The organism is Pseudomonas sp. GW822-FHT01E03 (assembly GCF_058802985.1).
Window position 1 is genome coordinate 168609 of sequence record NZ_JBXAOQ010000002.1, and the last position, 456367, is coordinate 624975.

At 60.4% G+C, this 456367-nt stretch carries 411 protein-coding genes, 1 other RNA gene, 6 pseudogenes and 1 riboswitch (1 of these 419 running past the window's edge); of the genes and pseudogenes, 213 read left to right on the top strand and 205 right to left on the bottom strand.

Annotated elements, in window-relative coordinates:
• Positions 1 to 91 precede the first annotated feature (91 nt).
• The 3 genes from AC1RP7_RS03995 to uvrD form a co-directional block, all read right to left on the bottom strand.
• Positions 92 to 970, bottom strand: coding sequence for a Tim44 domain-containing protein (locus tag AC1RP7_RS03995; RefSeq protein WP_057712698.1), 879 nt, complete (start codon positions 968 to 970; stop codon positions 92 to 94).
• Positions 971 to 1149: 179 nt separating this feature from the next.
• A complete protein-coding gene (locus tag AC1RP7_RS04000) occupies positions 1150 to 1590 on the bottom strand; it encodes an EamA family transporter (protein WP_057712699.1) in 441 nt (146 codons plus the stop codon).
• A 138-nt stretch (positions 1591 to 1728) separates the two neighbouring features.
• Entirely contained in the window at positions 1729 to 3912 is a 2184-nt protein-coding gene (uvrD, locus tag AC1RP7_RS04005; RefSeq protein WP_057712700.1) for a DNA helicase II, read from the bottom strand.
• Positions 3913 to 4168: 256 nt separating this feature from the next.
• On the opposite strand from uvrD, the gene AC1RP7_RS04010 reads away from it, so the two are divergent.
• The 3 genes from AC1RP7_RS04010 to AC1RP7_RS04020 all read left to right on the top strand — a co-directional run bounded on the left by AC1RP7_RS04010 (position 4169) and on the right by AC1RP7_RS04020 (position 8535).
• On the top strand, positions 4169 to 7039 hold the full coding sequence (locus tag AC1RP7_RS04010; protein WP_493181430.1) for an EAL domain-containing protein: 2871 nt from the start codon (positions 4169 to 4171) through the stop codon (positions 7037 to 7039).
• Positions 7040 to 7239: 200 nt separating this feature from the next.
• On the top strand, positions 7240 to 8106 hold the full coding sequence (hexR, locus tag AC1RP7_RS04015) for a transcriptional regulator HexR (protein ID WP_007954250.1): 867 nt from the start codon (positions 7240 to 7242) through the stop codon (positions 8104 to 8106).
• Positions 8107 to 8325: 219 nt separating this feature from the next.
• A complete protein-coding gene (locus AC1RP7_RS04020; protein ID WP_085723603.1) occupies positions 8326 to 8535 on the top strand; it encodes a PA3496 family putative envelope integrity protein in 210 nt (69 codons plus the stop codon).
• On the opposite strand, the gene AC1RP7_RS04025 is transcribed toward AC1RP7_RS04020, so the two are convergent.
• Entirely contained in the window at positions 8477 to 9439 is a 963-nt protein-coding gene (locus AC1RP7_RS04025) for a LysR family transcriptional regulator (RefSeq protein ID WP_103395986.1), read from the bottom strand. The genes AC1RP7_RS04020 and AC1RP7_RS04025 overlap by 59 nt on opposite strands.
• Positions 9440 to 9629: 190 nt before the next feature.
• Here AC1RP7_RS04025 and AC1RP7_RS04030 point away from each other — a divergent pair, with 190 nt between their 5' ends.
• Positions 9630 to 11045 carry an acetyl-CoA carboxylase biotin carboxylase subunit gene (locus AC1RP7_RS04030; RefSeq protein WP_007971702.1) on the top strand — a complete coding sequence of 472 codons (1416 nt, stop codon included), beginning with the start codon at positions 9630 to 9632 and terminating at the stop codon, positions 11043 to 11045.
• An 11-nt stretch (positions 11046 to 11056) separates the two neighbouring features.
• A complete protein-coding gene (gene oadA, locus AC1RP7_RS04035; RefSeq protein WP_057712702.1) occupies positions 11057 to 12865 on the top strand; it encodes a sodium-extruding oxaloacetate decarboxylase subunit alpha in 1809 nt (602 codons plus the stop codon).
• A gap of 254 nt (positions 12866 to 13119) precedes the next feature.
• On the opposite strand, the gene AC1RP7_RS04040 is transcribed toward oadA, so the two are convergent.
• Genes AC1RP7_RS04040 through AC1RP7_RS04050 form a run of 3 tightly spaced genes read right to left on the bottom strand, consistent with a single transcriptional unit; the run spans position 13120 to position 14888 of the window.
• Positions 13120 to 13791, bottom strand: coding sequence for a GNAT family N-acetyltransferase (locus tag AC1RP7_RS04040; protein ID WP_340312782.1), 672 nt, complete (start codon positions 13789 to 13791; stop codon positions 13120 to 13122).
• A 16-nt stretch (positions 13792 to 13807) separates the two neighbouring features.
• On the bottom strand, positions 13808 to 14254 hold the full coding sequence (locus AC1RP7_RS04045; RefSeq protein WP_154860866.1) for a GNAT family N-acetyltransferase: 447 nt from the start codon (positions 14252 to 14254) through the stop codon (positions 13808 to 13810).
• A 10-nt stretch (positions 14255 to 14264) separates the two neighbouring features.
• The gene (locus AC1RP7_RS04050) at positions 14265 to 14888 is read right to left on the bottom strand and encodes an FMN-binding negative transcriptional regulator (RefSeq protein WP_057712705.1); all 624 of its coding nucleotides are present in this window, start codon (positions 14886 to 14888) and stop codon (positions 14265 to 14267) included.
• 92 nt (positions 14889 to 14980) lie between these two features.
• Here AC1RP7_RS04050 and pdxR point away from each other — a divergent pair, with 92 nt between their 5' ends.
• On the top strand, positions 14981 to 16534 hold the full coding sequence (pdxR, locus tag AC1RP7_RS04055; protein ID WP_493181429.1) for a MocR-like pyridoxine biosynthesis transcription factor PdxR: 1554 nt from the start codon (positions 14981 to 14983) through the stop codon (positions 16532 to 16534).
• 35 nt (positions 16535 to 16569) lie between these two features.
• On the opposite strand, the gene AC1RP7_RS04060 is transcribed toward pdxR, so the two are convergent.
• From AC1RP7_RS04060 to AC1RP7_RS04095, 8 genes are all read right to left on the bottom strand, one after another.
• Complete coding sequence (locus AC1RP7_RS04060; protein ID WP_493181428.1) at positions 16570 to 17253, bottom strand: hypothetical protein; 684 nt, start codon at positions 17251 to 17253, stop codon at positions 16570 to 16572.
• A 27-nt stretch (positions 17254 to 17280) separates the two neighbouring features.
• On the bottom strand, positions 17281 to 21864 hold the full coding sequence (locus AC1RP7_RS04065; protein ID WP_493181427.1) for a hypothetical protein: 4584 nt from the start codon (positions 21862 to 21864) through the stop codon (positions 17281 to 17283).
• A gap of 155 nt (positions 21865 to 22019) precedes the next feature.
• Positions 22020 to 23120, bottom strand: a complete 1101-nt coding sequence (locus AC1RP7_RS04070) for a polyamine ABC transporter substrate-binding protein (protein WP_349735836.1) — start codon at positions 23118 to 23120, stop codon at positions 22020 to 22022.
• 15 nt (positions 23121 to 23135) lie between these two features.
• A complete protein-coding gene (locus tag AC1RP7_RS04075; RefSeq protein WP_493181426.1) occupies positions 23136 to 24164 on the bottom strand; it encodes a histone deacetylase family protein in 1029 nt (342 codons plus the stop codon).
• A gap of 268 nt (positions 24165 to 24432) precedes the next feature.
• Positions 24433 to 25425 (bottom strand): AraC family transcriptional regulator, encoded by a 993-nt coding sequence (locus AC1RP7_RS04080; protein WP_090452197.1) that lies wholly within the window; start codon positions 25423 to 25425, stop codon positions 24433 to 24435.
• Between the two features lie 174 nt (positions 25426 to 25599).
• Positions 25600 to 26604, bottom strand: coding sequence for an asparaginase (locus AC1RP7_RS04085; protein WP_057712712.1), 1005 nt, complete (start codon positions 26602 to 26604; stop codon positions 25600 to 25602).
• A gap of 167 nt (positions 26605 to 26771) precedes the next feature.
• The gene (locus tag AC1RP7_RS04090; protein ID WP_090452195.1) at positions 26772 to 28223 is read right to left on the bottom strand and encodes an alanine/glycine:cation symporter family protein; all 1452 of its coding nucleotides are present in this window, start codon (positions 28221 to 28223) and stop codon (positions 26772 to 26774) included.
• Positions 28224 to 28755: 532 nt separating this feature from the next.
• Positions 28756 to 30180, bottom strand: a complete 1425-nt coding sequence (locus tag AC1RP7_RS04095; RefSeq protein WP_034152112.1) for an aspartate ammonia-lyase — start codon at positions 30178 to 30180, stop codon at positions 28756 to 28758.
• Between the two features lie 180 nt (positions 30181 to 30360).
• Between AC1RP7_RS04095 and AC1RP7_RS04100 the strand changes: the two genes are divergently transcribed.
• A complete protein-coding gene (locus AC1RP7_RS04100) occupies positions 30361 to 31272 on the top strand; it encodes a LysR substrate-binding domain-containing protein (RefSeq protein ID WP_090452193.1) in 912 nt (303 codons plus the stop codon).
• 63 nt (positions 31273 to 31335) lie between these two features.
• Here the strand turns inward: AC1RP7_RS04100 and AC1RP7_RS04105 are convergent, their stop codons facing one another.
• Positions 31336 to 31899: a hypothetical protein gene (locus AC1RP7_RS04105; RefSeq protein WP_493181425.1), complete on the bottom strand. Its 564-nt coding sequence runs from the start codon at positions 31897 to 31899 to the stop codon at positions 31336 to 31338.
• 411 nt (positions 31900 to 32310) lie between these two features.
• Positions 32311 to 32907: a zinc metalloprotease gene (locus AC1RP7_RS04110; RefSeq protein ID WP_218494609.1), complete on the bottom strand. Its 597-nt coding sequence runs from the start codon at positions 32905 to 32907 to the stop codon at positions 32311 to 32313.
• A 412-nt stretch (positions 32908 to 33319) separates the two neighbouring features.
• On the opposite strand from AC1RP7_RS04110, the gene purE reads away from it, so the two are divergent.
• From purE to AC1RP7_RS04130, 4 genes are all read left to right on the top strand, one after another.
• The gene (gene purE, locus AC1RP7_RS04115; RefSeq protein WP_046038893.1) at positions 33320 to 33811 is read left to right on the top strand and encodes a 5-(carboxyamino)imidazole ribonucleotide mutase; all 492 of its coding nucleotides are present in this window, start codon (positions 33320 to 33322) and stop codon (positions 33809 to 33811) included.
• A gap of 11 nt (positions 33812 to 33822) precedes the next feature.
• Complete coding sequence (locus AC1RP7_RS04120; protein WP_090452187.1) at positions 33823 to 34905, top strand: 5-(carboxyamino)imidazole ribonucleotide synthase; 1083 nt, start codon at positions 33823 to 33825, stop codon at positions 34903 to 34905.
• Between the two features lie 106 nt (positions 34906 to 35011).
• Positions 35012 to 35257, top strand: a complete 246-nt coding sequence (locus AC1RP7_RS04125; protein ID WP_007928514.1) for a GlsB/YeaQ/YmgE family stress response membrane protein — start codon at positions 35012 to 35014, stop codon at positions 35255 to 35257.
• A gap of 87 nt (positions 35258 to 35344) precedes the next feature.
• The gene (locus AC1RP7_RS04130) at positions 35345 to 35881 is read left to right on the top strand and encodes a DUF3299 domain-containing protein (RefSeq protein WP_090452186.1); all 537 of its coding nucleotides are present in this window, start codon (positions 35345 to 35347) and stop codon (positions 35879 to 35881) included.
• Between the two features lie 138 nt (positions 35882 to 36019).
• Here the strand turns inward: AC1RP7_RS04130 and AC1RP7_RS04135 are convergent, their stop codons facing one another.
• Together AC1RP7_RS04135 and AC1RP7_RS04140 are read right to left on the bottom strand one after the other, a co-directional pair.
• Entirely contained in the window at positions 36020 to 36919 is a 900-nt protein-coding gene (locus tag AC1RP7_RS04135; RefSeq protein ID WP_057712719.1) for a D-hexose-6-phosphate mutarotase, read from the bottom strand.
• 69 nt (positions 36920 to 36988) lie between these two features.
• Positions 36989 to 37393: an acyl-CoA thioesterase gene (locus tag AC1RP7_RS04140; protein WP_007942704.1), complete on the bottom strand. Its 405-nt coding sequence runs from the start codon at positions 37391 to 37393 to the stop codon at positions 36989 to 36991.
• Between the two features lie 362 nt (positions 37394 to 37755).
• Here AC1RP7_RS04140 and AC1RP7_RS04145 point away from each other — a divergent pair, with 362 nt between their 5' ends.
• The 8 genes from AC1RP7_RS04145 (at position 37756) to AC1RP7_RS04180 (ending at position 48486) form a co-directional block, all read left to right on the top strand.
• Positions 37756 to 39054, top strand: a complete 1299-nt coding sequence (locus tag AC1RP7_RS04145) for an MFS transporter (RefSeq protein ID WP_057712720.1) — start codon at positions 37756 to 37758, stop codon at positions 39052 to 39054.
• Between the two features lie 202 nt (positions 39055 to 39256).
• Positions 39257 to 40258, top strand: coding sequence for a phosphate ABC transporter substrate-binding protein PstS (locus AC1RP7_RS04150; RefSeq protein ID WP_057712721.1), 1002 nt, complete (start codon positions 39257 to 39259; stop codon positions 40256 to 40258).
• 422 nt (positions 40259 to 40680) lie between these two features.
• Positions 40681 to 42714, top strand: coding sequence for an ABC transporter permease subunit (locus AC1RP7_RS04155; RefSeq protein WP_198530250.1), 2034 nt, complete (start codon positions 40681 to 40683; stop codon positions 42712 to 42714).
• A 15-nt stretch (positions 42715 to 42729) separates the two neighbouring features.
• Positions 42730 to 44400, top strand: a complete 1671-nt coding sequence (gene pstA, locus AC1RP7_RS04160) for a phosphate ABC transporter permease PstA (RefSeq protein WP_057712723.1) — start codon at positions 42730 to 42732, stop codon at positions 44398 to 44400.
• A gap of 179 nt (positions 44401 to 44579) precedes the next feature.
• Positions 44580 to 45413, top strand: coding sequence for a phosphate ABC transporter ATP-binding protein PstB (gene pstB / locus AC1RP7_RS04165; protein ID WP_007971742.1), 834 nt, complete (start codon positions 44580 to 44582; stop codon positions 45411 to 45413).
• 121 nt (positions 45414 to 45534) lie between these two features.
• Entirely contained in the window at positions 45535 to 46296 is a 762-nt protein-coding gene (gene phoU, locus AC1RP7_RS04170) for a phosphate signaling complex protein PhoU (protein WP_057712724.1), read from the top strand.
• A gap of 168 nt (positions 46297 to 46464) precedes the next feature.
• Positions 46465 to 47367 (top strand): response regulator, encoded by a 903-nt coding sequence (locus tag AC1RP7_RS04175; RefSeq protein WP_493181424.1) that lies wholly within the window; start codon positions 46465 to 46467, stop codon positions 47365 to 47367.
• A 222-nt stretch (positions 47368 to 47589) separates the two neighbouring features.
• Positions 47590 to 48486 carry a peptidoglycan DD-metalloendopeptidase family protein gene (locus tag AC1RP7_RS04180; RefSeq protein ID WP_090452177.1) on the top strand — a complete coding sequence of 299 codons (897 nt, stop codon included), beginning with the start codon at positions 47590 to 47592 and terminating at the stop codon, positions 48484 to 48486.
• Between the two features lie 67 nt (positions 48487 to 48553).
• Here AC1RP7_RS04180 and AC1RP7_RS04185 read toward each other — a convergent pair whose 3' ends face one another.
• The 3 genes from AC1RP7_RS04185 to phoB form a co-directional block, all read right to left on the bottom strand.
• The gene (locus AC1RP7_RS04185; protein WP_007975205.1) at positions 48554 to 49894 is read right to left on the bottom strand and encodes a hemolysin family protein; all 1341 of its coding nucleotides are present in this window, start codon (positions 49892 to 49894) and stop codon (positions 48554 to 48556) included.
• Positions 49895 to 50018: 124 nt separating this feature from the next.
• Positions 50019 to 51305 carry a phosphate regulon sensor histidine kinase PhoR gene (gene phoR, locus AC1RP7_RS04190; protein ID WP_219733298.1) on the bottom strand — a complete coding sequence of 429 codons (1287 nt, stop codon included), beginning with the start codon at positions 51303 to 51305 and terminating at the stop codon, positions 50019 to 50021.
• An 80-nt stretch (positions 51306 to 51385) separates the two neighbouring features.
• Positions 51386 to 52075 (bottom strand): phosphate regulon transcriptional regulator PhoB, encoded by a 690-nt coding sequence (phoB, locus tag AC1RP7_RS04195; RefSeq protein ID WP_003229608.1) that lies wholly within the window; start codon positions 52073 to 52075, stop codon positions 51386 to 51388.
• 153 nt (positions 52076 to 52228) lie between these two features.
• Between phoB and AC1RP7_RS04200 the strand changes: the two genes are divergently transcribed.
• Positions 52229 to 52615 (top strand): COG4315 family predicted lipoprotein, encoded by a 387-nt coding sequence (locus tag AC1RP7_RS04200; RefSeq protein ID WP_090452175.1) that lies wholly within the window; start codon positions 52229 to 52231, stop codon positions 52613 to 52615.
• Between the two features lie 121 nt (positions 52616 to 52736).
• On the opposite strand, the gene ubiA is transcribed toward AC1RP7_RS04200, so the two are convergent.
• Positions 52737 to 53627, bottom strand: coding sequence for a 4-hydroxybenzoate octaprenyltransferase (ubiA, locus tag AC1RP7_RS04205; RefSeq protein ID WP_057712729.1), 891 nt, complete (start codon positions 53625 to 53627; stop codon positions 52737 to 52739).
• Positions 53627 to 54190 carry a chorismate--pyruvate lyase family protein gene (locus tag AC1RP7_RS04210; RefSeq protein ID WP_493181423.1) on the bottom strand — a complete coding sequence of 188 codons (564 nt, stop codon included), beginning with the start codon at positions 54188 to 54190 and terminating at the stop codon, positions 53627 to 53629. Before AC1RP7_RS04210 ends, ubiA begins: the two co-directional genes overlap by 1 nt.
• 199 nt (positions 54191 to 54389) lie before the next feature.
• Here AC1RP7_RS04210 and AC1RP7_RS04215 point away from each other — a divergent pair, with 199 nt between their 5' ends.
• From AC1RP7_RS04215 to AC1RP7_RS04230, 4 genes are all read left to right on the top strand, one after another.
• Complete coding sequence (locus AC1RP7_RS04215; RefSeq protein ID WP_007995385.1) at positions 54390 to 54560, top strand: rubredoxin; 171 nt, start codon at positions 54390 to 54392, stop codon at positions 54558 to 54560.
• Positions 54561 to 54578: 18 nt separating this feature from the next.
• Positions 54579 to 55727 carry an NAD(P)/FAD-dependent oxidoreductase gene (locus tag AC1RP7_RS04220; protein ID WP_493181422.1) on the top strand — a complete coding sequence of 383 codons (1149 nt, stop codon included), beginning with the start codon at positions 54579 to 54581 and terminating at the stop codon, positions 55725 to 55727.
• Positions 55728 to 55921: 194 nt separating this feature from the next.
• Positions 55922 to 56197, top strand: coding sequence for an HU family DNA-binding protein (locus AC1RP7_RS04225; protein ID WP_003195589.1), 276 nt, complete (start codon positions 55922 to 55924; stop codon positions 56195 to 56197).
• 1150 nt (positions 56198 to 57347) lie between these two features.
• On the top strand, positions 57348 to 57719 hold the full coding sequence (locus AC1RP7_RS04230; RefSeq protein WP_057395891.1) for a hypothetical protein: 372 nt from the start codon (positions 57348 to 57350) through the stop codon (positions 57717 to 57719).
• A 140-nt stretch (positions 57720 to 57859) separates the two neighbouring features.
• On the opposite strand, the gene AC1RP7_RS04235 is transcribed toward AC1RP7_RS04230, so the two are convergent.
• The 6 genes from AC1RP7_RS04235 to exbB all read right to left on the bottom strand — a co-directional run bounded on the left by AC1RP7_RS04235 (position 57860) and on the right by exbB (position 64792).
• On the bottom strand, positions 57860 to 59263 hold the full coding sequence (locus AC1RP7_RS04235; protein ID WP_218494612.1) for an aminoacyl-tRNA deacylase and HDOD domain-containing protein: 1404 nt from the start codon (positions 59261 to 59263) through the stop codon (positions 57860 to 57862).
• Positions 59264 to 59341: 78 nt separating this feature from the next.
• Complete coding sequence (recG, locus tag AC1RP7_RS04240; protein ID WP_493181421.1) at positions 59342 to 61417, bottom strand: ATP-dependent DNA helicase RecG; 2076 nt, start codon at positions 61415 to 61417, stop codon at positions 59342 to 59344.
• Positions 61418 to 61426: 9 nt separating this feature from the next.
• Positions 61427 to 62356 (bottom strand): hydrogen peroxide-inducible genes activator, encoded by a 930-nt coding sequence (locus AC1RP7_RS04245; protein WP_008047093.1) that lies wholly within the window; start codon positions 62354 to 62356, stop codon positions 61427 to 61429.
• A 283-nt stretch (positions 62357 to 62639) separates the two neighbouring features.
• Positions 62640 to 63389: an energy transducer TonB family protein gene (locus AC1RP7_RS04250; protein WP_015097375.1), complete on the bottom strand. Its 750-nt coding sequence runs from the start codon at positions 63387 to 63389 to the stop codon at positions 62640 to 62642.
• On the bottom strand, positions 63386 to 63814 hold the full coding sequence (gene exbD / locus AC1RP7_RS04255; protein WP_057712735.1) for a TonB system transport protein ExbD: 429 nt from the start codon (positions 63812 to 63814) through the stop codon (positions 63386 to 63388). Before exbD ends, AC1RP7_RS04250 begins: the two co-directional genes overlap by 4 nt.
• A 6-nt stretch (positions 63815 to 63820) precedes the next feature.
• Positions 63821 to 64792 (bottom strand): tonB-system energizer ExbB, encoded by a 972-nt coding sequence (gene exbB / locus AC1RP7_RS04260; RefSeq protein WP_493181420.1) that lies wholly within the window; start codon positions 64790 to 64792, stop codon positions 63821 to 63823.
• Positions 64793 to 64980: 188 nt separating this feature from the next.
• On the opposite strand from exbB, the gene AC1RP7_RS04265 reads away from it, so the two are divergent.
• Positions 64981 to 65838 (top strand): SDR family oxidoreductase, encoded by an 858-nt coding sequence (locus AC1RP7_RS04265; protein ID WP_493181419.1) that lies wholly within the window; start codon positions 64981 to 64983, stop codon positions 65836 to 65838.
• Positions 65839 to 65976: 138 nt separating this feature from the next.
• Here AC1RP7_RS04265 and AC1RP7_RS04270 read toward each other — a convergent pair whose 3' ends face one another.
• From AC1RP7_RS04270 to AC1RP7_RS04295, 6 genes are all read right to left on the bottom strand, one after another.
• Complete coding sequence (locus AC1RP7_RS04270; protein WP_057712738.1) at positions 65977 to 66717, bottom strand: hypothetical protein; 741 nt, start codon at positions 66715 to 66717, stop codon at positions 65977 to 65979.
• Positions 66718 to 66784: 67 nt separating this feature from the next.
• The gene (locus AC1RP7_RS04275) at positions 66785 to 67165 is read right to left on the bottom strand and encodes a RidA family protein (protein ID WP_003229509.1); all 381 of its coding nucleotides are present in this window, start codon (positions 67163 to 67165) and stop codon (positions 66785 to 66787) included.
• Positions 67166 to 67189: 24 nt separating this feature from the next.
• The gene (gene spoT / locus AC1RP7_RS04280) at positions 67190 to 69295 is read right to left on the bottom strand and encodes a bifunctional GTP diphosphokinase/guanosine-3',5'-bis pyrophosphate 3'-pyrophosphohydrolase (RefSeq protein ID WP_008047084.1); all 2106 of its coding nucleotides are present in this window, start codon (positions 69293 to 69295) and stop codon (positions 67190 to 67192) included.
• A 57-nt stretch (positions 69296 to 69352) separates the two neighbouring features.
• Complete coding sequence (gene rpoZ / locus AC1RP7_RS04285) at positions 69353 to 69616, bottom strand: DNA-directed RNA polymerase subunit omega (RefSeq protein WP_007921129.1); 264 nt, start codon at positions 69614 to 69616, stop codon at positions 69353 to 69355.
• 167 nt (positions 69617 to 69783) lie between these two features.
• Positions 69784 to 70404, bottom strand: coding sequence for a guanylate kinase (gene gmk, locus AC1RP7_RS04290; RefSeq protein WP_046038947.1), 621 nt, complete (start codon positions 70402 to 70404; stop codon positions 69784 to 69786).
• Between the two features lie 12 nt (positions 70405 to 70416).
• Positions 70417 to 71280, bottom strand: coding sequence for a YicC/YloC family endoribonuclease (locus AC1RP7_RS04295; RefSeq protein ID WP_057712739.1), 864 nt, complete (start codon positions 71278 to 71280; stop codon positions 70417 to 70419).
• A 268-nt stretch (positions 71281 to 71548) separates the two neighbouring features.
• On the opposite strand from AC1RP7_RS04295, the gene rph reads away from it, so the two are divergent.
• Positions 71549 to 72271, top strand: coding sequence for a ribonuclease PH (rph, locus tag AC1RP7_RS04300; protein ID WP_057395880.1), 723 nt, complete (start codon positions 71549 to 71551; stop codon positions 72269 to 72271).
• Positions 72272 to 72299: 28 nt separating this feature from the next.
• Positions 72300 to 72668: a DUF4870 domain-containing protein gene (locus AC1RP7_RS04305; RefSeq protein ID WP_057712740.1), complete on the top strand. Its 369-nt coding sequence runs from the start codon at positions 72300 to 72302 to the stop codon at positions 72666 to 72668.
• Positions 72669 to 72841: 173 nt separating this feature from the next.
• On the opposite strand, the gene crc is transcribed toward AC1RP7_RS04305, so the two are convergent.
• Positions 72842 to 73621: a catabolite repression control protein Crc gene (crc, locus tag AC1RP7_RS04310; RefSeq protein ID WP_003229491.1), complete on the bottom strand. Its 780-nt coding sequence runs from the start codon at positions 73619 to 73621 to the stop codon at positions 72842 to 72844.
• Between the two features lie 81 nt (positions 73622 to 73702).
• On the opposite strand from crc, the gene pyrE reads away from it, so the two are divergent.
• Positions 73703 to 74347, top strand: coding sequence for an orotate phosphoribosyltransferase (pyrE, locus tag AC1RP7_RS04315; protein WP_034147724.1), 645 nt, complete (start codon positions 73703 to 73705; stop codon positions 74345 to 74347).
• A gap of 133 nt (positions 74348 to 74480) precedes the next feature.
• On the opposite strand, the gene AC1RP7_RS04320 is transcribed toward pyrE, so the two are convergent.
• From AC1RP7_RS04320 to coaBC, 7 genes and pseudogenes are all read right to left on the bottom strand, one after another.
• The gene (locus tag AC1RP7_RS04320) at positions 74481 to 74864 is read right to left on the bottom strand and encodes a hypothetical protein (protein WP_150812730.1); all 384 of its coding nucleotides are present in this window, start codon (positions 74862 to 74864) and stop codon (positions 74481 to 74483) included.
• Positions 74851 to 75423 (bottom strand): hypothetical protein, encoded by a 573-nt coding sequence (locus AC1RP7_RS04325; RefSeq protein WP_057712743.1) that lies wholly within the window; start codon positions 75421 to 75423, stop codon positions 74851 to 74853. Before AC1RP7_RS04325 ends, AC1RP7_RS04320 begins: the two co-directional genes overlap by 14 nt.
• Positions 75424 to 75441: 18 nt before the next feature.
• Positions 75442 to 75702 carry a hypothetical protein gene (locus AC1RP7_RS04330; RefSeq protein ID WP_493181418.1) on the bottom strand — a complete coding sequence of 87 codons (261 nt, stop codon included), beginning with the start codon at positions 75700 to 75702 and terminating at the stop codon, positions 75442 to 75444.
• Between the two features lie 190 nt (positions 75703 to 75892).
• The gene (argB, locus tag AC1RP7_RS04335; RefSeq protein ID WP_053163877.1) at positions 75893 to 76798 is read right to left on the bottom strand and encodes an acetylglutamate kinase; all 906 of its coding nucleotides are present in this window, start codon (positions 76796 to 76798) and stop codon (positions 75893 to 75895) included.
• Positions 76799 to 76815: 17 nt separating this feature from the next.
• Positions 76816 to 78192 (bottom strand): annotated as a pseudogene (locus AC1RP7_RS04340) (phosphomannomutase/phosphoglucomutase); the annotation flags it as partial.
• Between the two features lie 266 nt (positions 78193 to 78458).
• Entirely contained in the window at positions 78459 to 78914 is a 456-nt protein-coding gene (gene dut / locus AC1RP7_RS04345) for a dUTP diphosphatase (protein ID WP_007975171.1), read from the bottom strand.
• Between the two features lie 5 nt (positions 78915 to 78919).
• Positions 78920 to 80128, bottom strand: coding sequence for a bifunctional phosphopantothenoylcysteine decarboxylase/phosphopantothenate--cysteine ligase CoaBC (coaBC, locus tag AC1RP7_RS04350; protein WP_090452162.1), 1209 nt, complete (start codon positions 80126 to 80128; stop codon positions 78920 to 78922).
• Positions 80129 to 80263: 135 nt separating this feature from the next.
• Between coaBC and radC the strand changes: the two genes are divergently transcribed.
• Complete coding sequence (gene radC, locus AC1RP7_RS04355) at positions 80264 to 80938, top strand: RadC family protein (protein ID WP_057712747.1); 675 nt, start codon at positions 80264 to 80266, stop codon at positions 80936 to 80938.
• A gap of 135 nt (positions 80939 to 81073) precedes the next feature.
• Here the strand turns inward: radC and AC1RP7_RS04360 are convergent, their stop codons facing one another.
• The gene (locus tag AC1RP7_RS04360) at positions 81074 to 82660 is read right to left on the bottom strand and encodes an ABC transporter substrate-binding protein (protein WP_429521720.1); all 1587 of its coding nucleotides are present in this window, start codon (positions 82658 to 82660) and stop codon (positions 81074 to 81076) included.
• 446 nt (positions 82661 to 83106) lie between these two features.
• Here AC1RP7_RS04360 and rpmB point away from each other — a divergent pair, with 446 nt between their 5' ends.
• On the top strand, positions 83107 to 83340 hold the full coding sequence (rpmB, locus tag AC1RP7_RS04365) for a 50S ribosomal protein L28 (RefSeq protein WP_007975166.1): 234 nt from the start codon (positions 83107 to 83109) through the stop codon (positions 83338 to 83340).
• 11 nt (positions 83341 to 83351) lie between these two features.
• Positions 83352 to 83507 (top strand): 50S ribosomal protein L33, encoded by a 156-nt coding sequence (rpmG, locus tag AC1RP7_RS04370; RefSeq protein WP_003177274.1) that lies wholly within the window; start codon positions 83352 to 83354, stop codon positions 83505 to 83507.
• A gap of 142 nt (positions 83508 to 83649) precedes the next feature.
• Here the strand turns inward: rpmG and AC1RP7_RS04375 are convergent, their stop codons facing one another.
• Together AC1RP7_RS04375 and AC1RP7_RS04380 are read right to left on the bottom strand one after the other, a co-directional pair.
• On the bottom strand, positions 83650 to 83862 hold the full coding sequence (locus AC1RP7_RS04375) for a hypothetical protein (protein WP_057712749.1): 213 nt from the start codon (positions 83860 to 83862) through the stop codon (positions 83650 to 83652).
• Between the two features lie 189 nt (positions 83863 to 84051).
• Positions 84052 to 84414 carry a cupin domain-containing protein gene (locus AC1RP7_RS04380; RefSeq protein ID WP_057712750.1) on the bottom strand — a complete coding sequence of 121 codons (363 nt, stop codon included), beginning with the start codon at positions 84412 to 84414 and terminating at the stop codon, positions 84052 to 84054.
• 257 nt (positions 84415 to 84671) lie between these two features.
• On the opposite strand from AC1RP7_RS04380, the gene AC1RP7_RS04385 reads away from it, so the two are divergent.
• The gene (locus AC1RP7_RS04385; RefSeq protein ID WP_493181417.1) at positions 84672 to 86165 is read left to right on the top strand and encodes an aldehyde dehydrogenase; all 1494 of its coding nucleotides are present in this window, start codon (positions 84672 to 84674) and stop codon (positions 86163 to 86165) included.
• Positions 86166 to 86351: 186 nt separating this feature from the next.
• On the top strand, positions 86352 to 87494 hold the full coding sequence (locus AC1RP7_RS04390; RefSeq protein WP_057712752.1) for an MFS transporter: 1143 nt from the start codon (positions 86352 to 86354) through the stop codon (positions 87492 to 87494).
• Positions 87495 to 87635: 141 nt separating this feature from the next.
• Here AC1RP7_RS04390 and AC1RP7_RS04395 read toward each other — a convergent pair whose 3' ends face one another.
• A complete protein-coding gene (locus tag AC1RP7_RS04395) occupies positions 87636 to 89069 on the bottom strand; it encodes an aminotransferase-like domain-containing protein (RefSeq protein ID WP_493181416.1) in 1434 nt (477 codons plus the stop codon).
• 179 nt (positions 89070 to 89248) lie between these two features.
• On the opposite strand from AC1RP7_RS04395, the gene AC1RP7_RS04400 reads away from it, so the two are divergent.
• Positions 89249 to 89494, top strand: coding sequence for a DUF1127 domain-containing protein (locus AC1RP7_RS04400; protein ID WP_218494621.1), 246 nt, complete (start codon positions 89249 to 89251; stop codon positions 89492 to 89494).
• A 143-nt stretch (positions 89495 to 89637) separates the two neighbouring features.
• Here the strand turns inward: AC1RP7_RS04400 and AC1RP7_RS04405 are convergent, their stop codons facing one another.
• Entirely contained in the window at positions 89638 to 90945 is a 1308-nt protein-coding gene (locus AC1RP7_RS04405) for an NAD(P)/FAD-dependent oxidoreductase (protein ID WP_493181415.1), read from the bottom strand.
• 147 nt (positions 90946 to 91092) lie between these two features.
• Here AC1RP7_RS04405 and AC1RP7_RS04410 point away from each other — a divergent pair, with 147 nt between their 5' ends.
• Positions 91093 to 91446, top strand: a complete 354-nt coding sequence (locus AC1RP7_RS04410) for a YkgJ family cysteine cluster protein (protein WP_007975156.1) — start codon at positions 91093 to 91095, stop codon at positions 91444 to 91446.
• A gap of 152 nt (positions 91447 to 91598) precedes the next feature.
• Here the strand turns inward: AC1RP7_RS04410 and AC1RP7_RS04415 are convergent, their stop codons facing one another.
• Positions 91599 to 92087: an Lrp/AsnC ligand binding domain-containing protein gene (locus AC1RP7_RS04415; protein WP_007975155.1), complete on the bottom strand. Its 489-nt coding sequence runs from the start codon at positions 92085 to 92087 to the stop codon at positions 91599 to 91601.
• A 157-nt stretch (positions 92088 to 92244) separates the two neighbouring features.
• On the opposite strand from AC1RP7_RS04415, the gene dadA reads away from it, so the two are divergent.
• The 6 genes from dadA (at position 92245) to AC1RP7_RS04445 (ending at position 98522) form a co-directional block, all read left to right on the top strand.
• Complete coding sequence (gene dadA / locus AC1RP7_RS04420; protein ID WP_218494623.1) at positions 92245 to 93549, top strand: D-amino acid dehydrogenase; 1305 nt, start codon at positions 92245 to 92247, stop codon at positions 93547 to 93549.
• On the top strand, positions 93521 to 93874 hold the full coding sequence (locus AC1RP7_RS04425) for a RidA family protein (protein WP_218494624.1): 354 nt from the start codon (positions 93521 to 93523) through the stop codon (positions 93872 to 93874). Before dadA ends, AC1RP7_RS04425 begins: the two co-directional genes overlap by 29 nt.
• 99 nt (positions 93875 to 93973) lie before the next feature.
• Positions 93974 to 95047, top strand: coding sequence for an alanine racemase (gene alr, locus AC1RP7_RS04430; RefSeq protein WP_218494625.1), 1074 nt, complete (start codon positions 93974 to 93976; stop codon positions 95045 to 95047).
• A 127-nt stretch (positions 95048 to 95174) separates the two neighbouring features.
• Positions 95175 to 95723: a cupin domain-containing protein gene (locus tag AC1RP7_RS04435; protein WP_008023455.1), complete on the top strand. Its 549-nt coding sequence runs from the start codon at positions 95175 to 95177 to the stop codon at positions 95721 to 95723.
• Between the two features lie 182 nt (positions 95724 to 95905).
• A complete protein-coding gene (locus AC1RP7_RS04440; RefSeq protein WP_150815265.1) occupies positions 95906 to 96328 on the top strand; it encodes a c-type cytochrome in 423 nt (140 codons plus the stop codon).
• 271 nt (positions 96329 to 96599) lie between these two features.
• Positions 96600 to 98522, top strand: a complete 1923-nt coding sequence (locus AC1RP7_RS04445; RefSeq protein WP_493181414.1) for an acetyl-CoA hydrolase/transferase C-terminal domain-containing protein — start codon at positions 96600 to 96602, stop codon at positions 98520 to 98522.
• 131 nt (positions 98523 to 98653) lie between these two features.
• On the opposite strand, the gene AC1RP7_RS04450 is transcribed toward AC1RP7_RS04445, so the two are convergent.
• Together AC1RP7_RS04450 and rep are read right to left on the bottom strand one after the other, a co-directional pair.
• Positions 98654 to 99226: a xanthine phosphoribosyltransferase gene (locus tag AC1RP7_RS04450; RefSeq protein WP_057712760.1), complete on the bottom strand. Its 573-nt coding sequence runs from the start codon at positions 99224 to 99226 to the stop codon at positions 98654 to 98656.
• A 57-nt stretch (positions 99227 to 99283) separates the two neighbouring features.
• Positions 99284 to 101293 (bottom strand): DNA helicase Rep, encoded by a 2010-nt coding sequence (gene rep / locus AC1RP7_RS04455; RefSeq protein ID WP_349735818.1) that lies wholly within the window; start codon positions 101291 to 101293, stop codon positions 99284 to 99286.
• A 264-nt stretch (positions 101294 to 101557) separates the two neighbouring features.
• Between rep and AC1RP7_RS04460 the strand changes: the two genes are divergently transcribed.
• Positions 101558 to 103231 (top strand): putative bifunctional diguanylate cyclase/phosphodiesterase, encoded by a 1674-nt coding sequence (locus AC1RP7_RS04460; RefSeq protein ID WP_493181413.1) that lies wholly within the window; start codon positions 101558 to 101560, stop codon positions 103229 to 103231.
• Positions 103232 to 103353: 122 nt separating this feature from the next.
• Here AC1RP7_RS04460 and AC1RP7_RS04465 read toward each other — a convergent pair whose 3' ends face one another.
• A complete protein-coding gene (locus tag AC1RP7_RS04465; RefSeq protein WP_493181412.1) occupies positions 103354 to 104751 on the bottom strand; it encodes a NorM family multidrug efflux MATE transporter in 1398 nt (465 codons plus the stop codon).
• 158 nt (positions 104752 to 104909) lie between these two features.
• Here AC1RP7_RS04465 and AC1RP7_RS04470 point away from each other — a divergent pair, with 158 nt between their 5' ends.
• Positions 104910 to 105830: a LysR substrate-binding domain-containing protein gene (locus AC1RP7_RS04470; RefSeq protein ID WP_057712762.1), complete on the top strand. Its 921-nt coding sequence runs from the start codon at positions 104910 to 104912 to the stop codon at positions 105828 to 105830.
• A gap of 32 nt (positions 105831 to 105862) precedes the next feature.
• Here the strand turns inward: AC1RP7_RS04470 and AC1RP7_RS04475 are convergent, their stop codons facing one another.
• From AC1RP7_RS04475 to AC1RP7_RS04525, 11 genes are read right to left on the bottom strand one after another with little or no spacing between them, the layout of a single operon-like run.
• Positions 105863 to 107326: a vWA domain-containing protein gene (locus AC1RP7_RS04475; RefSeq protein ID WP_340312811.1), complete on the bottom strand. Its 1464-nt coding sequence runs from the start codon at positions 107324 to 107326 to the stop codon at positions 105863 to 105865.
• A 56-nt stretch (positions 107327 to 107382) separates the two neighbouring features.
• On the bottom strand, positions 107383 to 107889 hold the full coding sequence (locus AC1RP7_RS04480; protein WP_340312812.1) for a hypothetical protein: 507 nt from the start codon (positions 107887 to 107889) through the stop codon (positions 107383 to 107385).
• Between the two features lie 4 nt (positions 107890 to 107893).
• Complete coding sequence (locus AC1RP7_RS04485) at positions 107894 to 108631, bottom strand: OmpA family protein (protein ID WP_493181411.1); 738 nt, start codon at positions 108629 to 108631, stop codon at positions 107894 to 107896.
• A 34-nt stretch (positions 108632 to 108665) separates the two neighbouring features.
• Positions 108666 to 110210 carry an SUMF1/EgtB/PvdO family nonheme iron enzyme gene (locus AC1RP7_RS04490; protein ID WP_493181410.1) on the bottom strand — a complete coding sequence of 515 codons (1545 nt, stop codon included), beginning with the start codon at positions 110208 to 110210 and terminating at the stop codon, positions 108666 to 108668.
• Positions 110200 to 111423 (bottom strand): ABC transporter permease, encoded by a 1224-nt coding sequence (locus tag AC1RP7_RS04495; RefSeq protein ID WP_090452132.1) that lies wholly within the window; start codon positions 111421 to 111423, stop codon positions 110200 to 110202. The genes AC1RP7_RS04490 and AC1RP7_RS04495 overlap by 11 nt, the downstream gene beginning before the upstream one ends.
• Positions 111407 to 112108, bottom strand: a complete 702-nt coding sequence (locus AC1RP7_RS04500) for an ABC transporter ATP-binding protein (protein WP_090452130.1) — start codon at positions 112106 to 112108, stop codon at positions 111407 to 111409. The genes AC1RP7_RS04495 and AC1RP7_RS04500 overlap by 17 nt, the downstream gene beginning before the upstream one ends.
• A 10-nt stretch (positions 112109 to 112118) precedes the next feature.
• Positions 112119 to 114098, bottom strand: coding sequence for a vWA domain-containing protein (locus AC1RP7_RS04505; protein ID WP_154909801.1), 1980 nt, complete (start codon positions 114096 to 114098; stop codon positions 112119 to 112121).
• An 11-nt stretch (positions 114099 to 114109) separates the two neighbouring features.
• Positions 114110 to 115141, bottom strand: coding sequence for a hypothetical protein (locus AC1RP7_RS04510; protein ID WP_057712769.1), 1032 nt, complete (start codon positions 115139 to 115141; stop codon positions 114110 to 114112).
• Positions 115142 to 115144: 3 nt separating this feature from the next.
• Entirely contained in the window at positions 115145 to 117856 is a 2712-nt protein-coding gene (locus AC1RP7_RS04515; RefSeq protein WP_492623950.1) for a putative virulence factor, read from the bottom strand.
• Complete coding sequence (locus AC1RP7_RS04520) at positions 117853 to 120918, bottom strand: virulence factor SrfB (RefSeq protein ID WP_493181409.1); 3066 nt, start codon at positions 120916 to 120918, stop codon at positions 117853 to 117855. Before AC1RP7_RS04520 ends, AC1RP7_RS04515 begins: the two co-directional genes overlap by 4 nt.
• A 17-nt stretch (positions 120919 to 120935) precedes the next feature.
• Positions 120936 to 122324: an SrfA family protein gene (locus tag AC1RP7_RS04525; RefSeq protein WP_493181408.1), complete on the bottom strand. Its 1389-nt coding sequence runs from the start codon at positions 122322 to 122324 to the stop codon at positions 120936 to 120938.
• Between the two features lie 267 nt (positions 122325 to 122591).
• On the opposite strand from AC1RP7_RS04525, the gene AC1RP7_RS04530 reads away from it, so the two are divergent.
• Positions 122592 to 123806 (top strand): aldose 1-epimerase family protein, encoded by a 1215-nt coding sequence (locus AC1RP7_RS04530; protein ID WP_340312816.1) that lies wholly within the window; start codon positions 122592 to 122594, stop codon positions 123804 to 123806.
• Positions 123807 to 123812: 6 nt separating this feature from the next.
• On the opposite strand, the gene AC1RP7_RS04535 is transcribed toward AC1RP7_RS04530, so the two are convergent.
• From AC1RP7_RS04535 to AC1RP7_RS04550, 4 genes are all read right to left on the bottom strand, one after another.
• The gene (locus AC1RP7_RS04535) at positions 123813 to 125306 is read right to left on the bottom strand and encodes a YifB family Mg chelatase-like AAA ATPase (protein WP_057712774.1); all 1494 of its coding nucleotides are present in this window, start codon (positions 125304 to 125306) and stop codon (positions 123813 to 123815) included.
• Between the two features lie 222 nt (positions 125307 to 125528).
• Positions 125529 to 126329, bottom strand: a complete 801-nt coding sequence (locus tag AC1RP7_RS04540) for a hypothetical protein (protein WP_493181407.1) — start codon at positions 126327 to 126329, stop codon at positions 125529 to 125531.
• 102 nt (positions 126330 to 126431) lie between these two features.
• A complete protein-coding gene (locus AC1RP7_RS04545; protein WP_079246695.1) occupies positions 126432 to 126878 on the bottom strand; it encodes a hypothetical protein in 447 nt (148 codons plus the stop codon).
• 461 nt (positions 126879 to 127339) lie between these two features.
• Positions 127340 to 127600, bottom strand: coding sequence for an accessory factor UbiK family protein (locus tag AC1RP7_RS04550; protein WP_046038993.1), 261 nt, complete (start codon positions 127598 to 127600; stop codon positions 127340 to 127342).
• 421 nt (positions 127601 to 128021) lie between these two features.
• On the opposite strand from AC1RP7_RS04550, the gene glnK reads away from it, so the two are divergent.
• The 4 genes from glnK to sutA all read left to right on the top strand — a co-directional run bounded on the left by glnK (position 128022) and on the right by sutA (position 130797).
• Positions 128022 to 128360: a P-II family nitrogen regulator gene (gene glnK / locus AC1RP7_RS04555; protein WP_002555808.1), complete on the top strand. Its 339-nt coding sequence runs from the start codon at positions 128022 to 128024 to the stop codon at positions 128358 to 128360.
• 35 nt (positions 128361 to 128395) lie between these two features.
• Positions 128396 to 129733, top strand: a complete 1338-nt coding sequence (locus AC1RP7_RS04560; RefSeq protein ID WP_057712776.1) for an ammonium transporter — start codon at positions 128396 to 128398, stop codon at positions 129731 to 129733.
• A gap of 213 nt (positions 129734 to 129946) precedes the next feature.
• A complete protein-coding gene (locus tag AC1RP7_RS04565; protein WP_057712777.1) occupies positions 129947 to 130372 on the top strand; it encodes a secondary thiamine-phosphate synthase enzyme YjbQ in 426 nt (141 codons plus the stop codon).
• A 101-nt stretch (positions 130373 to 130473) separates the two neighbouring features.
• A complete protein-coding gene (gene sutA / locus AC1RP7_RS04570; RefSeq protein WP_008050867.1) occupies positions 130474 to 130797 on the top strand; it encodes a dormancy-specific transcriptional regulator SutA in 324 nt (107 codons plus the stop codon).
• A 185-nt stretch (positions 130798 to 130982) separates the two neighbouring features.
• On the opposite strand, the gene AC1RP7_RS04575 is transcribed toward sutA, so the two are convergent.
• From AC1RP7_RS04575 to lptM, 6 genes are read right to left on the bottom strand one after another with little or no spacing between them, the layout of a single operon-like run.
• The gene (locus AC1RP7_RS04575; protein WP_218494637.1) at positions 130983 to 131690 is read right to left on the bottom strand and encodes an HAD family hydrolase; all 708 of its coding nucleotides are present in this window, start codon (positions 131688 to 131690) and stop codon (positions 130983 to 130985) included.
• Positions 131687 to 132586, bottom strand: coding sequence for a tyrosine recombinase XerC (gene xerC, locus AC1RP7_RS04580; protein WP_090452116.1), 900 nt, complete (start codon positions 132584 to 132586; stop codon positions 131687 to 131689). Before xerC ends, AC1RP7_RS04575 begins: the two co-directional genes overlap by 4 nt.
• 2 nt (positions 132587 to 132588) lie before the next feature.
• Positions 132589 to 133314, bottom strand: coding sequence for a DUF484 family protein (locus tag AC1RP7_RS04585; RefSeq protein ID WP_218494639.1), 726 nt, complete (start codon positions 133312 to 133314; stop codon positions 132589 to 132591).
• 13 nt (positions 133315 to 133327) lie between these two features.
• A complete protein-coding gene (gene dapF / locus AC1RP7_RS04590) occupies positions 133328 to 134158 on the bottom strand; it encodes a diaminopimelate epimerase (RefSeq protein ID WP_347909722.1) in 831 nt (276 codons plus the stop codon).
• Between the two features lie 4 nt (positions 134159 to 134162).
• On the bottom strand, positions 134163 to 135410 hold the full coding sequence (gene lysA / locus AC1RP7_RS04595) for a diaminopimelate decarboxylase (protein WP_493181406.1): 1248 nt from the start codon (positions 135408 to 135410) through the stop codon (positions 134163 to 134165).
• A 12-nt stretch (positions 135411 to 135422) separates the two neighbouring features.
• Positions 135423 to 135599, bottom strand: a complete 177-nt coding sequence (gene lptM, locus AC1RP7_RS04600) for an LPS translocon maturation chaperone LptM (RefSeq protein WP_007980804.1) — start codon at positions 135597 to 135599, stop codon at positions 135423 to 135425.
• A gap of 209 nt (positions 135600 to 135808) precedes the next feature.
• On the opposite strand from lptM, the gene cyaY reads away from it, so the two are divergent.
• From cyaY to rnk, 3 genes are all read left to right on the top strand, one after another.
• On the top strand, positions 135809 to 136141 hold the full coding sequence (cyaY, locus tag AC1RP7_RS04605) for an iron donor protein CyaY (RefSeq protein ID WP_057712782.1): 333 nt from the start codon (positions 135809 to 135811) through the stop codon (positions 136139 to 136141).
• 4 nt (positions 136142 to 136145) lie between these two features.
• Positions 136146 to 136364 carry a DUF1289 domain-containing protein gene (locus AC1RP7_RS04610; RefSeq protein ID WP_079246817.1) on the top strand — a complete coding sequence of 73 codons (219 nt, stop codon included), beginning with the start codon at positions 136146 to 136148 and terminating at the stop codon, positions 136362 to 136364.
• A gap of 267 nt (positions 136365 to 136631) precedes the next feature.
• The gene (gene rnk / locus AC1RP7_RS04615; protein ID WP_057712783.1) at positions 136632 to 137042 is read left to right on the top strand and encodes a nucleoside diphosphate kinase regulator; all 411 of its coding nucleotides are present in this window, start codon (positions 136632 to 136634) and stop codon (positions 137040 to 137042) included.
• Positions 137043 to 137049: 7 nt separating this feature from the next.
• Here rnk and AC1RP7_RS04620 read toward each other — a convergent pair whose 3' ends face one another.
• From AC1RP7_RS04620 to AC1RP7_RS04630, 3 genes are all read right to left on the bottom strand, one after another.
• Entirely contained in the window at positions 137050 to 139893 is a 2844-nt protein-coding gene (locus AC1RP7_RS04620) for a class I adenylate cyclase (RefSeq protein WP_493181405.1), read from the bottom strand.
• Positions 139894 to 140085: 192 nt separating this feature from the next.
• Positions 140086 to 140331: a TIGR02647 family protein gene (locus tag AC1RP7_RS04625; protein WP_057712785.1), complete on the bottom strand. Its 246-nt coding sequence runs from the start codon at positions 140329 to 140331 to the stop codon at positions 140086 to 140088.
• 209 nt (positions 140332 to 140540) lie between these two features.
• Positions 140541 to 140825 (bottom strand): hypothetical protein, encoded by a 285-nt coding sequence (locus AC1RP7_RS04630; protein ID WP_057712786.1) that lies wholly within the window; start codon positions 140823 to 140825, stop codon positions 140541 to 140543.
• Positions 140826 to 140949: 124 nt separating this feature from the next.
• On the opposite strand from AC1RP7_RS04630, the gene AC1RP7_RS04635 reads away from it, so the two are divergent.
• Positions 140950 to 141609: a glutathione S-transferase family protein gene (locus AC1RP7_RS04635; protein ID WP_340312820.1), complete on the top strand. Its 660-nt coding sequence runs from the start codon at positions 140950 to 140952 to the stop codon at positions 141607 to 141609.
• 120 nt (positions 141610 to 141729) lie between these two features.
• Here AC1RP7_RS04635 and argH read toward each other — a convergent pair whose 3' ends face one another.
• Positions 141730 to 143124, bottom strand: a complete 1395-nt coding sequence (gene argH, locus AC1RP7_RS04640; protein ID WP_008001478.1) for an argininosuccinate lyase — start codon at positions 143122 to 143124, stop codon at positions 141730 to 141732.
• 349 nt (positions 143125 to 143473) lie between these two features.
• On the opposite strand from argH, the pseudogene AC1RP7_RS04645 reads away from it, so the two are divergent.
• The 8 genes and pseudogenes from AC1RP7_RS04645 to AC1RP7_RS04680 form a co-directional block, all read left to right on the top strand.
• Positions 143474 to 143590: pseudogene (locus AC1RP7_RS04645) on the top strand (sensor histidine kinase); the annotation flags it as partial.
• Entirely contained in the window at positions 143587 to 144333 is a 747-nt protein-coding gene (locus tag AC1RP7_RS04650) for a LytR/AlgR family response regulator transcription factor (protein ID WP_057712788.1), read from the top strand. The pseudogene AC1RP7_RS04645 and the gene AC1RP7_RS04650, both read left to right, overlap by 4 nt.
• A 138-nt stretch (positions 144334 to 144471) precedes the next feature.
• Positions 144472 to 145413, top strand: a complete 942-nt coding sequence (hemC, locus tag AC1RP7_RS04655) for a hydroxymethylbilane synthase (RefSeq protein WP_057712789.1) — start codon at positions 144472 to 144474, stop codon at positions 145411 to 145413.
• Entirely contained in the window at positions 145410 to 146177 is a 768-nt protein-coding gene (locus AC1RP7_RS04660; protein WP_218494643.1) for a uroporphyrinogen-III synthase, read from the top strand. Before hemC ends, AC1RP7_RS04660 begins: the two co-directional genes overlap by 4 nt.
• A 16-nt stretch (positions 146178 to 146193) precedes the next feature.
• Positions 146194 to 147357 carry a uroporphyrinogen-III C-methyltransferase gene (locus AC1RP7_RS04665; protein WP_493181404.1) on the top strand — a complete coding sequence of 388 codons (1164 nt, stop codon included), beginning with the start codon at positions 146194 to 146196 and terminating at the stop codon, positions 147355 to 147357.
• Positions 147354 to 148592 carry a heme biosynthesis protein HemY gene (locus AC1RP7_RS04670; RefSeq protein ID WP_493181403.1) on the top strand — a complete coding sequence of 413 codons (1239 nt, stop codon included), beginning with the start codon at positions 147354 to 147356 and terminating at the stop codon, positions 148590 to 148592. Before AC1RP7_RS04665 ends, AC1RP7_RS04670 begins: the two co-directional genes overlap by 4 nt.
• A gap of 263 nt (positions 148593 to 148855) precedes the next feature.
• Positions 148856 to 149407, top strand: a complete 552-nt coding sequence (locus AC1RP7_RS04675) for a disulfide bond formation protein B (RefSeq protein ID WP_057712793.1) — start codon at positions 148856 to 148858, stop codon at positions 149405 to 149407.
• Between the two features lie 177 nt (positions 149408 to 149584).
• On the top strand, positions 149585 to 150043 hold the full coding sequence (locus AC1RP7_RS04680; protein ID WP_057712794.1) for an Rsd/AlgQ family anti-sigma factor: 459 nt from the start codon (positions 149585 to 149587) through the stop codon (positions 150041 to 150043).
• 60 nt (positions 150044 to 150103) lie between these two features.
• On the opposite strand, the gene AC1RP7_RS04685 is transcribed toward AC1RP7_RS04680, so the two are convergent.
• Complete coding sequence (locus tag AC1RP7_RS04685; RefSeq protein ID WP_057712795.1) at positions 150104 to 150769, bottom strand: FKBP-type peptidyl-prolyl cis-trans isomerase; 666 nt, start codon at positions 150767 to 150769, stop codon at positions 150104 to 150106.
• Positions 150770 to 150961: 192 nt separating this feature from the next.
• Here AC1RP7_RS04685 and AC1RP7_RS04690 point away from each other — a divergent pair, with 192 nt between their 5' ends.
• Positions 150962 to 152107: an AlgP family protein gene (locus AC1RP7_RS04690; protein WP_493181402.1), complete on the top strand. Its 1146-nt coding sequence runs from the start codon at positions 150962 to 150964 to the stop codon at positions 152105 to 152107.
• Here AC1RP7_RS04690 and AC1RP7_RS04695 read toward each other — a convergent pair.
• Positions 152104 to 152568 (bottom strand): TIGR02444 family protein, encoded by a 465-nt coding sequence (locus AC1RP7_RS04695; RefSeq protein WP_477754322.1) that lies wholly within the window; start codon positions 152566 to 152568, stop codon positions 152104 to 152106. The two genes, AC1RP7_RS04690 and AC1RP7_RS04695, sit on opposite strands and share 4 nt — an antisense overlap.
• Positions 152569 to 152618: 50 nt before the next feature.
• On the opposite strand from AC1RP7_RS04695, the gene AC1RP7_RS04700 reads away from it, so the two are divergent.
• The 5 genes from AC1RP7_RS04700 (at position 152619) to AC1RP7_RS04720 (ending at position 158529) form a co-directional block, all read left to right on the top strand.
• Positions 152619 to 154529, top strand: coding sequence for an ATP-binding cassette domain-containing protein (locus AC1RP7_RS04700; RefSeq protein WP_090452095.1), 1911 nt, complete (start codon positions 152619 to 152621; stop codon positions 154527 to 154529).
• A complete protein-coding gene (locus tag AC1RP7_RS04705) occupies positions 154529 to 155110 on the top strand; it encodes a mechanosensitive ion channel family protein (protein WP_150813724.1) in 582 nt (193 codons plus the stop codon). Before AC1RP7_RS04700 ends, AC1RP7_RS04705 begins: the two co-directional genes overlap by 1 nt.
• A gap of 225 nt (positions 155111 to 155335) precedes the next feature.
• A complete protein-coding gene (rhtB, locus tag AC1RP7_RS04710; protein WP_057712801.1) occupies positions 155336 to 155968 on the top strand; it encodes a homoserine/homoserine lactone efflux protein in 633 nt (210 codons plus the stop codon).
• Positions 155969 to 156128: 160 nt separating this feature from the next.
• The gene (locus AC1RP7_RS04715; protein WP_493181401.1) at positions 156129 to 158027 is read left to right on the top strand and encodes an FTR1 family protein; all 1899 of its coding nucleotides are present in this window, start codon (positions 156129 to 156131) and stop codon (positions 158025 to 158027) included.
• Positions 158028 to 158073: 46 nt separating this feature from the next.
• Positions 158074 to 158529: a YaiI/YqxD family protein gene (locus AC1RP7_RS04720; protein ID WP_057712803.1), complete on the top strand. Its 456-nt coding sequence runs from the start codon at positions 158074 to 158076 to the stop codon at positions 158527 to 158529.
• 119 nt (positions 158530 to 158648) lie between these two features.
• On the opposite strand, the gene elbB is transcribed toward AC1RP7_RS04720, so the two are convergent.
• On the bottom strand, positions 158649 to 159317 hold the full coding sequence (elbB, locus tag AC1RP7_RS04725; RefSeq protein ID WP_057712804.1) for an isoprenoid biosynthesis glyoxalase ElbB: 669 nt from the start codon (positions 159315 to 159317) through the stop codon (positions 158649 to 158651).
• Between the two features lie 115 nt (positions 159318 to 159432).
• Here elbB and AC1RP7_RS04730 point away from each other — a divergent pair, with 115 nt between their 5' ends.
• Positions 159433 to 160668 carry a sterol desaturase family protein gene (locus AC1RP7_RS04730; RefSeq protein ID WP_493181400.1) on the top strand — a complete coding sequence of 412 codons (1236 nt, stop codon included), beginning with the start codon at positions 159433 to 159435 and terminating at the stop codon, positions 160666 to 160668.
• Here AC1RP7_RS04730 and AC1RP7_RS04735 read toward each other — a convergent pair.
• Positions 160649 to 161281, bottom strand: a complete 633-nt coding sequence (locus AC1RP7_RS04735) for a DedA family protein (protein WP_057712806.1) — start codon at positions 161279 to 161281, stop codon at positions 160649 to 160651. The two genes, AC1RP7_RS04730 and AC1RP7_RS04735, sit on opposite strands and share 20 nt — an antisense overlap.
• A gap of 206 nt (positions 161282 to 161487) precedes the next feature.
• Between AC1RP7_RS04735 and hemB the strand changes: the two genes are divergently transcribed.
• Both hemB and ppk1 read left to right on the top strand, forming a co-directional pair.
• The gene (gene hemB, locus AC1RP7_RS04740) at positions 161488 to 162501 is read left to right on the top strand and encodes a porphobilinogen synthase (protein ID WP_046039035.1); all 1014 of its coding nucleotides are present in this window, start codon (positions 161488 to 161490) and stop codon (positions 162499 to 162501) included.
• A gap of 18 nt (positions 162502 to 162519) precedes the next feature.
• The gene (ppk1, locus tag AC1RP7_RS04745; RefSeq protein WP_150813728.1) at positions 162520 to 164748 is read left to right on the top strand and encodes a polyphosphate kinase 1; all 2229 of its coding nucleotides are present in this window, start codon (positions 162520 to 162522) and stop codon (positions 164746 to 164748) included.
• Between the two features lie 166 nt (positions 164749 to 164914).
• Here the strand turns inward: ppk1 and ppx are convergent, their stop codons facing one another.
• The 5 genes from ppx to AC1RP7_RS04770 form a co-directional block, all read right to left on the bottom strand.
• On the bottom strand, positions 164915 to 166417 hold the full coding sequence (ppx, locus tag AC1RP7_RS04750; RefSeq protein ID WP_340312829.1) for an exopolyphosphatase: 1503 nt from the start codon (positions 166415 to 166417) through the stop codon (positions 164915 to 164917).
• 234 nt (positions 166418 to 166651) lie between these two features.
• Positions 166652 to 167389, bottom strand: a complete 738-nt coding sequence (locus AC1RP7_RS04755; protein ID WP_057712810.1) for an amino acid ABC transporter ATP-binding protein — start codon at positions 167387 to 167389, stop codon at positions 166652 to 166654.
• The gene (locus AC1RP7_RS04760) at positions 167376 to 168026 is read right to left on the bottom strand and encodes an amino acid ABC transporter permease (RefSeq protein ID WP_057712811.1); all 651 of its coding nucleotides are present in this window, start codon (positions 168024 to 168026) and stop codon (positions 167376 to 167378) included. The genes AC1RP7_RS04755 and AC1RP7_RS04760 overlap by 14 nt, the downstream gene beginning before the upstream one ends.
• Positions 168023 to 168691 (bottom strand): amino acid ABC transporter permease, encoded by a 669-nt coding sequence (locus AC1RP7_RS04765; protein ID WP_057712812.1) that lies wholly within the window; start codon positions 168689 to 168691, stop codon positions 168023 to 168025. Before AC1RP7_RS04765 ends, AC1RP7_RS04760 begins: the two co-directional genes overlap by 4 nt.
• A 22-nt stretch (positions 168692 to 168713) precedes the next feature.
• Positions 168714 to 169499: a transporter substrate-binding domain-containing protein gene (locus AC1RP7_RS04770; RefSeq protein WP_057712813.1), complete on the bottom strand. Its 786-nt coding sequence runs from the start codon at positions 169497 to 169499 to the stop codon at positions 168714 to 168716.
• A gap of 255 nt (positions 169500 to 169754) precedes the next feature.
• On the opposite strand from AC1RP7_RS04770, the gene AC1RP7_RS04775 reads away from it, so the two are divergent.
• The 7 genes from AC1RP7_RS04775 (at position 169755) to AC1RP7_RS04805 (ending at position 178079) form a co-directional block, all read left to right on the top strand.
• Positions 169755 to 170462, top strand: coding sequence for a FadR/GntR family transcriptional regulator (locus AC1RP7_RS04775; RefSeq protein ID WP_154909838.1), 708 nt, complete (start codon positions 169755 to 169757; stop codon positions 170460 to 170462).
• A 120-nt stretch (positions 170463 to 170582) separates the two neighbouring features.
• A complete protein-coding gene (trxA, locus tag AC1RP7_RS04780) occupies positions 170583 to 170912 on the top strand; it encodes a thioredoxin TrxA (protein WP_003206727.1) in 330 nt (109 codons plus the stop codon).
• Between the two features lie 247 nt (positions 170913 to 171159).
• Entirely contained in the window at positions 171160 to 172419 is a 1260-nt protein-coding gene (gene rho / locus AC1RP7_RS04785; RefSeq protein WP_057712815.1) for a transcription termination factor Rho, read from the top strand.
• Positions 172420 to 172601: 182 nt separating this feature from the next.
• Positions 172602 to 174599 (top strand): acyltransferase family protein, encoded by a 1998-nt coding sequence (locus AC1RP7_RS04790; RefSeq protein ID WP_493181399.1) that lies wholly within the window; start codon positions 172602 to 172604, stop codon positions 174597 to 174599.
• Positions 174600 to 174668: 69 nt separating this feature from the next.
• On the top strand, positions 174669 to 176135 hold the full coding sequence (gene ubiD / locus AC1RP7_RS04795; protein WP_008048693.1) for a 4-hydroxy-3-polyprenylbenzoate decarboxylase: 1467 nt from the start codon (positions 174669 to 174671) through the stop codon (positions 176133 to 176135).
• Positions 176135 to 177103 carry a CDP-6-deoxy-delta-3,4-glucoseen reductase gene (locus tag AC1RP7_RS04800; protein WP_493181398.1) on the top strand — a complete coding sequence of 323 codons (969 nt, stop codon included), beginning with the start codon at positions 176135 to 176137 and terminating at the stop codon, positions 177101 to 177103. Before ubiD ends, AC1RP7_RS04800 begins: the two co-directional genes overlap by 1 nt.
• A 307-nt stretch (positions 177104 to 177410) precedes the next feature.
• On the top strand, positions 177411 to 178079 hold the full coding sequence (locus AC1RP7_RS04805) for a gamma-glutamylcyclotransferase (RefSeq protein WP_090452075.1): 669 nt from the start codon (positions 177411 to 177413) through the stop codon (positions 178077 to 178079).
• Here AC1RP7_RS04805 and glpT read toward each other — a convergent pair.
• Both glpT and AC1RP7_RS04815 read right to left on the bottom strand, forming a co-directional pair.
• Positions 178055 to 179404 (bottom strand): glycerol-3-phosphate transporter, encoded by a 1350-nt coding sequence (gene glpT, locus AC1RP7_RS04810; RefSeq protein WP_008048696.1) that lies wholly within the window; start codon positions 179402 to 179404, stop codon positions 178055 to 178057. The two genes, AC1RP7_RS04805 and glpT, sit on opposite strands and share 25 nt — an antisense overlap.
• Before the next feature lie 410 nt (positions 179405 to 179814).
• The gene (locus tag AC1RP7_RS04815) at positions 179815 to 180792 is read right to left on the bottom strand and encodes an NADPH:quinone oxidoreductase family protein (protein WP_218494655.1); all 978 of its coding nucleotides are present in this window, start codon (positions 180790 to 180792) and stop codon (positions 179815 to 179817) included.
• A gap of 150 nt (positions 180793 to 180942) precedes the next feature.
• On the opposite strand from AC1RP7_RS04815, the gene AC1RP7_RS04820 reads away from it, so the two are divergent.
• Positions 180943 to 181350, top strand: coding sequence for a flagellar basal body-associated protein FliL (locus AC1RP7_RS04820; protein WP_032829534.1), 408 nt, complete (start codon positions 180943 to 180945; stop codon positions 181348 to 181350).
• Positions 181351 to 181492: 142 nt separating this feature from the next.
• Here AC1RP7_RS04820 and AC1RP7_RS04825 read toward each other — a convergent pair whose 3' ends face one another.
• Complete coding sequence (locus tag AC1RP7_RS04825; RefSeq protein ID WP_102669334.1) at positions 181493 to 181945, bottom strand: EVE domain-containing protein; 453 nt, start codon at positions 181943 to 181945, stop codon at positions 181493 to 181495.
• Between the two features lie 195 nt (positions 181946 to 182140).
• Between AC1RP7_RS04825 and AC1RP7_RS04830 the strand changes: the two genes are divergently transcribed.
• On the top strand, positions 182141 to 182296 hold the full coding sequence (locus AC1RP7_RS04830; protein ID WP_007982896.1) for a hypothetical protein: 156 nt from the start codon (positions 182141 to 182143) through the stop codon (positions 182294 to 182296).
• Between the two features lie 35 nt (positions 182297 to 182331).
• On the opposite strand, the gene AC1RP7_RS04835 is transcribed toward AC1RP7_RS04830, so the two are convergent.
• From AC1RP7_RS04835 to AC1RP7_RS04855, 5 genes and pseudogenes are all read right to left on the bottom strand, one after another.
• A complete protein-coding gene (locus AC1RP7_RS04835; protein WP_008048703.1) occupies positions 182332 to 182937 on the bottom strand; it encodes a 5-formyltetrahydrofolate cyclo-ligase in 606 nt (201 codons plus the stop codon).
• A gap of 86 nt (positions 182938 to 183023) precedes the next feature.
• Positions 183024 to 183202, bottom strand: a non-coding RNA gene (gene ssrS, locus AC1RP7_RS04840) — 6S RNA.
• A 30-nt stretch (positions 183203 to 183232) separates the two neighbouring features.
• Positions 183233 to 183550, bottom strand: a complete 318-nt coding sequence (locus AC1RP7_RS04845; protein ID WP_057712821.1) for a cell division protein ZapA — start codon at positions 183548 to 183550, stop codon at positions 183233 to 183235.
• Positions 183547 to 183756 carry a TIGR02449 family protein gene (locus AC1RP7_RS04850; protein ID WP_007982902.1) on the bottom strand — a complete coding sequence of 70 codons (210 nt, stop codon included), beginning with the start codon at positions 183754 to 183756 and terminating at the stop codon, positions 183547 to 183549. Before AC1RP7_RS04850 ends, AC1RP7_RS04845 begins: the two co-directional genes overlap by 4 nt.
• A gap of 25 nt (positions 183757 to 183781) precedes the next feature.
• Positions 183782 to 183916, bottom strand: a pseudogene (locus AC1RP7_RS04855) (outer membrane lipoprotein carrier protein LolA); the annotation flags it as partial.
• Between the two features lie 34 nt (positions 183917 to 183950).
• On the opposite strand from AC1RP7_RS04855, the gene AC1RP7_RS04860 reads away from it, so the two are divergent.
• The 10 genes and pseudogenes from AC1RP7_RS04860 (at position 183951) to gcvP (ending at position 196274) form a co-directional block, all read left to right on the top strand.
• Positions 183951 to 184508 carry a YecA/YgfB family protein gene (locus AC1RP7_RS04860; RefSeq protein ID WP_057712822.1) on the top strand — a complete coding sequence of 186 codons (558 nt, stop codon included), beginning with the start codon at positions 183951 to 183953 and terminating at the stop codon, positions 184506 to 184508.
• Positions 184509 to 184535: 27 nt separating this feature from the next.
• On the top strand, positions 184536 to 185870 hold the full coding sequence (gene pepP / locus AC1RP7_RS04865; protein ID WP_493181397.1) for a Xaa-Pro aminopeptidase: 1335 nt from the start codon (positions 184536 to 184538) through the stop codon (positions 185868 to 185870).
• A complete protein-coding gene (ubiH, locus tag AC1RP7_RS04870) occupies positions 185867 to 187054 on the top strand; it encodes a 2-octaprenyl-6-methoxyphenyl hydroxylase (protein WP_150813740.1) in 1188 nt (395 codons plus the stop codon). Before pepP ends, ubiH begins: the two co-directional genes overlap by 4 nt.
• 37 nt (positions 187055 to 187091) lie before the next feature.
• Positions 187092 to 187199, top strand: a pseudogene (locus tag AC1RP7_RS04875) (tetrameric acyl-CoA thioesterase); the annotation flags it as partial.
• Positions 187200 to 187208: 9 nt separating this feature from the next.
• Entirely contained in the window at positions 187209 to 188426 is a 1218-nt protein-coding gene (locus tag AC1RP7_RS04880) for a 2-octaprenyl-3-methyl-6-methoxy-1,4-benzoquinol hydroxylase (RefSeq protein WP_174245559.1), read from the top strand.
• A 248-nt stretch (positions 188427 to 188674) separates the two neighbouring features.
• Positions 188675 to 189679 (top strand): extracellular solute-binding protein, encoded by a 1005-nt coding sequence (locus AC1RP7_RS04885; RefSeq protein ID WP_493181396.1) that lies wholly within the window; start codon positions 188675 to 188677, stop codon positions 189677 to 189679.
• A gap of 205 nt (positions 189680 to 189884) precedes the next feature.
• Complete coding sequence (locus tag AC1RP7_RS04890; RefSeq protein WP_057712827.1) at positions 189885 to 191501, top strand: ABC transporter permease; 1617 nt, start codon at positions 189885 to 189887, stop codon at positions 191499 to 191501.
• Between the two features lie 156 nt (positions 191502 to 191657).
• Positions 191658 to 192740, top strand: a complete 1083-nt coding sequence (gcvT, locus tag AC1RP7_RS04895) for a glycine cleavage system aminomethyltransferase GcvT (RefSeq protein WP_493181395.1) — start codon at positions 191658 to 191660, stop codon at positions 192738 to 192740.
• A gap of 48 nt (positions 192741 to 192788) precedes the next feature.
• Complete coding sequence (gcvH, locus tag AC1RP7_RS04900) at positions 192789 to 193172, top strand: glycine cleavage system protein GcvH (protein ID WP_057712829.1); 384 nt, start codon at positions 192789 to 192791, stop codon at positions 193170 to 193172.
• A gap of 228 nt (positions 193173 to 193400) precedes the next feature.
• Complete coding sequence (gcvP, locus tag AC1RP7_RS04905; protein WP_493181394.1) at positions 193401 to 196274, top strand: aminomethyl-transferring glycine dehydrogenase; 2874 nt, start codon at positions 193401 to 193403, stop codon at positions 196272 to 196274.
• Positions 196275 to 196468: 194 nt separating this feature from the next.
• Here gcvP and AC1RP7_RS04910 read toward each other — a convergent pair whose 3' ends face one another.
• The 5 genes from AC1RP7_RS04910 to AC1RP7_RS04930 form a co-directional block, all read right to left on the bottom strand.
• The gene (locus AC1RP7_RS04910; protein WP_057712831.1) at positions 196469 to 196786 is read right to left on the bottom strand and encodes a DUF2388 domain-containing protein; all 318 of its coding nucleotides are present in this window, start codon (positions 196784 to 196786) and stop codon (positions 196469 to 196471) included.
• A 68-nt stretch (positions 196787 to 196854) separates the two neighbouring features.
• A complete protein-coding gene (locus tag AC1RP7_RS04915) occupies positions 196855 to 197304 on the bottom strand; it encodes an NfeD family protein (RefSeq protein ID WP_340312836.1) in 450 nt (149 codons plus the stop codon).
• 8 nt (positions 197305 to 197312) lie between these two features.
• Complete coding sequence (locus AC1RP7_RS04920; protein ID WP_057712833.1) at positions 197313 to 198233, bottom strand: SPFH domain-containing protein; 921 nt, start codon at positions 198231 to 198233, stop codon at positions 197313 to 197315.
• An 84-nt stretch (positions 198234 to 198317) separates the two neighbouring features.
• Complete coding sequence (tfpB, locus tag AC1RP7_RS04925; protein WP_493181393.1) at positions 198318 to 200102, bottom strand: type IV pilus assembly ATPase TfpB; 1785 nt, start codon at positions 200100 to 200102, stop codon at positions 198318 to 198320.
• Positions 200103 to 200192: 90 nt separating this feature from the next.
• Positions 200193 to 200531 carry an ACT-like domain-containing protein gene (locus AC1RP7_RS04930; RefSeq protein ID WP_057712835.1) on the bottom strand — a complete coding sequence of 113 codons (339 nt, stop codon included), beginning with the start codon at positions 200529 to 200531 and terminating at the stop codon, positions 200193 to 200195.
• A 126-nt stretch (positions 200532 to 200657) separates the two neighbouring features.
• On the opposite strand from AC1RP7_RS04930, the gene AC1RP7_RS04935 reads away from it, so the two are divergent.
• Positions 200658 to 201122, top strand: coding sequence for an Lrp/AsnC family transcriptional regulator (locus AC1RP7_RS04935; protein WP_007978926.1), 465 nt, complete (start codon positions 200658 to 200660; stop codon positions 201120 to 201122).
• 97 nt (positions 201123 to 201219) lie between these two features.
• Here the strand turns inward: AC1RP7_RS04935 and AC1RP7_RS04940 are convergent, their stop codons facing one another.
• A complete protein-coding gene (locus AC1RP7_RS04940; protein WP_493181392.1) occupies positions 201220 to 202587 on the bottom strand; it encodes a CYTH domain-containing protein in 1368 nt (455 codons plus the stop codon).
• A gap of 157 nt (positions 202588 to 202744) precedes the next feature.
• Here AC1RP7_RS04940 and argE point away from each other — a divergent pair, with 157 nt between their 5' ends.
• Both argE and argA read left to right on the top strand, forming a co-directional pair.
• Positions 202745 to 203893, top strand: coding sequence for an acetylornithine deacetylase (gene argE / locus AC1RP7_RS04945; RefSeq protein ID WP_057712837.1), 1149 nt, complete (start codon positions 202745 to 202747; stop codon positions 203891 to 203893).
• A 245-nt stretch (positions 203894 to 204138) separates the two neighbouring features.
• The gene (gene argA, locus AC1RP7_RS04950) at positions 204139 to 205437 is read left to right on the top strand and encodes an amino-acid N-acetyltransferase (protein WP_057712838.1); all 1299 of its coding nucleotides are present in this window, start codon (positions 204139 to 204141) and stop codon (positions 205435 to 205437) included.
• A gap of 147 nt (positions 205438 to 205584) precedes the next feature.
• Here argA and tauA read toward each other — a convergent pair whose 3' ends face one another.
• Complete coding sequence (tauA, locus tag AC1RP7_RS04955; RefSeq protein WP_493181391.1) at positions 205585 to 206574, bottom strand: taurine ABC transporter substrate-binding protein; 990 nt, start codon at positions 206572 to 206574, stop codon at positions 205585 to 205587.
• 363 nt (positions 206575 to 206937) lie between these two features.
• On the opposite strand from tauA, the gene AC1RP7_RS04960 reads away from it, so the two are divergent.
• From AC1RP7_RS04960 to AC1RP7_RS05000, 9 genes are all read left to right on the top strand, one after another.
• Positions 206938 to 208269, top strand: a complete 1332-nt coding sequence (locus tag AC1RP7_RS04960; protein ID WP_150813751.1) for an OprD family porin — start codon at positions 206938 to 206940, stop codon at positions 208267 to 208269.
• Between the two features lie 411 nt (positions 208270 to 208680).
• Positions 208681 to 210021 carry an OprD family porin gene (locus tag AC1RP7_RS04965; RefSeq protein WP_154860928.1) on the top strand — a complete coding sequence of 447 codons (1341 nt, stop codon included), beginning with the start codon at positions 208681 to 208683 and terminating at the stop codon, positions 210019 to 210021.
• Between the two features lie 292 nt (positions 210022 to 210313).
• Complete coding sequence (locus AC1RP7_RS04970; protein WP_493181390.1) at positions 210314 to 210952, top strand: peroxiredoxin; 639 nt, start codon at positions 210314 to 210316, stop codon at positions 210950 to 210952.
• Between the two features lie 332 nt (positions 210953 to 211284).
• The gene (gene ssuE / locus AC1RP7_RS04975) at positions 211285 to 211878 is read left to right on the top strand and encodes an NADPH-dependent FMN reductase (protein WP_007993145.1); all 594 of its coding nucleotides are present in this window, start codon (positions 211285 to 211287) and stop codon (positions 211876 to 211878) included.
• A gap of 89 nt (positions 211879 to 211967) precedes the next feature.
• Positions 211968 to 212933, top strand: a complete 966-nt coding sequence (locus AC1RP7_RS04980; protein WP_057712844.1) for a sulfonate ABC transporter substrate-binding protein — start codon at positions 211968 to 211970, stop codon at positions 212931 to 212933.
• Between the two features lie 25 nt (positions 212934 to 212958).
• On the top strand, positions 212959 to 214107 hold the full coding sequence (gene ssuD / locus AC1RP7_RS04985) for an FMNH2-dependent alkanesulfonate monooxygenase (RefSeq protein WP_090452041.1): 1149 nt from the start codon (positions 212959 to 212961) through the stop codon (positions 214105 to 214107).
• A gap of 9 nt (positions 214108 to 214116) precedes the next feature.
• Positions 214117 to 214899, top strand: a complete 783-nt coding sequence (gene ssuC, locus AC1RP7_RS04990; protein ID WP_057712846.1) for an aliphatic sulfonate ABC transporter permease SsuC — start codon at positions 214117 to 214119, stop codon at positions 214897 to 214899.
• On the top strand, positions 214896 to 215702 hold the full coding sequence (ssuB, locus tag AC1RP7_RS04995) for an aliphatic sulfonates ABC transporter ATP-binding protein (protein WP_493181389.1): 807 nt from the start codon (positions 214896 to 214898) through the stop codon (positions 215700 to 215702). The genes ssuC and ssuB overlap by 4 nt, the downstream gene beginning before the upstream one ends.
• A gap of 33 nt (positions 215703 to 215735) precedes the next feature.
• Complete coding sequence (locus AC1RP7_RS05000) at positions 215736 to 215951, top strand: TOBE domain-containing protein (protein WP_007967989.1); 216 nt, start codon at positions 215736 to 215738, stop codon at positions 215949 to 215951.
• A 192-nt stretch (positions 215952 to 216143) separates the two neighbouring features.
• On the opposite strand, the gene AC1RP7_RS05005 is transcribed toward AC1RP7_RS05000, so the two are convergent.
• Both AC1RP7_RS05005 and AC1RP7_RS05010 read right to left on the bottom strand, forming a co-directional pair.
• A complete protein-coding gene (locus AC1RP7_RS05005) occupies positions 216144 to 216776 on the bottom strand; it encodes a TetR/AcrR family transcriptional regulator (RefSeq protein WP_057712848.1) in 633 nt (210 codons plus the stop codon).
• Between the two features lie 155 nt (positions 216777 to 216931).
• Entirely contained in the window at positions 216932 to 218308 is a 1377-nt protein-coding gene (locus AC1RP7_RS05010; protein ID WP_053163627.1) for a glutamine synthetase family protein, read from the bottom strand.
• A gap of 667 nt (positions 218309 to 218975) precedes the next feature.
• On the opposite strand from AC1RP7_RS05010, the gene AC1RP7_RS05015 reads away from it, so the two are divergent.
• The 7 genes from AC1RP7_RS05015 (at position 218976) to AC1RP7_RS05045 (ending at position 227364) form a co-directional block, all read left to right on the top strand.
• Complete coding sequence (locus AC1RP7_RS05015; RefSeq protein ID WP_493181387.1) at positions 218976 to 220334, top strand: glutamine synthetase family protein; 1359 nt, start codon at positions 218976 to 218978, stop codon at positions 220332 to 220334.
• Between the two features lie 59 nt (positions 220335 to 220393).
• Positions 220394 to 221758 (top strand): aspartate aminotransferase family protein, encoded by a 1365-nt coding sequence (locus AC1RP7_RS05020; RefSeq protein ID WP_154860929.1) that lies wholly within the window; start codon positions 220394 to 220396, stop codon positions 221756 to 221758.
• Between the two features lie 188 nt (positions 221759 to 221946).
• A complete protein-coding gene (locus tag AC1RP7_RS05025; RefSeq protein ID WP_057712851.1) occupies positions 221947 to 223059 on the top strand; it encodes a polyamine ABC transporter substrate-binding protein in 1113 nt (370 codons plus the stop codon).
• Between the two features lie 188 nt (positions 223060 to 223247).
• Complete coding sequence (locus AC1RP7_RS05030) at positions 223248 to 224345, top strand: polyamine ABC transporter substrate-binding protein (RefSeq protein ID WP_090452029.1); 1098 nt, start codon at positions 223248 to 223250, stop codon at positions 224343 to 224345.
• Positions 224346 to 224417: 72 nt separating this feature from the next.
• Entirely contained in the window at positions 224418 to 225560 is a 1143-nt protein-coding gene (locus AC1RP7_RS05035) for an ABC transporter ATP-binding protein (protein ID WP_090452027.1), read from the top strand.
• Between the two features lie 35 nt (positions 225561 to 225595).
• Positions 225596 to 226477, top strand: a complete 882-nt coding sequence (locus tag AC1RP7_RS05040; RefSeq protein WP_191622238.1) for an ABC transporter permease subunit — start codon at positions 225596 to 225598, stop codon at positions 226475 to 226477.
• Positions 226474 to 227364: an ABC transporter permease subunit gene (locus AC1RP7_RS05045; protein WP_057712854.1), complete on the top strand. Its 891-nt coding sequence runs from the start codon at positions 226474 to 226476 to the stop codon at positions 227362 to 227364. The genes AC1RP7_RS05040 and AC1RP7_RS05045 overlap by 4 nt, the downstream gene beginning before the upstream one ends.
• A gap of 148 nt (positions 227365 to 227512) precedes the next feature.
• On the opposite strand, the gene AC1RP7_RS05050 is transcribed toward AC1RP7_RS05045, so the two are convergent.
• Positions 227513 to 228154, bottom strand: coding sequence for an HD domain-containing protein (locus AC1RP7_RS05050; RefSeq protein ID WP_057712855.1), 642 nt, complete (start codon positions 228152 to 228154; stop codon positions 227513 to 227515).
• Between the two features lie 305 nt (positions 228155 to 228459).
• Between AC1RP7_RS05050 and AC1RP7_RS05055 the strand changes: the two genes are divergently transcribed.
• Complete coding sequence (locus AC1RP7_RS05055; RefSeq protein ID WP_090452021.1) at positions 228460 to 229425, top strand: GlxA family transcriptional regulator; 966 nt, start codon at positions 228460 to 228462, stop codon at positions 229423 to 229425.
• A gap of 144 nt (positions 229426 to 229569) precedes the next feature.
• Here AC1RP7_RS05055 and AC1RP7_RS05060 read toward each other — a convergent pair whose 3' ends face one another.
• Positions 229570 to 231969 carry a penicillin acylase family protein gene (locus AC1RP7_RS05060; RefSeq protein WP_493181386.1) on the bottom strand — a complete coding sequence of 800 codons (2400 nt, stop codon included), beginning with the start codon at positions 231967 to 231969 and terminating at the stop codon, positions 229570 to 229572.
• 102 nt (positions 231970 to 232071) lie between these two features.
• Positions 232072 to 232653 carry a DUF6436 domain-containing protein gene (locus tag AC1RP7_RS05065; protein WP_493181385.1) on the bottom strand — a complete coding sequence of 194 codons (582 nt, stop codon included), beginning with the start codon at positions 232651 to 232653 and terminating at the stop codon, positions 232072 to 232074.
• A gap of 96 nt (positions 232654 to 232749) precedes the next feature.
• Between AC1RP7_RS05065 and bipL the strand changes: the two genes are divergently transcribed.
• Complete coding sequence (bipL, locus tag AC1RP7_RS05070) at positions 232750 to 233697, top strand: phospholipase BipL (RefSeq protein ID WP_218494669.1); 948 nt, start codon at positions 232750 to 232752, stop codon at positions 233695 to 233697.
• Between the two features lie 111 nt (positions 233698 to 233808).
• Here bipL and AC1RP7_RS05075 read toward each other — a convergent pair whose 3' ends face one another.
• A complete protein-coding gene (locus tag AC1RP7_RS05075; protein ID WP_057712860.1) occupies positions 233809 to 234561 on the bottom strand; it encodes a DUF2059 domain-containing protein in 753 nt (250 codons plus the stop codon).
• A 108-nt stretch (positions 234562 to 234669) separates the two neighbouring features.
• Between AC1RP7_RS05075 and AC1RP7_RS05080 the strand changes: the two genes are divergently transcribed.
• Together AC1RP7_RS05080 and AC1RP7_RS05085 are read left to right on the top strand one after the other, a co-directional pair.
• Positions 234670 to 235302, top strand: a complete 633-nt coding sequence (locus AC1RP7_RS05080) for a 2OG-Fe(II) oxygenase (protein WP_493181384.1) — start codon at positions 234670 to 234672, stop codon at positions 235300 to 235302.
• A 2-nt stretch (positions 235303 to 235304) separates the two neighbouring features.
• Entirely contained in the window at positions 235305 to 235790 is a 486-nt protein-coding gene (locus AC1RP7_RS05085) for a 2-thiouracil desulfurase family protein (RefSeq protein ID WP_090452011.1), read from the top strand.
• A gap of 139 nt (positions 235791 to 235929) precedes the next feature.
• Here the strand turns inward: AC1RP7_RS05085 and AC1RP7_RS05090 are convergent, their stop codons facing one another.
• On the bottom strand, positions 235930 to 236514 hold the full coding sequence (locus AC1RP7_RS05090) for a transporter substrate-binding domain-containing protein (RefSeq protein WP_090452009.1): 585 nt from the start codon (positions 236512 to 236514) through the stop codon (positions 235930 to 235932).
• A 135-nt stretch (positions 236515 to 236649) separates the two neighbouring features.
• Between AC1RP7_RS05090 and AC1RP7_RS05095 the strand changes: the two genes are divergently transcribed.
• A complete protein-coding gene (locus AC1RP7_RS05095; protein WP_057712864.1) occupies positions 236650 to 237072 on the top strand; it encodes a DUF4399 domain-containing protein in 423 nt (140 codons plus the stop codon).
• A gap of 62 nt (positions 237073 to 237134) precedes the next feature.
• Here AC1RP7_RS05095 and serA read toward each other — a convergent pair whose 3' ends face one another.
• The gene (gene serA / locus AC1RP7_RS05100; RefSeq protein ID WP_007976393.1) at positions 237135 to 238364 is read right to left on the bottom strand and encodes a phosphoglycerate dehydrogenase; all 1230 of its coding nucleotides are present in this window, start codon (positions 238362 to 238364) and stop codon (positions 237135 to 237137) included.
• 206 nt (positions 238365 to 238570) lie between these two features.
• Between serA and AC1RP7_RS05105 the strand changes: the two genes are divergently transcribed.
• From AC1RP7_RS05105 to AC1RP7_RS05120, 4 genes are all read left to right on the top strand, one after another.
• Positions 238571 to 239965 carry an FAD-binding oxidoreductase gene (locus tag AC1RP7_RS05105; RefSeq protein ID WP_032829505.1) on the top strand — a complete coding sequence of 465 codons (1395 nt, stop codon included), beginning with the start codon at positions 238571 to 238573 and terminating at the stop codon, positions 239963 to 239965.
• Positions 239966 to 240003: 38 nt separating this feature from the next.
• Positions 240004 to 240669, top strand: a complete 666-nt coding sequence (locus AC1RP7_RS05110) for a fumarylacetoacetate hydrolase family protein (protein WP_056726437.1) — start codon at positions 240004 to 240006, stop codon at positions 240667 to 240669.
• 256 nt (positions 240670 to 240925) lie between these two features.
• A complete protein-coding gene (locus AC1RP7_RS05115; protein WP_407516147.1) occupies positions 240926 to 241852 on the top strand; it encodes an SdiA-regulated domain-containing protein in 927 nt (308 codons plus the stop codon).
• Positions 241853 to 241960: 108 nt separating this feature from the next.
• Positions 241961 to 242878, top strand: a complete 918-nt coding sequence (locus AC1RP7_RS05120) for an SdiA-regulated domain-containing protein (RefSeq protein ID WP_057712866.1) — start codon at positions 241961 to 241963, stop codon at positions 242876 to 242878.
• 147 nt (positions 242879 to 243025) lie between these two features.
• Here AC1RP7_RS05120 and rpiA read toward each other — a convergent pair whose 3' ends face one another.
• Positions 243026 to 243700 carry a ribose-5-phosphate isomerase RpiA gene (rpiA, locus tag AC1RP7_RS05125; protein ID WP_046039153.1) on the bottom strand — a complete coding sequence of 225 codons (675 nt, stop codon included), beginning with the start codon at positions 243698 to 243700 and terminating at the stop codon, positions 243026 to 243028.
• A 267-nt stretch (positions 243701 to 243967) separates the two neighbouring features.
• Here rpiA and ilvA point away from each other — a divergent pair, with 267 nt between their 5' ends.
• Entirely contained in the window at positions 243968 to 245482 is a 1515-nt protein-coding gene (gene ilvA, locus AC1RP7_RS05130) for a threonine ammonia-lyase, biosynthetic (protein WP_057712867.1), read from the top strand.
• A 40-nt stretch (positions 245483 to 245522) separates the two neighbouring features.
• Positions 245523 to 245948: a DUF2269 domain-containing protein gene (locus tag AC1RP7_RS05135; protein ID WP_057712868.1), complete on the top strand. Its 426-nt coding sequence runs from the start codon at positions 245523 to 245525 to the stop codon at positions 245946 to 245948.
• 119 nt (positions 245949 to 246067) lie between these two features.
• Here the strand turns inward: AC1RP7_RS05135 and AC1RP7_RS05140 are convergent, their stop codons facing one another.
• Positions 246068 to 246724 (bottom strand): histidinol-phosphatase, encoded by a 657-nt coding sequence (locus AC1RP7_RS05140; RefSeq protein WP_493181383.1) that lies wholly within the window; start codon positions 246722 to 246724, stop codon positions 246068 to 246070.
• Between the two features lie 143 nt (positions 246725 to 246867).
• On the opposite strand from AC1RP7_RS05140, the gene AC1RP7_RS05145 reads away from it, so the two are divergent.
• Entirely contained in the window at positions 246868 to 247347 is a 480-nt protein-coding gene (locus AC1RP7_RS05145) for an RNA pyrophosphohydrolase (RefSeq protein ID WP_053163553.1), read from the top strand.
• Between the two features lie 22 nt (positions 247348 to 247369).
• A complete protein-coding gene (gene ptsP / locus AC1RP7_RS05150; protein WP_057712870.1) occupies positions 247370 to 249649 on the top strand; it encodes a phosphoenolpyruvate--protein phosphotransferase in 2280 nt (759 codons plus the stop codon).
• 114 nt (positions 249650 to 249763) lie between these two features.
• On the opposite strand, the gene AC1RP7_RS05155 is transcribed toward ptsP, so the two are convergent.
• A complete protein-coding gene (locus AC1RP7_RS05155; protein WP_218494675.1) occupies positions 249764 to 250510 on the bottom strand; it encodes an NRDE family protein in 747 nt (248 codons plus the stop codon).
• 133 nt (positions 250511 to 250643) lie between these two features.
• On the opposite strand from AC1RP7_RS05155, the gene AC1RP7_RS05160 reads away from it, so the two are divergent.
• From AC1RP7_RS05160 to AC1RP7_RS05170, 3 genes are all read left to right on the top strand, one after another.
• A complete protein-coding gene (locus AC1RP7_RS05160; RefSeq protein ID WP_493181382.1) occupies positions 250644 to 251426 on the top strand; it encodes a sulfite exporter TauE/SafE family protein in 783 nt (260 codons plus the stop codon).
• 97 nt (positions 251427 to 251523) lie between these two features.
• A complete protein-coding gene (gene lgt, locus AC1RP7_RS05165) occupies positions 251524 to 252330 on the top strand; it encodes a prolipoprotein diacylglyceryl transferase (RefSeq protein ID WP_493181381.1) in 807 nt (268 codons plus the stop codon).
• Between the two features lie 49 nt (positions 252331 to 252379).
• Positions 252380 to 253351, top strand: coding sequence for a thymidylate synthase (locus AC1RP7_RS05170; protein ID WP_407516150.1), 972 nt, complete (start codon positions 252380 to 252382; stop codon positions 253349 to 253351).
• Between the two features lie 135 nt (positions 253352 to 253486).
• On the opposite strand, the gene cadR is transcribed toward AC1RP7_RS05170, so the two are convergent.
• Entirely contained in the window at positions 253487 to 253936 is a 450-nt protein-coding gene (cadR, locus tag AC1RP7_RS05175) for a Cd(II)/Pb(II)-responsive transcriptional regulator (protein WP_057712875.1), read from the bottom strand.
• Between the two features lie 93 nt (positions 253937 to 254029).
• Here cadR and AC1RP7_RS05180 point away from each other — a divergent pair, with 93 nt between their 5' ends.
• From AC1RP7_RS05180 to AC1RP7_RS05215, 8 genes are all read left to right on the top strand, one after another.
• Positions 254030 to 256291 (top strand): heavy metal translocating P-type ATPase, encoded by a 2262-nt coding sequence (locus tag AC1RP7_RS05180; RefSeq protein WP_493181380.1) that lies wholly within the window; start codon positions 254030 to 254032, stop codon positions 256289 to 256291.
• 16 nt (positions 256292 to 256307) lie between these two features.
• Positions 256308 to 257171, top strand: coding sequence for a LysR family transcriptional regulator (locus AC1RP7_RS05185; protein ID WP_090451991.1), 864 nt, complete (start codon positions 256308 to 256310; stop codon positions 257169 to 257171).
• Positions 257172 to 257422: 251 nt separating this feature from the next.
• Positions 257423 to 258499 carry a putative 2-aminoethylphosphonate ABC transporter ATP-binding protein gene (locus AC1RP7_RS05190; RefSeq protein WP_493181379.1) on the top strand — a complete coding sequence of 359 codons (1077 nt, stop codon included), beginning with the start codon at positions 257423 to 257425 and terminating at the stop codon, positions 258497 to 258499.
• Positions 258499 to 260223, top strand: coding sequence for a putative 2-aminoethylphosphonate ABC transporter permease subunit (locus AC1RP7_RS05195; RefSeq protein WP_493181378.1), 1725 nt, complete (start codon positions 258499 to 258501; stop codon positions 260221 to 260223). The genes AC1RP7_RS05190 and AC1RP7_RS05195 overlap by 1 nt, the downstream gene beginning before the upstream one ends.
• A 38-nt stretch (positions 260224 to 260261) precedes the next feature.
• Positions 260262 to 261287, top strand: a complete 1026-nt coding sequence (locus tag AC1RP7_RS05200; protein WP_057712880.1) for a putative 2-aminoethylphosphonate ABC transporter substrate-binding protein — start codon at positions 260262 to 260264, stop codon at positions 261285 to 261287.
• 117 nt (positions 261288 to 261404) lie between these two features.
• Entirely contained in the window at positions 261405 to 262538 is a 1134-nt protein-coding gene (locus AC1RP7_RS05205; RefSeq protein WP_493181377.1) for a TIGR03364 family FAD-dependent oxidoreductase, read from the top strand.
• Positions 262538 to 263101, top strand: a complete 564-nt coding sequence (locus AC1RP7_RS05210; RefSeq protein ID WP_493181376.1) for a phosphonate degradation HD-domain oxygenase — start codon at positions 262538 to 262540, stop codon at positions 263099 to 263101. Before AC1RP7_RS05205 ends, AC1RP7_RS05210 begins: the two co-directional genes overlap by 1 nt.
• 108 nt (positions 263102 to 263209) lie before the next feature.
• The gene (locus AC1RP7_RS05215; RefSeq protein ID WP_057712883.1) at positions 263210 to 263740 is read left to right on the top strand and encodes a hypothetical protein; all 531 of its coding nucleotides are present in this window, start codon (positions 263210 to 263212) and stop codon (positions 263738 to 263740) included.
• Positions 263741 to 263749: 9 nt separating this feature from the next.
• Here the strand turns inward: AC1RP7_RS05215 and AC1RP7_RS05220 are convergent, their stop codons facing one another.
• Together AC1RP7_RS05220 and AC1RP7_RS05225 are read right to left on the bottom strand one after the other, a co-directional pair.
• Positions 263750 to 265114 carry a GTPase/DUF3482 domain-containing protein gene (locus AC1RP7_RS05220; RefSeq protein ID WP_493181375.1) on the bottom strand — a complete coding sequence of 455 codons (1365 nt, stop codon included), beginning with the start codon at positions 265112 to 265114 and terminating at the stop codon, positions 263750 to 263752.
• Positions 265107 to 266477: a DUF2868 domain-containing protein gene (locus AC1RP7_RS05225; RefSeq protein ID WP_493181374.1), complete on the bottom strand. Its 1371-nt coding sequence runs from the start codon at positions 266475 to 266477 to the stop codon at positions 265107 to 265109. The genes AC1RP7_RS05220 and AC1RP7_RS05225 overlap by 8 nt, the downstream gene beginning before the upstream one ends.
• An 85-nt stretch (positions 266478 to 266562) precedes the next feature.
• On the opposite strand from AC1RP7_RS05225, the gene AC1RP7_RS05230 reads away from it, so the two are divergent.
• Complete coding sequence (locus AC1RP7_RS05230) at positions 266563 to 267075, top strand: dihydrofolate reductase (protein WP_493181373.1); 513 nt, start codon at positions 266563 to 266565, stop codon at positions 267073 to 267075.
• A gap of 130 nt (positions 267076 to 267205) precedes the next feature.
• Here AC1RP7_RS05230 and AC1RP7_RS05235 read toward each other — a convergent pair whose 3' ends face one another.
• Positions 267206 to 268597 carry an L-cystine transporter gene (locus tag AC1RP7_RS05235; RefSeq protein ID WP_154863375.1) on the bottom strand — a complete coding sequence of 464 codons (1392 nt, stop codon included), beginning with the start codon at positions 268595 to 268597 and terminating at the stop codon, positions 267206 to 267208.
• A 242-nt stretch (positions 268598 to 268839) separates the two neighbouring features.
• Between AC1RP7_RS05235 and AC1RP7_RS05240 the strand changes: the two genes are divergently transcribed.
• Complete coding sequence (locus tag AC1RP7_RS05240; protein WP_407516158.1) at positions 268840 to 269895, top strand: HAD family hydrolase; 1056 nt, start codon at positions 268840 to 268842, stop codon at positions 269893 to 269895.
• A 539-nt stretch (positions 269896 to 270434) separates the two neighbouring features.
• Positions 270435 to 270722: a DUF6124 family protein gene (locus AC1RP7_RS05245; protein WP_057712889.1), complete on the top strand. Its 288-nt coding sequence runs from the start codon at positions 270435 to 270437 to the stop codon at positions 270720 to 270722.
• A 180-nt stretch (positions 270723 to 270902) separates the two neighbouring features.
• Here AC1RP7_RS05245 and ilvD read toward each other — a convergent pair whose 3' ends face one another.
• From ilvD to AC1RP7_RS05265, 4 genes are all read right to left on the bottom strand, one after another.
• Positions 270903 to 272744, bottom strand: a complete 1842-nt coding sequence (gene ilvD, locus AC1RP7_RS05250) for a dihydroxy-acid dehydratase (protein ID WP_057712890.1) — start codon at positions 272742 to 272744, stop codon at positions 270903 to 270905.
• A gap of 348 nt (positions 272745 to 273092) precedes the next feature.
• Positions 273093 to 273551 carry an REP-associated tyrosine transposase gene (locus AC1RP7_RS05255; RefSeq protein ID WP_493181372.1) on the bottom strand — a complete coding sequence of 153 codons (459 nt, stop codon included), beginning with the start codon at positions 273549 to 273551 and terminating at the stop codon, positions 273093 to 273095.
• Between the two features lie 204 nt (positions 273552 to 273755).
• On the bottom strand, positions 273756 to 274952 hold the full coding sequence (locus tag AC1RP7_RS05260) for an MFS transporter (RefSeq protein ID WP_493181371.1): 1197 nt from the start codon (positions 274950 to 274952) through the stop codon (positions 273756 to 273758).
• A 252-nt stretch (positions 274953 to 275204) separates the two neighbouring features.
• Positions 275205 to 276401, bottom strand: a complete 1197-nt coding sequence (locus AC1RP7_RS05265; protein ID WP_057398123.1) for a class I SAM-dependent rRNA methyltransferase — start codon at positions 276399 to 276401, stop codon at positions 275205 to 275207.
• 153 nt (positions 276402 to 276554) lie between these two features.
• Here AC1RP7_RS05265 and AC1RP7_RS05270 point away from each other — a divergent pair, with 153 nt between their 5' ends.
• Together AC1RP7_RS05270 and mutM are read left to right on the top strand one after the other, a co-directional pair.
• Positions 276555 to 277424, top strand: coding sequence for an HDOD domain-containing protein (locus AC1RP7_RS05270; RefSeq protein WP_090451968.1), 870 nt, complete (start codon positions 276555 to 276557; stop codon positions 277422 to 277424).
• A 42-nt stretch (positions 277425 to 277466) separates the two neighbouring features.
• A complete protein-coding gene (gene mutM / locus AC1RP7_RS05275) occupies positions 277467 to 278279 on the top strand; it encodes a bifunctional DNA-formamidopyrimidine glycosylase/DNA-(apurinic or apyrimidinic site) lyase (RefSeq protein WP_057712896.1) in 813 nt (270 codons plus the stop codon).
• 135 nt (positions 278280 to 278414) lie between these two features.
• Here the strand turns inward: mutM and AC1RP7_RS05280 are convergent, their stop codons facing one another.
• The 5 genes from AC1RP7_RS05280 to AC1RP7_RS05300 all read right to left on the bottom strand — a co-directional run bounded on the left by AC1RP7_RS05280 (position 278415) and on the right by AC1RP7_RS05300 (position 283173).
• On the bottom strand, positions 278415 to 278666 hold the full coding sequence (locus AC1RP7_RS05280; RefSeq protein ID WP_003195146.1) for a YfhL family 4Fe-4S dicluster ferredoxin: 252 nt from the start codon (positions 278664 to 278666) through the stop codon (positions 278415 to 278417).
• 171 nt (positions 278667 to 278837) lie between these two features.
• Complete coding sequence (gene coaD, locus AC1RP7_RS05285; protein ID WP_046039203.1) at positions 278838 to 279317, bottom strand: pantetheine-phosphate adenylyltransferase; 480 nt, start codon at positions 279315 to 279317, stop codon at positions 278838 to 278840.
• Between the two features lie 115 nt (positions 279318 to 279432).
• Positions 279433 to 281028, bottom strand: a complete 1596-nt coding sequence (locus AC1RP7_RS05290) for a GMC family oxidoreductase (protein ID WP_493181370.1) — start codon at positions 281026 to 281028, stop codon at positions 279433 to 279435.
• Between the two features lie 140 nt (positions 281029 to 281168).
• Complete coding sequence (locus AC1RP7_RS05295; protein WP_150814813.1) at positions 281169 to 281714, bottom strand: twin-arginine translocation pathway signal protein; 546 nt, start codon at positions 281712 to 281714, stop codon at positions 281169 to 281171.
• A 28-nt stretch (positions 281715 to 281742) separates the two neighbouring features.
• Positions 281743 to 283173: a coniferyl aldehyde dehydrogenase gene (locus AC1RP7_RS05300; protein ID WP_057712899.1), complete on the bottom strand. Its 1431-nt coding sequence runs from the start codon at positions 283171 to 283173 to the stop codon at positions 281743 to 281745.
• 145 nt (positions 283174 to 283318) lie between these two features.
• Here AC1RP7_RS05300 and AC1RP7_RS05305 point away from each other — a divergent pair, with 145 nt between their 5' ends.
• Entirely contained in the window at positions 283319 to 283990 is a 672-nt protein-coding gene (locus AC1RP7_RS05305; protein WP_057712900.1) for a TetR/AcrR family transcriptional regulator, read from the top strand.
• A gap of 32 nt (positions 283991 to 284022) precedes the next feature.
• A complete protein-coding gene (locus AC1RP7_RS05310; RefSeq protein WP_493181369.1) occupies positions 284023 to 284877 on the top strand; it encodes a sulfurtransferase in 855 nt (284 codons plus the stop codon).
• Positions 284878 to 285008: 131 nt separating this feature from the next.
• On the opposite strand, the gene AC1RP7_RS05315 is transcribed toward AC1RP7_RS05310, so the two are convergent.
• The 9 genes and pseudogenes from AC1RP7_RS05315 to AC1RP7_RS05355 all read right to left on the bottom strand — a co-directional run bounded on the left by AC1RP7_RS05315 (position 285009) and on the right by AC1RP7_RS05355 (position 295027).
• Entirely contained in the window at positions 285009 to 285848 is an 840-nt protein-coding gene (locus tag AC1RP7_RS05315; protein WP_493181368.1) for an AraC family ligand binding domain-containing protein, read from the bottom strand.
• A gap of 3 nt (positions 285849 to 285851) precedes the next feature.
• Positions 285852 to 286847, bottom strand: coding sequence for a hydrolase (locus AC1RP7_RS05320; protein ID WP_493183952.1), 996 nt, complete (start codon positions 286845 to 286847; stop codon positions 285852 to 285854).
• 97 nt (positions 286848 to 286944) lie between these two features.
• Positions 286945 to 288390 carry a M16 family metallopeptidase gene (locus AC1RP7_RS05325; protein ID WP_493181366.1) on the bottom strand — a complete coding sequence of 482 codons (1446 nt, stop codon included), beginning with the start codon at positions 288388 to 288390 and terminating at the stop codon, positions 286945 to 286947.
• Positions 288383 to 289729: a M16 family metallopeptidase gene (locus tag AC1RP7_RS05330; protein ID WP_493181365.1), complete on the bottom strand. Its 1347-nt coding sequence runs from the start codon at positions 289727 to 289729 to the stop codon at positions 288383 to 288385. The genes AC1RP7_RS05325 and AC1RP7_RS05330 overlap by 8 nt, the downstream gene beginning before the upstream one ends.
• 91 nt (positions 289730 to 289820) lie before the next feature.
• Positions 289821 to 290144 (bottom strand): annotated as a pseudogene (locus AC1RP7_RS05335) (M16 family metallopeptidase); the annotation flags it as partial.
• Positions 290145 to 290198: 54 nt separating this feature from the next.
• Complete coding sequence (locus AC1RP7_RS05340) at positions 290199 to 291437, bottom strand: M16 family metallopeptidase (RefSeq protein WP_493181364.1); 1239 nt, start codon at positions 291435 to 291437, stop codon at positions 290199 to 290201.
• A 140-nt stretch (positions 291438 to 291577) separates the two neighbouring features.
• A complete protein-coding gene (gene rsmD, locus AC1RP7_RS05345) occupies positions 291578 to 292189 on the bottom strand; it encodes a 16S rRNA (guanine(966)-N(2))-methyltransferase RsmD (protein ID WP_493181363.1) in 612 nt (203 codons plus the stop codon).
• Positions 292189 to 293679, bottom strand: coding sequence for a M16 family metallopeptidase (locus AC1RP7_RS05350; protein WP_493181362.1), 1491 nt, complete (start codon positions 293677 to 293679; stop codon positions 292189 to 292191). Before AC1RP7_RS05350 ends, rsmD begins: the two co-directional genes overlap by 1 nt.
• Entirely contained in the window at positions 293672 to 295027 is a 1356-nt protein-coding gene (locus tag AC1RP7_RS05355) for a M16 family metallopeptidase (protein WP_057712905.1), read from the bottom strand. The genes AC1RP7_RS05350 and AC1RP7_RS05355 overlap by 8 nt, the downstream gene beginning before the upstream one ends.
• Positions 295028 to 295369: 342 nt before the next feature.
• Here AC1RP7_RS05355 and ftsY point away from each other — a divergent pair, with 342 nt between their 5' ends.
• From ftsY to rpoH, 4 genes are all read left to right on the top strand, one after another.
• The gene (gene ftsY, locus AC1RP7_RS05360; protein ID WP_493181361.1) at positions 295370 to 296875 is read left to right on the top strand and encodes a signal recognition particle-docking protein FtsY; all 1506 of its coding nucleotides are present in this window, start codon (positions 295370 to 295372) and stop codon (positions 296873 to 296875) included.
• Positions 296872 to 297543 carry a cell division ATP-binding protein FtsE gene (gene ftsE / locus AC1RP7_RS05365; RefSeq protein ID WP_007975383.1) on the top strand — a complete coding sequence of 224 codons (672 nt, stop codon included), beginning with the start codon at positions 296872 to 296874 and terminating at the stop codon, positions 297541 to 297543. The genes ftsY and ftsE overlap by 4 nt, the downstream gene beginning before the upstream one ends.
• Positions 297540 to 298562 carry a permease-like cell division protein FtsX gene (gene ftsX / locus AC1RP7_RS05370; RefSeq protein ID WP_057712907.1) on the top strand — a complete coding sequence of 341 codons (1023 nt, stop codon included), beginning with the start codon at positions 297540 to 297542 and terminating at the stop codon, positions 298560 to 298562. The genes ftsE and ftsX overlap by 4 nt, the downstream gene beginning before the upstream one ends.
• Before the next feature lie 120 nt (positions 298563 to 298682).
• Complete coding sequence (gene rpoH, locus AC1RP7_RS05375) at positions 298683 to 299537, top strand: RNA polymerase sigma factor RpoH (RefSeq protein WP_007975386.1); 855 nt, start codon at positions 298683 to 298685, stop codon at positions 299535 to 299537.
• Between the two features lie 202 nt (positions 299538 to 299739).
• Here rpoH and mtgA read toward each other — a convergent pair whose 3' ends face one another.
• Positions 299740 to 300462: a monofunctional biosynthetic peptidoglycan transglycosylase gene (gene mtgA, locus AC1RP7_RS05380; protein WP_057712908.1), complete on the bottom strand. Its 723-nt coding sequence runs from the start codon at positions 300460 to 300462 to the stop codon at positions 299740 to 299742.
• Between the two features lie 74 nt (positions 300463 to 300536).
• Between mtgA and AC1RP7_RS05385 the strand changes: the two genes are divergently transcribed.
• The 4 genes from AC1RP7_RS05385 to trmB all read left to right on the top strand — a co-directional run bounded on the left by AC1RP7_RS05385 (position 300537) and on the right by trmB (position 302779).
• Positions 300537 to 300917 carry a DUF423 domain-containing protein gene (locus AC1RP7_RS05385; protein ID WP_057712909.1) on the top strand — a complete coding sequence of 127 codons (381 nt, stop codon included), beginning with the start codon at positions 300537 to 300539 and terminating at the stop codon, positions 300915 to 300917.
• 71 nt (positions 300918 to 300988) lie between these two features.
• Complete coding sequence (gene thiS / locus AC1RP7_RS05390; protein ID WP_007953386.1) at positions 300989 to 301189, top strand: sulfur carrier protein ThiS; 201 nt, start codon at positions 300989 to 300991, stop codon at positions 301187 to 301189.
• Between the two features lie 60 nt (positions 301190 to 301249).
• The gene (locus AC1RP7_RS05395; protein WP_007975390.1) at positions 301250 to 302044 is read left to right on the top strand and encodes a thiazole synthase; all 795 of its coding nucleotides are present in this window, start codon (positions 301250 to 301252) and stop codon (positions 302042 to 302044) included.
• A gap of 9 nt (positions 302045 to 302053) precedes the next feature.
• Complete coding sequence (gene trmB / locus AC1RP7_RS05400) at positions 302054 to 302779, top strand: tRNA (guanosine(46)-N7)-methyltransferase TrmB (RefSeq protein WP_057712910.1); 726 nt, start codon at positions 302054 to 302056, stop codon at positions 302777 to 302779.
• Between the two features lie 117 nt (positions 302780 to 302896).
• Here the strand turns inward: trmB and AC1RP7_RS05405 are convergent, their stop codons facing one another.
• From AC1RP7_RS05405 to AC1RP7_RS05450, 10 genes are all read right to left on the bottom strand, one after another.
• Complete coding sequence (locus AC1RP7_RS05405) at positions 302897 to 303220, bottom strand: DUF3392 domain-containing protein (RefSeq protein ID WP_007987827.1); 324 nt, start codon at positions 303218 to 303220, stop codon at positions 302897 to 302899.
• Between the two features lie 9 nt (positions 303221 to 303229).
• A complete protein-coding gene (gene hemW, locus AC1RP7_RS05410; RefSeq protein WP_223500811.1) occupies positions 303230 to 304435 on the bottom strand; it encodes a radical SAM family heme chaperone HemW in 1206 nt (401 codons plus the stop codon).
• A complete protein-coding gene (gene rdgB, locus AC1RP7_RS05415; RefSeq protein ID WP_007987823.1) occupies positions 304432 to 305028 on the bottom strand; it encodes an RdgB/HAM1 family non-canonical purine NTP pyrophosphatase in 597 nt (198 codons plus the stop codon). Before rdgB ends, hemW begins: the two co-directional genes overlap by 4 nt.
• A complete protein-coding gene (locus AC1RP7_RS05420) occupies positions 305025 to 305459 on the bottom strand; it encodes a DUF4426 domain-containing protein (protein ID WP_057712913.1) in 435 nt (144 codons plus the stop codon). The genes rdgB and AC1RP7_RS05420 overlap by 4 nt, the downstream gene beginning before the upstream one ends.
• A 26-nt stretch (positions 305460 to 305485) precedes the next feature.
• Positions 305486 to 306106, bottom strand: coding sequence for a methionine biosynthesis protein MetW (gene metW, locus AC1RP7_RS05425; protein ID WP_056726485.1), 621 nt, complete (start codon positions 306104 to 306106; stop codon positions 305486 to 305488).
• 7 nt (positions 306107 to 306113) lie between these two features.
• Positions 306114 to 307253, bottom strand: a complete 1140-nt coding sequence (metX, locus tag AC1RP7_RS05430) for a homoserine O-succinyltransferase MetX (RefSeq protein WP_008046479.1) — start codon at positions 307251 to 307253, stop codon at positions 306114 to 306116.
• A gap of 181 nt (positions 307254 to 307434) precedes the next feature.
• Positions 307435 to 307731: a DUF167 domain-containing protein gene (locus AC1RP7_RS05435; RefSeq protein ID WP_008046477.1), complete on the bottom strand. Its 297-nt coding sequence runs from the start codon at positions 307729 to 307731 to the stop codon at positions 307435 to 307437.
• A 4-nt stretch (positions 307732 to 307735) separates the two neighbouring features.
• The gene (locus tag AC1RP7_RS05440; RefSeq protein ID WP_489339391.1) at positions 307736 to 308326 is read right to left on the bottom strand and encodes a YggT family protein; all 591 of its coding nucleotides are present in this window, start codon (positions 308324 to 308326) and stop codon (positions 307736 to 307738) included.
• A 10-nt stretch (positions 308327 to 308336) separates the two neighbouring features.
• Positions 308337 to 309155, bottom strand: a complete 819-nt coding sequence (gene proC / locus AC1RP7_RS05445; protein ID WP_493181360.1) for a pyrroline-5-carboxylate reductase — start codon at positions 309153 to 309155, stop codon at positions 308337 to 308339.
• 35 nt (positions 309156 to 309190) lie between these two features.
• Positions 309191 to 309877, bottom strand: coding sequence for a YggS family pyridoxal phosphate-dependent enzyme (locus AC1RP7_RS05450; RefSeq protein WP_493181359.1), 687 nt, complete (start codon positions 309875 to 309877; stop codon positions 309191 to 309193).
• Between the two features lie 56 nt (positions 309878 to 309933).
• Here AC1RP7_RS05450 and AC1RP7_RS05455 point away from each other — a divergent pair, with 56 nt between their 5' ends.
• Positions 309934 to 310968, top strand: a complete 1035-nt coding sequence (locus tag AC1RP7_RS05455; RefSeq protein ID WP_223500821.1) for a type IV pilus twitching motility protein PilT — start codon at positions 309934 to 309936, stop codon at positions 310966 to 310968.
• A gap of 131 nt (positions 310969 to 311099) precedes the next feature.
• Here the strand turns inward: AC1RP7_RS05455 and AC1RP7_RS05460 are convergent, their stop codons facing one another.
• A complete protein-coding gene (locus AC1RP7_RS05460) occupies positions 311100 to 311720 on the bottom strand; it encodes a C40 family peptidase (RefSeq protein WP_057712918.1) in 621 nt (206 codons plus the stop codon).
• A gap of 251 nt (positions 311721 to 311971) precedes the next feature.
• On the opposite strand from AC1RP7_RS05460, the gene AC1RP7_RS05465 reads away from it, so the two are divergent.
• Entirely contained in the window at positions 311972 to 312400 is a 429-nt protein-coding gene (locus AC1RP7_RS05465) for an NINE protein (RefSeq protein ID WP_090451942.1), read from the top strand.
• 114 nt (positions 312401 to 312514) lie between these two features.
• On the opposite strand, the gene AC1RP7_RS05470 is transcribed toward AC1RP7_RS05465, so the two are convergent.
• From AC1RP7_RS05470 to gshB, 7 genes are all read right to left on the bottom strand, one after another.
• On the bottom strand, positions 312515 to 313786 hold the full coding sequence (locus tag AC1RP7_RS05470) for a dihydroorotase (protein WP_150814824.1): 1272 nt from the start codon (positions 313784 to 313786) through the stop codon (positions 312515 to 312517).
• Positions 313783 to 314802, bottom strand: a complete 1020-nt coding sequence (locus AC1RP7_RS05475; RefSeq protein WP_046039254.1) for an aspartate carbamoyltransferase catalytic subunit — start codon at positions 314800 to 314802, stop codon at positions 313783 to 313785. Before AC1RP7_RS05475 ends, AC1RP7_RS05470 begins: the two co-directional genes overlap by 4 nt.
• A gap of 27 nt (positions 314803 to 314829) precedes the next feature.
• Positions 314830 to 315333, bottom strand: a complete 504-nt coding sequence (gene pyrR, locus AC1RP7_RS05480) for a bifunctional pyr operon transcriptional regulator/uracil phosphoribosyltransferase PyrR (protein WP_057712921.1) — start codon at positions 315331 to 315333, stop codon at positions 314830 to 314832.
• A 79-nt stretch (positions 315334 to 315412) separates the two neighbouring features.
• Entirely contained in the window at positions 315413 to 315850 is a 438-nt protein-coding gene (ruvX, locus tag AC1RP7_RS05485) for a Holliday junction resolvase RuvX (protein ID WP_056726497.1), read from the bottom strand.
• On the bottom strand, positions 315850 to 316422 hold the full coding sequence (locus AC1RP7_RS05490) for a YqgE/AlgH family protein (RefSeq protein WP_057712922.1): 573 nt from the start codon (positions 316420 to 316422) through the stop codon (positions 315850 to 315852). Before AC1RP7_RS05490 ends, ruvX begins: the two co-directional genes overlap by 1 nt.
• Positions 316423 to 316603: 181 nt before the next feature.
• Entirely contained in the window at positions 316604 to 317503 is a 900-nt protein-coding gene (locus AC1RP7_RS05495) for an energy transducer TonB (RefSeq protein WP_057712923.1), read from the bottom strand.
• 64 nt (positions 317504 to 317567) lie between these two features.
• On the bottom strand, positions 317568 to 318521 hold the full coding sequence (gene gshB / locus AC1RP7_RS05500) for a glutathione synthase (protein ID WP_150814825.1): 954 nt from the start codon (positions 318519 to 318521) through the stop codon (positions 317568 to 317570).
• A gap of 348 nt (positions 318522 to 318869) precedes the next feature.
• Here gshB and pilG point away from each other — a divergent pair, with 348 nt between their 5' ends.
• The 15 genes from pilG (at position 318870) to madM (ending at position 336451) form a co-directional block, all read left to right on the top strand.
• Positions 318870 to 319274, top strand: coding sequence for a twitching motility response regulator PilG (pilG, locus tag AC1RP7_RS05505; RefSeq protein WP_090451937.1), 405 nt, complete (start codon positions 318870 to 318872; stop codon positions 319272 to 319274).
• A gap of 57 nt (positions 319275 to 319331) precedes the next feature.
• Positions 319332 to 319697, top strand: coding sequence for a twitching motility response regulator PilH (pilH, locus tag AC1RP7_RS05510; protein ID WP_007897961.1), 366 nt, complete (start codon positions 319332 to 319334; stop codon positions 319695 to 319697).
• A 10-nt stretch (positions 319698 to 319707) separates the two neighbouring features.
• A complete protein-coding gene (locus AC1RP7_RS05515; RefSeq protein WP_057712926.1) occupies positions 319708 to 320247 on the top strand; it encodes a chemotaxis protein CheW in 540 nt (179 codons plus the stop codon).
• A gap of 156 nt (positions 320248 to 320403) precedes the next feature.
• Positions 320404 to 322464, top strand: a complete 2061-nt coding sequence (locus tag AC1RP7_RS05520; RefSeq protein WP_492623905.1) for a methyl-accepting chemotaxis protein — start codon at positions 320404 to 320406, stop codon at positions 322462 to 322464.
• A gap of 37 nt (positions 322465 to 322501) precedes the next feature.
• A complete protein-coding gene (locus AC1RP7_RS05525) occupies positions 322502 to 328522 on the top strand; it encodes an Hpt domain-containing protein (RefSeq protein WP_493181358.1) in 6021 nt (2006 codons plus the stop codon).
• A complete protein-coding gene (locus AC1RP7_RS05530; protein WP_090451931.1) occupies positions 328515 to 328976 on the top strand; it encodes a chemotaxis protein CheW in 462 nt (153 codons plus the stop codon). Before AC1RP7_RS05525 ends, AC1RP7_RS05530 begins: the two co-directional genes overlap by 8 nt.
• A gap of 210 nt (positions 328977 to 329186) precedes the next feature.
• Positions 329187 to 330857 (top strand): malonate decarboxylase subunit alpha, encoded by a 1671-nt coding sequence (gene mdcA / locus AC1RP7_RS05535; RefSeq protein ID WP_008001151.1) that lies wholly within the window; start codon positions 329187 to 329189, stop codon positions 330855 to 330857.
• Entirely contained in the window at positions 330857 to 331738 is an 882-nt protein-coding gene (locus AC1RP7_RS05540) for a triphosphoribosyl-dephospho-CoA synthase (RefSeq protein WP_218494702.1), read from the top strand. The genes mdcA and AC1RP7_RS05540 overlap by 1 nt, the downstream gene beginning before the upstream one ends.
• A complete protein-coding gene (locus AC1RP7_RS05545) occupies positions 331738 to 332037 on the top strand; it encodes a malonate decarboxylase subunit delta (protein WP_057712932.1) in 300 nt (99 codons plus the stop codon). Before AC1RP7_RS05540 ends, AC1RP7_RS05545 begins: the two co-directional genes overlap by 1 nt.
• On the top strand, positions 332030 to 332881 hold the full coding sequence (locus AC1RP7_RS05550; RefSeq protein ID WP_218494703.1) for a biotin-independent malonate decarboxylase subunit beta: 852 nt from the start codon (positions 332030 to 332032) through the stop codon (positions 332879 to 332881). Before AC1RP7_RS05545 ends, AC1RP7_RS05550 begins: the two co-directional genes overlap by 8 nt.
• The gene (mdcE, locus tag AC1RP7_RS05555) at positions 332878 to 333681 is read left to right on the top strand and encodes a biotin-independent malonate decarboxylase subunit gamma (protein WP_218494704.1); all 804 of its coding nucleotides are present in this window, start codon (positions 332878 to 332880) and stop codon (positions 333679 to 333681) included. The genes AC1RP7_RS05550 and mdcE overlap by 4 nt, the downstream gene beginning before the upstream one ends.
• Entirely contained in the window at positions 333675 to 334295 is a 621-nt protein-coding gene (locus AC1RP7_RS05560) for a malonate decarboxylase holo-ACP synthase (protein WP_493181357.1), read from the top strand. The genes mdcE and AC1RP7_RS05560 overlap by 7 nt, the downstream gene beginning before the upstream one ends.
• On the top strand, positions 334292 to 335203 hold the full coding sequence (gene mdcH / locus AC1RP7_RS05565) for a malonate decarboxylase subunit epsilon (protein ID WP_493181356.1): 912 nt from the start codon (positions 334292 to 334294) through the stop codon (positions 335201 to 335203). The genes AC1RP7_RS05560 and mdcH overlap by 4 nt, the downstream gene beginning before the upstream one ends.
• A gap of 65 nt (positions 335204 to 335268) precedes the next feature.
• The gene (gene madL / locus AC1RP7_RS05570) at positions 335269 to 335685 is read left to right on the top strand and encodes a malonate transporter subunit MadL (RefSeq protein WP_090451919.1); all 417 of its coding nucleotides are present in this window, start codon (positions 335269 to 335271) and stop codon (positions 335683 to 335685) included.
• A gap of 1 nt (position 335686) precedes the next feature.
• The gene (madM, locus tag AC1RP7_RS05575; RefSeq protein ID WP_057712938.1) at positions 335687 to 336451 is read left to right on the top strand and encodes a malonate transporter subunit MadM; all 765 of its coding nucleotides are present in this window, start codon (positions 335687 to 335689) and stop codon (positions 336449 to 336451) included.
• A 111-nt stretch (positions 336452 to 336562) separates the two neighbouring features.
• Here the strand turns inward: madM and AC1RP7_RS05580 are convergent, their stop codons facing one another.
• On the bottom strand, positions 336563 to 337477 hold the full coding sequence (locus AC1RP7_RS05580; protein WP_057712939.1) for a LysR family transcriptional regulator: 915 nt from the start codon (positions 337475 to 337477) through the stop codon (positions 336563 to 336565).
• A gap of 131 nt (positions 337478 to 337608) precedes the next feature.
• On the opposite strand from AC1RP7_RS05580, the gene trhA reads away from it, so the two are divergent.
• Positions 337609 to 338226 carry a PAQR family membrane homeostasis protein TrhA gene (trhA, locus tag AC1RP7_RS05585; RefSeq protein WP_493181355.1) on the top strand — a complete coding sequence of 206 codons (618 nt, stop codon included), beginning with the start codon at positions 337609 to 337611 and terminating at the stop codon, positions 338224 to 338226.
• On the opposite strand, the gene AC1RP7_RS05590 is transcribed toward trhA, so the two are convergent.
• Positions 338223 to 339140, bottom strand: coding sequence for a LysR family transcriptional regulator (locus tag AC1RP7_RS05590; RefSeq protein WP_429521783.1), 918 nt, complete (start codon positions 339138 to 339140; stop codon positions 338223 to 338225). The genes trhA and AC1RP7_RS05590 overlap by 4 nt on opposite strands.
• Positions 339141 to 339249: 109 nt before the next feature.
• Between AC1RP7_RS05590 and AC1RP7_RS05595 the strand changes: the two genes are divergently transcribed.
• From AC1RP7_RS05595 to AC1RP7_RS05605, 3 genes are read left to right on the top strand one after another with little or no spacing between them, the layout of a single operon-like run.
• Positions 339250 to 340491, top strand: coding sequence for a D-amino acid dehydrogenase (locus AC1RP7_RS05595; protein ID WP_493181354.1), 1242 nt, complete (start codon positions 339250 to 339252; stop codon positions 340489 to 340491).
• Between the two features lie 27 nt (positions 340492 to 340518).
• On the top strand, positions 340519 to 340869 hold the full coding sequence (locus AC1RP7_RS05600; protein ID WP_057712943.1) for a RidA family protein: 351 nt from the start codon (positions 340519 to 340521) through the stop codon (positions 340867 to 340869).
• A gap of 29 nt (positions 340870 to 340898) precedes the next feature.
• Positions 340899 to 341801, top strand: a complete 903-nt coding sequence (locus AC1RP7_RS05605; protein ID WP_218494709.1) for a transporter substrate-binding domain-containing protein — start codon at positions 340899 to 340901, stop codon at positions 341799 to 341801.
• Position 341802: 1 nt separating this feature from the next.
• Here the strand turns inward: AC1RP7_RS05605 and AC1RP7_RS05610 are convergent, their stop codons facing one another.
• Entirely contained in the window at positions 341803 to 342522 is a 720-nt protein-coding gene (locus AC1RP7_RS05610) for a 16S rRNA (uracil(1498)-N(3))-methyltransferase (protein ID WP_090451906.1), read from the bottom strand.
• Positions 342523 to 342671: 149 nt separating this feature from the next.
• A complete protein-coding gene (locus tag AC1RP7_RS05615; RefSeq protein WP_090451904.1) occupies positions 342672 to 344078 on the bottom strand; it encodes an adenosylmethionine--8-amino-7-oxononanoate transaminase in 1407 nt (468 codons plus the stop codon).
• Positions 344079 to 344301: 223 nt separating this feature from the next.
• On the opposite strand from AC1RP7_RS05615, the gene AC1RP7_RS05620 reads away from it, so the two are divergent.
• From AC1RP7_RS05620 to AC1RP7_RS05630, 3 genes are all read left to right on the top strand, one after another.
• Complete coding sequence (locus tag AC1RP7_RS05620; protein ID WP_493181353.1) at positions 344302 to 346050, top strand: flavin monoamine oxidase family protein; 1749 nt, start codon at positions 344302 to 344304, stop codon at positions 346048 to 346050.
• 1127 nt (positions 346051 to 347177) lie between these two features.
• Positions 347178 to 347729 carry a cytochrome b gene (locus tag AC1RP7_RS05625; RefSeq protein WP_057712948.1) on the top strand — a complete coding sequence of 184 codons (552 nt, stop codon included), beginning with the start codon at positions 347178 to 347180 and terminating at the stop codon, positions 347727 to 347729.
• A 32-nt stretch (positions 347730 to 347761) separates the two neighbouring features.
• Entirely contained in the window at positions 347762 to 348349 is a 588-nt protein-coding gene (locus AC1RP7_RS05630) for a YceI family protein (protein ID WP_493181352.1), read from the top strand.
• A gap of 178 nt (positions 348350 to 348527) precedes the next feature.
• Here AC1RP7_RS05630 and rhlE2 read toward each other — a convergent pair whose 3' ends face one another.
• The 4 genes from rhlE2 to ahcY all read right to left on the bottom strand — a co-directional run bounded on the left by rhlE2 (position 348528) and on the right by ahcY (position 354040).
• Positions 348528 to 350396 carry an RNA helicase RhlE2 gene (gene rhlE2 / locus AC1RP7_RS05635; protein WP_090451898.1) on the bottom strand — a complete coding sequence of 623 codons (1869 nt, stop codon included), beginning with the start codon at positions 350394 to 350396 and terminating at the stop codon, positions 348528 to 348530.
• 222 nt (positions 350397 to 350618) lie between these two features.
• Positions 350619 to 351434 carry a substrate-binding periplasmic protein gene (locus tag AC1RP7_RS05640; RefSeq protein WP_218494713.1) on the bottom strand — a complete coding sequence of 272 codons (816 nt, stop codon included), beginning with the start codon at positions 351432 to 351434 and terminating at the stop codon, positions 350619 to 350621.
• Between the two features lie 192 nt (positions 351435 to 351626).
• Positions 351627 to 352472 (bottom strand): methylenetetrahydrofolate reductase [NAD(P)H], encoded by an 846-nt coding sequence (metF, locus tag AC1RP7_RS05645; RefSeq protein ID WP_150815197.1) that lies wholly within the window; start codon positions 352470 to 352472, stop codon positions 351627 to 351629.
• 158 nt (positions 352473 to 352630) lie between these two features.
• Positions 352631 to 354040 (bottom strand): adenosylhomocysteinase, encoded by a 1410-nt coding sequence (gene ahcY / locus AC1RP7_RS05650; protein ID WP_090451894.1) that lies wholly within the window; start codon positions 354038 to 354040, stop codon positions 352631 to 352633.
• A 23-nt stretch (positions 354041 to 354063) separates the two neighbouring features.
• Positions 354064 to 354166, bottom strand: a riboswitch (S-adenosyl-L-homocysteine riboswitch).
• Positions 354167 to 354363: 197 nt separating this feature from the next.
• Between ahcY and AC1RP7_RS05655 the strand changes: the two genes are divergently transcribed.
• Together AC1RP7_RS05655 and AC1RP7_RS05660 are read left to right on the top strand one after the other, a co-directional pair.
• Positions 354364 to 354765, top strand: a complete 402-nt coding sequence (locus AC1RP7_RS05655; RefSeq protein WP_008019918.1) for an acyl-CoA thioesterase — start codon at positions 354364 to 354366, stop codon at positions 354763 to 354765.
• A 154-nt stretch (positions 354766 to 354919) separates the two neighbouring features.
• Positions 354920 to 355816, top strand: coding sequence for a formate/nitrite transporter family protein (locus AC1RP7_RS05660; RefSeq protein WP_057712954.1), 897 nt, complete (start codon positions 354920 to 354922; stop codon positions 355814 to 355816).
• Between the two features lie 3 nt (positions 355817 to 355819).
• Here AC1RP7_RS05660 and AC1RP7_RS05665 read toward each other — a convergent pair whose 3' ends face one another.
• Positions 355820 to 356989, bottom strand: coding sequence for an MFS transporter (locus AC1RP7_RS05665; protein WP_493181351.1), 1170 nt, complete (start codon positions 356987 to 356989; stop codon positions 355820 to 355822).
• 317 nt (positions 356990 to 357306) lie between these two features.
• On the opposite strand from AC1RP7_RS05665, the gene AC1RP7_RS05670 reads away from it, so the two are divergent.
• A complete protein-coding gene (locus AC1RP7_RS05670; protein WP_340312883.1) occupies positions 357307 to 358140 on the top strand; it encodes an EamA family transporter in 834 nt (277 codons plus the stop codon).
• A 31-nt stretch (positions 358141 to 358171) separates the two neighbouring features.
• On the top strand, positions 358172 to 358555 hold the full coding sequence (locus AC1RP7_RS05675; RefSeq protein ID WP_057712957.1) for an MAPEG family protein: 384 nt from the start codon (positions 358172 to 358174) through the stop codon (positions 358553 to 358555).
• Positions 358556 to 358671: 116 nt separating this feature from the next.
• On the opposite strand, the gene mltA is transcribed toward AC1RP7_RS05675, so the two are convergent.
• The gene (gene mltA / locus AC1RP7_RS05680; RefSeq protein ID WP_493181350.1) at positions 358672 to 359856 is read right to left on the bottom strand and encodes a murein transglycosylase A; all 1185 of its coding nucleotides are present in this window, start codon (positions 359854 to 359856) and stop codon (positions 358672 to 358674) included.
• Positions 359857 to 359984: 128 nt separating this feature from the next.
• Between mltA and AC1RP7_RS05685 the strand changes: the two genes are divergently transcribed.
• Positions 359985 to 360434 carry a c-type cytochrome gene (locus AC1RP7_RS05685; RefSeq protein ID WP_057712959.1) on the top strand — a complete coding sequence of 150 codons (450 nt, stop codon included), beginning with the start codon at positions 359985 to 359987 and terminating at the stop codon, positions 360432 to 360434.
• Between the two features lie 167 nt (positions 360435 to 360601).
• On the opposite strand, the gene AC1RP7_RS05690 is transcribed toward AC1RP7_RS05685, so the two are convergent.
• The 4 genes from AC1RP7_RS05690 to AC1RP7_RS05705 form a co-directional block, all read right to left on the bottom strand.
• Positions 360602 to 360997: a DUF1090 domain-containing protein gene (locus AC1RP7_RS05690; protein ID WP_493181349.1), complete on the bottom strand. Its 396-nt coding sequence runs from the start codon at positions 360995 to 360997 to the stop codon at positions 360602 to 360604.
• Between the two features lie 95 nt (positions 360998 to 361092).
• The gene (gene ligB / locus AC1RP7_RS05695; protein ID WP_493181348.1) at positions 361093 to 362772 is read right to left on the bottom strand and encodes an NAD-dependent DNA ligase LigB; all 1680 of its coding nucleotides are present in this window, start codon (positions 362770 to 362772) and stop codon (positions 361093 to 361095) included.
• Between the two features lie 281 nt (positions 362773 to 363053).
• Positions 363054 to 364244, bottom strand: a complete 1191-nt coding sequence (gene metK / locus AC1RP7_RS05700; RefSeq protein WP_008050251.1) for a methionine adenosyltransferase — start codon at positions 364242 to 364244, stop codon at positions 363054 to 363056.
• A gap of 18 nt (positions 364245 to 364262) precedes the next feature.
• Positions 364263 to 365258, bottom strand: coding sequence for an ArsR/SmtB family transcription factor (locus tag AC1RP7_RS05705; RefSeq protein WP_057712962.1), 996 nt, complete (start codon positions 365256 to 365258; stop codon positions 364263 to 364265).
• Positions 365259 to 365519: 261 nt separating this feature from the next.
• On the opposite strand from AC1RP7_RS05705, the gene tkt reads away from it, so the two are divergent.
• From tkt to fba, 6 genes are all read left to right on the top strand, one after another.
• On the top strand, positions 365520 to 367517 hold the full coding sequence (tkt, locus tag AC1RP7_RS05710) for a transketolase (protein WP_057712963.1): 1998 nt from the start codon (positions 365520 to 365522) through the stop codon (positions 367515 to 367517).
• 187 nt (positions 367518 to 367704) lie between these two features.
• A complete protein-coding gene (gene epd, locus AC1RP7_RS05715) occupies positions 367705 to 368757 on the top strand; it encodes an erythrose-4-phosphate dehydrogenase (protein WP_057716543.1) in 1053 nt (350 codons plus the stop codon).
• Positions 368758 to 368769: 12 nt separating this feature from the next.
• Positions 368770 to 369933 (top strand): phosphoglycerate kinase, encoded by a 1164-nt coding sequence (locus AC1RP7_RS05720; RefSeq protein ID WP_057712964.1) that lies wholly within the window; start codon positions 368770 to 368772, stop codon positions 369931 to 369933.
• A 35-nt stretch (positions 369934 to 369968) separates the two neighbouring features.
• Positions 369969 to 370190 carry a hypothetical protein gene (locus AC1RP7_RS05725; protein ID WP_150813772.1) on the top strand — a complete coding sequence of 74 codons (222 nt, stop codon included), beginning with the start codon at positions 369969 to 369971 and terminating at the stop codon, positions 370188 to 370190.
• 56 nt (positions 370191 to 370246) lie between these two features.
• Positions 370247 to 370579 carry an MliC family protein gene (locus AC1RP7_RS05730; RefSeq protein ID WP_090451874.1) on the top strand — a complete coding sequence of 111 codons (333 nt, stop codon included), beginning with the start codon at positions 370247 to 370249 and terminating at the stop codon, positions 370577 to 370579.
• A gap of 262 nt (positions 370580 to 370841) precedes the next feature.
• Positions 370842 to 371906 (top strand): class II fructose-bisphosphate aldolase, encoded by a 1065-nt coding sequence (gene fba, locus AC1RP7_RS05735; protein WP_007981624.1) that lies wholly within the window; start codon positions 370842 to 370844, stop codon positions 371904 to 371906.
• 193 nt (positions 371907 to 372099) lie between these two features.
• Here the strand turns inward: fba and AC1RP7_RS05740 are convergent, their stop codons facing one another.
• Complete coding sequence (locus AC1RP7_RS05740; RefSeq protein ID WP_340312885.1) at positions 372100 to 372768, bottom strand: polysaccharide lyase family 7 protein; 669 nt, start codon at positions 372766 to 372768, stop codon at positions 372100 to 372102.
• 323 nt (positions 372769 to 373091) lie between these two features.
• Here AC1RP7_RS05740 and AC1RP7_RS05745 point away from each other — a divergent pair, with 323 nt between their 5' ends.
• From AC1RP7_RS05745 to AC1RP7_RS05755, 3 genes are read left to right on the top strand one after another with little or no spacing between them, the layout of a single operon-like run.
• A complete protein-coding gene (locus AC1RP7_RS05745; protein WP_057712968.1) occupies positions 373092 to 375215 on the top strand; it encodes a putative bifunctional diguanylate cyclase/phosphodiesterase in 2124 nt (707 codons plus the stop codon).
• Between the two features lie 45 nt (positions 375216 to 375260).
• Positions 375261 to 375749 carry a YgjP-like metallopeptidase domain-containing protein gene (locus AC1RP7_RS05750; RefSeq protein ID WP_057712969.1) on the top strand — a complete coding sequence of 163 codons (489 nt, stop codon included), beginning with the start codon at positions 375261 to 375263 and terminating at the stop codon, positions 375747 to 375749.
• A 37-nt stretch (positions 375750 to 375786) separates the two neighbouring features.
• Positions 375787 to 376083 (top strand): winged helix-turn-helix domain-containing protein, encoded by a 297-nt coding sequence (locus AC1RP7_RS05755; protein ID WP_007894945.1) that lies wholly within the window; start codon positions 375787 to 375789, stop codon positions 376081 to 376083.
• Positions 376084 to 376191: 108 nt separating this feature from the next.
• Here the strand turns inward: AC1RP7_RS05755 and AC1RP7_RS05760 are convergent, their stop codons facing one another.
• Positions 376192 to 376644 carry a GNAT family N-acetyltransferase gene (locus tag AC1RP7_RS05760; RefSeq protein WP_057712970.1) on the bottom strand — a complete coding sequence of 151 codons (453 nt, stop codon included), beginning with the start codon at positions 376642 to 376644 and terminating at the stop codon, positions 376192 to 376194.
• A gap of 258 nt (positions 376645 to 376902) precedes the next feature.
• Between AC1RP7_RS05760 and AC1RP7_RS05765 the strand changes: the two genes are divergently transcribed.
• Entirely contained in the window at positions 376903 to 377640 is a 738-nt protein-coding gene (locus AC1RP7_RS05765) for a substrate-binding periplasmic protein (RefSeq protein ID WP_493181347.1), read from the top strand.
• Between the two features lie 156 nt (positions 377641 to 377796).
• Here AC1RP7_RS05765 and yccS read toward each other — a convergent pair whose 3' ends face one another.
• The 9 genes from yccS to betI form a co-directional block, all read right to left on the bottom strand.
• Complete coding sequence (gene yccS / locus AC1RP7_RS05770) at positions 377797 to 379980, bottom strand: YccS family putative transporter (protein ID WP_349736382.1); 2184 nt, start codon at positions 379978 to 379980, stop codon at positions 377797 to 377799.
• 228 nt (positions 379981 to 380208) lie between these two features.
• Positions 380209 to 381387, bottom strand: coding sequence for a BaiN/RdsA family NAD(P)/FAD-dependent oxidoreductase (locus tag AC1RP7_RS05775; RefSeq protein WP_057712973.1), 1179 nt, complete (start codon positions 381385 to 381387; stop codon positions 380209 to 380211).
• A gap of 149 nt (positions 381388 to 381536) precedes the next feature.
• A complete protein-coding gene (gene dbpA, locus AC1RP7_RS05780) occupies positions 381537 to 382874 on the bottom strand; it encodes an ATP-dependent RNA helicase DbpA (protein WP_235863953.1) in 1338 nt (445 codons plus the stop codon).
• Positions 382875 to 382979: 105 nt separating this feature from the next.
• Positions 382980 to 384407 (bottom strand): multidrug transporter subunit MdtD, encoded by a 1428-nt coding sequence (gene mdtD / locus AC1RP7_RS05785; protein ID WP_057712975.1) that lies wholly within the window; start codon positions 384405 to 384407, stop codon positions 382980 to 382982.
• A gap of 169 nt (positions 384408 to 384576) precedes the next feature.
• On the bottom strand, positions 384577 to 385914 hold the full coding sequence (locus tag AC1RP7_RS05790; protein WP_493181346.1) for a TldD/PmbA family protein: 1338 nt from the start codon (positions 385912 to 385914) through the stop codon (positions 384577 to 384579).
• Positions 385914 to 387356 carry a TldD/PmbA family protein gene (locus AC1RP7_RS05795; protein WP_057712977.1) on the bottom strand — a complete coding sequence of 481 codons (1443 nt, stop codon included), beginning with the start codon at positions 387354 to 387356 and terminating at the stop codon, positions 385914 to 385916. The genes AC1RP7_RS05790 and AC1RP7_RS05795 overlap by 1 nt, the downstream gene beginning before the upstream one ends.
• Positions 387357 to 387640: 284 nt before the next feature.
• Positions 387641 to 389341: a choline dehydrogenase gene (gene betA / locus AC1RP7_RS05800; RefSeq protein ID WP_090451859.1), complete on the bottom strand. Its 1701-nt coding sequence runs from the start codon at positions 389339 to 389341 to the stop codon at positions 387641 to 387643.
• A gap of 204 nt (positions 389342 to 389545) precedes the next feature.
• Entirely contained in the window at positions 389546 to 391018 is a 1473-nt protein-coding gene (betB, locus tag AC1RP7_RS05805) for a betaine-aldehyde dehydrogenase (protein WP_057712979.1), read from the bottom strand.
• A 62-nt stretch (positions 391019 to 391080) separates the two neighbouring features.
• A complete protein-coding gene (gene betI, locus AC1RP7_RS05810; protein ID WP_007985937.1) occupies positions 391081 to 391674 on the bottom strand; it encodes a transcriptional regulator BetI in 594 nt (197 codons plus the stop codon).
• Positions 391675 to 392055: 381 nt separating this feature from the next.
• Here betI and AC1RP7_RS05815 point away from each other — a divergent pair, with 381 nt between their 5' ends.
• A complete protein-coding gene (locus AC1RP7_RS05815) occupies positions 392056 to 393996 on the top strand; it encodes a BCCT family transporter (RefSeq protein WP_493181457.1) in 1941 nt (646 codons plus the stop codon).
• Positions 393997 to 394255: 259 nt separating this feature from the next.
• On the opposite strand, the gene choV is transcribed toward AC1RP7_RS05815, so the two are convergent.
• From choV to AC1RP7_RS05830, 3 genes are all read right to left on the bottom strand, one after another.
• The gene (choV, locus tag AC1RP7_RS05820; RefSeq protein WP_047534342.1) at positions 394256 to 395434 is read right to left on the bottom strand and encodes a choline ABC transporter ATP-binding protein; all 1179 of its coding nucleotides are present in this window, start codon (positions 395432 to 395434) and stop codon (positions 394256 to 394258) included.
• Complete coding sequence (gene choW / locus AC1RP7_RS05825) at positions 395431 to 396276, bottom strand: choline ABC transporter permease subunit (RefSeq protein ID WP_057716544.1); 846 nt, start codon at positions 396274 to 396276, stop codon at positions 395431 to 395433. The genes choV and choW overlap by 4 nt, the downstream gene beginning before the upstream one ends.
• A gap of 66 nt (positions 396277 to 396342) precedes the next feature.
• Positions 396343 to 397290 carry a choline ABC transporter substrate-binding protein gene (locus AC1RP7_RS05830; RefSeq protein ID WP_057712981.1) on the bottom strand — a complete coding sequence of 316 codons (948 nt, stop codon included), beginning with the start codon at positions 397288 to 397290 and terminating at the stop codon, positions 396343 to 396345.
• Between the two features lie 436 nt (positions 397291 to 397726).
• On the opposite strand from AC1RP7_RS05830, the gene AC1RP7_RS05835 reads away from it, so the two are divergent.
• Together AC1RP7_RS05835 and gbdR are read left to right on the top strand one after the other, a co-directional pair.
• Positions 397727 to 399103: an L-serine ammonia-lyase gene (locus AC1RP7_RS05835; protein WP_102672293.1), complete on the top strand. Its 1377-nt coding sequence runs from the start codon at positions 397727 to 397729 to the stop codon at positions 399101 to 399103.
• 539 nt (positions 399104 to 399642) lie between these two features.
• A complete protein-coding gene (gbdR, locus tag AC1RP7_RS05840; RefSeq protein WP_007975492.1) occupies positions 399643 to 400746 on the top strand; it encodes a choline metabolism transcriptional regulator GbdR in 1104 nt (367 codons plus the stop codon).
• A 96-nt stretch (positions 400747 to 400842) separates the two neighbouring features.
• Here the strand turns inward: gbdR and AC1RP7_RS05845 are convergent, their stop codons facing one another.
• The 6 genes from AC1RP7_RS05845 to AC1RP7_RS05870 all read right to left on the bottom strand — a co-directional run bounded on the left by AC1RP7_RS05845 (position 400843) and on the right by AC1RP7_RS05870 (position 406333).
• Positions 400843 to 401109 carry a hypothetical protein gene (locus AC1RP7_RS05845; protein WP_007995656.1) on the bottom strand — a complete coding sequence of 89 codons (267 nt, stop codon included), beginning with the start codon at positions 401107 to 401109 and terminating at the stop codon, positions 400843 to 400845.
• Between the two features lie 394 nt (positions 401110 to 401503).
• Positions 401504 to 402667, bottom strand: a complete 1164-nt coding sequence (locus AC1RP7_RS05850; RefSeq protein WP_090451851.1) for a gamma-butyrobetaine dioxygenase — start codon at positions 402665 to 402667, stop codon at positions 401504 to 401506.
• Positions 402668 to 402680: 13 nt separating this feature from the next.
• A complete protein-coding gene (locus AC1RP7_RS05855) occupies positions 402681 to 403157 on the bottom strand; it encodes a thioesterase family protein (RefSeq protein WP_090451849.1) in 477 nt (158 codons plus the stop codon).
• Positions 403158 to 403310: 153 nt separating this feature from the next.
• Positions 403311 to 404276, bottom strand: a complete 966-nt coding sequence (locus AC1RP7_RS05860) for an L-carnitine dehydrogenase (protein WP_090451847.1) — start codon at positions 404274 to 404276, stop codon at positions 403311 to 403313.
• 130 nt (positions 404277 to 404406) lie between these two features.
• Positions 404407 to 405294: a 3-dehydrocarnitine:acetyl-CoA trimethylamine transferase CdhC gene (gene cdhC / locus AC1RP7_RS05865; RefSeq protein WP_492586756.1), complete on the bottom strand. Its 888-nt coding sequence runs from the start codon at positions 405292 to 405294 to the stop codon at positions 404407 to 404409.
• 94 nt (positions 405295 to 405388) lie between these two features.
• Positions 405389 to 406333: a choline ABC transporter substrate-binding protein gene (locus AC1RP7_RS05870; RefSeq protein ID WP_090451845.1), complete on the bottom strand. Its 945-nt coding sequence runs from the start codon at positions 406331 to 406333 to the stop codon at positions 405389 to 405391.
• Between the two features lie 223 nt (positions 406334 to 406556).
• Here AC1RP7_RS05870 and AC1RP7_RS05875 point away from each other — a divergent pair, with 223 nt between their 5' ends.
• Positions 406557 to 407501 carry a GlxA family transcriptional regulator gene (locus tag AC1RP7_RS05875; protein WP_057712988.1) on the top strand — a complete coding sequence of 315 codons (945 nt, stop codon included), beginning with the start codon at positions 406557 to 406559 and terminating at the stop codon, positions 407499 to 407501.
• Positions 407502 to 407630: 129 nt separating this feature from the next.
• Here the strand turns inward: AC1RP7_RS05875 and AC1RP7_RS05880 are convergent, their stop codons facing one another.
• A complete protein-coding gene (locus AC1RP7_RS05880; protein ID WP_493181345.1) occupies positions 407631 to 408047 on the bottom strand; it encodes a DUF3010 family protein in 417 nt (138 codons plus the stop codon).
• 61 nt (positions 408048 to 408108) lie between these two features.
• Positions 408109 to 408510, bottom strand: coding sequence for a lysozyme inhibitor LprI family protein (locus tag AC1RP7_RS05885; protein ID WP_218494728.1), 402 nt, complete (start codon positions 408508 to 408510; stop codon positions 408109 to 408111).
• Positions 408511 to 408746: 236 nt separating this feature from the next.
• On the opposite strand from AC1RP7_RS05885, the gene AC1RP7_RS05890 reads away from it, so the two are divergent.
• The 8 genes from AC1RP7_RS05890 (at position 408747) to AC1RP7_RS05925 (ending at position 418683) form a co-directional block, all read left to right on the top strand.
• A complete protein-coding gene (locus tag AC1RP7_RS05890; RefSeq protein ID WP_032829497.1) occupies positions 408747 to 409724 on the top strand; it encodes a dipeptidase in 978 nt (325 codons plus the stop codon).
• 78 nt (positions 409725 to 409802) lie between these two features.
• The gene (locus AC1RP7_RS05895) at positions 409803 to 410333 is read left to right on the top strand and encodes a DUF5943 domain-containing protein (protein WP_008048169.1); all 531 of its coding nucleotides are present in this window, start codon (positions 409803 to 409805) and stop codon (positions 410331 to 410333) included.
• A gap of 15 nt (positions 410334 to 410348) precedes the next feature.
• Positions 410349 to 412409: a dimethylglycine demethylation protein DgcA gene (gene dgcA / locus AC1RP7_RS05900; protein WP_057712990.1), complete on the top strand. Its 2061-nt coding sequence runs from the start codon at positions 410349 to 410351 to the stop codon at positions 412407 to 412409.
• 174 nt (positions 412410 to 412583) lie between these two features.
• Positions 412584 to 414533, top strand: a complete 1950-nt coding sequence (gene dgcB / locus AC1RP7_RS05905) for a dimethylglycine demethylation protein DgcB (protein ID WP_057712991.1) — start codon at positions 412584 to 412586, stop codon at positions 414531 to 414533.
• The gene (etfA, locus tag AC1RP7_RS05910; protein ID WP_493181344.1) at positions 414533 to 415753 is read left to right on the top strand and encodes an electron transfer flavoprotein subunit alpha; all 1221 of its coding nucleotides are present in this window, start codon (positions 414533 to 414535) and stop codon (positions 415751 to 415753) included. Before dgcB ends, etfA begins: the two co-directional genes overlap by 1 nt.
• Before the next feature lie 15 nt (positions 415754 to 415768).
• Positions 415769 to 416539: an electron transfer flavoprotein subunit beta gene (gene etfB, locus AC1RP7_RS05915; RefSeq protein WP_090451839.1), complete on the top strand. Its 771-nt coding sequence runs from the start codon at positions 415769 to 415771 to the stop codon at positions 416537 to 416539.
• A gap of 193 nt (positions 416540 to 416732) precedes the next feature.
• Positions 416733 to 417299: a GNAT family N-acetyltransferase gene (locus tag AC1RP7_RS05920; RefSeq protein WP_057712994.1), complete on the top strand. Its 567-nt coding sequence runs from the start codon at positions 416733 to 416735 to the stop codon at positions 417297 to 417299.
• A 178-nt stretch (positions 417300 to 417477) separates the two neighbouring features.
• On the top strand, positions 417478 to 418683 hold the full coding sequence (locus AC1RP7_RS05925; RefSeq protein WP_256353204.1) for a retropepsin-like aspartic protease: 1206 nt from the start codon (positions 417478 to 417480) through the stop codon (positions 418681 to 418683).
• Between the two features lie 806 nt (positions 418684 to 419489).
• On the opposite strand, the gene gbca is transcribed toward AC1RP7_RS05925, so the two are convergent.
• Positions 419490 to 420785 carry a glycine betaine monooxygenase oxygenase subunit gene (gene gbca / locus AC1RP7_RS05930; protein WP_057712996.1) on the bottom strand — a complete coding sequence of 432 codons (1296 nt, stop codon included), beginning with the start codon at positions 420783 to 420785 and terminating at the stop codon, positions 419490 to 419492.
• A 282-nt stretch (positions 420786 to 421067) separates the two neighbouring features.
• Here gbca and gbcB point away from each other — a divergent pair, with 282 nt between their 5' ends.
• A complete protein-coding gene (gbcB, locus tag AC1RP7_RS05935) occupies positions 421068 to 422168 on the top strand; it encodes a glycine betaine monooxygenase reductase subunit (RefSeq protein ID WP_090451831.1) in 1101 nt (366 codons plus the stop codon).
• Between the two features lie 129 nt (positions 422169 to 422297).
• On the opposite strand, the gene AC1RP7_RS05940 is transcribed toward gbcB, so the two are convergent.
• Positions 422298 to 423122, bottom strand: coding sequence for an SDR family oxidoreductase (locus AC1RP7_RS05940; RefSeq protein WP_057712997.1), 825 nt, complete (start codon positions 423120 to 423122; stop codon positions 422298 to 422300).
• 193 nt (positions 423123 to 423315) lie between these two features.
• Positions 423316 to 424356 (bottom strand): threonine aldolase family protein, encoded by a 1041-nt coding sequence (locus AC1RP7_RS05945; protein ID WP_090451829.1) that lies wholly within the window; start codon positions 424354 to 424356, stop codon positions 423316 to 423318.
• Positions 424357 to 424513: 157 nt separating this feature from the next.
• On the opposite strand from AC1RP7_RS05945, the gene AC1RP7_RS05950 reads away from it, so the two are divergent.
• The 8 genes from AC1RP7_RS05950 to fdhA all read left to right on the top strand — a co-directional run bounded on the left by AC1RP7_RS05950 (position 424514) and on the right by fdhA (position 434649).
• Positions 424514 to 425230, top strand: a complete 717-nt coding sequence (locus AC1RP7_RS05950) for a TraX family protein (RefSeq protein ID WP_493181343.1) — start codon at positions 424514 to 424516, stop codon at positions 425228 to 425230.
• Positions 425231 to 425544: 314 nt separating this feature from the next.
• Entirely contained in the window at positions 425545 to 426798 is a 1254-nt protein-coding gene (glyA, locus tag AC1RP7_RS05955; RefSeq protein WP_057712999.1) for a serine hydroxymethyltransferase, read from the top strand.
• A 23-nt stretch (positions 426799 to 426821) separates the two neighbouring features.
• Complete coding sequence (locus tag AC1RP7_RS05960; protein ID WP_007907561.1) at positions 426822 to 428072, top strand: sarcosine oxidase subunit beta; 1251 nt, start codon at positions 426822 to 426824, stop codon at positions 428070 to 428072.
• Positions 428073 to 428086: 14 nt separating this feature from the next.
• Entirely contained in the window at positions 428087 to 428416 is a 330-nt protein-coding gene (locus AC1RP7_RS05965; protein ID WP_057713000.1) for a sarcosine oxidase subunit delta, read from the top strand.
• A complete protein-coding gene (locus AC1RP7_RS05970) occupies positions 428413 to 431430 on the top strand; it encodes a sarcosine oxidase subunit alpha (RefSeq protein ID WP_090451827.1) in 3018 nt (1005 codons plus the stop codon). The genes AC1RP7_RS05965 and AC1RP7_RS05970 overlap by 4 nt, the downstream gene beginning before the upstream one ends.
• A gap of 156 nt (positions 431431 to 431586) precedes the next feature.
• Positions 431587 to 432219: a sarcosine oxidase subunit gamma gene (locus AC1RP7_RS05975; protein ID WP_043302458.1), complete on the top strand. Its 633-nt coding sequence runs from the start codon at positions 431587 to 431589 to the stop codon at positions 432217 to 432219.
• A gap of 169 nt (positions 432220 to 432388) precedes the next feature.
• A complete protein-coding gene (gene purU, locus AC1RP7_RS05980; RefSeq protein ID WP_007981374.1) occupies positions 432389 to 433246 on the top strand; it encodes a formyltetrahydrofolate deformylase in 858 nt (285 codons plus the stop codon).
• A 203-nt stretch (positions 433247 to 433449) separates the two neighbouring features.
• Positions 433450 to 434649 carry a formaldehyde dehydrogenase, glutathione-independent gene (gene fdhA / locus AC1RP7_RS05985; protein WP_090451825.1) on the top strand — a complete coding sequence of 400 codons (1200 nt, stop codon included), beginning with the start codon at positions 433450 to 433452 and terminating at the stop codon, positions 434647 to 434649.
• A 116-nt stretch (positions 434650 to 434765) separates the two neighbouring features.
• Here fdhA and AC1RP7_RS05990 read toward each other — a convergent pair whose 3' ends face one another.
• On the bottom strand, positions 434766 to 435845 hold the full coding sequence (locus tag AC1RP7_RS05990; protein ID WP_340313361.1) for an RHS repeat-associated core domain-containing protein: 1080 nt from the start codon (positions 435843 to 435845) through the stop codon (positions 434766 to 434768).
• Between the two features lie 225 nt (positions 435846 to 436070).
• On the opposite strand from AC1RP7_RS05990, the gene AC1RP7_RS05995 reads away from it, so the two are divergent.
• Positions 436071 to 436625: a DUF2780 domain-containing protein gene (locus AC1RP7_RS05995; RefSeq protein ID WP_493181342.1), complete on the top strand. Its 555-nt coding sequence runs from the start codon at positions 436071 to 436073 to the stop codon at positions 436623 to 436625.
• A gap of 1 nt (position 436626) precedes the next feature.
• Here AC1RP7_RS05995 and yihG read toward each other — a convergent pair whose 3' ends face one another.
• Positions 436627 to 437514, bottom strand: a complete 888-nt coding sequence (gene yihG / locus AC1RP7_RS06000; protein ID WP_429522185.1) for a 1-acylglycerol-3-phosphate O-acyltransferase, YihG family — start codon at positions 437512 to 437514, stop codon at positions 436627 to 436629.
• Between the two features lie 164 nt (positions 437515 to 437678).
• On the opposite strand from yihG, the gene rloA2 reads away from it, so the two are divergent.
• Entirely contained in the window at positions 437679 to 438182 is a 504-nt protein-coding gene (rloA2, locus tag AC1RP7_RS06005) for a retropepsin-like aspartic peptidase RloA2 (protein WP_493181341.1), read from the top strand.
• 542 nt (positions 438183 to 438724) lie between these two features.
• Here rloA2 and AC1RP7_RS06010 read toward each other — a convergent pair.
• Positions 438725 to 439081, bottom strand: a pseudogene (locus AC1RP7_RS06010) (RHS repeat-associated core domain-containing protein); the annotation flags it as partial.
• Between the two features lie 197 nt (positions 439082 to 439278).
• Here AC1RP7_RS06010 and creB point away from each other — a divergent pair.
• The 3 genes from creB to creD all read left to right on the top strand — a co-directional run bounded on the left by creB (position 439279) and on the right by creD (position 442864).
• Complete coding sequence (gene creB, locus AC1RP7_RS06015) at positions 439279 to 439959, top strand: two-component system response regulator CreB (protein ID WP_493181340.1); 681 nt, start codon at positions 439279 to 439281, stop codon at positions 439957 to 439959.
• Positions 439959 to 441377, top strand: a complete 1419-nt coding sequence (creC, locus tag AC1RP7_RS06020; RefSeq protein ID WP_493181339.1) for a two-component system sensor histidine kinase CreC — start codon at positions 439959 to 439961, stop codon at positions 441375 to 441377. The genes creB and creC overlap by 1 nt, the downstream gene beginning before the upstream one ends.
• Positions 441378 to 441493: 116 nt before the next feature.
• A complete protein-coding gene (creD, locus tag AC1RP7_RS06025) occupies positions 441494 to 442864 on the top strand; it encodes a cell envelope integrity protein CreD (protein ID WP_407516218.1) in 1371 nt (456 codons plus the stop codon).
• Between the two features lie 181 nt (positions 442865 to 443045).
• Here creD and AC1RP7_RS06030 read toward each other — a convergent pair whose 3' ends face one another.
• The 8 genes from AC1RP7_RS06030 to AC1RP7_RS06065 form a co-directional block, all read right to left on the bottom strand.
• A complete protein-coding gene (locus AC1RP7_RS06030; protein WP_057716548.1) occupies positions 443046 to 443675 on the bottom strand; it encodes a glutathione S-transferase family protein in 630 nt (209 codons plus the stop codon).
• A 191-nt stretch (positions 443676 to 443866) separates the two neighbouring features.
• Positions 443867 to 444046, bottom strand: a complete 180-nt coding sequence (locus AC1RP7_RS06035) for a hypothetical protein (RefSeq protein ID WP_085716476.1) — start codon at positions 444044 to 444046, stop codon at positions 443867 to 443869.
• Positions 444043 to 445173, bottom strand: coding sequence for a PepSY-associated TM helix domain-containing protein (locus AC1RP7_RS06040; RefSeq protein ID WP_407516219.1), 1131 nt, complete (start codon positions 445171 to 445173; stop codon positions 444043 to 444045). The genes AC1RP7_RS06035 and AC1RP7_RS06040 overlap by 4 nt, the downstream gene beginning before the upstream one ends.
• 72 nt (positions 445174 to 445245) lie before the next feature.
• A complete protein-coding gene (locus AC1RP7_RS06045; RefSeq protein WP_493181338.1) occupies positions 445246 to 447681 on the bottom strand; it encodes a TonB-dependent siderophore receptor in 2436 nt (811 codons plus the stop codon).
• Positions 447682 to 447953: 272 nt separating this feature from the next.
• Positions 447954 to 448928 carry a FecR domain-containing protein gene (locus AC1RP7_RS06050; protein WP_057713014.1) on the bottom strand — a complete coding sequence of 325 codons (975 nt, stop codon included), beginning with the start codon at positions 448926 to 448928 and terminating at the stop codon, positions 447954 to 447956.
• The gene (locus AC1RP7_RS06055; protein ID WP_090451802.1) at positions 448925 to 449443 is read right to left on the bottom strand and encodes an RNA polymerase sigma factor; all 519 of its coding nucleotides are present in this window, start codon (positions 449441 to 449443) and stop codon (positions 448925 to 448927) included. The genes AC1RP7_RS06050 and AC1RP7_RS06055 overlap by 4 nt, the downstream gene beginning before the upstream one ends.
• Positions 449444 to 449669: 226 nt before the next feature.
• Positions 449670 to 450377 (bottom strand): 3'-5' exonuclease, encoded by a 708-nt coding sequence (locus AC1RP7_RS06060; RefSeq protein ID WP_218494739.1) that lies wholly within the window; start codon positions 450375 to 450377, stop codon positions 449670 to 449672.
• A complete protein-coding gene (locus AC1RP7_RS06065) occupies positions 450374 to 452314 on the bottom strand; it encodes a putative nucleotidyltransferase substrate binding domain-containing protein (protein WP_057713017.1) in 1941 nt (646 codons plus the stop codon). The genes AC1RP7_RS06060 and AC1RP7_RS06065 overlap by 4 nt, the downstream gene beginning before the upstream one ends.
• 253 nt (positions 452315 to 452567) lie before the next feature.
• Here AC1RP7_RS06065 and AC1RP7_RS06070 point away from each other — a divergent pair, with 253 nt between their 5' ends.
• Positions 452568 to 453014, top strand: coding sequence for a response regulator (locus tag AC1RP7_RS06070; protein WP_090451799.1), 447 nt, complete (start codon positions 452568 to 452570; stop codon positions 453012 to 453014).
• A gap of 110 nt (positions 453015 to 453124) precedes the next feature.
• On the opposite strand, the gene AC1RP7_RS06075 is transcribed toward AC1RP7_RS06070, so the two are convergent.
• Complete coding sequence (locus AC1RP7_RS06075) at positions 453125 to 455302, bottom strand: malate synthase G (protein WP_492586789.1); 2178 nt, start codon at positions 455300 to 455302, stop codon at positions 453125 to 453127.
• Positions 455303 to 455885: 583 nt separating this feature from the next.
• Between AC1RP7_RS06075 and AC1RP7_RS06080 the strand changes: the two genes are divergently transcribed.
• Positions 455886 to 456367: the 5' portion of a glycine cleavage system transcriptional repressor gene (locus AC1RP7_RS06080; RefSeq protein WP_008017358.1), read on the top strand. 37 nt of this gene lie beyond the right edge of the window; the window shows 482 of its 519 coding nt (coding positions 1-482); it begins with the start codon at positions 455886 to 455888; the stop codon falls past the right edge of the window.

Sequence of the window (456367 nt, forward strand, 5' to 3'; positions counted from 1 at the left end):
ATACAGTAGCTTGCTATAGATGCAACCGCGAAATAGAAAACCCCGGCCTGGGCCGGGGTTTTGTTTACAACAAGTGAAACGCGGAGGGTGATCAGCCGTTCTGGCGGATACCGGCCACCAGCCAAGGCTGGTTTTCGCCCTGTGCACGTTCCATGTTCCAGCTTTCGCTGAAGACTTCGCCCTGGTCGAAACGCGAGGTTTTCGACAGGCCAGTGAAGGTCAGGGTGGCGATGGTCTTGTCGGCGCGATCGTCCACACCGTCCAGCTGTACATTGAGGTTATCGATGTAGGTGGACTGGAAGCCGTCGCCCAGGTCAGCACGCTCACGCTTGAGGAACTCCAGCATTTGCGGGGTCACGAACTCGGCGATCTTGTCCATTTCGTTGGCGTCCCAGTGCTGTTGCAGGGACTGGAAGTGATTGCGTGCCGCTTCGACGAAGTTTCCTTCGTTGAACCAGGCTGGCGCGTTGATCACCGGGCGAGCGGCAACAGGCGCTGCCGAACCACCGAAGATCGAACCGCCGGCAGGCTTTTGTTCGAACGCCTCACGTTGCATCGGCGCGTGGCCGGCCGGAGCGTACTGCTCCTGCTGCTTGCGACGACGGGCGGCGATAAAGCGGAAGACCAGGAACGCAATGACGGCCATGATCAGGATGTCGAAGATCTGCATGCCCTGGAAGCCGTCACCCATGAACATGGATGCGAGCAGGCCACCGGCCGCGATACCGGCCAGTGGGCCGAGCCAGCGCGAAGCGCCACCGGCCTTGGCAGCAGCGCCAGCGGCACCGGCAGCACCAGCGGTCGCCGCAGCGCCGCCCATGCCTGGAGAAGAAGGAGCCATCTGGCTGGTCTGGTGAGTCGGCGCAGCGCCTGCGCTTTTGCCACCACCGAAGCGCTTGGCGGCATTGACGTCGAGACTCATCGTCAGGCCGATGCACAACGCCATGGCGATGCTAAGAAAACGTTTCATAAAGGGAATTCCCATTTGTGGAAGGCACGCGCGCCATGTTGCACAGGTGAAGTGTTGCTGGCTAGCGGCAGAGTGTTTCGGGCTTTTGCCTGACAGGTCGTGTTCAGCTCCAGTCAGTGCAATAAGGCCTTTTGACTTTGATCTGTCAGATGAGCGGACAGGGCTTGTAGGACGCTTGCCTAGCGTCGCAGGGCAAGCATGACCACTCCGGCCGTGATCAGGCCTATTCCGCCCCATTGGCGCAAGTCGAGTTTTTCACCCAGCAGGACAACGCCAAGGACAGCCACCAGCACCACGCTGAGTTTGTCCACTGGAGCAACCAGTGACGCCGGACCGACCTTGAGTGCGCGGAAATAGCAGATCCACGATGCACCGGTGGCAAGGCCCGACAACATCAGGAACAGGTAGCTCTTCGCAGAGATCGATCCCAAGGACTGATATTGGCCCGTGGCGTACAAAATCAAGGCCAGGCTGACCAATACCACCATCGTACGCAGCAGGGTGGCGAAGTCGGAGTTGACGTTTTCGATGCCGACTTTCGCGAAAATGGCGGTCATTGCCGCGAATGCCGCGGATAACAGGGCCCAGAATGTCCAGGAGGAAAAAAAGCCTGAGCCCATGTGTTTGCGTCTCCCGGATCAGTCAAGGCCAGCGCAGAACCCTGTGGGAGTGAGCTTGCTCGCGATGACGGACTGACAACCAGAAATAATGTCGACTGATCTACCGCTATCGCGAGCAAGCTCGCTCCCACAGAAAGGCTAGATTGCTTCCAGTTTGGCATACCCCAGCATCAGCCACTTGCTGCCTTCGCTGAAGTTCACCTGCACCCGGGCCTGAGCCCCGGCGCCTTCGAAGTTGAGGATCACGCCGTCACCGAAGATCGAGTGGCGCACAGTCTGGCCCAAGCTGAAGCCGGTCTGCGGAATTTCGCTGCCGCTGAACAGGTTGCTGCCACTCATCGACTGGTTGCCACCGAACGGACGGCTGACGCTGTTGGACAGCCGCACCTCCTGAATCAGGCCTTTCGGAACTTCGCGTACGAAGCGCGACACCTTGTTGTAGGTCTCGCTGCCATAAAGGCGCCGGGTTTCGGCGAAGGTCATCACCAGATTCTGCATGGCCCGGGTGATGCCTACGTAGGCCAGACGACGCTCTTCCTCCAGGCGGCCGGGTTCTTCCAGGCTCATCTTGTGCGGGAACAGGCCTTCTTCCATGCCCACCAGGAACACGTAAGGGAACTCCAGGCCTTTGGCGCTGTGCAGGGTCATCAGTTGAATGCTGTCTTCGTGCTCGTCGGCCTGCGTGTCGCCGGCCTCCAGCGATGCGTGACCAAGGAACGCCGCCAATGGCGTCAGGTCTTCGTCTTCTTCGCTGTTTTCGAAGTTGCGCGCGGCGCTGACCAGTTCCTCAAGGTTTTCTACCCGGGCCTGGCCTTTCTCGCCTTTTTCCGCTTCGTGATAGGCGATCAGCCCCGACTGCTCGATGACGGTCTGGGTCATCAGGTGCAGCGGCATTTCCATGCACTTGGCGGCGAGGTTCTCGATCAGCTCGATAAACGCGCCCAGAGCGCCGGCCGCACGACCGGTCAGGCCTTTGTTGGCCACCAGTTGGCGCATCGCTTCCCACATCGACACATCGCTGTGGCGCGCATGGTCGCGGATCGCTTCGACGGTTTTCTCACCGATGCCACGGGCCGGCACGTTGATGACCCGTTCCAGTGCAGCATCGTTACCGCGGCCTTCGAGCAAGCGCATGTAGGCCATGGCGTTCTTGATTTCGGCGCGTTCGAAGAAGCGCTGACCGCCATAGATGCGGTAGGGAATGCGCTCGCGCAGCAAGGCTTCTTCCAGAACCCGCGACTGGGCGTTGGAGCGGTACAGAATCGCGATATCGCTTCGAGACAAGCCGGTTTTCAGCGCGCTTTCGATGGTTTCGACAACGTAGCGTGCTTCATCGTGTTCGTTGAAGGCGGCGTACAGGTTGATCGCTTCGCCGTCGCCGCCGTCAGTCCACAGCTCTTTGCCCAGGCGCCCGGTGTTGTTGGCGATCAAGGCGTTGGCAGCCTTAAGGATGCCGGCGGTGGAGCGATAATTCTGCTCCAGGCGAATGGTTTCGGCGTCCGGGAAGTCTTCGGAATACTGGTAGATGTTCTCGATTTTGGCGCCGCGCCAGCCGTAGATCGACTGGTCGTCGTCGCCCACCACCATCAGGCTGTCGCCACCCTTGGCCAGCAGGCGCAACCAGGCGTATTGCACGGCGTTGGTGTCCTGGAACTCGTCTACCAGAATGTGCCGGAAGCGCTTTTGATAGTGAGCGAGCAGGCCTGGGTGATCGCGCCACAGATCGAGTGCGCGCAGCAGCAATTCGGAGAAGTCGATGACACCGGCACGCAGGCAGGCGGCCTCGTAGGCCTCATAGATACCGCGCATGGTTGCCAGGAACAGGTCGCCGCTGGCTTGAATGTGTTGCGGGCGCAGGCCTTCGTCTTTCTGGCCGTTGATGAACCATTGGGCCTGACGGGCCGGCCAACGCTGTTCGTCCAGGCCGAGCTCGCGGATCACCCGCTTGACCAACCGCTGCTGGTCATCGCTGTCGAGAATCTGGAAGGTCTGGCTTAAGCCCGCTTCCTGCCAGTGTGCCCGCAGAAGGCGGTGCGCCAGGCCGTGGAAGGTGCCAACCCACATGCCGGCCGGGTTGATGCCCATCAGCTGCTCGATGCGCTGGCGCATCTCGGCAGCGGCCTTGTTGGTGAAGGTCACCGACAGGATGGAGTGGGGCGAGGCGTTTTCGACCTGGATCAACCAGGCGATACGGTGCACCAGCACTCGGGTTTTACCGGAACCAGCACCGGCCAGGACCAACTGACGACCCACGGGGGCCGCTACGGCCTGGCGTTGGGCATCGTTGAGGGAGTTCAGCAGAAGGGAGAGATCATCGCGCATCGGGGCATTCTAGGGGGCCGCGACACACCGGGCAAACCCCGCTTCGCTTTAACCGATGAAAGTTATGCGAAGGACGACCGGTCAGTCATCGGCTGCAGGCATTGGCGGGGCGTGCCTTCAGCATTTTCAGTGGCATCGGCGTCCGAAAAATTTGGCGATTTATTGATCAGCAGCAGTTTGGTCCGGGCAATTGCTTGTGTATGCTCCGAGCAGTTTCGGGCACATGCTCATCATTATAAGAACAAGAACATCGCCTATGACCCTCAGCTTCGACCTGTCGGGCCCCACTGTGGAACCCCGGGTGATCCGTAAACAGTACGCCATGGAAATGGCGGTCGAACGCACGCGCCTGTTGTATCAAGGCTCGCTGCTGCCCACGTTGTTCATGCTGATCAATGGCCTGGTCTGTGCCGGTTTGCTCTGGAGCCCGCAGCGCTATTTCCTGGTCAGTGTCTGGCTGGTGTGGTTGTTGTCATTGGTGGCATTGCGGGTGATTCAGGTCGCAGCCTTTGATTCGGCCATTCCCAACCGTCAGGCCCATCCCATCTGGCGGCGGATGTTTTTGCTGGGCTCCGGCCTCACCGGTCTGACCCTGGCCGGTGCCGGCATCGCCCTGGTTCCGGCCGATAACTTCATTCAGCAAGCCTGGGTCTTCGGCCTCATCGGTGCCGCAGCGCTCTCGGCCAGCGTGGCTTATGCGGTCAGCTTGCCGGCCTTCCTGTCATTCACCTTGCCCTGCCTGTTGCCGGCCATCGCCTATATGTTTTGGGGGGCTGACGAACAGCAGCAAGGTTGGGGCTGGTTCGGGCTGATCCTGCTCGGTGCGTTGAGCGTGGTTGCCTGGCAAGTCAATCGATTGATCGATCGGGGCTTGATGCGACGCTTTCAGAACCAGGCGCTGATCGAGCATCTGCAGCAGGCGCAAAGCTGCAGTGATCAGCTCAATCAGAAGCTGGCCAAGGAGATAGAACAGCGCCGACGTGCCGAGGACGAATTGCGAGAGATCCAGGTCGACCTGGAAAACCGAGTCGCTCAGCGCAGCCTGGAACTGGACGCCGCCAACCAGGCACTGAGCAAGAGTGAGGCGCGCCTGGCGCTGGCATTGAAGGCCAGCGAGTTGGGGTTGTGGGACTGGAATCTGCAAACCGACGAAGTCCATCACACACAAATTCAGGAATTGTTCGGCCTGGAGCCGGAACAGGTCACGGCGATATTGCGTCACCTCAAGCCGCGCCTTCACCCCGAGGATCTTCCTGCGCTGAAAAGGGCGCTGGTCGAGCATTTGAAGGGCCGCACCGAGGACTATCAAATCGAGTATCGCGTGCGGCATGGCGACGGCCACTGGGTCTGGATCGAGGACCGCGGGCGGGCAGTCGAGCGTGCCGACAACGGCCGGGTGATTCGCATGGTCGGCACTCGCCGCGATATCAGCGCCAGCAAAAGTCTGGAAGAGCAGCGGCAATTGGCGGCGACCGTGTTCGAGGCGGCCAGCGAAGGGATCGTGATTTTCGATCCTAACTACGTCCTGATCGCGATCAATCAAGCCTTCAGTCGGGTGACCGGTTATGACATCGACGACATGATCGGACGCAATGTCGTTGAGTTGCCATGCAGTCGCGATGCGCGTAGGCATTACGCCGCGATACATCAGGCGCTGGAGCAGCAAGGCAGCTGGCAGGGCGAATTGGTGGAAACCCGCAAGAACGGCGAGATGTATCCGCAATGGCTGCAACTGAATGCCGTGCGCGATGCCCGGGGAAATGTGAGCCATATTGTGGGCTTCTTCGCTGATCTCTCGGCTCGTCGAGAGTCCGAACAGCGTATGCGCTATCTGACCCATTACGACGAACTTACCGGTCTGGCCAACCGCGCGATGTTTCGCGAACGACTCAACGAGGCTCATCAACGAGTGCGGCAGGGCGGTTATCGCAGCCTGGCGTTGCTGCACATCAATCTCGATCGGTTCAAGCAACTCAACGACAGCCTGGGGCATGAAGTCGCCGATCAGTTATTGCAGAAAATGGCCCGGCGACTGGTGAATGCATTGCCTGAAGCAGACACCATTGCGCGCCTTTCCGGTGATGAGTTTGCCGTGCTGTTCAATTCCTACGGCAACCTTTCGAGCCTGGCGAGGGTGGCGACTCGTCTGGCGAACAAGTTGCGTTTGCCGGTGACCATTGACGGGCATGAACTGGTGCTCAGCGCGTCGATGGGCATCAGCTTGTTGCCGGACAGCGCGCGGGAAATATCGGCACTGGTCAGTCAGTCGAACATGGCAATGCAGCACGCCAAACACCTGGGTGGCGATAATTTCCAGTTTTACACCGACAGCTTGCAAGCCAGCACGTTGGAGCGTTTACAGCTGGAAAACCACTTGCGCAAAGCCATCGAAGACAAACAACTGAAGGTGTTTTACCAACCGAAACTGTGCCTGGCCACTGGCAGGTTGAATGCCGCCGAAGCCTTGGTGCGTTGGGATCATCCGACCATGGGCCGCGTGCCGCCGGGGGATTTCATTGGCCTGGCTGAAGAAACCGGATTGATCGGCCCGATCGGTGAGTTCGTGCTGCGTCAGGCCTGCTGGCAAGCCTGTGAGTGGCAACGGCAGGGACTCGAAGCAATTCGGGTGTCGGTCAATCTGTCGGTGCATCAATTGCGCCAAGGCAAGCTGGTCAGTCTGGTGCGGCAGGTGCTGGAAGAGACCGGGCTGGCGCCGCAACTGCTGGAGCTGGAACTCACCGAAAGCCAGTTGCTGGACAGCGTCGAACACATCATCGCAACCTTCCAGCAGTTGCGTGATCTCGGGGTGAAACTGGCCATTGACGATTTTGGCACTGGTTACTCATCCCTGAGCTATCTCAAGCGGATCCCGGTGGATTACGTGAAGATTGATCAGGCCTTTATCCGTGGCTTGGGTGAGGGCAGCGAAGACGCGGCGATTACCCGGGCAATCATTGCCATGGCCCACGGCCTGAAGCTTAAGGTCGTGGCGGAAGGAGTGGAGCGCGGAGAACAGCTTGAGTTCCTGAAAGCCGAGCGCTGCGATGAGGTACAGGGCTATTTGATCAGCCGTCCGGTTGAGGCTGAGACGTTGGCAGGTTTGCTGCGCGCGCAAGCCGCAAGCTGACGAGGATACGTAAGTAGCTTTTGTCCTTTAAAACGTGCACCCGGCACACCTGGACAGGCGCCATGAGTGCTACATGAAGCGCGGGCACCTGAAATCGAGGGATTCGGTAACGCATTGAGCAGGCAAAAAGCCGATTCATGTAGTATAACTACAAGCGTGCTACATCCCCGGCACCTGCCAATAACAAAGAGTCCAGCCCTTTGAATCTGCTGCAACACATCGCCCAGTCTCGCCACCTGTTACGCAAGTCGGAGCTCAAGGTCGCCGACCATGTGCTGCTTGATCCTGCGGCCGTGATGCACAGCTCCATGGCCGACCTGGCCCACAGCGTGGGCATCAGTGAGCCGACCATCGTGCGCTTTTGCCGTGCCATCGGTTGTTCCGGCTTTCAGGACCTGAAGCTGAAGCTGGCCCAGAGCCTGGCGGCAGGTGCGAGTTTCGGCCAGTTTGCGATCCATGAGGATGATTCGGTCGCTGACTACAGCCTGAAAATCTTCGACACCACCCTGCATACGCTGATGGAGGTTCGCGAGAAACTCGATCCGCTGGAATTGCAGCGGGCGGTGACGCTGATGTCCCAGGCCCAGCGTGTCGAGTTCTATGGCTTTGGTGCCTCGGGTGCGGTCGCGGCGGACGCCCAGCACAAGTTCTTCCGCTTGCTGCTCACCGCTGCGGCGTATTCCGACCCGCACATGCAGGCGATGTCGGCCGTGACGCTCAAGCCAACCGACGTGGCGATCTGCATTTCCCAGTCCGGGCGTTCCAAGGACCTGCTGATCACTGCCAACCTGGTGCGTGAAAGCGGTGCCTCGTTGATCACCCTGTGCCCGAGCCAGACGCCGTTGGCCGAACTGTCTACGGTCAATCTGGCGATCGATGTGCATGAAGACACTGAAATCTATACGCCGCTGACTTCGCGTATTGCCCACCTGGTGGTGATCGACGTGCTGGCGATGGGCGTGGCCATGGCGCGTGGCCCGAGCCTGGTCAACCACCTCAAGAGCGTCAAGCGCAGCCTGCGCAGCTTGCGGTTGTCGCCCAAGTCGGTGAAAGCGCTGGACGATTGAGCCAGGCCTGAGATTGCATGAAGGTCGTTCCGACCTTATCGCGAGCAAGCTCGCTCCCACATTTGATCATGCACGCCGCAGAACCTGTGGGAGCGAGGTCGCTCGCGATGGCGGCCTCGAATGCACCGCAATTTTCATCAGTTTGTAACCCCCAAGCCGCCAAACCGTCATCCCCCGCGCCTATCTTGAAACTCCCGTACTCGCCTTGGGAGACTCGAAATGGCCATGCCCTACGAAGAACGCAACAGCGCTGTCAAAACCCGTCGTCAGCAAGAAGATCAGCGCCGCATGGAATTCCGTCGCGCCATCGAAGATCGCTGCGAACGCCGTCAGCTTCTGGCCGAGATTGGCGATTTTCCAGAGCTGGAACTTAACTTCTGGCAGACGTCTCCCGTAGCTTCCCGTCGAAACGCTCAACCAGCGCGCTGATCTGAATCCGTTCGCTACGGATAAACGCCAGGAAGGCATGAGCCACCGGTGACAGGCGCTTTGCCTTGGCCTGCACCAGGCACCAGCTACGGAATAGCGGCAGTTCTTCGACCGGCAATTCGATCAGCCCACCGGTTGCCAGCTCAAGGTTCAGGGCGTGGCGCGTCAACAGCGCAACGCCCAGGCCTGCCAGTACACATTCTCGCTGGGCTTCGGCAGACGAGACTTCCTGAGTCTGGTTGAAGTGCACGCGTTTCTCTTTGAAGTATTCTTCGCACGCCAGTCGCGTCCCGGAGCCTGGCTCACGCAGCAGCAGTGTGTAGGGTTCGAGATCCTGCAAGCGCAGCGGCCCCATATGACACAGCGGGTGATCCGGTGGCGCCACGGCGACGATCGGGTTGTTCAGGAACGGCAGGAATTCCAGGCCCATGTCCTGAGGCACCATGGACATGATCACCAGGTCATCGCGGTTGTCCGACAAACGCCGAATGACCTGGCCGCGATTGACCACCGTCAGTTGCAGGTTCACCTCCGGGTGCTGGCGTTTGAAGGCGGCAAACAAGTGCGGCACGAAGTATTTGGCGCTGGATTCAATCGCCAGCTTCAGTTGCCCCTGCAACGAACCCTGCATGTCCGACAGTTGCATGTCGAGGTTTTCCAGGCGTCCGAAAATATCCCGGCTGGCCCGCTGTAACGCTTCAGCCGCTTCGGTCATGTAGAGTTTTTTGCCGACGTAATCGAACAAAGGCTGGCCAATCAGCTCCTCAAGTTGACGAATCTGCAGGCTGACGGCAGGTTGTGTGAGCGACATTTCCTCGGCCGCGCGACTGTACGACCGCAAATCACAGACCTCGTTGAAGATCTGCAATTGTCGTAAAGTCATACGCATCAATGACTTACGCATTTTTTGATCACTCTCGTCGCTGGCTGGTGAATCAACTATAAGTCTTTACTTATGCGCGACCCAATAATTATTCATTTTTGTTAATCCCTTGTGGGCGCTAGTGTGGACCTGCGACCAAATTGAAACATTTGGTCACGCGTCGACCTGGTCTAGCAGGTCGTGGGTACCACCGGCTCAAGGGAATTTCCAAGTGATAACAAAGATCCTGATCGCCAACCGTGGTGAGATTGCCGTACGAATCGTGCGTGCCTGCGCCGAAATGGGCATTCGCTCGGTCGCGATCTATTCCGACGCCGACCGCCATGCCTTGCATGTGAAGCGTGCGGACGAGGCCCACAGCATTGGTGCCGAGCCACTGGCCGGTTACCTGAACCCGCGCAAGCTGGTGAACCTGGCTGTGGAAACCGGTTGCGATGCACTGCACCCAGGCTATGGCTTCCTTTCGGAAAACGCCGAGCTGGCGGAGATCTGCGCCGAGCGCGGGATCAAGTTCATTGGCCCGTCGGCTGAAGTGATTCGCCGCATGGGCGACAAGACCGAAGCCCGTCGCAGCATGATCAAGGCCGGTGTACCGGTGACCCCGGGCACTGAAGGCAACGTGTCGGGCATCGAAGAAGCCCTGACCGAAGGCGATCGTATCGGTTACCCGGTGATGCTCAAGGCCACTTCCGGTGGTGGCGGTCGCGGCATTCGTCGTTGCAACAGCCGTGAAGAGCTCGAACAGGCTTTCCCGCGGGTCATTTCCGAAGCCACCAAGGCATTTGGTTCGGCGGAAGTGTTCCTGGAAAAATGTATCGTCAATCCGAAGCACATTGAAGCGCAAATTCTTGGCGACAGCTTCGGCAACGTGGTGCACCTGTTCGAACGTGACTGCTCGATCCAGCGCCGCAACCAGAAGCTGATCGAAATCGCCCCAAGCCCACAGCTGACCCCGGAACAGCGCGCCTATATCGGCGACCTGTCGGTGCGCGCAGCCAAGGCCGTGGGATACGAGAACGCCGGCACCGTGGAGTTCCTGCTCGCCGAGGGCGAGGTGTACTTCATGGAGATGAATACCCGGGTGCAGGTGGAACACACCATCACCGAAGAAATCACCGGCATCGACATTGTCCGCGAGCAGATTCGCATCGCCTCCGGCCTGCCGCTTTCGGTGAAACAGGAAGACATCCAGCACCGCGGCTTCGCCCTGCAATTCCGGATCAACGCCGAAGACCCGAAGAACAACTTCCTGCCGAGCTTCGGCAAGATCACCCGTTACTACGCTCCCGGCGGCCCCGGCGTGCGAACCGACACGGCGATCTATACCGGCTACACCATTCCACCGTTCTACGACTCCATGTGCCTGAAACTGGTGGTGTGGGCGCTGACCTGGGAAGAGGCGATGGACCGTGGCTTGCGCGCCCTGGATGACATGCGTCTGCAAGGGGTCAAGACCACCGCCGCGTACTACCAGGAAATCCTGCGTAACCCGGAATTCCGTAGCGGCCAGTTCAACACCAGCTTCGTTGAAAGCCACCCTGAACTGACCAACTACTCGATCAAGCGCAAACCCGAAGAGCTGGCCCTGGCCATCGCCGCCGCCATCGCCGCCCACGCAGGCCTGTGAGGAATAGAACAATGAGCAAACAAATCCACGTTACCGACACTATCCTGCGCGACGCCCACCAATCGCTGCTCGCCACCCGCATGCGCACCGAAGACATGCTGCCGATCTGCGACAAGCTCGACAAAGTCGGCTACTGGTCGCTGGAGTGCTGGGGCGGCGCGACGTTCGACGCCTGCGTACGTTTCCTGAAAGAAGATCCGTGGGAGCGTCTGCGCCAGCTGCGCGCCGCGCTGCCTAACACCCGCCTGCAAATGTTGTTGCGCGGCCAGAACCTGCTGGGCTACCGCCACTACAGCGACGACGTGGTCAAAGCCTTCGTGGCCAAGGCAGCGGTCAACGGTATCGACGTGTTCCGCATCTTCGACGCCATGAACGACGTGCGTAACCTGCGCGTGGCCATCGAAGCGGTGAAAGCCGCCGGCAAACACGCCCAGGGCACCATCGCCTACACCACCAGCCCGGTGCACACCATCGAGGCGTTCGTGAACCAGGCCAAGCAAATGGAAGCCATGGGTTGCGACTCGGTGGCGATCAAGGACATGGCCGGCCTGCTGACCCCGTACGCCACCGGCGAACTGGTCAAGGCTCTGAAAGCCGAGCAATCGTTGCCAGTGTTCATTCACTCCCACGACACTGCTGGCCTGGCCGCGATGTGCCAAATGAAGGCCATCGAAAACGGCGCCGATCACATCGACACCGCGATCTCCAGTTTCGCCTGGGGCACCAGCCACCCGGGTACGGAGTCGATGGTCGCCGCCCTTAAAGGCAGCGAGTTCGACACCGGCCTGAACCTGGAACTGCTGCAAGAGATCGGTCTGTACTTCTACGCGGTGCGCAAGAAGTACCACCAGTTCGAAAGCGAGTTCACCGCCGTCGACACCCGTGTGCAAGTCAACCAGGTACCGGGCGGGATGATTTCCAACCTGGCCAACCAGTTGAAAGAGCAGGGCGCGCTCAACCGCATGAGCGAAGTGCTGGCCGAAATCCCGCGCGTTCGTGAAGACCTCGGCTTCCCGCCGCTGGTGACCCCGACTTCGCAGATCGTCGGTACCCAGGCGTTCTTCAACGTGTTGGCCGGCGAGCGCTACAAGACCATCACCAACGAAGTGAAGCTGTACCTGCAAGGCGGCTACGGCAAGGCGCCGGGCACCGTGAACGAACAACTGCGTCGCCAGGCCATCGGCAGCGAAGAAGTGATCGACGTTCGCCCGGCCGACCTGCTCAAGCCGGAAATGGCCAAGCTGCGTGCCGACATCGGCGCACTGGCCAAGTCTGAAGAAGACGTGCTGACCTACGCCATGTTCCCGGACATCGGTCGCAAGTTCCTCGAGGAACGCGCTGCCGGCACCCTCACGCCAGAGGTTCTGCTGCCGATTCCTGAAGCGGGTGGCGTGGCCTCTGCCGGTGGCGAAGGCGTGCCGACCGAGTTCGTCATCGACGTGCACGGTGAAACCTACCGCGTCGACATCACCGGTGTTGGCGTCAAGGCCGAAGGCAAGCGTCACTTCTACCTGTCCATCGACGGCATGCCGGAAGAAGTGGTGTTCGAGCCGCTCAACGAATTTGTCGGCGGCGGCAGCAGCAAGCGCAAGCAAGCCACTGCACCGGGTCACGTCAGCACCACCATGCCGGGCAACATCGTCGACGTGCTGGTCAAGGAGGGCGACACCGTCAAGGCAGGCCAGGCCGTGTTGATCACCGAAGCGATGAAGATGGAAACAGAAGTCCAGGCAGCCATCGCCGGTAAAGTCACCGCCATTCACGTGGCCAAGGGCGACCGGGTGAACCCGGGCGAGATCCTGATCGAGATCGAAGGCTGAGTTAACAGCCTCGATACAACGCTTTATACCTCGGGGGGGCATGTGCTCCCCTTTTTTTATGCCTGCAAATCCGTGCCTGAAACCCTGTGGGAGCGAGCTTGCTCGCGATAGCGGAGCATCAGTCTCAACAATTGCTGAATGTGATGCCGCCATCGCGAGCAAGCTCGCTCCCACAGGTGCTGTGTCCCATCAGTGAAGCGGGTGTTAATTGATCAAGAGCTCGCTCGCGATGGCGTAATTCCAGGCGCTGACGATTACCCGCGACACTCCACCAACGACTTCACCTGCCCCGAACCGGTCTGGTTCTCATCGCTCAGCCACTTTTCAAACCCCGCACCAATTGCCGGCCACTCCGAATCCAGGATCGAATACCACGCCGTATCCCGGTTCTGTCCCTTGACCACCATGTGCTGGCGAAACACACCCTCAAAACTGAAGCCCAAACGCTCGGCAGCATATTTGGAGCGAGCGTTGGCGTTGTTGCATTTCCATTCCAGGCGACGGTAACCCAGGGCAAAGGATTCCTTGGCCAGAAGGTAAACCGCCTCTGTGCTTTTCGGCGAGCGCTGCATCGGGGCGCCGAAGGTGACGTGGCCGATTTCGATGCGGCCCTGGGCCGGGACGATGGACATCAGGCTGAGAATGCCCTGGACCTCGCCGCTGACGCGGTCGATCACGCTGAAGAAATACGGATCGCTGCTGGTCGCGTGGTTGTTCAGCCAGTCGTTGAAGACGCTGCGCTCCGGGAAGGGGCCGTAAGGCAGGTAGTCCCACAACTTCGGGTCAGCGCCCGGGCCTTGCAGGGCCTTGAACAGGTCGTCGCCGTGGCGCGCCGGGTCGAGTCTTTCCAGGCGGATGTAACGCCCTTCGATCAGTTGAGTCGTGGGGGGCGGAACGCCTTTCCAGTCGGCGAGTGAAATCGACATGCTGTTCTCCTTGAACCTAGATGGCTTTGCGAAACTGGATGAAACCGGGGCGTTCGGCGATGCGCTCGTAGAGCTGGATCGCGGTGGCATTGGTTTCGTGGGTCAGCCAGTGGACCTTGTTGCAACCGTCGGCCTTGGCTGTGGTGTAGACGAACTCGATCAACTGGCGGCCGACGCCGGTACCACGGGTTTGCGGGACCACCAACAAGTCTTGCAGGTAGCAGGAGTTTTCGATGGCCCAGTTCGAACGATGGTAGATGAAGTGCACCATCCCCACCGCTTTGTCATCGGCCCAGGCGAGGGCGGCGTGGGTCGGTTCGCTCGGGTCGAGCATGCGCTGCCAGGTGCTTTGAGTGACGGTATCCGCAAGTTCGGTGTTGTAGAAGCGCAGGTAGGCTTGCCACAGCGGCAACCATGCCGCGTGATCACCGGCGGTGACTTGGCGAATGTCGATCTGACTCATGGTGATTTCCTTAGCGCATCAATTGGGCGAGGGTTTGGTCGTTGACGTCGGGGCTGGCGGCCAGGCCTTTGCGCACGCCGGCGATGTCGGCGGGGCTGCGGTTCTGGCTGAGCTTGCGCTTGCCTTCCAGGCGGTCGATGGGAATGGCGAAACCGACGATGGCCTTGAGCATGCCGTCGATGTAATCGGCGGGGGCATCGGCCACTGACCACGGCTGGGCGCGGCCGGCCTCATGACGATCGGTGAGGGTGCTGACGATGTCGAGCAGCCGCCCGCCATCGCTGAAGGTTTCGGCTCGGCCATAGGCGTGTACGGCGACGTAGTTCCAGGTTGGCACGACTTTGCCGTGTTCGGCCTTGCTCGGGTAGAAGCCAGGGCTGACGTAGGCGTCGGCACCGGCAAAAATCAGCAGGGCTTCGGCGCCGTCGCGCAGGTCTTTCCACTGTGGATTGGCTTTGGCCAGATGCCCGTACAACGTGCCGTTCGAGCCTTGTTCGCAATGCAGTAGCACCGGTACATGGCTGGCTTGCAGGCCGCTTTCACCGTGGGTCACCAATATGGCGAGACGGGTGGCGAGGATCAGTTCATGCAGTTGGGACAACTCGTCGATGGCAAAAGCACGTGGCGTGTACATGGAGATATTTCCCTTGGCGAATGTCTGCATCCTAGGCAGGCTATTGGTCTGTTGTAAGAGCCATTAATGACCAATTTCATAGGTCCATTGCCATGACGGATGCGCCGCTTTCCTTGTCGTTCAACCCGGCCGGTATCGAACTCGACCGTCGCCAGGGGCTGAGCCGCCAGCTCTATCAGGCTTTGCGCCTTCGCGTCCTCGATGGACGGTTGGCCAGTGGTACGCGCTTGCCGGCCAGTCGTGACCTGGCCGCGGCGCTGGCGATTTCCCGTAACAGCGTGGTGCGCGCCTATGATCAGCTGTATGCCGAAGGGTTTATCGAAGGGCGGGTAGGCGATGGGACTTATGTCGCGCAACTGCCCCAGGCAACCGTGCCGGCAAAAAAACTATCCACAAAAGTATCCACAGGGTTTTCAACAGGGTTACCCACAACCTTATCCACAAATTGGCTCGATTTACCTGTGGATTCATCCAGCAAAGTTATCCACAGTGGTGCATTGACTCGCGTTGAAAAGAACCATTTACCCATGCCGCCCAGTGGTCCGCCCAAGGCTTTTCGGGTTGGTGTTCCGGCGTTCGATCTGTTTCCGTTCGAGGTCTGGGCCAAGCTGCATGCGGCTTTCTGGCGTAAACCGGATTTCCAGCAGCTGTGCTACGGCGACCCTGCAGGTGATGCGCGCTTGCGGGGGATGATCGCGGCGTATCTACGCAGCTCGCGGGGCATGCAGTGCACGGCTGAACAAATTGTGATCACCAGTGGCGCGCAGCAGGGAATCAGCCTTTGTGCACAGCTGCTGGTGGAGCCGGGCGATGGGGTGGCGATCGAAAATCCGGGCTACCGCGCGGCGGGTCATGCCTTCGCCGTGGCCGGGGCGCGCTTGCACGGGGTAGCGGTGGATAGCGAGGGTATCGACTGCGGTGAGCTGGCGGGGCTCAGTGATTGCCGCCTGACCTATGTCACGCCGTCACATCAATACCCGACTGGCGTGGTGATGAGCCTCGCTCGCCGTCTGGAGTTGCTGGCTTGGGCCGAGCGCACTCAAGGCTGGATTGTCGAGGATGATTACGATGGCGAGTACCGCTACAGCGGTGCGCCATTGGCGCCTTTGGCGGCACTCGATCGTCACGGGCGAGTGTTGTATGTTGGCACGTTCGGCAAGGTCGCGTTTCCGGCGTTGCGCCTGGGTTATCTGGTGTTGCCAATGGGGCTGGTGGACGCGTTTTCCCAGCGTCGTGCCGTGGATGTGCGCCACTCCGAGGTCAGCACGCAGGCAGTCATGGCCGAGTTCATGGCGGCCGGACACTTCCAGCGGCATATCCGCCGCATGCGCCGTGCGGCACTGAGTCGGCGCAATACGCTGCTCAGTGGTTGGCCGCTGGATATCCCCGGCGTTGGCCCGTTGCCCACAGTCGCTGCCGGGCTGCACATGACCGTGTCAGTCGAAAGCGTGGCGCGCGAACAGGAACTGATCGAATTGGCGCGCAGTGTCGATGTCGAGATCAACGGTTTGAGCAGCTATTGGCTGCCGGAATCCGCCACGCCCTTCGATCAACGCGCCGGGTTGGTACTGGGCTTTGCGGCGGTGCCCGAAAAGTCGGTCGAGGCGGCGCTGGAGCGATTGCGAGAGGCGTGGCGCGCTCGATGAAGCGGGCGGACCAGCAGTCCGCCCGCAGTCGTTCATCAGGGTTGAGTTTCGAGTTTGAGGAACAGATTCGGGTCGCTGATACGCCGCAGCACGTAGTCGATTGGCGCCAGAGTCGTGAGTACCTGGCGGCGTTCGGTCGTGAACTGCTGCAGATGCGCTTCGGCGATTTTCAGGTGCGCCGCCGTGAACTGCTCCATCGGCGCATCAAGCGAATCGTAGTGAAAGTGCGCAAGCCGCAGAGGCTGATCCTTGTTGGTGGTGTCTAGCACCTGGTACTCCTGGAAATAATCCCTGCGCTTTTTGGTCTTGATTCGTCCCTGTTCGTTGCGGACGATACGGACCTGGTCGTTGTCCAGCAGCCACTGCAAGTACGCCTGTCGGGGCTGTCGATCCTTGAGCAGGCTGGCGCGAATACCGATGCCTTGAGCGCGTAGCTGGACGGCGGCACCATTGAGCTCCGAGCTCGGACCAGCGCCTGGGTCAGCGACTCGAACTGTGTGGGCATGGCTACGAGCGTGCCGTCGCGGACCCGCCATTGAGGCGTGCCGATCATGGTTTGGTCGGGGGCCGATCTCGCGCTCGGGTTGCAGCACCTTCAGCGCTTGGCGCAGTAACAGCGCGGCGACGCTATCGACAGTGGGACCCCTGTTGGTCTGGTAACTCACTTGGCTCTTTTTTAGCAAGCCGGGGGTTTGGGTATTCTCTGGGTGGTCTGTCATCGTCATTTTCCTTTTTGACGTGGCGGCTTACGAAAAGAACAGTGAGCGCGCCAGTTGCGGGCTGATCGCGCTGCGATAGATGGCGATCACCTGGCTGCTGGAAGCGGAATTAAGGTCGCTCCCTCCGGCCATCATCCGTTGATCACGCAGTTTCAAATGGGCGGCGGTAAACGCCTCGACAGGCGTATCAGAAGCGGCGTAGTGAAAATGGGCGTACCACAACGGTTGCCCGGTGCCTCGCTCGCGAATTTCGTACTCCTGCAGGTAATCCTTGCGCGGGCCTTTGAGTCGGCGTCGTTCACCACTGCGCACGACATCGATTTCATTTTTGCTTGATAGCCATTCGATGCGGGCGGCCGTGGGCGGCTGTTGCTTGATCATCTGGACGCGAATCCGGTAGCCCTCGGCGTACAGTCGAACACGTGCCGTGTTCAAGGCCGCGCCCAGTGTTGTCGCAGTGACGGTCGTATTCGAAGCGGTCAGGGTTTGCTCGAGTGTCTTCGCGCTTTTGTCGATCTGTTCGGCTTTATGCTGGAACAACTCTTCGATTTCCACCGGGATGCGGCCGGCTTTTTTTGCGCTCGCTTCGGTTTTCTGGATGAAGCTTTCCACGCCATCGAGCAGCTCCTGACCCTGAGTGATTTGTGTGGCGAGGTCCGGTATTTGTACCGCAGGGCGGCGACGTCTGGGTTGCACGCGCTCAATCCAGACGCCGGGTGATTTTTCGTGAAAGGTGGCGATCACTTTGCCGGTCAAGGGCGATTTCACATCCAGCAGGACCGGCTCTCCCGATGCAGAGGGACGCACTTCGCCCACAACCGTACCCTTGAAGCGTGTCTTGACCACCCGTTTACGCGATGCCGATGCGGGCTTTGATGGGCCGGGTCGGGGTTCTACCGGCCGTTGTTCGCGCAGCAGTTGCGCCAGATTGGCTTCGGTGTCCTGCTGGAATTCACTGATCCGTGTACGTACGTGTTTGAACGGTTGCTCCAGAACCGCGTCCTTGTGGGTGAGGCTGAAGTCTTCAAAGGCCTGGTCGATAGCGGCAAACTGTTCGAGCATGCCGTTGAGGCCTTCGATACGTTCGCCTGCCGCCCAGGCACTGTTTTGCAGCATCAGTTCTTGCGAGGTCTGTATGACCAGGTTGGTGGTATCGAGCAAGCGCTCGAATGCGCCCCGGGCGTCGATCAGCGCGGCACTGTTTCCTTCTTTCAAGCAGACGTCGCGAGCCAGCGAAACCTGGAGCGCCTTGAGATCGTTAACACTGAAAGCGGGCAGTTTTGCCCGGTAGGTACTGGCCACTTCAGCAGCATTTCTACCGAGTCGACTCAAGTCATGGAGCCGCGATTGGGCAAACTCTATTTTGCCGATCACACCCTCGGTCAGGTCGACCATTTTCCGGTAGGTTGCGGAATTACCGGTCCCGCCTGTCGTTTCCTCGGCATCGAGCAGCGCCAGGGTTTCCCTCAAGGTCTGCGTAAACGTTGCATTGTGCTGATCGAGCCACGTCTGGTTGAAGAACAATTGAGTGCCGAGCATCTCGACCATGGCGGTTCGGTAGTTGGGCACCGTTTCGAGCAGGTTCAGCGACTTCAACTGCTCGATAGGGGCGGCGTATTCCTGGGTGCGGTGCTCGAGCTTCTCGAGGAACTGCGTTTGCGCGGCCGACAGTGCTTCGTCACCGACTGATTTTTTCATGGCGTTGTGGGCGTCCGTCAGCTCTGTACGTGCCCGCTCGCGTTCATTGTCAAACTCGGCCAGTTGCTTCTTGAGTTCGGCGATGCGTGCACGGTTTTGTTGCTTCAGTGCCTTGCGTCGGCTCGACAGACCGCCGCCGCGCAGGCGCAGGCGCGTGTCGACGAACCAGTCACCGCGTTGGTTGCTGATCAGTGCCGGACCGCTGCGCACGGGCTGCTGTCGAGAGTCGATGATCGACACTTCGCCCGTGTCCTCGACGGCCACCTCGAACCAGCGCTCGCCCACCGGCGCATAAAAGCTCTTTTCTTTTCGGTAGAGGTGGCGATAGACGCCGTTGCCACTATCGGGCGGTGTGAGCTGTTCGGGTGGAGTGACCTTGAACTGATCCAGGGTTTTTGTCAGGTCCAAGGCCGCATCGGTTGCCACTGTCTGGCGATGTTGCACAGGAGGGGGCTCGCTGACGATGTCGGGTAATTGCACGACGGTCACAGGTTGTCGGGCCGGTTTTTCCTGTTGCTCGATCGCTTTTGCAATGGGCTTTTCCTGGACCCTGCGCGCAGGCGGATTACGCGTACTGGCGTGATGGGCAAGCACCATGGCCAGGGTCAGCAACAGGTCGGTCATGGCGGATTTCTGCTGCTGATGGTCGCCACTGTCGGCAGCATCGAGGGTTTGCTGCAAGTCATCCAGCACTTGCCAGATCCAGGCGGCCGTCCCGACGGTTCGACCAAGAAAGGGCAGCGCCGCGTTGAGCAGCATCCAGGCTGTACGCTTGAAAGTCGCCCAGCGATTTTGCGCGTTGGAAAGCGATTGCCGTTGCGCCAGTTCGACCAGCGCATTGACGTTGGCCTTGTACAGGACGGCCAGGTAATTGCCGCTGAGAACCCGCGAGCCGAGGGAAATCGGGCCGCTCATTTGCAGGGAGGTCAGCGGGTCGCCCAGCAGTTGAGAAATGCTCCAGACCGAAGGTCGGTCACCGGTGAACACATAGTTGGCATAGTTGGCGCGGGCACCGTCCGGCAGCCAGGCGAGTACGGACTGGCGCAACGTCGGCGAGTGTTTGATGGTGTAGACCAGGTTGGCCGGCGTTGGATACTGGCTCAGCGGTTGTTCAAGCATTGGCCGGTAAAGCAGGCAAGGCCCCTTGTCCATCTGGCGGGGCCCGATCACGAATATGTTGGTCACTTCATCGGTGGCGCCACCGATGCGCCAGCCGGGCGCGAATGCCAGTGGGCGAATCACGATCTCCTGGCCATCCACCCAGCGATTGGCGTCGAGCACTTGCACCACGGCGGCGACATAGCGGTAACCGGTCTCGTCGATGCCGTGCTGCTTGCGAATCTTCAGCTGTAAGGCCAGCAGCGGTAACTCGACGCGCAAATGGCTGGTGAACAGGTTCTGACGCCGCAGGCTGTCCACGGGTTCGGCGAGCAGCTTGCTTTTGATCAGCGCCGGGTAGTGCTGGCCGATGTCGACGCGTGTAATCAGCTCCTCCAGATAGCTCACCGTCATCCACTGCGGCAGCGCGGCGGCGCTGGAACTGCGTACGAATTTGTTGCCTTGCGGCAGGGCAATCAGGTTTTGCAGCGCCAGGTCGACCAGGCTCAGGGTGGTGCGCTCAGGGTCCACCGTTGGCACAAAGCTGCCCCAGACCACCACGCTGTCGACCACGATTTCGATGTCCGCCAGGTTCAGATGTGCGGCATCGGCATGTTGCGCGAGCATGGCTTCGCGCAGTCGATCCAGCGCAAATTCGCGGATCGGTTTGAGCCCGTCCAGAAAGGACTTCCCGGCGTTCTGATTGCGCACCGTCACCAGATCCATCAGATGACGGCTGTAAGCGGTGAGATCGGTGGATGACGCATCGGCCATCCAGTCTGGCAGCGATTGCTCGACCTGATTGAATCGCGAGGATGACTGTTTGTCCGTCGGGTCGAGCTCGTTGGTCGTACGGCTGACGTGGGGCGCCAGGTCCGGGTTTGCCGCCGCGGGTTCGTTGGCCAGCGCACCGATTGCATCGGCCTGCAGGGCTATCAGGTTGCACGCCAGGCGGTCGAAATAATTGCCCGGCAGTTCGATCAGGCGCCAATGCAGGACATTTCCCGGTACTTGCCCATCGGTGTCCGCCAGCAACGACGCGCCCAGTTCCTGCAAGGAGTCAAACGCCTGGAAGCCACGGGTGATGGTGTGAGTGAGAACCAGAGTACGGCTACCCAGCGTCCCGATCAGTACCGCCGTGTCGACGATGTTAATGTGCGTCGAAGCCGCGCCGCTTTGGCCGTCCAGGTCAATCAGGCAGGCGCGTGACTGATAAGGGTCATGCGCACGACGTGCGTTTTTGTCCGGGTAGGCGAAAAGCTTGCCGGCCATGGCGTGCTGGTCGCTGTCCCAGTCCGGGTTGGCTTCGATGTTCCATAGGTCGCGCAAGGATTTGGACAGTGCCTGCCAGCGTGGAGCCGATGCGCGGGTGAACTGGTTCCAGTAATCGACTTGTTGCTCTTGAAACGCGACAAACAGCAGTGGCGCCAACTCATTGAGCAGGCGCCCGATGGCATCAATGCTGACGGGCAGTTGCGCCGGTGTCTGCTCCTGGGGTTGCAGCGTGAGGTAGTGCTCGCCGTCGAGGTAGACCACGGGTGTTCGCGCTACGCCATGGCGCACCAGTGCGTCTGTCAGCGACTCGAAGTGCCTTGGCCCGGGCTCGATACTGCCATTGTGCAAGATCCAGGTCGGCGTCACCACCATGGCCAGGCGGGGATCGATTGGCAAATTCGGGTACAGCGCTTTCAGGGCTGGTTGCAGCGCATGTGTGGCGACTTCCCTGATCGAGGGGCCGGTTACCAATTGGGTGAGAAGGGCATCTTGATCAGAGGGGAGGCTGGTTTCAGACGAAGGGCTGGAGGTACTTGTCATGGTCACATCCTTTGTGAGGGCAGCAGGCACCGTGGAAGGTTCGGTGCGCTATCCATTGCAAAGTAGCGACGGGTACCGCGGCGTTGGCGGTAAATAAATATCGCGGGCAAAAAAAGACCTGCGTAAATGCAGGTCCTGGTGACAGCAGGCGAGTCTCAAGTCCCGGACTTGATTTTGGTCCAGGCCCGGGTCCGCGCGCGCTCGGCATCGCGCGGCAGCGGTTGCAGGGTGTAGAGCGTACCCATCGCCGCATCGGTCGGGTACAGGTTCGGGTTGTTGCGGATTGCCGGGTCGACCAGTTCCGTGGCGTCCTTGTTCGGGTTCGGGTAACCGACAAAGTCACTGACCGGTGCAATCACCTGCGGCTGTAGCAGGTAGTTGATGAAGGTGTAGGCGTCTTCGGGGTTTTTCGCCCCCTTCGGAATCGCCAGCATGTCGAACCAGATCGGCGCGCCTTCCTTCGGCAAACGCATGTCGACGACCACCCCATTCTTGGCTTCCTTGGCGCGATTGGCGGCTTGCGAGAAGCTGCCGGAATAGCCGACTGCGACACAGATGTCACCGTTGGCAATGTCAGCCATGTACTTGGACGAGTGGAAGTAGGTGATGTACGGACGGATCTTCATCAGCAGTGCTTCAGCCTTGTCATAGTCCGCAGGCTTCTTGCTGTTGGGGTCCAGGCCGAGGTGTTGCAGGGCCAGCGGCAGGATCTCCGAGGGCGAGTCGAGCAGGGCGACACCGCACTGCTTGAGCTTGCTGATGTTCTCTTCCTTGAAGATCAGGTCCCAGCTGTCTACCGGCGCGTCGGCGCCCAGGGCTGCCTTGACCTTGTCCGGGTTGAAGCCGATCAGGATGGTCCCGTACATGTACGGCACGGCAAATTTGTTGCTCGGGTCGTTGGCTTCGATCAGCTTCATCAGCTTGGGATCGAGGTGGTTCCAGTTCGGCAGCTTGCTGCGGTCTAGGGGCTGGAATACGCCGGCTTCGATTTGCTTGGCGAGGAACACGTTGGACGGCACCACCACGTCGTAGCCGGAGTTGCCGGTCAGCAGCTTGGCTTCCAGTGCTTCGTTGGTGTCGAAGATGTCGTAGACCAGTTTGGTCTGGGTGTTCTGAGCCTTGAAGTCTTCCAGGGCCTTGGGGGTGATGTAGTCGAACCAGTTGTAGACGCGCAGGGTTCGCTCTTCAGCGTGGGCGGCGCCACTGAGCACCGTGGCGCACAGCGCTGGAAAAATAAAACGCTTAAGACTTTTCATTCTTCTACTTCCTCATCAAGCGCTTTCAAAACCTTCGAGAACGTTCACGGCATTGATGCCGATTTCTTCCACGGCATAGCCGCCTTCCATGACGAACAGTGTGGGTTTGCCGAGCGCCGCGATGCGCTTGCCCATGGCTAGGTAATCCGGGCTGTCGAGTTTGAATTGCGAGATCGGATCATCCTTGAAGGTATCGACGCCAAGGGACACCACGACGATGTCGGCGCCGTAGCTATCGATCTCTTTGCAGGCTTGCTCCAGCGCTGCGCTCCAGGTATCCCAGCCTGAGCCGGCGGCCAAGGGGTAGTTGAAGTTGAAGCCTTCACCGGCGCCTTCGCCCAGTTCGTCTTCATAGCCTAGGAAGAACGGGAACTCGGCTTCCGGGTGACCGTGGATCGAGGTGAACAGCACATCGCTTCGCTCGTAGAAAATCGACTGGGTGCCGTTGCCGTGGTGGTAATCGACGTCGAGGATCGCGACTTTTTTGTGGCCCTGATCGAGGAACGCCTGGGCAGCGATGGCGGCGTTGTTGAGGTAGCAATAACCACCCATCAAATCGCTGGCGGCGTGGTGTCCCGGTGGACGGCACAGGGCGAAAGCAGAACGGGCGCCGCGCTGGATTTCAGCTTGGGCGGTGAGCGCGACTTGTGCTGCGCTGTACGCCGCTTGCCAGGTGCCGGCGGTGATCGGAGCGCCGCCGTCGAAGCTGTAATAGCCGAGTTGGCCGTGCAGGCTAGTCGGTTTGATCGCACGCAAGGTGCGTGCAGGCCAGGTGTAGGGCAGCAGGTCACCGTCGGTGTTGAACTCGGTCCAGCGTGCCCAGGCACCTTTGAAGAAGTTGAGGTAGTCGCGGCTGTGAATGCGCGCGATGGGCTCAAGACCGAAATCCTTTGGCGCTTCGACTGGGCCAAGGTTCTGGTTCTGCACGCGTTGCAGCACATGATCGGCGCGCGATGGCATCTCGAAGCACGGCTTGAGCTGGCCGTCGATGAGTTCGCAGCGGCCATGGTGCAGGTGGTGATCGTCAGAGTAGATCGTCAGCATTTGTTGTTCTCCGCAGGGCTGATTCGGTTGCCCCCAGTGTTGCGGCGCACGGCGAATCGGAGAACGGCAGGAAAGGCCAAAAGGGGATCGATATGGCCAAAACATTTGACCGAAATTCGCCCCTTGATAATGCGGAGCTCTCGCGGCCGCCATCGCGAGCAAGCTCGCTCCCACAGGTGAGCCTCAGCGTCCGCGATTTTTTGCAAGACGCATACCCCTTGTGGGAGCGAACTTGCTCGCGATGGCGGCAGATCGGTCACTACAGCCCTCAGGGCCGGAACTGACTCGGCGCCACACCACTCCAGCGCACAAAGGCATGGCGAAAACTCGCGGTCTCGCTGAAGCCCAACGCTTCGGCAATCTGATAGATCGGCAATTGATCCTCGCAAAGCATTTGCTTGGCCTGCTCGAAGCGCAGTTCGTCGAGCAGCTCCTGGTAGCTGCAACCCATGTCCTTGAGATGCCGGCGCAAGGTCCGCGCCGAACAGTTCATTTGCTCGGCCAGCCCCTCCAGCCCGGGCGCGGCATTCAGTTGCGCGCTGAGCAATTGGCGGATCCGTCCCAACCAGGCCTGTCGCCCGGTGAACTCGATGTTCTGTTTGCGACAACGTTCGGCCATGGCCTGATGGGTGATCACATCGGCCAGCGGCAACGGCTGGTCGAGCCAGCGCTTGTCAAAGGCGAAGGCATTGTTGCGCGCGCCGAAGTGCACAGGGCAATCGAAGTGTTCGGCGTAGCTTGTCTCGTAGTCGGGCGCGGCATGTTCGAAGCGTGCGCCGAGCAAGGGCAAAGGATGGCCGAGCAGGTCGTCGCAGGTGACTTTCAGCGACACCAGGCAGAACTCGGCGTTGAACACCGCCATGGTCGGGCTCTCGCGGTAATCGGCGGCGGCGAACCAGATGCGTTCTCCATCGTCTTCAAGGCTCAGTTCGAAAAGTGTTCCCAGCAGCGCCGGATAACGCATCGCCAGACGCAAAGCGTCACCGAAGGTGGCACTGGTGAGCAAGGCGTAACCGAGCATGCCGTAGCAGGAGACGTGCATCCGCCGGCCCAGTTCCAGGCCGATGTCACGCTTGAGCGCGACAGCGTTGGCGCAGACCTGCATTTCCTGATTGGTGGTGATGCGCGTGTCGGCACGGTTCAGATCCGCCGCACTGATGCCGCTTCCGGCCAGCAGTGCTTCGCTGGACAAGCCTTGTGCCTTGAAGGCATCGAGTACCAGGGAGACGGCATTGAGGGTGGTGAGGTGGGAGTGGAGCATAAGGACTTCCAGCCTTGGGATAGCTGGAACACAGCAAGTTATATGCCGAGCGCTGGAAACTGTAGGAGCGAGCCCGCTCGCGAAAAGCCTGAGAGCGCCGCGGGGTGCCAGGCTCCTGGCGTTATCGTTAACGACCATCGCGAGCGAGCTCGCTCCTACACGTGGTGTGGTGTGTCAGCTCAATTCGCCGCAGAGGTCGAGTTCAACGAGACGGCGAACCTCGGCCGCTTCGAGTCCGGCTCCCAGCAAGCCATGCAACTTGCCAAACGCCGCCTCACGGGTCATGCCGCCACCGGACAGCACGCCAACGCCACGCAGGCGGCTGCCTGCCTCATACACGTCGAGCTTCACGCCACCTTCATGGCATTGGGTAACGGCAACCACCACCACGCCGTTGTCCCGTGCACGGCCGAGGCTGGCGAGGAACTCTGGATTGTCGCTCGGCCCGGTGCCACTGCCGTAGCACTCCAGCACCAGACCTTGAATGCCGCTGTCGAGCAAACCATCCAGCACCTCGGCGCTAATGCCGGGAAACAGCGGCAATACCGCGACCTTCGCCAATTGCTTCGGCTGGTTGTAGTTCAGTTGTGCCGGAATCGAGGCCGCTTTCACACCGCCGCCCTGACGCACCAGTCGCTTGAAGGGATGACGGCCAAAACTGCGCACCTTGGCGCAACGGGTCGGGTCCAGCAGTTCGCCATGGAAGTACAGATGCACGCCCGGCGCCAGGCCTTGGCCCATCGCAACCAGCGCGCCGCCGAGGTTTTCCCAGGCGTCGCTGTCAGTTACACCTGCCGGCAGCATCGAGCCGGTGAAACACACGCGGGCATGCAGGCCGAGCAACTGGAAACTCATCGCGGCCGCGCTGTAGGCCAGGGTGTCGGTGCCATGCAGGATCAGCACGCTGTCGCAGCCCTGAACATCCACCGCATCGACCACCGCTTCACGCAACTGCTGCCAGTACGTCGGGGTCATGTTGGCACTGTCGATCAGCGGCGACATTTCACGGAAACGCCATTGCGGTACCACCAGCTCAGGCTGGCTGTGCAGATAGTCACGCATCCGCGCTTCGAAGCCGGACGCCGGGGCCAGGCCGTTGGCGCTGGCCTGCATACCGATGGTGCCGCCGGTGTAAAGCACCATGACGTGCTGAGCGGCGGGGTAGGTCGACGAATTCATGAAGATTCTCCGAAAGGAAGAGTTCCTGTGGGAGCGAGCTTGCTCGCGATAGCGGTATGTCAGACATCGCTCTATTGACTGACAGTGCGCCATCGCGAGCAAGCTCGCTCCCACAGTTTTTCGAACTTTAACTGACGGGCGCACGCGATGCGCCCGTCATTCACCTGTCAGCGTTGCGCTGCGGGTACGCCTTGCGGCTCAACTTCAGTCTTGCCGACAGCGGCAGGCGGGTTGGCCGGCCACGCCTGGCGATCCAGATCCAGGTCCGGGAACTTGGCGGAGTCGAACACCGGAGTCTTGATCCCGGCGGCGCGTTGGTCATCGTAGTCACGCAGGATGCGCATGCCGACCTTGAACAGCAGGAAGAGCGCGATCAGGTTGACGAACGCGAGCATGGTCATGGTGATGTCGGCGAAAGCGAACACGGTGCCGAGGTTTTCGATGGCGCCCCAGAAAATCAGCACCAGTACCAGCGCGCGATAGCCCATCAGCGCTTTGCGGTTTTCACCGATCAAAAAGCGCAGGTTGTTCTCACCCAGGTAGTAGTTGTAGAGGATCGAGGTGAACACGAACAACGCCAGGGCCACGGAGATGAACATCCGGCCCCAGTCACCGACCACGGCGGCCAGCGAGTTCTGGGTCAGGGCAATGCCGTCGCCTTCGAAGCCTGGGGTGTAGAAACCGGAGAGCAGAATCAGCAACGCGGTGCAGGTGCAGATCACGAAGGTATCGAGGAATACGCTGAACGCCTGGACCACGCCTTGCGCCACCGGGTGTTCGACCGCTGCAACCGCCGCCACGTTAGGTGCACTGCCCAGACCTGCTTCGTTGGCGAACACGCCACGCTTCACGCCCATGATAATGGCGCTGCCGATCAGGCCACCGAAAGCCTGGTCCAGACCGAAGGCGCTCTTGACGATGGTCATCAGCATGTCCGGCACCTGGTCGAACTGCAGCACGATCACGTAGATGGTCACGCCGATGTACGCCAGGGTTTTCACCGGCACCAACAGGTCGGCGACCTTGGCGATGCGCTTGATCCCGCCGATGAACACCAGGCCCAGCAGTACGGCCAGGCCGATGCCGGTGTAAGTGGTGTCGAGGCCGAACGCGTTGTTCAACGAGTGCGTTACAGCGTGGGCTTGCAGGCCGTTGAAGGCGAAGCCGAACGTCACCAGCAACAGGAACGCCATCAGCATGCCCAACCAGCGTTTTTGCAAACCGTGTTGGATGTAATAGGACGGGCCTCCACGGAACTGGCCCTCGGAATCGCAGCGCTTGTAGAGCTGGCCGAGGGAGCATTCGAAGAAGCTGCTGGACATGCCGACCAGCGCGGTCACCCACATCCAGAACACCGCGCCTGGGCCACCGAGGGTCACGGCAATGCCGACACCGGCGATGTTGCCCGCACCGACGCGGCCGGCGAGGCTGAGCATCAGGGCCTGGAACGAGCTCAGTTGCCCGGCGCTGCTTTTGAGGCTGTCGCGGAACACCGCGAACATGTGGAAGAAGTGACGCAATTGAACGAAACGCGAGCGGATCGTGAAGTAGCTACCGAGCCCGACAATGAGCACGATCAGTACTTTCCCTGAGAGGAAGTCGTTAATGACTTCGAGCATGGATTATTCCTCGCTGTTTTTTGTGTAGGCAACAATGCTGGCCGGACAGACACATCGAGTTACACCCCTTGGCGCACGGCACAATGGGCGGTACGAAGTTCGTCCCGGTTTCATATCGCGGGTTTGTTATTAGTTCGGGTTTCGCATGGGTTGTGGCCTCGCTACCGACGACCGCTCATGCGAAGAGGGGCGGCACTATACCGATGACAGTGCCGTCCGTCTGCACGGTTGTGGTGCATGCGGTGAAACGAAGCCTTTGAAACACCTGACATTTTTGCTGTCAGGCTATGTGGGAACTGCTCTTGGTGGGAGCGGGCTTGCTCGCGAAAGCGGTGTATCAGACACGTCATTGTTGAATGTGCCACCGCCTTCGCGAGCAAGCCCGCTCCCACATTGGTCAGTCCCCAGACATACGGTTTTCACTGGCAAATGGTTAAAAAAAAGGGCCTGGAGATTGATCTCCAAGCCCTCAAAAGGTGAGAGGTGTCTAGTCCCTCGACCTGGTGAGCGGTGCTACAAGTAACCCGTCGGGTTATGCCTTCAGAGGCACCAGACGCGGCGCAATCATGTTTTCCGGGCGCAGGATGTCGGCGAGCATGGCTTCGTCGAGCAGACCTTCTTCGCGCACCAGTTCCAGCACGCCACGGCCGCTTTCAAGGGCGAGGCCGGCGATGCGGGTGGCATTTTTGTAGCCGATGTACGGGTTCAGCGCGGTGACCAGGCCGATCGAGTGCTCGACCAGTTCACGGCAGCGTGCTTCGTTGGCAGTGATGCCGACGATGCAGTGCTCGCGCAGCATGTCCATGGCACGTTGCAGCAGGCGGATCGAGTCGAAGATCTTGAAGGCGATCAGCGGCTCCATCACGTTCAGTTGCAGTTGGCCGCCTTCGGCTGCCATGGTCAGTGCCAAGTCGTTACCGATGACCTGGAACGCTACCTGGTTCACAGCTTCCGGGATGACCGGGTTGACCTTGCCGGGCATGATCGAGCTGCCTGGCTGACGCGCCGGCAGGTTGATTTCGTTGATGCCGGTGCGTGGGCCGCTGGACAGCAGGCGCAGGTCGTTACAGATCTTCGACAGCTTGACCGCGGTGCGCTTGAGCATGCCGGAGAACAGCACGAAGGCGCCCATGTCGGAAGTCGCTTCGATCAGGTCGGCCGCTGGCACCAGCGGTTGACCGCTGATCAGTGCCAGGCGCTGTACCGCCAGTGCTTGATAACGTGGGTCGGCGTTGATGCCGGTACCGATCGCGGTGCCGCCCAGGTTCACTTCAGTCAGCAGTTCCGGGGCCAGCGTCTTCAGACGGGCCAGGTCTTCGCCCATGGTGGTGGCGAAGGCACGGAATTCCTGGCCGAGGGTCATTGGCACGGCGTCTTGCAGTTGAGTACGGCCCATTTTCAGGACGTGATCGAATTCTTTGCCCTTGGCCGCAAACGCCTGAATCAGGCTGTCGAGGCTGGCCAGCAGGGTGTCGTGACCGAGCAGCAGACCCAGGCGGATCGCCGTTGGGTAAGCGTCGTTGGTCGACTGCGCCATGTTGACGTCGTCGTTCGGATGCAGGTACTGGTACTCGCCTTTCTGGTGACCCATTGCTTCCAGAGCAACGTTGGCGATCACTTCGTTGGCGTTCATGTTGGTGGAGGTACCGGCGCCACCTTGAATCATGTCGACCACGAACTCTTCGTGGAAATCACCGCGGATCAATCGGGCACAGGCTTCGCTGATGGCGGCGTGCTTGGCTTCGCTCAGGTGACCCAACTCACGGTTGGCGTCAGCAGCGGCCTGTTTAACCATGGCCAGACCGACAACCAGTTTCGGGTAGTGCGAAATCGGAACGCCCGAAAGGCGGAAGTTATTCACCGCTCGCAGGGTCTGGATACCGTAATACGCTTGAGCCGGTACTTCGAGGGCGCCAAGCAGGTCATTTTCTGTGCGGAATGATGCAGCGGAGGACATGATAGAAATCATCTCAATATGGACCCGGTCTGTGCCGGAACGCTGTGAATGCTAGGCTTGTGTAGAATTTTGGGCCAATGCTGTTAAGCACTAGCCTATGCACATTCGGCATAATGCCCGTGTGACGCCGGCTTGACGGCGAACGTGTGACCTAAATTGGTGCGTGTCCGGGAGGACGTGATGAATCTGGAAAGCAAATGGCTGGAGGACTTCAGTGCCCTGGCCGCCACCCGCAGTTTCTCCCAGGCCGCCGAGCGGCGTTTTGTGACGCAGCCGGCGTTCAGTCGGCGAATCCGCAGCCTTGAAGCCGCGTTGGGGCTGACCCTGGTCAACCGTTCGCGCACGCCGGTGGAGCTGACGGCGGCAGGGCAATTGTTTCTGGTCACCGCGCGCACCGTGGTCGAACAGCTGGGCGAAGTATTGCGCCATCTGCATCACCTGGAGGGCGGGCAGGGCGAAGTGATGCAGGTCGCTGCCGCGCACTCCCTGGCGCTCGGTTTCTTTCCGCGCTGGATCGCGCAGTTGCGCAACGAAGGTTTGAACATCGCCACGCGGCTGGTGGCGACCAACGTCGGTGACGCCGTGCATGCCTTGCGCGAAGGCGGCTGCGATCTGATGCTGGCGTTCTATGATCCGGACGCGGCCATGCAAATGGACCCCGAAATCTTCCCCTCGCTACACCTTGGCCACACCGAGATGCTGCCGGTCTGCGCGGCAGACGCCGAGGGCAAGCCGCTGTTCGATCTGGAAGGCGAGGGCAGCGTGCCGCTGTTGGCCTACAGCGCCGGTGCGTTCCTCGGTCGTTCGGTGAACATGTTGCTGCGCCAACGGGCGCTGCGCTTCACCACCATCTACGAAACTGCGATGGCCGACAGCCTGAAAAGCATGGCTCTTGAAGGCCTGGGCATTGCCTGGGTGCCACAACTGAGCGTGCGTGCCGAACTGGCGCGCGGTGAACTGGTGGTCTGCGGAGGGCCGCAATGGCATGTGCCGCTGGAAATTCGTCTCTACCGCTGCGCCCTTGTGCGCAAGGCCAATGTGCGGTTGTTGTGGCGCAAACTGGAAGGCGGAGCGGCGGGTTCTGCTTCCTGAGGGCGAAGCGTGATCAAGGCCAATCGAGTTGGCCTTGATCTGTCGAAAACGGCGTCAATCAGATCAAGGGTACTGATTGAGGTAATTGCGAATGTTCTCTTGGTTTTTCTTGCTGAAGACAAACGCCGACTTTCCTGTGGTTTTGTACATTGTCGATTTGTAGGTTCCGTAGTAGGTGGAAACGTTTTCATCGCTATCTTCATGAACGGCATCGAGCATATGCCCAAGCTCATGGGATGCAGTTAATTTCGATGTGATCGAGGCAATTCCTAGCGCACCTTGTCTTCGAGCAACACCCAGCGTACTTTTATTGATGTCATCGCGCGTTAATAGCAAATACTTGTTGATAGTGGCATCGTTAGTGTCGCTCTCTTGATTTTCCAGATGGGTAAGGAGAGTGTCTTGAAATTGACTTATCAAGAGCTCCATATTTTCGGATTTATAGTTGAAGCTACTTAATGTTGGGGCGTCTGAAGGTTGTATTAAAATAACGTCCATTGTACGGCCTGAGATTCGGGAGACCGTATCTGCCAGCCAGTCGAAATAATCTTGGTGGAGCAAGTCTTCGTTAATGCCTTTCAGATCTTCGTGCAGGAAGACGTTAAGCTTGATCGGTCGTTTTGACATAATGGGTTCCATTGGGTTTATCAAGACATAAGTGGCTGAATTGAAGTTGGTGAGGTAGTCGATTAATAAGGTGTTAGTTCAGTGTGAATTAAATAATACAGAATAATTTTGTTCTCAGTTCGACGATGCTGAAGGCATCATCACTTGTGGCGAATCATGATTTACGTATGTGTGGTTGTTTTTCAAGGTTTATATTCAGGATGGTATTGAGCAGTTGTCTTTCAAAGGACTTTGGATCGGTGCAGAGTTGTTGTCGGAATTTATAGCTTTTGGCTAGAAGCTGATTATTTCCATCCATCATTCGTACTCAAGACATGCATAATACGTAGCTTGCAGGTTTTTTGACGCGCCTGCGGGCGACGAAGTGCGCAAAACTTTCAGGGGTTTTCTTGATGGATAATCCAGGAGTTATCAGTTTACGCTCGCCAAATAATTTTTTATGTTCTGTCGGTTGGCAGGACTGAATATATAACAGTTTGATGTAATACCTCCGGGCTTTGGTGTCATATAAGTTTCACACCACCAGCCGTTGAATTGAGTTTCATAGTCCTCATGCCTTGCACCCAGTAAGTGTCCAATTTCATGGGCGACATTTATGTAGTTGATCAGTGATGCAATTGCGCTATTTCCGGAAAAAAACGGTGGGTAAACACGAGCGATGCCCGCTATCCTGCTGTTCAAGCTTTCGTTGGTGACTAAAAGCACTTTGGTCAGTCGGTCCGTTTTGAACCCTTCTGCACGCCTTTCCTCTAAATAGCCGAAGCACATGTTTTCCCAGCGCGACGAGGTCATTTGCTCGTTTTCGTTCTTATAATCAAAGTTGCTGTAGGGCGCGAGTCGGCCAAAAACTACGTGGACTTTTCGCTCGATAAAACTTTGCAGTTCGGTTGTGAATGGCTGGAAATGGTCAGCATAAAGGTTTTTTCGTGTTGATTCCGGTACGTCATCATGAATGATCACGAAAATAGTAATTGCTTTTTTCTCAGTGGGAGCGCTAATTGGGTTCATCCGTGAATCCTTTAGTTGTCTTGGGGTTGTTGCAGGTTTGGTTTGTTTTGAGGTTTCTATAAGTTTAATCTAATGGCGGTGTTTTGTTTTTGCGAGTTGGGGATTGTTGCGTTCTATTGCATGGAATTAATATTTATAGAATTTTAGGCACTGGAAGTTTTGGATCTTATTGCGAGTAATCAAGTCGTCATCTGAAATAGCTGTCTCGGCTGACTTTTGAGTCAGTTAATAACTCCGGCAAGGTGAATGACAGATGGTCGCGACAGGGGCTGTTTATCTGTCGTATTGCGGTATACTGCGCGGCCTTCGGCCGGTTACGACCGGCCATAATTCGTACAATCAAGCCACGCATTTTGCGTGGCTTGTTGTTTTTTGATGCGCCTGCGGGCGCCCAGAGAGAAGAGGCACGACGATGAGTGCACTGGTTGGCGTGATCATGGGCTCCAAGTCCGATTGGTCCACCCTTAGCCACACCGCCGATATGCTGGAAAAGCTCGGCATCCCCTACGAGGTGAAAGTGGTTTCTGCCCACCGCACCCCGGACCTGCTGTTCCAGTACGCTGAAGAAGCCGAGGCGCGTGGCATCGAGGTGATCATCGCCGGTGCCGGTGGCGCGGCCCATTTGCCTGGCATGTGTGCGGCCAAGACCCACCTGCCGGTGCTGGGCGTACCAGTACAATCGGCAATGCTGTCGGGCGTTGATTCGCTGCTATCCATTGTGCAGATGCCGGCGGGCATTCCGGTCGCCACCCTGGCCATCGGCAAGGCGGGCGCGATCAACGCGGCGCTGCTGTCGGCGAGTATCCTTGGCGCCAAGCACCCGCAGTTCCACGCGGTGCTGAAAACCTTCCGTGCTGAGCAGACAGACAGCGTCCTGGACAATCCAGACCCACGCATCGCCTGAGGTTGTTGACGATGAAGATCGGTGTAATCGGTGGCGGCCAGTTGGGTCGCATGTTGGCGCTGGCGGGCACTCCGCTGGGCATGAACTTCGCTTTCCTGGACCCGGCTCCGGATGCTTGTGCAGCCGCGTTGGGCGAACACCTGCGAGCCGATTACGGCGATCAGGATCACCTGCGCCAGCTGGCCGATGAAGTCGATCTGGTGACCTTCGAGTTCGAAAGCGTTCCGGCCGAGACCGTGGCTTTCCTGTCGCAATTCGTCCCGGTCTATCCGAGCGCCGAAGCGCTGCGCATCGCCCGCGATCGTTGGTTCGAGAAGAGCATGTTCAAGGACCTGGGGATTCCTACCCCGGCGTTCGCCGACATTCAGTCCCAGGCTGACCTGGACGCCGCCGTGGCTTCCATCGGCCTGCCGGCAGTGCTGAAGACCCGTACTTTGGGTTACGACGGCAAGGGGCAGAAAGTCCTGCGCACGCCAGAAGATGTGGTTGGCACCTTTGCCGAGCTGGGCAGCGTGGCCTGTCTGCTGGAAGGCTTCGTGCCGTTCACCGGTGAAGTCTCGCTGATCGCCGTGCGTGCCCGCGACGGTGAAACCCGCTTCTATCCGCTGGTACACAACACCCACGACAGCGGCATCCTCAAGCTGTCCGTGGCCAGCACCGATCACCCGCTGCAAGCCTTGGCCGAAGACTACTCCAGCCGTGTGCTCAAGCAACTGGATTACGTGGGCGTGATGGCGTTCGAGTTCTTTGAAGTCGACGGCGGCCTCAAGGCCAACGAAATCGCCCCGCGAGTGCACAACTCCGGGCACTGGACCACCGAAGGCGCCGAGTGCAGCCAATTCGAAAACCACCTGCGGGCCGTTGCCGGGCTGCCGTTGGGTTCGACGGCCAAGGTCGGCGAAAGCGCGATGCTCAACTTCATCGGCAAAGTGCCTGAGACCGAGAAGGTCCTGACCATCGCCGATTGCCATCTGCATCACTATGGCAAGGCGTTCAAGGTCGGTCGCAAGGTCGGTCACGCCAACCTTCGTTGTGCAGACCGCGAGACGCTGACGGCCCAGATTCTCAAGGTTGAAGCACTGATAGCCGAATAGTATTTATGTGCAACGGTGGAACCTTCAGGTTGCACCGTTCTCTCATGGCAGGTCACGAAAGTCTGACTAGGCTTTCCAATAGCGACTTCATTGAGAGGGGAATGCCATGGGAATTATCGGAACCATCTTTATCGGCTTGATCGTCGGTCTGCTGGCACGGTTCCTGAAACCGGGCGATGACAGCATGGGCTGGATCATGACGATCCTGCTCGGCATCGGCGGTTCGCTGGCGGCCACTTACGGCGGTCAAGCCCTGGGCATCTATCAGGCCGGCCAAGGCGCAGGCTTCATCGGTGCGCTGGTGGGCGCCGTTGTGTTGCTGGTGATCTACGGCCTGGTCAAAAAGAACTGATCCAGACGACAAAGTCCTCTCGGCCGTACAAGCCGGGAGGGCTAGAATGCTCGGCGTTTCCTGATCCTTCCTATACCGAGCACCTTCATGCGCCGTCTTCTGCTGACTCTACTTTTATTGGGAACGGGCCTTGCCCATGCCGGTGAACTGCCGGAAACCGACTGGCTCGAATTGATGCCCAAGTCGGACCAGAAGGCCCTCGAGGCCATGCCTGAAATCGACCACAACTCCCCTGAAGCCAATGGCACTTTCACCGACAAGGGTGGGATGAAGCAGGCCAAAGGCTTGCCGGCGGTGATGTACTCGACCAAGACCGTTGCGTCGATGAACGACAAGAACATCCGCATTGGCGGTTACCCCGTGCCGCTGGAGTCCGATGCCAAGGGCCGCAGTACGTTGTTCTTCCTGGTGCCGTACCCGGGCGCGTGCATCCACGTGCCGCCGCCGCCGCCCAACCAACTGGTGCTGGTGCGCTATCCAAAGGGCCTGAAACTGAACGATATCTACACGCCGCTGTGGGTCACCGGCACGCTGAAGGTCGAGAAGGTCAGCAATGACTTGGCGGATGCGGCGTATGCGCTGGATGCGGCGACGGTACGGGTGGTGAAAGAGTCGGATTTGTAACGCGCCGTCAGATGGCATGGCACAAAAAACTGTGGGAGCGAGATTGCTCGCGATGAGGCCATAACATTCAACATTCATGTTGCCTGTTACGCCGCCATCGCGAGCAAGCTCGCTCCCACATTGGTTTTGTGGTGTTGCTTAGAGCGGCTTGCTACCGACGCTCACACCCAGGGTATGGCTGGCCCCTGGTTTCAGGTTCACCACATCGTCCATCACGTTCGCCGTCTCGATGCACAGCATGCGCTGCCAACCGTCGTCGGCCATGTCGCTGAACGCGGCGGCGCGGTCGATCCATGGGTTCCAGATCACTGCGGTGCGCGAGCCCGTGCTGGTCAGTTCGATGCGTCGCTCCCAGGCCGGATCGACGATGCTCAGCAGTGGCGGGGCATCGAGATAGATGCGGTCGGTTTCGCCGGTAAAACGCAGATCACCGCTCTGGGTTACGGTTTTCCAGTTATCCAGGGTTTCGATGTATTTGAGACCGCCCACACCTTCGACATGCACCTCGCGCACATCGCTGACGGCAAAATAGCTGTGCAGCGCCTGGCTGATACTGACGGTTTCAGCGCCCCGGTTATGGCTGGTCAGGTGGATGTGCAACTGCTCGTCGAGGCGAATGCTCAGCGTCAAGTCCACCTGGTGCGGCCAGCCAGGAAAGCCGCCGTCGGGGTAGGGCAGGAGGAATTCGACTTTCAGGCTTTCGCCTTCGGCTTCGATGCCGCCCAGCTCCCAATCCATCGCTCGCACGAAGCCGTGAGCTGACGGCGCTTCATTGCTGACGCGCATCGCCTGCACGCTTTGCGGGTTACGGTCGAAGACGCCGAACCACGGCCAGCACACCGGCACGCCGGCACGGATGCTCTTGCCGGTCTTGAACACGGCCTCGTCATTGAGCCAGATCAGTGGCGGCTGGCCGGCCAGTTGATAACTGAGGATGTGCGCGCCTTGCTGGGCCACCAGTAATTCAGCCTGACCGTGGCGAATACGCCAGCAGTTCAGTTCATCCAGTTTTACGGCTTCAACATTGGGCGTGCTCATGGGACAGCTCTCGATCAGTAACGTGGACGACTATCGACCGCAAAACGGCTACCAGGTTTAGAAGTTCTTTCAGCGAGCCCGGGGTGGAACCGAACGGGTGCGACCGCTGCCGTCGATGGCAACGAACACAAACACTGCTTCGGTTACTTTACGCCACTCGCTGGACAGTGGGTCGTCGCTCCAGACCTCGACCATCATCTTGATCGAGCTGCGGCCGATTTCCAGGGCCTGGGTATAAAAGGAGAGCTGAGCGCCCACCGCCACCGGAACCAGAAACGCCATGCGGTCGATTGCAACGGTGGCAACGCGTCCGCCGGCGACCTTGCTGGCCATCGCGGTGCCTGCCAAATCCATCTGCGCCACCAGCCAGCCGCCGAAAATATCGCCAAAGCCGTTGGTTTCGCGTGGGAGCGCGGTGATTTGCAAGGCCAGGTCGCCTTGCGGGATCGGATCTTCTTGTTCGAGTTCTATCATGCCGGGGGGCCTCTGACCCGTGACTCTTCGTTGGTATTGCTGGTGGTAGCCGTCTTCGGGAAAAACGATTCAGCACCGAACATACTACGTTCGTCACGTTTTCCATCAGGCGCCTAAAGGGAAACTCTGCGAAATCGCCTATGAACCTGACAGGCGCTTTCGCACAGCAACCCCTCAAAAACCGGAGCAGGCTTTGAGTATATCGGTCGGTAGACTCCGCGACGACCGTCCGGTTCTCATTTTGACTGTCAAAAACGCACCTCTATGTGCTTTTTCGAACAATTTGCTATCGTGCCGGACCTGCCCAAACCTCAGCCAGCGTTGTTGAGGTAGCAGATCCGACTATAAGAGAAGCCCTTGCCATGACCACAGCGCCCTCGAGCATCGCGCAGCCAGACCAACCCGCACGTCCGCTGACCCGCAACGACTACAAGACTCTATCGCTGTCGGCCCTGGGCGGCGCGCTGGAGTTCTACGATTTCATCATCTTCGTGTTCTTCGCTACGGTGGTGGGCAAGTTGTTCTTCCCGGCGGACATGCCTGAGTGGCTACGCCTGATGCAGACCTTCGGCATCTTCGCCGCCGGCTACCTGGCGCGGCCGCTGGGCGGCATCGTGATGGCGCACTTCGGTGACCTGCTGGGCCGCAAGAAAATGTTCACTCTGAGCATTTTCATGATGGCGGTGCCGACCTTGATCATGGGTTTGCTGCCGACTTATGCGCAGATCGGCATGTGGGCGCCTATCCTGCTGCTGTTGATGCGGGTGATCCAGGGCGCGGCCATTGGCGGTGAAGTGCCGGGTGCATGGGTCTTCGTTTCCGAACACGTGCCGCAACGGCATATCGGCTATGCCTGCGGGACCCTGACCAGCGGCCTGACGGCGGGCATCCTGCTCGGTTCGCTGGTCGCCACGGCGATCAACAGTATCTACACCCCGGTGGAAGTAGCGGATTACGCCTGGCGAATTCCGTTCCTGCTGGGTGGCGTGTTCGGTCTGTTCTCGGTGTACCTGCGTCGCTGGTTGCACGAAACCCCGGTGTTCGCCGAACTGCAACAGCGAAAGGCCCTGGCCGAAGAAGTGCCGCTGCGTGCGGTGTTGCGTGACCATCGTGGCGCCATAGCCATTTCGATGCTGCTGACCTGGCTGCTGTCGGCCGCCATCGTGGTGTTGATCCTGATGACACCGACTGTGTTGCAGACGGTCTATCACTTCTCGCCAACCACGTCCCTGCAGGCGAACAGCGTGGCGATCGTGTTCCTGAGTTTTGGTTGCATCATTGCCGGCGCACTGGCCGATCGCTTCGGTGCGGGACGAGTCTTCGTGATCGGCTGTACCGCATTGCTGGCCAGTTCCTGGACCTTCTACCACAGCCTGGCCGATCATCCCGACTGGCTATTCCCGATGTATGCCCTGACCGGTCTGCTGGTCGGCACCATCGGCGCGGTGCCGTATGTGATGGTCAAGGCGTTCCCGCCGGTGGTGCGTTTCAGCGGCCTGTCGTTCTCCTACAACGTCGCCTACGCGATTTTCGGTGGTCTGACGCCGATGATCGTCAGCCTGTTGCTCAAGGAAAGTGCGATGGGGCCTGCCTATTATGTGGCGGTGCTGTGCGGGGTGGGGATCCTGGTCGGCGCCTGGCTATGGAAGAAAGGCCGTTGATCCGTTAGTAGTGGCAACGGCGGGCACTGCGCTCTCGGCTAAATCCAGCCAATTCCAACATTTACAGTTACAACTGAAAGGCCAGCCTTCCGAGCGGAATGCTGGCCTTTCATCCAATTGTCATATTTCAGCCATAGAGTGTTCACACGGCCTGCTGATACTTGGCCCCGACTTAACACACCCTATCTGCTAGGAGTAAGGCATGAAACTGAAGCGTTTGATGGCGGCAATGACTTTTGTCGCTGCTGGCGTTGCGACTGCCAACGCGGTTGCCGCTGTTGACCCTGCTATCCCGAGCTACACCAAGACCACTGGTGTGTCGGGCAACCTGTCCAGCGTCGGCTCCGATACCCTGGCCAACCTCATGACCCTCTGGGCTGAGAACTACAAAAAAGAATATCCGAACGTAAACATCCAGATTCAGGCCGCCGGTTCTTCTACCGCGCCACCTGCGCTGACCGAAGGCACCGCTAACCTGGGTCCGATGAGCCGCAAAATGAAGGACAACGAGCTGCAGGCCTTCGAAACCAAATACGGTTACAAGCCAACCGCTATTCCGGTTGCCGTGGATGCCTTGGCCGTATTTGTGCACAAGGACAACCCGATCAAGCATATGACCATGGAACAGGTCGATGCGGTCTTCTCGTCCACCCGTCTGTGCGGCGGCAAAGCCGACGTCAAAACCTGGGGTGACCTGGGTGTGACCGGCGACTTGGCCAACAAGCCGGTTCAGCTGTTCGGTCGTAACTCGGTATCCGGCACTTATGGCTACTTCAAGGAAGAAGCCCTGTGCAAAGGTGACTTCAAGCCAAACGTCAACGAACAGCCAGGCTCGGCTTCGGTTGTGCAGTCGATCAGCTCCTCGCTGAACGGCATCGGTTACTCGGGTATCGGTTACAAGACTGCCAGCGTGAAGACGGTGGCCTTGGCCAAGAAAGGCAGCACCGAGTTTGTTGAAGACACTGAAGAAAACGCCCTGAACGGCAAGTACCCGCTGTCGCGCTTCCTGTACGTGTACGTCAACAAAGCCCCGAACAAGCCTTTGGCTCCGCTGGAAGCTGAGTTCGTGAAGCTGGTTCTGTCCAAACAGGGCCAGGAAGTTGTGGTGAAAGACGGCTACATCCCACTGCCAGCCAAGGTTGCTGCAAAAGCACTGGCTGACCTGGGTCTGGCGGAAGGCGGCACTGCAGTCGTAAAAAAGTAACAAATTGAGTCCGGGGTGAATCCTTCCGGACTCAAGTAAAAGGCCGGATCTGCTTGCAGGCCGGCCTTTTACACACCTCAAATTTTCGATCCTCTGCCAGTCCCGCTGGCGGTGGATTTGGTGCGTCACTGCATTGTCATCTTTCTGTCATACAGGATCGCTAGGGTGAGCGCATGAATGATCTGGCCAATTCCAACATGACTACTAATCCCCCCAAGCGAATTGACTTCAATACGCCTGAGCTGCAACGCAAGCGCCGCATTCGCGCGCTCAAAGATCGCTTCACCCGTTGGTACGTCCTCATCGGCGGCCTGGCGGTGCTGGCAGCCATCACCCTGATCTTCTTCTTCCTCGCCTATGTTGTTGCGCCGCTGTTCCAGGGTGCCGACCTGACCGCGAAAGAGTCCATTACCCCGGCCTGGATGCAGGACGCTGGCAAGCCACTGATGATCTCGCTCGAAGAGCAGAATCAGGTGGCCATGCGCGTTTCCGACAAGGGCCAGGCGTTGTTCTTCGATATCGACAGTGGCGCTGAATTGAAGCGCGTCGATCTGTCGATCCCGGCCGGCACCACCGTGACCTCCATCGGTGAAGACCAGCCAGGTCACCCGCTGGTGGCCGTAGGTCTGTCCAACGGTCAGGCCCTGGTGTTCCGTCACACCTATAAAGTCAGCTACCCGGAAGGCAAGAAAACCATCACCCCGGCCGTCGAGTACCCGTACGGCGAAACGCCAATCGCGGTCAACGAAGCCGGCGGTGCGCTGGAACACGTCAGCCTCAACGCCAATGATTCGACCCTGATGCTGGTCGGCTCCACCGGTTCGCAACTCAATGTTCTGTCGCTGACCAGCGAAGAGAACATGATGACCGGCGAAGTCACCAACGAGCAGAAACGCATCGAACTGCCGCAAATGACCGAGCCGGTGAAGAATATTTTCGTCGACCCGCGTCAGCAGTGGCTTTACGTGGTCAACGGGCGTGCCCAGGCCGACGTGTTCAGCCTGCGCGACAAGAGCCTCAACGGTCGCTACAAACTGCTTGAAGACGGTGAGGCTCAAGTCACCGCCAGCACCCAACTGGTGGGCGGCATCTCGCTGATCATCGGTGACTCCAAAGGCGGCCTGGCCCAGTGGTTCATGGCCCGCGACCCCGATGGCGAGCAACGCCTGAAGCAGATCCGCACCTTCCAGATGGGCACCACGCCTATCGTTGAAATCACCGCCGAAGAGCGTCGCAAGGGCTTCGTTGCCCTCGACGCTTCCGGCAAGCTTGGCGTGTTCCACAGCACTGCCCACCGCACCTTGCTGGTGGAGCCGGTCGCAGAAGGCCAAGGCGTTTTCGGTCTGTCGCCGCGCGCCAACCGCGTGATCGTGGAAGCCGGTGGCAAGTTGCACCCGCTGCTGCTCGACAACCCGCACCCGGAAGTCTCGTGGAGCGCGCTGTGGAGCAAGGTCTGGTACGAGAACTACGACGAGCCTAAATACGTCTGGCAATCGACTGCCGCCAACACCGACTTCGAACCCAAGCTGAGCCTGTCACCGCTGACCTTCGGTACCCTGAAAGCCGCGTTCTACGCCATGCTGCTGGCCGCTCCACTGGCCGTTGCCGCTGCGATCTACACCGCGTACTTCATGGCTCCGGGCATGCGCCGCAAGGTCAAGCCGGTGATCGAGCTGATGGAAGCGATGCCGACGGTGATCCTCGGTTTCTTCGCCGGCCTGTTCCTCGCGCCCTATGTGGAAGGGCATTTGCCGGGCATCTTCAGCCTGCTGATGTTGCTGCCGATCGGCATCCTGGTCGCCGGTTTCACCTTCAGCCGCCTGCCTGAGTCGATCCGCCTGAAAGTCCCGGATGGCTGGGAAAGTGCGCTGCTGATTCCGGTGATCCTGTTCGTGGGCTGGCTGTCGCTGTACATGAGCCCGTTCATGGAGAACTGGTTCTTCGGTGGCGACATGCGCATGTGGATCTCCCACGACCTGGGCATCACCTACGACCAGCGCAACGCCCTGGTAGTGGGCCTGGCCATGGGCTTCGCGGTCATCCCGAACATCTACTCCATCGCCGAAGACGCCGTGTTCAGCGTGCCTCGCGGTCTGACCCTGGGCTCCCTGGCCCTCGGTGCCACACCGTGGCAGACCATGACTCGCGTGGTGATCCTCACCGCGAGCCCGGGCATCTTCTCGGCGCTGATGATCGGCATGGGCCGTGCGGTCGGTGAAACCATGATCGTGTTGATGGCCACCGGTAACACCCCGGTCATGGAAATGAACCTGTTCGAAGGCCTGCGCACCCTGGCAGCCAACGTTGCAGTGGAAATGCCCGAATCGGAAGTCGGCGGCAGCCACTACCGCGTGCTGTTCCTCTCGGCGCTGGTGCTGCTGTTGTTCACCTTCGTCATGAACACCCTCGCAGAACTGATTCGTCAGCGTCTGCGCAAGAAATACTCGTCGCTTTAAGAAAGGTAGAAGTCTGTGAAACAGAACTCCCTGAAAGGATGGTTCAAGAGCGGCGCCCCCGGCGTCTGGATCAGCGGTGGCGCGGTGTCCATCGCGGTCATCATGACCATTGGCCTGCTGGCAGTGATTGCCGTGCGTGGCCTGGGTCACTTCTGGCCGGCGGATCTGATCCACGCCAGCTATGACGTGCCGGGCCAGGGCCAACACCTGGTCATTGGCGAAGTGGTGCAGAAAGAAGAAGTGCCACGTGCCCGACTGAAGAGCGCCGGCCTGCCGGTGCCTGACGAAGGCCCGGAGTTCATGACCCGCGAGCTGATCAAGGTCGGCAACCGTGATCTGAACGGCAACGACTTCACCTGGATCGTCGGCGAGTGGCTGACCCAGCAAACGACGCCGCCGGAGTTGATGGCCATCGAGCGTCGTGAGTGGGGTAACTTCTACGGTTACCTGGTCAACGTCAAACAGGATGGCAAAGTCATCGCTGAAGGCGAAGCTGCATGGCCTGAGTTGCAGGCCCGTGTCGACCGCGTCAACAAGCTTGCTGCGCAACTGAAGTCACTGGAAAAGAGTGATATTGGTGCGATCAACGCAGGTCTGGAGCGCATCCGTCTGCACGGCCGCAAGCTGGAGCTGGAAGGTAAACTCGACGCAACCGCACAAGCGGACATGGAATCCGAGCGCGCTGAGCTGAACGCCCGCTATCAGGATATCGAAGCACGTCTGACTGACTTGCATGCACAGTTCAACCGCGACGCTTTGACAGCCCGCGACGCCAATGGCAAAGAAATCGAAATCGGTCTGGGCAAAGTGGTTCACGCCTACCAGCCGAACGCCATGAGCACCTTCACCAAGATCGGTTTCTATTTCAGCAAGATCTGGGAGTTCCTGTCCGACGACCCGCGTGAAGCAAACACCGAAGGCGGGATTTTCCCGGCGATTTTCGGCACCGTGATGATGACCCTGATCATGGCGATGATCGTGACTCCGTTCGGCGTGTTGGCAGCGGTTTACTTGCGTGAATATGCCAAGCAGAACGCGCTGACCCGAATCATCCGCATCGCGGTGAACAACCTGGCGGGCGTTCCGGCGATCGTTTACGGCGTGTTCGGTCTGGGCTTCTTCGTCTATGTGCTGGGCGGCTCGCTCGACCGTCTGTTCTTCCCGGAAGCACTGCCGGCACCGACCTTCGGTACGCCGGGTCTGCTCTGGGCCTCGCTGACCTTGGCGCTGCTGGCGGTGCCTGTGGTGATCGTGGCCACCGAAGAAGGCCTGGCGCGGATTCCTCGCACCGTGCGTGAAGGCTCGTTGGCCCTCGGCGCGACCAAGGCTGAAACCTTGTGGAAGATCGTGCTGCCGATGGCCAGCCCGGCGATGATGACCGGCATGATCCTCGCCGTGGCTCGCGCCGCAGGTGAAGTGGCACCGCTGATGCTGGTGGGTGTGGTGAAGCTGGCGCCGTCGCTGCCGGTGGACGGTAACTACCCGTACCTGCACCTGGACCAGAAGATCATGCACCTGGGCTTCCACATCTATGACGTCGGCTTCCAGAGCCCGAACGTCGAAGCCGCGCGACCGCTGGTGTACGCCACGGCGTTGCTGTTGGTGCTGGTGATCGCGACATTGAACCTGTCGGCGGTGTACATCCGTAACCACCTGCGCGAGAAGTACAAGGCGCTGGATAGCTGATTTCCAATGTGGGAGCGGGCTTGCTCGCGAAAGCGGTGGGTCAGGCAACATTGATGTTGAATGTGCCGGCCTCTTCGCGAGCAAGCCCGCTCCCACACTGGACCGCGTCCACCGGAATATTGATGGGAACTGCAATAAGCAGCGTTCCGAACCGAATTTGTTAGCACAGGGAGCCTCCCATGCAGCACGAAGCACATACCCACGGCATCAACATGTCGGCGCTGGGTCGCGACAAACAGAGCCTGAACCTCGAGCAGGAAACCGTAGCCATCGAAGTGCCGGGCCTGAGCCTGTTCTACGGCGAAAAACAAGCGCTGTACGACGTCAGCATGAACATCCCGAAACAGCGCGTGACCGCCTTCATCGGCCCGTCCGGCTGTGGCAAGTCCACGCTGCTGCGTACCTTCAACCGCATGAACGACCTGGTTGACGGCTGCCGCGTTGAAGGCGAGATCAACCTGTACGGCAACAACATCTACCGCAAGGGCGAAGACGTGGCCGAACTGCGTCGTCGCGTCGGCATGGTGTTCCAGAAGCCGAACCCTTTCCCGAAAACCATCTACGAAAACGTGGTTTACGGCCTGCGTATCCAGGGCATCAACAAGAAGCGCGTCCTCGACGAAGCCGTCGAGTGGGCTTTGAAAGGCGCGGCACTGTGGGACGAGGTCAAGGACCGTCTGCACGAGTCGGCACTGGGTCTGTCCGGTGGTCAGCAGCAACGTCTGGTGATCGCCCGCACCATTGCCGTGGAACCGGAAGTACTGTTGCTCGACGAACCGTGCTCGGCACTCGACCCGATCTCTACGCTGAAAGTCGAAGAGCTGATCTACGAACTGAAATCCAAGTTCACCATCGTGATCGTGACCCACAACATGCAACAAGCCGCGCGGGTGTCCGACTACACCGCGTTCATGTACATGGGCAAACTGGTCGAGTTTGGCGACACCGATACCCTGTTCACCAATCCGGCGAAGAAGCAGACCGAAGACTACATCACTGGTCGGTATGGCTAGTTGAGGCGGCCGCGAGCTACAAGCTGCAAGCGGCAAGAAAGAAGCGGTGCGATTCCAGGACTTGTACATAACTGCTTGAAGCTTGCAGCTTGAAGCTTGCAACTTTCGCGGAGCGAAAAAGATGATTAGTAAAGAAGGCCTTACCCACCACATTTCCGCGCAATTCAACGCCGAGCTTGAGGAAGTGCGCAGCCACCTCCTGGCCATGGGCGGGCTGGTGGAAAAGCAAGTCAACGACGCGGTGACCGCGCTGATCGAGGCCGACTCCGGCCTGGCCCAGCAGGTGCGCGAGATCGACGACCAGATCAACCAGATGGAACGCAACATCGACGAAGAATGCCTGCGCATTCTGGCCCGTCGTCAGCCGGCAGCGTCCGACCTGCGCCTGATCATCAGCATTTCCAAGTCGGTGATCGACCTGGAGCGCATCGGTGACGAAGCGACCAAGATCGCCCGTCGTGCCATCCAGCTGTGCGAAGAAGGCGAAGCGCCGCGCGGTTACGTCGAAGTGCGTCACATCGGCGACCAGGTGCGCAACATGGTCCGCGATGCACTGGACGCCTTTGCCCGTTTCGACGCCGAACTGGCCTTGTCGGTGGCGCAGTACGACAAGATCATCGACCGCGAATACAAGACGGCCCTGCGTGAGCTGGCTACCTACATGATGGAAGATCCGCGTTCCATTTCGCGGGTTCTGAGCATTATCTGGGTGCTGCGTTCGCTGGAGCGTATCGGCGACCACGCGCGCAATATCTCGGAGCTGGTGATCTACCTGGTACGCGGCACCGACGTGCGGCACCTGGGTCTCAAGCGCATGAAGGAAGAAGTCGAAGGAACAACCGGCGAAAGCGCTAATGTTCCGGGCAAAACTGACGATAAGTAAGGTTGCCCAAGTAAAGCGCCCGGCCTTTTGGCCGGGCGTTTTTGTTTGAGCTTCACGAATTCGAAAAGCAGCACCCCGCGAACGAAAAGTCCGGCGTGACTGAAGGTTTTTGGCAATGTGCCATCAGCAAGGCGGTATGCTGGCCGGGATTTTTTAAAGGGGTTTTGGATGAGTAAGGTCAATGTGTTGGTCGTGGACGACGCGTCGTTCATTCGTGACCTGGTGAAGAAGTGCCTGCGCAACTATTTCCCGGGCATGCGGATTGAAGACGCGATCAACGGCAGAAAGGCCCAGGCCATGCTGGCCAAGGAAGCCTTCGACCTGGTCCTGTGCGACTGGGAAATGCCGGAAATGTCCGGCCTGGAACTGCTGACCTGGTGCCGCGAGCAAGACACCCTCAAAACAATGCCCTTCGTGATGGTCACCAGCCGTGGCGACAAGGAGAACGTTGTCCAGGCGATCCAGGCCGGAGTTTCCGGTTACGTCAGCAAGCCGTTCACCAACGAGCAACTGATCACCAAGGTCAAGCAGGCGCTGCACAAGGTCGGCAAACTCGACGCCTTGATCAACGTAGCCGCAACCAAAACCAGTCCTGCCTTCGGTAACGACTCCCTTGCCGCCTTGACCGGTGGCAAGGCACCCGTAGCGACCCCAACGGTCGCACCCGCACTGTCCAAAGGCTTGCTCAACAGTCCACCGGTCAAGACGCCTGCGACCTCCTCGGCACCCACCAGTGGCCGTGGCCAGGGTCAACTGCGTTTGCCTAACGGCATCGCGCAATGTGTGATCAAGGCCTTGAGCCTCAAGGAAGCCCTGTTGGTGGTCAAACGCACCGAGACCCTGCCGCAGATCCTCGACAGCGCCGTGCTGGACCTTGAGCAGGGCGACAACGCCGAAATCGCCCGCCTCAACGGTTACCTGCACGCCGTCGTGGCCCACGAACCGAAGCCCGACAGCGACTGGCTGCAACTGACCTTCCGCTTTGTCGACCAGGATGCGCAGAAGCTCGATTACATCTCCCGCCTGATTGCACGTGGTACGGCGCAGAAGCACTTTATTCCTGGTGCTTGATATAGGGCCGCCTGACAGTCCGCTTTTGCGAGCAGGCTCGCTCCCACATTTGTAATGCGTTCTCTTGTGGGAGCGAGCTTGCTCCGGGCGGCGATCCGACGATGGGGTCATCACGTTTACCGCACATCTGCTGAACACCTTTTCTGAAACAACTGCCGACTACCCGGGTCCATTGCAGCTGCTAGGCTCAATCCCAGATCTCACTCGACAGAATCCTTGCTCATGTTCACGCGCCTGCTGTTTTTATGTGGCTTGTTCATGGTCGCCACCTCGGCCGTGGCCATGACCATCTACAAGTCCAAGGACGCCTATGGCGTGGTTTCCTACAGCGACCGCCCCAGCAAGGGCGCCCATGTGTTCGTTTTTCGCGATGGCATGGTCGAGCACCTTGAGCGTCAGGTGCGCCTCATCATCATGAAGAAGAACGGCGTGCACAGCGTGTACGTGCGCAATGACCTGTATGCGCCGGTAGAAGTCGAATTGAGTTTTGCCGGGGTGAAGAACGCCAGCGGCGTGCCGGGCGGGACGATTCGGCGGGTGATACCGCTACGCAGCAGCGTTCGTCTGGCGCGGCTCACGGCGACTAAAGGCGGGAGGCCCCTCGCATACGTCCCGAAGTTCAAATACTCCCTGGGCGACCCCTCTGGGCCCACGGTGGGCTATCGGTACCCGTTGCCCTGGCGTGGTGGACCATTCCGGATCAGTCAGGGCGCCAATGGCCCCTACAGCCACTTCGGGCCCAAGAGCCGATATGCCATAGACATCGCAATGCCTGAGGGCACGCCGATCATTGCCGCGCGAGGCGGGGTGGTGGTGAAAACCGAGAACAGGCAGAGCGGGCGCGGCACCGACGCTTCCGGCAATTTCGTGCGGGTGCTGCACGATGACGGGACCATGGGTGTTTACCTGCACCTGAAGAAAGGTTCGGTCTGCGTTCGGGAAGGTCAGCGGGTAACGGTAGGCAGTGCGTTGGCGTTGTCCGGCAACACCGGCAACAGCACCGGGCCGCATTTGCACTTCGTGGTGCAGCGCAATACCGGGCTGGGGCTGGTCTCGATTCCGTACCAGTTCAACCAGCCGGTGGGTGCGCTGCCCAACTTTGCGTTGGGCGGGAAGTGAAGTTTTCGGTGATCAACTGTGGCGAGGGGGCAAGCCCCCTCACCACAAAAGGCCCTTCAGCCGCAGATCAATCCAGCATCAACACCTTGGCCAGAACGATCTTCGGCCCTTTCATCTTCTTGATGATGATCCGCAGGCCTTCGACTTCCAGCACTTCTTCCTCTTCCGGAACGCGCTTGAGGCTCTCATAGACCAGCCCGGCAAGGGTTTCGGCTTCGACGTGGTCGAGGTCGATGCCCAGCAACCTTTCAACCTTGAAAAGTGGCGTATCGCCCCGCACCAGCAGCTTGCCCGGCTGATACGCGAGGATCCCGCGTTCGGCCTTGCGGTGTTCGTCCTGGATGTCGCCGACCAGCACTTCCAGCACGTCTTCCATGGTCAGGTAGCCGATGATGTTGCCGTCGGCCTCTTCGACCACGGCGAAGTGCGAGCCGCCCTTGCGGAACTGCTCCAGCAACTGCGACAGCGGCATGTGCCGCGACACGCGCTCCAGCGGGCGGGTCAGTTCGGCCAGGTTGAATGACTCGGGAATGTGGTCCAGCGCCGCCAGCTCCAGCAGCAGATCCTTGATGTGCAGCAGGCCGACGAACTCCTGGCGCTCGCTGTCGTACACCGGGTAGCGGCTGAACTTGTGGCGACGGAACATCGCCAGGATCTGCTTGAGTGGTGCGTTGAACTCCAGAGTCACCAGGTCTTCGCGGGAGTTGGCCCAGTCGACCACTTCCAGTTCACCCATTTCCACTGCCGAGGCCAGCACGCGCATGCCTTGGTCGCTCGGGTCCTGGCCACGGCTGGAGTGCAGGATCAGTTTCAGTTCTTCCCGGCTGTAGTGGTGCTCGTGATGCGGGCCGGGTTCACCTTGTCCCGCAATGCGCAGGATAGTGTTGGCGCTGGCGTTGAGCAGGTAGATGGCCGGGTACATGGCCCAATAGAACAGGTACAGCGGCACGGCGGTCCACAGCGACAGCAACTCGGGTTTGCGGATGGCCCAGGATTTGGGGGCCAGTTCGCCGACCACGATGTGCAGGTACGAAATGATGAAGAAGGCGGTGAAGAATGAGATGCCTTTGACCACTTCGGCCGACTCGACGCCGACTGCGCTCAACACCGGCTCAAGAATGTGGGCAAACGCGGGTTCACCGACCCAGCCCAGGCCCAGGGAGGCGAGGGTGATACCCAATTGGCAAGCCGACAGGTAAGCATCGAGCTGACTGTGCACGGTGCGCAGGATGTGCCCGCGCCAGCCGTTTTTGTCAGCGATGGCCTCGACCCGGGTCGAGCGCAATTTGACCATGGCAAATTCCGCCGCAACGAAAAATCCGTTGAGCAAAACCAGGATCAGAGCAAAAAGAATCATGCCGAAGTCGGCGAAAATTGTAGCGAGGGTCAAGCCAGGGGAAGGGTCCATGATGGAGTTTTGCGGGTTCCGTATATTCGAGTGGGAAGTAAAAAACCGCGCCTGAAAGGCAGGCACAAGTCAGCCAATGTAGCGGCTGACCGGCCAGTTGCCTAGTGGCGCGTGCTGGCCGGTATCAGTCAGCGGTGCTGATAACCCGTGATTTGGTGACCTGGGCCGGGGCAAAGTGGCAGGTAAAGGTACTGCCGTGGCCCGGCACGCTGCTGATTTCCATGCGTGCCCGATGTCGTAACAAGACGTGTTTGACGATCGCCAGCCCCAGGCCGGTGCCCCCGGTGTTGGAGTTGCGGCTGGAGTCGACGCGATAGAAGCGTTCGGTCAGGCGCGGCAGGTGTTTGTTATCGATGCCGATCCCGGAATCCTGCACGCTCAGGTGCGCCCCCTGGTCATCGCCCCACCAGCGAATACGGATATTGCCTTCGGCCGGGGTGTATTTCACCGCGTTGAACACCAGGTTGGAAAATGCGCTGCGCAACTCCGCTTCGCTGCCCTTGAGCAGAATCGTCGGGTCGGCTTCCAGGGTGATGTTCTGGTTTTTCTGGCCGGACAACTGCTGCGCGTCACTCTTGATCGATTGCAGCAAGCCGTCGATCGGTACCGGCTGGTTGTCCGACGGATAATCGGTGGCTTCCAGCTTGGCCAGCAACAACAGGTCGTTGAGCAGGGTCTGCATGCGTCCGCCTTGTTGCTGCATCTGCTGCAAGGCACGGCCCCAGCGCGGGTTCACCTCGTCGACGTTATCGAGCAAGGTTTCCAGGTAGCCGCAGATCACCGTCAACGGTGTGCGCAGTTCATGGGAAACGTTGGCGATGAAGTCTTTGCGCATTTGCTCAAGCTGATGGATGCGCGTCACATCGCGCACCAGCATCAAGTGTTCGTTGTTGCCGTAACGGGTGATGTACAGCTGAATGCGCACGCGGTCGTTGGTTGGCGAAGGGATTTCCAGCGGCTCAGCGTAGCTGTCTTGCTCGAAGTATTCCTTGAAGCGCGGATGGCGCACCAGGTTGGTCACTGGTTGGCCGCTGTCCTGTGGCGTCTTGAGGCCCAGCAGAGTTTCGGCGGCGCGGTTCCACCATTCCAGGTTGCCGTCGGTGTCGAGCATGATCACCGCATCCTTGAGCGCGGCGGTGGACTCCTGAACCCGGTCGATCACCGCTTGCAGGCGCCCGCGTACCCGTTGGTCGCGGCGTTGCAGGTGGTAGATGCTGTCGAACACCTCGCCCCACAGGCCGTAGCCGTCGGGTGGTGCTTCATCGGGTTTGTGCAGGCGCAGCCACTCGTGCAGACGCAGCAATTGCTTGAGGGTCCAGGCCAGGTAAAGACCCAGGCCTGCGGCGAGGCTCCAGCCGTAATAGCCGGTAATCAGGCCGATCACCAGGCAGGCGGTGACCAGCAGCAGCATGTGGCGAATCAGGGTGCCATGCCAGTTTTGGTTCACTTGACGCGCGTCCTTGTCAGCTTGTCGGGCGGTAAAGGTCCGGGTCAGGCTTTGGTAGAAAAGCGGTAACCGGTGCCGCGCACGGTTTGTACCAGATTTTCGTAAGCATCGCCGAGGGCTTTGCGCAGGCGACGAATGTGCACGTCGACGGTACGCTCTTCAACGTAGACGTTGCCGCCCCAGACCTGATCCAGCAACTGGCCACGCGTGTAGGCGCGCTCCTGGTGGGTCATGAAAAATTGCAGCAGGCGGTATTCGGTCGGGCCCATCTCGGCAGGACGGCCGTCGATGGTCACGCGGTGGCTGATCGGGTCCAGCAGCAGGCCGCCGACTTCGATTGGCGCCTCGCCATCGGTCGGGCCGGCACGGCGCAGCACGGCCTTCAGGCGCGCTACCAGCTCACGGGGGGAAAACGGCTTGGTGATGTAGTCGTCGGCGCCGACTTCCAGGCCCTGGATCTTGTTGTCCTCTTCACCTTTGGCGGTGAGCATGATGATCGGGATGTCCCCGGTCAATTCATCACGCTTGAGACGACGGGCCAGCTCGATGCCGGACGTGCCGGGCAGCATCCAGTCGAGCAGGATCAGGTCCGGTTTGCGGTCGACGATAATGGCGTGGGCCTGCTGGGAGTTTTCAGCCTCCAGGCAGTCATAGCCGGCCATTTCCAACGCAACGGCGATCATTTCGCGAATAGGCGCTTCGTCGTCGACGATCAGAATGCTCCTGCCAACCATGCCCTTAATCCTCTTGTCATTTAACTGTCTTGCGCCGCATTAGATAACGGAATTATTGCAGTCGTGTGACAGTATTTTAGTCGGTCGGCGATTGGCTGGATCCTGGGCTAAGCTTTAAGTCCGAATCCTGACAACCACAAAAGGAAGGTTTCCATGAAGCAAATCTCGCAATCCTTCAAGGCTCTGCTACTGGTTGCGGCGTTTTCCTTGCCGACCATGGCCTTCGCGGCTGAGCCGGCGATGATGAAAGACGGCATGATGGTCGACCATAAGGGCATGACCTTGTACACGTTCGACAAGGACACTGGCGGCACGTCGGTATGCACCGGTGAGTGTGCAAAACACTGGCCGCCGCTCAAGGCTGAAGCGGGTGCCAAGGCTGAAGGTAAATGGACAGTCGTCCAGCGTGACGATGGCACGATGCAATGGGCCTACGACGGCAAGCCGCTGTACTACTACGACGACGACAAGAAGCCCGGAGACAAGACGGGCGACATGAAGAACAAGGTCTGGCACGTCCTCCAAGGGCCGAAGATGTAAGACATCTCATGTAGGAGCGAGCTTGCTCGCGATGAGCGTGAACGATTATGCGGGCTGTCTGGATAACCGCGTCGCTTTCAAATTCATCGCGAGCGGGCTCGCCCCTACACACGATATGGCGTCAACGCACCGCGTAATCCAAAACAATCCCCACAAAAATCGCCAACCCTGCCCAATGGTTGTGTAAAAACGCCTTGAAGCAACGCATGCGGTCCCTGTCGCGGGTGTACCAGAACTCCCAGGCAAAGCAGCCCGCCGCCGCCAGTAATCCAAGGTGGAACCAGCCACCGAGGTCGAACTTCGAACCCGCCAGCAACAGGCAACCCAGCGCCAGCCCTTGCAGGGTCAGGATGATCGCCCGGTCCGCGTCGCCGAACAGAATCGCCGTGGATTTCACGCCGATCTTCAGGTCGTCATCGCGGTCGGTCATCGCGTAATACGTGTCGTAACCCACGGTCCACATCAGGTTGGCGATCCACAGCAGCCACGCGACAGCCGGCAGCTCACCGGTTTCTGCGGTGAACGCCATCGGCATCCCCCACGAAAATGCAGCGCCCAGCACCACTTGCGGGTAATAGGTGTAGCGCTTCATGAACGGGTAACTGAACGCCAGCGCCAGGCCGCCCAACGACAGCCAAATGGTCGCGGCATTGGTGCACAGCACCAGCAGGAAACTCACGCCCATCAGCAGTGCGAAGAATACCAGTGCCTCTTTGGAGCTGATCTTGCCGCTCACCAGCGGCCGCTGCTCGGTACGCTTCACATGACCATCGACCTTGCGGTCCGCCCAGTCGTTGATCACGCAGCCGCCAGCGCGAGTCAGTACCACGCCAAGGACGAAAATCACAATGTTGGCCAAGGAGGGCGAACCCTTGCCGGCAATCCACAGCGCCCACAGCGTAGGCCAGAGCAGCAGGTAAATGCCGATCGGCTTGTCCATGCGGGTCAGCTGAATGAAATCCCAGGCCCGAGGGTTCAAGCGGTTCAAGGACTTGAGCAGGCTTTGGTACATCAACGGTTCTCCGATTGGGCGCAGGCGGCGTCCCACAGGGAAGGCAGGAAAATTTCGGCCACCAAAACGCTCAAGGCGCCGCGGTCGAAGCGCGAGCGGCGGCCCCACAGTCCAGGCGATTGCACCTCGGCGGGCAGCCACGCTTGCGGATAATGGCAAACCTCGATGGCCCCGCGCTGGAAGGCCTGATCGCAAAACAGCAATTCGCCCAGCGAGCGGCTGCCCAGTTCGTCCATGTGCAAGCCGTCGCCTTGCAATGCACTGCGTGACGCCACGCTGCGCGCAAACACCCACGCCTGGCCATGACCACGCAAATACACCTCGCGGACCCAGCCCTCACTGCCATCGGCCAGGTCCAGTGCTGCGCATTCGTCGGCACGCAGGGGCTGCCAGCCTTCGAACATCGGCGAGACGCTGAAGGCGTCATTCGACAGATGAATCAGACGTCTGGTCAGCGAGCCTTCGTCGAACAGCCAGTCGAGGGTGGAGGCATCGGGGAGGGGCGCCAGTTCGCTGCGCGAGAGCCAGAGAGGAGCTGGAGAGGGGGATTCTGTGTGATGCACAATGAGTCATTATTGGCAGCAAATGAGGCGGCGAGCTTAACATGTCAGCCGCCGATATCGATTGAAATGGCCTGCCGTTGCGCCGAACAGGCTTGCATCCGATGGCTCCGATCAGTACAAAACGCGCTGAGTTGGACGGCAGTGCTACAACCATCGACCGTCCGGCCGGCAAAACGCCTGAACCCTGAGGAAGTACCTGATGAAAAAGTGGCAATGTATCGTCTGCGGCCTGATCTACAACGAAGCCGACGGTTGGCCGGATGACGGCATTGCGCCGGGCACCCGTTGGGAAGACGTCCCGGCAGACTGGCTGTGCCCGGACTGCGGTGTGGGCAAAATGGATTTTGAAATGATCGAAATCGCTGCCTGAATAATTGAGGAGTAAGGAATGAACGCACCTGTCGTAATCATTGGCACCGGCCTGGCTGGCTACAACGTGGCCCGCGAGTTTCGCAAACTCGATAGCGAAACCCCGCTGCTGCTGATTACCGCCGATGACGGGCGCTCCTACTCCAAGCCGATGCTCTCCACCGGCTTCGGCAAAAACAAGGATGCCGACGGCCTGAGCATGGCCGAACCCGGCGCCATGGCCGAACAGCTCAAGGCTGAAATACGCACCCACACGCGCATCAGCGGCATCGACCCAGGCCACAAGCGCTTGTGGATCGGTGAAGAAGCGGTGATCTACCGCGACCTGATCCTGGCCTGGGGCGCCGAAACCGTGCGTGTCCCCATTGAAGGCGACGCGGCGGACTGCGTGTTCCCGATCAACGACCTGGAAGACTACGCACGCTTCCGTGCGGCGGCGACCGGCAAGCGCCGCGTGCTGCTGCTCGGCGCCGGCCTGATCGGCTGCGAGTTCGCCAACGACCTGACCCTGGGTGGCTACGAAGTGCAGCTGGTTGCGCCGTGCGAACAAGTCATGCCGACCCTGTTGCACCCGGCGGCCGCCGCTGCGGTGCAGGCAGGCCTCGAAAGCCTTGGCGCTCGCTTCCACCTCGGGCCGGTGCTCAACCGCCTGCAGCGCGTGGCTGACGGCCTGGAAGCGCACCTGTCCGATGGCCAGGTGATCCCGTGCGACGTGGTGGTCTCGGCCATTGGCCTGCGTCCGCGCGTCGACCTGGCGGCTGCGGCCGGTCTGCAGGTCAACCGCGGCATCATGGTCGACCGGCACCTGAAGACCTCCCACGCCAACATCTACGCCCTGGGCGACTGCGCCGAGGTCGACGGGCTGAACCTGCTGTACGTGATGCCCCTGATGAACTGTGCGCGAGCGCTGGCGCAAACCCTGGCCGGCAACCCGACCGCCGTCACCTATGGCCCGATGCCGATCACCGTCAAGACCCCGGTTTGCCCGTTGGTGGTGTCCCCGCCGCCACGGGGCGCAGAGGGCATCTGGACAGTCGAAGGGCAGGGCGCCGACATCAAGGTTTTATGCCGCGATGCCGCGGGCAAGCTGCTCGGTTACGCCCTCACCGGTGCCGCCGTGATGGAAAAACTGGCCCTGAACAAAGAGCTTCCGGCCCTGTTGGCATAAATACCGGTCGTTCTGTCGGAATCACCCCCCTTTTGCCCTAACAATGGCCGCGCCGATACTGGCGCGGGGCCTCACTGCGTGCCATCCTCACTCCCGTCTGCCGCAGAGTAGAGCATCTGCGGCGCTTTGGGCGCTGCTCCGTAGAGAGCAGCACGGACATAACAACAACAAACCGTCAAAGGGGCTTCACTCACATGCGTAAACCAGACCTCGCTGCAGCCATTGCTGAAAAAGCAGACCTCACCAAAGAACAAGCCAACCGCGTTCTCAACGCCGTTCTTGAAGAAATCACCGGTGCCCTGCACCGCAAAGACAGCGTGACGCTGGTGGGCTTCGGCACCTTCCTGCAACGCCATCGCGGTGCCCGCACCGGCAAAAACCCGCAAACCGGTGAACCCGTCAAAATCAAGGCCAGCAACACCGTTGCTTTCAAGCCTGGGAAATCGTTGAAAGACAGCGTTAATCCGTAATCCGTTTTCACCTCCCGCGTAGCGGGGGAGTGGAATAAAAAATGGGCACGCCAACCAGGGTTGGGTGCCCATTTTTTGTGGGTGACGAATCAGCCGAGCCCGCTTTGTTGCTTGGCGAGAATCGCCGCCATTTCCGGCTCATCCAGATGATCCTGTGGAGGGTGCCCGGTTCATGGAGGGCTCGGCATTTCGAAGGAAATGTCTGAGAAGGTTGAGGGGATTAAGGGCGAAGTCGCACTTTCCTTAAACACCCATCGCTGGGAATCAAATCGAGTTCGACCGTCATGCTCCGTATTCTTGTTCGACAATGAACTTCACACTGCTGCAGTGATATAAACAGGCAGCAAACGGCCCGGAGCGGACCTGAAACCCCGGGCGTGTGTGGATTCCGTCTGGTTCGCAGACAGGTCTGCTAGCATCCAGTTTTTTGTCTATTTCTGAGCTACCAGCATGCTACGGATCGCCGCCTGTTCCCTCCTGCTCACAATGACTTCTCAATCGGTTTTGGCCGAACAGGTTTTCCAGTGTGGTGAAGCCACAGTCACTATGAGCGTCGACACGACCCTGCCATTACGATCGACTGAAGGCGCTGACGTCATACTGCGTGTAGAGCGAGGTCCGCGTTCGACACTTCTACGGTACAGCAACGTCGATTTCATTGGAGGCACGTGTGACACAGACGCGAGCAGCGCCCCACGAATCGTCTACCAAGCGGTATGCAGCGGTAGCGGTTGTTTCGATTTAACAAACTGGGGTGTTATCGATCCAGAGAGCTTGCAGGCGTTGCTCGTGCCTGCGGATGATAGCCTGGAACCTGCCACCCGCCTGCTCGGCCACCAGCCGGCGCTCAAGGGCGCAAGGATGAATGTGCGCGAAGAAGCACATCGACTAGGATTGCCGACACCGTAATCGCCGTTCAGCATGTCCGCTATGGTCATTTGCTGCCCTGCGTGGCAGGCAGCAATCGGCCAAATTCTGCCGGTAGAAGCATCCTGCCGGGAGTGACGGCATCACTCTATTTGTTCCGTGACTTGGTAGTCATCAGCGTCAAAAATAACATTATCTCCCGCTAACGATACACAATAGTGGCGTTCTCGTTCGAAGCCGTTAAACTGCCCCAGCCGTTCATTTTCCTTCTGAGGCTGTGCGCATGAAATTTCGTTTTCTGCTGTGGATGCTGGGTTTGTTGATGGGTAAGGCCAGCCGGACCAATCCGGCGTTTCAGCAGCAGTTGGGTGACAAGGACCTGGTGTTTCAGCTGCAGACCCTGGACGGGAAAGTGGCGCGGCATTTCCGCGTGAAGGACCAGCGCATCACCAGTCAATCGGGTGTGCATGCCGAGCCTGCGTTTGCGATTGCCTTTAAAGACGCCGCGTATGGCTTTGCCACGATGCAGGCGAAGAACAAGCAGCTGGCGTTCATGACGGGGATCCAGGACAAGTCGATTCAGATCAAGGGCAACCCGGCGCTGGTGATCTGGTTCCAGGGGCTGACGAAGTATTTGAAGCCGAAGAAGGTGTAGGAGCGAGCTTGCTCGCGAGAAACTCAAGGCCCCCGCGGTTATCCAGGATGCACACGTCATCGTTGACGACTTTCGCGAGCAAGCTCGCTCCTACAAGGTTTTGGTGATCCTTGTGGGAGCGAGCTTGCTCGCGATGCTTTTCAGCCTTGAGTGAATTGCGAAGCCAGTTCGCGCAGCAGCACTTCGGCCTCGAGGACTTTGCTGACCACATCTTCGGCCTTGGCGCGGCTCAGGCCTAGGCGCTCAAGCAGCGCGTCGGGGATGTCTTCGTCGGGGCCGGAGCCGATGTTACGGCTGCGCAGCAGGCGCACGGCCAGGCAGACCAGGTTCGGGTACTCGGCGTAGGCGCCGTCGTAGGCCGGGTCGTGCTGGAAGCGCAGCGCTGTGGACAGTTCTTCGGGCATGTCCCAGTGGCGCATCAGCCATGCGCCGATTTGTTCGCGGCTGATGCCCAGCAGGTGTTGCTCGATGTAGCTGTGGCACAGGTGCGGGTTGACCTCCAGGTGACGGCAGATCAGCGAGAAGTGCGGCGGGAACACATGGGCCAGCAGCAGGTAGCCGAAGTTGTGCAGCAGGCCGGCGAGGTAGGTCAGGCCGGCTTCCGGACGCTGGGCGCGCGGCATGGCGCGGGTCAGGCCTTCGATGACGGCGGCGGTGTAGATCGATTGCTGCCAGTACGGGGTGGAGTGTTGCGGGTGGTCCTTGGGCAGGCTCAGGGTTTTGCCCAGGGCCAGGCCCAGCGCCAGGTTGATCACCAGGTCGAAGCCCAGCACGCGCACGATGGCGTCTTCAACGGAGCGGATCTTTCCCGGCGACGCGTAGTAGGGCGATGCCGCCCAGCTCACCACTTGTGCGGCCAGCGCCGGGTCGGTTTCGACCACGCCGGTGATGTCGTCGATAGTGGCGTTGGGGTCGACGCGCAGCTTGATGATTTTTTGCGCGGTTTCGGCCAGCGGCGGAATTTCGATGGTCGCTTCCAGACGCTGCTGGATACGCCGTGCGGTGAACGCCTGGACGGCCTGGGTGATTTCCTCGCGGTCGTCATCGGGGCGGTCGAGGTTGGGACGGATGCTGGTCAGGTTTTCGCCGAAGTTGGCGGCGCTGGCCTTGGTCAGCATGGTCGCCTTGAAGTCTTCGCTGGTGATTTCCAGCAGCACGCCCGGCTCACCGGAGTTGATCAGCAACTTCGGCTCGCGCAGCAGGCTTTCGTCATACAGGCACGGTGAACTGGTCAGCGCCGGCAAGCCCGGCAGCAAGCTGAGATTGTGCTTGCCGAGCATTTTTGTCAGGCGTTCGGTGGGTACGGCGGCGAGGCGGCGACCGGTGAGTTCGGTCAGGCGATTGAGGTCCAGCAATTGGCTCTGCGGGAACAGCACCATCAATACGCCAATGCTGTCATCCAGGAGAACAGCCTGCACTTTGCGCGCGGCATTGAGACCGTGACGGTCCAGCACTTCTTCGTAGGCAATGCCCAACTTGCCCAGCATCAGCCGAATAACCGACGGAGCGTGCGGGGTGTCGGGTGCGAAGGCAACGTCGGTCATGGTCTGTATCCGGACTTAAACAATTGCAGGAGTATAACCAGCTTGCTTGGGGCCACGCCTCAGAAACCGTGACGGTTGTCACACTTGGCCGTATTGTTGGCCATGACGCAGCCATCGATCGAGTAGCGGGCTGACGTGGGTCGGCCAGCGCTCGAGCAATGCCTGGGCGGCATCCCGCACGGCGGGCAGCAAATCGGCATCGCGCATCAGGTCGGCGACCTTGAACTGAAGTAAACCTGTCTGCCGGGTGCCGAGCATTTCGCCGGGGCCGCGCAGTTCCAGATCCTTTTCGGCGATGACGAAACCATCGTTGGTTTCACGCATGATGCCCAGGCGCTGGCGGCCGATCTGCGACAGCGGCGGATGGTAGAGCAGCACGCAATGGCTGACGGCGCTGCCCCGGCCGACGCGGCCGCGCAACTGGTGCAATTGCGCCAGGCCCAGGCGTTCAGGATTCTCGATGATCATCAGGCTGGCGTTGGGCACGTCCACGCCGACTTCGATCACCGTGGTCGCGACCAGCAATTGCAGGTTGCCGGCCTTGAATTCGGCCATCACCGCGGCTTTTTCCGCAGGCTTCATGCGGCCGTGGATCAGCCCGACCTTCAGTTCGCCGAGGGCGGCGGTGAGGTCCTCAAAAGTGGTTTCGGCGGCCTGGCAGGTCAGTTCTTCCGACTCTTCGATCAGCGTGCACACCCAATAGGCCTGACGCCCTTCGGCGCAAGCGCTGCGTACTCGCTCGATGACTTCGACCCGCCGGGTGTCGGTGATCAGCACGGTGTTGACCGGGGTTCGGCCGGGGGGCAGTTCGTCGAGGATCGAGGTGTCGAGGTCGGCGTAGGCACTCATGGCCAGCGTGCGCGGAATCGGCGTGGCGGTCATGATCAGCTGATGCGGGCACATGCGCCCGCCGACGCCTTTCTGCCGCAGGGCCAGACGCTGCTGTACGCCGAAACGGTGCTGTTCGTCGATGATCACCAGTGCCAGGTTCTTGAATTGCACTTCGTCCTGGAACAGCGCGTGGGTGCCGACCACCATCGGCGTGCCGTTGGCGATTTGCTCCAGCGCGGCGACGCGGTTCTTGCCCTTGAGCTTGCCGGCCAGCCACGCGACTTCAATGCCCAGCGGCTCGAGCCAGCGCTTGAAGGTGATGAAGTGCTGCTCGGCGAGAATCTCGGTGGGCGCCATCAGCGCAACCTGATAACCGGCCTCCAGCGCTTGCAGCGCGGCAAGGGCGGCGACCACGGTTTTGCCGGCGCCGACATCGCCCTGGATCAGCCGCAGCATCGGTTCGTGCTGGCTGAGGTCATAGGCGATTTCGTTGCCAACCCGCTGCTGGGCACCGGTCGGGCTGAAGCCGAGGCTGGCCAGGTATTTGGCTGGCAGCTTCGTTGCCTTGGGCATCGCTGGAGCACGCAGGGCGCGCATGCTTTCTCGCAGGCGCTGTTGCGACAGTTGATGGGTCAGCAGTTCTTCGAAAGCCAGACGGTGCTGCGCCCAGTGGTGACCGAGGGCCAGTTCATCGACGTCGGCATCGGCGGGCGGGTTGTGCAGGTAGCGGATCGCATCGGCCAGCGGCGCCAGTTGGTAGTCGCGGGCCAGTTCGCTCGGCAGCCAGTCGGGCAGGCTGCTGGGGCCGAGCAGGGTGAGGGTCTGCATGCACAACTGGCGCAAGCGCTGTTGGGTCAGGCCTTCGGTGAGCGGGTAGACCGGGGTCAGGGTTTCATCCACTGGCGGCGGTTCGTCGCCGGTGATGGCGCGGTATTCCGGGTGGTAGATCTCCAGCCCCGAAGCACCGGGCCGCGCTTCGCCGTAGCAGCGAATCCGCGTGCCGCGTTTGAGGCCTTCCTTTTGCGCGTTGCTGAAATGGTAGAAGCGCAGGCTCAAGCCCCCGGTGCCATCCTGCAACCGGACCACCAGGCTGCGCCGACGCCCCATGACCACATCGGCACCGCTGACAGTGCCTTCGATGACCGCATCCTGACCGGGCCGCAGTGCGCCGATCGGCACCACGCGAGTGCGGTCCTGATAACGCAGGGGCAGGTGAAACAACACGTCCTGGAGGTTTTCCAGGCCGACCTTGGCCAGTTTCTCGGCCATGGCTTCACCGACACCCTTGAGTGCCGTCACCGACACTTGCGACAACTCGCTCATGACCGTTGCTTAGCCCGCAGCGACTTGCGCCGCTGGCTTGGCCACCGAGCACAGGCGAATGGAGTCGGCGAGGATTTCAATCGCTTTCGGGCGCGGGAAGCTGGCGCGCCAGGCAATGGCCACGGTGCGGAACGGTACGGGTGCCGACAACGGACGCACCTCGATCACGCCGGGGGCGTAGTGATGGCTGTCGACCGCCGACAACGGCAGGATCGAAATCCCGAGACCCGAGGCGACCATGTGGCGAATGGTTTCCAGGGAGCTGGATTCCACCGTGGTGTGCTTGGCGCCGTCGTTGCCTTTGGTCAGGGTCGGGCAGGCTTCCAATACCTGATCGCGGAAGCAGTGGCCTTCGCCGAGCAGCAACAGGCTCTTGTCGTTGAGCAGGCTGGCGTCGATGGATTCCTTTTGGGTCCACGGGTGCTGCGCCGGCATCAGTACGTAGAACGGCTCGTCGTAGAGCTGCAGGGTCAGCACGTCGGCTTCATTGAACGGCAGGGCGATGATGATCGCGTCGAGCTCGCCGTTGCGCAGTTTGTCGCGCAGCACGTGGGTGAAGTTTTCTTCGATGTACAACGGCATCTGCGGGGCGACCCGGTGCAGTTGTGGAATCAGGTGCGGAAACAGGTACGGCCCGACGGTGTAGATCGCGCCGACTTTGAGTGGGGCTGTCAGCTGGTTCTTGCCGGCCTGGGCCAGTTCGCGGATGCCTTGGGCTTGTTCCAATACCTTTTGGGCCTGGGCCACGATGCCTTCGCCGACCGGCGTCAGGCGCACGGCGCTTTTGCTGCGCTCGAAAATCAGCACACCGAGTTCGTCTTCAAGCTTTTTCACACCCACCGACAGGGTCGGCTGGCTGACGTGGCAACGCTCGGCCGCGTGGCCGAAGTGCTGCTCTTGGGCGAGGGTAACGATGTAGCGTAATTCTGTGAGGGTCATAGCAAGCGTCCATGTAGTTGCGGGCCAAGCATACCGGCTGCAATCGATAGACGCACGTTATCAGACTGAGTGTGTCGAGTGACACCGGGTAATCCCAGTTTGCCGCTGGCAGATATGCAAAAGGCACCTTTCGGTGCCTTTTGGGCTTGGAACGCGAGCTTCCTGCTGGCAGAAATCTCTGTGGGAGCGAGCTTGCTCGCGATGAGGGCCCAGCATTCGACATCTGCGTTGAATGTTAGACCGCTATCGCGAGCAAGCTCGCTCCCACAGGGGCAGTACTGTTTTAACGGCGGCGTTTTTCCAGCGAATAAACAAACGGTGCAACGATTTCGATGGAGCCATTGGTCAGCATGTCGGCCGGTGGCTTGGGCAGCGGTTGGGCGCGGCGGATCATTTCCAGAGTGGCCCGGTCCAGATCGGCAGTGCCCGAGGCGCCTACCAGCTCAAACGACAACACATTGCCTTCGGCATCCACGACGAAACGCAGACGGTTCATGCCTTCCTTGCCCCGCGCCTGGGCACTTGCAGGATACTTTTTGTACTTCTGCAGGTGTGCCAACAGCGTGCCTTGCCAACTGGCCTTGGCTGCCAATTGAGCAGGCGATGGGCCCGGCGCAGGCTGGGCGGATTTCTCCGTTGGTGCCTGAGTCTGTTGCGTTTCGGCAGGCTTTTCCTCGGCCGGTTTTTCCTTCGGCGGTTCGGGTTTTTTCTCTACCGGCTTGGGTGGCTGCGGCTTCGGCTTGGGTTTGACCGGCTTGGGCACGGCAATTTCAGCTTTCGGCGCTTCAGCGAGCTTGGGTATCGGCAGTTCTTCAACCGGAGCCGGTGGCTGCGGCGGGGTGACGACCTTCGGCGGAGCAGGCGGTGGCGGGGCAGGAACCGGTGCCAGTTCGACCATCATTGCCTGAGGGGGCAATTCGATGGGCGGACGGGCGGACCAGTTCAACGCCAGCGCGATGGCCAGCGCGTGAACGCCCAGCACCACGGCCAGGCTACCGCTGTAACGCGTCAGCTTATGGCGCGTCGTGATCATTTCTTGGCTGCCGTCTCGAGTCCGACCAGACCTACCTTCAGGTAACCGGCGGAACGCAGGTTGTCCATCACGCTCATCAGATCGCCGTAATCCACGCCTTTGTCGGCCTGGAAGAAGATTGTCGTGTCTTTCTTGCCCTGGGTCTTGGCGTCGAGGGTGGCGCCGAGTGCGTCGGCCTTCACTTCGTCTTCACCAAGGAACAGGCGCTGGTCAGCCTTGACGCTGAGGAACACCGGTTTCTCCGGCCGCGGAGCCGGCTTGGCGGTCGAGGCGGGCAGGTCGACCTTGATGTCCACGGTGGCCAGCGGGGCCGCCACCATGAAAATGATCAACAGCACCAACATCACGTCAATGAACGGCGTAACGTTGATTTCGTGGTTTTCGGACAGATCGTCGTCTGCCCCTTCTTTCAAATGCAGGCCCATGGCCGATTACCCCACTTTCACCATGTGCGGTTGCGAGCTGCGCTCAGGCTGGTGGTCGAGGTCGCGGCTGACCAACAGCAGGACCTGTGCCGACGCATCGGACACCTGAGCCTTGTAACCGGCGATGGAGCGGGCAAAGACGTTGTAGATCACGACCGCAGGGATAGCTGCAACCAGGCCCAGCGCGGTAGCCAGCAGGGCTTCGGCGATACCGGGGGCGACGACGGCGAGGTTGGTGGTCTGGGTCTTGGCGATGCCGATGAAGCTGTTCATGATGCCCCACACGGTACCGAACAGGCCGACGAACGGCGCGGTGGAACCGATGGTGGCCAGCACGCCGGTGCCGCTGCTCATGTTGCGACCGCAGGCCGCGACCAGGCGCTCAAGACGGAAGCTGACGCGTTCCTTGATGCCTTCTTTCTCACGGCTATTGACCGACAGGCGCATCTCTTCAAGGGCGTCATGTACCAGCAGGTTGGCCAGGGTGCCTTCCTTCGCCGCGGTGGCGCTGGCTTCCTTGAGGGAGGCGGATTTTTTCAGTTGGGCGATTTCACCGCGCAGACGACGCTTGGCGCCCATCAGCTCAAGGCCCTTGGCGATCCAGATGGTCCAGGTGATGATCGAGGCGATGGCCAGGCCGATCATCACGATTTTCACGATGATGTCGGCGTTCTTGTACATGCCCCACGGCGACAGGTCGTGGGCCATGCCCAGGGTGTTGTCGGCTTCGAGGACTTCAGGGACGTCTTCACCCAACACTTCTGTCGGTGCGGCCTGGGCAGGATCGGTCGCGATCGGAGCAACGGCCGGGGCGGCGTGATCGGCCGGAGCGGGCGCGGTGGCGGCTGGTGTGGCTGGTGCCTGGGCATCGGCGAAAGCGGCAACTGGCGCTAGCATCAGGCTGAAGAACAGGGCGGCCACCGCGCTCCAGGCGCGAGGTCGTTTGGTTGGCGAAGCGGAGAATTGATTGCGTGTCATGCTGGCCGGACCTGAGAGAAAAAACGGGTGATGTTCTTCCAGGCCTCGAAGGCCGAGAACAAAAGTGGGGAGGCATTATTGCAAGTAATTCTTGTTAACAGAAGTAATAGCGTCTCTTTTTTTCCTGCATTACTAGCCGCCTGTCTGTTGCCGGCGCTAGTCTGTGGCTTTCCGATGGGAGTTTTCTGATGTCTGCGCCTACTGTTTTGATCGCCGGCTGCGGTGATGTCGGCAGCCGCCTGGCCACGCAATTGCTGGCGGCGGGGTGGGAGGTCCATGGCCTGCGACGCGACGTTTCACGCCTGCCCAAGGGCGTCATCGGCGTGGCCGGTGACCTGTTCAACAAAGACTGCCCGGACACTTGGCCAATCGGCGCCGTGGATTACCTGGTGTATTGCGCGGCGGCCACAAATCACGACGAAGCCGGTTACCGCGCTGCGTATGTTCAGGGGCTGGAGCATGTGCTGGAGTGGCTGGACGACTACGGGCAGATGCCCAATCGCCTGTTGTTCGTTTCCAGCAGCAGTGTCTACGGTCAGCAGAATGGCGAATGGGTCGACGAGGCTTCACCGGCCGTGGCGGCGGGCTACTCCGGACGTGTGATGCTCGAAGCCGAGCAACTTGCCCTCAAGAGCGGCATTCCGGCCAGTATCGTGCGCCTGACCGGCATTTACGGTCCCGGCCGTGAATGGCTGCTGACCCAGGTGCGCCGGGGTTATCGCGTGGCGGTCGAGCCACCGTTGTATGCCAATCGGATTCATGCCGACGATGCCGCAGGGTTGATCGCGTGCCTGCTTGAGGCGGATCGGCGTGGGGTGGCGCTGGATGATGTCTACATCGGCGTCGATGATGCGCCGGCAGCGCTGGCCGATGTGGTGGGCTGGTTGCGCGAATATCTGGGTGTGACCGAATGGGCCGATGACGACAGCGTGCGTCGCACTGGCAGCAAGCGCTGCAGTAATGCGCGGGCCAAAGCGTTGGGCTGGACGCCGAAGTATCCGAGTTTTCGCGAGGGGTATGCGGCGATCATTGAAGGGCGCTGCTGACTTCCAGGCACCGTAAACACCTGTGGGAGCGAGCTTGCTCGCGATGGCGGCATAACAGTCAACGATAATGTTGGATGTTATGGCCTCATCGCGAGCAAGCTCGCTCCCACAGTGTTTCGTGGTGCTTTCAAGGGACGCTTATTGCTTCTCCAGCAACCACTTGCGATCACCCGGCGTGTACTGAGGCATCTCGTCCGCCTGCGCTGTGTTCACGGTCTGGAAAATCTCCAGCTCTTTGCCCTTGCGCGCAAAGATCCAGGCGTTGCCCTGGCCATTGAGTTGCAGCCACATGTTGTCATTGCCGCCGCTCATGGACGCGCAATCACCGGCCAGGCACAACGCATAGCGGTCGCTGCCCGGCAGGCCGGTCACCTGGCCGTCGGCCTGGAATTGAACCGTGTTGCCTTCGCCCGGGCCGTTGACGATTGTCCAGCCGCCGCCCATGTAGGCTGAATACAGGGCGCGTTCGAAGGTGGCACCCATCGGTGCGCCATCCGGTACCTGGATCTGTACGCGGTCGAAGACTTGCTCAGGCTCATTGTCGCTGGCGGACTGGCTCAGTTGCTTGCCGTCACGCTTCAGTTCACTGGCCGAGCTGCCATAAAAGTCGACTTTCCAGGCGCCGGACTCTTCACCCAGCAGCTTGCCATCGACATTTTCAAAACCGTTGGTGTAGCGGGCCTGACCGGCCTTGGTGTTGATGTCCCATTCCAGGTTCGGGCCATAGGCCTGGAGCGCTTCACGCAGGGGGACGCCTTTGGCGGCAGCATCGATCGCCACCTGGTTGATCCAGGTGCCGCTGATGTCGCGGTCGGCAGGGTTGCTGGCACATCCGCCCAGGAACAGGGCAAGCAGCGAGAGAACAAGCGCGTTGCGCATGGTGGAATCCTTTCAAGCTTTCTTTACAGCAGAGCAGTCGGCGCAGCCCGAGGCTGCGCCGCACGCATTACTCGATGACCAGGATGGCATCCATTTCGACCTGCGAACCCTTTGGCAGGGCGGCTACGCCGATGGCGGCGCGTGCAGGGTAAGGCTGGTCGAAATACTTGCCCATGATCTCGTTGACCTTGGCGAAGTGGCTCAGGTCGGTGAGGAAGATGTTCAGCTTGACGATGTCCTTGAACGAACCGCCGGCAGCTTCAGCCACGGCCTTGAGGTTCTCGAATACCTGGACGGTCTGGGCTTCGAAGCCTTCAACCAGTTCCATGGTTTTTGGGTCCAGGGGAATCTGACCCGACATGTAAACGGTATTGCCAGCCTTGATCGCCTGGGAGTAAGTGCCGATGGCGGCCGGGGCCTTGTCGCTGGTGATAACAGTCTTGGTCATGTAGGACTCCTTGTAATTAGGGGCTTAGGCGCGCATGCGGGTGATGCGAATCACCCCGGTCAAGGCGCGCAGTTTCTTGATCACGCGGGCCAGGTGCACGCGGTCGTGCACGCTGACCACCAACTGGACCACGCTGATGCGACCATCGCGTTCATCCATGCTGATTTTTTCGATATTGCCGTCGGCTGCGTTGACGCTGCTGGCCAGCAGGGCGATCAGGCCGCGCTGATGTTCCAGCTCGACGCGAAGCTCGACGTTGAATTCGCCGGTGACATCCTTGGCCCACGAGAGCTGGATGCATTTTTCCGGGTTGTGGCGGATTTCGCTGATATTTCGGCAGTTGTCCAGGTGCACGACCATGCCCTTGCCGGCGGACAGGTGGCCGACAATCGGGTCGCCCGGGATCGGGGTGCAACACTTGGCGTAGCTGAGCACCAGGCCTTCGGTGCCGCGAATCGCCAGTGGGCCTTCAGGGCTTGGCAACTGTTCGCCTTCGCCCAGCAACCGGCGGGCCACTACATAGGCCATGCGATTGCCCAGGCCGATATCTTCCAGCAGGTCTTCGATCAGTTCCAGGCGGTACTCGACCAGCATGGCCTTGACGCGCTCGGCCGGGATTTTCTCCAGCGAGCTGTCGAAGCCGTTGAGGACCTTGTTCAGCAGGCGCTCGCCGAGGCTGATGGATTCGGAGCGGCGTTGCAGCTTCAGTGCGTGGCGTATGTGTGTGCGCGCCTTGCCGGTGACCACGAAGTTGAGCCAGGCCGGGTTCGGCCGTGCGCCGGGAGCGCTGACGATCTCGACCGTGGAGCCGCTTTGCAGCGGTTCGGACAGCGGCGCGAGTCGACGGTTGATCCGGCAGGCGATACAGCTGTTGCCGACGTCGGTGTGCACCGCATAAGCGAAGTCGACCGCCGTGGAGCCCTTTGGCAGCTCCATGATCCGGCCTTTTGGCGTGAACACGTAGACCTCGTCCGGGAACAGGTCGATCTTCACGCTTTCGATGAATTCCAGCGAGTTGCCGGCGCGTTGCTGCATTTCCAGCACGCCTTTGACCCACTGGCGGGCGCGGGCGTGGGTGCCTTTCGGCTGCTCGTCGCCGCTGGATTTGTACAGCCAATGGGCGGCGATGCCGTTGTTGGCCATCTCTTCCATTTCGCGGGTGCGGATCTGGATCTCGATCGGCACACCGTGCATGCCAAACAGCGTGGTGTGCAGCGACTGATAGCCGTTGGCCTTGGGGATCGCGATGTAATCCTTGAAGCGCCCCGGCAACGGTTTGTACAAATTATGCACAGCACCCAGCACGCGGTAGCAGGTATCGACCTTGTCGACGATGATCCGGAACGCGTAGACGTCCATGATCTCGTTGAAGGCCCGACGCTTGCCGCGCATTTTCTTGTAGATGCCGTAGAGGTGTTTCTGGCGACCGCTGACCTCGCCCTGGATGCCATCGATGGCCAGGCAGTGGCTTAAGGATTCTTCGATCTTGTTGACGATTTCCTTGCGGTTGCCCCGGGCGCGTTTGACGGCCTGGTAGATCCGCGCGGAACGCATCGGGTGCATGGCCTTGAAACCGAGGTCTTCGAACTCTATGCGGATGGCGTGCATGCCCAGCCGGTTGGCGATGGGCGCATAGATTTCCAGGGTTTCCTTGGCGATGCGCCGGCGTTTTTCGCCGGACAGCACTTCCAGCGTGCGCATGTTGTGCAGGCGGTCGGCCAGCTTGACCAGGATCACGCGAATGTCGCGAGCCATGGCCATGGCCATTTTCTGGAAGTTTTCGGCTTGGGCTTCGGCCTTGGTCTCGAAGTTCATCTGGGTCAGTTTGCTGACCCCGTCGACCAGTTCGGCCACGGTTTCGCCGAACTGCGCTTGCAGCGCTTCCTTGGCAATACCGGTGTCTTCGATCACGTCATGCAGCATCGCGGCCATCAGGCTCTGATGGTCCATGTGCATGTCGGCAAGAATATTCGCAACCGCGAGTGGGTGCGTGACGTACGCCTCGCCGCTACGGCGGCGTTGGCCGTCGTGGGCTTGTTCGGCGTAGAAATACGCTCGGCGGACCAGGTTGACCTGGTCCTTGCCGAGGTAGGTCGATAAGCGATCGGCGAGGGCGTCTATGCTCGGCATGATGTCTCCTGCCGTAAGCTTTTATCCCGCGCCGTGCTACGTCGACCAGGCATAGGCTTAGACGGCCTCGTTGGACTCGTCCTCGAATGCAGCAAAAAGCGGTTCATCTTCAACGATTTCGGCTTCGGCGATAGCTGCGTAGTCGATCAGGCCTTCAGCGATTTCGCGCAGGGCAACGACGGTAGGCTTGTCGTTTTCCCATGCTACTTTCGGCTCTTTGCCGCCGGTGGCCAGTTGACGGGCACGCTTGGTAGAGAGCATGACCAGCTCAAAGCGGTTATCCACGTGTTCTAGGCAGTCTTCAACGGTTACGCGGGCCATGGTCTTCCTCGTAGCAAATGCAATATGCGCGCTGCCCGGATGGGCGAGCGGACTCGACAGTTTAAAAAATCACCAGCGTTTAGGGAAGCGCTGATTTTTTGACCAAGCCCTTCAACGCGCTGCAAGTACCAATGTAAAGCCCTTGCAGCGGTTTTGGGAAGAGCTGATTAACCGAGCAATTCAGCCAGCAATTTGCCGTGACGCTGTTGCTGACGCTTTTGAATCAGCTGATTGGCGCGGAAAATCGCCTTCAGGTCGTGCAGCGCGTGGGCGAAATCGTCGTTGATGATCAGGTAGTCGTAGTCGACGTAGTGGCTCATTTCGCTGACGGCTTCACGCATCCGGCCGTCGATGACTTCGTCACTGTCCTGGCCGCGATTGGTCAGGCGCTGGTGCAGGGCCTGCAATGACGGCGGCAGAATGAAGATCGAGCGGGCCTGAGGCATCAGCTTGCGCACTTGCTCGGCACCTTGCCAGTCGATTTCCAGAATCAGGTCGTGGCCTTCGTCCAGGGTTTGCTGCAGGTGGCTTTGCGAGGTGCCGTAGAGGTTGCCGAACACTTCGGCGCGCTCGAGGAAGTCCCCGTGCTCGATCATCTTCACGAACTCGCTGCGGTCGACGAAGTGATAGTTCACGCCATTCACTTCACCGGGGCGCATGGCGCGGGTGGTGTGGGAGACCGAGACGCGGATCTCCGGATTTGCGTCGGTCAAAGCCTTGACCAGACTGCTCTTGCCCGCGCCCGAAGGAGCGGAAATGATGTACAGGGTGCCGGTGCTGTGTGTCATGTCGGGGTAGCCTTACTCAATATTCTGCACTTGTTCGCGCATCTGCTCGATCAACACCTTGAGGTTGACCGCAGCCTGGGTACTGCGCGGGTCGAAGGCTTTGGAGCCCAGTGTATTGGCTTCGCGGTTGAGTTCCTGCATCAGGAAGTCCAGGCGCCGACCGGCGGCACCGCCGGATTTGAGCACCCGGCGAACTTCGATGATGTGAGTGCTCAGGCGATCCAGTTCTTCGGCGACGTCACTTTTTTGCGCGAGCATGACCATTTCCTGCTCCAGGCGCTGCGGATCCATCTCGGCCTTCATGTCGGCGAAACGGTCGAGGACTTTCTGGCGCTGGGTGGCGAGCATTTGCGGGACCAGTTCGCGCAAGGTCACCACGTCTTCTTCGATGGCGCTCAGGCGCTCGTTGATCAGCCGCGCCAGCTCCGCGCCTTCGCGCTCGCGGCCGGCCTTCAGCTCCTTGAGGCCCTGATTGAACAGTGCCAGCGCTTCGGCGTTCAAGGCTTGCGGGTCGGTGGCGTCGCCTACCAGTACGCCGGGCCAGGCAAGGACTTCCAGCGGGTTCAGCGCTGCCGGGTTCTTGATCAGGCTGGCGATGGTCTCGGCGGCGGCGACCAGTTGCGCGGCGCGCTCCTGATCGATTTGCAGCGCCTTGCCGGTGTTTTCTTCGGTGAAGCGCAGGGTGCATTCAAGCTTGCCCCGCGATACACCCTGGCGCAGGGCTTCACGAACAGCGCCCTCGAGGTCGCGAAAGGACTCCGGCAGGCGCAGGTGGGGTTCCAGGTAGCGGCTGTTGACCGAGCGCAGTTCCCAGCTCAGGGTGCCCTGGACGCCGGCTTTCTCGACGCGGGCGAAGGCGGTCATGCTGTGCACCATGGAGGTACCTCGCAAGGCAGATCGGCACAGAACCGAGGTTCCGGGAATCCGATATCAATGAATTAAAGCCGACTGGCAGCAAAGGCGCAGGATTGTAGCGCAGTGGCGCGGATGCGCCCAAACACACAGTGTGACAAAGAGCGGCAGGCCTGCACCGGCGCGCGGTACAGAGCCCTCGGTCGTCGGCGGATTTTTTTAGAAGTGCCCAGTGGCGGCCGTCGGCTCTATAATGCTCCGCAGTTTTCCGTCCCCAGTACAGGTACTCCCTATGATACGTCCAAGTGGTCGCGCTGCCGATCAGCTCCGCTCGATCCGCATCACCCGCAACTACACCAAGCACGCCGAGGGTTCTGTGCTGGTCGAATTCGGTGATACCAAGGTCATCTGCACCGTCAGCGTTGAACCGGGCGTACCGCGTTTCCTGAAAGGCCAGGGCCAGGGTTGGCTGACCGCCGAGTACGGCATGCTGCCGCGCGCTACCGGCGAGCGTAACCAGCGTGAAGCCAGCCGTGGCAAGCAAGGCGGGCGCACCCTGGAAATCCAGCGTCTGATCGGTCGCTCCCTGCGCGCTGCGCTGGACATGTCCAAACTGGGCGATATCACCCTGTACGTCGACTGCGATGTGATCCAGGCCGATGGCGGCACCCGCACGGCTTCGATCACCGGTTCCATGGTTGCGCTGATCGATGCCTTGAAAGTGATCAAGAAGCGTGGTGGCCTGAAGGGCGGCGACCCGGTCAAACAGATGATCGCCGCTGTATCCGTGGGCATGTACAAGGGTGAACCGGTGCTCGACCTCGATTACCTGGAAGACTCGGCCGCCGAGACTGACCTGAACGTGGTAATGACCAGCGCTGGCGGCTTCATCGAAGTCCAGGGCACTGCCGAAGGCGCGCCGTTCCAGCCTGAAGAGCTGAACGCCATGCTCGAACTGGCCAAGAAAGGCATGAACGAGATCTTCGAACTGCAAAAGGCCGCCCTGGCCGACTGACCGGGCTGCTCCAGACAAGGAGGACACCATGAGTGACGAGCAACTGCCGCTGCCCACGCCGAGCCAAGAGGCGCGTCAGTGGGCCATGTTTTGCCACTTGTCCGCCTTGCTGGGGATCTGGATTCCGTTCGGTACGATCATCGGCCCGCTGATTCTCTGGCAGATCAAGCGCGAGATGGACCCGTTCATCGATGCCCAGGGCAAGGAAGCGCTGAACTTTCAGATAACGGTGGCGATCGCCTCGGCTATCTGCTTCTTGCTGATGCTGGTGATTATCGGGTTCTTCCTGTTTGGCCTGATCGCGATCGGTGCGCTGGTGCTAACGATCATTGCCGGGGTGAAGGCCAATGAAGGGCAGCCTTATCGGTATCCGTTCACATGGCGGTTGATCAAATAACGATCAGCAAGATCCCCTTGTAGGAGCGAGCTTGCTCGCGAAGATGTGTCAGCCACATTGGTGTCAACTGACACACCATCGCGAGCAAGCTCGCTCCTACAGAGGGCGGCGCCAGCGTCGCCCACAAAAAAGCCGACCCTGAAGTCGGCTTTTTTGTGTCTGCGAAACGACGCTTAAATGGTCAGCGTCCAGTCGTAGTCCACGATCAGCGGCGCGTGTTGCGAGAACCGCGGCTGGCGTGGCAGGCGTGCGCTGCGTACGAAGCGGCGCAGGCCAGGGGTCAGCAACTGATAGTCGAAGCGCCAACCGAGGTTGAGCATCTCCGCCTGTTCGTTGTCCGGCCACCAGCTGTACTGGTCGCCTTCCCGGCTGACTTCCCGCAGGGCGTCGACATAACCCATGTTGCCGACAATCTCGTCCATCCAGGCACGTTCAGGTGCCAGGAAGCCCGGAGATTGCTGGCTGTCGCGCCAGTTCTTGATGTCGAGCTTCTGCTGCGCCACGTACAGCGAGCCACAATAAATGTACTCGCGGCGTTTGCGCCGCTGCTTGTCCAGGTACTTGCCGAAGTCGTCCATGAGCTTGAACTTCTGGTTCAAGTCCTCATCGCCGTTCATCCCCGAAGGAAGCAGCAAGGTGGCAATACTGACTTTGTCGAAATCTGCTTGCAGGTAGCGCCCGTAGCGGTCGGCCGTCTCGAAACCGAGACCGCTGATGACAGCCTTCGGTTGCAGCCGCGAATACAAAGCCACGCCGCCTTGGGCAGGGACTTCAGCATCGCAGGCATAAAGGAAGTAGCCATCCAGTTGGAAGGCTGGGTCATCCAGTTCAAAGGCGGAGGCACGGGTGTCCTGCAGGCAGATGACGTCGGCATTCTGTGCTTGCAGCCAACTGAGCAAACCACGCTCGACTGCAGCCTGAATACCATTGACGTTCACACTGATGATCCGCATAAATGGCCCCAAAAATCGCGTGCGTGTATGATACACGGCGTCAAGCTAATTAGCTAAATCCGTGGTATTTGGGGTTTTTTCATGCAAGCGTATCAGCGCGATTTCATCCGTTTTGCCATCGATCGCGGCGTTTTGCGCTTCGGTGAGTTCACCCTGAAGTCCGGGCGCACCAGTCCTTACTTCTTCAATGCCGGCCTGTTCAACTCGGGTTCGGCCCTGGCGCAGCTGGGTCGTTTCTACGCCGCCGCCATTGCCGAGAGCGGCATTTCGTTCGACGTGCTGTTTGGCCCGGCCTACAAAGGCATTCCGCTGGCGGCGACTACCGCCGTGGCCCTGGCCGAGCATCACAACCGTGACTTGCCATGGTGCTTCAACCGCAAGGAAGCCAAGGCCCACGGCGAAGGCGGCAGCCTGGTTGGCGCACCGCTGACCGGTGAAGTGCTGATCATCGACGACGTGATCACCGCCGGCACCGCCATCCGTGAAGTGATGCAGATCATCGCCTCCCAGGACGGCGCCAAGGCCGCTGGCGTGCTGATCGCCCTGAACCGTCAGGAGCGTGGCAACGGCGAGTTGTCGGCGATCCAGGAAGTCGAGCGTGACTTCGGCATCCCGGTGATCAGCATCGTTTCGCTGAACCAGGTGCTGGAATTCCTGGCGGACGATCCGCAGCTCAAGCAGCATCTGCCAGCTGTGGAAGCCTACCGCGCCCAGTTCGGCGTTTGATACGCCGACCCTGTAGGAGCGAGCCTGCTCGCGATGGACGTCCCAACAACGCGGGTTGTCAGGCACCCCCGCGTTATCGTTGACGTTTTTCGCGAGCGGGCTCGCTCCTACAACGGTCTTTTTGTTTGTGCTGTCAGTGCAGTCTTCGCCATTTTCCTATCAGTTTTAGTGCCAATCCCAGATTGAATAGCGCGAACACCAGCAGTGCCACGACGACTAGAACGTAAAGCGTGCGGTCCACATCGAAATCCCACAGATCCAGTCTGCTGCCACGCATGATTCGAGCGGCGGCCGGCAGGTTGACGTAAAAAAGTGCTGTGAAGGCGCAGGTCAGGGGCAGGGCGCAGCCGAGCAGAACGCCTGAAACCTTCTCTCGGCTACGTTTTCTGGCCAGTGGGCCTGGTTGTTTTTCATCCAGTTCCAACGCTTCATGCAATTTTGGCCATGCCAGGTTGAACATGAAGGTGGTCAGGGTCAGCAGCAAACCACTGACCGCGACGATGTCACTGAACGGCATTCAGGCCCAGTGTCCGGCACAGCAGCGCGTGGGAATCCTCGCTGATTTCGAACTGCCCGGCACTGCCTTTGCGTTTGATGATGGGTTTGAAAGTCGGCTCGTTCTGGGTGATCAGCATGTTCAGTTCATCGCGGATGACGTCCGAGCTGATCACCACCAGATACACGGTCTGCGCGTGCTCCGCAGACTCGATCACGGCTCGCATGCTGTGCTGCAGGATCTCGTCCAATTGATTGCGGAAGCGTGAAACCGTGTTTTTCAGCAAGGTTTTGCTTTGGCTCTGAGTCAGCTGGAAAATCGTCGATATCTGCGATTCGGTTGGCAGGGTCTGCCCGAAGTAGCTTTGAATCAGATACAGCAAACGGTCCTGTTTTGCTTCATCGGCCCGGCTCGGCATGCCGCCCTCAACCAGCATTTTCAAGTATTCAGTCAGGCTCGCCTTGGCTATACGCTGTAAGGCATGAGCAATTTCCGTGTCGGAAATCTTCAGGGTTTTCTTGACCGGTTCCTTCTGCTCCTGCTCGAAAGCCTGGGCGTCGATCGTGAACGAGATCTGCATGGCTCAGTGCCTCCGTGGCTATTTTTTGCTCGCAGGGCTGGTTGTCTCGGCCATTTTGTTCTCGACGGATTTGTCGGTTTTTTCCGGATACGGGTCATTCGGGGCGTCGCCCTGGCCGGTCAATACTTTCCAGGCTTTGCGCGTGTGAGGGGTCTTTTTGAGATCAGGGCAGGGTGGCATTGATGTTTGCGACGGGCCTGAATACTCAAATCCGCAGTCTACGCAGGCGTAGGTGCCTGCTGAAATGTCACTGCCGTATGGAACATGGTCTTTTTGCATGGGTAGATCTCCTGTGGATGCAGGGAAGATCCTATGCAGATTGATTCCTTAATGATGTCGGACGTTTCGTTATCTGAAGTGAGGCATTTCCTGCACGCATAAAAAAGATCGCAGACTTCGTCAGCACCTACGGAAAGTTCATACTTCCGTAGGTGCCGCTGAAGGTTGCGATCTTTATGACGTTCTTGAATCAGTGACGCTTGCGATTGCTGATCAGGGTGCCCACGCCGGTATCGGTGAAAATTTCCAGCAGGATCGCGTTCGGCACGCGACCGTCGATGATCAGCGAGCTGCCCACGCCGCCCTGGACCGCTTCCAGTGCGCAACGGATCTTCGGCAGCATGCCGCCATAGATGGTGCCGTCGGCGATCAGGTCGTCGACTTGCTGGGTTGTCAGGCCGGTCAGGACCGTGCCCGACTTGTCCATCAGGCCGGCGATGTTGGTCAGCAGCATCAACTTCTCGGCTTTCAATGCCTCGGCGACTTTACCGGCCACCAGGTCAGCGTTGATGTTGTACGACTCGCCGTTGGCGCCGACGCCGATGGGCGCGATCACCGGGATGAAATCGCCCTTGACCAACAGGTTCAGCAGGTCGGTATTGATGCCGACTACTTCGCCCACGTGGCCGATGTCGATGATTTCCGGGGTGGTCATTTCCGGCGTCTGACGGGTAACGGTGAGCTTCTTCGCGCGAATCAGCTCGGCGTCTTTACCGGTCAGGCCGATGGCGCTGCCGCCATGACGGTTGATCAGGTTGACGATGTCCTTGTTGACCTGGCCGCCGAGGACCATTTCAACCACGTCCATGGTCGCGGCGTCGGTGACGCGCATGCCGTCGACGAAATGGCTCTCGATCGACAGGCGCTTGAGCAGGTCACCGATTTGCGGGCCGCCACCGTGAACCACCACCGGGTTGATGCCCACGGCCTTCATCAGCACGATGTCGCGGGCGAAGCCGGTTTTCAGCTCCTCGCTTTCCATCGCGTTGCCGCCGTATTTGATCACCAGTGTCTTGCCGACATAACGGCGGATGTAAGGCAGCGCTTCGGACAGGACCTTGGCGGTGTTGGCGGCGGCTTCGCGTTCGAGGGTCATTCAGGGCTCCGGGTGAATCAGAACGGTAGTTGGAGATCAGGTGCAACACGCTTCAACTGGGCGTGGAAAACGTCCTTGATGCGCTGCAATTCAGCCTCGTCATCGGCCTCGAAACGCAGCACCAGCACCGGTGTGGTGTTGGATGCGCGTACCAGGCCCCAGCCTTTGGCATAGTCGACTCGCACGCCGTCAATGGTGGTCAGGTCGGCGCCTTCGCCCCACTGCGCATCGTGCAATGCATCAATGATGCTGAATTTGCTCTCTTCGGTCACATGGATATTGATTTCCGGCGTAGAAATATCGTTCGGGAAGGTCGCGAACAACTCTTCGGCCGAGGATTTTTCCTTGCTGAGGATCTCCAGCAACCGCGCGGCGCTGTAAATGCCGTCGTCGAAACCGAACCAGCGCTCCTTGAAGAAGATGTGCCCGCTCATTTCGCCAGCCAGCAGGGCGCCGGATTGTTTCATTTTCTTTTTGATCAACGAGTGACCGGTCTTCCACATTAACGACCGGCCACCGTATTCCTTGATCAGCGGAATCAGGCGGCGGGTGCATTTGACGTCGAAGATGATTTCGGCGCCCGGGTTGCGCGCCACAACGTCGCGGGCGAACAGCATCAGCAACCGGTCTGGGTAGACGATGCTGCCGGTGTTGGTCACCACGCCGACGCGGTCGCCATCGCCGTCGAAGGCCAGGCCGATGTCAGCGTTGGTTTCCTTGACCTTGGCGATCAGGTCCACGAGGTTTTCAGGCTTGCCCGGGTCCGGGTGGTGGTTCGGGAAGTTGCCGTCCACTTCGCAGAACAGCGGGATGACTTCGCAGTTCAGCGCTTCGATCAGTTGCGGAGCGATCACACCGGCCGCGCCGTTACCGCAATCGACGACCACTTTCAGGCGACGGGCCAGCTTGATGTCTTGGACGATTTCGGTGGTGTAGCGGTCGAGGATCTCGACCTGGGTGATGCTGCCCTGGCCGCTGCTCAGGTTGTTGGTCTTGAGGCGGTCGTGCAGGGCCTGGATCTGTTCGTTGGCCAGGGTGTCACCGGCGATGACGATCTTGAAACCGTTGTAGTTCGACGGGTTGTGGCTGCCGGTGAGCATCACGCCGGATTTGCCGGCCAGTACGTTGGCGGCGTAGTAAAGCGCCGGAGTCGGGACCAGGCCGACATCACTGACGTGGCAGCCGCTGTCGGCGATGCCTTTGATCAGTTGCGCGACCAGCTCCGGGCCGGACAGACGGCCATCGCGACCGACGGAAACGTTTGGCTCGCCCTGGGCCAGGCTTTGGGAGCCGACGGCGCGGCCGATCCAGTAAGCGGTTTCGGCGTTCAGGAATTCCGGGACGGTGCCGCGGATGTCGTAGGCGCGGAAGATGCTGTCAGGGAACTTGGGTGCGATTTTGGCCGGGGTGTTCATCTGTGGAAATGCTCCATCTCGAAAGTGGCTGGACAGGCCGCCGATTCATTCGGTGGCAGGTTCAAACTGAAGGGTATGACGGCGTTTTCCACAGAGAGTTCGTGGTGTGAAAGGGCCATGACGCCCCTGACGACAAGGGTTTGACCGGGCAATGCCTTGATTTTCGGAGCTAAACCTTGCAGATGACAATTTGAATTTTGTGGCGAGGGAGTCAGATCCCCCGCAACAAGAAGAGCAAGATCGGATCAGCGGGTGCCGGTATGGCCGAAGCCGCCGGTGCCGCGCTCGGTTTCAACAAACTCTTCAACCATCTCGAAGTGAGCCTGCACTACTGGTACCAGCACCAGCTGCGCCAGGCGCTCGCCAACCGGCATGGTGAACTCGGTCTGACCACGGTTCCAGCAGGAAACCATCAATGGGCCTTGGTAGTCGGAGTCGATCAGCCCCACCAGGTTGCCCAGCACGATGCCGTGCTTATGGCCCATCCCCGAGCGCGGCAGAATCAGCGCCGCCAGGTTCGGGTCGCCGATATAGACCGAAAGGCCGGTGGGGATCAGCACGGTTTCACCCGGCTTGATCACGGTGTCCTGTTCCAGCATGGCGCGCAGGTCGAGGCCGGCGGAGCCCGGTGTGGCGTATTGTGGCAGCGGGAATTCGGTACCGATGCGGGGGTCGAGAATCTTGGCTTGCAAAGCGTGCATGTAAATTAAACCTGGTTCAGACGTTCGGCGATAAAAGTGATCAGCTGGCGAGCAATCTTGCTCTTGCTGGTCTGGGCGAAAAGTGTGGCGTGAAGCTCACGGTCGATGACGCTGCAGGCGTTTTCTTCGCTGTTGAAGCCAATGCTCGGGTTGGCGACGTCGTTGGCGACGATCAGATCGAGGTTCTTGTCTTTCAACTTGCGTGCAGCGTAATCGAGCAGGTGTTCGGTCTCGGCTGCAAAACCGACACTGAACGGGCGGTCGGGGCGGGTGGCGATGGTGGCCAGGATGTCCGGGTTACGCACCATCTGTAGCAACAAGCCGTCGCCGTTCGTAGGATCTTTCTTGAGTTTCTGCGGGGCGACGACTTCCGGACGGTAATCCGCGACCGCTGCCGAGGCGATGAACAGGTCGCAAGGGATCGCCGCTTCACACGCGGCCAGCATGTCGCGGGCGCTGACCACGTCGATACGGTTGACGCGATCCGGAGTCGGCAGGTGCACGGGGCCGGTGATCAGGGTTACGCGGGCACCAGCCTCCACAGCGGCTTCGGCCAGGGCAAAGCCCATTTTTCCGGAGCTGTGGTTGGTGATGTAGCGCACCGGGTCGATGTTTTCCTGGGTCGGGCCGGCCGTAATCAGCACGTGTTTGCCGGTCAGTGCCTGACGCTGGAAGCAGTCGGCGGCGCACTGGGCCAGTTCAAGGGCTTCGAGCATGCGTCCCAGGCCGACGTCGCCGCAGGCCTGGCTGCCGGAGGCTGGGCCGAAAACCTTGATGTCGCGGCTTTCGAGGGTTTGCAGGTTGGCCTGGGTCGCCGGATCGCGCCACATCGCCTGGTTCATTGCCGGCGCGACGGCGACCACTGCGTCGGTGGCCAGCACCAGCGTGGTCAGCAGATCATCGGCGATGCCTTGGGCCAGGCGGGCGATCAGGTCCGCCGTGGCGGGGGCGATCAGCACCAGATCGGCCCATTTGGCCAGTTCGATGTGGCCCATGGCCGCCTCGGCCGCCGGGTCCAGCAGGTCCAGGTGGACCGGGTGCCCGGACAGGGCCTGCATGGTCAACGGGGTGATGAACTCTGCGCCGCCACGGGTCATGACCACGCGCACTTCGGCGCCCTGATCGATCAGGCGGCGAACCAGGTCGGCGCTCTTGTAGGCAGCGATACCGCCGCCGACGCCCAGAACAATGCGTTTCCGATACAGCCGCTGCATAGGCCTGCCTTTCAATTCGTTGGTGACATACGTGGCGAAACCCCCTCCCCAGGGTGAATTCGCCCGCAAAAAAGATGGGCTACGATATCACAGCGACCGCTACGGAACAGCGGTGCCCACAGACAGGGAGGTGCTATGAGTATTCGCGATTGGCCGGCGGCGGAACGGCCGCGGGAGAGGTTGCTTGAGCGGGGCGCGGGAAGCCTTTCGGATGCCGAATTGCTGGCGATCTTTTTACGCACCGGCGTGGTGGGTAAAAGTGCAGTAGATCTGGCGCGACACCTGTTGAATCAGTTTGGCAGCCTGCGTTTGTTGCTTGAAGCCGATCAGGAAGCGTTCAGCAAGCAGTTGGGACTTGGGCCGGCGAAATTTGCGCAGTTGCAGGCTGCGCAAGAAATGAGCAGGCGTCATCTGGCCGAGCGTGCGCGCCATAAGTCGGCACTGGAGAGTCCGCACGCGGTTCGCGAGTATCTGAAATCGATGCTGCGCCACGAGCCACACGAGGTGTTTGGTTGCCTGTTTCTCGATTCCAGGCATCAGGTACTGGCGTTCGAGACGCTGTTCCGCGGCTCCATCGACAACACCAGCGTTCATCCGCGAGAGGTGGTCAAGCGCGCCCTGGCCAACAACGCAGCGGCATTGATCCTCTGTCACAACCATCCCTCGGGCAACACCGACCCAAGTCAGTCCGACCGGGTGCTGACCAAGCGCCTGCAAAAGGCGCTGGAGTTGATTGACGTGCGGGTGCTCGACCATTTCATCATCGGCGATGGCGACCCGTTGTCGATGGCGGAGTATGGCTGGATGTAGGCAGGATGTGAGAAGCAGGCTTTCCATGTGGGAGCGAGCTTGCTCGCGATGGCGTCGGCACATTCAGCATTGATGTTGCCTGAAAGTCCGCTATCGCGAGCAAACTCGCTCCCACAGGTTTTGTGTTGTGTCAGATTATTTGAGGTTGACCTTGGAGTAATCCTGCCGGCCGAACGGGCTGACCGAATACCCCTCGACATCCTTGCGCGTCAGCGCGAAGGCCGTCGGGTGAGCCAGTGGTAGCCACAGCGCCTGCTGCTGGATCTGTGCCTGGGCCTGTTCGTAGAGTTTGCTACGCACACCTTGCTCGCCGGTGGTCTTGCCGGCGCTGATCAGCTTGTCCAGGTCCTGATTGCAGTAGCGGGCGAAGTTGGTGCCAGACTTGACCCCCGCGCAGGAAAACTGCGGCGTGAGGAAGTTGTCCGGGTCACCGTTGTCACCGGCCCAGCCCATGAACAGCAAGTCGTGCTCACCGGCCTTGGCGCGGCGGATCAGTTCGCCCCATTCGATCACGCGGATTTCGGCCTGAATGCCGATTTCCGCGAGGTCAGACTGCAGCAGTTGGGCACCAAGGCTTGGATTGGGGTTAAGCAGGCTGCCGGAAGGGCGGGTCCAGATGGTGGTCTGGAAGCCGTCCTTGAGTCCGGCCTTGGCCATCAAGGCCTTGGCCTTGGCGATGTCGTGAGGGTAACCCGGCAGGCCTTTGGCGTAGCTCCAGGTGTTGGGCGGATACGGACCGTTGGCCGCCTCGGCAGTGTCTTCGAACACGGCTTTGACATAGTTGGCCTTGTCGAAGGCAAGGTTGATGGCCTGGCGGACTTCAGGCTTGTCCAGTGGCGGATGCTGACTGTTGATGCCGACGAATGCGGTCATGAACGCGTCAGTCTTTTCGACTTTCAGCGTCGGCTCTTTCAGCGCTTCCTGTACGTCCAGAGGCTTGGGCGACAGGGCGATCTGGCATTCGTTGCGGCGCAATTTCTGCAGGCGCACGTTGGCGTCCGGGGTGATGGCAAAGATCAGCGGATCTACAGAGGGTTTGCCGCCGAAGTAGTCGGGGTTGGCTTTGTAGCGAACCGAGGCGTCCTTCTGGAAGCGAGTGAAAACGAACGGCCCTGTGCCGATCGGCTGGCTGTTGAGCTTCTCGGGTGTGCCGGCCTTCATCAGTTTGTCGGCGTATTCGGCCGAATAGATCGAGGCGAAACCCATACTCAGGGTCGCCAGGAAGGTCGAATCCGGGTGGTCGAGGGTGAAGCGCACGGTCTGCGGATCGAGGGCGTCGATTTTCTTGATCAATGCAGGCAACTGCATCGATTGCGCATGCGGGAAGCCGCTCTGGGCGACTTTGTGCCACGCATTGGCCGGGTCGAGCATACGGTCGAAGCTGAAAATCACGTCTTCGGCGTTCAAGTCGCGCGTTGGAGTGAAGTACTCGGTGCGATGGAATTTCACCTGCGGGTGCAACTTGAACACGTAGATCAGGCCATCGGGGCTGACTTCCCAGCTGTCGGCGAGGCTGGCGACCACTTTGCCACTGGCCGTGTCAAAGTCCACCAGGCGATTCATCAACACATCGGCCGAGGCATTGGTGGTGGTCAGCGAGTTGTACTGCACCACGTCGAACCCTTCAGGGCTGGCCTCGGTGCAGACGCTCAGGGCGGCGGCAAATGCCTGTGGGCTCAGCAGAAGCGGGGCGAGCAACAGCGGTAGGGCAGCAAGGCGCATGGTCGGCTTCCTATACAGGTCGAAGGCCCATCTGCAAGTGCAGTCTGGAAAAGGCTTACCCTAGTGGGCTCTTTTGCAAATGACTATCCCCTTTTTCATTTTAAGGGGACTATAGGCGACTGATTTTGCTGTGCAGCGGTTGAGCAAACCCCCTGGATGGCTCGCTGAACGATTTTCTGCGACGAGCGGTCGCCATCGACGATAGCCTTTGTCCAAGGCGCTCGGAGCCAGAAAAACGGGGTTTTTGTGAATTCAACGCACACTGAATGTTGTTGCTCTCTAGTCTTTCTGGTATAAAGCAGCGCTCTTTTCTAGGGGCCCGGTTCCTTCACTGTAGGTGTAGCCGGTAAGACCTCTAAAGAAACGCGGCGCCTGGCGCCAAATGACTGAGAGATTAAGCGGCCAACCCATGCCGGGTTGGGCATGTGGTTTTAGAGGGCTGAGGCATGTCTAGAGTCTGTCAAGTTACCGGTAAGGGTCCGGTGACTGGGAATAACATTTCCCACGCAAACAACAAAACCCGTCGTCGTTTCCTGCCGAACCTGCAGCATCACCGCTTCTGGGTTGAAGAAGAGAAACGTTTTGTGCGTCTGCGCGTATCTGCCAAAGGCATGCGTATCATCGACAAGCGTGGCATCACTGTCGTGCTGGCCGAACTTCGCCGCGATGGCAAGGTTTAAGGGAGCTAATCATGCGTGAATTGATTCGTTTGATTTCGAGCGCCGGTACTGGTCACTTTTACACTACCGACAAGAACAAGCGTACTACTCCGGACAAAATCGAGATCAAGAAATATGATCCGGTTGTTCGCAAGCACGTGATCTACAAAGAAGGCAAAATCAAGTAATTGATTTTTCCCTCTTACGAAAAAGGCCCGTATCGCGAGATACGGGCCTTTTTTGTTGTGCTTGAAAAAACGGACAGCTTTTCAGCCTGATCAAGTCATTGCGCTTCAGTGCTGAGTAGAGCGATGCATGGTTTGGCGCAAATCAATTGCCCATGGTGACATGGGTGATGATTTCGTTTTCAACCAGCAGATTGATCCGTGCGGGATTGTAGTCTTTGGTCATGATGAACCCGATGCCCCTCGGACGTACCGCCAGCCCGGTCTTGTTGGCGAGCTCTCCACGCAGCTCTTCGGAGTATTGTCGGCCGATGTACTGAATGGCTGTATCCAGGTGTTGTTTCAAATCAATGGTCATTTACCGCTTCCTTGCAATTGGTGAGTGAGCGAAATTGCTCCCGTCATCCGTCTTGGATGCCGTGAAGAAATACTGGAGCAGCTCCGGTCATTTATCACCTGTTGTACTGTGTCGCGATGTTTGCCGGGGTCCGCCCGTGAAAAAGCCCGTCACCGGGGACGGGCTTTGGGGTATTTCGATGATCTTGCTTCAAGCCTTCTGTTCAAACGCCACATAGATCTTGCGGCATGGCTCCAGCACTTCCCAGGTGCCGCGAAAGCCTGCCGGGATCACGAAGCGATCACCCACACGCAGCGTCTTGGCGTTGCCGTCGAGGTCACGTATCACGGAAACCCCCTGCACGATTTCGCAGTATTCGTGTTCGGTGAAGTTTACCGTCCACTGGCCGACAGCCCCTTCCCACACGCCGGCGTTCAATTGGCCGCAAGGGCTGTTGTAGTGGTTGTACACCGCTTGCTCGGGATCACCCTTCAGTACTTTGGTCGGATCCGGGCGATAGCGTTCGGCGGCGGTGGTGGCCTGGCTGAAGTCGACGATATTCTGGATGCTCATTGTTGTATTCCCCCGTCATTGCGGTGCGAGTGGTGGGTGTCCGGTCATACCGGACACGGGTATCGCCAAAGTCTATGTTTATTAAAATGAACATCGCAAGGCCGTTTGCCGGTGTTATGTCAAATATATTGAAACTTCACCTGCCGCTGGTTTAGGGTGGTGGATGCCTTGGGCCGAAAAGCAGGCTGGCCGGGCAGAATTCCTGACAGCGCCCGCGAAGAACGCGGGTGTCGTATCAATAAGAGGAGGACACTCGCATGACCACCCTGACCCGTGCCGACTGGGAACAACGTGCCCGCGACCTGAAAATCGAAGGCCGCGCCTATATCAATGGCGAATACACCGACGCCGTTTCCGGCGAGACATTCGAGTGCATCAGCCCGGTCGATGGCCGTCTGCTCGGCAAGATTGCCAGTTGTGACGCCGCCGATGCCCAGCGCGCCGTGGAAAACGCTCGCGCCACGTTCAATTCTGGTGTCTGGTCGCGTCTGGCGCCGACCAAACGCAAGTCCACCATGATCCGTTTTGCCGGCCTGCTCAAACAGCACGCCGAAGAGCTGGCCCTGCTTGAAACCCTGGACATGGGCAAGCCGATCAGCGATTCCCTGTACATCGACGTTCCCGGCGCGGCACAAGCCTTGAGCTGGAGCGGCGAAGCCATCGACAAGATCTACGACGAAGTGGCAGCCACTCCGCACGATCAGTTGGGTCTTGTGACCCGTGAGCCGGTGGGTGTTGTGGGCGCCATCGTGCCGTGGAACTTCCCGCTGATGATGGCGTGCTGGAAACTCGGTCCTGCGCTGTCCACCGGCAACTCGGTGATCCTCAAGCCGTCCGAAAAATCCCCGCTGACCGCCATCCGCATCGCTGAACTGGCTGTCGAAGCCGGCATCCCGAAAGGCGTGCTGAACGTGCTGCCGGGTTACGGTCACACCGTCGGCAAGGCCTTGGCCCTGCACAACGACGTCGACACCCTGGTATTCACCGGCTCGACCAAAATCGCCAAGCAATTGCTGATCTACTCCGGCGAGTCGAACATGAAGCGAGTCTGGCTCGAAGCCGGCGGCAAGAGCCCGAACATCGTGTTCGCCGATGCGCCGAATCTGCAGGATGCTGCCGAAGCCGCTGCTGGCGCCATCGCCTTCAACCAGGGCGAAGTCTGCACCGCCGGTTCGCGCCTGCTGGTGGAGCGTTCGATCAAGGACAAATTCCTGCCGCTGGTGATCGAGGCGCTGAAGGCCTGGAAGCCGGGCAATCCGCTGGATCCGGCGACCAATGTTGGCGCGCTGGTCGATACCCAGCAGATGAACGCCGTACTGTCCTACATCGAGTCCGGTCATGCCGACGGCGCCAGGTTGGTGGCCGGTGGCAAGCGTACGCTCCAGGAAACTGGCGGTACTTACGTTGAGCCGACGATTTTCGATGGTGTGAGCAATGCGATGAAAATCGCCCAGGAAGAAATCTTCGGCCCGGTACTGTCGGTCATCGAATTCGACAGCGCCGAAGAAGCCATCGCGATCGCCAACGACACACCGTACGGCCTGGCCGCTGCGGTCTGGACGGCCGACATTTCCAAGGCCCACCTCACCGCCCGCGCACTGCGTGCCGGTAGCGTGTGGGTCAACCAGTACGATGGCGGCGACATGACTGCTCCGTTCGGTGGCTTCAAGCAATCCGGCAACGGCCGCGACAAGTCCCTGCACGCGTTCGACAAATACACCGAGCTGAAGGCGACCTGGATCAAGTTGTAAGCCGTTAAGGGAGGTCTGTTGTAGAGCAGGCCTCCCGAACGACACAGATCCCTTGTGGGAGCGAGCTTGCTCGCGATAGCGGTGTAACAGTCGACTTCAATGTTGAATGTTGTTCCGTCATCGCGAGCAAGCTCGCTCCCACAATGTTTTGTGTTGTACATAAAAGTATCCACAGGAGCGTGGAACATGCGTTGGGCGACTTATTTCGCCGTTTTGGCATCTGTCCTGAGTGTCGGCCTGGCCTTGGGTGTCAGCATGCCGCTGGTGTCGTTTCGCCTGGAAAGCTGGGGCTACGGCTCGTTTGCCATTGGCGTGATGGCCGCGATGCCAGCCATCGGCGTCCTGCTGGGGGCGAAAATCTCCAGCCATCTGGCGGCGCGATTCGGCACGGCCAATCTGATGCGCCTGTGCCTGTGGGCCGGGGCGATTTCGATCGGTTTGCTGGCGCTGTTGCCGAGCTATCCGATCTGGTTGGTGCTGCGGCTGATGATCGGGGTGATCCTGACCCTTGTATTCATCATCGGTGAAAGCTGGATCAATCAACTGGTGGTCGAGCAATGGCGCGGGCGGCTGGTGGCGCTGTATGGCAGCAGCTACGCATTGAGTCAGCTGGCGGGGCCGGTGTTGTTGGGCTTCCTCGGTACCGAGCATGACTATGGCTTTTGGGTGGGCGTCGGTTTGCTGATGGCGGCTCCGTTCCTGTTGCTGGGCCGCAGTGGCGCGCCGAGCAGTGAAGCCAGCAGCGTGACCCTGCGTGATTTGCTTGAGTTTTGTCGTGGCCTGCCGGCGATTGCCTGGGCGGTGTCGCTGTTCGCCGCGTTCGAGGCGATGATTTTGACGCTGTTGCCGGTCTACTGCCTGCGCCAGGGCTTCACCACGGAGATCGCTCTGGCGATGGTCAGTACGGTGGTCGTCGGCGATGCGGTGCTGCAATTGCCGATTGGTGCGTTGGCCGATCGTTTGTCGCGCCGGGCGTTGTTTACCGGCTGCGCAGTCGTCTTGCTGGTGTCGAGCCTGGCGATTCCGATGCTGATCGACACACTGCTGATCTGGCCGCTGTGGGTCTTGTTTGGCGCCAGTGCCGGTGGCTTGTTCACCTTGTCACTGATCCTGATCGGCGAGCGTTATCGCGACGATGCACTGGTGCGGGCCAACGCGCATATTGCACAGCTGTGGGGGATTGGTTGCTTGGTCGGGCCGCTGCTGGCGGGTGCCGGCAGCCAGTGGATCAACGGCCATGCGTTGCCGTTGCTGATGGCCGTGGGGGCCTTGGGCGTGCTGATTGTGGTGTCGAGGCAAGGGGCGTTTGGCGCCGCTCAGCCAGCCTGATGAGCATCGCAGAACTGTGGCGGTCGAGTCTTACAACATCTTCCTCAGCCAACCGAATTGCTCAGCCAGGCATTGAAACGCCGCCGCCAACTCCGTTTGGCGGCGCAGATAGGCATATGGACGCTGATTCCCGAAGAAAGCTCAGTCGCTGAGCTGATCGTTTTCCGCCAGCAGTCTGATCGCTGTCGTACCGACCTTGCGTACTGCGTCTTCGATCTGCGGTGTTGGCTTGGCAGCGTAGTTCATGCGCAGGCAATTGCGGTACTTGCCCGAGGCGGAAAAAATACTGCCCACGGCAATCTGTACGCCCTGGTCGTGCAATGCACGATTCAGTTTCAGGGTGTCGAAACCTTCCGGTAATTCGATCCACAGCATGAAGCTACCCTGTGGGCGACTGGCGCGGGTGCCGGCCGGGAAGTAGCGGGTCACCCAATCAATCATCATGTCGCGATTGCGCTGGTATTGCGTACGCATCCGCCGCAAATGCGGTTCGAAGTGGCCACCTTTAAGGAATTCGGCGATGGCGATCTGCGGTTGTGGCGCGGTGGATCCGGTGCTGATGTATTTCATATGCAGTACCCGTTCCAGATAGCGACCGGGCGCGACCCAGCCGATGCGCAGGCCGGGTGCCAGGGTCTTGGAAAACGAACTGCACAATAGGACGCGACCGTCCTCGTCGAAGGACTTGATCGTGCGCGGACGCGGGTAGGTGTAGGCCAGTTCGCCATACACATCGTCCTCGATGATCGCCACGTCATAGCGCTGCGCAAGCGTCAACAACGCGCGTTTGCGCGACTCCGGCATGATGTAGCCCAACGGGTTGTTGCAGTTGGGGGTCAACTGTATGACCTTGATCGGCCACTGTTCCAGGGCCAGTTCCAGCGCTTCGAGGCTGATGCCGGTCAGTGGATCGGTGGGGATTTCCAGGGCCTTCATGCCCAGGCCCTTGAGGGTCTGCATCGCGCCGTGAAAGCTCGGCGAGTCCACCGCGACAATGTCGCCGGGCTCGCAGATCGCGCGAATACTGGTGGACAGCGCTTCATGGCATCCAGTGGTCACCACCAGTTCGCTGGCACTCAACTGGCAGCCGGAATCGAGCATCAGGCGAGCGATCTGTTCGCGCAGTTCAAGGTTGCCGTGGATGTTGTCGTAATACAGGCCGGGCATGTCCTGCCGACGGCTGATTCGCGCCAGGTCACGCAGCAGCGGTTTCATGGTCGCACTGGTGATGTCCGGCATGCCGCGACCCAGTTGCACCACGTCTTTGCGCGGAACGGCGCGAATCAACTCCAGCACTTGATCCCATTGGGAAATGTCCACCGGCCGTTGGGCCGGGCGGCCGACTGCCGGCAAATCCGGCAGTTCGCGGCTGGCCGGGACGAAGTACCCCGACTTGGGCCGAGGCATGGCCAGCCCGCTGTCCTCCAGCACCCGATAGGCCTGCTGCACTGTGCTCAGGCTGACGCCGTGCTCGACGCTCAGCGCCCGAACCGAAGGCAGCCGGTCACCGGGGCGATAGAAGCCCTGTTCGATACGTGTGCCGAGCAATTCGGCGAGGTTGACGTAAAGGGTCATGGTGCAGCCTCGATAAGGGTGATTCGGTTAACCAGTACAGATCGGGCGAAAAATCGGGATTCAGTGGCGGAATCGGCAAAACTGTATGGAGTTAATACAGTTGTTTTGAATCTGTAATGCTCTTGCGCGCCCACGCATCATGGAACCTCTGGCTACCCAAGTAAACAGGAGCATCCAAGATGAACGGTTTGAGCGATGTGCGGCTGACGTTACACAGTCAGGAGCTGGCGACCGGGCAGAACAACGGCACGCGGGAGGGGGGCATGGGCAATGCGTCGTCCGGCCTGAATCGCTGGGACCGGTTCTGGCGTCGCCTGCACACGCGCAAGGCGTTGCTGGCCCTGACGGCTGACCAGCTCCAGGATATCGGGCTGACGCGGGAGCAGGCGCGAGAGGAGGGGCTGAAGCCCTTCTGGCGGATCTGAGTTTTGCAGTGTTCTTCAGGGCCTCATCGCGAGCAAGCTCGCTCCCACAAGGAACGGTGGTGAACACAAATTTTGTGAACACCGCCAAACACTGTGGGAGCGAGCTTGCGCGCGATGGCGTCGGTACAGGCTCAGCTAAACCTTCAGACCAACTCTTTAAACCGATGCCACAACATTCCCAATGCCAGCAACGGCGAACGCAAATGCTTGCCACCCGGGAATGTGATGTGCGGCACCTTGGCAAACAGATCGAAGCCGCCGCTGTGCTGGCCGCTGATGGCTTCGGCCAACAGCTTGCCGGCCAGGTGCGTGGCGTTCACGCCATGACCGGAATAGGCCTGGGCGTAATACACATTCGGCTGGTCCTTGAGTCGCCCGATCTGCGGCAGGCGGTTGGCGCCGATACCGATCATGCCGCCCCATTGGTAATCGATCTTCACCGCACTCAGTTGCGGGAAGACCTCCAGCATTTTCGGACGCATGTACGCAGCGATGTCTTTGGGGTCGCGGCCGGAGTAATGGCAGGCACCACCAAACAGCAGGCGCCGGTCCGCCGAGAGTCGGTAGTAGTCCAGCGCCACGCGCTGGTCACAGACCGCCATGTTCTGCGGCAGAAGGGCGTGGGCCCGTTCTTCGCTCAATGGTTCGGTGGCGATGATGTAGCTGCCGGCAGGCAGGACTTTGCCGCTGAGTTCCGGGTTGAGGTCATTGAGGTAGGCATTGCAACCCAGTACCAGGGTCTTGGCGCGCACCGAGCCCTCGGCGGCATGGACCTTGACCTCTGGGCCATAGTCGATGCGGGTCACGGCCGAGTGCTCGAACAACTGGACCCCCAATCGTTGTGCCGCGGATGCTTCGCCCAGGGCCAGGTTCAGTGGATGCAGGTGCCCCGAGCCCATGTCGATCAGGCCGCCGACGTAACGCGTAGAGCCGACCACGGTGTGCATCTCGTTGGCTTGCAGCAAACGGGTCTCGTAGCGATAACCGAGGCTGCGCAGCTCTTCGGCATCCTCGGCGAAACCTTCAAGGTCACGGGGCTTGTTGGCGAGGTCGCAGTATCCCCAGGTCAGGTCACAGGGGATCTGGAAGTGCTCGACCCGTTGCCGGACGATTTCCACGGCTTCCAGGCCCATGAGTTTCATTTGCCGAACACCTTCGACACCGATGACGTTGGTGAACTGATCGAGGCCGTGGCCGACGCCGCGAATCAGTTGCCCGCCATTGCGTCCACTGGCGCCCCAGCCGATTCGATGGGCTTCAAGCAACACTACGCTGAGGCCGCGTTCGGCCAGCTCAAGCGCCGTGTTCAGCCCCGAAAACCCACCGCCCACCACACAGACATCGGCCAGCACTTCGCCTTGGAGCGCCGGAAGTTCGGGTTGCGGCAGGCTGCTGGCGGCGTAGTAGGACGCGGTGTGGTTCATTGCAGGCTGTTGAGCACGGGCATTCATGTGCGTGTTCCTGATGCTTGCGTTTAGAAAGCTTGACGGAGCATAAGCCGGACCTTCCCGGACGGGCAACATTGGTCGGCTGGTGCTGTCTGGATCGGGGCTTTTGCGTCAGAATCGCGCTCTATTCCGCTATTGGTCACCGCTTCAATGAGCTGCAACAGTCAGACAATCCGCACATTGCGACAGCAGATTCCCTCGTTCGAGTGCGTTCCCGGCTGCCATGACTGCTGCGGGCCGGTGACCACCTCGCCGGAAGAAATGTCACGCCTGCCGCGCAAGACCCGCGCCGAGCAGGATGCCGCCATGGAAGAACTCAACTGTGTGCACCTGGGGCCCAATGGTTGCACGGTGTATGACGAGCGGCCGCTGATCTGCCGGTTGTTCGGTACCACCAAGACCTTGCCGTGCCCCAATGGACGTGGGCCAGTGGAGTTGATTCATCCGCGGGTGGAGAAGCAGGTGTTCGAGTACATGGCCAGTACCCGGCAGGTGTTGGTTTAAAACAGCGGGTCTTCAGGTGGACCGAGTTGCCTCAATCGCGAGCAAGCTCGCTCCCACAGGTATTTGAGTCTGCCTGAATTTTGTGTTCAAAACCGGTTCATTGTGGGAGCGAGCTTGCTCGCGATGGGGTCGGAACAGACACCGGAAAATCTTCAATCCGGAATCGGCAGAGTCAGGCTCTCTTTCACCTCTTCCATCACGATGTAACTCTTGGACTCGCGCACGTGGGGCAGCTTGAGCAGGATGTCGCCCAGCAATTTGCGGTACGAGGCCATCTCGGAAATCCGCGCCTTCACCAGGTAGTCGAAATCCCCTGACACCAGGTGGCACTCCAGCACATGGGGCAACTTCAGCACCGCACGTCGAAACTCTTCGAAAGTATCGCCGGATTTGTAGTCCAGGCTGATCTCGACGAACACCAGCAGACTACCCTTCAGATGCTGCGGATTGAGCCTGGCGTTGTAGCCCATGATGATCCCTTCGCGCTCCAGACGCCGGACCCGCTCGGTACAGGGCGTGGTCGAGAGCCCGACCTTTTCCCCAAGCTCGGTAAAGGAAATCCGCCCGTCCGCTTGCAGGATCCGCAGGATGTTGCGGTCGATCTTGTCCAGCTCACGTTTGGTCTGAGTGTTGGTACGCATAGGGGATGCGCCTCCGTGAAAAGGGTTTTTGCCGAGAATTGTCGCCAAATATAGGCGCTTATATAGTGAAATGCACTGGCAAATCTTTTTTACACTGCGCACATCTGAAGCTCTGAATAACAAACGTCAGCGGTTAGCCGCGATGAGGGATATGAAAATGCGCGTCATGGTCTTGGGTAGCGGCGTCATCGGTACCACCAGTGCTTATTATCTGGCCCGTGCCGGGTTTGAAGTGGTGGTTGTGGACCGGCAGCCGGCCGCTGCCATGGAGACCAGTTTCGCCAATGCCGGGCAGGTCTCGCCGGGTTATGCTTCGCCGTGGGCCGCGCCGGGCGTGCCGCTCAAGGCCATCAAGTGGCTGTTGCAGCGCCACGCGCCACTGGCGATCAAGGCCACGGCCGACATCGACCAGTACCTGTGGATGGCACAGATGCTGCGCAACTGCACCGCCAGCCGTTACGCGGTGAACAAGGAGCGCATGGTCCGTCTGTCCGAGTACAGCCGTGACTGCCTCGATGAACTGCGTGCCGAAACCGGCATTGCCTACGAAGGCCGTAGCCTCGGTACCACCCAACTGTTCCGCACCCAGGCTCAACTGGACGGCGCCGCGAAAGACATCGCCGTGCTGAAAGAGTCCGGCGTGCCGTTCGAATTGCTCGACCGTGAAGGTATTGCCCGCGTTGAGCCGGCGCTGGCCAGCGTCACTGACATTCTCGCCGGTGCCTTGCGCCTGCCGAACGACCAGACCGGCGACTGCCAGATGTTCACCACCAAGCTCGCCGAGATGGCCGCGAACCTCGGTGTGCAATTCCGTTTCGACCAGGACATTCAGCGCCTCGACTTCGCCGGTGACCGCATCAACGGCGTATGGATCGACGGCAAGCTGGAAACCGCCGACCGCTACGTGTTGGCGCTTGGCAGCTACTCGCCGCAACTGCTCAAACCACTGGGGATCAAGGCGCCGGTGTACCCGCTCAAGGGCTACTCCCTGACCGTGCCGATCACCAACCCGGCAATGGCCCCGACTTCGACCATTCTCGACGAGACCTACAAGGTCGCGATCACCCGTTTTGACAACCGCATCCGCGTTGGCGGCATGGCGGAGATCGCCGGTTTTGACCTGTCGCTGAATCCGCGCCGGCGCGAAACCCTGGAGATGATCGTCAACGACCTTTATCCTCAGGGCGGCAATCTGGCCGAAGCGAGCTTTTGGACCGGCCTGCGCCCGACCACTCCAGATGGCACGCCAATCGTAGGCGCCACACCGTTCAAGAACCTGTTCCTGAACACCGGTCACGGCACGCTCGGCTGGACCATGGCCTGTGGCTCCGGTCGCTTGCTTGCTGACTTGATGGCCAAGAGAAAGCCGCAGATCAGCGCCGAAGGCCTCGATATTTCCCGTTACGGCAACAAAACCCAGGAGTCTGCTAAGCATGTCAGTCCAGCGCCAGCTCACCAATGAGCGCATGAGTCAGATCGTCACCCATAACGGCACGGTTTACCTGGCCGGACAGGTGGGCGACGACATGAACTCCGGGATTGAACAGCAGACCCGTGAAACTCTCGCCAACATCGAGCGGTTGCTCGATCTGGCCGGCACCGACAAGCACAATCTGCTGTCGGTGACGATTTACCTGAAGGACATCGACGCGCATTTCGAAGGCATGAACGCGGTGTGGGACAAGTGGCTGCCAAAAGGCGTCGCTCCCGCCCGAGCCACCGTTGAAGCGAAATTGTGCGAACCGGAAATCCTGGTCGAGTTGTCGGTTGTCGCCGCTCTGCCATAAGCCTGTCAGAAAAGATCCCTCTCCCGGTGCTGTTGGTGGTTAACGCTGTCAGCCAGCACCGGTTTTTCTTCCCGATAACCCGACCAGAAGTCTGCCGCCATGCGTCCTGCCCGTGCCCTGATCGACCTTCAAGCCCTGCGTCACAACTACCGGATCGCCCGTGAACTCACGGGGGCTCGTGCCCTCGCGGTGATCAAGGCCGATGCCTATGGCCATGGCGCGGTGCGTTGCGCCCAGGCGCTGGAAGCCGAGGCGGACGGGTTTGCCGTGGCCTGCATCGAAGAGGCGTTGGAGCTGCGGGCGGCGGGCATTCGTGCGCCGGTCCTGCTGTTGGAAGGCTTTTTCGAAGCCGACGAGCTGGCGCTGATCGTCGAGCATGATTTCTGGTGCGTGGTGCATTCGCTGTGGCAGCTCGAAGCCATCGAAAACGCCGCGTTGAGCAAGCCGATCACCGTGTGGCTGAAGCTCGACTCGGGCATGCATCGCGTGGGGCTGCACCCGACGGATTATCAAGCGGCCTATCAACGGCTGCTGGCCAGCGGCAAGGTCGCGAAAGTGGTGCTGATGAGCCACTTTGCGCGTGCCGATGAACTGCACGAACAGGCCAGCGCGGAGCAGGTGGCAGTATTTGAAGCGGCGCGCAAGGGCTTGTCCGCCGAGGTCAGCCTGCGTAACTCGCCGGCGGTGCTCGGTTGGCCGCAGATACCGAGTGACTGGGTGCGCCCAGGCATCATGCTCTATGGCGCCACGCCGTTCGAAGAGGCCAACGAAGTAGCATCGCGGCTGCAACCGGTCATGACCCTGGAATCGAAGGTGATCAGTGTGCGCGAGTTGCCGGCTGGCGAGCCCGTCGGTTACGGCGCCAAATTCATCACCCCCAAACCGATGCGCATTGGCGTGGTGGCCATGGGTTACGCCGACGGCTACCCACGTCTGGCACCGACCGGCACGCCAGTGCTGGTTGCCGGGCAGCGCAGCCAGTTGATCGGCCGGGTATCGATGGACATGCTCTGTATCGACCTGACCGATGTGCCGCAGGCCGGTCTCGGTTCGACCGTCGAGTTGTGGGGCAAAAACATCCTCGCCAGTGATGTGGCCATGGCTGCCGGCACGATTCCTTACCAGATCTTCTGCAACCTGCGCCGAGTGCCACTGCTCTATTCCGGGGCTTAGTGAGCAGGGCTCCAGACCGGAAGTCGCCTCGCTGAGCAGGATTCAGGTCAAGGTGTTGTAAATACTGAACGCTGTCGCCATGATAACGCTCAATATTCCAACAATCTGAATCCTGGAGGCGCAAGCTTTGGACGTCGGTGAACGACTGCAATCCATCCGTAGGCTCAAAGGCCTTTCCCAGCGTGAGCTCGCCAAACGGGCGGGGGTCACCAACAGCACGATTTCGATGATCGAGAAGAACAGCGTTAGCCCTTCGATCAGTTCGCTGCGCAAGGTGTTGGGCGGGATTCCCATGTCCATGGTCGAGTTCTTTTCCGAAGAAATCCTGCAGGAAAAACCGACCCAGATCGTTTACAAGGCCAACGAGCTGATCGATATTTCCGATGGTGCCGTGACCATGAAGCTGGTCGGTCGGGCGCACCCGAGCCGGGCCATCGCATTCCTCAATGAAATCTATCCGCCAGGCGCCGATACCGGTGACGAGATGCTCACCCATGAGGGCGAGGAAACCGGCATCCTGGTCGAAGGAAAACTGGAACTGGTGGTCGGTCTCGAAACTTTTGTCCTCGAAGCCGGCGATAGCTACTACTTTGAAAGTACCAAGCCACACCGTTTCCGTAATCCGTTCGATGTGCCGGCGCGACTAATCAGCGCAGCCACACCAGCGAATTTCTAAGAAAAGAGGCGTCCTGCCAGCATCGCAGAGGTGCCCGGGCTGTTTTTCCGTCGCGGCCTAAGACCCCTCCGACTTTGGGGTTGTTTCAGTGCGGCGGGCTTACCGCTATACTTGCGCCCGCCTGCGAACCGTGGCCGTAGGCGTGACTAGCCACCATTGAGGGTGAACGCGTGAACCTAATTATGAAAATGCTGGCTGCACCAGCAACCGTATTGGCCCTATGGGCTGTCAGTGTCAGCGCTCAGGCTGCGACCAACGACGATATTGCCAAACGCCTTGAGCCAGTCGGCCAGGTTTGTGTTCAGGGTAAAGAGTGCAAGGGCATGGAAGTGGCCGCTTCCGCTGGCGGCGGTGGTGGTGCGAAAACCCCGGATGAAGTGATTGCAAAACATTGCAACGCTTGCCACGGTTCAGGCCTGTTGGGCGCGCCGAAAATCGGTGATGCCGCCGCTTGGGGCGAGCGTGCCAAGAAAGAAGGTGGTGTTGACGGCTTGCTCGCCAAGGCGATCTCCGGCATCAACGCGATGCCGCCAAAAGGCACCTGCGCCGATTGTGCAGACGCCGAGCTCAAAGGCGCCATCCAGAAGATGTCCGGCCTGAAATAAGGCGCCGCATCGTTCGCAAAAAACCGTCCCAGGACGGTTTTTTTGTGCCTGCAATTCCGCGCTGACCCTTGTAGGAGCGAGCTCGCTCGCGATGGTCGTCAACGATAACGCTGGAAACCTGGCACCCCGCGGTGCTCTCAGGTTCTTCGCGAGCGAGCTCGCTCCTACAAGGTTTTTGTGGCAGCCGATTGGCATTAACGGGCTGTTCATTGCAGCGAATCCCCGGCAAGCTCGGTCTAACCCCACGTCATGGAATGTAAGGGAGGACCTGATGGTGCAGCTGTGTTCAATCGAGCAAGCGGTCGATGACGTCTTGGCACGGTTGCCGACGCATATCCACATGGGACTGCCTCTGGGGTTGGGCAAACCCAATCACTTCGTCAACGCGCTGTATCGACGAATCGCACAGTCGCCCGAGCGACGACTGACGATCTACACCGCGTTGTGTCTGGGGCGCCCACCCTTGGGCGATGGTTTGCAAAAGCGTTTTCTCGAACCCTTTGTCGAACGGGTGTTCGGCGATTATCCGGAGCTGGAATTTCTCGCCGACCTGCGTCGCGACGGTTTACCGGGCAACATCCACATCCAGCAGTTCTTCATGCAGCCTGGCAGCCTGCTCAACAGTGCTACGGCGCAACAGGATTACGTCAGCAGCAACTACAGCCATGCGGCCCGGGACATCAACACCGCCGGGTTGAATCTGGTGGCGCAACTGGTGGCCAGCCATGCCGAGCATCCCGACCGCTTGAGCCTCAGCTGCAACCCGGACATCACCCTCGACCTATTGCCGATGATCGCCAAGCGCCGCGCCGCCGGAGAAACCATCCTGATGGTCGGCCAAGTACACAACGATCTGCCTTACATGCCCGGCGATGCGGAACTGGGCATCGACACCTTTGACCTGCTGATCGATGAGAAGGACAACACCACGCTGTTTTCCACGCCAAACATGCCGGTGGGCTTTCAGGACCATTTCATCGGCCTGCACGCCAGCACTCTGGTGCGTGACGGCGGCACCTTGCAGATCGGTATCGGTTCCATGGGTGATGCGCTGACGGCGGCGCTGCTGGCGCGGCAAGCCGACAACGACGGATACAGGGCTTTGCTGGCAGACGTAAACCTCAGCCACTGGGCGCAACTGATTGAGCGCGAAGGCGGCATCGAGCCCTTCGCCAAAGGCCTGTATGGCTGCAGCGAAATGTTCGTCAACGGCTTGTTGGTGCTGGCCGATGCCGGGATCGTGCGGCGTAAGGTTTATCCGGACGCGGCGACCCAACAGCAGGCGAATGCCGGCACCCTCGACGAGGCTGCGCAAGCCGATGGCATCTCGGTGCATGGCGGATTCTTCCTCGGGCCGCGCAGCTTCTATGAACGCTTGCGTGAGTTGCCGCAGAGCAAGCGGCTTGAATTCAACATGACCCGCATCAGCTACATCAACGAGCTCTACGGCCAGGAAGAACTCAAGCGCTTGCAACGTCTCGATGCGAGGTTCATCAACACCGCGTTCACCGTGACCTTGCTCGGTGCCGCGGTGGCGGATCAGCTCGAAGACGGACGTGTGCTCAGCGGCGTAGGCGGGCAATACAACTTCGTGGTGCAGGGGCATGCGTTGCAAGACGCGCGTTCGGTGTTGCTGCTACGCAGCTGGCGTGAGTCTGGAGGTGACATCAGCTCGAACATCGTCTGGGAGTATGGTCACTGCACGATTCCGCGGCATCTGCGGGACATCGTGGTCACCGAGTACGGCATCGCCGACCTGCGGGGCAAGACCGATGCGGCGGTGATTGAAGCACTGTTAAATATCAGCGACTCACGTTTCCAGTCGGGGCTGATCGCGCAGGCACAGAAAGTCGGCAAACTGCCCAAGGACTTCTGTCTCGATCCTCGCTTTACCGATAACAGCCCGCAGCGTTTGCAGGAGATTCAGGCGCGGCATCCGCAGCTATTTCCAGAGTACCCACTGGGTTGTGATTTCACCGAGGTCGAGCGGGATGTGTTGCGGGCGCTGAACTGGCTCAAGAGCAAGTTCAAGCTGAGCGAGGTGCTGGAGTTGGGCAAGGCAGCGCTGGATGCGCCGGAGCCTGCGTTGTTTCCAGAGCATCTGGAGCGGATGCAATTGACCGATCCGGAAGGCCTCAAGGAAGATTTGTTTCAGCGGCTGTTGCTCACGGGCCTCAAGGCGACTGCGCAGTAACTGCCCCCCCAAAAAACAACTGTGGGAGCGAGCTTGCTCGCGATAGCGGTGTATCAGTCAACGAAGATGTCGACTGACACTATGCAATCGCGAGCAAGCTCGCTCCCACAGGGGGATGTGCAGTGTGGCCTTTATTCGATGAAGGTTACGACGCCACCGGCCAGCGACTTCACACGCGCCAGGGACTCTACGCGATAACCCTGCGAATCCAGCTCTGCACGGCCGCCCTGGAACGATTTCTCGATCACGATACCCAGGCCTGCCACGGTGGCGCCGGCCTGCTTGATGATCGAAATCAGTGCCTGGGACGCCTTACCGTTGGCCAGGAAGTCATCGATGATCAGCACGCGGTCGCTGCTGGTCAGGTGGCGCGGAGAGATGGCCACGGTGCTTTCGGTCTGCTTGGTGAACGAGTACACGGTCGCCGACAGCAGGTTTTCGGTCAGGGTCAGGGACTGGTGCTTGCGGGCGAAGATCACCGGCACGCCCAGGTTCAGACCGGTCATGATCGCCGGGGCGATGCCCGAGGCTTCGATGGTGACGATCTTGGTGATGCCCGAGTCCTTGAACAGCGTGGCAAATTCGTCGCCGATCAGCTTCATCAGGGCCGGGTCGATCTGGTGGTTCAGAAAGGCGTCGACTTTCAGGACCTGGTCGGAAAGCACGATGCCTTCTTCGCGAATTTTCTTGTGCAGGGCTTCCATGAAGCTGTCCTCTGTTGGCGCCTTGTGCGCCCTAAGGTTTTAAAAAAGTGGTCAATTCTAGCGCTTTAACATCGCGCGTATATCCGCCAGTGCGTTGTTGCCTCGCACGGCTTTGACTTCGGTCGGTGTGTCGTCGTTGCCTTCCCAGGCCAGGTCGTCCGGCGGCAACTCATCGAGGAAGCGGCTCGGCGCGCAATCGATGATCTCGCCGTACTGCTTGCGCTTGGCGGCGAAGGTGAAGGCCAGGGTCTGGCGCGCACGGGTAATGCCCACATAGGCCAGGCGACGTTCTTCTTCGATGGTGTCGGCTTCGATGCTTGAGCGGTGCGGGAGGATTTCCTCCTCCATGCCCATGATGAACACGTAGGGGAATTCCAGGCCCTTGGACGCATGCAAAGTCATCATCTGCACGCCTTCGGCGCCGTCTTCCTCTTCCTGCTGGCGCTCGAGCATGTCGCGCAGGACGAGTTTGCCGATGGCGTCCTCGACGGTCATCTCGCCTTCTTCGTCTTTTTCCAGGGTGTTCTTCAGCGCCTCGATCAGGAACCAGACGTTACCCATGCGGTAATCGGCGGCCTTGTCGCTGGAGCTGTTGGTGCGCAGCCAGTTCTCGTAGTCGATGTCCATGACCATGCTGCGCAGGGCCGAGATCGGGTCTTCGCCGGCACACTGCTCGCGCACCCTGTCCATGAAGCGCTTGAAGCGCGACAGGCGATCGGTGAAGCGGCTGTCGAGATGCTCGCCCAGGCCGATTTCGTCGGTGGCGGCGTACATCGAGACCTTGCGCTCGGTGGCGTAGTTGCCCAGCTTCTCCAGCGTGGTCGAGCCGATCTCGCGGCGCGGCACGTTGATCACCCGCAGGAAGGCGTTATCGTCGTCCGGGTTCACGATCAGGCGGAAGTAGGCCATCAGGTCTTTCACTTCCTGACGTCCGAAAAAGCTGTTGCCGCCGGACAGGCGATACGGCACCTGGTGGTGCTGCAATTTCAGCTCGATCAGCTTGGCCTGGTAGTTGCCGCGATACAGGATCGCGAAATCGCTGTACGGGCGGTCGGTGCGCAAGTGCAGGCTGAGGATTTCCATGGCCACGCGCTCGGCCTCGGCGTCCTCGTTGCGGCATCGGATCACGCGGATCTCGTCGCCGTGGCCCATTTCACTCCACAACTGTTTTTCGAATTCGTGGGGGTTGTTCGAGATCAGTACGTTGGCGCAGCGCAGGATGCGGCTGGTGGAGCGATAGTTCTGCTCCAGCATCACCACTTTCAAGGAGGGGTAGTCGTCCTTGAGCAGCATCAGGTTTTCCGGGCGTGCGCCGCGCCAGGCGTAGATCGACTGATCGTCGTCGCCCACCACGGTGAACTGGTTGCGTTTGCCGATGAGCATTTTCACCAGCAAATACTGGCTGGCGTTGGTGTCCTGGTATTCGTCCACCAGCAGGTAGCGCACTTTGTTCTGCCACTTTTCCAGGATGTCGGCGTGTTCTTCGAACAGCTTCACCGGGAGCAGGATCAGGTCGTCGAAATCCACCGCGTTGAACGCCTTGAGCGTGCGCTGGTAGTGGGTGTAGACGATGGCAGCGGTCTGCTCCTTGGGGTTGCGCGCATTTTCCAGGGCCTGGGCCGGCAGGATCAGGTCGTTTTTCCAGGCGCCGATCATGTTCTTGATCTCGTCGACGCCGTCGTCGCCCGAGTATTCCTTCTGCATGATGTCGGTCATCAGGGCCTTGACGTCGGTCTCGTCGAAGATCGAGAAGCCCGGTTTGTAGCCCAGCCGCACGTGTTCCTTGCGGATGATGTTCAGGCCCAGGTTGTGGAAGGTGCAGACCGTCAGGCCACGACCTTCGCCGGCGCGCAGCAGGGTGCCGACCCGTTCCTTCATCTCGCGGGCGGCCTTGTTGGTAAAGGTCATGGCGACGATGTACTGGGCGCGGATGCCGCAGTTCTGGATCAGGTGCGCGATTTTGCGCGTGATCACGCTGGTCTTGCCGGAGCCAGCACCGGCGAGCACCAAAAGAGGGCCGCCGACGTAGCTCACGGCTTCTTGCTGCCGGGGATTGAGTCGGGACATAGGTAAATTCAGGAGTCAGTCACGAAATGGGCCGGCATTTTAACAGGCTCAGCGAATTGTGCTGCTCTGTCCGACTTGTGACGTACCACGCTATCTGTAATTGCCGGTTTTGTTACTTTCACGCAGGATGCGCAACGAATTTGCGGCTAATGTTCGTAATTCCGGATACAAAGGTCTCGTTTTGCTCACCGATGTCATTGTCATTGGTCATCGGAACGGCATAATGCCCGTCGCCTACATCTTTGCAGAGTCTAGGGAGCTAGCTTGTCTACGCCTGTCGAACCCTTGCGTTTGCTGCTACTGGCCGAAGAGCCAGCGTGGGCAGCGTTGTTGCGCGAGTGTCTGGCTCCTATGGGGAGCTCGGCCGTGCTCATCAGCGCGCCGAGTTGGGAGTCGGTCAGCAGCCTGTTCGATGACAACCGCAGCGCGGTGTTATTGACCATCCCGCAACTTCAGCCGGCGCCGGGCCGTTGCAGCCTGCCGACGGTGTTGTTGCTCGACCATGAGCCGCTGATCCCGCCCGACGGCGTGAGTGACTGGTTGGTGCGCGATCATCTCGACCCCGGCATGTTGCGCCGTTGCCTACGCCATGTGCGCGAACGTGGCGTTCTGGAAAACACCCTTCAACGTCTGGCCGAGCAAGATCCGCTGACCGGCATCGCTAACCGCCAGGGCTTCCAGACTCTGCTGACGGCGCGCCTGGCGGAAAACGACGGTCGCGGCCTGGCCCTCGGTCATCTCGACCTCGACAACTTTCGTTATGCCAACGACGCCCTCGGCCATCAGGCCGGTGATCGCCTGATCCTGCAAGTGGTGGCGCGGCTCAAGAGTCAGCTTGAGGCCGGCGATCAACTGGCGCGCCTGGGCAGTGATGAATTCGCTCTGCTGATCGACACCCGTCGTGCTCCCCAGCGTGCCGAGTGGATGGCCGAGCGCATCAGCGAAGTACTGGCCGAGCCTTATTGGGTCGATGGCGAAAGCTTGTTGATCGGTTCCAGCCTGGGCATTGCCTACGCCCGGGCCCAGGCCGGTGCGGATCCGCTGATGTGGCATGCGCACATCGCCATGCAGCAGGCCAAAAGCACCCAAGGCTGCACCTTTCACATTTTCAACGAGCGCATCAATCGCAATGCCCGCAGCATCGCCGACCTCGAAAGCGAGTTGCGTCGGGCACTGCGCCGCGATGAGCTGGAGCTGCATTACCAGCCACGGCTGAACCTCGAAGACGGGCAGATCGTCGGCCTCGAAGCTTTGGTGCGCTGGCGGCATGCCGAGCGCGGCTTGCTTCCACCGAGTGAATTCGTGCCGCTGGCCGAGCAAAGTGGTCTGATCGTGCCGCTGGGCTACTGGGTAATTTCCCGGGCCTTGCGCGACATGCAGGCGCTGCTCGAGCTGGGATTGCCACCGTTGCACATGGCGATCAACCTGTCATTCCGGCAGTTCCAGGACAGCCAGTTGCTTTCGACCCTCAGTCGCCTGATTGCCGAGCGCGGTGTCGAGGCGCAGTGGCTGGAGTTCGAACTGACCGAAACCGCCGTGATGCGTCGCAGTGATCTGGTCAAGCAGACCATGGACGCCCTCGGGCGCCTCGGTGTGCGCTTCTCCCTCGACGACTTCGGCACCGGGTTCTCGTCGTTCGTGCACCTCAACAGCCTGCCGATCACCTTGCTGAAGATCGACAAGAGCTTTGTCGGCGGCATGGAGCAGCGTGAGGAAAACCGCAAACTGGTCCACGCGATGATCAACCTGGCGCACAACCTCAACCTCGAGGTGGTCGCAGAAGGCGTGGAAACGCTGGAGCAACTGGAGCTGCTGCGTGGGTTTGAATGCGATCAGGTGCAGGGGTATTTGATCAGCAGGCCATTGCCGCTGGCCGAACTGGTGGAGTATCTGACGTTTGGCAGCAATCAGCAGCCGATGCTGGAAATCGTGGGCTGAGGTTGCCACAGAGCCCTGTAGGAGCGAGCTTGCTCGCGATAAACCTGAGAGCGCCGCGGGGCACCTGCCAACCAGCGTTATCGTTGACGACCATCGCGAGCAAGCTCGCTCCTACAGGGGGCTCAGTCAGGCTGAGCAACCTCGAAACGCTGCACTGACGTCGTGTCGCGCTTGATCATCCGCTTCATCTTCCACTCAAATCCCAGCGTCAGGCTCACCGCCGCACACGCCAGCCCCAGCGCCAGGCCCCACCAGACGCCCGTTGGCCCCCAGTCCAGGTGGAACGCCATCCACCACGCCGCCGGTGCGCCAATCAGCCAATAGCAACCCAGGCCGACCAGGAAAGTGGTCTTGGCATCCTTGAGTCCGCGGATGCAGCCCATGGCAATGGTTTGCGTGCCGTCGAACAATTCGAACCATGCCGCCACCGCCAACAGGCTCACGGCGAGGTTGATGACATCGCGAAACGCCGGGTCGCTGTGGTCGAGAAACAAACCGACCAACTGGTTTGGCAATAGCCAGAAGACCATGGCGAAACACAGCATCGCCGCTGCCCCGAAGGCAATGCCGACCCGCCCGGCCAGCCGCGCATCCAGCAATTGCCCGGCACCGTAGTGCTGGCCGATGCGCATGGTGATCGCATAAGAAATCCCCGCCGGGACCATGAACGCCACCGAAACGATTTGCAGGGCAATCTGATGAGCCCCCAGCTGCGTGCTGCCCATGGTGCCCATGCACAGCGCGGCGAAGGCAAACAGCCCGACTTCCACCGCGTAGGTGCCGCCAATCGGCAGGCCCAGACGCCACAGCTCCTTCAGGTACTGGCGGTTCAGCCGCGACAGGCCCTGGCGCAGCGGATAGGCCTCATAAGCCGGATGCCGGCGAATGTGCCACGCCAGCGCAAGTGCCATCAGGTTGGCGACAATCGCCGTGACCAGCCCGATGCCCGTCAGCCCCAGTTTCGGCAGGCCGAACATGCCGGTAATCAGCGCATAGTTGAGCAGGAAGTTGGCGACCGTACCGCCAACACTGATGACCATCACTGGCGTTGCACGGCCAATGGCGCTGGTGAACCCGCGCAGGGCCATGAAGCTCAGGTAGCCGGGCAGGGCGAACGGCAGGAAGATCAAAAACTGCCCGGCTGCGTTGACGTTGCTTTCAGTCTGGCCGAACAGCAGCAGCACCGGTTTGAGGTTCCACAACAGCAAACCGGCGACCAGCGCCATCAGCCACGCCAGCCACAACCCGGCCTGGGTCAGTCGAGTGGCCCCGACAATATCGCCGGCACCCTGACGGATCGCCACCAGGGTGCCGACCGCCGCAATCACGCCGATGCAGAAAATCGACACGAACGAATAGGTCGCCGCACCGAGCCCGCCACCGGCCAGGGCCTCGGGACTCAGGCGCGCCATCATCAGGGTGTCGGTGAGGACCATCAGCATGTGCGCCAACTGCGAGGCAATCAACGGCCCCGCCAGCCGCAGGATGGCCCAGAGTTCAGTACGTGCTGGATGCTGCATGGTCATCACGCTCGATTATCAAAGGGAACAGGAAAGCACCGATTCTCGGCGCTCTGCACGGTTTTCACAAAGGGATAAAAAGGATGGATGGCATGATTCAAACTCATGCTGGAGAGTTTCTGCTAGGGTAGGCGAACCCCGCAGTAGGAGCTTTCCCAATGTCCCGTCGTCTTCCTCCCTTGTATGCCCTGCGCGCATTCGAAGCGGCGGCGCGGCACAGTTCGTTTACCCGCGCGGCCGAAGAGCTGTCGATTACCCAAAGTGCGGTCAGCCGGCATATTCGTACGCTCGAAGAGCATTTTGCCTGCCGCTTGTTTCATCGCAGTGGCCGCAACCTGCAACTGACCGAGTCGGCCCGGTTGCTGTTGCCGGGCATTCGCGAAGGCTTCACCGCGCTTGAACGTGCCTGCAATACCTTGCGCGCCGAAGACGACATCCTGCGCATGAAAGCCCCGTCGACCCTGACCATGCGTTGGTTGCTGGCGCGCCTCAGCCGCTTCCGTCATCTGCAGCCGGGCAACGAAGTGCAATTGACCAGTGCGTGGATGGACGTCGATTCAGTGGATTTCAATGACGAACCGTTCGACTGCGCCGTCATCCTCAGCAATGGGCATTTTCCACCGGACTGGGAGGCGACTCTCCTGTTCCCCGAAGAGCTGATTCCGGTGGGCGCGCCGAATCTTCTGAAGGATCAACCATGGGACGTCGCGCGCCTGGCCAGTACCGAGCTGCTGCACCCGACACCGGACCGCCGTGACTGGCGCAACTGGCTGGAGCGCATGGGCCTGACCGATCAGGTCTCGCTCAAGGGCGGTCAGGTGTTCGACACGCTGGAACTGGGCATGATTGCAGCCGCCCGTGGCTACGGCGTGTCCATGGGCGATTTGCTGATGGTCGCGGAGGATGTCGCGCAGGGACGTCTGAGTTTGCCGTGGCCGACAGCCGTCGCCAGCGGTGAGAATTATTTCCTGGTCTGGCCAAAAACCCGCCCCGGAGGCGAGCGTTTGCGCCGCCTCAGCGATTTTCTTTTGGGTGAGGTTCGGGCCATGGAGTTACCGGCGGTCGAGCACTTGAGATGAATCATCGCGGGCAAGTCGGAACAGTCCTCAAGCTAATCGCACTTGGCATTGCTGGACACTTCCTTGCTCGCCTGTTTCAACAGGTTACCCAACTCAGCCGCATTGGTGCTGTTGTAAACCCGACCTCCGGTGTTTTCAGCGATACAGCGTGACGGGCCGCCAGCACCGATTTTCACCACGTTGACCCGCAGGCGCGGTTGTTCCCTGGCGATTCGACGGGATACCGCGCAAACGTCCTGCCCGCAACCGTCTTCACCGTCGACGAACATCACGATCACCGCATCGTTATTGCGCCCGTCGACGGTACTCGCCGCGTGGGCCAGGCTGTCGGCCAGCGGTGTGCCGTCGTCGGGAACCAGGCCTCGAATCCCGTTGATCAGCCGCGGGCGGTCGCCGAACTTGAACAAACCCTGGTCCGGTGTTCTTTCGCAGCCGGCGAAGGTGATCAGGCGTGTGTCGATCTTCGGGTCCAGCCCGTTGATCATGCCGGCCAGCGAGTCCTTGGCGACGTCCATGCGGCTGGGTTTGGCGGTAAGCCGCATGGTGCGGTTCGGGTCCAGGAGCTTGTTGATGTCAGGACCGAAGAACCAGTCCTCGTCGGATTTCACTGACTTGATGTTCAAATCCATCGAACCCGAGGTGTCGAGCACCACCACGAACTGCGGGACCTCTGACTTCGGCGCTGTTTTGCGGCATGCGAAGTTGTCCAGCGTCGGGGCGGGTGGCGGGGCAGCCACTACCGGTTTTGGTGGTGGAACCGGTTTGGGTGGCGGGGTCGGCTTGGGTTCCGGTGCCGGTGCCGGCTTTGGTGGCGGGACCGGCTTGGGTTCCGCTACCGGCTCTGGCGTGGGTTCTGGTGCCGGAACAGGTTTCGGTTCCGGTTCCACGACAGGCTCGGGGACAGGTTCAACCGGTTTCTCAACAGGCGTCACTACCGGTGCCACAGGCGCTACAGGCGGAACCACGACAACCGGCTCACGGTGCAGGAACCACCAGAGCCAGAGCGCCAGAAGCAGCAACAGCAGCGCGAGCAAGGCTGCCGCGATCCACCAGCCACGACGCGACGGCGGTAGGACGGGCACCACTGGCGGCACGATCGGTTTGGGCGGACGCTGGTTCCACCGCACCACCAAAGGCTCACCGTTGAGGCTGTAGAGTTTGTCCAGCTCAGGCGTACCGAGCAGGCTGCGCAGGTCATTCGCTTCCGTCGTTTGACCGCGTTTTTGCAGTTCATCCGCCAGCTGTCCGAGGGACGTCTGACGCACTTCATAGGTTTCCAGCAAACGTCGTTGCGCGTCCTCGTTGAGATCGGCATAAGGCGTGGGTTGGCCACCCAGTTCGGTCCACCATTCCAGCACGTCGCCGCTGCCCATCCGCGGGATAGCAAACAGACTGGCGACGGTCGGCGGAAAGTGTTTCTGGATGAGGGCGACTTTGGCTTGCAGCGCACTCATCCCCTCCGATGTGGCTTGCGCATCCCTGATGACCCGCTGCATGACGACGATTCCTGAAAAAGTGCAGGCATCCATCGGGACGCTTGCGGGGTGAAAAGTTACTCTTCGTAGCCGAGGCTGAATTGCAGCTGATTGACCTTCTTCTGCAACGTTTTCAGCTCTTGCTGCTTGGCCGCGAGTGTCGCGGGTGTTGATTTGGCCGTTGGCGCCGATTGCGAAGCCTTGAGCTGCTTCTCGAGGTCGGCAATCTGCTTCTGCACCTGGGCCTCATTGCCACGCCGAGCCTTGAGCGAGGTCAGCAGTTGCGCCAGCGACTGATTCAGCGCCGCCTGGGATTTCTGCTGGCTGGCCAGATCGGTCTTGGTGCTGAGCTGCTGGGCCTGAATGTTCTCGTACACCTGACGGAACATTGCGTTTTGCTGTCGGGACTCGCTCAGGGCCAGTTCCTTCTGCTTGACCTGATCGCTGTAACCACCGGAGTAGTCACAGTTCATCTTGGTTAGCAGGCTGCTGTCGCGATTGGTTGCATCGCATTCGCCGGGCTGGGTCGCGCAACCGCTCAGGGCCAGGACGGCAGTGATGACCATTAGTTGTCGTAGCGTCATGTGCTTAACCCAGGGTGATTGCGGAGCGTTGGCTGTACAGAGCGTCGACTTCCTTCTGCAGGCTGACGACTTTCTGGTTCATTCTCTGAATGTTCATGTCCACCTGTCGGATCTCGGCGCTGGTGCCTTGCGAACGCTCGGCGTCTGCCACTTTTCTGTACTCGGTGACCTTGGTACGCATGTTGGCAAGGTCTTTGCGCAGGCGTGCGATGTCCGAGTCGATCCCGGCGATTTGCGCCTGAGCCCTGCTCTTGTCGACTTTCTTGTTGGCGATGTCCTTTTTGATCTGGGCAATTTGCGCATTGTCATCATTGATCACTTGCTGAGCGGTCGCAGTCCGGGCGATCACGTTCTGCGTGTCTTGTTCGACGTCGCTGTTCATCTTCGCCAAGCGGGTGGTGGTGTCGGCGTATTGGGCGCGACGTTGATCCAGGTAATAGTTCGCGCCCATGGCCACGCCACACGCGGTAATACCGGCGGCGATGACGCACACGGTTTTGTTGCTGCTGTTGGACAGTGCGCAAGCGAGGATGCCGACACCGGCGCCGACGGCGCAGGCCTGGTAACCGGACTTGCTGAAGAACTCTGCGTCATTGCCCTGGGTCAGGCGCGGGTCGGCACCGTCGCCTTCGCCTTCGCCCAGCATGGAGCTGCCGGTGTTGGCGCAACCGCTCATTATCAGGCTGCCGGCGACTACGAAAGCGATCTGTAGCTTGAAGCGAGTCCAAAGGCTGCGCGACATGGTGAAACTCCTACGTAACGGTGTTGACGCGTTGTTATTGAGTGACGGTTTTGCAGCTGGTCAGCCAGGCTTCAGTGTCGATTTTCTGCTTTTGCAGGAACGCCTTCTGATTGGCCCAGTGGGTGCGCAAGTAAGGTTTGAGGTCTTGCAGCTGTTTGTTGCGGGTGATGATTTCTTCCATCACCGGGACTTGCGATTCAAGCAGTGGCTGGCCGTACAAGGTAGCCGATTCCACCAGGCTGCTGGCGTAGTAGCGGCTGAGTTTGTGCAGGCGATCCTTTTGCTCGTTGAGCTTGCCTTTACGCATGTCGCAACTGGCATCTTTGTCTGCGCTTTCGCAGTTGAGCTTGTAGTTCTTTTGCAGGAAGTCGACGTACTGGCCGTCGTCGAGCATCTTGGTGCACAGGAACGCACCCAGGTTGAGGCTGGCGCGGATCGCCTGATCGCGGGTTTCTTCCTGCTGCTGGTTGCTGGCGCGCAGCTGGTTCTCCAGGGCCTGGAGCTTTTCCTTGAGCGCTTTGTCTTCGACACCCGAGGCGAGGCTGTTCAGCGATTGTACGGTGCCTTTGTCGGCGGATTCGGTTTCCTTGCTGCCGGTGCCGAGTTTCTTCCAGCTGCTTTCGATGCTGGCGACCCGTTCGCGAGAGGTTAGGGTCGGGGAGACCAGCACCAGTCGCAGGCCGGTGGTCTTGTTTTTCACCTGGCCTTCGGCGTTGTAATACGGCTCTTCCTTACGCAATGCCGTACGCAGGTCGGCCTGGGCGGTCAGGTAGTTGCCGCCACGGACGACATAGCCGCCGGCCTGACCGTGCTGGCGGTCGAGTTTGTTCAGGCGAAACGGCTCGAACATCATTTCGTCGACGTTACCGAGCATGTCATGCAGGCCCAGCGGGTTGGGCTTTTGCAGACCGGTCAATTGCACTTTGCCGTTGGACGATTGCGCCCCGGCGAACCACTCGTAGGCGTTGATGCCTTCTGGCATCGGGTAGTGCGTGTCGCGGAATTCAGCGGCACCGACTTCCAGCCCGCCGCGCGCGGCGAACTCCCACTCGACCTCGGTCGGCAGGCGCAGGAAACCCTGGGCACCGTCTTCCTTGGGCAGCTTGCCGGCGGCGTTTTTGCGCAGCCACAGGTTGTACTTGTCGGCGGCGTCGATGGCTTGCACCCAGCTCACCGCCGTTTGCGGCAAGCGCATTTTGGTGGCAGCGGTGGGGCAGGTCGCTTCGGTCAGCGCGGCGTATTGCAACTGACTCATCTCGTACTTGGCCATCAGGTAGTAGCGGGACTTGTCGTTCCTGGCCCCGGTAAAACTGCCGGCGATAAAGGTCGGGCGGGTCTGCTCGACATAGCCGTATTCCGCGCCGTCCTGACCGATGTTGATCGGGTAGTCATCCAAGGGACCTGCGACCGGAATGAACACTTTGCGAAACACCATCGAACCTTCGCAGGGCATCGGCAGCACGACGTCGCCAGCCACGGGCATCGGGTTGTAATACTTCTCTTCCCAGCCCGCCGCCGAGGCGTCGAGCAAGTAGCCGAGACTCAGGGGTAACAGCAAGCCAAAACGTTTATAGCTCACGCAGACTCTCCGCAGGTTGGATGTTGATGGCTCTCAGCGCGCCGATCATGGCCACCAGGGCAGCGACCAGAAAGGTCAGGAGCAGGGCGGCAACGCCGTGCCAGACCGTGATGTGGCAAACGAAGGTACCGGTGGCCTGGCTGCTGCCGAGCAGGGAGTCGAACAAATGACTGCCCACGGTATAAAAGCCCAGCCCGCCCACGTAGCCGGCCAAACTCAGCACCAGCGCTTGCAGGACCACGAAACCGCCGACGGACCTGCGCTTGAAGCCCAGCAGACGCAGGACCGCCAGGCTTTTGCGTTTACGGTCTATGTTGGCCAGGAACGCGCCAACCATGGACGCCACGCAGCCGATCAGTGCCGCCATGGCGATCACACCGAAGATCAACCCCAGCACATGGTTGATGGCTTTGACGTTGTCGATGTCGGCCAGTCGGCTCGACGTTTCGATGTGTTGTTCGTTGAGCCAGTGTTCCAGCGGCGCGACCTGGTCGATGTCGCGCGCATACACGCGGGCGCGGGCATACAGCGGTTGTAGATTCCCCTGAGGCTTGCCGGTGGTAACGCCGAACTCACTGACCTGATAACCGTCGCGAAAGCGCTCCAGATCCAGTAACAGCGGCGGGGCGACGAACCCGGCCGCGCGACCGAAGCGGGCACCGTCGAGCACGGCCAGTACCGTCAGCGTCATCTCGCCGCGTTCATTGACACCTTCCAGGCGGCGCAAGGCCCGTAGCTGCACGCTGTCGCCGGCCTTGGCCTGCAAGCGTTGCGCTGCGCTGGCGCTGAGGATCACCTGATTGCCGACGGGGTTGAGGGACGCCAGATTCAGCTGTGGGTCGCCGGGCTCGGTGGCGATGATTTCCGCGCCTTCGACAAAGCGTTGCATGCCGATCAGCAGGTCCGCCTGGGTATTGAGCGAGCGGGTCTGGCCGAGGGCAAAGCCGGTCTCGGGGCGCAGGCGCAAACGCTCGATCCAGGCTGCGTCGTAGTTACCGTTGCTGAGCATCTTCACTTCAAGATTGCGCGGGTCGCGCAGCAGTTCGTCCTGCAGCTGGCTGACCACCCCGTGTTTGAGCCCGAACAGCAACAACAACGGCGCGATCACCGCCACCAGGGAAGCGGCGATACACAGCGAGACCTTGCGGTCGTGCCAGAGGTCTTGCAGTGCCAGTGAGCCCAGCAGGCGCAAGCGATCAGTCCATCGGTTCAAACAGAGTCTCTCCCAGATGGTTGATAGCACCGAGTCGCGGCAACCCGAAATCCTTCAGCAGGGCCCAGTCATGGGATACAACGAGCGCACTCAGGCCCATGCTCGACACCAGGCTCAGGAGTAACTCAAACAATCGCCGGGCACTGTGAGGGTCGAGCGCGGCGGTCGGCTCGTCGGCCAACAGCAGCAGCGGTTCATGGGCAATTGCCCGAACGCAGGCGACGCGCTGGCGCTCGCCAATCGACAAGGCCTGGGGTTGTTTGTCCAACAAGCCTTGCAGGCGCAATACGTCAACGGCGTGGTCGATGTGATCGCTCTTCGCCTGCATCCCGAGCAAACGGCGCGGCAGGCTGATGTTGTCTCTCACGCTCAGGAACGGCAGCAAGCCGCCGCTCTGCAAAATGAATCCCAAGTGCCGTGAACGCACCGCTGCAAGCGCAGGCTGATCGTCAGTGGCCAGCAGTTGGGCGATATCCTGAGCGTGCGTCGGGCCCAGCCGGAAGCGCTCGAGTTCTACCGGTGCGAGCAACAGACCGATGGCTTCGAGTAACGTGCTTTTGCCGCTGCCGCTCTCACCCGTGACGGCGAGGATTTCTCCGGCGCCGATCCGCAGGTGCGGCAGTCGCACGTGATGAGCCTGTGCGCCTTCTCCACGGCGCACCAGCATGTTCTTGATTTCGAGCATCGGCGTCTCGTCAGGGCATCATTTCCAGCGGGACGGGGTAGACGTTGTCCCGCGCATCGCTGTCTTTGGCTAAGGCTACCCAACGGTCGACATCGGCGTTGTAACGCTGGTAATGCCGCAGTTTGGTGTTCAGCGTGCGGATGAATTTTTCTTGTGCCAGACCATCCCAGCTCTTCCAGGTCTCTTCATCCAGGTTCAGCACTTCACTCTGATAAGGCAGGTCTTCAAGGTATTCACCGAGCACGCCCATGTCCGCCAGTTTGGCGTTGCTGTTCTGTTTGAGCTGATTGGGATCGGCGCCCATGGTCGCCGCCACCGAGCGCAGGCGATTGAACATGTCCGTTGGCGAAATCAGGCCCTCGTTGGCGGCATCGAGAATCTGCTTCATCACGTCGCTCAAGTCACTGAGCTGTGACTTGGTCAGCAGCACCCGCACGTCGGTGGTCGGAATGTTCTGCTTGATCAGGTCGCGGTCGGTGATCCATGCCTTGAACACTGGCGGGGCCTTGCTGTTGGTCCTCTCGCCGAGATAGGCGAGTTGCATGGCGTGGCCGATCAGCGCCGCGTCTTCGAGCATTTTTTTCTCGGCCGGGTCCTGCTTGGCGTTCGCCGCGCTGCCGATGGCGTCTTCGCCCATGTAGGCGGCTTTGACTTGTGTAGTGATCGCTGCGGCCAGTGTGTCGACCTTGCGCCCGAATTCTTGCACATCGCCTGCGTTTACCGGGTAGTACAGCGAAGTGTTGGTACCCGGGTAGGTCGACAGATTCCGGTATTGCGCCTCGGCCTTGGCATGGTCCTTGGCACCGGCCGGGGTTTTCAGGTGCAGCGTGTAAATCGCCACACCCGGGTTGGCGGCTTCGATACGCACCTGTGCAGCGCTCAAGCCGGTCTTCGACAGCTTGTCGTCGCCTTCGATGGCGCCCGCATCGGTGATCAGCACCACGTAGCGTGCGCCGAACTGGCTCCAGTCGACCTTGTCGATGCTCTCCATGACCCCGGCAAACGAGTCTTCATCGAAGCTGCTGCTCGACACGTTAGCCTGTTTGAGGTCTTTGATCCTGGCGAAAAAGTCGGCGCTGTCTTTCACCTTGGTAGGGTCGGCGTACATCTTGGTGGTGTATTCCAGCCCCGGTACTGCCTGGGTGTTGGAGCGGAAAGCCACCAGGCCGAACTTGACCTGCTTGCCGAGGTTCTGCGCTTCGATCTTCTGGTAAACCTTGCGGATCGCCTCGCGGGTGCGGTCGATATAGGGGTCCATCGAGATCGTCGAGTCGATGACAAATACCACGGCCGCGCTGAATTCCTTCAGCTGGTTGGCCTTTTTCTCTTCGGCTTCCTTGCTGCCGGCAGGGCTGTTTGCAGCCCCGCCCTTGGTGTTCTTGTCATCCGGCTTGCTGACGGAGGCCACATTGAGCAGGCGCGTGCGGAAACCGCTTTCGGTCATGACTTCTTCGCCACTGAGCACCGGCAGCAGGTAGAACTGCTTTTGCAGGTCGACGAAGTATTCAGGTTCTTCAGCCAGTACGCCCGGTGCTTGCAGGCCCTTTTTCAGCGTGGCCCGCAGCGGCGCGACTTTGCTGACCGGGTCCGGTGCATCGAGGATGCCTTCGACGGTGGCGCGGTCCTTGAAGAACAGCAGCCGGTCGCGGTTGGCCGGGTTAGTGAAGGCCAGCGTCAGCTGCATCTTCCAGTCGGTGGTGCAGCTGGCAGGCAGCCAGCCAATGGTTTTGCCATAACTGTCGGGACCGACTTTCAGCCATTCGGCATTGTTCGCTTGCGCACGTTCGTACACATAGAAGCGGCTGAAGACCGGTTGTGCTTCACCTTCGGCACCGCCCGCCGTCGAGCTGATTTTGCAGCCCGGTGTGGTCAGCACGCGTTGGAACAGGGTCTTTTTACCGGCCTGGATCAGCGGTTTGTCATCGGCCTGGGACAGCGGGCTGATGCACAGCGCGAGCAAGGCGGCACCGCTCAGCAGGAGTCGACTCATGGGTGAACGCATCACTTCTGCAACTCCTCGAAACGCTGCTTGGCTTCGGCATTGTTCGGGTCCTGGGTGAGGATGGTTTCATACCAGTAGGCGGCGGTGGCGTTGTCCGCAGCCGGGAAGCACTCGCTGGCCTTCAGGTATTTAGGGTCGTATTCACGGGCATAGGCGTTGGCGATCAGCACGTCACCAGCCTGGGCACGGTTGGCGTACAGGCGCTGGGCGACGCCGCAATGTTTACTGGCCTTGGCCTGGTCGATGATCTCCAACAACCTGGCACTGTCAGGTGCCGCCTTGATGCAGGTCTGGACGAAGGTCAACTCGGGCAGGCTGTTCATACTGTCGAGGGTGCAGGCTTGAGCATTGGCGCCGGCAGGTGCGCTGGCAGTGGCTGCAACCGCAGGCGCTGGGGTGCGTTTGTAGAACCAGAATCCGGCGCCCGCCGCCAGCAACAACACCACAATCAACAGGCCGATCAGACCTTTGTTGCTTTTCTTCACCGGTGCGGGAGGCGGCGTATAGGCGCGCTCGGTGAGTACCGATTCCAACTCCACTTCTGGCTCGGCGGTGGACAGGGTCAGTTCAGGCAAATCCGGGATCTCCGGGATCTCCGGGATCTCCGGTGCCGGTGCGCTCGGCGCCGTCAGTTCGGCACCGCCGTAAGTCGAGCGTGTCTGGCCGCCGGCCGTGGACGGCAGCAAGCCGACGCCTGGCCGAACCACGCCTTTGTCGGCGTGGCCTTGGCTCTGTTCACGCAGTTCGATCTGGAATTGCGAGTTGGCGCCGCCTTCCAGCAGTGGGTCAACCACGTCCGGTCCGACCTGGGTTTCCAAAGCTTCGCCGTTGGCCGCGAGGTTGAAACGCGAGACCTTGAACCAGAATGGATTGTTGCTCCAGGCCTTGTGGTCCTGAAGGTAAAAACCGTCCTGGTTACGCTGAATGGAAAACTCCAGCTGTTCCTCGTCACCCTGCCATTTCTTCACAGTGAGGCGAGCCTGGCCAGGCACATTGGGCTCTAACGCGAGCAGGTCGACACGAATTGGCATTGCTTATCTCGCTGCGAAGGCTGTGAGCACTTGGCCCAGCCGTTCGTTCTGTTCAGGGGTGATTTCACGTCCAGCACCATGGCCAGCATTGTCCTGCGTGATGTAGGCCAGGCCCGAAAGCCAGTCGCCTAGATACCGTTGCGCCTGATTCGCCGGTTGCGCCGGCAGTACAGGCACTTGTCCAGGGCCAATGTCGGTGTAGAACGAAAACAAGGGCTCCTTGGCACCGGCGCGGCTGTTCGGACGCTCGCTCACCGGTTTCTGGAGGTAGCCGAACCAGGACACGAAATCGCGCAGCACACGCTGTACTTCCAGCACCTGGCGCTCAACCAGTTGATCGCGCCGCGCGCCACTTTGTGCGCGCTTGAGGACGGCGCGGCTCAGTTGCCCCGGCAAATCCTGGCGATAGCCGGCGGTGATCAGTTCATCGACCACCGCTTCCAGCAAGGCCTTTTCCAGCCCCAGCAGGTTGAGCAGGCTTTGCCGGGTGGTCAGTTCACGCAAGTGCGCGATCCAGGCCTTGAACGCTGCTTTGGCGAAACGGTGCTCGTTGCTTTGCGGTTCGGGCGCCGGGGTGCCGGTTTTGCTGCTGACTGGCGCGTCGTGGCCCGGGTCGTCACTGAAATCGAAATTGAAACCGGTGTCATTGCCGTAGAGGCTCTGGCTCGGTGTCGGGGTGACCGGCTCGTCGTTCACGGCCGGCTCGTCATCGGTTTCGTACACGCCGCTGAGGTACAGGTCGCGCACCTCTTCGCTCGGTATGTCGAGTTGATCGATCAATTCGCCAAGTACCGCCGGGCGACGGCCCAAGCTCGTCAGAATCATTTGCGCTTTGGCTTTCTTGGCGGCTGCGGCGCCGTCGTCGTCAGCGTGGTACCAGGTGCTCAGACCGTGAGTGGTCAGGCCTTCGAGGCATTCGCTCAATTGCTCGCGGATACGCTGCAATTTAAATTCGATATTGGCCACGCCTTTGAAACTGCCGCTGAAGTGGCTGATGCCACCGTCATCGTTGCGCAGCATTTCTGTCCAGGCGTTGACCGGATTCTTGATGTGTTTGCACACCAGAGCGTTGCTGGCGAAGCTGGTGCCCAGCGCGCTGACACGTTCCTGATAAATGGCATTGAGGCCGGTTTCCGCACCGGTTGCGTCTTGCCCGATGAACGCCGCATCCATACGCGGCTTGCGCACCAGGTAGGTGTTCTGGAACGGTGTACCGGCCCAGTCGTTCATCCAGCTCAGGCTACCGAAACGCTCCAGCATGGTCAGCTTGACCATGCCGTTCCAGCTCTCGTCGTACTGATCGGGTGTCAGACTCAGGGAGTTGGTAATGCGCAGGTCGAGCATGGTCAGCGCCCAGATCAGGCCGGTATCGCGCTTGCTGCGAGCAGCCGAGTCGGCGCCCTGGGTTTTTTCGATCCAGCGGGTCAGCACCGGACCCACGTCGTTGACGTCGCTCTGCTTGGTCGAGCTGGTGCAGACCACCAGTGCGTTCATTTCCTGGTTGTCGGTGTAGCGTTCGAACAGGTAGGCGACCTTGCCGCGCAGGATCAGCTGGGAAACGGAGTTGTCCTTGGTACTGGATTGCGGGTCGTTGGAATCGGCGATCTCGTGCAGTTTCTGGCGCCCGCGATAACCGGGGAAATCCAGCAGGTCGACCTGATTGACGATGTCATCCACCGGCGCTTCGATCAGGCGGAAGGTCATTTCGGCGGTCAGTGCCGCCAGTTGCGCGACCGCAATCGCCTGACTGTTTTGCAGGCGATCGCCAACCAGCGGTCGAACCTCGATCGGTAAGTCCAGCGGGCTGCCGAAGCGTTCGAGGATGTCGACGTTCATGATGCTGTCGCGCTGGCTGTAGGTGTCGTTGTCGAAACTCACCAAGGCCTTCAACGGTGCGAACACGGTCTCGGGCAGCCCCAGCTTGTGCAGCGCGCCGGCCAGTTTCTGGTACACGCGTGTCAACTCGCTTTGTTCACCCCAGAGGATCGAAAACAGCTCGGCCCGTTCCTGGAAATTCAGGCGTGGCGCCAGCTGCAACGCTTTGGGCCAGAACAGGTGCTCAAGCTTCTTCACCGAGTTGCGAAAATTGTCGCGCAGGTAATCCCACAGCGACACTAGATCGTCGGCGTTGACGCCCGTTTGCAGCGGCCCGGTTTCGCGACCTTCGAACGGTTTGAGCACGCGCTGGATGCGCTCCTCGTCGATCTCGTAGGAAATCCGCTCAAGGTCGAAATCCTTGAACCAGGCGTTGGCGAGAATCTTCGCCAGCTCGATTTCCTTGAACAACGTAAGTTCTACCGGGAAGTCCTTGTCCTGACTTTCCGTCGCCCGACGGCTGAAGCGCGTTACCAGGCCGGTGGCTTCCTTGCCACCACCCACCGGGTTGATGTGCTTGATGAAGTCCAGGCGATGATCGCCGAACTCGGTTTCCAGCTTACCGTTCTGACCGGCGGCGAGGGCCGAAATCAGGTAGGACTTGCCGGCCTGGGACAAGCCGAAAAAGCCAATGGTCATCGGCGTGCAGGCCACGCGACCGAGGCTTTGAGCCAAGTTGCGGGCGCGGTGCAGGCGGATGTTCAGGTTGTCGGCTTCGCTGTCCAGGCGCGGCGCATTGCCGCGCGTCTGGTCAATCCAGTCCAGCGCCTGACCGGCGCCTTCATAAACAGCGGCCCAACTGGCAGAGAGCTGAGTTTGATCGGGGGTCAGGTCTTTCATTTGCGTTTCACACTTCCACTGTCGAGCCAGTACTTGGTCTCGCTCAGGCCGGCGTCGAGCATGGTGTTGAGTTCCAGCTCGAGGTCGCTGCGCGGGTTGAAGTTGACGTTGTTACTGTTGGATTCGATGTCGCGAACCGAGAGGCGGTCGCTGACCAGATCCTGCTTGCGCGTGTATTTGTCCGCCGGTTTGACCTCGAACCGCACCTTGAGCAGCGGGGCGCTGCCGTTTTCACCGGTTGCCCGGGAAAACTTCTCCCGACCCGCCTTGGTGAACCGCAAGGTATACAACGGCGAAGCAGCCCAGCGGTCAGCGGCCAACTGGCGGAAACCGAGGCGCAGGTCGCCGCGCATTTCCAGCTGCGGCGTGTCGGCGGCGTCGCCAACGCCAATTTCCGGTAGCTTGATTTTGTAGTCTTCGGACTGGATGTCGCGGTACAGCACGTCGGCATCCTTGATCACGTTGTTCAGATCGATGACGCCGATGTGCTTGACCGTTGAATACGGCTTGAGCGCCGATGCCCGGAAGTAGAAGTTCGGCACGCTGTGGTTGGCGCACAACAGGCAGAGCATGGCGCCGACCGAGGCGGTGCTTTTCGGGTCGTCGATCCGGCCGTTCTTGTGAAACGGATACCAGCCGCCGGTGCGGTAGTTTTGCAGCGCCAGAATACGCCCCGGTGGCAGCGGCAACAGCTTGCGAATGAACGCCTGGATGCCGGGCAGGCGCGAAGGGCGGCCGGTCAGCAGCAAGACATCACAGGGGTAATGCGCGACCACTTCACACAGCGCACCAAGGATCTTGGTGATGTTGATCTGGTCGTTGAGAAACGCGGCATGGAGCTTTTGCAGGTCGAAGCTGATCGGCGCGTCATACAGGTCGAAACCGCTCTGAGCGCCGACATCGCGACGCACGGCGACATTGACGTAGTCGAGCACGGTCTGGCTGATGGCATTGTCACCGAGCAATTGGCGGTAGCTTTGCGGGATGACTACTTGCGGGACCTGCGGATCGTAATGCTCATACGCCTTGAGCAGCGCCAGGCCCAGCGGGGCGAACACCTGGAGGTTCAATTGTTGACGCAAGATCATGTCCTGGGCGCTGACCGATTCATCGCCACACAGCCGTGACATCAGTGAGTTCGGGGCCTTTACGCCGGCGTTCTGCAAGGCTTTTTCGAAACTCGGCAGGATGAAGTCCTGGATCACGTCCAGCAGGATGTCGTCGCCGGCCACTTTGAAGCCATCGCGAAAACGCTGTTCCGGCACGATGTGCACGTTGCTGCCGCTGCCGGTATTGCCAGCACGGTCGAGGCGATAGTCGGTGATCACCAGGTCGGTGGTGCCACCGCCGATGTCGATGGTCGCGAGGGTGATGCGTTGGCGGTCGACCTTGTCCGGCCGGGCGATGGTGTCAAAAAACTCTTCCGGGTGACCGGCGAAGTTCTCGTTGACCTCAGTGTACAGGTACACCAACTGGCCGCAGGACGCTTCGTCCCATTCCACGCGGATACTCGGGATCGGCGTGCGCGGGCTGACGGCCTGATCCTGATGTGGATCTTCCTCGCCGGCATGCCAGCCGAGGCTTTTCCACACCAGGCCGATGGCTTGCAGCATGCGTTCGTTGAGGATGCTGCGCTCGGCCTGTGGCATGCCCGGTGGCACAGTCAGGGTAATGCTGTTGAGCTGGCGCGGCACGCGGGTGTGACCCTGGCGCGAACGCTGGGCCGGGCTGTTGATTTGCGACAGCGCCTGGGCCAGTACTTCGGCGAGCATGAAGGTCATTAGCGAGCTGCGTGAGTAACGCGGCATGAACACCGGCAGACGATCGTCTTCTTCGAGGCTGTAAAGCGCCTCGCCGGTTTCGTTGATCAGGTGCGAGAACGGCGCGGCGGTGGCGTACGGCTCATTGTCGGTCTTTATATACGAGCAGTTGAAACGCCAGCCGTGGCCATAGGCGTTTTCGTCCCACAGATAGCGTTTCGGGCTGGACAGGCCAGTGGAGCCTTCGGTGCCGCGACGACGACTGGCCAGACGACTGGCCTCATTGCCGACACGGGCAATCGTCGCCCATTGGAACGCGTCGTGGCGACCGCTCTTGACCGAGCAGTGGTCCTTGCCGAAGTACGCCTGGGAGAACTCCACGCGGCTTTCAAACGGCAGGTTATAGGTGTGTTCCGGGGTGATCAGGTCACGCAGTTCCAGCACATAATTCTGCTTCAGGCCGGAGCCGGCCTGACCGTGGTTTTCGATCAGGATGCCGCAGGTGCGCGAGTTGCCGACGTCCAGCACCAGGTCCACCGGTATGGGTTTGACCAGGCCATTGCTGTCGTTGGCGACCACTTTCAGCTCGGGGATTTCAACTTTCGCCCGGGCCTTCGACTCCTGGGCGGCTGACGGTTTGCTCAACAGGCTGAGCAAGTTGAGGTAGTGCGCCAGGTGATGGTTAGCGCGAATATCGATGTCCAGCTCTGCGCGCGAACGGTGGGCATTGCCCTCATTGAACACTTCCAGCAACCACTCGTTGACCCACGGCTGCGCCAGGAACCAGCGGGTTTCGCTAGCCTTGGTCGCCAGTTTGAAAGACACGCCGGAGCTGATGTCTTCATCGTTCGGCGCCAGATAGGCAGTGCCGTCACGTTTGGGCATCACACGGCTGTCGAACGCCATCGTCAGGCGGTGGGTATTACCGTCGATGTCAGGAGTTGCCAATTTCACCAAACGCATGCGCGACCAGTTGGTCGGACCTTCGTCGAAGCGATGCGGCGGCATGAAGCGGAAAAACGGGATCGGCAGCCAGATACCGTCGAGCAAATCGAGGCTGCTTTTCATGTCGACGCTGAACGCAGGTTTGGCTTTTTCGACCTTTTCCGGTTCGGGTTCGTAGAAAAAGAAGTCTTTCTCTTCGTTGTACGCCAGGCGGCAGATCAGCCCGCTGATCATCGGTGCGAACTCGCCCGCCGGTTCCTTGCGGGGATCCAGGCGCAGGGCGAAATCCATGAACTGGATGCCGGTGTCGCTGACCAGTGTGACGGTGTCTTCGAATTGAGTGACTTCAGGCAACATGTCGGGTTATTCCGTTTTTATTCGGCCACTTGCCGCATGGACATGGGGAATTGTTCTTTTCCGTAACCACCGGTGCAGTCTGCGATCGTGGTCGCCCCTGGGCGGCAGCTGACCTTGGGCATGTCGTAAGTGCTGCCATCGCCGCAAACGGCCTGGCCCTGGCTGTCGATGGCCAGGCTGCCACCCTTCATAGTAGCGCTCACCGGCCCGCTGCATTTCGAGCCGTCGGCCTGATGTACGGTGACTTGGCCCTTACCGTCCTTGAGTTGGTACTCCAGACGCAGCGGTTTGCCGGTTCGGCGATCCTGAATCCCGGCGCCTGCGCTGTACTGTCCATCGAGAAACTTGGCGGCACCGTCGGCGGCGTCTGGCGGGATGCTCAGGGGCGGGCCGGGTTTGGCAGCGGCGGGTTTTTCTGCCTCGGGCGATGTGACATCCGGCGGCGCGGTTTTGTTTTCTGGTGGCTCAGTTTTGTTTTCGGGTGGCGCAGTTTTGTTTTCAGCTGCCGGGTCTATGGCCGGGTCTTTGGTCAAGTCGGCGGGTGCCATGTCAGCCTCGTTACCCTCGACGGCCGGCGTTTCCACACCATGCGTTCCAGTCACGGCGGTGCCGGTTCCAGTGGTCGAGCCTATAACGGTGCCTGTCACCGGAACGTTGTTGAGTGTCGTGACATTTCCGGTCAGTGGCGGCTCTTCCAGTTGTTTTTCTACTGGCACAACGCCGTCAGGCAGCAAATCTACCGCCACCAACGGAATCGGTACGCACCCTCGCAGGCCGAGCAACAGCCACAAAAGCAGCAGCAGGAGCGGCAGCAGCAACAGCCACCACCAACGACGCCACCACGGACGAGCAACCACCGGCACAACGGGCGGAACAACAGGCGCTTCGACCTCGGGTGGCAGCGTGAACGCGGGTGGTACCTGATAGAGGCAGTGCAGGGGATCGCCATTGCCGGTGCCGGCATGCTCGAAACCCCAGAAAGTCAGCACCGGTTTGCCTTGCACCAGGTAGACGAAGTTTTCGTCCGGGAAATGAATCACGCGCTTGAGCAGCTTACCGAACACGGCTTTGTCGCCTTGCGGCTGTTCGGCGGAGTCCGTACTCAGGAAACGCTGGCTCAATTCTTCGAGCGCGGTCTTCAGCGCTTCAAGCTGGCGGCGGGCAGGGGCACGTTCTTCTTCGGTCGCGCTGCTCCACGGAATCACATCGCCGTCGAGAGCGCTGTACCAATCGATCTGGTTCCCGAGTTCATCGCTTTGAGGGATGGCCAGATGATCGACCAACTCGGGGTTCTTGCGGCGAATGGCTTCGCGCAATTGCAGGGCTGCTCGGTAGACCGGTTGACCTGTTTCGCCGAGGGCAGTGAATGACCCGCTCTTACCGCTGCGTAATAGTGCCCCGCGCATTCAAACTCCATACGATCCGTTGCGCAAAAATGACAGACAAATGTGTCTGTACTTGCTCCTGCATTTAGCGGGCGACATTAGTGTCATAATGATATCGCCGTCAATCTGCCGGAGGTTCAAACCTTATGAGACTAACGTAAGCGTGCGGAGGTTGCATAAGGTCAAATTTAATTAGCTTGGGAAGGCTCGGGCGTAAGCTTTTTTATGCTTGCTGAATCGTTTCATCAGCGCTATAAAAAATGCACAACTCCAAGAAAGGCTTTCCCCATGTCCCCGCTCAAACTCTTCGTTGCCCTCAGCGCGCTGTCCGCTGCCTCCCACGCCATGGCCTGGGATTACGTCCTGCTCGACACCGACAAAGCCGCCCAGAGCTGGCAGATCACCAGCCAGCAACTCGGGGTGAAAACCGACAAACCCTTCTCCGTGACCCTGCGCACCTTGCACGGCGGTCGGCAGGAGGGCGTCAGCATCGTCGACATCGATAACGGCACGATGAAACTCTCGGTGGTGCCGACTCGCGGCATGAACGTCTTGCAGGCCTCGGTCGGCAATGTGCGCATGGGCTGGGATTCGCCGGTCAAGGAAGTGGTCAACCCGTCCTTCATCGAACTCAATGGTCGCGGTGGCTTGGGCTGGCTGGAAGGTTTCAATGAGCTGGTCACCCGCTGCGGCTACGAATGGGTCGGCCATCCCGGCATGGACAACGGTGAACTGCTGACCCTGCACGGCCGCGCCGCCAACATTCCGGCCAACAAAGTCACCCTGCACATCGATGAAAAACCGCCATACGCCATCAGCCTGCGTGGCGAGCTGAAAGAGCAGGCGTTCAAGAAAGTCGACTTCTCCGTGGCGACCGAATTGGTCACCGAACCCGGCAGCGTAACGTTCGCCCTCAACGACACCCTGACCAACAACGGTGACTATCCGAAGGAATACCAGGCGCTGTATCACAGCAACTTCAGCACGCCGTTCCTGGAACAGGGCGCCCGCTTCGCCGCGCCGGTGAAACAGGTCTCACCGTTCAACGACAAAGCCAAAGGCGATCTGCCCGACTGGCAAACCTACCGCGCACCGACCAAGGACTACGACGAGACGGTTTATAACGTGGTGCCGTATGCCGATGCCAAGGGCGATACGTTGACCGTGTTACATAACAAGGCCGGCAGCCTGGGGGTTTCGGTCGGCTTCAATACTCAAACACTGCCCGTGTTCTCCCTGTGGAAAAACACCGATACCCAGGGGCAGGGCTATGTCACGGGGCTGGAACCGGGGACGAGTTTTTCCTACAACCGCCGGTATCAGCGCCCATTGAACCTGGTGCCGACGATTGGGCCGAAGGAACACAAGCAGTTCCGCATCAGCTACAGCTTGTTGGCGGATAAGGCAGCTGTGGATAAGGCCTTGAAGCAGGTGAGCGAGATTCAGGGTGGGCGGGAGACTGAGGTGCGGCAGACGCCGTTGGTTGACCTCAACAAGGGGTGATGCTGACTAGAGTGTTGTCGGCCGATATTGCAGCGCCTCGGCCAAATGTTCACGGGTGATGCCATCGACTTGCTCAAGGTCCGCCAAGGTGCGAGCAACCTTGAGCAGTCGATGGGCCGCTCGCAGCGACAAGGTTAGCCTTTCACACGCCGTTTCCAGCCAGGTTTCGTCAACTGTGGATAACTTGCAGTGTCTGCGCAGGCCCGGCAAATCGAGGAATGCATTGGCGCAGCCTTGGCGCTTTTGTTGCCGTTCTCGTGCATCGGCAACCAACTCGGCGGCGGTGGCAGTATCGTCGCCGGGTTTCAACGCAGGATTCAGCGCCGTGGCTTCGCGAGCAACCGTAAGGTGCAGATCGATACGATCCAGCAGCGGCCCCGACAATTTGTTGCGATAGCGCTGAACCATGTCCGGCGTACAGGAGCAACGGCCGCTCGGTTCGCCAAGATATCCACAGGGGCAGGGATTCATCGCTGCGACCAGTTGAAAGCGCGCCGGGAAGCGTACGCGGTCCTTGGCACGGGAGATCACGATGTGGCCGGATTCCAGTGGCTCCCGGAGCACCTCCAAAACCTTGCGATCAAACTCCGGTAGTTCGTCCAGAAACAGGACGCCGTGGTGGGCGAGGGTGATTTCACCGGGCTGCGGTTTCGAGCCGCCCCCCACCAGCGCGGGGCCGGACGCCGAGTGATGCGGTTGGCGAAACGGCCGCTGCGGCCAATGGCTCAACGGCGAGCAACTGACGACCGACTGAATCGCCGCCACTTCCAGCGCTTCATTTTCGGCCAGCGGCGGCAGCAATCCCGGCAAGCGGCTCGCCAACAGGGTTTTCCCCGTTCCCGGCGGCCCGCTGAACAACAGGTTGTGAGCACCAGCGGCAGCGATCAGTAGCGCACGCTTGGCCGCGAGTTGCCCCTGCACTTCATTCAAGTCGGGGTAGGGTTTGCTGGCGTAGAGCAGGCCATTGGAGACATAAGGCTCAATCGGTGTATGCCCATTGAAATGCGCAACGGCCTCAAGCAGATGATCCACCGCAATTACTTTCAGTCCCGAGGCCAGGCACGCCTCTTCAGCGTTAGCTCGCGGCACCATCAACCAGCGCCCGGCCTTGCGCGCTGCCAGCGCCGCTGGCAAAACCCCACGAACCGCCCGCACGGCACCTGATAACGCCAACTCCCCAAGGCATTCCGCATCATCGAGCGTCAACGTAGGCACCTGCACACTGGCCGAGAGAATCCCCAGGGCAATCGCCAGATCGAACCGCCCTCCATCCTTGGGTAAATCCGCCGGCGCCAGATTCAACGTGATCCGCCGCGCCGGAAATTGCAGCCCCGAATTGATGATCGCGCTGCGCACCCGGTCCTTGCTTTCCTTTACCGCCGCCTCGGGCAGGCCGACCATCGTCAGCGACGGCAAACCATTGGCCAGGTGGACTTCAACGGTGACAGCGGGCGCATCCACGCCAATCTGGGCGCGGCTGTGGACGATGGAGAGGGACATGGTCGTTCCTTGAGATGACGGGAGCCGCTTCCTGCGGGTTTTTGAAGGGTAGTCGTGGAGTCCGGTCGGAGAGGAGGGAAACTTTCGCAGAATGTTGCTGAAAGCCACGCTATGTAACAGCAGCCAAACGCTGGGTTCGACTGCGCAGCTGTCGTAAAACCTACTGACAAAGCCAGCCTGACACACCCCCTGCGCATTTATTTCGCGTGTAAATCAAGCAACTTATGTTGAGGTGGCTTGTTTTGAAGAAGTTGTGTCGTCAAACAAACTATTATCGCCATCCAGGATTTTGCCGGCGAAGCTCTCGGCATCCATCTTCTTTTTACCTTCTGCGACATTCGTAAAATAGTTGAAGTCTAAATCTATCCAGTGCTTAAGTTTGGCTTCGTAGTTGTTTGGATACTGTGCTTGCTGAACTGGGGGCAAGCCCTTGTAATGGTCAAGGACACTTTTGGAGAAGTTTGTGAGTTTTCCAGTGTTGTTGTATTCAAACTCTGCTTCGGCCACCACTTTCTGTCGCCATGCAAATTCTTGTTTGGCTGACTCTTTCAGTGCTGCCCGTCTTTCATTGATGGTAAAGGTGCCGCTGTCATCGTAAGTAATTAAGGCAAGCTGATCCATGGGCATCCCCGAAAACGGATTTTTGCCGAGTCCGTTTGTATACTGTGTCGCACTTTTGGCGCGCGCTAGTAATGTGGCATTATCTGTGTCAGGAACTTCAGAGTCGTATGTTGATTTATTGGCAGTATAATTAGCACTCACTAACTCGTTGAATGTGTTATTAGCCATCGAGCTCAGTTCCGTTCTAGTTAGGCGTGCATCCCGGGCCTGTGCGCGTACTGAGGCTTCGCTCAATTGGCTCGCTAGGGTGGAAACGGTACTACTATCTCGTGCGTTGCCAAGTGGGCCTTGGGGTGTGCTTTGGTTGACGCCTGGGTTTTTGCCGGGAGTCGCTGTCAATTTTTTTGTTCCAGCGAGCGCTTGGCCGCTGTTAGCTGCAAAATTGTTTAGTGAATTAACCATTCTTTTCTGCTCCCTGTTCGATGACTAAAATATGATGCATCGCCTAATAAATGTTGATGCTTTATCAAGATCTTACAAGCCCATTAAATATCGCTACATGCTTTATTTCATGGTGAGTACTACTGACCATGCATAGGTGGACGGATTTGTATTAGTTACTTTGATGGTGCAGGTGGCCCCACCACTAGGCGTGGCCGTATTATTCCACTTTGGAATTTTACTCGCGCCAAAGCCAGGAGTAGTCACAAATGTAGCTAAATAAATACATTTCTTGTTACCAATTTGATATCGCAAATTAGCATGATTGTAATCAGGTGATATCTGGCTTTGTATGACGTACGTATCTGAGTCATTTGCAATCACGGACGCTTGTGGAGTAGGTGATGCGTTTGCTTTCGTTATAGCTTCGTTGTTTGTTATGGGGGTATACGTAGCAGTCTGTGTTCCAAGGTTCTTGAATGTGACTGTAACGGACGGCCCAGCGGCCGCTGAACTTATGTGGAATGCAGTCAATGCGAAAACGGCAATTAAAGACTTGGATATTTTCATGGGTGTTGCTCCTTGTGGTGTTGGTAACAGTATTCCATTTAAAAAGTTGTGCTCATCACAAACTATTATCTAAGCCATGTAATATGGGCTTAAACTTTTTCGAGCGGATTTGCGAACCGGAGCCTGCGGAAATACCGGCAGGCCCGAAGGTCTCCCATGCACGGCCATAATTCGAGAAAGGAATAAATCTCTGGTTCGAACGTCGTCACGGTGCGTCGGGTGCTGTTCGAGTCGTCAAACCCATTGCTGGCTAATCAGTTGGGAGTGAGCTTAGGAACCGGAGCTTTGCGGCGCAATCGGAAGGGGAGTGAGATCTTCGTAGGAAGTTGCCGGGATTCTTGCGGGCTTGAAGAGCGCAGGTTGCGGCAATTCCTACAGGTGAGTCTGAAGGTCGTGGCGACCATTTCGCGAGCAGGCTCGCTCCCACAGTGGATTGGGTTCCACAGTGAGCATTTGCGGTGTTATTCGGTTGGTGGGTTCAGTTTCGCTTCCAGCTCGGCGACTTTCGCTTCGAGGCTTTCGAGGCGGGCGCGGGTGCGTGCCAGTACGACCATCTGGCTATCGAACTCTTCCCGACTCACCAGATCCAGTTTACTGAAGCCGCTCTGCAGCAACATTTTGAACTGGCTTTCGATTTCGGCTTTCGGCAGAGGCGTGTCGCCGCTGAAAAGGCGAGAGGCGGTGCCGGTGAGGGCGTCGAGGAAGTCTTTTGGCGCGAGCATGGGCAATGTCCTGGAAACAATGACGGGCAGTGTATCACGCAGTGTCTATAGTCATTTGCGCGGGCAAGGGATGCACGATTTTCGCGCATTGGGACAGGCGGCGTTGCACCGTTGTTGTGCGTAACGTGCGGGGTCTTGTCGCGAAGTATCCACCATCCACCTGTAATGGCTTGAAAACAGTCGGTTTTGTGGAGATGGCAAGCTTTCTGCTTAGATGCTGGTGACCCATGCACTGATGCAGTCGCTGTGACGAATGCAGTGCGCCAAACGGAACGCGGGGGAGTGTTTCGTGAGGAGCGGTTAGCTGGCGTCGAACGGGCAGGTAAGGCCGACGATGCGTTACAAAGCCAGGCACTGCGCTTAGACTTGAGACGGGTTTGTTTTCCTGGGGCAAGTCCACCAAATTCGGGAGAGAGTTTTCATGAAGCTAGTCACTGCCATCATCAAGCCGTTCAAGCTGGACGACGTACGCGAGTCGCTGTCCGAGATCGGCGTGCAGGGCATTACCGTCACTGAAGTCAAAGGCTTTGGTCGGCAGAAGGGTCACACCGAGCTGTATCGCGGCGCGGAATACGTGGTCGATTTCCTGCCCAAGGTGAAGATCGACGTCGCCATCGACGACAAGGATCTGGACCGGGTAATCGAGGCCATCACCAAGGCTGCCAACACCGGCAAGATCGGTGACGGCAAGATCTTCGTGGTCAATCTGGAACAGGCGATTCGCATCCGTACCGGCGAAACCGATACCGACGCGATCTAAGCCGCCACAAACCCAACGCCCCAGGAGAAAACAATATGACTCTGCGTAAATTCGCAGGGCTAGGAGCCCTGTTGTCCATCGTAATGCCCAGCCTTGCTCTGGCGGCAGACGAAGTGGCGGCCCCAGTCCTCAACTCCGGCGACACCGCCTGGATGTTGACCTCGACAGCTCTCGTGCTGTTCATGACCATTCCCGGCCTCGCGCTGTTCTACGGCGGCATGGTTCGGTCGAAAAACATTCTTTCCGTGATGATGCAGTGCTTCGCCATTACCGGTCTGATCAGCGTCCTGTGGGTCATTTATGGCTACAGCATCGCGTTCGACACCACGGGCATGGAGCAGGGCGTCGTCAACTTCAACTCGTTCTTCGGCGGCATGGGCAAGGCGTTCCTTGCGGGTGTCACGCCAGCGAGCCTGACCGGCCCGGCAGCGCTGTTCCCCGAGGCGGTGTTCATCACCTTCCAGATGACCTTCGCGATCATCACCCCGGCGCTGATCGTCGGTGCGTTCGCCGAGCGGATGAAGTTCTCCGCGATGCTGATTTTCATGGGCATCTGGTTCACCCTGGTGTATGCGCCGATTGCGCACATGGTCTGGTCCGGCAACGGTGGCCTGATGTGGGACTGGGGCGTGCTCGATTTCGCTGGCGGCACCGTGGTGCACATCAACGCCGGTGTAGCAGGCCTGGTTGCTTGCCTGGTGCTGGGCAAGCGCAAGGGTTTCCCGACCACGCCGATGGCGCCGCACAACCTCGGTTACACCCTGATGGGCGCGGCCATGCTGTGGGTTGGCTGGTTCGGTTTCAACGCCGGTTCCGCCGCTGCGGCCAACGGCACCGCCGGCATGGCGATGCTGGTGACGCAAATCGCTACCGCTGCTGCTGCACTGGGCTGGATGTTTGCCGAGTGGCTCACCCACGGCAAGCCTAGCGCACTGGGCATCGCTTCGGGCGTGGTTGCCGGTCTGGTGGCAATCACCCCGGCTGCCGGCACCGTTGGCCCGATGGGCGCGTTGGTAATTGGTCTGGCGGCTGGCGTGGTGTGCTTCTTCTGCGCTACCACCCTCAAGCGCAAGCTCGGCTATGACGATTCCCTGGATGCCTTCGGCGTGCACGGTATCGGCGGTATCCTCGGCGCAATCCTGACCGGTGTGTTCGCTGCTCCGTCCCTGGGTGGCTTCGGCACCGTGACCGACATCGCCGCACAAGTGTGGATTCAGTGCAAAGGCGTGGGCTTCACGGTGATCTACACCGCGATCGCTACATACATCATCCTCAAGGTGCTGGATGCGGTCATGGGCCTGCGTATCAACGAAGAAGAAGAAGCGGTCGGCATCGATCTGGCGCTTCACAACGAACGCGGCTACAACTTGTAAGCAAGCGCGTAAAAAACTGCCCGGCTTGCCGGGCATTTTTTTGTCTGGAATTTGTCGTTGAAGGCTGAGCTGAAAGGTTTTTTCCTACAGCTTTTATGATGTTTACGTCGGGTGTTTTTGTGCAGCCAAAGGCTTACAGGATTGAAGGAATATTAGGGCCTTTGTTTTTTCACAGAGCGCGCTAGAATGCGCCCCGAACGTGCGGAGAACTGTATGTGGCAACAGACTCTGATTACCTTGCGGGCGAGGCCCCGGGGCTTTCATCTGGTAACGGACGAGTTACTCGCCGGCCTGCCTGAACTCAAGGCGTGTCGGGTCGGTCTGTTGCACTTGTGGCTGCAGCATACCTCGGCGTCGTTGACCATCAACGAGAACGCCGATCCGGCGGTACGTCGCGACTTCGAACGATTTTTCAATCGTCTGATCCCACAAGGAACAGACGGCTATGAGCATAACGACGAAGGCCTGGACGACCTCCCGGCGCACTTCAAGGCCAGCGTGCTTGGCTGTCAGCTCAGTTTGCCGATTGCGGCAGGCCGGTTGGCGTTGGGGACCTGGCAAGGCGTTTATCTGGGCGAGCACCGTGATCATGGCGGTGCCCGTAAAGTCCTCGCCACCGTGCACGGTGAAGGGGCATAACCGCTGGTCAGCAGCGGCTGTTGATTTTTTTCCGGCAGCCTTCGACAGAGGGCAAAGCTGGGCTATAACTAATCTGCTTTTCGCAAGTCATGAGGTAGAACATGAGCGACGATGATCTGGAAAACGACGACCTCGAAGTAGGCGACGACGACGAAACCGAAGAAGGTCTGGAAGCAGCGGCGGAAGACGTCGCTGAAGACGACGGTGGTGATGCGCCGGTTCCGACCGCCAAAGGCAAGGCCAAGGCAGCGGTATCGGTCGATGAGCTGCCGAGTGTCGAAGCCAAGAACAAGGAACGCGATGCTCTCGCGCGGGCCATGGAGGAGTTTTTGGCCAAGGGTGGCAAGGTGCAGGAAGTGGAGGCCAATGTGGTCGCCGATCCGCCCAAGAAGCCGGACAACAAGTACGGCAGCCGGCCTATTTGAGCCTGCTACCCGCTTACTGAAAAAGCCCGCCGTCGCTGCGGGCTTTTTCATGCCTGAAACAAAAACATGAAACCTGTGGTGATCCCTGTGGGAGCGAGCTTGCTCGCGATGGCGGAGTGTCAGGCAACATTTATTTTGAATGTTAAGCCCTCATCGCGAGCAAGCTCGCTCCCACGGTTTTTTTGTCAGTTCGATACCGAATTCCACCGCGCCAGCAATGCCGGCAAATCGCTCAGGCTGCGAATCTCCGCATCCGGCAACCGTTCGGCTTCCCAGGCCTTGCCCGCCGGGTTGAACCAGATCGCCCGCATTCCCGCCTGCTGCGCACCGGCAATGTCATCACCTGGATGATCGCCAATGTGCACCGCCGATTCAGCGGTCGCGCCACCGCGTTGCAAGGCCTCCTGGAACAATCGCGCATCGGGTTTGGCAATGCCGATGTCTTCGGCGCAAAGCGCAAACTTGAAGTAATCCGCCAGGCCCAGCCGACGCACATCGGCATTGCCATTGGTGACCACGCCGAGGGCGTAATGATTGGCGAGGATTTCCAGGGTCGGTTCGACCTCCGGAAACACTTCGATCTGATGCCGGGCATGCAGGAATACTTCAAAACTCTTGTCCGCCAGGTCCGAGGCTTCGTCATGCCCATAACCGGACTCTTCCAGTGCGTGGAACAGCACTCGCCGACGCAGGGCGCTGATGCGGTGCTTGAGGCTGGGCTCGTTGCTCAATACGCGCTCACGAATGGCCCACAAATGTTCCACCGGCACTGCCCCCAGGTTGGGCGCGTGCTCGGTCAGCCATTCACGCAAAACGGCTTCGGCGCTGACGATCACCGGGGCGGTGTCCCACAGGGTGTCGTCGAGGTCGAAGGTGATCAACTGAATACTCATGAATCGTCGCCTTTCATGCGTTTGGCCCGTGGGTGGGCGCTGTCGTAGACGGCTGCCAGATGCTGGAAGTCCAGGTGGGTGTAGATCTGTGTGGTCTTGATGTCCGAGTGCCCGAGCAGTTCCTGCACCGCGCGCAGGTCCTGGGACGATTCCAGCAAATGGCTGGCGAAGGAGTGTCGCAACATGTGCGGATGCAGGTTCTGCCCCAGTTCGCGCTCGCCGGCAGCCTTGACCCGCACCTGGATCGCCCGGGGGCCGAGGCGGCGGCCTTGCTGGCTGACGAACACCGCATCGTCCGTCGGGTTGGCCATGGCTCGCAATGGCAGCCACTGCTCCAGCGCTTCGCGGGCCTTTTTTCCTACAGGCAGCAGGCGGGTCTTGCTGCCTTTGCCGAGCACCTGGACCATGCCGTCAGCCAGATCGAGCTGATCGAGATTGAGCCCCGTCAGCTCCGAAAGCCGCAAGCCGGAGGAATAGAACAGCTCGAGAATCGCTTGGTCCCGACGTGCCAGAAAGTCATCCTCGACCCCGCCTTCCAGCAGTTGCAGGGCGCGGTCGGTGTCGAGGGTTTTCGGCAGGCGGCGTTCGCCTTTGGGCGGTGCGAGGCCATTGGCCGGATCGTGGTCGCACAGGCCTTCGCGGTTCAGGTAGTGATAGAGCCCGCGAACGGCTGACAGTAATCGCGCCAGGCTGCGGGACGATTGGCCTTGGGCGTGCAGACGGGCAACCAGGCTACGCAGGCGCTGGATGTCCAGCGCCGTCCAGCTGCCGATATTCTGTTTGACGCACCAGCCCAGCACTTTATCGAGGTCGCGGCGGTAAGCCGACAGTGTGTGCGGCGACACCTGCCGCTCACTGCGCAGGTGTTCGCAGTAAGCGTCCAGTTGTCGTTCCATGTTCAGCGTACCGAGCGCAGGGAATTGTTGACCCGTGGCAGCACGCGACCCATGACTTCAGCGATGTAACTCAGGAACAAGGTGCCCACCGAGCTTTTGTAGTGCTGCGGATCACGGCTGGCGATGGCCAGGATGCCGTGGATGCCCTGGTGGCTGATGGCGACAACCGCGGTGGAGCCGATCTGCTTGCGCTGTTCTTCGCCGAACAGGAAGTCCAGTTCATGCTCGCGCAGGCTGCCGCTGACGCTTTTGTCTTCCGAGAGCAAACCGCCGATGGCCACTTGAGCTTCGGCGTGGGTGACCCAGCGGCCCACCGGCATGGCGTTGTCGCCGAGCAGGATGAGGCTGACGAAGGGCACCTGGAATTCCTGGCGCAGGCTGTCATCGACGCACATCACCACGTCTTCCAGGCTGGCAGCATCCATCAATGCCAGGATCAGGCGACGGGTCTTTTCGAACAGGCGGTCGTTGTCCCGGGCCACGTCCATCAAATGCGACAGGCGATGACGCAGTTCAATGTTGCGGTCGCGCAGGATGGTCATCTGACGCTCGACCAGCGACACGGTATCGCCGCGCCGATGGGGGATACGCAGGGACGGGAGCAGTTCTTCGTGCTCGACGAAGAAGTCCGGATGAGCCTCCAGGTACGCGGCTACAGCCGCCGCCTCGAGGCTTTCGGACGGTGATTCGTCAGCTTGTCGTGCGGGTACCTGAGGCTTGTCGGTCATGGATTTCGCTCACTCAAAGACGCACTTGTCCTTCATATACGCGCACTGCCGGGCCGGTCATCATCACCGGTTGGCCAGGGCCTGCCCATTCGATGGACAAGCGCCCGCCAGGCAGGTCGATCAATAGCGGCGAATCCATCCACCCCTGGCTGATCGCGGCCACTGCGGCGGCACAGGCGCCGGTTCCGCAAGCCTGGGTTTCCCCGGCTCCACGTTCCCAGACGCGCAATTGCGCGCGGCTCCGGTCGATGACCTGGAGAAAACCGACATTGACCCGTGCCGGGAAGCGCGGGTGATGTTCGATTTTCGGGCCCAGCTCATGCACCGGCGCGTTGTTGATATCGCTGACCCGCAGCACGGCATGGGGGTTGCCCATGGACACGGCGGCCAGATCGACCGGGGTGCCGTCGACGTCGACCTGATAACTCTTGGCCTGCTCCGGCGCCTGGAACGGAATATCCGCTGGCACCAGGCGCGGGGCGCCCATGTTGACGCTGATCTGCCCGTCGTTACGCACGTCCAGCTCAATGATGCCGCTTTTGGTCTCGACGCGAATCACACGTTTTGCAGTCAGGCGCTTGTCGAGCACGAAACGGGCGAAGCAGCGCGCACCGTTGCCGCACTGTTCCACTTCGGAACCGTCGGAGTTGAAGATCCGATAGCGGAAATCCACGTCCGGGTTGCTCGGCGCTTCAACGATCAGCAACTGGTCGAAACCGATGCCGGTGTGCCGGTCGCCCCATTGCTTGGCATGCTTGGGCAGAATGTGCGCGTGCTGGCTGACCAGGTCGAGGACCATGAAATCATTGCCCAGGCCGTGCATCTTGGTAAAACGCAGCAGCATGGTTTTACTCCGGCAGCAGGCTTTCGCCAGCATACAACTCGGCTACCGTTTCACGGCGACGCACTTCAAATGCCTGATCACCGTCCACCAACACTTCTGCGGCACGGCCGCGGGTGTTGTAGTTGGAACTCATGACAAACCCGTAGGCACCGGCCGAATGCACGGCCAGCAGGTCGCCTTCCTCCAGCGCCAGCTGACGATCCTTGGCCAGGAAGTCGCCGGTCTCGCAGATCGGGCCGACGATGTCGTAGGCGCGGGCAGCGGAGGTGCGCGGGTTCACGGCAGTGACGTCCATCCAGGCCTGATACAGCGCCGGGCGGATCAGGTCGTTCATGGCGGCGTCGACGATGGCGAAGTCTTTGTGTTCGGTGTGCTTGAGGTACTCGACCTGAGTCAGCAGCACGCCGGCGTTGGCGACGATGAAGCGGCCCGGCTCGAACACCAGCGCCAAGTCACGACCGTCGAGACGTTCGCGCACGGCCTTGATGTAGTCGGCAGCCAGTGGCGGCTCCTCGTCCTTGTATCGTACGCCCAGGCCACCACCGAGATCGATGTGGCGCAGGTAGATGCCGCAATCGCCAAGGCGATCGACCAGGCCCAGCAGGCGGTCGAGAGCGTCGATGAACGGCGGCAGGGTGGTCAGTTGCGAGCCGATGTGGCAATCGACGCCGACCACTTCCAGGTTCGGCAGCTGCGCGGCACGCACGTACACGTCTTCGGCGTCGGCGATGGCGATGCCGAACTTGTTCTCTTTGAGACCGGTGGAAATGTACGGGTGGGTGCCGGCATCGACGTCCGGGTTCACGCGCAGCGAAATCGGCGCGCGAACGCCCAGTTCGGCGGCGACCACCTGCAGGCGTTCCAGCTCGTCGGTGGATTCGACGTTGAAGCAGTGCACGCCGACTTCCAGGGCGCGACGCATGTCGTCACGGGTCTTGCCTACGCCGGAGAACACAATCTTGTCGGCGCTGCCGCCAGCGGCCAGTACGCGTTCCAGCTCGCCACGGGAGACGATGTCGAAACCGGCGCCAAGACGCGCCAGGACATTCAGGACGCCCAGGTTGGAGTTGGCCTTGACCGCGTAGCACACCAGGTGCGGTGTGCCGACCAGCGCATCGGCGTAAGCCAGGTATTGGGCTTCGATGTGTGCGCGCGAGTAAACGTAGGTGGGTGTACCAAAGCGCTCGGCGATGGCAGACAGGGCAACACCTTCCGCGAACAGTTCACCGTCACGGTAGTTAAAAGCGTCCATGAGGTTCCCTTATTATTGGTAGACGTCGTGCTTGTGTGCTTTGGAGGCAGGCTGCTGCTGCGACGACTTGGCTTGCTCCACAGGGTCCTGGTCTTCATCGGGCAGGTACAGCGGGCCTTTTTGACCGCAGGCCGACACAAGGCAGGCAACCGCGAGGAGCGCAGCAAGGGAAGAGATCAGGCGCTTCATGGCGAAATCCTTGAAAATGCATTAATTGCGCCGGAGTATACCGGCCACCCGGCAGCTTGCCTATGCAACGGACCGCCCGTCCGGCGGGGCTCGGCCCGATGCCGGTCGGTATCATGCAATCCCACAGGTCGTTATCCTTTGCAATCGACGGAGCTCGGTCGTATCTTGCGGCGCTTGAGCCTGATCAGACACTTTTTGAGGTTGCCGTAATGAGTTTGTCCGAAGCGCGTTTCCATGACCTGGTCGATGCCACCCAGCAATCCCTGGAGGACATCTTTGACGAGAGCGACCTGGATATCGACCTCGAAAGCTCGGCCGGTGTGCTGACGGTCAAGTTCGAGAACGGCAGCCAGTTGATCTTCAGTCGCCAGGAGCCGCTGCGCCAGCTGTGGCTGGCAGCGGTATCCGGTGGTTTCCACTTCGACTACGACGAAGAAAGCGAGCGCTGGATGTGCGACAAGAGCGAAGAGCAGTTGGGTGAAATGCTTGAGCGTATCGTCCAGCAGCAGGCCGGTGTCGAACTCGATTTCGAAGGCCTGTGAGATCGTGACCCAGCCTGCGCCTGTCCGTGCGCCCAAACCGCTCTACAGCAATGTCAGCCCGGCGGTACCGTCGCCCTGCAGCGGTGTGTGCCGGCTGGACGAGCAGAAAGTGTGTCTGGGCTGCTTCCGCCATGTCGAAGATATTCGTGAGTGGCGCTCGGCTGATGACGAGCGTAGGCGGGTGATTTGTGCGCAGGCTGCCCACCGCAAAGCTTCAGTCTAGTGAGTCATTGTGGCGAGGGGGCTTGCCCCCGTTGGGTCGCGTAGCGGCCCCAAGTTTTTACGGCTGCTGCGCAGCCGAACGGGGGCAAGCCCCCTCGCCACAGGAGTTCTCTACAAGTCCATAGCGTCGGTTTGGCCATGACTTGTATATTTTTTGAGCTGTGATAGTGTCCAGAAACGCCTCAACCCATCGAGGCTTGTGAAAACCCCGCCTTTTTCTGGCGGGGTTTTGCTTTTTTCGTGCAGAAGAAAGGAGTCTGCCCAGATCATGACCTCACCTTCCATCACCCTTACCCGTCTGGACGTCCAGCGTCTGGAGCGTCTGATCGACAGCCTGGACGACACGCTGCCGGGCGTTATTGCGCTGCAAACCGAACTGGATCGCGCCGATACCGTGGTCGGCCACGATGAAGTGCCGGCGGATGTCGTGACCATGAATTCCCGAGTGCATTGCCGCGAAGAAGGCAGTGGCAAGGACTACCACCTGACCCTGGTGTACCCCAAGGATGCGAATGCCGACGAAGGCAAGGTCTCGATCCTGGCGCCGGTGGGCAGTGCGCTGCTCGGCCTGAAGGTTGGCCAGCACATCGATTGGCCGGCTCCGGGCGGCAAGACCCTGAAGCTGACCTTGCTGGAAGTCGAATCGCAGCCGGCCAATGGCGGCGCGTTCCCGGAGTGACTTCCCCTCAGACTTGATCGAGCGCCTCGTTCAATGCGTGCTCCAGGTCGGCTTTGTAGCGCAGGTACAGATGGGTGGAACTCTGACCTTCACCGAGCAGACCTGACAGGTCGAGGTCGGTGATGTAGCAGCGGTAGCGTTCGGTTTCCCGGCGCTGCCCGACGATTTCCCGGGCGACCACGCGGAACAACTGGTCGCCATGTTCCAGCTCGGAAAATTCCCGTTGATTGCAATACAGCGTCACCTGCACCTGACCCGGTGCGGCTTTGCCGACGATCGCCTGCACGTCGTAGAACTGCTTGTTCACTGGCGTCTGCGGCACCGGCCGGGCTTCGATGCGGCGTGCGCGGCCAGGGCCTGACGGCAGCAACTGGCAGTACAGGGTGTCGAGGTTCAGCGGGTGGGCTGCGTCCATCGGCAACAAGGCATCGCGACGGTACTGGATCGATTGCAGGAAACGCTGCAGCGGCACCAGCAGGCTTTGCTCATCGTGCCAGGGCAGGCGTTGCTGCCACAGGGCGTTGAACTCATCGAGCACGTACAGATCAGCCTGATCTTCGTTGACCCTATAGAACACTTGAATGCAGTCCGGTTGGCCCGTTGGCAGGAACAGCGCAAGGTCGTGGTCTTCCAGTGCCTTCGGATCGAGGTGCAACGGGCTGTAGCTCGCCATTTCTTCGCCCAGGTAATCGATCAGCGCCGGCAGAGTGGCCAGCGCGATGTGCTGGACCTGGCCCGGCACCAACTCCAGCACGTGGTAGTGCTGCTGGACCTGGATCAGGTAACGATGATTGAGCCGGCTCAGCAGCAGGTTCTGCGCGGTATCGAGGATTTCTTCCACCCGCTGGGCGATGAACTGCGCGCGGTTATGGCAGAAGCAACGCACTCGCAGCTTCGGCTGTTGTGGTCCGGCCGGCAGGTTGTTGAGGTAGTCGCGGATGCAGTCGAGCAGGGCGTGGGGGCCGTCGTAGCGGCCGACCAACACTTCGTTCCAGCTATTGAGCGTGACCTGGTCCAGAGTCAGCACCAGATTTTCCCGGACACCGGCGTAGCTCAGGGAGTCGGTGCGCTCGGTGGTCATGAGGATGTTCAGGTCGCGATGGTGCTTGAGCGGATCGATGCCGACATTCACCAGGATCAGCACTTCACTCGGCACGCTGGCGCGCAACAGAGGTTCCTCGGCGACGGTGGGCAAGGGCAGGGCGATGGTCTGTTGCAGGCTGCCGAGCAGGTTGAATAGTTCGAATTCGCTCAAGTCGCTGGTACCGGGGTGCAAGGCCAGGCGGGTACTGCTGTCGATCACGCCATTGCGGTGGCACCAGGTCAGCAGTTCGAGCAAGTGACGGCTGCGTTTGATCGGCGCGAAATGCTCCCACTCCAGTGCCGTCAGGCTGCCGTTGTACAAGCCCCACTGGCTTTGCCCCGGCTCTTTCCTGTTCGGTGCGTGCACCAGCGTCAGGGTGTCTTCAGCCAGGTCCGGGGCGATGCCGGGATTGATGAATTCGACTTTACCAGCCTTGCGCTCGAAAGCGGCGTACAGGCGGCGGCCGAGGACACTCAGGTCGCGCTTGTTGATGCGGCTGACCGTTTGTTCGTGACGGGCAAACTGCTTGAGGAAGCGGTAGCTGTAGTTCAGCTCGTTGACCAGTGCCCGCCGCTCGGAGCTGACCTGGCGGACTTTCCACTGGCTGCGGCTGTCGAGCAGGGTCAGTTGACGCTGGTCCCAGTGCCATTCATGGGCCAGGCGTTCGAGCAAGGAGCGCTGCCAGCTCTGGGTGCGGCTGTTGCCGGTGAGTTTGCGATTGACCTTCAGGTACAGCGCGCGCCGCACCAGTTCCAGCCGTTCCGGTTCGTTGCGGGCGATCAGGTATTCCTCGATGCGCCGATACACCACGACATACGGATCCAGTTCGTCGAGGTCGAGGCGGTTGGCGAACACTGCTTGCTTGAAGCGCAGGCTCAGGCAATGGACCCTGGGGTGTTCACTGGCGTAAACCTCCGTCAGCAGCAGCTTGAGCACCGACTTGTAGGGCGACTCGATGCCCTTGAACAACTGCCAGAGCCCGGCACCGATGAATTCGCCGGGCGGGATGTAGGCCAGGTTGCCGAGGTCAAGGGTTTCATCGGCACGGATGAAGCGTTTGGAGATCAAGGCATGGGTGTAGCGGTCGTAGCTCGACTCTTCGTAGACCGGCACCAGCCACCAGATCGGTGTGCGCCCGGCGAGCCAGATCGCGGTGCGGTAAAACTCGTCCAGCAACAGGTAGTGCTGGGTGGTGCCGCAATCTTCCGAACTCAGCTGGGTATCGCGCTCACCGCAGACGAAACGGCTCGGGTCGATCAGGAAAAAATGCGCTTCGGCGCCCTGGCTGGTGGCCCAGGCTTCCAGCAACTGGCATTTCTTGCGCAGCTCGGCGAGTTCGTTTTCGGTCAGGTCCGGTCCATGGCAGACCCACACATCCATGTCGCTCTGGTCGGCTTGGGCCAGGGTGCCGAGGCTGCCCATCAGGAACAGTCCGTGAATCGGCCTCGGCGGGTTGCTGCCGTGGCGCGGCTTGTAGGAAAACGAGCGGGTCAGGCGCTGGGCTTCAGCGAGGACATTGGCATCCGGCTCGAAATTCGACAGCCCGGCCGGCGCACTGCCGGAAACGTAACCGGGCAAAAGCGGATGGTTAACGTGGAAAAACAGCGGCAGCAAGGTCAGGACCCCTTGCTGGCGGGTCGACAACCCTTCCATGGCGCGAGCCATGCGTCCTTCGTTGAGTTTCAGAAAACGTGCGCGCAGCTGGCTGAGAACCTTGCGGTCGATTCCCTCGTCCAGGTCGGGGCGGATTTCGTGGGTGCGCGTCATGTCAGCTCAAACCGGCTCGCAGGGCTCGGACGTGGGGCTTCGGATGAGGGGCAGTTTAGCGCCTTGAGGCGAGGACTTTTAAGCTGATTTTGTTTTTCTGGCGTCAGATTTCTATCGGCTGCAGACAGAAATCAGGGGGATGTGCCCGCGGAAATCCCTGGGTCGGGGTCTCCGTGGGCGATGCGGCAGAATTCAGGCTGTTACTTCGGCGTTAAGAATGGTCAGCACGGTTTGCACATTTTGCGCGGCGTCACGACCCAGGCTGGTCAGGTAACCGCCATCAGGCTGGTCGGTCAGTTCTTTTTCAAAGAGGCGTTTGGCGGCGGCAATGTGTTTCGGGGCAGCGGTCTGATGAATTTTCAGACCTTCCTGGGAACTGTCCAGGTTGAAGAGTGCGAGGACTTCCAGTTCGGCAACCAACTCAGGGGTAAGCGACATAAGGACTCCAGACTTTCTAGGAATTGGACGACAGCGCCCCTAAGGTGAACCCGCTTGTCCGGCATGTCCAGTGCTCGCGACAGGGTTTTTTTACTCTGTAGGAGCGAGCTTGCTCGCGAAGGTCGTCAACGATGACGCGTAAAACCAGATGCCCCGTGGCGCTCTCGGGTTTTTCGCGAGCAAGCTCGCTCCTACAGGGGGGGGGGGGCTTACTGCTTTTCCGGCGGCAACTCGGGCAAGGCGCGCAGGGCAGCTTCGTACCATTCGGTGTTGAACGCGCGGTCTTCTTCGAGGATCGCGTCGATTTCTACCGCCAAAACGTGGGCCATCAGGTTGAGGATTTCTTCCCGCTCGTAACCCACCAGCGTCAGCTTGTTGAACGTCGCCTTGGCAGCCGGCGGGTTGTCGCTTTCGATCTGGTTTTCGATGGCCTGGATCAGGGTGGTTTCGGCGAACTCTTCTTCGTCGTTGTCGATATCGGTTGGCTCGCTCATGGCAGGCTCCTCAGGGAAAGGCGGCCAGTTTACCCGCATTCAGCGGCGTGATGCTGCTGGCAAGAATCCCGGCAGCGTTCTATAAACAGGCACTGCCCACCCCGCATGGCCTGGAGGCTTTGTGATGATCAAGCTTTATGGATTCTCCGTCAGTAACTACTACAACATGGTCAAACTGGCGCTGCTGGAAAAAGGCCTGCCCTTCGAAGAAGTACCGTTTTACGCTGGCACCAGCCCCGAGGCACTGGCCATCAGCCCTCGCGGAAAGGTCCCGGTGCTGCAGGTAGAGCAGGGCTTCATCAATGAAACCAGCGTGATCCTCGAATACATCGAGCAAAGCCAGAAAGGCACGCCGCTGCTGCCGAGCGATCCGTTCGAGCGCGCGCAGGTGCTGGCACTGGCGAAGGAAATCGAGCTGTACATCGAATTGCCAGGCCGGGCCTGCTATCCCGAAGCCTTTTTCGGCATGACCCTGCCGGATGCGATCAAGGAAAAAACCAAAGCCGAATTGTTGCAGGGGATGGCGGCGCTGGGCCGGCACGGCAAATTCAGCCCGTATGTGGCCGGCGACAGCTTGAGCGTGGCGGATCTGTACTTCCTGTACAGCGTGCCGTTGGCGTGTGGTGTGGCGAAGAAGCTGTTTGATATCGATCTGTTGGCGCAATTGCCGGCGGCCAAGGCGCTACTGGAGCGTCTGGGGGACAATCCGAACGTGCAGCGGATTGCGGCGGACAAGGACGCGGCGATGCCTGCGTTTATGGCGATGATCGCGTCCAAGAGATAAGTTTCGTAGCGTTTTGAGGTCAGTCATCACGGGCAAGCCCGCTCCCACAGGTTTCTTTGTTTGCCATGGATTTTTGGCAAGTACTGGATCCTTGTGGGAGCGGGCTTGCCCGCGAAGCTTTTAGCGGCTGGCGAGGAGCGCCTGACCGCGAGCCACTGCAGCCTTCACCTGCGCCGGCGCGGTGCCGCCGATGTGGTTACGGGCATTGACCGAGCCTTCCAGGGTCAGCACGGCGAACACGTCCTGGTCGATCTGGTCGCTGAACTTGCGCAGTTCTTCCAGGCTCATTTCCGCCAGGTCCTTGCCGCTGTCCACGCCGTACTTCACGGCATGGCCGACGATTTCGTGGCAATCACGGAATGGCAGGCCGCGACGCACCAGGTAGTCGGCCAGGTCAGTGGCGGTGGAGAAACCGCGCAGGGCCGCTTCGCGCATCATCGCGTGCTTGGGCTTGATCGCCGGGACCATGTCGGCAAAGGCCCGCAGTGAGTCGCGCAGGGTGTCGGCGGCGTCGAACAACGGTTCCTTGTCTTCCTGGTTGTCCTTGTTGTAGGCCAAAGGCTGGCCTTTCATCAGGGTCAGCAGGCCCATCAGGGCGCCGAACACGCGACCGGTCTTGCCACGCACGAGCTCCGGCACGTCCGGGTTTTTCTTTTGCGGCATGATCGAGCTGCCGGTGCAGAAACGGTCGGGCAGATCGATGAACTGGAACTGCGCGCTGGTCCACAGCACCAGCTCTTCGGAGAAACGCGACAGGTGCATCATCGCGATACTGGCCGCCGAGCAGAATTCGATGGCGAAATCACGATCGGAGACGTTGTCCAGCGAATTGCCGCCAACCGCGTCGAAACCCAGGAGTTGGGCGGTGTATTCGCGATCGATCGGGTAGGTGGTGCCGGCCAGCGCCGCGCTGCCCAGTGGCATGCGGTTGGTGCGCTTGCGGCAGTCGACCAGGCGTTCGTAGTCGCGGCTGAGCATTTCGAACCAGGCCAGCATGTGGTGCCCGAACGTCACCGGTTGTGCGGTCTGCAGGTGGGTGAACCCCGGCATGATGCTGGCGGCTTCGCGCTCGGCCTGCTCCAGCAGGCCTTTTTGCAGGCGGGTGATTTCGGCCAGGATCAGGTCGATCTCGTCACGCAGCCACAGACGGATGTCGGTGGCGACCTGATCGTTACGGCTGCGGCCGGTGTGCAGTTTTTTACCGGTCACGCCGATGCGGTCGGTCAGGCGCGCCTCGATGTTCATGTGGACGTCTTCGAGGTCGATGCGCCAGTCGAACTGACCAGCCTCGATTTCACCCTGGATGGTGTTCAGGCCATCGATGATGCTGTCGCGCTCGGCATCGGTCAGCACGCCGACCTTGGCCAGCATGGTGGCGTGGGCGATTGAGCCCATGATGTCGTGGCGATACAGGCGCTGGTCGAAGGTGACGGAGGCGGTGAAGCGGGCGACGAAGGCGTCGACGGGTTCACTGAAGCGGCCGCCCCAGGACTGATTGGTCTTGTCAGTGCTCATGAATTCGCTCGTATCGGCTTGAAGTAAGAAGGCGTGGAACGCTGGCGCGGATAATAACAGGGTTGCCAATCCTGTCGCTGACACTGGTCGATACGTTTTTTTGGGGGAGGGAAAGTCCGGGCCGGGGCAAGAGCCGCGCATTTTTGCCGAACGATATTTTCCAATTGAGCAATATCGTCCCGGCAACCGTCTACAGTTGGACAGTAGGATCAGCGCATTTCTCGGTGCAGCCGCTGACTATAAGAAGAGTGGGGTGTTCATATTGCGTATCAGCAAACCCTGTGGCGATGCATCGCCAACGCGGGCCTGGGCCGCCAATCGCCCGGCAGATGAAAATTTAGCCGTCGGACCAGCGGCACTTTTTGACGCTCGCGCTAGTCTTAGCGTGGATCGCGGTGACGGACGTCACTTCACCTGTCTACGCTATCCTTGTGCGAGACTCACGCAGGAATCCAGCGCAATATGAATGTCCTGATCGTTGATGACGAACCCTTGGCCCGCGAGCGCCTGAGCCGAATGGTTGGCGAACTCGAGGGGTACAGTGTCCTGGAGCCTAGTGCCACGAATGGCGAAGAGGCGTTGGCACTGATCGACAGCCACAAGCCGGATATCGTGCTGCTCGATATCCGCATGCCCGGCCTGGATGGCCTGCAAGTGGCTGCTCGGTTGTGTGAACGCGAAACTCCCCCCGCCGTGGTGTTCTGCGCCGGGCCCGATGAATTTGCCGTGGAAGCCTTACAGGCCAGCGCCGTAGGCTATCTGGTGAAACCTGTGAGAACTGAACAATTACATGACGCATTAAAGAGAGCCGAGCGCCCCAATCGTGCCCAGCTCTCCGCCCTGACCCGCCCTGCTGCCGAAAGCGGCAACGGCCCGCGCAGCCATATCAGCGCCCGAACCCGTAAAGGGATCGAGCTGATTCCGCTGGATCAGGTGGTGTATTTCATTGCCGACCACAAATACGTGACCTTGCGCCACGAAAGCGGCGAAGTGTTGCTCGATGAGCCGCTCAAGGCCCTCGAAGATGAATTCGGTGACCGTTTCGTGCGTATCCATCGCAATGCACTTGTCGCCCGTGAGCGTATCGAGCGATTGCAACGCACACCCCTGGGGCATTTTCAGCTGTTCCTCAAAGGCCTCAACGGTGATGCGCTGATCGTCAGCCGTCGTCATGTGGCTGGGGTGCGCAAAATGATGCAACAGCTTTAAAAAGCTGTTCGCAGGCCAATTTCACACCCGATTGCCGGACATCCGGGGCCAGGGAGGCCGAGTAGTATCTGATACAAGTCAAAGTGGATTTGGCTGAGCTGTTATTATCCGTCATATCTATTCAGTACGGATTGATCCATGTCCTCTCGCCAGATCCGCATCGCCACCCGCAAAAGCGCTCTCGCCCTGTGGCAGGCCGAATACGTCAAGGCCCGTCTTGAAGCAGCCCATCCGGGCCTGCTGGTGACCCTCGTCCCCATGGTCAGCCGTGGTGACAAGCTGCTTGACTCTCCGCTGTCGAAAATCGGCGGCAAGGGCCTGTTCGTCAAGGAACTCGAAACCGCGCTGCTGGAAAATGAAGCCGACATCGCCGTGCACTCCATGAAGGACGTGCCGATGGACTTCCCCGAAGGCCTCGGTCTGTTCTGTATCTGCGAGCGGGAAGACCCGCGCGATGCCTTCGTTTCCAACACTTACACCAACCTGGATGAGTTGCCACAGGGCAGCATCGTCGGTACCTCCAGCCTGCGCCGCCAGGCTCAATTGCTGACCCGTCGCCCGGACTTGGAAATCCGCTTCCTGCGCGGCAACGTCAACACCCGCCTGGCCAAGCTCGATGCCGGCGAATACGACGCCATCATCCTCGCCGCTGCCGGCCTGATCCGCCTGGGATTCGAAGACCGCATCACCTCGGCCATCAGCGTCGACGACAGCCTTCCGGCCGGTGGCCAGGGCGCGGTGGGTATCGAATGCCGCAGCGCCGACAGTGAAATCCATGCGTTGCTGACACCCCTGCATCACCAGGACACCGCCACCCGCGTGACCGCCGAACGAGCCCTCAACAAGCACCTCAATGGCGGCTGCCAGGTGCCGATTGCCTGCTACGCCGTGCTGGAGGGTGACCAGGTCTGGTTGCGCGGACTGGTGGGCGATCCAGGCGGTGGCCTGCTGCTCAGCGCACAAGCCCGCGCCCCTCGCGGCGATGCCGAGGCACTGGGTGTGCGAGTCGCCGAAGACCTGCTCAGCCAGGGTGCCGACGCCATCCTCAAAGCGGTCTATGGCGAGGCTGGTCACGAGTGATCGGCTGGCGCTTGCTGCTGACGCGTCCCGCCGAAGAAGCGGCGGCGCTGAGCAGTTTTTTGGCCGAGCAGGGGATATTCAGTAACAGTCTGCCGCTTTTGGACATCATGCCCATTGAGGCCACTGACACAATGCGCCAGGTGATTCTGGCGCTGGATCAGTTCTGCGCCGTCATCGTGGTCAGCAAGCCGGCCGCCCGGATCGGCGTCGAACTGCTCGAGCGGTATTGGCCAACACCGCCCGGTGTGAAGTGGTTCAGCGTCGGCGCGGCGACCGCGCAGATCCTCGGGGATCACGGGCTGGACGTGAGCTTCCCGGCAGAAGGCGATGACAGTGAAGCCTTGCTCGAACTTTCCCGACTGCGCGAGGCTATTGCACAACCCGATGCACGAGTGCTGATCCTGCGCGGGGAGGGCGGGCGCGAGTTGCTGGCTGAGCGTTTGCGTGAGCTTGGTGCTAGTGTCGAGTATCTGGAACTGTACCGCCGGGGATTGCCGATTTACCCGCCGACGCTACTGCCGCAACGGATCCAGGCGGAACGCCTGAACGGGCTGGTGGTCAGCAGTGGACAAGGTTTTGAGCACCTGCATCAACTGGCCGGCGATGCCTGGCCGCAGTTGGCGCGGTTGCCGTTGTTTGTACCGAGCCCCAGGGTTGCCGAGCTGGCGCGTGCCGCCGGGGCCAAAACAGTTGTGGATTGTCGTGGCGCCAGTGCCGCGGCCTTGCTGACGGCGTTACGGGAGCATCCCGTACCCGTTTTCTAATGCAAAGGATGGATACGTGAGCGAAACAGCCTTGCCTAAAGATGACTCGCGACCGGTGCTTGATGCACCTGTTGATGCACCTGTTGATGAAATGTCGCCGCCGACACCTGCTGCCGGGCAGCGTCGAGGCAATGGTCTGGCAATCATCGCGCTGCTGTTGGGCGCGGCCGGTGTAGCGGTGGGCGGTTGGGGTGTCTGGCAGGTGCGTCACCTGCAGGCCAATAATCAGCAGCAACTGAGCCAGGTGCAGGCGCTGAATGACCAGGCGCAAAACCTCAAGCTCAATGAGGAGCGCCTGAGCGCACGCCTGGCGCAATTGCCTCCAGCCGATGAACTGGAAGCACGCAGTCGTCTGGTGATTCAGCTACAAGGTGATCAGCAGCGGTTGAACCAACGGCTGGAAACCGTTCTCGGTGCCAGCCGCAAAGACTGGCGTCTGGCCGAGGCCGAGCACCTGCTGCGTCTGGCCAGCCTGCGACTGTCCGCCTTGCAGGACATCAGCAGTGCCCAGGCACTGGTCCAGGGTGCCGACGAGATACTGCGTGAGCAAAACGATCCGGGCTCCTTTGCCGCTCGCGAGCAGGTGGCCAAGACCCTGATCGCCTTGCGCAGCACCGAACAACCGGATCGCACCGGGCTGTTTCTGCGTCTGGGCGCGCTGCGCGATCAAGTGGCCAGCCTCACCGAGCTGGCACCGGAGTACAAGGACCGTGGCGATTCGCTGCTGGGCCTGACTGCCGATGGCGACGGTGCCAGTCGCTGGGCGCAATGGTGGGATCAGATTTCGCGCTACATCCGCATCGACTTCAATGCCGACAAGAACGTTCGCCCATTGCTGGCCGGCCAGAGCCTGAGCCAGGTACGCCTGGCCCTGAGCCTGGCGCTGGAGCAGGCACAGTGGGCCGCACTCAATGGCCAGCCGGCGGTTTACTCCCAAGTGCTGGACGAGGCGCGGGACATCCTCAAGGGCAACTTCAATCCGGACAACGCACAAAGCAAAGTCATGCTTGAACAGGTGGCCGAGTTGAGCGTGCAACCTGTCACCGTCGTCACGCCGGATATGACCGGCACCCTGAGCGCGGTGCAGGGGTATCTGGAACGGCGCAATGTCAACGCCGAGGATTCGGTCAAGCCACTGGTCAGGCCTGCCGCGAGCGCCGCGCCGGAGGCCACGCCATGAGACGCCTCTATGTGATCGTGTTCCTCGTGATCGCCGCTGCCGCTGCGCTGGGGCTGGCGATTGCCGAGCATTCCGGCTACGTGCTGATTGCCTACAAGACCTTCCGTTATGAGTCGAGCCTGTGGGCTACTTTGGCGCTGGTGGCTGTGCTCTGGCTGGTGATCTGGGGCATCAGGTCGCTGGTCGAACTGGTGATGGCTTCCAGTGGCGTGGTCAATCCGTGGTCACGGCGTAACCGCAGCCGTCGAGTGCAGGTGGCGATCGAGCACGGTCAGCTGGACCTGGCCGAGGGTCGCTGGGCCAGCGCGCAACGTCACTTGCATCGGGCTGCCGAAGCCGAGCGTCAGCCGCTGCTTTACTACCTCGGCGCTGCCCGTGCCGCGAACGAACTCGGCAATCACGAAGAAAGCGACAACCTGCTGGAGCGCGCCCTCGAGCGTCAGCCCCAGGCCGAGTTGGCGATCGCCTTGAGCCACGCCCAGTTACAGACCGATCGTGGTGATACCGCAGGCGCCCTGGCCACCCTGCAAGCCATGCGTGAACGCCATCCTCATAACGCACAGACCCTGCGTCAGTTGCAGCGCCTGCTTCAGCAGCGTGGTGACTGGTCGGCAGTGATTCGCCTGCTGCCGGAGCTGCGCAAGGACAAAGTCCTGCCGGCGGCGGAGCTCGCCGAGCTGGAGCGTCGGGCCTGGGGGGCGAACCTGTCCCTGGCGGCGCAACGGGAAGAAGACGGAGCGGTGGGGCTGCAATCGCTGGAACGTGCCTGGCAGCAACTGACTTCGGCACAGCGTCAGGAGCCGCAACTGGTGCTGGCGTATGCCGAGCAGTTGCGGCAACTGGGGGCTCAGGTCGAGGCCGAAGAAGTGCTGCGCACCGCGCTCAAGCGCAGCTACGACAGTCATCTGGCACGTCTCTACGGACTGGTTCGCGGCAATGATCCTGCCCGCCAGCTGCAGGCCGCCGAAGGCTGGCTCAAGGACCATCCGGCCGATCCGGGCCTGCTGCTGACACTGGGTCGTCTATGCCTGCAAAACAGTTTGTGGGGCAAGGCCCGGGACTATCTGGAAAGCAGCCTGCGTGTACAGCGCAATCCGGAAGCCTGTGCCGAGCTGGCACGCTTGCTGGCGCAAATGGGCGATGCCGAGCGCAGCAACCAGCTGTTTCAGGAAGGCCTGGGGTTGTTGGATGAGCGCTTGCTCGCGGCCCCTCTGCCAACGCCAGTCGGCGCTTGACCCACTCGCAGGCACCGGGCTCCGGCGCCTGCGCGATGACCTGCGACGAGGGGGCAATCACCCTCGCCGCAGTGCGATGATTAGTTGAAATTCAGTCGCGAAATTTCATCGCAGACAAAGTCCTACAGAGGACTACATTTTATCCTCTCGCCTGCGTCGGGATTTCCCTACACCTGCGCTGAAGTCTCTGTGGGCACTTGCCTTGAAAGGCTGTCGCGCTTTCCTCTACCGTAATGGTCTGTCACTACTTTTACGGAAAAGCCATGTCTTTGGCCTGCTCACGCTCCTTGTTTTTCATGGCTTTCATTGCGGGTGCCCTGGCGATGGGTGTTTCCTACTACCTGGAATATGCAGTCGGCCTGCGGCCTTGTGGCTTGTGTCTTGTGCAGCGGTTTTGCCTGGCGCTCCTTACCGGCGTCTGCCTGATGGCTTCGGTCCATGGCCCCGGTCGCATCGGAAACGTTCTCTATTGGCTGTTCAGTCTTTGTTGCAGCCTGGCCGGCACTGTCACTGCATGGCGACAGGTCCTGCTGCAAAGCCTTCCTGCGGAACAGGTAGCGGCGTGCTCGACTCATCTGGCGGACCTGTTGGCCAACTCTCCGTGGCTTTCGGTCGTACAGCAAATGTTCAAGGGCGCTGCCGATTGTGTGGAAATTTCCTGGACGCTGTTCGATCTGAGTCTCACCGAGTGGAGCCTGTTGCTCTTCGTCGCGATGATGATTCTGGCCGTTTACCAGTCGCTGCGACTGGTCTGGACCGGCTATCAGCGACCACTCAGCGGCGAGTCGTCGCACCGGGCCTTTGCGGGTGATTAAACACTTGTATGAACTTTATCGCCTGCGTACCTTGAAGCCAGTGTCGTGCGGGCATAATCTGGCCCGCACGTGTCATTGGAATTATGTTGCTCGATGACGCTCTGCCTGACCGCCCACCGACGTTACAAGAGGCGAGCGGGCATAGAGCAGCTGACCCACAAGGGAAGAGAGATCACCATGCTCGAAAGTTGTCAGAATGCTCAGGAACGCTGGGGCGGAGTGCACCTGCTGATCGATCGCTGGTTGCAGGAACGACACGAACTGATCGGGGCCTATGACGCTCTCGGCGCAAAGCCTGAGGCGCTGGGTGAGAACCGCAAGCCCTTGCAGGAATTCTGCGGCGTGCTGGTCGATTATGTATCGGCCGGGCACTTCGAGATCTACGAGCAGCTGACGGGGGAGGCCAAGGCCTTCAACGACAAGCGTGGCCTGGAGCTCGCCGAGACCATCTACCCGCGGATCGACGTCATCACCGAAAAGCTGCTCGCCTTCAATGACCTGTGTGACGCAGGTAAGTGTGTCGCCGAAGAGTTCAAGACACTCGGCGGACTGTTGCATGAGCGCTTTGAGCTGGAAGACTGCCTGATCGAAGTGCTGCACACCGCCCACAAGGAAGCCGATTCGGTTCAGGCCTGAAGCGCTTCCTGCAAGATCCCGAAACGGCGTGCCAAGGCACGCCGTTTTTCGTTTGCATCGTCAGCTGGTGGCACCGCGCAGTTCGACTTCGAACACCAGTGGTGTGAATGGTGCGATCACGTCACCGGCACCGTCGGCGCCATAGGCCTGAGCCGATGGAATCACCAGTCGCCATTTCGCCCCGACCGGCATGTTTTGCAGTGCACTGCGCCATCCGGCGATCACGCTGTCGAGACTGAACCACTGTGGCTGACTGTTCTGATCGAACACAGTGCCGTCGGGCAATCGACCGATATACAGCACCTGCACCTTGCCGTTCGGTCCGGCCTTGGCGCCAGTACCTGGCGTCAACTCGGTCAGCAACACGCCATCAGCCAGTTCGCGCACGCCGGGCCTGGCTTTTTCTGTGGCGAGAAAACGCTGTTCTTTTTCCAGTGCCATTTCGCTTTGCGGCTTGTCGGACTGCATGGCGATCCGGGCTTCATGCTCGGTCAGTATCTGTTGGATCTGCTCGTCCTTCAGCGCCAGCGGTTTGCCCTGATAGGCCTGCTGCAATCCTTCGACCAATGCCTGGAGTTGCAGATCGGGAACCTCCTGGCGCAAGCGTTCGCCAAGGCTTGCACCCAGGCTGTATGCGAGATCGTGGGCTTCATTTTCCTGCGTTGTTTCGCCGGCCTGGGCCACCGAAAAAAACACGCACAGCGATAAAAAAAGGTAGCGCGACATGAGCACTCTCCGACCTGAATTGCGGGTGATTATGCCAGTGAGAATGCGCGCAACGGTGAACTGCTTTTGCGCCGAGGCAGAAGTTTTTCAATCCTTTGCAACACAGCGCTTTCGATAGTGTCAACATGCCCTAGCGGCGGTTGCAGCAGAGGTCTAGTATGAGCCGCACTCACTTCAGCCAGGAGGTAAACCATGTCGGCCACCAAGAAGCCAGTAAACACTCCGTTGCACTTGCTCCAACAACTCTCGAGCAGCCTGCTCGAGCATCTGGAAACCGCTTGTTCCGAAGCCTTGGCTGATGCTGAAAAACTGCTCGCCAAGCTGGAAAAGCAGCGCGGAAAAGCGCAAGAAAAACTGCACAAATCCCGCACCAAATTGCAGGACGCTGCGGCGGCCGGAAAAGCCAAGGCACAAGCCAAGGCCAAGGGCGCAGTGGCCGATCTTGAGGAGCTGCTCGATGCCCTCAAGGATCGTCAATCGGAAACCCGCGGCTACATTCTGCAACTCAAGCGCGATGCTCAGGAAAGCCTGAAACTGGCCCAGGGCGTCGGTCGTGTACAAGAGGCTGTCGGCAAGGTGTTGTCCTTGCGTGCGGCCAAGCCTGCTGCGGCACCTGCGAAGAAAGCCGCTGCCAAACCGGCTGCTGCAAAAGCACCGGCCAAACCTGCCGCAAAACCTGCAGCTGCCAAGCCAGCAGCTAAAACTGCCGCAGCCAAACCTGCAGCCAAACCGGCTGCGAGAAAACCGGCTGCTGCCAGCGCTGCAAAACCTGCGGCTAAAACCACGGCTGCCAAACCAGCCGCCGCACGACCTACCGCTGCAAGAGCCGCTGCTGCCAAGCCAGCCGTGGCTAAAACCGCCGCCGCTAAACCGGCTGCAAAACCAGCCGCTAAACCAGCCGCTAAACCCGCAGCAAAACCAGCAGCCAAAACTGCAGCAGCGAAACCTGCTGCGAAGCCGGCCGCCAAATCTGTCGCGGCTAAACCCGCTGCAAAACCTGCTGCGAAAACTGCGGCCAAACCCGCTGTAAAAGCAGCGGCCAAGCCGGCCGCTAAACCAGCTGCTAAACCGGCAGCCAAACCTGCTGCGGCTAAACCTGCCGCTGCTGCCAAGCCGGCCACCGCCAAACCCGCTGCCAAGCCAGCGGCGGCGAAGCCAGCTGCAAAACCAGCAGTGAAACCTGTTGCCGCCAAGCCGGCCGCCGCGCCAGTTGCCAAGCCAGCCAACCCGGCTCCGGTAGCAACGTCTGCTTTAGCAGCAGCCACCTCGACAGCCACGCCAGCGCCAACGCCGGCCGCTGCATCGATCGCAGCAACCACCCCAACCAGCGCTTCCTAAGTGCCGGTTACCGCGACGCGCAGCTGATGCAGCGCGTCGCGGTCCAGGTGGGCGGCGCCTGCCGCCACACCATTGAGCCAGGCCGATAGATCGGTCGCCTCACCTTGCGGCCAACTCAACGCCGATCGTTCCAGTCGTACCAACAGATGTCGCTCGGCTTCCAGTTCGAGTGCCTTCACTTGCTCGCGCAAAGCATTCAGTTCGCCATCGTCGGCGGCAACGACTTTCCAATTCACCCGCAAGGCTCGCAACGGTCGCACCACGTCTGCGTCCCACGGCTCGGCCACGCTACGCAGTTGCTGCAATCGGTGTTCGTTAAAGGCGACGCCACGTTCTCCCAACCACAGTCCGCAGAGGAGCAAGCACACATTGATGCCCGCCGACTGCAATTGCAGGCATGCGGGTTCAACGCCGGGCTGGGCATAAGTACTTAGGGAAAAGCTCCACAGGTCAGAGGACATAGTGCTACTCGCGCCAGTTGCGAGCGAAGCTGGTAGACTCCGCCGCCATTATGATTCGACTTCAGAACCTGACTTTACAGCGTGGCCCGCAACGTCTGCTAGAAGACGCCGAGCTGACCCTGCACGCCGGCCAGAAAGCCGGCCTCATCGGTGCCAACGGCGCCGGCAAATCGAGCCTGTTCGCCTTGCTTCGGGGTGAGCTGCACCCGGACTCGGGTGATTGCTTCCTGCCGGCCGACTGGCGTATCGCCCACATGCGCCAGGAGGTCGACACCCTCGAACGCCTGGCGGTCGACTACGTGCTCGATGGCGACCTGCGCCTGCGCCAGGTGCAACGCGACCTGGCGGCAGCCGAAGCGGCCCATGACGGTGCCGCTCAGGCCCGACTGCACTCGGAACTCGACAGCGCCGACGGTTACACCGCCGATGCCCGGGCGCGCAAGCTGCTGGCCGGGCTTGGATTCACCAACGAACAGATGGATCGCCAGGTCGGGGATTTCTCCGGTGGCTGGCGGATGCGCCTGAACCTGGCGCAGGCCTTGATGTGCCCATCGGACCTGCTGCTGCTCGACGAACCGACCAACCACCTGGACCTCGACGCCATCATCTGGCTCGAAGAGTGGCTCAAGAGTTATCCCGGCACCTTGATGCTGATTTCCCACGACCGGGACTTCCTCGATGCCGTGGTCGACCACGTGGCCCACGTCGATCAGCGCAAGATCACCCTGTACCGCGGTGGCTACAGCGCTTTCGAGCGTGCCCGTGCCGAACGCCTGGCCCAGCAACAGCAGGCGTACGAGAAGCAGCAGGTGCAACGTGCGCACATGGAAAGCTACATCGCCCGCTTCAAGGCCCAGGCTACCAAGGCCCGCCAGGCCCAGAGCCGGATCAAGGCACTGGAGCGGATGGAAGAGCTGACCGCTGCCCACGTCGACTCGCCATTCGACTTTGTCTTCCGTGAATCGCAGAAGATTTCCAGCCCGCTGATCGACCTGTCCGATGCCCGCCTGGGTTACGGCGACAAGGCCGTGCTGGAGAAGGTCAAGCTGCAACTGACCCCGGGTGCGCGAATCGGTCTGCTCGGCCCGAATGGCGCCGGTAAATCGACCCTGATCAAGAACCTTGCCGGTGAACTCTCGCCATTGGCCGGCCGCTTGACCCGTGGCGAGAACACCGTTGTCGGTTACTTCGCCCAGCATCAGCTGGATTCGCTGGACTCCAAGGCCAGCCCGTTGCTGCACCTGCAACGCCTGGCACCGACCGAGCGTGAGCAGACCCTGCGCGACTTCCTCGGCGGGTTCGACTTCCGTGGTGCGCGAATCGACGAGCCGGTACTGAATTTCTCCGGTGGCGAAAAGGCGCGCCTGGCGTTGGCCTTGATCGCCTGGGACCGACCGAACCTGTTGCTGCTCGACGAACCGACCAACCACCTGGACCTGGAAATGCGTCTGGCGCTGACCATGGCCCTGCAGGAATTCAGTGGTGCGGTATTGGTGGTCTCTCACGATCGCCACTTGCTCAAAAGCACCACCGACAATTTCTATCTGGTGGCGGACGGCAAGGTCGAGGAATTCGACGGCGACCTGGAGGACTACACCCGCTGGCTGGTGGAGTATCGCCAGCGCAACGCCCCGGTCAGCAACACGCCGGTCAACCCGGACAAGACCGACAAGAAAGCCCAGCGTCAGGCCGCTGCTGCGTTGCGTCAGCAACTGGCGCCGCACAAACGCGAAGCTGACAAGCTTGAAGCCGAACTCGGCAAGCTCCACGAAAAGCTGGCGAAGATCGATGCCAGCCTCGGCGACAGCGACATCTACGAGCCGGCGCGCAAGAACGAATTGCGGGATCTGCTGGCCGAACAGGCCAAGCTGAAGGTGCGTGAGGCGGAGCTGGAAGAAGCCTGGATGGAAGCCCTGGAGTTGCTGGAAAACATGCAGGCGGAGCTGGAGGAGCTGTCCTGATGGACGCCTTCAAGCTGCCGCTGCCGGCGGTGTGGGTCGAGCCGATCTGGCTCGGCGTGCAAATCCTGCTGATCCTGCTGGCCGGATACATCGCCCAGCGTTTCGTCGCCAAATGCCTGACCCGTCTCGGCGAGCGCTACCCGTTTCCGCCGCAGTTGCTGATGCCGCTGCGCGGTGGTCTGCGCTGGCTCATCATGGGCAGTGCATTGATTTTCGTGCTGGAGCGCCTCGGTGTTTCGGCCACGGTGCTCTGGACCGCGTTGTCCGGTTTCGTCGCAGTCGCGGCGGTGGCGTTTTTCGCCATGTGGAGCGTGCTCTCGAACCTGCTGTGCGCGATCCTGATCTTTACCGTCGGCCCGTTTCGCATAGGTGACGTGGTCGAGTTGGTGGACACCACCGACAAGCCCGGCGTCAAAGGCCGGGTGGTGGCGATCAATCTTCTTTACACCACGCTGATCGAGGCCGAAGAACTCGGCACTGGCAGCGCCATGGTGCAGGTGCCCAACAGTTTGTTCTTCCAGCGTTCGGTACGGCGCTGGCGCGGGACGGATGTGTTTCCTTCCAGCGGGTTTGAAAAGTAAGTTTTTTGTCGCCTGACATATCGCCATCGCGAGCAAGCTCGCTCCCACAGTCGATCTTCAGTGAGCACAAATCTTGTGAGCACCAGAGACTTCTCTGTGGGAGCGAACTTGCTCGCGATGGGAGCCTCAAGTCAGCAGTCGTCATGTCCTACAAAAAATCGGTAGTCATCCAATCAAAGCCGCATTAGCTTAGACATCTGTCACGAGTCTGAGTCGAGGTGTGCAATGGAGCTTCAAACATGGCTGGCGTTTTTTGCCGCCTGCTGGGTGATCAGCTTGTCCCCCGGTGCCGGCGCCATTGCGTCGATGTCCAGCGGCTTGCAATACGGTTTCTGGCGCGGCTACTGGAACGCCCTGGGCCTGCAACTGGGCCTGGCTTTGCAGATCGCCATCGTCGGCGCCGGTGTCGGCGCCATTCTCACGGCGTCGGCCACGGCCTTCTACGCCATCAAATGGTTTGGCGTGGCGTATCTGGTTTACCTCGCGATCAAGCAATGGCGTGCGCTGCCCAGCGATATGAGCGATGACGCGGCGCTGCGCCAGATCGGCAAGCCGATGGCCCTGGTGTTCCGTGGTTTTCTGGTGAACATCAGCAACCCCAAGGCGCTGGTGTTCATGCTGGCGGTGTTGCCGCAATTCATCGACCCCCATGCGCCACTGCTGATTCAGTATCTGATAATCGGTGTGACCATGGTTTGCGTCGACCTGATCGTCATGGCCGGCTACACCGGTCTGGCGTCCAAAGTGCTGCGTCTGTTGCGCACACCGAAACAGCAAAAGCGCATGAACCGGACCTTTGCCGGGCTGTTCATCGGGGCGGCGGCGTTCATGGCGACGTTGCGCAAAGCTGCTGTGTAAAACGGCGATGTAAAAAAAGGCGACCCTGGAGGTCGCCTTTTTTGTTTGGAGGAGCCGCTCTCGAAACTGATGCAATTACGAAGAGATATCAACAAAGCTTGAGCGAAACCCGTCTGGCGTTAACAATATGTAACTTCGTATTTCCAATTGAGATTCATTCATGATTGCCCCCTCCCGTTTCCTGGCCTGGCTGTTGCTGCCGCTGTTGGCTGCGTGCAGTTTTCAGCTACTGGCCGCTCCCGCCGAAGGTGCGCCGCAGGCGCTGCACTTGCTCGATTACATCGGCGCGGATTACCCGGACACGGTGCAGGCGGGCAGCATCACGGACCAGGCCGGATTTCGCGTGCAGCAAGACTCGGTCAAGACGCTGGGACGTCTGATTGCAGTCATGCCGGCCAAGCCGGAAAAAGCCGCTCTGGAGCAAAGCCTGGCCGCGCTGGGAAACTCCATTGACGCCCATCAGGACGGTGCCGACGTCGCGCGCCAGGCCCGGCAACTGGGTGCGAAGCTGGCCGTGGCCTATGAAGTCAGCCAGGCCCCGGTCATTACGCCGGACCCGGTGCGTGGTGCGCCGCTGTACGCTCAGCATTGCTCGGTCTGCCATGGCGATACAGGGGCCGGCGACGGCCCGGCAGGTGTCGGCATGACGCCGCCGCCATCCAATCTGCGTGATACCACACGACTGGATCGACTGAGCCTCTACGCGATCTACAGCACCCTGGGCCTGGGGGTCGAAGGGACTGACATGCCGGCCTTTGCCGATCAACTGGATGATCGTCAGCGTTGGGACCTGGCCACCTATATCGCCAGCTTCAGTGTCGACCCGGCCACGGCCAAGGCTGAAAAGACCTACAACATCGCCGACCTCGCTCGTCAGACCCCGGCCGAAGTACAGGCCGTCGAAGGCCCGCAAGCCGCCGCGACCTTCCGTGCCCAGCGGGCGCAGCCGCCACAGGTCAAGCGTGGCCCGGCGCAACTGCTCGACTACACCGCGGCCACTTTGGACAAGAGCATCGCGGCGTATCGTGCCGGTGAGCATGATCAGGCTTATGACTTATCGGTAGCGGCGTATCTGGAAGGCTTCGAGCTGGTTGAGAGCTCGCTGGATAACATTGACGCCAACGTGCGTAAAGACACTGAAAAAACCCTGATGGCCTACCGTCAGTCGTTGCAGGACGGCTTGCCGGTGAGCGAGGTCGAGCAGCGCCTGGACGTGGCCAAGGACAAGTTGAAGGCATCGGCCGGCCTGTTGGGCAACGAGGGTTTGAGCTGGTCGCTGAGTTACATTTCCGGCCTGCTGATTCTGCTGCGCGAAGGTCTGGAAGCGATTCTGGTGCTGGCGGCGATCCTTGCTTTCCTGCGTAACACGGATCAACAGGCGGCGGTGCGCAGCGTTAACGTCGGCTGGGGCCTGGCGTTTGTGGCGGGGCTGGGCACCTGGGCGCTGGCAGCCTATGTGATTGATGTCAGCGGTTCCCAACGCGAATTGCTGGAAGGTGCGACGGCGTTGTTTGCCAGCGTCATGGTGCTGTGGCTGGGCGTGTGGATGCATGACCGTCGTCACGCCGCGGCCTGGCAGGATTACATCAAGACCAGCCTGGTGGGCGGTGGCGGGCGTTTCGGTTTTGCGACCCTGGCGTTCTTCTCGGTGTATCGCGAACTGTTCGAAGTGATCCTGTTCTACGAAACCCTGTGGTTGCAGGCAGGTCCCGCGGGGCACAACGCGGTGCTGGCCGGTGGGGCCACGGCGCTGGTGTTGCTGATCGGCCTGGCCTGGGTGATTTTGCGCGGTTCGGCGAAGTTGCCGCTGGCGTTGTTCTTCAGCATCAACGCCGGTCTTTTGTGCGCCTTGTCGGTGGTGTTTGCCGGGCATGGCGTGAAAGCGCTGCAGGAAGCCGGGATCTTCGGTACGCGGCCGGTGCCGTTCTTTGACTTTGAATGGCTGGGGATCCATGCCGATGCCTATTCGTTGAGCGCCCAGGCTGTGGCGATCATTTCGATTGTCGTGTTGTACGGTCGTAGCCGGGTGGTTGAGAGGCAGCGGGTGCAGGTTTCTTAAACGGCATTCGCTTTGCCCGCGATGCTTTTCAACAGAGGAAAATTCAATGCGTGTGTGGATCGATGCCGACGCCTGTCCTCGGGCAGCCAAGGATCTGGTGGTGAAGTTCGCTCTCAAGCGCCAGTTCGAAGTGGTGCTGGTGGCCGGGCAGCCGCAGACCAAACCGGGGCTGGCACTGGTCAAGCTGATCGTGGTGCCGAGCGGCCCGGATGCGGCCGATGACTACCTGGTGGAACACGCGGTGCCTGGTGAGCTGGTGATCTGCAGCGATGTGCCGCTGGCCGATCGTCTGGTGAAGAAGGGCGTGGCAGCGCTCGACCCACGGGGCAAGGAGTTTGATGCGCAGAACATGGGCGAGCGGCTGGCGGTTCGCAACCTGTTCACCGATTTGCGCGAACAGGGGCAAATGGGCGGTGGCCCGGCACCCTTTGGCGACCGTGAGAAGCAGGCGTTTGCCAATGCGCTGGACCGGATTCTCACTCGTCTGACGCGCAGTTCTTAAGACCAGTGGCGAACCCTGTGGGAGCGAGCTTGCTCGCGATAGCGGACTTACAGACAACATCGATGTTGAATGTGCTGGCTCCATCGCGAGCAAGCTCGCTCCCACAGTTTTGGAGGGTGTCAGGCGTCGTTTTCGTGGGTCAGTTCCAGTACCCGGTCTACCAGTTTATTGATACCTGAAGCCGCTTCACTGATCGATTGCGCCAGCATGTAAGCCGGTGTGCTCACCAGTTTGCGTGCCTTGTCCTCGACGATGTCACTGACCGCGCAATCGGTATGGGTCGCGCCCATCTTGTTCATCGCAGCTGCCGTGTCGGTGTCGTTGCCTATGGTGCAGGTGACGCCAGGGCCGTAGATCTTTGCCGCCAGGGCAGGGGAGATGCACATCAACCCCACCGGTTTGCCGGCCTCGGCAAAGGCTTCGGTCAGTGCCAGGACATCCGGTTGAACGGTGCAGGCGGCACCTTCGATGGCGAAGCTGGACAGGTTCTTGGCCGAGCCGAAGCCTCCGGGCACGATCAGTGCGTCGAACTCATCGACGTTCGCGTCTCGGATATCCTTGATGTTGCCCCGGGCAATCCGCGCCGACTCCACCAGCACGTTGCGCGATTCGGGCATTTCTTCGCCGGTCAGGTGGTTGATCACATGCAACTGCGCGATGTCAGGTGCGAAACACTGCACCTGGGCCCCGCGCTGGTCCAGGCGCAGCAGGGTGATAACGCTCTCGTGGAGCTCGGCGCCGTCGTACACGCCACAACCGGAAAGGATCACTGCAACTTTTTTGCTCATGGGCTTTTCTCCAGATTCATGGCGTTAAATGTCCACTAATTTGTCCCGCGTTGCCATAGGGTTAATTCACGGCTGCACATAGCATCTGTCCTCAAGATTCCGATCAGGGCGCGTCATGGACTTCATTCTGTATGCGGTGCCGTTTTTCTTTGTGCTGATCGCCGCCGAGCTGCTGGCCGACCGTTGGCGCGGGGTGAGCAATTATCGGGTGGCAGACGCGATCAACAGCATCAGCACCGGCGTGCTGTCGACCACCACGGGTCTGTTGACCAAGGGGGTGGGGCTGGTGACCTACGCCTTTGCCCTCAAGCACTTGGCGTTGTTCGAGTTGTCGGCCGACAGCATCTGGACCTGGGTGTTTGCCTTTGTCTTCTACGATTTCTGCTACTACTGGCTGCATCGCATGGGTCACGAGCGCAACATCCTCTGGGCCGCCCATTCGGTGCATCATCAGAGCGAGGACTACAACCTGTCCACGGCCTTGCGCCAGACCAGTACCGGCTTCCTGCTGGGCTGGATCTTCTATCTGCCGATGGCGGTGTCCGGCGTGCCGCTGCTGGTGTTCGTCAGCGTCGCGGCGCTGAACCTGCTGTACCAGTTCTGGGTGCACACGCGGCACATTCCCAAGCTTGGCTGGTTCGAATGGTTCTTTGTCACGCCGTCCAATCATCGGGCTCACCATGCACAGAACGCTCTCTACATGGATCGCAACTACGGCGGCGTGTTCATTATTTGGGACCGTCTGTTCGGCTCGTTCCAGGAAGAAGACGACAACGAGCCGGTGATTTTCGGCGTGACCACGCCACTGGCGAGCTGGAACCCCGTGTGGGCGAACGTGCAGTTCTACGCGCAGTTGTGGGCAGATGCGCGTCGTGCCGAAAGCACCTGGGACAAGCTGCGGATCTGGTTCATGCGCACCGGCTGGCGCCCGGCGGAGGTGGCTGCCAGATACCCGATGAACAAGCCGGACCTGAGCCAGTTTCGCAAATTCGAGGTGGCGCTGGACGGGCGTCAGCAGCTCTACGTCCTCCTGCAGTTCTGCGTCTATATCGCGCTGGGCAGTTACTTGATGAATCTTGAGCCGAAGCTGTCCGTCGTCGCCCTGGCGTTGGGCTGGGGAGCGGTGGCGTTCGGTCTGTTTGTGCTGGGCGTGGCTCTGGAGAATCGCCCATGGGCGTTGAAGCTGGAGCTGGTGCGGCTGGCGTCGAATCTGCCATTGGTATGGCTGGCGCCGATGGTGGGGCTGTGGCCGGCCAGCGCTGTGGGCTGGGTCGGCCTGTTCAGTTACAGTCTGTTGAGCGGCATCGGTCTCTACTGTTGCAGAAACCGCATCACTCGGCTGGCGTCGTAGGGCCTTCGGCCTTGGTTCGTTCGGCCTTCAAGGCTTGTTCGTCGGCGTAGACCTGCTTGGCCAGGCGGGCATTCTTGAAGCGCCGACGCAGCCACAGCACGAAGCCCAGGACCAGCAGCGCACCGAGCACCCAGAGTTCATACTTCTTCACACTGCCGAGCATGCCTTCGAGCACCGCGCCGAAATGGTACGCGGCGGCCGCCAGGGCTGTGGCCCAGATCGCTGCGCCAATGCCGTTGAGCAGCAGGTAACGGCCCGGCGGATAGCCCGACAGCCCGATGGCCACCGGCATGACCGTGCGCAAACCGTAGACGAAGCGGAAGCTCAATACCCAGATGTCCGGATGCTTGCGAATGTGTTCCAGCGCCCGGTCACCCATCATTTGCCAGCGGGGTTTGCGCGCCAGCAGCTTGCGGCCGTGTTTGCGTCCCAGGAAATACCACAGTTGGTCGCCGGCATAGCTGCCGAAGAAGGCCACGACCACCACCAGGTTGATGTCCATGTATCCGCGGAACGCGAGGAAGCCCGCGAGTACCAGGATGGTTTCGCCTTCGAAGAACGTGCCTAGAAAAAGGGCAAAATAGCCGAAGTCATGCAGAAATTGTTGGAGCATTGTCTGGGTGCTGGCGAAATGAACGCGCAGCCTAACCCTTCGGACACATTCAGGAAAGTGTCCAAATGTGTCTCGACGTGAACATTTCCTACAACGACAATGGAATGCGGCTACCTGTCACAGGGGTGCACACAACTGTAATACGTTCGTCATAATGGCCGCTTATAACTGTCACGCTCGCACGCCTGCGGGCTCAGGAGTCTGCCGTGAGCTTTACCCCCGCCAACCGTTTGTTCCCAGCAACCCGCCTGCGCCGCAATCGTCGTGACGACTTCTCGCGTCGTCTGGTCCGTGAAAACGTCCTGACCGTCGATGACCTGATCCTGCCGGTGTTCGTTCTGGACGGCGAAAACCGTCGTGAAGCGGTGGCTTCGATGCCGGGCGTCGAACGCCTGACCATCGACCTGTTGCTGGAAGAAGCGGCCAAGTGGGTCGAGTTGGGGATTCCGGCGCTGGCGCTGTTCCCGGTGACACCAGCGGAACTCAAGTCGCTGGACGCCGCCGAGGCGTGGAACCCCGAAGGCATTGCCCAACGCGCGACCCGTGCGCTGCGTGCGCGATTCCCTGAGCTGGGCGTGATCACCGACGTTGCCCTGGACCCATTCACTACCCATGGCCAGGACGGCATTCTTGATGAAGAAGGCTACGTGCAGAACGACATCACCGTCGACGCACTGGTCAGGCAAGCCCTGTCCCACGCTGAGGCCGGCGCTCAGGTCGTGGCCCCATCGGACATGATGGACGGTCGCATCCAGGCGATACGCGAAGCTCTCGAAGTGGCCGGTCACGTCAACGTGCGGATCATGGCCTACTCGGCCAAGTACGCCAGTGCCTATTACGGCCCGTTCCGTGATGCGGTCGGTTCGGCGCTGAATCTGGGCAAGGCCAACAAGGCCTCCTATCAGATGGACCCGGCCAACAGCAACGAAGCCCTGCACGAAGTGGCGGCGGACTTGTCAGAAGGTGCAGACATGGTCATGGTCAAGCCCGGCATGCCGTACCTGGACATCCTGTGCCGGGTAAAAGAAGAATTCAAAGTGCCGACTTTTGTTTATCAAGTCAGCGGCGAATACGCCATGCACATGGCGGCGATCCAGAATGGCTGGTTGAGCGAAGGGGTTATCCTCGAGTCCCTGACCGCTTTCAAACGTGCAGGGGCTGATGGCATCCTGACGTATTTCGCCGTTCGTGCCGCTCAATTGTTACGAGAGCAAAAATAGCCCTCCCAGGAACATTCGATGAATACCGAAGTGCTCACTGAAGTTGCCGTAAAAGACGCTCAACCTGTGGTGGAGCAAGTCGACGAGACCCCGCCGGAGCTGGAGCCAGCTCCGCCCGCGGCGGTCGTCGAAACCGCCGTGACAGCGCCGGCGCCAGCGCTGGCCATTCCCGGCCTGGATGACAGCAGCCTGTACATCCACCGCGAGCTCTCGCAACTGCAGTTCAACATCCGCGTGCTGGAGCAGGCGCTGGACGAGTCCTATCCATTGCTGGAGCGGCTGAAGTTTCTGTTGATCTTCTCCAGCAACCTGGACGAGTTCTTCGAAATTCGTGTCGCTGGCCTCAAGAAGCAGATCACCTTCGCCCGTGAACAGGCCGGCGCCGATGGTCTGCAACCGCATCAGGCCCTGGCCCGCATCAGCGAGCTGGTCCATGGTCACGTCGATCGCCAGTACGCGATCCTCAACGACATCCTGTTGCCGGAACTGGAAAAGCATCAGGTCCGCTTCATCCGTCGCCGTAACTGGACGGCCAAGCTCAAGACCTGGGTCCGTCGCTATTTCCGTGACGAGATCGCGCCGATCATCACCCCGATCGGCCTCGACCCGACGCACCCGTTCCCGTTGCTGGTGAACAAGAGCCTGAACTTCATCGTCGAGCTCGAAGGCATCGACGCCTTTGGCCGCGATTCCGGTCTGGCGATCATCCCGGCGCCACGCCTGTTGCCGCGCATCATCAAGGTGCCGGAAGAAGTCGGCGGCGCCGGCGACAACTATGTATTCCTGTCGTCGATGATCCACGCCCACGCCGATGACCTGTTCCAGGGGATGAAGGTCAAGGGCTGCTACCAGTTCCGCCTGACCCGTAACGCCGACCTGGCGCTGGACTCCGAAGACGTCGAAGACCTGGCCCGTGCCTTGCGCGGCGAACTGTTCTCCCGTCGCTATGGCGATGCGGTGCGTCTGGAAGTGGCCGACACCTGCCCGAAACACCTGTCCGACTACCTGCTCAAGCAATTCAACCTGAGCGAGACGGAGTTGTATCAGGTCAACGGTCCGGTGAACCTGACGCGGCTGTTCAGCATTACCGGCCTGGACAGCCAGCGCGAGCTGCAATACCTGCCGTTCACTCCGCAGATTCCAAAACTGTTGCAGAACAGCGAGAACATTTTCAGCGTGATCAGCAAGCAGGACATCCTGTTGCTGCACCCGTTCGAGTCGTTTACCCCGGTGGTCGACCTGCTGCGCCAGGCCGCCAAGGACCCGCACGTGCTGGCGGTGCGCCAGACCCTGTACCGCTCCGGTGCGAACTCGGAAATCGTCGATGCGCTGGTGGATGCGGCGCGTAACGGCAAAGAGGTCACTGCGGTGATCGAACTGCGCGCACGGTTCGACGAAGAGTCCAACCTGCAACTGGCCAGCCGGCTGCAAGCGGCCGGTGCGGTGGTGATCTATGGTGTGGTCGGCTTCAAGACCCACGCCAAGATGATGCTGATTTTGCGGCGCGAAGCGGGTGAAATCGTGCGTTATGCGCACCTCGGTACGGGTAACTACCACGCCGGCAACGCCCGCCTGTATACCGATTACAGCCTGCTGACTTCCGACGACGCCTTGTGCGAAGACGTCGGCAAACTGTTCAGCCAGTTGATCGGCATGGGTAAGACGTTGCGCATGAAGAAACTGCTGCACGCGCCGTTCACCCTGAAAAAGGGCATGCTCGACATGATTGCCCGCGAAACCCAGTTCGCCCTCGACGGCAAACCGGCGCACATCATTGCCAAGTTCAACTCGCTGACCGATCCGAAGATCATCCGCGCACTGTACAAGGCCAGCCAGTCGGGCGTGCGCATCGATCTGGTGGTGCGTGGCATGTGCTGCCTGCGACCGGGCATCGCCGGAGTTTCCCACAACATCCACGTGCGTTCGATCATCGGCCGCTTCCTGGAACACACCCGGGTCTTCTATTTCCTCAACGGTGGCGACGAGCAGATGTTCCTGTCCAGTGCCGACTGGATGGAGCGCAACCTCGACAAGCGCGTCGAGACTTGCTTCCCGGTGGAGGGCAAGAAGCTGATCATGCGGGTCAAGAAAGAGCTGGAGTTGTATCTGACCGATAACACCCACAGTTGGAGCCTGCAGTCGGACGGCCGTTACATCCGTAACACTCCGACCGGCAACCAGAACCCGCGCAGCGCCCAGGCGACATTGCTGGAGCGTTTGGGCAGTCCGATCCTGGCCGTCCGGTAACGACTGCAACCTGTGGGAGCGAGCTTGCTCGCGATGACGGTGTGTCAGGCAACGATGTGTTGATTGACCATCCGCCATCGCGAGCAAGCTCGCTCCCACAGGGGATAGTGGCGTTTGCAGAATCGCAGACAAAAAAAGGCCTTCCGAAGAAGGCCTTTTTTCAATTTCAGCGGGCGCTCAACACGATGTCGACCCGGGTCAGCCATTGCGCTTCGATTTCGAAGTCGGCCTGGGTCAGTTGGTTTTCGTCCAGCCAGTTCTCCGGGAACACCACTTCCAGGCTGTTGCCATTGGCATTCAGTTCCACCTGGGGCATTTGCTGGGTGCCACGGATGTGGTGGAACAGGATCGCAAAGCGCAGCAACACGCACAGGCGAATCAGCTTGGTGCCGTCATCGCCGAACTCGGCGAACTTGTCCTTGGGAATGTTGCGTCGGTGACCGCGTACCAGCAGCGCGAGCATCAACTGGTCTTCGCGGGAGAACCCGGCGAGGTCCGAGTGCTCAATCAGGTAGGCGCCGTGCTTGTGGTACTGGTAGTGAGCGATGTCCAGGCCAACTTCATGGACCTTGGCCGCCCAGCCGAGCAGTTCGCGCCAGACGCCGTCTTCCAGATCCCAGTCCGCGGCCACCTGGTCGAACGCATGCAGTGCCTTGCGTTCGACTCGTACCGCCTGTTCCTGATCGACGTGGTAGCGTTCCATCAGCGAAGTGAGGGTGCGTTCGCGCACGTCTTCGTGATGATGGCGGCCCAGCAGGTCATAGAGCACGCCTTCGCGTAGGGCACCTTCGCAGTGATCCATGCGTTGCAGTTCCAGGGAGTCGAAGATCGCTTCGAGGATCGCCAGGCCCGCCGGAAAGATCGCCCGGCGATCCGGCTTGATACCTTCGAAATCGATTTTTTCGACGTCGCCCAGCTTGATCAGTTTGCGCTTGAGCCAGGCCAGACCCTCGGCGTTGACCTCACCGGTGCCGTAGCCGCCAGCCTTCAGCGCCAGGCCGATGGCGCGGATGGTGCCTGAGGAGCCGATGGCTTCATCCCAGGTCAGGCGATGCAGGGCATGCTCGATGCTCATGATCTCCAGCCGTGCTGCCGTGTACGCCTGGGCGTAACGGGCCGGGGTGATCTTGCCGTCCTTGAAATAGCGCTGGGTGTAGCTGACGCAACCCATCTGCAGGCTTTCGCGCAGCAGCGGTTCGAAGCGCTGGCCAATGATGAACTCGGTACTGCCGCCACCGATGTCGGCCACCAGGCGCTTGCCCGGGGTGTCGGCGAGGGTGTGGGACACGCCGAGATAGATCAGGCGCGCTTCTTCACGACCGGAAATGACTTCCACCGGGTGGCCGAGAATTTCTTCGGCGCGACGGATGAATTCGGCACGGTTGCGGGCTTCACGCAAGGCGTTGGTGCCCACGATTCGCACGGCGCCGGTGGGCATACCGCTGATCAGTTGGGCGAAGCGCTTGAGGCAATCGAGCCCGCGTTGCATCGATTCTTCGTTGAGATGGCGCTCTTCGTCGATGCCGGCGGCCAGCTGAACCTTCTCCCCGAGGCGCTCGAGAATGCGGATTTCAGCGTTCTGGGCCTTGGCCACGACCATGTGAAAACTGTTGGAGCCCAGGTCGATTGCGGCGATCAGGGACAGATTCTTGGCTTGGGATTGCGGCATGGTCTGGGGTCTCGGTCGATAACCTCGACATCGTGCCACGATCAAAGGCTGGCGCCAACGCGCAGTGTTCAAAGCCTTGATCCAGTGCATGAAAACCGGTGACCGCTTCGCGGTCAATCGCGAGCAAGCTCGCTCCCACAGGGTTCCAGGGTGTTTCTAATCCCGCGACCGACGCAGGCCCTCTGTGGGAGCGAGCTTGCTCGCGATGACGGTCTCGCTGGCGCTGAAGCTCTGTCAGCCCACAGCCTCAACCGTCCCGATGAAATTCGCCAGCTCCGCCGTCTGCGGGTTGGCGAACAGTACTTTCGGATCCCCAACCTCATGCACCTTGCCCTGGTGCATGAACACCAACTTATCCCCAACCTCCCGGGCGAAGCGCATTTCGTGGGTGACCATGATCAGCGTCATGCCTTCCCTGGCCAGTTGCCGGACCACGCTCAACACTTCGTTGACCAGTTCCGGGTCCAGTGCCGAGGTGATTTCGTCACATAGCAAAACCTTCGGCGACATCGCCAGTGCCCGGGCAATCGCTACCCGCTGTTGCTGCCCGCCCGACAGCCGATCAGGGAAGGCATCGAACTTTTCCCCCAGTCCGACCCTTTCCAGCATCTGCCGCGCCAGTTCGGCGGCCTTGGCTTTCGGCACTTTTTGCACCACTTGCGGCGCGAGCATGACGTTTTCGCCCACGGTCAGGTGCGGGAACAGATTGAACTGTTGGAACACCATGCCGACTTTCTGCCGCAGGCTGCGCAGGTCGGCGCGGGCGGCGTCGAGGTACTCGCCGTCGACTTCGATCACACCGTCATTGATTGACTCCAGGCCGTTGAGGGTGCGCAGCAAGGTGGACTTGCCCGAGCCACTACGGCCGATGATCGCCACCACCTGGCCTTCCTCGATGCTCAGGTCGATGCCTTTGAGCACATGGTGATCGCCATAGTATTTATGCAGGGCGGAAATTCTAAGCAGAGGCATGCAGTCTCCTTTCCAGGTATCGCGCACTGAGCGACAAGGGGTAGCAGAGCAGGAAGTAGCCGAGGGCGACGAGGCCGTAGACCATGAACGGTTCGAAGGTGGCGTTGGCGAGCATGCCGCCGGTCTTGGTCAGCTCGGTGAAGCCGATGATCGAGGTGACGGCGGTGCCTTTGACCACTTGCACCGAAAACCCCACTGTCGGCGCCACGGCGATGCGCAGGGCCTGGGGCAGGATCACATGGCGCAATTGTTCCAGCGGGTTCAGCGCCAGGCTCGATGAGGCTTCCCACTGACCGTTGGGAATCGAATCGACGCAACCGCGCCAGATCTCCGCCAGATAAGCACTGGTGAACAACGTCAGTGCAATCGCCGCGGCCATCCACGGCGAAATCTCGATCCCGGCCAACGCCACGCCGAAAAACACCAGGAACAGCTGCATCAATAGCGGTGTGCCCTGAAACAGTTCGATGTAAGTGCGGGCGAAACTGCGCGGCAAGGATTTTTTCGAGATGCGCATGACCATGATCAGTAAGCCAATCAGTCCGCCGCCAATGAACGCCACCAGCGACAGCGCCAGCGTCCATTGCAGGCCCGTGAGCAGGTTGCGCACGATGTCCCAGAAAGTGAAGTCGCTCATCGGCTGCTCCTTGCGATGAAGCGGTGGCCAAGCCAGTTCAGCAACTGACGGATCAGCAGCGCCATGCACAGATAGAGCAAGGTGGTCAGTGCATAGGTTTCAAAGGCGCGGAAGTTGCGCGACTGAATGAAGTTGGCGGCGAAGCTCAGCTCCTCCGTCGCGATTTGCGAACACACCGCCGAGCCGAGCATCACGATGATGATCTGGCTGCTCAGGGCCGGCCAGACTTTGCCCAGTGCCGGCAGCAGCACCACATGACGGAACGCTTCGAAGCGCGTCATCGCCAGTGCCGCTGCGGCTTCCAGCTGACCCCGAGGGATCGCCTGGATGCCGGCGCGGATGATCTCGGTGGAATAGGCGCCCAGGTTGATGACCATCGCCAGCACCGCCGCCTGCCATTCGGAAATCTGCACGCCCAGGGACGGCAAGCCGAAGAAGATGAAAAACAACTGCACCAGAAATGGCGTGTTGCGGATCAACTCGACGTAGACCGCGAAAATCCCCGCGAAAGGCCGGATGTTCCACGCCCGCACCAGCGCCCCGACGATGCCCAGCCCCACGCCGAGCACAGCGCCGATGGCGGTCAGCTCAAGGGTGAACAGCGCACCGCGCAGCAACAGATCGGTGTTGTTCACCACCGGCAGGAAATCGAACTGATAAGCCATAAAACGTCTCCAGCGCGCCGAATCAGAGATCGGCCGGCAGCGGTTCTTTCAGCCAGGTCAGGGCGTTCTTTTCCAGCGCGCCGTCGCTCTTGGCGGTCACCAGAATCTGGTTGACCTTGTCCAGCAGCGCCGACTCGTTCTTGTTCACGCCCACGTAGACCGGTGAGTCCTTGAGCTTCACTTTCAGCGCCGGCACGCGTTTCGGGCTCTTCTCGCTGATGGCGACCATCACCACGTTGCCGCTGGCGATCAGGTCGACTTGCCCGGCCAGGTACGCGGCAATGGTCGAGTTGTTGTCTTCGAAACGCTTGATGGTCACGCCTTCGGGGGCGACCTTGGTCAGCTCGATATCTTCGATGGCACCACGGGTGACGCTGATGGTCTTGCCCTTGAGATCGTCCAGGCCCTTGATGTCGGCGTCTGGCGGACCGAACACGGCAAGGTAGAACGGCGCGTAGGCGCGGGAGAAGTCGATGACTTTTTCGCGCTCCGGGTTCTTGCCGAGGCTGGAGATCACCAGGTCGACCTTGCCGGTGGTGAGGAACGGGATGCGGTTGGTGCTGTTGACCGGCGTCAGTTCGAGTTTGACCTTGAGCTGGTCGGCCAGCAGTTTCGCGGTGTCGATATCGAGGCCACGAGGTTTCATGTCCGGGCCGACCGAGCCGAATGGCGGGAAGTCCTGGGGCACGGCCACCTTGAGGACGCCGCGCTTGACCACATCCTCCAGACCATCGGCGTGGGCGGGTGCCTGGCTCAGCATCAGGCTGGCGAACAAGGCTGCGAGGAGGGCGCTGTAACGCTGGGTCATGGCAAATCTCCGGATCGGCAAGAAGTGATTTCTGCGGATCGACAGAGCATGGGCCATGCCAACATGGGGTTTTGAGGGCGCCAGGGCACGGTTTTACTGGCGTCGCACGGTCTTACTGGTCTGAACAGTCAGGTTGCTTTTCGCACCCCGATGGCGCAGCCGTGAAAATCTCCGAACCCCCATGGGGCACGACTTGCCGGACGTCGCGAATAGCTTTACAACTGAGCGCACATTGGCTGGTTCGTCTGGAAAACCATGAACTCGATCTCCCGCGCCGTACCTGAAGTGGCGCTGCAAGCCATCCGCAAACTGATTACCGAACAGGGCTTCGGGCCGGGGGATGCCTTGCCCTCGCAACGGGACCTGGCGGTGCAATTGGGAGTCAGTCGGGCGTCGTTGCGCGAGGCGTTGTCATCGCTGAGTGCGCTGGGGGTCATCAGTATCCAGCCGGGCAAAGGCGTATTCGTGCAATCGCCCGTGGAGCTACCGCGGGGCGATGCGGCGCCTGGCTGGCCGTTCGCGGCGCAGGCTTCGCCGTTGGATATCTTTCAATTGCGCTATGCGCTGGAAGGTTTTGCTGCGGGGTTGGCGGCCGTAACCTTGAGCACCGACGAACTCGATGCGCTGGAAGACAATGTCGCCGCCATGCGCAATGAGCTGAAGTCCGGCGACTTCGAAGCCGCGGCCCGCCTGGATTTCGAATTCCACCGCCGCATCCTGCTGGCCAGCGGCAATCAGGCGATGCTGAGCATCCTGACCGCCAGCGCCGACATCTTCCTGGAAAGCCAGAAGCTACCGTTCATCCGGGTCGAGCGGGCCATGGAAACCTGGCAGGAACACCGCAAAATCCTTCGTGCGCTGGCTCGCCGAGCGTCTGGCGCCGCGCAAAAGGCCATGCAAGAGCACGTACGTAACGCCGCGTTGCGCACCGGAATCGCGTTCATCGCTCCCGCCACTTCATGACCTGAGCTATACCCAAACTCATGGATCACCATAGCGAGACTCAATCATCTGCACCTTCCTGAACGGGGGAAGGACCGCTATGATGGGCCACGTTTTTTTGCTTACAACCTGGAGAATTCCATGAGCAGCGATCTTATCAAACACGTTAGCGACGCTAGCTTCGAGGCCGACGTACTCAAGGCCGAAGGCGCTGTACTGGTCGATTACTGGGCTGAATGGTGCGGCCCTTGCAAAATGATCGCTCCTGTTCTGGACGAGATTGCCGAGACTTACAAAGGCAAGCTGACCGTTGCCAAGCTGAACATCGACGAAAACCAGGAAACCCCGGCCAAGCACGGCGTGCGCGGTATCCCGACCCTGATGCTGTTCAAGAACGGCAACGTTGAAGCGACCAAGGTCGGCGCACTGTCGAAGTCGCAACTGGCTGCCTTCCTCGACGCCAACATCTAAGCGTCGTTGCAAAGTGTCCTCAAAAAGCCCCGCAAATAGCGGGGCTTTTTGCGTATTCAGGGCTAGACGCTCCTAAACTCAGGTGGTACATTCGGCCCCGCACTGGTTTCTCCATTGCCCCCTGCTAGCCGTCGCCGACGCACTCCTTTTCGAATAAGTACGCGATCCTGTCGCCTTCTCCGCGGCGCGGCCTCATTAAGCCAAAAGCTTAATTTCCCCCCTCCATAAATGATTACGTCATTCCTATATGAATCTGACTGAACTCAAGCAAAAGCCGATTACCGAACTGCTCGAATTGGCCGAACAGATGGGCATAGAAAATATGGCCCGTTCGCGCAAGCAGGACGTGATTTTCTCCCTGCTCAAGAAGCACGCGAAAAGCGGTGAGGAAATCTCCGGTGATGGCGTGCTGGAGATTCTCCAGGACGGCTTCGGCTTCCTGCGCTCCGCTGACGCTTCCTATCTCGCAGGTCCAGACGATATCTACGTCTCGCCGAGCCAGATCCGCCGTTTCAACTTGCGCACCGGTGACACCATCGTTGGCAAGATCCGCCCTCCAAAGGAAGGCGAGCGTTATTTCGCGCTGCTCAAGGTCGACACGATCAACTTCGACCGTCCGGAAAACGCGAAGAACAAGATTCTCTTCGAGAACCTGACCCCGCTGTTCCCGACCGTGCGCATGAAGATGGAAGCCGGTAACGGTTCCACCGAAGACTTGACCGGTCGTGTCATCGACCTGTGCGCCCCAATCGGTAAAGGCCAGCGCGGTCTGATCGTTGCACCGCCGAAAGCCGGCAAGACGATCATGCTGCAGAACATTGCCGCGAACATCGCGCGTAACAACCCTGAAGTTCACCTGATCGTGCTGCTGATCGACGAACGTCCGGAAGAAGTAACCGAAATGCAGCGCACCGTGCGCGGTGAAGTGGTTGCCTCGACGTTCGACGAGCCGCCAACCCGTCACGTGCAGGTTGCCGAAATGGTGATCGAGAAGGCCAAGCGCCTGGTCGAGCACAAGAAAGACGTGGTGATCCTGCTCGACTCCATCACTCGTCTGGCTCGCGCCTACAACACCGTGATCCCGAGCTCCGGCAAGGTACTGACCGGTGGTGTCGATGCCCACGCCCTGGAGAAACCGAAGCGTTTCTTCGGCGCCGCGCGGAACATCGAAGAAGGCGGCTCGCTGACCATCATCGCCACCGCGCTGGTTGAAACCGGCTCGAAGATGGACGAAGTGATCTACGAGGAATTCAAAGGCACCGGCAACATGGAGCTGCCTCTGGATCGCCGCATCGCTGAAAAACGCGTGTTCCCGGCCATCAACATCAACCGTTCTGGCACCCGCCGCGAAGAGTTGCTGACCGCCGACGACGAGCTGCAGCGCATGTGGATTCTGCGCAAACTGCTGCACCCGATGGATGAAATTGCTGCCATCGAGTTCCTGGTCGACAAGCTGAAAACGACCAAGACCAACGACGAATTCTTCCTGTCGATGAAGCGCAAGTAACATCGCCCGTTGAGTTCAAGAGAATGGCGCCCCGGTGGGGCGCCTTTTTTTTACCTGGGCCATGGGAGGTTTTTGATTGGCCAAGGTCAGTTGGTTAGCACTTCAACCAGCCGCGTTTGCAGTCATCTCCGGGGGCGATGCTCAAGCGCGCTGAAAATAACGATCTGACTGGTTTAATGCTTATGAGCTCACTGGCTTATCGAAGGGATATCGACGGCTTGCGCGCAGTGGCGGTGATCGCCGTCGTGCTGTTTCACTTTGGCGTTCCTGGGTTTACCGGCGGCTTTGTCGGCGTGGACGTGTTTTTCGTGATTTCCGGTTACCTGATCACGTCGATCATCTGGAATCAGCGCCAGGCCGGGCAATTCAGCTTCGTCGATTTCTGGGCCCGGCGTGCGCGGCGGATTTTGCCGGCGTTGTTCGCGATGATCATTGCGGTGCTGGCGGTCGGCTGGTTTTTGCTGGCACCGAAGGATTACGAAGAGCTTGGGCGATCGGTGCGTTACCAGGTGATGTTCGTCTCCAACATCCTGTTCATGCGCCAGGACGGCTATTTCGATGTCGCCTCCGATCTCAAGCCTCTGCTGCACACCTGGTCGCTGGCGGTGGAGGAGCAGTTTTACATCGTCTTCCCGTTGCTGCTGACACTGCTGTCGAGCCGTCTCAAGTATTGGCGACTGGCACTGTTCAGCGTATTGCTGCTGTCCTTTGGTTTGAGCGTGTGGGCTGTCGCCCATCATCCGGAAAAAGCTTTCTTCCTGTTGCCTATGCGTGCGTGGGAGCTATTGGCCGGTGCGATGCTGGCGGTAGCGCCCAAGTCTGCATGGCGTCTCAAGCCGATGGCAGCGCAGTGGCTGAGTCTGCTCGGTATGTTGCTGATCCTGTTGGCGGTGTTCGGTTATGACAAGGCCACGCCATTCCCGGGTGTCGCGGCGTTGCTGCCGGTGTCAGGTGTGGTGCTGCTGATTCTGGCCAACGGTCATCGTGAAACCTGGGTTGGTCAGTTTTTGAGCAGTCGGATAATGGTCGGCCTCGGTCTGATTTCATATTCCTGGTACCTGTGGCACTGGCCGGTGTTCGTATTCTCCAGCTATGCCAGCGTCGGTGAAACGAGTGTTTTCGACAGTGCCGGGTTGATTTTACTGACGCTGTTGCTGGGTTATCTGTCTTGGAAATTCGTCGAAACCCCGTTTCGTGAGCGTCGCCTGCTCGCCGGGCGCCGGCAGATTCTGCTCGCTGGCGCCTGCGGCGTCCTGGTGCTCGGCCTGGCCGGACAAGCCTTGCGATGGACCGACGGCTTGCCATGGCGTCTGTCTGACCAGGCCCTGCAATACGCCAAGGGTCGCGAATGGCGGCCAGAGCTGATGGCCTGCCTGGCCGATGACAAGACGCCGGATGACAAGTTGTTCTGCCGTTATGGCGCGCAAAACCGCCTGCCCCCAGCGCTTGTCTGGGGCGATAGCCATGCCACGGCGTTGATTCCGGTTTTCGACGAGGGTGCCAAGGCCCATGGCGTCAATGTGATGCTCGCCAGTTCTGCTGGCTGTTTGCCTGTCGAAGGCCTGGAGCACGATGCGCGTTGTGGGCGGTTCAATCAACGCGTTGAGCAGGCCCTGAAGCCGCAAGCTGTCAGCGATGTGGTGCTGGTCGCGCACTGGAGCCTATACCTCTATGGCGATGCCAAAGGTGATCTGGGCCACGTTCTGAAAAGCGCTGACGGGCATTACGACCGCGCAATTGCCGAACAACGTCTGGCCGATGGCTTGCGTACCCGAGTCGCGCAATTGCGTGCCGGCGGGCATCGGGTCTGGCTGGTAAAAGAGGCGCCGTTGCAGGCCTTCAGCCCACCGTATCGCCTCACCCGTCTGGCAATGCTGGCCCGTCCGGTCGACGATGTCGGGCTGGCGCTCGCAGAGCATCACAAGCGCCAGGCATTCATCAGTCAATTGTTCGCACAATTGGCGCAGGACCCGGCGGTACAGGTGGTGGACCCGGCGCCAAGACTGTGTGATGCCAGCGGCCTGTGCCGCGCCGAACGCGGCGGCTACTCGTTGTACACCGATGACAATCACCTCTCGGAAGTCGGTGCGCGGTTCGTGGCGCCGATCCTCGAACCGCTGTTTGTCAGTCTGCAAGCCAGGGCAAACGAGGGGAAACCGCAGGTGAATGCATCCAGATAAGCAGCGATAAGCTGCCAGCGGCCGGCAGAGCAGGTAGGATGTACGCCTATTTTTCGGGTGCCATCATCAATGAAATTCAAGGATCTTCGGGATTTCGTGCAGCAGCTTGAGCAGCGCGGAGAGTTGAAACGCATCCAGATCCCCGTCTCTCCAGTGCTGGAGATGACCGAGGTGTGTGATCGCACGCTGCGTGCCAAAGGCCCGGCGCTGTTGTTCGAAAAGCCGACAGGCTATGACATCCCGGTGCTCGGCAACCTGTTTGGTACCCCCGAGCGGGTCGCCATGGGCATGGGTGCCGAGTCGGTCAGCGAGCTGCGCGAGATCGGCAAGCTGCTGGCGTTCCTAAAGGAACCCGAGCCACCCAAAGGCTTGAAGGATGCCTGGTCCAAGCTGCCGATCTTCCGCAAGATCATTTCGATGGCGCCCAAAGTCGTCAAGGACGCGGTGTGCCAGGAAGTGGTCATCGAAGGCGACGACGTCGACCTGGCCATGCTGCCGGTGCAAACCTGCTGGCCGGGCGACGTCGGTCCGCTGATCACCTGGGGTCTGACCGTCACCAAAGGCCCGAACAAGGATCGCCAGAACCTCGGTATCTACCGTCAGCAAGTGATCGGTCGCAACAAGGTCATCATGCGCTGGCTGAGCCACCGTGGCGGCGCGCTGGATTACCGCGAGTGGTGCGAAAAGCATCCGGGCCAGCCGTTCCCGGTTTCCGTGGCCCTGGGCGCTGACCCGGCGACCATCCTCGGTGCCGTGACCCCGGTGCCCGACAGCCTTTCCGAATACGCCTTCGCAGGCCTCTTGCGCGGTAACCGCACTGAGTTGGTGAAGTGTCGCGGCAACGACCTGCAAGTGCCGGCCACCGCCGAAATCATCCTCGAAGGCGTGATCCATCCGGGCGAGATGGCCGATGAAGGCCCATACGGCGACCACACCGGTTACTACAACGAAGTCGACAGCTTCCCGGTGTTCACCGTCGAGCGCATTACCCATCGGATCAAGCCGATCTACCACAGTACCTACACCGGCCGTCCGCCGGATGAGCCGGCAATCCTCGGCGTGGCATTGAACGAAGTGTTCGTGCCGATCCTGCAGAAGCAGTTCCCGGAGATCACCGATTTCTACCTGCCGCCCGAAGGTTGCTCGTACCGCATGGCCATCGTGACCATGAAAAAGTCGTATCCGGGCCACGCCAAGCGGGTAATGCTGGGTGTCTGGTCGTTTTTGCGACAGTTCATGTACACCAAGTTCGTTATCGTCACCGACGACGATATCAACGCCCGGGACTGGAACGACGTGATCTGGGCCATCACCACGCGCATGGACCCCAAGCGCGACACCGTGATGATCGACAACACGCCGATCGACTACCTCGACTTCGCCTCGCCGGTTTCCGGCCTGGGGTCGAAAATGGGCCTCGATGCCACGCATAAATGGCCGGGCGAAACTACTCGCGAATGGGGCCGGGTCATCGTCAAGGATGATGCCGTGACCCAGCGGATCGATGCCATCTGGAATCAGTTAGGAATAGATTGATGCGTGTAACCTTGCAGCCCTCCGGAGCAGTACTTGAGATATTGCCCGGCGAGCGGATTCTCGATGGCGCACGACGTCTGGGCTACGAATGCCCGCAAAGCTGCCGCAACGGCAATTGCCACGTCTGCGCGGCGCTGCTGGTGGAAGGCCGGGTCGAGCAGGCTGGCAATGTGCGTGACCATGGCGAGTTCTACACTTGCATAGCGGAGCCGCTGGAAGACTGCATCGTGCTGTGGGATGGCGTGCTCGCGCTGGGAGAACTGCCGGTGCGCAGCGTGTCGTGTCAGGTCATTGAGTGCAAGGAGGTGGGCGGCGACACCTGGCGCGTGCGTCTGCGGGCTCCGGCCGGCAAACCGCCGCGCTACCACGCTGGCCAGTACCTGATGATCGAACGGGAGAGCGGCGAAAAGTCCGCATTCTCCCTCGCCTCGGCACCGCATGCGGGGCGCGACCTGGAAATCCACGTACTGGCGCGCGAATCCAGTGCGCTGAGCCTGATCGAACAGCTCCAGCGCAACAGTATGGTGCGGATCGAATTGCCGTTCGGCGATACCCACCTGGAGGAGTTGCCGTACGGTCCTCTCGTGCTGATCGCCGCGGGTACCGGCATGGGCCAGATCCATAGTCTGATCGAGCATTGCCGGGCCTCGGGTTTCAAGCACCCGGTGCATCTGTATTGGGGCGTGCGTCGTCCTGAAGATTTTTATCAGATCGAGCATTGGGACGAATGGCTGAAGTTGCCCAACCTGTTCCTGCACAAGGTCGTCAGCGATCAATGCGGTTGGGAAGGGCGGTGCGGCATGTTGCATGAAGCGGTCTGTGAAGACTTCCCTGACCTCAAGCCGCTACACGTGTACGCCAGTGGCTCTCCGGCCATGGTCTACGGCACGCTGGATGCGCTGGTGGAAGCGGGAATGGATGCCCACCAGATGCGTGCCGACGTATTTGCCTACGCACCAAGATCCTGATGCTGCACTCCCTGTAGGAGCGAGCTTGCTCGCGATGGTCGTTAACGATTACTCGGGCAGTCAGGCTACCCGCAGCGCTCTTGATTCCATCGCGAGCAAGCTCGCTCCTACAGGTGTATAACTCCACATATAGCCAATCGGCATTTATAAATTTTTATAAATATCGGTAGGTTATATGTTGTCCAGGCAATTCATTAAGAACTGTGCCATGGCATTTAAATTGCCTTAAAACTTATGTGCCTTATTGTTACAGCCGTGCGTTCTATTAAGTAATTCTTCACCCGCGGGGAGCTGAACGCTATTCGCCATGAGCGCCATTGAATCTGCTTTTTTGAATCTGGCTTACCCTCCGCGGCTCGATCTGGGGCCGCAGCTCACTCACGAACAACTGCTCAGCTCGATGCAATCGACCATGGCGCGCCACAAGGGCGGGCCGGTGTGGCTGTTTGCGTATGGCTCGCTGATCTGGCGCCCTGAATGCACGGCGGTTGAGCGGGTTCGCGGCCGGGTGCATGGCTACCATCGCGGGTTGTACCTGTGGTCCCACGAACATCGCGGCACCCCGGAAATGCCCGGCCTGGTGTTTGGCCTGGATCGCGGCGGTTCTTGCAGCGGTTTCGCCTATCGCTTGCCCGAGGAGCAACTCGAAGCCTCGCTCTACGCACTTTGGCAGCGCGAGATGCCTTTCCCTTCCTACCGCCCGCACTGGCTCAACTGCCGCCTCGACGATGGCAGCCAGGTTCAGGCATTGGGCTTTGTGCTGGAACGACACCTGCCCAGCTATGCCGGCAACCTGCCGGACCATGTGCTGAGCCATGTGTTCGAAAACGCCTGCGGGCGCTACGGCACCACTCGCGATTATGTCGAGCAGACCGCGCACGCCCTGCGCAGCCACGCCATGCCAGACCGGAATCTGGAGGCGCGGCTCAAGCGCTGTAAATCAAAGGCCGATCAAGCGAGTGCTTCGCGGCCCTGACTGGCGATTTGTTTGTGCCGTAGTGTCGGGGCCAGGAAGGCCATCGCCAACAGGCAGGCACCGACCAGCAGCACGAAACCGCCGTCCCAACCGAAATGGTCCACGGTGTAGCCCATCGCTGCACTGGCCGCGACCGAACCGCCCAAGTAACCGAACAGACCGGTAAAGCCCGCCGCCGTACCGGCAGCTTTCTTCGGTGCCAGTTCCAGCGCCTGCAGGCCGATCAGCATCACCGGGCCGTAGATCAGGAAGCCAATGGACAGCAGCGCGATCATGTCGACCATCGGATTGCCGGCCGGGTTGAGCCAGTAAACCAGCGTCGCGACCGTCACCAACGCCATGAACACCATGCCGGTCAGGCCACGGTTGCCACGGAAGATCTTGTCCGACATCCAGCCGCACAGCAGCGTGCCCGGGATACCTGCCCACTCGTAGAAGAAGTACGCCCACGAGGTTTTATCCACAGTGAAACCCTTGGCTTCCTTGAGGTAGGTCGGTGCCCAGTCCAGCACGCCGTAACGCAGCAGATAGACAAAGACGTTGGCCAAGGCGATGTACCAGAGCATTTTGTTGCGCAGCACGTATTTGACGAAGATTTCCTTGGCGCTGAATTCCTCTTCGTGGCTGGCGTCGTAGCCTTCCGGGTAGTCGTTCTTGTATTGCTCGATCGGCGGCAGGCCAACCGATTGCGGGGTGTCGCGCATGGTCACAAAGGCAAACACCGCTACTGCCAGCGCCACGGCTGCCGGCACGTAGAACGCGGCGTGCCAGTCATTGAACAGCCCCATGCCGATCAGGAACAACGGGCCGATCAGGCCACCGCCGACGTTGTGCGCCACGTTCCAGACGGACACCACGCCGCCACGTTCCTTCTGCGACCACCAGTGCACCATGGTCCGGCCACTCGGCGGCCAACCCATGCCCTGCGCCCAGCCGTTGATGAACAGCAAAATGAACATCATGGTCACGCTGGACGTCGCCCAGGGCGCGAAACCGAAAATGAACATCACCCCAGCCGACACCAGAAGGCCGAATGGCAGGAAGAAGCGCGGGTTGGAACGGTCGGACACCAGGCCCATGAGAAACTTCGACAGACCGTAGGCAATCGCGATGGCGGACATCGCCAGACCCAGTTGGCCACGGGAGTAGCCCTCATCGATCAGGTACGGCATGGCCAGGGAGAAGTTCTTGCGCAGCAGGTAGTAACCGGCATAGCCAATGAAAATGCCGGCGAAAATCTGCCAGCGAAGGCGTCGGTAGGTACTGTCTATTTTTTCTTCAGGCAATGGAGCCTGATGTGCGGCAGGACGAAAGAAAGCAAACATTCAAGAGCTCCAGATTTCTTGTTTTGACTGCGGATACGAATGTTACAGTTTCGTTACCGAAAATAGCACCGGTTCTCATCGGCAAAACAGCGGAAATGTTGGAAGTCGCGCATTCCTTTATGAACATGTCGCTCAGATGTAAGTGAAGGGCGTTGTAGGAGGCGTTACCTGCTTTCGGTTTTCAGCTGGACCCGCAGTTACCTGACCCACTCGCTTTCACCGACTCAATTGCCGGAAGAGAAGCGTCTGGCTCTGATTGCCAAGCTCAATGCCAGCGTCCGTTCGATTGTGCAGCGGTGTAGCGAACATCCGGCGAGTCGGTATGTGCGGTTTTTGCCGGAGGAGATTCGGGTGTTGCTTTGACGGCAATAAAAGCGCGGCTACATGGCCGCGCTTTTTTGCAGAGAGATTCAGCGAACCTGCACCACCACTTTCCCCACCGCTTTACGCTGGCCAAGGTCATTGATCGCCTGCGCCGCATTGCTCAGCGGATACACCTGGGACACCAGAGGCTTGAGCTTGCCTTCGGCAAACCAGCCGAACAACTGCTGGAAGTTCGCCGCGTTGTCCTGCGGCTGGCGTTGGGCAAACGAACCCCAGAACACGCCGAGCACTGCCGCGCCTTTAAGCAAGGCCAGGTTGACCGGCAATTCGGGAATGCGACCGCTGGCGAAGCCGACCACCAGCAAGCGGCCGTTCCAGGCGATGGCACGGATGGCCTGGTCGAACAGGTCGCCGCCGACCGGGTCGTAGATCACGTCGGCACCCTGGCCGTCGGTCAGACGCTTGATTTCGTCCTTCAGGCTGGTTTCGCTGTAGTTGATCAGTTCGTCGGCGCCGGCGGCCTTGGCCACGGCGAGTTTCTCTGCGCTGCTGGCCGCCGCGATCACCCGGGCGCCCATGGCTTTGCCGATTTCCACCGCCGCCAGGCCGACGCCGCCGGAAGCACCCAGTACCAGCAGGGTTTCACCCGGTTGCAGGTTGCCGCGTTGCTTGAGGGCATGCATCGAGGTGCCGTAGGTCATGCTGAAGGCGGCGGCGGTGTTGAAGTCCATCGATGGCGGGATCGGCAGTGCGTTGTAGCTCGGCACGGCGACCTGCTCGGCAAAGCTGCCCCAGCCGGTCAGGGCCATGACCCGGTCACCGACTTTCAAGTGGCTGACTTTTTCACCCACTGCGCTGACCACGCCGGCCGCTTCACCACCCGGCGAAAACGGGAAGGGCGGCTTGAACTGGTATTTGCCCTCGATGATCAACGTGTCGGGGAAGTTCACCCCGGCGGCGTGCACGTCCAGCAGGATTTCATTCTTCTTCGCGACAGGACTGGCGACGTCTTCCAGCACCAGCGATTCGGCAGGGCCGAAGGCTTTGCACAGCACGGCTTTCATCAGGGCTATTCCTTTGGGAGTGATGGCCGATAAGTGTAGGTGTGTGGGTCGATGGGTCAACGAGCATGCCCGGCCCTGATAGTCAGCCATAAGCTTGTGCTTGCGCAGCGGGTCGTTATGCTAGGCCGCAAACCGGATAAGGAGCGAATTTTGAAAGCGTGGATCATGTTGATGCTGGCCCTGTCTCTGCCTGTGGCAGCGGTGGCCGAAGAAGCCAAAGAAGATGCAGCTCCGAAGGTCAGTTACATCACCCTGAGCCCGCCGTTCGTGGGTAACTACGGGCTGGACGGCACGCCGAAACTCAAGGTCTACAAGGCCGATGTGGCGTTGCGGGTGACCGGTGACGAGGCCGCCAAGGCGGTGAAGGCCAATGAACCCTTGATCCGCAATCAATTGGTCGCACTGTTCGCCCAGCAGACCACCGAGACGATGAACAACGTCGAGGCCAAGGAAAAGCTGCGTCAGGAAGCCCTGAAACAGACCCAACAGGTGATGAACGACGAAACCGGTAAGCCGGTGGTTGAGGATTTGTTGTTCAACAACTTGATCATTCAGTAAGACTTCAATTGCTTGAGCTGGCGTCATCGCGAGCAAGCTCGCTCCCACAGTGGATTGGTGTTGAAGCACAATCACATGTCCACCGCAGAACCTTGTGGGAGCGAGCTTGCTCGCGATGAGGCCAGTCCAGGCGACAAATGACTCAAGGCTTTAAGGCAATCACCGCTGCCCATTGCTCCGCCGTCACCGGCATCACCGATAACCGCGAGCCTTTCTGCACCAGTGGCAACTCGGCCAGCGCCGTCTGCTGTTTCAGATAATCCAGTTTCAGCACCCGGGCAAACGTCTCGACATGCGCGACATCGATCGCACTCCAGGCGTTTTTCTCCGGAGTGGCCTTCGGGTCAAAATAATGGCTCTCTGGCTCCAGCGCCGTCGGGTCCGGATACGCAGCTTCGACAATCTTGCCGATTCCGGCAATGCCAGGCTCGGGGCAGCTGGAATGATAGAAAAAGAACTCATCCCCCACCGCCATGGCCCGCAGGAAATTGCGTGCCTGATAGTTGCGAACCCCGTCCCAGCGCGCTTTGCCGAGCTTTTCCAGCCCTTTGATCGAGAGTTCGTCGGGCTCGGATTTCATCAGCCAATAGGCCATGTCTTTTGCTCCTTGCGTGGTGATTGAGCAGCTTGTCGGCGATTTTATGACAAACCGACAGTCGGTTGACGTCAGCATTTGCGCAGCGGTTCACGTTGTCGCAAAATGCCGGCCTTTAAAGCTTGACGCTGCTGCACGGCCTACAAACGGAAACCGCTGCTGTCATCGTGTTGATGTGCCTTTGGGGGGCAATCGATGAAACGCAAACCGGATTTACTATGGATTTTGGTCATTTTGTTTGGCCTTGGCGTCGTGACCACTGGCTATGCCCAAAGCCTATGGGCCAACAAGACCGATGCGCCGGTCGAACTCGCCCAATTGCAGCAACAGTCGACAGCCTTCAAGCGCTGATCCTGTTGCCTCGGCGCCACTGATCGAAGTGGCGCCTAGCCTGCGTAATACCAGGCCTTGTCCGTCACCGTTCCTTGCAGCGGCACATCCCAGCTCGCCTGAGCCAATCGCGCCACTTTCTGACATTCATGGGCCAGCCCCAACAGCGTCGGCTTGCGCCAGTCATTTCGTCGCGCCAGGTAGGCCAGGCTCCGGTCGTAGAAACCACCGCCCATTCCCAGGCGTCCGCCGACATCGTCAAAACCCACCAATGGCAACAGCACCAGATCCAGCGCCCAGATCTTGCGCTGCCGGGCGAGGTTGGCCCGTGGTTCGAGAATACGGAAGCGGTTGGGTTTGAGTTTTTCCCCGGGACGGATGCGCTGGAACACCATTTTGGTTCGCGGCCAGGCGCTCAGCACCGGTAGATAGGTGGCTTTGCCCCGGCGTTGCGCGGCGCGCAGCAACAGACGCGGATCGATTTCACCATCGGTCGGTAGATAGAGCGAGATGTGCCGGGCGCGGCGGAACAGCGGTTGCTGGGCCAATTGCTTGTACAGCCCGCGAGCGGCCTGGCGTTGCTGACTGGGTGTCAGTGCGCGGCGGGCCTTGCGCAGCATGCGTCGAAGTTGCGGGCGGGGGAGCAGCGCAGGTTCGGTCATGTATTCGGGCTTCAACAATGCGGATACGTGAAGCGTACCCGTAAAAACGCCAATGCCGGTATCAAAACCGGCATTGGACTGAAATCAGGCTCCCCGAATGTGCCGCTGTCGACTTAGCCCTTGAACCCGAAAGTTCAAGGTGGAAGATGCAGTAGGCTTTAAGGCTTTCCGTCTAGCGGACATGCACACCAGCCCAACGTGCAACCTCCAGGGTATAGCAAATCGGCTCAGGGACATCGCCAACTGGCAAGCACCCCAGGGAGTGAGGGGATTATACCGCAAGCGGCGGCGCGAATCAGCCTTTGGTGACATCCGGATCGGTGGCGAGCGCCAGATCGACGCGATCGAGCAGGTCACGCACTTGTTCGCGGGTCGAGCCGCTGGCCTGGATATCCGGCCGTTCTTCCTTGTGCAACAGGTCGTGGGTGATGTTCAGCGCGGCCATCACGGCGATACGGTCGGCGCCGATGACTTTGCCGCTGCTGCGGATCTCGCGCATCTTGCCGTCCAGATAACGGGCGGCGCTGATCAAATTACTGCGCTCTTCCTGTGGGCAGATGATCGAATACTCTTTGTCGAGGATCTGCACGGTGACGCTATTGCTTGAACTCATGAGTCTTGCTCCAGGGCCTTGAGGCGCGAAATCATCGATTCGACCTTACGCCGGGCGATTTCGTTTTTTTCAATGAGGTGCGCGCGTTCCTCGCGCCAGGTCTTTTCCTGAGCTAGTAAGAGTCCGTTTTGACTCTTAAGTTGCTCGACTCGGGTAATCAGCAGTTCGAGTCTGGCCATCAGCGCTTGCAGGTCGGTGTCTTCCATTGTCTTCACTGTCTGATGGGTGACGGACTGTAGGAGCGAGCTTGCTCGCGATGAATCTGAGAGCGCCGCGGGGTATCAGGTACCCAGCATTATCATTGACGACCATCGCGAGCAAGCTCGCTCCTACAGGGGTAGTCGATGTAGGATACAAGGCCTTCATTCTAGACATAGCGCCGTCTGGCGCCTAGCTGCCCATGACCATTCAGAATTCCCCGTACCAAGCCTTCGCCACCCTGCTGACTTCCAGCGGTCATAACGTCTCGCCTGCCGAACTGCATGGCCTGCTGCTCGGCCGCAGCTGTGCCGGCGCCGGTTTCAATGCCGAAGAGTGGTTGATCGACGCCGCCGAACTGCTCGAAAGCGAGCCGCAGGACAACGTTCGCAACGCCTTGATCGGCTTGCAAGAGATGGTCAAGGGCGAGCTAACGGGCGATGACGTGACCGTCGTTCTGCTGTTGCCGACCGATGACGCCCCCCTCACCGACCGTGCTGTCGCACTGGGCCAGTGGTGCCAGGGTTTCCTCAGCGGCTTCGGCCTGAACTGCCGTGACAGCAGCGCCCTGAGCACCGAGGCCACCGAGGTGCTGCAGGATCTGGCGGCCATTTCCCAGGTGCAGGATGCCCTGGAAGAGTCCGACGACGGCGAAAACGACTACATGGAAGTCATGGAATACCTGCGCGTCGCTCCGCTGCTGCTGTTCTCCGAGACCAAAAAAGACGTACCGGCCGCCGCCAAACCGTCGCTGCACTAATCGTTTGCCAGGGAACGCCATCTGCCCATGATCCATATCCCGAAATCGGAATACAGCCGTCGCCGCAAGGCCCTGATGGCGCAGATGGAACCCAACAGCATCGCCATCCTGCCCGCCGCCGCGGTGGCCATTCGTAACCGCGACGTCGAGCACGTTTACCGCCAGGACAGCGACTTCCAGTACCTCAGCGGCTTTCCCGAGCCCCAGGCCGTACTGGTATTGATGCCGGGGCGCGTGCATGGCGAATACATCCTGTTCTGCCGCGAACGCAATGCCGAGCGCGAGCTGTGGGATGGCCTGCGTGCCGGGCAGGAAGGCGCGATTCGCGACTTCGGCGCCGACGATGCCTTTCCGATCACTGATATCGACGACATCCTGCCGGGCCTGATCGAAGGCCGTGACCGGGTGTATTCGGCCATGGGCAGCAACCCCGAATTCGACCGCCACCTGATGGAGTGGATCAACGTGATCCGCTCCAAGGCCAACCTCGGTGCCCAGCCGCCGAACGAATTCGTTGCCCTGGATCATCTGCTGCACGACATGCGCCTGTATAAATCGGCGGCAGAAGTGAAAGTGATGCGCGAGGCGGCGCGGATTTCCGCCCAGGCGCATGTACGGGCAATGCAGGCCTGTCGCTCTGGATTGCACGAATTCAGCCTGGAAGCCGAGCTCGATTACGAATTCCGCAAGGGCGGGGCGAAGATGCCGGCCTACGGGTCGATCGTCGCGGCGGGGCGCAACAGCTGCATCCTGCATTACCAGCAGAATGACGCGCTGCTCAAGGACGGTGACCTGGTGCTGATCGATGCCGGTTGCGAGATCGACTGCTACGCCAGCGACATCACCCGGACCTTTCCGGTCAGCGGCAAATATTCAGCGGAACAGAAAGCGATCTACGAATTGGTGCTGGCCTCCCAGGAAGCCGCCTTTGCCGAAATCGCCCCGAACAAGCACTGGAATCAGGCGCACGAGGCCACGGTCCGGGTCATCACGGCCGGGCTGGTCAAGCTGGGTCTGCTGCGTGGTGACGTTGACGAACTGATCGCCAGCGAAGCCTACAAGGCGTTTTACATGCACCGCGCCGGCCATTGGCTGGGCATGGATGTGCATGACGTCGGCGAATACAAGGTCGGCGGCGAGTGGCGCGTGCTGGAAGTCGGCATGGCGCTGACCGTGGAACCGGGGATCTATATCGCCCCGGACAACCAGAATGTTGCGAAGAAATGGCGCGGCATCGGCGTGCGCATCGAGGACGACGTAGTGGTCACTAAAACCGGCTGTGAAATATTGACGAGCGGCGTGCCGAAAACCGTCGCCGAGATAGAGGCCCTGATGGCCGCCGCGCGGGCACAGGCAGCATGAGTCGAGTCAATCTGGCAATCATCGGTGGCGGGCTGGTCGGTGCAAGCCTGGCACTGGCGCTTCAGGCCGGGGCCAAGGCCCGAGGCTGGAAGATCGTGTTGATCGAACCGTTCGCTCCTGGCGACACCTGGCAACCGAGTTACGATGCCCGTTCCTCGGCGTTGTCCTTCGGCTCGCGGCAAATCTATCAACGGTTGGGTGTCTGGCAGGAAGTCTCGCGCCGCGCCGAGCCGATCAAGCAGATTCATGTTTCCGACCGTGGTCGATTCTCGACGGCGCGGTTGTCGGCAATGGAAGAGGGTGTTCCAGCGCTGGGTTATGTCGTTGAAAACGCCTGGCTCGGCCAATGCCTGTGGCAAGGCCTGGACAAGGACGTGATCAGATGGCACTGCCCGGCGGAAGTCACCCGCATGGAGCCGCTGACCGACGGCTACCGCCTGACCCTCAATGATGAAACCACCCTGGAATGCGACCTCGCGGTGCTCGCCGACGGTGGCCGCTCCGGCCTGCGCGAGCAACTTGGGATCGGCATCCGCAAGCGTCCGTACAACCAGAGCGCGCTGATCGCCAACATCACCCCGAGCGAAGCCCACAACGGCATGGCTTTCGAGCGCTTCACCGACGAAGGCCCGATGGCGTTGCTGCCGCTACCGGATAATCGCTGCGCATTGGTCTGGACCCGCCTGGGCATGGACGCGCAACGTCTGGCAGCCCTCGACGAGCGCAGCTTCCTCAGCGAGTTGCAGGGTGTGTTCGGTTATCGCCTTGGCACATTGAAGCAGGTGGGTGCGCGGCATCTGTATCCGCTGACACTGGTCGAGGCCGAAGAACAGGTGCGCCCGCATCTGGCGGTCCTCGGCAACGCGGCGCACAGCCTGCATCCGATTGCCGGCCAGGGATTCAACCTGTCCCTGCGCGATGCCCAGGCCCTGGCCAATGCCTTGCTCGCCAGTGAAAAACCATTGGGCGACTTCGCCACGTTGCAGGCCTATCGCGAACACCAGCGTCTCGATCAGGACCTCACCGTGGGTTTCTCCGATCAGGTTACGCGCCTGTTCGGCAGTACCCAGCCGCTGGTGTCCCTGGGGCGCAACATCGGCTTGCTCGGCCTCGATCTTCTGCCACCGGCCAAACGCTGGTTTGCCCGGCAGGCGATGGGGCTGGGTACGCGTCCAGATGCGTAACTGGCTGATCCGCCGATTCGGCAAGGCGCGATTGATAAAATACCTGCCTTGCAGGTTCGACATTCATGACAGCGCCGGCCACTTGGTGGCGCGGGTCAGGAAAACCCTTTACGTGCGGCTCAAGCCGCAAGAGAGACAGGCTTAAAGCATGGAAATGCGCGCAGATCTGCTGATTGTCGGGGCCGGAATGGTTGGCAGCGCCCTGGCGCTGGCGTTGCAGGACAGCGGGCTGGAAGTCCTGCTGCTGGACGGCAGCCCCATGAGCGTCAAACCGTTCAACGCTCAGGCAGCGTTTGAGCCACGGGTGAGCGCCTTGTCGACTGCCAGCCAGCGGATTCTCGAGCGCCTGGGCGTGTGGGACGGCATCGCCGGGCGGCGCAGCAGCCCCTACACCGACATGCAGGTCTGGGATGGCAGCGGCACCGGGCAAATCCACTTCTCGGCGGCCAGCGTGCATGCCGAGGTGCTGGGGCATATCGTCGAGAACCGCGTGGTCCAGGATGCCTTGCTCGAGCGCCTGCACGATTGCGACCTGGGGTTGCTGGCCAATGCTCGCCTGGAGCAGATGCGCCGCTCCGGCGATGACTGGCTGCTGACCCTGGCCGATGGCCGCACCCTGCGCGCGCCGCTGGTGATCGCGGCAGATGGCGCCAACTCGGCGGTGCGACGCCTGGCCGGAGTGGCGACCCGCGAATGGGATTATTTGCACCATGCCATCGTCACCAGCGTGCGTTGCGCCAAACCGCATCAGATGACGGCGTGGCAGCGTTTCACCGACACCGGCCCGTTGGCGTTTCTACCCCTTGAGCGGGACGGCCAACAGGATTGGTGTTCGATCGTCTGGTCGACCACACCCGGCGAAGCCGAACGTCTGATGGCGATGGACGAGCAAGGTTTCTGCAAGGCATTGGAGCGGGCCTTTGAAGGTCGGCTCGGCGAAGTACTGAGCGCCGATCCGCGCCTGTGTGTGCCCCTGCGTCAGCGGCATGCCAAGCGGTATGTGGCTGAAGGACTGGCATTGATCGGCGACGCGGCCCACACCATTCACCCATTGGCCGGGCAGGGGGTGAATCTCGGATTCCTCGATGCCGCCGTGCTGGCCGAAGTGTTGCTGCAAGCGGCAACACGTGGCGAACGCCTGGCGGATGTGAAAGTCCTCAGCCGTTACGAGCGTCGACGCATGCCCCACAACCTGGCGCTGATGGCGGCGATGGAAGGCTTCGAGCGGTTGTTTCAGGCCGATCCGTTGCCGGTGCGCTGGTTGCGTAATACCGGGTTGAAAATGGTGGAGAAGATGCCGGAAGCCAAGGCGTTGTTCGTGCGTGAAGCGCTGGGGTTGACCGGGGATTTACCGGCACTCGCCAAGGCCTGAGATTTTTGTTGAGGTTAAGGGCCCCTTCGCGAGCAAGCTCGCTCCCACAGGAATTCAGGTGTTAATGCAATTTGTGTGAACGCTGGAGAACCCTGTGGGAGCGAGCTTGCTCGCGATGGCGGCAGTTCAGCCACCCAATATTCCAGCTTGTGCAACATCTGGTAACTCCTCCGCAAGCGGGTTCGATTGAGAAGCTAAATGTGAGTCCTTATCATTTGTCCTCATTTTTCAATCGAGAGACCGCTCCCATGTTGGCACCGAAGCGTCTACTGACTGCACTGGCCTTGACCCTGATCGGCAGCACCGCCGCCCAGGCCGCTGACGAAGTGGTGGTCTACTCCTCGCGAATCGACGAGCTGATCAAGCCAGTATTCGATGCCTACACCGCCAAGACCGGCGTGAAGGTGAAGTTCATCACCGACAAGGAAGCGCCGCTGATGCAGCGGCTCAAGGCCGAGGGCGCGAATACGCCGGCCGACCTGCTGCTCACCGTCGATGCCGGTAACCTCTGGCAAGCCGAGCAGATGGGCATCCTCCAGCCGTTCACCTCGAAAACCATCGACACCAATATTCCGCTGCAATACCGGGCAGCCTCCCACGCCTGGACCGGCCTGAGCCTGCGGGCGCGGACCATTGCCTACTCCACAGATCGGGTGAAGCCGGGTGAACTGACCACCTACGAAGCGCTGGCCGACAAACAATGGGAAGGCCGCCTGTGCCTGCGCACGGCGAAGAAGGTCTACAACCAGTCCCTGACCGCGACCATGATCGAAGTGCACGGCGCCGGGAAGACCGAGGAAATCCTCAAGGGCTGGGTCAGGAACCTGTCCACTGACGTGTTCTCCGACGACACCGCCGTGCTGGAAGCGATCAACGCCGGCCAGTGCGACGTCGGTATCGTCAACACCTACTACTACGGCCGCCTGCACAAGCAGAAGCCAGACCTGCCGGTGAAACTGTTCTGGCCGAACCAGGCTGACCGTGGCGTACACATCAACCTGTCGGGTATCGGCCTGACACAACACGCGCCACACCCGGAAGCGGCCAAGGCTCTGGTGGAGTGGATGACCACCCCTGAAGCGCAGAAAATCTTTGCCGACGTGAACCAGGAGTTCCCGGCGAATCCGGCCGTGCAGCCATCGGCTGAAGTCGCCGAATGGGGCAAGTTCATCGCTGATACCTTGCCTGTGGAAATCGCCGGCAAGCGCCAGGCTGAGGCGATTCGCATGATGGACAAGGCTGGCTGGAACTGAGCCAGCTGTTATGCTGCGCCCCGCCTAGGCGGGGCGTTTGTTTTTGCGTTACGCACCCCTGACGCTGTAGGAGCGAGCTTGCTCGCGATGAACGTCAGGGTGCCGCGGACCGTCAGGCTTCCCGCATTATCGTTGACGTTTTTCGCAAGCGAGCTCGCTCCTACCAGTGTCGATCTCATCCATTAGATAGTAGAGAACCAAGCCTGTGGCCCATCCCGCCCAACGCCGCTGGTATCCAGTCGTCTTCGCCATTGCTGCGCTGGTCCTGTTGCCCCTGAGCGTGCTGCTGCTGTCCTGGCAAACCATCGATCAACAGATCTGGTCTCATCTCTGGGACACGCAGATGCCGCGTTTGCTGGGCAATACCCTGACCCTGGTGCTAGGCGTCGGTGTCGGCGTGACAGTCCTGGGTGTCAGCCTGGCCTGGCTTACCAGCCTTTGCGAATTCCCCGGTCGGCGCTGGCTGGACTGGGCATTGATGCTGCCCTTCGCGATCCCTGCCTATGTGCTGGCCTTCGTCTTCGTCGGCCTGCTGGATTTTGCCGGGCCCGTGCAAACCCTGCTGCGCGAGTGGTTTGGCAGTGGCCTGCGGCTGCCGCGCGTGCGCTCCACGGGTGGCGTGATCGTCGTGCTCGTGTTGGTCTTTTATCCCTATGTTTACCTGCTGGCGCGCACCGCCTTCCTCGCCCAGGGCAAAGGCCTGATGGAAGCCGCGCGGGTCCTTGGTCAATCGCCCTGGCAAGCGTTCTGGCGGGTGGCATTGCCCATGGCGCGGCCAGCCATCGGTGCGGGCGTGGCATTGGCACTGATGGAAACCCTGGCGGACTTCGGCGCAGTGTCGGTGTTCAACTTCGATACCTTCACCACGGCCATCTACAAGACCTGGTACGGTTTTTTCAGCCTGTCCTCCGCCGCGCAACTGGCCAGCCTGTTACTGCTGGTGGTGATGCTCGTGCTCTACGGCGAACGGCGTGCCCGTGGGGCGAACCGGGCGAGTAACGAGCGACCACGGGTCAAGGCGCTGTATCACCTGCGAGGCGTCAAGGCGCTGGCGGCCACGACGTGGTGCTGCCTGGTGTTCGCCTGTGCTTTCGTTATCCCGATGCTGCAATTGGTGGTGTGGTTCTGGCTGCGTGGGCGCTTCGATCTCGACGAGCGCTACACCGGGTTGATCGTCCATACCTTGTACCTGGGGGCGATGGCGGCGTTGATCACCGTCAGCGTCGCCTTGTTACTGGCGTTTGCCCGACGACTGGCGCCCACCCGGGTCATTCGTTCCGGGGTCAGTCTGGCCAACCTGGGCTACGCCTTGCCCGGTTCGGTGCTGGCGGTGTCGATCATGCTCGCGTTCAGTTACCTGGACCGCGAACTGGTGATCCCGCTCTCGAGCTGGCTCGGTGGTGCGGGCAAACCGCTGCTGCTGGGCAGCCTGTCGGCATTGTTGCTGGCCTATCTGGTGCGATTCATTGCGGTGGCTTACGGACCGCTGGAAAGCAGCCTGGCGCGTATACGGCCATCTTTGCCCGAAGCGGCACGTAGCCTTGGCGTCAGTGGGCCACGACTGTTTTTCAAAGTGTATCTGCCACTATTGCTACCCGGCACGTTGAGCGCCGCGCTGCTGGTGTTCGTCGATGTGCTCAAGGAAATGCCCGCAACCTTGCTGATGCGCCCGTTTGGCTGGGACACGCTGGCGGTGCGAATCTTCGAAATGACCAGCGAAGGCGAATGGGCGCGGGCGTCTTTGCCGGCATTGACCCTGGTACTGGTCGGGCTGTTACCGGTCATCGGATTGATCCGACGCTCAGCACATCGAAACAGCTAGGTGTCAGTCCTACACCTTGCGGCTACAATGCGCGGCATTCGGTGCGGTCCGTCTGACAGACCAGGTAGCTGAAATCGGCTGAAGGCCCTTTGTTTCAAGGCATTCAGTCCGTGCAGTACCTGCCCGCACCTTCGCCACGCCCGGAAGGAGAAACCCATGGGACAGCGTACGCCTCTGTATGACCTTCATCTCGCACTCGGCGCGAAGATGGTCGATTTTGGCGGTTGGGACATGCCTCTGCATTATGGATCGCAGGTCGAGGAACACCATCAGGTGCGCCGCGATTGCGGTGTCTTCGATGTATCCCACATGACCGTAATCGATGTCGGTGGCGCCCAGGCCAAAGCCTGGCTCCGGCATTTACTGGCCAATGATGTCGAACGCCTGCACAGCCCCGGCCGTGCGTTGTACAGCACCATGCTCAACGAGCAGGGCGGGATTGTCGACGACATGATCGTCTACCGTCTCGATGAGGGTTATCGTCTGGTGGTCAACGCCTCCACCCGCGATCAGGACTTGGCCTGGATGCAAGCGCATCTCGACGGTTTCGATGTGCAACTTCGCGAGCGTTCCGAGTTGGCGATGCTGGCCATCCAGGGCCCCCACGCCCGACAGAAAATTGCCGAACTGGTCAGTCAGTCCCGCGGCAACCTGATCCAGCTCCTCAAGCCTTTCGAAGGCCTGTCCGATGGTGACTGGTTCATCGCACGCACCGGTTATACCGGCGAAGACGGCCTGGAAATCATTCTGCCGGCCGATCAGGCGCCAGGCTTTTTCAACGATCTGGTCGGAGCCGGGATTTCTCCCATCGGCCTTGGCGCGCGGGATACCTTGCGGGTCGAAGCCGGCATGAACCTTTACGGTCAGGACATCCAGCAGGATATTTCACCCTTGGCCTCCAATATGGCCTGGACCATTGCCTGGGAACCTGCCACCCGGCAGTTCATCGGGCGCAAGGCGCTGGAAACCGAGCAGGCCGCCGGTGTACAGCACAAACTGGTCGGTCTGGTCCTTGAGGAGCGTGGTGTTTTGCGTGCTCATCAGGTGGTCCGCATCGCCGATGTTGGCGAAGGGGAGATCACCAGTGGTAGTTTCTCTCCTACGCTAAGCAAGTCGATTGCACTGGCGCGCGTGCCGATGGCAACAGCCGACCGCGCTGAAGTGGAAATCCGTGGCAAGTGGTACCCGGTCCGGGTGGTCAAACCGACCTTCGTACGCCACGGCAAAACCTTGATCTAATCTTTTCTGGCGGACATGACCGCCGACCATTTCCTGAGGACACAGAACATGAGCGATATCCCTGCCGACCTGCGTTTTGCCGAAAGTCACGAATGGGCACGTCTGGAAGCCGATGGCACCGTCACCGTGGGCATCAGCGATCACGCGCAGGAAGCGCTGGGTGATGTGGTGTTCGTCGAGCTGACTGAAGTCGGCAACGTGTTTGCCGCTGAAGATCAGGCCGGTGTCGTTGAGTCGGTGAAAGCCGCTTCCGACATCTACTCCCCGATTGCCGGTGAAGTGATCGCGGTCAACGAAGACTTGAGCGCTTCGCCGGAACTGCTCAACAGCGACCCGTACGGCGCGTGGATCTTCAAGATCAAGCCAAGCAACGCTGCAGACCTGGAAAAACTGCTGGATGCCGCCGGCTACAAGGCCGCCATCGGCGAGTAAGCCTTCAGCGTCATCCAAAGCCCCGACTCGTCGGGGCTTTTTGTTGTCTGGCGAATTTCCCTTGCAGGAGCGAGCTTGCTCGCGATGGTCGTTAACGATAACGCTGCAACCTGAGACCCCGCGGCGCGCTCGGGGTCATCGCGAGCAAGCTCGCTCCTACAGAGTGGCTGCTATGCTGGTTTGACCGTGTTGCATCGACGCTGAGCGCCAGTCAAGAGAGAGCCCGTCATGTCCCAATTGCCGTCCCTGAGCCAGTTACGCGACCCCAATGCCTTTCTGCGCCGCCACCTCGGGCCCGATGCCGCCGAGCAACAGGCGATGCTCGACAGCCTCGGCCTGGGCAGTCGGGTCGATTTGATCGAGCAGACGGTGCCGCCGGGCATCCGCCTCAACCGGCCGCTGGACCTGCCCCCGGCACTCGATGAAGAGGCCGCGCTGGCCAAGCTGCGCGGTTATGCCGAGCAGAACCAGGTCTGGACCAGCCTGATCGGCATGGGCTACCACGGCACCCTCACACCGGCGGTCATTCTGCGTAATGTGCTGGAAAATCCCGGCTGGTACACCGCGTACACCCCCTATCAGCCAGAGATCGCCCAAGGGCGACTCGAAGCGCTGCTGAACTTCCAGCAACTGACCATCGACCTGACCGGCCTGGAACTGGCCAATGCCTCGCTGCTCGATGAAGCCACCGCCGCGGCGGAGGCCATGGCCTTGGCCAAGCGGGTCGCCAAGTCCAAAAGCAACCTGTTCTTTGTCGACGAAAACTGCCACCCGCAAACCATTTCCGTGGTGCAGACCCGCGCTGAAGGTTTCGGCTTCGATCTGATCGTCGATACTGTGGATAACTTGAAGCGGCACCAGGTGTTCGGCGCGCTGCTGCAATACCCTGACACCCACGGTGAAATCCACGACCTGCGACCGCTGATTGATCACCTGCACGCGCAACAGGCCCTGGCCTGTGTCGCCACGGATTTGCTGAGCCTGTTGTTGTTGACTCCGCCGGGTGAACTGGGTGCCGATGTGGTGTTCGGCTCGTCCCAGCGATTTGGTGTGCCCATGGGCTACGGTGGGCCTCATGCGGCGTTTTTTGCCAGCCGCGATGAATACAAGCGTGCGATTCCCGGGCGGATCATCGGTGTTTCGAAAGATGCGCGGGGCAACACCGCCCTGCGCATGGCCCTGCAAACCCGCGAGCAACACATTCGCCGGGAGAAGGCCAACTCCAACATCTGCACGGCCCAGGTGCTGCTGGCCAATATCGCCAGTTTCTATGCGGTCTACCACGGCCCCGAAGGGCTCAAGCGAATTGCCCAGCGGGTTCATCGGCTGACCTGCATCCTTGCCGCCGGGCTTGAACGCAATGGTATCACCCGGGTCAACCGGCACTTCTTCGACACCTTGACGCTGGAAGTCGGCGGGACCCAGACCGCGATCATCGAAAGTGCCCGGGCCGCACAGATCAACCTGCGCATTCTCGGGCGCGGCCAGCTGGGCTTGAGCCTCGACGAGACCTGCGACGAAGGCACCGTGGCGAAGCTGTTCGACGTGTTCCTGGGGGCCGATCACGGGCTCAGCATCGACGACCTGGATGCCGAAGTCTTGCCTGGCGGAATTCCCCAAGGGCTGGCGCGAACTTCACCTTATCTGCGTCACCCCGTGTTCAGCGCCCATCACAGCGAAACCGAGATGCTGCGCTACCTCAAGCAGCTGGAAAACAAGGACCTGGCGCTCAATCAATCGATGATCCCGTTGGGCTCCTGCACCATGAAGCTCAACGCCACCAGCGAGATGATCCCGATTACCTGGCCGCAGTTCGCTAACCTGCACCCGTTCGTGCCCAAGGAACAGGCCGCCGGTTATGGGCTGATGATCGAAGAACTGGAGCGCTGGTTGTGCGCGATCACCGGTTTCGACGCGATCTGCATGCAACCCAACTCCGGTGCCCAGGGCGAATACGCCGGGCTGCTGGCGATCCGCAAATACCATGAGAGCCGGCAGCAGGGCGGCCGCGATATCTGCCTGATTCCTTCGTCGGCTCACGGCACCAATCCCGCGTCGGCGCAAATGGCCGGGATGCGCGTGGTGATCGTCGAGTGCGACGAGGCGGGCAACGTCGACTTGGATGACCTCAAGGAAAAAGCCGCGCAAGCCGCCGAAAAACTCGCCTGCCTGATGGCGACCTATCCTTCGACCCATGGGGTGTATGAGGAAGGCATCAGCGAAATCTGTGAGGTGATCCACCAGCACGGGGGGCAGGTGTACATGGATGGCGCCAACCTCAACGCTCAGGTGGGGTTGGCGCGGCCGGCCGATATTGGTGCCGATGTCTCGCACATGAACCTGCACAAGACCTTCTGCATTCCCCATGGTGGCGGTGGGCCGGGCATGGGGCCGATTGGTGTTCGGGCGCATCTGGCGCCGTTCGTGGCCAACCATCCGGTGGTGCCGATCGAAGGGCCGCACCCGCAAAATGGCGCCGTCAGCGCAGCGCCCTGGGGCAGCGCAAGCATTTTGCCGATCAGCTGGATGTACATCGCCATGATGGGCCCGCAACTGGCGGACGCCAGCGAAGTGGCGATCCTGGCCGCGAATTACCTGGCGCGGCATTTGTCCGGTGCTTTCCCGGTGCTCTACACAGGGCGCAACGAGCGGGTGGCCCACGAATGCATCCTCGACCTGCGACCGCTCAAGGCGTTGACCGGCATTACCGAGGAGGACGTGGCCAAGCGTCTGATGGATTACGGCTTCCATGCCCCGACCATGTCGTTTCCCGTGCCGGGGACGCTGATGGTCGAACCGACCGAAAGTGAATCGAAGGCGGAGCTGGACCGGTTCATCGGGGCGATGCTGAGCATCCGCGCGGAAATCAATGAGGTGCAGAACGGTAATTGGCCGGCTGAAGAAAACCCGTTGAAAGGTGCGCCGCATACGTTGGCCGATATCACCGGCGTGTGGGAACGACCGTACAGCATCGTGCAAGCGGTCACGCCGGACGCACACACCAAGGCTCACAAATACTGGCCGGTGGTGAACCGGGTAGACAATGTGTATGGGGACCGGAACCTGTTTTGTGCGTGTGTGCCGGTGGATGATTACCGCTGACTTCCCAGGTTGTACATAACCCCTGTGGGAGCGAGCTTGCTCGCGATTGCGGTGTGACAGTCAATGAAGTTTTTACTGATCCACCGCTATCGCGAGCAAGCTCGCTCCCACAGGGGGGCTCGGTGAACATGAGATTTGCGTTCGCAAGGCAAAAAAATGCCGCTCAATTGAGCGGCATTTTTCATTCGCAACGGTTACTCCGAAGCCACGGCATTCTTCGCCAGGATCGCGTTCGCCAGTTCCATGTCCGTGGCTTGCAGGCCCGGGTTTTCGGCGCGGACCTTCTGCATGGCCGCTTCCAGGTACGGACCGCGGATACCGCCGTCACTGGCGACGAAGCTGCTGGCATCGTCCTGGGCCGCGACGACCAGCTTGTTATCCTTGGATGTCAGATAGCTCGAACCGGTGGTTGCACCGGACGTAAGAACGTTACGCCAAAAAGTATCGGCCATCGCCGAACCGACAGGCAGGGACAACAGCGCGACGGTAGCGACAGCAAGTTTGAAACGCATGACAAGGTGACTCCACTGGGTTTAGTACGCGGTTGGATTGCCAACCCCCAATCGAGTTCCGTGGTCGCTTAATCCGCCGCTTCGACCAGCAGGATGGCGCCTTGCTGACCGACCACCCGCACGCGGCTGCCAGTGGCTGCGTCCGGCCCGCGGGCCATCCACACGCCGTCAGCCACCTTGATCTTGCCGCGACCGTCGACAATCGCTTCATGCACCACGAAGGTTTTGCCGATGAGTTCCTGGCCGCGCAGATTCAGGTGCGGCTGATCACTCGGACGCATTGCCGTGCGCTGACGCCGCCACCAGTACAACGCGGTGGTGATCGACAGCAGGCCGAACAACAGAAACTGCCATTCCCAAGACAGGTCCGGCATCAGGAAGGTCAAGACGCCCACGGTTGCCGCTGCCATGCCGATCCACAGCAGATAACCGCCGGCGCCGAACACTTCGAGAATCAACAGCACCGTGCCCAGCGCCAACCAGTCCCAGAACGAAAGGTGCTGCAAAAATGCCCACATGGCGCGCCTCAGGCTTTCTTGTTATCGAAAGTGGCCTTGACGATTTCGCCAATGCCGCCCACCGCGCCGATCATCGAACTGGCTTCCAGCGGCATCAGGATCACCTTGCTGTTGTTGGCCGAGGACAACTTGCCCAGCGCATCGATGTACTTCTGCGCCACGAAGTAGTTCACCGCCTGCACGTTGCCGCTGGCGATGGCTTCGGACACCACTTTGGTCGCCTGGGCTTCTGCCGCGGCTTGCCGCTCGCGGGCTTCGGCTTCCAGGAAGGCGGCCTGGCGACTGCCTTCGGCTTCGAGGATCTGCGCCTGTTTCTTGCCTTCGGCGGTCAGGATCGCTGCGGCGCGCAGGCCCTCGGCCTCGAGGATCTGCGCACGCTTGATTCGCTCGGCTTTCATCTGCCCCGACATCGCCGCCATCAGGTCGGCGGGCGGGCTGATGTCCTTGATCTCGATCCGGGTGATCTTGATGCCCCAAGGCGCGGTCGCTTCGTCGACGGTGCGCAGCAGTTTTTCGTTGATCCCGTCACGCTGGCTGAGCATGGCGTCGAGCTCCATCGAGCCGAGCACGGTGCGGATGTTGGTTTGCAGCAGGTTGCGGATGGCGTGTTCGAGGTTGTTGACCTCGTAGGCCGCCTGGGCGGTGTTGACCACCTGGAAGAAACACACGGCGTCGATTTGCACCGTGGCGTTGTCGGCGGTGATGACTTCCTGTGGCGGAATATCCAGCACGCTTTCCATCACATTCATCTTGCGGCCGATGCGGTCCATGACCGGAATGATGACGTTCAGCCCCGGCTTGAGCGTGTTGGTGTAGCGACCGAAACGCTCGACTGTCCATTCAAAGCCTTGGGGCACGACCTTGAAACCCATGAACAGAATGGCGACCACCAGGCCGACAAAAAGCAAAAGCACACTACCGATCTGCATAACGATTCCTTGTTGATGTGTGGATCTGTGGAGTTGCAATGGCTGAAGTGTAGCTGTGCCGATGCCGGATCAGTACAGCTAGGCTCAGTTCTGCTCGCTCTGGGGAGTCACGCGCAGAATCTCCTCGATAGTCGTCAGCCCGGCGGCGACCTTTTGCGCTCCTGACAACCGCAGGCTGCGCATGCCCTCCTTGAATGCCTGGCGCCGCACGGCCAGCAGATCGGTGTCGGGACTGATCAACGCCTTGATGCCATCGCTCAGTTGCATGATTTCGTAGACCCCGGCGCGACCGCGATAACCGGTGTCGCGGCATTCCACGCAACCGATGGCACGCTGGGCATTGGTCGGCAACGGTGCTTGCCAGGGACGGGTCAGGGTTTGCCAGTCGTCTTCGCCCAGCGTCAGCGGCGCCTTGCAGTGCGGGCACAGGGTTCGCACCAGTCGCTGGGCCATGACGCCAAGCACTGTGGCCTTGATCAGGTAATGCGGCACGCCGAGCTCCAGAAGACGGCTGATGGCGCTGGGCGCGTCGTTGGTGTGCAGGGTCGACAGCACCAGGTGCCCGGTGAGCGCCGCCTGGATCGCCATTTCCGCGGTTTCGAGGTCGCGGATCTCGCCGATCATGATGATGTCCGGGTCTTGCCGCATCAACGCGCGCACGCCGGCGGCGAAGGTCAGGTCGATGTTGTGCTGGACCTGCATCTGGTTGAACGCCGGCTCGACCATTTCAATCGGGTCTTCGATGGTGCAGAGGTTGACCTCCGGCGTCGCCAGTTTTTTCAGGGTGGTGTAGAGGGTGGTGGTCTTGCCCGAACCCGTCGGCCCGGTAACGAGGATGATGCCGTGGGGCTGGCGGGTCATGTCTTGCCAGCGGCGCAGGTCGTCGGCGGAGAAACCAAGCTGGTCGAAGTCCTTGAGCAATACCTCCGGATCGAATATCCGCATGACCATTTTTTCGCCGAAGGCCGTGGGTAGTGTCGACAAACGCAATTCGACTTCACCGCCGTCCGGAGTCTTGGTTTTCACTCGACCGTCCTGGGGTTTGCGTTTCTCCGCGACGTTCATGCGCCCCAGGGTTTTCAGGCGACTGACGATGGCCATGGTGACCTGGGGCGGGAATTGATAGACGTTGTGCAGCACGCCGTCGATGCGAAAGCGCACCGTGCCTTGCTCGCGCCGGGGCTCGATATGGATGTCGCTGGCGCGTTGCTGGAACGCGTACTGGAACAGCCAATCGACGATATTGACGATGTGTGCGTCGTTGGCGTCCGGCTCCTGGTCGCTGGCGCCGAGGTTGAGCAGCTGTTCGAAATTGCCGAGGGTACTGACTTGCGGGTCGGCGCTGTTCGCCCCGGTGACCGACTTGGCCAGGCGGAAGAATTCGACGCTCAAGCGCTGGATGTCCACGGGGTTGGCCACTACACGCTTGATCGGCAATTTGAGCACGTGGGTCAGGTCAGCCTCCCAGCCGCTGACATAAGGCTGGGCGCTGGCCACGGTTACCGCCTCGCGGTCGATGGCTACCGCGAGGATCTTGTGGCGCTGGGCGAAGGCATAGGACATCAGCGGGGTCACTGCCGCGACGTTGATTTTCAGTGGGTCGATGCGCAGGTAAGGCTGGCCGGCCTGCCGGGACAGCCACAGGGTCAGGCTCTCGAGGTCCAGCGGTTTGCCGGGGCGGCTGAGATCGTCCAGCTGTTGGCTGGCAATGAACTCCAGCGGATGCATCTGCCCAAGGGAGGCGTTGCGGCGGCGGGCATTGAGTGCGTGTTCGGCCGAATCCTGGCTGATAAAGCCCTGGGCGACGAGTTCGCGCAGTAGATCATTGAGATCCAGCCAGCGGTCCTGAAGGGCGATTTGTACGGACATGCGGGCTCCTTTTGAACGACAGTGCGCAAAGGATAGCCGTGGCCCGGCTGACCGCTGGGCCACTACCCGACAAAGCCGTTTCGGAGTTTTTCAGCCCGCCGCTTGAACCGCTTCGGTCCATGGGGCATCAGCTTCTTGCAGCTCCACCGAGCAGACGCTGATCAGGTTGCGAAGTTTTTCCGCAATCACTTGCGCGCGGTGCCAGCTCAAACCGTCGATGACAACTTCGATGGTCAGCCAGTCGTCCTGGCGCTGCGCGTTGACCTGCTCCGGCGTGAGCAATTGCAGGGCGAACAGATTGAGGGCGCGACACAGCAGGTCCGGTTCAGCCTCGGCCGTCATTTGATAGCGAACCCGGCAATGGGCGTTGCCGACGTTCCAGACATCGGCGCGGGCAGGTGGGGTGTTCACGGCTTCGAGATACGGCATGGTCAGGCTCCAGAATCATTGGAGAAATGTTTACATCCTGTGCCGGGTATTTCTTCTCTATGATTGGCTGTATTGCAGGAATGAAGAATAAATCAATTCACTTATTACGCAGTTAAGGGTTTTTTTATGCATAGCGAACTGGACAGCTACGACCGCAAGATCCTCGCCTTGCTGCAAGAGGACGCTTCGCTTTCCAGCGCACAGATCGCCGAGCAGGTGGGGCTCTCGCAATCGCCGTGCTGGCGGCGGATTCAGCGGATGAAAGAGGAGGGCATCATTCGCGGCCAGGTGACCTTGCTCGACCGCAAGAAAATCGGCCTGAACACTCAGATCTTCGCGGAGGTGAAACTCAATGCCCACGGGCGTTCGAACTTCACCGAATTCACCGAGGCGATTCGCGGCTTTCCGGAGGTGCTGGAGTGTTACGTGCTGATGGGGGCGGTGGATTTCTTGCTGCGGATTGTCACGGCGGACATCGAAGCGTACGAGCGCTTCTTCTTCGAGAAGCTGTCGATGGTGCCGGGGATTCAGGAGGTCAATTCGATCGTGGCGTTGTCGGAGATCAAGTCGACTACCAGTTTGCCGGTCTGAAATTTTGCGGTGACTGTGCCGGCCTCATCGCGAGCAAGCTCGTTCCCACAAGGACCGCATAAATCCTGTGGGAGCGAGCTTGCTCGCGATGGCGGTATTACAGGCGCAGCAACATTTTCCAGGCGCGGTTCTGATACACCGCAATCGCCTGCTGCTTACGTGCATCCAGGACTTCGTCGGTGATCGACTCGTTGGCCAGTTGCGCCAGCTTGTTCAACTCGCCGTACAGGCGATCCATTTCCGGGATCTCCAGCACGTTACGCGCATGGTGCAGCCAGACCTGGATGCGTTCGATGCGCGGCAGTTGCTCGGCCAGGTCTTCCGGTTGTTGCTGGTAACGTTGCAGTTGCAACGAAGTGGCTTCTTCGCCCAGCAGGCGCGGTAACCAGCTGCCCAGTTGCGCAGCGCCCTGGCGATTGCCACGGGTGTTGCGGTCGGCGGCCCAGGTGCGGGCCAGCAGCCAGCGCGAGGTGGTCAGGGAGAACAGGCCCCAGCGCGGGTCTTCGAGTTCTTCGAGGAACTGCTCGGGCGCGGCTTTGCGCACGTCTTCATCGTCCAGGCCGGCCTGGACCAGCGGGCGCCAGTCTTCCAGCAAGGCATCGAGGGCGATACGCAGATCGTGGGTCGACTGACGCGGAGCGGCCTGGCCCAGGCTGCTGATCAGCGCGCGCATTTCCGCGAGGCACTCGACCCAGTCCTGCAACAGGCGCCAGTGACCGTTGAAGCGATACTGCTCGGCCAGACGCTGACTGCTGCCCAGCAAATGCCAGCTCAGCGCGGCGAACGCGTCGTCCAGCGGCGTTTCAGCGGTGATCTGCGGTGCCGGCGGGCTCAACGAATAGCTGTTGGCGTCGTACAGGCGATAACCGCGCTCGGCCTTGCTGATATCGCATGGCATCAGGGCCAGTTTCTCGGCCAGCTCGGCGGCCAGTTCCAGCAGGGCTGCCGGTTCGCCTTCGCGCAGTTCCAGTTCCAGCTCGCAGATTTCTTCTTTCTGCTTGCCGACCACGACGTGACCCAGGTCCAGCGCTGCTTCGATGACCACTTTGGTCTTGCCGCGACCCCAGGCGATTTCCGCGCGTTCACGGACGAAATCGGTGGTGAAGATCGGCTTCAGGGTCTTCTTGTCCAGCTCGGCCAGTTCCTCGGGCCAGCATTCGCCGTCGAGTTTCTTCAAGTCGAGCTTGGCCTTGGGCAGGTTCCAGTCGTATTCGTTACGAACGGACAGACCGGCGACGCTCTGGCCGCGGGTCTTGAGGGTCTGAATCACTTCTTCGCCATCCTTGCGCAGGCGCAGGGCGACTTTTGCCTGGGCCAGGTCACGCTCGGGCGTGTCGAAGTACTGATTCATCAACTCACGGCGTTCCCAGCCACTTTTGTTGCGTTTTTTCAGTAACGGGTGCTCGCGCAGTGCGGCGAGGGTTTCGCGGCTGACGCGGAGTTTGATTTCGGTTTCTTTCTGCATGGCCGGAAAATCCAGGATCGGGAGCGCAGCCGAGGGAATGTGTGGCTGCCAAGGTCGTGCAGTGTACAGGACTCAAGGTTAGTACGCGCCGAGACGGTTTATTCCTGTCATCGGTTGGTTCTATGATGGACTTCAATTCAGGTGCCGGGAGTCAGCGATGCCATTGCCGTCGATGAAAGAACAATTCGCTGCGTTGATCGCTGCACCGTCCGTCAGTTGCACCCAACCCAGTCTCGATCAAACCAACCGCCCGGTCATCGATCTGCTGGCGACATGGCTCGGTGAGCTGGGTTTTACCTGCGATATCCAGCAAGTCAGCCCCGGCAAGTTCAACTTGCTGGCCAGTTTCGGCTCCGGCCCCGGCGGCCTGGTGCTGGCCGGGCACAGCGACACCGTGCCGTTCGACGGTGCGCTGTGGCAAACCGATCCGCTGAAGCTCACTGAAGTCGACGGTCGTTGGGTCGGCCTGGGCAGTTGCGACATGAAGGGCTTTTTCGCCCTGGCCATCGAGGCGGTCATACCGCTGCTCGATCAGCCGTTCAAACAGCCGTTGCTGATTCTCGCCACTTGCGATGAAGAAAGTTCGATGTCCGGTGCCCGCGCGCTGGCCGAAGCGGGGCGACCGCTGGGGCGGGCGGCGGTGATCGGCGAGCCGACAGGGCTCAAGCCGATCCGCATGCACAAGGGCATCATGATGGAGCGCATCGACATCCTTGGTCAGAGCGGTCATTCCTCCGACCCGCGCCTGGGGCACAGCGCCCTGGAAGCCATGCACGATGCCATCGGTGAACTGCGTGGCTTGCGCTTGTTATGGCAACGCGAATTCCGCAATCCACAGTTTGGCGTGCCGACGCCAACGATGAATTTCGGCTGCATCCATGGCGGCGACAACCCCAACCGCATCTGCGGCCAGTGTTCGCTGGAATTCGATTTGCGGCCGCTGCCCGGCATGGACCCCAAGGTCCTGCGCGCCGAGATCCTGCAGAAGCTCAAGCCGGTTGCCGAGCGGCATCAGGTCAAGATCGATTACGCGCCGTTGTTCCCCGAAGTGCCGCCGTTCGAGCAGGCCGAGGACGCAGAGCTGGTGCGCATTGCCGAAAAGCTCACCGGTCACAGCGCCGAAGCGGTGGCGTTCGGCACCGAAGCACCTTATCTTCAGCGTCTTGGCTGTGAAACGCTGGTGCTTGGCCCGGGTGATATCGCCTGCGCCCATCAGCCGGGGGAATACCTCGAAATGTCACGTTTGCAGCCTACGGTGCATCTATTAAGGCAACTGATCGAACACTATTGCCTGACACCCGTGTAGGAGCGAGCCTGCTCGCGATGGACGTTAACGATGACGAGGGCTGCCTGGATGAACGCGGCGTCCTCATATCCATCGCGAGCAAGCTCGCTCCTACAGGGTTTTGCAGTTAAATTGCCGATGTCCCAACCCGTATTCATGAGGAGAGCGCGCGTGTCGCCAAGCCTGTTCCGACGATAACCATCAGCCCGCTGTGCGTTTTCAGTTTCGCCCTTTTTTCGGCTGCTATTTATTACAGGCCCAGGTTCATGCCCGAATACGTCAATTGGCTTCGTCACGCTTCGCCTTACATCAACGCCCACCGCGATTGCACCTTTGTCGTCATGCTGCCCGGCGACGGCGTTGAACACCCGAATTTCGGCAATATCGTCCACGACCTGGTGCTGTTGCACAGCCTGGGTGTGCGTCTGGTGCTGGTTCACGGTTCTCGCCCGCAAATCGAAGCGCGCCTCGCGGCCCGTGGCCTGACCCCGCATTACCACCACGGCATGCGCATCACCGATGCCGCGACCCTGGAGTGCGTGATCGACGCGGTTGGCCAGTTGCGCATTGCCATTGAGGCTCGCCTGTCGATGGACATGGCTTCGTCGCCGATGCAGGGTTCGCGCCTGCGGGTGGCCAGCGGCAACCTGGTGACGGCACGGCCGATCGGCGTGCTTGAAGGTGTCGACTATCACCACACCGGCGAAGTGCGCCGGGTCGACCGCAAGGGCATCAACCGTCTGCTGGACGAGCGCTCCATCGTGCTGCTGTCGCCGCTGGGCTATTCGCCGACCGGGGAGATTTTCAATCTGGCCTGCGAAGACGTCGCCACCCGCGCAGCCATCGACCTGGGCGCGGACAAACTGCTGCTGTTCGGCGCCGACCTGGGCCTGATCGACGAACACGGGCGCCTGGTGCGTGAACTGCGTCCGCAGCAGGTGCCGGCGCATCTGCAACGGTTGGGCAGTAACTATCAGGCAGAATTGCTCGATGCAGCGGCCGAAGCTTGCCGTGGCGGCGTGGCCCGCAGCCATATCGTCAGTTATGCCGAAGACGGTGCACTGCTGACCGAGCTGTTCACCCGCGACGGTGGCGGTACGCTGGTGGCCCAGGAGCAGTTCGAAGTCGTACGCGAAGCGGCCATTGAAGACGTCGGTGGTTTGCTGGACTTGATCAGCCCGCTGGAAGAGCAGGGCATCCTGGTGCGCCGTTCCCGCGAGGTGCTGGAGCGCGAGATCGAACAGTTCAGTGTGGTCGAGCGCGAAGGCATGATCATCGCCTGTGCGGCGCTGTATCAGATTGCCGATTCGGATGCCGGTGAACTGGCGTGCCTGGCGGTGAATCCGGAGTATCGCCATGGCGGTCGCGGTGATGAATTGCTGGAGCGCATCGAGACCCGCGCCCGGGCTCAGGGTTTGAAGACATTATTCGTCCTTACTACTCGCACCGCTCACTGGTTCCGCGAGCGTGGTTTTGTACCGAGTAGCGTTGACCGTCTGCCGTCGGCGCGGGCGTCGCTGTACAACTATCAGCGTAATTCGAAGATCTTCGAAAAAGCCCTTTGATGTTGTAGCCGCGGAGGTCCCTGTGGCGAGGGGGCTTGCCCCCGTTCGGGCGCGAAGCGGCCGCAAGACCATACGGCTCGGTCAGGCAGGTTTGGGGCTGCTCCGCAGCCCAACGGGGGCAAGCCCCCTCGCCACAAGCTTTTGCATTCACTCCTGCACAAACTTCGCGCTGACATACGGCGAGTAATCCGGCAGCACCGTCTCCACCTTCCCTTGTTCCTTCAAGAATTTCGCCGTCTCGCCAATGGCCTTGGCCGTGCCGCCGTCCAGCAGCGCGGCGCTCTGTTGCGCCTTGGCATCCGGGAATGCGGAACCGGCCAGTAACTCCGGCACATCGGCGGCATTGGCACCGGTCAGTTTGGCGATTTTCTGCACCGGTACCGAGTCGGCAGTCCAGCTGGCTTTATGCGCCGCGTAATCAGCAAAGGCGTCGAGGGTGACCTTGGCGAATCTGGCCACCACCTCCGGGTGCTTCTCGGCGTAATCCTTGCGTGCCACCCAGACCTCGAAGGTGGGGGCTCCCCATTGGCCTACCTGTGCAGCGTCGGTCAGGGTCTTGCCACTCTTGCGGATTTCCCCCAGGGCGGGCGACCAGACAAACGCGCCATCAATATCTCCCCGCTTCCAGGCTGCCGCGATTTCCGCCGGCTGCAGGTTCACCACTTTGACTTTCGAACTGTCCAGGCCCCAGTGCTTCAACGCACCGAGCAGGCTGTAGTGGGAGGTTGAAACGAAAGGCGTGGCGATGGTCTTTCCGATCAGATCTTGTGGTTTTTCGATGCCGCTGCCATTGCGCACCACCAGCGCTTCGGCGGCATTGATCTGGGCCGAGACAATGAACGCGACAATCGGCAGGTTGCGCGAAGCGGCAGCGGCCAGCGGACTGGAGCCGAGATTGCCGATTTGTACATCGCCGGAGGCAATCGCCGTGACCACTTCCGGGCCGCTGTTGAAGCGTCGCCAGTCGATGGGCTGGCCGATGGTTTTTTCATAAAGGCCATCGGCCTGGGGGACTTTGCTGGGGTCGATTCCGGTTTGATAACCGACGGTGAGGTTCGCCGCCTGGGCGGTGAAAGAAAATGCGAGAGATACACAAACTGTAACAATTGGTCTGGATAGTGCGCGCTTGATCGTCATGGGGCTGTCTTTCGGTAAGGATTTGTTTCCGGATTGCGTCAGAAACTAATCGATCTAAAAAAGCAAAAATAAATACCGTTTAGGAATTAGCTTATGAGCCGAACCCTTTGTTCTGGGGGGGGCTGAAAATTGAGCGCTAAATTCCTAAACGGTATTAGAAAAGAATCGGGTAATTCTTTTCAGGTTCATGACGAATTCATGACCCGGCAGGGACCAAAAAATCGGGGGTTAGACAAAGGTCGTAGACACACATAGTTACGATTGACTTGTGGGTCACGGTCTGGCGCTAATCGCGCATCTTAGGATTTCGGGCGACGACTCGAGACCAGGAATACAAGAACTAGAATCGAGAGGAGCTACACAATGAACAAGTCCACCTTGGCTTTGGCCGTGGCCGTAGGGGTTTTGGCGCAGCAGGCAGGCGCCGCAGGTTTCCTGGAAGACAGCAAGGCGTCCATCAGTTCCCGGACCATGTATTACAACAACGATAACCGTGAAGGCGGTGCGGATCAGAAAGAGTCCGCAGAAGGCCTGAAATTCGATTATCTGTCCGGTTTCACCCAAGGCACTGTCGGTTTCGGTATCGACGCCCAGGCACTGCTGGGTATCCACCTGGACGGCGGCAAGGGTCACCACCCGGACAACAACACCTTCTTCCCAAGCGACAGCGATGGTTCGGCCGTGTCCGAATGGAGCCGTGCAGCCGCTAACGTCAAGGCGCGCTTCTCGAAGACCGAAGCCCACCTGGGTGGCGCCCTGGCACCCAACTTGCCAATTCTGGTCGCGAATGACAGCCGTCTGCTGCCACAGACCTTTGACGGTGGCACCATCACTTCGAAAGAAATCGACAACGTGACCTTCAACGCAGGTCAGTTGGAGCATTCGGCGGGTCGCGCCTCTTCGAACTCCACCGGCCTGGCCGTGGCTGGCGGCACAGAGGACAGCAACAAGTTCTACTACGGTGGTGCTGACTGGAAGGTCACCAAGGACCTGACCCTGCAGTACTACCACTCGAATCTGAAGGACTACTACAAGCAGGACTTCCTGGGCTTGATCCACGTGTTTCCGATCGACGCCAAACAGTCCTTCAAGACTGATATTCGCTACTTCGACAGCAGCTCCGACGGCAAGAACGGTGATCCGGGTTTCCGTTTCAACAACAACAACGGTTTCGCCAAGACCCCGGGCGAGGTCGATAACAAGACATGGAGCGCCATGTTCACCTACACCCTGGGTGGCAACGCCTTCCTGCTCGGACATCAGCGCGTCAGCGATGACGGTGGTTTTGTCTACCTGAACCAGGGCAACGTGGTTGATGGCAATGGCCGTCCGGAAGGCAACGGCGGCGCCAGCTTCTACCTGTTCACCGACTCCATGATCAACGGATTTGTTCGTGCCGGTGAAAACACCACCTTCGGTCAGTACTCCTATGACTTCGCCGGACTGGGCGTGCCGGGCCTGAAAACTTCGATCGCCTACCTGCATGGCGACAACATCAAGGCTACCAACGGCAGCGGCCCTGATGGCTCCGAGTGGGAACGCGACATGCGGATCGACTACACCATCCAGCAGGGCGCTCTCAAAGGCTTCGGCGTAACGCTGCGTAATGGTGTCTACCGCGGCAGTGAAGTCTCCAACAACCCTGATGTTGACCAGACTCGTCTGATCTTCAACTACACCTACAGCTTCCTGTAACAAGCCTTGTAAAAAAGCCTCGCCTGCTGGCGAGGTTTTTTTTGCCTGTTTTTTATATTCCATAAAGATCTTTACTGATTATTTATTATTCTTTTTAGTTTTTAAATATCCCGCTTAAAGTGCGCCTGTCCGGCACTCATCCCTGAGCCCGGATTTGGCGATTTCGTCCCTCGACAATAGTTCAGGTGCAGGAATCGGCCTTGCCGCCGATACCTCGGATCTGTCGTGGGAAGTCATATTCCAAAGCGATATTAAAAAATATCAAAAAATTCTTTTTGGCTTTAAGGCCGTGTATCCTGCGGCCCGCCAAATGACCGGCCTAGACGGTTTGCCGCGAATTTATGCATTCAGGATCCCGGGCAATCGATTCGGGACCAGGAACATCAGAACTAGAAACGAGAGGAGCGAAACATGAACAAGTCCACCTTGGCCATGGCTGTGGCCGTCGGGGTTTTGACCCAGCAGGCAAGCGCCGCGGGTTTTATCGAAGACAGCAAGGCAACATTGGGGCTGCGTAACTTCTACATCAACACCGACTACCGTGACGGAGCCGGTGCCAACAAAAACGAAGAGTGGGGCCAAGGCTTCGATCTGCGTTTCATCTCCGGTTACACCCAGGGCACCGTCGGCTTCGGCATCGATGCGATCGGCCTGTTGGGCGTGAAACTGGATTCGGGCGGCGGTACCAACGGCGCCACGGCGACCTCTTACGGAGGCACGGTTTTCCCGAGCAAATCCAACGGCGAGGCAGTTGATGATTTCTCCAGCCTGGGCCTGACGGCCAAAGCCAAGGTTTCCCAGACCGAATTGAAACTGGGCACCCTGCAGCCGAAAAACCCGGTGATCGTGACCAACGATGGTCGTCTGCTGCCGCAAACCTGGCAGGGTGGCCAGATCACGTCCGGCGACATCAAGGATCTGACCCTGGTTGGTGGCCAGATCGAAGCCGTTAAAGGCCGTAACTCCAGCAACAATGAGCAGATGTCGATTTCGGGCGCGAACACTCGCGGCACCAAGTTCCGCGACAGCAACAAGTTCATCTATGCCGGTGGCGACTACAAGATCACCAAGGACCTGACGGCCCAGTACTACTACGGCAACCTGGAAGAGTTCTACAAGCAACACTTCCTGGGTCTGGTGCACAACTGGGCAATCGGCCCTGGCGTGTTGAAGTCGGATTTCCGTTATTTCAACAGCTCTGATGATGGTGCCAACGGTCACGACCCGCTGTACTTCACCACTGGCAACTACAACGCGCCAAACGGTAAAGGCAAGGTCGACAACAACCTGTACAGCGGCCTGTTCCTGTACACCGTTGCCGGTCACACCTTCGGTGGCGGTTATCAGGTCAGCAACGGCAGCAGCGATTTCCCTTGGCTGAACCAGGGCGACGGTTCGTCGAACTACACCATCACCGATGCGCAAATCCAGAAGTTCGGCCGTGCCGGCGAGCGTACCTGGCAAGCACGCTACTCCTATGACTTCGCCAAGGTTGGCGTACCTGGCCTGACGGCGGGTCTGGTTTACCTGCACGGCGACAACATCGATACCGTTAACGCCAAGGGTGGCGAGGCGGCCAATGGTGCTTCCGAGTGGGAGCGCGATCTGAGCGTGGCTTACGTCGTTCAGGAAGGTCCGCTGAAAAACCTGGGCCTGGCGTGGAAAAACGCGACCTGGCGTACCGACCTGCCGAACACGCGTTCGCAGGACGAAAACCGCCTGATCGTCAGCTACTCGATCCCGCTGTTGTAATAGCGCTCGCGTAACCGAGACAAAAAAGCCCCGCCCGGTATTGCACCGGGCGGGGCTTTTACATTTTCAAGACGGGTTCACCCCCGTAATCCCGCCTTGAACTTCCCTCTTTGCAGCAACTCAAGGCCTTCTCGAACCTTGGGGGCGATGTTCGGCCGGTTGTGCGGGGTACGTCCAGTGAATAGATATTTAATATTTCTTTATGATCTAAATAAATCGATATTTATTCTTTTTAATAGATAAAAAACACAGGCACAGTTGAACCCATCAAGCACTCACAAGGAGCAGCACCATGGGTCTCAGACTTGGCGATATCGCCCCCGATTTCGAACAGAACTCCAGCGCCGGCACCATCCGTTTCCATCAGTGGCTGGGCGATAGTTGGGGCGTGCTGTTTTCCCATCCAGCGGACTTCACGCCGGTGTGCACGACTGAATTGGGCTTCACCGCCAAGCTCAAGGATGAGTTCGCAGCGCGCGGCGTCAAGGCCATCGCTTTGTCGGTGGACCCGGTGGATTCGCACCACAGGTGGATCGAGGACATCAACGAAACCCAGGACACCGTGGTCAACTTTCCGATCCTGGATGACGCCGACCGCAAAGTCTCGGACCTCTACGACCTGATCCACCCCAACGCCAACGACACCCTGACCGTGCGCAGTCTGTTCGTGATCGACCCGAAGAAAAAGGTCCGGCTGACGATTACCTACCCGGCGAGCACCGGCCGCAATTTCAATGAAATCCTGCGGGTGATCGACTCGCTGCAACTCACCGACAACTACAAGGTGGCCACACCGGCCAACTGGCAGGACGGTGATGAGGTGGTGATCGTGCCGTCGCTTAAAGATGAGAATGAAATCAAACAGCGTTTTCCCAAGGGCTATCGAGCGGTTAAGCCTTACTTGCGCCTGACGCCGCAGCCGAACCGGTAAGTCTTCAGCATTTTTGGCGCAACTGATGCCGCCATCGCGAGCAAGCTCGCTCCCACATTTGTCCGCGTACCCCTGTGGGAGCGAGCTTGCTCGCGAAGGCGTCGGGTCAGACACCACAGGTTTCACAGTTAACAGCATCCACAAAGCAGGGGATTTCAGGCCGTTTCGACGGCCTGTTTTTTTGCCTGGAAGAAACAGCTTTCTATATTTCTTTAAGGTATAACCAAATGAATAAATATGATTTATGGATATATAAATCAACTGTTAAGGTCACTCCATCGAAGCGAGATCGCAAACCGCGAATCGCCAACACCGTGCAAGGAATCGTCTGAATGTTGGTTGTCTCACTCGGTGGCAGTCCCAGTCAGCGCTCTCGATCCGGGGTGCTGCTGGATCGCTCCCAGCGTTGGTTACAGGGGCAGGGCGTGGAAGTGGTGAGTTATCAGGTACGGGACTTCCCGGCCGAGGACTTGCTGCACGCACGCTTCGACAGCCCCAAGGTGATCGACTTGTTGCAACAAATTGAAAACGCCGATGGCCTGCTGATCGCCACACCGGTTTACAAGGCATCGTTTTCCGGAGCACTGAAGGTCGTGCTGGATTTGCTGCCCGAACGCGCCTTGAGCCACAAGGTGGTTCTGCCGATGGCCACTGGCGGCAGCATCGCCCACATGCTGGCGGTGGACTACGCGCTCAAGCCGGTGCTGTCGGCATTGAAGGCTCAGGAAATGCTGCAAGGCATTTTTGCCGTCGACAGCCAGATCGCCTACGGCGAAGGCAGCGCCCTGGCGCAGTTGGCGCCGGAGCTGGAACAACGACTGAATGAATCGCTTGAGCTGTTTTTCAGCGCCATGGCGCGACGGCCCAAGCCGCTCGATCCGAACCTGTTGAATGATCGTTTGTTGAGTGCTCGCTGGAGCATTTAAGCCTCACCGAAAATTGAAGTACTGGCCTTACTCGCCCGCCAACGGGCAAGCAGGTGCAGCCAAAACCCAACTGCAAAAAGGAGAGCGCCATGCGCCCTGTCATTTTGCGTCGTGGTCTGGTCGCTCTGTTTGCTGCGGCTGTCACCTTCGGCGCCATTACTCAAGCTCAGGCCGAGACTTTACGAATCGGCTATCAGAAATACGGCACCCTGGTGCTGCTCAAAGCCAAGGGCACCCTGGAAAAACGCCTCGCCGCCCAAGGCGTGGACGTGCAATGGACTGAATTCCCCGGTGGCCCGCAACTGCTTGAAGGCCTGAACGTCGGTTCCATTGACTTCGGTGTCACCGGTGAAACTCCGCCAGTGTTCGCCCAGGCGGCCGGTGCTGATTTGCTCTACGTCGCCTACGAACCGCCAGCGCCGCACAGTGAGGCGATCCTGGTGCCGAAGGACTCGGCGATCAAATCGGTGGCGGACCTCAAGGGCAAGAAAGTCGTCCTCAACAAAGGTTCCAACGTGCATTACCTGCTGGTGCGTGCGCTGGAAGACGCCGGCCTCAAATACACCGACATCCAGACCGTATTCCTGCCGCCGGCCGATGCCCGCGCCGCGTTCGAGCGTGGCAGTGTCGACGCCTGGGTGATCTGGGACCCCTACCAGGCCGCCGCCGAACAACAGCTGCAAGCGCGCACCCTGCGCGATGGCCAGGGCATCGTCGACAACCATCAGTTCTACCTGGCGACCAAACCTTATGCGCAGAAAAATCCCGAGGTGATCAAGACCCTGGTGGAAGAAGTGCGCGCGGTGGGCGAGTGGTCCAAGGCTAACCCGCAAGAGGTGACCCAACAGGTTTCACCGCTGCTCGGCCTGCCAGCCGACATCACCCTGACCTCGGTGAAACGCCAGGGCTATGGCGCGTTGTTCCTGACTCCGGAAGTGGTCGCGGCGCAGCAGAAAATTGCCGACAGCTTCTACCAGCTCAAGTTGATTCCCAAGCCGTTGAGTATCAAAGACGTGATCTGGACGCCGCCGGCCGCCGTTGCCAAAGCCCAATAAATCGATTCCCCAAGGAGACCACTCCATGAGCCTCAATATTTTCTGGTTCCTGCCTACCCACGGCGACGGCCATTACCTTGGCACCGCCGAAGGCGCCCGCGCCGTTGATCACGGTTACCTGCAACAAGTCGCGCAAGCCGCTGACCGCCTGGGTTTTGGCGGGGTACTGATTCCGACCGGACGCTCCTGCGAAGACTCTTGGTTGGTGGCGGCATCGCTGATTCCTGTGACCCAGCGTTTGAAGTTCCTTGTCGCCCTGCGCCCCGGGATCATTTCCCCGACGGTGGCGGCGCGTCAGGCCGCGACCCTGGATCGACTGTCCGGCGGTCGTGCGCTGTTCAACCTGGTGACGGGCGGTGACCCGGAAGAGTTGGCGGGCGATGGTCTGTTCCTCAGCCACGAAGAACGCTATCAGGCCTCGGTGGAATTCACCCGTATCTGGCGCCGGGTACTGGAAGGTGAAACCGTCGATTACGACGGCCAGCACATCAGCGTGAAGGGCGCGAAGTTACTCTATCCGCCGATCCAGCAGCCGCGTCCACCGCTGTACTTCGGCGGTTCCTCGGAAGCCGCGCAAGACCTGGCCGCCGAACAGGTGGAAATGGTCCTGACCTGGGGCGAGCCACCGGCCGCCGTCGCGGAAAAAATCGAACAGGTCCGAGCCAAGGCCGCCAAGCTCGGACGCACCGTGCGCTTCGGCATTCGTCTGCATGTGATCGTGCGCGAAACCAACGATGAAGCCTGGAAAGCCGCGGATCGGCTGATCTCCCATCTCGACGACGAGACCATCGCTCGTGCCCAGGCTTCGCTGGCGCGTTTCGATTCGGTCGGTCAGCAACGCATGGCCGCATTGCACGGTGGCAACCGCGACAACCTGGAGGTCAGCCCTAACCTGTGGGCCGGCGTCGGTCTGGTGCGCGGCGGTGCCGGTACGGCGCTGGTGGGCGATGGCCCGACCGTGGCTGCCCGCGTGAAGGAGTACGCGGACCTGGGCATCGATACCTTCATCTTTTCCGGTTATCCACACCTGGAAGAGTCGTACCGGGTGGCCGAGTTGCTGTTCCCGCACCTCGATGTCGAGCGTCCTGAACTGCCGAAGAGCGCCGGTTACGTCAGCCCGTTCGGCGAGATGGTCGCCAACGACATTCTTCCCAAAGCCGCGTCCCAGAGCTGAGGCGCGGTCATGAAGAAAATCATCCACAGCCTGGCGCCCTGGGCGTTGCCGGTGTTGCTGCTGGCGGTATGGCAATTGAGTGTGTCGGCGGGTTGGTTGTCGACACGGATCCTGCCGGCACCCATCGCCGTCATCGAGGCCGGTGTAAGTCTGGTGCGCAGTGGCGAAATCTGGACACACCTGGCGATCAGTGGTTGGCGTGCCGCGCTGGGCTTCACCATCGGTGGTGGTATCGGCCTGACCCTTGGCTTCATCACCGGCCTGTCGAAGTGGGGCGAACGCCTGCTCGACAGTTCGGTGCAGATGATCCGCAATGTGCCGCACCTGGCGCTGATTCCACTGGTGATCCTGTGGTTCGGCATCGACGAGTCGGCGAAGATTTTCCTGGTGGCGCTGGGCACGTTGTTCCCGATCTACCTCAACACCTATCACGGCATCCGCAACGTCGACCCGGCGTTGGTGGAGATGGCGCGTAGCTATGGCCTGAGCGGTTTCAGCCTGTTCTGGCAGGTGATTCTGCCGGGGGCGTTGCCTTCGATTCTGGTCGGCGTGCGCTTCGCCCTGGGCTTCATGTGGCTGACCTTGATCGTGGCGGAAACCATTTCCGCGAGTTCCGGCATCGGCTATCTGGCCATGAACGCCCGGGAGTTCTTGCAGACCGACGTGGTGGTGCTGGCTATTCTGCTGTACGCGGTGCTCGGCAAACTGGCCGACCTCGCGGCCCGTGGACTTGAGCGTGTCTGGCTGCGCTGGCACCCGGCCTATCAGGTTGCCAAGGGAGGTGCGGCATGATTGCGGTGCAACCTCCACGCCTGCTGCGCGGCATTCCGCTGGCGGTGCGCAAGCTGCAAAAGACCTTCGGCTCGCGGCAGGTGCTGCGCGAGATCGACCTGCACATTCCGGCGGGCCAGTTTGTTGCCGTGGTCGGTCGCAGTGGCTGCGGCAAAAGTACCTTGCTGCGCTTGCTCGCCGGTCTTGATCAACCAACCGGCGGTGAGTTGCTCGCCGGTGCCGCGCCATTGAGCGACGCGCGGGAAGACACGCGGCTGATGTTCCAGGAAGCGCGTTTGCTGCCCTGGAAAAAGATCATCGACAACGTCGGTCTGGGCCTCAAGGGCAACTGGCGGCCGCAAGCGCTTGCAGCTTTGGAAGCGGTGGGCCTGGCCGATCGCGCCCACGAGTGGCCGGCAGCGCTGTCCGGTGGACAGAAGCAACGCGTGGCGTTGGCCCGTGCGTTGATTCATCAGCCGCGCCTGCTGCTGCTCGACGAGCCCTTGGGGGCGCTGGATGCCCTGACCCGAATTGAAATGCAGCAACTGATTGAACGGCTCTGGCAGCAGCACGGTTTCACGGTGTTGCTGGTGACCCATGACGTCAGTGAAGCCGTGGCGATTGCCGATCGGGTGATCCTGATCGAAGACGGCGAAGTCGGCCTCGACCTGCACGTGGAACTGCCGCGCCCTCGGGTTCGTGGCTCCCATCGACTGGCGGCACTGGAAACCGAAGTCCTCAATCGCGTGCTGGCGCTGCCCGGCCAACCGCCGGAACCGGAACCCGTTTCACCCTTGCCTACGCAATTGCGCTGGGCTCAATAACTCAAGTCTTACCCAACGACAGGAATCAACATCATGACTATCAAGGCCATCAACGTTCGCAACCAGTTCAAAGGCTCCATCAAGGAAATCGTCCTCGGCGACGTGCTGTCGGAAATCGACGTGCAGACCGCGTCCGGCATTGTCACTTCGGTGATCACCACACGCTCGGTGAAAGAGCTGGAACTGGCGGTCGGCAGTGAAGTGATCGCGTTTGTGAAATCCACCGAGGTGTCGATCGCCAAATTGTAAGCCACATGCGTAAACAACAACCCCGAAGGGTTTGAGCCCTTCGGGGTTTTTCATGTGTGTTTGTCTTGAGCTGAGCGGTGCGGCCATCGCGAGCAAGCTCGCTCCCACAGGATTATTTGTCGTTCACAGAATCTGAATTCACTGAAGATCCTTGTGGGAGCGAGCTTGCTCGCGATGAGGTCAGTGAGCGCACTAGAGGTTCCGCTTGGGCAGATACGGTGGCAAATACAACCCCACATAAGCATCAAACACCCGCATCCCTTCCTCGGCCATGCGCGGCGTAATCTGCCCGTGCTGCTGCACCGAGCGCGCATACACCCGGTCGCCCAGCTCCATGGCCAGGGCGAACACATCGACATCACTCGGCAAGGTCGGCAGCTCGAAGTGATGGTCGAACAGCTTGTGCATCAGGTCGCCCAGTTCGATGTCGTGCTGGCGGTCGGCCTGGGTGACTTCGGTCAGGCCGTGCTGGGCCAGAATGAGTTGGCGGGCGGCGGCGTCCTCTGCATAGATGTCGAGCATGCGTTGTTCCACCAGTCGCGACAGATCGCGCCAGCCATTCAAGGCGTGGTGGTCGATAGGGGCTTGCAGGCAGGCGCGGAAGGCCGCATGGACGTCGGCGGTCAAGGCTTCGAGCAACGCCGGCACGCTGGCGAAGAAGTGGTAGACCGAGGAGGGCGGAATCTCCGCGCGCTCGGCGACGCTGTAGATCGACAGGCTGGCCACGCCCTCGGCAGCCAGCAGCGTGCGGGCCGCATCGAGTATCGAATCGATCCGGGCCTGGCTGCGTGCGCGGGGTTTGCGGGGGGTGGCTACGCGTGTCATTGGAGTCTCCTGCGGGGCTGCGGGCATTGTACGAGCAGGTATCTTCGTTGTCTGCCAGGACGCCTTCGCGAGCAACTCGGTCCTACTGAATAAAACACATAAAAAAACGCCGCCGGCCTTATCAGCCGGCGGCGTTCCTTTTTTACTGCAACCGCTTACACGGTATGCAGGTACCAGTTGTACTCGAGGTCGGAGATGGAGTGTTCGAACTCCTCCAGCTCGCTCTCTTTACAGGCCACGAAGATATCGATGTATTTCGGATCGATGTACTTGGCCATGACTTCGCTGTCGTCCAGCTCGCGCAGTGCATCGCGCAGGTTGTTCGGCAGGCTCTGCTCGTTCTGCTCGTAGCTGTTGCCTTCGACCGGGGCGCCAGGCTCGATTTTGTTGGTCAGGCCGTGGTGCACGCCTGCCAGGACCGAAGCCATCAGCAGGTACGGGTTGGCATCGGCGCCGGCTACACGATGTTCGATGCGCACGGCGTCGGCGGAGCCGGTCGGTACGCGAATCGCCACGGTGCGGTTATCCAGGCCCCAGCACGGCGAGTTCGGCACGTAGAACTGTGCGCCGAAACGACGGTAGGAGTTGACGTTCGGGCAGAGGAAAGCCATCTGCGCCGGTAGGGTCTCGAGCACACCGCCGATCGCGTGACGCAGTGCGGCGTTCTGCTCGGGATCCTCACTGGCAAAAATGTTCTTGCCGTCTTTGTCGAGAATCGAGATGTGGACGTGCAGACCATTACCCGCCTGGCCTGGGTAAGGCTTGGCCATGAAGGTGGTGTCCATTTCATGGTCGTAGGCGATGTTCTTGATCAGGCGCTTGAGCAGGACCGCGTAGTCGCAGGCCTTGATCGGGTCAGCCACGTGGTGCAGGTTGACTTCGAACTGCGCCGGGGCACTTTCCTTGACGATGGCGTCGGCCGGAATGCCTTGCTCTTTGGCACCCTCCAGAATGTCCTGGAGGCAGTCGACGTATTCGTCGAGGTCGTCGATCAGGTAGACCTGAGTCGAGTGCGGACGTTTGCCGGAAACCGGCGAGCGCGGCGGTTGCGGACGACCGTTCACGTTCTCCTGGTCGATCAGGTAGAACTCCAGTTCGAACGCGGCGCAGATGGTCAGGCCCATTTCGTCGAACTTGCGCACCACATTGGCCAGCACTTCACGCGGGTCGGCGAAGAATGGTTCGCCTTCGAGTTCGTGCATGGTCATCAACAGTTGCGCGGTCGGGCGCTTCTGCCATGGCTCGTTGCATAGGGTATCGGGGATTGGATAGCAGATTCGGTCAGCATCGCCGATGTCCAGGCCCAGGCCGGTGCTTTCCACCGTCGAGCCATTGATATCCAGAGCAAATAGAGAGGCCGGCAGGTTGATGCCTTTCTCGTAAACCTTGTGGAGGCTGGTGCGTTCGATGCGCTTGCCGCGCACCACACCATTCATATCCGCAATCAGAAGGTCAACGTACAGAACCTCAGGATGTTCCTTAAGGAACGCGTTCGCTTCGTTAAGCTGAACGGCACGCGGGGGTACCGACATGATGCAACACCTTTGTTGTTAAAAATATCAATCATTGATCTTTTCAGATTCCAGTCAACCCGAACGGCATGCCGAAGTCAAGCGAGGCCTTTTTTGCCCTAAAAAAGCGCCCGTGTGGCTTTTTTGAGGCACTTTGGGGCGTTTTTATGCCCTTGGCCTCTATGGCGCCCGCAGGCTTGAGCGGGCCGTGTTGTATTTTTTACGGGGGTGTTGTGTAAAAAAATGAACAAGGCTAAGCTCGAATCAAACCCATAACAGCAATAATACCGGGGTGCTTCATGTCTCGCCTGCCGATAATCGGCGTCACCGACTGCTCAAGACAGGTCGGTCGGCATGCTTATCACATCAGTGATGACACGTCCGTCCGTTCCGTGGCCCCGGCGGTTCTGGTGATCCTCCCATCCGTGACGGTTCAACCGTCCCCGTCCGATATTCTGGACGGTCGCGATGGCACCCCCATTACGGTTACTCCATTCAATATAGAACCGATTCACAATAGCGGCCTGACCATTGTTCAGGGCACCGCTCGCGATTCTGCACGCCCGGCCTCTGCAGCCGTGTTGCCAAGCACGATAATCTGCCGCGCAAGCGCTCTACAACGCGACGCCGATGCGTCAAACAACGCCTGACCTCAAAAGGGTCAGACAACTCAAGCCTAGAGGCATTTATGAGTAACAACCTCGACCAGCTCACCGATTGGTTGAAAAACCACAAGATCACAGAAGTCGAATGCATGATCGCCGACTTGACCGGGATTACCCGGGGCAAGATTTCGCCGACCAACAAATTCATCGCCGAAAAAGGCATGCGCCTGCCAGAAAGCGTTCTGTTGCAGACAGTGACCGGCGACTACGTCGAAGACGACATCTATTACGAACTGCTCGACCCGGCCGACATCGACATGATCTGCCGCCCCGACCAGAGCGCGGTGTACCTGGTGCCGTGGGCCATCGAGCCGACCGCCATCGTCATCCACGATACCTACGACAAGCAAGGCAACCCGATCGAGCTGTCGCCGCGCAACGTGCTCAAGAAAGTCCTGAAACTCTATACCGACAAAGGCTGGCAGCCGATCGTGGCGCCGGAAATGGAGTTTTACCTGACCAAGCGCAGTGACGACCCGGACTATCCGTTGCAGCCGCCGGTCGGCCGCTCCGGTCGCCCGGAAATCGGTCGCCAGTCGTTCTCCATTGAAGCGGCGAACGAATTCGATCCGTTGTTCGAAGACGTCTACGACTGGTGCGAATTGCAGGACCTGGACCTCGATACGCTGATCCACGAGGACGGCACCGCGCAGATGGAAATCAACTTCCGTCACGGCGATGCCCTGTCCCTGGCCGACCAGATCCTGGTGTTCAAGCGCACCATGCGCGAGGCCGCGCTCAAGCACAACGTCGCCGCGACCTTCATGGCCAAGCCGATGACCGGCGAGCCGGGCAGCGCCATGCACTTGCACCAGAGCGTCATCGACATCGAGACCGGCAAGAACATCTTCTCCAATGACGACGGGACCATGAGCCAGTTGTTCCTGCACCACATCGGTGGCTTGCAGAAACTCATTCCCGAACTCTTGCCGCTGTTCGCACCCAACGTCAACTCGTTCCGCCGCTTCCTGCCGGATACCTCGGCGCCGGTGAACGTGGAGTGGGGCGAAGAGAACCGCACCGTGGGCCTGCGGGTGCCGGATGCGGGGCCGCAAAACCGTCGGGTGGAAAACCGCCTGCCGGGCGCCGATGCCAACCCGTACCTGGCGATTGCCGCGAGCCTGCTCTGCGGTTACATCGGCATGGTCGAAGGCCTGAACCCGAGTGCGCCGGTAGTGGGGCGTGGCTATGAACGCCGCAACCTGCGCCTGCCGCTGACCATCGAAGACGCGCTGGAACGCATGGAAAACAGCGCGACCATCGAGCGTTACCTGGGCAGAAATTTCATCACTGGCTACGTTGCGGTCAAGCGGGCCGAGCATGAAAACTTCAAGCGCGTGATCAGTTCGTGGGAAAGGGAATTCCTGCTCTTTGCCGTCTGATACGCCGGGCGCCGCCGCTGCCTGGCGGCGCCTTCACGTGATTTTTTTAGGAGATTCGTATGACCAGCAACAATCCGCAAACCCGTGAATGGCAAACCCTGAGCAATGATCACCACCTGGCTCCGTTCAGCGATTTCAAACAGCTGAAAGAGAAAGGCCCGCGGATCATCACCAACGCCAAGGGCGTTTACCTCTGGGACAGCGAAGGCAACAAGATCCTCGATGGCATGGCCGGCCTGTGGTGTGTCGCAATTGGTTATGGTCGCGATGAACTGGCCGATGCCGCCAGCAAACAGATGCGCGAACTGCCTTACTACAACCTGTTCTTCCAGACTGCGCATCCGCCGGTACTGGAACTGGCCAAGGCTATCGCCGACATCGCGCCTGAAGGCATGAACCACGTGTTCTTCACCGGTTCCGGCTCCGAAGGCAACGACACCATGCTGCGTATGGTTCGTCACTACTGGGCGATCAAGGGCCAGCCGAACAAGAAAGTCATCATCAGCCGCAAGAACGGCTATCACGGTTCCACCGTGGCCGGCGCGAGCCTGGGCGGTATGACGTACATGCACGAACAGGGCGACTTGCCGATCCCGGGCATCGTTCACATTGCCCAGCCGTACTGGTTCGGCGAAGGCGGCGAAATGACCCCGGAAGAGTTCGGTGTGTGGGCGGCCAATCAGCTGGAAGAAAAAATTCTGGAAGTCGGCGTCGACAACGTCGGTGCCTTTATTGCCGAGCCGATCCAGGGTGCCGGTGGCGTGATCATTCCGCCAGAGACCTACTGGCCGCGCATCAAGGAAATCCTCGCCAAGTACGACATTCTGTTCGTGGCTGACGAAGTGATTTGCGGTTTCGGTCGTACCGGCGAGTGGTTCGGCAGCGATTTCTACGACCTCAAGCCAGACATGATGACCATCGCCAAGGGTCTGACCTCGGGCTACATCCCGATGGGTGGTCTGATTGTGCGTGACGAAGTGGTGGACGTGCTCAATGAGGGCGGCGACTTCAACCACGGTTTCACCTACTCCGGGCACCCGGTGGCAGCGGCTGTGGGGCTGGAAAACATCCGCATCCTGCGCGACGAAAAAATTGTCGAGCGCGTGAAGTCCGAAACGGCACCGTATTTGCAAAAGCGTCTGCGGGAACTGAACGATCACCCGCTGGTGGGTGAAGTTCGTGGGGTGGGTCTGTTGGGGGCCATCGAACTGGTCCAGGACAAGGCCACGCGCAAGCGTTTCGAAGGCAAGGGCGTCGGCATGATCTGCCGTCAGTTCTGCTTCGATAACGGCCTGATCATGCGCGCCGTCGGCGACACCATGATCATCGCTCCGCCACTGGTGATTACACCGGCGGAAATCGATGAACTGGTGACCAAGGCTCGCAAGTGTCTTGACCTGACCCTGAGTGCATTGCAGGGCTAAGTGCTAGGCTCTGAGCGGAGGTCCAAAGTTCTACATAGGAAGTAGGAACTTTCGCTCAGAACTGTCAGAAAGCGTGGCCGTTTCCTTGAAAGACCGATGTGGATCTTGCCAGACTAGCCGCGGTTCCAGTTGCCCGAGTTCGGTCGCTGAACAAGTGGTTCAAAAAAGAAAAATTTGGAGCATTACGCATGAAGGCACTAGGTAAAAAGCTCGCTGGCAAGACTCTGCTTGCCATGTCCGTAATGGGTTTGATGGCCGGCGCGGTTCAGGCCGATGACAAAGTACTGCACGTGTACAACTGGTCCGACTACATCGCACCGGACACCGTCAAGAAGTTTGAAGACGAGTCGGGTATCAAGGTTGTCTATGACGTCTTTGACAGCAACGAAACCCTTGAAGCCAAGTTGCTGGCAGGCAAGTCCGGTTACGACATCGTTGTACCGTCGAACAACTTCCTGGCCAAGCAGATCAAGGCTGGCGTCTACCAGAAGCTGGACAAGTCCAAGCTGCCTAACTGGAAGAACCTGAACACCGACCTGCTCAAGGCCGTTTCCGTGAGCGACCCGGGTAACGAGCATGCCTTCCCGTACATGTGGGGTTCGATCGGTATCGGCTTCAACCCCGAGAAGGTCAAGGCTGTACTGGGTGCCGACGCGCCGACCAACTCCTGGGACCTGCTGTTCAAACCTGAAAACGCCGCGAAGTTGAAGGCGTGCGGTATCAGTTTCCTCGATTCGCCAACCGAGATGATTCCGGTGGCATTGCACTACCTGGGCTATCCAACCGACAGCCAGGACAAGAAACAACTGGCCGAAGCCGAAGCGCTGTTCCTGAAAATTCGTCCTTCGGTAGGTTACTTCCACTCGTCCAAGTACATCTCCGACCTGGCCAACGGCAACATCTGCGTGGCCGTGGGTTACTCGGGTGACATTTACCAGGCCAAGTCCCGCGCGGAAGAAGCCGGTGGCAAGGTGAAAGTCAGCTACAACATTCCCAAAGAAGGTGCCGGCAGCTTCTACGACATGGTCGCCATCCCTAAAGATGCCGAAAACGTCGAAGGCGCCTACAAGTTCATGACCTTCCTGCAGAAGCCGGAAATCATGGCTGAAATCACCAACGCCGTGCGTTTCCCGAACGGTAACGCGGCTGCAACTGCGTTGGTCGATAAAGACATCACCAGCGACCCGGGCGTTTACCCGCCGGCGGACGTGCTGGCCAAGCTGTACGCGATTGCCGATTTGCCGGCCGCGACCCAGCGGATCATGACCCGCAGCTGGACCAAGATCAAATCCGGTAAATAAGCCGGTTTGATGCAACAACCTGTTGTCGCCACCCGCGCGGTGGCGGCAGCAGGTGTAATTAAATGACAGAAAGTTTTGCTGGAACGGTTTTTCGAGGGTAAGTTGCGCGCCGGTTTTGTTGCCGGGCAACCACGGTTGTCATGTAGCGCGGGGCAACTTGGGCCCAACTAATTTCAGAGGACCTCCACTTGCCTATTTTTTCTATGTTGCGCAATGCCATGCTGGTGAGTGCCGGGCTGACAGTTGCTGTCAGTGTCCAGGCCGCCGGTACCGTGCATATTTATAACTGGTCCGACTACATCGGCGAGACCACCCTGGCCGATTTCCAGAAAGAGACCGGTATCAAGCCGGTTTATGACGTCTTCGATTCCAACGAAACCCTGGAAGGTAAATTGCTGGCCGGGCGTACCGGCTACGACGTGGTCGTGCCGTCGAACCACTTCCTCGGCAAGCAGATCAAGGCCGGGGCATTCCAGAAGCTCGACAAGTCGCAGCTGCCGAACTATTCGAACCTCGATCCAGTGCTGCTCAAGCGCCTGGAACAGAACGATCCGGGCAACCTGTACGCCGTGCCGTACCTGTGGGGCACCAACGGCATCGGTTACAACGTCGACAAGGTCAAGGCTGTGCTGGGCGTCGATACGATTGATTCGTGGGGCGTGCTGTTCGAGCCGCAGAACATCAAGAAGCTGCAAAGCTGTGGCGTCGCGTTCCTCGACTCCGCCGATGAAATGATGCCGACAGTGCTCAATTACATGGGCCTGAACGCTAACAGCACTGACCCCAAGGACTACGAAAAGGCCACCGCCAAGTTGCTTGCAGTGCGGCCTTACGTGACCTACTTCCATTCCTCCAAGTACATCGCGGATCTGGCCAACGGTGATATCTGCGTGGCGATCGGTTTCTCCGGCGACATCTTCCAGGCCAAGAACCGCGCCGAAGAAGCCAAGAAAGGCGTGAACATCGCCTACTCGATTCCGAAAGAGGGCGGTGCGCTTTGGTTCGACATGCTGGCGATTCCGAAGGACTCGGCCAACGTCAAGCAGGCCCACGCCTTCATCAACTATTTGCTCAAGCCTGAGGTGATTGCCCAGGTCAGCGATTACGTCGGCTATGCCAACCCTAACCCGGGGTCGGACAAACTGATGGAGCAGTCCATTCGCACCGACGAAGCGGTTTATCCACCGCAAGAGGTGCTCGACAAGACCTACGTGTCGGTCGAGTTACCGCCGAATATTCAACGTTTGATGACCCGCAGCTGGACCAAGGTCAAGTCGGGTAAATAGTTTCAAGGCTCAAACTATCCAAGGTTGGCTCACCTTGAGCGAACTGCACTCTTTTTTTCGGGAGTTTCGTAAATGGCAGTTGCCTCCGGCGCCTATAAGAAAGCCCTCGAGGGCGACCAGTCACCTAAACAGGTGCTGGTCAAAATCGACCGGGTCACGAAGAAGTTCGACGAGACGATTGCCGTGGACGATGTGTCCCTGGAAATCAAGAAAGGCGAGATTTTCGCCCTGCTCGGCGGTTCGGGATCGGGCAAATCCACTTTGCTGCGCATGCTCGCAGGTTTCGAACGGCCCACGGAGGGGCGCATTTTCCTCGATGGCGTAGACATCACTGATATGCCGCCATACGAGCGGCCGATCAACATGATGTTCCAGTCCTACGCCTTGTTCCCGCACATGACCGTGGCGCAGAACATCGCCTTCGGCCTCAAGCAGGACAAACTGCCGGCGTCAGAGATCGACGCCCGCGTGGCCGACATGCTCAAGCTGGTACAGATGAGCCAGTACGCCAAGCGCAAACCGCATCAGTTGTCCGGTGGTCAGCGTCAGCGTGTGGCCCTGGCCCGTTCCCTGGCCAAGCGCCCGAAGCTGCTGCTGCTCGACGAACCGATGGGCGCACTGGATAAAAAACTGCGTTCGCAAATGCAGTTGGAGCTGGTGGAGATCATCGAGCGCGTCGGCGTAACCTGCGTGATGGTGACCCACGATCAGGAAGAGGCCATGACCATGGCCGAGCGTATCGCGATCATGCACTTGGGCTGGATCGCCCAGATCGGCAGCCCGATCGACATCTACGAAACCCCGACCAGTCGCCTGGTCTGCGAATTCATCGGTAACGTGAACATCTTCGAAGGCGAAGTGATCGACGACGCCGAAGGTCACGCGATCATTACCTGCAAAGACCTGGATCGTCAGATCTACGTCGGCCACGGCATCAGCACTTCGGTGCAGGACAAGTCGGTCACCTACGCGATCCGTCCGGAAAAACTGCTGGTCACCGCCGACATGCCGACCTGCCAGTACAACTGGTCCAGCGGCAAGGTGCACGACATCGCCTACCTGGGTGGGCACTCGGTGTTCTACGTCGAATTGCCAAGCGGCAAGCTGGTGCAGTCGTTCGTGGCCAACGCCGAGCGTCGCGGGCAGCGTCCGACCTGGGGTGATCAGGTCTACGTGTACTGGGAAGACGACAGCGGCGTGGTGCTGCGCTCATGAACATGCGCAAATTCAAGCGTCGACTCAATCGAATAATTCCCGGTGGCCGTCAGATGGTCATCGGGGTTCCCTTCATCTGGCTGTTCCTGTTCTTCATGCTGCCGTTCTTCATCGTACTGAAGATCAGCTTCGCCGAAGCGGACGTGGCCATTCCGCCATACACCGAGATCTACAGCTACGCCGAGCAGAAGCTGCAGTTGCTGCTTAACCTGGGCAACTACGCGATGCTGGCCGGTGACGAGCTGTACATCGCCGCTTACCTCGGCTCGTTGAAGATGGCGCTTTTCAGCACCATCCTCTGCCTGCTGATCGGCTACCCGATGGCCTACGGCATCTCCGTTGCCCGCAAGGAAGTGCAAACGGTGCTGGTGCTGCTGATCATGATGCCGACCTGGACCGCGATCCTGATCCGCGTTTACGCGTGGATGGGCATCCTCAGCAACAACGGCCTGCTCAACGGGTTCCTGATGAGCATGGGCTGGATCGACGAGCCGCTGCAGATCCTCAACACCAACCTGGCGGTCTACATCGGCGTGGTTTATTCCTATCTGCCGTTCATGATCCTGCCGCTGTACGCCAACCTGGTGAAGCACGACCAGAGCCTGCTGGAAGCTGCGTCGGACCTGGGTTCGAGCACGTTCAACAGCTTCTGGAAAATCACCGTGCCGCTGTCGAAAAACGGCATCATCGCTGGCTGCATGCTGGTGTTCATCCCGGTGGTGGGTGAGTTCGTGATCCCGGAACTGCTCGGTGGTCCGGAAACCCTGATGATCGGTAAAGTGCTCTGGCAAGAGTTCTTCAACAACCGTGACTGGCCGGTGGCGTCTGCCCTGGCGGTAGTGATGCTGGCGATCCTGATTGTGCCGATCATCCTGTTCAACCGCAGTCAGGCCAAGGAAATGGAGGGTAAAGAATGAAGCGCTTCCGTTTCTCCAGCCTGATGCTGGTACTGGGTCTGTTGTTCATCTACCTGCCGATGCTGATCCTGGTCATCTACTCGTTCAACGCCTCCAAACTGGTAACGGTGTGGGGCGGCTGGTCGATCAAGTGGTACGTCGGCCTGCTCGACAACAGCCAACTGATGGGCTCGGTGGTGCGCTCGCTGGAAATTGCTTGCTACACCGCCATCGCGGCGGTGGCACTGGGAACATTGGCAGCGTTCGTCCTGACGCGCATTACGCGCTTCAAGGGCCGTACCCTGTTCGGTGGCCTGGTCACTGCGCCGCTGGTCATGCCTGAGGTGATCACCGGTCTGTCGCTGTTGCTGCTGTTCGTGGCCATGGCGCAGATGATCGGCTGGCCGCAGGAACGCGGCATCGTCACCATCTGGATCGCCCACACCACGTTCTGTGCGGCCTATGTGGCGGTGGTGGTCTCGGCACGCTTGCGTGAGCTGGACCTGTCCATCGAAGAAGCGGCCATGGACCTCGGTGCACGGCCGTGGAAGGTGTTCTTCCTGATCACCATCCCGATGATCGCGCCATCGCTGGCAGCGGGCGGCATGATGTCGTTCGCCCTGTCGCTGGATGACCTCGTGCTGGCGAGCTTCGTGTCTGGCCCGGGTTCCACGACCCTGCCGATGGAAGTGTTCTCGGCGGTCCGTCTGGGGGTCAAACCTGAGATCAACGCCGTGGCCAGCCTGATCCTGTTGGCGGTATCGATCGTGACCTTCCTGGTCTGGTTCTTCAGCCGTCGCGCCGAAGAAAGCCGTCGTCGTGCGATCCAGCAGGCGATCGAAGAAGCGGCAGCCGACTCGTGGAAGCAACCGGACGTGCGTCGCGCGCAGGCACCGGAAGCGGCTTGATCCCGAATTGGGTAGACCACATTTGAGTGGACTACCCAATTCCACTGTGGGAGCGAGCTTGCTCGCGATAGCGGACTGACATTCAACATCGATGTTGACTGTGATGCCCTCATCGCGAGCAAGCTCGCTCCCACAGGTTCTTCTGCGGTCAGGAAATCCATGGGGATTTACGAATGACCTCGACGAAGTTCATCGGCTTGAACCCCGGCTCCTGATCCACCAGCACATCAGTCTTCACATTGCCGAACGTGGTCTGCGGACGATGGCGCAAGCCGTCGGCAAACGCGCAGATGATGCACTCCTTGAATCCCTCGCCCCGTGGATGCGCATGCACCACCGCTTCGCGCTGCACGCTGGAAAACGCCGCGTAGTCCATGCCCAGCACGTCCATCTCGACGCCAGCCGTGACCAGTGCCACGGTGGGCCGCAAATGCTGAGGCACGCCCGGCGTGGTGTGCAGGGCAATCGATAGCCAGACCTGTTCGATGTCGTCATCGCTCAATCCGTAAGGCTTGAGGAACGCCGCTGCCGCGTTGGCACCGTCGACTTCGAAGCGCTCGTTGTCGCTGCGATGACCTTGCACCAGTCCCAGGTCATGGAACATCGCGCCGACGTACAGCAACTCCGGGTTGTAGGCCAGTTGCTTGCGCTCGCCGCTCAGAGCACCAAACAGGAAGACCCGGCGCGAGTGGTGGTAGAGCAGGTCGGACTCGATGTCGCGGATGTATTCGGTGGTGGCCTTTGCCAGTGCGCTGTCGGGGATCTTGATGCCGGCGATGGTGGTGCTCATGGAGTTTTCCTCGTCGTGAACGCCTTGGCGGCGCTGAGGGTTTCAGTCTGTTCCGGCCCCGGAAACCGGACAATCGATCCATGGCTGCGATCCCGGCCAATGAGCGTGCATATCGCGCCAACCTCGCTTGTTGGGCGTGGATTGGCTAGGGTGCATGCAGACCCTGTAGGAGCGAGCTTGCTCGCGATGCACGTGAGGGCACCGCGTACATCCAGCCAGCTCCCGTCATCGTTGACGTCCATCGCGAGCAGGCTCGCTCCTACAGGTGAGCGTTGCAATCGGTGCCATGAGAGGCTCTTCGAACCATGAGTAAAACCGTAGCCATCGTGGTGTTCGCCGGCGTTCAGTCGCTGGATGTCACCGGCCCCATGGATGTGTTTTCCGAGGCCAATCGCTTCCTTGCCCCGCAGGATCACTATCGGCTGGAGGTGATCGGCGTCGAGCGCGGGATGATGGCGTGCTCCAACGGTTTGGCACTCAATGCCCATCGGCATTTCAGCGAAGCGCTGGAGCCGTATGACCTGTTGCTGGTGGCGGGCGGGCCGCAGTTGCCGTTCATGGATTTCGGCATGGCATTCGACGGCTGGTTGCGCGATGCCTGCGTGCGGGCCAAGCGCTTCGGCTCGATCTGCAACGGCGCGTTCATGCTCGCCCGGGCCGGATTGCTGGAGGGGCGCACGGTCACTACGCATTGGCAGGACGCATCGGATCTGGCGGCGCTGTGCCCCTCGTCCCGGGTGGAAGCGGATCGACTGTATGTTGAGGACGGCGAGCTGTTCACCTCGGCCGGGGTCACAGCGGGGATCGATCTGTCGTTGTATCTATTGGGCCGTGATCATGGGCCGGAAGTTGCACTGAGCGTCGCCAAGCGGCTGGTGGTGTTCACCCAGCGTTCGGGCGGGCAGTCGCAATTCAGCCCGTTCCTCACACCCCACGCCGAAGCGGATTCGGCGGTAGCGATGGTGCAGCATTACGTGCTGGCCAACCTGACGGGCGACCTGGCCATCGCCGACCTGGCCAATGCCGCCAACATGAGTGCGCGCAACTTCTCCCGGGTGTTTGCCAGGGAAGCGAAAATCACCCCGGCCGAGTTCGTCGAGCGAGCGAGGGTCGATGCGGCGCGCACGCTGCTGGAAAGCACCCGCGCGCCGCTCAAGACCGTGGCCTATCAATGCGGTTTTCGCGATGCCCAGCACATGCGCAGTGTGTTCAATCGCAGGTTGGGGGTGACGCCGCAGCAGTTCCGGCTGAACTTTGCGGCGATGGTTTGAGCTGAATTTGTAGGCGTCTATCAGGGTCCCATCGCGAGCAAGCTCGCTCCCACAGGGATCTTTGTTGAACACAAACTTTGTGAACACCAGAAAACCTGTGGGGGCGAGCTTGCTCGCGATGAGGCCAGCCCGGCCAGCAAAAATCTATGGTACAACCCGCGCCGGCAACAGCTTCAACGTACTGCGGGTATTGGCCGTGACCTCTTCTTCATTGAGATGCGCCTGGAAGTACATCCCCTCGACGTAGGCCTCGGCCTGATCATCATAGTGGCTGTCGAACAGGACTCCGCTCTGGCCGACCGGGTTGATGGTCAGGCTGTGGGCCGGGTCGGCGAAGTCGATCAGGCGCCGGGTCGAAGGGCCGTAGGTGACAGGCCACGGAGCTGGGCCGATCTTCGCCGAGAGGTTGTTCGGCACTTCATGACTGCCAGGTGCGGCGAAGGGGCCGACATTGAAGAACAGGTCCAGCGGCTTTTGCTGCCCGAGCGGATGGCCATGGGTCAATGTGTGCGCGCTGCCCCACTGCCATTGCGAGGCGTCTGCGCCGAGGGTGCTCTTGAGGTGCGCGAGGCTGGCTTGCCAGGCGGCCTTCACCGTGTCGGCACGGGTTTCCTTGCCGAGGGTGCTGCGGTTGTCCCACCACGGCGAATCGGCGCTGGCGGCCAGGCGGGGGAGCGCGGCGTCGATCACCCGGGTCGAGAGCAGCGTTTCGAAGAAGTCGTTACCCAGTTCATCGCGCATCGTCGCGTCAGTCAGGTTGAACAGGAACTGGTTGAACAGCGTGGCACTGGTCGAGTCGATCGGGTAATCGCCTTTCCACTGGGCCAGTTGCTCCACCAGTTTGAGTTCGGCGGGATCGCTCACCACTTCGCGCAACACCGGCAACAGCGGTGCCAACAGGCGCGGGCCGTAGGCGGTAGTGGTGCCCAGTTGCAGTTTCTGGCTGTTTTCCAGGTCCCATTTGATCGCTTTGTCGCTGAGCTGGCGATTGAGTTGCTGGCCGCGATCGGCAAGGTTGTAGTAGCCGGGAATCTCCATGCCGGTTGGCGACACCGGCTGGAAGTTGGCTGAGACGATGTAGCCCCGGGCCGGGTTTTCTTCCTGGGGGTTGGCGCTGAACGGGTAGAAACCATCCTTGTCCGCCTCGGCGGTGCTGCCGTCGAGGATGAACCACGGGCGTACACCCGCCGGGCGTTTAGGCAATTGCGCCGCCGCCCACCAGCCAATATCTCCCTTGGCATTGGCCCAGACAACGTTCAGGCCCGGGGCCTGGATTTTTGCCGCGGCACCACGGGCCTTGGCCAGGGTGTCGGCGCGATTGAGCTGGTAGAAACCCTCCAGGATCGGGTTCTGGCTTTCGAGAAATGCCCACCACATGGCAATCGGCGTTTTACCGACGCCGCTGCCCAAGGCATCGTTGACGATCGGCCCGTGGGGCGACTGACGCAACACCAGGGTGACTGGCGCCTGGCCCTTGACTGCGATCTGCTGCTCGCTGGTCGTCATGTCCACCCACTTGCCGCGATACCAGACCTGATTGGGGTTGTCCGGGTTGACCTTCTCGGCGATCAGGTCGAGGTCGTCATTCTGGAACATGGTGATGCTCCAGCCGAAGTCGTGGTTCATGCCCAGCGACGCAAACGGCATCAAGGCCTGATAGTGGCCGTAGAGTTCGAAGCCGGGCGCCGAGAGCTGCGCTTCGTACCACACCGACGGCGCGGAAAAACGGATATGCGGATCACCCGCCAGCAGCGGCTTGCCGCTTTGGGTCCGGCTGCCCGCGACGACCCAGGCGTTGCTGCCCTCGAACTGTGGCAGGCCGTTGTCAGCCAGGGCTTGTTCGCTCAAGCGGGCGAGGGCATTGAGGTCTTTCCAGTCGGCGCTGGCCAAGGTGGTGCCGGTCCCGTTGAGCACGCCCTTGGGCTGCCAGTCGAGATCGAAGATGTTCAGGTATTGGGGCCCCAGTTGATCGCGCACGAATGTCAGCAAGGGTTCGGTACGAAATGCCGCAGCAAAACTGTAGGCCATGTAGCCGGCGATGCTGATGGTGTCCTGGGCCGTGAACGGGCGTTTTGGAATGCCCAGCACTTCGAACTCCACGGGTTTGGCGTGGCTGTCCTGATACTGGTTGATGCCGTCCAGATAGGCTTGCATGGCGATGAAGGAGGGCGACTGCTTGTCGAGGTTCGCCAGGTAAGTTTCTGCGCGTTCGCGAATGCGCAGGCTGCGCATCAGTTTGTCGGTGTCGAGCAGCTTCGGCCCGAGCACTTCAGCCAGTTCGCCACGGGCCAGGCGACGCAGGACTTCCATCTGGAACAGGCGGTCCTGGGCATGCACGTAGCCGAGGGCGCGGTACAGGTCGGTTTCGTTGTCGGCGCGGATGTGCGGGATGCCACGTTCGTCGTAGCGCACGGTGACGGAGCCTTGCAGGTGTTGCAGTTCCACCATGCCCTGGCGTGACGGCTGCTTGCTGTAGAGGTACCAGCCGGCTCCGGAGGCCAGCACGACGATCAACAGAGCGAGAGCGGTCAGGCTGCGTTTCATAAGAGTCCTTGTTGTTATCGTGATTCCTGATGCCACTGTGTAACACGGGGTGCCGATTTGGCGCATCGCCCGTAGGAGGGATTCGTATTACCCCGTCTTTCCCTATTTAGTTGGATCGACAGGCCACGGGCAGTAACAACCTACGGCCAGTGTGTGCGTGGCACTCACCGCACGGCCTTCATCCAGCGCCTGCAGGATCGGTTCGATAAAGCTGTTGCTCGAATTGCAGGTCAGGCCTTCGCTGTACGGGCCGAAGTACGCCAGTTTGCCGCTACGATCCCAGATCGCCACGGCCGGGCTGGCGGGGATCTGTTCGGAGCCGGGCAGGATGTCGATGGTTTTGAGGCTGCTCAAGTTGCTCGGCAATTGGCCGTGGCTACCGGGTTTTTGCACGGCATAGAATTCCACGCCATGGGGTAGGTAGCGCTCGACCAGCTCGGTCAGGTGTTGTTGATTGCCGACATTGCACGGGCAGGCCGGGTCCCAGAAATGCACAAGACGGATGGCGCCAGGGCCGGCGAGGGATTCGGGAAGGCGTAGCGGATCACCGGAAAACATCGCGGTGTGCTCGCTGAACGCCCGCAAGTAACGTCCCTGGAACCAGTCGTAGGCCGCCCACAATACGCCAGCACACACCACGGCGAGCAGGCTGGCAAACAGGGGGGCGCGAAGGGGCGAGCGCATCGGTTCAATCCTCGAAGGGTGGCTAGCTTGCCATGCTTGCCGCGACAGATGAATATCGCAGGCCTATAAAGTCCGTTTCACGTTCTGGAATCGTCCATGCCGGCCACTTTCGACCCTGATCTTCTACGTGCAAGCCTGCTGCCATTGGCTGCCGGGCAGCCGTTGTCGGCGCAGGCGCAGGCTTACCAGCGATTCTACGGGCTGGATTTTGCCCCGCGTCAGTTGCGCAGCGGCCTTGGGCGATTCGAGGTCGACGGTTATGAGCTGGTCAGCCAGTTCTGGTGGCCCGAGCGAGCCAAGGCGACGCTGTTTGTCATCCACGGTTTCTACGACCACACCGGGCTCTATCGGCATGTGATCGAGTGGGCGCTGGACCAGGGCTTTGCGGTGATTGCCTGCGACTTGCCGGGGCATGGCCTGTCCAGTGGCGAACGGGCGAGCATCAAGGATTTCGCCGAGTATCAGGACGCATTGCAAGGGTTGTTCCGCGAGGCGCAATCCCTCGACTTGCCGCAGCCGTGGCACTTGTGCGGGCAGAGCACCGGCGGGGCGATCGTGATCGATCATGTGTTGAATGCGGGGGCGAGCAGCCCGGCCCAGGGCCAGGTGATTTTGCTGTCGCCGCTGGTGCGGCCGCGGGCGTGGGGTTGGTCGCAACTGAGTTACTACCTGCTCAAGCCTTTCGTCAAAGCCATCGCCCGGCGTTTCAGCGAGAACTCCAACGACCCGGCCTTTCTGCCGTTTCTGCAGGCCGATCCGTTGCAGCCGTTGCGCCTGCCGACAGCCTGGGTGGGCGCGTTGGCGCGCTGGATCAAACGTATCGAGGCCGCCCCCATGAGTACCCGCCGGCCGCTGATCGTGCAGGGGCAGGCCGACATGACGGTGGATTGGGAGCACAACCTGGAAGTGTTGCGGGGCAAGTTTGATCGGCCGCAGGTGCTGATGCTGCCCGAGGCACGACATCATCTGGCGAATGAGACGCTGGTGATGCGGCAGGAGTATTTCGGGTTTTTGACCAGGCGGATCAAGGGTCGCAATCCCTAGTGCCTGTTCCGGCCCCATCGTGAGCAAGCTCGCTCCCACAATGGGCCGGCGTACGCAGATCCAATGTGGGAGCGAGCTTGCTCGCGATAGCGATCGGTCAGGTGCCGAAGATCACTGGGTCAGGTTAGAATTGCTCTGCCCCACCGCCAACCCCGCCCGAATCGCCGCCAGCGCCGCTTGATAATAAGCCTGGCCTTCCGCCGATTCGGCAAAGGTTGCGAACTCTTCCAGTTCGTTGTCCGACAGGTCGCGATAGACATACAGCAGTGTGTTGTTGAGGTCGCTACCGATCTGCTCCATCAGGCGCTGGCGCTGGCCGTTGAGCATGCCCTGGGCCTGACCGGCACCGAGCAATCCCGGGATCATTGAACTCAAGCTATCGGCGGCGACGCCAGCAATCGCCAGACTGACTTCCGCACCGGCCTCGCGAGCGGGCAGGGCTTGTGCCAAATGGCCGATGATCAACATGCGGCTGTCGCTGGCCTGCATCTTCGGCAGGCCCTTGGCGTTTTTTGCCAGTTGGTCGCGACGGGTCGCCAGCAACTCGGCGGCGACGATTTTCTTGCCCAGGGGCGACTGGAAAAACGTCAGCGCGGGTTTAGGGTCGGCGAGGTTCTTGCGCAATTGCGCTTCGGCACGCTGGTCCACGGCCTTGGCGGAAAATCGCTGATTGCTGTTGCTGACCAGTGCCTGAAACACCGCCGGCGGCAGGCTGCCCTGGTAGCGTTGCTGAGCAGCCGAGAGGGCATCGCTGAAATGCGCGCGTTGTTCCGGCCAGCCGGCGACCTTGTACAACTGATCGTGGCCGTCTGCCCAGGCGGGCAAAACGCAGAACATCAGCAGGGATAAAAGCAAACGGCGCATAGGGACTCCAGTCAGCAGGCGACTATTCTCCGTGTGGCACCCCTGCTTGTCGAGAATTCGTATCAACCCGCTGCGCGGCTCTGTCGGATTTCCGGGCACAGGAATACTATGCGCGCCATGCAAATATCCTCTGATCACCCGCTGCTGCTACGAATCGTCGACGACCTGGCCGAGCACGGCTGGTCGCAGCAGAATATTTTCCTGCCTCTGGATCTGACCCGAGAGCTGGCGGCCGAGTGTCGCAAACGTGCTGCCGAGGGTCAGCTGGCTCCGGCCGCCGTGGGCCGTGGGCCGTCATCGGAGATCCGCGAAGGGATTCGTGGCGACCATATCCAGTGGATCGACCCCGGCCAGGCCGAGGCGTGCGACAGCTATCTGAGTTTGATGGACAGCCTGCGCGAGGCGATCAATCGCGGTCTGTTTCTCGGCCTGGAGGATTTCGAAAGCCATTTTGCGATGTACCCGCCCGGCGCCTTCTACCTGAAGCACGTCGACCGTTTTCGCGATGACGACCGGCGCATGGTTTCGGCGGTGGTTTATCTCAATGACGCTTGGCTTCCCGAACACGGCGGCCAGTTGCGCATGTATCTCGACAATGATCGCGTCCATGATGTGCAGCCTACCGGCGGCTGTCTGGTGGTGTTTCTCTCCGGCGAGGTTCCCCACGAAGTCCTGCCCGCAACCCGGGATCGCCTGTCGCTGACCGGCTGGTTCCGCCGGCGCGGCAACGAGCCGTTCTGATCATGCAGAAAATTCTCGTCAGCCGCTGCCTGTTGGGCCACAGGGTTCGTTACGACGGCGGGGCCAGTGGGCCGTTCGATCAGCTTCAGCAGTGGCTTGATGAGGGTCGGGTCATACCGTTGTGCCCCGAGGTGGCTGGTGGATTGCCAACACCTCGGGCGGCGGCGGAAATTCCAGGCGGGCAGGGCACGCAAGTCCTCGATGGCCAGGCGTTGGTGATCACTACTGAGGGCGAGGACGTTAGTGCGCAGTTTCTGTCGGGGGCGTATCAGGCACTGGAACTGGTAAAAAAGCATGGCATCCGCATCGCCGTCCTCAAGGCCAACAGCCCGTCCTGCGGCAATTTGCTGACCTATGACGGGACGTTCAGCGGCGTGAAAGTCAGTGGCGAGGGCGTGACGGCGGCGCTACTCAACCGTCACGGGGTGCAGGTGTTCAGTGAGCTGGAGTTGCCGCAGGCGGCACAGGCGTTGGCAATGCTCGATTAACGAGCGACACAAGGCACTGTGGGAGCGAGCTTGCTCGCGATGAGGCCTGTCCAGCCAACATTGATGTTGAATGTCAGGCCGCCATCGCGAGCAAGCTCGCTCCCACAGGGTTCATCTTTTACTTCAACTTCCCGATGGCTCAAGGTTTCGGCACCACACCCGCATCCGCCCCCAGCCACTTCTGTTCCAGCGCTTGCAGTCGCCCGTCATCCTTGATTCGTTGCAATGCGTTTTCCAGGCTGGCTTGGAACGCCGGATTACCCTTCTGAAACGGAATCGCCAGGTTCACGGCCGGGTTGGTTTTGGGCTTCTCTTCCGTCAGCGACTGGACCAGCAAAATGGAGCGAGGCTCTTCTTTCTGCGCGATCAATTGCGCATTGGTTTGAATGTAAGGTTCGCTGAAGTCGAAACGATCCTTGAGATCCGGGGTCACTGCTATGTGGTTGATAGCGATGTCGTATTTGCCGCTTTCGACGCCGGTCAGCAGATCGCTGCCGTCGGTGACAACGAAGTCGGCCCGGACATCGAGTTCACTTGCCAGCAGTTGGCCCAACTCGATTTCGAAGCCGGTGAGCTTGTCGTCATCCTTGAAATTGAACGGGGGAGTGTTGGCTTCAACGGCAATGCGCAATTCGCCCCGGTCGTTGACGTCATCAATCAATTCGGCATGAGCCAAAGGGCTCAGAAGGGGTAGCAGGCAGATCAGGCCAGGCAGAAAGCGCATGGTCACTCCTTTGAATTTATTATCGCGATCCTCTGATTCAGGCTCGCTTTGCTATGGTTGTCGAGTGCCTTCGACAACGAATGGCCATGAAGTTGTCATGGTCACGCGAATTTTACGGAAAAACTGGAGAAGAGAATGAAAACCTTTATGTCACGTGCTGCTTTGGCTGGCCTGTTGATGGGTGTTTCGGTGCTGGCCAGTGCAACGCCGGCTCCGAAGGGCGCCGAAGTGTCCATCGTGTCTCCCAAGGATGGTGCGACGGTTCCACAGACGGTCGTCGTCAAGTTCGCTGTCGAGAACGTTGCCCTGGCACCGGCGGGCAATACCACCAAGAACACCGGTCATCACCACTTGCTGATCGACGTCGACGAACTGCCAGCCGCCGGTGCGCCGATTCCCAAAGATGCCAACCACCAGCATTTCGGCAACGCGCAGACCCAGGCTGAAGTAACGCTCACGCCGGGCAAACACACCTTGCAGCTTGAACTGGGCGATAGCAACCACATGCCGTTCGATCCGCCGATCGTTTCCGAGAAGATCACCGTCAACGTCAAGTAACGTTGTAGCGTGAATGAAAAAGGGAGCCCGAAGGCTCCCTTTTTTTGTCGCTCAAGTCGCGATCAGAACAGCACCCGGCTACGGATGGTGCCCTTGACGTGTTGCAGCTTCTCTTGCGCCAGGTCCGAGTACTCGGCGTCGACGTCGATCACCACGTAGCCGACCTTCTCGTTGGTCTGCAGGAACTGACCGGAGATGTTGATGCCGTTTTCGGCGAAGACTTTGTTGATCTCGCTGAGCACGCCCGGAATGTTTTCGTGGATGTGCAGCAGGCGGTGCTTGCCAGGGTGAGCCGGCAGGGCCACTTCCGGGAAGTTCACGGACGATACCGACGTACCGTTGTCGCTGTACTTGACCAGTTTTTCCGCCACTTCCAGGCCGATGTTGGCCTGGGCTTCAGCGGTGGAGCCACCGATGTGCGGGGTCAGGATCACGTTGTCCAGGCCACGCAGCGGGCTTTCGAACTCTTCGTCGTTGGAGCGTGGCTCCACCGGGAATACATCGATGGCCGCGCCGATCAGGTGCTTGTCCTTGATGGCAGCCGCCAGGTGGTCCAGTTCGACCACGGTGCCGCGGGCGGCGTTGATCAGGATGCCGCCTTTCTTGATGGCGCGGATTTCCTTCTCGCCCATCATCCACTGGGTGGCGGCGGTTTCCGGTACGTGCAGCGAAACGATGTCGGACATCGCCAGCAGCTCGTGCAGGTTGCCTACCTGAGTGGCGTTACCCAGTGGCAGCTTGGTGATGGTGTCGTAGAAGTACACCTGCATGCCCAGGCCTTCCGCCAGGACCGACAGTTGAGTACCGATCGAGCCGTAACCGACGATGCCCAGCTTCTTGCCGCGGATCTCGAAGGAATTGGCCGCGCTCTTGATCCAGCCGCCACGGTGGCAGGAAGCGTTCTTCTCAGGGATGCCGCGCAGCAGCAGGATCGCTTCGGCCAGCACCAGTTCCGCTACGGAACGGGTGTTGGAGTACGGTGCGTTGAACACCGCGATGCCGCGTTCGCGGGCCGCGTCCAGGTCGACCTGGTTGGTGCCGATGCAGAAACACCCTACAGCCACGAGCTTCTTCGCGTGATCGAAGATCTCTTCGGTCAGTTGAGTGCGGGAGCGAATGCCGATGAAGTGAGCATCAGCGATCTTTTCCTTGAGCTGGGCTTCCGGCAGAGAACCAGTGAGGTACTCGATGCTGGTGTAGCCCGCCGCCTTGAGGACGTCGACAGCCGATTGGTGGACGCCTTCGAGAAGAAGGAACTTGATCTTGCTCTTATCGAGAGAAGTCTTGCTCATCTGCGTAAACCTGTATCCCGGAGAAAAATGGCAGGAAAGGGAGCAGCCCGGAGCTGACCCGCACGGCAGGAAAGCCGTCACCGCAGAACAGCCCTTGGGCACTATCCTGCGGGGTCGTTATGCTAGCATATGCACCCCGCTAAACACTCATTCCTGCGACGTGAAGCGTTCTCAGGATGACCATGAATTGTTCGAGAGTTCTGTCGATGACCAATCCTGCCCTGATTGAAGAGCTGAAGACCCTGGTTGAGCCTGGCAAGGTGCTGACCGATGCCGACTCCCTGAATGCTTACGGAAAGGATTGGACCAAGCATTTCGCCCCGGCCCCGACCGCCATCGTGTTCCCCAAGACCACCGAGCAGGTCCAGGCCATAGTCCTGTGGGCCAACAAACACAAGGTGGCGCTGGTGCCGTCGGGTGGTCGTACCGGTCTTTCCGCGGCAGCGGTGGCGGCCAATGGTGAAGTGGTCGTGTCGTTCGACTACATGAACCAGATCCTCGACGTGAACCTCACTGACCGCACGGCCGTTTGCCAGCCGGGCGTGGTCACCGAGCACCTGCAGAACGTGGCCGAAGAAAACGGCCTGTACTACCCGGTGGACTTCGCTTCGGCAGGTTCGAGCCAGATTGGCGGCAATATCGGCACCAATGCCGGCGGGATCAAGGTGATTCGCTACGGCATGACCCGTAACTGGGTTGCCGGCATGAAAGTGGTCACCGGCAAGGGCGACGTGCTGGAGCTGAACCGCGACCTGATCAAGAACGCCACCGGCTACGACATGCGTCAGCTGTTCATCGGCGCCGAAGGCACCCTCGGGTTCGTGGTCGAAGCGACCATGCGCCTGGACCGCGCGCCGAAAAACCTCACCGCCATGGTCCTCGGCACCGCCGATTTCGACTCGATCATGCCGGTGCTGCACGCCTTCCAGAGCAAGCTTGACCTGACCGCCTTCGAATTCTTCTCCGACAAAGCCCTGGCCAAAGTCATGGCGCGTGGCGATGTGCCGGCGCCGTTCGAATCCGATTGCCCGTTCTACGCGCTGCTGGAATTCGAAGCGACCACCGAAGAAGTGGCCAACCACGCCCTGGAAACCTTCGAGCACTGCGTCGAGCAGGGCTGGGTACTGGACGGCGTGATGAGCCAGAGCGAAACCCAGTTGCAGAACCTGTGGAAACTGCGCGAATACATCTCCGAAACCATTTCCCACTGGACGCCGTACAAGAACGACATTTCGGTCACTGTGTCGAAAGTCCCGGCGTTCCTGAAGGAAATCGACGCGATCGTCGGCGAACACTACCCGGACTTCGAAATCGTCTGGTTCGGTCACATCGGCGATGGCAACCTGCACTTGAACATCCTCAAGCCGGATAACCTGAGCAAGGACGAGTTCTTCGCCAAGTGCGCCACCGTCAACAAGTGGGTGTTCGAGACCGTCGAGAAATACAACGGTTCGATCTCCGCCGAGCACGGCGTGGGCATGACCAAGCGTGACTACTTGACTTACAGCCGTTCCCCGGTCGAGATCGAGTACATGAAAGCGGTCAAGGCGGTGTTCGACCCGAACGGCATCATGAACCCGGGCAAGATTTTCGCTGTTTGATTTTCGAACTTTAAGAGCCAACGAAGCAGGAGTCGGTAATGAGCTATCAGCACCAGTATGTCGACGGTACGCGCATTCACTTCCCGTTGGGGAAAGTGGTGTGCATCGGCCGTAACTACGCCGAACACGCCAAGGAACTGGACAATCCGGTGCCGACCGAGCCACTGCTGTTCATCAAGCCGGGCAGTTGCGTGGTGCCGCTGGAAGGTGGTTTCAGCATTCCGACCGAGCGCGGTTCGGTGCACTACGAAGCGGAAATCGCGGTGTTGATCGGCAAGCCGTTGTCGACCAAACCGAGCCGCGAAGAAGTGCTCGACGCCATCTCCGGTTTCGCTCCAGCCCTGGACCTGACCCTGCGCGACAAGCAGGCCGAGCTGAAATCCAAGGGCCTGCCCTGGGAAATCGCCAAGTCCTTCGACGGTGCGGCAGTACTTGCTCCGTTCGTGTCCGGCAGCACGTTTGCCGATCTGACCGACATCGGCATCCGCCTGACCATCAACGGTGAAGTGCGCCAGGACGGCAACAGCAGCGCGATGCTCAACCCGATCGTGCCGATGATCCAGCACATGGCCGGCTGCTTCTCGTTGCAGGCCGGGGACGTGATCCTCACCGGCACGCCAGTGGGCGTTGGCCCGCTGAATGTCGGTGACGAGATCGTTCTGGAATTGCCGGGCGCCAGCAGTTTCACCAGCAGCGTTCGCTAGTCCAGGCACCGCCAAACCCTGTGGGAGCGGGCTTGCTCGCGAAGAGGGCGTGACAGTCGACTAAGTGTTGCCTGGCACACCGCTTTCGCGAGCAAGCCCGCTCCCACATTGGTTTTGTGGTGGCCTATAAATGGCTCATCCTGTCATTTCCCGTTTTTTTCACATCCAGTCTGGATAATTTCAGGGCTTTCGGCCTCTGAGCCGGCCCCAAACTGTGCTATTACCCCTAGCCTGAATTTCTGGAACGCATTCCCCGATGGCCACTTCTCCGCTTTCCACGCTTGAACCTGTCCGCCGTTCGCGCTTCGCCCTGCGTTGGCACACCTGGCTGCTGCTGGTGGCTGTTGTCGCCTACGGCGTTGCATTCGCCATGCACTGGGATTCGCGGGGCGTGCTCTGGGTGAAGGAACAATTCAAGAGCCCGGCCGAGCGCCAGGCGAGCATCTGGCTGCCGGACTATCGTGCGGTGATCGATGCCAAGCCGTTGCCGGGCATGGAGAAGGATGAAGCATCGGACATGGTCTACGACCCTCAGACCAAGACTCTGTTTTCGGTCATGGGCAAGAACCCGTTCCTGGTCGAATTGAACCTGCAGGGCGATGTGCTGCGCAAAATGCCGTTGGTGGGCTGGAGCAACCCTGAGGGCGTCACCGTGCTGGGCGACGGCCGGCTGGCCATTGTCGATGAGCGCGAGCATCTGATCGCTATCGTCAAGGTCGATGCCGATACCCGCGAACTGAATATGGCCGACTTCCCGAAATACGACCTCGGGCCTTCCAGCGACCAGAACAAGGCGTTCGAGGGTGTCACCTGGGATCCGCGCAATCAGCAACTGCTGCTGGGCGAAGAGCGCCCGCCGGCATTGTTTGCCTGGAAAGGTGACGGCAAGGTCCTGACCGGCGACAAGTTGAAGCTGGCCAGCCATGCACTGGACATGCGCAACCTGTCTGCCTTGGCCGTCGACCCGCGGACTGGCCACATGCTGGTGTTGTCCGCCGACTCGCACCTGTTGCTGGAGCTGGACAAGAAGGGTGAGCAGGTCAGTTTCATCACCCTGCTGCGTGGCTTCAACGGCCTGAAAAATACCATTCCCCGTGCCGAAGGCGTGACCATGGATGAAGCGGGCACGCTGTACATGGTGAGTGAGCCGAATCTGTTTTATCGCTTCGAAAAACAGAAGTAACCAACGCCTGCGCTGATTGCCTGTACGTAAAAGGCCGGCGGCCATTAAGCTTCAGTTCAGACGGGCGTGATATTTCATCCGCCTGTTTTGACCCCCGAGCCCACCCGAATGCGTCGATTTGCCCGCCCCAAATCCCTGATCCTGATCCTGTCGGTGATCTTGCTGATCGCATTGATAGCGATCGCCCAGTACATGCGCCTGTTCGAGCGTACCTGGTTCAATCTGCATACGCTGTGGCAGCCGGTGAGTTCCCGGTCGATGGGCCTGGACCAATACCAGGTCGTGACCGAGGCGCAGGTGATCGATGGCCTGGCCGACAACGTTTCAGCGCTGACCTACGACCCGGTACGCAAAAGCCTGTTCACCGTCACCAACAAACGAAGCGAGCTGATCGAGTTGTCCCTCGACGGCAGGATCTTGCGTCGTGTGGCGCTGGTCGGTTTCGGCGATCCGGAGGCGGTGGAGTTCATCAGCGAAGATATCTACGTGGTCACTGACGAAAGTCAGCAGCGGCTGATCAAGATTCGTCTGGAGCAGGACACCACTTTCGTTGATGCGGCAGATGCCGAGCAGATGACCATTGGCGTTCACATGGGCGGCAACAAGGGCTTCGAGGGTCTGGCTTACGATTCAGTCGGCAAGCGCCTGTTCGTCGCCAAGGAGCGCAACCCGATGCTGATCTACGAGGTGCACGGTTTTCCGCGCTTCAATCCTGAAGAATCCTACTCGGTGCACGTGATCAACGACCCCAAGCGTGATGCCGGGATGTTCGTGCGGGATCTGTCGAGCCTGCAATACGATGAGCGCAGCGGGCATTTGCTGGCGCTGTCGGATGAGTCGCGATTGATTCTGGAGCTGGATGTGGATGGGCGGCCGCTGAGCACAATGTCATTGAGCAAGGGACGCCATGGCCTGCAAAAAACCGTGCCGCAAGCGGAGGGGATCGCCGTGGACGACGACGGTACGCTGTACATCGTCAGCGAGCCGAACCTGTTCTACGTGTTCAAGAAACCCACGCAACTCTAACTAACACCCCAAAACGACTGTGGGAGCGGGCTTGCTCGCGAAGGGGTCGTGTCAGTCGACAGAGATATCAACTGAGAGACCGCTTTCGCGAGCAAGCCCGCTCCCACAGGTTTTTCATCTGCCCACAAAAAATGTGGGCGGTCTTGGTTACTCAGCGCGCAGGGTCTTCACGCCTTCGCTGGTCCCCAGCAACAACAGATCCGCCGGACGTGCCGCGAACAAACCGTTGGTGACCACGCCGACGATCGCATTGATCTGCGTCTCCAGCTCCACCGGATTGGTGATCTGCATGTTGAACACGTCGAGGATGATGTTGCCGTTGTCGGTCAGCACGCCTTCGCGGTAAACCGGGTCGCCGCCGAGCTTCACCAGTTCGCGGGCCACGTGGCTGCGGGCCATCGGGATCACTTCCACCGGTAGCGGGAAAGTACCGAGGACCGGCACCAGTTTGCTGGCGTCGGCGATGCAGATGAAGGTCTTGGCCACGGCCGCGACAATCTTCTCGCGGGTCAGGGCAGCGCCGCCGCCCTTGATCAGGTTCAGGTGCTCGTCGCTTTCATCGGCGCCGTCGACGTAGAACTCCAGATCGCTGACGGTGTTCAGTTCGTACACCGGAATCCCGTGGCCCTTGAGACGCGCGGCAGTGGCTTCGGAACTGGCGACGGCGCCGTCGAATGCGCCCTTGTGCTTGGCCAGCGCGTCGATGAAGCAGTTGGCGGTGGAGCCGGTGCCGACCCCGACGATGCTCTTGTCGTCGAGTTTCGGAAGGATGAAGTCGACGGCGGCCTGAGCCACTGCCTGTTTGAGTTGATCCTGGTTCATGCGGGCTCCGGGGTGCCTGGGAGGGGACGAAAGGCCGGCATTATAGGCTTCGGGGCGGGGAAGGTCATTGCCCGATTGGCAGGTCGTGACTGTTCCCTGTAGGAGCGAGCCTGCTCGCGATGGTCGTGAACGATAACGCGTAAAACCGGACAGCCAGCGGCGCCCTCGAGTTTTTCGCGAGCAGGCTCGCTCCTACAGGGTGGTCGCACGCCTGAAAGCCGGGTTAGACTCCTTGGTCCTGCCCAACCCGCTCAGTGATGCTTTCCGATGCTTGAACAGTACGTCAAAAAGATCCTCACCTCGCGCGTTTATGACGTTGCCGTAGAAACTCCGTTGCAGTCTGCCCGCCAGCTCTCCGAGCGGCTGGGCAACAGCATTTGGCTCAAGCGCGAAGACTTGCAGCCGGTGTTCTCGTTCAAGATTCGCGGCGCCTACAACAAGTTGACCCAGTTGAGCGACGAAGAACGCGCTCGCGGCGTGGTCACCGCGTCGGCGGGCAACCATGCACAAGGCCTGGCCCTGGCGGCGAAGGTGTTGGGCGTGAAAGCGACCATCGTCATGCCCAAGACCACCCCGGAGATCAAGGTCGAAGGCGTGCGCTCCCGTGGCGGCAAAGTGGTGCTGCACGGCGACTCGTTCCCGGAAGCCCTGGCCTACTCGCTGAAACTGGTCGACGAAAAAGGCTACGTCTACATTCACCCGTACGACGATCCCCACACCATTGCCGGGCAGGGCACCGTGGCGATGGAGATTCTGCGCCAGCACCCGCAGCCATTGGATGCGATTTTCGTCCCGGTGGGTGGCGGCGGCCTGATCGCCGGCATCGCGGCGTACGTGAAGTACCTGCGCCCGGACATCAAGATCATCGGCGTCGAACCGGATGACTCCAATTGCCTGCAAGCGGCCATGGCGGCCGGCGAGCGCGTGGTACTGCCGACCGTAGGCCTCTTCGCCGACGGTGTTGCGGTGGCCCAGATCGGTCAGCACACCTTTGACATCTGCAAAGACCATGTCGACGAAGTGATCACCGTCAGCACCGATGAAATCTGTGCCGCCATCAAGGATATCTACGACGATACCCGCTCGATCACCGAACCTGCCGGCGCCTTGGGCGTGGCCGGGATCAAGAAGTATGTCGAGCAGCGCGGCGTCAGCGGCCAGACCTTCGTGGCCATCGATTCCGGGGCCAACGTCAACTTCGATCGCCTGCGCCACGTCGCCGAGCGTGCGGAGCTGGGCGAGGGCCGCGAAGCGATCATCGCCGTGACCATTCCCGAGAAACCGGGCAGCTTCAAGGCGTTCTGCGAGGCCATAGGCAAGCGCCAGATCACCGAATTCAACTACCGCTACAACACCGGCAGCGAAGCGCACATCTTTGTCGGCGTGCAGACCCACCCGGAAAACGACCCGCGCAGCGCGCTGATCGCCAGCCTGAGCGAGCAGGGTTTCCCGGTGCTGGACCTGACCGACAACGAACTGGCCAAGCTGCACATCCGCCACATGGTCGGCGGGCGTGCGGCGCATGTGGTCGACGAAGTGATTCTGCGTTTCGAATTCCCGGAGCGTCCGGGCGCGCTGTTCAACTTCCTCAACAAGCTGGGCGGGCGTTGGAACATCTCAATGTTCCACTACCGCAACCATGGCGCGGCGGATGGTCGGGTCGTCGCGGGCCTGCAGGTGCCCCACGACGAGCGCCACCTGGTGCCGGCGGCGCTGGAAGAAATCGGTTACCCGTACTGGGACGAAAGCGACAACCCGGCCTATCAGCTGTTTCTTGGCTGAACGGCTACGCTGACGGGCAAGGCAATAAGGAAATCTGACGATGGAAACGTTAACTGCTCTGAAAGCGGCGCACATGGTGGCAACAGTTGTACTGCTGGCTTGTGCGCTGGGGCTGGGAGTCTGGGTTTTGCTGGCGCGGCGCAAGGGTGACGCGACGGCGGGTAGTCGCACCTTGCAGCGGCCAAGGGTGTTTGTCTGGCTGCTGATGGGCCTGGCGCTGCTGAGCATGCCGTTTACCGGCTGGTGGATGGTGCACCTGGTGGGCTGGCCGCTGGGGCAGACCTGGTTGCTGGCCTCCAGCGTGCTGTACACCGTGGCGGCGCTGGCGTGGTTCTGGCTGCTGGTGCGGCTCAACAAACTGCGCAAGACACCGGGTGGCGTGGGGAAATTCACCTTTGCCTTGGCGTTGTTCAGCTTTGTCTGCTTTGTCGCCATTGCCGGGTTGATGGGCGCGAAGCCTGTGTAGGAGCAGCCGGTCGACGCTCGATTGCTCGCGAAAAACTCAAGATCGCCGCGGGGCATCAGGTGCCCCGCGTTATCGTTAACGACCATCGCGAGCAAGCTCGCTCCTACAGTAAGGCGATATCAGCCGCGCAGGCTGATCACCGGCCAGCCACGCTTCTCGGCCTCGGCCCGCAGGTTCGGATCCGGATCGACCGCCACCGGATGGGTCACCTGCTCCAGCAACGGAAAATCATTCATCGAATCGCTATAGAAGGAGCTGTCTTCCAGCGTAAACCCGGTTTCCTCCAGCCAGCGATTCAAGCGCGTAACCTTGCCCTCGCGGAAGCACGGCACGTCGGTGCTGCGCCCGGTGTAGCGGCCATCGACCATTTCGCATTCTGTGGCGATCAGGGTGTCGACGCCCAGACGCTCGGCAATGGGGCCTGTGACGAAGCGGTTGGTCGCCGTGATGATCACCAGTTTGTCGCCGGCATCGCGGTGCTTCTTCAGTAGTTCAAGTCCCTTGGGCAGTACGATCGGTTCGATGCAGTCGCGCATGTAATCGCTGTGCCACTGATCCAGCGTGGCCATTTCGGTGCGGCCGAGTACCTCCAGGCAGAAGTTCAGGTAAGCAGCGTTATCCAGTTTGCCGGCCAGGTAATCCTGGTAGAACGCATCGTTGCGAGTCTTGTAGGCGACGGCGTCGAGAAAGCCGCGTTCGCACAGGTAATCGCCCCAGGCGTGATCGCTGTCACCGCCCAGAAGGGTGTTGTCCAAATCGAATAAAGCCAGGCGCATTGCAGTTACCCGCTGAAAAGTCAGTAAAAAGGCGACAAGAATACGGTCTTTTCACAAGAGTGCACATAAGGTAGGAACCTTCGTTGCCGCCTTCACAACCTTTGTGGAACAATGCGGCGACATGCGTTTGCGAGGTTGTTGCCGTGATCGACCCCGATGGTTTTCGCCCCAATGTCGGGATCATTCTGACGAATGACGCCGGCCAGGTGCTATGGGCTCGCCGAATCAATCAAGATGCCTGGCAGTTTCCGCAGGGGGGAATCAACCCCGAAGAGACGCCAGAAGACGCCTTGTACCGCGAGCTGAACGAAGAAGTGGGCCTTGAGCGCGAAGATGTTGAAATTCTCGCCTGCACCCGGGGCTGGTTGCGCTATCGTTTGCCGCAACGTCTGGTACGTACCCACAGCCAACCGCTGTGCATCGGCCAGAAACAGAAATGGTTTCTCCTGCGCCTGGTCTCCAACGAGCAGCGGGTGCGGATGGATTTGACCGGTAAACCGGAATTCGATGGCTGGCGCTGGGTCAGCTATTGGTATCCGTTGGGCCAGGTGGTGACATTCAAGCGCGAGGTGTATCGACGCGCTCTCAAAGAGCTTGCCCCGCGCCTTTTAGCGCGCGACTGACGACGGAGTTCGACCCCGAGCCATGCTCAATACGCTGCGCAAGATCGTCCAGGAAGTTAACTCCGCCAAGGATCTCAAGGCGGCGTTGGGGATTATTGTGTTGCGCGTCAAAGAGGCCATGGGCAGCCAGGTCTGCTCGGTCTACCTGCTTGATCCGGAGACCAACCGGTTCGTACTGATGGCCACCGAGGGCTTGAACAAGCGCTCGATCGGCAAGGTCAGCATGGCCCCCAACGAAGGTCTGGTGGGTCTGGTCGGCACGCGTGAAGAACCCCTGAACCTCGAAAACGCCGCGGACCACCCGCGCTATCGCTACTTCGCCGAAACCGGTGAAGAGCGTTTCGCTTCGTTCCTCGGGGCGCCGATCATCCACCACCGTCGCGTCGTCGGCGTGTTGGTCATCCAGCAAAAAGAGCGTCGCCAGTTCGATGAAGGGGAAGAAGCCTTCCTCGTGACCATGAGCGCGCAGTTGGCCGGCGTTATCGCCCATGCCGAGGCCACAGGCTCCATCCGTGGCCTGGGTCGTCAGGGCAAGGGCATCCAGGAAGCCAAGTTCGTCGGTGTGCCGGGCTCGCCGGGTGCCGCGGTCGGTACTGCGGTGGTCATGCTGCCGCCCGCTGACCTGGACGTGGTGCCGGACAAGACCATCACCGACATCGACGCTGAACTGGGGCTGTTCAAGACCGCCATCGAGGGCGTGCGCGCCGACATGCGCACCTTGTCCGCCAAGCTTGCCACGCAGTTGCGCCCGGAAGAGCGGGCCTTGTTCGACGTCTACCTGATGATGCTCGACGATGCTGCGCTGGGCAGCGAAGTGACCACCGTGATCAAGACCGGCCAGTGGGCCCAGGGCGCGTTGCGCCAGGTGGTCACCGATCACGTCAACCGTTTCGAATTGATGGACGACGCTTACCTGCGCGAGCGTGCATCCGACGTCAAGGATCTCGGCCGTCGCTTGCTGGCTTATTTGCAGGAAGAGCGCCAGCAAACCCTGGTCTACCCCGACAACACCATTCTGGTCAGCGAAGAACTGACGCCGGCGATGCTCGGCGAGGTGCCGGAAGGCAAGCTGGCCGGCCTGGTGTCGGTACTCGGTTCCGGTAACTCCCACGTCGCGATCCTGGCCCGCGCCATGGGCATCCCGACCGTGATGGGCCTGGTCGACCTGCCGTACTCCAAGGTCGACGGCATCCAGATGATCGTCGACGGCTACCACGGCGAGGTCTACACCAACCCGAGTGAAGTGCTGCGCAAGCAGTTCGCCGAGGTGGTCGAGGAAGAGAAACAACTGGCCCTGGGGCTGGATGCGCTGCGCGATCTGCCGTGCGTGACGGTCGATGGCCACCGCATGCCGCTGTGGGTCAACACCGGCCTGCTGGCGGATGTGGCGCGTGCGCAGAAGCGTGGTGCCGAAGGCGTGGGCCTGTACCGCACCGAAGTGCCGTTCATGATCAACCAGCGTTTCCCGAGCGAAAAGGAACAACTGGCGATCTACCGCGAGCAACTGTCTGCGTTTCACCCGCAACCCGTCACCATGCGTACCCTGGACATCGGCGGCGACAAGTCACTGTCGTACTTCCCGATCAAGGAAGATAACCCGTTCCTCGGCTGGCGCGGCATTCGCGTCACCCTCGACCACCCGGAAATCTTCCTGGTGCAGACCCGTGCCATGCTCAAGGCCAGCGAAGGCCTGAACAACTTGCGGATTCTGCTGCCGATGATCTCCGGCACCCATGAATTGGAAGAAGCGCTGCACCTGATCCACCGCGCCTGGGGCGAAGTACGCGACGAAGGCTGCGACGTGCCGATGCCGCCGATTGGCGTGATGATCGAGATTCCGGCGGCGGTGTACCAGACCAAAGAACTGGCGCGGCAAGTGGATTTCCTGTCGGTCGGTTCCAACGACCTGACCCAGTACCTGCTGGCCGTGGACCGCAACAACCCGCGGGTGGCCGACCTTTACGATTACCTGCACCCCGCAGTGCTTCAGGCGCTGCAGAACGTGGTGCGTGATGCCCACGCCGAAGGCAAGCCAGTGAGTATCTGCGGTGAAATGGCCGGTGATCCGGCGGCGGCGGTGCTGTTGATGGCGATGGGGTTCGACAGCCTGTCGATGAACGCCACCAACTTGCCGAAAGTGAAGTGGATGCTGCGCCAGATCAACCTGAGCAAGGCCAGGGAATTGCTGGCGGAGCTAATGACCATCGATAACCCGCAAGTGATTCACAGCTCGTTGCAGCTGGCGCTGAAGAACCTCGGGTTGGCGCGGATGATCAATCCGGCAGCAATCAAGCCCCTCTAAAACGCTGATGCCCCTATCGCGAGCAAGCTCGCTCCCACACTGGATCTGTGAACGCCGCAAATCCCCTGTGGGAACGAGCTTGCTCGCGATGAGGCCTGTGCCGGCAACACAAGACTAGAGCCTGATCTCCACTTCCCCAAGATGCCCGCCATACGGCCCGAAACTCCTTTCGACCATATGCAGCGCCCCATCCGCCTGCACAATCAACGCCGTACTCGCCCGCGTTCCATAACTCTGGCTGGCAATGAACACGCTCGACAACAACGTTTCGGTGACCAGCCCCACTCCGGTATCCGGCAACTCGGCAAACGGCGCGGTCTGCGCATCGCTCAATAACGCCAGCAGCGCCTGAGGCTGCGGATCATCCAGCACCTCGCTCAATGCAGCCTTGGCCTTGAGCAGCTTCGGCCACGGCGTATCCAGCCCGGCGTTCGACACGCCGTAGACTCCCGGTTGCAGCATTACGGCTTCCGATTCCCGGGCGTTGAAGTGCCAGAGCTCGTTCCTGTTGCCAACCAGTAGATTGAAACCGCCATATTCAGGCGAACGTCTGACAACGTCGGCCAAATAGTCATCAATCGAGCAATCGCCCTCAAGGAATCGCGCGACCAGCTCCCCACGAGACTTGCGTCCCGGCGGTCGATGGGGATCGCGGATGTTGGTCAGTGCCGCAAATCGTCCGTTGGCACCGACACCGAGCCAGGTGCCACCGGCCTCGAGGTCGCGCCCGGCATGCACATGCGGCGCTTCGGGCCATGGCGCCAGGGGCAGGCTGGGGCGGGCGTAGAATTCATCGCGATTGGCCGCCACGACCAGCGGCTGGGCATGACCCGGTCGCCAGGCAAAAACAATCAGGCACATCAGGCTGTCCTTGTGTGTTTTTTGCTCACTCTACGCAGACATCGCTCATCGATCCATCGCCTTGCGCAGTGGAGCTTGAGGCCATGCATCCGTTACCATGCCGCTCCGGTTTTGGGGATGCGGGCGGGACGACATGGAATTTCTGCTCTATCTGGCGCTCGGCGCCTGTGCAGGTGTACTCGCCGGGCTGTTTGGCGTGGGCGGCGGGATCATCATCGTCCCGGTGCTGGTGTTCAGCTTCAAGGCCCAAGGGTTCGATCCGTCGATCCTCACGCACCTGGCGGTGGGTACCTCCCTGGCGACGATCATCTTTACCTCGGTCAACGCGGTACGCGAGCATCATCGCCGTGGCGCCGTGCGTTGGCCGATCTTCATGTGGATGACCGTCGGCATTCTGGTCGGTGCCGGGTTTGGCGCGCTGACGGCCGAAGCGATTTCCGGCCCCAACCTGCAGAAGCTCATTGGTGTTTTCGCCCTGGTGATCGCCGCTCAGCTGGCGCTTGAGGTCAAACCCAAGGCCAGCCGAACCGTGCCGGGCAAACTCGGTCTGACCATGGCCGGCAGCGTGATTGGCTGGGCTTCGGCGATTTTCGGCATTGGCGGCGGTTCGTTGACCGTGCCATTCCTGACCTGGCGCAGTGTGCCGATGCAGCAAGCCGTGGCCACTTCATCGGCCTGCGGTCTGCCGATTGCCCTGGCCAGTGCATTAAGTTTCATGATTCTGGGCTGGCACGATCCGTTGCTCCCGGCCCATAGTCTCGGTTTCATTTATTTGCCGGCGTTGCTGGGCGTTGCCCTGACCAGCATGGTGTTCGCCCGCTTGGGCGCGCGATTGGCCCACAGGTTGTCGCCGAGGTTGCTGAAACGGCTGTTTGCCGCTTTGCTGTTCTGCGTTGGCCTGAACTTTCTAGTCTGAAGCATCTGCTCTGACGGGCAGCGCAATCCTGGCTTAATCCTGAGGTGGCAGCGTCGCCCGGGAATTTTTAAGATTTGAACTCTAACGAGGAGTCGCAATGCTGCCTTACCCGCAGATCGACCCGGTGGCCCTGGCCATCGGTCCGCTGAAAATCCACTGGTACGGTCTGATGTACCTGATCGGCATCGGCGGCGCCTGGCTGCTGGCCTCCCGCCGGTTGAACTGCTTCGACCCGACCTGGACCAAGGAAAAACTCTCCGACATGGTGTTCTGGATGTCGATGGGGGTGATTGTCGGCGGGCGCTTGGGTTATGTGCTGTTCTACGATCTGGGCGCCTATCTGGCCAACCCGACGCTGATCTTCGAAGTGTGGAAGGGCGGTATGTCGTTCCACGGCGGTTTCATCGGCGTGATGCTGGCGGCATTGTGGTTCGGCAAGAAGAACAACAAGTCGTTCTTCCAGTTGATGGATTTCGTTGCGCCGATGGTGCCGATTGGCCTGGGCGCCGGGCGTATCGGCAACTTCATCAACGCCGAGTTGTGGGGCAAGGCAACCGACGTGCCGTGGGCGATGGTCTTTCCGACCGATCCGGCGCAACTGGCGCGTCATCCGTCGCAGCTGTACCAGTTCGCCCTCGAAGGCGTGGCACTGTTCCTGATCCTGTGGCTGTTCTCGCGCAAGCCGCGGCCGACCATGGCGGTATCGGGGATGTTCGCGCTGTTCTATGGCATCTTCCGTTTCATCGTCGAGTTCGTCCGCGTACCGGACGCCCAGTTGGGCTATCTGGCCTGGAACTGGCTGACCATGGGCCAGGTGCTGTGCGTGCCGATGATCGTCGGCGGGCTGTTCCTGATCTGGCTGGCGTATCACCGCGCCCCGGCGACTCCAGCGGCGGCCGTATAAAATTCGAACCCCGCAGCGATGGTTGCGGGTTCAAGGACACAGGTAATTCATGAAGCAATATCTCGAACTGGTCGCCCACGTCATCAAGAACGGCACCAAACAGGCCAACCGTACCGGCGTGAACACCATCAGTTTTCCCGGTGCGATGCTGCGTTATGACCTGAAGGAAGGTTTCCCGGCGATCACCACGCGCAAGATGGCCTTCAAATCCGCCATCGGCGAAATGTGCGGATTCCTGCGTGGCGTAAATAACGCTGCCGAATTCCGCGCCCTGGGCTGCAAGGTCTGGGACCAGAACGCCAACGAAAACGCCCAGTGGCTGGCCAACCCGTTCCGCCAGGGCGAAGACGACCTCGGCGAAATCTACGGCGTGCAATGGCGCAAATGGCCGGCGTACAAACAGATCCCGGTCAGCAACCCGGCTGCCATCGAGCAGACCCTGAGCCAGGGTTATCGCCAGATTGCCGAAGGCGAGGAAGACGGTCAGGCCTACGTGGTGCTGTACAAGGCCATCGACCAGGTTCGCCAGTGCGTCGATACCATCATCAAGGACCCGGGCAGCCGCCGCATCCTGTTCCACGGCTGGAACTGCGCTCAGCTCGATGAAATGGCCCTGCCGCCGTGCCACTTGCTGTATCAGTTCCACCCGAATGTCGAGACCAAAGAGATCTCTTTGACCCTCTACATCCGCTCCAACGACCTGGGCCTGGGCACGCCGTTCAACCTCACCGAAGGCGCTGCGCTGCTGAGCCTGATCGGTCGCCTGACCGGCTACACGCCGCGCTGGTTCACCTATTTCATCGGTGATGCCCACGTCTACGAAAACCACCTGGACATGCTCAACGAACAGCTCAAGCGCGAGCCGTTCCCGATGCCGAAACTGGTGATTTCCGACCGTGTGCCGGAGTTTGCCAAGACGGGTGTTTATCAGCCGGAATGGCTGGAGCTGGTGGAACCGGGCGATTTTTCGCTGGAAGGCTACGAACACCACGCGCCGATGACCGCGCCGATGGCGGTCTGACGCTTCACGCCATCCCCCTGTAGGAGCGAGCTAGCTCGCGATGGACTCAAGGACGACGCGTTTTTTCAGGCAATACGCGTCATCGTTCACGACCATCGCGAGCAAGCTCGCTCCTACAGGGGGGAGGTGTTGTTTTCAGTGGCCGTGACTACGGCCCACATGGGAATGCTCCACCTCCGTCGCCACCACCCCGCCGCTCACTTCCAGCCGCTGCAAAATCCCGCATTGATCGATACTTGGCCCTTCGCCGCAGCGTTGGCGCAGGTCGAGCAGTTGCGTCTGCAAGGCCAGCAAGCCGTCGATCCGCGCCTTTACATGGTGGATGTGTTCGTCAATCAGCGCGTTGACGCTTTCGCACTGATCCTGCGGACTGTCGCGAAACGCCAGCAGGCTGCGGATTTCTTCGAGCGTCATGTCGAGGGTGCGACAGTTGCGGATGAAGGTCAGGCGCTCGGCGTGGGCCTGGGTATAGACGCGATAATTGCCATCACTGCGGGCCGGTTCCGGCAGAAGGTTCTCGCGCTCGTAGTAGCGGATCGTTTCCACGGCGCAGTCCGTGAGTTTCGCCAACTCTCCAATTTTCATGACGCCAATCTCCAAAACTCCAGAAAGGGTGCTTGACCCTATAGTGGCTACAGGGTCTTTACTTGGCAACAGGCACTCTTATGGACGCAACCAATGAGCGATTCCCTGCACTCCCACAAACCCGGGGCTGAGCACGAGCACAGCCACAAGCTCAAGCCCGTGCAAAAACATGGCCACGGCGGTCACGGCGACGCCTGCTGCTCATCTAAAGCGGCAGCGCCTGCGCTGGTAAAACTGAGCGAATCGCCGACGCCCGGAGCCCGACTGAGCAGTTTCCGCATCGAGGCAATGGACTGTCCAACTGAACAGACGCTGATTCAGAACAAGCTAAGCAAACTGACCGGCGTGCAGCAGCTTGAGTTCAATCTGATTAATCGGGTGCTCGGCGTAACCCACGATTTGCCCGGTATCGAGCCGATCGTCGAGGCCATCAAATCCTTGGGTATGCAGGCCGAGCCGATGGACCAGGGTGATGAAACCCCGGCGCCCGCGCCCCGGAAAAAGCCGTGGTGGCCTCTGGCACTGTCCGGTGTTGGTGCATTGCTGGCAGAAGTTATCCACTTCACCGGTTTCGCGCCGAACTGGGTGGTGGCGGTTATCGCGCTGGTCTCGATTCTCAGTGGTGGCCTCGGTACTTACAAAAAAGGCTGGATCGCCCTTAAAAACCGCAATCTGAACATCAACGCGCTGATGAGCATTGCCGTGACCGGCGCGGTGCTGATCGGCCAGTGGCCGGAAGCGGCGATGGTGATGTTCCTGTTCACCGTGGCCGAGTTGATCGAGGCCAGGTCCCTTGACCGCGCGCGCAATGCCATCAGCGGTTTGATGCAGATGACGCCGGACACGGCAACGGTGTTGCAGGCTGACGGGAGCTGGCTTGAGCAGGATGTCAAAAACATTGGGCTCGGCGCGCGGGTGCGGGTGCGCCCCGGCGAGCGTATCGGCCTGGATGGCGAAGTGCTGTCCGGTCGCTCGACCATCGATCAGGCGCCAATTACCGGTGAAAGCCTGCCGGTGGAAAAAACCGTCGGCGACAAAGTCTTCGCCGGCACCATCAATCAGGCCGGGTCCCTGGAGTACGAGGTGACCGCCGCGGCGGATAACTCGACCCTGGCCCGCATCATCCACGCCGTCGAGCAGGCCCAGGGCGCGCGGGCGCCGACCCAGCGTTTCGTCGACAGTTTCTCGAAAATCTACACCCCGGCAGTGTTCGTCCTGGCCCTGGCCGTGGCGGTGATCCCGCCATTGTTCATGGGCGAGTTGTGGTTCGACTGGATCTACCGGGCTCTGGTGCTGCTGGTGGTGGCCTGCCCATGTGCGCTGGTGATCTCCACGCCGGTGACCATCGTCAGCGGCCTCGCGGCGGCGGCGCGTAAAGGCATATTGGTCAAGGGCGGCGTTTATCTGGAGGGAGGTTACAAGCTCGACTACCTGGCCCTGGACAAGACCGGCACCATCACCCACGGCAAACCGGTGCAGACCGATTACCTGTCGCTGGACCCGACCGCCGACGACTCGGCGCCCGCCATTGCCGCCGCGCTGGCCGGGCGCTCGGATCACCCGGTTTCCCTGGCCATCACCAAGGCGGCTGTGGATAACCAGACCGCGACGCTGATTGTGGATAACTTCGAAGCGCTGGGCGGGCGCGGGGTGCGCGGCGAGATCAACGGCCAGCTCTACCATCTGGGCAATCATCGTCTTGTGGAGGATCTGGGCCTGTGTTCGCCAGCGCTGGAAGAAAAACTGTTTGCCCTGGAAAAGCAGGGCAAGTCGGTGGTGCTGCTGCTTGATTCGTCCGGCCCGTTGGCGCTGTTTGCCGTGGCGGACACGGTAAAAGAGTCCAGCCGCGAAGCGATCCGGCAACTGCATGACCTGGGTATCAAAACCCTGATGCTCACGGGCGATAACGTCCACACCGCGCAGGCCATTGCAGCACAAGTCGGCATCGACGAGGCCAAGGGCGACCTGTTACCGGGGGACAAATTGCAGGCTATCGAAACTCTCTATGCTCAAGGGCATCGGGTCGGCATGGTCGGCGACGGCATCAATGATGCACCTGCACTGGCGCGTTCCGAAATCGGCTTCGCCATGGCCGCTGCGGGCACCGATACCGCGATCGAAACCGCCGATGTCGCCCTGATGGACGACGATCTGCGCAAAGTTCCGGCATTCATTCGCCTGTCCCGGCAGACTTCGAGCATCCTCAAACAGAACATCGCCCTGGCTTTGGTCATCAAGGCGATCTTTCTTGGGGTAACCTTTGCCGGGATCGCTACCATGTGGATGGCAGTGTTCGCCGATATGGGCGTGAGTTTGCTGGTGGTGTTCAACGGTTTGCGCCTGCTGCGCAAGTAAAGGATGAGGGACGGTTGTGCTGAGTGCCGAGCTGAAGGCGTTTTACATGGTGGCCCGCCTGGGCAGCATTACCCAGGCTGCCAAAAAGCTCGGCCTGAGCCAACCGACGGTGACGACGCAGATCCGCAACCTCGAAAGTCAGTACTCGGTCGAGCTGTTCTATCGCGGCGGCCGGCGTCTCAGCGTCAGTGAGGAGGGCGCGCGGCTGCTGCCTATGGTCAAGGTGCTGATGCAACAGGAAGCCGACATCGAGTTTTTCCTGCGTAACTGCGGCCAGGTCCAGGGTACGTTGCGTATTGCCGCCACGGCGCCGTATTACATCCTCGACCTGGTGAAAACGTTCCGCGAGCGCCTGCCGCAGGTGGAGGTGTCGGTGGAAATCGGCAACTCCCAGCAAGTGCTCGAAGCATTGGAGGATTACCGTGTCGATGTCGCGGCCTCGTCGCAGTTGCTCGATGACGCACGACTGATTCGCCGGGTGCTCGGCAGCGATCCGTTGGTGCTGGCGGTGCATCGCAATCATCCGCTGGCGGTTCACGATCACGTACCGCTCAGCGCGCTGGCCGGACATACCTTGCTGATGCGTGAGCCGGGCTCGACCACCCGTCGTTTGACCGAAGAGTTACTGACCAGTGCCGGGGTGTGTTTCGGCCCGCTACTGGAGATCGGCAGTCGCGAATCGATCCGCGAAGCGGTGCTGCGCAACATAGGCATCAGCATCATTGCCCGTCAGGAAGTGCCCCATGATCCGCAACTGCGGGTGCTGACCATCGAGAATGCGCCGCAGATTCCCGAATACCTGTACTGCCTCAAGGAGCGCAAAAACGCGCGGCTGCCGGCGGCGTTTCTTGGGTTGGCGCAGGAAATGTCCCCGGCCTGAATTCTGTGGTGCCTGTACCGACCTCATCGCGAGCAAGCTCGCTCCCACAGGGATTTTTGGTGTTCACACAATCTGTGTTTCACCTCAAACCCACTGTGTGAGCGAGCTTGCTCGCGATGAGGCCAGTTCAGGCAACACAAGACTTGAACCAAAATCCTCGAATACCACTATCGGCAGTTTTTGCCTTACTGCCACATGACGGACTCATTACAACTCTAGGATGGCCCCCATCTGCTCGATGAGGTCCGTCCATGAACAACTCGATCGCAACTGCCCTGACCAACCCCGGCGCACCGATGAAAGTGCGCGGTGTACAGAAGCGTTTTGGCGCCTTCACCGCGCTGGACAAAGTGTCCCTCGATGTGGCGGCCGGTGAGCTGGTGTGTCTGCTGGGGCCGTCGGGCTGTGGCAAGACCACCTTGCTGCGCTGCATCGCCGGTCTGGAGAAGCAGGACAGCGGCGAGTTGTACCTGGGCGATCGCGACGTTTCCCACCTGGCGCCCCAGGCGCGGGACTACGGCATTCTGTTCCAGTCCTACGCGTTGTTTCCCAATCTCACCGTCGAAGCGAACATTGCCTACGGCCTCGCCGGCAGCGGTCGTGACGAAGTGCGCCGTCGAGTCGGCCAGATGCTGGAACTGGTCGGCCTGGGCGGCAGCGAGAAAAAGTATCCCGGCCAGTTGTCCGGCGGCCAGCAGCAGCGGGTTGCACTGGCTCGCGCCCTGGCCCCGGCACCTTCGCTGTTGCTGCTGGACGAACCGATGTCGGCCCTCGATGCCCGCGTCCGTGAGCATCTGTGCACCGAGTTGCGCCAACTGCAACGCAACCTTGGCATCACCACCCTGATGGTCACCCACAATCAGGACGAGGCCATGCTGATGGCCGACCGTATCGCCGTGATGAACAACGGCAAGGTCGAGCAGTACGCCACGCCGCAGGAAATCTATAACCGCCCGGCCACGCCATTCGTAGCGGAGTTCGTCGGCCAGGGTAACTGGCTACCCTTCCAGCGCAACAGCGACAGCCACGCCCAGGTCGGCGGGATGAACATGCGTCTGGCCGAAGGCAGCGCCAAGTCCGCGTCGGGCCGTTTGTTCTGCCGTCCGGAAGCGATCAACGTCAACCCGCTGGTGCACGAGGAAAACCTGTTCCCGGCCAAGGTTCGTGAAATCACCTTCCTCGGCAATCGCTGCCGCATGAGCTTCGAGCTCGATCAGTTGCCGGGGCACCCGCTGTTGGCGGAGTTGGCGCCAGAAGCCATGCCGCGCCTTGGTGCCCAGCAGATCATGGTCGCCTTGCCGCCGCGTAGTCTGCAGGTGTTTGCCTGATGAGCGCGAACATCGCGCTGCCGCTGCCGCACAAGCAGGTTCGGCAGACCACCCGCGCCGAGATCGGTGACCGGTTGTTCGTGGTCGGCGGCAAAGTCCTCATGCTGGTGTTGTTGGGCGTTGCCGTATTGATGCCGTTGCTGGCGATCTTCTGGCGCGGTTTCAGCGCCGAGGCCGGGCAGGGCGGTGGCTGGGTCGCAGCGAAAGAGCTGGTGAGCAGCGAGAACTTCCACTGGTTGCTCGGTAACAGCCTCAAGGTTTCCCTCAGTGTCGCGGCCATTGTCGTACCGCTGGCCTACCTGTTTGCCTACGCGCTGCAACGAACCTTGATTCCCGCCAAAGGCATTTGGCGTGGCATTTCCCTGCTGCCATTGATGGCGCCGTCGATGTTGCCCGGCATCGCGCTGGTTTATCTGTTCGGCAACCAGGGCATGCTGCGTGGCCTGCTCTCGGACAACATCTACGGCTTCTGGGGCATTGTGCTTGGTGAAGTCATCTACACCTTCCCGCACGCCTTGATGATTCTTCTGTCGGCCCTGTCCCTGGCCGATGCGCGACTGTTCGATGCCGCCTCCAGCATGGGCGCGAGTCCTGCAAAAGCCTTCCGCAGCATCAGCTGGCCGGCGACCCGTCAGGCCGTGTTCGCCGCATTCTGTCTGGTGTTCACCCTGACCATCACTGACTTCGGCGTACCAGTGGTTGTCGGTGGCGACTATCAAGTGTTGGCGCTGGAGGCCTACAAGGCGGTGGTCGGCCAGCAACAGTTCGGTCGTGGCGCGTTGATCGGCATGGTGTTGCTGCTACCGGCGCTGTTCAGCTTCGGGGTCGATGCCTGGTTGCGTCGGCGTCACGGTGATTCCATGAGCGGTCGTGCCCAGGTGTTCAAACCCGCGCCGTCGAAGCTGCGCGACAGCTGCTACCTGGCTATCGTCCTGCTGATCTGCGCCACGTTGCTGCTGGTGTTCGGCATGGCGGTGTTCTCGTCCCTGGTGAAGTTCTGGCCGTACAACCTGTCGCTGTCGCTCAACCATTATCAGTTCAACGAAACCGCCGGCGGTGGCTGGCTGGCCTACGGCAACAGCCTGAAGATGGCCTTGGGCACGGCGTTGATCGGCAGCCTGCTGATCTTCACCGGCGCCTACCTGATGGAAAAAACCAAGGGTCAGCGCGGCCTGAACTTGACCCTGCGCATGCTCAGTTTCGTGCCGATGGCGGTGCCAGGCCTGGTGCTTGGGTTGGGCTACGTCTTCTTCTTCAACCTCACCGGCAACCCGCTGCATGTGCTCTACGGGACCATGACACTGTTGATTGTTTGCACCATTGCTCACTATTTGACCACCGCACAAATGACCGCCACCACCGCGCTGCGTCAACTCGATGCCGAGTTTGAAGCCGCCGCGCTGTCGCTCAAGGCGCCGCTGTACCGCCACTACCTGCGCGTCACCGTGCCGATCTGCCTGCCGGCGCTACTGGACATCGTGCGCTACCTGTTCGTCTCGGCCATGACCACCGTCTCGGCGGCGATCTTCCTCTACAGCCCCGACACCATCCTCGCGGCAGTGGCGGTGCTGAACATGGATGACGCCGGCAACGTCGGCGGTGCAGCGGCGATGTCGACCCTGATCCTGATTACCTCGGCGGGCGTGTCCCTGCTGCTGGCCTGGGCCTCGCGCGGTTTGCTGCGCCGCTCCCAGGCCTGGCGGCAGACCACACCCGGTCATTGAATCTGCACAACCCCTCAACTCAAAAACAGGAAAAGATCATGTTCAAGCCTATGGCCCTGGCCGCTGCTGTCCTCACCGCTTTCAGCCTGAACGCCTTTGCGGCGAAAACCGAGTTGACGGTGTACACCGCTCTCGAAGCCGAACAACTGAAGACCTACAAGCAAGCGTTCGAAAAGGCCAACCCGGACGTCGAAATCAAATGGGTGCGTGATTCCACCGGCATCATCACCGCCAAACTGCTGGCCGAAAAAGCCCGTCCGCAGGCTGACGCCGTGTGGGGCCTGGCCGCTTCGAGCCTGGCGATTCTCGATCAGCAAGGCATGCTGCAAAGCTACGCGCCGAAAGACCTGGGCAAGATCGGCGCCAACTACCGCGACGCGGCCAACCCACCGGCCTGGGTCGGCATGGACGTGTGGGCCGCGACCATTTGCTTCAACACCGTCGAAGCCGAAAAGCAGGGCCTGACCAAGCCCGTGAGCTGGCAGGACCTGACCAAGCCTGAGTACAAAGGCAAGATCGTCATGCCAAACCCGGCATCGTCCGGCACCGGCTTCCTCGACGTCAGCGCCTGGCTGCAAACCTTCGGCGAGAAGCAGGGCTGGGCCTACATGGATGGCCTGCACCAGAACATCGGCCAGTACGTTCACTCCGGTTCCAAGCCTTGCAAACTGGCGGCTGCTGGTGAATTCCCAATCGGTATTTCCTTCGAGTACCCGGCTGTTCAACTGAAACGCCAGGGCGCACCGCTGGACATCATCCTGCCGAAGGAAGGCCTGGGTTGGGAGATCGAAGCGACTGCGGTGATCAAGGGCACTGCCCACGAAGAGGCGGCGAAGAAACTGGCCGACTTCTCGGCTAGCCCTGAGGCGATGGAGCTCTACAAGGAAAACTTCGCCGTGCTCGCCCAGCCTGGCATCGCCAAGCCACAGACCGAACTGCCGGCCGACTACGAACAACGCCTGATCAAGAACGACTTCGCCTGGGCCTCGAAGAACCGCGACGAGATCCTGACCGAGTGGCGCAAGCGCTATGACGGCAAGTCCGAGAAAGTGGCGGCCAAGTAAGATTTTTATCGGCTGAAAGGGCCTCTTCGCGAGCAGGCTCGCTCCCACAGGAGTACGCATTCCAATGTGGGAGTGGGCTTGCTCGCGAAAGCGGTTTCAAATTCAGGACAAGACCCCATGACACAACACAACGACATGCTGATCGTCGGCGCCGGCATCCTGGGTTTGTCCCACGCGTATGCCGCCGCCAAGCGCGGTCTCAAGGTCACGGTTTTCGAGCGCAGCGCAACGCCCCTCGGCGCTTCGGTGCGCAACTTCGGCCAGGCACTGGTCACCGGCCAGCCGCCGGGGCCGATGCTGGAACTGGCCCGCGCCAGTCGCGGAATCTGGGGTGATTGGGCCCAGCTCGCCGGCCTGCAACTCAAGCGCAATGGCTCGTACCTGTTCGCCCGCACCGAGGTGGAAGAACAGTTGCTGCAAGCCTTTTGCGACGGCCGCGCGGTGGAGCACGGATACCGTGTCGACCTGTTGCGCGGTGCCGCATTGCGCGATTTGTATGGCGGCCAGTTCCGCCATCATCGCGCGGCGTTGCATGGCATGGACGATCAGCAGTTGTATTCCCGCGAAGCGATTCCGGCGTTGATCGATTTCCTGCGCCGCGACCTGGGGGTCAAGTTTCACTTTTCTACCCTGGTGCGCGATATCGAGCCGGGTCGCCTGCACAGCACCGCCGGCAGCTTCAGTGCCGAGCAGATCATTGTCTGCTCCGGCCACGATTATCAGACGTTACTGGCCGAACAGATTGCTGAACTCGAGCCGCAAATTTGCCGCCTGCAAATGCTCCGCGCCCGACCGCAAATCCACCTCAACCTGCAACACGCGTTGCTCACCGGTTTGAGCTGCGTGCACTACGGCGCCTTCGCCGACTTGCCGGAGGCTGCGGCGGTACAGGCAGAAATCCTGCAGTACGCGCCGCACCTGCACGAAAACGGTATCCACCTGCTGATCAGCCCGACACCCTATGGCGAATTGATCATTGGTGATTCGCACCATTACGGCAGCGATCCGTCACCCTTCAATGCCGAGCAGGTCGACGACTGGATGATCGAGCTGGCTGAGCAGACCCTGGGCTGCAAGGTGCAAGTGGTCGAACGCTGGCAGGGGGTCTATGGTTCACGGGGGCCGGGACCGTTTTCGTTCCTGCGCCCGGCAAAAGGCCTGAGCGTGGCGTTGATGCACACCGGTGTCGGCATGAGCGTCGGGCCAGCGATGGCTGAACGAAACATCGCAGCTGTGTTGGGGGAAATCTGATGGGGTGCAATGAACAAGTCGTCGCCGAAGTATTCAGTCTGTACGAGCGTTTTGGCGACAGCGATTACATCGGTGAACCGGTTTCGCAGATCGAGCACATGTCCCAGGCGGCGGAACTGGCCATGGCCGAAGGCTTCGACGATGAAGTGGTGCTGGCAGCGTTCTTTCATGACATCGGGCATATCTGTGGAGAAAGCGCGGAGAACATGGGCGGCTTTGGCGTTGTCAGCCATGAGCGTCTGGGCGCGGATTTTCTTCGCCGTGCCGGCTTCAGCGAGCGTATGGCTCGGCTGGTCGAATACCACGTGCAGGCCAAGCGTTACCTGACGCTCAAGGAGGCGGGATACTACGAGCGCTTGAGTGAAGCCAGTCGCCGAACCCTGGAATATCAGGGCGGGGAGATGACGGCTGAAGAGGCTGAGATCTTTGAAAAGGATCCGCTGTGCGCGGTCAGTTTGCGCATGCGACAGTGGGATGAGTTGGCCAAGGAGATGAACGTGCCGCTTCTCGATCTCGATATTCTGAAGCGCAAGGCTTTAGGCCTTTTGCCCAAGGCGGCTTGAACGACAAGTGTTGCTGAAACCCCCTACAAGATGAAGAGACTATTCGCGCAGAACGTTTCAGCGGGACGGGATAGCTTGATCGACCCTATATTGATTTGAGCTATCCACATGCGTTATTTGAAAGTCACTGCCCAGGACCGAAGCGCGAACGGCAGGGCTGACACCGTGCTCCTGCATTTCTTCGAAGAGACTAACGGTGCCGAAGATCTGCTCGTTCACAAGGCATATGCACTGGATATCACTGCCGATGGCAAAGTTGATTTTCAGATTGGCGATGTGAACAACGACGGTAAGGAAAACACCAAGGACGAACGGTTACTCAAATCGTTTGCAGACGCGTTCCTGCGGCTCAAGTGGTTCAATCGTGGAAATACCTGGGACCGTTATCTCAAGATATTTACAGAGGACTTTGCCAAGGACGACTCGCCAGACACCGTACGTCTGCACTTTCATGAGGGTGTCGGCAAACCGTCAGATCAAAGCATCGTTTACACGGCCTCTGCCTACGACACCAATAACGACGGCAAGCTGGATTGGGTGATCAATTACGATATGGATAACGATGGCGATCAGGATGCAGTGGACCAACAGCTTGCCTCGGTGCTAAGCGCCACGTATCTGAAGTTCAACTGGCGCTGATCAACCGTATCAAAGCTGCTGCGCCAACACCTCAACCTGCTCTTGGCGCTCCGCCTGATTCAACTTCGGATGCGCATTGAGCGACGACCACTGCGGATGCGCCCGCGCCTTGTTCAGGGCCTCGGGCAGTTTGCCTTCGCGCCAGGTTTTATCCTGTGGCGTGGCCACCTGAATACTGTCCATCGCCGCGTGCCCACGGGCATTGAGCGCTTGCAGCAATTGTCGCTGGCGCAACGCCAACAGGCGCAGCACGTTGTCATCCACCGTCAGTTCGCGCTGGCCCTTGATCTTGCCGAGCAAGCGGCTGCCATAACTGCGGGCGGTTTGCAGCGCGCCGCCGGCAATCGCTCCGGCTAATGCCGCCGCGCCTAGCGTGATGCCGCCCACCAGCAAATCGACCCCGGCCCCGGCAGCGGCACCTGCGGCGATACCGCCACCGACCCGAACGCCCAGTTGTTTCAGGGTTTCCGGGTTGAACAAATCGTCGCCCCAACGACCGTCGAGCAGCGGCAAATCACTGGCCGCGGCATCCTGTGGGCGGAAGGCGTACAGCTTGAGCAGGGACTCGACGCAACGCTGCTCACGCTGGCGCACGGCTTTGCGCAGTTCGCTGATCGCCTGTTGTTCCTGCTCGGCTTCACTGACCACACTGCGTCGGCAGGCTGCGCAATCGATCAATAATTCGGCAATCAATCGCTCTGCGCTTTGTTGGCGAGCCAGACGCTGGGCTTGCTGATCGGCGATCAGTCGTTCGAGCTGCGACCGGGCAGTTTCCAGCAGCAGGGCGAGACTTTCATAGAGTCGACGCTCGCCATCCTCCGGCGGCGCGACGCTGTCGAAGCGCACCAAGGCATGCAAGCCCAGCCGCGCCAGCGCTTCACGCCATGCCGGTTCGCGGTGGTTGGCGCTGCTGACGAAATTCAGCACCGGCAGCAAGGGCTTGCCGCAACCGGCCAGCACTTCCAGCTCGTCGCGATACTTGGCGAGCACCGGCTCTCGGGCGTCGATCACGTAGAGCCCGGCGTCCGACGCCAGCAACTGGCGGAGCACTTTGGCCTCCTGTTCGAAGCGTTGCCGGGCTTCGCTGCCATCCAGGAAACGCGCCAGCCGCGCCGGGCCGTCGAGGCGTTCGCCAGGCCGCTCCAGTCGTTCGAGGTAGTCGAGCAGGGCGATGGCGTCTTCCAGGCCGGGGGTGTCGTAGAGATCGAGCAGCGGCTCGCCGTCCACCGAAAGACGGGCACCCTCGACATGCCGCGTGGTGCTGGGACGATGGGACACTTCACCGAAGCCGACGTCGCGGGTCAGGGTGCGCAGCAGTGAGGTTTTGCCGACGTTGGTGTGGCCGACCACGGCGAGTTTCAGGGGATTAGTCATGACCCGTCTCCAGCCAGTTCATCGGTGCACAATCGGCAAATGGCAGCTCAAGCTGTTGCAGCGCCACGTGCCAGTCGCCCAGACGTTCGGCGTCCAGCGCTTCACCGGGGGGCGCCTGCAACAACCACACGCGGGTGGCGCTGGCGCTGCGGGCCAGTTCGGCAATCAGGGCCAGGCTGCCGCGATCCGGCGAGCGCCGTGGATCGCACGCAATGGCCAAGCGTGCCGGGGGAAAGCGGGTCAATTGTTCGAGGAGTTTGTGTCGCGATTCGCGGCTGTCGAGGATGCCAGCGTTGCTCACGTTTTTCGGCAATTGCGGTGGCCACGGGCGGTCGTCGTCCAGCTCGATGGCGACCAATAGAGCACCATCACTTTGTTGTTCGCTGACGCCGCTTTCCACGCGATGCAGTTGCTCAGGCGCCGCATCGCTGATGCCGAGACGCTCGCTGGTGGGCATCAAGCGTTCGCGAAGCTGTGCGTAGCCGGGCAGGTTCAAATCCAGGCGGAGCGCCGTTTGCCCGGATTTCCAGCGCCACAGGCAAAACAGTGCGAGCAGCAGGCGCGGCAAAATCCCATAAACCAGCAGAACGCCAACCAGCCATGCTGCCCAGGCCTGGCGGGCGCTTTCGATACTCAGTGCGGCGTCGCCGCTGGCACGGATCATCTGCTCGGTGGGAACACTGAAACCGAGCAGAGCCGGCAGGGCGCCAAGCGCCTGGGTTACGGCAATAAAGGTGTCGGCACTGAGGATGGTGGTTTCCCAGACAAAGCCATAGCGCCGGGTTGCCATCAGTGTCAGCAGAATGACCAAGGCGCTGATCATCGCCAGCAACCACAGGCCGTTGACCACTACGCCGATGGCCCAGCGATTGAGCTTCTTCCGTTGCAACAACAGGAGCAGGGCGGGGGCCAGTTGCGTGGCCTTGGCGTCCCGGGCGAGTTTTTCACTTAGCCACAGCCATAGTCGCCCGAGGCTGGCGCCGTGTTCTCCGGCAAACGCCAGGCCCAGGGCCCAACTCAGCAGCAGGATCAGGTTGAGCCCGAGCAGGCTGCCCAAGGCCCAGAACACATTCACCGGGTGCAGGCCATCGCCCATTGCAGCAAAGGCCAGGCCGGCGCCGCTGATCACCGCCAGCACCGCCATTACGATCAGCGCCAGTCGTGCGCCTTGCAGCCAGTGTTTGAGGGCCGTAACCAAGCCATCACGTTCAGCCAGCCACAGGGCCCGGCGTTGAATGCGCGACGGCAAATCACCGCCGACGCTGCGGGCCAGCCGGTTGGCTTCAAGGTCTTCCAGGGGGCCTGCGTGTTCTTCGCGCAGGCGGATAGTTTCTGTCAGCCAGAGGGTATTGAGTTCAGTCACGCGGCATCCCGTCGCTTCATTGAGCTGAGAGCATAACCGCTGTGGCGCTTATCGGCGAAAGCGAGGCTCTGGTATCCTCGCCGACATGACTAAATCACTCCCCCTCAGCCTGATCGCAGCCCTCGGTGAAAACCGTGTGATCGGCGTCGACAACAGCATGCCCTGGCACTTGCCGGGGGACTTCAAATATTTCAAGGCCACCACCCTCGGCAAGCCGATCATCATGGGGCGCAAGACTTGGGATTCCCTCGGCCGCCCGTTGCCGGGCCGCTTGAACATCGTGGTCAGTCGTCAGGCGGATCTGGTGCTGGAAGGTGCGGAGGTTTATCCGTCGCTGGAAGCCGCCATCGTTCGCGCTGAAGCATGGGCGAAGGAACAGGGCGTCGATGAGCTGATGCTGATTGGTGGCGCGCAGTTGTATGCGCAAGGGCTGGCGCAGGCTGATCGGTTATACCTGACCCGCGTGGCACTGAGCCCGGAAGGGGATGCGTGGTTTCCGGAATTTGATTTGGGCCAGTGGAAGCTGGTTTCCAACACCGAAAATCCGGCGGTGGATGACAAGCCGGCCTACAACTTCGAAGTCTGGGAAAAGGTTTAAAAGCATCGTCGGATCGCCGCCCGGAGCAAGCTCGCTCCCACAGTGTTTTGAGGTGAATCACAAATTGTGTGAACACCACAGATCCCTGTGGGAGCGAGCTTGCTCGCGATAGCGGTCTAACTGACGCTACTCAAGCCTGCGCCAACGCCGAATGCTCATCCGCATCCAGCAATTCTTTATCAGTCTGCTGCATCACCTGACTGGTAATCGCCCCAGCCGTGATCGAACCACTCACATTCAACGCCGTACGCCCCATATCAATCAACGGCTCGACCGAAATCAGCAACGCCACCAGTGACACCGGCAAGCCCATCGCCGGCAGTACGATCAGCGCCGCAAACGTCGCACCGCCACCCACTCCGGCCACACCGGCCGAGCTCAGCGTGACAATCGCCACCAGTGTCGCGATCCACAGCGGGTCCAGCGGGTTGATGCCCACGGTCGGCGCCACCATCACCGCTAACATCGCCGGGTACAGACCGGCACAGCCATTCTGGCCGATGGTCGCGCCGAACGAAGCGGCGAAACTGGCAATGGACTGCGGGATGCCCAAACGACTGGTCTGCGCCTCGATGCTCAACGGAATCGTCGCAGCGCTGGAGCGGCTGGTGAAGGCAAACGTCAGCACCGGCCAGATCTTGCGGAAGAAGCGCAGCGGATTGATCCCGGCGGCCGACACCAGCACGCCATGCACCACAAACATCAGGCCAAGGCCGATGTAAGACACCACGACAAAACTGCCGAGCTTGATGATGTCTTGCAGGTTGGAGCCGGCGACCACTTTGGTCATCAGTGCCAGCACGCCGTACGGGGTCAGCTTCATCACCAGACGCACCAGGCGCATCACCCAGGCTTGCAGGGTGTCGATGGCGTTGATCACTTTCTGACCTTTCTCGACATCATCCTTGAGCAGTTGTAGCGCCGCGACACCCAGGAACGCAGCGAAAATCACCACACTGATGATCGACGTCGGCTTGGCTCGCGCCAGGTCGGCGAACGGGTTTTGCGGAATGAACGACAGCAACAGCTGCGGCACATTCAGGTCGGCGACCTTGCCGGCGTAATCGGTCTGGATGGTTTGCAGGCGCGCCATTTCCTGGGTGCCGGCCACCAGGCCTTCGGCGGTCAGGCCGAACAGGTTGGTCAGGCCGATGCCGATCAACGCCGCGATGGCCGTGGTGAACAGCAGCGTGCCGATGGTCAGGAAGCTGATCTTGCCCAGCGATGAGGCGTTGTGCAGGCGGGCCACGGCGCTGAGGATCGAGGCGAACACCAGCGGGATCACGATCATTTGCAGCAATTGCACATAGCCGTTGCCCACCAGATCGAACCAGCCGATCGAGGCTTTCAGCACCGGATTACCGGCACCGTAGACAGTGTGCAAGGCCACACCGAATGCCACGCCCAGCACCAGTGCGAGCAGGACTTTTTTCGCCAGGCTCCAAGTGGTGTGGCGGGTTTGCGCCAGGCCCAGGAGCAGGGCGAGGAACACCAGCAGATTGAGAATCAGCGGCAGATTCATTGGAACTCCCATTAGACTTTTGCCAGCTGCCTTCCGGGGCAGCTGCGAACCGGCAAGCCTAACAGCTTGAAAACTAATGAATTAATATCAAAAACGTATGGTATCCGTCGTTTTTGGAATAAGCGGATGTCGCTGTCAGAAATGCAACTGGCGCGAAAGGGACACAGGCGGTCGCTGACAGGCGGGGACTGTCACACTTATTTGTTAGCGTCGATCTCTTTCACATTCAGGGAGAAACGCCAATGAAGTTCGCACCGAAATTACTGGCAGCAGCACTTTGCCTGGGCCTTGCCGGCCAGGCTTTCGCAACGGATCTGAAACACTGGCCCGCTGATCAGGCTAAGGCACTGGACGCGATGATCGCCGCCAACGCCAACAAAGGTAACTACGCGGTGTTCGACATGGACAACACCAGTTACCGCTATGACCTCGAAGAGTCGTTGCTGCCGTTCATGGAGAACAAGGGCCTGATCACCCGCGACAAGCTCGATCCCTCCCTGAAACTGATGCCGTTCAAGGACACCGCCGACCACAAGGAAAGCCTGTTCAGCTACTACTACCGCCTCTGTGAACTCGACGACATGGTTTGCTATCCATGGGTCGCCCAGGTGTTCTCCGGCTTTACGCTCAAGGAACTCAAGGGCTACGTCGACGAGATGATGGCGTCGGGCAAACCGGTACCGGCCACTTATTACGAAGGCGATGTGGTCAAGAAGCTCGACGTCAACCCGCCGAAGATCTTCACGGGCCAGCAAGAGCTGTACAACAAACTGATGGAGAACGGCATTGAGGTCTACGTGATGACCGCCGCCTCCGAAGAGCTGGTGCGCATGGTCGCGGCCGACCCGAAGTACGGCTACAACGTAAAACCGCAGAACGTGATCGGCGTGTCGCTGCTGCTCAAGGACCCGAAGACTGGCGAGCTGACCACTGCGCGCAAGCAGATCACCGCCGGCAAGTATGACGAGAAGGCCAACCTCGGCCTTGAACTGACCCCGTACCTGTGGACCCCGGCGACCTGGATGGCCGGCAAGCACGCGGCAATCCTGACCTACATCGACGAGTGGAAAAAACCGGTGCTGGTCGGCGGCGATACCCCGACCAGTGATGGTTACATGTTGTTCCACAGTGTTGACGTGGCCAAGGGTGGCATCCACCTGTGGGTCAACCGCAAGGACAAGTACATGACCCAGATTAACGGCATGATGGCCAAGAATGCCGCGGCCCAGGCCAAGGAAGGGATGACGGTGACTGCCGACAAGAACTGGGTGATCGTCAAGCCTGAAGAAATCCAGTAATTGTAGGAGCGAGCCTGCTCGCGATGGTCGTTAACGATGACGCGTGCTGTCTGATTTGACGCGGTGTCCTTGCGTCCATCGCGAGCAAGCTCGCTCCTACAGTTTGATCGGTGTTGTTCCCCAATCCAGTGTTCAACGCAGATCCATTGTGGGAGCGAGCTTGCTCGCGATGAGGCCAGTCGGTGCAATGAAAGCCTCTGTTTGATCGCCATCTCCTGACAGTCGCAACCTACGCTTTCTTGCGTAAGGGACTACGACTACGCCAGAATCCGCCGGCTTGTGCGCCTTACTCCCGGACTCTACCGTCTACCTGTCACTGAACATCAGTGATCGGGTTTGGTAGCCCGGCTGTGTAGGGTGCAAAGCATCATGATTTGCAGACGTTCTTGCGTCTCTGCTTTTTATGGTGGTCATGCACAGGGCGCTTTCGGGCGCGCCGGTTTCCTTACACCCCGGTCTACCAACCTGCGCATGGCCGCCACCTTCGTTTGGTAGCGAGGGTGAAGGCTCCTTGTCTTATGGTGTAAGGAGTTTTATCAATGCTAAAAATTACCCCCGATCCTCCCGAATCAAACAACCTCTCCGCCCACATCAACGCCACCCCGCGCAAACCCAGCCGAACATTCTTGATTGCGCCCGGCCTCGACACCGAAACCCTGTTGGCCCACGCCTGCGAATCACTCGCCTCGGCCAATGTCATGGCCAACGATTTTGCCGGCCTGCTGGAAGGCTCCCAACGCAGCACGATGCTGGGGATTGCGCAGGTCATCATGCTGGGCGAGCTGGCGGTGAATCAGGCTCTCGATAATCTCGATCCACAGGAATAGTTCTGCCCTTGTAGGAGCGAGCCTGCTCGCGATGGTCGTTAACGATAACGTTGGAAACCTGACACCCAGCGGCGTTCTCCAGTCCATCGCGAGCAGGCTCGCTCCTACAGGTGAAAGGTGACTGGCAGAAACAAAAATGCCCCGCACTTGGCGGGGCATTTTTTGTCCGACGGTTAAGCCTTACAGCCCGTCGAGCATCGCCTTGTTACGCACAGCACCCTTGTCGGCGCTGGTGGCCAGCAGGGCGTAGGCTTTCAGGGCGGTGGTCACTTTACGTGGACGCACTTCCACCGGTTTCCAGCCTTTCTTGTCCTGCTCGACCCGGCGTGCCGCCAGTTCTTCGTCGCTGACCAACAGGTTGATCGAGCGGTTCGGAATGTCGATCAGCACTTTGTCGCCGTCCTGTACCAGGCCAATCGCGCCGCCGGCAGCTGCTTCAGGCGAAGCGTGGCCGATGGACAGGCCCGAGGTGCCGCCGGAGAAACGGCCGTCGGTGAGCAGGGCGCAGGCTTTGCCCAGGCCTTTGGATTTCAGGTACGAAGTCGGGTAGAGCATTTCCTGCATGCCCGGGCCGCCTTTCGGGCCTTCGTAGCGAATGATGACGATGTCGCCTTCTTTCACTTCGTCGGCGAGGATGCCGCGTACGGCGCTGTCCTGGCTTTCGAAGATCTTCGCGTTGCCTTCGAACACGTGGATCGATTCGTCGACGCCAGCGGTTTTCACCACGCAGCCATCCAGAGCGATGTTGCCGTAGAGCACGGCCAGGCCGCCTTCTTGCGAGTAAGCGTGCTCGACACTGCGGATGCAGCCGTTTTCACGGTCGTCGTCCAGGGTTTCCCAACGGGTCGACTGGCTGAACGCGGTTTGCGTCGGGATGCCCGCCGGACCGGCCTTGAAGAAGTGGTGCACGGCTTCGTCGTTGGTCTGGGTGATGTCCCACTTGGCGATGGCTTCTTCCATGCTGCGGCTGTGCACGGTCGGCAGCTGGGTGTGCAGCAAACCGCCACGGGCCAGCGAACCGAGGATGCTGAAGATCCCGCCGGCACGGTGCACGTCTTCCATGTGGTACTTCTGGATGTTCGGCGCGACCTTGCACAGTTGTGGCACGTTGCGAGAAAGACGGTCGATGTCGCGCAGGTCGAAATCGATCTCGGCTTCCTGGGCTGCGGCCAGCAAGTGCAGGATGGTGTTGGTGGAACCGCCCATGGCGATGTCCAGGGTCATGGCGTTTTCGAACGCCTGGAAGTTGGCGATGTTGCGCGGCAACACCGACTGATCGTTCTCGCCGTAGTAACGCTTGCACAGCTCGACGATGGTGCGGCCGGCCTGCAGGAACAGCTGCTCGCGGTCGCTGTGGGTGGCCAGGGTCGAACCGTTGCCCGGCAATGCCAGACCCAGCGCTTCGACCAGGCAGTTCATCGAGTTGGCGGTGAACATGCCGGAGCACGAACCGCAGGTCGGGCAGGCGCTACGCTCGTACTCGGCGACTTTCTCATCAGAAGCGCTGGAGTCGGCGGCGATCACCATGGCGTCGACCAGGTCGAGGCCGTGGGAAGCGAGTTTGGTCTTGCCGGCTTCCATCGGGCCGCCGGAGACGAAGATCACCGGGATGTTCAGGCGCAGGGACGCCATCAGCATGCCAGGGGTGATCTTGTCGCAGTTGGAGATGCACACGATGGCGTCGGCGCAGTGGGCGTTGACCATGTACTCGACGGAGTCGGCGATGATCTCGCGGCTCGGCAGCGAATACAGCATGCCGTCGTGGCCCATGGCGATGCCGTCGTCCACAGCGATGGTGTTGAATTCTTTTGCCACACCGCCAGCGCGTTCGATCTCGCGGGCGACGAGTTGGCCCAGATCTTTCAGGTGCACGTGGCCCGGTACGAACTGGGTGAAGGAGTTGGCAATGGCGATGATCGGCTTCTTGAAGTCGTCATCTTTCATCCCCGTGGCGCGCCACAGAGCGCGGGCGCCGGCCATGTTGCGGCCGTGGGTGGATGTTTTCGAGCGGTAATCAGGCATGAAGCACTCCGGGCGGCTAATCAGGTATCAAAAGGGAAGTGAGCTTCTATTGACGTCTGGAACACTCAGAAATGGCCGCGTGTCCGGAAGTTGCCGATAACTTTGCGGGATCGCCGCGCGCTTCAGCTTGAGCTCATAAACCCGCCGGGGATGACTGGCGATGAATGTTCGCGATTCTACACGGCTGGCGGCTGGAGGGAATGGCTGCAAGCATTCACAAGACGTTCGGCGACCACCCCTGTAGGAGCGAGCTCGCGATGAACCCGAGAACGCCGCGGGGTGCCAGGCTTCCCGCGTCATCGTTGACCACCATCGCGAGCTCGCTCCTACAGGGATTAGCGTTGTGCATCAGAGCCACATGGCATCCCACAGCGGGTAGTCTCCAACCCGAGTCACGAGTCCGGCACGCAAAGGGTTGGCGATGATGTATCGGGCTGCTGCTTTCAGGTTTTCCTCGCGACGCAAGGCCCGGTCGAAGTAACCCTTTTGCCATAGCGTTTCGTGGCGACCTCTTTGCTGGTTGATGGCGCGAGCACTTCTTGATTTGGCCGCTTGCATCAGTTTCGGCAAATCACCGTTGTGCAATTCAACCAGCCAATGAAAGTGATCCGGCATGACCACCCAGGCTATTGAGGTGGCATTGCCGGCTTCATGAGCTCTTCTGAATTCGCTCACTACCAAGCGTCCAACGTACAAATCATTGAAGAACGGTTGCCGTTCATGGGTGACTGCGGTCAGGAGATAGACGCGACCGGATTCCGAGCGGCGACCAGTACGTAAACGGTTAGCTTGCGGCGTGTTGGACATTCCGTTGTCCTCTTCTGTGGTTAGAAGAGAAACGGTAGGCGCGGGATGGGAGGTTGCCGCTTCGACTGTGGGTCAGGATGTGTCGTGCACTGTAGGAGCGAGCTCGCTCGCGATGAACCCGAGAACACCACGGGGTGCCAGGTATCCCGCGTTATCGTTGACGACCATCACGAGCAACCAAGCGTCGACAGGCTGTTCCTGCAGTCAGTGCCCTATCCTGGCATTCGTCAGCAACCCCAAAAGGCTGAAGGCGATGAAGCTAACCGCGATGGTCATCAGCAAATTGTCCCCGGTTTGTGCGAGCGCAGCGCTGCTGAGCGCGGCGGTGATGAACATAATGCTATTGCCCGCAGAGGCTGCCGTTCCAGCGCTGTTTGAGAACAGCAACATCGCTGCGGAAATAGCGGCAGGTCGCACCAGGGTGACTGCCAGGGCACTGATCAGCATCGGTATAAGCAGGGTGATAGTTGTCATCGCTTCATAACGGACGATCAATGCTAACAACACACCGGCGACACCCAGCAATCCAAGCCCGGTGTTGATTTGCAGCGTGAGGGAGATATGTTTCTGCACGGCGCTGGCAACTATCCCGCCAAGGAAATAGGCCAACCCATACACCATAAGCACCAGCGCGTACTGGTATTCGGATAACTTGAACTCATCCATGAAAATCAGCGGCGTTACGCTGATCAACGCGAAATAACAAGCAAACACTAATGCGGCAATCCACCAGTAGCGAATGAAGTCTCGATTTCCAGCAATGGATTTCAGCGTGCGTAGCACGGAAACGGATGTTCTTTGATGGCTGACTGCTTTGGAGGGCAGTATTACTTGGGCATGGATGAACATGCCGAGCGCCATGAGTGCAAAACCATAAAAGCTTCCCTGCCAATCGAACGTGGTTTGCAACCATGATCCCAATAGCGGCGACAGTGCAACAAAGGAGCCGCTCAGTGTCATGTAGTAAATTCGCACTCGGGCCCGATCCTGTTCTTCGAACAAGTCTTCCACCAGTGCATGACCCAGCACAAAGAAACCACATCCGATTGCCTGGATGGCGCGAAATAGCAGGAAGCCCGGATAGTTCGTAACCAGCACGCACCCTATCGAGCCGAGCGTAGAAACAACGATGCAACCAAGAAGAACTTCCTTACGCCCCCACTTATCTGAGAGCGGGCCGGTTATTAATTGAGAAATCGCAAAAACCAGCGTGAACAGGCTGGTGGACAGGGCGATTTCTGCGGTTGAAGTGTTGAATTCCTCGGCCAAGGCAGGAAAAGAAGGCAGGAGGATATTCAGCGGGAAAAAACTGATTAACGAAATATTGGTAATGAGGATAAAGCGGGAGGCCCGTTGGCGTTTCAGGTCGCCACTTAGAGCTGGGTAAGAGGACTCAGACATTGTTTTTGTTTTCCGGAGTGATCAAGCGGTCATGCTTGAAACCAGAAACCGATACTAGTCTGGGGCGCAGGGAATACAATCAAAAGCGCTGTAGGGAGTTTCCCGTTTTGATGCGGGATTATCCCGAAGGAAATAACCCCGTAGGAGCGAGCTTGCTCGCGATGAACCCGAGAACGCCGCGGGGCATCAGGTTCCCCGCGTAATCGTTGACGACCATCGCGAGCAAGCTCGCTCCTACAGTGGTCTGTGTTGTTAGCTGTTTGGCAGCAACCGGCAGGTAATGCTCTTGATGTAGCGGGTTTCCGGGATGGCCGGATGCACTGGATGATCCGGACCCTGGCCGCCGCGTTCCAGCATCTGGATATTGCGATCCAGGTGACGGGCGCTGGTCAGCAGGATGTTCTGCAGGTCGTCTTCCGGCAGGTGCATCGAGCAGGATGCGCTGAACAGGATGCCGTCCTTGGTCAGCAGGCGCATGGCTTGTTCGTTCAGGCGGCGGTAGGCGCCTTCGCCGTTTTTCATGTCTTTCTTGCGTTTGATGAACGCCGGCGGGTCGGCCACGATCACGTCGAAGCGTTCTTCGCTGGCTTTCAGCTCTTTGAGGGCTTCGAACACGTCGCCTTCGATGCAGGTCATTTTTTCGGCGAAGCCGTTCAGCGCGGCGTTGCGCTCGACGCCGTCGAGGGCGAAGGCCGACGCATCGACGCAGAACACTTCACTGGCGCCGAACGCGGCAGCCTGCACGCCCCAGCCACCGATGTAGCTGTAGAGGTCCAGTACGCGCTTGCCCTTGGCATAAGGCGCCAGGCGTGCGCGGTTCATGCGGTGGTCGTAGAACCAGCCGGTTTTTTGACCCTGGATGACCGGGGCTTCGAACTTCACGCCGTTCTCTTCGAGGGCAACCCACTCCGGCACCAGGCCGAACACGGTTTCGACGTAGCGGTTGAGGCCTTCGGCATCACGGGCAGCGGAGTCGTTCTTGAACAGAATGCCGCTTGGCTTGAGCACTTGGGTCAGCGCCGCGATCACGTCGTCTTTATGGGCTTCCATGGTCGCCGATGCGATCTGCACCACCAGGATGTCGCCGAAACGGTCGACCACCAGGCCTGGCAGCAGGTCGGAATCGCCGTAGACCAGGCGATAGAACGGCTTGTCGAACAGGCGCTCGCGCAGGGACAGGGCCACGTTCAGGCGGTGCACCAGCAGCGATTTGTCCAGCGGCAGCTTGATGTCGCGCGACAGCAAGCGGGCGCAGATCAGGTTGTTCGGGCTCATGGCGACGATGCCCAGCGGCTTGCCGCCGGCGGCTTCGAGGATCGCCTGGTCGCCGGCCTTGAAACCGTGCAAAGGCGTAGCGGCTACATCGATTTCGTTGCTGTAGACCCACAAGTGACCGTTGCGCAGACGACGGTCGGCGTTGGCTTTGAGGCGCAGGCTAGGCAGGGACATGTCGTCGCTCCGGAAAAAAGAGCGGGAGTATAGCGTGTTGAGGCCCCGGATTGGCCTGCAAGTGGACATGTGGCGAGGGTTGTCTTGCGATTTGGTATGTCGGATCCAACTTTATAAAGGTTAGAATCGCCGTCTGACCCAGAGTGTGCACACATGTCCCAAGAGCTGACTTCCGAACAGATCCAACAAGCCCTGCAGGGCATCAGCGTACCGGCCCAGCCGCAAATCATGGTGGATTTGCAGATGGAGCAGTACATGCCCGACCCGGATCTGGAAGTCATCGCCAAACTGATCTCCCAGGATCCGGGCCTTTCCGGTTCCTTGCTGAAAATCGTCAATTCGCCGTATTACGGCCTGAGCAACAAGATTGCCTCGATCCAGCGTGCGGTGAATCTGCTGGGCAGCCGCTCGGTCATCAACCTGATCAATGCACAGTCGATCAAGGGCGAGATGAATGACGACACCATCGTCACCCTGAACCGTTTCTGGGACACCGCTCAGGACGTGGCAATGACCTGTCTGACCCTGGCCAAGCGCATCGGCGTTGAAAATGGCGACGAAGCGTACGCCCTGGGTTTGTTCCACGACTGCGGCGTGCCCTTGATGCTCCAGCGTTTCCCCGACTACATGGGCGTTCTGGAGCAGGCCTATGCCAACGCCAGCGCCGAATGCCGGGTGGTGGACACGGAGAATCAGGTGTTCAATACCAATCACTCGGTGGTCGGGTATTACACGGCCAAGTCCTGGCGTCTGCCGGAACATGTGAGTGCTGCGATTGCCAATCATCACAATGCCCTGGCGATATTCAGCGATGAATCTTCGCGCAACAGTTCGTTGAAGAACCTGTTGGCGATCCTGAAGATGGCCGAGCATATTTGCGCGTCGTACCGGGTGCTGGGCAATCAGGCCGAAGATCATGAGTGGAACAGCATCGCGCCGCTAGTGCTCGATTATGTCGGCCTCTCGGACTACGACTTCGAGACCCTCAAACAGACGATCCGCGACCTCGGCACTCATCGCTGAGTGTCGGAACCTTCCAGGCCATGCGCCTGATCCGAGAGCACCATGCCTGAATTGCCAGAAGTCGAAACCACCCGTCGCGGTATCGCGCCGTTCCTGGAAGGCCAGCGGGTCAGCCGGGTGATCGTGCGTGAACGCCGCTTGCGCTGGCCAATTCCCGAGGACCTTGATGTGCGGTTGTCCGGGCAGCGCATCGTACTGGTGGAGCGGCGCGCCAAATACCTGCTGATCAATGCCGAAGTCGGCACCTTGATCAGCCATTTGGGCATGTCAGGCAATTTGCGTCTGGTGGAGGCCGGGCTGCCGGCGGCCAAGCATGAGCATGTGGACATCGAGCTGGAGTCGGGCCTGGCCTTGCGTTACACCGACCCACGGCGTTTCGGCGCAATGCTCTGGAGCCTCGACCCGCTCAATCACGAATTGCTGATCCGCCTGGGGCCTGAGCCGCTGACCGACCTGTTCGACGGCGAGCGCCTGTTCCAGCTGTCCCGTGGACGTTCGATGGCGGTCAAGCCGTTCATCATGGATAACGCGGTAGTGGTGGGCGTCGGCAATATCTACGCGACCGAAGCGTTGTTCGCTGCCGGGATCGACCCGCGTCGCGAAGCCAAGAGCATTTCCCGTGCGCGTTACTTGAAGCTGGCCATCGAGATCAAGCGCATCCTGGCGGCCGCTATCGAGCGCGGCGGTACCACGCTGCGGGACTTTATCGGTGGCGACGGTCAGCCTGGTTATTTCCAGCAGGAACTGTTCGTGTACGGCCGTGGTGGTGAGCACTGCAAGGTCTGTGGCACGGGCCTGCGGGAAGTGAAACTCGGGCAGCGTGCCAGCGTTTTTTGTCCGCGTTGTCAGAGCTGAAAGTCAGTCAGATTTTCAGTGAGGCTGATGACGTCATCGCGAGCAAGCTCGCTCCCACAGGGGTTTTGTGAACGATGCAATTCCAGTGTGGGAGCGAGCTTGCTCGCGATGAGGCCCGAAAGAGCACTGCATCATTCAAGCCTTGCCGGTAATTTTCCGGTACTTCTCCATCAACTGTTCTTCAGTCTCCGGATGAGCTTCGTCCAGTGGAATGCAATCCACCGGGCAGACTTGCTGGCACTGCGGTTCGTCGTAGTGGCCGACACACTGGGTGCACAAGTTCGGGTCGATCACGTAGATCTCTTCGCCTTGGGAAATGGCGGCGTTCGGGCACTCGGGTTCGCAGACGTCGCAGTTGATGCAATCGTCGGTGATGATCAGGGACATGCTAACTCCAGCCGGGGCGGCAGGCCCGGGCGTAATAAACCAATGCGTCTAATTGTGCCGCATTGGCGCTGTGGGAGCGAGCTTGCTCGCGAAAAACCTGAGAACGCCGCGGGGTGTCAGGTTTCCCGCGTTATCGTTGACGTCCATCGCGAGCAGGCTCGCTCCTACAGTTTACTTCTTGAAGCGTTCGGTCAGTGCGTCCGCCACCACAGGGTGCACGAACTTGGTGATATCGCCGCCCAGGGCTGCGATTTCACGGACCAGCGTCGAGGAAATGAACGAATAACGCTCGGACGGGGTCAGGAACAGGCTTTCCACGTCCGGCGCCAACTGGCGGTTCATGTTGGCCAGCTGGAATTCGTATTCGAAGTCCGACACCGCGCGCAAACCACGCAGGAACACGTTGGCATTCTTCTCTTTGGCGAAGTGCGCCAGCAGCGTCGAGAAGCCGACGACTTCAACGTTCGGCAGATGTTTAGTCACCTCGCGCGCCAGTTCTACCCGTTGTTCCAGAGGAAACAACGGGTTTTTCTTCGGGCTCGCGGCGACGGCGATGATCACGTGATCGAACAGGCGCGAGGCGCGTTCGACCAGATCGCCATGGCCCTTGGTAATAGGGTCGAAGGTACCTGGGTACAACACTCGGTTCATCGCGTCGTCCTGGCGGGAATCCGTTGGGGAGTCGGATGGTATCGCAGCCTTCCCGGTCGGCCAAGTCGCCTGTTGGGTAAGAAAGCACTATAGACGATGGGAATTATCGTCATTTTCATGGGTTTTTTAAACGCTCGGCCAGGGATGTCGCCAGTTGCGCCGTCAGTCCGTAGACCGACAGCTGCGGATTGGCGCCAATGCTGGTGGGGAACAGCGAGCCGTCGTGGATCGACAGATTGCCCAGTTGATGATGCCGGCCGAGGCTGTCGGTCACTGCGATTGTCGGGTCTTCACCCATGGCGCAACCGCCCATCACGTGGGCACTGCCCAGGCGTGTGCGATATAACTCCAGGCTCAGGCTGTCGATCAGCGTGCGCGCTTCGGCGAGGGTCTTCACGTAGCGGGCGTCGGCGTGCATCGGCATCACGGCCTTGGCGCCACCGGCAAACTGTATCTCGGCCATGGTATGGAACGCCCGGCGCAATCCATCCCAGGCGTAGGGTGATAGCTGATAGTCCAGCACCGGCGTGTCATCGCTGCGCAATTCGACGCTGCCACCGGGACTGTCCGGGTGAAAACCGTCCCGCAGCAACGCCAGCATGGCGTGGGTATGGGCCAGATTGGCCATGTGTTGCGAGTTTTCCTGACCGAAACCACCGAGCAAAGTCGTGGCCAGCGCCGGGTGCAGAGGAGGGACTTCCAGTTTGTAGGACATTTTGCCCGTGGTGCCGTCCTGCCATTGGAAATGGTCGGAATAGATCGACTGCGGCGCGCCGTAGAAGGGGTTGACCACTTCGTCGAACAACGCGGCGGACATGTTTACCGGGTGCAGGAATGTGCGTTTGCCCAGGCGCTTGTGCGGGTCGGGTGCCCCGGAACGCATCAGCAAGGCCGGGCTGTTGATGCCGCCACCGGCCAGCACGAAATGCCGCGCCTTGACCGTGATGGTGCGTCCGGTCGGTGCGACGCAGCGTTCATCCATCGCCGAACATTGCAGGCCGGTGACCTTGTCGCCACTGATCGTGAGTTTTTCGGCGCGGGCCAGGTAAAGCAGCTCACCGCCTTTTTCCAGTGTCGCCGGAATGGTGGTGACCATCATCGATTGCTTGGCGTTGGTCGGGCAGCCCATGCCGCAGTATCCGAGGTTCCAGCAGCCGCGAACGTTGCGCGGGATGACGTGCCATGAGTAATTCAGTGCTTCGCAGCCCTTGCGGATCACATCGTTGTTGGCGTTGGGCGGCACCATCCACGGCGCGACGCCCAGGCGTTGCTCCATTTTCTCGAACCACGGCGCCATTTCCGCCGGGCTGTGGCCCTTGACGTTGTGCTCTTTGGCCCAGTGTTCCAGGGTCGGCTCCGGGGTACGGAAACTGGAGGTCCAGTTGATCAGCGTGGTACCGCCCACCGCCCGGCCCTGGAGGATGGTGATCGCGCCGTCCTTGCTCATGCGGCCAATGCCTTCCTGATAAAGGTTGGCGTAGGCCTCATCTTCGAGCAGCTTGAAGTCGCTGCTGGTCTTGAGAGGGCCTTCCTCGATCAGCAGTACCTTGTAGCCGGCTGCGCTGAGGATTTCGGCGGTGGTGCCGCCGCCGGCACCGCTGCCGATGATCGCCACGTCCGCTTCGAGTGTAAGGTCCTGGGTCAGTTGCGAGCCGTTGTAGGTTTTCCAGCCTCGGGCCATGCCTTCGCGGAACGGATCGGGTACGGGCATTTTCGGATTCTCTTTTTATTGTTGGAGTAGGCGGTGAAGCGGCTGACGCTATCGCGAGCAAGCTCGCTCCCACAGGGGACCTCCAGTGTTCACACGGTCAGTGTGGGAGCGAGCTTGCTCGCGATGGGGTCGATTTGCTTTCAGACGGTTGGCGGCCCGGGATACCCGCAATGCGCCCACGATTCCTTGCGGCCGTACCAGGCCATCATCACCAGTTGCAGCAAGGAGCTGTGGCCCATGCGCAACAGGCTCAACGAGCTGTTTTCCCAGCGATCGAGAAAAGCTCGGATGTCGTTGGCACTGGCGTTTTCCCAACTGCCCCAGATCCCGGTCAGCGGTCCGCGGGTCACGGCCATTCCCAGCACATCGAACAGTTGTTGAGTCAGCTTGAGCATTTCCGGCGACAGGTGGGCCAGGCTGTAATCCAGGCTTTTCAGCGTGCCATCGACAGCCTCGGGCATCCGTTCGGCGGTCACGGCACCCTCGAGCATGACCGGGATCAACGCCCGCAAAAACAGCAGGTCGCCGCTGCGTAACGTGACGAAGCCATTGGCCGGGACGCTCGACGAACAGCCGCTGAGGCTGGCTCCGAGTCCGGCGGTGGCGAGGAAAGCTGTGGCGCCGAGGCTGAATTTAAGCAACCCGCGCCGTGACAGCGCGGGTGTATCGGACAGGCTGGGAGTCATTATTGTTATTACCCGACGGTGATTATCGTTAGCGGATGAACAGCTTCTGGATCAGCTTCTGAATCGACTTGCCGTACGGCGGATAGATCAACTTCGCGGCGTTGAACCGTTGTTTGATCAACACGCCCTTGGCTTTGCTGAAGGTCAGGAACCCTTCATGTCCGTGATAGTGGCCCATGCCCGAGGCACCAATGCCGCCAAACGGCATGTCGTCCTGGGCGACGTGCAGCAGGGTGTCGTTCAGGCACACGCCGCCGGAATGGGTTTCGTGCAACACGCGCTGTTGTTCGCGTTTGTCGTAGCCGAAGTAATACAGCGCCAGTGGGCGAGGGCGCTGGTTGATGTAGGCAAATGCCTGCTCCAGATCCTTGTACGGCACGATCGGCAGCAGCGGCCCGAAGATTTCGTCCTGCATCACCGTCATCTCGTCCGTGACATTGAGCAGCAGGCTATGGCTCATGCGGCGGCCCTGGCCCTGGTCGAACAGCGGCATCAGCAACGCACCCTTGCTGGTGGCGTCACTGACGTAACCGTTGAGACGCGCCAGCTGTCGCTCATTGATGATCGCGGTGTAGTCCGGGTTGTCGGCCAGCGTCGGATAAAACCCACGGACGGCTGTGCGATAGGCTTCGACGAAACCTCCGACGCGATTCTCCGGCACCAGCACATAGTCCGGGGCCACGCAGGTCTGGCCGGCATTCAGGGTCTTGCCGAAGGCGATGCGTTCGGCGGCGTCCTTGAGCGGCACATCCCGGGAAACGATGGCCGGGGATTTGCCGCCCAGCTCCAGGGTCACCGGGGTCAGGTTTTCCGCGGCGGCGCGCATGACGTGTTTGCCAATGCTGGTGGCGCCAGTGAACAGCAGGTGATCGAACGGCAGGCGTGAAAACGCCACGCCCATATCAGCCTCGCCCAGGACCACGCAAACCAGGTCTTCGGGGAATATCCGCGCCAGCAGTTGCTTCATCAGCAAGCCGGTCGCGGGGGTCGACTCACTGAGCTTGAGCATCACCCGATTGCCCGCCGACAGCGCGCCGACCAACGGACCGATGGCCAGATACAACGGGTAGTTCCACGGCACGATGACCCCGACCACGCCCAGCGGTTGGTAAACCACTTTGGCCGAAGCCGGCTGGAAAGCGGCGCCCACCTTGCGTCGCGAGGCTCGCATCCAGCCCTTGAGGTGTTTGCTGGCGTAATGGATGCCGTGCAGGCTGGGCATCAGTTCCGCGAGCAGGGTTTCATCGGCGCTGCGATGGCTGAAGTCCTGGCTGATCGCATCGATCAGGGCCTGGCGTTCATTGTTCAACAAATCCTTTAGCGCCTTGAGCCATTGCTGGCGCTGCGCGGCCGGTGGCATCGGGTTGGCGGCGTACGCGGCACGCTGGGCGTCGAACAGGGCCTGAAGCTCTTCCAGCGGCTGCTGTAGGTTCTGCAGGTAGGAAATTTCAGCAGTCATGGTCGGCTCCGGATTTATTGTAATGAAGCACTTTTTAGAGTCTATGCTCTAAAAAGTCAAATGACATCCTGGAACAGCTTTGTTTTATCCGCTCGCGGATAGATCTAAGATGCCCGTCAACGCACTCTGAATTAAAGCTCAAGCCATGGCCCCACGGATCAAAACCAGCGAGCGCATCGTGCAGAACAGCCTGGAGCTGTTCAACCAGCAGGGCGAGCGCAGCATCAGTACCAACCACATCGCTGCCCATATGGAAATTTCCCCGGGCAACCTGTACTACCACTTCCCGAACAAGCAGGCGATCATCGCGGTGCTGTTCAGCGAGTACGAAAGCCTGGTGGACAGCTTCCTGCGCCCGCCCCAGGGCCGTGCCGCCACGGTGGAAGACAAACGCTTCTACCTCAAGGAGCTGCTGTCGGCGATGTGGCGCTACCGGTTTCTGCATCGCGATCTCGAACATTTGCTCGACAGCGATCCGGACCTGGCCGACCGCTATCGACGCTTCTCCCAGCGCTGCCTGATACAGGGGGGGGCGATCTACGAAGGTTTCGTCGCCGCCGGCATCCTGAAGATGGACAAGGTGCAGATCGAATCCTTGACGCTCAATGCCTGGATCATCCTCACGTCCTGGGTGCGCTTCCTGTGCACCACGCGGGAGAACTCCAGCCACTTGAGCGAGCAGGCCATTAAACGCGGGGTGTATCAGGTGCTGGTGCTGGAGGCCGGGTTCGTTACGGACCAGGCCCGCGATGCGGTCAGCGCCTTGTTCGAAGAGTTTTACGTGCCCCTGGCCCAGGCACTGGAAGAAGTACAGTAGGATCAAGGCCGAGTTAATCACAGGAGCCCGCTATGCCCATTGCGCAACTGATCAGCCCGCAAGCACTGGACCTGAAAAAGGACCGGCCGGGGCTGGTGATTCTGGATTGTCGTTTTGCCCTCGAAGACCCGGATTACGGTCAGCGCAGCTATGCCGAAGGGCACATCGCCGGTTCGAGCTATGCCGACCTCGAGCGTGACCTGAGTGGCGCCGTGGTCAAGGGCGTGACCGGGCGTCATCCGTTACCCGAGCCGGCGCAACTGATCGAGCGCCTGCAAGCCTTTGGCATCAATGCCGATAGCGAAGTGGTTCTGTATGACGACGGTCCGGGGGCCTATGCGGCGCGGGCCTGGTGGTTGCTGGCATGGTTGGGCAAGCGCGACGGTGTGTTCATCCTTGATGGCGGTCTGAAGGCCTGGCACGCGGCCGGTTTGCCGCTGAGTCTGGATGCGCCGGCGATTCCCTGTGGTTCCTTCACCGGCAGTCCTGATACGGCGTTGCTGATCAGTGCCGAGCAGCTGCAAAAGCGCCTTGCACGGCCGGAACTGACCCTGCTCGATGCCCGCGCACTGCCGCGCTTCAAGGGTGAGGTGGAACCGATCGATCCGATTGCCGGGCACATCCCCGGCGCCCAGTGTGCTGCGTTTACCGAGAACCTGGGCAGCGACGGACGTTTTCTGCCGGTCGATCAGCTCAAGCAGCGTTTTGCCGCGAAACTGGGCGATCGTTCGCCAAATGATCTGGTGGCGTACTGCGGTTCCGGCGTGACGGCGTGCCACAACCTGTTTGCGTTGTGTCTGGCCGGTTATCCGTTGGGTTCGTTGTATGCCGGGTCGTGGAGCGAGTGGATCAACGAGCCTGCGCGGGGCATTGCCACCGGCGAATGAACGCCACGAAACCTTGTGGGAGCGAGCTTGCTCGCGATGGGGCCATTACATTCAATACTGATGCTGATTGTTAAGCCGCCATCGCGAGCAAGCTCGCTCCCACGGGAATGGATGGGGTTTGTGAGACCTCATCAAGCCTCAAGTCCCCGCTTTGCACTGCGATACGCCCCCGGTCCAACCCCATACACCTGCTTGAACTGCCGGCTCAGATGGCTCTGGTCGGCAAACCCCAGTTGCATCGCGACTTCCAGCGGCAGACAACCACTTTGCAGCAACGCCCGCGCCCGGGCGATGCGCTGTTGCATCAGCCAGGTGTGCGGCGGCATACCGGTGGCCCGGCGGAACACCCGGGCGAAATGGAATGGCGAGAGATTGACCGCCGTCGCCAGCGCTTCCAGTGAAGGCGGATCTGCCAATTGCGAGTGCAGCAATTCCTTGGCCAGGCTCACGGCACGGTGTTCCTTGCCGGGTTTGCCGGCATCAGGCACCGCCGCATGACGCTGCAACAGCGACAGCACCAGTTCACGCCAGACCGTTTGTTGCTGCAATGCGCTGGCGGGGCTTTCCAGCAAGCGGTGAAGTTGGCAGAAGCCGTTCACCAGATCCTGGTCGCGATACAGCGTGGCACCGAAGGCCGGCAAGTGGTGGGTTGGCAGTTCGAGTTCGGCCAGCAGCGAGGTCATCTGCCCGCTGTCCGGATAGAACGCCCGGTAAAGCCAGCCATCCTCGGTGCCTTTGTGACCGGTGTGCAGTTCATCAGGGTTGATCAGCACCAGCGTGCCGCTGCCTGCCAGGTGTTCGGCGCCGCGATAGCGATAACGCTGGGCGCCGGCCATGATCATGCCGATCACATAGCCGTCATGCACATGTGGGGCGAAACGATGGTCGATGTAGCGAGCGGACAATAACTCGACCCCGGCCAGTGGCGGGGTTTGCCAGAAGTGGATTGATTCGCCTTGGTCAGCGTCCATGATTCAAGAGCGCCCTATGGCGGCCAGCCACTCGGGGATACGTCGCTCCAGGTAGTAACCCGGTTGCCTGAGCGTACCGTCGACGAAGCCGACATGCCCGCCATTGGCTTGCAGTTCGAATTGCGTGCAAGCGGACAACTCATCGACCTGCGGCAGGCTGTGGGGAAACACGAAGGGGTCGTCGGCGGCCTGAATCATCAAGGTCGGCGTACGAATTTCGCCAAGGAAATAGCGGCTGGAGGCGCGGCGATAGTAATCCTCGGCATCGGCGAAACCGTGCAGTGGTGCAGTGACGCGTCCGTCGAAATCCCAGAACGTGCGCATGTTTTCCAGGGATCCGAGGGCCGCCAGGGCTGCCAGGCCCTCCTCGCGTCCGTCATGCTGGAATTGTCGCTGCTTGTTCTTGATGTAGGCGACCATCTCGCGCATGAAATGCGCCTGGTAAACCTTGGAGAAGCCTTGCCCGATACGGTCGGCGCACTGGTCCAGGCGGAACGGCACCGACACCGCCACGGCGCCCGTCACGCCGCTGTCGCTGCCGGTTTCGCCCAAATGCTTGAGCAGGACATTACCGCCCAGGGAGTAACCCACCGCATACAGTGGCGCGAGAGGCCGTTTGGCCCGCAAGTGCCTGATGGTTTCGGCCAGGTCTTCGCTGGCGCCGGAATGGTAGCTGCGCGGCAACAGGTTGGGTTCGCCCGAACAGCCGCGCCAGTTCAGCGCAACACTGGCCCAGCCTCGGTCGCCCAGGGCTTTTTGCATGCCGGCGACATAAGGCGAATTCGAGGACCCGGTGAGCCCGTGCAATACCAGCACCAACGGTGCGTCGGCGCTGTGCGGGCCGTGCCAGTCGAGATCGAGAAAATCGCCGTCTTCAAGCCAAAGACGCTCGCGTTCGCGACCGATGTGCACGGTTTTACGCCACAGCGGCCCCCACAAGGTTTGCAAGTGCGGATTGCCGAGGCCGAAGGCGGGGGTGAAGGACGGCGGTGGTGCCAGTGCGGGGTGCGGTTGCACAGTCATTCTCGGTGGAAGTGTTCATGAGCCTGCCCGAAGACGCGGCGGGACAGCGCCGCGACCGCGTCATCATGGCTGTCTAACTTGCCACAATCTCGCCAGGCACGCGACACATGGCATTGGTTGCGCTTTCGCTCGGAGCTGGCAGCGGTTGTTGATCTGTCTCAGGCCCCAGGATGACAACGCGCCATTGGTCGGCGTGGTAATGCCGGTTGAGCACGGTTTTGATTGATACCAGGTTCAACTTCAAGGCTGCTTGCGTGGCAAAGTCGAGGTCCAGCGGCAGATTGTGGGCGCCGATAGCGTGCAACTGTCTCAGAATCTGCCCATTGGTAGCGCTGTTCAATGGTGCGCTACCGGTCAGTTGTTGTTGGCTGTCTTCTAGTTCCTGTTGAGTCGGTCCCTGGGCGAGGAAGTCACTGAACATCGTCTTGATATGGGCCAGCACGGCATCGGCCTGCTCCGGTCGGGTCTGCAATTTGATAGTCAGCAACCCTTGTGCCTGAAAGGCTGAGAGGTCGGCTTTAACGTGATAGGTCAGACCTCGGCGTTCACGGAGTTCATTGGTCAGTCGGTTGGTGAAAACCCGCATGGCCATCTGTAGCGCGACGTAGTCCGGACTGCTTCGCAGGACACTTGGCTGGGCAAGGCGCAGGTAAGCCTCGGTCGATGCTCGCTTAACGCGCAGCAGGCTCGGGGCAGTTGGACTTGTCACTGGCTGGATCGCAGTAGCGGTCGGTCCCGGGGGCAAGGCTGCGGATATCTGTGCACCGATGCGCTGGGCTTCTTCCTCGGTGAGGTCACCGACCATTGTGATCTGGGCATTACCCGCGGCATAAGCCTCGCGATGAAAGTCTTGCGCCTGGTTGCGGGTGATGGAGGCAAGCCCGGCCCGGGTTCCGTAGAGGGACTGGGCATAACCGTGTTCGGGAAACAGCTGGCCGAGGTGCGCTTGTCGGGCTTGAGCGCCATGGGACTGATCTTCGCGGTCCAGAAAGTACTGCAGTTGGGATTTCACCGCAGGCAGGGACTCTTGCGGCAACAGCGGCTTGCCGAGTACCTGGGCAAACAGCTCCAGGGCTGGAGTGCGCCGTGATTCGTCACTCAGGCTACGCAGGGAAAAATGGGTCCGGTCCTGGTCAATGTCCATGCCCATTCTTGCGCCCAAGTCATCGAACGTCGCCTGTATGGCGTTGACATCCTTGCCCGTCACGCCTTCATTCAAAAGGCTGAAGGTCACCGCTGCCAGGCCGGGCTGATGCGGTGTGTGGGCGCTGCCAGCGGCAAAGCTCACAAGGACGTCAAACATCGGCAAGCCGGGCGTGCGGATGAACAGGATCTTCGTTCCGCTGAGAGTTTTGTAACCCTTGATCGACAGCGAGCGGTGGATCGCCGGAGTCTGTGGTTCATTGAGCGATTGCAGCACTGGTTTCCGGGGTGTCGTGGTTTCAGCGGCAGAGGCCTGTGCACTCAACAGCATGCCGGCCAGGATCAATCCATTGATGAGGCCTTTGAGCTTATCCATTGTTTTTCTCCGGCAAGATTTTCGCGGTACTCAGGCGCTCACGCGTCAGGTAAGTCTTTGCGGCCAGTTGAATATCCAGGGGTGTGACCTTGTTCAGCTCATCCGTATCCTGATCGGCCAGCCGCCAGTCCAGGCCGATGGTTTCCAGCAGGCCCAAGGTGTTGGCCTGCCCTTCCAGATCATCCTGCGCATAAACCGTGTTAGCGATCACAAGGTTTTTCGCGCGCTCCAGCTCTGTCGGTTCCGGTGCCTTGCTCTTGAGTGATTCGATCACTTGCCACAGACGGGCGAGGGCTTCATCAGCGTCATTGAGCTTGTCCGGATTGAGCTGTGTGGCGATGGTCAGCAACGAATCGCCGCGATTGAAAGCGTCGTACTCTGAGTGGGCCTCGGTGAATATTGCCTCGCTCAGTTGCAGTTGCTGTTTGATCCGCGCGCTACTGGATCCGGCCAGTAACATATCGAGCAAACGCAGGGCATGTGCGGTCCGACGATCCGGTGCTGTAGCCAGGCTGGGCGCGTTGAAGCTCATGATCAGGCGCGGGGACGCTACCGGCGCGTGAAGGGTCAGTGACCGTTCACCGGCAGAAGCCAGCTCGACAGGGGCAGGCGCCGCGGGTGTCGCGCGCCGCTCAAGATGGCCGAAGTGCTGCTGTGCCAGGGCTTTGATCCGTTCAGGTGCAACATCGCCAACAACTATCAGCGTCGCATTGTCCGGCGAATACCAGGCCTGATACCACTGTTGCAATTGCGCGGTGTTCATGCGTTGCAGATCGTGCATCCAGCCGATCGTCGGGGTGCGGTAGCCGCTGGCCGGGTGAGCGATGCTGTTCAGTCGTTCGTGAGCAGACACGGTGATTTCATCATCAACGCGCATTCGACGCTCCTCCTGAATGACCTTGAGTTCCGGTGTGAAGTCCTGTTCATTCAGCTCGGCCGTACTCATCAGGTCGGCCAGTATTTCGAAAGCGACGCCAGTGCGGTCGGAAGACAGTGTCTGGTGAAAGACCGTGAAATCAGTGCCGGTAAATGCGTTTTGCCTGCCGCCCAGTTTTTCCAGTATCGCCGCGAACTCTCCAGCGCAGGCCTTGCTGCTGCCTTTGTAGGCCATGTGTTCGAGGGCGTGGGACAGGCCGGACTGGCCGGGCGGTTCGTAGCTTGAACCGACTTTGATCCAGAGTTGGGCGGTGACGATGGGGGAGCGGTGGTCCTCGCGCACGACAACCTTGAGGCCGTTGTCCAGTACGAAGTCTTGCGTCGCAGGGGGTGTCGCCGCGCTGGCGATGAGCGGTAGCCAGGCGATAAAGGGCAGCACAAACGTGCTGCGGGAGATGTTCATCCGTGTTCATCCTCAGTGGTTTGCAGTTAATTGCGCAAACCACTGTGGATGATCCGAAAGGACGTCAGGCGGTAACTATGTAGTGCATTCCCTGCACCAGTTTCAGGGTGCCCTCGCTCATCTCGGCGCGGGTTTGCAGGTTGATCATGAACGGGCCACGCTCCTGCATCGGCGTAAAGCCCGAATACACGCCGTAAGTCAGGCCACGCTTCTCGCGCACTTCGCTCATCAAGCGGGTGCCGAAGCCGCCGCCACCGAGAATCTGGTTACCCATGGACAATGCCGCATAGTCCGGGTCATCGCGATCGATGCCCAATTGCGCGAGCATCAGGTTGGTCTGCTTGGACGGAAACTGTGTCTCGCTTGCTTGGGAGCACGAACAGTGTGGGGCTGCGAGCGGTGCAGGTTCGGCAACCCCCTGGTTCGCTGTTTGCAATTCAGCGGCAGGCTTGAAAATTGAACAACAGTGTTATTCCAGCGAACCATCCATTGGGAAAATGTGGGCTGTTGTCATCCGCTGCTCTGTGAAGTAAGTGTTGGCGAAGTCTTGAATGTCCTTGGCTGTGACGCTCAGCAAAGCTTGGTATTCCTGCGCCCTGTTACTCAGAGGCAGTTTTGAATGATGATATGTGGTGACGATGCTGGGTAAAGTCAAAGGATCTTGCTCATCTTTGGCCCAGAGGGCGAGTGTCTTTTCACGAGCCTGCTCCAAGGTTTGGGTGTCGATTGAATTTCGCTTTAGCTCACTTATGTAAGTGTGCAGTCCCTGCTCTAACTGACTTGGAGTTTGATCCGCCGACAGGGCCGTAACACTCAGATAAAAAAGGCCCGCATTTTCGTAGTTTCGCACGCCTGCGACGCCCCACCCGTCTGGAATTAGCAGGAAGTAGTTGGTTAGAAGCTCCGCGAGGATGCCCAAGGCGCCGAAAGCCTTGGGGTCTTCATTGAAGAAGTTACGGTCAGGCAAATTGAAACCTGTGACCGCAAAAGGCTCTTTAGTTTTTTTGCGTAGTTCGATATGCCGCTTGCCCGGTTCGGAAGTTACTTTGAGGTGGTTGAATGCCTCAAGAGGTCTATGTGGAATCGCAGAGAAGTGCTGTTCTGCCAACTCGAATACGTTGGCAGCACTCACATTGCCAACAACGACCAGCGTTGCATTATTGGGCATGTACCAACGCTGATGCCATTGGTGCAATTGATGGATATCAAGGCTTGAAAGGCTGGCCGGAGTGCCATCGGCCATATTGGAGTAACTACTGAAAGGATAAAGTAGTTCTTTGATTTCCTGTGGCGTGCTGTAGTTGGAGATAAAAACATCAGCTTCGGCTCGATAGCTATTTCGTAGTTGTATTCCTGACTGCAAAGATTCGTCGGTAATTTGTGGTGTTGCCATCATGATGGCGTATTGGCTGAAAGCCTCATTTAAGCTGGAAGGTAGTACCTGCTGTATATAAGACGTAAAGTCATCCCGATGGAACGAATTAAGCTCGTGCGAATCGGGTAATGCTATGTCTTGATTGTCTTGGAGTAAGACGCTTGCCAGCATGAGGTTGATCCCCGCGCTTTCCGGCGTTTCGTTACAGTGGCTCACTTTGTAGTTAAGTTCGATGTGTGCCTCAGTGGTACCACTGAGTTCGGCAACAATGATTGTCATGCCATTATCGAGAGTGAGCTCTTTTGTTGGAGTGGTGGGATATTTTGTCTGCATAGTTTGCGAGTCCATTTGCAGTTATGCGAGTCATTTCGCTCGCCTACAATGCTCACAAGTATTAATTCTATCCAGGGTAAATATGTTTCCTGCCAAGACTGCTGTGAAGGAGTCGGGTGGGGGGGGCCACCCGAACTTGGTTATGCGGAAGGTATATTGTTGCGTTGCCACAACGAGTAATACACACGCCCGGATTTCTGCTCCCGGTGCAGGCGCCAGTTCTGCGGCAGGCCCAGGGTCGACGGTGCCGACTCGCTTTCGGTGTACACCCAGGCGTCTTCGGCCAGCCATTGGCGCTCTTCGAGCAACTTGCAAACGGCGGGCAGCAGGTTCTGGTTGAACGGTGGATCGAGGAACACCAGGTCGTAGGCCGTTGCGGTCTGGGTTTCCAGGTAGCGCAGGGCGTCGGCGGTCTGGACCTGGCCGTTGGTGCAGCGCAATGTGCCCAGGTGTTCCTTCAGGCTGGACACCGCGATGCTGCTGGCGTCCAGCGCCTGGCCCATGGCCGCGCCACGGGACAGGGCTTCGAGGAACAGCGCGCCGCTGCCGGTGAACGGGTCGAGCACCTTGGCGCCCGGCACGTAAGGCGCGAGCCAGTTGAACAGGGTTTCACGCACGCGGTCCGGCGTCGGGCGCAGGCCCGGGGCGTCGGGGAAGCTCAGCTTCCGGCTGCGCCATTCGCCGCCGATGATGCGCAGCTGGTTCACGCCGTTGTGGACGTTGCGGGCAGGTTTTTTCGAATGAGTAGCCATTAATGCTCCGGAACCCCGAGCGGCTGCTCGGAAGGTTTATCAGTAGGGGCCGGTAACGGCTTTTGCGGCACGGTCGGGCCAGCGCTGACGATGACCATCTTGTTCGTGCTCAGGTGTTTGTTCATGGCGGCTTTGACCTGCTCGACGGTCAGGGACTGGGACTGTTGCATGAAGTCCTCCAGGTGACTCAACGGCAAGTTGTAAAAGCCGATGGCGCCCAGTTGGCCGACGATATCGGCGTTGCTGGCGGTGGACAGCGGGAAGCTGCCGGCCAGTTCGCGCTTGGCGTCGTCGAGCTCTTTTTCGGTCGGGCCGGTTTTAAGGTAGTCGGCCAGCACGTCCTGCACCAGTTTCAGGGTGCCCTCGCTCATCTCGGCGCGGGTTTGCAGGTTGATCATGAACGGGCCACGCGCCTGCATCGGCGTAAAGCCCGAATACACGCCGTAAGTCAGGCCACGCTTCTCGCGCACTTCGCTCATCAAGCGGGTGCCGAAGCCGCCGCCACCGAGAATCTGGTTACCCATGGACAATGCCGCGTAGTCCGGGTCATCGCGATCGATGCCCAGTTGCGCGAGCATCAGGTTGGTCTGCTTGGACGGGAACTCGATATGGCCGACGCTGGCCTTGGGCTCAGCGGGTTGCGCAATTTTCGGCAAGGCCGGGCCTTTGGGCAGGGCGCCGGAAACCTGGGCGGCAATCGCTTCGGCTTCCGTGCGGGACAGGTCGCCGACCAGTGCGATCACCACGTTACCGGCTGCGTAGGCTTTCTCGTGGAAAGCACGCAGCTGGGCCTGGGTAATCGCCGGTACGGTTTTCGCCGTGCCGTCGCTGGCGTGTGCATACGGGTGATCACCGTACAAGCGGTTCATCAGCTCCAGACTCGCCAGTTTGCCGGGGTTCTGTTTCTGGTATTCGAAACCGGCAAGCATCTGGTTCTTGATGCGGGCCAGCGAATCGGCAGGGAAAGTCGGCTTGCCGATGACTTCGGAGAACAGCTTCAGGGCCGGCTCGCGCTTGTCCTTGGCACTCAGGCTACGCAGCGAAGCGATTGCCATGTCCTTGAACGCGCCGTTGCCGAAATCGGCGCCCAGGCCTTCGAAGCCCCGGGCAATGGCACCGACGTCTTTGCCGGCCACGCCTTCGTTGAGCATGGCGTTGGTCAGCACCGCCACGCCCGGTGCATCGCCGTCCTGGCTGCTACCGGCAGCGAAGATCAGGCGCATGTCGAACATCGGCAGCTCATGGGCTTCGACAAACAGCACCTTGGTGCCTTCGGCGGTGTTCCAGGTCTGCACGTCCAGCTTGCGGTGGTTCGGTGCCTTGCCGTTGAGTTCGGTCAGCGACTGCAGTTTCTGACTGGCCTTGGCCTTGTCGAGGGCTTCGCTGGCATTGGTTTCGACAGAGCGCGACAAATAGAACGCTGCGGAACCGATAACGGTGACGGCGATCAGGCCGATCAGGGCCAGGCGGGAGGGTTTACGCTCACTCATGAGTCGTCTCCAGAGGCAGTACATGGGCGACGCTGAGACGTTCGCGAGTGAAATACAGCTTGGCGGCTTTCTGGATATCTTCCGGCGTGACGCTTTCCAGATCGGCCAGTTCGGTGTCCATCAGTTTCCATGACAGGCCGACTGTTTCCAGTTGGCCGATGGCGGTGGCCTGACTGGTGATCGAGTCGCGCTCGAAGACCAGGCCAGCGATGACTTGTGCGCGTACGCGCTCCAGCTCTTCAGCGGTTGGCGCCGTGGTTTTCAACTGGTCGAGCAGCTTCCACAAACCGGCTTGCGCCTGGGCGATGGTCTTGTGTTTCTGCGAGTTTGGCGATGCTGACAGGGTGAAGAGACTGTCGCCACGGGTATAGGCGTCGTAACTCGACGAGCCGCCGGACACCAGTTCTTCTCCGCGCTCCAGTTGCGTCGGGATACGTCCGCTGTAGCCGCCGTCGAGCAGTGCGGAGATCAGGCGCAGGGCATTGACCAAGCGCTTGTCTTCGGCTGTGGCGATGCTCGGCACGTTGAAGGCCAGCATCAGGCTAGGCAGTTGGGTCTGCACGTGCAGGGTGATCTGGCGCTCGCCCGGTTCGGCCAGTTCCAGCGGTTTTTTCGCGGCGGGCACTTCACGCTTGGCGATCGGGCCGAAATAGCGTTGGGCCAGGGTTTTGACTTCGTCCGGGGTGACATCGCCAACCACCACCAGCGTGGCGTTGTTGGGCACGTACCAGGTTTCGTACCAATGGCGCAGCTCTTCGACTTTCATCCGCTCAAGGTCGGCCATCCAGCCGATGGTCGGTGTGTGATAGCCGCTTGCCGGGTAAGCCATGGCCTTGAAACGCTCGTAGGCCTTGGCCATCGGCTTGTCGTCGGTACGCAGGCGACGCTCTTCCTTGATGACCTCGATTTCCTTGGCGAACTCGTCGGGCGGCAGGCGCAGGCTGGCCATGCGGTCGGCTTCCAGTTCGAAGGCCACGCCCAGGCGATCCCGGGCCAGCACCTGGTAATAGGCGGTGAAATCATCGCTGGTGAATGCGTTCTCTTCGGCGCCGAGGTCGCGCAGGATCAGCGAGGCTTCGCCGGGGCCGACTTTCTCGCTGCCCTTGAACATCATGTGTTCCAGGGCGTGGGACAGGCCAGTATTACCCGGTGTCTCGTAGCTGGAGCCGACCTTGTACCAGACCTGGGAAACTACCACGGGCGCACGGTGGTCTTCGCGCACGACCACCTTCAAGCCATTGTCGAGAGTGAATTCGTGGGTGGGTTGCGGGTCGGCAGCCAGGGCCGAAAGGGGCAGGCAAACTGTGCTGAGCAGCAGGCCTGCGGCGCGGCGGGCAAGAGCATTCATTCGTTTTCAAACCTTTGGGGCTGCCCGCTTGTTCTTAGCGTCAGCGGGCGAGAGGGTGCTAGGATACTGATCCGTTTTACTGGCGGCCACGCCTATCAGGCCTTTGCGTTTGATCAGGTTGTATGGGTTTGCAGCAGAAGGTTGGAATTTATCAACTAAACTCTGCTTTTTCGCCGATTTTGCTGCTTTAGTCCTTCGTAAAAACGTTTCCGTGAGGTGCCGTTCGCACCTCGACAAAATGTTGCGCGTGAACAAGCTGGGTCAATCGCAGTCTGTTCTGCATCGAATATTTATTTGCCGGGGCGCCATTGGCGCGTCGCTACCGTGAGATAGCCGTCCTCCATGTTTGGTTCCAACGACGACAAGAAGACCCCAGCTGCGGCTGGCGAGAAGAAAAGCCTGTTCGGATGGCTGCGCAAAAAGCCGCAGGAACCCGTCGTCGAACAGCCACAAGCCATTCCTGAACCAGCGCCGACGCCGGTCCCGGTAATAGAAGAAACGCCCGCGCCGGTTGTTCTGCCGATTGCCGAGCCGTCGCTGCAACCCAAGGTTGAAGCCGTTCCCGAACCAGTCAGCGAAATCGTCACCGAACAGCCTCCGGCCCCGACGGCCGAACCGTGGTTGACCCTGCCAGTGGCCGAAGAACCCGTGGCATTGGTCGAAAATGACCTGGCTCCTCACGTGACGCCACCGATTCCGGCTCCGGCAGCGTTTACGCCTGCCCCGGTTCACGCGCCTGTGGTCGAACCGATTGTTGAGCCAGTCGTCGTGGCCGAGCCTGTGCCCGTTGTCAGTCAGCCAGAGGTTCCGGTATTCGTTGCTCCGGTTGCTCAAGCACCGGCACCCGCTCCGATTCCTGAGCCGATCGCGGCGCCCGTCGAAGCCCCGGTCGAGCCGGTACGCACCGAAGAAACCAAAGCCGGTTTCTTCGCCCGCCTCAAGCAGGGCCTGTCCAAGACCAGCGCCAGTATCGGCGAAGGCATGGCCAGCCTGTTCCTGGGCAAAAAGGTCATTGATGACGAGTTGCTCGAAGACCTCGAAACCCGTTTGCTGACCGCCGACGTGGGTGTCGAAGCCACCTCGGTGATCATTCAGCGCCTGACGCAGAAGGTTGCGCGCAAGGAGCTGGCCGATGCCGATGCCCTGTACAAATCCCTGCAAGCCGAGCTGGCAGCGATGCTCAAGCCTGTCGAGCAGCCGCTGAAAATCGCCTCGCAAAACAAGCCGTTCGTGATTCTGGTCGTCGGCGTCAACGGTGCCGGCAAGACCACCACCATCGGCAAGCTGGCGAAGAAACTGCAGCTGGAAGGCAAGAAAGTCATGCTCGCCGCCGGCGACACCTTCCGTGCCGCGGCGGTGGAGCAATTGCAGGTATGGGGTGAGCGCAACAAGATCCCGGTGATCGCGCAGCACACTGGTGCCGACTCGGCCTCGGTGATCTTCGACGCCGTGCAGGCCGCCAAGGCCCGTGGCATCGATGTGCTGATCGCCGACACCGCCGGCCGCCTGCACACCAAAGACAACCTGATGGAAGAGCTGAAAAAGGTTCGCCGGGTGATTGGCAAGCTCGACGCTGACGCACCTCACGAAGTGCTGTTGGTGCTTGACGCCGGTACCGGCCAGAACGCCATCAACCAGGCCAAGCAATTCAACCAGACCGTCGAACTGACCGGCCTGGCGCTGACCAAGCTCGACGGTACCGCCAAAGGCGGGGTGATTTTCGCCCTGGCCAAGCAATTCGGCCTGCCGATCCGCTACATTGGCGTCGGCGAAGGCATCGACGATTTGCGTACCTTTGAAGCAGAACCCTTTGTCCAGGCATTGTTTGCCGAGCGGGAGCGTTCATGATTCGTTTCGAACAGGTCGGTAAGCGCTACCCGAACGGTCACGTCGGCTTGCATGAGCTGAGCTTTCGAGTCCGTCGTGGCGAGTTCTTGTTTGTCACCGGCCATTCCGGCGCCGGTAAATCCACGCTGTTGCGCCTGTTGCTGGCGATGGAACGCCCGACCAGCGGCAAGTTGCTGCTCGCCGGGCAAGACCTGAGCACCATCAGCAACGCGCAGATTCCTTTCTTGCGTCGGCAGATCGGCGTGGTGTTCCAGAATCACCAGTTGCTGTTCGATCGCACGGTGTTCAATAACGTCGCGTTGCCTTTGCAGATCCTGGGGCTGTCCAAGGCCGAGATCGCCAAGCGCGTGGACTCGGCACTGGAGCGCGTGGCGCTGTCGGATAAAACCGATCTATACCCGGGTGACCTGTCCACCGGTCAGCAACAGCGCGTCGGCATCGCCCGCGCCATCGTTCACCGTCCGGCCTTGCTGCTGGCGGATGAGCCGACCGGTAACCTCGACCCGCGCCTGGCCGCCGAGATCATGGGTGTGTTCGAAGACATCAATCGCTTGGGTACCAGCGTGCTGATCGCCAGTCACGACCTGGCCCTGATCGCCCGCATGCGCCATCGCATGCTGACCTTGCAACGCGGTCGATTGATCGGTGACGGGGAGGCTGCGGTATGAGTGCAACACGTAGCCCCAAGGTTTCCGAGCGTGTGGCCCCGAAGGCCGCCGATCCGCAACCGCAAAAGAAAAAACACGACGATGACGACGGGCCGGACTTTGCCACGTTGTTCCGCGCCTGGATCGAAAGTCATCGCGCCAGTCTGGTGGACAGCCTGCGCCGCCTGGGCAAGCAGCCTATCGGCAGTTTCTTCACCTGCATGGTGATGGCGGTGGCCCTGAGTTTGCCCATGGGGCTGTCACTTTTGCTAAGTAACGTCGAGCGTCTGGGCGGTTCCTGGCAGCGCGCTGCGCAGATTTCCCTGTATCTGGACCTTGAGGCCAAGCCGGCCGAAGGCGAAGCGCTGCGCGATCAGATCAAGGGCATGCCTGGCGTCGCCGAGGCCGAATACGTTGGCCGGGATCAGGCACTGGAAGAGTTCCAGCAACAGTCCGGGCTGGGCGAGGCGCTCAAGGAGTTGCCGGAGAACCCGCTGCCGGGCGTGGTCCTGGTGACGCCGACTGAAGTCGACAAGCCGGCCCTTGAAGCATTAAGACAAAAACTATCCGAGCTGCCGAAGGTACAACAGGCGCAACTTGATTTAGTCTGGGTCGAGCGTCTGGCAGCCATCCTCAAGCTGGGTGACCGTTTTGTCTTCGGTCTGACCGTGCTTCTGGTTTCTGCATTACTTTTGGTGATAGGCAATACCATTCGTCTTCATATTGAAAACCGCCGCACAGAGATAGAAGTGATTAAACTGGTCGGCGGCACTGACAGCTATGTGCGCAGGCCCTTTCTGTATATGGGCGCGCTGTATGGCTTCGGTGCGGGGATTCTGTCCTGGGGCGTTCTGGCGTTCGGCCTTGATTGGCTGAACGACGCGGTGGTGGGGCTGGCCGGTTTGTACGGCAGTGATTTTGCGCTGGCTGGAGTGCCAGTTGCCGACGGTCTGTCTCTCTTGCTTGGCGCGGTGCTGTTGGGGTATATCGGTGCATGGATTGCAGTCGCACGCCACCTGAGGGAGCTTGCGCCTAAGTAGTATCATTTTGCTCGTATTGACCTTTCAGCGTTTATGAGTTTTAGGGAACTTGTCTTTCGGTTTCCGGTCAATTTTCGCAGTGCTGAACTGCACGAGTTTGTAAGTCGGAGGTTTTTTCGTATGACCAATTCTTTGCAACCTGCATATGCTCTGGTCCCGGGTGCGAACCTGGAGGCCTATGTGCACACCGTCAACAGCATTCCATTGCTGTCGCCGGAGCAGGAGCGTGAACTGGCCGAGAGTCTCTATTATGAGCAGGATTTGGGGGCGGCTCGGCAGATGGTGCTCGCCCACCTGCGTTTTGTCGTACATATCGCCCGTAGCTATTCCGGCTACGGTCTGGCTCAGGCTGACCTGATCCAGGAAGGCAACGTCGGCCTGATGAAGGCCGTGAAGCGCTTCAACCCGGAAATGGGCGTGCGCCTGGTGTCCTTTGCCGTGCACTGGATCAAGGCGGAAATCCACGAGTTCATCCTGCGCAACTGGCGCATCGTGAAAGTCGCGACCACCAAGGCCCAGCGCAAGTTGTTCTTCAACCTGCGCAGCCAGAAGAAGCGTCTGGCCTGGCTGAACAACGAAGAAGTCCATCGCGTAGCGGAAAGCCTGGGTGTAGAGCCTCGGGAAGTACGCGAGATGGAAAGCCGCCTGACCGGCCATGACATGGCCTTCGACCCGGCTGCCGAAGCGGACGACGACAGTGCATTCCAGTCGCCGGCCAACTATCTGGAAGACCACCGGTACGATCCGGCCCGTCAACTGGAAGATGCCGACTGGAGCGACAACTCCAACCACAACCTGCACGAAGCGCTGGAAGTGCTGGACGACCGCAGCCGTGACATCCTCTACCAGCGCTGGCTGGCGGAAGAAAAAGCCACGCTGCACGACCTGGCGCAGAAGTACAATGTGTCGGCCGAGCGTATTCGTCAGCTTGAGAAAAGCGCGATGAACAAGCTCAAGTTGTCGATCGCTGCGTAACTGGCGAGCAGGCAATAAAAAACGCCCCGATCATTGATCGGGGCGTTTTTGTTTGTGCCTACTATTCCTGATTCGCGCCCCAATCCCTGTAGGAGCGAGCCTGCTCGCGATGGTCGTGAACGATAACGCGTAAAGCCAGATGCCCAGCGGTGCCCTTGGGTTTTTCGCGAGCGGGCTCGCTCCTACAGGGGAAGGCGTCTTTTTATTGGGCCCAAGGCGCCCGACGCGAATCGTTCAGCCCGACCAGATAGCTGTCGCCACCTAACTGGCTCATCTGCCGTCGTATCCAGCCCGCACGCCGTGCCACGTAAGCGGTCGGATGGCTCGCACTCCACACGCGAGGGTTGGGCAGTACGGCGGCCAACAAGCTCGATTGCTGACGGCTGAGGTTCCTGGCGCTCACGCCAAAGTGATGCCGGGCCGCCGCTTCGGCGCCAAACACGCCGTCATCCCACTCGACACTGTTGAGGTACACCTCAAGAATCCGTTGCTTGGGCCAGAACACTTCGATCAGTCCGGTGAACCAGGCTTCCAGGCCTTTGCGCAGCCAGCTGCGGCCAGACCACAGGAACAGGTTTTTCGAGACTTGCTGGCTGAGGGTGCTGGCGCCACGGATCGAACCGCCGCGCTCGTTATGGGCAAACGCCGCCTGAATTGCGCCGATATCGAAGCCCCAGTGCTCCGGGAATTTCTGGTCTTCACCGGCAATCACCGCGACTTTCAGGTCATCGGAGATTTCGTCCCAGGGTTTCCAGGTCCGTTGCAGGTCGATGGGTTCGCCGTCAAACCAGGATTCGATCTTGCGCTCGACCATCAGTGTCGTCCCCGGTGGCGGCACCACGCGAAAGATCAGCACCAGCAATACGCTGCCACCCATGAACCAGAGCACGGCCTTGGAGAAATGACGGAAATAGATACGCAGCATAGAGATGGCTTGGCCGAACCCGTTGAGCGGGCCATTATACAGACCCTTTGGATCGAAACTGACTGGAGTTCTGCATGCTGCGTGGCTTTCTGATGCTGGCCGCTTTTTTCGGCTTCACCGGTGTCGGCCTCGGGGCCTTTGCCGCCCATGGCCTGAAAAACCGTCTGACACCTGAGTATCTGACGATTTTTCATACCGGCGTCACTTACCAACTGGTGCACACCCTGGCGCTGCTGGGCGTGGCACTGCTGGCCACGCAGATTCCCGGCCGTTTGCTCACGTGGGCCGGCGCATCCTTTGCCATCGGCATCCTGCTGTTCTCCGGCAGCCTGTACGTGCTCACGCTGACCGGTATCAGCAAGCTTGGCATTGTCACCCCGTTCGGCGGCCTGGCCTTCCTCGCGGGCTGGCTCTGCCTGGGCCTCGCCGCCTGGCGCTTGCCGCTGACCACTTGACGCTTATTGCTGACCTTTAGGTCACGATCGGGCTAGAATGCCAGCCCCTAAAAATGATGGCGGCATCCGGCATGCGCATTCAGTTGAACGGCGAATCCTTTGAACTGCCCGACGGTGAAACCGTTGCGGCCCTGCTGACCCGTCTGGACCTGACCGGTCGCCGGGTGGCGGTCGAACTCAATCTGGATATCGTCCCGCGCAGTCAGCACGCAGACACCACGTTGAACGACGGCGACAACGTCGAAGTGGTGCACGCCATCGGCGGCGGCTAGCAGCCTCGCCCCAGTGGCCACAGAATTCTGCAAGTACCTCACCCCTACAGAGGATTTCCCATGAGCATCGTTCGCAGCGACAAGCCTTTCGTCCTGGCCGGTCGTACTTACCAGTCGCGTTTGCTGGTCGGTACCGGCAAGTACCGTGACATGGAAGAAACCCGCTTGGCCATCGAAGCCTCGGGCGCCGAGATCGTCACTTTCGCCGTGCGCCGCACCAACCTTGGCCAGATCGAGGGCGAGCCGAACCTGCTCGAAGTGCTGTCGCCGGATCGCTACACCTTCCTGCCGAACACCGCCGGTTGCTATGACGCTATCGAGGCTGTGCGCACCTGCCGCCTGGCTCGTGAGCTGCTCGATGGCCACAACCTGGTCAAGCTGGAAGTGCTGGCGGATCAGAAAACCCTGTTCCCCAACGTGATCGAAACCCTGAAGGCCGCCGAAACGCTGGTCAAGGAAGGCTTCGACGTGATGGTTTACACCAGTGATGATCCGATCATCGCCCGTCAATTGGCGGAAATCGGCTGCATCGCGGTGATGCCGCTGGCCGGTCTGATCGGTTCGGGCCTGGGGATCTGCAACCCGTACAACCTGCAGATCATCCTCGAAGAAGCCAAAATTCCGGTGCTGGTGGATGCCGGTGTCGGTACCGCTTCCGACGCCACCATCGCCATGGAACTGGGTTGTGATGCGGTGCTGATGAACTCGGCCATCGCCCACGCCCAGCAGCCGGTCATGATGGCTGAAGCCATGAAACATGCGATCGTCGCAGGCCGCCTGGCCTACCTCGCCGGCCGCATGCCGAAAAAACTCTATGCCAGCGCCTCTTCGCCGCTGGATGGTCTGATCAAGTAAGAGCCATTGATGACTGAATCGAACGACACGCCTATCCAGACGGAAGAAGGCGACGAGCGCCAACACCGCCGCATCAAGAGTTTCGTGATGCGCGCCGGGCGCATGACCGAAGGCCAGCAAAAGGGCCTGGAGCAGGGCACTCCGCTGTTCGTGCTGCCGCTGGCCGACGCGCCGGTGGATTTCGACCAGGTGTTCGGTCGCTCGGCACCGCGCTCGCTGGAAATCGGTTTCGGCATGGGCCATTCGCTGCTGGAAATGGCAGCGGCTGCGCCGGATCAGGATTTCATTGGCGTTGAGGTTCACCGTCCGGGTGTCGGTGCGCTGCTCAACGGCGTGCTGACACAAGGCCTGACCAACCTGCGGGTCTACGATTGCGATGCGATCGAAGTGCTCAACCGCTGCGTGGCCGATAACAGCCTCGATCGCCTGATGCTGTTTTTCCCGGACCCGTGGCACAAGAGCCGTCACCACAAGCGTCGTATCGTTCAGGCGTCCTTCGCTGAGTTGGTGCGCAGCAAGTTGAAGGTTGGGGGCATTCTGCACATGGCCACTGACTGGGAACCGTACGCCGAATACATGCTGGAAGTGATGAACGTCGCGCCGGGTTACCGCAACCTTGCCGAAGACGGCAAGTGCGTACCACGCCCGGCCGAGCGCCCGATCACCAAGTTCGAACGCCGTGGCGAGCGTCTTGGGCATGGGGTGTGGGATTTGAAGTTCGAGAAGCTGGCGTAAAACCTGTGGGAGCGAGCTTGCTCGCGATGGCGGCCTGGCAGTCAACAGAGATGTTGGATGTTATGGCCTCATCGCGAGCAAGCTCGCTCCCACAGTTGTTTTAGGGTGTGGCTGAGATCAGCGGCGGTCAGCGACCACGCCAATCAACACCAGCACCACCAGCAACACCGGCGCCAGGCTGTAGTTGTTGAACTGGCTCAAGCCGCGCACGACCCACGGTGTGGCATAGATCAGCGCCGCGCCGCTGCCGATCATGCACAGCAGAGACATCAGCGGCACGCGCAAGGCGCCGGCGATGCTGCCCAGGCGTTGCTCGACCCAGCCTTTGAAATCCGCACCAAACAGCACCAGCAGGCAGCCCACCAGGGCCAGGGCGATTTCCGAGAGGTTGCTGCGGCTCCAGCGAGACACAGTGGCAAGCAGGTCGAGTACCAAATCCATTCGATTTCCTTATGTCAGAAATTTCTGCAGCAAGTCGTTGAGGAAGAGTTGTCCGCGCTCGGTGGCTACCAGACGTGAAGGTTCGACCTGCAACAGGCCGCTTTGTTCGGCTTCACGGCGGCCTTCAGCGAGGCTTTCCAGCGTCATGCCGGTACGTTCCGGGTACAGCCGCGATTCGACGCCTTCAGTCAGGCGCAGTGCGTTCATCAGGAATTCGAACGGCATTTCATCGTTGCCCAGCGCTTTCTCGCCGGCCTTAAAGCTTTTCGCCGGATTCAGGTAATCCTTGGGCAGGCGGGTCTTCCAGGTACGAATGATGCGCCCGTCCGGATGGCTGAGCTTGCCATGGGCGCCGGCGCCGATGCCAATGAAGTCGCCAAAACTCCAGTAATTGAGGTTGTGGCGCGCCGGGCGACCGGGCAGGGCATAGGCCGAAACTTCGTATTGAACGTAACCATGTTCAGCCAGCAGTGCTTGCCCGGCCTCCTGAATGTCCCACAGCGTGTCGTCTTCCGGCAGAGTCGGTGGCTGGTTCCAGAATACTGTGTTCGGTTCCAGGGTCAGTTGATACCACGACAGGTGAGTCGGTTTCAGGGCGATGGCTGTGCGCAGGTCCGCCAAGGCATCGTCCAGGGACTGATTCGGCAAGCCATGCATCAAGTCCAGGTTGAAGTTGTCGAACCCGGCCTGCCGCGCCATACCGGCGGCGCGTACGGCTTCGTCACCGTTATGAATCCGTCCCAGGGCCTCGAGCTTTTCTTGCTGAAAGCTCTGAATACCGATCGACAGGCGATTGATCCCCAGTTTCCGGTACGCCACGAACTTGTCTTGCTCGAACGTCCCCGGATTGGCTTCCAGGGTGATTTCGATGTCGCTGGCAAACGGAATGCGCTGTTCGACGCCTTTGAGCAAACGACCCAGCGAATCAGCGCTGAACAGGCTTGGCGTGCCGCCACCAAAGAAAATCGAGCTCAGCTCACGACCATAAACGGCGTGCAGGTCCTGATCGAGATCGGCCAGCAATGCGTCGACGTACTCTTCTTCCGGCAGCACGGGGCTGGCCGTGTGGGAGTTGAAGTCGCAATAAGGGCATTTGCGCACGCACCACGGGATGTGGATATACAGCGCCAGCGGCGGCAGCACAGGCAGGGCCGCCCGAGGCGATAGAGCATCGCCGCCGAAGATCAGCGGCGACGCGGATGATTCACGGGTCATTTCAAGCCCAGACGCTGGCGCAGCAGATCCATTGCACGGGCGCGGTGGCTGATCTGGTTCTTGTCGCCTGGGCTCAGTTCGGCGCTGGAGCAATCGCGCTCCGGCACCCAGAACAGCGGGTCGTAGCCAAAACCGTGTTCGCCGCTGGCCTGGGTCAGGATTCGCCCGTGCCACAAACCTTCGCAGAGGATCGGCAACGGATCATCGGCGTGGCGCACCAGTGCCAGCACGCAGACGAACTGCGCGCCACGTTCGGCTTCAGGCACGTCTTTCAACACGTCGAGCAGCTTGGCGTTGTTCGCCGCATCGCCCTTGCCATCGGCATAACGCGCCGAGTAGATACCGGGCGCGCCGCCAAGGAAATCCACCGCCAGCCCGGAATCGTCGGCCAGCGCCGGCAGGCCGGAAATGCGCGCGGCATTGCGGGCCTTGAGGATGGCGTTCTCGACGAACGACAAACCAGTCTCTTCGGGCTCGACGCTGCTGAACTCGCCGATCGAGCGCAGATGCACCGACTCGCCGAGCATGGCCTGGAGTTCCTTGAGTTTGCCGGCGTTATGGCTGGCCAGTACGAGTTGCGTGAAGTTGATCATTGGCCAGGGAAGAGCTCTTGGTTGAAATTGATGGTGTTGATCTTGTCGCCGGTCTGCACCTTGATGTTGAAGGTGCGGATTTCCTGCTGCGGTACCGGGTATTGGGCGATGTAGTAAATCGCTCCTTGCTCGGTGACCTGCTTGAAGTTCAGTGTGTAGCTTTGGCTGGTCAGGTCTTTGACGGTGCCGCTGACGTCGGCCGCCATCGGCGTGCCGGCCTTGATCACCGAAATGTTGATCACGCCCTGATCCTTGCTGCGGGTCAGCTGGGCAGCCTTGGCAACGTCCGGTAGCAGGTAGGTGGAGTTGAAGGTGTTGTAGTGCACCGTCACGTCACCGAAGGTTTCCTTGCGTTCGCTCTTGATGGCGTCGGCGGCCATGGCGGTGACGCTCAGGCAGGCAGTGAGTAGAAACAACGCTAGACGACCCATGATCGTTCTCCTTGAAGTAGGGTGGATCAGACCGCGACCTTGTGGTCGGAAAGTCCCGGACTGCTGACGCGGTAGATACCGATCTCACCTAACAGATTAGGCCATAGCTTGCTGGCCCACCCGTGCCGATGCTGTTGATCCACGGCCAGCCGATCAATGACCTTCGCTTCACGTTCGCGACACAAGGCTTCAAAGTCGGCGAAGGTGCAGAAGTGAATGTTCGGCGTGTTGTACCAGGTGTACGGCAGGAACTCGGAAACCGGCATGCGGCCCTTGCTCGCCAGGTACCAGCGGCACCGCCAGTGGCCGAAGTTGGGGAAGGTGATGATGCACTGGCGACCGACGCGCAGCATTTCCTCGAGGATCCTGTCCGGGTAGTGCACCGCTTGCAGCGCCTGGGTCATGACCACGACATCGAAACTGTTGCTGGCAAAGTTGCCCAGGCCCTTGTCCAGGTCCTGTTCGATGACGTTGATGCCCTTGGCCACGCACTCGGCGATATTGTCGGCGTCGTTTTCCAGGCCATAACCGGTGACTTGCTTGTTATCGCGCAGCCAGGTCAGCAGTTCGCCATCGCCGCACCCGAGGTCGAGCACGCGGCTGCCGGCGGGGATCCATTCCTGGATGATTTCCAGATCAGCTCTCATGGCTTTCTCACAACGTAATGCGGTTCATGTAATTGCCGAATGCCTGCAGGTAGCGCGGGATCGGAATCAGGAAGGCGTCGTGGCCTTGCGGAGCGTCGATCTCGAGGTAGCAGACGTCCTTGCGCGCGGCCATCAGCGCGTCCACCAGTTCCCGCGAGCGGGCAGGGGAGAAGCGCCAGTCGGTGGTGAACGACATCACGCAGAACTTGGCCTTGGCGCCTTCAAAGGTTTTCGCCAGGTTATCGTCGAAGTTCGCCGCCGGATCGAAGTAGTCGAGCGCTTTGGTCATCAACAGGTAAGTGTTGGCATCAAAGCGTCCGGAGAACTCCTCGCCCTGATAGCGCAAGTAGCTTTCCACCTGGAACTCGACGCTGTGGAAGTCGTAGTTGAGCTTCTCGCTCTTGAGCCCGCGGCCGAATTTCTCGCCCATGGAGTCGTCGGACAGGTAGGTGATGTGCCCGACCATCCGCGCCAGCATCAGGCCGCGCTTGGGGATCACGTTGTGTTCCTGGAACGAACCGCCGTGGAATTCCGGGTCGGTGAGGATCGCCTGGCGCGCCACTTCGTTGAACGCGATGTTCTGCGCCGACAGCTTGGGTGCCGAGGCGATGGCCAGGCAGTGACGGATGCGGTCAGGGTAAGTGATGCTCCATTGCATCGCCTGCATGCCACCGAGGCTGCCGCCGATCACGGCCGCGAACTGGGCGATGCCGAGACGGTCCGCCAGACGCGCCTGACTGTGCACCCAGTCTTCCACGGTCAATACCGGAAAGTCGGCGCCGAACGGCTTGCCGGTGTCCGGGTTGATACTGCTCGGGCCGGTGGAACCGTTGCAGCCGCCGAGGTTGTTCAGGCTGACCACGAAGAACTTGCTGGTGTCGATCGGCTTGCCGGGACCGATGCAACTGTCCCACCAACCGGGTTTGCGGTCGTCGGCGCTGTGGTAGCCGGCGGCGTGGTGATGGCCGGACAGGGCGTGGCAGATCAGCACGGCGTTGCTCGCCGTGGCGTTGAGCGTGCCGTAGGTTTCGTAGATCAGGTCATAGGCCGGGAGCGAGCGACCGCAGGCCAACGCCAGGGGTTCGCTGAAGTGCGCCACTTGCGGCGTCACCAGACCAACAGAATCGGGGGGAAAGGCAGCTGGCATCGACCCTGCTCTCATTGAAATGAGGCGTAAGTCTAAAGACCGCTGGGGTTAGCGGCAAGCAACGATCGGGCCTGATTTCATTCAGCAGAACCGCGGTGCGGCCTTCGCGAGCAAGCCCGCTCCCACAGGATTGATGCGGTCCATGTGGGAGCGAGCTTGCTCGCGATGAACGATGACGCGGTCAGCCTGCGGGACGCACCAGATCAGGCAAGTCCGGCAACTTCTTCGGCGAGCAGATTCGCACCCGTTTCTGCCGGTTCAACTCGCCACTGATCAGGCTGACCTGGCTCTTGGACACGCCAAAGGCCTTGGCCAGAAACGCCATCAGATACGCGTTGGCCTTGCCCTCGACCGGCGGCGCGGTCAGGCGGATCTTCAGGCGATCGCCGTGCAGCCCGCAGAAGTCATCACTGCGGGCTGCCGGTTGCAGGTGACACTCCAGAATCAGGTCGTCACCGTCCCAGCGAAACCAGCTCACCCGGTCAGATCAACACGCGGAGGATTTGCGGCATCATGGTCATGGCGGCGAGGTTGTTGATCACCAGCATGTCGATCAGCTTGAGTGCCAGGAACGCAAAGATCGGCGACAGATCCAGGCCGCCCAAGTTCGGCAGGAACTTGCGGAACGGCGCCAGGGCCGGTTCGCAGACGTCGTTCACCAGTTCGGCGCCCGGGTTATGGCTGCCCGGGGCGACCCAGGACAGGATCACGCTGATGATCAGGGCGAAGAAGAAAATCTTCATGAACAGCGCGGTCACGCCAATGATCGACCAGATCAGCAATTGCAGCGGGTTGCCGATGGTGCCGTAGGTCAGCAGCAGGGTCAGGGCCATCAGCGCCAGTTGCACCAGGATCGCCAGCACCAGCGAGGACATGTCCAGGCCGAATACGCTCGGGATGATCCGGCGCAGCGGCTTGAGCAGCGGCTGGGTGGCCTTGACGATGAACTGGCAGATCGGGTTGTAGAAGTTCGCCCGCACCAGTTGCAGTACGAAACGCATCAGCACGATCAGCAGGTACAGGCTGCCGAGGGTTTGCAGCACGTAGACCGCTGCGGTATTCAATCCAATCATGAAAAGCTCCTTATTGACCCAGTTGTTCGGCCATCTCGGCCGAGCGATGCGCGGCAGCGCCGAGTGCTTTTTCGACCAAGGCTTCAAAGCCATTGGCCTGGAACGACTTGATTGCAGCTTCCGTGGTGCCGGCAGGCGAGGTGACACGGCGGCGTAACTCGGCCGCGTCGACGTCGCTGGAGACCGCCATATGTGCGGCGCCCAGGGCGGTTTGCAGGGTCAGTTGCGCAGCGATGTCCGCCGGCAGGCCGAGCTTCACGCCGGCGGCGGTCATGGCCTCGATCAGCAGGAAGAAATACGCCGGGCCCGAGCCGGAAACGGCGGTGACGGCATCCAATTGCTGCTCTTCATTCAGCCATAGGGCGATACCGACCGCGGACAGCAGTTCCTGGGCTTGCTGACGCTGTTCGGCTGACACTTCGGCCGTTGCGAATAGACCGCTCGCGCCCTGACGCACCAGCGCCGGGGTGTTGGGCATGCAGCGCACGATCGGCTGGGCGCCGAGCCAGTTGTTCATGCTGGCGCAGGTGATGCCAGCGGCAATCGAAACCACCAGTTGATGGGGCTTGAGGCTTGGGCGAATGGCTTCGCACACGGCTTTCATCGCCTGGGGTTTGACCGCCAGCACGACCACGTCGGCACCGTCGATGGCCTGGGCGTTGTCGGCAAAGGTTTCTATGCCGTGTTCAGCGCTCACGCGGGCACGGGTTTCTTCGCCCGGATCGCTGGCGCGGATCTGTGCTGCTTCCAGACCCTTGGCCCGCAGGCCGCCGATCAGACTGGCGGCCATGTTGCCGGCACCGATAAAGGCAATACGTGTCTTGCTCATGTCAGGTCCTTATAAAGAGAAGAGTCAGCCATTTTTCAAGGCTGGCCGTAGTCGCGGGCGCCAAACAGGGCGGTACCGATCCGCACCCAAGTGGCGCCTTGGGCGATGGCCGATTCGAGATCGTGGCTCATGCCCATGGAAAGTGTGTCGAGCGGCAGGTTCAGGCTGGCTTGCAGGCTTTGCACGGTATCGAAAGCGGCATCCTGGGTGGCGCGATCTTCCGTCGGCTCGGGGATTGCCATCAACCCGCGCAGTTTCAGGCGCGGCAGGGCGCAGATGGCGTTGGCCAGGGCCGGCAGATCGGCCGGGGTGCAGCCGGACTTGCTGGCCTCGCCGCTGACATTGACCTGAATGCAGATGTTCAAGGGCGGCAAATCGGCGGGACGTTGTTCGGACAGCCGTTGTGCGATTTTCAGGCGATCCACGGAATGCACCCAGTCGAAGTGCTCGGCGATAGCGCGAGTCTTGTTCGATTGAATGGGGCCGATGAAGTGCCAGATCAAGGGCAGGTCGGCCAGTTCGAGTTGCTTGCCCAACGCTTCCTGAAGGTAGTTCTCGCCAAAGTCGCGCAGACCGGCGGCGTAGGCTTCACGCAGGTCTTGAGCGGGTTTGGTCTTGCTCACAGCCAGCAACTGGACGCTGTTTTCGGCGCGGTTCGCGGCAAGTGTTGCGGCATGTATGCGCGAACTAACCTGAAGAATGTTGTCTGCTATGGTGGACATCAAGAGGCGCCAGCGGTCTGAAGGTTCGCGGCATTCTACTGGAATTGAGAGGCGCTATGGATATCACTGAGCTGCTGGCATTCAGCGCCAAACAGGGGGCATCCGATCTGCACTTGTCCGCCGGCCTGCCGCCGATGATTCGCGTCGACGGTGATGTGCGACGCATCAATTTGCCGGCCCTGGATCACCAACAGGTGCAGACTCTGATCCATGCCATCATGAATGACGCCCAGCGGGTGGACTTCGAAAAGCATCTGGAAACCGACTTTTCCTTTGAAGTGCCCGGCGTGGCGCGCTTTCGGGTCAATGTGTTCAACCAGAACCGTGGCGCGGGCGCGGTGTTTCGCACCATCCCGGCGAAAGTGCAGAGCATGGATGAACTGGGCATGGGCGACGTGTTCCGCAAGATGACCGACGCTCCCCGTGGCCTGGTGCTGGTAACCGGCCCGACCGGTTCCGGCAAGTCCACCACGCTGGCGGCGATGATCGATTACCTCAATACCCATCGTCATCACCACATCCTCACCATCGAAGACCCCATCGAGTTCGTTCACGAGTCGCGCAAATGCCTGATCAATCAGCGTGAAGTCCATCGTGATACCCGTAGTTTCGCCACCGCCTTGCGTTCGGCGCTGCGGGAAGACCCGGATGTGATCCTGGTGGGGGAGATGCGCGATCTGGAAACCATTCGCCTGGCATTGACCGCGGCCGAAACCGGCCATCTGGTGTTCGGCACGCTGCACACCACGTCGGCGGCGAAAACCATCGACCGGGTGGTCGATGTGTTTCCGGGGGACGAGAAGTCGATGGTGCGCTCGATGCTCTCCGAGTCGCTGCTGGCGGTGGTGTCCCAGACCCTGGTGAAGAAAATCGGCGGCGGACGCGTCGCGGCCCACGAGATCATGCTGGGGACATCGGCGATCCGGAACCTGATCCGCGAGGACAAGGTGGCGCAGATGTACTCGGCGATTCAGTCGGGAGGGTCGCTGGGGATGCAGACGCTGGATATGAGCTTGAAGGACCTGGTGACCAAGGGGTTGGTCAGTCGTGACCATGCGCGGGAGAAGGCGCGGTCGCCGGATAATTTTTGAGGAAGATTTGAGGTGCTTTCAAGGGTCTCTTCGCGAGCAAGCTCGCTCCCACATGGACTGCATCAATCCTGTGGGAGCGAGCTTGCTCGCGATGGGGTCATCATGTTCGATGCAGATTCAGGGCGATGAAATCAGCGCTGAACAACCCGCAACGCATTTTGTTCTTTCGGCAGAACCCGCTTGGCAACCACGTAGTGGTTTTCCCAGTACGGTTTCTTCAAAGTGTCGATGGAGACCGACTTGCCACGACGTGGCGCGTGGATGAAGCGGTCGTTACCCAGGTAAATGGCAACGTGATTGACCCGACGACTCTTGATGTTGAAGAAAATCAGGTCGCCCGGCTTCAGGTCGTTGCGATCGACTTTCTCCCCATGACCGCTGGCCATGGCGTTGGAGGTGCGTGGCAGGTCGAACGTGGCGTCGTTGAACGCGTATTTCACCAGGCCGCTGCAATCGAAGCCTTTGCTTGGGCTGCTGCCGCCCCAACGATAAGGGGTACCGAGGACGTTCACCGCGCGGCTAAGCACGTCGCTGCTTTCCTTGGTGCCCATCGGTGGAACCAGGCCGCTTTTGCTGCTGGCCAGGCTTGGAGCATATTTAGCGGATTTCTTGTCTTTGCTCGAAGGAGCAGAGGCATGGGATTTTGGGGTGTAACCATTAACGTTTGGAAGACGTTGCTCACGATTGGTGGCGTGGGCGGCCAGTGGCATCAAAAGGCAAATGGTTAGCCATGTCTTGAAAAATGAACGCATTAGGCAAGGCTCTTAATAGGTTAGCGCGCAACTTTATAACAGCTTTTTTGCCGCTTCCGAGGCCGTTGGTCGATTCAATCCGGGGGGCAATGGTGGCAAAAAAGCGGCAAAATGGTGCAATTGTCGGACAGGAGTCCGGTGTTACAAGGCTTTGACGGGAGTGAAGGTAGCACTTGCCATACGTCGGGTGCCTGTAAAAAAGTCACAAAGAATTAAAGAATATTTATCTATCGTGTGAATCGAGGTCATTCATGAACCCCTATCAACAGGCTGTCCAGCAGCAAGACACCCACAGCAAAGTGATCGGTTACCTGCTGTGGATTTTCGGTTTTACCGGGGCTCACCGCTTCTATTACGGCAAGCCGGTGACCGGGACGATCTGGTTCTTCACCTTCGGCTTGCTGGGGATCGGTTGGCTGATCGACCTTTTCCTGATCCCGTCCATGGACCGTGAAGCGGACCTGCGGTTCACCGCAGGCCCCGTCGAATACAACGTGGCGTGGATCCTGCTGACGTTTCTCGGGGTGTTCGGCGTGCACCGGATGTATCAGGGGAAATGGATCAGCGGGTTGCTGTACCTGCTGACGGGCGGGTTGTTCTTTCTCGGGGTGCTGTATGACTTCTGGACGTTGAACGACCAGGTTTCTGTGCGTAATGCTCAGAATAGAGGCGCCTTCTAAATCGTCTTCGCGAGCAAGCCCGCTCCCACAGGGTTGGCGTGTAGCCACAGATTTGCGAATCACTACAAATCCACTGTGGGAGCGAGCCTGCTCGCGAATGCAGGCGACGCGGTCTTAAGCCTGGTGGCTGATCCGTCCATCCACCAGGGTGTAACGCACCACACCCGGCAGGCTGTGGCCAATGAACGGGCAGTTTTCGCCCTTGGACAGCCATGTTTCACCGGCCACGGTCGAGGCCGCAGGGTCGAACAGCACGATGTCCGCCGCGCCACCTACCGCCAGTTTGCCTGCCGGCAGGCGCAGGGCCTCTGCAGGGCCGACGCTCAAGCGCTTGATCAGTGTCGGCAGGTCCAGCAAGCCGTCTTCGACCAGGGTCATTGCCAGTGGCAATAGCAGTTCAACGCTACTGATGCCCGGCTCGGTCGCACCGAACGGTGCCAGTTTGGCGTCACGCTCATGGGGTTGGTGATGACTGGAGATGGCCGAGATCACGCCCGACTTCACCGCTGCGCGCAGGCCGTCGCGGTCGGCGCGGGTGCGTAGCGGTGGCTGGACGTGATACAGGCTGCTGAAGTCGATCAGGGCTTCGTCGGTCAGGATCAGCTGGTACAGGGCGACATCCGCTGTCACCTTCAGGCCCCGGGCCTGGGCCTGGGCGATCAGCTCTACGCCGCGTGCGCTGGTGAGCTGGCTGAAGTGCGCGCGCACGCCGGTCTGTTCAACCAGCAGCAGATCCCGGGCCAGGGCGACGGTTTCAGCGCTTTCCGGGATGCCCGGCAGGCCAAGGAAGCTGGCGGTCGGGCCTTCGTGAGCCAGGCCGCCCTCGGCCAGGTCGTAATCCTGGGAGTTGAAAATCACCGTCAGGTCGAAAGTCGCTGCGTAGTCCAGCGCGCGGCACAGGGTGCGGGTGTTGCGGAAACTCTCCAGGCCGTTGCCGAAGGCCACGCAACCGGCATCGCGCAATGCTACGAGCTCTGCCAGTTGTTCACCGTCCAGGCCTTTGCTCAGGGCGCCGATCGGGAAGACTTTGGTGTTGCCGGCCTCGCGGGCACGGTCGAGGATCAGTTCGGCCACCGCCGAGGTGTCCAGCACCGGTTTGGTCTTTGGCGGGCAGCACAGGCTGGTCACGCCGCCAGCCGCCGCCGCGCGGGTTTCGCTGACAATCGAGCCTTTGCGGCTGTAACCCGGCTCGCGCAGGGCAACGTTGAGGTCGACCAGGCCGGGAGCGGCCACCAGGCCTTTGGCGTCAATCGTGTCGACGGCGACAAAACCGGCTGGCGCCGCGCCAAGGGCGACGACTTTGCAGGCTTCAATGTGGATATCGGTCACTTGATCCAGGCCGCTGGCCGGATCGATCACGCGGGCGCCGAGAATGCTGAGCTTCACTGGGCTTTCTCCTGCTCGAATTGGCCTTGCTCGAATTGGCGTTGCGCAGTCTGCCCGCTCATGGCCATGGACAGTACCGCCATACGTATGGCGATCCCGTAGGTCACCTGGTTGAGGATCACCGAGTGCGGGCCGTCGGCCACTGCTGACTCGATTTCCACGCCACGGTTGATCGGCCCCGGGTGCATCACGATGGCATCGGGTTTGGCGCCGGCCAGGCGCGCGGTGGTCAGGCCGAACAGGCGGTAAAACTCGCCTTCGCTCGGCAACAGGCCGCCGGTCATGCGTTCACGCTGCAGACGCAACATGATCACCACGTCAACGTCCTTCAGGCCTTCGGTCATGTCGGTGTAGACCTTCACGCCGTATTGCTCGATGCCGATCGGCAGCAGGGTTTTCGGCGCAATCACGCGAATATCCGGGCAACCCAGGGTTTTCAGGGCCAGCATGTTCGAGCGCGCAACCCGCGAGTGCAGGATGTCGCCGACGATGGCCACCGAAAGGTTTTCGAACCCGCCCTTGTGTCGGCGGATGGTGAGCATGTCGAGCATGCCCTGGGTCGGGTGAGCGTGCCGGCCGTCACCGCCGTTGATGATCGCCACTTGTGGGCAAACATGTTCGGCGATGAAGTGCGCGGCACCCGAATCGCCGTGGCGCACGACGAACATGTCGGCAGCCATGGCTTCCAGGTTGCGCAAGGTGTCGAGCAGGGTTTCGCCCTTGCTTGCCGACGATGTCGATACGTTGAGGGTGATCACGTCCGCCGAGAGGCGCTGGGCCGCCAGTTCGAAGGTGGTGCGGGTACGGGTGGAGTTCTCGAAGAACACGTTGCACACGGTCTTGCCGCGCAGCAGCGGGACTTTCTTCACGGCCCGGGCGCCGACTTCAAGGAAGGAGTCGGCAGTGTCGAGGATTTCCGTCAACAGTTCGCGGCGCAAACCGTCGAGCGAGAGGAAGTGGCGCAGCTGGCCCTGATCATTGAGCTGCAGCGGGCGCTTGGTTTCTAGAGGCGTCATCGCAAGGGGGACTCTCAATAGGGCGAATTAAAGGGCGAGGTCTTGCAGTTCGAGCGCGAGCTCGGGACCGGACAGCTTCACCCGTTCGTGGGCCGCCAGCGACAGGGTCGCGCCAACCACGTTCGGGCGGATCGGCAGTTCGCCGGCGTCCAGGTCCAGCAGGCACACCAGCGTTACGCTGGCCGGGCGGCCGTAGTCGAAAAGTTCGTTCATGGCGGCGCGGATGGTCCGGCCGCTCATCAGCACGTCGTCGATCAGCACCAGATGCTGGCCTTCGATCTCGAACGGCAACGCCGAAGGGCGAACCTGCGGGTGCAGGCCGTTCTGGCTGAAATCGTCGCGGTAGAAGGACACGTCCAGGGTGCCGAGGGGGTCATTGCTGCCCAGCTCCTTGAGCAGAGCCTGGGCCACCCAGACGCCGCCGGTGCGGATGCCGATGAAACGCGGGTCGCTGATGCCTCGTTTGGCCAGATAGGCGTCAAGTCGGGTCGCCATCTGGCTGATCAGTTCGGCGGGATTGGGCAGGCTCATGGTTGCTCCTTCTTGGGCCCGAGCCAGCCTGTGCGGGAAGTGGCTCGGGTTGTAGCTAAGAGAGACGCAGAGCGGCTCTTCAGGATTCAAACAGTGCGGTGTTTTCGTCGAGCCAGCCTTGCAGCAGCAGGGCGGCGGCGATGGCATCGACCGGATTGTCGCGGTAACTGCCTTTCTGGCCGCCACGAGCCAGGCGTTCGCCCTTGGCCTCGAAGGTGGTCAGACGTTCATCGTGGGTATAGAAGGGCAGGTTGAAGCGGCCGTTCAGGCGCCGGGCGAACTTTTCCGCGCGGGCGCACATGTCGCTGGGCGTACCGTCCATGTTCAACGGCAGGCCGACCACCACGGCATCGGGTTTCCACTCTTTGATGAGGGCTTCGACCTGGTTCCAGTCAGGAATGCCGTTCTGCGCCTTCAGGGTGCACAGCTCGCGGGCCTGGCCGGTAATCACCTGGCCGACCGCAACGCCGATCTGTTTGGTGCCGTAGTCAAAACCCAGAATCAGCTTCAGGGCCATCAGGCGTGCCCCGCCTGGCTGGTCAGCAGGCTGAGGTTGACGCCCAGGTGTTTGGCGGCCGCTTCCAGACGCAGTTCGCTGCTGGTGTTGAACAGGATGTCCGCGTCGAATGGGCAGTTCAGCCAGGCGTTCTGCGCCAGTTCGGCCTCCAGTTGCCCGGCTTCCCAACCGGCGTAGCCGAGGGCGATCAGGCTTTTTGCCGGGCCGACGCCGTCAGCGATGGCGAACAGCACGTCCTGGGAGGTCGACAGGGCCAACTCGTCTTCCAGATCAACGGTCGCCTGGAAGCTCTGACCCTTGGGGTGAAGGACGAAACCGCGATCGGTCTGCACCGGGCCACCGATGAAGATCGGTACATGCTGGCAGAGCGCTGGAGGTTCGATTTCCGGGCGCAATTGCTCAAGGATATCGGCCAGGTTCAGATCTTGCGGACGGTTGACCACCAGCCCCATGGCGCCATTGGCCGTGTGCTCGACGATGTAGGTCAAGGTGTGCGCAAAGTTCGGGTCGGCCATGTGCGGCATGGCGATCAGGAATTGATGCTTGAGGTAGCTGGGGCTGACGTTTTTCATGACCGCTAGTGTGGCGTTCGAGGGGCGAACTGACAAGCTGGGGATGCACAGGAATTAGCGCAATTCTGTAGGAGCGAGCTTGCTCGCGATGGTCGTCAAGGATAACACTGCCAGGTTGACACCCTGCTGTGCTCTCAGGTTTATCGCGAGCAAGCTCGCTCCTACAGGTGGGGGTGTGTGGTCAGTTACTGGAGAGGCGATCGCCGCGGGCAAATTTCCAGGTGCGGATGATCTCCAGCCGGTCAATATCCGACAAATCCCCGGTAAACGGTGCAAACGGTGCCGCCAGCCGGACGATCCGTTGCGCCGCCTGGTCCAGCAGCGGCTGGCCTGAAGACTCCAGCACCAGCACTTCATACAACGAGCCATCACGGTTGATCGACACCATCAGGCGCAAGTTGCCATAGATCTGTTTGCGCCGCGCTTCGTCGGGGTAGTTGAGGTTGCCGATGCGCTCGACTTTCTTGCGCCATTCGTCCTTGTACCAGGCGCCCTTGTCGCGCATGGTCGAGGCCGCGCTCAAGCGGTGAATGCGCGGGCGCTTGGCGTACAGCTGTTGTTCGGCGGCCAGTTCCGCTTCCAGGCTGGCGATGTCGCTGGACAGTTGCTCGCTGTCGAAGGTCGGCGCCTGGACCTGGGTTTTTACCTCGGTCTTGGGCTCCTCGGTCTTGGCGGGGGCTTTTTTCGGCTTCGGCGCCACGGTGGTCACGGCAGCCTTGGGCGGGGCTTCCTGCACTTCAGGCTTGGCAGCCGGCGGTGGCGTGACTTTTTGTACCTTGTTGTCCTGGAACGGCGCGACCTCGGTGGTCTTGGGAATCGCCTTTTTATCCAGGGTGCCGCTACCTTGCTGATTCTCCTGGGCCAGGAAATCGGCTTTCTCGGGCTTTTTTTCGCTTTTGAAGGTGGCGAGGGTGATTTCCAGGGTTTTGCTGATCTGCTTGGGCTCGACCACTGCGAACCCGACACCCAACAGCAAGGCCAGGTGGATCAGCGCTGCCAGAAACAGGGTAAAACCGAGGCGATCGACCGGGCGCACGCCACGGTGGGCGAGTTCGGCAGGCAGATCGGACGGGAGTGTCATGACAAGGAAACCAACATCGCGTTTTCACAGGCCGCGCATGATAACGCAATGTTGGTTTGGCTAATCAACGTGCCTTGAGCTTCTGATCGATGGCATCCATCAGCATGCCGCCGATGTCGGTGCCAAACGCGTTATCAATCTCGCGAATGCAGGTCGGGCTGGTGACGTTGATCTCGGTCAGGTGCTCGCCGATCACGTCCAGGCCAACGAACAGCAGGCCTTTTTCACGTAGGGTCGGGCCGACTTGCGCGGCGATCCAGCGGTCCTTGTCGGTCAGCGGGCGGGCTTCGCCACGCCCCCCGGCAGCGAGGTTGCCACGGGTTTCGCCCTGGGCCGGAATCCGCGCCAGGCAATAATCCACAGGCTCGCCATCGATCATCAGGATGCGCTTGTCGCCATCCTTGATCGCCGGCAGGTAGGCCTGGCCCATGATCTGCTGGGCGCCGAGGGCGGTCAGGGTTTCGAGGATAACCGACAGGTTCGGATCGCCCGCGCGGTGACGGAAAATCGACGTGCCGCCCATGCCGTCCAGCGGCTTGAGGATCACATCGCCGTGTTTGGCGGCGAACTCACGCAACACGTCGGCGCGGCGGCTGACCACGGTCGGCGGTGTGCACTGCGGGAACAGCGTGGCGAACAGCTTCTCGTTGCAGTCGCGCAGGCTTTGCGGCTTGTTGACCACCAGCACGCCGGCGCGCTCGGCCTGCTCCAGCAAATAGGTGGAGTAGACGAACTCCAGGTCGAACGGCGGATCCTTGCGCATCAGGATCACGTCCAGATCGCTCAGCAGCGCGTCGCTTTCGGCGCCCAGTTCGAACCATTTTTCCGGGTTCGCAAAAACCTGCAGCGGGCGCATCCGGGCCCGGGCCTGGCCTTCGCCCTGATACAGGTCGCGCTGTTCCATGTAGAACAGCTCCCAGCCACGCTTCTGCGCGGCCAGCAGCATGGCCAGCGAGCTATCCTTTTTATAGGAAATGCTGGCGATAGGGTCCATGACAATCCCGACGCGAACGCTCATGGGTGTTTCCTCGAAATTTGGGGGGCTATGTCGACCTCTGTAGGAGCGAGCTCGCTCGCGATGAACCCGAGAACAACACGCTTATCCAGCCAGCACGCGTCATCGTTGACGACCATCGCGAGCGAGCTCGCTCCTACAAAAGATCAGCGTATAAAAGTGGCGTCAGAGTGGCGCTGAGTGTGTTCCCGGTCAAGGAAAAACCACCTTGCGGGTCGGCCGATAGATTGGTGTTGGAGACTGTGCTAAAAAGGCTGCCATGTCGTGCCGGCCCTTGAGCACCAAGGGTTTCGAGCCGCGTTAACCGGCAAACGGACAATTTGTTTCGCAAAGGCGACGGTAGAGCATTTTATGGAACAGCACCCCAGCGCCTTGAAGGTCATGGTGATCGACGATTCGAAGACGATCCGTCGCACCGCCGAAACGCTGCTCAAGAACGTGGGTTGTGAGGTCATCACGGCCATCGACGGTTTTGATGCCCTGGCCAAGATTGTCGACAACCATCCCGGCATCATCTTTGTCGACATCATGATGCCGCGCCTGGATGGTTATCAGACCTGCGCCCTGATCAAGAACAACAGCGCGTTCAAGTCCACGCCAGTGATTATGCTGTCGTCCAAGGATGGGCTGTTCGACAAGGCCAAGGGGCGCATCGTCGGCTCCGACCAGTTTTTGACCAAGCCTTTCAGCAAGGAAGAATTGCTTGATGCGATCCAGGCCCATGTTCCTGGCTTCGCCGCCGTTTTGCCGCAGTAGGACACGCACAGTGACGCTCGGCCATCGGGCCAGGCGTCGACAAGAATGGGGAAGACCATGGCACGTATTCTGATCGTCGATGATTCGCCGACCGAAATGTACAAACTGACCGGCATGCTGGAAAAGCACGGTCATGAAGTGTTGAAAGCCGAAAACGGTGCCGACGGCGTGGCCCTGGCCCGCCAGGAAAAGCCCGATGCGGTGCTGATGGACATCGTCATGCCTGGCCTCAATGGCTTCCAGGCCACCCGCCAGTTGACCAAGGACCCGGAAACCGGGCACATCCCGGTGATCATCATCACCACCAAGGATCAGGAAACCGACAAAGTCTGGGGCACGCGCCAGGGCGCCAAGGACTACCTGACCAAGCCGGTCGATGAAGACACCCTGATCAAGACCCTGAACAACGTGCTGGCCGGTTGATCGTCAGACCATGAACGAGTCGCTGACGGCTTTCGAACTGCTGCTGCAGATCGACCAGCGCTGTCGTTTGCTGGCGGCGGACTTGCCGTCCCAGCCGGCCCGGCGGGACAGTTGGAGCGGCATCGGTTTTCGCCTGGGCGAGCACTGGTATGTCGCGCCCATGAGCGAAGTCAGCGAAGTCTTGCACGAGCCGCGCTGCACTCAGCTACCAGGGGTCAAACCCTGGGTCAAGGGTGTCGCCAACCTGCGCGGACGTTTGCTGCCGGTCATGGACTTGTGCGGCTTCTTCGGGCACGAGCTTTCGGCGGTGCGTCGACAGCGGCGGGTGTTGGTGGTGGAACATGAAGAGGTGTTTGCCGGGTTGCTGGTCGATGAAGTCTTTGGCCTCCAGCACTTTGCCCGGGACAGCCTGGAGCCGGTGCCGGCAGACGAATTGAAGGGGCCGGTGGCGACGTTCGTCAAAGGCCGGTTTCAGCGTGAGCAGTGCTGGCAGGTGTTCAGCCCGTTTGCGTTGACGCAGTCCCAGGGGTTCATGAGCGTCGCGGTGTAGTTGGAGCAACAGAGAACCTTGTGGGAGCGAGCTTGCTCGCGATGACGGACTTGCAGCCAGCATTAATGTCGACTGACACACCGCTATCGCGAGCAAGCTCGCTCCCACAGGTTCCTCGGTAAGTCTTGGAAGGTGTGGGTTAACAGGCGAGGACCGATGATAAAAGCAAAAGCAGGCAAGCCAATGGAAGGGTCGCGCAGCCGGTCGCAGATTATCGTGCTGTTCATCGCGCTGATTGTCTTCATCATGCTGCTGTTCGCCAACTTCGCGTACCTCAACACCCAGGCTATCTACGACAAACAGTACATCGGCCACGCCGGCGAACTGCGCGTGCTGTCCCAGCGTATCGCCAAGAACGCCACCGAGGCCGCCGCCGGCAAGGCTGCCGCGTTCAAGTTGCTCAGCGATGCGCGCAACGATTTTGCCCGGCGCTGGGGTTTTCTGAAGAAGGGTGACCCGGCCACGGGCCTGCCGCCGGCCCCCGCCACCGTGCGTCCGGAGATGCGCGCGGTGCAACAGGACTGGGAGCGGCTGCTGAAGAACACCGATGCGATTCTCTCCAGCGAGCAAACCGTACTGTCGCTGCATCAGGTCGCCGCGACCCTGGCCGAAACCGTGCCGCAATTGCAGGTCGAGTACGAGAAAGTCGTCGAGACTCTCCTGCAGCGGGGCGCCCCGGCGGCCCAGGTGGCCATGGCTCAGCGCCAATCGCTGCTGGCCGAGCGGATCCTCGGCGCAGTCAACACGGTGTTGGCCGGCGACGAAAATTCACAGCAGGCCGCCGATGCGTTCGGGCGTGACGCAACGCAGTTCGGCAAGGTGCTCAACGGCATGCTCCAGGGCGACCCGGCGCTCAAGGTCAGCCAGGTCGAAGACCGCGACGCCCGTGCGCGACTCGCGGAAATCTCCGAGCTGTTCGAGTTCGTCTCGGGCTCGGTGGACGAGATCCTCGAAACCTCGCCGGAGCTGTTCAAGGTCCGAGAATCGGCCTCGAACATTTTCAGCCTGTCGCAAACCCTGCTCGACGAAGCCTCACACCTGGCCAGCGGTTTTGAAAACATGGTCGGCGGGCGAACCACCGACACCATTGGCGGCTATGCGCTGGGCCTGTTGGCGCTGGCTTCGATCATCCTGATCGGTTTGGTGATGGTGCGCGAAACCAATCGTCAGTTGCGCGAGACCGCCGAGAAAAACGAGCGTAACCAGAACGCGATCATGCGCTTGCTCGACGAGATCGAAGACCTGGCCGACGGCGACCTCACGGTGACGGCCTCGGTGACCGAAGACTTTACCGGCACCATCGCCGACTCGATCAATTACTCCGTCGACCAGCTGCGCGATCTGGTCGCGACCATCAACCTCACCGCCGGCCAGGTGGCCGCCGCCGTGCAGGAAACCCAGGCCACTGCCATGCACCTGGCCCAAGCGTCGGAGCACCAGGCCCAGCAGATTTCCGAAGCGTCGATGGCGATCAACGACATGGCCGAGTCCATCGACCAGGTGTCGGCCAACGCGGCGGAATCTTCGGCGGTTGCCGAACGCTCGGTGGAAATCGCCAACAAGGGCAACGAGGTGGTGCACAACACCATCCACGGCATGGACAACATTCGCGAGCAGATTCAGGACACCGCCAAACGCATCAAGCGCCTGGGTGAGTCTTCCCAGGAAATCGGTGACATTGTCAGCCTGATCGATGACATTGCCGATCAGACCAATATCCTGGCCCTCAACGCGGCCATCCAGGCGTCCATGGCCGGTGACGCCGGTCGCGGTTTCGCCGTGGTCGCCGATGAAGTGCAGCGCCTGGCCGAGCGCTCGTCCGCCGCCACCCGGCAGATCGAAACCCTGGTGCGGGCGATCCAGACCGATACCAACGAAGCGGTCATCTCCATGGAACAAACGACGACCGAAGTGGTGCGTGGCGCCCGTCTGGCGCAGGATGCCGGTGTGGCCCTGGAAGAAATCGAAGGCGTCTCCAAGACTCTTGCGGCGTTGATCCAGAGTATTTCCAATGCGGCGCAACAGCAGACGTCGTCGGCCGGTCAGATTTCCCTGACAATGAACGTGATCCAGCAGATCACCTCGCAGACATCGTCGGGTTCCACCGCCACGGCCGACAGCATCGGCAACCTGGCGAAAATGGCCAGTCAGTTGCGTCGTTCGGTGTCCGGTTTCACCTTGCCGGATGCCAAGGCGCAGGTTGTGGACAAAGCTTGAACCGCCCATGGGTATCTGAATTGTGATTGGAGTGGTTATGGGTGATCGGCACGACTATGTGGCCCTCGAGTGGGTCAAGGGCGAGATTGCCGAAACGCTGAAACAGGCTCATCACGCGATTGAAAACCTGCTCGATGACCCGCAGGCGACGCAAGCGCTGGATGCAAGCCTTTCGTGCATCCACCAGGTTCATGGCAGTTTGCAGATGGTCGAGTTCTACGGCGCGGCATTGCTCGCCGAAGAAATGGAACAACTGGCCATGGCCTTGCAGGGCAACCGTGTCAGCCATCGCGACGAGGCGTTGCACCTGTTGATGCAGGCCCTGGGGCAGTTGCCGATCTACCTGGACCGGGTGCAAGGCGCGCGCCGCGACTTGCCACTGGTGGTGTTGCCACTGATCAATGACCTGCGCAGCGCCCGCGGCGAAAGCCTGCTGTCGGAAACCAGCCTGTTCAGCCCGCAATTGCCCGAGTTGCCAGCGTTGGACGCACAAGCGCTGGCGCAGCTGGAACCGGCCGAATTGCCCGGTGTGCTGCGAAAGCTGCGGCAGATGCTGCAAATGGCGCTGGTCGGATTTTTGCGCGAACAGGACAACGACACCAACCTCGATTACCTGGCCAAGGTATTCACCCGCCTTGAAGCACTGTGCGACAACGCCCCCCTGAGCCCGTTATGGCAGGTGGCATCGGCGCTGGTCGAAGGCATGCAGGGCGGTGCGATCGCCAATAGCCCGGCCTTGCGCAGCCTGTTCAAGGATGCCGACAAGGAACTCAAGCGCCTGCTCGAACAAGGCATGCCCGGTATCAACCAGCCGGCCCCGCCGGAGCTGCTCAAGAGTTTGCTCTTCTATATTGCCAAGGCCGAACATCCCACCGGGCAGATGCTGACCATGAAAGAACGCTACTCACTGGACGACGCGCTGCCCGACAGCGTGATGGTCGATGAAGAACGCGCGCGCCTGGCCGGTCCCGACCGCGACGCCATGCGCTCGGTGCTGGCTGCACTGTGCGAAGAGCTGGTGCGGGTCAAGGAGCGCCTGGACCTGTTCGTGCGCAGTGACCGCCAGCACACTTCCGACCTCGACAGCCTGCTGGCGCCGCTGCGGCAAATCGCCGACACCCTGGCGGTCCTTGGCTTCGGCCAGCCGCGCAAGGTGATCATCGATCAATTGGCGGTGGTGCTCAGCCTCGCTCAGGGTCAGCGCGAACCCAACGATGCGATCCTCATGGACGTTGCAGGGGCCTTGTTGTACGTCGAAGCGACGCTGGCCGGCATGGTCGGTACCGTGGAGCCGGAGAGCCAGGACGACAACCGCCTGCCCACCACCGACCTGACGCAGATCCATCAGATCGTGATCAAGGAGGCCCGCATCTGTTTGCAGCAGGCCAAGGACATGATTGTCGACTACATCGACGCCGATTGGGACCGCCAGCATTTGCAGGCGTTGCCGGCCTTGCTGACCCAGGTGCGCGGGGCGCTGGCGATGATTCCGTTGAGCCGGGCGGCGAGCCTGGTCGAAACCTGCAACCACTTTATTCGCGAGCACCTGTTGCTCGAGCCGGGTCAACCGGGCTGGCAGGAACTGGACAGTCTGGCCGATGTGATCACCAGCATCGAGTACTATCTCGAACGCCTCGGTGATGACCCGCAAGCGCAGGGCGAAAACCTGCTTGATGTCGCGGAAAAAAGCCTGGCGAACCTCGGTTTTTTCCCCAGTGAGCAGCATGTGCCAGTGCTTGATGATGTGCTCAACCCGACCCAGGCGCAGGTCATGCAGATGATGCAGGAGCTGGAGGATCCACAGGTCGTCCAGACCTTGGCCGATGTGCTCGCCAGTCCGGTTTCGACTCTGAATCCGCCCGCGCTGAACACCCCGGGCAGCCTGCTGCCGCCACCCGCGGGCGAAGAGCCGGTGGACGAAGAACTGCGCGAAGTGTTCCTCGAAGAAACCGACGAAGTCCTGGAGATCCTGCGCGATTACTTGCCGCGCTGGTCCGCCAACCCAGACAACCGCTCGGCCCTGAGTGAGTTGCGCCGCGCCTTCCATACCCTCAAGGGCAGTGGCCGCATGGTGCGCGCCCTGGTGCTGGGCGAGCTGGCCTGGGCCGTGGAAAACCTGCTCAATCGCGTACTGGAGAACAGTGTGGAGCCGGGTGCTACGGTGCAGCAACTGATCGGCGATGTGCTGCATCTGCTGCCGGAGCTGGTGGCTGAATACGCCGCCAACGCCCAGCGTCAGCGTAACGATGTCGATCAGTTGGCCGCCCGCGCCCATGCCCTGGCCAAGGGCGATGAACCGGTGTCCGATGAGGATACGCAAGATGTCGCGGCCCTCGATCCGCTGTTGCTGGAGATCTTTCGCAAAGAGGCCGAAACCCACTTGGGCAGCCTCAATCGCTTCCTTGATCAGGCCGCCGAGCATGTGCCGTTGCAGGCCAGCGACGAATTGCAGCGCGCCTTGCACACCCTCAAGGGCAGCGCCTCCATGGCCGGCGTGTTGCCGATTGCCGAACTGGCCGCTCCGCTGGATCAACTGGCTCGGGAATACAAGGCGCACCTGATCGCACTGGATCTGGATGAAGTCGAATTGTTACTGGAGGCAGAAGGACTGTTTCGCCTCGGCTTGCGCCAGCTCAAGCGCGATCCGCTGGCGGAAATTCCCGGTGCCCGGGGTTTGACCGAGCGAGCCAGGGCGCAGCTGGCCGAGCGCCTGGAAAACCTCCTGAGCACACCGAACACCGGGCTGCGAATCAAGCGCGACCCGCAACTGATCAACAACTTCCTCGCCCAGGGCATGGACATCCTGCTGGACGCCGAAAGCCTGTTGCAACGTTGGCAGCAACACCCCGGCGAACGTCAGGAGCTCAGCGCGCTGCTGGACGAATTGACCACCCTCGGCGAAGGCGCCCATCTGGCCGACCTGCACCCGGTGGACGAGTTGTGCGAAGCGTTGCTCGACCTGTACGGTGCCGTGGAAGAAAGCAGCCTGGCGGTCAGCGAGCGGTTTTTCCATGAAGCACAGGGTGCCCACGAAGCACTGATCAACATGCTCGACGAACTGGCTGCCGGTCAGGAAGTCAGCCCGCAGCCGCAACGGATCAGGGCCTTGCGCGAGCTGCTCGACGAGAGCCTTGACCCGTCGGCCATGGGCCTGATCCGCAGCGATGGCAGCCGAAGCCTGAGCATTCGCGAACTGGGTTCTGCCACCAAGGAACTTGAGCGCACGCTACCCCCTGCCCCTGTAGGAGCGAGCTCGCTCGCGATGGACTCAAATGCGCCGCGCTTATCCAATGACAACGCGTCATCGTTAACGCCCATCGCAAGCGAACTCGCTCCTACAGGAGAGGGGCGCGAGCTGGACGATGAAATCGTTGCGATCTTCCTTGAAGAGGCGGTGGACATCCTCGAAAGCGCCGGTCAGGCCTTGCAGCGCTGGTTGCGCGACTCGGACAACGCCGCGCCGCTGTCGTCCCTGCAACGGGATTTGCACACCCTCACAGGCGGTGCACGCATGGCCGGGGTCGGGCCGGTCGGCGATCTGGCCCATGAGCTGGAAAGCCTTTACCAGGGTCTGGTGGACCGTCGTTATGCCTTCAGCGATTCACTGGCGGTGCTGCTCAAACAGAGCCATGAGCGACTGGCGTTGTACCTTGAACAGTTGCAACTCAACCAGCCGCTGGACGATTCCCGTGAGCTGATCGAAGCCATTCGTGCCTACCGTCAAGGGCATGCGGGTGTCGCCGAGGGGACCCGGCAGGCGACCGGCAGCGACGCGGCTGCGCACGATACTGAATTGCTGGAGATCTTTCTCGAGGAAGGTTTCGACATTATCGAAAGCTCCGGGGCGGCGCTTGAGCGCTGGCAGGCCCAGCCTTCGAGTCGTCAGGAAGTGGAAACCCTGCTGCGCGATCTGCACACCCTCAAGGGCGGTGCGCGCATGGTGGAAATCGCCGCGATTGGTGATCTGGCCCATGAACTGGAGTTCCTCTACGAAGGCCTGTCCACCGGCGTGCTGCAACCGACGGAGCCGTTGTTCGCGCTGTTGCAGCGCAGCCATGACCGCCTGGCGCAGATGCTCGATGCGGCCCGCGCCGGTGAGCCGATGCCGCCGGCCGATCGCTTGATCGATGCGATCAAGAACTTCAGCCATCCGGCCGTGCCGGAAACACCCGCGTCGGTTGCGCCGTCGGCCACGCCCAAGCCCGAGCCGCTGGCGCCGCCCTCCGATGCCGGCGCGGACATGGTCAAGGTCTCGGCGGAGTTGCTCGACGATCTGGTCAACCTGGCCGGTGAAACATCGATCTTCCGTGGCCGAATCGAACAACAGGTCAACGATGCGCACATCGCCCTGAATGAAATGGAGACCACTATCGAGCGGATGCGCGACCAGTTGCGCCGCCTCGATACCGAAACCCAGGGGCGGATCCTCAGCCGCCAGCAAGTCGAGGCCGAACGCCTGGGCTACGAGGAATTCGACCCGCTGGAAATGGACCGCCACTCACAGTTGCAGCAACTGTCCCGGGCATTGTTCGAGTCGGCTTCTGACTTGCTCGACCTCAAGGAAACCCTCGAGCGACGCAATCAGGACACGGAAAACCTCCTGCAACAGCAGGGCCGCATCAACACCGAACTGCAGGAAGGCCTGATGCGCACGCGCATGGTGCCGTTCGAACGCATGCTCCCGCGTTTGCAGCGCATCGTCCGGCAGGTGTCCAGCGAACTGGGCAAGGACGTGGACTTCATCGTCGACAACGCCGAAGGCGAGATGGATCGCAACGTTCTCGAACGCATGGCCGCGCCGCTGGAACACATGCTGCGCAACGCCGTCGACCATGGCCTGGAGTCCGTTGAAGTGCGGTTGGCGGCGGGGAAGCCGGCCAAGGGAAAAATCACCCTCGATCTGCTGCGCGAAGGCGGCGACATCATTTTCGACATCCGCGACGACGGCGCCGGTGTACCGCTGGACGCGGTGCGGCGCAAGGCGATCAAGCGCGGCCTGCTCGCCCCGGACAGCATCATCAGTGATCACGACGTGTTGCAGTTCATCCTGCAACCAGGGTTTTCCACCGCCGAAAAAATCACCCAGATCTCCGGGCGCGGCGTCGGCATGGACGTGGTGCACGAAGAGGTGCGACAACTGGGCGGCACCATGAGCATCGACTCGGTGCCCGGGCAGGGCGTGCATTTCCGCATTCGCCTGCCGTTTACCGTTTCGGTCAATCGGGCGTTGATGGTGCAGTGCGGTGAGGACCAATACGCGATCCCGCTCAATACCATCGACGGCATCGTTCGCGTTCTGCCCAATGAACTCGAAGGGTATTTCCGCTTCGATTCGCCAACCTACGAATACGCCGGCCAACATTACGAGCTGTGCTATCTGGGTGAGCTGCTGAAAACCAGCCCGCGCCCGAAGCTGTTGGGCCAGAGCCTGCCATTGCCGGTGTTGCTGGTGCAGTGCAACGAACGGCACATCGCGGTGCTGGTGGATGCCATGGCCGGCACTCGCGAAATCGTGGTCAAGAGCCTGGGGCCGCAATTTGCGGCCGTGCAAGGGGTATCCGGGGCGACGATTCTCGGGGACGGCCGGGTGGTGCTGATTCTGGATTTGCTGGCGCCGATCCGCGCCATGCAGGCCCGTGTGCCCCAGCGTCCGGCGGGGCAAGAGGTCGAGGTCGAACCGCATCGGCCGCTGCTGGTGATGGTGGTCGACGACTCGGTCACTGTGCGCAAGGTCACCAGCCGCTTGCTCGAACGCCACGGCATGAGCGTGCTGACCGCCAAGGACGGAGTCGATGCCATGCTGCTGCTGGAAGAGCACATGCCCGACCTGATGCTGCTGGACATCGAGATGCCGCGCATGGATGGCTTCGAAGTCGCGACCCAGGTGCGCAACGACGAACGCCTGCAACACCTGCCGATCATCATGATCACCTCCCGCACCGGACAGAAACACCGCGACCGCGCCATGGCCATTGGCGTCAACGACTACCTTGGCAAGCCGTACCAGGAATCGGTGCTGCTCGAAAGCATCGCCTTGTGGAGCAAGACCCATGCTTGAGCACCGCACCAGCAACCTCACCGGCCTGCTGCTGCCGTTGGCCGACCGCAACCTGATCCTGCCCAACGTCGCCGTTGCCGAGCTGATCGATTACCAGCAGCCGGGGACGTTCGACCTCGACACGCCGCCGTGGTACCTGGGCCTGGTGACATGGCGTGACCGGCAGATTCCGCTGCTGAGTTTCGAGTCGGCATGCGCGCAGAAAATCGTCATCGGCGAACGCGCGCGGATCGTCATTCTCAACGCCCTGGGCGGGCGCCCCGAGCTGAAATTCATCGCCCTGCTGGTGCAGGGGATTCCGCGCTCTTGCAAGCTCGATAGCCAGTTGAGTTACGTGGATGTGCCGTTGTGTCCGCTGGAGCAGGCAGCGGTACAGGTGGGCGAGCAAGTGGCCAAGGTGCCGGATCTGCTGGCGCTGGAGGCGTTGTTGGTGGATGCCGGATTGACCATCTGATCGCGGACTTGCGTTGACTGCACCGGCCTCTTCGCGAGCAAGCCCGCTCCCACAGGGGACCGCATTCCAAAGTGGGAGCGGGCTTGCTCGCGAAGGCGTCAGTCCAGACAACCATTACCCTGAGCGTAACGATCCACCACTCTGCTTGATTGATACCCCCAACCAACACTCCTAAGGTGACCCCCACGACAGCGAACCCGTGGAGTGGTCATGACAACAACAATATCCCCCGACTCGCGATGGACGCGGCGGCGCAGCGAAAAGCAGCGGCGCCTCGAGCTGGTGCGAGGTCTTGCCGACGGTGTGGTGTTGCCCACCGACAACATCGTCGCGGCGCTTGAAGCGCTGATTCTGCCCGGCGACCGCGTGGTGCTCGAAGGCAACAACCAGAAGCAGGCGGATTTCCTTTCCCGTTCCCTGGCCAAGGCCGACCCCGCGAAGCTGCATGACCTGCACATGATCATGCCCAGCGTCGGACGCTCCGAGCACCTGGATCTGTTCGAACGCGGCATCGCCCGCAAACTCGACTTCTCTTTCGCCGGCACCCAGAGCCTGCGCATCAGCCAGTTGCTCGAAGACGGCCTGCTGGAAGTCGGCGCGATCCACACCTACATCGAACTCTACGCACGGCTGGTGGTGGACCTGATTCCCAACGTCGTGTTGTCGGCCGGGTTCATGGCCGACCGCGCCGGCAACATCTACACCGGGCCGAGCACCGAAGACACCCCGGCGCTGATCGAACCGGCGGCCTTCAGCGACGGCATCGTCATCGTCCAGGTCAACCAGTTGGTGGACGACGTCAGCGACCTGCCGCGCGTCGACATCCCCGCGTCCTGGGTCGACTTCGTGGTGGTGGCCGACAAGCCGTTCTATATCGAACCGCTGTTCACCCGCGACCCTCGGCACATCAAGCCTGTGCACGTGCTGATGGCGATGATGGCGATTCGCGGGATCTACGAAAAACACAACGTGCAATCCCTCAACCACGGCATCGGTTTCAACACCGCTGCCATCGAATTGATTCTGCCGACCTACGGCGAATCCCTCGGCCTCAAAGGCAAGATCTGCCGCAACTGGACGCTCAACCCGCACCCGACGCTGATCCCGGCGATTGAAAGTGGTTGGGTCGAAAGCGTGCATTGCTTTGGCACCGAACTGGGGATGGAGAACTACATTGCGGCGCGGCCGGATGTGTTCTTTACCGGGCGCGACGGCTCCCTGCGTTCCAACCGAATGTTCAGCCAGCTGGCCGGGCAATACGCCGTGGACCTGTTCATCGGCGCGACTTTGCAAGTCGATGGCGACGGTCATTCCTCCACCGTGACCCGCGGACGCCTGGCCGGTTTCGGCGGGGCACCGAACATGGGTCACGACCCACGCGGTCGTCGCCATGGCACGCCGGCCTGGCTCGACATGCGCAATACCGATGTGGCCGAGCCGATGCTCGAACGCGGCAAGAAACTTGTGGTGCAGATGGTCGAGACCTTCCAGGAGGGCGGCAAACCGACCTTCGTCGAAACCCTCGATGCGGTGGATGTGGCGAAGAAAAGCGGCATGCCACTGGCGCCGATCATGGTCTACGGCGACGACGTCACCCACTTGTTGACCGAAGAAGGCATCGCCTATCTGTACAAGGCGCGCTCACTGGAAGAACGCCAGGCGATGATCGCCGCCGTCGCGGGGGTGACCGCCATCGGCCTGCGCCACAACCCCAAAGATACCGCGCGCATGCGCCGCGAAGGCCTGATCGCCTTGCCCGAAGACCTCGGCATCCGCCGCACCGACGCCACCCGCGAACTGCTCGCGGCGAAAAGCGTGGCCGATCTGGTGGAGTGGTCCGGTGGCCTCTACAACCCGCCCGCCAAGTTCAGGAGCTGGTAATGCACGCACTTAACCTGCAACCAAAAAGCCTGAGCCTGAGCCTGGCCGAACGGCTGGCGGACCTGGCAGTGGATGCGTTGATCGACGAGGCTGATCTGTCGCCGAAACCGGCACTGGTCGATCGTCGCGGCAATGGCGCCCACACCGATTTGCACCTGGGGCTGATGCACGCCTCGGCTCTGTCCTTGTGGCCGGCCTTTAAAGAAATGGCGGAAGCCGCCATCGAGTTCGGCGAGATCGGCTTGCCCCTGCGCGAAGCCGTGGGCCGCATTGGTCGCGAAGGTGAGCAAGCCATGCTCGACACCACCGGCGGGGTGAACACCCATCGCGGGGCGATCTGGGCCTTGGGCTTGCTGATCACTGCCGCTGCACTGGAACCTCAATCCTGCAACGCCAATAGCGTGGCGTTGCGGGCGGCGCGGCTGGCCCTGCTCGACGACCGTTTTGCGCCACATCCGCTCAGTCACGGTGCGCAAGTCGCCCAACGCTACGGCGCTCGCGGCGCCCGTGAAGAAGCGCAACTGGGTTTTCCGGCGGTGACCCAACGTGCACTGCCACAACTGCTGCGCAGCCGCGCCGCCGGTCATGGCGAACAGAACGCCCGGCTCGACGCGCTGTTGGCGATCATGACGAGTCTGGCCGACACCTGCGTGCTTTATCGCGCCGGTGAAGAAGGCCTGAACACCATGCAACTGGGCGCCCGGGCGGTGCTCGATGCGGGCGGCAGCGCCAGCCTCGGCGGACGTCGCCGCCTGCATGAGCTGGACCAACAACTCATCGCGTTGAATGCCTCGCCCGGTGGCGCTGCCGACCTGCTCGCAGCCTGCCTGTTCATCGACCGTATCGCGTCTGGCGACGGCCTTATCCAGGGAGTGTTTTGATGGAAACCTTATCCTTTGAATTCCCCGCCGGGCAGCCGCCACGCGGTCGCACCCTGGTGGGTTGTGTCGGCTCTGGCGATCTGGAAGTGCTGATCGAACCGGGTCAGGCCGGCAAGTTGACGATCAATGTGCAGACCTCGGTCAACGGCAGCGAACAACGCTGGCGGCATCTGTTTGCACGGATGTTCGACGGTCAGACACCGCCGGCGATGGACATCGACATCCACGATTTCGGTGCGACACCCGGTGTGGTGCGCCTGCGTCTGGAGCAAGGCTTCGAGGAGATCGGCCATGACTGACAGCGCATCTTTGCTCAACAAGCACAGCTTCGTCGAACTCGGTGCCCGGCAACGGGCCAAGACCCTGCTCGATGCAGGCACCTTCCGCGAACTGCTCGACCCCTTTCAACGGATCATGTCGCCGTGGCTGTCGCGCCAGGGCGTGGTGCCGCAAGCCGACGACGGCGTGGTGATCGCCAAGGGCAATCTCGATGGTTTGCCGGTGGTGATCGCGGCCATCGAAGGAGCGTTCCAGGGTGGCAGCCTCGGTGAAGTCGGCGGAGCAAAAATTGCCGGCGCGCTGGAACTGGCCGCCGAAGACAACCGCAACGGTATCCCGACCCGCGCCGTGCTGCTGCTGGAAACCGGCGGTGTGCGCTTGCAGGAAGCCAACCTCGGCCTGGCGGCCATTGCCGACATCCACGCGGCGATTGTCGATTTGCAGCAGTACCAACCCGTGGTCGGTGTGGTGGCGGGCAGCGTCGGTTGCTTTGGCGGCATGTCGATTGCCGCCGGGTTGTGCAGCTACCTGTTGGTGACCCAGGAAGCGCGGCTCGGCCTGAACGGCCCGCAGGTGATCGAACAGGAAGCCGGACTCGAGGAGTACGACTCCCGCGACCGGCCTTTCATCTGGAGCCTGACCGGTGGCGAGCAACGCTTCGCCAGTGGTCTGGTGGATCGCTATGTTGCCGACGACGTGGCGCAGATCCGCCAGCAGGTGGGTGAGTTACTCCAGCAAGGATTGCCAGCGCAACCGCGTAGCCAACAGGCCGGGTTGTTCCTGCAACGGTTGGCGCGTCTGGATGCCGAACCGCAAATCGAGCCGTCCGTGGTTCGCGATCTGTACCAAGGAGAACGCCCATGAGTTCGTATTCCCTGCGAGGCTTGAACTGGTTCAACGCCTTGAGCGCCGGAGCGAAAGCGGTCGAGGGTTTGCCGGCTTCGCTGAAGGTCGCGGACGCCGTGCTGGGCGATCAGCCTGTGCGTTTCCTCGCGGTGGTGGCCGACCCGGAAAACCGCTTCGTCCGTGCACGTAACGGCGAAGTGGGTTTGCTCGAAGGCTGGGGCCTGGCCAAGGCCGTGGATGAAGTCATTGCCGCCGATCAAAACAAGGCACGCAAGCGCGCTCTGATCGCCATCGTCGACGTGCCGAGCCAGGCTTACGGTCGACGGGAGGAAGCCCTCGGCATTCATCAGGCGCTGGCCGCTGCGGCGGGCAGTTATGCCCGTGCCCGTCTGGCCGGTCATGCGGTGATCGGTTTGCTGGTGGGCAAGGCGATGTCGGGCGCGTTTCTGGCCCACGGCTATCAGGCCAATCGCTTGATCGCCCTGCGCGATCCGGGAGTGATGGTGCACGCCATGGGCAAGGCGTCGGCCGCGCGGGTGACCTTGCGCAGCGTCGAAGAGCTCGAAGCCTTGGCTGCCAGCGTGCCGCCGATGGCCTATGACATCGATAGCTATGCCAGCCTCGGGTTGCTGTGGGAAACCTTGGCGGTGGAGAAGATCGAGCAGCCGACGGCGGCGGATCTGGCGCGGGTGACCGAGTGCCTGCATCAGGCGATTGACGATGTGGCCGCCGCTGGCCGTGATCTGAGCGGTCGGCTGGGTGCGGCCAATCGGGCGGCGTCGAGCAAGGTTCGTCAATTGCTGAGAGCGCAGTGGTGAGCACGCTACTGGCTCACGACCTGCTGTGGGGCATGACCCCGCAGCAGTTGCCTGCGGATGCGCCTGCGTGGGTGATCGAGTCGATCAGTGCCGGCCAGCCGGTGGTGGTCCGTCGCGCCTTGAGCGCGGCGGGGCAGGTGGCCGTGGGCGTGCGCGGGCCGTTGCGCGAACAGCGATTTGCCGCGGTGATGGAAGTCGCCGCCATCACGCGGCGGGTGCAGCCCGAAGAGCTTCGCCATGTTCAAGGCCGGCGCGATTTCCCGGCGCTGCGTGCCTTGGTGCAACTGCGTTCGCACCTCGATGACAGTGGCTGGGTCTGGGGTGTCAGCGGTAGCGCCGGGTTCGAGTTGGCCAGTGGGTTTGCCGCTTTGCACGAGGGCAGCGACCTCGATCTGATCCTGCGTACGCCACGTCCATTGAGTCGTGTCGACGCGCAGGCGTTGGTGGCCATTCTTGATGCCGTCGTGTGCCGCGTGGACCTGCAATTGCAGGCACCGTCGGGCGCCGTTGCCTTGCGCGAATGGGCCGGTGCTTCGTCGCGGGTCCTGCTGAAAAATGCCATTCAAGCCACCCTGGTGACTGATCCGTGGAATCCACAGGAGCAAGCAGCATGAGCAGCTTGCTGGTGTTCCCCGGCCAGGGTGCACAACAACCCGGCATGCTGGCGCGTTTACCTCGGGAAACGTTGAACGAGGCGAGCGACCTGCTCGGTGAAGATGTGACGCAGCTGGATTCTGCCGAGGCGTTGCAGTCGACGAGGGCGGTTCAGCTTTGCCTGCTGATCGCCGGCGTCGCTGCTTCACGCCAGTTGGGCATGGCGCCGGACTACGTGGCCGGCTTGTCGATTGGCGCTTACCCGGCAGCGGTGGTGGCCGGTGCCTTGGGTTTCAGCGATGCGCTGCATCTGGTCAGCCTGCGCGGTGAGCTGATGCAGCAGGCTTATCCACAGGGCTACGGCATGACCGCCATCATCGGCCTCGACCTGGCCACGGTGGAAGGATTACTGGCCCGGGTGCACAGCGCGCAAACGCCGGTTTATCTGGCCAATATCAACGCCGATAACCAGGTGGTGATTGCCGGTAGCGACGCGGCGATGAAGGCGGTGGCCGAGTTGGCGAGAGGTTGCGGAGCCGGCTTGGCCAAGCGTCTGGCCGTGAGCGTGCCGTCCCATTGCCCATTGCTTGAGGCCCCCGCGCAGCGACTGGCCGACGCCTTCGCCAAAGTGTCGCTGCAAACTCCGAAGATGGGCTACCTGAGCGGCAGTCGCGCGCGTCCGCTGATCAAGCCTGAAGCCTTGCGTGACGACCTGGCCTTCAACATGTGCCGCATCGTCGATTGGCGCGGCACGGTACAAAGCGCCTACGAGCGCGGCGTACGTCTACAGATCGAACTGCCGCCCGGTGCGGTGCTGACCGGACTGGCGCGCCGGGTGTTCGAGCAGGGCACCGTGATTGCCTTCGACGGTGCACGGCTCGACACCTTGCAGGCGCTGATGCGTGAGGAGGGAAGCCGCCACCCTTAGATCATCTGACTTAAGGCTTCGCACAACAAAAACAACATTCGAAATGCACTTTGAGGACTACAGCAATGATTATTTACGGTGTGGCGCTGTTGGCGATCTGTACGCTGGCAGGGGTGATCATGGGGGACATGCTCGGGGTGTTGCTGGGTGTGAAGTCAAACGTCGGCGGTGTCGGGATCGCGATGATCCTGCTGATTTGCGCACGGTTGTGGATGCACAACCGTGGCGGCATGACCAAGGATTGCGAGATGGGCGTCGGCTTCTGGGGCGCGATGTACATCCCGGTGGTGGTGGCGATGGCGGCGCAACAAAACGTGGTCACGGCGCTGCATGGTGGTCCGGTGGCGGTGTTGGCAGCGATCGGTTCGGTGGTGATCTGCGGCTGCACCATTGCCCTGATCAGCCGGACCCATAGAGGCGAACCCTTGCCCGATGAACCGGTGGATGTAACGGCGGTTGGCGCACCGGCAGGAGGTCGCTGATATGTGGGAACTCATCAAGAACGGTCTGGAACACAACGGTCTGGTCACCGCATTCGCTTTCGTCGGCGTGATCATGTGGGTGTCAGTAGTGATCTCCAAACGCCTGACCTTCGGGCGTATCCACGGCTCGGCGATTGCCATCGTCATCGGCCTGGTGCTGGCCTGGGTCGGCGGCACGATGACCGGCGGGCAAAAAGGCCTGGCGGACCTGACCCTGTTTTCCGGCATCGGGCTGATGGGCGGCGCCATGCTGCGGGACTTCGCTATCGTCGCCACGGCATTCGAGGTGCAGGCCACTGAAGCGAAAAAAGCCGGCTTGATCGGCGTGATCGCGCTGCTGTTGGGCACGGTGCTCCCGTTTATTGTCGGCGCGTGCATGGCCTGGGCATTCGGTTACCGCGATGCGGTGAGCATGACCACCATCGGCGCCGGTGCGGTGACCTACATTGTCGGGCCGGTGACCGGCGCGGCCATTGGCGCCAGTTCCGATGTGGTGGCGCTGTCGATTGCCACCGGTCTGATCAAGGCGATTCTGGTGATGGTGGGTACGCCGATGGCGGCGCGCTGGATGGGCCTGGACAATCCGCGCTCGGCGATGGTGTTCGGTGGGCTGGCCGGGACGGTCAGTGGTGTGACTGCCGGTTTGGCGGCGACGGATCGGCGCCTGGTGCCTTATGGCGCGCTGACCGCGACATTCCACACCGGGTTGGGCTGCTTGCTGGGGCCTTCGTTGTTGTACTTCATTGTTCGCGGGATTGTCGGGTAGTCCGCTGCATCGTCATTGAATGTTCAGACGTCATCGCGAGCAAGTTCACTCCCACAGGGAATAGCATTCCTATGTGGGAGCGAGCTTGCTCGCGATGGGGTCGATAAGGTCTCAAGCCTGCCGATTGGCATACATCCGACACTCCGCCAGCAACGCCAGCAGATTCGGATCACGCTCCTTGGCTTTCAGGAACACCACGCCAATGTGCTGCTGCAACCGGTACTTTTCCTGCAACGGGATCAGCTTCACCCGGTTCTCGTACACCGCCGCAATCCGCCCCGGCAGCAACGCATAACCCACGCCCGAACTGACCATGCTCAGCAGGGTGAAGATGTCGTTGACCTGCATCGCCACCTTCGGTTCGAACCCTGCCTGCTCGAATACCCGCTTGCCGTCCTGATGTGTGGCGAAGCCCTGGGTCAGGGTGATGAAGGTTTCGTCGCGGACCTCGGCCAGGTCGACTTCGGTTCGCTGGGCAAACTTCGAGTCGGCGGGGGTGGCGAGGAAGATGTCGTCGGAAAACAGCGGGATCTGCTCGCAATCCGGGTCGTTGACACTGTCGTCCAGCGACACCAGGGCCGCATCGACTTCCATGTTCTTGAGCTTGTAGAGCAGGTCGATGTTGGAGCCCAGAATCAGGTCGATGTTGAGCTCGCTGCGGCGGATCTTCAAACCCATGATTAGTTGCGGCACGGTCTTGACCGTCAGTGAATACAGCGAACCCAGCTTGAAACGCTCGGCGGAGAACCCGGCGGCTTCGCGGGTCAGGCGCACGCTTTCGACGACATCCTGAATCAGCTTCTGCGCCCGCTCTTCCAGCACATAAGCGCTTTCCAGCGGCGTCAGGCTGCGGCCCTCGTGCTTGAACAGGGGGCAGCGCAGGGCGCTTTCCAGGGAATGGATCGCCCGATGCACGCTGACGTTACTGGTCTGCAACTCGGCAGCGGCCCGCGCCAGGTTGCCGGTGCGCATGAAAGCCAGGAACACCTCGAGTTTTTTCAGGGTCAACTCTTCATCGATCAGCATGGGGCGGACTCTTTTTGGAATGACTCGATTGTGCCCAATTACTCCGGGCCCGTCGTACAGAAACATTGCGCTTTTACGCTTCAAGCCTGAGCCTTGCGCTCTGCGGTAACGAATTTCGAGGTGAGCAACGCATGTATCACGGGGAAAGACTGAACGCCTGGACGCATCTTGTCGGGGCCGTGGCGGCGTTTATCGGCGGGGTGTGGCTGATTGTGCTGGCCAGTCTCGACGGCAGTCCGTGGAAGATTGTCAGCATGGCGATCTACGCCTTTACCCTGATAGTGCTTTACAGCGCGTCGACCGTGTACCACAGCGTGCGCGGGCGCAAGAAAGCGATCATGCAGAAGGTCGATCACTTTTCGATCTACCTGTTGATCGCCGGCAGTTACACGCCGTTCTGTCTGGTGACCCTGCGCGGGCCGTGGGGCTGGACGTTGTTCGGGATTGTCTGGGGACTGGCGCTGATCGGCATCCTGCAAGAGATAAAGCCGCGTTCGGAAGCGCGGATTCTGTCGATCGTGATTTATGCGGTGATGGGCTGGATTGTACTGGTGGCGGTCAAGCCGCTGCTCGCGGCGCTGGGCGGCGCCGGGTTTGCGTGGCTGGCATCGGGCGGGGTGTTGTACACCGTGGGGATTATCTTTTTTGCCCTCGATCATCGCCTGCGCCATGCCCACGGGATCTGGCATCTGTTCGTGATCGCCGGGAGCCTGCTGCACTTTGTGGCGATTTTGTTTTATGTCCTTTAAGGCTGTACCGGGACCAGGCGATCCAACTGCTCCCGGGCTCGCCGGCTGAATACCTGCAACAGATCGTTCAAGGTGTGGGGCGGTGGTTCGGCGGCGCGGGTCACTGCGTACAGGGTAATGGGTAACGGCGGTGCCAGAGGGCGGATCGTTGTGGTGGCGGGAGAGGCGCCAAGGGCGGTGAACGGATCGATCACCGCCAGGCCCGCGCCAGATTCCACCATCGCCCGTGCCAGTGAGTAGGTTTGCACGGCGATGCGTACCCGGGGCGGGGGTTCGACCGCTTCCAGGTAACTGTCGAGCCGCGCGGCCAGCGGATCGGCGCTGGATAAACCGATCAGCGGCGCATCCGCCAACGCCATCAGTGGCAACGGTTTACCCACCTCTTCCTGAGGCCAGTAACCACTCGGCGCCAGCGCCACCAGCACGCCGGACGCCAGCGCCTGGGCCTTGAGCCCCGGGTGATCCGGGCGTTGCAGGGTCAGGGCGACATCCACTTCGCGCATCAACAGGTTCTGCACCAGTTCGCGACTGTGGGCGCTGGAGAGTTCGCAAACGATGTCCGGGTAACGCCCGGTCCATTCGTGAATGGCCGGTGGCAGCAATGACAGGGCCAGCGCCGGGGTGGCACCGATGCGCAGGCTGTGGCCAGGTTCGCGGCGCAGGCTCTGCGCCAGGCGTCGTACGCCTTGCAGGCTTTCGCTGACCTTGTCCACTTCGCGCTCCAGCTCCAGCGCTTCCGGGGTTGCCTGCAACTTGCCGCGCACCCGCAGGAACAACGGGAAGCCCAATTGCTGCTCGGCGTGCTGCAACACCTTGCTCACCGCCGGCTGCGAGACATGCAGCAATTGCGCGGCGGCGCTGATTGAACCGGTCTGGCGGATGGCCTGGAAAATTTCGATATGGCGAAGGCGCATGGCAAGTCCATAACCTTTGTTTATGGGTTTGCCATCTTTATGCATTGTTCAACGTCTGTCACCTGGCTCTAACCTTGGTGTCGTCTTCACAACGGTTTTAAGGACGGACATGGCTCAGCGTGTGTGCATCATCGGTGGCGGCGTGATTGGCCTGGCAACGGCCTATGCGCTGGTACGCGACGGCTTCGAGGTGACGGTGGTCGAGGCACGGGACTCGCTGGGCAGCGAAACCAGCTTTGCCAACGGCGGCCAGTTGTCCTATCGCTATGTCGCGCCCCTGGCCGACGCCGGTGTGCCTTTGCAAGCCATCGGCTGGATGTTGCGCGGAGACTCACCGCTGAAGCTGCGCCCGCGCTTCGACCCGGCCCAGTGGCGCTGGATGGCGTCGTTCCTCGGCGCCTGCCGCCGCTCGGTCAACCGCGAGAACGCCGCGCACTTGCTGCGCCTGGCGTTGTTCAGCCAGGACACATTGAAGTCCTGGCGCGAGGATGATGGACTGGCGGGATTCCAGTGGCGGCGCAATGGCAAACTGGTGACTTTCCGCCAGAACAGCAGCTTCGAGCATGCGCGCCAAGGCCTGGCCGACCCGCAGCAACAGCAAGTGTTGTCGCCGGCCGAATGCGCGCAACTGGAACCGGCGCTGATCGATGCGCCCTTTGTCGGGGCGATCTACACCCCGGACGAAGAGGTTGGTGACTGCCACGGCTTCTGCCAGCAACTGGCCGCACGACTGAAGGCGTCCGGCCGTTGCGAATTTCTCCTCGGGCAAGCAGTGACCGGCATTCGCCACAGCAACGGCAGTGTCAACGCCATCGAACTGGGCGGGCAATTGCTACCGGTCGATCAACTGGTGATCGCTGCCGGTCACCGCAGTCCGTTGTTGGCGCTACCCGGGCTGCAACTGCCGCTTTATCCGCTCAAGGGCTACAGCCTGACCGTGCCGATCGGTGCCGGTCACCGGGCACCGGACGTGAGCATCACCGACTACGACCGCAAGATCGTCTACGCCCGCATCGGTAAGCAATTGCGAGTGGCGGCGATGGTCGACATCGTCGGCTTCGACCCTGCGTTGGACCCCAAGCGTCTGGCGCTGATCAAGCGTCAGGCCCATGACACCTTTCCAAATGCCGGCGCCTATGACGAAGCCGTCGAGTGGGCCGGCATGCGCCCGGCCACCCCCAGCGGCGTGCCGCTACTGGGCGCGACGGCGTATCGCAACCTGTGGCTCAACCTCGGCCACGGCGCGCTGGGTTTCACCCTGGCATGCGGCAGCGGACGCTTGCTCAGCGAGCTGATCGGCGAGCGCCGGCCTTCCATTGACCTTCAGGGTTTCAGCCACCGGGCTGCCTGAATACTGATTTCAGAAGAGGACACTGCAATGACCATTACCCGACTGCACAGCAACCCGCGCCTGTCTGGCGCCGTGACCTTTGGCGACCTGGTGTTTCTCTCCGGGCAGGTGCCGGGCGATGCCCTGGATGCCACCGGCCAGACCCGCGAAGTGCTGGCGAAAATCGATACCTTGCTGGCGGAGGCGGGCAGCGACAAGGATCATCTGCTCAGCGCGACCATTTACCTGAAGAACATCACCGAGGATTTCGCCGCGATGAACGAGGTCTGGTCGGCCTGGCTATCGCCAGGACAGGCACCGAGCCGCACCACCGTGCAGGCCGAACTGGCCCGCCCGCAGGTGCTGGTGGAAATCACCGTCATCGCTGCACGCGTCTGATAAACCAACACCCACAACGGAGAATAACAATGCAAAAAATCACGTTGCTCGCTTGTACGCTTGGCCTGTTGCTCGGCAGTCAGGTTCAGGCCAATGAAGCGCCGCTGACCGGCACCCTGAGCAAGATCGCCAGCGCCAACAGCATCACCCTGGGCTATCGCGATGCTTCGGTGCCGTTCTCCTACGTGGGTGATCACAGCGGCAAGCCGATGGGTTACTCGGTGGATCTGGCGGGCAAGATCGTCGAGCGTATCCAGCAGCAACTGGCGCTGCCGGACCTGAAGGTGAAGTACAACCTGGTGACCTCGCAGACCCGCATTCCACTGGTGCAGAACGGCACCGTTGACCTGGAGTGCGGCTCCACCGGCGTGACCGCCGAACGGCAGAAGCAGGTGGCGTTCTCCTATGGCTTCATCTACGTCAAAGGCCAGTTGCTGACCGCGAAGGACAGCGGGATCAAGAATTTCGCTGACCTGCGCGGCAAGAACGTGGTGACTACCGCCGGCACCACCAACGAGCGCTTCCTGAAAAGCTATAACGTTGATCACAAGATCGACATGTTCGTGATCAGCGCCAAGGACCACGGCGAAGCCTTCCAGATGCTGCAGTCGGGCCGGGCGGCGGCGTTCTACATGGACGACGCGCTGCTCTACGGTGAGCGCGCCAAGGCCAATGACCCGCACAAGTGGGTGGTGGTCGGGGAGGAGCAATCGCGGGAGATCTACAGCTGCATGGTGCGCAAGGACGATCCGCAGTTCCTGGCGCTGGTCAACGGCGCGTTGGCGGATCTGTACAGCTCGGGCGAGATCAATGGCATCTACCAACGCTGGTTCGAGCAGCCGATCCCGCCGAAGGGTTTGAACCTTGAGTTCCCGATGACCAGCGAACTCAAGGCGATCATTGCCAAACCGGTGAGTGATCCGGTGCAGTAGCCTAGAAATCACCCCAGAGTTGCTGGGCCACCGCCAGTGCAACAACCGGTGCGGTTTCGGTGCGCAACACCCGTGGACCGAGGCGGGCGGCGTGGAAGCCGCCGGCCTTGGCCTGATCGACTTCGGCATCGGACAAACCACCCTCCGGGCCGATCAGGAATGCCAGACTTGAAGGTTTGGCGTGGCTCACCAACGGTTCGGCCACCGGGTGCAGCACCAATTTCAACTCGGCTTGTGTCTGCTTCAACCAGTCAGTCAGCAACAGCGGCGGATGAATCACCGGCACCCTTGAACGCCCGCACTGTTCGCATGCGCTGATCGCCACCTGGCGCCAGTGCAGCAGGCGTTTGTCGGCGCGCTCGTCCTTGAGTCGGACTTCGCAGCGCTCTGTGAAGATCGGGGTGATTTCAGTGACGCCCAGTTCCGTGGCTTTCTGGATCGCCCAGTCCATGCGTTCACCCCGGGACAGGCCCTGGCCGAGATGGATTTGCAGCGGCGACTCGATCTGCCCGGCGAAGCATTCATCGACCTGCACCACGACGCGCTTTTTACCGACGTCGACCAGCCTGGCGCGAAACTCCTGGCCCGAACCGTCGAACAACTGCAACGCATCGCCCTCGGCCATGCGCAGCACTCGGCTGATGTAGTGGGCCTGGGCTTCGGGCAACTCGTGCTCGCCGATGCTCAGGGGGGCGTCGATGAAGAAGCGGGACAGTCTCATGCTGGGTCTCTGAAAAAGGGTGTTGGTCATGGAACGGTGGGGACTTCTGTGGGAGCGAGCTTGCTCGCGATGACGATCTGACATTCACCATTGATGGTGGCTGGAAGACCGCTATCGCGAGCAAGCTCGCTCCCACATTGACCGCATCATCAGCCCGGATCACGGAACCCCGGGTGGAAGTCCTTCGGCACCGCCACGCTGACGCTGTCACGGGTCGCGATGTCGATCCCTTCGCTGGCCACTTCGGCAAGGAAGTCGATCTGCTCCGGGGTGATCACATACGGCGGCAGGAAATACACCACGCTGCCCAATGGACGCAGTAAGGCACCGCGCTCCAGGGCGTGCTGGAACACCTTCAGGCCGCGACGTTCCTGCCACGGCCAAGCCTCTTTGCTGGCCTTGTCCTTGACCATCTCGATGGCCAGCACCATGCCCGTCTGGCGCACTTCGGACACGTTCGGGTGGTCGACCAGATGCGCCGTCGACGTAGCCATGCGCTGCGCCAGGGCCTTGTTGTTCTCGATGACGTTGTCTTCTTCGAAGATGTCCAGGGTCGCCAGGGCCGCCGCGCACGCCAGCGGGTTGCCGGTGTAGCTGTGGGAGTGCAGGAAGGCGCGCAGGGTCGGATAGTCGTCGTAGAAGGCGCTGTAGACTTCGTCGGTGGTCATGCACGCCGCCAGCGGCAGATAGCCGCCGGTCAGGGCTTTGGAAAGGCACAGGAAATCAGGGCGGATGCCGGCCTGTTCGCAGGCGAACATCGTCCCGGTGCGGCCGAAGCCGACGGCGATTTCGTCGTGGATCAGGTGCACGCCGTAGCGGTCGCAGGCTTCTCGCAGCAATTTGAGGTACACCGGGTGGTACATGCGCATGCCACCGGCGCCCTGGATCAGCGGCTCGACGATCACCGCCGCGACCGTGTCGTGGTTTTCGGCCAGGGTCTGCTCCATGGCGGCGAACATGTTGCGCGAGTGTTCTTCCCAGCTCATGCCTTCGGGGCGCAGGTAGCAATCCGGGCTCGGCACCTTGATGGTGTCCATCAACAGCGCTTTGTAGGTCTCGGTGAACAGCGGCACATCACCCACCGACATCGCCGCCATGGTTTCGCCGTGGTAGCTGTTGGTCAGGGTGACGAAGCGCTTCTTGTTCGGCTGACCGCGATTGAGCCAGTAGTGAAAGCTCATTTTCAGCGCGACTTCGATGCAGGACGAGCCGTTATCGGCGTAGAAGCACCGGGTCAGGCCTTCCGGCGTCAGCTTCACCAGGCGCTCGGACAACTCGATCACCGGTTGATGACTGAAGCCGGCCAGGATCACATGTTCGAGCTGGTCGACCTGGTCCTTGATGCGCTGGTTGATCCGCGGGTTGGCGTGTCCGAACACATTGACCCACCAGGAGCTGACCGCATCGAGGTAGCGCTTGCCTTCGAAGTCTTCCAGCCACACGCCTTCCCCGCGCTTGATCGGGATCAGCGGCAGTTGTTCGTGATCTTTCATCTGGGTGCAGGGATGCCACAGCACGGCGAGATCGCGTTGCATCCACTGATTATTCAGGCCCATTTTCACTCTCCTGGAGGCGGTCCGTTACCTGCGCGGACAAACAATCGCGCAAGCCTATGCAATGCGTGCCGCGGGGACAACCCATTGTGTCGAATGAGCTACTTTGTACAGGCCGATAGACGTTGCTGGCGGGCGTCTGAAGGCTGACGTATCCTTCGCGGCTCTTGAGCCGTCTGGCTCGCAAAAACTACTGTTTTCCTCGTGTGATTCCGGAGTTCGCTGAATGTCTGTCGGTTGGCTGCGCGCCTGTGCGCTGGTGATGTTGGGGCTGTTCAGCGTGTCTGCGCTGGCCAAGGATAAAACCGCGATCGTGATCGGCGGCGGCCTGTCGGGCCTGACTGCCGCGTACGAGCTGCAGAACAAGGGCTGGCAGGTCACGCTGCTGGAAGCCAAGTCGAGCCTGGGCGGCCGTTCCGGCATGGCCACCAGCGAGTGGATCGGCAACGACAAGGTCCAGCCGGTGCTGAACAAGTACGTTTCGAACTTCAAGCTGAGCACCACGCCAGCCCCTGAATTCGTGCGGACGCCAAGCTACCTGATCGATGGCGAGTATTTCTCCGCCGCCGATCTGGCGACCAAGCAGCCAGCTACCGCCGAGGCGCTCAAGCGTTTCGACAAAACCGTGGACGATCTGGCGCGCTCGATCGACGACCCGCTGAACCCGGCTGCCAACAACACGCTGCACGCGCTGGATCAGATCAACGTGTCGAGCTGGCTCGACAAGCAGAACCTGCCGGCCACTGCCCGCCAGTTGATCAACCAACAGATCCGTACCCGCTACGACGAACCTTCGCGCTTGTCGCTGCTGTACTTCGCGCAGCAGAGCCGCGTCTACCGTGGCGTCTCCGATCGTGACCTGCGTGCTTCGCGCCTGGTCGGTGGCAGCCCGGTGCTGGCCCAGGCCTTCGTCAAGCAGCTGAAAACCATTAAGACCGCTTCCCCGGTCTCGGCCATCAGCCAGGACAAGGACGGCGTCACCGTCAAGGTCGGCAGCGTCGGCTACCAGGCCGACTACGTGGTGCTGGCTGTGCCGTTGCGCGCCCTGAACAAGATCCAGATGACCCCGGCGCTGGACGCACAGCACCTGGCGGCGATCAAGGGCACCAACTACGGTTGGCGCGACCAGATCATGCTCAAGTTCAAGACGCCGGTGTGGGAAAGCAAGGCGCGCATGTCCGGCGAGATCTACAGCAACACCGGCCTGGGGATGTTGTGGGTCGAGCCTGCCCTGAAGGGCGGTGCCAACGTGGTGATCAACCTGTCCGGCGACAACGCCCGCGTCATGCAGGCGTTCGGCGACAAGCAGATGGCCGATCAGGTACTGATTCGCCTGCACGCTTTTTATCCACAGGCCCGTGGTTCGTTCACCGGTTATGAAATCCGTCGCTACAGCACCGACCCGTCGACTGGCGGTGCCTACCTGGCCTTCGGCCCGGGCCAGATCAGCAAGTTCTGGCGCCTGTGGGAGCGCCCGATTCAGCGCGTAGCCTTCGCTGGCGAACACACCGACACCCTGTACCCGGGCACCCTGGAAGGCGCGCTGCGTACTGGCCAGCGTGCGGCCAGCCAGGTTGAAGACCTGGCGGCAGGCAAGTCGTTCGAACCGGCGAAAGTGGGTCCGGCCGCTGCAGCGGCGGGCGCTGGTGCTGTGGTGGCGAAGAAAGGCAATTTCTTCAGCAACCTGTTCGGCGGCTCGGATGACGAGAAGAAACCAGAGCCAGTCAAGGCACCTGAGCCGGTAGTACCGGCAACTCCGGCACCTGCTCCAGCACCGATTGCTGCACCGGCACCGGTCGAACCACCGAAGCCTGTGGCACCGGTGAAAACCGAGCCTGCGAAGAAGGCACCGGCCAAGGCCCCAGCCAAGACCGAAACGAAAAAAGCCCCGGCCAAGGCTCCGGTGAAGAAAGCCGAGACGGCGAAGAAGCCAGCGGCCAAACCTGCGACGGACACTGTGACCAAGGCTCAGTAACGTTCAGGTGTAAAAAAAGCGCGGCCCCAGGGTCGCGCTTTTTTTTGCCATCAAATATCAACCATCCGGTTTGGCTGTGCGGTCCTACATGCTGCTGCAATGCATCAGAAGCTTCTCACAAAAGATTCGGAGCTAAATGATAGCTGGCTCCAGATCTTTGACTTTATGTTCTTCAGATAACGGGAGGATATATGAAATCACTAGCAGTAGTAATCATGTTGATAGCACTTTCTGGCTGTGTAAATAGCGAATGGTTTCCTAAGGGGGGCAGCCCTGAATTGGCCTATAAATGCCAGATAAATCCGTACGATGCTGATTGTTTTCAGCCGCCTCCGGTTTTCCAAGGACCTAAGTAATCAAGGTTTTTATCATAATTAGCGTGTGTCGAGATTCTACTGGAGATGTCACTGATTATTAACGTGGCCTTCTTTTTTGGAAGACGCCCTGGGGTGAATCCAAAGCGCGCCCAGCATAGATTCGCCGTGCGTTGATCGTAAATGACTAGATTTCCGTCAGCTTGCAACACCAATCGAAATCGTCAATTTCCGGACATAAGTTACTATCCTGCCGACATCATTTGATTGGGGGAGCGCCTGCGAGCTACTTGCTTGAAAGTGGGTGTATGTAATGGCCATGTTTTTTCATTGTTCAATGAGCTGTTGAACCCACGTTGAACCAAGTTCAACTACGGAAATGGCGATACATATGTATCGCTTTAATAAAAAAACCGTTGAAGGTTACGTGAAGCAGACAAGGAAGCGGCAGCCATCAGGTGTCTGGATCGGGGAGGGCGGAGCCTGCCAGGACGGCACCGGTCAAAAATGTTGAACCGGAGAGCAGTGGGGCCACTGACACCAAGACTCAGCAACGTTCAGGCGAAAAAACGCGGCTCAAGGGCCGCGTTTTTTTTGCCTGGAGAAAAACCTGGACCAGAATCGAATAAACCTTTTGATACAGGTGTTCTCCGGTTTGTATTCACTTTTTCTCACAATTTCGCGTTTAATCTTTCCTTAACTCGCAGGCTTCAGACTCTTGATCGCATTTTTCGATATTTCAAAGCAAATTTTTCCGCTTTAATTCGATAGATAACTCGATAGTCTTGGGCCAGCACTTACAGGATCTAGGCAATGCAGCTACGTAACTCTACCTCCCGCTATGGCTGGGTCAGTATCGTCATTCACTGGGTTGTGGCACTGGCGGTCTTCGGTCTGTTCGCGCTTGGGCTGTGGATGGTCGGGCTCGACTACTACAGCACCTGGCGCAAAGACGCGCCGGACCTGCACAAGAGTATCGGCCTGGTGTTGCTGGGTGTGATGCTGCTGCGGGTGCTGTGGCGCTTCATCAGCCCACCGCCGCCAACCCTGGCCAGCTACAGCCGCATGACGCGCTTGGGCGCCCATTTCGGCCATGGCTTTCTGTACCTCAGTCTGTTCGCTGTGATGATTGCCGGTTACCTGATTTCCACCGCCGAAGGTGTCGGTATCCCGGTGTTTGGCTTGTTTGAAGTCCCTGCGCTGGTATCCGGACTGCCGGACCAGGCAGATACCGCTGGCGTGATTCACCTCTACCTGGCGTGGGTGCTGGTAATTTTTTCCGGCCTCCATGCGTTGGCAGCATTGAAGCACCACTTTATCGACCGTGATGTGACCCTCAAGCGAATGCTGGGTCGCAAAGCCTGAAGTTCAACCTCGACTCCAAAGGAAAACAAAGCATGTTGAAAAAGACTCTGGCCGCTCTGGCAATCAGTTCCGCCCTGTTGTCCGCCGGTAACGCCATGGCCGTTGACTACGTGGTCGACAAAGAAGGCCAGCACGCCTTCGTTGACTTCAAGATCAGCCACCTGGGCTACAGCTTCATCACCGGTACTTTCAAGGACATCGACGGCAAGTTCAGCTTCGACGCTGCCAAGCCTGAAGACAGCAAGATCGAGTTCAACGTGAACACCGCCAGCGTTTTCACCAACAACGCCGAGCGTGACAAGCACATCTCCAGCAAAGACTTCCTGAACGGCAGCAAAGCCACGTTCGTTTCCACCAGCGTCAAACCCACCGGCAAAAACGCCGCTGGCAAGGACACTGCCGATGTAGCTGGCGACCTGACTATCCTCGGTGTAACCAAACCAATCGTGGTCAAGGCTACTTTCCTGGGTGAAGGCAAGGATCCATGGGGCGGCTACCGTGCAGGCTTCGAGGGTACTTTCAGCCTCAAGCGTTCCGACTTCGGCAAGCAGAAAGACCTGGGCCCATCGTCCGATGCGGTTGAGATGTACGTGACCTTTGAAGGTGTAAAAGCGAAGTAATGCTGAGACTGTAGGAGCGAGCCTGCTCGCGATAGACCTGAGAACGCCGCGGAGCATCAGGCTTCCAGGGTTATCGTTGACGACCATCGCGAGCAAGCTCGCTCCCACAGGTTTTTGCACTGATCAAAAAAATGCCCCGGCTCTTTCGAACCGGGGCATTTTTCATTGCAGCGATAACTCAGCGATTGCGGGTCAGCAGCGCTGGTTTCTCACCACGAGGACGGCTTGGCAGTTGATCCAGCTGCTCAGGTGTCGGGAAGCGATCCGCCTTCGACTCCTTGTGCATGATCTTCGGCGCCGGGCCACGCGGGTTCTGCACGGCAGGTTCCGAACGTGGCTGGTCGTCACGGGCCGGACGGCGATTGCGCGAATCTTCGCGACGGGCCTGGCCGTCGCGCGGTGCGCCACTGCGAGGGCCGTTACGCTTGGCTGGCGGAGTGCCGGTGCTGGCGCCATCGCTGTTGCGGGGACCGTTCTGGCGACCTTGTGGCTTGCCGGAGCGTGGAGCACCCGAACCTGCCGCGGTGCCTTGTGCCGGAGCACCCGGGCGACGGCCACGGCCTTGCGCGGGCTTCTGTTGCGGCACGTAGTCGACGCGGTTGCCGAAGTTATCGATATCGTCGTCCAGGAACTCGTCCGGGGCGCGGTCAGCGGCGGCACGAGGAGGCTGCGACGGACGCTGTTCGCGAGCCGGAGTGCCTTCACGTGGTTTCTGCTGACGGGCAGGGCGCTCGCCGCGTTCGCCGGCCGGTTTTTCCTTGCCCTTGTCCTTGCCTTTGTCCTTGCGACCACCGCCGCCACCGCTGCCGTTCGGACCGTCGCCGCGCGGGCCACGTGGATTGCGCGGGTTGCGCATGTCCGGACGCTCGCGCACTTCAGGCTTTTCCGCCTCGATGGTGCTTGCATCGAAGCCCATCAGGTCGCCGTCGGCGATTTTCTGCTTGGTCATGCGTTCGATGCTTTTCAGCAGTTTTTCTTCGTCCGGGGCTACCAGCGAAATCGCCTCGCCCGAACGACCGGCACGGCCGGTACGACCGATACGGTGCACGTAGTCTTCATCGACATTCGGCAGTTCGAAGTTGACCACATGTGGCAACTGGTCGATGTCCAGGCCGCGGGCGGCGATATCGGTGGCCACCAGGATGCGCACAGTGCCGGCCTTGAAGTCGGCCAGGGCTTTGGTGCGGGCGTTCTGGCTCTTGTTGCCGTGGATCGCGACGGCGCTCAGGCCGTGCTTGTCCAGGTACTCGGCCAGGCGGTTGGCGCCGTGCTTGGTGCGGGTGAACACCAGTACCTGTTCCCAGGCGCCAGCGGTGATCAGGTGGGCCAGCAAGGCGCGCTTGTGGCTGGCCGGCAGGCGGAATACGCGCTGTTCGATACGCTCGACCGTGGTGTTTGGCGGCGTGACTTCGATGCGTTCCGGGTTGTGCAGCAGCTTGCCGGCGAGGTCGGTGATGTCCTTGGAGAAGGTCGCCGAGAACAGCAGGTTCTGGCGTTTGGCCGGCAGACGGGCCAGGACCTTTTTCACGTCATGGACGAAGCCCATGTCGAGCATGCGGTCGGCTTCGTCCAGCACGAGGATTTCCACGTGGGACAGATCGACGCTGCCTTGGCCGGCCAGGTCGAGCAGGCGGCCAGGGCAGGCCACCAGCACGTCTACGCCGCGGGACATGGCCTGAACCTGCGGGTTCATGCCGACACCGCCGAAGATGCAGGCGCTGACGAACTTCAAGTCACGGGCATAGACCTTGAAGCTTTCATGCACTTGCGCGGCGAGTTCGCGAGTCGGGGTCAGGACCAGTACGCGCGGTTGGCGCGGGCCGTGACGTTGGGACTTGTCCGGATGACCGTTGGGGAACAACCGCTCCAGGATCGGAAGGGCGAAACCGCCGGTTTTACCAGTACCTGTCTGTGCCGCGACCATCAGGTCGCGACCTTGCAACACGGCGGGAATGGCCCGCTGTTGCACCGGAGTAGGCTCGGTATAGCCCGCCGCCTCGATGGCGCGGACTAAAGCCTCGGAGAGACCGAGGGAAGCAAAGGACATGAGTAATCCTGTTCTAGTTAGGGCTTGGCCCAATGGGAGTCTTGCCTGGCGCGAATGGCGTTTAAGAGGACGCAATCCCGTCCGGTCCTGCTGGGTTTCGAAGGCTCGTCTGCAAGCGCTCGCGCGGGCTGAAAGCTGCGCAGTAGCGGGGTTGAGATGCCTTTAACGATTCCGAGCGTCCGGGCGTGAGCCTGGCGGGAAGGCCGGAGTATAACAGAGCTATCACTGCGCGCCGCTTTCCTGCTGCTCAACGGTTTTTTCCGTGGCGGCCGTGGCCTTTTCAGACTTCACGCTGGCTGCCGGTTCCGCGCCGTAGCGGGCGCTCAGTTCAGCGTAGGCGGGCTCGCGCTTGAAGCGCTTGAGTTCGGCGCCGAAACGCTGCACCAGCAGATCCATGCCCGCATTGCGCCGCACCGCGAGAAACTGGCTTTGCTGGCTGATGACCGTGGGGTTTTCGGTGATCTTGTCGCGGATGCCCAGTTCGTCGAGCAAATGCTGGCCGACCCGGCGGTCGGTGATCAGCAGGTCAATTCGCCCGCGTACCAGTTTGCCGAAGTTGGCTTCATGGGTGGGGGCCGGCTCGCGGGTGAACAGCGTCGAATCGCTGAAGTCCTTGCTGTACAGGTAACCCGGCGAGGTGCCGATGGTCAGGCCGCGCAAGTCTTCGAGGCTGCGAAACGGGTGGGGCCGGTCATTGGCGTAGAACATCACGAACTGGACTTCCGAGAGCGGTTCGCTGGGGTAGAGCAGCGTCGCTTCGCGTTCGTCGCTGTGAAAGATGTCCAGGGCGCCGTCGGCCTGGCCTGTTTCAAGCATCGACAAGCAGCGTTTCCATGGCAGGAACTGCCACTCCACTTCGATGCCCAGGCGCTTGAAAACAATGGCGGTGGTTTCGTAGTCCAGGCCCAGGGATTTGCCGTTGTCTTCGTACACATAGGGCGCCCAAGGCTCCGTGACAATGCGCAGCTTCTCGCCCCGGGCGGCGAAGCTCAGGCAAGTGAAGACAAGCACGGCGATTAACTGCGTGATCAAAGGCATAGGCTGAGATTACGACGAGAAACCGGAAAGAGCCAGAAACTGACCGCAGATGCTCTAACTCCGTGGATTGGCGCACATTAATAGTGCGTTGAAAGCAAAAGATCGCAGCCTGCGACAGCGCCTACGGGATTTGACATTCCGTTGTAGGCGCTGCCGCAGGCTGCGATCTTTTAATCGTGCTTCAACGACTTTTTAACGCGGCAACTTCAGGTTGTTCCACACCGCCAGGCTCGCTTCAGCCTGGTTCAGCGTGTAGAAGTGCAGCCCTGGAGCGCCACCCTGCAGCAGTTGTTCGCACATCTCGGTGATGACCTGTTCGCCAAAGCGCTGAATGCTCTGGGTGTCGTCGCCATAGGCTTCCAGTTGCTTGCGGATCCAGCGTGGGATTTCCGCACCGCAGGCATCGGAGAAGCGCGCCAGCTTGCTGTAGTTGGTGATCGGCATGATGCCCGGCACGATCGGGATGTTCACGCCCAGCGCCCGCACGCGTTCGACGAAGTAGAAATAGCAGTCGGCGTTGAAGAAGTACTGGGTGATCGCGCTGTCGGCGCCAGCGTTGGCCTTGCGCACGAAGTTGGCCACATCGTCTTCGAAATTGCGCGCTTGCGGATGCATTTCCGGGTAAGCGGCGACTTCGATGTGGAAATGATCACCGGTTTCTTCACGAATGAATTCAACCAGGTCATTGGCGTGGCGCAACTCACCGCTGGCCATGCCCATGCCCGAAGGCAGGTCACCGCGCAGGGCGACGATACGCTTGATGCCGGCAGCCTTGTACTGGGCCAGCAGGCCGCGCAGGTCGTCCTTGCTATCGCCCACGCAGGACAGGTGCGGAGCGGCAGGGATTTTGACTTCGCTTTCGAGCTGCAGCACGGTGTTCAGCGTGCGATCGCGGGTCGAACCGCCGGCGCCGTAGGTGCAGGAGAAGAAATCGGGGTTGTAGATGGCCAGCTGGCGAGCAGTGGCGAGCAGCTTTTCATGCCCAGCATCGGTCTTCGTAGGGAAGAACTCGAAGCTGTAGCGACGATCTTGGGACATGGTCATATCCTTGGAAACTCATAAGGCGGACGCTGGCCCCCTGTAGGAGCGAGCTTGCTCGCGAAAAACATCAAGGCAACGCGTTCATCCAGACAGCACGCGTTATCGTTGACGTCCATCGCGAGCGAGCTCGCTCCTACACAGGAAAAGCCGGTCTATCAGTAGCGGTAGGCGTGCGGCTTGAACGGACCTTCAACGGTTACGCCGATGTAGTCGGCCTGGGTCTTGGTCAGTTGAGTCACTACGCCGCCGAAGCCACGGACCATTTCCAGGGCCACTTCTTCGTCGAGTTTCTTCGGCAGTACTTCAACGGTCAGGCGCTCGGCTTTCTGGGCTGGCGACAGGTCGGCGTACTTCTGGCCGAACAGGAAGATCTGGGCCAGAACCTGGTTGGCGAACGAACCGTCCATGATGCGGCTCGGGTGGCCGGTGGCGTTACCCAGGTTAACCAGACGGCCTTCGGCCAGCAGGATCAGGTAGTCGTCGTTCTGTGGGTCGAAATCGCCAGCGCCGGTACGGTGGATCTTGTGAACCTGCGGCTTCACTTCTTCCCATGCCCAGTTCTTGCGCATGAAAGCGGTGTCGATTTCGTTGTCGAAGTGGCCGATGTTGCAGACAACGGCACGCTTCTTCAGGGCCTTGAGCATGTTCGAGTCGCAAACATTGACGTTACCGGTGGTGGTCACGATCAGGTCGATCTTGCCCAGCAATGCCTTGTCGATGCTTGCTTCAGTTCCGTTGTTGATACCGTCGATGAACGGCGAAACCACTTCGAAACCGTCCATGCAGGCTTGCATGGCGCAGATCGGGTCGACTTCGGAAACCTTGACGATCATGCCTTCCTGACGCAGGGACTGGGCCGAACCCTTGCCCACGTCGCCGTAGCCGATGACCAGCGCTTGCTTGCCGGACAGCAGGTGGTCGGTGCCGCGCTTGATCGCATCGTTCAGGCTGTGACGGCAGCCGTACTTGTTGTCGTTCTTGCTCTTGGTCACCGAGTCGTTGACGTTGATGGCCGGGATTTTCAGCTCGCCCTTGGCCAGCATGTCCAGCAGGCGGTGAACGCCGGTGGTGGTTTCTTCGGTCACGCCGTGGACGCGGTCCAGAACCTGTGGGTACTTCTTGTGCAGCAGCTCGGTCAGGTCACCGCCGTCGTCGAGGATCATGTTGGCATCCCAAGGCGCGCCATCTTTGAGGATGGTCTGCTCCAGGCACCACTCGTACTCTTGTTCGGTTTCACCTTTCCAGGCGAAAACCGGGATGCCGGCAGCGGCGATGGCAGCAGCAGCCTGGTCCTGAGTCGAGAAAATGTTGCAGGACGACCAGCGTACTTCGGCACCCAGGGCAACCAGGGTTTCGATCAGCACGGCAGTCTGAATGGTCATGTGGATGCAGCCGAGGATCTTCGCGCCCTTGAGCGGTTGCTCGGCGGAATACTTGTTGCGCAGACCCATCAGGGCTGGCATTTCGGATTCGGCGATGATGGTTTCGCGACGGCCCCAGGCAGCCAGGGACATGTCGGCAACTTTGTAATCGTTAAAATCTGCAGGCGTGATAACAGCGCTCATGAAGAGCCTCCATTCGTAATGTATGCGAATGGGCGCCGTTGTGCGTTTAGTGTCCAGCCAGTGAAGGCCAGGCAACGCCCCATCCGAGCCTGACAGGTCAAACCTGCTGCAGCGCCCCTCGGACAGGTGGCGGGAAACGGTAGCAATTGAAGATGACCGTTTTGAAACGGTGGCGATTATAGCGGGCTATGCCGATCTTCCAAAGCGTTTCTGTCGGTCAATGTCCGAACGGTAATCGAGACCATAGACGATGCTCAATAGAGCTCTAGGTCGGGCTCTGCCATGATGGTCGGCATCATTCGGCAAGACGCTCAGGAGTGAACATGAATTTCCACACCCGCAAATGGGTAAAACCCGAAGACCTCAACCCTAACGGCACGCTGTTCGGCGGTAGCCTGCTGCGCTGGATCGACGAAGAGGCGGCGATCTACGCCATCGTTCAGTTGGGCAACCAGCGTGTGGTCACCAAGTACATTTCAGAAATCAATTTCGTCAGCGCCTCGCGCCAGGGCGACATCATCGAACTGGGCATCACGGCGACCGAGTTCGGCCGCACTTCGATCACCCTGACGTGCGAGGTGCGCAACAAGATCACCCGCAAGAGCATCCTCACCGTTGAAAAAATGGTGTTCGTGAACCTCGGTGAAGACGGCTTGCCGGCGCCTCACGGCCGGACCGAGATCAAGTACGTCAAGGACCAGTTCAAGGACGACGCCAGCGTGTAGGAGCGAGCCTGCTCGCGATGGTCGTTAACGATAACACTGGGTACCTGACACCCAGTGGTGCTCTCAAGTCCATCGCGAGCAGGCTCGCTCCTACAGAACGGAATCCCTGCTGCACAGGTCATAGCTGAATAGCCCGCCACCGGTTGCGCATCCCATGAACTCGGCACAAGACGGCAAGACCCCGAACCTTTCGGCGCAAGAAGAGCACGAAGTCGAAAAGAGCCAGCCACCCCGTGCCGCGGTGCTGCACGAGATCATCCGTACCCAGGGCGACCAGGAACTGGAGCGCAGCATTGCCGCGTTGTGGTGGTCGGCGCTCGCGGCGGGGTTGACCATGGGGCTGTCGCTGATGGGCATGGGCTTGCTCAATTCACGTCTTCCGGATGGCGAAGGATTCAAGGTGATCGCGAGTTTCGGTTATTGCGCCGGTTTCCTCGCGGTGATCCTCGCTCGTCAGCAACTGTTCACCGAAAACACCCTGACTGCCGTGTTGCCGGTAATGACCAAACCGACGCTGGCCAACTTCGGCCGGCTGCTACGGCTGTGGACGGTGGTGCTGGTCGGCAACCTCTGTGGCACCTTGCTGGTGGCATACGTGATGCTGGAACTGCCGATTTTCGACAGCAAGACCGATGTCGCCTTCCTCGATATCGGCCGCAAGGTCATGGAAAACCACGCCAGCCAGATGTTCGCCAAGGGCATCATTTCCGGATGGATGATCGCCACCATGGTCTGGATGATCCCGTCCATGGAGAGCGCAAAGATGTGGATCATCATCCTCATCACCTACCTCATGGCGCTGGGGGATTTCACCCACATCGTGGTCGGTTCGCTGGAGGTTTCGTATCTGGTATTTGCCGGCGAGTTGCCGTGGAGTGATTTCTGGCTGGTGTTCGCCGGGCCGACGCTGGCGGGGAACATCATCGGTGGCAGTTTTATTTTCGCGCTGATCAGCCATGCGCAGATTCGCAGCGAAAGCGGGCCGCCGAAAAAATCTACGGATCAGAGCGAAGCGCCCGATCCGCAGAAAATCAAAAAACCATCAAGCTGATCCTCAGCCCACCGCTTCAAGTGCAGCCGCACCGCGACGCTGGCGATAGATGAAAAACAGTGCGGTCAGCACGGTCAGTCCGCTGACCAGTGCACCGGTCCAGGGCAAGTCCGCCAGATCGGCACCGCTGGCCACAACCAGCCCGCCAATCCATGCCCCGGCGGCGTTGCCGAGGTTGAAGGCGCTCTGGTTCAAGGTCGAACCCAGGTTTGGTGCCTCAAAGGCCTGATCGATGATCAGCAGTTGCAGGATCGGGCACAAGGCAAAGGCAAACGTCCCCCACAACACCAGTGTGATGGCCGCCGGGATGACCGAGTGACTGGTTTGCGTGAATGCCGCCAGTACCACCAGCACCGCCAGCGCCATGCCCACCAGCGAAGGCAGCAAGCGGCTGTCCGCCAGACGACCACCGAGCATGCTGCCGGCGGTCAAGCCCACACCGAACAACAGCAGCATGATGGTGACGCCGTGGGGGCTGACACCGGTGATGTCCTGCAGGATCGGCGCAATGTAAGTGAACACACTGAACAGGCTGGTCGAGGCCAGTACACTCATGCCCAGGGCCAGCAGTACGTTGGCCTTGCCCAGTACCTTGAACTCGCTGGCCAGGTTGGCTTTATCCATCGCGATGTTTTTCGGCAGCCAGACCCATTGCGCAATCGCCGCCAGCACCCCGATCACCGACACAGCCCAGAAGGTCGAGCGCCAGCCTGCGTATTGCCCGAGTGCGGTACCCAGTGGCACGCCGAGCACGTTGGCCAGGGTCAGGCCGGTGAACATCATGGCAATCGCCTGAGCCCTTTTGTTGGGGGCCACCAGCCCGGCGGCCACCACCGAACCAATGCCGAAAAATGCGCCGTGGCACAGTGCCGTGATCACGCGCGCGGCCATCAGCGTGGCGTAGTTTGGCGCCAGCGCGCAGAGCATGTTGCCGAGGATGAACATCAGCGTCATGCCCAACAACGTGGCCTTGCGCGGCATGTTGGCGGTGCCGACCGCGAGGATCGGTGCACCGAACACCACGCCCAGGGCGTAGCCGGTGATCAGTAATCCGGCGTCGGGAATGCTCACGCCGAGGTCGCGGGCGACATCGGGCAAAAGACCCATGATGACGAATTCGGTGGTGCCGATGCCGAAGGCGGCAACGGCGAGGGCAAGCAAAGCGAGTGGCATGCGCAAGGTCTCTGTCGGTAGTCTTGACGCTGTGATCAGGCATACGCAGGCCGACGACCGTTCTCGACGAGAGCGGGCCGGGCAGGATTTTTATTGGAATTAGTTTGTGCGCAACTGAGTGCGGCGTGGTCGCTTGCAGTATAAACAGACAGTGAAATATGGCGAATCAATTCTCTACCCGGCCCCTGTAGGAGCGAGCTCGCTCGCGATGAACGTGAACGAAGACGTGTATTCACCGGTTGGCTGCGGTGCCCTCACATTTTTCGCGAGCAAGCTCGCTCCTACGGGGATCGTGGAGACAACAAAAGGAGTAGGCCGTGCTTGCGACGGCGTTGGTGTTGGTGGCGGCGCTGTTGCATGCGGCGTGGAATACCCTGATCAAGTTCAGTGCGGAGCGGTTGTTGGTAGTGGCCTGCATGGACAGCGTGGCGCTGCTCTTTGTCGTGCTGATGCTGCCGTTCCTGAACGTGCCGCCACTGGAGATCTGGCCGTGGATCCTGGCGTCGGCGGCGTTCGAGTTGCTCTATCGCTATTTGCTGATCCAGGCCTATCGGGTCGGCGACCTCGGGCTGGTCTATCCATTGATGCGCGGCCTGTCACCGTTGGTGGTGCTGGCGCTGACGCTGATCTTTGCCGGGGAAGTGCTGACCCATCAGCAGATTTTCGGAATCCTGTTGATCCCGTTCGGCATGCTGTGCCTGCTCTGGCAGGGCGGCGGTGGTGCGCGTTTGCCCTGGTCGATGTTGCCGGTGGTGGCGCTGATCGGCCTGTGCATCGGTTGCTACACCTACATTGACGGGCAGGCATTGCGGCGCTGGTCCCATCCACTGGACTATCTGGTCTGGGTCACCTTGCTCAGTGCCTGGCCGTTTCCGCTGTTGGCGTTGGTGCGCAAACGACCCGCGTTCATGTTGTTCTGGCGCGAGCAGTGGCGACTGGGCCTGGCCGTCGGGTTCTGCGTGTTGTTCAGCTACGCTCTGGTGCTGTGGGCGATGCAGCTGGGCTCGATTGCAGAAGCGGCGGCGTTGCGCGAGATCAGCGTAATTCTGGTAGTGCTGTTTGGCATGCGTTACCTGAAAGAGCCTTTTGGCGGGCCGCGCCTCTTGGCCTGTGGGCTGGTGCTGATCGGTATATTGGTCATGAAATTTTGACTGTTCTGAAACGTGAAGAAGGGACTGCTTTATGACGGTTGCTCTGTGGTGCATTTTGATCGCGATTTTCCTGCCGTATGTGTGTGTGGGCGTGGCCAAGATCAGTGGCGGGTTCAGGTTGAGAGACAACCATGATCCCCGGGACTTTCTCGATTCGCTGGAAGGCTTGGGCAGGCGCGCGAATGCGGCGCAACTGAACAGTTTTGAAGTGACCCCGGCGTTCGCTGCGGCGGTGATCGTGGCGCATCTGGCCGGTAATGCCGAACTGGTGACGATCAATGTGCTGGCCGTGCTGTTCATTACCAGCCGGCTGCTCTACATCATTTGCTATCTGGCGGACTGGGCGACGCTGCGGTCGTTGATGTGGTTCGTGGGGATGGGGTTGATCGTGAGTTTCTTTGTGGTGTCAGCCTGACAGATCTTCAGGGTTTTTGCCGGCCTCATCGCGAGCAAGCTCGCTCCCACAGGAGTGTGCGTTCCAGTGTAGGAGCGGGCCTGCTCGCGAAAGCTATCTAACGGTCAACACTCGCCTCAGGGCTTGGTCTTCTCGGCATCCGCCACCTGCGGCACTTGCGGCAACGTCGCGCCTTTGGGCCAGAGCATCCAGATCTGCCCCTGCTGTTTCATGTCCCCGGCCAGTTGCCCGGCCGCATCCCCGGTGCCCCAGAACAGATCCGCCCGAACCTCGCCGGCAATGGCGCCGCCGGTGTCCTGTGCTGCCACGGGGCGAACCAGGGCCGTGCCGTCCGGTCTGGTGGTGGACAGCCACAACAGGCTGCCCAGCGGAATCACCTTGCGATCCACTGCGGCGCTGTAACCGGCGGTCAACGGTACGTTCAGCGAGCCGCGCGGACCTTCGTTGCTGTCCGGGTTGCGGGTGAAGAACACATAGCTGGGGTTGCTGCCGAGCAGTTCGGGAATCCGCGATGGATTGGCCTTGGCCCAGCTGCTGATGGCGCCCATGGTCACGTCTTCTTTTTTCAGTTCGCCCTGTTCCACCAGCCAGCGGCCGATCGGTCGATACGGGTGGCCGTTCTGATCGGCGTAGGCAATGCGCAACTGGCGACCATTGTCGAGCTGGATACGACCCGAACCCTGGATTTGCAGGAACTGCAGGTTCATCGGATCGGTCAGCCAGGCCACGACCGGCGCATTGACCCCTTTGCTTTCGATGGCTGCCGCATCGTCGTATGGCTTGAGCACGCGACCTTCGAGTCGACCGCGCAGGCGCTTGCCCTTGAGTTCCGGGTAAATGCTGTCGAGGGCGACGATGATCATGTCCTCGGGGACGCCATAGACCGGGACATTGGCAGCGCTGGTCTGGGTCAGGCTCCCGGGATAGACCGGTTCGTAGTAGCCGGTGATCAGGCCGTTGGGGTTGTCGTTGGCGGCGCGCAGGCCATAGACATCGAGGTTCTGTTTGAGAAAACCGCGAATGTCGCTGGCGGTTTGCGGCACGTTGACAGCCGCTGCGCAGGTGCCACCCCAGACCGGATCGGCCTTGAGTCGGGTACAGGCGCTGCGCCAGGAACCGAAACCGGCGACCAGGTCGCTGTCGGACACTGCCGGCAGCGCTTCCCATGTGGCGCTGGAGTAGGTGGCCAGGGCGTGGGTTTTCGGTTGTTGGTTGTCGCCACCGGTGCAGCCTGCGAGCAGGGCCACCATCGGCAGGGTCCAGGCCAGGCTGTGACGCCATGCCTTGAAACGGCTGTTCATGGAGTGGTTCCTTTGCCGGTTGCCTGAGCGCTCCATGCACTCAAGCAACCCTTATTGATAATAGGGCTATTGGTCTTTGCCGATGACGCGAGGATACTGGCCGCCGTTTCCCGTGACCTGAAGCCACCATGACTCTTAAAAGACTTTCTGTTGTATTGCTGGCCTGCCTGACGCTGTCCGCTTGTGGCGGTATCGACCCCAACTCGCCGCTCGGCCAGCGCAAGGCCATTTTCAAGCAGATGCTCAAGACTGGCGAAGACCTGGGCGGTATGTTGCGTGGGCGCATTGCCTTCGATGGCCCGAAGTTCGCCGAAGGTGCGGTGAAACTCGATGCGTTGTCCCGTGAGCCGTGGCAGCATTTTCCGCAAGTGCGCGAGGAGGATCACACCAGCGCCAAGAGCGATGTCTGGGAGCAACAGACACGCTTTCAGGCAATGGCCCGCGACCTTGAAAGCGCCACCGGTGAATTGGTGATCGCCAGCCAGGTCCAACCCTACAAGGCCAGCAACCTGGGGCCGGCGGTACAGAAAGTCGAAGATGCTTGCAGTGCTTGTCATAAGGCGTTTCGGGATCATTGATTCGGCGCTACGCATGACCTGTGGCGAGGGGGCTTGCCCCCGTTCGACGGCGTAGCCGTCGTTTGTTTGAACTGTCAGGTATATCTGACTGAGTTCGGTTCAGCGATTTTGGGACTGCTTCGCAGTCCAACGGGGGCAAGCCCCCTCGCCACAAAAAAACTGCTGCGTTACTTATCCAACTCATCGAGTGCGTTCTGCAATTCCTTGCGGGCATCGGCGAGTTTTTCTTTGCGCTTGTTGATCTTGTCGGGATCGCCTTTGCTCATGGCCTTGTCGAGGTCTGCCTGACGCTTGCTGACTTCGTGCTTGGCGTCGAGCACCTTGTTTTCCCGTTCCTTCTTCAGCGAGGCGTCGGTGCAGTTCGCTTCGACTTCGCTCAAGGCCTTTTCCAGGCCTGCCTGCTGGTCGGCGTTGCCGCGGACCTTGGCCAATTCGATCTGGTTGACGATGCCTTGCTTCTTGGCGGCGCAACCGGTCAGCCCCGGCGCTTCCTCGTCCGCCATCAACGGGGTGGCCAGCACGCTGCAAAGGGTCAACAGGGCGAGCGGTGAAAGAAATTTCATAAAAGCTCCATGTAGGAAAGCAAGCAGACCACTGTGGCAATGGCTGTTGGAGCCCAGCGGTCCCTTGTGGTTCCCGCTGGGCGCAGGGCCGACAACTAAAAGCCGTCAATCCCCGCATCACGTAACGTTTCACTCAAGCCCAGTACCTGCGGATCGCGGAAAAAAGCGCTCAGTTGCGCCGCGCGCCCTGGCCCGATATCGGCCTCGGCCCGCCATTGTTCGATGTCTCGCTGCGCCAGTACCAGCCATGAATCGCCGAGATGCGCCTGACCTGTCGGCGGCAATCCCAAGGCTTTCAGCCAGTGCGCGAACGGGCGTTGCCGGGCTCGGTTGAAGCTGTCTGCAAGACGAGCCGCGCTGCGCTCGCCGAAACCGTCAATGGTAGCAAGCTCTTGGGCATCGAGGGTCAACCAATCCAACAGACCGTTCAGCCGACCTGTTGCAAGAAGTTTTTCCCAGGTGCCCGGACCCACATTGGGCAGCGCCAGGCCTTGTTTGCTGCTGAGCCAGGTCAGGCGCGCAAGAAACTGGCTCTCACAGCCCGGAGTCGGTTGCCAGCAACTCAATGAATGAAAGTCCTCTGCCCGCGGCGCGTTCAATTCGGCGCGTTCGCTGCTGCGCAATACAACCCTATCGAGCCTGGGAATGGTCAGCCCGGCCAGGCTGATGGCGACCTGGTCACCCGGGCGGATGTCCAGCGTCTGCCAGCGTTGCAACGAACCGACGCTGACGTGCTTGATCTGCCGGTCATCGAGCTTTACCGGGGTCAGTTCAAGAACCGGAGTGATCCGCCCGGTCCGGCCGATTTTGAAGTGAACCTGGCGGACTTCGGCCAGTGTCTGGGCGAAGGGGTATTTCCAGGCGATGGCCCAGTAGGGTGACCTGGCCTGCCAGCGTTCGGCGGCTGGGCGCTGATTCTGGCGCAGGACGATGCCGTCGCTGGCAAAGGGCAAGGGGGAACGATACCAGTGCTCGCGCCAGCGTTCGGCATCAATGACGGAGGCGATGGGCTGGCTGTATGCAGTGGTACTCGGGAAGCCCAGCGCAGTCAGCACCGCGGCACGCTCGGGTACGCTCGCCGGTCCTTGGGGCCAGTCCCAGACAAACAGGTCGATGCCGGCGGCCTGTTCGGCGCTCAAGACCTTGCGTGCCATCAGACCGGCCACCGAGCCACGAGCATTGAGGCTACCGGCTCGGGCCTGCACATGATCGGTCAGGCGCCAATACAGTTCGCCTTGCACGATCAAGTCCCGGGCATGCGATAGCTGTTGTGGGATGGCCGGAATCTGCCGCGCAGGAACCGTCCAGTCCTGGCCGCTTTCGCCGTCGCCGCGGCTGATTGCCTGGGCCAACAGGCCGCTGCGGTAAACCAGGGTCACCGCCACGCCATCGATTTTAGGCTGGACCCAGACATCCACCCGGTCACGCAGCCATTTTTCCACGGCGGGCTGATCGTGCAGTTTGTCCAGACCCGTGTGGGCGATGGGGTGGGGCAGTGTGCCGCGCGCAGTGCGCAAGGGGTCTGCGGGCGGGCTCAGGTTAAAGCAGTGGCGCCATTGGGTGAGTCGCGCACGGGACTGGTCGTAGAGTTCATCGGCGACCAGTGAGCGTCCCTGGCGGTGATAGCTGTCGTCCCAGAGGTCGATTTGTTGTTGCAGTTTGCCGACTTCGTTCCGGGCGAGTTCGGCTGGCCATTCCGGGCACTCGGCGGCGCTGGCGGTCAGGTAGGCGAAGGTCAGTAGAGCGGCGAAAAACAGGCGCAGGTCGGGAAGCATCTTGAGCGTCCTTGCTCGGTGAGGTGCGTGAAGGCTAGGTCAGTATCAGTTGGCGCAGCGAGGGGGTGTTTTGCCGGGTATTTCTGGTGGTTGTGCTGGCCTCATCGCGAGCAAGCTCGCTCCCACAGGGAATTGCGTTTGCCCACGGGTCTTTGTCACACCAAAGATCAACTCTGGGAGCGAGCCTGCTCGCGAAGGCGGCCACGCGGTTTCAAGCACAAGGCAATAAAAAGCCCCGCAGGGCGCGAACCGTGCGGGGCTTCGGGTGTTGCGGGGGAACCTTACAGGCCGGCAGCAGAACGCAGGGCGTCGGCGCGGTCGGTTTTTTCCCAAGTGAACGTGGTGAAGGTGTCGTCACCAACGGTCTTGGTCGCCGGGGTGCGACCGAAGTGGCCGTACGCAGCGGTTTCCTGATACATCGGGTGCAGCAGGTCGAGCATGGTGGTGATCGCGTATGGACGCAGGTCGAACACTTCGCGGACCAGTTTGACGATCTTGTCATCGCTGATCTTGCCGGTGCCGAAGGTGTTCAGCGAGATCGAAGTCGGCTGGGCAACACCGATGGCGTAGGACACCTGAATCTCGCAACGCTCGGCCAGGCCGGCGGCAACGATGTTCTTGGCCACGTAACGACCGGCGTAGGCCGCCGAACGGTCAACCTTCGATGGATCTTTACCGGAGAACGCGCCACCGCCGTGACGGGCCATGCCGCCGTAGCTGTCGACGATGATCTTGCGACCGGTCAGACCGCAGTCACCCACTGGGCCGCCGATGATGAACTGGCCGGTCGGGTTGATGTGGAACTGGGTGTCCTTGCTCAGCAGTTCGGCAGGCAGCACGTGCTTGACGATCAGCTCCATCACGCCTTCGCGCAGGTCGTTGTACGACACTTCCGGGTTGTGCTGGGTCGACAGAACGACGGCGTCGATACCGACAACCTTGCCGTTTTCGTAACGGCAGGTCACTTGCGACTTGGCGTCCGGGCGCAGCCAAGGCAGCAGGCCTGATTTACGGGCTTCAGCCTGGCGCTGCACCAGTTGGTGCGAGAAGGTGATCGGTGCAGGCATCAGCACGTCGGTTTCATTGCTGGCGTAGCCGAACATCAGGCCCTGGTCGCCGGCGCCCTGATCTTCAGGCTTTGCACGGTCGACACCCTGGTTGATGTCAGGGGACTGCTTGCCGATGATGTTCATCACGCCGCAGGTCGCGCCGTCGAAGCCGACGTCGGAGCTGGTGTAGCCGATGTTGGTGATCACGTCACGAACGATCTGCTCCAGATCAACCCAGGCGGAAGTGGTGACTTCGCCGGCGATGATCGCCACGCCCGTTTTCACCAGAGTCTCGCACGCCACACGGGCGAACTTGTCTTCAGCAATGATGGCGTCCAGCACCGCATCAGAAATCTGGTCGGCGATTTTGTCCGGATGCCCTTCAGACACGGACTCGGAGGTGAAAAGGGAGTATTCGCTCATCTCGATGTTTTCCTGAAATTACCGATGGTGAGTGTCGCCAGCCGGTCGCTGAAAATGGCGGACCTGGATCTGGAAACCATTACGTAAGCCTACATAGAGGCTTTCCCCGGGAACGAGTCCCGCAGCGGTGGCCCAACGGGCCAGATCGTCCTGTTCAAACCCCAGCCAGAGATCACCGCAGGCCTCCTTGGCCCAACTCTGGTTGTGGCTACATAACTCTGTCACTAACAGGCTACCGCCTGGTTGCAGCAAATGGGCCATGTGCTTGAGCGCATCGGCCGGTGCGGCAAAATGGTGCAGCACCATGTTCAGTACCACGCAATCGGCCTTGAGGCTGACGCCGTTCAATGCATCGGCCAGTTGCAGGCTAACGTTAGTCAGCTTGTCGCGTTCGCAGACCTGGCGCGCCAGTTCGAGCATCGCGCTACTGTTATCCAGCGCCGTGACTTGCGCGAAGCGGCGCGCCAGGTCCGGCAGGAATGCGCCATCGCCGGGGCCGACTTCAATGGCCGTGGCGTCTTTGTCGAAGCTCAGCTTGTCGAGCAGGGCCACCACGCTTTCGCGGTATTGCGGCAGACCGGCGATCAAGTCTTGCTGGGCGCGAAACTTCTCCGCAACCCTTGAGAAAAAATCCTGGCTGGCCGCCGCACGTTGCCCATGGACCTGGGTGATGCGCGACTGTACGTCGGTCGGCAGCGTCAGGTTGTCCACTTCTTCGAGCAATGCTGCGTGCAGTTTGCCGCCCAGCAGTTCGGTGTGGGGCAGCGCGCGACGGTAGAAAATCGCGTTGCCTTCGCGGCGCGTTGCCACCAGGTCGGCCTGTGCCAGTACCTTGAGGTGGTGGCTCATGCCTGACTGGCCGATGCCGAAGATCTGCGCCAGTTCCAGTACGCCGAACGAGTCATTGGCCAGTGCGCGCAAGACATTCAACCGCAGGGGATCGCCGCCAGCCTTGCACAAGGCCGCCAGCTCATCGCAATCGTCATGTTGAATGGAGGGCACGCGTAAATTCATAAGGCCGGCAGTCTAGTCACGGGTCGAAGGTATCGCAAGAGCAATATCAAAAAGTTTTGATATTGCTCGATAGATGGCACTTCTCGACGTTAGCTTTTGTCAACAATCGGACGGCGGAAAGGTTTCACCAGGCGAATACGTCGTTATCCATTGGAAAAACGCCTTCAGATGACTATCTGTCATTGCCCCGAGGCGGCCCGGTGAGGGAAAATGCTCGCCTTTTTTCCGTTTCGTTTTAATCAAGCCCCCAGGAGAACAGCGATGCCTAGCCGTCGTGAGCGTGCCAACGCCATTCGTGCCCTCAGCATGGATGCCGTGCAAAAAGCCAACAGCGGCCATCCCGGTGCCCCTATGGGTATGGCAGATATCGCCGAAGTACTTTGGCGCGACTACCTCAAGCACAACCCGAGCAATCCATCGTTTGCCGACCGTGACCGCTTCGTGCTGTCCAACGGCCACGGCTCGATGCTGATCTACTCACTGTTGCACCTGACCGGCTACGACCTGTCGATCGATGACCTCAAGCAGTTCCGTCAACTGCACAGCCGCACCCCGGGCCACCCGGAACTCGGCTACACCCCGGGTGTAGAAACCACCACCGGTCCACTGGGCCAGGGCCTGGCCAACGCCGTGGGTTTTGCCCTGGCTGAAAAAGTCATGGCGGCGCAGTTCAACCGTCCTGGCCACAACATCGTCGATCACCACACCTATGTGTTCCTGGGTGATGGCTGCATGATGGAAGGCATTTCCCACGAAGTCGCTTCCCTGGCCGGTACCCTGGGCCTGGGCAAGCTGATCGCCTTCTACGATGACAACGGCATCTCCATCGATGGCGAAGTCGAAGGCTGGTTCACCGACGACACCCCGAAGCGTTTTGAGTCCTACAACTGGCAAGTGATCCGCAATGTCGACGGTCACGACCCGGAAGAGATCAAGACGGCGATCGACACTGCACGTAAAAGCGAGCAGCCAACCCTGATCTGCTGCAAGACCACCATCGGTTTCGGTTCTCCGAACAAGCAAGGCAAGGAAGATTGCCACGGCGCCCCGCTGGGTGACGCGGAAATCGCCCTGACCCGTGCGGCGCTGAAATGGAATCACGGCCCGTTCGAAATCCCGGCCGATATCTATGCCGAGTGGGACGCCAAGGAAGCCGGTCGCGCTGTTGAAGCCGAGTGGGACCAGCGTTTCTCTGCTTACTCCGCCGCGTTCCCGACTGAAGCCAACGAACTGGTGCGTCGTCTGAGCGGTGACCTGCCAGCTGACTTCAGCGAAAAAGCCTCGGCCTATATCGCCGAAGTGGCGGCCAAGGGCGAAACCATCGCCAGCCGTAAAGCCAGCCAGAACGCGCTGAATGCGTTCGGCCCGTTGCTGCCTGAGTTCCTCGGCGGTTCGGCTGACCTGGCCGGTTCCAACCTGACCCTGTGGAAAGGTTGCAAAGGTGTTACCGCCGAAGATGCCAGCGGCAACTACATGTACTACGGCGTGCGTGAATTCGGCATGACGGCGATCATGAACGGCGTGGCGCTGCACGGCGGCCTGGTGCCATACGGCGCGACCTTCCTGATGTTCATGGAATACGCGCGTAACGCGGTGCGCATGTCGGCCCTGATGAAACAGCGGGTGATCCACGTCTACACCCACGACTCCATCGGTCTGGGCGAAGACGGTCCGACTCACCAGCCAATCGAGCAACTGGCCAGCCTGCGCTGCACGCCGAACCTCGATACCTGGCGCCCAGCCGACGCCGTTGAATCGGCGGTGAGCTGGAAGTGCGCATTGGAGCGCAAGGACGGTCCTTCGGCCCTGATCTTCTCGCGTCAGAACCTGCAACACCAAACCCGCAATGCGATCCAGATCGAAGAGATCGCGCGTGGCGGTTACGTGTTGAAGGACTGCGCAGGCGAGCCTGAGCTGATCCTGATCGCCACCGGCTCGGAAGTCGGCCTGGCCGTTCAGGCCTTCGACAAACTGACCGAGCAGGGCCGCAAGGTGCGTGTGGTTTCCATGCCGTGCACCAGCGTGTTCGATGCCCAGGACGCCGGCTACAAGCAATCGGTCCTGCCGTTGCAGGTCAGCGCCCGTATCGCCATCGAAGCTTCCCACGCGGACTACTGGTACAAGTACGTGGGCCTGGAAGGCCGCGTGATCGGCATGACCACCTACGGCGAGTCGGCGCCTGCGCCGGCCTTGTTCGAAGAGTTCGGCTTCACCCTGGAAAACATCCTGGGTCAGGCTGAAGAGCTGCTGGAAGACTAAGCACAACGCGGTGGTTTCTGACCACCGCGAACCCCCTGTAGGAGCGAGCTCGCTCGCGATGGTCATTAAGGATAACGCTGGATGCCTGAATGCCCGCGTTGTCTGGGCCACCATCGCGAGCAAGCTCGCTCCTACAAGGGTTGTGTTGTTAACGAGAATTCGTTTGCCTGCGTCTATCGAGAACCCCATGCCTCAACCGCGTCCCTACAAAGTTGCACTCAACGGCTACGGCCGGATTGGTCGTTGCGTCTTGCGTGCGTTGTTCGAGCGAGGCGAAAAGGCCGGGTTCGAGATTGTCGCGATCAACGATCTGGCGGACATGGCCAGTATCGAATACCTGACACGCTTTGACTCCACCCATGGCCGGTTCCCCGGCGAAGTGAAGGTCGAGGGCGATTGTCTGCATATTAATGGCGACTGCGTGAAGGTCCTGCGCAGTGCCACCCCCGAAGGCATCGATTGGGCGTCCCTGGGCGTCGATCTGGTGCTGGAGTGCTCCGGCGCTTATCACACTCGCGAAGACGGCCAGCGTTTCCTCGACGCCGGCGCCCCGCGTGTGTTGTTTTCCCAGCCGATGGCCAGCGAGACGGACGTTGACGCGACCATCGTCTACGGCGTGAACCAGGACTGCCTGACCGGCGACGAATTGCTGGTGTCCAACGCGTCCTGCACCACCAACTGCGGCGTGCCGCTGTTGCGCCTGCTGAATCAGGCCATTGGTCTGGACTACGTGTCGATCACCACCATTCACTCGGCGATGAACGATCAGCCGGTCATCGATGCCTATCACCACGAAGACCTGCGCCGTACCCGTTCGGCGTTCCAGTCGGTGATTCCGGTGTCCACCGGTCTGGCACGAGGTATCGAACGCCTGCTGCCGGAACTTGCCGGACGAATTCAGGCCAAAGCCGTGCGGGTGCCGACGGTCAACGTGTCCTGCCTCGATATCACGATGCAGACCGCCACCGCGACCGACGCCACCGAGGTAAACCGGATCCTGCGCGAAGCCGCCACCAGCGGCCCGCTCAAAGGCCTGCTGGCCTACACCGAGCTACCCCACGCAAGCTGTGATTTCAACCATGACCCACATTCGGCGATCGTCGATGCCAGTCAGACCCGCGTTTCCGGCCCTCGGCTGGTGAACATCCTGGCCTGGTTCGACAATGAATGGGGTTTTGCCAACCGAATGCTGGACGTTGCAGAACACTATCTGCAAACAGCAACTTCAAAAAAACCGTAGGAAGTGCGACCCATGACCGTGTTGAAGATGTCCGACCTCGATCTGCAAGGTAAGCGCGTATTGATCCGCGAAGACCTCAACGTTCCAGTCAAGGACGGTGTTGTCACCAGCGATGCGCGTATCCTGGCCTCGCTGCCGACCATCAAGCTGGCCCTGGAAAAAGGCGCGGCCGTGATGGTCTGCTCGCACCTTGGCCGTCCGACCGAAGGCGAGTTCTCGGCCGAGAACAGCCTCAAGCCAGTCGCTGACTACCTGAGCCGTGCTCTGGGTCGTGAAGTGCCGCTGGTGGCCGATTACCTGGGCGGTGTTGACGTGAAAGCGGGCGACATCGTGCTGTTCGAAAACGTGCGCTTCAACAAAGGCGAGAAAAAGAACGCTGACGAACTGGCCCAGCAATACGCCGCCCTGTGCGACGTGTTCGTGATGGACGCCTTCGGCACCGCTCACCGTGCCGAGGGTTCGACCCACGGCGTGGCCAAGTTCGCCAAAGTCGCTGCTGCCGGCCCGCTGCTGGCCGCTGAACTGGACGCACTGGGCAAAGCCCTGGGTGCCCCGGCCCAGCCGATGGCGGCTATCGTTGCCGGCTCCAAGGTGTCGACCAAACTCGACGTGCTGAACAGCCTGAGCCAGATCTGCAACCAGTTGATCGTCGGTGGCGGCATCGCCAACACCTTCCTGGCCGCTGCCGGTCACCCGGTCGGTAAATCCCTGTACGAGCCGGACCTGCTGGACACCGCTCGCGCCATCGCCGCCAAGGTCAGCGTACCGCTGCCAGTGGACGTAGTGGTTGCCAAGGAATTCGCGGAAAGCGCCGCTGCGACCGTCAAGCTGATCGCTGACGTCGCTGCCGACGACATGATCCTGGACATCGGTCCGCAGACCGCGGCGAATTTCGCCGAGCTGCTGAAGTCGTCCAAGACTATCCTGTGGAACGGTCCGGTCGGCGTGTTCGAATTCGATCAGTTCGGCAATGGCACCAAGGTGCTGGCCCAGGCCATCGCGGACAGCGCGGCGTTCTCCATTGCCGGCGGTGGCGACACCCTGGCGGCCATCGACAAGTATGGCGTGGCAGAGCAGATCTCCTACATTTCTACCGGTGGCGGTGCGTTCCTCGAATTCGTCGAAGGCAAGGTCCTGCCAGCCGTTGAAGTCCTGGAAAGCCGGGCCAAGGCCTGAGGGTCGCCCGTTTGACCAGGCAAGGGAGTGTTGACATGGTAAAGACGTTAGCGCTGTTGATCGTCGCGGGTTCACTGGCGGCTTGCGGGAGCAGCCCAAAAGCCACGCCGGAACCCGAGGCGCCTGCGTCGCGCAACGGCTGTTATCAGGCCGACTGGCAGGCGGAAACCAACCCGGTGCTCAACAAGCGCTCCGGGCCCGAGGGCCTGGACAAATACGAGACCCGGGCACCCGCCAAGGAACATGGCTGCCCTTGACGGGTCTGACTCTTTACTCAGGGCTGGCGGCGTGTGCCGTCAGTCGAGGGACATGGATGAAAGGTTTTATCGCCGTTACGGCGCTGGCGCTGTTGGCTGGTTGTGCTCAGTTGAACCCGTTCCAGTCGTCCGCGCCTGTGGATAACTGGACCACCTGGACCTGCGACAGCCAAGCCAAAGTGCTGTGGCGCTACACCGACGACAGCCTTAGGGAAGTCGACGTGCGCCTGGGCGGTGCCGATCAGGTCTATCGCTTGAAACAGGAGCCGGGTGCATCGGGTTCGCTGTACAGCAATGACATGCTGGCGTTTCACATAAAAGGTGAGGAAGGCCTGGTTTACTGGGTCGCCACCAATGATTTGATTGGCCGTGGCTGTAAGGCTGAATAATACGATTGATTTGGTATACAGAGATCCAATTGTGGGAGCGAGCTTGCTCGCGATAGCGGTATCACAGTCACATCAATGCCGAATGTGCCGCCCCCATCGCGAGCAAGCTCGCTCCCACAGGGTTTTTGTGTCGTATTTAAGATTTTGGTAACACCTGAATTCGCAGCCGGGCCCAACCCCCGATCTGCAATAACTTGAATAGCCGCCGCCGCTACGGCAGGCTGGCACGATTAACGACCCTCAACCGGGAGAGAAATACACAATGGCACTTATCAGCATGCGCCAGATGCTGGACCACGCAGCCGAGTTCGGCTACGGCGTTCCAGCCTTCAACGTCAACAACCTTGAGCAGATGCGCGCCATCATGGAAGCCGCTGACAAGACTGACTCCCCGGTGATCGTCCAGGCTTCGGCCGGTGCTCGCAAATACGCCGGCGCACCGTTCCTGCGTCACCTGATCCTGGCAGCCATCGAAGAATTCCCGCACATCCCGGTGTGCATGCACCAGGACCACGGCACCAGCCCTGACGTGTGCCAGCGCTCCATCCAGCTGGGCTTCAGCTCGGTGATGATGGACGGCTCCCTGGGTGAAGACGGCAAGACCCCGACCGACTACGACTACAACGTGCGTGTGACCCAACAAACCGTAGCCATGGCTCACGCCTGCGGCGTTTCGGTAGAAGGCGAGCTGGGCTGCCTGGGTTCGCTGGAAACCGGCATGGCCGGTGAAGAAGACGGCATCGGCGCCGAAGGCGTCCTGGATCACAGCCAGATGCTGACCGACCCGGAAGAAGCCGCTGACTTCGTAAAACGCACTCAGGTGGATGCTCTGGCCATCGCCATCGGCACCAGCCACGGCGCCTACAAGTTCACCAAGCCGCCTACCGGCGACGTGCTGGCCATCGACCGTATCAAAGAAATCCACAAGCGCATTCCGAACACTCACCTGGTGATGCATGGTTCGTCTTCGGTTCCGCAAGAGTGGCTGGCGATCATCAACCAGTACGGCGGCGACATCAAGGAAACCTACGGCGTTCCGGTTGAAGAAATCGTCGAAGGCATCAAGCACGGCGTGCGCAAGGTCAACATCGACACCGACCTGCGCCTGGCATCCACTGGCGCAATGCGTCGCCTGATGGCCACCAACCCGAGCGAGTTCGACCCACGTAAATTCTTCGGCGCCACCGTCACCGCCATGCGTGACGTGTGTATCGCTCGCTACGAAGCCTTCGGTACTGCCGGCAACGCTTCGAAGATCAAGGCGATCTCGCTGGAAGGCATGTATCAGCGTTACCTGAAAGGTGAGTTGAACGCCAAGGTCAACTAAGCCTGAGCGTTAAACTGCCTTGATGAAAAACCCGCCGAGAGGCGGGTTTTTTGTGGGCGATGATCCAGGATCGACGCGGTAAGTGTGGGAGCGGGCTTGCTCGCGAAAGCGGTGTGTCATTCAACATTAATGTCGTCTGACATTACGCCTTCGCGAGCAAGCCCGCTCCCACAAGATCAACAGTGCCTCGATATCAATTGTTGTGATCGATATCCAGCTTGCTGAAGGTCACTTTGCCGCCTTCAGTGGTGTACCCGGTGTTGTCCTGTACATAGACCCCGGCCTTGAAATACAGCGGTTTGTCACGCCAGGTCGTGCTGATTTGCGTATCCCATTGATAACCTGCCGCACTGATGCCCAAGGCCCCACCGGGGCTGAGGTGAATGAGGTAGTTGAACTCCTGGTCGAGTTTCACCCCCGTCGCAACGATGATCACCCGGCCTGTATCGTCATCGGGATGCATCCGGACCTTGGCGACGATGTTGCCGGTGGCTGTGCTGGTTTTGTATTGGTATTCAACCTTCACCAGAGGTTTCTGGCTTTGATAGGCATGGATCTGGCCGATGACGATTTTCCCGGAGCTCGGCACCTGGTTCACTGCCAGAGTGGCATACAACAAATTGTCGGCTTCCGGGTAATACCAGTTTTTCAACGTACCGTTGCTGTAGGTTTCACGCAATTCGGTACGTGGATAAATTGCGTTTTCGGTACGGGAGCCGGTCACGGGCGTCCAGAAAAACAATGTGCCTGTGTCTGAATGGAAGTATTGATCCTTGAAACCGTCCACCAGTTTGGCGGTTTCGACGGTGTACGGCGGGCTGCCAACGGGGACGCTGAGGTTCCAGGTTGCAAGATCGATCATGTCGGTTCTTCCACTTGATTCATGCTGCACGGACGTGCCAGAAGCTCTAGCCCGCACCTTCGGGGGCGGCCTTTATAAGCGTAGCGGGAGATTTTGTTAATGCCCGTCTGACGGGTGGCTGACGTCAACATCCTGTCGAAGCGACATCTTTCCCGGTTTCCATCGCCTGAACCATCGACCGTTAGTCGGTAAAAAGACACTATGATTAAATGATGGCTTACTGACACCTTCTGCTTTTGCAGAACCGGGTCTAGAGTGAAGACGCAGTATTTGTCCGGTTTTCACGAGAAACCGGCCTGACACCCCGCAATTAGAGAAGCAGCATGGAATGCGCGCAACCCACGCCAGTAGAAGGCAGCTCAACCCTTTTAGTCGTCGACGATTACCCCGAAAACCTGATCAGCATGCGCGCGTTGTTACAGCGCCAGGGCTGGCGGGTCATTACTGCCACCTCGGGTTTCGAGGCCCTCGGCTTGTTACTTGAACACGATATCGACCTGGTGCTGCTGGACGTGCAGATGCCGGACATGGACGGTTATGAAGTGGCGCGCCTGATGCGCGGTAGCCAGCGGACCCGTCTGACGCCGATCATTTTCCTGACCGCCAACGAACAGTCCCAGGATGCCGTGATCAAGGGCTATGCCAGTGGTGCGGTGGATTATCTGTTCAAACCGTTCGACCCACAGGTCTTTACGCCCAAGGTCCAGGCGTTGCTCGAGCACCAGCGTAACCGCCGGGCCTTGCAGCGCCTGAGTCATGATCTGGAAGCGGCTCGTGCCTTTAATGCGTCGGTGCTGGAAAACGCAGCCGAAGGCATTCTGGTATTGGGTGAGGACGGTCTGATTCGTTTTGCCAATCCGGCGATTTCACGGTTGCTCAATGCCCCGGTGCAGGAACTGCAAGGCAAGGAGTTTCTGGACTACCTGCAAAAACCGCATATCCCGATCTGGGCCGACTCCGAGTTGCTGGCCGGATACAAACGAGGCGAAACCTTGCGCCTGCACGATGCCCTGCTACGTACGGCACCCGGGCAGCAAGTGCCGGTGGCCTTGTCCTGCGCGCCATTGCCCGCCGAGCAACATGCGATGGTCGTGACCGTGCTGGACATGTCGGTGGTGCGCCATCTGCATCAGCAACTGGAGTTTCAGGCGGTCACCGATCCGCTGAGCGGATTGCTCAACCGCCGGGGTTTCTACCAGACCGTAGAGAACCTGCTGTTGCGCGGTGAGCGTTCCGACAGCTCCTGGGTCCTGATGTACCTGGACCTCGACGGCTTCAAGCGAGTCAATGATTCGCTCGGGCACGATGCCGGCGATCGGGTGCTGCGCTGGGTCTCCGAACAGTTGAAGGCTTGCCTGCGGCCCTTCGACATTCTGGCGCGGATGGGCGGCGACGAGTTCACCGCGCTGCTGGATCTGGAGTTCCCCGAGCAGGCGGCGAAGATTGCCGAGAAGCTCATCGAGCGAGTGTCGATCTGTCAGCAGATCGACGGCCTCGATATCGCTCTGGGTGCCAGCATCGGCATTGCCACGTTCCCTGATTGTGGCGCCAATCTCGACGGGATGATGCGGGCGGCCGACATTGCCATGTACGAAGCCAAGCGTGCCGGCCGCCAGCAATATCGCTTCTACGATCATGAAATGAACGGCCGGGCGCGCACGCGGCTGATGCTGGAAGAAAGTGTGCGCACGGCCATCGAGAAGCGGGATTTCAATCTGGTGTATCAGCCTCAGGTTGCGATTGCCGACGGGCGGATTCGTGGCTTCGAGGCCTTGTTGCGCTGGCAGCATCCGAGCGTTGGCGATGTCCCCCCGGGGCTGTTTTTGCCATTGCTGGAGGAGGCGCGGCTGATCAGTCGCCTGGGCAGCTGGATTTACCATCGCGGCGCCGGGCAACGCAAAGCCTGGGAGTCCCTGTTTGCCGAGGACCTGGTGCTCGGCGTCAGCTTGAGCAGTACGCAGTTCGGCATGCCCAACCTGGTCACCGAGTTGCGCCAGGTGCTGGAGCGCCATGGCCTGCAACCGCGTCACCTGGAAGTCGAGGTCACGGAAGAGGCCTTGATGCGCAACCCTGAAGAAACCCGCAAGCAATTGCGCCTGCTGCACAACCTGGGCGTACGCGTGGCATTGGATGACTTCGGGGTCGGACCCTGCTCCCTGACGCACTTGCGCGACCTGGCGCTGGATACTCTGAAGATCGACCGCCATTTGATCGCCCGGTTGCCGGATTCGGCAAGGGATGCGGCGCTGGTGCGCAGTGTGATCGACCTGTGCAAGCAGTTCGGAATATTGGTGATTGCCGAAGGGGTGGAAACCGTCGCTCAGTATGAATGGCTGCAAGCCAACAGCTGTGAGTATGTGCAAGGTTTTCTGGTGGCCCGGCCGATGATGGCCGAAGACACCGGGGTCTTTGTCCAGCCGTTTGACTGGAGCGCGCTGCCCCGCTGAATTCGCTACACTGGCGACCTTTTAGTGACCTGTATTGCCGCCCCGATGACCGTGTTGAAATATCTCCAGGCCTATCCCGCCACCTTGCAGGACCAGGTACGCCAGCTGATCGCCGACGGTCGGCTGGGCGATTACCTGAACCAGCGTTACCCGCAAAAGCACGGGGTGCAGAGCGACAAGGCGCTGTACACCTATGCTCTGGACCTCAAGCAGGAGTACTTGCGTAACGCTCCGGCCATCGACAAGGTGCTGTTCGACAACCGTCTGGACCTGACCCACCGTGCCCTTGGCCTGCACACCACGATTTCACGGGTGCAGGGTGGCAAGCTCAAGGCCAAGAAGGAAATCCGCATCGCTTCGCTGTTCAAGGAAGCGCCTTGCGAGTTCCTGAAAATGATCGTGGTGCATGAGCTGGCGCACTTCAAGGAATCGGACCACAACAAGGCATTCTACAAACTGTGCGAACACATGCTGCCGGGTTATCACCAGGTGGAATTTGATGTGCGGGTGTACCTGACGTGGCGGGATCTGTAGGAGCTGCCGCAGGCTGCGACCTTTTAAGGAGCATTGGATGGACGTGAGCAAGACCAAGAGCAGCTTCTATCGCCGGTTGTACGTGGCGTACCTGATCGACAGCGGGCTGGCCAGCAGCGTCCCGGCGCTGACCGAAGTCACCGGCATGCCCAGGCGCACGGCACAGGACACCATCGCGGCTTTGGCGGATCTGGATATTGTGTGTGAGTTCGAGCAGGAAGAGGGCGCGCGCAACCATGCGGGGCGCTATCGGATTCGCGAGTGGGGTGCGATCGATCGCGGGTGGATCGAGCGTAACCTGCGGCAGATCAAGGCGGTGCTGGAGTATCCCTGAGATTTGCGGCGCCTGAGCTGACGCCATCGCGAGCAGGCTCGCTCCCACATCTGATCTGAGTTGTGAACCCAATCCAGTGTGGGAGCGAGCTTGCTCGCGATAAGGCCTTCAAGGGCGACGCATCCCGATGTGTGGAATGCCATCCTCGACATATTCCTCTCCCGCCACGACAAACCCGTACCGCCCGTAATACCCCTGCAAATGCGCCTGGGCCGAGAGGTAGACCGGCAGACCGGGCCAGTATTTTTCGATCTGTTTGAGTGCCTGTTCCATCAGCTCATGCCCCAGCCCGGCACCGCGTGCCTGGGGTGCAATGATCACCCGTCCGATCACCACGTCGCCGCCCTGTGATTGCGGGTCAAGCAGCCGCAGGTAAGCCACCAGCCGGTTACCGTCCCAGGCCATCACGTGGAGGGTGTCACCTTCCAGATCCTGGCCATCGATATCCTGGTAAACGCATTTCTGTTCAACGACGAACACTTCTGCACGCAGCTGCAAAATGGCGTACAGCTGCTCCTTGCCCAGGTCGCTGTGGTGTTTGCAGATCCAGTCGACTGTCATGTTTTGATTCCCTGAAAACGTCGTTCTGATACTAAGCGCACTCACGCCAGAAGTCTTTATGGCGGAAGAATCTGTGACAAAGGCCAAAATGCCATCATTCATTTTTCGCGCGGATGTCTTCTTTGTGTAATCTGGATCGAAGCGCTGTGCTATGGCTTCGATGAGCGAATGTTGAGTACCCGGGCCTTGCCGGTACAGGGGCCTTGGGGTTTTGGCTGAAAACACGTCGGGCAAGCCGCCCGCTAAGGATTTTCTGGCATGCCGCGATTGCATCGAGCTTTGGCCTTGATTGGATTGCTGTTGCTGGGTCAGGGAGCTGCGGCAGAAAAACTGCGGCTGGTCGCTGATGCCTGGCCTCCCTTTACCGATTCCACGCTCGTCAACGGCGGTCTGGCGACGGATATTGTCAGTACCGCGCTCGCCAGGGCTGGCTACGCCAGTGATTTCGAACAGGTGCCCTGGGCACGGGCCTTGATGGGATTGGGCGAGGGTCGATACGACGTGCTGGTCAACGCCTGGTACTCGGAGGAGCGGACCAGGCTTGGCCAGTTCTCCGGCGAGTACCTGCTCAATCGCGTGCGCTTTCTCAAGCGCAAGGACGCGCCCATTGAATTCAATAACCTGCAGCAATTGCACACCTATCCGATTGCCGTGGTGCGTGGATACGCCTATTCGCCCCCGTTCGACAACGACGAGTCGTTGCAGAAATTCCCTGTGCACAGTTTCGCCATGGCGGTGCGCATGCTCGCGGCGGACCGGGTCAAGCTGACGCTGGAAGATGAATTCGTCGCCCGCTACTACCTGGCCCGTGAGTCACCCAAGGTGCGGAACGCCGTGGAGTTCCTGCCCAAGCCATTGAGCGAGAACAGCCTGCATATCATGGTCAGCCTGAAGAATCCCGAGCATGCACGAATCGTCGCCGGTTTCGACCGCGAGATAGCGGCGATGAAGGTGGACGGGAGTTATGACAAGTTGATGAAACGGCATGGGATGTGAGTGGGTTTAGCCAGTTTCTGTGTTGTTGCTGATGGCCTCATCGCGAGCAAGCTCGCTCCCACAGTAGATCTTCAGTCGACACAAGTTTTGTGAACACCAGAGCCCCCTATGGGAGCGAGCTTGCTCGCGATGAGGCCCGCCCAGACACCACAGATCTCAATCCTCACTGGTGTCCTTGATCAGATGTGCCGCCAAGGTCCTCAGCGGCCCCAACTGCCGGCAGATCAGCGCCAGTTGCGTCTGCACCAACCGCTGCCCCTCATCGATTTCATCAGGCATCTGTTCCAGTTCATTGGCCAGTGCTTCTTCTTCATCGCTCTGAATTTCAATCGAAGACTTGCTCGCCAGCCCTTGGGCGATCTCGTCGATGCTGGCGGCCAGTTTCACTCCGGCCCCTTCGATCAAATGTTCACGCACGTCCGTCGGCAGTTGGGTTTCCCGGTGCGCGCCCAGGCCCGACAGGTAACTGAGTAGCGTGTGTGACAGCACCAGGAAGCGGAAGCCCACATCCGCCTCCTTTCGGAAATGTCCCGGCTCCATCAGCATGTTGGCCAGTGTGGTCGACAGTGCCGCGTCGGCGTTGTGCGCGTTGCGGCGGGCCAGGCGGTAAGCCAGGTCGTCGCTTTTACCCGCAGCGTATTGCTGCATGATCTGGCGCAGGTAGATGCTGTTGCAGGCCAGGGTGTTGGCCAGCACTTTGTTCAGGCGTCGGCCCTGCCAGTCCGGCAGGAACAGGAACACCGCCAGCCCGGCAATCAGGCTGCCGAGCAAGGTATCGAACAAGCGTGGCAGGAACAGTCCGTAACCGTCACCTACCTGGTTGAAGCAGAACAGCACCATCAGGGTGATTGCCGCCGTCGCCAGGGTGTAGCGGGTGGTGCGGTTGGTAAAGAACACCACCCCGGCGGCGATGGCGAAGCATGACTGGATCAGCGGGTTCGGGAACAGGTCGAACAGCGCCCAGGCCAGTGTCAGGCCAATGGCGGTGCCGATGATCCGTTGACCGAGTTTGCGGCGAGTGGCGCCGTAGTTCGGTTGGCAAACGAACAGCGTGGTGAGGATGATCCAGTAGCCTTGGGACGGGTGAATCAAATGCACCATGGCGTAGCCGATGCTCAAGGCCAGGGGCAATCGCAGGGCATGGCGGAACAGCAGCGAGGTCGGCGTCAGCTGCGTGCGCAAGCGAAGCCACACGTCCTTGAGGCTGCGCGGCGAACGGTCGAGCAGGCTGCTGTCGGTGGCGTCGGCCAGGGCGTCGGGGTTACTGGCATCGCTGAGCAAGCGGTCGAGGGTGCCGAGGTTGGCTGCCAATGCCCGCAGTGAACGCAGCAAGCCGCGCCAGGCCGGGTTGCTCTGGATGCGCAGGTGTTCGAGAGAGGCATCCAGGTCGCTCAGGGCCTCGGCGAAACTAGCGTCATAGGTGAACGGCTGGCGCATCTGGATCGATTCGGCCAGTGCCCGACAGGCCTTGCCTTGCTGGCGCAACAGGCGTTGGCAGCGGAACAGCACGTCGCTGTGGAAGAAGGCGTCGGCCAGGGCGTTGTACGGGTAGTGCGACGAACTGGCACGCTCGTGGATGTCCTGGGCGAGGAAGTACAGTTTGAGGTAGCGGCTGACTTTCGACCCCGGGCGCCCGTTGCCGACCCGGTGCAGGATGATCTCCTTGGCGGCGTTCAGTGCCGCCACCACCCGGCCGTTCTGTTGGGCCAACTCCAGGCGCCGCGCCTCCACGTCCATCTGCCGGATCGGCTCGAACAGCGAGGATTTGAGCTTCAGGTAAAAGCCCAGCTCGCGGAACAGCCGCGCCAGGCTCTGCTGCACCGGCTGATTGGAAAACAGCGCCTGCCACAACACCGACAGCAAGCCGTACCAGGCGGCACCGGCCACCAGCAGCATCGGCTCGTGCCAGACGTCGATGACCGCACCACCACGCTGGTCCACGCCGATCATGGTGTAGACCGAAAGGATCAACGTCGCCGAGGCAATCGCGCCATAGCGCTCGCCGAGGGCGCCGAGCATGGTCAGGCAGAACGCGGCCAGGGCGAAGGCGATGATAAACAGCGGGGGGTAGGGGAAGAGCAGTTCGACGGAGAGGGCGGCGACCGCGAAACACACCAGCGTCACCGCCAGTGCGTTGAGACGGCCCTGCCAGCTGTCGTCGGTCTCGGCCAGGGCACTGGCGATGATCCCCAGGAACAACGGGATCAGAAGGCCCATTTCATCCTGATACCAACACAGCGCCATGGTGCCGGTCAGAGCAATGAATACCCGCACGCTGTAGCTGAATTTATCCAGCGCCCAAAGGCGACGCAGAGACTGGCGGAACGAAGTCGATGACATGAAATGCGAAGGCCTTCCGAGGCAATGACGCTAAATTGAGCCACTAATGACGCCGACGCAATGGCGTCGATCACATCAGACAGCAAAATCTGTTCCTTGTCAGGCACTTCAAACCACTGTGGGAGCGAGCTTGCTCGCGATGGCGGCCTGTCAATCAACATCTCTGTTGAATGTTATGGCCTCATCGCAAGCAAGCTCGCTCCCACAGGGGTTGTATTGATTTTTGAATCAGACGTACTGCGCAGCCGCGTAGCCTGATGCCCACGCCCACTGGAAGTTGAACCCGCCCAGATGCCCGGTCACGTCGAGTACTTCGCCGATGAAGTACAGCCCCGGGCTCTTCAGCGATTCCATGGTCTTGGACGACACTTCATTGGTGTTGACGCCGCCCAGGGTCACCTCGGCGGTGCGATAGCCTTCGGTGCCCGCCGGCACGACTTTCCAGCTCGCCAGTTTTTCCGCGATATCGGCCAGTTCCGCGTGGGTGTACTGCTTCATCGGTTTGGAGACGAACCAGTTGTCCGCCAGCAGGTTGGCCATCTTCTTGGTGAAGATTTCACCGAGCAGGGTTTTCAGCTCGCTGTTGGGACGTTCGGCCTGTTGCTGTTGCAGCCAGCTTGGTACGTCGTGATCCGGCAGAAGGTTGATCTCGACGGTATCGCCGGATTCCCAGAACGACGAGATCTGCAAAATCGCCGGGCCGCTGAGGCCGCGGTGGGTGAACAGGATGTTCTCGCGGAAGCTCTGGTCGTTGCAGCTCACCAGGCAATCCACCGACGTACCGGACAACTCGGTGCACAAGGCTTTGAGCTGATCGGTAATGGTGAACGGCACCAGGCCGGCGCGGGTCGGCAGCAGTTCGTGGCCGAACTGCTTGGCCACTTGATAGCCGAAACCGGTGGCGCCCAGGGTCGGGATCGACAGGCCGCCGGTGGCGATCACCAGGGATTCGCAGGTGATTTGGTCAAGCGTCGTGTCGAGCAAGTAGCCTTTTTCAAGCCTCTCGATGGTCTGGATCGAGGTGTCCAGGTGCAGGCTGACGCCGACCTGATTGCACTCGTTGAGCAGCATTTCGAGAATGTCACTGGATTTGTTATCGCAGAACAACTGGCCGAGTTTTTTCTCGTGGTACGGCACGCCGTGCTTGGCCACCATGCCGATGAAATCCCACTGGGTATAACGGGCCAGGGCGGATTTGCAGAAGTGAGCGTTCTGCGAGAGGAAATTGCTCGGTTCAGTGTACATGTTGGTGAAATTGCAGCGGCCACCGCCCGACATCAGGATTTTCTTGCCGGCCTTGTTGGCATGGTCGAGCAGCAACACCTTGCGCCCGCGCCCGGCGGCGGTCAGTGCACACATCAACCCTGCGGCGCCAGCGCCAATGATCACGACTTCGGTAGAGCGCAAAACGGTGTCCTCACAAAAAACTATTGCGGTCCCTGTAGGAGCGAGCTTGCTCGCGAAAAACCCGAGCTCACCGCGGTGAGCCAGGCTGCCAGCGTTATCGTTCACGCCCATCGCGAGCAAGCTCGCTCCTACAGGGGGGGGGCGTGTTGTTACAGGATGCGAACGCGCAACGAACGGCCCTTGATCTTGCCGTCGTTCAAACGCTGCAAGGCCTGCTTGGCGACGCCGCGCTCCACGGCCACATAGGCCTGGAAGTCGAAAATCGCGATCTTGCCGACCTGGGCACCAGGGATGCCGGCGTCACCGGTCAGTGCGCCAAGAATGTCGCCCGGACGAACCTTGTCCTTACGGCCGCCAGCGATGCACAGGGTGCTCATCTGCGGCAACAGCGGACCACCACCCTTGGAGGTGAGGTTGTCCACCTGATCCCAGGTCAATGGTGTCTTCTGCAATTGCTCGATAGCCTGGGCGCGCTGTGCTTCGGACGGCGCCACCAGGCTGATCGCGAGGCCTTTCTCACCGGCGCGGCCAGTACGGCCGACGCGGTGAATGTGGATTTCCGAATCACGGGCCAGTTCGACGTTGATTACCATGTCCAGGGAATCGATATCGAGGCCGCGCGCTGCGACGTCGGTTGCCACCAGCACCGAAGTGCTGCGGTTGGCGAACATCGCCAGCACCTGGTCGCGGTCACGTTGTTCCAGATCGCCGTGCAGGCCGACGGCGGAGATGCCCTTGGCGGTCAGGTGATCGACGGTTTCCTGAACTTGCTGCTTGGTGAAGCAGAAAGCCACGCAGGAGGCCGGACGGAAGTGGCCAAGCACCTTGGTCACCGCACTCATGCGGTCATCCGGGGAAATCTCGTAGAAGCGCTGCTCGATCTGCGTGTCGTCGTGGAACGCCTCGGCCTTGACCTGCTGCGGATTGCGCATGAATTTCGAGGCCAGCTGCTTGATACCGACCGGGTAGGTGGCGGAGAACAGCAGGGTCTGGCGACGTTCCGGGGCCTGCATGATGATTTCTTCGATGGAGTCGTAGAAACCCATGTCGAGCATGCGGTCGGCTTCGTCGAGGATCAGGGTGTTCAGGCCGTGGAGCACCAGCGAGCCCTTGCGCAGGTGCTGCTGAATACGGCCCGGGGTGCCGACGATGATGTGCGCGCCGTGTTCCAGCGAAGCGATCTGCGGGCCGAGGGACACGCCGCCGCACAGGGTCAGGACCTTGATGTTGTCTTCGGCACGGGCCAGGCGACGGATTTCCTTGGCGACCTGGTCGGCCAGCTCGCGGGTCGGGCACAGGATCAGCGCCTGGCAACCGAAGTAACGCGGATTGATCGGGTTCAGCAGACCGATGCCGAACGCGGCGGTCTTGCCGCTGCCGGTCTTGGCCTGGGCGATCAGGTCCATCCCCTTGAGGATCACCGGCAAGCTTTGCGCCTGGATCGGCGTCATCTGGGCATAACCGAGGGAGTCGAGGTTAGCCAGCATGGCGGCGGACAGCGGCAAAGTATTAAATTCGGTGGCGATGGTGGTCACGGGACTGGCCTGCAAAACAAAATGTCGCGCAGTGTACCAGTCCGGTGGCCATTCGCCCTAAGGCTCTATGTGTTCTTCCGGACGTTTGACTCGCCGTCCGTCATTCCGTGATAGCTGGGAAAAGATCGTCGCGGCCAGCATTGCCATGATTCCAACCGTCACAAACGTCAGTTGAAAGGCACCCAAAACCGTGTCCACGCCGTCATTTCCGATCTCGGCCGTGAACCCGCCGAGCAATGCACCGGCGCAGGCTACCCCCAGACTCAGTGACAATTGCGCGACCACCGACAGCAGGCTGTTGCCGCTGCTGGCGCTGGCATCGTCGAGGTCGATCAGGGTCACGGTGTTCATCGCGGTGAACTGCAGGGAGTTGATCGCGCCAAGGATCGCCAGCTGGCACAGCAGCAGCCAGTACGGCGTCTGCTCGCTGACCAGGCCCATGCTCGCCAGCATGATCCCCAGCGCCAGGGTGTTGCCGGTGAGCACGATGCGGTAACCCAGATGTTCGATCAGCGGCCGCGCCACCCACTTGGCGATCATCGCCGCCGCCGCCAGCGGCAGCATGCTCATCCCGGCCTGGGACGGCGAATAGCCCAGCGCCACTTGCAGCAGCAACGGCACCAGAAAGGGCAGGGCGCCGCTGCCGAGGCGGGCGAACAGGTTGCCGAGAATGCCCACGGCAAAGGTCCGGGTCTTGAACAACGACGGCGCGAACAGCGGGTTTTCGATATGCCCGGCACGCAGCCAGTACGCCGCCAGGCACGCCATGCCGCCGAACAGCAGCAACATCACCCGCAGGTGCGGCAGGTGCAATTCGCCCAGGCCTTCCATGGCGATGGTAATCAGAATCATCGCCGCGCCGAACAGCACGAAGCCCAGGCTATCGAAACGGGTGCGCTCGGTGCCGCGCAGGTCCGGGATGAACTTCCAGACGGCGTAGCAACCGACCAGCCCCACCGGCAGGTTGATCAGGAATATCCAGTGCCACGTCAGGTATTGCACCATCCAGCCGCCCATGGTCGGGCCGATCAACGGGCCGAGCAGCCCGGGAATGGTGATGAAGCCCATGATCCGCACCAGCTCCGAGCGCGGGTAGGCGCGCAACACCACCAGCCGCCCGACCGGCAGCATCAACGCGCCGCCCAAGCCCTGGATCACCCGGGAGCCGATCAACTGGGTCAGGCTGGTCGACAATGCGCAGAGCAGCGAGCCGAGGCTGAACAGCAAAATCGCACTGAAGAAGATTTTCCGGGTGCCGAAGCGATCGGCGATCCAGCCGGACGCGGGAATCAGCAAGGCGACCGTGAGCATGTAGGCGATGATCACACCTTGCATGCGTAGCGGATCTTCGGCCAGGTCCCGGGCCATGGCGGGCAGGGCGGTGTTGAGGATCGTCCCGTCGAGGGACTGCATGAAGAAGGCAATGGCGACGACCCAGGGTATCCAGCGGGCAGTCACAGCGTCGAGAGGCGGGCGGTTGGGCATGGGACCTCTTGTGGATGAAGTCAATGCTAAATGATTTGTGATCACAGTCATTGTGGGAGCGAGCTTGCTCGCGATAGCGGTAGATCAGTCGACAATGATGTTGAATGAAATGGCCTCATCGCGAGCAAGCTCGCTCCCACAAGGTTCCCGGTGTTCCGGGAGTTTGTGGTTACAGCGTTAATGTGAGCCGGTTTACCAACGCCCCCGGCAACAACGCCGACGCCGTCGCCCGCTGGCTGTACGTACTCGCCGACAGCAACAACTCCCGCTCCTGGGTCAACGCTTCCAGCTGCGAACCGAGCAGGCTGAAGGCGCTGTCATCAAATCGCATGGTGCTGACCGGTGCTTGAATCTCGCCGTTTTCGACCCAGAACGTGGCAAACCGGGTCATGCCGGTCAGGCGGGCGGCCGGTTGATCCGAGAAGTTCAGGTACCACAGGTTGCTGATGTACAACCCGGTGCCCAGTTGCTTGAGGATGTCCGCGTCAGGCAATGCCCCGGCCTTCATGTTCAGCGCGCTCGGTGATTCACCGCCGCTGGCGCCATTGGCGGTCAAGCCGTATTCCGCGGCGCTGCGCGAGCTGACCAGTTGTGCCCCGGCCTTGCCGTCCACGATCAACCCCAGGTCGCTGCGTGGATAACCTTCATCGGAAAACGCCGGGCTCAGCGAGCCGCTGACTTTTTCATCCAGCGAGACCAGCGGGCTGAACGTGCTGTCGCCACCGTAGAGCTTTTGCAGCGGGCTGCTTTTGCTGGCAATCGACTGTGCAGAGAATCCCCCCCAGCACAGCATGCCCATGATTTCTTCCAGCGCCGCCGGTGCCAGGTAGGCGCGGTATTGGCCGGGTGCCAAAGTGCGCAGCGGCCGGCCCAGAAACTCAAGCTGCTCGCGGGCTTGCTGGAAGCGTCTGGCAAAGCCTTCGCTGTTCCAGTCGTGCCCGGCGTAGCTGGCTTTCACGGCCTGGCCATTCTCATGGAACAGGCTGAAGTCGAAATTGAAGCTGTTGGCCTGATGCCAGCCGAAGGCACCCGAAGAACTGGCAAAGCCGCGACTGATCGGTCCGGCAGCGTAGAAACCGACAAGATCCAGGCCTTCGGCAGCCTGGGTGATTTGCGCGACCACCTGTTCGGTGTCCGGCAGTGGATGCGACTGCACGTTGTTGCTCTGCCAGCCATTGTGGTTGAGCAGTAAGTAAGGATCCGGAGGCAGCAGCGGCAAGGTTTCCCGCAGCTGTTGCAGGCCTTCGGTCAAACGTCGCAGATCAACCTGGGGATCGCCGGCCAGGGTGATGTTCAGGTCGGCATGGCGGCCTTCGTTGATCAGCTTCAAGCCGATACTCGCCTGCTGCACCTGACCGGCCTGACGCACCTTAGCGTGGTTGAAACGCACGAAGGCCGACGACTCGGCGGCGTAGCTGAGGGTGAACTGCTCGGGCTCTTGCAGGGCTGCACGCAGGCTGTTGACCAGCGCCTTGAACGACGCGGACTGGCTGTTTGAAGGATTCATCAGGCGTCTCCTCCGAATACATCAACGTTGCTGAACACGCAGGCCGGTGACGCGTGGCCGACGCGGATCACCTGGTTCGGTTCGCCCTTGCCGCAGTTCGGTGTGCCGAGGACCTTGAGGGTACCGGCATCGCCGACGGCGCTGAGGCTTTTCCAGAACTGCGCGGAGATGCCCCTATAGTTGGGATTCTTCACCACGCCCTTGAGTTCGCCGTTTTCGATCAGTTGGCCCCATTCGCAGCCGAACTGGAATTTGTTGCGGGCATCGTCGATCGACCATGAGCGGTTGGTCGACATCAGCACGCCGTGTTCGATGCCAGCGATCAGTTGTTCGATGGACTGATCGCCGGGCTCGATATTGAGGTTGGCCATGCGGTCGATGGGTGGGCGGTTCCAGCCGCAGGCGCGGCTGTTGGCGACGCCGTCCATGCCGGCACGGAATTGCGACAATGCACCGCCCAGCGGGCGCAGCAACAGGCCTTCGCGGATCAGGAACTGTTTGCTGGCGGGCGTACCGTCGTCGTCATGACCGTAACTGGCGAGTTCCTCGGGGATGTCGGGATCGAAGGTCACGTTGAGCAGGCCGGAACCGTATTGCAGGTGGCCGAAATCGCTGGCTTTGACGAAACTGGTGCCGGCGTAATTGCGCTCGTCGCCGAGAATGCGGTCCAGTTCCAGCGGATGGCCGATGGATTCGTGGATTTGCAGCATCATCTGGTCGGGCATCAGCAGCAGGTCGCGCTTGCCTTGCGGGGTGTTTGGCGCCAGGAGCAATTGCAGGGCCTGATCGGCCACCTGGGCACCGGCACCGATCAGGCCGCAGCGGCTGATGACGTCCGCCGCGCCTTGCTGGCCGAAGTTCTCGCGGCCAAGGCTGCGGGTCTGGCTGTCGTTGCCGTCGTAGGCCGTGACGTCCAGGCCGGGGTACACAAAGCGTTGGGCCTGGCGCAGTTCGGCGCCGGCGCTGTTGAGGTAGATCTGCTCGACGTGGGTGATACCCAGGCTGACCTGCCAGTTCACCAGGCGCTCGTCCTTGGGCACGGCGGCCGACTCGGTGCCAAGCAGTTGGAAGCAGTCGCTCAGGGACGGGAAGGCCTGGTCGAGGTTGGGTGAAAAGTAATCGGCGCGGTCGCTGGAAACAGCCTGCTCGCGCAGGTCCAGCAAGGCGTGGGGCTTGAGTCGACGGGCCTGGAATTCGGCGCGTTCGAGAGCGGCTTGCAAGCCCTGTTGCGACAGGTCGTTGGTGGCCGCATAGGCCTCGACGCCATTGACCCGCACGGTCAGCATCGCCCCTTCGTCACGGCTCAAGCTCGGTGGTTCGGCGACGTTCTTGCGCACCGACAGGTACTGCCCGGATTCGCGTACATAACGCAGGGAAAAGAATTCAGCACCCGTGCGCAAGGCAGCGAAGCGCTGCTTGAGCTGGGGGTAGAAATCGAACATTCGTGAACCTCCTGGGTATGGAGTGGCGATGGAGCGGTGCTGCGAGGGGAGAGGTGAAACGATTGCGTGGCGCTAGATTAGGCCTGCGAGGGGGGAGGATCAAGGGTGAAGCGGTGTAGAGAGGGATTATCGGGTTCGGCCGGAAGATGTGTGTTGGTTGTCAGGGCCCCATCGCGAGCAAGCTCGCTCCCACAGTAGTCCGGGCTGGATCACAAATCTGCAATCCAACCCGAAACCTGTGGGAGCGAGCTTGCTCGCGATTGGCCGTGACGCGGTGTAGCGACTTATGCAGTCTGGCTCACTTCCCGCACCGGCTTGCCCTTCACCGGCGCTTCACCCGCCACATAGTAAGTGGCGGTGCTGCGCGGCAATGGCTTGCGACCACGGATCTTGTCGGCGATTTTCTCGGCCATCATGATCGTCGGTGCATTGAGGTTGCCGGTGGTGATGATCGGCATGATCGACGCATCGACCACACGCAGGCCTTGCATGCCATGCACGCGACCTTCGCCATCGACCACGGCCATTTCGTCGGTGCCCATCTTGCACGAGCAGGACGGGTGGAACGCGGTTTCGGCGTGTTCGCGGATGAACTTGTCCAGTTGCTCGTCGGTTTGCACCTCGACGCCCGGGCTGATTTCGCGACCGCGGAAGGCGTCCAGTGCAGGTTGCTGCATGATTTCCCGGGTCAGGCGGATGCCGTCGCGGAACTCTTGCCAGTCCTGCTCGGTGGCCATGTAGTTGAACAGGATGCTCGGGTGCTGGCGCGGATCCTTGGACTTGGCCTGGATGCGCCCGCGGCTTGGCGAACGCATGGAGCCCATGTGCGCCTGGAAGCCGTGCTCTTTCACACCGTTGCTGCCGTTGTAGTTAATCGCTACCGGCAGGAAGTGGTACTGGATGTTCGGCCATTCGAACTCCGGACGGGTACGGATGAAACCGCCGGCTTCGAACTGGTTGCTGGCGCCGATGCCGGTGCCGTTGAACAGCCACTCGGCACCGATGGCCGGCTGGTTGTACCAGAGCAGCGACGGGTACAGCGAGACCGGTTGGGTGCAAGCGTATTGCAGGTACAGCTCAAGGTGATCCTGCAGGTTTTCACCGACGCCCGGCAGATCGTGGACCACCGGAATGTCGAGTTTGTTCAGCAGTTCGGCAGGGCCCACGCCGGAGCGCTGCAGGATCTGCGGCGAAGCGATGGCGCCGGAGCACAGCAGTACTTCCTTGCGCGCCTTGACTTCAACGCGCTCCTCGGCAGCGCCGACCAGGTAACGCACGCCGACCGCACGCTTGCCTTCGAACAGGATCTTGTCGGTCAGGGCGTGGGTGACGATGGTCAGGGTCGAACGCTTCTTGGCGACGTCCAGGTAGCCGCGGGCGGTGGAGGCACGACGACCTTTCGGCGTCACGGTGCGGTCCATCGGGCCGAAGCCTTCCTGCTGGTAGCCGTTCAAGTCTTCTGTGCGCGGGTAACCGGCCTGCACGCCGGCTTCAACCATGGCGTGGAACAGCGGGTTGTTGCCGGCTTTCGGCGTGGTCACGCTGACCGGGCCGTCGCCACCGTGGTAGTCGTTAGGGCCGATGTCGCGGGTTTCCGCTTTACGGAAATACGGCAGGCAGTCCAGGTACGACCAGTCCTCAAGGCCTGGCAATTTTGCCCAGCCGTCGTAGTCCATGGCGTTGCCGCGGATGTAGCACATGCCGTTGATCAGCGAGGAACCGCCCAGACCTTTGCCGCGACCGCACTCCATGCGACGACCGTCCATGTGTGGCTCCGGATCGGTTTCGTAGGCCCAGTTGTAGCGACGGCCTTGCAGCGGGAACGCCAGGGCGGCCGGCATCTGTGTGCGGAAATCGGAACGGTAGTCCGGGCCGCCCGCTTCGAGCAGCAGGACGGTGACGCCTGCGTCTTCGGTCAGACGGGTCGCCAGGGTGTTACCGGCAGAGCCGGCACCGATGATGATGTAGTCGAATTCTTGGGACATTGAATGCACCCTCTTTGAAGTTGGTCAGGTCGCGGTCGCTGGGACACTGCACAACCTGTGGCGAGGGGGCTTGCCCCCGTTCGGCTGCGCAGCAGTCGTAAAATCTGCGACTGCTTTCAATCTGAAGACTTGCGGTGTCTGGAGAGGGGGCTGCTTCGCAGCCCAACGGGGGCAAGCCCCCTCGCCACAGAGATCTCGCAGTACTTAGAACACCGAGACGTAATCGCCCAGCTCGACCTGTACCGATTTGATGCGGGTGAAGTTGTTCAGCGAACTGATGCCGTTCTCACGGCCGACACCCGACTGCTTGTAGCCACCGACCGGCATCTTCGCGTCGGATTCGCCCCAGGCGTTGATCCAGCAGATACCGGCTTCCAGCTGATGAATCACACGGTGGGCGCGGTTCAGGTCCTTGGTGACGATACCGGCGGCCAGGCCGAAGTCGGTGTCGTTGGCGCGGCGGATCACTTCCTCTTCGGTTTCGTAGGAGAGGATCGCCATCACCGGGCCAAAGATTTCTTCACGGACGATGGTCATGTCGTCGGTGCAGTCGGTGAACACGGTCGGCGCCACGAACGCACCCTTGGCGAATTCACCGTCGGTCAGGCGCTCACCGCCGCACAGCAGGCGGGCACCTTCTTCCTTGCCCTTGGCGATGTAGCCCAGCACGCTTTCCATGTGCGCAAAGCTGACCAGCGGACCGAAGTTGGTGTTTTCGTCTTCCGGGTTGCCGATGCGGATGCGCGCAACGCGCTCAGCGATCTTGGCTTCGAAAGCGGCCTTCAGGTGAGCCGGTACGAACACGCGAGTGCCGTTGGTGCAAACCTGGCCGGAGCTGTAGAAGTTGGCCATCATCGCGGTGTCGGCGGCGCGATCGAGGTCGGCGTCGTCGCAGATGATCAGCGGCGACTTGCCACCCAGTTCCATGGTCACGTCCTTGAGCGAAGAGCTCGAAGCGCTGGCCATGACTTTCTTGCCGGTATCGGTGCCGCCGGTGAACGAGACTTTCTCGATGCGCGGGTGTTCGGTCAGCCAGGTGCCGACTTCACGGCCGCTGCCGGTCAGGACGTTGAACACGCCATTTGGTACGCCGGCTTCGGTGTAGATCTCGGCCAGTTTCAGGGTGGTCAGCGAGGTGACTTCGCTTGGCTTGAAGATCATCGCGTTACCGGCCGCCAGGGCTGGTGCGGATTTCCACAGGGCGATCTGGATCGGGTAGTTCCACGCGCCGATACCGGCCACGACGCCCAGCGGCTCGCGACGGGTGTAGACGAACGAAGTGGTGCGCAGCGGAATCTGCTCGCCTTCGATGGCCGGTACCAGGCCTGCGTAGTACTCCAGCACGTCAGCGCCGGTGACGATGTCGACGTAGCGGGTTTCGGAGTAGGCCTTGCCGGTATCCAGGGTTTCCAGGGCGGCCAGTTCGTCGTTGCGCTCGCGCAGGATTTCCACGGCACGACGCAGGATGCGCGAACGCTCCATGGCAGTCATGGCGGCCCAGATCTTCTGGCCCTTTTCGGCACTGACGACGGCGCGTTCGACGTCTTCCTTGGTAGCACGTTGCACTTTTGCGAGGACTTCACCGTTAGCCGGGTTGATGGCTTCGAAAGTGGCGTCGCTGCTGGCGTCGCTGTACGCGCCATCGATGTAGAGTTTTTGCAGTTCGAAACGGGCCATAAAGTCCTCGCAAGAGCATTAAGTGGCTGGCGCGGTTCGGTGGTTGAGCGTTTATGTGTGCTCTAACTCACCCGCTTGGCCAGTTGGGTATCCATGTATTCGTAAGCAATCTGTTGCGCCTGCTCGGTGTCGAAAGCATCTCCCGACAACGCGCCGCGCAACCACAGGCCGTCGATCAACGCTGCCAGGCCTCGGGCGGCACTGCGCGCATCATTGAGCGGCAGCACGCGGCGAAACTGGCAGCACAGGTTGGAATACAGACGGTGATCGTTGATCCGCTGCAACCTGTGCAAAGACGGCTGGTGCATGCTGGTGGCCCAGAAGGCCAGCCAGGTTTTCATTGCCGGGCCATTGACCTGGCTGGCGTCGAAGTTGCCTTCGATGATCACCTGCAGATGAGCCCTCGGGCTGTCATCTGTCAGCGCCTGTCGGCGCAGGGTGACGTTCTCGCTCAGGACGGTCATCAGGTACCCCATGGTGGCGGCGATCAGGCCATTCTTGTCCTGAAAGTAGTGACTGATGATGCCATTCGAGACACCGGCCAAACGGGCGATCAGCGCAATGCTGGCGTCCCCCATTCCGACCTGATCGACGGCCTGCAAAGTGGCTTCGATCAATTGCTGGCGGCGGATGGGTTGCATACCGACCTTGGGCATCTTGCACATCTCCTTAGGCCTTCCCGCAGACGCAGAACGTCCATCGGCTTGAGGGCCAGTCTATTTTGTTTTGATTGAACGTTCAATCAACAAAGAATAAGATCTGCGACAAATCGTCGCTGCTTACAGATTTTTCCTACATGTAAATGGCGGCAAACCGACATCCGAAATAGCTCGAAGCCTATACGCCACGGCGTCTCAAGGGCTTCGGGCTTTTTTCGGGCTGTCTTTATATCACCCGCCGGTCGGCTGCCCACTAACCGATTGGTCGGGTAACTCGTTTGTCTTGCGTTCTTCTCTCGCACTGCCCGGAGCATCTGTGCCATGAGTTCTGCCTCGCTAATAAAGACCCCACCCGAGAAGGTGACGGTCAACGGTTGGGTGTTCTACACCTCTACCGCGTTGATTCTGTTGTTGACCGCCATTCTGATCATCGCCCCGCAAGAGGCCGGCAGAATGCTGGGTACGGCGCAAGCCTGGTTGTCCCGCAGCTTCGGCTGGTACTACATGGTGGTGATCGCCGCCTACCTGATTTTTGTCGTTGGTCTGGCGTTTTCGTCCTACGGCAAATTGAAACTGGGCAGCAAGGACGACACCCCGGACTTCAGCTACGGTGCCTGGGCGGGGATGCTGTTCTCCTCTGGTATCGGTATTTCGCTGCTGTACTTCGGCGCGTCCGAGCCGCTGGACCACTACTTCAACCCGCCGGAAGGCGTGGCTGGCAGCAACCTGGCGGCCCGTCAGGCGGTGCAGTTGACCTTCCTGCACTGGGGCTTGCATGGCTGGGCGATCTACGCGCTGGTCGGCCTGGCCGTGGCGTACTTTGCCTACCGGCACAACCAGCCGCTGGCGTTGCGTTCGGCGTTGTATCCGCTGGTGGGTGAGCGTTGGGTCAAGGGCGCGGCTGGGCACGCGGTGGACGGCTTCGGCATGTTCGTGACCCTGCTGGGGCTGGTGACGAACCTGGGGATCGGTTCGCTGCAAGTGTCGTCGGGGCTGGAAAACCTGTTCGGCATGGAGCACAGCAACACCAACCTGCTGATCGTGATCATCGTGATGAGCACCGTGGCGACCATCGCTGCCGTGTCGGGCGTGGAAAACGGCATCCGCCGTCTGTCCAACCTCAACATCGTGCTGTTCAGCGGCCTGCTGATTTTCGTCCTGTTGTTCGGCCCGACCTTGCACCTGCTCAACGGCTTCGTACAGAACGTCGGTGACTACCTGAACGGTGTGGTACTGAAGACTTTCGATCTGTATGTGTACGAAGGCGACAGTGAGAAGTCCGACCGCTGGCTGGGCCTGTGGACCCTGTTCTACTGGGCCTGGTGGATTTCCTGGGCGCCATTCGTGGGCATGTTCATCGCGCGTATTTCCCGTGGTCGCACCGTGCGCGAACTGGTGGCCGGCGTGCTGCTGATTCCGCTGGGCTTCACCCTGGCGTGGCTGTCGATCTTCGGTAACTCTGCCCTGGACCTGGTGATGAACCATGGGGCGGTGGAGCTCGGGAAGACGGCGCTGGAACAGCCGTCCATGGCGATCTACCAGTTGCTTGAGCATTACCCGGCGTCGAAGGTTGTGATCGGCGTGTCGATCTTTGTCGGTTTCGTGTTGTTCCTGACCCCGGCGGACTCCGGCGCGGTGATGATGGCCAACCTTTCGTGCAAGGGCGGCAATGTCGACGAAGACGCGCCGCACTGGCTACGGATCTTCTGGTCGGCGGTGATCACCCTGGTGACCATCGGCCTGCTGTTCGCCGGCAACTTCGAAGCCATGCAAACCATGGTGGTGCTGGCCGGTCTGCCGTTCTCGGTGGTGCTGGTGTTCTTCATGTTCGGCTTGCACAAGGCCATGCGCCAGGACGTGCAGATCGAACAGGAGCAAGCGGAACTGGCGGCACGTGGTCGCCGTGGTTTCACTGAGCGTTTGACCCAGTTGGACCTGCAACCGAGCCAGTCGGTGGTCCAGCGCTTCATGGACAAGCGCGTGACTCCGGCGCTGGACGATGCGGCTGTGCAGCTGCGTACGCAAGGCCTGGAAGTGCAGACGCTGCTGGGCAAGTCCAAGCGTTGCATGGGCGTACGGGTCGAGATGGAAGAGGGCAACCCGTTTGTCTACGAAGTCAGCCTGGATGGCTACCTGGCCACGCCAACCGAATCGGCTCAATCCGATGAGGCGCGTCAGCGTTACTATCGTGCCGAGGTGTATCTGCACAACGGCAGCCAGGACTACGACTTGATGGGCTTCACCCAGGATCAGATCACCCGTGATGTGCTCGATCAGTTTGAAAGCCATCGGCAGCTCCTTGGCCGGGTTTATAGCTAAGGTGTGAGGAACTGCGGTGCAGTGAATGCTCCGCAACGCCCTGTGGGAGCGAGCTTGCTCGCGATAGCGGAGGGACAGTCAACACTCATGTTGAATGTTAAGCCCTCATCGCGAGCAAGCTCGCTCCCACAGGTTGTTCTGCGTCCATGTGAGAACGGGCTTGCCCGCGATGGGGCCATCGGCCACAAAGCTGCGTCACCCGATATCCCCACAAACAAAAACGCCGCGATACTCTCGCGGCGTTTTTGTGTCTGTTGCCTTACCCCAGGTTCTTGCCGAGCAGTGCGTGATACAGCTCGCTGTCGCCAAGAATCCCCACTACATGGTTGTTATCGTGCAGCACCAGTTTGTTGCCGGTCTGATAACGAATCTGCAGCGCATCGCGCATGCCGATGTTCGAGTCCACCAGGGTTGGTCGACGACCCAGGCCTTCAACAGCCTGACCCGGTACCCAGTTCTGCAGATCCAGAGCAGAACCGTTTTGACGCGCCCCTTTGATAGTGTTGCCTTCCGCCAGGTCCAGCCACGAATCGCCGCCCGGATCGAGGCACACCGAACCGTTGATGCGTTTGCAGTTGTCCAGGGTGCGCATCAGGCTGCGGCCGCACAGTACGTTCAGCGGGTTGGTGTGTGCCACGAAGGTCCGCACGTAGTCGTCCGCCGGGTTCAGCACGATCTCTTCCGGCACACTGTACTGGATGATCCGGCCGTCTTTCATGATCGCGATACGGCTACCAAGTTTCAGGGCTTCATCGAGGTCGTGGCTTACGAATACGATGGTCTTGCTCAGCTTGCGTTGCAGTTCCAGCAGCTCGTCTTGCAGACCCTGGCGGATCAGTGGGTCGAGCGCCGAGAACGGTTCGTCCATCAACAGAATGTCGGCGTCCATCGCCAAGGCACGGGCCAGGCCCACGCGTTGTTGCATACCACCGGACAGCTCGTTGGGTTTCTTGTTGCGCCACTGGGTCAGGCCCACCAGCTCCAGCTTGTCGTCCACCAGCTTGCGGCGTTCCTTCTCGGGACGACCCTGCATCTCCAGACCGAAGCTGATGTTCTCGCGAACGGTCAGCCAGGGCATCAGGGCGAACTTTTGGAACACCATCGCAATGCGCTTGGTGCGCATCATTTTCAGTTCTGCCGGGGTGCAGGAGGCAATGTCGATCTGCTTGCCTTCGTGCTCGACGAACAGCTTGCCGCGGCTGACGGTGTTGAGGCCGTTGATGCAGCGCAGCAGGCTGGATTTACCGGAGCCGGACAGGCCCATCAGTACGCAGATCTCACCTTTTTCGATGTCCAGGCTGGCTTTTTCAACACCAACAATCTGCCCGGTCTTTTTCAGGATCTCGTTTCGGGTCATGCCTTGATCCAGCAGCTTGAGTGCCTCGCGTGGATCCTTGGAGAAGATAACGTCAACGTTATCGAAGCGAATAATGCTCATGCGTCACCCCCTACTTTGGCGTCGGGTTGTTTGCAGATACGGTCGAGCATGATCGCCAGCAGTACGATCGCCAGACCTGCTTCGAAGCCCAGGGCGATATCAGCGGTATTCAGTGCGTTGACCACGGGTTTGCCCAAACCGTCGGCGCCAACCAGTGCCGCGATCACCACCATCGACAACGACAGCATGATGCACTGGGTGATGCCGGCCGCGATGCTTGGCATGGCATGAGGCAGTTCAATTCGCGAGAGCAATTGACGGCGCGAGCAGCCAAAGGCCTTGCCGGCGTCCATCAATTCTTCCGGGACATCGCGAATACCCAGGTAGGTCAGGCGGATGGGCGCGGCAATCGCGAACACCACCGTGGAGATCAGACCCGGGACCACACCCAGCCCGAAGAGGGTCAGGGTAGGAATGAGGTACACGAACGTCGGTACGGTCTGCATCAGATCGAGTACCGGACGCATTAAAGTATAGAACATCGGTTTGTGCGCGGCGACGATGCCCAGCGGCACGCCGATGATCACGCAGACCAGGGTGGCGAACAACACCTGGGCGAGGGTTTCCATGGTCTCCTGCCAGTACCCCAGATTGAGGATCAGCAGAAAGGAGGCAACGACAAACGCTGTCAGGCCCCATTTACGTTGAATGAAGTGTGCCAGTAGTGCGATTACGCCGATCAGTACCAGCGGGTTGAACCAGGTCAGCGCAAACGTCACGCCGTGGATCATCGTTTCCAGTGACACGGCGATGGCGTCGAAGGTGTTGGCGCCGTGTTGCGTCAACCATTCAACGAAGCCCGCGATGTACTGGCCTAAGGGGATTTTCTGATCAATCAGCATGGTAGTGAACGTCCGCATGCAAGGAAATAAACAGCCCGGACGGCCGAGGCCGCCCGGCATAAGCGATTACTTGGCCAGTTTGGCTTTCACGGCCTCCAGGCCTGGTTTACCGTCAATGGTGGTCACGCCAGCGAGCCAGGTATCGAGCACCTGTGGATTGTTTTTCAGCCAGGCCTTGGCGGCCGCGTCAGGCTTCATCTTGTCGTCCAGGATGTTGCCCATCAGTTCGCTTTCCATGTCGACGGTGAACTCCAGATTCTTCAGCAACTGACCAACGTTGCTGCACTCCTGCGCGTAACCCTTGCGGGTGTTGGTCGCCACGGTGGCGGCACCGAAGTCGGGGCCGAAGAAGTCATCGCCACCGGTCAGGTATTGAATTTTGAAGCGCTTGTTCATCGGGTGCGGCGCCCAGCCGAGGAACACCACGGCGGTGTCGCGTTTCTGTGCGCGGTCGACCTGCGACAGCATGCCTGCTTCGGAGGATTCGACGACTTTGAAACCGGCGGTCTTCAGGCCGAAGGCATCCTTGTCGATCATGCTCTGGATCAGACGATTACCGTCGTTGCCAGGCTCGATGCCGTAGATTTTGCCGTCGAGCTCTTTCTTGAATTTGGCGATGTCGGCGAAGTCATGCAGGCCCTTGTCGTACAGCGCCTGAGGGACGGCGAGGGTGTACTTGGCGCCCTTGAGGTTGGTGCGTACGGTTTCCACGGTGCCGGCATCGCGGTAGGCCTTGATGTCGTTTTCCATGGTCGGCATCCAGTTGCCCAGAAACACGTCCATGTTCTTGCCGTCGGCCAGGGACTTGTAGGTCACGGGCACGGAAATCATGGTGGTCTTGGTCTTGTAGCCGAGGGCGTTGAGCACGACGCTGGTGGTCGCGGTAGTCGCGGTGATGTCGGTCCAGCCGACATCGGAGAAGTTTACGGTACTGCACTGCGCCGGTTCTGCGGCTTGCGCCAGAACCGGCAGACTAAGCATGGCGGCCAACAACAACGACGGGGAACCTTTCATGGATGGACTCCTTGGTGTTTTTTTTTGGCAGTGTTCCGACTGGACCACCGCACTTATAGGTTGCGGTTGGATGGCGTTCTGGAGACAGCTCTACCGCAGCGCCTTGCAATCGAGTCGATATGATCATGTACCAGTGAAAATCTGACGCCTACAGGGTGCGTCGTATCCAGTACAGGGATGGTCGCATCCAGTGTCGGTGACGTCGTTTACAGATTTTTTCAGGCCCTTTTCCTCTTCTGAACCGCAAAAAAACGGCGAAAACACGGCGTAAAAGACACGCGGCGCTGGTGGGCATGAGTGCGTCGGTTAGAGACGTCGAACAACACGATAAAAGCTTGATGATGCGGTCATCTCGGCGGATTGCAGCTTGAGCGTAGCAGCTCCGTCACCGTGCGTTTTTGCGTGCGCAGTGGGCCCATCCAGGAGTTCGGCAGTAATGGCTATCAGTGTTTTCGACCTGTTCAAAATCGGCATCGGCCCTTCCAGTTCGCACACCGTGGGGCCCATGCGGGCGGCGGCGTTGTTTGTGCAGGGCCTGCGCGAGCGTGGGTTGCTTGAGCAGGTGCGGCGTGTCGAAGTCCAGCTGTTCGGCTCGTTGTCGGCCACCGGTATCGGCCACGGCAGCGACAATGCAGTGATCATGGGGCTGATGGGCGAGTGGCCGGATGCGATTGATCCGTCGCAAATCGGCATCCGTATCGCCAACCTGCGCGAGACCGACACGCTGCTGCTCGACGGTCGCTTGCCGGTGCCCTTCATCTGGGGCCGGGACATGCGCCTGATCGACGAGAACCTGCCATTCCATCCCAACGCCATGACCCTGATTGTCGAGGGTGATGACGGCGAGTTGCATCGCGACACCTACTATTCGGTCGGCGGCGGTTTTGTCGTCGATGAAGCGCAGGCTTCCAGCGGTGTCGTCGACCTCGACAGCACTGTGTTGCCTTATGATTTTTCCAGCGCCGCCGAGCTGCTGGAACTGTGTAAAAAACACAACCTGCGTGTGGCTGAGTTAATGATGGCCAACGAGAGGGTGTGGCGCAGCGAGGATGAAATCCGCAGCGGCCTGATGAAGCTCTGGCGCGCCATGCAGGATTGCGTTGAACAGGGCCTCAAACACGAAGGCATCCTGCCCGGCGGGTTGAACGTGCGCCGCCGTGCGGCCAAGCTGCATCGCAGCCTGCAGGAACTGAATAAACCCAACGTGATCGGCTCGACCTTGAGCGCCATGGAATGGGTCAACCTGTTCGCCCTGGCGGTCAACGAAGAAAACGCCGCCGGCGGGCGCATGGTCACGGCACCGACCAACGGCGCGGCGGGGATCATTCCGGCGGTGCTGCACTACTTCATGAAATTCAGCGAGGCCGTGACCGACGCCAATGTCGTCGACTACTTCCTCGGCGCGGCGGCGGTGGGAATCCTGTGCAAGAAGAACGCCTCGATCTCCGGTGCCGAAGTCGGTTGCCAGGGCGAAGTCGGTTCGGCCTGCGCCATGGCGGCGGCGGGGCTGGCGGAAATCCTTGGCGCCACGCCAGAGCAGCTGTGCAACGCGGCGGAGATCGGTCTGGAGCACAACCTCGGCCTGACCTGCGACCCGGTGGGTGGGCTGGTCCAGGTGCCGTGCATCGAGCGCAACGCAATTGCCGCGGTGAAGGCGATCAACGCCGCGCAAATGGCATTGCGCGGTGATGGCCAGCACTTCATTTCGCTGGATCGGGTGATCCGCACCATGCGCGATACCGGTGCCGACATGCATGACAAATATAAGGAGACATCGCGGGGTGGGTTGGCGGTGAGTGCGGTGGAGTGTTGAGACCGCGTTGACCCTGTGGCGAGGGGGCTTGCCCCCGTTGGGTCGCGTAGCGGCCCTAAAACTTTTACGACTGCTACGCAGCCGAACGGGGGCAAGCCCCCTCGCCACAGTAGACCAGTCAAAACTGCGCGCCAAGTGAACACCCGCTCGAAGTCGCGCCATCTTTTAGTGCGTCGCTTACAGATAAATCGTCTTGCCACTGATCGAGGGTCAGCCAGCCTTCGACCGCCCGTCACCCGTGCTTGCGGTGACACTCCTCTGCGATGCGGCGAAACGCCGTTCCCACAAGTGCTACCGAATTGCTCACAGCTTGTGGGCCGGGGCGCTTGCCAGTCCTGATGGCCATTTAAATCCCCACGCCTTGCAAGACATACATAGACACATTCCGACGTCGTTTTTAGGAGTTATTGAACGCGCATTCAAATTTAGGCATGGCAATTGCTCTGTCATTACAAAGCCCGTCTCCCACGCGAGAACGATGGCAATAAAAAGAGCCTCCGCCTGAGGCCATCACCCGCTTTGTGTGAGGAGATACCGCGATGACGACGTTCAACTCCGGGGCCCAACCCCAGAACCGTGCGCCTCAATCCATCGGCTTTCTGCTGCTGGACAATTTCACGCTGATTTCTCTGGCCTCCGCAGTGGAACCGCTGCGCATGGCCAACCAGTTGTCCGGTCGCGAGCTTTATCGCTGGACCACCCTCACCGTCGATGGCGGCCAGGTCTGGGCCAGTGACGGTCTGCAAATCACCCCCGACGCTTCCATGCACAAAGCCCCGCCGATGGACACCGTCATCGTGTGCGGCGGCATCGGCATCCAGCGCACCGTTACCCGGGAACACGTGTCATGGCTGCAAAGCCAGGCTCGCCAGTCCCGCCGCCTCGGCGCGGTGTGCACCGGCAGCTGGGCCCTGGCTTGCGCCGGCCTGCTCGATGGTTTCGATTGCAGCGTGCACTGGGAATGCCTGGCGGCGATGCAGGAAGCTTTCCCGCGTGTAGCGATGAGCACCCGCCTGTTCACCCTCGACCGTAATCGCTTCACCAGCTCCGGCGGCACCGCGCCGCTGGACATGATGCTGCACCTGATCAGCCGTGATCACGGGCGTGAACTGTCCGCCGCGATCTCGGAAATGTTTGTCTACGAGCGCATCCGCAACGAACAGGATCACCAGCGTGTGCCGCTCAAGCACATGCTCGGCACCAACCAGCCGAAGTTGCAGGAAATCGTCGCGTTGATGGAGGCCAATCTTGAAGAGCCGATCGACCTGGACGAACTGGCGGTGTATGTCGCGGTGTCCCGTCGTCAGCTCGAACGCCTGTTCCAGAAGTACCTGCACTGCTCGCCGTCGCGTTACTACCTCAAGCTGCGCCTGATCCGCGCTCGCCAGCTGCTCAAGCAAACGCCGATGTCGATCATCGAAGTGGCTTCGGTGTGCGGGTTTGTGTCCACGCCGCACTTCTCCAAGTGCTACCGCGAATACTTCGGCATTCCGCCGCGTGACGAGCGCGTAGGGTCCAACACCACCCAGCAAGTGGCGATGATGCCGTTGCCTCAAGCGCTGGTGCTGTCGCCGTTGTCCGGGCCATTGTCGGCGCTGAGCCAGGCGCGTAATGAGTCTACGTTTGCCAGTGTAAGGCTTTAAACCGAGGCGCCTTCATTCGCGAGCAAGCCCGCTCCCACATTGGTTTTGTGAACGACACAGATCAAATGTGGGAGCGGGCTTGCTCGCGAAGGCTGTTTATCGGCCTGTGTGGCTCTGCTGATACTCCGCCAGCGCCGGCAACAACTGCTTGTCGATCGCCTGGCGCACCGCCGGCAAGATGGTCGCGCTGCTGGTGTACATCTGTTTGACCATGGTCCGCAGGGTCATCGCCCGTACATCGTTCAAACCCCGTACCGCACACTCGCAGGCTTGCTCGGCGGTGGCGCCGGTGGGCACCTCGAATCCCAACGACTTGAGCTGGCCCAACAGGTCTTCCTGGTCTATCAAATCGGCGTGCATCATGACGCAATCCTTCTTCAGGGAACGGTGTCTTGGTTCGATTCTGGTAGGGGTGCGGGGTGTCGGCAAGGGCGAATTGTCGCAATGGCAGCATTGGCTATGAACAGGTCGTTTTCGGGCAACTTGCCGGCCAAAGGAGGGGGCACACTGGACTCAGCTCGCTTCACGAAGGTTTGGTCACCCTCGCACGGCAGCTCCTCAACAGTACCCTCTGCCTCGATCCTGTCACGGCTTGATCGGGGCTTTTTTTTACTTGTGAATCCGGGAAATATTCGGTGTCTGGACTGGCGCCATCGCGGGCAAGCCACGCTCCCACAGGATCGGGGTTACCACAGATTTGGTGAACGACGCCAAACCTGTGGGAGCGTGGCTTGCCCGCGATGAACGATGACGCGGTCTAGCGCTGTAACACGAGGATGCGCGACAACAACTCATCCCGGTCGACATAGCAGCCCTGGAAATGCCGGGCGCCGGTCGCGGGATCGAAGGCGTTGCGCGCATGCAAGGTGCGGCGGTTGTCGAAGCACCACAGTTCACCGGGATTGAGCCGCTGCATCAACCTGAATCGAGGCTCGCGGGTCATTGCGATAAAGCGCCGGTAGGCCTGATACAACTTGGGCATCTGCTCCACGGATGCATCGAAGGGGCCGCGCAGAAAGTTGGCCATGCGGATTTCCGACACTTGCCCCAACGTATCCAGGGCAATGATCGGTGCCAGGCAGCGGTAGTCGCTGTGACGGTCCTTGTTGCGAAACTCCACGGGGATTTCGCAGAGGCTTTTGAAAGATTCGGGGTCTTCCCGGCGCAAGGCGTCGGCAATGGCAAACCCGTCGACAAAAATGCTCTCGCCACCCTCGGCGTCATTGACCAGGCAATGCAGGAATTGCAGCCCCGGTTGCAACTCCCGGGTTGGCAAATCGCTGTGCAGCGGCAGGTTGAACGCGGTGTAGGCGTTGCTGTCGGCGTCGGCCTTGGATTGCACGTTGAACAGCACGCCGAAATTGCTCTCGCGGATGAAGGAAATCCGTTGGGCGATCAGCTTCAGAGAGCCGGGTTCGGTGGGCACGCCACGGACTTGGGTCAATCCGACATCCCGTACCGCCAACAACCATTGCAACAAGGCGTCGGAGTCGTTCATCAGCGCCTGATACTCGAATACCGGCAACTGCAAATTACTGTGCCAAAGCCTGGCTTTTGGCTTGCGTGCCTGGCGCTCGGCGCGGGACTCGTCGTCATAGGCGTGGGCGCGCAGCCAGCCGGGGTCGAAGCGGCTGCTGTGGCCGTCCTGCCAATCAACCGACAGGCAACCTTCGGTGTCGATGTGCACTTGGTCAGGGATCAAGTCTTGAGCTGTATCGACGATTTCCAGCACTTGCTCGCGGGTCACGGTGTACACGCACTGGGGGCACGGGCAATTGTCTCTCAGCCATTGATGGTGGAAGGGGCTGACGCGATTGTCGGCCCACTTCACCAGAACACGGTCCGCCAGGGTCTGCACGGCAGTCAGCGCGCTGATCAACGGATAGGTACGAAAGTCGGCAAAGGCAGCGGCGGTGTTCATGGCGATCTCCTTGTTATTTTTTTTGGGGTAATGCGATCACTCGGCCAATGTACTCGGGCGCTGGCAGGTCCGCCTGTTCGGCGACGATGGCTTGCAGCTGGCTCAAGGACTGCTCGCTGAACGGTGCCGAACGCGGCCCGGCGAGGTCCACGTGCAGCAGCATCTGTTCATTGCCAGCCAGTTCCCGGGCATCACCCACCAGATGCAGGCTGTGATAGAGGTGCACGCGCTTGTTGTCGTGGGCGATGATTTGGGTGTGCACTTCGACCTGGGCGTCGAGCTTCACCTCGTGCAGGTAATTGAGGTGCAGTTCGAGGGTGAACAGCGAGTTGCCGCTGGCCTCGCGGCTGTTGCTGTCCAGGCCCAGGCGATCCATCAGGGCATCGGTGGCGTAGCTGAAAATCAGCAGGTAGAAGGCGTCGCGCAGGTGGCCGTTGTAGTCGACCCAGTCGGGGATGATGGTGGTTTGGTAGGTGGTGAGGGTGGGCATGGTTTCTGATCCAATTTGTGTGGTGACCGGACTGCCGCTATCGCGAGCAAGCTCGCTCCCACAGGTGACCGAGTTGTATCAGACACCTGCGATCAAATGTGGGAGCGAGCTTGCTCGCGATGGGGTCAGCACTGCTGGCCCCAAAGCTTGGGCTTACTCGCTGAAGGCCATCCCATGCTTCTCTTTGGTGGTCTTCACCGCCTCCAGCACCGCCAGCAGGCAGTCATCACGATAGCGCTCCAGCGCCGAAATGCTGTGTTTACCCAGTTGATCGCTGGTGCCATCGACCACATCATCGATCAGTTTGTCGGTCAGCTCCGGCGCCGGCAGGTAGGTCCACGGCAATTGCAACGCCGGGCCGAACTGCGCCATGAAGTGACGCATGCCGGCATCGCCACCGGCCAGGGTGTAAGTCAGGAACGTGCCCATGAACGACCAGCGCAAGCCCGCGCCGAAGCGGATGGCGTCGTCGATTTCGCCGGTGGTCGCCACGCCGTCGTTGACCAGGTGCAGCGCCTCACGCCACAGTGCTTCGAGCAGGCGGTCGGCGATGAACCCCGGCACTTCCTTGCGCACGTGCAGCGGGCGCATCCCCAGGGATTCATAGACCTTCATGGCCGCTTGCACAGCTTCAGGGGCGGTGTTTTTACCGCCGACCACTTCCACCAGTGGCAGCAGGTAAACCGGGTTGAACGGGTGACCGACCACACAGCGTTCCGGGTGCGTCGAACTCTCGTAGAACTCGCTCGGCAACAGGCCAGAGGTGCTGGAGCCGATCAACGCATTGGGCTTGGCTGCCGCACTGATTTTGCTGTGCAGGTCCAGTTTCAGCTCCAGCCGTTCCGGGGCGCTCTCCTGGATGAAATCGGCATCGCGCACGCACTCTTCGATGGTCGCGACAAAACGCAGGCGATCCTGCGATGCACCCGGTGCCAAACCTTGTTTTTCCAGCGCGCCCCAAGCGTTGGCGACACGCTTGCGCAGGGCCGCTTCGGCACCGGGGGCCGGGTCCCAGGCCACTACATCCAGGCCATGGGCGAGGGCGCGGGATACCCAACCGCTGCCAATGACACCGCTGCCTAACGCTGCGAAGGTTTTGATTTCGGTGATAAAGCTCATGGCGATTTCCTAGAAGGTTCGTTGAACTCCTGTAGGAGCGAAGCTTGCTCGCGATGGTATTCCAGGCGCCGATTGGCGTCGGCTGTACCTTTTTCGCGAGCAGGCTCGCTCCTACAGGGTGTGTGTGGGATTAACCGCGCTTTGTTAGGCCCATTTTCTTGCGGCCTTCAGCCGGGGTCAGGACGCGGGCACCGAGGCGGCTGAGGATTTCCGAGGCGCGCTCGACCAGTTGGCCGTTGGTCGCCAGCACGCCCTTGTCCAGCCACAGGTTGTCTTCCAGCCCGACCCGCACGTTGCCGCCGAGCAACACTGCTTGTGCCGCCATCGGCATCTGCATGCGACCGATACCGAAACCGGCCCAGACCGCGTCGGCCGGCAGGTTGTCGACCATGGCTTTCATGGTGGTGGTGTCCGCTGGCGCGCCCCAAGGGATGCCCAGGCACAGCTGGAACAACGGGTTGTCGAGCAGGCCTTCCTTGATCATCTGCTTGGCGAACCACAGGTGGCCGGTGTCGAAGATTTCCAGCTCGGCTTTAACGCCCAGTTCCTGGATGCGTTTGGCGCCAGCGCGCAGTTGGGCCGGGGTGGAGACGTAAATGGTGTCGCCGTCGCCGAAGTTCAGGGTGCCGCAGTCGAGGGTGCAGATTTCCGGCAGCAGTTCTTCGACGTGGGCCAGGCGGGTCAGCGGGCCGACCAGGTCGGTATTCGGGCCGAATTCCATCGGGTTCTCGCCAGCGCCGATTTCCAGGTCGCCGCCCATGCCGGCGGTGAGGTTGACGATGATGTCCACGTCCGCCTCGCGGATGCGCTCCATCACTTCGCGATACAGCGCCACGTCACGGCTGAACTTGCCGGTTTGCGGGTCGCGCACATGGCAGTGAACCACGGTGGCACCGGCCTTGGCGGCTTCCACGGCGGCGGCCGCGATTTGTTTCGGGGTGACCGGCACGTGCGGGCTCTTGGCGGTCGTGTCGCCAGCACCGGTGAGTGCGCAGGTGATGATGACGTCGTGGTTCATTTGGCGGTTCCTTACAGGCGAGTTTTTGGTTTTGGCCGGGCGTGGTGATCCCGTTCGCAGCCCGGTGGGGCTGCGAGTCGGTGGTTCATTCGGTTTATTTACTGGTCAGTTTCAGGTTTTCAGCCGCCGGTTTGCCATCGAAGGTGGTGACGCCTTCAAGCCAGCGTTTTTTGTCCTGCGGGTGATCCTTGAGCCATTGTTTGGCCGACTCGAAAGCGTCCTTGTGATCCAGCAGCGGCTGCATCATCCGGCTCTCGTCTTCGGCGGTGAACGTCAGGTTGCTCAGCAGGCGACCGATGTTCGGGCATTGTTCGGTGTAGGTCGGTGCGGTGACGGTCCATACGGTGGCCTTGCCTTCGTTCGGGCCAAGGGCGTCGTCGCTGCCGGTGAGGTAGGTCATTTTCACGTTGACGTTCATCGGGTGCGGCGCCCAGCCGAAGAACACCACGGCTTCGTTGCGACGCACGGCGCGATCCACCGCGGCGAGCATGCCGGCTTCGCTGGATTCGACCAGCTGGAACTTGCCGAGGCCGAACTGGTTCTTGGAGATCATCGCCTTGATCTGGGTGTTGGCGCCCGAGCCAGGCTCGATGCCGTAGATTTTGCCGCCCAGTTCTTTTTCGAATTTGGCGATATCAGCGAAGGTTTTCAGGCCCTTGTCGGCGAGGTAGGTCGGCACGGCGAGGGTCGCGCGGGCATCCTGCAGGCTTGGCGCTTCAAGCACCTTGACCTGCTTGGCGTCGACGAACGGGGTGATGGTCTGGGTCATCAGCGGGTTCCAGTAGCCGAGGAACAGGTCCAGACGCTGGTCGCGGATCCCGGCGAAGATGATTTGCTGGGAGGCGCTGGTTTGTTTGGTGCTGTAGCCGAGGCCGTCGAGCAATACCTGGGTCATGGCACTGGTGGCGATCACGTCGGTCCAGTTCACTACACCCATGCGCACGTTCTGGCACGCGGCGGGTTCGGCGGCCATGACACTGGCGCTCAGTAACGCGGTACCACTGAGTGCAAGAACACAGCTGCTGATCAGTCGTTTCATCTCAGGTTCCTCGGCAGTTCGTTATTGTGAGTTCCGGTGTCTGATGCGCCGGTGATGCCAAGTTACGCAGCAAAGCACCGATGAAAGCGCACTGCGGCGACCAGCTCTTGCACTGCAGCGACCTGTGCTCTTGAATGCCGCTCGCAACTGGCGTATCAACATCCCTACGCTGCCCGCCCTCTCGTTACCTGGCCTCTTGTTACCTGCTAAGCGAGTGCGCTCCATGTCCCAGGATTTCTACTTTTTGTTGATGCCGGGTTTCTCGGCCATCGGATTTATCTCGGCCATCGAGCCGTTGCGGGTGGCCAATCGCTTTCGTGGCGAGCTGTATCGCTGGCATGTGCTGAGCGCCGATGGCGGGGCGGTGCTGGCGAGCAACGGCATGTCGGTCAACGCCGATGCGGCGCTGGAACCGTTGAAAAAAGGCGTGACGCTGCTGGTGGTCGCCGGGTTCGAGCCCCTGAAGTTCACCACCCCGGCGCTGGAACACTGGCTGCGCCGCCTGGACCACGAAGGCGTGACCCTCGGTGGCATCGACACCGGCAGCTTCATCCTCGCCGAGGCGGGTTTGCTCGACGGCCATCGCCTGACCCTGCACTGGGAAGCCATCGACGCGTTCAAGGAATCTTATCCACAGCTCAGCGTCACCCAGGAACTGTTCGAGATCGACCGCCGTCGCATCACCTCTGCTGGCGGCACCGCCTCTATTGATTTAATGCTGGATCTGATCGCCCAGGCTCATGGTCCGGAGCTGGCGATCCAGGTCAGCGAGCAATTCGTGCTTGGCCGCATCCGCCCGCGCAAAGACCATCAGCGCATGGAAGTCGCCACCCGTTATGGCATCAGCAACAAGAAGCTGGTTCACGTGATCGGCGAGATGGAGCAGCACAGTGAACCGCCACTGAGCACGCTGGAGCTGGCGGAATCGATCAAGGTGACGCGGCGGCAGCTGGAGCGCCTGTTTCGCCTGCACCTGAACGACACGCCGAGCAATTTCTACCTGCGATTAAGGCTGGAAAAGGCCCGGCAGTTGCTACGCCAGACCGACATGAGCGTGCTGGAAGTGAGCATTGCCTGCGGGTTTGAATCGCCGTCGTATTTCACCCGCAGTTATCGGGCGAAGTATGAGCGGTGCCCGCGGGAGGATCGACGCACCGCCAAGGCATAAACCCCCGAGAAACCTGTGGGAGCGAGCTTGCTCGCGATGAGGTCGGCACATTCAACATAGATGTCGACTGCCTTACCGCCATCGCGAGCAAGCTCGCTCCCACAGGTTATTGGTGTTCCGGAAGTTTATTTACTTCTTCACCAATGCCGAACACGCAGCCTTGTAGGCCTCATGCTGATATTTGTTCAGCGTCGCCGGCAGCTCGACATTGAATTTCTTGCACTGCGCCGTGATGGTCTGCGGCGACAGCAAGGTCACCTCGCAATTCTCCAGCAACTGGAAAACCCCCTCGATCTTGAAGGTCGTTGGCCCGCCAGCGAACTCGCCTTTCTTGCTGCGTTTCTTGATCGCAATGCGGTCGATGGAATTCTCACGGACAAACGATGCGACCTGAGCGGCAAACACTTTGACGTTGGCGGCTTCGTCATCATCGTCCAGGGCAATTTTCTTGGTGGCGAGCGCGACATGGCCCAGCGCCTGACCGTCCAGCGTGGCCACGGCAATGATCGCTTCACTGCCCTTGATTTCGATGCCGCAGACTTTCATGTTCAATCCCATTAGTGACAGAGGGTGTGCAGCTTACAGCTCAAGCTGGCTGGGGAACGGATCACTCCTGCCCAATCGACTCCAAAAACTCCGACCGCTCGTCGCTCATCCGTGCAATGCAATCGTTCTGGGCAATGGTGAGCGCCTTGCTGCCGTTGGTGGCCGGGAAGGCTTCGACGGCGCAGTCTGCGTCGCGGGTCTTCAGCCATTGCTGTTGGGCGGCTTTGATCTTGGCGGTGATGTCGGCCAGTTGCGACGGGTTTTTGCCGTACTGCGACTGCATGCGCTCGGTCAGGCCCTGGAGGTTTTCCTTGAGCAGGTCTTCGGCGGAGGTTTTGCTGAAGGCCGAGCACTCGAGGGTCTGGATGTCGTTTTCGACTTTGTCGCACGGGTTGTCGTCGGCCACCTCCGCTGCGTGTACGCCGGTCGCAATCAGTGCCATTGCCAGAATGATCGATTTCATTATCGTCGCCGCTCTTGTCCAGTGAAGCATCCAGTGATGCGGCGAATTCTGGCCCAAGCCAGGGGCCTTGAACAGGTCGATGATTGTGCCTGGCGACGACCCTTTGTCGCGGATTGACGCTTTCGGCAAACCCCCTGTCGTTTTTGCACCCGGCTGCCCCTGCACCGAGGCATATGCTGGCCCCAAAGCGCCGGCACACGATTCGGCGCATGAATCGCTAACAAGGGGACAGCCTGATGAGCCCAGCCGAATTGCACGCCGACAGCATCGTTATCGACGGGCTGATTATCGCCAAGTGGAACCGTGAACTGTTCGAAGACATGCGCAAGGGCGGTCTGACGGCGGCTAACTGCACCGTGTCGGTGTGGGAGGGCTTTCAGGCCACCGTCAACAACATCGCCGCGAGCCAGAAGCTGATTCGCGAGAACAGTGACCTGGTGATCCCGGTGCGCACCACCGCCGACATCCGTAAAGCCAAGGAGCAGGGCAAGACCGGCATCCTGTTCGGCTTCCAGAACGCTCACGCCTTCGAAGACCAGATCGGCTATGTCGAGGTGTTCAAGCAACTGGGCGTCGGCATTGTGCAGATGTGCTACAACACCCAGAACCTGGTGGGCACCGGTTGCTACGAGCGTGACGGCGGCCTGTCGGGTTTCGGTCGCGAAATCGTCGCCGAGATGAACCGCGTTGGTGTGATGTGCGACCTGTCCCACGTCGGTTCCAAGACTTCCGAAGAAGTCATCCTCGAGTCGAAGAAACCGGTCTGCTACTCCCACTGCCTGCCATCGGGGCTCAAAGAGCACCCGCGCAACAAGTCCGATGAAGAACTGAAGTTCATCGCCGACCACGGCGGCTTTGTCGGCGTGACCATGTTCGCGCCGTTCCTGGCCAAGGGCATCGATTCGACCATCGACGACTACGCCGAAGCCATCGAGTACGTGATGAACATCGTCGGCGAAGACGCCATCGGCATCGGCACCGACTTCACCCAGGGCCATGGCCAGGACTTCTTCGAATACCTGACCCACGACAAGGGCTACGCCCGCCGCCTGACCAGTTTCGGCAAGATCATCAACCCGCTGGGCATCCGCACCGTGGGCGAGTTCCCGAACCTGACCGAGACCCTGCTCAAGCGCGGCCACTCCGAGCGCGTGGTACGCAAGATCATGGGCGAGAACTGGGTCAACGTCTTGAAAGATGTCTGGGGCGAATAAGCCGCTGCACCTCTGAATCCTTTCCCCCGGCCGTCCGCGCCGGGGGCAACACCAAAATTTTTCTGGAGTTAAGTTTCCATGGCCAAGATCGCCCCGCAATTGCCAATCGAAGTCGACAGCGAAACCGGTGTCTGGACCTCCGACGCCCTGCCGATGCTGTACGTGCCGCGCCATTTCTTCGTCAACAACCACATGGGCATCGAGGAAGTGCTGGGCGCTGAAGCCTATGCCGAAATCCTCTACAAGGCCGGCTACAAGTCCGCCTGGCACTGGTGTGAAAAAGAAGCCGAATGCCACGGCCTGGAAGGTGTCGCGGTGTTCGAGCACTACATGAAGCGCCTGTCGCAGCGTGGCTGGGGCCTGTTCAAGATCCAGGACATCGACCTCGACAAAGGCACCGCCAGCGTCAAGCTCGAACACTCGGCATTCGTCTACGTGTACGGCAAGGTCGGGCGCAAGGTCGACTACATGTTCACTGGCTGGTTTGCAGGGGCTATGGATCAGATCCTCGCCGCTCGCGGCAGCAAGATCCGCACCGTGGCCGAACAAGTCTACGGTGGCTCCGAAGAGGGCCACGAAGACGGCTTGTTCACCGTCAAGCCGTTGTAAGTCGAGGAACCCGCCATGGCTTTCGAAGCAATGTTCCAGCCGATCCAGATCGGCAAACTGACCATCCGCAACCGCGTGCTCAGCACCGCGCACGCCGAGGTCTATGCCACCGACGGCGGCATGACCACCGACCGGTACGTCAAGTATTACGAAGAGAAAGCCAAGGGCGGTATCGGCCTGGCGATTTGCGGCGGTTCGTCCGTGGTGGCCATCGACAGCCCGCAGGAATGGTGGAGTTCGGTGAACCTGTCCACCGACCGCATCATTCCGCACTTCCAGAATCTTGCCGACGCCATGCACAAGCACGGCGCCAAGATCATGATCCAGATTACCCACATGGGCCGTCGCTCGCGTTGGGACGGTTTCAACTGGCCGACGCTGATGTCGCCGTCAGGCGTGCGCGAGCCGGTGCACCGTGCCACTTGCAAAACCATCGAGCCGGAAGAGATCTGGCGGGTGATCGGCAACTACGCTCAAGCGGCCCGCCGCGCCAAGGCCGGTGGCCTGGACGGTGTCGAACTGTCGGCGGTGCATCAGCACATGATCGACCAGTTCTGGAGCCCACGGGTCAACAAGCGTACCGACGAATGGGGCGGCACCTTCGAAGGCCGCATGAAGTTCGGTCTGGAAGTGCTCAAGGCCGTGCGCGCCGAGGTTGGTGACGATTTCTGCGTGGGCATGCGCATCTGCGGTGACGAGTTCCACCCGGATGGTCTTTCCCACGAAGACATGAAGCAGATCGCCAAGTATTACGACGATACCGGCATGCTCGACTTCATTGGCGTCGTGGGTTCGGGTTGCGACACCCACAACACCCTGGCCAACGTGATTCCGAACATGAGTTATCCGCCGGAGCCGTTCCTGCATCTGGCTGCCGGCATCAAGGAAGTGGTCAAGGTTCCAGTGCTGCACGCGCAGAACATCAAGGACCCTAACCAGGCCACACGTATCCTGGAAGGCGGTTACGTCGACATGGTCGGCATGACCCGCGCGCACATCGCCGACCCGCACCTGATCGCCAAGATCAAAATGGGCCAGATCGACCAGATCAAACAATGCGTCGGTGCCAACTACTGCATCGACCGTCAGTATCAGGGTCTGGATGTGCTGTGCATTCAGAACGCCGCGACTTCTCGTGAATACATGGGCTTGCCGCACATCATCGAAAAAACCACTGGCGTGAAACGCAAGGTGGTGGTGGTCGGCGCCGGTCCCGCCGGGATGGAAGCCGCCCGCGTGGCCGCCGAGCGTGGCCACGACGTGACCCTGTTCGAGAAAAAGGAATTCATCGGCGGGCAGATCACCACCGCATCGAAAGCCCCGCAACGGGACCAGATCGCCGGTATCACCCGCTGGTATCAACTGGAACTGGCGCGGTTGAAAGTCGACCTGCGCCTGGGCACCGCGGCTGACGCGCCAACCATCATGGACCTGCGTCCGGACGTGGTGGTGCTGGCCGTCGGCGGTCATCCGTTCATCGAGCAGAACGAACACTGGGGCGCGGCTGAAGGCCTGGTGGTCAGCAGCTGGGACATCCTCGACGGCAAGGTGGCACCGGGCAAGAACGTGCTGGTCTACGACACCATTTGCGAGTTCACCGGCATGTCGACCGCCGACTTCCTCGCCGACAAGGGCAGTCAGGTCGAGATCGTCACCGACGACATCAAGCCTGGTGTGGCGATTGGCGGTACGTCGTTCCCGACTTACTACCGCAGCATGTACCCGAAAGAAGTGATCATGACCGGCGACATGATGCTGGAGAAGGTCTACCGCGAAGGCGACAAGCTCGTAGCGGTACTGGAAAACGAATACACCGGCGCCAAAGAGGAGCGGGTGGTTGACCAGGTGGTCGTGGAAAACGGCGTGCGTCCGGACGAAGAAATCTACTACGCGCTGAAGGAAGGCTCGCGCAACAAAGGCCAGATCGACGTCGAAGCCTTGTTCGCGATCAAGCCGCAACCTTGCCTGGAACAGAGCGGCGACGGCTACCTTCTGTTCCGCATCGGCGACTGCGTGGCCCAGCGTAACGTGCACGCGGCGATCTACGACGCGCTGCGGCTGTGCAAGGATTTCTAACGGCTTGCACATAACCCTGTGTAGGAGCGAGCTCGCTCGCGATGAATTTGAAGGCGCCGCGTTCTTCCAGACCGCACGCGTCATCGTTAACGCCCATCGCGAGCAAGCTCGCTCCTACAGGGAGTCGAGCAAGGTATCCAGGTAGTTAAGCCCGAGGTCTTTGGGAGCTTCACCATGTTGAACACCCTTCTTCCAATCCTGTTGTTCGCCGCCCTGGGCCTTGGTGTCCTGGGCGCGTTGCGGCGGGTGGCCATGTGGCGCCGGGGCCGAGCCTCCAAGGTCGACCTGATCGGCGGCCTGTTCGCCATGCCCAAGCGCTACATGGTCGACTTGCACCATGTGGTAGCGCGGGACAAATACATTGCCAACACCCACGTCGCCACGGCTGGCGGTGCGGTGGCGTCCATCGTGCTGGCGATTCTGGTGCATGGTTTCGGCCTGCATAACCGCTTCCTCGGCTATGCGTTGCTGCTGATGTCGGCGGTGATGTTCGTTGGTGCGATCTTCGTTTACCTGCGTCGGCGCAATCCGCCGTCGCGCCTGTCGAAAGGCCCGTGGATGCGCCTACCGAAAAGCCTGCTGGCGTTTTCGGCCTCGTTCTTCCTGTTGACCCTGCCGGTGGCGGGCATCCTGCCGGAAAATTTCGGTGGCTGGCTGTTGGCGGCGATTCTCGGGGTTGGCGTGTTGTGGGGCGTGTCGGAACTGTTCTTCGGCATGACCTGGGGCGGGCCGATGAAACACGCCTTTGCCGGTGCCTTGCACCTGGCTTGGCACCGCCGCGCCGAACGCTTTGGTGGTGGTCGTTCCACAGGGTTGAAACCGCTGGATCTTAGCGACTTGACCGCGCCACTGGGTGTGGAAAAACCCAAGGATTTCACCTGGAACCAGTTGCTCGGCTTCGACGCCTGCGTGCAGTGCGGTAAATGCGAAGCAGCGTGCCCGGCCTTCGCCGCCGGTCAGCCGCTGAACCCGAAAAAACTGATTCAGGACATGGTCGTCGGCCTGGCCGGTGGCACCGATGCCAAGTTCGCCGGCAGCCCGTATCCAGGCAAAGCCATTGGCGAACACGCGGGCAATCCGCATCAGCCAATCGTCAACGGTCTGGTAGATGCCGAGACGCTGTGGTCGTGCACCACCTGCCGCGCTTGCGTCGAGGAATGCCCGATGATGATCGAGCACGTCGATGCCATCGTCGACATGCGCCGTCATCTGACCCTGGAAAAAGGCGCGACCCCGAACAAGGGTGCCGAAGTCCTGGAAAACCTGATCGCCACCGACAACCCTGGCGGTTTCGCGCCGGGCGGGCGGATGAACTGGGCGGCGGACCTGAACCTCAACCTGCTCAGCGAAAAGAAATCCACCGACGTGCTGTTCTGGGTCGGCGACGGCGCCTTCGACATGCGTAACCAGCGCACCCTGCGCGCCTTCGTCAAAGTGCTCAAGGCGGCGAAAATCGACTTCGCCGTGCTCGGCCTCGAAGAGCGCGACAGCGGTGACGTGGCCCGGCGCCTGGGCGACGAAGCAACCTTCCAGCTGTTGGCCAAGCGCAACATCCAGACTCTGGCCAAATACAGTTTCAACCGTATCGTCACCTGCGATCCGCACAGTTTCCACGTGCTGAAAAACGAGTACGGCGCCTTCGATGGTAACTACCTGGTGCAGCACCACAGCACCTACATGGCGGAAATCATCGATGCTGGCGCGCTCAATCTTGGCCAGCACAAAGGCGACAGCGTGACCTATCACGATCCGTGCTACCTCGGCCGTTACAACGGCGAATACGAGGCACCGCGCCAGGTTCTGCGCGCGCTCGGAATTGAAGTGAAAGAAATGCAACGCTCCGGTTTCCGCTCCCGCTGCTGCGGCGGTGGTGGCGGCGCGCCGATCACCGACATCCCTGGCAAGCAACGCATTCCCGACATGCGCATGGAAGACATCCGCGAAACCGGCGCCGAACTGGTGGCCGTGGGTTGTCCACAGTGCACCGCGATGCTTGAAGGCGTGGTCGAACCACGTCCGCTGATCAAGGACATCGCCGAACTGGTGGCTGATGCGTTGCTCGAAGACGCCGCGCCGGGAAAGCCTTCGGCACCGGCCAAACGTGAACCTGCGGAGGTGCATTGATGAGTGACATTATCCGCCGCGACCCTCGCGCCGAATGGATCGCCCGCAACCGTCTGCACCCGCTGCACGCGGCCATGCAGCCAGCGCAACACAGCTGGATGGGACCGAACGGTGTCATCCGCAAGAATCCTCACGGGATCGGTTTTATCGGTCCCAATGGGATCAAACGGATCGACCGCAGTGGCGCTCAGCAAGGCGGGACGACTAAACGTTCGGCCGCGGTTGAAGTGCAATTGCCGCTGCATCAAGTGGCTGCACCAGCGTTTTACATCAGCGTGGTGCCGGACATGGTCGGCGGCCGCTTGAGCAGCCACGACCGCGACCTGCTGGGCCTGGCTCATCAACTGGCCGGCAAGGACGGTGCAGTGCTGGCCGTGGTGTTCGGCGAACACAAGGAAAACGCTTTCGCCACGGCGGGCGTCGACCGCCTGCTGGTGCTGGAAGGCGAAGAATTCAGCGGTTATGCACCGGAACAACGGGTCCAGGGCCTGCGGGCTGTGGATAACCAGTTCAGCCCGCATCACTGGTTGCTGCCGGACAGCCGCAGCGGTGGCGGCGAGCTGGGGCGGCGCTTTGCTGCCGCACTGGGCGAACGCCCGGCCACGCGGGTCTGGCAAGTCAAGGATCAGGAGTGCATCGGCCGCGCCGGTGCTGGCCTGCAAGACCTTGCCCGTCCGCTGGCGCGACTGATTCTGGCGGCTGCCGAGTGCGCCGAGCCGGTCAGCGAAACCCGTCACGAAGCGCTGCCCGTGGAGTTATCCACAACCGTGGCACGCAGCCTGTCGCGAATCGAAGATCTGGGCGCAGTGGCCGTCGATCCGGCGGCAATCCCCATGGCCGAAGCCGAGTTCATTTTCTCCGGCGGCAACGGGGTCAAGGACTGGGGACTTTTCCACAGGACCGCCGAAGCCCTCGGCGCGACCGAAGGCGCATCGCGGGTGGCGGTGGACGACGGCTTCATGGCCCGCGACCGTCAGGTCGGGGCGTCCGGCACCTGGGTCACCGCACGGGTCTATGTGGCGGTGGGGATTTCCGGGGCGATCCAGCACCTGCAAGGCATTGGTGCCTGCGACAAGGTGGTGGCGATCAACCTCGACCCTGGCTGCGACATGATCAAACGGGCCGACCTGTCGGTGATTGGCGAAAGTGCCGAGATTCTTCAAGCCTTGATCGATGCGGTAGCGGCTTACCGCAACGACGCCAAGCGCGATGCGGCTTAAGGGAAGGAAAGGGTTATGAGCACGAAAATCATCAGCCTGGTGTCCATCGGCGCCCACCCGACGTCCGGTCGGCCGCGTCGCGCGGAACAGGATGCGCGGGCGGTGGAACTGGGCCTGCAATTGGCTGGGGATAACTTGCAGGTGCTGCATGCCGGCGACATCACCGAGCCTGCATTGCGCGCGTATCTGGGCATGGGCCTGGAACAACTGCACGTGCTGGAACAACCACAAGGCGCCGACGCGCTGCCGGCGCTGACCGATTATCTGCGCGATGCCGGGGCCCAGGTGGTGTTGACCGGCAGCCAGGCGGAAACCGGCGAAGGATCGGGCATGTTGCCATTCCTCCTCGCTGAAAACCTGGGCTGGCCGCTGGTGGTGGGGTTGGCGCAAGTCGAGTCCATCGATGGCGGTTCGGCGCTGGTGCTGCAAGCGTTGCCGCGTGGTCAGCGTCGTCGCTTGAAGGTTCGCTTGCCGTTCCTGGCAACTGTGGATAACGCCGCGCCCAAGCCACGGCAGAGTGCCTACGGCCCGGCCCGACGCGGCGTGCTGCAAGCACAGGACGTCGAGGTCATCGACGATGAACTGCTCGCGGTCGCCACCCTGCAGCCGGCCAAGCCACGGCCCAAGCGCCTTAAGGTGATCAAGGCCAAGAGCGGCGCCGATCGCATGAAAGCCGCGACGGCCAAGGCCAGCGGTGGTGGTGGGCAAGTGCTCAAGGGCGTTACGGCGCAAGCGGGGGCAGAAGCGATCCTCAAGCTGTTGATTGAGGAAGGTGTGGTCCGCTAACCCGGTTTCAGCACAGATCTCCTGTAGGAGCGAGCTTGCTCGCGATGGTGGTCAACGATAACGCGGGAGGCCTGAATGACCGTGGTGTCCTCAGGTTTTTCGCGAGCAGGCTCGCTCCTACAACTTTGATCTTCGGTGAACGCTAACACTGGTCCCACCGGATGCCTGCATTACCAGAATTCACGGGGAAACAATGACAGTTGAATTTCGTTCGGCAGTCCGCGCGGATGCGCGTGAGATTGCGCGGTTGTTCCAGATTTCATCCGAAGGCGCTTCAGACTACATCTGGAGCCAGATCGCAGAGCCCGGCCAGGATCTGTTGGACGTCGGCACCATTCGGTATGCCCGGGACGACGTGGATTTCTCCTACCAGAATTGCCTGATTGCCGAGGCCGGTGGCCAGGTCATTGGCATGATGCACAGCTACGTGATGCGCCACGATCCACTGGCGGTGCCGACGACCGACCCGGTACTGGCGCCTTACGCCGACATGGAAGTGCCCGACACGCTCTATATCTCCAGCCTTGCCCTGCACGAGGGCTGGCGCAACAGGGGCCTGGGCGTGCAGTTTCTCGCCCATGCTCAAGAACGTGCCGACCAACTGGGGCTCAATGGCCTGAGCCTGATCGACTATGCCGCCAACACTGGCGCCCGGCGCTTTTACGAGCGGCACGGTTTCGAGATCATCAAAACCTGCCAGGTCACCCCTCATCCCATGATCCGCGTCACCGGTGACGCCTATCTTATGCACAGGCCCTGAGTCTGCGGGGGTTCTAACCAGCGAAGGTTATCCACAACGCCACGCGCCCTCGTTCCACGTTGACGAGGGCGATGAGCTACAGTTTTCTATGCGCTGATCAAGGGTGCGACACGCTTTAGGGAGTTTTCAGACGTTCAGCGCTGACTCATGAAATCCGGTTTTTATGACTGGCTTGAACATGAAGACTTTCGCTCTTCCGGCGCTTTTTGCATCGACCCTGTGGATATCCACCGGCTTGCTGTCTGCTGTCCCGGCAAACGTGCCCGTGGCTGATCAGGACTTTTATCAATGGCTGGAGACCGGGCAGGGGCGCGACGCGTCTCTGGCGCAGCTACGGCAGCAGTGCGACAAGGTACTGGATGCCGATAAGCACCTCAGCTGTTCAGTGACGGTCCTGGCCAGAATGCTCGAAGCCAAGGCCGCCAACCAAATCCCTGAATACTATCTGGCCATCAAGGGCAAGCATGCCCGGGCGATTGCGGTCGATGCCGACCTGAATGCCCTGTTCTCCATGTTTGGCAGCGAATCACTGGCTATTCTGACGAGGGCTGGCAATTTCTCGGTCAAGGGATCTGCGCGACATGAGGTGCTGCAGCTCCATCCGTATGCCAATGACTTCCACATCGCTGAACAGGCGCTGCCATTTATCGAGGTCGGCGCGGCCAACGGAGTCTCGGCGCGTTTTGTACTGGACACGGGGGCACCGCAAACCCGGGTCAATATCGAGACTGCGAAACAGATGGGCATCAGGATGTTGCCCGATGCTCATTATCGTTACAGCACGTTTTATGGCGAAAGGGGCCTGGCTGCGAGGTTGGGAATTCTTGGGTCACTGAGAGTCGGCACCCGTGAGTTCAGGAACGTCCTGGTCTTTGTCAGCGACCGGGATAATTTGTTGGGGCTGGATCTGATCAGCAAGCTGGGGCGCTTGAAGATAACCAGGAGAACACTGGAGCTTAATCCGCCACCTGCCCGGCGCTGTGATGCGCCAATTGTCTTGAGCCGCCTGGATCTCAACCAACGGCTGGTAGTTGCCGCACAGCTGGATCGTCGGACAACGCAAGCCATCATCGATACGGGAAATGTCGACTACCTGACGGCCGCGTCGCCCGGCAGGCACGTCAGCGTGGCGCAGGCGCTGACACCGGGAGGCTCGAACGTTTACAACGGCGACAATAAGCACTTTCAACGTTTCACCGGCGTATTGGCCCTGCAAGGCGACACCTTGGTGGTCAGCTACAAATACTACCCGGGCTTTACCATCCCGCCGTCGTTGGTGGACGGACAATACGTGCCGTCGATATTACTCGGATGGCGCGCCTTCAAAGACTTTGAATTGAACCTGGATCTCGATTCAGGTCGCTCATGCCTCAATAGAGTCTGAACAGCTTGGACGGTTACCCACAATCCCTGTTGGTGGTTCTGTGGATAACATGTTCGCCCCTCGCCACACCCCATACAAATCAAGCCTTGCATGGCGTCGATCAAAAAACACCCAGCCTGGCTCGTGGTTTTTCCATGCTTTTTCAAGGGGATATGTGCTGCTGCTGATGCAGACTTGCCCCCAATCTCTGTTGGCGCTTCTGTGGATAAGATGTTTGCTATCGGCTGCAGGCCTTATAAACAGCGACGTGTAGGCTTTTGATCATAAAATGATCAAAAGCCCGTTTGGCGTCGTGAGCCTCCACGCAAACGCCGAGTTCCTGCGGGTTTTAGCGGTTTTCCACAGCCCTTGCGAAGTTAACCCCAAAGTCTGTTGGCGCTTCTGTGGATAAGGTGTTTGCCATCCTCTGAAAGCCTTGCATTACGTGACTTTCAGGCTTCTGGTTAAAAAATGACCAGTGCGCCAGTGGAAGCATGCTTCTGGATAAGTCACGTTTTTTCTTTGGTTTTTGTGAAGATATTTTGCAGTCTTTCCACAGTTGTCCCCAATAGCTGTGGGTGGAGATGTGGATAACTTGTTTGCGGAAGGCTGGGAGGCGTGCGCAGCATAGCTCTGAACGAAATAGATCATATTTCGTACAGTTCTAAAGATAGAGGAATGTGTAGCGGGGAGAAAACCTGTTGCGAGCAAGCCCCTTGTAGGAGCGAGCTTGCTCGCGATGGTCGTGAACGATGACGCGAAAAGACAGATGACCAGCGGTGCCCCTGGATTTTTCGCGAGCAGGCTCGCTCCTACAGGGGCATGCTTTAGCCTTGAACCGGAACCCCTTTGAGGTAAGGCGCAGGCTCGGCACCCAAGTTGCTCAGCAGGCGCTCGCTGTACCAGTCCACAAAGTTCACCACACCGAACTCATAGGTCTTGGAGTACGGACCAGGCTGGTACGCGGTGGAGTTGATGCCGCGCTGGTTTTCTTCGGCCAGGCGACGGTCCTGGTCGTTGGTGGCGTCCCAGACCTGGCGCATGCGCTCCACGTCGTAGTCCACGCCTTCGACCGCGTCCTTGTGCACGATCCACTTGGTGGTGACCATGGTTTCCTGAGCGCTGATCGGCCACACGGTGAACACGATGATGTGGTCGCCCATGCAGTGGTTCCAGGAGTGCGGCAGGTGCAGGATGCGCATCGAGCCCAGGTCCGGGTTCTTGATGCGGCCCATCAGCTTGGCACAGCCCTGCTTGCCGTCCATGGTCATCGACACGGTGCCCTTGAGCAGCGGCATGCGCACGATGCGGTTGCGCAGGCCGAAGCTGGCGTGGGCGTAAGGGATCTTCTCGGCTTCCCAGGCAGCGGCGGAGGCGGCTACGTGGTCCTTGAAGGCCTGGTCGGCGCGCGGGTCGGTGACGTCGTCCCACTCCAGCAGGGTTTTCAACAGTTCCGGGTGCGACGCGTTGCAGTGGTAGCACTCGCGGTTGTTTTCCAGCACCAGTTTCCAGTTGGCCTTTTCCATCAAGGTGGTTTGCACCGCCACCTTGGTGTTCTCCATGTCGTACGGTTCCATGTAGTGGTTGAGCGTCGACAGGAAGTCATCGATGGCCGGCGGGTTCTCCGCCAGGCTGATGAAGATGTAGCCGCCAGCGGTCTTCACGTTCACCGGCTTGAGGCCGTACTGGTTCATGTCGAAGTCGGCGCCCATTTCGGTGCCGGCGAACAGCAGGCGGCCGTCGAGTTCGTAGGTCCACTGGTGATAGTGGCAAACCAGCTTGGCGACCTTGCCCTTGTCGCTTGTGCACAGGCGCGAGCCACGGTGACGGCAGACGTTGTGGAACGCGTGCACCACGCCTTCGGCGCCACGGATCACGATGATCGGGTTCTTGCCGATCTGCAGGGTCAGGTAGTTGCCCTTGGTAGGGATCTCGCAGGTCATGCCGGCGATCAACCACTCTTTCTGAAAGATTTCCTGCATGTCGATATCAAACAGGCGCTCGTCGGAGTAAAACGGCTGCGGCAGCGAGAACGTGCGCTCGCGCTCTTGCAGCATCTGCGCGGTGGCCTTGCGTGCGGGTTCCAGCGGATCGCCCAGGCTCAGGGTAGTAGTGACGTCCATCGTGTATTTCCTCAAGGCCATCTGCGTGGCCGCGAAAGTGGCTGATCAGGGTTGCTACGCAAGGTGTAAAGAATGTGTCTTGGTATGGGGCGAGTGTGGGGCCGGCGCAGGCCAGAACCTTATCCATGGGCGACATGGTGCAATCTGTTCCCGACGCGCAAGCCCCAGTCGTTGGGGGCTGGTCGCGATAAGCATGTCAATGTCGCAGATAGGTAAATGGGTGATCTGCGCTATACGCAGAATCGCCAACATGAAGGCCGGCAGTCGGCCGTGGAGATCAGCATGTCCAATAGTTTCCTGAATCCGGTAACCACCCAGACCTGGGCCAATGGTCGGCACATCGTCCGTTGCGTCAAAGTCATCCAGGAAACCTGGGATGTGCGCACCTTCTGCTTCATGGCCGATCAGCCGATCATGTTCTTCTTCAAACCGGGGCAGTTTGTCACCCTGGAGCTGGAGATTGAAGGCCAGCCGATCATGCGTTCGTACACCATTTCCAGCTCGCCATCGGTGCCGTACAGCTTTTCGGTGACCATCAAGCGCGTACCGGGTGGCAAGGTCTCCAACTGGCTGCACGACACCCTGCACGAAGGCCAGGAGCTGGCGGTGCACGGACCGGTCGGGCTGTTCAATGCCATGGACTTCACCGCGCCAAAGGTGCTTTACCTCAGCGGCGGCGTCGGTATCACGCCGGTCATGTCCATGGCGCGCTGGTTCTACGACACCAACGGCAATGTCGACATGGTGTTTATCCACAGCGCCCGTTCGCCCAAAGACATCATTTACCACCGTGAGCTGGAACACATGGCGTCGCGGATCGACAACTTCAGCCTGCACCTGATCTGCGAGAAGCACGGTATGGGTGAGCCCTGGGCCGGTTATCGCGGTTACCTGAACCACAGAATGCTTGAATTGATGGCGCCGGACTTCCTTGAGCGCGAAGTGTTCTGCTGCGGCCCGACACCGTATATGAATGCGGTCAAGCGCTTGCTGGAAGCCGCTGGCTTCGACATGTCGCGTTATCACGAAGAATCCTTCGGTGCGACCCCGCCAGAGGCGCGCGCCGACGCCGTGGAACACGCCGAGCAAGCGGCCGAGGCACCGGAAGTCGACGTGGCGGATCTGCACCAGGTGGAGTTCACGGCGTCCGGCAAGAGCATTCGTGTGGCCCCGGGCGAGACCGTGCATGCGGCGGCGGCCAAGGTCGGCCTGATGATTCCGAAAGCGTGCGGCATGGGTATCTGCGGCACCTGCAAGGTGTTGAAGCTGGGTGGTGAAGTGGAAATGGACCACAACGGCGGGATCACCGAGGAAGACGAAGCAGAAGGGTTCATTCTTTCGTGCTGCAGCGTGCCTAAAGGCGACGTGCGCATCGAATTCTAATGGTTGCGCAATAGTCCCTGTAGGAGCGAGCCTGCTCGCGATGGACGTCAACGATAACGCTGACAACCTGACCCCCCGCGGTGTTCTCAGGTTCATCGCGAGCAGGCTCGCTCCTACAGGGGAGGGTGTTTAGTCGATAAACAAGTCGGTCATCAGCTTGTCGTTGCTGTCCGGCGCGAACCGATAGTGTTCGAACTCCGTCACACCGCTTTCCCGCAGAATCTCCTCATCAATCAGCAAGCGCCCGGTCAGGCTGCGGTTTGCGCTGCTCAGAATCACATGCGCCGCATCCGCCATGATCGCAGGCAGGCGCGCATGCTTGAACGATTCCCTCGACCCCAACTGAAACTCGATGGCAGCGGTGGCGATCATCGTCTGTGGCCATAGCGAGTTGACGCTGATCCCGTAATTCCTGAATTCCTCGCTCATGCCCAGGGTCAGCATGCTCATGCCGTACTTGGTCACGGTATAGGGGCTGTATTGGGCGAACCACTTGGCGGCCAGGTTCAGCGGCGGCGAGAGGTTGAGGATATGGCCGCTGGACTTCTTCAGGTACGGCAACGCTGCCTGGCTGCACAGCAATACGGCGCGGGTGTTGATCTGGTGCATCAGGTCAAAGCGCTTGAGTTCGAGATGTTGAACCCCGGTGAGCTTGATCGCCCCGGCATTGTTGATCAGTGCATCGATGCCACCGAAATGTTCGTTGGCCTGGGCCAGGGCCTGATGCACGGCATCTTCATCGCGCACATCCACTTGCAGGGCCAGTGCCTTGCCGCCTGCGGCTTCGACTTCCTGGGCCACGCTGAAAATCGTGCCCGGCAGCTTGGGGTGGGGGGCGGCGCTTTTGGCGGCGATCACAATGTTGGCCCCGTCGCGTGCGGCGCGCAGCGCGATCTCGCGACCAATGCCGCGGCTGGCGCCGGTGATGAACAGGGTTTTGCCTTGCAATGACATGCGTACGCTCCTGATTATTGTTATTTGAGCAAAGGCTCGACAAACAATGTAGACGAAGTCTTCAGGTGCGGACGTAGAGGTGGGTACCCCCTGTGGGAGCGAGCTTGCTCGCGATAGCGGAGTGTCAGTCGACATCAATGCTGGATGTGCTGACCTCATCGCGAGCAAGCTCGCTCCCACAGGGTTTAGAGTGTTAGTGAGACATCACTTCGCGAATGTCCTTCGCCAATTCACGCACGCGCTCTTGCTCGGTGTCCCACGAGCACATGAAGCGTGCGCCGCCGTTGCCGATGAAGGTGTAGAAACGCCAGCCCTTGGCGGTCAGTGCGGCGATGGCCGGTTCCGACAGTTGCAGGAACACGCCGTTGGCCTGTACCGGGAACATCAGCTCCACGCCGGGGATGTCGCTGACCAGTTCAGCCAGCAATTGCGCGCAGTGGTTGGCGTGGTTGGCGTATTTGAGCCAGGCGTCGTTTTCCAGGATCCCGACCCACGGCGCCGACAGGAAGCGCATTTTTGAAGCAAGCTGCCCGGCCTGTTTGCAGCGGTAATCGAAGTCTTCGGCCAGTTTGTGGTTGAAGAACAGAATCGCCTCGCCCACGGCCATGCCGTTTTTCGTGCCGCCGAAGCACAGCACGTCGACGCCGGCCTTCCAGGTCAGGTCAGCCGGGGTGCAGCCGAGGAAGGCGCAGGCGTTGGAGAATCGTGCGCCGTCCATGTGCAGGTTCAGGCCCAGTTCCTTGCAGGTGGCGCTGATGGCGCGGATTTCGTCCGGGGTGTAGACGCTGCCGACTTCGGTGGCCTGGGTCAGAGTCACCACACGGGGTTTCGGGTAGTGGATGTCCTGGCGCTTGAGCGCGACCTCGCGGATCGATTCCGGGGTCAACTTGCCGTTTTCAGTACGGGCGATCAGCAGTTTGGAGCCGTTGGAGAAGAATTCCGGTGCGCCGCATTCATCGGTTTCGACGTGAGCTGTTTCCGAGCAGATCACGCTGTGGTAACTCTGGCACAACGACGACAGCGCCAGCGAGTTGGCGGCGGTGCCGTTGAAGGCAAAAAACACTTCGCAGTCGGTTTCGAACAGTTTGCGGAATCCGTCGGAGGCGCGGGCGGTCCACTCGTCGTCGCCGTATGCGCGCTGGTGGCCGTGGTTGGCCTGCTCCATGGCGGCCCAGGCTTCAGGGCAGATGCCGGAATAGTTGTCGCTGGCGAATTGTTGGCTCTTGTCGGTCATGGCCTGCTTCCGTGGTCGAGATGCCTATGGTGAAGCGTCCCGTGGTCAATGAGGGTGCGCACTGTACCCAAGATCGTCAGGTGGAGGTGCACAGGATGTCGCTGTCGGGAACATACACAGTCGAAGGGCAATTATGCACGTGACGATGCACAAGACCATGCACTTAAAGCAGCGCGACGGGGCACTGGATCTGCTCAAGTGGCTGGCGCTTTTAAGCATGGTGCTCGATCACCTGCGATATGTCGGTTATTCCGCCGATCTGTTGTATGTGCCGGGGCGGCTGGCATTCCCGTGGTTCTGCCTGGCAATGGCGGCCAATCTGTCACGAAAGCCTGTTGTGGTGGACGGTGGGCAATGGCGCTATCTGGGCTGGTTGTTGCTGTTTAGCGCGGTGAGTGAAATTCCTTACCGGATGTATATTCACAATCCCGACACCTTGAACGTGCTGCCCACCCTTGCCCTGGGCTTGCTGGTGATTCGTGGCTGGCAGCAGCCGGTGCTTGCGTCGCGCCTGCTGGCCGTCGGCGCGTTGCTGCTGGCAGGGTTTTTCTCCCAGCGATTGATGTTCGGTTTCTTTGGCGTTCTGTTGCCGCTGGCGATGCTGCCGGTACTGCAACGGCCCTGGTATTTCGCGCTGTTGGCGGGGTTGGTATGCCTGGCGGCCAATCAGTGGCAGGTGCTGTATTACGCCACTCGCCTGGGCAATGTCGCGGCAATTCCGGCCATCGTCACGTGCCTGATTGCGCCATGGCTCGGGCTGTTCTTGTTGCGACATGCAAAGGGCGTAAAACCACCACCGATGCGGCGCTGGGCGTATGCGCTCTATCCCTTGCATTTTCTGCTGTTGCTCGCAGTGCGACAGGTTGTCGCCTGACCCTGCTTTTGTGGCGAGGGGGCTTGCCCCCGTTGGGCTGCGTAGCGGCCCCAAACGCTTAAAAGGCAGTTTTTCAGATAAACCGCACCTGCTGAAACTGCGACTGCTTCGCAGCCGAACGGGGGCAAGCCCCCTCGCCACAGAGATATCCTCAGGCCAGCCTTTTCTTCCCATGTCGTAAACGCACCTTTGCGTGGCGCCCGTAGGCATTTGACGACTCCAAGCCAGTCATACCATCGCTACCAAAGGGCACTGCCGAAAAGCCAGTGCCTCACCGAGACGAATGGCGCACCGCCGCCGCTGGGAGAGACGCGATGTTCAGCAAGCAAGACCAGATCCAGGGTTACGACGATGCACTGCTGGCGGCGATGAATGCCGAGGAGCAACGTCAGGAAGATCACATCGAGCTGATCGCGTCAGAGAACTACACCAGCAAGCGCGTCATGGAAGCGCAAGGCAGTGGCCTGACCAACAAATACGCCGAAGGTTATCCGGGCAAGCGCTACTACGGTGGCTGCGAACATGTCGACAAGGTTGAGGCGCTGGCCATCGAGCGCGCCAAGCAACTGTTCGGTGCCGATTACGCCAACGTCCAGCCGCATTCCGGTTCCTCGGCCAACAGCGCCGTGTACCTGGCCCTGCTGCAAGCCGGCGACACCATTCTCGGCATGAGCCTGGCCCACGGCGGTCACCTGACCCACGGCGCCAAAGTGTCGTCCTCGGGCAAGTTGTACAACGCCGTGCAGTACGGCATCGACACCAACACCGGCCTGATCGATTACGACGAAGTCGAGCGCCTGGCCGTCGAGCACAAGCCGAAGATGATCGTCGCCGGCTTCTCGGCCTACTCCAAGACCCTCGACTTCCCGCGCTTCCGCCAGATCGCCGACAAGGTCGGTGCACTGCTGTTCGTCGACATGGCCCACGTGGCCGGTCTGGTTGCCGCTGGTCTGTACCCGAACCCGCTGCCTTACGCCGATGTGGTCACCACCACTACCCACAAGACCCTGCGCGGTCCGCGTGGCGGCCTGATCCTGGCCAAGTCCAACGAAGAAATCGAGAAGAAGCTCAACGCAGCAGTTTTCCCCGGTGCCCAGGGCGGCCCGCTGATGCACGTGATCGCCGGTAAGGCGGTGTGCTTCAAGGAAGCGCTGGAGCCAGGCTTCAAGGCTTATCAGCAGCAAGTGATCGACAACGCCCAGGCCATGGCCGGCGTGTTTATCAAACGCGGCTACGATGTAGTGTCCGGCGGTACCGACAACCACCTGTTCCTGGTCAGCCTGATCCGTCAGGGCCTCACCGGCAAAGAGGCGGATGCAGCACTCGGTCGCGCCCACATCACTGTGAACAAGAACGCTGTCCCGAACGATCCACAGTCGCCGTTCGTGACCTCTGGCCTGCGCATCGGTACCCCGGCGGTCACCACTCGCGGCTTCAAGGTGACCCAGTGCGTCACGCTGGCCGGCTGGATCTGCGACATCCTCGACAACCTCGGCGACGCCGATGTCGAGGCCAATGTCGCCGAGCAAGTGGCAGCCCTGTGCGCGGACTTCCCGGTTTATCGCTGAGTGCGGTTTTGGAGTAAATGACTATGCAACGCTACTCGGGCTTCGGCCTCTTCAAACACTCTCTCAGCCATCATGAAAACTGGCAGAAAATGTGGCGCACGCCGACCCCTAAAAAGGTCTACGACGTGGTCATCGTCGGTGGTGGCGGGCATGGTCTGGCCACGGCCTACTATCTGGCCAAGGAACACGGCATCACCAACGTGGCCGTGGTCGAGAAAGGCTGGCTGGGCGGCGGTAACACCGCGCGCAACACCACCATCGTTCGCTCCAACTACCTGTGGGACGAGTCGGCGCACCTGTACGAACACGCGATGAAACTGTGGGAAGGCCTGTCCCAGGACCTCAACTACAACGTGATGTTCTCCCAGCGCGGCGTCTACAACCTGTGCCACACCCTGCAGGACATTCGTGATTCCGAGCGTCGGGTCAGTGCCAACCGCCTCAACGGCGTGGACGGTGAGCTGCTCGATGCCAAGCAGGTTGCCGACGAGATTCCGTACCTCGACTGCTCCAAGAACACTCGCTACCCGGTGATGGGCGCCACCGTCCAGCGCCGCGGCGGCGTGGCCCGTCACGATGCCGTGGCCTGGGGCTTTGCCCGGGCCGCCGACGCCCTCGGCGTGGACTTGATCCAGCAGACCGAAGTGATCGGTTTCCGCAAGGAAAACGGCGTGTGCATCGGCGTTGAAACCAACAAGGGCTTCATCGGCGCCAAGCGCGTCGGCGTAGTGACCGCCGGTAACTCCGGGCACATGGCCAAGCTCGCCGGTTTCCGTCTGCCGATCGAATCGCACCCGCTGCAAGCACTGGTGTCCGAGCCGATCAAGCCGATTATCGACAGCGTGATCATGTCCAACGCCGTACACGGTTACATCAGCCAGTCCGACAAGGGCGACCTGGTGATCGGCGCCGGTATCGACGGCTACAACGGCTACGGCCAGCGTGGTTCGTACCCGGTGATCGAACACACCATCCAGGCCATCGTCGAGATGTTCCCGGTGCTGTCGCGGGTACGCATGAACCGTCAGTGGGGCGGCATCGTCGACACCACGCCGGATGCCTGCCCGATCATTTCGAAAACCCCGGTACCGAACATGTTCTTCAACTGCGGTTGGGGCACCGGTGGCTTCAAGGCTACACCTGGCTCGGGCAACGTATTTGCCGCAAGCCTGGCCAAGGGTGAAATGCACCCACTGGCTGCACCTTTCTCCATCGACCGTTTCCACAGCGGTGCGTTGATCGACGAACACGGCGCTGCAGCAGTCGCCCACTAACAGGAGAAATCCCTATGTTGCATATCTTCTGTCCTCACTGCGGCGAACTGCGCTCCGAAGAGGAATTCCATGCATCCGGCCAGGCGCACATCCCGCGCCCACTGGACCCGAGCAGTTGCACCGACGAGGAGTGGGGCGACTACATGTTCTTCCGCGATAACCCGCGCGGTCTGCACCACGAGCTGTGGGATCACGTCGCCGGTTGCCGTCAGTACTTCAACGTCACCCGCGACACCGTGACCTACGAGATTCTCGAAACCTACAAGATCGGCACCAAGCCACAATTCACCGACAAGACCGATAGCCCGAAAGCGGCCAGCACGGCTCTGGGAGAGAAGGTATGAGCCAGATCAATCGCCTGTCCAATGGCGGACGGATCGACCGCAACAAAGTCTTGACCTTCACCTTCAACGGCCAGAACTACAAAGGCTTTGAAGGCGATTCCCTGGCCGCTGCACTGCTGGCCAACGGCGTCGACATCATCGGTCGCAGCTTCAAGTATTCCCGTCCGCGCGGCATCTTCGCCGCCGGTGCCGAAGAGCCGAACGCGGTACTGCAGATCGGCGCCACCGAAGCCACGCAGATCCCGAACGTGCGTGCTACGCAACAGGCGCTGTATCAAGGCCTGGTCGCCACCAGCACCAACGGCTGGCCGAGCGTGAACAACGACATGATGGGGATTCTCGGCAAGGTCGGCGGCAAGCTGATGCCGCCGGGCTTCTACTACAAAACCTTCATGTACCCGCAATCGTTCTGGATGACCTACGAGAAGTACATCCGCAAGGCTGCCGGCCTGGGCCGCTCGCCGACCGAGAACGATCCGGACACCTACGACTACATGAACCAGCACTGCGACGTGCTGATCGTCGGTGCTGGCCCTGCTGGCCTGGCGGCTGCCCTGGCGGCTGCGCGCAGCGGTGCCCGGGTGATCCTCGCCGATGAACAGGAAGAGTTCGGCGGCAGCCTGCTCGATTCCCGCGAAAGCCTCGACGGCAAGCCTGCGATGGAGTGGGTGGCCAGCGTCATCGACGAGCTGAAGAACACCCCGGACGTGCTGCTGTTGCCGCGCGCCACCGTCAACGGCTACCACGACCACAACTTCCTGACCATTCACGAGCGCCTGACCGATCACCTCGGCGACCGCGCACCGATTGGCCAGGTGCGTCAGCGCATTCACCGGGTCCGCGCCAATCGCGTGGTACTGGCAACCGGCGCTCACGAGCGTCCATTGGTCTACGGCAACAACGACGTGCCGGGCAACATGCTCGCCGGCGCCATCTCGACCTACGTGCGTCGTTACGGCGTGGCACCGGGCAAGAAGCTGGTGCTGTCGACCAACAACGACCACGCCTACCGCGTTGCCCTGGATTGGCTCGATGCCAGCCTGCAAGTGGTGGCCATCGCCGACGCCCGCAGCAATCCGCGTGGTGCGCTGGTGGAAGAAGCCCGCGCCAAAGGCATCCGCATCCTCACCGGCAGTGCCGTGATCGAGGCTCGTGGCAGCAAGCACGTGACCGCTGCCCGTGTGGCCGCCATCGACGTCAAAGCCCACACCGTGACCAGCCCAGGCGAATGGCTCGACTGCGACGTGGTCGCCAGCTCCGGTGGCTACAGCCCGGTGGTTCACTTGGCTTCGCACCTGGGTGGCAAGCCGATCTGGCGTGAAGACATCCTCGGTTTCGTACCGGGCGAAGCACCGCAGAAACGCGTGTGCGTCGGTGGCATCAACGGCGTCTACGGCCTTGGCGATTCCCTGGCCGACGGTTTTGAAGGTGGCGCTCGCGCCGCTGCTGAAGCCGGATTCCAGACGGTTGAAGGCGTACTGCCGAAAGCCCTGAGCCGTCTCGAAGAGCCGACCCTGGCGCTGTTCCAGGTGCCCCATGAAAAGAGCACCGCACGGGCACCGAAGCAATTCGTCGACCTGCAAAACGATGTCACCGCCGCCGCCATCGAACTGGCGACCCGCGAGGGCTTCGAGTCGGTCGAGCACGTCAAGCGCTACACCGCACTGGGCTTCGGCACCGATCAGGGCAAGCTCGGCAACGTCAACGGCCTGGCCATCGCTGCCCGCTCGCTGAACGTGACCATCCCGCAGATGGGCACCACCATGTTCCGTCCGAACTACACGCCGGTGACTTTCGGCGCCGTGGCCGGTCGTCACTGTGGGCACATCTTCGAGCCGGTGCGTTACACCGCACTGCATCAATGGCACCTGAAAAACGGCGCCGAGTTCGAAGACGTCGGCCAGTGGAAGCGTCCTTGGTACTTCCCGAAATCCGGTGAAGACCTGCATGCCGCGGTGAAGCGCGAATGCAAAGCCGTGCGCGACAGCGTCGGCCTGCTCGATGCTTCGACCCTGGGCAAGATCGACATCCAGGGCCCGGATGCGCGTGAGTTCCTCAACCGCGTCTACACCAACGCCTGGACCAAGCTCGATGTGGGCAAGGCCCGTTACGGCCTGATGTGCAAAGAAGACGGCATGGTCTTCGACGACGGCGTGACGGCTTGCCTGGCCGACAACCATTTCGTCATGACCACCACCACCGGCGGCGCGGCTCGTGTGCTGCAGTGGCTGGAGCTGTACCACCAGACCGAATGGCCGGACATGAAGGTGTACTTCACCTCCGTCACCGACCACTGGGCGACCATGACCCTGTCCGGGCCGAACAGCCGCAAGCTGCTCGCTGAAGTCACCGACATCGACCTGAGCAGCGAAGCCTTCCCGTTCATGACCTGGAAAGAAGGTCTGGTCGGTGGTGTGCCGGCGCGGGTGTTCCGGATTTCGTTTACCGGTGAACTGTCGTACGAAGTCAACGTGCAAGCCGACTACGCCATGGGCGTGCTGGAAAAAATCGTCGACGCCGGCAAGAAGTACAACCTGACGCCGTACGGCACAGAAACCATGCACGTGCTGCGGGCCGAGAAGGGCTTCATCATCGTCGGTCAGGACACTGACAGCTCGATGACCCCGGACGACCTGAACATGGGCTGGTGTGTCGGTCGCACCAAACCGTTCTCGTGGATCGGCTGGCGTGGCATGAACCGTGAAGACTGCGTGCGTGATCAGCGCAAGCAACTGGTTGGCCTGAAACCGATCGATCCGACCAAATGGCTGCCGGAAGGTGCGCAACTGGTGTTCAACACCAAGCAAGCCATCCCGATGACCATGGTGGGTCACGTGACTTCCAGTTACCTGCACAACTCCCTGGGCTATTCGTTCGCCATGGGCGTAGTCAAGGGCGGCCTGAACCGCATGGGCGAGCGTGTCTTCGCGCCATTGGCGGACGGCAGCGTGATCGAGGCGGAAATCGTTTCTTCGGTGTTCTTCGATCCGAAGGGTGAGCGCCAGAACGTGTAAAGGCTTCGGGTCCTGTGGGGTGTGAGCTGCCGCCATCGCGAGCAAGCTCGCTCTCACAGGAGATCGCCTAACCCCTGTGGGAGCGAGCTTGCTCGCGATGGCGATAGAACAGCCACCACAAGGGCCAGAACCAACAGAATTCAAAACAGGTGCTTTATGACCGCAGCCAATGTTTACCAACAACGCCCAACCTCCGGGGCCAAGGCCGAGTCGTCGCTGCATCACGCCGACCTCGCCAGCCTGGTGGGCAAGGGTCGCAAGAACGCCGGCGTGACCGTGCGTGAGAAAAAACTCCTCGGCCACCTGACCATCCGCGGCGATGGCCACGATGCCGCGTTTGCCGCGGGCGTGCACAAGGCCCTGGGCATCGAGTTGCCGGGCGCGCTGAGCGTCATCGTCAAAGGCGAAACCAGTTTGCAATGGATGGGGCCGGATGAGTGGCTGCTGATCGTGCCGACCGGTGAAGAACTGGCCGCCGAGCAAAAACTGCGCAAAGCGCTGGGCGATTTGCACATTGCGATCGTCAATGTCAGCGGCGGCCAGCAACTCCTCGAACTGAGCGGCCCGAACGTGCGCCAGGTACTGATGAAGTCCACCAGCTACGACGTGCACCCGAACAACTTCCCGGTGGGCAAAGCCGTCGGCACGGTGTTCGCCAAGTCGCAATTGATGATCCGTCACACCGCCGAAGACACCTGGGAACTGCTGATTCGTCGCAGCTTCTCGGATTACTGGTGGCTGTGGTTGCAGGATGCTTCTGCCGAATTCGGCCTCAGCGTTCAGGCCTGATCACCACCCGCCATGGAGGCGATCACTTGTGGGAGCGAGCTTGCTCGCGATGGACTTGAGGGCGACGCGTTGATCCAGTAAGTACGCGTTATCGTTGACGCCCATCGCGAGCAAGCTCGCTCCCACAAGATGCAGCGTCATCTTTAGATATCACAGGAGTCACCGCACCATGAGCCGCGCCCCAGACACATGGATTCTGACCGCCGACTGCCCCAGCGTCCTCGGCACCGTGGACGCGGTGACCCGCTTTCTGTTCGAGCAGGGCTGCTACGTCACCGAGCACCATTCCTTCGATGACCGACTCTCGGGCCGTTTCTTCATTCGTGTGGAATTCCGCCAGCCTGACGGTTTCGACGAGCAGTCCTTCCGCGCGGGCCTCGCCGAGCGCGGTGAAGCCTTCGGCATGATCTTCGAACTGACCGCGCCGAACTACCGGCCGAAAGTGGTGATCATGGTTTCCAAGGCCGATCACTGCCTCAACGATTTGCTCTATCGCCAGCGCATCGGCCAGTTGTCGATGGACGTGGCCGCCGTGGTCTCCAACCACCCGGACCTCAAGCCACTGGCTGACTGGCACCAGATTCCGTACTACCACTTCCCGCTGGATCCGAACGACAAGCCGTCCCAGGAACGTCAGGTCTGGCAGGTCATTGAAGAGTCCGGTGCGGAACTGGTGATCCTTGCGCGCTACATGCAAGTGCTGTCGCCGGAGCTATGCCGCAAGCTCGATGGCAAGGCGATCAACATCCACCACTCCCTGCTGCCCGGTTTCAAGGGCGCCAAGCCCTACCATCAGGCCTACAACAAGGGCGTGAAACTGGTCGGCGCCACCGCGCATTACATCAACAACGACCTGGATGAAGGCCCGATCATTGCCCAGGGTGTGGAGGCAGTGGACCACAGCCATTATCCGGAAGACCTGATCGCCAAGGGGCGGGATATCGAAGGGCTGACTTTGGCGAGGGCGGTTGGGTATCACATCGAGAGAAGAGTGTTTTTGAACGCCAACAGAACGGTCGTTCTTTAAATCGCCATCGCGAGCAAGCTCGCTCCCACAGTGGATCGGGGGCGGACACAAGATTTGTGAACGACACAAAAACCTGTGGGAGCGAGCTTGCTCGCGATGAGGCCCTTACAAGCAACACAAATGACAACGGCAATAACCCGAGCATTTAACGCGCTGCCTGCCTGGGCAACGCGGTTCCATAAAAACAACAGCGAGGTGAAAGCATGTCTGGCAATCGTGGTGTGGTGTATCTCGGCGCTGGCAAGGTCGAAGTGCAGAGTATTGATTATCCGAAAATGCAGGACCCGCGTGGCAGGAAAATTAACCACGCCGTGATCCTGCGCGTGGTTTCCACCAACATCTGTGGTTCCGACCAGCACATGGTGCGCGGCCGTACCACCGCTCAAACCGGTCTGGTCCTGGGTCACGAGATCACCGGTGAAGTGATCGAAAAGGGCAGCGACGTTGAGAACCTGCAGATTGGTGACCTGGTGTCTGTTCCGTTCAACGTGGCTTGCGGGCGCTGCCGTTCCTGCAAAGAAATGCACACAGGCGTCTGCCTGAGCGTCAACCCGGCGCGTCCGGGCGGTGCTTATGGTTACGTCGACATGGGCGACTGGACCGGTGGCCAGGCCGAATACGCCATGGTGCCGTACGCCGACTTCAACCTGCTGAAACTACCGGATCGCGACCGGGCGATGGAAAAAATCCGCGACCTGACCTGCCTCTCCGACATCCTGCCGACCGGCTATCACGGTGCCGTGACCGCTGGCGTCGGCCCGGGCAGCACCGTGTACATCGCCGGTGCCGGTCCGGTCGGCCTCGCGGCGGCTGCTTCGGCCCGTCTGTTGGGCGCGGCGGTGGTGATCATCGGTGACGTCAACACCGTGCGCCTGGCCCACGCCAAGGCTCAGGGCTTCGAGATCGCCGACTTGTCCCTGGACACGCCGCTGCACGAACAGATCGCCGCACTGCTGGGCGAGCCGGAAGTCGACTGCGCCATCGACGCCGTTGGTTTCGAAGCCCGTGGCCATGGCCATGACGGCGTGAAACACGAAGCACCTGCCACCGTACTCAACTCGCTGATGGGCGTGGTGCGTGTGGCAGGCAAGATCGGCATCCCCGGCCTCTACGTGACCGAAGACCCGGGCGCTGTCGACGCTGCCGCGAAAATGGGCAGCCTGAGCATCCGCTTCGGCCTGGGCTGGGCCAAATCCCACAGCTTCCACACCGGCCAGACCCCGGTGATGAAGTACAACCGCGCGCTCATGCAAGCGATCATGTGGGACCGCATCAACATCGCCGAAGTGGTGGGCGTGCAGGTGATCAGCCTGGATCAGGCGCCGCAGGGTTATGGCGAGTTTGACGCGGGCGTGCCGAAGAAGTTTGTGATTGATCCGCATAAGATGTTTAGTGCGGCGTGAGTTTTTAGAGCAAACAAAAACGGCGGCCTCCTTTTTGGCCGCCGTTTCCTATAGCAAAACTGCTAGCAACGTCACAGGCGGCGCTCCCAGACAGAGCTTGAGAACGATCAAGTTGCTTAATTGTTGTTTTGACGTATTCCCTTCATTGATAAATTCCACTTCTTGATTACTTCGGAGCGCTGAGCTTCTACTGTCTGCGCAAAAAAATCATCAACGAGTTTTCTAGCATTGGTTACTTGAGAACTACTATATGTTGGCGGGGATGTAGGTAGTGAGGTTGACCCGGAGACAATTGACCGTCCCATATTGATTTGATTGGGTGGGTACAAGAGGTTATCAAAGTTATCATCGATTGTTGATGGGGTATCGAGCGATCCTTGGGAGGAAAGGCTCGGTCTCCGTGAACCAAGGGAGATTGATGCTCGGGGAGAGGAATAGGCTGGTGGCGGCAGCAGCGGCTGAAATTGCTCAGGGGCATGATCAAGTAAAATGTGAACTGGGTTGTTGTCAGGGAAGTATGGAGGTGGAAATCCGGGCCTCACGTTAGGTACAGCGACATTGGTCATCGAAAATGCAGCAGTAGCAGGACGGGCCGGTTTACTGATGAGTCCAACCGCACGCAGCAAGGGTTTGGCAGCGACCCAAAGAGGCCGAAGAAATTGAAAAAAATGCCCCGTCGGATCCTTTCGATTCACCGGATCCCCCACGCAATACGTGTAGGCATTCAGCCCACCCTTCCCAAACGGACTCCAACTGTCCGGACTGTTAAACCGCATCAACACCGGATTAAACCCCCGATAACCATTCCCCAACAAATAGCATCCCGTCACCGGATCCGGCCGTTCGCCGTTGAAGCCGAGCAGGCTTAGCAAGCCGTTTTCGGGAGGTCGGTGACCGTAGGGCGAGTAAGCGAGAGGATGGGGGCGAGTTGCATCGAGCACGCTCAACACTGAACGCTGTTGATCAGTGGCGAGCAGGTGGGTTTCTGCGGTGTCGTTCTGACGCTGTTGCTGCGCCAGCAGTTGATCGTCGTGCTGCATGATCGAACGCTGCACCGCGTCTTGAATCTCGGTGGCCAGACGATCTTTCAGGTAAAAGCGTCGGGTGGGGGCCTGCGCAGAGGGCGTGCAATCAACCAGACGATCCAGCGGGTCGTAGCGGTAACTGCAGAACCGCGTTTCTCGATTGGGGAGCATGGGCGGGTTCCTGAATGAGTTTGTCGATCCAGGGTTTTACTGTGGTGCATTCGAACAAAGCCGCCTACTGGCAGATCTGATAGTGCCGCAGGCTTCAGGGCTGCTTTGTGACGAGCGGATGGTAAATGGATGGAGATCTGAGGAACATGCCCGCGTCTGCCCGGTCAAATCGGCAGCTTTGCGCCCGTAAGCCGGGCGTTTTTCATGGCACAAGAGGATGTCTGAATGAAGATTTCACGCGGTTTTGCACTGGCATCACTCCTGACCCTGGCAGCCAGCCCGGTCTTCGCACAGTTCAATCTGGGCGATGCGGTCAATGCCATTGCCGGCATGCAGGGCGATGACGCGGCCGCGACTGCTGCACCGACACCGCAGACCGCCAACCTGCTGAGCACCCTCAGTGAATTGGACATCACCCCAGAGCAAGCCGTTGGCGGCGCCGGGGCGATGCTGGGGCTGGCGAAGAACCAGTTGAGCTCGACCGACTACTCGGAACTGGCCAAAAGCGTGCCGGGCATCGACATGCTCTCGGGCGGCGGGGAGTTGGGGGCACTGGCCGGGCTGCTCGGCTCCAGCGGCAAAGCAGCAGGGCTGGACAACGCCTTGGGCAACGTCAAGGACACCAACGACCTGAACAACGCCTTCAGCGCCCTGGGCATGGACAGCGGCATGATCGGCCAGTTTGCCCCGGTACTCCTGCAATACTTCGGTCAGCAGGGCGTCGGCGGTTCGCTGCTGAGCAGCCTGGGCAGCATCTGGGGCACCAGCACCGGTAGCTGATTCAGCGGCGCCCGGCGCGCAACGCGTCGATGCGCCGGTCCTTCTCGATCCAGAGCTGGTTGACCCAATTCTGGACCTTCTCGCGAAACGCAGGGTCGTTTTCGTAATCGCCCTGCCACAGCGCCGGGTCGAGTTCGCGAGTCTTGATGTCGATGATGACCCGCGGAACGTTGCCGCTGATCAAGTCCCAGAACCCCGGAATCGTCTGCTGCGGGTAAACCACTGTCACATCGAGAATCGCGTCCAGCTGCTCACCCATCGCCGCCAGCACAAAGGCCACCCCGCCGGCCTTGGGCTTGAGCAGGTGATTGAACGGCGACTGTTGCTGGTCACATTTAGCCGCCGTGAAGCGGGTGCCTTCGAGGTAGTTGACCACCGTCACTGGTTGGCGCTTGAACAATTCACAGGCCTGTCTGGTGATTTCCAGATCCTTGCCGGCCAGTTCCGGGTATTTCGCCAGGAACGTCTTGCTGTAGCGCTTCATGAACGGGTAATCCAGCGCCCACCACGCCAGGCCCAGGAAGGGCACCCAGATCAGCTCTTTCTTGAGGAAGAATTTGAAGAACGGCGTGCGCCGGTTCAGCGTCTGGATCAGCGCCGGGATGTCGACCCAGGATTGATGGTTGCTGATCACCAGATATGAAGTGTCGCGACGCAGATCGTCACCGCCACGGATGTCCCATTGGGTAGGGATGCAGACACGGAAGATCAGCTTGTCGATCTCGGACCAGGTCTCGGCGATCCACATCACCGACCATGAGGCGTAATCGCGAAAACGGCCGGGCAGGATCAGTTTGAGCAGGGCAAACACCATCAACGGTCCGATCAGGATCAGGGTGTTTAGCAGGAGCAGCAGGGTCACGAAACAGCCGGTGAGCAGGCGGCGCATAAGTCACTCGTGGAAGCGGTTGGGCGCGCAATGATAAGCAGCTTCGGGCGACAGGCCAAATCGGTGCTGACGAATGTTTCACTTTTGGGTCGGTAACCTTGTGGGAACGATCAAGCGCACGACGGTCTAAAATCCGACTGCTCACTCTCATGGAAACCCATTACGTGAAATCCCTCCTTGCAGTGCTCTCCTTCATCGCCCTGCCGGTCATGGCCGCCGAGCCGACCCTCTATGGTCGTTACGAATACATCGCCCTGCCGGAAATCGGCGGCGAAGTGCTAAAGGCCAAGATGGATACCGGCGCGCTGACTGCGTCGCTGTCGGCCAAGGACATCGAGACCTTTACCCGCGACGGTGAAGACTGGGTGCGTTTCCGCCTCGCGACCAAGGATGCGAGCAACAAGGTCTACGAGCACAAGATCGCACGCATCAGCAAGATCAAGACTCGTTCCGAAGAAGACGAGGATGAAGACGTGGCCGCGCCGACCAAGCGTCCGGTGGTCGATCTGGAGTTGTGCCTGGGCAACGTCAAGCGCACGGTCGAGGTCAACCTGACTGACCGCAGCAGCTTCAACTATCCGTTGCTGATTGGGGCCAAGGCGTTGCGTGAGTTTGGCGCGGCGGTGAATCCGGCGCGGCGTTTTACCGCGGACAAGCCGGATTGTTGAAGATTGAAGAGGTGAAGTCGAGCATAGAGAAACTGCTCGCAACTCCATGAAAATGTTCGATGCGAAAGTGAGTGGTTGTAGATAGTGCTCTATGAAAGTTGTCGAATTTGATTTTGAGTAGACGCAGGCATAGTCGTTACTTTCTTTTGGAGGTGGTTTAAAGTGCCAAGGTGATTATTGAAGTACATTGCTTCAGAGTGCAATGCGAGCACTGCATGATCTCTGGAGGATGAAGGGTTTATAACGGTTGGAAATTGAATGGGTGCGTTGAAGCCATTAATTGCTTTCGTCCTCTGGGGGGAGTCTGGCATGTTGCTTATCAATTCTTTTATTTTATTTATTAATTCGGAACTACTGTCTTTGATAATGTCGGTGTAGGTGTTTATTTCTTCAATTTTTATTTTGTCCAGTTTTAGCTTTGCTGCTTTTTCATCAAGTTGATAGCCTAAGTTTTGCTTTTTGTAGCGCATGCCTTGTTCCATAAACGCTATTTTCTTTGCGGTAGCTATTGCTTCAGGGGATTTGGTAGATGTCCTGGCCAATGTATTTGTTCTTCTAAAAAGGCTCAGTATCCCAAATGAGTGGCCGGTTGGATCTACACGATTCCTCGGATCTCCCCCACAATACGCATAAGCATTCAATCCACCCTCCCCAAACGGACTCCAACTATCCGGGCTGTTAAACCGCATCAACACCGGATTGAACTGCCGATATCCGTTACCCAAATGATAATGCCCGGTCAGCGGGTCCGGCCGTTCGCCGTTGAAACCCAGCAGGCTGAGCAAGCCGATGTCGGCTGGGCGATGACCATAGGGTGTGTAGGCGATGGGGTGTGGCCGATTCTCGTCCAGGGCGTTTATTACCGAGCGCTGATGATCGGTTGCCAGCAGAGTCGTTTTGTGAGAGTGCGAAGGCATTGACTGGTCTCCGTGTCAGTACCAAAAAGACGGGCTATCAGAATCAGCTTCTTTTCATCCATTGCCTACTAGCAGAACTGCTAGGTACCACAGGCCTCGCCGCCAATTAACACAGCCTGATTGACGCCGATTCCCCCTTGAGTCACCGTTCGCCCACATCACTGCCGGGCTCGGACGCCATGCCTCATATCCTGATTGTCGAAGACGAAGCGGCCATTGCCGACACCCTGGTTTTCGCCCTGCAAGGCGAGGGCTTCACCACCACATGGCTGAGCCTGGGCGCGGCGGCGCTGGAGCACCAGCGCCAGACCCCGGCGGATCTGATCATTCTCGATATCGGCCTGCCGGACATCAGCGGCTTCGAAACCTGCAAGCAACTGCGGCGCTTCAGCGAAGTGCCGGTGATGTTCCTCAGCGCCCGGGATGGCGAAATCGATCGCGTCGTGGGCCTGGAAATCGGCGCCGACGATTACGTGGTCAAACCGTTCAGCCCTCGAGAAGTGGCGGCGCGGGTCCGGGCGATTCTCAAGCGCATGGCGCCCCGCACGGTGAGCGACCCGTCGGCGACGCTGTTTCGCATCGATAGTGAGCGTGTGCAAATCAGTTATCGCGGTCAACTGCTGACCCTGACCCGCCATGAATTCCGTCTGCTGCAATGCCTGCTGGAGCAGCCCGAGCGAGTCTTCAGCCGCGAACAGTTGCTCGATGCCCTGGGCGTGGCCGCCGACGCCGGTTACGAGCGCAGCATCGACAGCCACATCAAGAGCGTGCGCGCCAAGTTGCGATTGGTGAAGGCTGACGCCGAACCGATCCAGACCCACCGCGGCCTCGGCTACAGCTACAACCCGGGACAAAGCTGATGCCGCTGGGAATCCGGATTTTTCTGGTCTACGCACTGTTCATCGGCCTGACCGGCTACTTTGTGCTCAACACGGTCATGCAGGAGATCCGCCCCGGCGTGCGCCAGTCCACCGAAGAAACCCTGGTCGATACCGCCAACCTGATGGCCGAGATCCTGCGCGACGACTTCAAGGCCGGCAGCCTCAACCAGAACCGCTGGCCGGAACTGCTCAAGGCCTATGGTGAGCGACAGCCCGGAGCGAAAATCTGGGGCTTGCCAAAGAATCAGGTCAACCACCGCATCTACGTCACCGACGCCAAGGGCTTCGTCGTGCTGGACTCCAGCGGGACGGCGGTGGGGCAGGATTACTCGCGCTGGAACGACGTCTACCTGACCCTGCGTGGCGAATACGGCGCACGCTCCACGCGCAATGACCCGAACGATCCGGGGTCTTCGGTGATGCACGTCGGCGCGCCGATTCGCGACAACGGCCAGATCATCGGCGTGGTCACTGTGGCCAAGCCAAACAGCTCGTTGCAGCCCTATGTGGATCGCACGGAACGCCGGTTGCTGGCTTACGGCGCCGGGCTGATCGGTCTCGGTCTGCTGTTCGGTGCGTTGTTGTCCTGGTGGCTCAGCCGAGCCCTGCGAAGATTGACGGCGTACGCTCAAGGCGTCAGTGAAGGCCGGCGGGTTGAAGTGCCGCATTATCGCGGCGGTGAGCTGGAGCAATTGGCCACGGCAGTGGAGCAGATGCGCACGCAGCTTGAAGGCAAGGCCTACGTCGAACGTTACGTGCACACCTTGACCCATGAGCTGAAGAGTCCGTTGGCGGCGATTCGTGGCGCGGCGGAACTGTTACAGGGCGAAATGCCTCTGGCACAGCGGCAACGTTTCGTCGGCAATATCGACAGTGAAAGTGCGCGCATGCAGCAGCTGATCGAGCGGCTTTTGAACCTGGCGCAGGTCGAGCAACGCCAAGGGCTGGAGCAGCGGGTGGCGGTGCCATTGGCGGCTTTGGTGGATGGCCTGCTGAACGCGCAATCTGCGCGAATCGAAGGTAAACAGTTGCGCGTAGAGCAAACGATTCCATCGGATCTGGCGCTGATCGGCGAGCCATTTCTGCTGCGTCAGGCGTTGGGTAATCTGCTGGACAATGCGCTGGATTTCACCCCTGTTGAAGGTGTGCTGCGATTCACCGCCGAACGGACAGGCGAGCAGGTCGAGTTCAAGCTTTTCAATCAGGCAGAGCCGATTCCCGACTACGCGCTGCCGCGTTTGAGCGAGCGTTTTTACTCATTGCCGCGTCCCGACAGTGGGCGCAAAAGCACCGGGCTCGGGCTCAATTTTGTCGAGGAAGTGGTCAAGCTGCATGGCGGTACGATGAGTATTGGTAATGTCGACGGCGGTGTGGAGGTGAAGTTACACCTGCCTTAAGACCGAGTTACGGCCAATCGCGAGCAGGCTGAATCTCCACACAATCTCCACATTCCCCCCATGGCCCCACCACATACCGAATCCAGACTCTCCCCATCCAAAACAGGGAGAGTCCCATGAACCGTAGCCTGACCCTAAAACTCGGGGCAATTGCCCTGTTGATTCTGTTGTTGCTGATTCCACTGCTGATGATCAACGGCGTGATCCAGGAGCGCCAGCAATTGCGCGACGGTGTGCTCGAAGACATTGCCCGCAGCTCCAGTTACAGCCAGCAATTGAGCGGCCCGCTGATGGTGGTGCCGTATCGTAAAGTCGTGCGCACCTGGAAGACCCACGAAAAAACCAACGAGCGTTATCAGGAGATCGGTGAAGAGCGCGGTCGTTTGTATTTTCTGCCGGAGCGCTTCGAACTCGACGCAGACGTTCAGACCGAACTGCGTTCCCGAGGTATTTACCAGGCGCGGTTGTTCCATGCAGACAACCGCATCAGCGGCCACTTTTCCCTGCCGGTTCAACTGGGCATCAAGGAAGATTTCGCCGATTACCAGTTCGACCAGCCGTTCCTCGCTGTTGGCATCAGCGACATTCGTGGTATCGAAAACGCTTTGAAGCTTGAACTCAACGGCCAGAACCTGGACTTCATTCCGGGCAGCCAAGTGAGCTGGCTGGGTGAAGGCGTCCACGTGACCCTACCGGCGTTGGAGACAAAGCAGGCCACGGAGTTGGCCTTCGGTTTTGACCTGAAGCTGCAAGGCACCGGCCAGTTACAAATCCTGCCGGTGGGCAAGACCAGTAAAGTTTCGTTGAATGCCAACTGGCCGCATCCAAGCTTCATCGGCAACTACCTGCCTGCCCAGCGCGAGATCACTGATCAAGGTTTTACCGCCCATTGGCAGACTTCGTTTTTCTCCACCAACCTGCAAGAAACGCTGAACAGCTGCGTGTCCCGCGGTGGTTGTGAGGCGTTGTTCGGTCGCAGCTTCGGCGTGAGCTTCATCGAACCCGTGGACCAGTACCTGAAAAGTGACCGGGCGATCAAATATGCGCTGCTGTTCATTGTCCTGACCTTTGCCGGTTTCTTCCTGTTCGAAGTGTTGAAAAGCCTTGCGGTGCACCCGGTGCAATATGCGTTGGTAGGTGTGGCGCTGGCGTTCTTCTACCTGTTGTTGCTGTCGTTGTCCGAGCACATCGGCTTTGCTCTGGCGTACCTGTTGTCCGCCAGCGGTTGTGTGTTGTTGATCGGGTTCTACGTTTGCCACGTGTTGCGCAGCGTGCGCCACGGCTTGAGTTTTTCTGTGGGATTGGCCGCGTTGTATGGGCTGCTCTACGGGCTGTTGAGTGCAGAGGATTACGCGCTTTTGATGGGCTCGCTGCTGCTGTTCGGTTTGCTGGGCGTGTTTATGGTGCTGACGCGCAAGCTGGATTGGTATGGGGTTGGGCAGAAAACGGGGAAACCGCTGAACTTCGATATTGGAGCGGTGCAATGAGCCGGTCGGTGGGGCTGCGGGAAGATCAGCGGGAGGGGAGGGTGTTGGCGACGCTGATTGCCGGGTTGTTTGCGTTAGATCCGTTGTGGTGCCATCGCGAGCAGGCTCGCTCCCACATGGGACCGCAGTCAAAGGTGGGAGCGAGCCTGCTCGCGAAGAGGTCAGTACAGCCGGCGAAGTTCTAAACCTTCGGCATCGTCGCAATCATCGAAGGCCGCTGGCTCACCTCGAAATACCACGCCGCCAACTGCGGATTCGCTGTGCGCCAGTCCAGATCCGGATGGCGCAGGTCCAGGTAACCCAGTGCACAGGCCACGCTGATTGCCGCCACATCGAAGTGGCAGGTCAGCTCGGCAATCGCGTCCTTTTCCAGCAATGCCAGGGCGCGACGAATCTTGTCGCGCTGGCCGTCGAGCCATTCGTCCCAGTGTTTCTCCGGGGCGCGCAGGGCGACTTCGTAGCGAACCAGCACGGCCGCGTCCATGATCCCGTCGGCCAGTGAAGCGAGGGTCAGGCGTCGCCAGCGGGCCGAACCTTCGCGAGGGATCAGCGGGTTACCGACGTGCTGGTGGTCGAGGTAGTCGAGGATGACCCGGCTGTCGTGAATGATGTTGCCATCGGCCAGGCGCAGGGCCGGGATTTTGCTCAGTGGGTTGTCGTCGATCAGGGTCAGGTCCGGGTTGACCGGGGTGAGCACGCTGGTCTGCAACGCTACGCGGTTCTGTTGTCCGGTTTCGTGCAGCAGCACCATGACTTTGCGAACGAAGGGGGAAAGCGGGTTGTGGTACAGGGTCATGCTCGGGGCGGACATGGCAGCGTCTCGGTCGGTGGCAGTGTCGGGCAGCATAGCGCGTTGGTCTGATTGCTCAAGCATCATGGCTTGACCCCTTGTGGGAGCGAGCTTGCTCGCGATGGTCGTCAACGATGACGTTGGAAGACTGACACCCCGGGGAGTTCTCGGGTGCATCGCGAGCAAGCTCGCTCCTACAGGGGGATGTCGCTTTAGCGGCGTTGCAGGAGGCCTCGCAGGGCAACAGCGGCGGGGATGCCCAAGCCTAGCCAGCTCAGCGAATCCCACACACCATCCCCGAGCAACGCGGCAAACAACCCTGCCGCGCTGAACAAGGCGATGACGATTGGAGTGCTAAACACTTTCCAGAAGTTCGACTGCCGGGGCTTCATGCCACGCTCTCCGCTTTTTCCAGCACAGGCCTGGCAGCCTTGCGCCGCACCACCCACAGGTAGACCCCGCTGCCGAGCACGATGATGGTCAGCACATCGAGGGTCGCCCAGAGTATCTGCATCGGCATGCCGCCGTAGTCACCGAAGTGCAGCGGTTGTGACATGCCCATGACGTCCATGTACCACGGGCGTTCGACCACTGCGGTGACTTGCAGGGTGCTGGCATCGATCAGAACCGGCGTCAGCAGGTGCGAGGTCAGGTGCGTGCTGCCCTTCATGAACACCGCGTAATGATGCTCACTGGAAAAGCGTGTGCCGGGGAAGGCGATGAAGTCCGGCTGCATGCCCGGTGCGACTTCCTTGGCGATGTTGAGCAAGCGGTTGGCCGGCGCCAGTTGAGTCAGCGGAGGTGCATCGCGATACGGCGCGATCATCGCGGCCAGTGTGTCGTTGCGCCATGCGGCAATCAGTAGGTCTGCGCAGGCACTGACGACGCCGGTTACGCCGACCACCAGCGCCCAGGTCAACGTCACGACGCCGATCAGGTTATGCAGGTCGAGCCAGCGCAGGCGAGTGGATTTGTCCTGGCGCACGGTGGCGAATTTCAAGCGGCGCATGAACGGCAAGTACAGCACCGTGCCGGAAACGATCGCTGCCACGAACGCAATTCCCATGAACGCCAGCAGCAACTTGCCCGGCAAGCCGGCGAACATGTCCACGTGCAGGCGCAACATGACCATCATGAAGCCGCCGTTGGCCGATGGCGTTTCCAGCGCTTCGCCAGTACGGGCGTCGAGCATGAAGGTGTGGGACGAGTTCGGCTCGGTGCCTGCGGTCGCGGCCATGATGGTCAGCACTGCGTTGGGCTCATCGTCCTCGAAGCCGAAGTACTGCATGACTTCACCGGGACGATGTTTCTCGGCCGCGTCCACCAACTGCTGCAAATTCAGGTGCGGGGTGTCCGCCGACATTACCTTCACTTCAGGCGCATCGCCCAGCAAGTGGTCGATCTCGTGGTGAAAGATCAACGGCAGGCCGGTCAGTGCCAGCATCAGCAGAAACGCAGTGCAGATCAGGCTGGACCAGGTGTGGACGAAGGACCAGCGGCGAATTGTTTTACTTTTCATTTCATAGCCTTCAGAAAAACCAAAGCCGCCCACGAAGGACGGCCTGGTCATTGGGCGTGTCAGCTCAAAGCGTTACCACTTGTAGGTTGCACTGGCGACGACACTGCGCTGGTCGCCGTAGTAGCAGTAGTAGCTGTCGCAAGTCGAGATGTAGTCCTTGTCGAGCAGGTTGGTTGCGTTGACGGCCAGCGAAGCGCCTTTGAGGCTGTTGTCCAGGCGACCGAGGTCGTAGTGAACCACGGCGTCGAACACTGTGTAGGCGTCGGCCTTGCCCAGCCAGGTGTTGGCCTGGTCGCCATAGGTATTGCCGGTGTAGCGCGCGCCAGCGCCGATGCCGAAGCCATCCAGTACGCCGTTGTGCCAGGTGTAGTCGCCCCACACCGACGCTTGCTGGTTAGGCATCAGTTGCAGGCGATTGTCCTTGTAGATGCCCTCTTGCACTTCGGATTTGGCCAGGGTGTAGGCAGCGGTGACCTTGAGGTTTTCGGTCACGTCGGAAACGGCTTCCAGCTCCAGGCCTTTGACTTTCACTTCGCCGGTCTGGCTGGTGACTGTCACGTTGCCCACGTTGTTGGTGACGGAAACGTTTTTCTGGGTCAGGTCATACACAGCCGCGGTCAGCAGGGTGTTGCTGCCCGGTGGCTGGTACTTGATCCCCACTTCCCATTGCTTGCCTTCGGTCGGCTTGAACGACTCGGTCGGCGAGGCGACGGCATTGCTGGTCGGCTGGAACGATTCGGCGTAGGACAGGTAAGGCACGAAGCCCGAGTCGAACACGTAGCTGATCGCCGCGTTGCCGCTGAAGTTCTTGTCGCGCTCGGTGTTGGTGGCATCGCCCTTGTTGAAGAACGTGGTACCGGTGTGGACCCAGTCTTCACGACCGCCGAGGGTCAGGCGCCATTGGCCGAGGGCCATCTGGTCCTGGATGTACAGGCCGGTCTGCTGGGTCTTCTGTTCGTAGTCATAGAAGGCTGTGGAGCGTGCCGGACGCTCGATCGGCAAGCCATAGACCGGGTCGTTGACGTTGATGCCCGGCGCGGTGCCGAAGATCGAGAGGTAGTTGGTGGTGTTGCGCTGGTGGTCCAGGCCGATCAGCAAGGTGTGACTGACGTCGCCGGTGACGAAGTCGCCCTGGAAGTTGTTGTCCACGGCGAACTGGGCGATGTCTTCGTCGACATTGGTGGTGCCACGGCCAGTATTGCCTTGATCGTCAACAACAGACCCGTAAGAGGGGCCGTAGCTATTGACGGTCACGGCCTGGAACGACAGCTCCGACTTGGTGTAGCGCAGGTTCTGGCGGAACTGCCAGACATCGTTCAAGCGGTGTTCGAAGGCATAACCCAGTGCGTAGTAGGTGCGGTCGTAGAAGTCGTAGTTCGGGTCACCCAGGTTCTTGTGGTGGGAGATATCGCCGAACGGCATGTCGATCTTGGTGCCCTGGATCGGATAGAACTGACTGGTGATACCGGTATCGTCACGGGTGAACTGCGTGAGCAGGGTGAATTTGGTGTCTTCGTCGATGTTCCAGGTCAGGCTGGGCGCAATGTTGTAGCGCTTGTCATCGATGTGGTCGATGGGCGTGCCGCCGTCGCGCAGGACGCCGCTGAGGCTGTAAAGGAACTGGCCTTCGTCATCGATCTTGCCGGTGCTGGCGAAGTTGATCTGGCGATGATTGTCGCTGCCGTATTGCAGCTGGATCTCGCTGCTGGCTTCAGCGCTTGGGCGACGGCTGACCATGTCCAGCAGGCCGCCCGGCGGGGTCTGGCCGTACACGGAGGAGGCCGGGCCGCGCAGCAGCGCCAGGCGGTCGAGGTTCCAGGTTTCCTGTTTCGGGTTGGAGTACACGCCTTTTGGCAGTGGCAGGCCGTCGAGGAATTGAGTCGGCTCGAAACCGCGCACGCGCAACCAGTCGGCGCGGGTGTCGCTGCCGAAGCTGCTGGAGGTGATGCCCGGCAAGTAGCGCACGGCATCGTCGAGGGTGTGCGCGTTGCGGTCGTCCATCTGCTCGCGAGTGACGACCGAAATCGAACGCGGTGCCTCGACCAGCGCGGTGTCGGTCTTGGTGCCGGCGGCAGTGCGCTTGGCCAGGTAGCCCTGTGCCGGGCCCCAGGCGCTTTCAGTGTCTTGCACACCAATCACGCTGGTTACCGGCAGGTCCATCACACCCTCGGGCACGGGCACCAGGCTATAGGTACCCGCACTGCTCTGTTCCAGTTGCAGCCCAGTGCCACGCAGGGCTTCGCGCAGGGCGCCGGCTGCGTCGAACTGGCCTTTGACCGGCGCCGAGGTCTTGCCCGCCGCCAGGGATGGATTCAACGACAGGGCCAGACCGGCCTGGCTGGCAATCTGGTTCAGGGTGTTGGCCAGTGGAGCGGTCGGCAGGTTGTAGGCGCGGACGCTGGACGCCTGTTCAGCGGCGACCAGTTGGCTGCTGGCCAAAGGGGTGCAAAGGGCAATGGCAACCGCCAGCAAACTGCGGCGTAACAGGGAGTCTAGCGAACGAGGCATACAGCGGCTCCTGAATGGAAACATTTCTCAATTGCCTGTGTGCCGTACGAAAATCAAAAAGTGATAGGGCTGGATGAAAATAATTTCGATTCAGTTATTCAATAAACATCGAGGAGCTTCAGGCATGCGCATTTTGTGGCGAGGGGGCTTGCCCCCGTTCGGCTGCGTAGCAGTCGTGACGTCAGCGAACACAGTCAGTCAGAAAAATGCAGGGGGCCGCTTCGCGACCCAACGGGGGCAAGCCCCCTCGCCACAGGGTTCTGTGTGCGGATTCAGGGTTTGGTATCGGCCTTGGCCACGACCTTCACCCACCACTGCGTGTGCTGTTCGATCTGCACCGGCAGGGTCGGCAGCAGGGCGTTGAGTGCCAGGTCGGTGTCGCGCAGCGGGAAACTGCCGGTGATGCGCAGGTCGGCCACTTCCGGCGCGACCCCGACGTAACCGTTTCGATAGCGGCCGATTTCATGCACCAGGTCCTCCAGGCGCGTGTTGTCCACCACCAGCATGCCGCGGGTCCAGGCATCCGCACCGAGGTTGACGGCCAGAACCGGGCCCAGGCCGTTGTTGCGGATCAGTACCTGCTGGCCTTCGCGCAGAATCTTTTCGTCAGGGTTGGACTCAGGGTGAACCGCCACCGCCGACTGCAATACGCTCAAGCGCGTTCCGTCTTCCTCGCGCTTGACCAGAAACCGCGTACCCAGCGCACGCATGCTGCCTTCGCGGGTTTCGACGATGAACGGCCGGGGATCGCCATGGCCGGTTTCAACCAGGATTTCGCCTTCCTGAAGCACGATGCGCCGCTGCTTTTCATCGAAACGCACATCCAGCGCGCTGTGGGTATTGAGATTGATCAACGTGCCGTCAGCCAGACGCAGGGTGCGCTGCTCGCCAACGGCGGTGCGCTGGTCGGCCAGCCAATAGTCGATCGGCAGGTAACGATCCCCGGCGAACAGGGCCAGGCCGATCACGGCAACGATACTGGCGACACCGTTGCCAAGCTTGCGCACTCGCCGGCGAATGCCTTCGCGTGATTGCAGCAAGGCAGTGCGGGCCGGGCCGCTGGCCACGCTGAAACGCTGGTCGAGCATGCCCAACTGGCGCCAGGCGCGGGCATGTTCTTCATGGGCCGCGTGCCACTTGGCGAACTCTTCGCGCTCTACCGGGTTGGCGGAGTCCATGGACAGCTGCCAGGCAATCGCCGCGTCCAGCACGCTGGCCGATACCGGTTTGGAACTGACCGGGTTCATGTCGGCTCACCATACAGCGCGATATAGCACTGGCGAATGCCTTGGGCCAGGTACTGGCGCACCCGCGGCACCGACACACCGAGGCGCTCGGCGATTTCCGCATGACCGAGGCCGTCGAGTCGGTTATAGAGGAATGCCGCCCGGGCCTTGCTGGAAAGCTTGCCGAGCAAGCGGTCGATGTTTTTCAGGTCTTCGAGGATCATTTGCTGTTCTTCCGCCGACGGTTGTTCGGCTTCGGGAATCAGCATCAACTCGGTGAGGTAGGCCTGTTCCAGCGCGGCGCGACGGAAATAATCGAACAGCAGGCCCTTGGCGATCGCCACCAGGAATGCCCGCGGCTCGCGCGGTGCCTTCAGTTCCTCACGGCCCAGCAAACGCACGAAAGTGTCCTGGCTCAGGTCTTCGGCCCGCTGGGGGCAGGCGACGTTGCGTCGAAGCCAGGCCAATAGCCAACCGCGATGGTCGCGATATAACGCACCGACGAGCTCACTTTGAGGGCTTGGGACTGACGACACGCCGCATCACCGATTGGGAAATATTAACTAACGAGAATTGTTCGCGATTGTGGCAGAGGCGAGGGAGGTAAGCAATTGGCGTTGGTCGGGTGGGGATTTGGCGAAGGCCCCTGTAGGAGCGAGCTTGCTCGCGATGAACTTGAAGGCGACGCATTTTTCCAGACAGCACGCGTCACCGTTCACGACCATCGCGAGCAAGCTCGCTCCTACAGGAGGGTCCTGAAGGTCAGAAGGAAGGCGCCTGCTGCCGGCGCTTCCACTGACTCAAGCGCTGTTGCAAATTCAACGGGCTATGAATCTGCTGCTGCCGCGCACGGCTGAACAGGATCAGTGCCAGTTCGGCGGTGGCCAGGGCGTCGGCGCTGGCGTGATGGCGCTCGAAGACTTCGAGCTTGAACCAGTCGATCCAATCGTCCAGCCCGGCCTCGCGAATGTGCGCCTGGGGGCATAGCAGTGGCGCAATATCTGCCACATCCAGAAAGGCATGCTGCAACTTGTAACCCAGATGATCCTTCAGGGCGCGCGCCAACATGTGCTGGTCGAACGGCGCATGGAAGGCCAGCACCGGGCTGTCGCCGACAAACTCCATGAGTTCGAGCAGCGCCTCGGCCGGATCGCTGCCGGCAGCAATTGCACTGGGGCCCAAGCCGTGAATCAGCACACTGGGGCCGAGCTTGAGTTCGCCGCATTGCAAGGTTCGCTCGAACTGTCGACTGAAATCGATCGCGCCATCCTCGATCACCACGGCGCCGATGGACAGTACCCGGTCCTTGTTCATATTCAGCCCGGTAGTTTCCAGGTCGAGCACTACCCAGCGCTGCTCGCGCAGGCTGCATTCACTCAATCCGGTGACCGTCGGCAGGCGTTGAAGACGCTGTTGCAGGTCTGCGGACAAGCTCGGGCCGGCCGGGCGCAGCCATGAAAACAGGCTCATATCTGATACCGCAAGGTCAGGCTGCTTTGCAGGCGCTGTGCCTGGCGCAGGGACTCACGCAGGATGCGCCGGTCCAGATGATTGAGGCTGTCGGGATCGACCCGATTTGAGTAAGGAAAATTCTCTCGGGTCTGTAGTTGATGTTGCTGCATGCGGGTTTGCTGGATGAAGTGATAGGCCTCTTCGTACGCGGCGCCGTCCAGGGGATCGATGACCTCCTTGTCGACCAACTGGCGAAAACGCTCCAGCGTGTTGTTTGTTTCGATACCGTGGGCCAGGGCCAGCAACCGGGCGCCGTCGACAAAGGGTGTCAGACCCTGAGTCTTCAGGTCCAGGGTGGCCTTCTCGCCATTTTTTCGCGCTAGTACGAACTCGCGGAAACGCCCTACGGGCGGGCGATTGCGCAACGCATTCTCAGCCATCATGCGCTGGAACAAGCGGTTGTCGCCGACCTGGTCGAGAATGCTCCGGCGCAATTGCTCACAGCCTTGCTCGCTGCCCCAGACCACGCGCAAATCGAAATAGATGCTCGAACCCAGCAGGTTCTCCGGGGTTGCCTCGCGGATAAACGCCGCAAAGCGCCGCGCCCATTCGGCCCGGGACAGGCACAGCTCAGGATTGCCAGCCATGATATTGCCCTTGCACAAGGTGAAGCCGCACAGCGCCAGGCTCTGGTTGATCTGCTGGGCAATGGGCAACAGTTTGCCGCGAATCTCGGCGGCATGGGCCGCATCCCTGGCTTCGAACAGAATGCCGTTGTCCTGATCGGTGTGCAGGGTCTGCTCGCGACGGCCTTCGCTGCCGAAACACAGCCAGCTGAACGGCACGCCGGGGTCGCCTTTTTCGGCGAGAGTCAGCTCGATCACTCGGCACACGGTGTGGTCGTTGAGCAAGGTGATGATGTGGGTGATCTGCGTCGAAGAGGCGCCGTGGGCCAGCATGCGCTCGACCAGTTGACCGATTTCGCCCCGCAGCGCCATCAGGTTTTCCACCTTCTGGGCATTGCGGATAGTGCGCGCCAGGTGCACCAGGTCGACCCGTTGCAGGGAAAACAGATCACGCTCGGAAACCACGCCGCACAAGCGCTGGTCCTTGACTAGGCAGACATGGGCGATGTGCCGCTCGGTCATGGCAATCGCCGCGTCGAATGCACTCTGATCCGGCGACAGGAAGAACGGCGCCCGGGTCATGTACCCTTCGATGGCTTCGTTGAAATCACTGCTGCCGTTGGCCACGGTCTGGCGCAGGTCGCGCAGGGTGAAGATCCCCAGTGGCGCCTTGAGTTCATCGACCACTACGATGCTGCCGACCTGTTGTTCGTGCATCAACGTCACGGCTTCGCGCAATGGCGTCTGCGGGGCGCATGTCACCGGGTGGCGCATGGCCAACTCGCCCAGTCGGGTATTGAGCGAATATTGGGTGCCCAGGGTTTCCACGGCTTTTTGCTGCACTTGCTGGTTGACTTGATCCAGCAGGCTGCTGACGCAGCGCAGGGCGAAGTTGCGGAAGGTGTCCGATAGCGAAAACAGGCGGATGAATGCCGGCTTGTTCAGTTGCAGGCAGAAGGTGTCTTCGCCCGCCAGGTGCTCGGTGCGGGTCGCCCGTTCACCCAGCAACGCCGCGAGAGGGAAACATTCGCCAGTGGTGATCTCGAAGACCGTTTCGGTGCTACCGTTTACCGTATGCGGACGCTCGCCCACGACCCGGCCTTGTTTGACGATATAGAAGTGCTCGACCGGGCCGTCAGCGGGTTTGATGATGCTCTCGCCGGGGGCGTAAAAACGCATCTGACATTGCTCGACCAGATACGCCAGGTGAGCGTGTTCCATCTGATTGAAGGGCGGGAAGCGCTGGAGGAATTGCAACGTGCCCTGGATGTTCTGCAACACCGCGGTTTTCCCTGCCTGTGTGAAGGCGTCCGCTTTACTCATAACCATTACCGCAGTCTTTTTTGAATTGTTGTTGTCGGATGACCCAGACATGGTCGACCCCTGTGGCCGGAGTGCCCATTGGACGTAAGTCTAGGTAGGCGATTGGTATGCTGAAATGTCGGAAGAATCCTACGCAACTGTGCGAAAAACCTCTCCGTCCCCCTATTGGAAAAGTATCCGACGAAGCGCACATTTAAGGCCTGCTTAGCGATGTCTCGTCACTGTGCTAGGGAAATGAACTGAACATGTAGAGAAAGCCATGTCCGACCACGATATTTTGAGCGACGCCGAGCGCGAAGCCTTGAGCGCCGTCATGCTGGAACCTGACCTGCCGCCACAACGGGTGCTGATCGTCGATGACGATAAAGACGCCAGGGAACTGTTGTCAGAGATCCTGGCGCTTGACGGTATTCACTGCATGACGGCGGCCAGTGGCGAAGCAGCACTCAAGATGCTGGAGGAGAAACCTTCGATCGGACTGGTGATTACCGACCTGCGCATGGGCCTCGTCGACGGCCTGGACCTGATCCGACAGGTGCGCGAGTCGGTACGGGCGGCGTTGCCGATCATCATCGTCTCGGGTGATGCCGACGTGAAAGATGCGATCGCCGCGATGCATTTGAATGTGGTGGACTTTCTGCTCAAGCCGATTGATGCCGGCAAGCTGCTGGAACTGGTCAAGCATGAACTTGGGGTGGAGCCTTAGTCCAAGCCTGTCAGCCCTGAACTACCTCTGTGGGAGATCGCGGACAGCCCAAAAAGAAAAAGCCCTGATCTTTCGATCAGGGCTTTTTCATGTCCGGCGCAGACGCTCAGTTACAGGCCATTGGCAGCCTTGAACTCGCGACGACGACGGTGCAGGACCGGCTCGGTGTAGCCGTTCGGCTGCTTCGTGCCTTCGACCACCAGTTCGACCGCCGCCTGGAAGGCGATGTTGCTGTCGAAGTTCGGGGCCAGCGGACGGTACAGCGCGTCGCCAGCGTTCTGACGGTCAACCACCGGCGCCATGCGCTTGAGGCTTTCCATCACTTGCTCTTCGGTGACGATGCCGTGACGCAGCCAGTTGGCGATGTGCTGGCTGGAAATACGCAGCGTTGCACGGTCTTCCATCAGGCCGACGTCGTTGATATCCGGCACTTTCGAACAGCCGACACCCTGGTCGATCCAGCGCACCACGTAACCGAGAATGCCCTGGCTGTTGTTGTCCAGTTCGTTCTTGATCTGTTCGGCGGTCCACTGCGGGTTCACCGCCAGCGGGATGGTCAGGATGTCGTCTACCGAAGCATGGGCACGTTTGGCCAGTTCGGCCTGACGGGCGAACACGTCAACCTTGTGGTAGTGCAGCGCGTGCAGGGCAGCAGCGGTCGGCGAGGGTACCCAGGCGGTGTTGGCACCGGCCATCGGGTGAGCGATTTTCTGTTCGAGCATCGCCGCCATCAGGTCCGGCATGGCCCACATGCCTTTACCGATCTGTGCGCGACCTTGCAGGCCGGTGCTCAGACCGATATCGACGTTGGAGTTCTCGTAGGCGCCGATCCATTTTTCCGCCTTCATGTCCGCCTTGCGCACCATCGGGCCGGCTTCCATGGAGGTATGGATTTCATCGCCCGTGCGGTCGAGGAAACCGGTGTTGATGAACACCACGCGCTCGCTCGCCGCCTTGATGCAGGCCTTGAGGTTGATCGTGGTACGACGCTCCTCGTCCATGATCCCGACTTTCAGGGTGTTGCGCGGCAGGCCCAGCACGTCTTCGATGCGACCGAACAGCTCGTTGGTGAACGCCGCTTCTTCAGGGCCGTGCATCTTCGGCTTCACGATGTAGATCGAGCCGGTGCGGGTGTTTTTGCGCGAGGTGTTGCCGTTCAGGTTGTGCATCGATGCCAGGCAAGTCACCAGGCCATCGAGAATGCCTTCAGGCACTTCGTTACCGTCTTTGTCGAGGATCGCATCGATGGTCATCAGGTGACCGACGTTGCGCACGAACAGCAACGAACGACCGTGCAGGCTCAGTTCACTGCCATCGACGGCGGTGTAGGTGCGGTCGGCGTTCATGGTGCGGGTAAAGGTCTGACCGCCCTTGGCGACTTCTTCCGACAGATCGCCCTTCATCAGGCCGAGCCAGTTGCGGTAGATCACCACTTTGTCATCGGCATCGACCGCGGCAACCGAGTCTTCGCAGTCCATGATGGTGGTCAGCGCGGCTTCCATCAGGATGTCTTTGACGCCGGCCGCGTCGGTCTGGCCGACCGGGGTGCTGGCGTCGACCTGGATTTCGAAATGCAGGCCGTTGTTTTTCAGCAGGATCGCGGTCGGTGCAGCGGCATCGCCCTGGAAGCCGATCAGTTGCGCATCGTTGCGCAGGCCGGTGTTGCTGCCGCCTTTGAGGGCGACCACCAGTTTGCCGTCGACGATCTTGTAGCCAGTGGAGTCGACGTGGGAGCCGGCCGCCAAAGGCGCCGCTTCGTCGAGGAAGGCACGGGCGAAAGCGATGACCTTGTCACCGCGCACCTTGTTGTAGCCTTTGCCTTTTTCCGCGCCGTCAGCTTCGCTGATGGCGTCGGTGCCGTAGAGCGCGTCGTACAGCGAACCCCAGCGGGCGTTCGAAGCATTGAGAGCGAAGCGGGCGTTCATCACCGGCACCACGAGTTGTGGACCGGCCATGCGGGCGATTTCTTCATCGACGTTTTGCGTCGTTGCCTGGAAATCGGCCGCTTCTGGCAGCAGATAACCGATGTCTTGCAGGAAAGCTTTGTAGGCCACGGCGTCGTGCGCCTGGCCTGCACGTTCCTGGTGCCAGGCATCGATACGAGCCTGGAAATCATCGCGTTTGGCGAGTAGGGCTTTGTTCTTCGGTGCCAGGTCATGGATGACCTTGTCGGCACCGGCCCAGAACTTATCGGCGGTGAGGCCGGTACCGGGAATGGCTTCGTTGTTCACGAAGTCGAACAGGACTTTGGCGACCTGCAGGCCACCGACTTGAACGTGTTCAGTCATTGCTTGCCTCACTCTGCTCAGCTATTTCGCTTTTCAGCTCTTCAATTTAACAATGAAGCCTCTGGCCATTTAAACCACAAACCCCTCTACCAGTACATGCCCATGACAGGCGGCTGGGTTGGGACCAATCAACGGCTTGGGGCCTTGCTGACAGGGCTTTCAGGGTTGCGAACGTGCCTGCGGCAGACATCGATCCAACGTTATGTAGTGCGCGCTGCGGCATACTACATGATGAATTGCGGTTGTGAAAATTAGACTAATTACGTCGTTCTGCGACCCCATGACGCATTGCGGTCACGCCGGGGAGCGTGATGTTCTCAAAAAACTATTGGATTGTTCCAGTTAAATATCAAAAGTTGTACACATTATCTTTGGTGCTCTGCTATGGGGTGCCTGTTTTTGTGGCGAGGGGGCTTGCCCCCGTTGAGTGGCGAAGCCGCTCCCGTACATGTACCACGAAAAATTACATCCGCTCATTTTGCGACTGCTGCGCAGCCGAACGGGGGCAAGCCCCCTCGCCACAATGTTCCCCTTGCCTATACTTGGTTCTCTATAACAAAAGTCATGACTGGAGGGCTGCGCCATGGACCACCTCGTACTCACTGTTTTTGCTCCGGACAAGCCCGGGCAAGTCGAGCGCATTGCCCAATGCATTGCCGAGCACGGCGGCAACTGGCTGGAAAGCCGCATGTCGCGCATGGCGGGACAATTCGCCGGCATTCTGCGGGTGGGCGTGCCGGCCGAGGCCTACGACGAATTGGTCGATGCCCTGCAGGGCTTGTCCGCCCAGGGCATTCGTGTGTTGGTCGCCGAAAGCAGCATCGAACAATCCTGCACCTGGAAGCCGATCGCCATGGAACTGGTGGGAAATGATCGTCCGGGGATCGTGCGTGACATCACACGCTTGTTGAGCGAGCAGGGGGTGAGTCTGGAACGGCTGGTCACCGAAGTGCGCCCGGCCCCGATGAGCAGCGAGCCGTTGTTCCATGCCGAGGCGATTCTCGCGGTCCCGCTGACGCTGTCGCTGGACGTGCTGCAATCGCGCCTGGAAACCCTGGCGGACGA

Coding starts and splice junctions, on each gene's coding strand:
- ptsP (WP_057712870.1), top strand. CDS start 247,370: ATGCTCAATACGCTGCGCAAGATCGTCCAGGAAGTTAACTCCGCCAAG.
- tkt (WP_057712963.1), top strand. CDS start 365,520: ATGCCTAGCCGTCGTGAGCGTGCCAACGCCATTCGTGCCCTCAGCATG.
- purE (WP_046038893.1), top strand. CDS start 33,320: ATGAGTGCACTGGTTGGCGTGATCATGGGCTCCAAGTCCGATTGGTCC.
- AC1RP7_RS05050 (WP_057712855.1), bottom strand. CDS start 228,154: ATGAGCACCACCATCGCCGGCATCAAGATCCCCGACAGCGCACTGGCA.
- AC1RP7_RS04800 (WP_493181398.1), top strand. CDS start 176,135: ATGCGTGTAACCTTGCAGCCCTCCGGAGCAGTACTTGAGATATTGCCC.
- AC1RP7_RS05235 (WP_154863375.1), bottom strand. CDS start 268,597: ATGAATCTGCCGCTGATTCTCAATCTGCTGGTGTTCCTCGCCCTGCTC.
- AC1RP7_RS05395 (WP_007975390.1), top strand. CDS start 301,250: ATGAGCATCGTTCGCAGCGACAAGCCTTTCGTCCTGGCCGGTCGTACT.
- AC1RP7_RS04760 (WP_057712811.1), bottom strand. CDS start 168,026: ATGAGCGACTTCACTTTCTGGGACATCGTGCGCAACCTGCTCACGGGC.
- AC1RP7_RS05110 (WP_056726437.1), top strand. CDS start 240,004: ATGAGCTATCAGCACCAGTATGTCGACGGTACGCGCATTCACTTCCCG.
- AC1RP7_RS05460 (WP_057712918.1), bottom strand. CDS start 311,720: ATGCGTTCATTTTTCAAGACATGGCTAACCATTTGCCTTTTGATGCCA.
- radC (WP_057712747.1), top strand. CDS start 80,264: ATGAGTATTCGCGATTGGCCGGCGGCGGAACGGCCGCGGGAGAGGTTG.
- AC1RP7_RS05630 (WP_493181352.1), top strand. CDS start 347,762: ATGTTGAAAAAGACTCTGGCCGCTCTGGCAATCAGTTCCGCCCTGTTG.
- betB (WP_057712979.1), bottom strand. CDS start 391,018: ATGGCCCGTTTCGAACTGCAAAAACTCTACATCGATGGCGCGTACAGC.
- pepP (WP_493181397.1), top strand. CDS start 184,536: ATGATCCATATCCCGAAATCGGAATACAGCCGTCGCCGCAAGGCCCTG.
- AC1RP7_RS04670 (WP_493181403.1), top strand. CDS start 147,354: ATGAGACGCCTCTATGTGATCGTGTTCCTCGTGATCGCCGCTGCCGCT.
- AC1RP7_RS05020 (WP_154860929.1), top strand. CDS start 220,394: ATGACCAGCAACAATCCGCAAACCCGTGAATGGCAAACCCTGAGCAAT.
- lptM (WP_007980804.1), bottom strand. CDS start 135,599: ATGAAGCGCCTGATCTCTTCCCTTGCTGCGCTCCTCGCGGTTGCCTGC.
- AC1RP7_RS04775 (WP_154909838.1), top strand. CDS start 169,755: ATGAACTCGATCTCCCGCGCCGTACCTGAAGTGGCGCTGCAAGCCATC.
- ftsY (WP_493181361.1), top strand. CDS start 295,370: ATGTTTGGTTCCAACGACGACAAGAAGACCCCAGCTGCGGCTGGCGAG.
- gshB (WP_150814825.1), bottom strand. CDS start 318,521: ATGAGCGTTCGCGTCGGGATTGTCATGGACCCTATCGCCAGCATTTCC.
- mdtD (WP_057712975.1), bottom strand. CDS start 384,407: ATGCCCAACCGCCCGCCTCTCGACGCTGTGACTGCCCGCTGGATACCC.
- AC1RP7_RS04090 (WP_090452195.1), bottom strand. CDS start 28,223: ATGCTCGAAGTCATTAACGACTTCCTCTCAGGGAAAGTACTGATCGTG.
- AC1RP7_RS05025 (WP_057712851.1), top strand. CDS start 221,947: ATGAAGGCACTAGGTAAAAAGCTCGCTGGCAAGACTCTGCTTGCCATG.
- AC1RP7_RS05280 (WP_003195146.1), bottom strand. CDS start 278,666: ATGTCCCTGATCATCACCGACGATTGCATCAACTGCGACGTCTGCGAA.
- AC1RP7_RS04850 (WP_007982902.1), bottom strand. CDS start 183,756: ATGGAAGACACCGACCTGCAAGCGCTGATGGCCAGACTCGAACTGCTG.
- AC1RP7_RS05240 (WP_407516158.1), top strand. CDS start 268,840: ATGAAGTTCGCACCGAAATTACTGGCAGCAGCACTTTGCCTGGGCCTT.
- AC1RP7_RS04330 (WP_493181418.1), bottom strand. CDS start 75,702: ATGCAAAAAGACCATGTTCCATACGGCAGTGACATTTCAGCAGGCACC.
- AC1RP7_RS05925 (WP_256353204.1), top strand. CDS start 417,478: ATGAAGACTTTCGCTCTTCCGGCGCTTTTTGCATCGACCCTGTGGATA.
- pdxR (WP_493181429.1), top strand. CDS start 14,981: ATGACGGATGCGCCGCTTTCCTTGTCGTTCAACCCGGCCGGTATCGAA.
- AC1RP7_RS04450 (WP_057712760.1), bottom strand. CDS start 99,226: ATGGAAGCCCTGCACAAGAAAATTCGCGAAGAAGGCATCGTGCTTTCC.
- AC1RP7_RS05860 (WP_090451847.1), bottom strand. CDS start 404,276: ATGAGCTTTATCACCGAAATCAAAACCTTCGCAGCGTTAGGCAGCGGT.
- AC1RP7_RS04930 (WP_057712835.1), bottom strand. CDS start 200,531: ATGCCGTATCTCGAAGCCGTGAACACCCCACCTGCCCGCGCCGATGTC.
- yccS (WP_349736382.1), bottom strand. CDS start 379,980: ATGTCATCGACTTCGTTCCGCCAGTCTCTGCGTCGCCTTTGGGCGCTG.
- AC1RP7_RS05580 (WP_057712939.1), bottom strand. CDS start 337,477: ATGCTGATCGATGAAGAGTTGACCCTGAAAAAACTCGAGGTGTTCCTG.
- oadA (WP_057712702.1), top strand. CDS start 11,057: ATGAGCAAACAAATCCACGTTACCGACACTATCCTGCGCGACGCCCAC.
- AC1RP7_RS05350 (WP_493181362.1), bottom strand. CDS start 293,679: ATGAGTGAGCGTAAACCCTCCCGCCTGGCCCTGATCGGCCTGATCGCC.
- AC1RP7_RS05855 (WP_090451849.1), bottom strand. CDS start 403,157: ATGCCCACCCTCACCACCTACCAAACCACCATCATCCCCGACTGGGTC.
- AC1RP7_RS05870 (WP_090451845.1), bottom strand. CDS start 406,333: ATGAAACGACTGATCAGCAGCTGTGTTCTTGCACTCAGTGGTACCGCG.
- AC1RP7_RS04140 (WP_007942704.1), bottom strand. CDS start 37,393: ATGATAGAACTCGAACAAGAAGATCCGATCCCGCAAGGCGACCTGGCC.
- gmk (WP_046038947.1), bottom strand. CDS start 70,404: ATGACACACAGCACCGGCACCCTGTACATCATTTCCGCTCCTTCGGGC.
- AC1RP7_RS04010 (WP_493181430.1), top strand. CDS start 4,169: ATGACCCTCAGCTTCGACCTGTCGGGCCCCACTGTGGAACCCCGGGTG.
- AC1RP7_RS04150 (WP_057712721.1), top strand. CDS start 39,257: ATGAAACTGAAGCGTTTGATGGCGGCAATGACTTTTGTCGCTGCTGGC.
- AC1RP7_RS05215 (WP_057712883.1), top strand. CDS start 263,210: ATGCGTTATTTGAAAGTCACTGCCCAGGACCGAAGCGCGAACGGCAGG.
- dadA (WP_218494623.1), top strand. CDS start 92,245: ATGCGCGTCATGGTCTTGGGTAGCGGCGTCATCGGTACCACCAGTGCT.
- AC1RP7_RS04545 (WP_079246695.1), bottom strand. CDS start 126,878: ATGAAAATATCCAAGTCTTTAATTGCCGTTTTCGCATTGACTGCATTC.
- AC1RP7_RS05745 (WP_057712968.1), top strand. CDS start 373,092: ATGGAATGCGCGCAACCCACGCCAGTAGAAGGCAGCTCAACCCTTTTA.
- AC1RP7_RS05945 (WP_090451829.1), bottom strand. CDS start 424,356: ATGACCGACAAGAGCCAACAATTCGCCAGCGACAACTATTCCGGCATC.
- AC1RP7_RS05515 (WP_057712926.1), top strand. CDS start 319,708: ATGAACGAGTCGCTGACGGCTTTCGAACTGCTGCTGCAGATCGACCAG.
- glpT (WP_008048696.1), bottom strand. CDS start 179,404: ATGTTTGCTTTCTTTCGTCCTGCCGCACATCAGGCTCCATTGCCTGAA.
- AC1RP7_RS04220 (WP_493181422.1), top strand. CDS start 54,579: ATGAACGCACCTGTCGTAATCATTGGCACCGGCCTGGCTGGCTACAAC.
- AC1RP7_RS04110 (WP_218494609.1), bottom strand. CDS start 32,907: ATGAACCCAATTAGCGCTCCCACTGAGAAAAAAGCAATTACTATTTTC.
- AC1RP7_RS04060 (WP_493181428.1), bottom strand. CDS start 17,253: ATGACAGACCACCCAGAGAATACCCAAACCCCCGGCTTGCTAAAAAAG.
- AC1RP7_RS04065 (WP_493181427.1), bottom strand. CDS start 21,864: ATGACAAGTACCTCCAGCCCTTCGTCTGAAACCAGCCTCCCCTCTGAT.
- AC1RP7_RS04485 (WP_493181411.1), bottom strand. CDS start 108,631: ATGTCGCGCAGCCTTTGGACTCGCTTCAAGCTACAGATCGCTTTCGTA.
- AC1RP7_RS04920 (WP_057712833.1), bottom strand. CDS start 198,233: ATGCAGATCGGTAGTGTGCTTTTGCTTTTTGTCGGCCTGGTGGTCGCC.
- AC1RP7_RS04815 (WP_218494655.1), bottom strand. CDS start 180,792: ATGAAAGCCGTGCTGTGCAAAGCCTTCGGCCCTGCCGAATCGCTGGTG.
- AC1RP7_RS05675 (WP_057712957.1), top strand. CDS start 358,172: ATGACGGTTGCTCTGTGGTGCATTTTGATCGCGATTTTCCTGCCGTAT.
- AC1RP7_RS04245 (WP_008047093.1), bottom strand. CDS start 62,356: ATGACCCTCACAGAATTACGCTACATCGTTACCCTCGCCCAAGAGCAG.
- AC1RP7_RS05970 (WP_090451827.1), top strand. CDS start 428,413: ATGAGCCAGATCAATCGCCTGTCCAATGGCGGACGGATCGACCGCAAC.
- AC1RP7_RS05975 (WP_043302458.1), top strand. CDS start 431,587: ATGACCGCAGCCAATGTTTACCAACAACGCCCAACCTCCGGGGCCAAG.
- AC1RP7_RS04395 (WP_493181416.1), bottom strand. CDS start 89,069: ATGACCCTTTACGTCAACCTCGCCGAATTGCTCGGCACACGTATCGAA.
- pilG (WP_090451937.1), top strand. CDS start 318,870: ATGGAACAGCACCCCAGCGCCTTGAAGGTCATGGTGATCGACGATTCG.
- exbB (WP_493181420.1), bottom strand. CDS start 64,792: ATGACACGCAATCAATTCTCCGCTTCGCCAACCAAACGACCTCGCGCC.
- AC1RP7_RS05690 (WP_493181349.1), bottom strand. CDS start 360,997: ATGAAATTTCTTTCACCGCTCGCCCTGTTGACCCTTTGCAGCGTGCTG.
- AC1RP7_RS04440 (WP_150815265.1), top strand. CDS start 95,906: ATGAAAATGCTGGCTGCACCAGCAACCGTATTGGCCCTATGGGCTGTC.
- AC1RP7_RS05830 (WP_057712981.1), bottom strand. CDS start 397,290: ATGAAAGGTTCCCCGTCGTTGTTGTTGGCCGCCATGCTTAGTCTGCCG.
- AC1RP7_RS04270 (WP_057712738.1), bottom strand. CDS start 66,717: ATGCGCAACGCGCTTGTTCTCTCGCTGCTTGCCCTGTTCCTGGGCGGA.
- AC1RP7_RS04690 (WP_493181402.1), top strand. CDS start 150,962: ATGTCGGCCACCAAGAAGCCAGTAAACACTCCGTTGCACTTGCTCCAA.
- ubiH (WP_150813740.1), top strand. CDS start 185,867: ATGAGTCGAGTCAATCTGGCAATCATCGGTGGCGGGCTGGTCGGTGCA.
- AC1RP7_RS05995 (WP_493181342.1), top strand. CDS start 436,071: ATGAAGATTTCACGCGGTTTTGCACTGGCATCACTCCTGACCCTGGCA.
- pstB (WP_007971742.1), top strand. CDS start 44,580: ATGCAGCACGAAGCACATACCCACGGCATCAACATGTCGGCGCTGGGT.
- AC1RP7_RS05755 (WP_007894945.1), top strand. CDS start 375,787: ATGGACGTGAGCAAGACCAAGAGCAGCTTCTATCGCCGGTTGTACGTG.
- trxA (WP_003206727.1), top strand. CDS start 170,583: ATGAGCAGCGATCTTATCAAACACGTTAGCGACGCTAGCTTCGAGGCC.
- yihG (WP_429522185.1), bottom strand. CDS start 437,514: ATGCGCCGCCTGCTCACCGGCTGTTTCGTGACCCTGCTGCTCCTGCTA.
- AC1RP7_RS04735 (WP_057712806.1), bottom strand. CDS start 161,281: ATGCTCCAACAATTTCTGCATGACTTCGGCTATTTTGCCCTTTTTCTA.
- AC1RP7_RS04530 (WP_340312816.1), top strand. CDS start 122,592: ATGTCCCCGCTCAAACTCTTCGTTGCCCTCAGCGCGCTGTCCGCTGCC.
- AC1RP7_RS05950 (WP_493181343.1), top strand. CDS start 424,514: ATGCACTTAAAGCAGCGCGACGGGGCACTGGATCTGCTCAAGTGGCTG.
- AC1RP7_RS04080 (WP_090452197.1), bottom strand. CDS start 25,425: ATGCTCCACTCCCACCTCACCACCCTCAATGCCGTCTCCCTGGTACTC.
- ilvA (WP_057712867.1), top strand. CDS start 243,968: ATGCTTGAACAGTACGTCAAAAAGATCCTCACCTCGCGCGTTTATGAC.
- argH (WP_008001478.1), bottom strand. CDS start 143,124: ATGAGCACTGACAAGACCAATCAGTCCTGGGGCGGCCGCTTCAGTGAA.
- AC1RP7_RS05440 (WP_489339391.1), bottom strand. CDS start 308,326: ATGATTGGATTGAATACCGCAGCGGTCTACGTGCTGCAAACCCTCGGC.
- AC1RP7_RS05420 (WP_057712913.1), bottom strand. CDS start 305,459: ATGGGTCGTCTAGCGTTGTTTCTACTCACTGCCTGCCTGAGCGTCACC.
- AC1RP7_RS04700 (WP_090452095.1), top strand. CDS start 152,619: ATGATTCGACTTCAGAACCTGACTTTACAGCGTGGCCCGCAACGTCTG.
- exbD (WP_057712735.1), bottom strand. CDS start 63,814: ATGGGCCTGCATTTGAAAGAAGGGGCAGACGACGATCTGTCCGAAAAC.
- pyrR (WP_057712921.1), bottom strand. CDS start 315,333: ATGAGCCTGCCCAATCCCGCCGAACTGATCAGCCAGATGGCGACCCGA.
- AC1RP7_RS05920 (WP_057712994.1), top strand. CDS start 416,733: ATGACAGTTGAATTTCGTTCGGCAGTCCGCGCGGATGCGCGTGAGATT.
- AC1RP7_RS05660 (WP_057712954.1), top strand. CDS start 354,920: ATGAACTCGGCACAAGACGGCAAGACCCCGAACCTTTCGGCGCAAGAA.
- AC1RP7_RS04965 (WP_154860928.1), top strand. CDS start 208,681: ATGAACAAGTCCACCTTGGCCATGGCTGTGGCCGTCGGGGTTTTGACC.
- AC1RP7_RS05550 (WP_218494703.1), top strand. CDS start 332,030: ATGACTGACAGCGCATCTTTGCTCAACAAGCACAGCTTCGTCGAACTC.
- AC1RP7_RS04475 (WP_340312811.1), bottom strand. CDS start 107,326: ATGCAGCGGGTCATCAGGGATGCGCAAGCCACATCGGAGGGGATGAGT.
- AC1RP7_RS04100 (WP_090452193.1), top strand. CDS start 30,361: ATGAATCTGGAAAGCAAATGGCTGGAGGACTTCAGTGCCCTGGCCGCC.
- AC1RP7_RS05890 (WP_032829497.1), top strand. CDS start 408,747: ATGAGCCCAGCCGAATTGCACGCCGACAGCATCGTTATCGACGGGCTG.
- AC1RP7_RS04550 (WP_046038993.1), bottom strand. CDS start 127,600: ATGCTCGCGCCAAAAGACTTCCTCGACGCCCTCACCGGCACCGCCTCT.
- AC1RP7_RS04230 (WP_057395891.1), top strand. CDS start 57,348: ATGAAATTTCGTTTTCTGCTGTGGATGCTGGGTTTGTTGATGGGTAAG.
- AC1RP7_RS05760 (WP_057712970.1), bottom strand. CDS start 376,644: ATGACAGTCGACTGGATCTGCAAACACCACAGCGACCTGGGCAAGGAG.
- rsmD (WP_493181363.1), bottom strand. CDS start 292,189: ATGGCTACTCATTCGAAAAAACCTGCCCGCAACGTCCACAACGGCGTG.
- AC1RP7_RS05965 (WP_057713000.1), top strand. CDS start 428,087: ATGTTGCATATCTTCTGTCCTCACTGCGGCGAACTGCGCTCCGAAGAG.
- purU (WP_007981374.1), top strand. CDS start 432,389: ATGAGCCGCGCCCCAGACACATGGATTCTGACCGCCGACTGCCCCAGC.
- AC1RP7_RS04410 (WP_007975156.1), top strand. CDS start 91,093: ATGAGCTGCAACAGTCAGACAATCCGCACATTGCGACAGCAGATTCCC.
- AC1RP7_RS05265 (WP_057398123.1), bottom strand. CDS start 276,401: ATGTCCCTGCCTAGCCTGCGCCTCAAAGCCAACGCCGACCGTCGTCTG.
- AC1RP7_RS04695 (WP_477754322.1), bottom strand. CDS start 152,568: ATGTCCTCTGACCTGTGGAGCTTTTCCCTAAGTACTTATGCCCAGCCC.
- ruvX (WP_056726497.1), bottom strand. CDS start 315,850: ATGGCCCTGAAGCTGATTCTGGGTTTTGACTACGGCACCAAACAGATC.
- AC1RP7_RS05085 (WP_090452011.1), top strand. CDS start 235,305: ATGCAGAAAATTCTCGTCAGCCGCTGCCTGTTGGGCCACAGGGTTCGT.
- serA (WP_007976393.1), bottom strand. CDS start 238,364: ATGAGCAAGACTTCTCTCGATAAGAGCAAGATCAAGTTCCTTCTTCTC.
- AC1RP7_RS05230 (WP_493181373.1), top strand. CDS start 266,563: ATGACTAAATCACTCCCCCTCAGCCTGATCGCAGCCCTCGGTGAAAAC.
- AC1RP7_RS05330 (WP_493181365.1), bottom strand. CDS start 289,729: ATGAACATCTCCCGCAGCACGTTTGTGCTGCCCTTTATCGCCTGGCTA.
- AC1RP7_RS04505 (WP_154909801.1), bottom strand. CDS start 114,098: ATGAGTCGACTCCTGCTGAGCGGTGCCGCCTTGCTCGCGCTGTGCATC.
- AC1RP7_RS05060 (WP_493181386.1), bottom strand. CDS start 231,969: ATGAAACGCAGCCTGACCGCTCTCGCTCTGTTGATCGTCGTGCTGGCC.
- rhtB (WP_057712801.1), top strand. CDS start 155,336: ATGGAGCTTCAAACATGGCTGGCGTTTTTTGCCGCCTGCTGGGTGATC.
- AC1RP7_RS05355 (WP_057712905.1), bottom strand. CDS start 295,027: ATGAATGCTCTTGCCCGCCGCGCCGCAGGCCTGCTGCTCAGCACAGTT.
- AC1RP7_RS05405 (WP_007987827.1), bottom strand. CDS start 303,220: ATGGATTTGGTACTCGACCTGCTTGCCACTGTGTCTCGCTGGAGCCGC.
- AC1RP7_RS05385 (WP_057712909.1), top strand. CDS start 300,537: ATGCTGCGTGGCTTTCTGATGCTGGCCGCTTTTTTCGGCTTCACCGGT.
- AC1RP7_RS05090 (WP_090452009.1), bottom strand. CDS start 236,514: ATGCGCTTTCTGCCTGGCCTGATCTGCCTGCTACCCCTTCTGAGCCCT.
- AC1RP7_RS05135 (WP_057712868.1), top strand. CDS start 245,523: ATGGAAACGTTAACTGCTCTGAAAGCGGCGCACATGGTGGCAACAGTT.
- mtgA (WP_057712908.1), bottom strand. CDS start 300,462: ATGCTGCGTATCTATTTCCGTCATTTCTCCAAGGCCGTGCTCTGGTTC.
- AC1RP7_RS04465 (WP_493181412.1), bottom strand. CDS start 104,751: ATGCAGCATCCAGCACGTACTGAACTCTGGGCCATCCTGCGGCTGGCG.
- dut (WP_007975171.1), bottom strand. CDS start 78,914: ATGCACGCTTTGCAAGCCAAGATTCTCGACCCCCGCATCGGTACCGAA.
- AC1RP7_RS04500 (WP_090452130.1), bottom strand. CDS start 112,108: ATGCTCGAAATCAAGAACATGCTGGTGCGCCGTGGAGAAGGCGCACAG.
- AC1RP7_RS03995 (WP_057712698.1), bottom strand. CDS start 970: ATGAAACGTTTTCTTAGCATCGCCATGGCGTTGTGCATCGGCCTGACG.
- AC1RP7_RS05990 (WP_340313361.1), bottom strand. CDS start 435,845: ATGCTCCCCAATCGAGAAACGCGGTTCTGCAGTTACCGCTACGACCCG.
- AC1RP7_RS05010 (WP_053163627.1), bottom strand. CDS start 218,308: ATGTCGGTACCCCCGCGTGCCGTTCAGCTTAACGAAGCGAACGCGTTC.
- mutM (WP_057712896.1), top strand. CDS start 277,467: ATGCCTGAATTGCCAGAAGTCGAAACCACCCGTCGCGGTATCGCGCCG.
- AC1RP7_RS04510 (WP_057712769.1), bottom strand. CDS start 115,141: ATGCCAATTCGTGTCGACCTGCTCGCGTTAGAGCCCAATGTGCCTGGC.
- AC1RP7_RS04470 (WP_057712762.1), top strand. CDS start 104,910: ATGTCCCGTCGTCTTCCTCCCTTGTATGCCCTGCGCGCATTCGAAGCG.
- AC1RP7_RS04830 (WP_007982896.1), top strand. CDS start 182,141: ATGAAACGCAAACCGGATTTACTATGGATTTTGGTCATTTTGTTTGGC.
- cyaY (WP_057712782.1), top strand. CDS start 135,809: ATGAGTTTGTCCGAAGCGCGTTTCCATGACCTGGTCGATGCCACCCAG.
- gcvP (WP_493181394.1), top strand. CDS start 193,401: ATGTCCCAATTGCCGTCCCTGAGCCAGTTACGCGACCCCAATGCCTTT.
- AC1RP7_RS05960 (WP_007907561.1), top strand. CDS start 426,822: ATGCAACGCTACTCGGGCTTCGGCCTCTTCAAACACTCTCTCAGCCAT.
- AC1RP7_RS04910 (WP_057712831.1), bottom strand. CDS start 196,786: ATGCGTTTCAAACTTGCTGTCGCTACCGTCGCGCTGTTGTCCCTGCCT.
- AC1RP7_RS04425 (WP_218494624.1), top strand. CDS start 93,521: ATGTCAGTCCAGCGCCAGCTCACCAATGAGCGCATGAGTCAGATCGTC.
- AC1RP7_RS05545 (WP_057712932.1), top strand. CDS start 331,738: ATGGAAACCTTATCCTTTGAATTCCCCGCCGGGCAGCCGCCACGCGGT.
- rpoH (WP_007975386.1), top strand. CDS start 298,683: ATGACCAATTCTTTGCAACCTGCATATGCTCTGGTCCCGGGTGCGAAC.
- AC1RP7_RS05590 (WP_429521783.1), bottom strand. CDS start 339,140: ATGCGCCTTCGCCATATCGAAATTTTCCAGGCCATCCGCCAGACCGGT.
- ssuD (WP_090452041.1), top strand. CDS start 212,959: ATGAGCCTCAATATTTTCTGGTTCCTGCCTACCCACGGCGACGGCCAT.
- phoU (WP_057712724.1), top strand. CDS start 45,535: ATGATTAGTAAAGAAGGCCTTACCCACCACATTTCCGCGCAATTCAAC.
- AC1RP7_RS05290 (WP_493181370.1), bottom strand. CDS start 281,028: ATGCCCGTACCCGATCCGTTCCGCGAAGGCATGGCCCGAGGCTGGAAA.
- betI (WP_007985937.1), bottom strand. CDS start 391,674: ATGCCCAAGGTCGGTATGCAACCCATCCGCCGCCAGCAATTGATCGAA.
- AC1RP7_RS04885 (WP_493181396.1), top strand. CDS start 188,675: ATGTTGGCACCGAAGCGTCTACTGACTGCACTGGCCTTGACCCTGATC.
- hemW (WP_223500811.1), bottom strand. CDS start 304,435: ATGACCCGTGAATCATCCGCGTCGCCGCTGATCTTCGGCGGCGATGCT.
- AC1RP7_RS05295 (WP_150814813.1), bottom strand. CDS start 281,714: ATGACTCCCAGCCTGTCCGATACACCCGCGCTGTCACGGCGCGGGTTG.
- ubiA (WP_057712729.1), bottom strand. CDS start 53,627: ATGTACCAAAGCCTGCTCAAGTCCTTGAACCGCTTGAACCCTCGGGCC.
- crc (WP_003229491.1), bottom strand. CDS start 73,621: ATGCGGATCATCAGTGTGAACGTCAATGGTATTCAGGCTGCAGTCGAG.
- rep (WP_349735818.1), bottom strand. CDS start 101,293: ATGTCCCGACTCAATCCCCGGCAGCAAGAAGCCGTGAGCTACGTCGGC.
- argA (WP_057712838.1), top strand. CDS start 204,139: ATGCCCGAATACGTCAATTGGCTTCGTCACGCTTCGCCTTACATCAAC.
- AC1RP7_RS05075 (WP_057712860.1), bottom strand. CDS start 234,561: ATGCGCCGTTTGCTTTTATCCCTGCTGATGTTCTGCGTTTTGCCCGCC.
- AC1RP7_RS05620 (WP_493181353.1), top strand. CDS start 344,302: ATGTCTGTCGGTTGGCTGCGCGCCTGTGCGCTGGTGATGTTGGGGCTG.
- AC1RP7_RS05170 (WP_407516150.1), top strand. CDS start 252,380: ATGAAGCAATATCTCGAACTGGTCGCCCACGTCATCAAGAACGGCACC.
- AC1RP7_RS04225 (WP_003195589.1), top strand. CDS start 55,922: ATGCGTAAACCAGACCTCGCTGCAGCCATTGCTGAAAAAGCAGACCTC.
- AC1RP7_RS05610 (WP_090451906.1), bottom strand. CDS start 342,522: ATGAGACTGTCCCGCTTCTTCATCGACGCCCCCCTGAGCATCGGCGAG.
- AC1RP7_RS04515 (WP_492623950.1), bottom strand. CDS start 117,856: ATGAAAGACCTGACCCCCGATCAAACTCAGCTCTCTGCCAGTTGGGCC.
- AC1RP7_RS05305 (WP_057712900.1), top strand. CDS start 283,319: ATGGCCCCACGGATCAAAACCAGCGAGCGCATCGTGCAGAACAGCCTG.
- AC1RP7_RS04720 (WP_057712803.1), top strand. CDS start 158,074: ATGCGTGTGTGGATCGATGCCGACGCCTGTCCTCGGGCAGCCAAGGAT.
- AC1RP7_RS06045 (WP_493181338.1), bottom strand. CDS start 447,681: ATGCCTCGTTCGCTAGACTCCCTGTTACGCCGCAGTTTGCTGGCGGTT.
- AC1RP7_RS05160 (WP_493181382.1), top strand. CDS start 250,644: ATGGAATTTCTGCTCTATCTGGCGCTCGGCGCCTGTGCAGGTGTACTC.
- dgcB (WP_057712991.1), top strand. CDS start 412,584: ATGTTGAACACCCTTCTTCCAATCCTGTTGTTCGCCGCCCTGGGCCTT.
- AC1RP7_RS04980 (WP_057712844.1), top strand. CDS start 211,968: ATGCGCCCTGTCATTTTGCGTCGTGGTCTGGTCGCTCTGTTTGCTGCG.
- AC1RP7_RS05045 (WP_057712854.1), top strand. CDS start 226,474: ATGAAGCGCTTCCGTTTCTCCAGCCTGATGCTGGTACTGGGTCTGTTG.
- AC1RP7_RS04585 (WP_218494639.1), bottom strand. CDS start 133,314: ATGACCGACAAGCCTCAGGTACCCGCACGACAAGCTGACGAATCACCG.
- AC1RP7_RS04835 (WP_008048703.1), bottom strand. CDS start 182,937: ATGACCGAACCTGCGCTGCTCCCCCGCCCGCAACTTCGACGCATGCTG.
- rho (WP_057712815.1), top strand. CDS start 171,160: ATGAATCTGACTGAACTCAAGCAAAAGCCGATTACCGAACTGCTCGAA.
- AC1RP7_RS05685 (WP_057712959.1), top strand. CDS start 359,985: ATGACTCTTAAAAGACTTTCTGTTGTATTGCTGGCCTGCCTGACGCTG.
- AC1RP7_RS05015 (WP_493181387.1), top strand. CDS start 218,976: ATGAGTAACAACCTCGACCAGCTCACCGATTGGTTGAAAAACCACAAG.
- AC1RP7_RS05725 (WP_150813772.1), top strand. CDS start 369,969: ATGGTAAAGACGTTAGCGCTGTTGATCGTCGCGGGTTCACTGGCGGCT.
- AC1RP7_RS05600 (WP_057712943.1), top strand. CDS start 340,519: ATGACCATTACCCGACTGCACAGCAACCCGCGCCTGTCTGGCGCCGTG.
- rph (WP_057395880.1), top strand. CDS start 71,549: ATGATACGTCCAAGTGGTCGCGCTGCCGATCAGCTCCGCTCGATCCGC.
- AC1RP7_RS05255 (WP_493181372.1), bottom strand. CDS start 273,551: ATGTCCAACACGCCGCAAGCTAACCGTTTACGTACTGGTCGCCGCTCG.
- AC1RP7_RS04385 (WP_493181417.1), top strand. CDS start 84,672: ATGACCACCCTGACCCGTGCCGACTGGGAACAACGTGCCCGCGACCTG.
- AC1RP7_RS04040 (WP_340312782.1), bottom strand. CDS start 13,791: ATGTCGATTTCACTCGCCGACTGGAAAGGCGTTCCGCCCCCCACGACT.
- glnK (WP_002555808.1), top strand. CDS start 128,022: ATGAAGCTAGTCACTGCCATCATCAAGCCGTTCAAGCTGGACGACGTA.
- AC1RP7_RS05200 (WP_057712880.1), top strand. CDS start 260,262: ATGTTCAAGCCTATGGCCCTGGCCGCTGCTGTCCTCACCGCTTTCAGC.
- AC1RP7_RS04790 (WP_493181399.1), top strand. CDS start 172,602: ATGAGCTCACTGGCTTATCGAAGGGATATCGACGGCTTGCGCGCAGTG.
- AC1RP7_RS04625 (WP_057712785.1), bottom strand. CDS start 140,331: ATGTCGCTTACCCCTGAGTTGGTTGCCGAACTGGAAGTCCTCGCACTC.
- AC1RP7_RS05080 (WP_493181384.1), top strand. CDS start 234,670: ATGCGCGCCATGCAAATATCCTCTGATCACCCGCTGCTGCTACGAATC.
- AC1RP7_RS05850 (WP_090451851.1), bottom strand. CDS start 402,667: ATGAACACCGCCGCTGCCTTTGCCGACTTTCGTACCTATCCGTTGATC.
- AC1RP7_RS05625 (WP_057712948.1), top strand. CDS start 347,178: ATGCAGCTACGTAACTCTACCTCCCGCTATGGCTGGGTCAGTATCGTC.
- AC1RP7_RS04265 (WP_493181419.1), top strand. CDS start 64,981: ATGTCTGCGCCTACTGTTTTGATCGCCGGCTGCGGTGATGTCGGCAGC.
- AC1RP7_RS04120 (WP_090452187.1), top strand. CDS start 33,823: ATGAAGATCGGTGTAATCGGTGGCGGCCAGTTGGGTCGCATGTTGGCG.
- AC1RP7_RS04050 (WP_057712705.1), bottom strand. CDS start 14,888: ATGTACACGCCACGTGCTTTTGCCATCGACGAGTTGTCCCAACTGCAT.
- AC1RP7_RS05845 (WP_007995656.1), bottom strand. CDS start 401,109: ATGATGCACGCCGATTTGATAGACCAGGAAGACCTGTTGGGCCAGCTC.
- AC1RP7_RS06075 (WP_492586789.1), bottom strand. CDS start 455,302: ATGACTGAACACGTTCAAGTCGGTGGCCTGCAGGTCGCCAAAGTCCTG.
- AC1RP7_RS05885 (WP_218494728.1), bottom strand. CDS start 408,510: ATGAAATCGATCATTCTGGCAATGGCACTGATTGCGACCGGCGTACAC.
- AC1RP7_RS05195 (WP_493181378.1), top strand. CDS start 258,499: ATGAGCGCGAACATCGCGCTGCCGCTGCCGCACAAGCAGGTTCGGCAG.
- ssuE (WP_007993145.1), top strand. CDS start 211,285: ATGTTGGTTGTCTCACTCGGTGGCAGTCCCAGTCAGCGCTCTCGATCC.
- AC1RP7_RS04860 (WP_057712822.1), top strand. CDS start 183,951: ATGACCATTCAGAATTCCCCGTACCAAGCCTTCGCCACCCTGCTGACT.
- AC1RP7_RS04650 (WP_057712788.1), top strand. CDS start 143,587: ATGAATGTCCTGATCGTTGATGACGAACCCTTGGCCCGCGAGCGCCTG.
- AC1RP7_RS05260 (WP_493181371.1), bottom strand. CDS start 274,952: ATGTCTGAGTCCTCTTACCCAGCTCTAAGTGGCGACCTGAAACGCCAA.
- AC1RP7_RS04805 (WP_090452075.1), top strand. CDS start 177,411: ATGAGCGCCATTGAATCTGCTTTTTTGAATCTGGCTTACCCTCCGCGG.
- gbca (WP_057712996.1), bottom strand. CDS start 420,785: ATGGACGTCACTACTACCCTGAGCCTGGGCGATCCGCTGGAACCCGCA.
- AC1RP7_RS04045 (WP_154860866.1), bottom strand. CDS start 14,254: ATGAGTCAGATCGACATTCGCCAAGTCACCGCCGGTGATCACGCGGCA.
- AC1RP7_RS04970 (WP_493181390.1), top strand. CDS start 210,314: ATGGGTCTCAGACTTGGCGATATCGCCCCCGATTTCGAACAGAACTCC.
- gcvT (WP_493181395.1), top strand. CDS start 191,658: ATGGGACAGCGTACGCCTCTGTATGACCTTCATCTCGCACTCGGCGCG.
- AC1RP7_RS04560 (WP_057712776.1), top strand. CDS start 128,396: ATGACTCTGCGTAAATTCGCAGGGCTAGGAGCCCTGTTGTCCATCGTA.
- AC1RP7_RS04915 (WP_340312836.1), bottom strand. CDS start 197,304: ATGTGGGCATTTTTGCAGCACCTTTCGTTCTGGGACTGGTTGGCGCTG.
- rnk (WP_057712783.1), top strand. CDS start 136,632: ATGACCTCACCTTCCATCACCCTTACCCGTCTGGACGTCCAGCGTCTG.
- rpoZ (WP_007921129.1), bottom strand. CDS start 69,616: ATGGCCCGCGTAACCGTTGAAGACTGCCTAGAACACGTGGATAACCGC.
- coaBC (WP_090452162.1), bottom strand. CDS start 80,128: ATGCAGCGGCTGTATCGGAAACGCATTGTTCTGGGCGTCGGCGGCGGT.
- AC1RP7_RS04575 (WP_218494637.1), bottom strand. CDS start 131,690: ATGAGTATTCAGTTGATCACCTTCGACCTCGACGACACCCTGTGGGAC.
- fba (WP_007981624.1), top strand. CDS start 370,842: ATGGCACTTATCAGCATGCGCCAGATGCTGGACCACGCAGCCGAGTTC.
- AC1RP7_RS05190 (WP_493181379.1), top strand. CDS start 257,423: ATGAACAACTCGATCGCAACTGCCCTGACCAACCCCGGCGCACCGATG.
- AC1RP7_RS04145 (WP_057712720.1), top strand. CDS start 37,756: ATGACCACAGCGCCCTCGAGCATCGCGCAGCCAGACCAACCCGCACGT.
- AC1RP7_RS04755 (WP_057712810.1), bottom strand. CDS start 167,389: ATGCCTCTGCTTAGAATTTCCGCCCTGCATAAATACTATGGCGATCAC.
- AC1RP7_RS05940 (WP_057712997.1), bottom strand. CDS start 423,122: ATGTCATTGCAAGGCAAAACCCTGTTCATCACCGGCGCCAGCCGCGGC.
- AC1RP7_RS05595 (WP_493181354.1), top strand. CDS start 339,250: ATGGCTCAGCGTGTGTGCATCATCGGTGGCGGCGTGATTGGCCTGGCA.
- ftsE (WP_007975383.1), top strand. CDS start 296,872: ATGATTCGTTTCGAACAGGTCGGTAAGCGCTACCCGAACGGTCACGTC.
- AC1RP7_RS04085 (WP_057712712.1), bottom strand. CDS start 26,604: ATGAATTCGTCGACCTACCCCGCCGCTCAGCACGTCATGGTGCTTTAC.
- fdhA (WP_090451825.1), top strand. CDS start 433,450: ATGTCTGGCAATCGTGGTGTGGTGTATCTCGGCGCTGGCAAGGTCGAA.
- ppk1 (WP_150813728.1), top strand. CDS start 162,520: ATGAATACCGAAGTGCTCACTGAAGTTGCCGTAAAAGACGCTCAACCT.
- AC1RP7_RS04130 (WP_090452186.1), top strand. CDS start 35,345: ATGCGCCGTCTTCTGCTGACTCTACTTTTATTGGGAACGGGCCTTGCC.
- AC1RP7_RS06035 (WP_085716476.1), bottom strand. CDS start 444,046: ATGAAGCCCCGGCAGTCGAACTTCTGGAAAGTGTTTAGCACTCCAATC.
- lysA (WP_493181406.1), bottom strand. CDS start 135,410: ATGGACGCTTTTAACTACCGTGACGGTGAACTGTTCGCGGAAGGTGTT.
- AC1RP7_RS04390 (WP_057712752.1), top strand. CDS start 86,352: ATGCGTTGGGCGACTTATTTCGCCGTTTTGGCATCTGTCCTGAGTGTC.
- cadR (WP_057712875.1), bottom strand. CDS start 253,936: ATGAAAATTGGAGAGTTGGCGAAACTCACGGACTGCGCCGTGGAAACG.
- AC1RP7_RS05210 (WP_493181376.1), top strand. CDS start 262,538: ATGGGGTGCAATGAACAAGTCGTCGCCGAAGTATTCAGTCTGTACGAG.
- AC1RP7_RS05005 (WP_057712848.1), bottom strand. CDS start 216,776: ATGACACGCGTAGCCACCCCCCGCAAACCCCGCGCACGCAGCCAGGCC.
- rpmG (WP_003177274.1), top strand. CDS start 83,352: ATGCGTGAATTGATTCGTTTGATTTCGAGCGCCGGTACTGGTCACTTT.
- creB (WP_493181340.1), top strand. CDS start 439,279: ATGCCTCATATCCTGATTGTCGAAGACGAAGCGGCCATTGCCGACACC.
- AC1RP7_RS04215 (WP_007995385.1), top strand. CDS start 54,390: ATGAAAAAGTGGCAATGTATCGTCTGCGGCCTGATCTACAACGAAGCC.
- rhlE2 (WP_090451898.1), bottom strand. CDS start 350,396: ATGTCCTTTGCTTCCCTCGGTCTCTCCGAGGCTTTAGTCCGCGCCATC.
- gbcB (WP_090451831.1), top strand. CDS start 421,068: ATGTCCAATAGTTTCCTGAATCCGGTAACCACCCAGACCTGGGCCAAT.
- gbdR (WP_007975492.1), top strand. CDS start 399,643: ATGACGACGTTCAACTCCGGGGCCCAACCCCAGAACCGTGCGCCTCAA.
- AC1RP7_RS05530 (WP_090451931.1), top strand. CDS start 328,515: ATGCTTGAGCACCGCACCAGCAACCTCACCGGCCTGCTGCTGCCGTTG.
- AC1RP7_RS04235 (WP_218494612.1), bottom strand. CDS start 59,263: ATGACCGACGTTGCCTTCGCACCCGACACCCCGCACGCTCCGTCGGTT.
- trhA (WP_493181355.1), top strand. CDS start 337,609: ATGTATCACGGGGAAAGACTGAACGCCTGGACGCATCTTGTCGGGGCC.
- AC1RP7_RS06070 (WP_090451799.1), top strand. CDS start 452,568: ATGTCCGACCACGATATTTTGAGCGACGCCGAGCGCGAAGCCTTGAGC.
- etfB (WP_090451839.1), top strand. CDS start 415,769: ATGAGCACGAAAATCATCAGCCTGGTGTCCATCGGCGCCCACCCGACG.
- AC1RP7_RS04180 (WP_090452177.1), top strand. CDS start 47,590: ATGTTCACGCGCCTGCTGTTTTTATGTGGCTTGTTCATGGTCGCCACC.
- hemC (WP_057712789.1), top strand. CDS start 144,472: ATGTCCTCTCGCCAGATCCGCATCGCCACCCGCAAAAGCGCTCTCGCC.
- AC1RP7_RS06065 (WP_057713017.1), bottom strand. CDS start 452,314: ATGGTTATGAGTAAAGCGGACGCCTTCACACAGGCAGGGAAAACCGCG.
- AC1RP7_RS04675 (WP_057712793.1), top strand. CDS start 148,856: ATGTCTTTGGCCTGCTCACGCTCCTTGTTTTTCATGGCTTTCATTGCG.
- AC1RP7_RS04185 (WP_007975205.1), bottom strand. CDS start 49,894: ATGGACCCTTCCCCTGGCTTGACCCTCGCTACAATTTTCGCCGACTTC.
- AC1RP7_RS05155 (WP_218494675.1), bottom strand. CDS start 250,510: ATGTGCCTGATTGTTTTTGCCTGGCGACCGGGTCATGCCCAGCCGCTG.
- AC1RP7_RS04535 (WP_057712774.1), bottom strand. CDS start 125,306: ATGTCCCTCTCCATCGTCCACAGCCGCGCCCAGATTGGCGTGGATGCG.
- AC1RP7_RS05315 (WP_493181368.1), bottom strand. CDS start 285,848: ATGGACGCTGACCAAGGCGAATCAATCCACTTCTGGCAAACCCCGCCA.
- AC1RP7_RS05495 (WP_057712923.1), bottom strand. CDS start 317,503: ATGACACTCCCGTCCGATCTGCCTGCCGAACTCGCCCACCGTGGCGTG.
- AC1RP7_RS04845 (WP_057712821.1), bottom strand. CDS start 183,550: ATGAGTTCAAGCAATAGCGTCACCGTGCAGATCCTCGACAAAGAGTAT.
- AC1RP7_RS04940 (WP_493181392.1), bottom strand. CDS start 202,587: ATGCAGAAAGAAACCGAAATCAAACTCCGCGTCAGCCGCGAAACCCTC.
- AC1RP7_RS05525 (WP_493181358.1), top strand. CDS start 322,502: ATGGGTGATCGGCACGACTATGTGGCCCTCGAGTGGGTCAAGGGCGAG.
- AC1RP7_RS05035 (WP_090452027.1), top strand. CDS start 224,418: ATGGCAGTTGCCTCCGGCGCCTATAAGAAAGCCCTCGAGGGCGACCAG.
- AC1RP7_RS05115 (WP_407516147.1), top strand. CDS start 240,926: ATGGCCACTTCTCCGCTTTCCACGCTTGAACCTGTCCGCCGTTCGCGC.
- AC1RP7_RS04325 (WP_057712743.1), bottom strand. CDS start 75,423: ATGCAGATCTCGTTCACGATCGACGCCCAGGCTTTCGAGCAGGAGCAG.
- AC1RP7_RS04305 (WP_057712740.1), top strand. CDS start 72,300: ATGAGTGACGAGCAACTGCCGCTGCCCACGCCGAGCCAAGAGGCGCGT.
- AC1RP7_RS04250 (WP_015097375.1), bottom strand. CDS start 63,389: ATGATCACGACGCGCCATAAGCTGACGCGTTACAGCGGTAGCCTGGCC.
- spoT (WP_008047084.1), bottom strand. CDS start 69,295: ATGCCGAGCATAGACGCCCTCGCCGATCGCTTATCGACCTACCTCGGC.
- AC1RP7_RS04520 (WP_493181409.1), bottom strand. CDS start 120,918: ATGTTGCCTGAAGTCACTCAATTCGAAGACACCGTCACACTGGTCAGC.
- ftsX (WP_057712907.1), top strand. CDS start 297,540: ATGAGTGCAACACGTAGCCCCAAGGTTTCCGAGCGTGTGGCCCCGAAG.
- creC (WP_493181339.1), top strand. CDS start 439,959: ATGCCGCTGGGAATCCGGATTTTTCTGGTCTACGCACTGTTCATCGGC.
- AC1RP7_RS04360 (WP_429521720.1), bottom strand. CDS start 82,660: ATGCGCCTTGCTGCCCTACCGCTGTTGCTCGCCCCGCTTCTGCTGAGC.
- AC1RP7_RS05490 (WP_057712922.1), bottom strand. CDS start 316,422: ATGAAAAACGTCAGCCCCAGCTACCTCAAGCATCAATTCCTGATCGCC.
- AC1RP7_RS04105 (WP_493181425.1), bottom strand. CDS start 31,899: ATGTCAAAACGACCGATCAAGCTTAACGTCTTCCTGCACGAAGATCTG.
- creD (WP_407516218.1), top strand. CDS start 441,494: ATGAACCGTAGCCTGACCCTAAAACTCGGGGCAATTGCCCTGTTGATT.
- AC1RP7_RS05520 (WP_492623905.1), top strand. CDS start 320,404: ATGATAAAAGCAAAAGCAGGCAAGCCAATGGAAGGGTCGCGCAGCCGG.
- AC1RP7_RS04070 (WP_349735836.1), bottom strand. CDS start 23,120: ATGAAAAGTCTTAAGCGTTTTATTTTTCCAGCGCTGTGCGCCACGGTG.
- AC1RP7_RS04025 (WP_103395986.1), bottom strand. CDS start 9,439: ATGCGTAAGTCATTGATGCGTATGACTTTACGACAATTGCAGATCTTC.
- AC1RP7_RS04295 (WP_057712739.1), bottom strand. CDS start 71,280: ATGGTGCACAGCATGACCGCCTTCGCCCGCGTCGAGAAAGCCGGCGTC.
- AC1RP7_RS05340 (WP_493181364.1), bottom strand. CDS start 291,437: ATGCAGACAAAATATCCCACCACTCCAACAAAAGAGCTCACTCTCGAT.
- tauA (WP_493181391.1), bottom strand. CDS start 206,574: ATGACGATCAAGCGCGCACTATCCAGACCAATTGTTACAGTTTGTGTA.
- AC1RP7_RS04480 (WP_340312812.1), bottom strand. CDS start 107,889: ATGACGCTACGACAACTAATGGTCATCACTGCCGTCCTGGCCCTGAGC.
- AC1RP7_RS06040 (WP_407516219.1), bottom strand. CDS start 445,173: ATGAAAAGTAAAACAATTCGCCGCTGGTCCTTCGTCCACACCTGGTCC.
- recG (WP_493181421.1), bottom strand. CDS start 61,417: ATGAGCGAGTTGTCGCAAGTGTCGGTGACGGCACTCAAGGGTGTCGGT.
- coaD (WP_046039203.1), bottom strand. CDS start 279,317: ATGAACCGAGTGTTGTACCCAGGTACCTTCGACCCTATTACCAAGGGC.
- AC1RP7_RS05055 (WP_090452021.1), top strand. CDS start 228,460: ATGAGTAAAACCGTAGCCATCGTGGTGTTCGCCGGCGTTCAGTCGCTG.
- AC1RP7_RS05310 (WP_493181369.1), top strand. CDS start 284,023: ATGCCCATTGCGCAACTGATCAGCCCGCAAGCACTGGACCTGAAAAAG.
- epd (WP_057716543.1), top strand. CDS start 367,705: ATGCCTCAACCGCGTCCCTACAAAGTTGCACTCAACGGCTACGGCCGG.
- AC1RP7_RS05655 (WP_008019918.1), top strand. CDS start 354,364: ATGAATTTCCACACCCGCAAATGGGTAAAACCCGAAGACCTCAACCCT.
- gcvH (WP_057712829.1), top strand. CDS start 192,789: ATGAGCGATATCCCTGCCGACCTGCGTTTTGCCGAAAGTCACGAATGG.
- alr (WP_218494625.1), top strand. CDS start 93,974: ATGCGTCCTGCCCGTGCCCTGATCGACCTTCAAGCCCTGCGTCACAAC.
- AC1RP7_RS05640 (WP_218494713.1), bottom strand. CDS start 351,434: ATGCCTTTGATCACGCAGTTAATCGCCGTGCTTGTCTTCACTTGCCTG.
- AC1RP7_RS05205 (WP_493181377.1), top strand. CDS start 261,405: ATGACACAACACAACGACATGCTGATCGTCGGCGCCGGCATCCTGGGT.
- AC1RP7_RS04095 (WP_034152112.1), bottom strand. CDS start 30,180: ATGTCCTCCGCTGCATCATTCCGCACAGAAAATGACCTGCTTGGCGCC.
- pyrE (WP_034147724.1), top strand. CDS start 73,703: ATGCAAGCGTATCAGCGCGATTTCATCCGTTTTGCCATCGATCGCGGC.
- glyA (WP_057712999.1), top strand. CDS start 425,545: ATGTTCAGCAAGCAAGACCAGATCCAGGGTTACGACGATGCACTGCTG.
- AC1RP7_RS04175 (WP_493181424.1), top strand. CDS start 46,465: ATGAGTAAGGTCAATGTGTTGGTCGTGGACGACGCGTCGTTCATTCGT.
- argE (WP_057712837.1), top strand. CDS start 202,745: ATGCCATTGCCGTCGATGAAAGAACAATTCGCTGCGTTGATCGCTGCA.
- metK (WP_008050251.1), bottom strand. CDS start 364,244: ATGAGCGAATACTCCCTTTTCACCTCCGAGTCCGTGTCTGAAGGGCAT.
- AC1RP7_RS04770 (WP_057712813.1), bottom strand. CDS start 169,499: ATGACCCAGCGTTACAGCGCCCTCCTCGCAGCCTTGTTCGCCAGCCTG.
- AC1RP7_RS05450 (WP_493181359.1), bottom strand. CDS start 309,877: ATGTCCACCATAGCAGACAACATTCTTCAGGTTAGTTCGCGCATACAT.
- AC1RP7_RS05705 (WP_057712962.1), bottom strand. CDS start 365,258: ATGAATTTACGCGTGCCCTCCATTCAACATGACGATTGCGATGAGCTG.
- AC1RP7_RS05065 (WP_493181385.1), bottom strand. CDS start 232,653: ATGCGCTCGCCCCTTCGCGCCCCCCTGTTTGCCAGCCTGCTCGCCGTG.
- AC1RP7_RS05765 (WP_493181347.1), top strand. CDS start 376,903: ATGCCGCGATTGCATCGAGCTTTGGCCTTGATTGGATTGCTGTTGCTG.
- AC1RP7_RS05665 (WP_493181351.1), bottom strand. CDS start 356,989: ATGCCACTCGCTTTGCTTGCCCTCGCCGTTGCCGCCTTCGGCATCGGC.
- ubiD (WP_008048693.1), top strand. CDS start 174,669: ATGAAATTCAAGGATCTTCGGGATTTCGTGCAGCAGCTTGAGCAGCGC.
- elbB (WP_057712804.1), bottom strand. CDS start 159,317: ATGAGCAAAAAAGTTGCAGTGATCCTTTCCGGTTGTGGCGTGTACGAC.
- AC1RP7_RS05220 (WP_493181375.1), bottom strand. CDS start 265,114: ATGACTAATCCCCTGAAACTCGCCGTGGTCGGCCACACCAACGTCGGC.
- etfA (WP_493181344.1), top strand. CDS start 414,533: ATGAGTGACATTATCCGCCGCGACCCTCGCGCCGAATGGATCGCCCGC.
- AC1RP7_RS05750 (WP_057712969.1), top strand. CDS start 375,261: ATGACCGTGTTGAAATATCTCCAGGCCTATCCCGCCACCTTGCAGGAC.
- AC1RP7_RS05605 (WP_218494709.1), top strand. CDS start 340,899: ATGCAAAAAATCACGTTGCTCGCTTGTACGCTTGGCCTGTTGCTCGGC.
- cdhC (WP_492586756.1), bottom strand. CDS start 405,294: ATGAACCACGACGTCATCATCACCTGCGCACTCACCGGTGCTGGCGAC.
- AC1RP7_RS05740 (WP_340312885.1), bottom strand. CDS start 372,768: ATGATCGATCTTGCAACCTGGAACCTCAGCGTCCCCGTTGGCAGCCCG.
- ahcY (WP_090451894.1), bottom strand. CDS start 354,040: ATGAGCGCTGTTATCACGCCTGCAGATTTTAACGATTACAAAGTTGCC.
- AC1RP7_RS05615 (WP_090451904.1), bottom strand. CDS start 344,078: ATGGGCCTGAATAATCAGTGGATGCAACGCGATCTCGCCGTGCTGTGG.
- dbpA (WP_235863953.1), bottom strand. CDS start 382,874: ATGCTGGCTAACCTCGACTCCCTCGGTTATGCCCAGATGACGCCGATC.
- AC1RP7_RS04715 (WP_493181401.1), top strand. CDS start 156,129: ATGATTGCCCCCTCCCGTTTCCTGGCCTGGCTGTTGCTGCCGCTGTTG.
- phoB (WP_003229608.1), bottom strand. CDS start 52,075: ATGGTTGGCAGGAGCATTCTGATCGTCGACGACGAAGCGCCTATTCGC.
- mdcH (WP_493181356.1), top strand. CDS start 334,292: ATGAGCAGCTTGCTGGTGTTCCCCGGCCAGGGTGCACAACAACCCGGC.
- AC1RP7_RS05875 (WP_057712988.1), top strand. CDS start 406,557: ATGTCCCAGGATTTCTACTTTTTGTTGATGCCGGGTTTCTCGGCCATC.
- AC1RP7_RS04630 (WP_057712786.1), bottom strand. CDS start 140,825: ATGAGCGAGCCAACCGATATCGACAACGACGAAGAAGAGTTCGCCGAA.
- lgt (WP_493181381.1), top strand. CDS start 251,524: ATGCTGCCTTACCCGCAGATCGACCCGGTGGCCCTGGCCATCGGTCCG.
- trmB (WP_057712910.1), top strand. CDS start 302,054: ATGACTGAATCGAACGACACGCCTATCCAGACGGAAGAAGGCGACGAG.
- AC1RP7_RS04525 (WP_493181408.1), bottom strand. CDS start 122,324: ATGCGCGGGGCACTATTACGCAGCGGTAAGAGCGGGTCATTCACTGCC.
- AC1RP7_RS04635 (WP_340312820.1), top strand. CDS start 140,950: ATGATCAAGCTTTATGGATTCTCCGTCAGTAACTACTACAACATGGTC.
- AC1RP7_RS05120 (WP_057712866.1), top strand. CDS start 241,961: ATGCGTCGATTTGCCCGCCCCAAATCCCTGATCCTGATCCTGTCGGTG.
- AC1RP7_RS04400 (WP_218494621.1), top strand. CDS start 89,249: ATGAACGGTTTGAGCGATGTGCGGCTGACGTTACACAGTCAGGAGCTG.
- AC1RP7_RS05720 (WP_057712964.1), top strand. CDS start 368,770: ATGACCGTGTTGAAGATGTCCGACCTCGATCTGCAAGGTAAGCGCGTA.
- AC1RP7_RS05300 (WP_057712899.1), bottom strand. CDS start 283,173: ATGACTGCTGAAATTTCCTACCTGCAGAACCTACAGCAGCCGCTGGAA.
- AC1RP7_RS05245 (WP_057712889.1), top strand. CDS start 270,435: ATGCTAAAAATTACCCCCGATCCTCCCGAATCAAACAACCTCTCCGCC.
- AC1RP7_RS04320 (WP_150812730.1), bottom strand. CDS start 74,864: ATGCCGTTCAGTGACATCGTCGCGGTCAGTGGTTTGCTGCTGACCCTG.
- AC1RP7_RS04825 (WP_102669334.1), bottom strand. CDS start 181,945: ATGGCCTATTGGCTGATGAAATCCGAGCCCGACGAACTCTCGATCAAA.
- AC1RP7_RS04705 (WP_150813724.1), top strand. CDS start 154,529: ATGGACGCCTTCAAGCTGCCGCTGCCGGCGGTGTGGGTCGAGCCGATC.
- ilvD (WP_057712890.1), bottom strand. CDS start 272,744: ATGCCTGATTACCGCTCGAAAACATCCACCCACGGCCGCAACATGGCC.
- sutA (WP_008050867.1), top strand. CDS start 130,474: ATGAGCGACGATGATCTGGAAAACGACGACCTCGAAGTAGGCGACGAC.
- AC1RP7_RS04960 (WP_150813751.1), top strand. CDS start 206,938: ATGAACAAGTCCACCTTGGCTTTGGCCGTGGCCGTAGGGGTTTTGGCG.
- pilH (WP_007897961.1), top strand. CDS start 319,332: ATGGCACGTATTCTGATCGTCGATGATTCGCCGACCGAAATGTACAAA.
- AC1RP7_RS04565 (WP_057712777.1), top strand. CDS start 129,947: ATGTGGCAACAGACTCTGATTACCTTGCGGGCGAGGCCCCGGGGCTTT.
- AC1RP7_RS05455 (WP_223500821.1), top strand. CDS start 309,934: ATGGATATCACTGAGCTGCTGGCATTCAGCGCCAAACAGGGGGCATCC.
- mltA (WP_493181350.1), bottom strand. CDS start 359,856: ATGAACAGCCGTTTCAAGGCATGGCGTCACAGCCTGGCCTGGACCCTG.
- AC1RP7_RS05880 (WP_493181345.1), bottom strand. CDS start 408,047: ATGAAAGTCTGCGGCATCGAAATCAAGGGCAGTGAAGCGATCATTGCC.
- AC1RP7_RS04155 (WP_198530250.1), top strand. CDS start 40,681: ATGCAGGACGCTGGCAAGCCACTGATGATCTCGCTCGAAGAGCAGAAT.
- AC1RP7_RS05105 (WP_032829505.1), top strand. CDS start 238,571: ATGACCAATCCTGCCCTGATTGAAGAGCTGAAGACCCTGGTTGAGCCT.
- AC1RP7_RS04685 (WP_057712795.1), bottom strand. CDS start 150,769: ATGTCGCGCTACCTTTTTTTATCGCTGTGCGTGTTTTTTTCGGTGGCC.
- ligB (WP_493181348.1), bottom strand. CDS start 362,772: ATGCTTCCCGACCTGCGCCTGTTTTTCGCCGCTCTACTGACCTTCGCC.
- xerC (WP_090452116.1), bottom strand. CDS start 132,586: ATGGAACGACAACTGGACGCTTACTGCGAACACCTGCGCAGTGAGCGG.
- AC1RP7_RS04620 (WP_493181405.1), bottom strand. CDS start 139,893: ATGACGCGCACCCACGAAATCCGCCCCGACCTGGACGAGGGAATCGAC.
- bipL (WP_218494669.1), top strand. CDS start 232,750: ATGCCGGCCACTTTCGACCCTGATCTTCTACGTGCAAGCCTGCTGCCA.
- AC1RP7_RS04075 (WP_493181426.1), bottom strand. CDS start 24,164: ATGCTGACGATCTACTCTGACGATCACCACCTGCACCATGGCCGCTGC.
- AC1RP7_RS05000 (WP_007967989.1), top strand. CDS start 215,736: ATGACTATCAAGGCCATCAACGTTCGCAACCAGTTCAAAGGCTCCATC.
- AC1RP7_RS05795 (WP_057712977.1), bottom strand. CDS start 387,356: ATGTTCGATTTCTACCCCCAGCTCAAGCAGCGCTTCGCTGCCTTGCGC.
- AC1RP7_RS05140 (WP_493181383.1), bottom strand. CDS start 246,724: ATGCGCCTGGCTTTATTCGATTTGGACAACACCCTTCTGGGCGGTGAC.
- AC1RP7_RS06030 (WP_057716548.1), bottom strand. CDS start 443,675: ATGTCCGCCCCGAGCATGACCCTGTACCACAACCCGCTTTCCCCCTTC.
- proC (WP_493181360.1), bottom strand. CDS start 309,155: ATGAGCAAGACACGTATTGCCTTTATCGGTGCCGGCAACATGGCCGCC.
- metX (WP_008046479.1), bottom strand. CDS start 307,253: ATGCCAGCTGCCTTTCCCCCCGATTCTGTTGGTCTGGTGACGCCGCAA.
- AC1RP7_RS04405 (WP_493181415.1), bottom strand. CDS start 90,945: ATGAATGCCCGTGCTCAACAGCCTGCAATGAACCACACCGCGTCCTAC.
- madM (WP_057712938.1), top strand. CDS start 335,687: ATGTGGGAACTCATCAAGAACGGTCTGGAACACAACGGTCTGGTCACC.
- ssuB (WP_493181389.1), top strand. CDS start 214,896: ATGATTGCGGTGCAACCTCCACGCCTGCTGCGCGGCATTCCGCTGGCG.
- rdgB (WP_007987823.1), bottom strand. CDS start 305,028: ATGATCAACTTCACGCAACTCGTACTGGCCAGCCATAACGCCGGCAAA.
- tfpB (WP_493181393.1), bottom strand. CDS start 200,102: ATGTCCGTACAAATCGCCCTTCAGGACCGCTGGCTGGATCTCAATGAT.
- AC1RP7_RS04445 (WP_493181414.1), top strand. CDS start 96,600: ATGGTGCAGCTGTGTTCAATCGAGCAAGCGGTCGATGACGTCTTGGCA.
- AC1RP7_RS05790 (WP_493181346.1), bottom strand. CDS start 385,914: ATGAATCCTTCAAACAGCCAGTCCGCGTCGTTCAAGGCGCTGGTCAAC.
- AC1RP7_RS04200 (WP_090452175.1), top strand. CDS start 52,229: ATGAAGCAAATCTCGCAATCCTTCAAGGCTCTGCTACTGGTTGCGGCG.
- AC1RP7_RS04935 (WP_007978926.1), top strand. CDS start 200,658: ATGCATAGCGAACTGGACAGCTACGACCGCAAGATCCTCGCCTTGCTG.
- AC1RP7_RS05270 (WP_090451968.1), top strand. CDS start 276,555: ATGTCCCAAGAGCTGACTTCCGAACAGATCCAACAAGCCCTGCAGGGC.
- choV (WP_047534342.1), bottom strand. CDS start 395,434: ATGAGCATTATTCGCTTCGATAACGTTGACGTTATCTTCTCCAAGGAT.
- dgcA (WP_057712990.1), top strand. CDS start 410,349: ATGGCTTTCGAAGCAATGTTCCAGCCGATCCAGATCGGCAAACTGACC.
- AC1RP7_RS05895 (WP_008048169.1), top strand. CDS start 409,803: ATGGCCAAGATCGCCCCGCAATTGCCAATCGAAGTCGACAGCGAAACC.
- AC1RP7_RS05730 (WP_090451874.1), top strand. CDS start 370,247: ATGAAAGGTTTTATCGCCGTTACGGCGCTGGCGCTGTTGGCTGGTTGT.
- mdcA (WP_008001151.1), top strand. CDS start 329,187: ATGACAACAACAATATCCCCCGACTCGCGATGGACGCGGCGGCGCAGC.
- argB (WP_053163877.1), bottom strand. CDS start 76,798: ATGACCCTCGAACGCGAAGCCGCCGCCAACACCGCCAAGGTCCTGTCC.
- AC1RP7_RS04415 (WP_007975155.1), bottom strand. CDS start 92,087: ATGCGTACCAACACTCAGACCAAACGTGAGCTGGACAAGATCGACCGC.
- AC1RP7_RS05325 (WP_493181366.1), bottom strand. CDS start 288,390: ATGGATAAGCTCAAAGGCCTCATCAATGGATTGATCCTGGCCGGCATG.
- AC1RP7_RS06060 (WP_218494739.1), bottom strand. CDS start 450,377: ATGAGCCTGTTTTCATGGCTGCGCCCGGCCGGCCCGAGCTTGTCCGCA.
- AC1RP7_RS06050 (WP_057713014.1), bottom strand. CDS start 448,928: ATGAACCCGGTCAGTTCCAAACCGGTATCGGCCAGCGTGCTGGACGCG.
- AC1RP7_RS04020 (WP_085723603.1), top strand. CDS start 8,326: ATGGCCATGCCCTACGAAGAACGCAACAGCGCTGTCAAAACCCGTCGT.
- AC1RP7_RS04880 (WP_174245559.1), top strand. CDS start 187,209: ATGCGCGCAGATCTGCTGATTGTCGGGGCCGGAATGGTTGGCAGCGCC.
- AC1RP7_RS04275 (WP_003229509.1), bottom strand. CDS start 67,165: ATGACCAAGACTGTTATCACCAGCGACAAGGCCCCGGCCGCCATCGGC.
- phoR (WP_219733298.1), bottom strand. CDS start 51,305: ATGCTGCTGCTGGTCACCGCCTGCCTGGTGATCGGCCTGATTACCGGC.
- AC1RP7_RS04000 (WP_057712699.1), bottom strand. CDS start 1,590: ATGGGCTCAGGCTTTTTTTCCTCCTGGACATTCTGGGCCCTGTTATCC.
- AC1RP7_RS04380 (WP_057712750.1), bottom strand. CDS start 84,414: ATGAGCATCCAGAATATCGTCGACTTCAGCCAGGCCACCACCGCCGCC.
- rpmB (WP_007975166.1), top strand. CDS start 83,107: ATGTCTAGAGTCTGTCAAGTTACCGGTAAGGGTCCGGTGACTGGGAAT.
- metW (WP_056726485.1), bottom strand. CDS start 306,106: ATGAGAGCTGATCTGGAAATCATCCAGGAATGGATCCCCGCCGGCAGC.
- metF (WP_150815197.1), bottom strand. CDS start 352,472: ATGTCCCAAGATCGTCGCTACAGCTTCGAGTTCTTCCCTACGAAGACC.
- betA (WP_090451859.1), bottom strand. CDS start 389,341: ATGTCCCAAGAATTCGACTACATCATCATCGGTGCCGGCTCTGCCGGT.
- AC1RP7_RS05095 (WP_057712864.1), top strand. CDS start 236,650: ATGAAAACCTTTATGTCACGTGCTGCTTTGGCTGGCCTGTTGATGGGT.
- AC1RP7_RS05835 (WP_102672293.1), top strand. CDS start 397,727: ATGGCTATCAGTGTTTTCGACCTGTTCAAAATCGGCATCGGCCCTTCC.
- AC1RP7_RS04540 (WP_493181407.1), bottom strand. CDS start 126,329: ATGGTTAATTCACTAAACAATTTTGCAGCTAACAGCGGCCAAGCGCTC.
- uvrD (WP_057712700.1), bottom strand. CDS start 3,912: ATGCGCGATGATCTCTCCCTTCTGCTGAACTCCCTCAACGATGCCCAA.
- ppx (WP_340312829.1), bottom strand. CDS start 166,417: ATGCCGCAATCCCAAGCCAAGAATCTGTCCCTGATCGCCGCAATCGAC.
- AC1RP7_RS04375 (WP_057712749.1), bottom strand. CDS start 83,862: ATGACCATTGATTTGAAACAACACCTGGATACAGCCATTCAGTACATC.
- AC1RP7_RS04135 (WP_057712719.1), bottom strand. CDS start 36,919: ATGAGCACGCCCAATGTTGAAGCCGTAAAACTGGATGAACTGAACTGC.
- mdcE (WP_218494704.1), top strand. CDS start 332,878: ATGAGTTCGTATTCCCTGCGAGGCTTGAACTGGTTCAACGCCTTGAGC.
- AC1RP7_RS05475 (WP_046039254.1), bottom strand. CDS start 314,802: ATGACGCCTCTAGAAACCAAGCGCCCGCTGCAGCTCAATGATCAGGGC.
- choW (WP_057716544.1), bottom strand. CDS start 396,276: ATGCTGATTGATCAGAAAATCCCCTTAGGCCAGTACATCGCGGGCTTC.
- thiS (WP_007953386.1), top strand. CDS start 300,989: ATGCGCATTCAGTTGAACGGCGAATCCTTTGAACTGCCCGACGGTGAA.
- AC1RP7_RS04125 (WP_007928514.1), top strand. CDS start 35,012: ATGGGAATTATCGGAACCATCTTTATCGGCTTGATCGTCGGTCTGCTG.
- AC1RP7_RS05465 (WP_090451942.1), top strand. CDS start 311,972: ATGAACCCCTATCAACAGGCTGTCCAGCAGCAAGACACCCACAGCAAA.
- rpiA (WP_046039153.1), bottom strand. CDS start 243,700: ATGAACCAGGATCAACTCAAACAGGCAGTGGCTCAGGCCGCCGTCGAC.
- dapF (WP_347909722.1), bottom strand. CDS start 134,158: ATGCTGCTGCGTTTTACCAAGATGCACGGCCTGGGCAATGATTTCATG.
- AC1RP7_RS05180 (WP_493181380.1), top strand. CDS start 254,030: ATGAGCGATTCCCTGCACTCCCACAAACCCGGGGCTGAGCACGAGCAC.
- AC1RP7_RS04765 (WP_057712812.1), bottom strand. CDS start 168,691: ATGGCTTATCAGTTCGATTTCCTGCCGGTGGTGAACAACACCGATCTG.
- ssuC (WP_057712846.1), top strand. CDS start 214,117: ATGAAGAAAATCATCCACAGCCTGGCGCCCTGGGCGTTGCCGGTGTTG.
- AC1RP7_RS05540 (WP_218494702.1), top strand. CDS start 330,857: ATGCACGCACTTAACCTGCAACCAAAAAGCCTGAGCCTGAGCCTGGCC.
- AC1RP7_RS04680 (WP_057712794.1), top strand. CDS start 149,585: ATGCTCGAAAGTTGTCAGAATGCTCAGGAACGCTGGGGCGGAGTGCAC.
- madL (WP_090451919.1), top strand. CDS start 335,269: ATGATTATTTACGGTGTGGCGCTGTTGGCGATCTGTACGCTGGCAGGG.
- AC1RP7_RS04730 (WP_493181400.1), top strand. CDS start 159,433: ATGGACTTCATTCTGTATGCGGTGCCGTTTTTCTTTGTGCTGATCGCC.